Below are 461,373 nucleotides of genomic sequence, written 5' to 3' on the forward strand. Positions count from 1 at the left end.
CGAGTGACTCCGCGCCGAAAATGTACCGGGGCTAAACGTATCACCGAAGCTGTGGATTGACACCTCTGGTGTCAGTGGTAGGAGAGCGTTCTAAGGGCGTTGAAGCTAGACCGTAAGGACTGGTGGAGCGCTTAGAAGTGAGAATGCCGGTATGAGTAGCGAAAGAAGGGTGAGAATCCCTTCCACCGAATGCCTAAGGTTTCCTGAGGAAGGCTCGTCCGCTCAGGGTTAGTCAGGACCTAAGCTGAGGCCGAAAGGCGTAGGCGATGGACAACAGGTTGATATTCCTGTACCACCTATTCATCGTTTGAACGATGGGGGGACGCAGGAGGATAGGGTAAGCGCGCTGTTGGATATGCGCGTCCAAGCAGTTAGGCCGGAAACGAGGCAAATCCCGTTTCCATGAAGGCGGAGCTGTGATGGCGAGGGAAATATAGTACCGAAGTTCCTGATTCCACACTGCCAAGAAAAGCCTCTAGTGAGATGAAGGGTGCCTGTACCGCAAACCGACACAGGTAGGCGAGGAGAGAATCCTAAGGTGTTCGAGAGAACTCTCGTTAAGGAACTCGGCAAAATGACCCCGTAACTTCGGGAGAAGGGGTGCTTTTTAGGGTGAATAGCCCGGAAAAGCCGCAGTGAATAGGCCCAGGCGACTGTTTAGCAAAAACACAGGTCTCTGCGAAGCCGCAAGGCGAAGTATAGGGGCTGACACCTGCCCGGTGCTGGAAGGTTAAGGGGAGAGGTTAGCGCAAGCGAAGCTTTGAACCGAAGCCCCAGTAAACGGCGGCCGTAACTATAACGGTCCTAAGGTAGCGAAATTCCTTGTCGGGTAAGTTCCGACCCGCACGAAAGGTGTAACGATCTGGGCACTGTCTCAACGAGAGACTCGGTGAAATTATAGTACCTGTGAAGATGCAGGTTACCCGCGACAGGACGGAAAGACCCCGTGGAGCTTTACTGCAGCCTGATATTGAATTTTGGTACAGCTTGTACAGGATAGGTAGGAGCCTGAGAAGCCGGAGCGCCAGCTTCGGTGGAGGCGTCGGTGGGATACTACCCTGGCTGTATTGAAATTCTAACCCGCGCCCCTGATCGGGGCGGGAGACAGTGTCAGGTGGGCAGTTTGACTGGGGCGGTCGCCTCCTAAAGAGTAACGGAGGCGCCCAAAGGTTCCCTCAGAATGGTTGGAAATCATTCGCAGAGTGTAAAGGCACAAGGGAGCTTGACTGCGAGACCTACAAGTCGAGCAGGGACGAAAGTCGGGCTTAGTGATCCGGTGGTTCCGCATGGAAGGGCCATCGCTCAACGGATAAAAGCTACCCCGGGGATAACAGGCTTATCTCCCCCAAGAGTCCACATCGACGGGGAGGTTTGGCACCTCGATGTCGGCTCATCGCATCCTGGGGCTGTAGTCGGTCCCAAGGGTTGGGCTGTTCGCCCATTAAAGCGGTACGCGAGCTGGGTTCAGAACGTCGTGAGACAGTTCGGTCCCTATCCGTCGTGGGCGCAGGAAATTTGAGAGGAGCTGTCCTTAGTACGAGAGGACCGGGATGGACGCACCGCTGGTGTACCAGTTGTCTTGCCAAAGGCATAGCTGGGTAGCTACGTGCGGACGGGATAAGTGCTGAAAGCATCTAAGCATGAAGCCCCCCTCAAGATGAGATTTCCCATAGCGCAAGCTAGTAAGATCCCTGAAAGATGATCAGGTTGATAGGTCTGAGGTGGAAGCGTGGTGACACGTGCAGCTGACAGATACTAATCGATCGAGGACTTAACCAAATTGAAAAGCGGAGAAAGCCTGCATAAACCGGTAGGATGATGGAGCTTCTGGCGGAAGAGACGGACGTCTCAGACAGAAGAAGCGAAGCAGCCGTACGGTTTGGCTTTCGCAGCCAGACAGCATGTATTGTTCCTGAAGTTCAAAATCTTCTTCTATTATCTAGTTTTGAAGGAACAACGTTCCTCATAGTTTGGTGGCGATAGCGAAGAGGTCACACCCGTTCCCATTCCGAACACGGCAGTTAAGCTCTTCAGCGCCGATGGTAGTTGGGGGTTCTCCCCCTGTGAGAGTAGGACGCCGCCAAGCAGACGAAGGGCCAGCAAAAATGCTGGTCTTTTTTATATGGAAACTAAGTTTTATAGTAGTCAAAATAAGAAACTAATCCCAGCTGCCAACTCCCGAATTTTTACAGAAAAATAAACTGAAGCAAAGGAGTAAACGCTGGAGCGGGTAGTATGCACGCGGAGCGGAATGAAACGAATGAAGGCTCATGAAGTGATCTGCCGGTTAGCCTCCTTAAAGGGTTTTTAATAGAGCATATAGACTGGAGGGGATAGGTGCTGGTTTTAAGGACTTCTGCTAAAACCGTTGCTTGTGTGGCAGCAGAGAAGTCAGGACGTCCTGTGATAGCAGGAAGCTACAATGCAAGTGCTAACTGAATGCTGGTTTTAATATGCACAAAGCAATTATTTGGGATTTTCAGAAGACAGTGTACGACTATAAAAGTGGATCGTATACACTGCAGTGCCGCCCTATAATGACGTAACACATGTGGATTTTTTAAAATTTGGCTCAGTCAATCTTTTCTGCGGATTTCCTCATGCAGACAGGAAAATAAAATTAAACTTAACTGCAGTTAACATAATTAATTAAAACAAAGGCATTCTGATACAATCCTGATCAACTTAAATTACATTGCAGACTATAACTAAACATAATAAGACTGCCTGCATGTGCAGGCAGTCTAAGCCATTAATATTTAATTTTATCGAGTACCTGCTTGCCCAGCTAATTGTGATTGAGCTGTAGCTACTAGACGTTTTGTGATTTCTCCGCCAACTGATCCGTTAGCGCGTGCTACTGTTTCTGCACCTAATTGTACACCAAATTCAGAAGCGATTTCATACTTCATTTGCTCAAGAGCTTGTTCTGCACCTGAAACTAACAATTGGTTGTTGTTGCTGCTGCGATTTGCCATGTGTTTTCACCTCCTTACATGTTAATCTTCCTAAAATGCATGGTTTAATACCATTGTAAATATTGGATGATTATTCATTCCTGGTGAACATGTTAAAAATGTATCATTTTTAAATTTGATTGAATTTTCCAGGCTTATTATTTTATTAATTTAACGTATTGCAGTAATATTGGTAAGTATGATTTTTAAAGGAGGCATCTACATGAAACAACTTTCACAAAAAAGGACGGTCTTGATTCTATCCTTTCTTGTTATAATGTGGGGAATTAATTGGCCGCTGTCTAAAATGGCTTTAAGCTATAGTCCGCCGCTATTATTTGCGGGAATACGAACAATTTTAGGCGGAATCATTCTGCTTGCAGTTGCACTGCCCCGTTACAGGCTGCTTAACTTCAAGAAAAACTGGAAAGCTTATCTTATTTCAGCCGTTCTTAATATTATCGTTTTTTATGGCTTTCAAACGGTAGGATTAGGATATATGCCAGCAGGGCTTTTTTCTGCAATTGTATTTATTGAACCTGTGTTGCTTGGAATATTTTCATGGATGTGGCTTGGGGAGTCCATGTATCCCCTGAAAATTGCTGGCCTGGTGTTAGGCTTTGCAGGTGTCGCTGTTATTAGCTCTGGAGGGTTTACTGGAAGCATATCTGCAGCTGGTATATTATTTGCGCTTATTTCTGCGCTTGGATGGGGTCTTGGAACGGTTTATGTCAAGAGAACAAGTGACAGGGTGGACTCAATCTGGATGGTAACACTGCAGCTCCTAATAGGAGGTTTATTTTTATTGGCTGCGGGTTCAAGTACAGAAAACTGGGGAAACATTGACTGGAATGTTCCGTTTGTCTCAAATCTGCTGTTTATCTCAGTATTTGTAATAGCATTTGGCTGGCTTGCATTTTTCACATTAGTCGGTTCTGGAGAAGCAAGTAAAGTAGGTTCTTATACTTTCCTTATTCCGCTCATTGCCATTTTTTGCAGTTCATTTCTGCTGCACGAAACTATAACGTTAAACCTTCTCGCGGGACTTTGTTTAATCATTATCAGCATCTGCTTTGTTAACATCAAATTCAAGAGCAATCCATAAATAAAATTAATTAATGCCAAACAAAATTTTTATTTACAAAATTAGAACGTCACGGTATGATATCAACAGTTTCATATTTCTAAATCGCTGAATCAATTCGAACGGGGAAACCATTTTTGTGGCATATTCTTGCCACTGGGGTGAATCCTAATTTTTTAGGTAGGGCTACTCTTTGGCCCAAATCCGACAGCTAACTCCGTAGGCGTATAGGAGAAGAAGGTGAAGCTGGTGTGACTATGCATTTTTATGTCCACAGGGCTGCTTGTTTATGCCTTGCGGATTTTTTTTGTCTCTTTTTAGCCGCATATCACTTCTTCTCTAGAATTATAGTCTCCCGGCGATTTAAGTTATGTATACAGGGTACTATAATAACAAAACATGAATATGGTGGTGTACTATGTTATCAGCGGTTAAACGACTTTTAATCGGCCGGCCTTTGAAGTCTAATGAACTAGGCGATCAAAAGCTTAATAAGCTGAAAGCCTTGGCGATTCTTTCGTCCGATGCATTGTCTTCTGTGGCTTATGGTCCCGAACAGATTTTGCTTGTATTAATAACAATAAGCGCAGTAGCTTTTTGGTACTCCCTTCCTATTGCTGTGGGTGTCCTATTTTTATTGACAGCACTTATTCTTTCTTACAGGCAAATCATTTACGCTTATCCGCATGGCGGCGGGGCTTATGTAGTATCTAAAGAAAATTTAGGCCGAAATCCTGGATTAATAGCAGGAGGATCGCTGCTTGTTGACTACATACTGACAGTAGCAGTTAGCGTGTCTGCAGGAACGGATGCCATCACATCGGCGTTTCCGGGTCTGCATCCATATACGGTGCCTATTGCGGTGGTGCTAGTAATTTTTATAACGATACTGAATCTCCGCGGGATTACAGAATCAGCTTCAATCCTTGCTTACCCGGTATATTTATTTGTGCTTGCATTATTCATAATGCTAGTGGTCGGGCTATTCCATATCACTTCCGGAGATGTACCGTCTAATCTTCATCCGCATTTTGGGACCCCTGTTGCCGGCATTTCGCTGTTCCTGCTGTTGAGGGCTTTTGCTTCCGGATGTTCTGCACTGACAGGAGTCGAGGCAATCTCGAACGCAATACCCAATTTTAAAGATCCTGCTCCGAAGAATGCAGCCAAAACATTAATGGCAATGGGATCATTATTAGCTGTGCTGTTTACCGGAATTGTTTTTTTGGCCTATTATTATGGAATTACGCCTAAAACAGAGGAAACAGTCGTTTCACAAATTGCTGAAGCTACATTTGGAAGGAATATTTTCTATTATTTCATCCAGGGAACAACAGCCTTAATTCTAATCCTGGCTGCCAACACAGGCTATTCGGCTTTTCCTCTTCTTGCCTTTAATTTGGCTAAAGATAAATTCATCCCCAGAATGTTTACGATGAGAGGGGACCGGCTAGGATATTCAAATGGAATCATTACATTGGGAGCTACTTCAATCCTTTTGATTATTATTTTTAATGGGCAGACCGAACAGCTTATTCCTTTATATGCAGTGGGAGTGTTCATTCCATTTACATTGTCGCAGACAGGCATGCTGGTTAAGTGGGTCAGAGAAAAGCCAAAAGGCTGGATGGGAAAATTAATCACAAACCTTATTGGCGCGCTGATCAGCTTTACGGTCATGATGATTTTCTTTATTACCAAGTTTGGGCAGGTATGGGCTGTGCTGATTTTCCTGCCTCTTATCGTTTTAATGTTTCACAGCATCAAGAAGCATTATGATGCAGTAGGCGAGCAGCTAAGCTTAAAATCCTGCGAGCCCATCCTTCCTATAGAAGGAAATATCATCATTGTGCCGGTAGCCGGTATGACACATGTTGTTGAAAACTCAATCAATTATGCAAAGTCTCTTACAGCCGACCAGGTCATTGCTGTCTATGTTGCTTTTGAACGTGAAGATGAAAAATCATTCGAAGAGAAGTGGAAAAAGTGGCAGCCGGATGTCAGGCTTGTTACTCTGCATTCTTATTATCGAAGTGTTATTCAGCCGTTAACGAAATTCATTGATACTGTAGAACATAAGGCCAGTGAATCGAATTACAGGGTCACGGTGCTGATTCCTCAGTTCATACCGAAGAAAAGCTGGCATAATATCCTTCATAACCAGTCGAGCCTATTGATTCGCGCTTACTTGCTTTATAAGCGTAATGTAGTTGTGACCACAGTACCATTTCATTTAAAAAAGTAATAAATTGTAACAGCTTTGCAGGCTATAAGCAAAGCTGTTTTCTTTTTAATTGGCTGTTTTCGTAAACTTTGTTGCTATTGAACAAGGTGGTTGATTTCCGCTCCAGGATGCTCGCTTTCCGCGGGCGGTCGGTGAGCATCCTCGGCTGCGCCTGCGGTGTCTCACCTGTTCCGCTATCCCGCAGGAGTCTCGCACCTTACGCTCCAATCAACCTGCCTTAACGATGGGATTACCTCACAGAACTTATTAAAAAACAACATTCTTTAAGAAAAGAGCCTTTTAATTTTGTTCAATAGGCAAGGTTAAATTTTTTTATTACTTGTCCTGCAAAAAAGATTAAGAACTAGTATATAAAATGGATACACTATTAATCCTCCAATGATGAAAAGGCCAGAGGCTGAATTTGGGTCGTCTCCACCATAAGTTATTGGAAATAAAGAAACGAATACATAAATTAAAAGGATGAAATAGGGTATCCATAAGATGGCAGTCCAAAGGTTTGCTATTCTTCTGCCCAGCCATTTTTTAGATGAGGAATAAAGGACAATTGTGCCAGCAATTATTTCAATTAGAAGCGTAACAAAAGTCAAAAAATGAATTGCATTAATCCCCCAGCTTGTTAGCCTGCCAATTCTATAAACATTCACCATAAGTTCAATTGGAATAAATACGATAAGAGCATATATAATACTTACAATATTTAACTTGAAGTAATATTTCATTTTAATCTCCCAGCATCTTCATTTTTTTTGAAACGTACTGCTCTGTTTTAAAAAGGCTGTATTCGTAAACTTTGGTACTATGTAACAAGGTGGTTTATTTCAGCTACAGGATGCTCACTTTCCGCGGGGACGGGCGGTGAGTCTCCAGGCTGCGCCTGCGGGGTCTGCCTGTTCCGCTAATCCAAGCAGGAGTCTAGCACCTTACCCTACAATTAAACAGACTTAACAATGGAATCGCCTCACAGAATACAAAACAACAATCTTTAAGAAATGAGCCTTTAAAATAGAAATTTTATTGAATATTGGAATATCTTCATGCTGCATATTTCTTGTGAGTATAAATAAAGTTGTATCATGAAAAAAGGCCCATTGCATTCTTTTGTAAGATTTTTTTATACTTTCAGTTTTTTGGCAACATACAGTATAATGGAAAAGAACAATTATAAATGGTAATAATTAATATTTATATAGCAAACAGCAGGAAAGGTCCAAAAACAAATAGGTTCTTAGACTGAATGACGCGAATAAATGGGTTCTGACTTTGGAAAGTATTCTCCGTTTTATGAGATATATATTAAAATTCTGCAATAATAGGGAGGCAAAACATCATGCTTGATGGGTGGTTTTTGTGGTTTATTCTTTTTTGGGTAGTGGTCCTGGTATCCATGATGAGTATAGGCGGCTTTTTTATGTTTCGAAAATTCCTTAAAAGGATGCCGAAAAATGATGGGAAATCGGACATGGACTGGGAGGAATATTATGTCGGCATGACTAAAAAGCTGTGGCCACAGCAGCAAAAGGAGCTGCTGGAGGACTTGGTAAGTCCAGTGCCCGAGCTATTCAGGGATGTTGCCAGGCAGAAAATAGCAGGAAAGATCGGTGAATTGGCCATAAAAGAGAAGGCTCCTATGATTACTGAGGATATTGTCATCCGGGGATATATCATGGCTACTCCAAAAAGGGATCATAAATTTTTACGGAAAAAGCTGTTGGAGCGGAAGGTGAATCTCCATACATATGAAAACCTTTTTAATTAAGGGAAAGAGCAGACTTAAAAAAGTGTGCTTTTTTTTTGGAAATCAGGCCATGAAGCCAGAGTTTCCATTAGTTGGTGTATCCGGAACGTATGTGCCCAAGCTGTTTTTTTGTTATAATACAATCAAATCATTATAGGGACGGAGTGAAATACTTTGAAATTCATACATACGGCAGATTGGCATTTGGGAAAAATCGTTCATGGAGTACACATGACTGAAGACCAGCGGCAGGCGCTGCTTCATTTCATAAATATTGTAGAGGAAGAAAAACCGGATGCGATTATTATAGCAGGGGATTTGTATGATAGGTCGGTACCTCCAACAGAGGCAGTTAATTTGCTGGATGAAATGCTATTTACATTGAATGTGGAGATGAAAACTCCAATTGTCGCGATTTCGGGAAATCATGATAGCGCTGAAAGACTATCATTTGGTTCATCCTGGTACAGACACAGCGGGCTTTATTTACAAGGAAAGCTGGATGATAATTTTCTGCCCGTGAATGTAGGAGGAGTTAATTTCTATTGTATCCCTTTTACAGAGCCGGGTGTGGTAAGACAGCTCCTTGATGACGAGCGTATACACTCACATCAGGATGCGATGCAGGCCATGATTCATAAAATAGAGAACACGCTGAATCCTAACGAGCCTAACGTGCTTGTAGGGCATGCCTTTGTTTTAGGCGGGAAAACCAGCGATTCAGAAAGAGTCTTGTCAGTTGGCGGGACAGGCTGTGTGAACAGCGATTTGTTTGATGCATTTGATTATACAGCTTTAGGTCATTTACATAGTCCTGATGCCATTTCTGATCCAAAAATTTTCTATTCTGGTTCTCTTATGAAATACTCTTTTTCAGAAGCCAGGCAGAGGAAATCGATTTCTATTATTAATATGGATGCTGACGGGTCCTTTGAATTGTCATATCGGCCAGTGCAGGCAAAAAAGGATATGAGAGAACTTGAGGGACACATGGAAGAATTGCTTGATCCTGGATTCTATCAGTCTCAAAAGCTGGATGATTATCTCAAAATTACTCTGCTTGATGAAGGTGCCATTCTGGATCCAATCAGCAGATTGCGAAAGATATATCCGAATGTGCTTCATTTGGAGAGGAAATGGGATTTGATTGACAGCAGAAGAAAGCAATCTTTTTCTTCCGTTAAAGATGATAGAAAGTCTGAACTAGAACTTTTTGAAACATTTTACCGGGAAATGACAGATAGGGAATTCGATAGGTTCAAACGGGATGCTATGACATCTGTCATTGAGGATGTAAAAAAAGAGGAGGCGCTAAAATGAGACCCCTTCATCTAGTCATGCAGGCATTCGGTCCATACGCCGGAAAAGAAACTATTAATTTTGAAGAACTTGAGAGCCGGACCATGTTTGTAATTTCGGGGAAAACAGGAGCAGGCAAAACCACTATTTTTGATGGAATCAGCTTTGCCATATATGGAAAGGCAAGCGGGGAAGATCGAAATGGAATGGAGCTCCGGAGTCAATTTGCCCAAAGTGATCTGCTGACAGAGGTTGCCTTGACCTTTGAATTACGGGGGAAAACCTACTATATAGTACGTTCACCCCAGCAGGAAAGAAGAAAGAAATCGGGCGAAGGCACTACAATTGTAAATGCAAAGGCTGAACTGTATGAAATAGAAGAAAGCAGCAAAAAATTGCTGGGCTCCAATGTCAGGGAAGTGGAAGAAAAGATCAAACAATTGATGGGTCTGGATGCGAACCAGTTCAGGCAGATTTTAATGATACCGCAAGGAGAATTCCGAAAACTGTTGACCTCAGAAAGCAAAGATAAAGAGCAAATCCTCCAGAAGCTTTTTCATACAGAAATGTATAAAAATATTGAAGAAAAGCTGAAGGAAGAAGCTGCATTATTAAAGAAACAAAGCGATAGATCCCGTCAGGAAAGAGTTTATCTGATAAGGAACATTCAGCCAGGGGATAACGAAGAATTAAGAATGTATATCGCTGCAGAAGATCCCAATGAAAACAATATCTTGCCGCTGCTGACTGAAGAATTATACAAAAATGAAATGAACTTACAAAACCTGGAAGTCGCTAATGTTCAAAGGCAGAATATAAGGGATGAAATAAAAGCGGAAATAATCCGGGCAGAGGGGCTTATCGCCACATTTCAAGAGCTTGAAAGAAAGAAAACGGAAAAAAAGTCTTTAGAATTGCGAAAATCTGAAATTGATGAAAAAAAATCAGCCATTGCTCTGGCCCAGCGTGCAATTGCCTTAGAAAAGCAGGAGCATTTTTACCTTAGAATCGGCAAACAGCTGAATGAAGTCCGGCAAGAATTAGATAAACAAAGGAAAAATGCTGAAACCCTCAAAGAGAAAAAGGTTCTTCTGGAAGAAAACTATGAAATTGAGAAAAAAAGAAGCAGCGAAAGAGAAGAGGTTTCAAGAGAATTACACCGTTTGCAGCAGCTGAAAGGTTCTGTGGAGGCATTTAGCCAATACAGCAAAGCTGCCGTTTTGGCAGAAAAATCCTGGAAAGACACTGAGGAAAAAAAATCCACAACAGAAAAACGTTTGAAAAATTGTGAAGAAACGGAAGAAAAGCTGCTTGCAGAAAAAAGACATTGTGAACAAGCTGCGGTGAATTATGCTGGAAAAGAAAGAGAAACAGAAAAAAACCAGGAGCGTTTGGATAAAATCACCTATTTTATGGAGCTTTTTCAAACGACGGAAATAGCTGAAAGAGAACGGATTAACAAAGAAAAAGCATTAAACCTGGCTTCAGGCGATCTCTTGCAGGAGAGAAGCCGTATGGAGGAGCTAAATCACAATTGGATGGGAAGCCAGGCCAGTTTATTGGCCCAGTCACTGATTCCTGGTGAAGCCTGTCCTGTATGCGGAGCAGCCGACCATCCAAATCCGGCAGCAAGTAGCTTATCCATGCCTTCAGAGGCCCAGCTGAAAAAGCAGCAGGAAATTTTAAAGCTCGCAGAAGAAAAGAAAAGCAAAGCCGAAGCGGAATATTATAAAGCGGATATAAAATATTCCTCACTTTTGGAGGACTGTGATCAAAAAACAGAGCAATTGAAAAAGCTGATTTCAGCTTTTCAAGCAGATAAAATCAACGAGTATTTTCTTGATGCCAAAAATAACAAAATAATTCTTCTAAAAGAGACAGATGCTCTTCGGCTGAAAAGGGATGATTTGCCTAAAATAGAAAATCAATTGGCACTGCTTAAAGAAGAAAAAAATAAGTTTATAATGGATGCTGAACAGCTGAAAACACAAGAAGAACAAGCCAGGTTGCATTATTTAGAAGCCCGGGCAAAGCTTTCCTCTTTAAAAGATGGCCTTCCTGAAGAAATTAGAACACCTGAAAAATATCATCTGGCGTGTACAAATATGGAGAATAAGCAAAAAGAGCTCCAGGAGGCTCTGGACCGCTCACTGACATCGCTTCAGAAAGCCATACAGGAAGAAGCTGTCCTTTCCGCTAACATACATTCTCTTTCAGGGAATGAAGCGAATTTGGCTGAAGAACTGGCCGGGGAAAGGAATCGTTTTAAGGAGGAGCTGCTGCAGCAGGGGTTTGATTCTTATGGCGCATATACAGCTTCAAAAAAATCAGAAGCTGAGATTGTTGCCATAGAGCACGAAATAATTGCCTATGAACAAAAATATCATACGGTAACTGGCCTTTATCACCAGCTTGAGTTAACTTTAAAAGGAATAAGCATGCCCGATATAAATGGAATGCAAAAGAGGCTCGAAACAGCTGATTCCCAAATTGCGGAGTGCAGAGAGCTGTTTTCGAAACTTGCCGGAGCAATTCAGGAAAATAACAAAATAAAAGCTGATTTAGAAAGAATTAAGCTTCAGCAAAAGGAACTTGATGAAAAGTTTGCCGTAATCGGACATCTTCATGAAATCTCCAAAGGCCAGAATCCTTTTAGAATTACTTTTGAGCGATACGTATTGGCTGCTTTCCTTGATGATATATTAAAAGAAGCGAATCTGCGCTTGATTAAAATGACTAGTGGCCGTTATCAGCTTCTCCGCAAGATTGATCCGACTAGGAAAAATATTCAGAGCGGTCTGGAGTTATCCATATATGACCAATATACAGGCCAGGAACGGCACGTAAAAACCCTCTCAGGAGGAGAAAGCTTTAAAGCAGCCTTGGCCCTGGCCCTTGGCTTAGCAGATGTAGTGCAATCACATTCGGGCGGAATCTCACTTGAAACCATGTTTATTGACGAAGGTTTCGGAACGCTGGATCCGGAATCGCTGGATCAGGCAATAGAAGCATTGATGGATATTCAAAGCAGCGGACGCCTTGTAGGGATAATTTCACATGTTCCTGAATTAAAAGAACGGATAGATGCACAGCTTGAAGTCATTTCAACACAAAAGGGCAGCCGGACAGAGTTTCACTTCACCGGCTAATATTAAAGACAGGAGGAAAGGTGATGGTTCAATCAATCGGCATAGATGCAGGCGGCTCATTGCTAAAACTGGCATATATAGAAAAGGGGCAGCTTCATGTAAAAGCTTATGATTACAGTGATATAGAAATGCTTCTTCAATGGATCGCAATGGTTGGCCGCGAAGCAAAAATTGGTTTAACAGGAGGCAAAGCTGCCTTTGTGCAGAGCAAGCTCCCGATTAAAGCCAGCTATGCAGATGAATTTGAAATGACATTATCCGGAGCGGCTTTTCTGCTTTCCAGAGAGGAAAAAAATACGGCAGCAAAGATCCTGGTTTCCATCGGTACCGGCACATCCATTTACTTATTACATGGAACAGAATCAAAAAGGATTTCAGGCAGCGGATTGGGCGGAGGAACACTGACCGGCTTATCTTCACTGCTGCTGGGAACGGCTAACTTTAAGGAGCTTGTTTCATATGCGGCAAAAGGTGACAGGTCCCAGGCGGATTTGCAGGTCAGGGATATTTATGGAAAAGAGAACCCGCCTATTCCCGGTCATTTTACTGCAAGTAATTTTGGAAAAGCTGCACAAATGGGCAATCCGGCAAAAGAGGATATCGCTGCATCATTAATGGGCATGATAGCTGAGACTGCAGTATTGTTAGCAGTAGGGGCTGCGCATGCAAACCGCTTAAAAGATATCTGTTTTATTGGAGGAACTCTGGTTAACAATATTCCGCTTAAGCAGGCAGTGAAAGAGGCAAGTGCCGCATTTGGCTGTGAGGCGCATTTTCCTGATAGGGGAGAATACAGCGGTGCAATCGGCGCACTCATTTCACTGTAGCTGCCGCTTGAAAAACAAAAGTAAAGCGAATGAATTGTTTTTCATTCGCTTTTAATGTAAAGAATATCGTTCTTGTTTTTTTCTTCAAGATGCTTGTTAATTTTAATGGTCAATATGTGGCTTTCTAACTCTGCAGTGATTTTTTTATTTTCTATAGAATAAGGAAAGCAGATGCTTCTTTCTAAGAAATTGCCGGCCGGTTCCTTTTGGCAAGCAACTTTTTTGTTTACACGAACGATAATTGTATCTCCCTTGAAAATCACACTAATTGATTCCATATGAGGAACTTCCAGCAAACACTCAATGATGTATTCCTCACTTGATTCGTACAAATCCATCCGAAAAGTCATTATGTCCAGATAGCTGGTAACAGGGTCTAAAAAATACCTTGACATCCACTCGTCAATTTTATCATTTTCAAGTTCCTCATTGGATTGCTGATTCCCCATACACTTACCTCCGTTTTGCCTTTGGATAGTATATGTAGTGAAATCATAAGAAGTGTAGAGAGGGAGGCACGTATATAAGCAAAGAAATCGCAGGCTAATTCTTTGCAATTTAGCCTGCAATTACTTTTTGAGCTTCGAAAGGTAACCCGATGTTCAGATGACTTCCTTTTACTTCAAGGAACTATCCAATGCAGGGCATATGTTTTTCTACATATCATGTCCGCTGTTATGCTTTTGGCGGGAATGATTCCTATTTTTTACTTTATGGGAACCGCTTAAGGGAGCCGGCTGTCCTGATTTTTCTCCTTTAGGTGCATTTCTTCGGATATCTTTTCCATCGTTTTTATTCATTGTTTACCCCTCCTGATTATTAAGATTGGCTTTTTTCTTTATTTTATGCTATTGTTCCCCTTGCTTTTTTCGTGTTAAGAAGAGCCTCACATACATATTTACTGAATGTCGGCACATTATAGTATTGAAAACGAAAAAAGGAGTGCTGCATATGCTAAATCATCAGGATAAGCGGAGAACTTTTCAAGAAGCGCAGCAAAGCGTAAAGCAAGTCCAGGATGCCTATGTTGATATTATCACTGATAGTCCAGGGTATGGACATCAGCTTCAGCATCTGAAACAGGAAGCAAACGAAGCTTTTCAGCAGATACAAACGGCTCTTGGCAGTGCCTCAGAGCATCAGCGAGTACAGCTTGAACAATTTCAAAAGGATATCAGCGGCATATTAAGCGAATTGAATGCTGAAGGATAACAACAGATTAAAAGCAGGCTGCTTTCATGTGAAGCAGCCTGCTTTTAATTTTATAGTATGAAAAAAATTAATATTAAAGTATGATGTATTAATTTTATTGATACTAAATTACCACTAAAAAGCAGTAACGGCACACCCTGAAGCGATTTGCAGAATGACGGTACTGCTTTTTTAATGTTACTGATTTTTCTTACGCTTCTTATTATTTTGTTTTTGCTCTTCTGTTAAGGGCTCATTTTGAAACTCTTTATTGAATCCAGCCCCAATTCCTTGGGCTTTTGCATCGTTCATCCCAGGGATTACGTGATTAGCTTTTCGATTTGACAAAAGAATTACCTCCATTCATCCCATTTAGACCGGCAGTAAAACCCCCCTGAAATGGAAGTTTCGTTTTATAGGGTGTGATAAGAAAAGTTAATTATGCAAGTGATAAATTTGTTTTGTTAGAATAATATGTACTGTGAATAAAAAAGGGAGCGGTATGGAAGTTTCCTTTAGGGTACCGGCTTTAAATTGCCTCAGGAATTACCAAACCAAATCACCATAAGGAATACTTATCAAAAACAATAACTTTCTTGATATTTACTTATATCTATTTCTATATTAAAATTTAATTGTGAGAAAAGTGAGGATGGGAGAATATTCAAACTTTTCGCCAAACAATTATTTATTTTTGTAAACTTGGCTGTTCTTTGTAGGCCATGTTTACTCTTATGCTCAGATTTACTATCTGACATTCCTAACAGGGGGTAAGAAAACATGACGAAAAATGATATTTTTCAAGCGCGTTCATCATTTGATCTTAATGGAAAACGCTACAATTTTTACAATTTGAATGCTTTAGAAAAAGCAGGTGCCGGAAAAGTTTCCAGGCTGCCATACTCCATTAAGGTATTGCTTGAAGCTGTGCTTCGCCAGGTTGATGGCAGAGTCATTACCAAGGAGCATGTTGAAAATCTTGCTAAATGGGGAACTAGCGAACAAAAAGATATTGACGTGCCATTCAAGCCTTCACGTGTTATCCTGCAGGATTTCACGGGTGTCCCAGCTGTAGTTGACCTTGCATCCCTTAGGAATGCGATGGCTGCATTGGGTGAAAATCCGGATAAAATTAATCCTGAAATTCCAGTTGATCTGGTCATTGACCACTCTGTACAAGTTGATAAAGCTGGAACTCTCGATTCATTGGAAGTCAACATGGATCTTGAATTCGAGCGTAATACCGAACGTTACCAGTTTTTAAGCTGGGCACAAAAATCCTTTAATAACTATCGTGCAGTACCGCCTGCAACCGGGATTGTCCATCAGGTAAACCTGGAATACCTGGCTAATGTAGTTCATTCAATTGAAACTCCAAATGGAGACCATGAAGTCTTCCCTGATACTGTTTTTGGTACAGATTCACACACTACCATGATTAATGGCATCGGTGTATTAGGATGGGGCGTAGGGGGAATTGAAGCAGAGGCAGGCATGCTTGGACAGCCATCATATTTCCCAGTGCCTCAGGTTGTCGGTGTTAAGCTGACTGGCAAGCTTCCAAATGGCACAACGGCTACTGACCTTGCATTAAAGGTAACTCAAGTTCTCCGTAAACATGGAGTTGTCGGCAAATTCGTTGAATTCTTTGGTCCTGGAGTTTCATATCTACCATTGGCTGACCGTGCAACCATTGCCAATATGGCGCCAGAATATGGAGCTACTTGCGGATTTTTCCCTGTTGACAGTGAAGCAATCGCTTACCTCCGCCTGACAGGCCGTGATGAAGAATTGATTCAAATCGTTGAAACATACAGCAAGGAAAATGGACTATTCTATTCTCCTGATAAAGAAGATCCGACCTACACAGATGTTGTGGAAATTGATCTGGCTGACATTGAACCAAACCTTTCCGGACCAAAACGCCCGCAGGATTTGATTCCTCTTTCCCAAATGCAGCAATCCTTCAAAGAGGCTATTAATGCCCCTTTGGGAAATCAAGGTTTCGGTCTTGAGGCATCTGAACTGGATAAAGAGGTAACAGTGAAATTTGCTGATGGCCATGAATCGAAAATGAAAACAGGTGCGATTGCCATTGCGGCCATTACAAGCTGCACTAATACTTCAAATCCATACGTTATGCTTGGTGCCGGCTTGCTTGCGAAAAATGCCGTGGAAAAAGGCCTAAGTGTGCCGGACTATGTCAAAACTTCGCTGGCCCCCGGATCTAAAGTAGTTACAGGATATCTTCGTGATGCTGGCCTGCAGCCGTATCTCGATAAATTAGGCTTCAATATTGTAGGGTATGGATGTACAACTTGCATTGGGAACTCTGGACCATTGGCCGAGGAAATCGAAGCGGCAGTTTCAGAAGCAGATCTTCTTGTAACTTCTGTTTTATCAGGAAACCGTAACTTTGAGGGAAGGATTCATCCTTTAGTAAAAGCTAACTACCTTGCTGCACCTCCATTAGTCGTCGCTTATGCTCTTGCTGGAACAGTGAATGTGGATCTGCAAAAAGATTCTCTTGGCAAGGATAAAGACGGCAACGATGTTTACTTTAATGACATTTGGCCGTCTCAAGATGAAATCAATGAAGTTGTGAAAAGGACAGTAACTCCAGAATTGTTCCGCAAAGAATATGAAACAGTATTCAATGATAACAAACGCTGGAATGAAATTCATACAAGCAATGAAGCATTATATTCTTTTGATACTTCATCGACTTACATTCAAAATCCTCCGTTCTTTGAAGGATTATCTCCAGAGCCTGGAACAGTCAACCCTCTTTCCGGACTGCGTGTAGTCGGCAAATTTGGTGATTCAGTAACGACTGACCATATTTCTCCGGCAGGTGCCATTGGAAAAGATACACCAGCAGGGAAATATTTGCGTGCTAATGGTGTTGAACCGCGTGATTTCAACTCTTACGGTTCACGCCGCGGAAACCATGAAGTCATGATGCGCGGAACCTTCGCAAACATCAGGATACGCAACCAAATCGCTCCAGGCACAGAAGGCGGATTTACGACATATCATCCGACAGGCGATGTGATGGCGATTTATGATGCATGCATGAAATATAAAGCAGACGGCACGAGCCTTGCTGTTCTGGCCGGCAAAGATTACGGTATGGGAAGCTCCCGCGATTGGGCTGCAAAAGGAACAAACCTTCTTGGTATTAAAACAGTCATTGCCGAAAGCTTCGAACGCATTCATCGTTCTAATCTAGTATTGATGGGAGTTCTTCCTCTTCAATTCAAAGAAGGCGAAAATGCAGAAGTCCTTGGATTAACAGGAAAAGAAGCAATTGATGTTGCTATCGATGAAAATGTTAAACCGCGCGATATAGTAAAAGTGACTGCAACTGACGAAGACGGTAATAAAAAGGAATTTGATGTACTTGTCCGTTTTGACAGCGAAATAGAAATTGATTACTACCGCCACGGCGGAATCCTTCAAATGGTATTGCGCGACAAGTTAAAAGCGTAAATAAAGTTTTAAGGCAATCAGAAACGGCAAACCTTATATTGGTTTGCCGTTTTTTGTAATCAACTTTTCTGTATATAAAAGGGGATTTTTGTTATTATCAAAACAAAGAATTAAAATTTGGATTTTTTACCTTGTTTTATAAAGCTTAACAGGGGGTTAATATGATTAAAAAAATTATTGCGGCTTCTGTTCTTATACTTCTTATCACCGTTGCTATTGTTCAGGCTATGGATGATGGCAAAGAAAAGGGGAAAGAAGGCCCACAGAAATCGGGAAGTATGAAAATTGGTGAAAAGGCACCTGACTTTGAACTTAATACGCTTGAAGGGAAGAAAGTAAAGCTTTCAGAATTTAAAGGTAAAAAGGTACTGATCAATTTTTGGGCCACTTGGTGTGAGCCTTGCAAAGAAGAAATGCCTCACTTGGAGGAATTTTATAAAAAATCCGCCTCGGACACTGCTGTTCTTGCTATAAATATTGATCCTGAAAATGACGTAAAAGGCTATGCAGGGAAAATGGGACTCACCTTTCCCATTCTTTTGGATAATCAGGAAAAAAGCAAAGCAGTGAATGAACGATATGGGGTAGCTGCTGTTCCAAGCAGTTTTTTAGTCGATTCTAAAGGGATCATTCGGCAAAAATTTATTGGGGCCATTAATTTTGATGTAATGAAAAAAAGCATAGGTCAATTAAAATAAGTATTTGGGCATTGCCAGGTTTCCTATGACGGAAACCTGGCATGCCTTTTTTTGGTGGTATGATGTCATAATTTTATGTAAATTTGGAGATACTGATTTTAAATACAACGAAAAAGGTGAAATTATGAAAAGAAGAAAAAGATCGTTTGAAGATTTAGTGCTTGAAAACAAAATGGAGCTTTTAAAGGATTTGAAGCAGATGGAAAAAATTGAAGAACGGCTGGAAAACAGGCATATGTTAAAGGCTGAGTAACCTTCAAAATATGTCAGTAATTTTTCCTCTTTTTAAGTAAAAGATAAAAAAAAGGAGGAGATAAACATGGGCAATCCAAAAAAAGATTCTAAACATTTTACACCAAGCCATATTGGTACCAAATCAAGGTCATTTGGCAATAATAAAGGAAAGCAAATGGGAGATAAATCCGGGGAGCATCCTCAAGTTATCCAGACAAAGGGTGAATGACTGGATTTAATTTAGTTATTTGTAATTTTATTATGTTAACTTAAAATGCTTACAAAACACTGTGGAGGTAATGATGCAATGACATATAACAAGCCAAATCCCGACGATCGTTCAGATAATGTAGAAAAATTGCAGGACGCTGTCCAAAATACAATTGAAAACATCGATAGGGCGGAAGAGTCTCTAGAATTTGCTACAGGGGATGAAAAGCAGCAAATTATGGATAAAAATGAAAGAAGAAGAGACAGCATCCAGGGGATGCGGAATGAAATAAAAGATGAAGACGCTGCACGAAAAAACGGTTATCAATAATAAATGTATCGATCATCATTTTTGGAAAAAAGGGAGAAAAAGCATTAGCTTTCTTCCTTTTTTGCTTTTCATCCCCTTAGAGCACAATAATAAGTAAGACGGTGAAAATATGATAAAATTACATATAGAATGCAGGAATGAAAGATGTGATAAAGCTGGAAACAAGAGAACAGATAAAAGAAATGGCAGCAGAAAGAGCAGCGCGGTTTTCTAATGAATTAGAAAGCCTCGGTTACATTAAAAATCAAGAGGAGTTAATAAAGTTGATCCAGCTTTATGATGAGCCAGGCAGTAAAGCTGATAAGCTAAAGTCGGAGTTATTTGGCATGCTTGCACAGTCCCAAAAAGAAAGGTATGGTGAAGATTCGTTATATAAGGCATGGCTGAGGAAGGCGAGTGAATTGGATCCGGACAACCAAAGAGTGAATGGACTGCTGGCAGAGTCAAATTTGGAGAAATTCAGAGATCTGGCAGAACCCCTTGTTTTCCCTATAATCCGTGAAACAGATAACCGTACGGCTAAAAAGAAGATAGCGGATGAATATATAAAAAAATGCGAAATATTCCTTGGAAAACTGGATACGGCTGTGCGTGATTTAGAAGTTGGAATTGGACGCGCCCAAAAACTTGGGAATGAGCCGCTGGTTTCTAAATATCAGGATTTGGCTAATATGGCCAATGAGATTTCCTTAGAGCTTTCTGGGCTCCACGCAGCATCTAAAGAATATGGTGAATCGATTACCGGGGTATTTTACACTTCTACTCATTTTTTTGATATGCAGGTACATATCAGCCGCCTTGGGAGCCTGAGATCTGATTGGAATGAAATCTTCAGTGAGAACTTAGATGTACAATCAGAACAGGATGCTGGCCCGCTGGATGAATTGCAAAACATGATAGGGCTATCCTCGGTAAAAAGAAGAGTGAATGATTATTATCATTTTCTGCAGTATCAGCAAAGAAGAAAAGAAATGGGGTTTAGGTCAAAAGACGGGCAAAGCATGAATATGGTTTTGACTGGGAATCCGGGCACCGGTAAAACGACGCTGGCTCGTCTTTTTGCACGGATTTATAATAGCCTTGGTGTATTGCCTCAGGAGAAGGTATATGAAGTCGATCGTTCTCAGCTAATTGGAGCGTATGTCGGGCAAACGGAAGAAAACGTGAAGGCTGCCGTTGAGAGGGCAATTGGCGGAGTTCTGTTTATTGACGAAGCCTATAGCCTTAAGCGGGATGGCCAGTCAGGCAATGATTATGGCCAAACTGCAATAGATACACTGGTTTCTTTAATTACAAGCGAAAAATATTCCGGAAAATTTGCGGTTATACTTGCTGGCTACCCGGATGAAATGAGGCAATTCCTGAATGCAAACCCTGGACTTCGCAGCAGATTTCCTCAAGCGAACCATATTCATCTTGTAGATTTCTCTACAGAAGAATTGCTGCTGATCGCTGAAAAAACAGCAAGGGAAAATGATTATTTTTTAACCAGTGAAGCCAGGATTGAACTGGGAAAAAGAATTGAAAAAGAAAAAGTGGATGAAACATTCGGAAATGCCCGGACCGTTAAGGACATCATTACAGAGGCCATTTTTAAAAAAGGCTCAAAACAAGGACTGGATGAAGATATCTTTCAATATACACTGCTCAGCAAAGATGATTTTGAAGTACAAGAAAATGATGCTTCGGTTTCAGCGTTGTCACAGTTAAATCAGCTGATAGGGCTTTCGGAAATAAAAGAGGAAGTTCAGACACTTGCTTCTTTTGCTGAGGTTCAGTCTTTACGCAGAAAAAGATCCCTTCCTGGTGTTCCAATACAGCTGCATGCTGTCTTTACCGGAAACCCCGGCACAGGGAAAACCACTGTTGCCAAAATATATTCCAGGCTCTTAAAAGAAAGGGGAATGCTGAAGCGCGGCCACTTAATTGTCACAAGCAGGGCGGATTTTGTTGCAGGATATGTAGGGCAAACTGCAATCAAAACAAAGAAGAAGATAAGAGAAGCTCTAGGCGGCGTCCTGTTTATCGACGAGGCATATTCTTTGTTAAGCCACACTGAAGGCGATTTTGGCAAAGAGGTGATTGATACGCTCGTAGATGAGATGACTAAACATAATGAAAATCTTGTTGTCATCCTGGCTGGCTATCCGGAAGAAATGAAAAGCCTGCTGCTGAGCAATCCCGGCCTTCGTTCCAGATTTAAAAAGTTCTTTAATTTTAAAGATTACACAGCGGAAGAGCTGATTTCAATAATGGAAAGCTATGCAGGGAATTATCACTATGAGCTTGCAGATGATGCAAAATTATTGCTCTTAGAAAACCTTAGAAGAAAGCCGGTAAAGGGAAACGGGCGCTTTGCTGCAAATTTAATCGATGAAAGCATCCAGCTGCAGTCTTCCCGTCTATTTAGAGAGCCAGAGTTAATGGAAGAACAAAATAATTTATCGCTGCTGAAAAAAGAAGACATCAAAGCAGCATTCAAAAAAGCAGAAAGCGGGGATTAACTTGCTGATTTCAGAAAAGGAAATAGAAGTGAGATATGCGGAAACGGATCAAATGGGAGTGGTGTATCATACAAACTATATTGTATGGATGGAACTGGGCAGAACAGAACTGGTAAAGGACCTTGGTTTTAATTACGCAGAGATGGAGAAAGACGGAATTATATCTCCAGTAATTGATGTAAATGTTTCCTACAAAAGTCCAGTGCGGTACGGAGAGACAGCACTAGTTAAAACATGGATAGAGCATTATGATGGCATACGGATCATTTATGGTTATGAAATTTATACAGAGTCAAATGATCTTGCTGTTTCAGCCACTTCCTCGCATGTTTGTGTAAAAAAAGACAGCTTCAGGCCTATCTCCATTAAAAGGGTGTTCCCGGATTGGCATGAAGCTTACGAATCGAATAAGAAAGCAGATGAAAAGTAATGGGAGCGGATTTTCCCAGTTATACCGGCAAATATGACACTAATTGGTATATCCAGCTATCAGCAGGAGATGAGGGAAGAGCCCGTGCTGATGTAAATGATTGCAGCCTGTTTATTGAAAAAGGAGGAAACATTATTGGCTTTTGGGATAAAAAGAAAAGATCTTTTGGAATGGAAAAATAAAATCCAAAAAGGGGAAATTGCATTTCTGACCCATTTTTGGCTTGATGACCGTTTTCCTGGTTGTACAACGGTCACAAAAGTGGGCTGCGGCGATTTAAAAAAGCTCGAAGCCTGGGGAGAAAAATATGGATTGAAGAAAGAGTGGATCCACCATCGGAAAGATGGCTACTCTCACTTCGATTTATTAGGTACCTCACAAAGAGATATACTCGAAAAGGAAGGTATATCTGATAAATTAATAGAGAAAAGTGCCCGCAATTCTCGCCCTTCATAAAAACCACCGGAGTCATAAGGAATGCACCCCAATCTAACAATTGGGGTGCATTTCTTATGACTAAATTTACAGACATAGATAAAATAAAAGGTGTAAAAACGGTATTTAAATAGACTCAGCGAAGTCTGCTGACTTCGCTGAGTCTATTGGGAATAATATATCGGTTTTTCTAAACTGGATTCAATAGATATTATTATTAATAGGGCCTATTTTTTATATAAAAATTCTGGTTCGTTATATTTCCGGTTAAACTCAATATGCAAGTCATTTCCGTCAAAGTACCATGAGTCGGTTTCTTCAACAAAGAATGAAATGCCCATTTTTTCAGTTTGGGCAGCTGGATTTTCGGGATCTGTATTGTTGACTCCCAATGAAAATCCGCTTTGTATAGGACTGTATCCTCCATATCTGGCGAAAAAACGGAGAGCATCTCCTTCTTTTAACGCCAGCTCGTCTTTATACCATGCTGCTGCTTCATCGTTAATAAATATTTTCATAGCAAAGTCTCCCTTCACACTAGTCATTAACAATAGTATATAGCAATGCTAGTAAAGAAGCGAACGATGAATCATCCGGGCAGGAAGCTGGCACTTGCGATGGTTCCGGTGGCATGTAAGGGAGTATAAAGGCATACCTTGACAGGATGCCTTTGCAAATTTTGAATCATATGAATCATTTATCTCTCTTTAAAAATCAGCTGGCGCAAAAATTCAGAAGAATTGCTATATTGTGTTAAAATATAGATATAAACTATGCTACTTTAAGATAACGGGTTGCTAGTCATGTGATATCAATTCTTCGGCTGTTCCAGTGACACTGGTAATATAAAATATCAGTTCTATAAGGGTTGGCGGGGGTTAGTTCATTTTGATTGAAGCTTACAGTATGGTATCAAAAATAACTGATGCAATTCTACATATCATTAATATGTAGTGAAAATTAAAGGTATATAATAATACGATATAGTTAAGGGGGCAGAATGGATGCGTAAATCCGAATTGCTGAAAGGCAGCACAGAAATGGTGCTTCTTTCAATTTTAAAGAACCGTGATATGTATGGGTACGAAATTATAGAGGAATTAAAAAGGATCAGTGATGGATACCTATTATTTAAAGAAGGAATGCTGTATCCGGCTTTGAAAAAATTAGAAGAAAAAGAACTTGTTAAAAGTTATTGGAGAGATTCTCTGGAGGGGCCAAGCAGGAAATATTACTACATTACCAAAAATGGGGTGCGCGAACTAAAGGAGCAAATTACTGAGTGGGAGCTTTTTCATGAGGTCATTAATAAAGTAGTCCATCACCAGAAGTGAGCAGGGGGATTTTAAAAGAACTGGACAAAAAAATAGAGAGCTTATCTCGGGCATTGCCTGCCTTCGATGGCTCTCTCTATTCTTGCTCTTTATTCCTTTTCCTTTGCTTCCATTTCAGCCATTTTTGCTATAAGAATATGTGGAGGCATATGCATGATCTGTTCAATTGGCACTGATAGTGATTTTGAAAGCTTAATGGCAGTTTCAGCCGATATTTGCAGAGGTTTCATATTAGCTCCTTTCTTTTCGCAGTACTGTCAGCTGCACAAATTAAAAGCCAGCCCCTATGTTTTGAAGTGTGAGGGCGGAAATATATTTTTAAATCCATTTTACTTTTGGCTCGGTTTTATCCAGAATCCGTTTAATGTTTGCACGGTGGCGATAAAAAATAAATATGGCCAGCACTCCAAGGACGAGTATCAGGGGCCAGTCGCTCCACTTAAAAATCATGGCATAGGCAAGTGAAACGATTGAAGCCACCATGGAGGAAAGAGAAACATATTTTGATAAGTACAGCGCAATAAAGAAGGCGGCTAATACTACAACGAATAGCAGGGGTACATAGGCAAGTACGATTCCTCCTGAAGTTGCTACAGCTTTTCCTCCGCGGAACCCTGCGAAAACAGGGAACATATGGCCGATTACAGCAAAAACTCCTGCCAAAAGGGGATGGATATGTGCTCCAATCATCATAGGCAGCATAGTGGCCAATGTTCCTTTTAATATATCCATTATGGTTACAGCCATCCCGGCTTTAAAGCCTAGCGTCCGAAAAGTATTGGTGCCGCCCAGGTTTTTGCTTCCATGTTCACGGATATCTGTTTTATAAAAGATCTTGCCGATAATCAAGCCGGACGGAATAGAACCAAGCAGGTAGGCAAGCGCCACTGTGATTATAATTAGTAACATATTGCAGCCCTTTCTTATATGTATTTATTTGTATGTATGATTGCTTTTGGCGGATTGTCATTTTAATGTACGTTTATCCAAAAAGCATGTATACCTTTAGCCAATAAGCAAGGTACTCTATATTTTATCATGATTATGCAAAAAAACCATCGGCAATGAGATTTTTTTATTCCATGTATTCTTAGGCTTTTATTAATGAAAGCTTTAAACCATGTAATATTGTCCGCACTTTATATCCAAAATTTACCTGGTTTTTTCCCTGTCAATAGGCAGTTATGTTAAAATAGTAATGTAGTAGACTAGTTGATGAAAACGGGAGATTGTTATGAAAAATTTATTTGGCGCTCTACAATGGATTGCTTTTATGGTTGCTTCTTCAATCGTAGCGCCTATTGCGATTGCTGACTTATTCGGTTTAACGGGTCATGAAGCAGCTGAATTTGTTCAAAGGACAATATTTGTTCTAGGCATTGCTGGAGTTATCCAGGTAACCTGCGGGCATAGGCTGCCTATTAATGAAGGGCCGGCAGGTTTATGGTGGGGGGTGTTTGCCCTTTACGCAAGTTTCAGCACTACACTGTTTGCATCAGGTTCAGACACCCTAAGAGCCCTTCAGACAGCTCTGATTGCAAGCGGCATCTTTTTTATCATACTTAGTGCAGCGGGCTTGATAAAAGTGATCAGCCGCCTTTTTACGCCTGTTGTGATGGGTATCTATCTGCTTCTTCTGGTTATGCAGCTCAGCAAATCATTTTTAAACGGTATGCTTGGATTGGGGTATACAGGAAATAAAGTTGATTTGAAAATTGCCGGTTTAAGCCTGTTGACTGTGCTGATCACTTTTTATGTGACAAAACATAAAAAGGAATCCATCCGGCGCTACGGAGTGTTAATTTCCCTTGCCTGCGGCTGGCTTCTTTTTGCAGTTTTTGGAGCAGCGAAGAAGGCTGACTATTCCCCAGATCAGCTGTTTTCACTGCCGAAGCTGTTTGCTTTTGGTTCCCCAAAGTTTAATTCAGGCATGATCATGACAGCAGTATTTGTTACACTGCTTTTGCTGACAAATATGATAGCAAGCATCCGTTTAGCAGAAATGGCTCTGAATTCAATAAAACCAGGCAGCAGCAAGGCGAATCTTAAATCAGCTGGCATGGCAGCTGGTATAAACCAGATATTAGGAGGGGTGTTCAGTGCAGTTGGCCCTGTCCCGATATCAGGGGCTGCAGGGTTTATTGCTGCAACAAGGATGACCGCCAGGCTCCCGTTTCTGCTTGGCTCCATCTTAATTGCTGTTTCAAGCTTTTTTCCGCATGTAATGGCTTTTTTTACAGCCGTGCCGATTCCGGTAGGGTATTCAGTGACATTTGTAGTGTTTACAGGCATGTTAGGCATGGCGTTTGCCGAATTTGAAAGGGAAAAAGAACAAAATAGAATACGTACGGTTATCGGCGTGTCGCTATTGAGCGGAGTAGGCTTAATGTTTGTTCCCGGCACAGCCTTTCAGGGGCTTCCGCCAATTGTAGTTTCGCTGCTCAATAATGGTCTTGTGTTTGGCTCATTTGTATCCATATGTGCAGATCAGTGGACGAAATTTGTTTACAGAAGAAAAGCCAGGGGTGAAGCATAACTCTTCAGGGCAAAGAAAGCCGTCTATAAGAGAAATATGCACGTAAACAGCGGGAAAGTCAGCAATATATCTATATTAAAGGCTAATAAAGATTTTTCTCCTGTTTGTTTATATGCTAAAATTTAAAGATAAACAGGATTTATGCCTCCTGAACGAGAAATAGAATAAAACTAAGGAGCTGAAAATCATGACAATGAATATTCCAAGCCGGGAAGAAATCGGCCGTATATTAAAAAAGGCCAAGGTAATTGCTGTGGTCGGATTGTCAGATAATCCGGAACGCACATCTTATATGGTCTCAAAGGCCATGCAGGATAGCGGATATGAAATCATACCGGTAAATCCCTCTGTCGAAGAAGTTCTTGGAGTGAAAGCAGTTGCTTCCTTAAAAGACATTAAAGGACATGTAGATATTGTGAATGTTTTCCGCCGCTCCGAATACCTACCGGAGATCGCCAGGGAATTTGATGAAGTCGATGCGGATATATTTTGGGCACAGCTGGGGCTTGAAAATGAAGAAGCGTATAATTTCTTAACAGAAAAAGGTTACACCGTCATCATGGATCGCTGCATCAAAGTGGAACATGCCCTTACAAAGTAAGGCTGAGAGCGGACAAAGACCCGCTCTTTTTTTATGGATTCCAAATTAAAACAATCGAAAACAAGAAGCATATTTAGATGCCAAGATGCAAAGGAATATTTACATGTCATTGTAGTCATGGTGATCATGATGGAAAACATTAAATAGAACATTTGTTCTTTTTCTTCTTTTGGATTATACTTAGCATATAAGAAGTTAATAATATAAAGCCTATTTATTTATGAGTCATATCATACTGAATGATACGGCCCAGAAATGTTGTTGTTGCAAGGAAAGGGGAATTTCTGTGGCAAAGAAAGTTAGTACAATCGAATATAATGATGATGCGATTCAAGTCCTTGAAGGCCTGGAAGCGGTGAGGAAGCGTCCAGGAATGTATATCGGAAGCACCGATGCACGAGGACTTCATCATTTGGTATATGAGATTGTTGATAACTCCGTGGATGAGGCGCTTGCTGGCTACGGAGACCACATCATCGTTAAAATACATAAAGATAACAGTATCAGCGTGACAGATAAGGGCCGGGGAATGCCGACCGGAATGCACAAGCTCGGCAAGCCGACACCTGAAGTCATTTTGACAATCCTTCATGCAGGAGGGAAATTTGGCCAGGGAGGCTATAAAACCAGCGGAGGGCTTCACGGTGTGGGAGCGTCTGTGGTAAACGCCCTCTCAGAATGGCTCGTTGTTACAATCAAGCGGGATGGTTTCATTTACGAACAGCGATTTGAAAATGGAGGCAAACCAGAAACTACCCTGGAAAAAATAGGAAAAACCAATCAGTCGGGAACTAAAATCCATTTTAAGCCCGATACATCCATATTTTCGGTTACCGTATATAATTATGAAACACTTTGTGAACGTCTAAGAGAGTCTGCGTTTCTTTTAAAAGGAATGAAGATTGAATTAATAGATGAACGGCATGATCACCATGATAATTTTTATTATGAAAATGGCATTGAAGCATTTGTAGAATATATCAATGAAGAAAAAGATACCCTTCACAGCGTGGTAAGCTTTGAAGGCGAACAGAACAATATTGAAGTCGATTTTGCCTTTCAGTTTAACGACGGCTATTCAGAAAATATTCTGAGCTTCGTTAACAATGTCCGTACAAAAGATGGAGGCACACATGAAGTCGGGGCTAAAACAGCAATGACCAGGGCTTTTAATGATTATGCCAGAAAAACGGGTCTGCTGAAGGAAAAGGATAAAAATCTGGAAGGCACAGATATAAGGGAAGGCTTGTCTGCCATTATTTCCGTCCGGATCCCTGAAGAGCTTCTTCAATTTGAAGGGCAGACAAAAGGGAAGCTTGGAACAAGTGAGGCCCGTTCAGCAGTTGACAGTATTGTCACAGAGCATTTGGCATACTTCTTTGAAGAAGATCCCAATACGAGCAGCTCTTTGATCAAAAAGTCCATTAAGGCGTTTCAGGCCCGTGAAGCAGCAAGGAAGGCCCGTGAAGATGCCAGGAGCGGTAAAAAGAGAAAAAAATCTGATGCTGTTTTATCAGGAAAGCTTACGCCCGCCCAATCTAAAAATCCTGAAAAAAATGAATTGTACCTGGTAGAGGGTGATTCGGCAGGAGGTTCCGCCAAGCAGGGCAGAGATCGCCGTTTTCAGGCTGTTCTTCCTCTTCGGGGAAAGGTTATCAATACAGAAAAAGCAAAACTGCAGGATATTTTTAAAAATGAAGAAATCAATACCATTATCCATGCAATAGGGGCTGGGGTAGGCCCGGAATTCAATGTGGAAGATGCCAATTATGACAAAATCGTGATTATGACGGATGCGGATACTGACGGTGCCCATATCCAGGTGCTGCTCCTTACATTCTTCTATAGATATATGAAGCCGCTGTTTGAAGCAGGCAAGGTATACATTGCGCTTCCTCCTTTGTACAAGGTCAGCAGAGGGACAGGGAAAAAGGAAGTAATAGAATATTCGTGGAGTGATGAAGAACTTCAGGATACAATCAAAAAGGTAGGGAAAGGCTATATGCTCCAGCGGTATAAAGGTTTAGGAGAAATGAATGCCGACCAGCTTTGGGAAACAACCATGAACCCGGAAACAAGAACTTTAATACGTGTAAAAATCGATGATGGAGCACGTGCAGAAAGACGGGTTACAACCCTTATGGGCGACAAAGTAGAGCCGCGCCGAAAATGGATTGAAGCTAATGTAGCGTTTGGTCTCGAAGAAGAGTCGAATATTTTGGACAATGAAAATATGTCGATATCAGAGGAGGTCAAAATTTAATGTCTTTAGAAGAGAAAGTTCGTGATTTGCCCCTGGAAGAGGTTATTGGAGACCGGTTCGGGAGATACAGCAAATATATAATCCAAGACCGTGCGCTCCCTGATGCAAGGGACGGGCTAAAGCCGGTTCAGAGACGCATATTGTATGCGATGCATGTGGAAGGGAATACAAATGATAAAGGTTTCCGAAAGTCGGCCAAGACGGTAGGTAACGTAATCGGGAACTATCATCCGCATGGAGACTCATCAGTGTATGATGCTATGGTCAGGATGAGCCAGGAATGGAAGCTCCGAAATGTCATGGTGCAGATGCACGGCAACAATGGTAGCCTTGACGGCGATCCGCCAGCAGCGATGCGTTATACAGAAGCAAGGCTATCTGCCATTGCGGCAGAGCTCCTTCGTGATATTGATAAACGGACGGTAGACTTCATTCCCAATTTTGATGATACCTCAAACGAGCCGGTTGTTCTTCCTGCAATGTTCCCTAATTTGCTGGTAAATGGATCAACTGGAATTTCAGCAGGCTATGCAACAGAAATCCCGCCTCACCAGCTAGGAGAGGTTATAGACGCAGCCATTATGAGAATGGACAAGCCGGATGTGACTGTCGATGAATTAATGACAGTCATAAAAGGGCCAGACTTTCCGACGGGAGGCATCATTCAGGGAATTGAAGGCATTAAAAAAGCCTATGAAACCGGAAAAGGCAAAATTATTATTCGCGGCAAAGCCGAAGTAGAGAATATGCGCGGAGGCAGGCAGCAGATCGTTGTGACAGAAATCCCTTATGAAGTGAATAAAGCAAATCTGGTCAAAAAAATCGATGAATTCAGGCTCGACCGAAAAGTGGAGGGAATCTCCGAGGTTCGTGATGAATCGGACCGGACCGGATTAAGGATTGTCATAGAATTGAAAAAAGAAGCAGATTCTTCAGGCGTACTGAATTATCTATATAAAAATTCAGATCTTCAGATAGCCTATAACTTTAATATGGTGGCCATCTATAAAAAGAGGCCAATGTTAATGAGTCTTCCAAAGCTTCTTGATGCATATATCGGCCACCGTAAAGAAGTTATCCTGAACCGTTCACGCTATGAACTGCAAAAGGCACAGGACAGGGCACATATTGTAGATGGATTGATGAAGGCGTTATCCATTTTAGATGAGGTTATTGCTGTCATCCGTTCATCCAAGGATAAACGGGATGCCAAGGATAACCTGATAAGCAGGTTTCAATTTACAGAACCGCAGGCTGAAGCAATCGTATCCCTGCAGCTTTATCGCTTGACCAATACGGATATCACTGCACTTCAGTCAGAAGCAGAAGAGCTAAACCGCAAGATACAAGAATTGCAGGCCATTCTGGACAATGAAAAAACACTCTTTCAAGTCATAAAAAAAGAATTGAAAAGCATTAAAAAAACATATAACGATACACGCCGTTCTAGAATTGAAAATGAAATAGAAGAAATAAAAATTAATCTGGAAGTATTGGTAGCCAGCGAAGATGTTATGGTCACAGTCACGAAGGAAGGATATGTGAAAAGAACTTCTCTCAGGTCGTATGCCGCTTCAGGAGGTCTTGATTTCGGCATGAAGGACTCTGACAGGCTCCTTCAGAAAACGGAAGCCAATACAACAGATGTTATCCTGCTGTTTACTAACAAAGGGAATTACCTGTATTGTCCAGTTCATATGCTCCCGGATATCCGCTGGAAAGAAACAGGGCAGCATATTGCCAACATTGTGCCAATTAGCCGTGATGAGCAAATAGTTAAAATGATCCCGATTAAGGATTTTGAACAGCAGCAATATTTGTTATTTGTGACGAAGAACGGAATGGTGAAAAGAACCGAGCTGCGTTCCTATAAAGCGCAGCGTTATTCCAAACCTCTTGTCGGCGTCAACCTGAAAGGCGATGATGAAATGGCCGATGTGCATCTTACAGATGGAAGCACATCCATTATTATGATCAGCCATTATGGGTTTGCTTTATGGTTTGATGAAGAAGAAGTTGGTGCAGTCGGTGTCAGGGCTGCCGGAGTAAAAGGCATGAACCTAAAAGACGGAGACTTCGTCGTAGGCGGAAAGGTGCTTCAAAAGAATTCAGCAGATGGCATCCTGGTTGTCACCCAGCGAGGCGCGATTAAGAAAATGAAGCTTACTGAATTTGAAAAGTCTTCCCGTGCCAAACGCGGGGTCGTTGTGCTAAGGGAATTAAAGTCTCACCCGCACCGGGTCATTGGTTTTGAAACCGTTGTGAACAGCGACACCATTTTTATCAGAACGGAAAAGGGGACAATTGAAAGTTCCCATGCTGGAAGTTTAAGGTTCACCGACCGCTATACCAATGGATCGTTTATCATTGATGAAACAGAAAGCGGAAAAGCGGCTGAAATTTGGAAAATCAGTTTAGAAGACTCCAATCCAAACATCGAACAGTCTTAAGAGATACGGAGCGATAGAGAAAATCCCCGAACAGCATTTAATTGTTCAGGGATTTTTTCGTTTGGTCCTGATACATTTGCAAGGTTGATTTTGGCATTCCGGAAATTGGGACACAGTGTGCAATATTCTTCCTGAATGCGGATTCCTTTGAGCGGACCTCAACAGGAAAGATTGATGGCGCTTACCATTTTTAAGTACCCTTTCTTGAACCGCCTTCAGAAACGGAAAACTTTCCAATTCCTGCGTAATTATGCTATAAAAGAAGTATCCAGGAGTAATCAATGCGTAGTTTTAGCTTGTTTGCACGTGATGAATAATAGAAAGATAAAGATAACACTTGGTAGTTGCGAAATAAAGGCTCTCTTAAAAATGAAATTTCTGGGGGAAGTGCGGCTGCGGAAATCGAGAGACAATATAACAGATCCTTTAAAAAAGGGGGAGCATATGAAAAAAACATGGTGGAAAGAAGCAGTCGTTTATCAGGTATACTGGAGGAGTTTTTTTGATTCAAACGGAGATGGAGTAGGAGACATTGAGGGATTGATAGAAAAGCTGGATTATATTAAAGATCTTGGCATAGATGTCATTTGGCTAAATCCAATGTATGAATCACCTGATAAAGACAATGGTTATGATATATCCAATTACTGCGGAGTCATGGAGAAGGCGGGGAATATGGCCAGTGTTGAAAGGCTGATAAAGGAAGTACACCAGCGCGGGCTGAAAATCATTATGGATCTGGTGGTCAATCATACTTCTGATCATCATCCTTGGTTTTTGGAATCAAAGTCATCCGCAAATAATCCTAAACGAAACTGGTATATTTGGAAAGATCCAAAAGATGGAAGACCGCCGAATAATTGGCGCTCCTATTTTGCACCTTCACCGTGGACTTATGACGAAACATCGGATCAATACTATTTTCATTCGTTTGCAAAAGAACAGCCTGATCTGAATTGGGAAAATCCTGATGTCCGCCAGGAAATATACCGTATTATGAAATTTTGGCTGGATAAAGGAATTGATGGATTCCGGATGGATGTAATTAATCTACTTGCAAAGAAGCAAGGATATCCTGATGCGGATGATCCATTTAATTTATCATACCTGGCAAATAATCCAGGTATTCATGATTATTTACAGGAAATGCATAATATAGTATTAAGCAATTATGATATCATGACGGTTGGCGAAATTCCTTTTGTCAGCCCGCAAGAAGGTTTGTTATATGTAGGTGAAGACAGAAATGAATTAAATACTTTATTTCACTTTCAAATTGCCGACGAAATGCCAGCATGGGACATGCTCCGATTTAAGCGCATTCAAAAGGATTGGAATGATGGTCTGAGGGGAAAAGGGTGGAATTCGCAGTTTCTTAATAATCATGATCATACAAGACAAGTTACCAGGTATGGAAATGACAAAGAATACCGTGTGCAGTCAGCAAAGCTGCTGGCAGTTTTAATCCATACACTTCCCGGGACTCCTTATATCTATCAAGGCGAAGAAATCGGCATGACTGGGATACGTTACGATAAGATTGAGGATTATCAGGATATAGCCATGAAAAATAAATATCGTGAAGAAGTGGAAAAGGGGCAGCATCCAGATGAAGTTCTAAGGAGCCTGCAGCCGCTGTCCAGAGACAATTCACGGACTCCGATGCAATGGAATGATGAGGGTAATGCAGGATTTACAACAGGCACTCCATGGATTGGGATTAACCCGAATTATAAAACCATTAACACAGAAAATGAACAGAAAGATCCAATGTCTGTCTTGAATTTTTATAAAAAACTCATTTCCATCCGGAAAGATACAGAAGCAATGGTTTATGGAGATTATCACGATTTGACAGTAAATCATGCTGAATTGTATGCATATACACGAAAATTGGATAATGAAATGCTTCTGATCATCTTAAATCATAGCGATAATAAAAATGAGTTTATGCTGCCGGAGGAGTTAGCTGATAGAAATAAAAAGCTGATTCTCGCAAATTATGAATGTGTCAAAGATGAAGCGGAAAAAATTATGCTAAATCCACACGAAGCAAGGATATATTCCATCAATCTGTGAAAGATTCAAAATCACAAAAAGGCCCCCGAATAAAATGGGGACCTTTTTCTTATGCACTTTGGTTTAATTGTTCTTTCTTAGTTTTATTTGTTAAGCTGAACGCCATATATAAAAACACAAGCAGAAAGATTAAGAAGCTGGATAATCCATAAGTGGCGTTATAGCCTATCTCTACTGCAACATTGCCTAGAGTTCCGGCTCCGATTGCCATGCCTAAATCCATGAAGCTCAGGGACATGGCATTTGCTGTCCCTTTCTTTTCAGGGGTTACCCGGCTGACAGCCCAGGCCTGGAAGGTCGGCTGCATGATTCCATAAGCAATGCCGTAAAAGATGGCTGCTGCAGATAGCATGGCAAAGCTATGTGTGAAAGCAAGGAGAATCAAGCCGATGATACCGCAGACACTTGCAGGATAAATTAAAAATATATGTCCGAAGCGGTCATATATTTTACCGGAAAACGGCCTTGTGAATACCATCATTCCAGCTACAATCAGGAAGAATACAGAAACCTTTCCTCCGAAATGATTGGCCGCTCCTAAACCATCAATAAAATTCACGATTCCTGAAAAAGTAATATAAAACAGGGCTACAAGCAAACATGGAAGAAAGGCGCGTTTATCAAAGGCAAATTCGAGAAGGGACTTGTCCGGAACTGGTTTGGCAGCTGGGGCACCCTGATTGTTTTTGATAAAAAAGCTTCCTGCTGCAGTGAGCAGGGTTACAAAGAGCATTACGGTTAACAGTTTATTAAATGAATATGAATGCAGCATAGAAAGAGCAATCATAGGTCCAAACGTCGTTCCAAGGCTAGTTGCCATTCCAAAATAGCCTATACCTTCCCCAATTCGAGCAGAAGGTATTAAATTAGTGGCAAATGTCGCAAAAAGTGTAGAGATAATACCGAAAGAAATTCCTTGCAGTATTCTTAGCATCACTAAAATGGAAAAGGTGGCACGGCCAAAACTTAAACCGATTGTAATCAATACAAAAAGCAATGTCACAATTAATGTGGCTTTCATGTTCAGCTTATGCATAAAAATACCGATAAACGGCCTTGTAAATATAGCAGCGAGCATGAAAGAAGTTGTCATCAATCCGCCTTTTGCGGGATCATGTGTAATCTCCCCGACAAAAGCAGGGAAGCCGCCCATAAGTGCCTGAAGGCTTAGGAAAAATAAAAAAGTCATAATAATAATGATGATATATTGCCAGGTCCATAATTTAACAGGTGCTTGCTGTTTCAAAATTTATCCTTCTTTCTTTGATACCGTAAGACAATTTGATGCTTCGTGCTTACTGATATTTCTTTGTATTGTAACGAGAATATTCATAAATAAATGAAGATGTTCATCCGTTATTCCTTGCAGTATTTCGCCATACATATCCTCCACTGCCGGCATAGCTGCTTCAACAGTACTTCTTCCTTTTTCAGAGACTTCCACCAGAAAAGATCTCCTGTCTTCAGGATTCGGGATTCTTGTGGCTAAATCGTGTTTTTCAAGCAAATCCAATATTTTTGTTAAGGTAGCTTGATCTTTATCGGTTTTTGCGGATAATTCCTTTTGGCTGAGACTGGATACAAAGGTTAATTCTTTTAAAACGGTCCATTGCTCAGCTGTAATGTTATATCCCTTCAATACTTTACTTACCAATCCCCGTATTTTTTTGCTGGTTGATGAGGCAGTAAACCCTATCTCATCCTTAAACATGGTCTTTATCCATCCCCCATCTTTTAATTCACCTTCTTATTATACGTGTAAAAATTATAGGTGTAAATATAATTTGTATACTAATTAAATTCTGGACTTAAATAAAAAGGCTGTTTTCGTAAACTTTGTTGCTATGAAACAAGGTGGTTGATTTCCGCTCCAGGATGCTCGCTTTCCGCGGGGCAGGCGGTGAGCCTCCTCGGCTGCGCCTGCGGGGTCTCACCTGTTCTGCTAATCCCGCAGGAGTCTCGCACCTTACGCTCCAATCAACCTGGCTTGACAATGGGAACGCCTCAATAACAAATTAAAAAAGCAACAATCTTTAAGAAAAGAGCCAATAAAAAACATTAAAATTCATTTCCTCTCTGCATTCCAAGAAGCTATGTTGAATAATTAATTCGAAATATCGGCATGATTTTTTCATAGATTCTCTTTCTCTGGAAATAATAAGAAACACCTTAAGAGTGAAGGGAAGAAAAACGAATGGATCATTTACTGATTGCCAGGTCTATGTTTGGGACCACGATGGGTTTTCACATTATTTTTGCAACAATAGGAGTAGGTTTGCCATTTATGATTTTGACTGCGGAAATCATGTATCAAAGAAAAAAGGACTTGCATTATGCCGTTATGGCTCAGCGGTGGACAAGGGCGTTCGCCGTATTGCTGGGAGTGGGAATTCCTACTGGAACGATTGCAGGAGTACAGCTGACATTGCTGTGGCCTGGCTTTATGGAGGTGATCGGCAGGGTGATGACGCTGCCGTTCCAAATAGAAATTTATGCTTTCTTCGTTGAAGCCCTGTTTATGTCTATTTATGTGTATGCTGCAGACAGAGTGGCACCATGGATGCGGATCGGAAGTTTAAGCCTGGTTGCATTGGGAGCTTTATTTTCTGCCGTATTGATTACAAATGTCCATGCATTTGAAGCGACTCCAACAGGATTCAGAATTGAAAATGGGAAAATTGTGGATGTTCATCCATGGGCCGCCTTTTTCAATCCCAGCTTCCTGGTCACAGCGCTGCATGTTGCTCTATCAGCTTATACGACCGGTGCCTTTGTCGTAGCTTCTGTCTCTGCCTATAAAATGATAAAAGCGGGATTTGGATCTAAAGTGTATGTATTTCATAAAAAAGCTTTAATGCTGAGCGTAGTAGCAGGAGGAATCTTTGCCTTGTTTACAGCATTGAACGGACATGCTTCTGCACAGCATTTATACGAATACCAGCCTGAAAAGCTGGCTGCAGCAGAGGGTCTGTTTGAAACACAGACACATGCTCCGCTATCAATTGGAGGATTTACAGATGAAAAGACACAATCTGTGAAATGGGGAATTGAGATCCCGTGGGCATTAAGCTTTTTGGCAGCTAACAGTTTTGATACAAAAGTGACAGGACTGAATGATTTTCCAAAAGAACATTGGCCGCCGCTATTTATCCATACCCTATTCAATACAATGGTAGGCATAGGCTCATTGCTGATATTGCTGGCAGCTGCGGTGATAATCTGGGATAAATGGTTCAAAAAAGAAAGATTTCCGCGTTTTCTTATGTGGCTCTTTGTAATTTCCGGCCCTCTGGCAGTTTTATCTATTGAATGCGGCTGGATCTTTGCCTGCACGGGGCGCCAGCCGTGGACGATTTATAATTTCCTGACAACGAAAGAGTCGGTTACATCGACATCCAATCTTGGATTGCTATTTATCTTATTTTTGATTGTTTATCTGATTTTAGCGGTATCCGTACTTTTTGTGCTTATGTATTATTTTAAGCGGCACAGTGCGCTGGATGCCATTCATCAGGCAGAGCAAAAAGACAATCAGGCTTTGGATTCTAATTCTTAAGGAGGATTTTTATGTCAGATGCAGTCATAGCCAGTATCGTTCTCTGGGGATTTGTTTTTATATACTCTGTTATGGCAACCATGGATTTTGGCGCAGGATTTTGGTCCATGATTTATTTCAACCGTGAAAAAACAAGAGCCACCAATATTGCCAACAGGTATTTATCGCCGACATGGGAAGTGACCAACACATTTATCGTCGCGCTCGTTGTTGCCATCTATAGTTTGTTTCCCGGTGCAGCTTTTACACTGGGCACAATCCTGCTTTTGCCAGGGAGCCTCATACTTTTGCTGCTTGCCCTGCGAAGCGCTTTTCTGGTTTTCTCTCATATAGCGATTGATTATGAGAAGATTTTGACCTATATTACCGGGATCACCGGGATCCTGATTCCGGTACTTCTAATCAGTGTTTTACCTATCACTCATGGCCATTTTGTAACAACAGTAAACGGAAAGCAGACATTAAAGCTGGCTGAGTTATTTTCCAGTCCGAATGAATATGCCTTTATTGGTTTTGCGATCAGCAGCACGCTGTTTTTGTCATCGCTCCTGCTGTCTGATTACTCCAAGGAAGCGAACGAACTTGAGGCATTTAAGGTTTATAGAAAGGATGCCATGATAACTGGCCCTATTTCTTTATTAATGGCATTTTTGATCATGATTACCCTGAGAAATGAAGAAGCCTGGCTGTACAACAAGATGATGGATGATTTGCCTATCCTGTTATTCTCTTTGCTTTTTTTCATAATAGGAGGGATTGCCTTATATCTGCCGTTTTTTTCAAAGAAAAATATTAAAGGTATGCCAAGGGTTGCTGTCGTTTCAATTACTCTGCAGTATTTGCTGGCAAGCTATGTTTACGGAAAAGCGCATTTGCCTTATATGGTTTATCCCGATGTGACCATCCACTCTGGCTTTACGGACCCCAATTCTTTTAGAGCTGTTTTTGCCACCTATATCGTCGGCTTTGCGATTTTGTTTCCGGGGTTCTTCTATTTTTGGAGAATGTTCATGAAGGATAATCGATATTTGAAGCAGAAGGAAGCGAATAAATAGTATTTATCCTTTATCTGAAAGGAATGATACGATGAAACCAAGAAAAGCCCACCTTATTTCCAGTTATCTTATCCTTTTTGTTTTTGCCATTTTCAGTTATCCGGCATCTGCTGAGAAAACTCTTTATGAAAATGGGGAATTGCTGGTTTCTAAAGAGAAGGATGTTACAGGAGATGGAATCCCTGATAAAATTGCCATTTCAGGAATACCGTATGATGCAAAAAGCCAATTTCAAAAGAAAATGTTTATTACGGTCAATTCTCCTCCGGACTTTCTAAAGGTACCCCTTGAAGGAGGATATAATCCTTCATTGTTCTTTGCCGATTTTAACGGAGACCATGTTTGTGATGTTTTTGCACAAGCAGACACAGGCGGGAGTGGGGGGACTGTCAAAGGGTATACTTTCAGTTTTAAAGGAGGCCGCGTGAAAGAATTATCGGTCCCTCCTCCTGTTAGTGCTGGCGGGGAGTTTTTGGACGGATATCTCGCTAAGATTACCTTGAAGAATCATAAACCGGTAATCATGGATGTATCCTCCCGAAAGCAGGAATATGAGAGGCTTGGCATTTATCAAAAGGGCCGTTTGAATGAACCAGCCGAACTTCTTATTGATACATACTCTTCTTTGAAAATTATCAAGGTAAGTGGAAACAAAAAGGGTATCAGGGGCATACAAAGAATAAGCGGCGCTTACCATGCAGATGCATTGGCCGAGGTAATCTCCGATTGGGAATACACCAATGGCAAATGGCAAATGATTTCAGCGGAGATCCGGAAAATATAGGGCAGATATTAACCATTTTTGGGCATTTGGCATAGGATAAGGTAAACCCGGAATTAAAAAGGAGAATGGCCTCCCATGACCTTCAATGCAGAAAAACTGCTTGTCACCTATAGACCTCCTGCGACAAAAAGCATGCCGGCAGACGGCAGGAAATATACACTTACACATTCTGATGCAACAGGTGAACTGTTTCTTGGCATCGGCACTTCGTATGACAAAGGCAGCATTAATCCCCAGCTGAGAGATGAATTCCTTGCAGAATGGGAGCCGCGTCTTGGACAATTCTTGCTTTCAGGCAATGTTTATATCAGCAGCGGAGAATTTGATGAAAATATATCAAGAGTGCGATATATGGTTTTTAAGAAGGAAATACCGACAGCTTTGGAAGCGATTATATATGGAGACAGGGTATTTTTTCAGCATTTTCCCTGGCTGGTGGACAGCCCGATTTATGTCACCTTTGAATCGGTTTTCCCGGAATTCAATAAAATAATGTATTATGGGACACCACGCCAATATATGGGCGGCAAAAAGAAAATGAATGTGTAGTTCCCAGTATGCCTGCTGATATCAGCAGGCATTTTTAGTGCAGATTGCGGCAGATGCATTTCTTAAAATTTTATTTATTTTAATAATTAAGAAATTGACTTATTTTCAGTTTATTTGTTAATATTAATCTATCGCTGGCAATTCTTCATTAGCCAAGCCTTATGCCTGCATGGCAGGGGGAGCGGATGCCCTACGGATTTAAAAGAAAGAATCATCGAAACATCACTTCATCTTTTTGAGGAATATGGCTATCATGGTGTTACGGTTAATACAATTGTTAAGGAATGCGGTACAAGCAAGGGCGGCTTTTATCATCATTTCCAGTCGAAAGACGAGCTATTGTTTGTCATTCATGATGTGTTCATTACATATGTTTTAACAAAGGCGCAGGAAGCAATAGCCGCAAGTGCATCTCCTGCAAAAAAAATGAAAATGATCATCAAGTCTTTTGTAAAAGTTTTCGACCTCTATAAACCCCACATCTCGGTATTTTATCAGGAAAGCATGTATTTGAAGCCTCAATATGAAGCAGCAATAAGACGAAAACGTAAAAGTTATAAAGAAATGATCTTTGCAGTAATCCAGGAAGGCAAGGAACTGGGGGTCTTTAGGCCAGAGCTGCCGGTAGAAATAACAGGCATGAGCATACTGGGCATGGTGAATTGGTCATATAAATGGTACAAAAAAGACGGAGAAAAAACGATAGATGAAATTGGTGACATCTTTGTCGATTTGATTCTCCAATCTCTGCTGACCGACCAAGCAAAAAAAACAGAGCAGTAAAGAGGTAATTTCTCTGAAATCTTTTGTTTTCAATTTAATTTAAGCGCTTACATTCGGCTTCGGCAGACCAACCGGTCGGTCTCAAAGCACATACAATATCCCGAGGAGGATTATCATGAATTTTGAACTTACAAAAGAACAGCAAATGATTAAAGAAATGGTAAGAGACTTTGCTGAAAAAGAAATTAAGCCTAAAGCTATTGAACTTGATCAGCATTCCCGTTTCGGTGAAGATATTTTTAAAAAAATAGGGGAACTAGGTCTGCTTGGCATTCCGTTTCCTGAAGAGTATGGAGGCTCTGGCGGCGACACAGTCTCTTATGCCATTGCGGTGGAAGAAATCGGGAAAGCATGCGGAGGCACTGGCTTAAGCTATGCGGCTGCCGTTTCCTTGGGGTCTAGCCCAATTTACTATTTTGGAACTGAAGAGCAAAAACAAAAATATTTGGTGCCTCTTGCAAAAGGAGAGGAACTGGCTTCGTTTGGGCTGACAGAGCCTAATGCGGGATCTGATGCAGGGGGAACCCGGACACGTGCAGTGCTTGAAGGCGATGAGTATGTGCTGAACGGCGAAAAATGCTGGATAACAAATGCCGGCTACGCAAGCACCATTACGGTTACGGCAGTTTCCGGAAAAGACAGCAGAGGGAAAAACATTATTTCAGCATTTCTGGTTCCGACAGATACGAAAGGACTGACCATAAACTCTAATTATGAAAAGATGGGAGTAAGGGCTTCGAATACCTGTGAAATCATACTTCAGGATGTCAGGGTGCCAAAGGAAAATATCCTTGGAGATCCGGAAAAAGGTTTTAAGCAATTTTTGTATACTCTGGATGGCGGAAGAATCTCTATTGCGGCTCTTGCAGTAGGGATTGCCCAGGCGGCATTTGAGAGGGCACTTTCATTCGCTAAAGAGCGCCAGCAATTCGGCCAGCCGATTTCCAATTTCCAGGCCATTCAATTTAAACTTGCAGATATGGCCATGGAAATAGAATTGGCAAGAAACATGGTGTATAAAGCAGCCTGGCTGAAGGATCAAAAGAAGCCTTTTACAAAAGAGTCAGCATATGCAAAGCTTTACGCTTCCGAAATGGCTTTTCGTACAGCCAATCAAGCCATCCAGATTCACGGCGGTTCAGGATATATGCGTGAATATGAAGTGGAAAGGTATTTAAGGGATGCCAAACTCCTTGAAATAGGGGAAGGAACTTCGGAAATTCAGAGAATTGTCATTGCCAGGCAGTTAGGCTGCTGATCCTCCCCATCAGTAAAGAGAATCATAGATTGAAATTATATAAGCCTAAAAAAATTGACAGCTTCCGCTTCGACAGACGTCTCTGCAAATAATCACTGAATAGGAGGATTTTAATGTCTGAATTGTTGCGTGTAACGGTTGGCGAGTTGCTGGAAAACACTGCCAGGGAGGCAGGGGGAAAAGAAGCGGTTGTCTATCACGATCTGGGCTTGCGTTATACTTACAGCCAGTTTGAAAAAATTTGCCGGCAGGCTGCTAGAGGGTTTATGTCACTCGGAATTGAAAAGGGAGACCATATCGCAATTTGGGCTTCCAACAAGCCTGAGTGGCTGATTTCTCAATTTTCAACAGGGAAAATGGGCGGGATCCTTGTAACGGTCAATACGAATTACCGAAAAAGCGAGCTTGAATATCTGCTGAAGCAATCCGACTCGAGCACGCTGATATTAATGGAAAAATTCAAGGATCATTCATACATTGACACCCTTTACGAAATTGTGCCTGAGCTTCGTACCTGTCAGCCTGGAAAGCTGCAATCTGAAAAGCTGCCTCAATTAAAGAATGTAATTGTGCTTTCAGACAATGCGTACCCAGGAACTCTCTCATGGAATGATCTCTTAAGAGGCGCAGCTTCGGTCACAGAAGAGATGCTGGATTTTCGGATGAGGACGATGAGTCCGGACGATGTGATCAACATGCAGTATACATCAGGTACGACAGGATTCCCCAAGGGAGTGATGCTTACACATTCAAACCTGGTGAATAATGGGCATAGCATCGGATCCTGCATGAAATTGACTAAGGAAGACCGCCTGTGCATCCCTGTTCCTTTCTTTCACTGCTTCGGGTGTGTGCTTGGGACGATGGCATGTGTGGCCTGGGGGGCAGCAATGGTCCCGGTTGAGGAATTTAATCCAAGAACAGTGCTTAAAACGGTGCAAAATGAGAAATGCACAGGACTGCATGGAGTTCCTACTATGTTTATTGCAGAACTCAATCTTTTGGACTTTGATCAATATGATCTCACAAGTCTGCGCACTGGCATCATGGCAGGTTCCAACTGCCCGATAGAGGTCATGAAAAATGTGGTGGGGAAAATGGGAGCAAATGAAATCATTATCATATACGGACAGACTGAGTCATCGCCCGGGATAACGGGAACGAGAAGTGATGATGATATAGAACTGCGGGTTACCTCTGTAGGAAGGGCGCTTCCGCATGTTGAAGTGAAAATCATGCTGCCTGGAACAGATCAGGAAGCAGAAAGAGGAGAGCAGGGCGAACTATGCACCCGGGGATACCATGTTATGAAGGGATATTATAAAAATCCCGATGCAACAAAGTCTGCCATCGATAAAGATGGCTGGCTTCACACAGGAGATTTAGCAGTCATGGACAAAAATGGCTATTGTAAGATTACCGGCCGTTTGAAGGATGTAATCATTCGGGGCGGCGAAAATGTATATCCCCGTGAAGTGGAAGAGTTCATTTACCAGCATCCGAGTGTGATGGATGTACAAGTAATTGGAGTACCTGATCAAAAATATGGAGAAGAACTGATGGCATGGATTATTCCTAAAGAAAATTCCGGACTTACGGCAGAAGAAATTCAAAGCTATTGTAATGGAAATATATCGAAACATAAAATTCCAAGATATATAGAATTCACGAAAGAATATCCCATGACGGCTTCTGGAAAAATTCAGAAGTATAAGCTGCGGGAGCAATCTAAAAATGTTTTGGGACAATTTCATTAACAATTCCGCCAGCAAAGGGTCCTATACGATTGATTCCAAAAAACTGGAAGGAGGATGTCGCATGATTGAAAAAATACTGATTGCAAACAGAGGGGAAATCGCCTCAAGAATAATCCGGACATGCAAAAAAATGGAGATCCGCACTGTGGCTGTCCATTCAGAAGCAGATTCAGATGCCCCTTTTGTAAAGGAAGCGGATGAGGCTTTCCTTTTAGGAGGCTCCAAGGTACAGGAAAGTTATTTGAACATAGAGAGAATTATGGAAGCGGCAAAAACCTTTAAATGTGATGCCATTCACCCGGGATACGGTTTTTTAAGCGAAAACAGAGAGTTTGCGGAAATCTGTGAAAAAGAGGGATTAATTTTCATAGGGCCTAAACCCGAAGTGATTGAAAAGATGGGCAATAAAGTTGAATCCAGAAAGACAATGGAGCAGGCCGGACTTCCGCTGGTACCCGGGATTTCGAAGCCGCTTGAAAATGCGGAAGAAGCTATAAGGGCAGCAGAATCCATTGGCTATCCCATTATGCTGAAGGCATCAGCTGGCGGCGGCGGAATAGGCATGCAGGCTGTTTCTGATGAAGCGGAACTTAGAAAAGCATTTGAAGGCAACCAGAAAAGAGCTTTAATGTTTTTCGGTAATGGTGACATGTTCATTGAAAAAAGAATAGTAAAGCCCCGTCATATTGAAATACAGGTGCTGGCAGACCATTATGGGGAATCTGTTTATCTATGGGAAAGAGAGTGTTCCATTCAGCGCCGCCATCAAAAGGTTCTGGAGGAGGCCCCATCACCTTTCCTTAATGAAGTTACCCGCCAGAAGATGGGGGAGGCTGCTTTAAAAGCGGTTCAAGCCATCGGGTATACCAATGCGGGCACACTTGAATTTTTAGTGGATGAAAATCAGGACTTTTTCTTTTTGGAAATGAACACACGGCTTCAGGTAGAGCACCCGGTTACGGAAGAAATTACGGGACTGGATTTAGTGGAGCAGCAGATTTTGATTGCCTCCGGGGAGAAGCTTGCATTTACTCAGCAAGATGTTAAAAGGTCTGGGCATGCCATAGAGGTAAGGATCTACGCTGAAGACCCGAATACATTTTTTCCATCACCAGGGAAGATAACAGATCTTAAACTTCCTGAAGGAAATAATGTACGCCATGAATTGGCTATCCACTCGGCTTCTATAGTGTCTCCGTTTTATGATCCTATGATTGCGAAGCTTGTGGTAAAAGGGGCTTCAAGGAATGAGGCAATCGAGGAAATGAAGGATGCACTGGATAACTATGAAATCACTGGTATTAAAACGAATATACCTATGCTAAAACAGATTATCTCTCATGAAGCATTCGCAAATGGAGACACCACAACAGATTATATTGAAAAATACTATAAAAAATCATTGCCGACAACATAAGAAATGGGGGATTTAAAGATGGAAGAAATTAAAGCAAGCATGGCTGGAAGCGTATGGAAGATTGTGGTTTCAGAAAATGAAAAGGTAGAAGAAGGCCAGGATATCATTATTCTGGAATCAATGAAAATGGAAATTCCAATTTCTGCTGAAACAAACGGCAATATTAAAGAATTAAAAGTAAGCGAAGGGGACTTTGTGAACGAGGGAGACATTCTCGCTATTATTGAATAAATAGAGCGGAGGAAAGCAATGAAATGGCCAGAAAAAGTAACAATTAAAGAGGTTGGGCCAAGAGATGGGCTTCAGAATGAAAAAGCTATTGTCTCTACAGATAGAAAGATAGACTGGATCAACGCTTTATCAGAAACAGGCCTTACTTATATCGAGGCAACTTCCTTTGTCAGGCCAAGCTGGATTCCCCAGCTTGGCGATGCAGCAGAAGTGGCAGCAGGCATCAAGAGAAACCAGGGTATCGTATATGCTGCCCTTGTGCCAAATATGAAAGGATTGGAAGCTGCCTTAAACGCTGGTATGGATGAAATATCGGTTTTTATGTCAGCAACCGAGACTCACAACAAAAAAAATATCAATAAATCAATTTCAGAAACCTTTCCAGTCTTAAAAGAAGTGGCAGAGACTGCACAGAAGCACGGCAAGACTGTCAGGGGGTACGTATCAACCGTATTTGGCTGCCCTTATGAAGGAAAAGTACCTCTTGACCAGGTATTCAGGGTGTGCGAGGAGCTCTTTAGCATGGGGATCAGCGAGCTCTCTCTTGGAGATACAATAGGAATCGCCAATCCGAGACAGGTTGAGGAGGTTCTTCAGCAAACACTTACAAGATTCGATAAAAGCAAATTAGCTCTGCATTTTCATGATACACATGGAATGGCACTTGCAAATGTACTGAAATCCCTTGATTTTGGAATAGAAACTTTTGATGCTTCTCTTGGCGGTCTTGGAGGCTGTCCATATGCACCAGGTGCAAGCGGCAACCTGGCAACAGATGACCTTGTCCATATGCTTGAGAATATGGGGATTAAAACGGGCATTGACTCAAGGAAACTGATGAAAGCCGCACAGATCATGCAAAATGAACTGGATAAACCGCTGCCGAGCCACCAGATGGCAATTTACAATCAATTAAATGACTAAATAAATGCGCGGCAGTATTTGAAAGGAGCATAGTATGGTGCATTCTGTTGAATTAAATAAGGATCAATCTGGAATAGCTGTTCTGAGTTTGAACCGTTCAAAGGCTGCTAATGCATTATCAAGGCAAATGCTGAATGAAATGAAGGCTGCTTTGCAGAGTATTCATGAAGATGAGTTCATTCGCTGTCTTATACTGACGGGATCCGGAGAAAAAGTTTTTTGTGCAGGAGCAGATTTAAAGGAACGTGCCGGTATGAATGAGCTTGAAGTAAGGAATACAGTGGCCCTGATCCGTGAAACCATTAATAGGGTGGAGGAGCTCCCTGTTCCGGTGATTTGTGCAATGAATGGCTCTGCTTTTGGAGGAGGGCTTGAGCTTGCACTTGCCTGCGATATCCGCATTGCCTCAAGCCATTCCAGCTTTGGGCTTACTGAGACCTCACTCGGAATCATTCCGGGTGCAGGAGGAACACAAAGGCTTCCAAGGCTTATCGGGGTTGCAAAGGCAAAAGAACTGATATTTACTGCAAGAAGAATTGATGCCCAAGAAGCAGAAAGTATAGGCTTAATCAGCAAAACCGTAAGTAACGAAAGCCTGATGGAAGAAGCTTTGACCCTTGCCCGTGAAATCGCCGGAAATGCTCCGCTTGCCTTGAGGGCATCAAAAAAAGCGATCAACCAGGGTGCTGAGACAGGCCTGCAGGCAGGTTTGAAAATTGAAGAGCTATGCTACGGAACTATTATTGATACGAATGACAGGCTGGAAGGGCTTCAAGCATTTAAAGAAAAACGCAAGCCAGTTTACACAGGCCATTAATAGAGGAGCTGTCACGATGTCAACATTACTTGGAAAACTGAATGAAACAGTCGAGAAAATCAGCCAGGGCGGACATGGGAAATATCATGAAAAAAATGCAGAGAAAGGTAAACTGTTTGTCCGTAAAAGACTTGAACTCTTATTTGATGATGGAATAGAGATCGAAGATGCATTTTTTGCGAATTGTGCCAGTGAGGGACTTCCTGCAGACGGAGTTGTAACAGGAATAGGGAAGATCAATGGCCAGACGGTTTGTGTGATGGCTAATGATTCTACTGTTAAAGCAGGATCATGGGGGGCCCGAACGGTTGAAAAAATCATCCGGATACAGGAAACCGCTGAAAAACTTCACGTTCCACTTTTATATCTGGTAGATTCAGCTGGTGCAAGAATTACTGATCAAGTAGAAATGTTTCCTGGCAGAAGGGGAGCAGGCCGGATTTTTTACAATCAGGTAAAGCTTTCCGGAAAAGTGCCTCAAATCTGCCTTCTTTTTGGTCCATCTGCTGCAGGTGGAGCGTATATCCCTGCATTTTGTGACATTGTTGTGATGGTGGAAGGAAATGCTTCCATGTATCTCGGCTCGCCGCGCATGGCTGAAATGGTCATTGGCGAGAAAGTAAGCGAGGAAGAAATGGGCGGGGCTAAGATGCATTGTTCAGTTTCGGGATGCGGAGATGTGCTGGTTAAGTCTGAAGAAGAAGCAATTGGGTATGCAAGGCGCTATTTATCCTATTTCCCCTCGAACTATCAGCAAAAACCTGAACCCATTGAAGCTGTGCTTCCGGCTGAATATGAAAAAACATTAAAAGATATCATCCCTTCAAACCAGAATGCCCCATTCAATATGTATGATCTGATCAATCGGCTGATTGACCGGGATTCGTTCTGTGAAATCAAAAAACTGTTTGCCCCAGAGCTTGTTACAGGCTTAGCCCGTTTACATGGACAGACAATTGGAATCATTGCCAATCAGCCAAGAGTAAAGGGCGGGGTACTGTTCCATGATTCTGCAGACAAAGCAGCCAAATTCATAACATTATGTGATGCCTTTCATATTCCGCTCCTCTTTTTAGCGGATATTCCAGGTTTCATGATTGGAACCAAGGTAGAACAAGCAGGAATCATCCGGCACGGAGCTAAAATGATTTCCGCGATGAGTGAAGCAACCGTTCCAAAAATCTCAGTTGTTGTAAGGAAAGCTTATGGAGCAGGATTATATGCGATGGCAGGCCCTGCCTTTGAACCTGACTGCTGCCTTGCCCTTCCATCTGCTTCAATTGCTGTAATGGGCCCTGAAGCCGCTGTGAATGCCGTGTATGCAAACAAAATAAATGCTCTTCCGCCTGAAGAGAGAGCAGCATTTATTGAATTGAAACGTGAAGAGTACAGGAAGGATATCGACATTTACCGCCTTGCATCTGAAATGATCGTTGACAGCATTGTACAGCCGGATGAGCTGAGAAATGAATTGATCAAGCGTTTTGAGTCATATAGCACAAAACAGCAGACCTTTACAGAAAGAAAGCATGGTGTCTATCCAGTCTGATGCTTTGCTTTACAAAACCCGGCAGCTATGCCGGGTTTTTCCCTTGAACAGAAATGATAGGGTATGGTTTGGCATACATAGTGTTTCATCCGTTGAAAAATTTTAAAAAAGAGTATACTATATGTACTAATTAAAAAGCTCTGTTAATCCAGGACTGTGAATTTCGGGTGGCTCGCCGCCCGCACCGCGGATTCCGCCTCGTTCCATTTCAGCAAAGTTTACGAAAACAGCCATTAAAAAAGAAAGGCATATGCGGTTTTTGAAATTTTTTAATAGTACATGATTCAAACATGAGCAGAAAGATTAAGTGCTTCCCCAAAAGTTTAATGATAAAAAATTGTACGGAGGATTTTTAGAAAGATATAAGATGGACGTCGCTGCTGACGAGTAACAGTCAATGTGGAAAAAAACTTTCCCCCTCACTATATTAAGGGTACAATATAATGGGTTTATTAATTGGGGTAATGAGACTATATTAAAAAAAAGAGGCAAGCATACCAGCCACAGCATGTTGAATAAGGGGCAATAAATTATGCCGGGTTGAATAGCCAGATCGGCATTGTGATAGAGAGAGAGGCTTAAATGCTCTCTTTGGGAGGAAATGAACATGAGCACAAAGTACCAAGATGACAGCTTCGCACTGCATACAGATTTATATCAGATTAATATGGCACAAACATATTGGGAAGATGGTATACATAATAAAAAGGCTGTTTTTGAAATCTTTTTCAGAAGTCTTCCTTTCGAAAGCGGCTACGCCGTATTTGCAGGGCTGGAAAGGATTATTGATTATATAGAAAACTTCCATTTTTCAAAAGAAGATATACACTATTTGCAATCGGAATTGCAATATAAAGAAGACTTTCTGCAATATCTCCAAGGTTTGAAATTCAGCGGGAATATCCGCTGTATGAAAGAAGGGGAACTTGTTTTTGCCAATGAACCGATTTTAAGGGTGGAAGCCCCCTTAGGAGAAGCTCAATTGGTAGAAACAGCATTATTAAACATTGTGAATTACCAAACACTCGTTGCAACAAAAGCATCCCGGATCAAGCAAGTGCTGGGAAATGAAATTGCCCTTGAATTTGGGACAAGGCGGGCCCATGAAATGGACGCAGCAATTTGGGGAGCGCGTGCCGCTTATATAGCTGGTTTTGAATCAACCAGCAATGTTCGTGCTGGGAAAATCTTTGGCATCCCGGTTTCAGGGACACATGCACATGCCTTGATTCAAGCATATAAGGATGAATATAAAGCATTTCATAAATATGCTGAAACCCATAAAGATTGTGTTTTTTTAGTTGATACTTATGATACCCTGCGTTCAGGCATCCCGAATGCCATCCGTGTTGCAAAGGAATTGGGAGATAAAATAAATTTCCTGGGCATCCGGCTCGACAGCGGAGACCTTGCTTACTTATCTAAAGAAGCACGAAAGATGCTCGATGAAGCAGGCTTCAAGGATACAAAAATAGTTGCTTCAAATGATCTAGACGAGTATACCATTATCAACTTGAAGCAGCAGGGAGCGAAAATCGATATATGGGGAATAGGTACAAAGCTGATTACCGCATATGACCAGCCGGCACTTGGAGCCGTATATAAAATGGTTTCAATTGAAGGCAAGGAAGGGAATATGATGGATACCATCAAAATTTCCTCAAATCCTGAAAAAGTTTCTACTCCAGGACTTAAGCGTGTCTACAGGATTATCAATTCATTTAATCATCATTCGGAAGGGGATTATATTGCCATGGAGAGCGAAAACCCTCAAGATGAAGAAAAACTGAAGATGTTTCACCCGGTTCATACATTTCTCAGCAAATTTGTGACCGACTATAAGGCGGTAGATCTGCATGAAGATATATTTGACGCTGGCAGCTTAGTGTATGAAATGCCTGATATAGAAGAAATCAGAACATATTCCAAACATAATTTGGACGTGCTATGGCCCGAATATAAAAGGGCATTGAATGCAGAAGAATATCCTGTGGATCTAAGCGAGGAATGCTGGAATAATAAAATGGAAAATATTAAAGAAGTAAAGGAAAATGTTGATAACCTGATTAAAAATAATTAGCCCCCGGGCTAGACACTTCGTGTATTTGTGAATGCTGTTGAAGCTTTATGCTTAATTCAGGTTCACTGTATATAATTCTATTTAGAAAGAGGGTAACGAAATTGCGGAAAATCCAACAAGAAATCATTGAGAAACTTCTGGTGAAACCGGAAATTGAACCTCAGGCTGAATTTAGGAAAAGTGTGGATTTATTAAAGAATTACCTGAAGAAATACACCTTTCTGAAAAGCTTGGTGCTTGGTATTTCAGGCGGCCAGGATTCTACTCTTTGCGGATATATCGCACAGACAGCTGTGAACGAATTGAATGAGGAGACAGCCGGAACTGATTATTCCTTCATTGCGGTCAGCCTTCCATACGGAGTTCAGGCTGATGAAGATGACCGCCAGGCAGCACTTGCCTTCATAAAGCCATCTATGAATATCACAGTCAATATCAAGCCTTCTGTTGATGCAAGTGTCAGGGCAGTTGAAGAGGCAACTGGGGAAACGCTGTCGAATTTCTTAAAAGGAAATGTTAAAGCCCGCGAAAGAATGAAAGTTCAATATGATCTGGCCGGTTTATATCATGGTGTGGTTCTTGGAACTGACCATGCAGCCGAAGCAGTAACTGGATTCTTCACAAAGCATGGCGACGGAGCTGCTGACCTTGTGCCTTTATATCGCCTAAATAAAAGGCAGGGAAAAGCTATCCTGAAATCAATTGGTGCTCCCGAAAAGCTGTATATGAAAATACCGACTGCCGACCTGGAGGATGACAAACCTTTAGTGCCGGATGAGGTAGCTCTTGGCGTTTCTTATGATGATATTGATGATTACTTAGAAGGCAAGGAAATCAGGGAAGAGGCCGCAGAAAAAATTGAGAGCTGGTATCTTAAAACAGAACATAAGCGTAATGAAGCCATATCAGTTTATGACACTTGGTGGAAATAATGGAAAAGAGGGAAGACTGAAAAAAATCAGCCTTCCCCCTTTTTATTGAAATAAAGAAACATTGATGTGGCAGCCCTTGATGGTAAGAAAGGCATGGAGCTGTCCGCGATGATGATAAAAATGCCCGAGTATTTCCAGGAGCCATTCATATCCCGGATAACAAACATCCCAGTAAGATGTTGTTTCTCTCTTCCAATCATCCTCATTATATGCGGATATTTTTATTGATAAACACTCGAAGGTGCGGTCAAAAGATGCAAGTATTTCATCTTTATAAAAAAGCTGGTGCTGTTTATAATATTCTTGCATATGCTCCAATGCAGCTTCTTGTGAAATCAGCAAATCGGCTTCACACAGCAGCGAAAGATGGACGAACATTTCACGGATGCTTCTTTTTCCTTCTGCAGGCTTCCAGTCCATCGTATTTTCAGGTGTCTGCTTCAGCATTTCCTTGGCTGAATGGACGGCAATCCTTAATTGATTCAGAACAGAATGGCAATCATATATATATTTTGGCTGGCTTTTATTCTTTTCGGTCATATTCTGGTATCTCTGTATTTAGTTTTTTAACCTTTTCGAGAATTTCAGGGTTTTCAAGTGAGGAAACATCACCTGTATCTTGATTCAAAAAGGATGCTTTGAGTAATCTGCGCATGACTTTTCCATTTCTTGTTTTTGGCAGCTCTTCAATATGATAAATTTCTTTTGGCTTGAGTGATTTTCCAAGATGCGCTGACACCAGTTCATACAATTCTTTTTTACAAAGATCATCAAAAATAGCTCCTGTATTTAATACAACAAAACAAACCGCGGTTTCTCCTTTAACTTCATCCGGGATTCCGATTGTTGCCGCTTCTAAAATGGAGTCATGTTCAACAAGGACTGATTCCATCTCAGCCGGGCCAAGCCTTTTTCCAGCAACATTAAGGATATCATCAGAACGTCCGGTAATGGTCCAAAAGCCATAATCATCTTTTATGACCCAGTCTCCATGCACCCATGTATCCTTCCATCTGCTCCAATAGCTGTTTTCATAGCGTTCATTTTCATTCCAAAAGCCATTGGTCATGCCCACCCATGGTTTCAGAATCACCAATTCTCCTACCTCATTCAGGGCAGACTCGCCATTTTCATTATAAACATGAACATCCATGCCAAGAAGGGCGGCATTAAAAGTTATCGGCGAAATTGGTTTTAAGAGTACATTTCCAAGAATGCCGCCTGAAATTTCTGTGCCTCCTGAATAATTTACAATGGGAACCTTTCTTTTGCCGGCATGCTCAAATAGCCACATCCAAGGCTCTGGATTCCACGGTTCACCGGTGGAACCAATCATTTTTAGTGTATCCATATCATATTGGTCAACCCATTTAGGCCCGTGTTTCATGAGGCTGCGGATCAGTGTAGGAGAAATGCCGAGATGGGTGACTCCATATCGTTCAACAAGCTGCCATATTCTATCTGGTTCCGGAAAGTCGGGAGTTCCTTCGAACAAAACGATGGAAGCTCCATTCACCAGTCCTCCAAACACAAGGAAAGGTCCCATCATCCAGCCCATATCGGTATACCAGAAAAAGGTATCTCCTTGCTTGACATCCATGCAGATTCCAGCATCAAAAGCTGATTTGACTGGAAAGCCCGAATGGGTATGTACTGCTCCTTTTGGTTTTCCTGTGGTACCTGAAGTATAAATAAGCATGACAGGATCACTTGCATCTGTATCTGTGTATGTGTAAGTGCTTTCATTTTTTAATAAAGATTCCCATGCCACATCTTTTTTTTCATCCCACGGTATATCAGATCCGCATCTTTTAACGACAATCACTTTCTCGACGGAAGGTGACATGGAGACTGCCCTGTCCGCTTCCTGTTTCATTTCTACGATTTTACCGCGGCGAAGGTATCCATCTGCTGTTATTAGAAACCTTGCTTCAGCGCTGTTTATCCTGGTTGCTACAGCTTCTGCTCCATATCCTGAGAATGCAGGAGAGAAAATAGCGCCAATTTTAGCAATGGCCATCATGCTGATGACAGTTTCAGGTATCATTGGAAGGTACATGGCGACAATGTCGCCTTTCTTTATCCCTAAATCAGATAATCCGGAGGCAGCCTTTGCAATTGCTTCTGCCAGCTCTTCGAAGGTGTAGATAATTTCTCTGCCGTCATCACCATGCCATATAAGTGCTTTATTTGCTTTAGTCTCTGCATTGACAGCCCACTTGTCCACTGCATTATCACAAATGTTCATTTTGCCGCCTGAAAACCAATTAGGGTATTTTAGCCCTTTACTTAAATCGAGTGTTTTGCTGTAGTGCTGTTTCCATGTGATATTCAATTCTTTAACTGCTTCATCCCAGAACCAGGCCAAGTCATCAATGGATTTTTCATAAAAAGCATCATAATCTGTGATCCCCAGTTTTTCCATCCATTTATACATTCTGGTTTGCTTCATGTCCTCTTCGTGCGGAAACCAGACTGCTTGATTTGAATCCATATGAAACCCCCTGTAAAATTTTCTGTATTAATTGATATTTCAAAAATTTATGTCTATTTCATTATATAATAAAAGGAAAAGTATTGAAAAGAAAGAATAAACATAGAGTGAGCAGAGAAGTGGTGCTGTTACTTCCCAAATATTGATAAAAGTAAAAAGGAGAGAGTATGAAAAAATATTTAATCCTGCTGGATATCATTTTTTATGCAGCGATTCCTTTAATAGTCTGGAATGCTGGAAGGGGTTACCTGGGTGATTATAATACAATACTTGCATCATCCATTCCCGGAATATTATACAGTGCCTTCCGCTTTTATGAAGTAAAAAAAATAAACTTCACGGGCATCTTCATATTGGCATCCCTCATCATAGGAACTTCTTCAGACTTCCTTGCCGGCTCGGCCCTTCAATTGCTGTGGAATAATGTCTTTTACTCAATTGCTGTATCGCTATTTTTTTTGCTGACGATTTTCTCAAATAAGCCCGCAGCTCTTTTGCTTTCTCTGGATTTAGCAGAAATGCAGGGGAATGACAGGGCAAGCATGAATGATTTGTTTTTGCAAAAAAAAGTTTTATACGTTTTCAAATTGATTACGATGTTGTTCGCAGCAAGGGAATTGGTATTATCCTTTGTGATGGTGCTGCTTATTAAGAAGTATGGGGTAGAGGCTTTTGACCATGGAATCATTTATAAACAGGCAATCTCATGGTCTTTTACTATAGTCAGCATAGGGGGATTTATTTATATTAGCAAACTGATTAATCAGGATCCGGAAAGAATCCAATCCTAAAACCAGTCTACAAATCTTTGAAATATTCTTCACTCAAGAATATTTCAGTTAGCTTTTTCTTCAGCTAGAGGCAGTTCAATGAAAAAGGCTGTGCCATCCTCATTGCTGGATACACTAAGCACGCCATTATGGCTTTCAATAATATTTCGTGAAACAGATAAACCTAATCCTGTTCCAGAATCTTTGGTAGAAAAAAATGGATCAAAGATATTTGCCAGTATTTTGGAATCAATGCCTTGGCCGTTATCTGCAAATATGAATTGAATATAATCGTCTGCTTTTTTTAATGTAATGTTCACCTTTAGATCCAGGTCCCCCTTGGCTTGGACGGAATTTTGGAATAAATTCATAAAAACCTGAAGAAGCTCTTCTTTATCACCAGTGAAATACAGGTTTTTTGTACAGGCTTCCTTATTAAAGATATATTCGACATTAAAGAGAAGGGCCTGGGTTTTCATGAATTTGTTTAAATAGCTTTCAAAAAATTCCTCAACATTCAGCCGTTCATCATGGGCCTTTGCGGGACGGACAATGCTTAGAAACTCGGAGATGATGTTATTGGCCCGGTCTATCTCAGGAATCAAAAGTGATGTAAACAGCTCGGATATTTCCGGGCCTAAATTGCCCTGAAGCAGCTGTAAATAACCGCGGACAGTTGTAAGGGGATTCCGTATTTCATGGGCAATGCCTGCTGCAATCCGTCCGGCAAGTGCTTGTTTTTCTGCTTCCTTTATGGCATGAAGAAAGTAAAATACTCCCACAACCCTCTTGATTGAACCGTCCGGGTTTCTGATGATTTTTGTATTTACATTATAATAGTTGCGGTCCCATATCTCATGGTTGACCAGTTCTTTTTCCATTCGAAGAGATTCCAGGATCATTATTTTTTCATCGGGAATTTTCATTAAGTCACGGATATGTTTCCCGGTTATTTCACCCCGGTCTACACTATGGTCTTTGGCAGCCTGCGTATTGCAAAGAGTTATATACCCTTTTTGGTCAATGAAAACGATATGATGGGGTATTTGGTCCAATATAGGCAATAGGATGGCTTCCATTTCGTCTAATGGGTCGAAGGCAGATGAAATCTGCAGCAAGTTTTTTTTATCGGAGGTATTGTCCAAACTCGTTTCTGCTATAACCGGGGAAGTACTCTCTTCTAAACTTTTTTCAAGTTTTCTAGCATATTTTTGACTATAGTAGGAAAAGGAAAAGGGCAGTTCATCAATGAGCTCTTTATAAAAAGAATTTTCTTCTCTTAACCTTTTTAATTCAGCTAAATAATTTTGGTCATTGTCCATTTATAAAACTCCTAACAAAATAAAACAGATTATAATATTCCAATCTTTTACACTATATAATAAATTTTTTCATTATACTAGAAGTCCAGATGAATTTTTCTAAAAGAAATTGGAGAGAGCCTGATGAACAGGCGGGGTTAGTCACATCAAGGCAGTATAAATAGCAGAAAAAAAAGGCATCCGCAGAGAAATGGATGCCTTTTTTTGAGAATGATGCTTGTTAAATGAGAATGGATGTGAAATACTATTTCACGTTTACCGGAACAGTGATCGGCAACCCTAAGCCGGCAGCAATCCGTGTTCCAAATTCCGGATCAGCTTTGTAGAAATGCTGTATTTGACGGCGTTTGATTTCTTCAGTTTTAACTGGTTTCATGGCACCCACAATTGTTTCAATCAGCCTTGATCTTTCTTCCTCACTCAGCAGGCGGTATAGGTCTCCCGGCTGCGTATAATGGTCGTTATGATCGTAAGAAACAGATTGTGCCATTCCTTCCACTTTGAAAGGAGAAGTATTGCTTTCAGGGGTTTCTGACGGGCCTCCAAAGCTGTTTGGCTCGTAATATACCGATCCCCCGCCATTATTATCATAACGCATTTGGCCATCGCGCTGATAGTTATTCACTTCTGTTTTAGGGCGGTTGACTGGAAGGCTGTTATGGTTGGCTCCTACTCTATAGCGGTGGGCGTCTGAGTAAGCGAACAATCTCCCTTGAAGCATCTTGTCCGGTGAAGCCTCTATTCCAGGCACAAAACTTCCAGGAGAAAAAGTGGCCTGTTCCACTTCAGCAAAATAATTTTCAGGATTCTTGTTCAGAACCATACGGCCCACTTCGATTAAAGGATAGTCTTTTTGAGACCAGACTTTGGTTACATCAAAAGGATCAAAGCGGTAGGTGTCTGCATCTTCAGCAGGCATAATTTGGACGTATAGTTTCCATGCCGGAAAGTCCCCGTTTTCTATGCTGTTGAAAAGATCCTCGGTATGGTAATCAGGATGTTCTCCTGCAAGCTTTGCAGCAAGGTCAACATCTAGATTTTTTACACCTTGTTCAGTTTTAAAGTGGTATTTTACCCAAACAGCTTTTCCTTCATTATTTACCCACTTGAATGTATGGCTTCCGAATCCATGCATATGGCGGAATGTCGCTGGAATGCCGCGGTCAGACATCAGAATCGTGACCTGGTGGAGTGATTCAGGAGAAAGGGACCAAAAATCCCAGACAGCTGTCGGATTTTTCAGGTGTGTTTTAGGATCTCTTTTTTGTGTATGAATGAAGTCAGGAAATTTGATGGCGTCGCGAATAAAGAAGACAGGAGTGTTATTCCCGACCAGATCGTAATTTCCTTCCTCTGTATAAAACTTTACGGCAAATCCGCGTGGATCCCTGACTGTATCAGCAGAGCCCAATTCTCCAGCAACAGTTGAAAACCGGATGAACATAGGTGTGCGCTGCCCGACAGAGGACAGGAAATTGGCTTTAGTATAGCTAGATACATCATTGGTAACTTCAAAATATCCATGTGCTCCTGCACCCTTGGCATGCACAACACGCTCAGGTACGCGTTCCCGATTAAAATGCGCGAGTTTTTCCAATAGATGTACGTCTTGGATCAATGTTGGTCCGCGGTGGCCGGCAGTCATTGAGTTTTGATTGTCTCCAACGGGAGCACCCCAGCTCGTAGTAAGTTTTTTTGTCATATTATCAATCACCTCATGAAATAGTAAGATAGTTTAAATGATAACATTTATCAGTTTAAAATCAATAGTTATTTAAAATAATTATAATATAATATTAAATTAATTATCATATTATTCTGAAAATGTTTAAACGAGAATATTTCATATTCTTTATCATATCTTGGTCAATGTGGTTTTTCTATGAAATTATTAAAAAGGAGTTGTTCGTTTTTGAAGATTTCAAAAAGATTATCAAAATTATTTTCTGCAGTATTCGTATTTTTCTTAGCATTTTCAATGGTGCTGGGTTTTTCCTCAAGTGCCAAAGCAAGTCCTTCTCCTGGGCAGGAAGTTGCAGCCGCTGCGGGTTTATTAAAAGGGAAGCCGTTTAAATGGGGAGGAACAGCTCCAAGTGGGTTCGATGCTTCAGGTTTTACCCAATATGTTTTCAGTCATTCATATGCAAAGCTAAAGCTTCCCCGTACAGTTAAAGATCAATATAAAATAGGGGCTCCTGTTCAAAAGAATGAGTTAAAAGAGGGAGACCTTGTATTTTTTAAAATTGATGGGAAGAAGGTCTCTTTTGTCGGAATTTTTCTTGGTAATAATCAATTTATTGCCGCCGCTTCAAAGGGAGTAAGAATTCAGTCACTATCGTTAAAGTATTATAGTGACCGATATGCGGGAGCTAAGCGAGTGCTTAAATAAAAACTGCCGTTATTGCAATTGAATATAATCATTATGAATAATTTACCATTGATTAACCTGCTTACCTGGGTGTATTATACTATTAAGCTGCATTGTACGTAATGATAATTAAGTTTTAACCTTTAAGCTGTAATAGGGAGTTTTATATCGAAACAGAAATGTCATGCCTCGGTCAAGGCAGAGGACGACAGGAATGGTTCTGCAAACACCCACTTTGAGAAGTGGTGGTTTAAAACTTTCTTGCAAGTTACGGCAAGTGCGGCTTCCTTATACTATTATCCCAAGCCAGTTTCCTATCGGGAGCTGGTTTTTTAGTTATATACGCAGCAAATTTGCTATATAGGTATAAAGTGCTTCTCTATAGTAAATATAGAACGCAGCATTTCCTTTCAGAAGAAATATACAATTTGGAGGAAAGATCATGGAATTTCAAAAAATAACGTATAAAGAACAAAAAAGTTTTCCTGCTTTTAAAAATCATCTGGAAGCTAGAGAATATTTTCAGCAATATTATATGGACCACTTTACATATAAAAACAAAAAGGAAAAAGACGGGAAGGAAATATTCAGCTATGTTTTAGTACTGAATGAAGAGGCCTACAGATCTGGACAAGAAAAATTGGCCAGATTTGAAATCGTTCACGGAACAGATTTTCCCTCCAGTTTTCAGACCATTGAAATTAATGAAGATGGCGAAATATATATTGAATAGTGAACATAGCTAAAATGACTTACGGCAGCATTTTTTAATTTTTGGACTTCCTTGGTGCTGCATTAAAAAATGTTTGACACGATGGATAATATTTTGCATAATATAAAAAAATATTTGAACGTTGAAAGAAGATTAGTATGCGGAATTTTATGTTACAGAGAGCGGAGTAGGATGCTGAAATACCCGCAGCAATGAAACCGCAGAACCTGCTTCTTGAGTCCTGTGTAAATGCATAGGCGCTAATTATTAGCGTTATCAAATCAAGCGGGATACATAGCATTGTATCCAACTAAGGTGGTACCGCGGAAAAATTGCCCTTTTCGTCCTTTTTAAATATAAGGATGAAAAGGGCTTTTTGTATCTAATAAAGTTTTCAAACAAGAAGTGCAGACAGGAGGATGATCGATGAGAAAGCGGATAGTGGTGAAAATCGGAAGCAGCTCCATCACTGATAAATATGGAGAAATCGATGAAGAAAAATTCTCCGACCATATCCAGGCTGTTGCGGCATTAAGAGGAGCGGGCCATGAAGTTGTACTTGTCTCTTCGGGTGCAGTTGCAACCGGCTTTAAAAAACTTGGATACTCATCAAGGCCTGTAACAGTTAAAGGAAAACAGGCAGCAGCGGCTGTCGGGCAAAGCATCCTGATACAATCCTACACGGAACAATTCCGCAATTTTGAAATCATACCTGCACAAATTTTATTAACAAGAAATGATTTTTCCAAGAAAGACCGTTATCAAAATGCTTATTCAACATTGTCTGAACTGCTTGGGCGGGGGATACTGCCTATTATTAACGAAAATGATACCGTATCAGTTACTGAATTGACTTTTGGAGACAACGATATGCTTTCTGCCCTTGTAAGCGGCTTAGTACATGCCGATCAGCTTATTATACTGACAGATGTAAATGGGTTATATGACCGCAATCCCCATAGAGACAAAACAGCCAAAAAAATTGGCTGCTTGCCTGAAATAACCGAAGATATACTCAGAGGTGCGCAGGGAACAGTTACGAAAATAGGAACAGGCGGCATGAAATCAAAGCTTCAAGCTGCAAAAACAGCTCTCTCTTTAGGGGTGAAAGTTTTTATTGGCGGGGGGACCGGACGATTGAAATTATTGGAGATCTTGGAAGGGAAAGGGGACGGCACATATATCGGAAGGGAGAATTTAAGTCAGCTGGCAAACAGTAAACAGTGGATATCCCTTCATTCACAAACAGCCGGAAAAATTTTTATTGATGAAGGAGCAGAAATAGCACTCATATCAAAGGGGAGCAGCCTGCTTCCATCAGGGATTTTTGATATTTCAGGCTATTTTAATAGGGGAGATGTTGTTGAAGTTTATGGCCCTAATGGCCTTCTTGGCAGAGGGGAAGTGCTTTATTCAGGGGAAGAGCTGAGGAAGTCCATGGGGAAACGCAGTGCAGATTTAGGGGCAGGATCAATCGAAGTGATTCACAGGGATAAATGGGTGAATTTTTAATAAGGGAGGCATAGGAATGACTGAATTGACTGAATTAATCCAAAAAGGTAAAGCAGCACAAAAAGCCAGCTATTTACTAACCGGAAAAACTTCTCAGCAAAAAAACGAGGCTCTAAGCATAATTGCACAAAAGCTTATTGAGAATAAAGATTTTCTTATACATGAAAATAAAAAGGATCTTCACTCAGGCAGGCAGAAAGGCTTTTCAGCTTCTATATTGGACCGTATTATGCTCAGCGAAAAAAGAATTGATGATATGGCAGAGGCCATCCAGTTATTAATTGAAATGAACGATCCCATCGGTGAAGTGCTTGAAACGATCCATAAAGATAATGGACTCCTGATTAAAAAATGCCGGATAGCTATTGGTGTAATCGGAATGATTTATGAAGCACGTCCGAATGTAACTGTTGATGCCGCTGCTTTATGCCTGAAAACAGGAAATGCGGTTATATTAAGGGGAAGTTCGTCTGCCGCACATTCCAATATGGCGCTTGTAAAAGTCATTCAAGATGCGCTGAGTGAAACGGATATCCCTTCTCAAGCGGTACAGCTGATTGAAGACAGCAGCAGAAAAACCGCAGCAGAATTTTTTCAGCTGCGGGAATATTTAGATGTGCTAATTCCAAGGGGGAGCAAAAAACTGATTGATGCAGTGATTAAAGAATCATCTGTTCCAGTTATAGAAACCGGTGCTGGAAATTGCCACATTTTTATCGATGAAACGGCAGATGAAAATATGGCAGTCCGCATCCTTGTGAATGGAAAAACACAGCGTCCCTCCGTCTGCAATTCTATTGAAAGTGTTTTAATACAAAAAGAATGGTTTAAGAGGCATGGAAGGAACCTTTTATACATCCTTCACGAAAAAGAAATTGAAATATATGGAGATGAAACCGTTTGTGCTGCTTTTCCTGAAGCGAAACAAGCAGAAGAAGAGGATTGGTCAACAGAATATTTGGCCCTTAAGCTGAGCATTAAAACAGTAGAAAATGTGGAGGAAGCAATTCAACACATCAACAAATATGGCACGAAACACTCAGAGGCCATTATTACTGAAAACGAAAAACATGCAGAAAAATTTTTAACCCTTGTAGATGCTGCTGCAGTTTACCATAATGCCTCGACAAGATTTACGGATGGCTTTGAATTTGGCTATGGAGCTGAAATTGGCATAAGCACCCAAAAGCTCCATGCCAGGGGACCTATGGGATTGCCTGCATTGACTACAACTAAATATTTTATTTATGGGCATGGGCATATCCGGGAATAGCAGTAAATGTTTTTTAAACCTGTGAAAAAATGAGACTCCATCATAAACACAAAAGGCTATCCTATCATATGAGTAATTACTTCAAAATCAAGGCTTAAAAATCCGCACCTTTTACTGATATAACCGTGACAAAGAATGAGACAACCTCTTTTACGTTCGCATAAGCTATATGGAATTTAAGAAAAAGAGGTGGATATATTGAGCAATTCTCCAATCATTCCAAGAGAGCCTGATGTAGTGACTATACTTTGGCAGCGCAACCCATTAAGACTATTGGAGCCCCGTACGATAGTAGATGCTACCATCATTGGGAGCGCCAATCCTTGCAGGAATGACTTAGCTGAAGGAAGCAGACTGAGGGATGCTGTAGCATGTTTATTGAGAAATGGATTTTTGTTGGTTTCCTGTACCGATTTAGGAATCTTCGGAGTTTCAGTTTTCATTAGGCAAGAATTTTTTCATTCCTGATTCAAGCAGTATTGCTTTGCCAAAAAGAGTTGAAAAAGCCTGCAATCATTGCTGGCTTTTTCTTTCTTTTACATAAATAACCCCCGGAGTCCAGTGCGTGAAGAGGAAATCAACAGGCAAGTTTTACAGTGCCTGATTTATAGAAAGAGTAATCCAGGAAGAAGTGAAAAAGCCTCATGGTGCAGCCGACAGGCCTCCATCATTACGAGTTTGGAGCAAAAAATGATTTCCAAGAAATCTTAGAATAAAAGCTTGGCAGAAGACAGCACAGCTTAAAATCATATAAGTGGAAGAGGAATTATTATTTTCAAGTCGAATTATCTCTAATAAGGGGTGATTGATATGGAAATCAAAAAACTAATCTTTTCAAAAACAGTTGCGGTAGATGCGCGCCTTCAAATATCAGACGATCAGATTTTTTTATTCGCCAATGGGCATACACCAGTACGGGTAAAAAAGAATGGTGCAGAGTCCGAGCAAAGCTGCATAAAAGAAGCCATTAAAATTTTCGAAAAAGAAAATAATGTAAAGCTCCTCCAGGAGAGAAAAAATTTACTTATTTAATAATTCTTGTCCGTTCTGTTTTTTTCTGCTTGCATAAATGCTGCCAAGATTGCGGAGGCGGAAATAGTGAAATGGACGAGGGATACAGTAAAATTTGTGTCCTCATACCTTAAAACCTGCAGGAAACAGTGGCTGTTCAGGCATTATCCTGCAGGCTCCAGCTGTATTTAACCGAATTTAGGGCTTAGTATACACTTAATACAAAATTAACACTATCTTTATAGCAGTATGAAAGAATGAATAGAAGCCAATTTTAGTTTCTAGACAAAATAAAGCTTCACTTGACATGCAAAACATAATTGCGCTTACAAAATATTGCGCAGAGTTTGCTCAAATGTTCACATATTGTTCAAACACAAACTGGAAGGCAGCATGTATAATGAAATATATAAATAATAAATCTAACAAAAAGGAGACAGCTATGATACTCAGAGAACTAAGGAAGAATAGGATATTAACAATAAATTATTATAAAAATGGTTCATTAAAGACTTGTAAAGGGAAGATCCATAAATTAAATGTTATACAGCAGACATTATTTCTCGAAGATGAAAAGCAAAAAGTGTTTTCTATAGAATTAGGCGGAATAAAAGATATTTCTTAAGAAATCTGGATGTTACGAAAGGAAAAACACCTCAATTTGCAGCTCTAGCTGCTTCGTAATCCTTCTTATTTCCCCCCCTAGATACTGTGTTTCATTTTCCTGAAAGTAAGATATTACCCATTTGATATTTCTTTCACCGATATAGCACTTATGGCACAAAAACATTAAATTGATGTACTTCATTGCTCATGCATTTTAGCATAGTTGAAAGAGGATCCTGCCTCTAAGACAGGATCCTCTTTTTAATTTAGTCAGCATCTTCAATACGATTTTTAAATGCTTCTTGTACAACTAGAAATTCTTCATCTTCTTGAGCTTCTGTTGTATGCTGTTTTGTTTGGGTGTTAGCTGGAAACTTTCCCGGATGTCCCTTTTTCTTATGCTCGAACTCTTTACCGCGTGCCATTAACTGACCTCCTTTCCTTCATGTATAGGGTGCCCTTTGCATAAGGAAATATAAAAGATGCTGTATTCAACGGGTCCCTTCTAAGGTGCAAAATAATAATAAGCAGTACATTTAGAGAGTGAAATCGCAACGATTTAACTCTTTTATTTTTGTTGATTTTATCAATGTTTATGCTATTATAGCGTATAAATTAGCACTGAAATTAGCAATGACTCCAAAAAGGTTTGAACAAAATTTAATGACTTATTATTTGCACCTGTTGAATTTACCTGGAATGGCTGAACCTATCCCTTTTAAAATACACTTTAAAAGATATAATTTATATGAGATAAGCTTAATCATGGGAGTCAGTAAAAAAATGAGGCGGTTTTCGTAAACTTTGCTGCTATGAAACAAGGTGGTTGATTTCCGCTCCAGGATGCTCGCTTTCCGCGGGGCAGGCGGTGAGCCTCCTCGGCTGCGCTTGTGGGGGGTCACCTGTTCCGCTAATCTAAGCATGAGTTTCGCACCTTATGCTACAATCAAACTGACCTAACAATGGAACACATAAAAAAACAACAATCTTTAAGAAAAGAGCCAAAAATGAAAAAAAACAAAATACTACAATTATCAATAATCAGCAGTGTTTTAGTCATTCTATATATGTTTTTCCAATGGAAAATAATAGATATTGTAACACCGTTTTTGATTTTACCCGTTCTTTTATTAGTGTTTGGATTTTTTATTTATATTACGGTACGAGCAATTATAAGCTTTTTTAAAAATAAGAATTGGAAACCTATTGTCATCCAAGTTATCACAATCCTCATCCTATTTATTGTTCCGTTTAATCAAATCATATTGTATATTGATTTCAAAATTAACAAATCCGAAAGAGAACAGGTAGCTAAAATGGTTGAGAACGGAGAACTCACACCGGATGTATCTAACAATTCTTCACTCATTCATTTACCCAAGAAATTCGAACATCTTTCTAGTGGCGGCGGTGAAGTAGTGGTTGAGAAATCTGGCGATGGTTATAACATTCTCTTTTTTACTTATCGTGGGATCATGGATAACTTTTCAGGATTCGCATATACGCCAAATGACCAAAAGCCATCTAAAAAGGCATTTGACTCTGATTCAAAAGACATTGAAAAAATGGGTGAAAACTGGTATTTCCTTGGATCTTACTAAAAATAATGTTAAAACGGCATCGAAACCGCAGCCGTTTTCTCGTTCAATTTAATTACTTTTCAGCTTATTTTTTAACGTGCTAAAAACTTTTTGCCCCTCATAACAGAAACCGTTAGTATTAACAAAGCATTTCATATTTTGGAATATCACGCAGCATGTAGCTTAATCACTGTTATGGCTTGGATCTAGGCAACTCCAGTTTGAAAATCAGGATCAGGATGAACGTTATATGAGTCATATTTTGAGGATACCAGTTGACAGGGATTTTAAAGGGAAATGCAAAAGCTGAAAGGATCAGCACCTGTAAATGATCATTATCGGATAAAGATGAGCAAGTGGGGGAGTAATAATAGTGACAAAGAGGGGCAGCACCCTGGAATACTGATAACAGAGTGCCCCCAAAAAAACACAGAATTGTAATTGTTTAAGGAAGTTTAGATTCTAAAGGCAAACAATTGTAAACTAAAATTCGGACTGAACTTCAAGTACCTCGTTAAGGATATCATGGAGCTCTCTATCATCTTTTTCGGAGCCCTCTATTCCTGAATCAAGAATCTCGGATAACAATCCATGTTCGATCTCAATTTTTTTCATTTAGAACCCTCCTCAATGTTTTCTTCATAGTATACGGTAAGGAATTTATCAGTATGCTAAGTAAAAGCTCTCAAATGGCCCGTGGATATTAATTCCGCAAACAGAAAATAAATGTTATGATTTATTTATAATTTATGAGTGAATTCTATGGAGGCCCTGGTATCATTATGAAAGCAAGATATGAACTGAAAAACATGAATATAACACTTAGCAATGTAACACTCCGTGAGGCATCAGACAGTTATGTTCTTTTAAAGGCAACGGACGCAAATAACAATGAAGTCAAAATTATATTTTCGCATGGGCAGGCAGAATTTCTTGAAGGGGAGTTCCAGGATGTGAATCGGCGCCGTAAAGGGCACAATTCTGATGAAGCTCCACTGCCAGTTGAGGGAATTGAAACAGATGACTCGTACAATTTGTTTAATATTGATTCCTATGATGAAAACAAGGAAGGTAAATAAGTTAATCGAATGGTGGATTAACTTATTTTATCAGATAAAATCATAAAAAAAAGCTTTATTCATAATTATGTCAAATTTTTCTATACTTTCTGAATATTTTGTATTATTATAGGAGTTAGAAAACTCTGCATCATGTCTCCTGCTTCTATTCATATGACGGGGTGAACAGGGATGATACTTTTAAAAGTAGATGATAAAACTTTTGGCAAAAGTAAAATTACCTATGATGTTGTTGACAAGGAAAATGGACAGGTTATCATCAGCGGGAAATGTATGGACTTTACAATAGTAAGCGATAAATATTATGAGCTGAAAGAGCAATATGGATCATCGAATGTAAAGCTGGTACTGAAATAAAAGTAAAAGCTAAGCTTCTGCAAGCATTGCTTATGGGGCTTACGCATTCACACAAAGATGATAATCATTTTACTCAGCTGAAAATAAGTATGGAAGGCCAGAGCGATTGCTCGTGGCCTTTTTTATTTTGCTTATGGCGCACGTGCTAATTAAGCTTTATAAAATCCTGGACTGTCTGCTGGAGCGTGCCTTTAGTAACTGCTTTCCGGTCAAAGGAAATGCCGAGATGGATCATTTTTCTGACAAGTTCAGCCCGCAATCCGGTTATTACCGCTGTGCATCCCATCATATTGATGCCATCCAAAACTTTTTGGAATTTGTCAATAACCTCGACATCCATATCGGTTATACCGGATAAGTCCATAATTAAAGACTGAATTTTGAATCTTGCAATATCATTCAATACCTTTTCTTCTATTGTTGCCATGCGGTATGAATCAATAGAGCCAATCAGCGGAAGAATAGCGACTTGTTCGCTGATCGGAATGATCGGAACCGAAAGATGTTCAACATTCTTTCTTTGCTTGCTAATTAATTCATCTTTGTAATCAGAGTAGCTAATAAAAAAGTTATTAAGAAATTGATCAATGCTGTCATTAATTCTTTTTTCCAATGAAAAAAAATTTTCGCGTTCACTCGGCTTGAGTTTTTTTAGTTCAAACTGATACAAAAATTCCCACAGCGTTCTTCTGATAGCCTGGACCCATTCCAGTTTAAATGACAGTGTAAGAGAATGCTGTGCCCAAGCTATTCCTTCCTTCCGGGCAAAATCAGTCAGTTCCTTTTTATTGCTTTCTACTATATAAATTACTAGTCTTTCAGCATTTTTTAAAAGATCAATATTACCGGTCCTTAAAATATCATTTATTTTTTCTGCTACGTTTACTGCTTCTGATAATAATTTTTCCTCAAATAGCTGTCTGTTCTCTGTAATGAAATCTTTAATATCTTCTCGATTATTGTAGGTTGTATGCAAATAAAAATCTCCTTTCCGTTGTTTTTGAATTTATCCCATATCATTAATTCTGTCAGTGCTGCAAAAATTCCTGCAGAATAACTTGAAGAATGCCAGATATTCAGGGAAAGGCTCGTCCATAACTATTATTTATTTTTGGCATTAATTCCATCCAGATGAATATGCTGTTGTTAGATAGACAATAAAAGAGGTGTTTTGAGTGGACAATACTGCTAATTATTCATTCACTCCATTAAAGGGATATCAGCCTTTTCATGGTTTATTCGATCCCTGCAGGCCTATGGGAGTTAAATATTACTCAACTCCCCCAAATCTATATTTGGGTTTCCAGCCCCCGAATTTGCAGCAATATCCTGCTAAAGAAGCGCTGATGAAGGGCACTTTATGGCCGGTTCTTTGGGATTATTATGAAAACCCCTATAAAGCGAAGGAGAATGGCTGACTATGAAACAGTTGCCTCCAGAATATTATCAGGAGCTGGAAGAAATTCAGGCAGCGGATTTCGTGCTTGTAGAATTAACTCTTTATTTGGATACACATCCGCGAGATGAGCAGGCGATGCAGCAGTATAATGAATATGCCCAATATTCCCAGCACCTTAAGACAAATTTTGAAACGAAATTCGGGCCTCTTCAGCAATATGGAAATAGCTATACAGATGCTAAATGGGGCTGGGGAAGAAATCCTTGGCCATGGCAAATTTAGGACGGCAAAGGGGAAGGATTTATGTGGTTTTATGAAAAAAAACTTCAGTATCCGGTAAAAGTAAGCACATGCAATCCCACACTTGCAAAGTATTTGATGGAACAGTACGGAGGAGCAGACGGAGAACTGGCAGCAGCACTTCGCTATTTAAATCAGCGTTACACAATTCCGGATAAAGTTGTAGGGCTCCTCAATGATATAGGCACTGAAGAGTTCGCACATTTGGAAATGATCGCCACAATGATATACAAATTAACAAAAGATGCTACACCACAGCAATTAAAAGAAGCTGGGCTTGCTGAGCATTATGTGAGTCATGACAGTGCCTTATTTTACAATAACGCTGCAGGTGTCCCTTTCACTGCTGCCTATATTCAGGCTAAGGGCGATCCGATTGCCGATCTTTATGAAGATATAGCCGCAGAAGAAAAAGCAAGAGCTACATATCAATGGCTAATTGACATTTCAGACGATAGTGATTTAAATGACAGTTTAAGGTTCTTGCGCGAAAGGGAAGTCGTACACTCCCAGCGTTTCCGGGAAGCGGTAGAAATTTTAAAAGAAGAAAGAGACAGGAAAAAGATTTTTTAATAGCCAGGCCAAAAAGGAACGAATTTAGTTCCTTTTTGGCTTTTTTTCGTAAAAAGATCATTTTGCCTTTAAGAAGCAGCATAGAGGCAATCATGGTTAAAAAGATAATAGCGGTCCATATCCAATTACTTTTTTCAATAATCTAAACCTCCAACCGATGATCCTAAGTGAGGGAGTCATTTGAATTTTAAAGAGTGACTGACATCATAATAATGATATCAATGGCTATAAAGAAAAAGACGTATGCATATTCATACGTCCATTTCTGAGTCAATTATTAAGAAAGCATCCCAAAACAAACTATTAAACTATTGAATGCTGTTTTTCCTTATCATAGTTTTTGCAGCGGCTTCAGCTTTATTGACAAAAGGGTCAATACAAGTATGGAAAAACCATAACCGCTACACTATTTCCTAGTCCTCATCCTATTAAAAGAGGCTTCCCCGTTAATTTCACTGTTAATAAGGAAGAGAATTCCCAACAATATCCCTTATCCTAAGCGCTGTCACAAAATAAGCAGTTTTAATGTCTGGATTAAATTCATCCACCTCTACCGGATATTTTTCCTCCTTAATCAACGTTTCTCCGATTACATCATTTATGTAAAAATCATACGTTTTATCCCGTTGCAGAGATAATTGATCGAGGTCTTCTATACTGAAATGCGTATACACAAATTGAAGGCATTCCTGAGAGAAATACCACTCTTCTATCCAAGGGTAAAATTCCTGCCATCAGCCAGACATAATCATCCCATTTGCCAGCATTGATTAATAAGCAGCCAATCAGGAAGAAAATGGCGATATGGCCTTTTGTAATTAGGGAGAAAGATTTCCTTTTGGATATTTCGGGTTTTTCTGGTTTTATGTTTGCTTCCAAGCGATTAAGGTTAATACAATGATGTACTACCGTAGCCTTTATTTTTTTCATCTATAATCGGCGAGGATACCCCTGCTTCAATTGCGTGAAGGGCATAGCCTAACGATAAATGGGGGAGGAAGTGCCGTTAGATACGGTATGGTACGTTAAGATAGTCAAGATATAATATAAAGTATCTGAAACTTCCGCCTTACCTTCTCCTTTCTCTGTTTAGGTTATTTGTTCTTATTATGAAACAAGTATGATTTAATTAGTGAAAGGTGGTAAAATAATGTCTGCAATTACCCCGAAAATACAAATCTATGTTTCTGATAATCAAGCTGGACTAAAAAACCAAATGGCTCATTCTGTGATGAAAACCGTAATCGCTTGTTACAAGTCAGATACATCGAATGGCCATGAATGATCTTTGGCTGCATGTAAACTTCCAGACTATGACCTCAATCAAATGATGATCGTATTGGTGGCTATGAATCTACACCGTAAAGGAATTGAACAAATTGGTGTAGCTACCTCAGGAGTATAGCTCTTGCGGCAGAGACGAAGTCAACCGTCATTTTGTTCCGCCACACTAAGATAGGAGAGCATTGCATGATATCACTACTGGGTTGGAACAAGCTTAATTGCTCTCTATGAGGGCTTGTGTCTGTCAAATTTTAACAGACACAAGCCCTCACTTCAAAAAAATGTAAGGTCGTTAAGTGGTGGGTAGTTGACTAATAGGGAATGGAGTTTCCTACTAAATCCTTAATGATTAGGGCTGTAACAAAAAAAGCAGTGCGCTGGTCAGCAGTAAATTGATTCACTTCAATCGGATACTTTTCCTGTTCAATCAGAGTCTCACCCATCACGTCCGTCACATAAAAATCATAATTAGCATTACGCTGCTTTGATAATTGATCAAAATCCTCCAAAGTGTATCGGGAATAAACAAACTCAAGCACACGGGGAGAGTAGAACCAATCTTCCAGCCAGGGGTGAAATTCCCGCGGTCTAAGCGCTTTTGCTTGTTCCTCAAAAAAGGGAAGGGCCTTTCTTAAGATGATCTCGTTTATTCGAAGCGCCTTACCGTTAAGAATTAATTCCTTCATTAACTCTTCATTCTCCATTATTGGTTTGCTGAATAATCTCTTGAAAAACGACATAAGCTTTTCCTCTTCCTCTACTTAATAAATTTCAACATTTAATTCATTAATGCTTTTTACCGGGCTTCAGCTTTACGATACACATCAACACTAAGGTAAACATCTCAAAGCCAATCACCATTAGTAAAATTGCATACCAGGCATCATTACTCCAGCGGCTGAAATTGACACCCATGGCGCAAACCAAAAATGCGAATGCAATATTTGCTTTTTTAAATAAGGAAAAGGGTTTATCTTTAGGTTCCTGCTGTATTTCTTCTAAAGCATGAGCTTTCAACATACAGCCTCCGTTCATAGTGAATTCGTTTATGTATTTGGTTAAATAGTAAAAAATAATAGATCGGTCTAATCTAACCTATCACCATTGTTAATAGAATCATCTGCCACAATAAAAATAAGAAGAAGGCAATACTAAGCAGTCTGCTAACAATAAATGGTGCTCTGTAAATAGCGTTTTGTGCGTAATAATTCAAGCCTGAAAAAGCGAGTGCCAGCACCTTAAAAAAATAGGAAATGACAGAATCCCTTTTTTCAAACGCATTAAGTTCATAGAGATAAAGAATGGGTTTTGGCAAAAAAATTGAGAATAATGCAAAGATCGAATTTACAAATAAAATTAGCCAAACATAGCTGGTTGGCAATGGAATATCCACGCCCAGCAGCAGAGAGGCAATAATGGTTAAAAAGATGAAAGCCGTCCCATATCCAATCAATTTTTTCAATAAAATCATCCTTATGCTAGTTTTTAAAATATTTTTTTACAGTAGAGAACATTAAAGCATTAAAATCCTCAGATGCCATTTGATATAGCAGTAATTCGTTTTCTTCTACTTTATCATAATCAAGCAGCCATATATAACTGCCAGCATTAAGATAGAAAAATACTTGATTTATTCCAAGATAGTCTTCTTTGAAATTCATTTCCATCAAGGAAGCATTATCGAATTCATAGGAATTAACCTTGAAGTCTTCCAAAAATGCTTTTAGGGAGCAAGGAAGATTCTCTGCAAGCAGGCTGTTTACATCCTCATCTGTAAATTGATGGAGCTGATTAAAAATCTCCTCATCCAGCTTAAGTGTTTCTAGGTTACTAATTCCGCATCCGGAAATCTGTCCGCCGCCGAAGAAGTTATCCAGAACTTTTTTTAAGTCCTGTATCCCAGTCAATTCAAGATGGTGCTCACCTTCGGCAATTTTCTGAAGCAATAAGTTATTTTGATCGAGAAAATGGATAAAAGTGACCTTTTGTCCTCTAATGATTCTGATTTTTTTCTTAGAATGAACAAGGAGAGTTATTAGACTCTCTAATCCTTCCTCAATAAGGCTTGACCGATCTTCGTTCCAAAAGCCTTTCATTTTTAGTGAAGCCGCATTTGCCTTGAGAAAATTATTGAATTCTTCTTCGCTTTCCAACAAATGCTGACTGTCAATAACGTCACTTGCCATAGATTCATAACCGCAAAGTGCCAGAACAGAAGCAAGTTCATTTGTTGACAATGAAATCCCCTTTATAGTATCCATTAAACACCCTCCAATTCTTTATCTACCTGAATATCCCGGTTATGAATTTTTTTACTTTTTCCTTAGATTCAGAAACAGCCTTGGTAATGTATTTGACTTTATGTTCTGTCCATTTACCAGCCTCTTCACCGAGATCTTTAACTTTATCCTCGAGGGCCATAGAAGACACGATACCAACTGTTGCTCCAACTGCTCCCCCAATCAATGTTCCAGGACCTGGACAGATCATAGTGCCTAGTGCTGCTCCAGCAGTCGTAAGACCAGCGACTCCTGCATCCATGCCAAGCCCTGCGGCCAAACGTCCAGCCTTTTCAGAAGTAGATTTATATTTATTCCCATCATTAAAAAACTCTGAACCATTTGTGATTAAAGAGATACCCATGCCTAAATACGGAACTCTCTTCATTACACCTGACAGCCCTGTTACAGTAACAAATTGTTTTAGTGTTGCGGGTACATCAACGGGGAATCTTTTATAGTTTTCAACTCCTTCTTCGACAAATTTAAGGTTAGGAAAGTGTTCCTTTAGTATCGATCTTAGACTTTGGTTATTATTCCCAGGGTTTAATCCTACCAGCTCACGCAGCATCCGGCTCGGCGCATTCTGATATTTACGGAAATAATTCCTTACAAATGGAATGGAATTACTGCTTCCATTTTTGATGACCTTATACAAAGCAGCTGCCAGAGGATCTGCATATTTTCCACGGACCTGCTTCCAACCATCTGTGGAACGTATCTTGAAATTTCCAGTACCATCTTTAATAAACTCCAACCTCTTGGTTAATAAAATGACCGCAGCCGTTGTTCCTTTTAGCGCATCTCGTCCCCCTGTTGTTTTCCCAATCTTATCCAGCCAGTCTGTAACCATACCAAGAAAGGTGGAATCGCCCTGTTCGATAGATAAATCCATTGCCGAATCGATGAGTTTGGAAATAGAATCATTCTTGTCGAGATAGGAGTCAATTTTGTTTAAAGTTTCCTTGCTTAAGAAAACTCCGTCCTTGCTCCACCCTTTGATTTTGGAAAGAAATTGACCGACGTCATCCAGAGTGCTTTTTACTTCCTTCAGAGATTTATTTGCATTGCTGTCCAGTTTATGCCAATCCTCCACGGTCTTCTGGTTATGTGTGACAGCCTTTTTCAGCAGTGATTCCATCCGGCTGATATCCAAGGGGGTTGAACTCACTAGGTCATTCACTTTGGAAAGCTCATTATTAATGGATTCTGCAATGGATTGGGTGACAATTCCGAGTTTATTCAGGCCTTGCTTAACGTCATTCTCAATGAAATCTTCACGGACAAGTCCGCTTTTAGTTTCATAATCTGAAATCAGCTCTTTCACTTTTTTTAGCTCATCCATATACGTCTGCTGAAATTGATTCAGAAGGAGGATGGCCGGGATATGAATGGTTGTAAAATGATCCTTAATGGCATTTCCGCCGCTTCCTTCAAGGGCGTCCCCAAGGTCAATGACCTTGTTGACGGCATCACGGATATCCAAGATATGTTCTTTTTCCTTTTTCTTTTGCTGAAGTGACTGATTAATGCTCGTAAATATTTCAGACACATCTATCGATTTCATGTTTACCTCCCGCTGCTGATGGTTTCACCGACTTCTTTTTCCTTTTCAATGAATTCCTGTATTTTTTTCAAGGCATCCTGCTGGAAATTGGAAAGCAGCTGCTTATACTGAGTCATATGCTGGTAATAGGAGCTTTCGATTTGCTCCATGACGGCAGCGAAGTCCATGGAAGTGTTTGTCAGGGAATTATCAAGCTTTACCACTTCAAACGACTGAAGCCTGCTGTTTAATTCCTGGAACACAGCCGTTACTTCCTGGTCTTTAATTTTTATTTCAGTCATCAGCTATCTCTCCCTAATTGTTTAGTTCATAAAATCCTGAGCGAAGTCCGGATATCCTTGAGGCTGCAGAGGATATAAGACTTTCATAGTACGTAATCTTTGTTTCAATATCTTTTAAAATTGCTTGTGTATCCTCGCCGGAAAGCAGACTGAATTCGCTGTCCATATCATTACGGATTTCCTCAAAACTTTCTGCATGCTTGCCTGCCCAGGCATCGGAGGATAACTGTGGCTCCTTTATAAGATTCCTGTTTGACTGAAATTCTTCCTGCTCGCTGGATATCTGGCTTTTAGCGGTACTAAGGCGCCGCACCTTTTCTTCATATTCTCTCACCACACCATCCAGCTGGCTTATTGCACTGTTAAGGCTGTTCAATCGTGCCTCATTCTGCTCCATGGTTAAACCTCCTGTAAAAATCGAATATAAATATTTCCGACTAAATTTTACCAAAGTAAAAATGTTAAAAAAATAGTGCGAAATAGCTACGTTTGAATGGACTTTGTAGATAGATTGATATGGACATCAGTTTCTTATTTCCTGTTTATTTACATTTTAAACCAAGGGATTTGAACAAAATGTCTATTTTGGTAAAAGAAAAAGAATATTGACTAGGGAAATAGTCATTACCTAAAAAGAACCCAGGCTCCTTTAGAATCCTGAGTCTCTATATTTATCAACTTTGTTCTGATTGTACTTTCTATATCATCATCCTCCGCAGTATCTCTAGCCACCTTTGAGTGAAGATGTCCCCCGACAATGCAAAACAGCAAGACCGCATTGTAATATTCTTTTACATTAGCTGCAGATTATTGGCATTATTCAAGCCGGTACTGAATAAGAACACTTTGGTGGCAAGAGTAAAATAGGCCAAGATAAGGTATGGAAGGGAAAGGATATCATGGCTATCTAAAGTGAGATGGATGAATGATGGTGAAAAGGGAAATTTAGATAATTTTTTTGAAAATAGTGGGCACCTCAAGATGACAAGGTGGCAGTTTTAAACTGTCTAATTCTTCTGCATTCCTAAAAGCTTATATCAAATGTGCCTACTAGTTCCTTCAGTGCAATATTACACCTTATTAACTACGTCAGGAATTATAAACTGAATAAATTTAAATACCTAAAAATAATCCAAGTGGATTGCTTAAACCACTCATTAAACCACAAAAATTTTAAAGCGGCTAGAGGTACGGAGGAAATTAAAGGTATATATTATTGATGAAAATTTATATAACAACATGAGGTAGCGGTTCGTGAAATGCCTTTAAATTTAAACTGATTTTTATGCCAAAAAATAAAATCAACAATAAGGTTTAAAATGAAACCAAAAGGTGTTATATTTAATTCAGCAGATTTATATGCGCTAAAAATGGAGGTAATGTTCAATCATGAAAAAGAAAATGCCTGAGATTCGAAAAACTATAGTGCTGAATGCACCAATTGAAACAGTCTGGAGAGCTGCTGCAACTTCTGAGGGCATTGCCTCGTGGTGGATGCCCAATACTTTCGAGCCTGTAATAGGACAAAGCTTTGTTCTTCAAACTGGACAATTTGGAGATTCTCCCTGCACTGTAACAGAACTGGAACCCCCGTACCGTGTAGGAATTAAATGGGGCAAGGATTGGCACCTTACATTCAAATTGAAAAAGCTTGAAGATGAAAAAACGTTGTTCACATTGATTCACTCAGGGTGGGATGAAGATGGAACAACGGAATTTGGCCAGCCTCATGCAATAGTGCGCGCCATTATGGACAATGGGTGGGATAAGATTATTTCCGAGAAACTTCCAGCACAAATAGAGGCATAAGTTGACACATTCAACGGTAAAGCATGATGTGTTCCATGCAATTGCAGATCCCACAAGACGCAGTATTTTAATTATGCTTGCTGAAAAGGAAATGTCCATCGCAGCTATAACGTCCTGCTTTCCGGTTAGCCGTACTGCAGTTAACAAGCATTTGAAGGTTCTTTGCCAGGCGGGCCTTGCAGCAAGCGAAAAAGCAGGGCGTGAAACTGTGTATAGCCTCGAACCGCAGCCTTTGGAAGAGCTGAAAAACTGGCTTCATTATTTTGAGGAATACTGGGACAATAAATTATCAGCTTTAAAAAATTTCACTGAAAATAATAATGGTTAATACTTGCCTTTAACACGGAATTCAAGACTTGAGTATAATTCATTCTGCAAATCAGTAGTGTCTTCAAATAAAATAACCCTCCATATATCAATTGGAAGGTTTTTCATAAACTGATTTTTTCTTGTTCATTAAGCCAAGTCTAGGAATTGCTCATTCCTTTTTAGTATTGCATATATCCAGTGTAAAAGCTTATTAACACAAGCTATCATCGCTACTTTTGAAGGCTTTCCTTCATTTCGTTTTCGATCATAATACTCTTTTAGCTTCTTGTTCCTGGAGCTTCTTATACCGCATACGGCCATATATACAAAGCGTGCCGTAAACGGCTAGAACCTCTTTTGATGGCTTTGAAGTGACTGTGAAAACAAAAAATAACCAGTAAAAACAAATATGTTTAATTATAAGAGCTGAGGAGATACATTTCCTTGGCTCTTTTTACTTTCACTTGGGAACAGCATAATCTTAAGTACTTATATGCGTTACGGTGAACCGTACCACAAATAGTGATAAATCAGAGAGTGGAAAAAATGAGGAACCAGCTCGGGTTTGATCCATAAAAATCTATAAATGGGGAAGTTTTATCGTATTTGCTCCGCAAGTATTCTTGAATATGTATATATAAAACTAGGTTTAGGAATGGGAACCCTTTTTACTGTAAAAATATTCAGATAAAGGTTAAAATAGTGTTGAATAACTTTTAGGAGGTTTTCATTTTGGCAGAGAACAAAGATATCAATGCTTCAAGCGGGCAAGACGAAAAACGTGAAACGTTGACCACGCGTCAGGGTCATCCTGTGACGGATAACCAAAATATCCGTACAATTGGTAATCGAGGTCCAGCCACTCTTGAGAACTATCATTTTATCGAAAAAATTTCCCATTTTGATAGGGAAGAGGTACCCGAGCGTGTCGTACACGCAAGAGGAACTGGAGCATTTGGTTATTTTGAAACGTACGGAAAAGTTGGAGATGAACCTGTAGAGAAGTACACCCGTGCAAAAGTATTTTCCGGTGCCGGGAAGAAAACACCGTTAATGGTTCGCTTCTCAACAGTTGCAGGAGCGAAGGATTCGCCGGAAACAGAACGGGACCCGCGCGGCTTCGCCGTAAAAATGTATACGGAGGATGGCAACTGGGATCTGGTTGGGAACAACCTGAAAATCTTTTTTATCCGTGATGCTATGAAGTTCCCTGACATGATCCATGCGTTTAAAGCTGATCCGGCTTCGAACGTGTCGCATCCGCAGCGGATGTTCGACTTTGTTTCCCGTAGCCCTGAGGCAACGCATATGATTACATTCCTGTTCTCTCCATGGGGTATTCCAGCGACATACCGCCACATACAGGGTTCGGGTGTAAACACCTATAAATGGGTGAATGACAAAGGTGAGGCTGTGCTGGTGAAGTATCACTGGGAGCCGAAGCAGGGTATCCGCAACCTGACACAAGAAGAGGCAAGTGAGATTCAAGCGAAGACCGTCGCTCATGCGACACAAGATTTATATCAAGCGATTGAGCGCGGAGATTATCCGGAATGGGAGCTCTTTGTACAGATCATGGAGGACGACTACCATCCGGAACTTGATTTTGATCCGCTCGATGATACGAAACTATGGCCGGAGGACAAGTTCCCATGGTTGCCGGTGGGCCGTATGGTCCTTGACCGCAATCCAGTGGATTTCCACGCGGAAATTGAGCAAGCCGCCTTCGGTACAGGGGTTCTGGTTGATGGAATGGACTTCTCAGACGATAAAATGCTGCAAGGCCGTACCTTCTCTTATTCTGATACGCAGCGTTATCGTGTAGGTGCGAACTTTTTAAAATTGCCTGTGAACGCACCGAAAGCGCCTGTCCGGACGAACCAGCATCGCGGCCAAATGGATATTCGTGATCCAAAAGAGTCTGGGGAAAATCCGCACATCAACTATGAGCCGTCGATGATCGGTGGTTATCAGGAAGCAAGCAAAGAAGAACGTCCACAGCACCGCCCAACGTATAATGCTGCGGCAATGAGTGAACCGATTGATCGGCCCAACAACTATGGACAGGCGGGCGAAACGTACCGCAGCTTTGAAGATTGGGAGCGTGATGAATTAATCAATAACCTGTCTGCAGCGCTTGCGGTATGTGACAAACGAATTCAGGATTCCATGATTGAGCACTTCACACAAGCCGATGAAGACTATGGCCGCCGTGTGCAGGAAGGTATCGAAATGAAAATGAAAGAAATACAAGAATCGAAGACGGAAAACAATATTCCAGGACGTGAAGCTGGCCAATCGAAATATGGCCAAGGTTCATTAGCTGCGAACGAAGCAACAGAAGATGCCGTAAAGAAAAGCCATGAAGCTGATCCTTATTGATTAATAGGTAAGAACCAAGAGGGCTGTCCAGAATGTCAGGGAAAACTGACTGACTGGCAGCCTTTTTGATGTTGAACACGTAACACAATTAGCAGCAAACCAAAGAGATAAAACAGTTACCTATTCAAATAGTAAAAAGAGGGGTGCTGGGCTAAAGAAAATTGTCCAACCAGATTTATTTGAATCAATACTTGAAAATTCAGATGAAGTTGATGATGTTGCAGGTATTTGGTTGAATTTTGAAGGAACGGGGGAAGACTGAATTCCTAGCGACTTGAATTACAAACAAATGAAGGGTGTTAGGAAACGAGATTTGAATACTACATACTTCCCTCGAAGACCAGGTGGTATCGTAAAAGATGATACTTTATTTTTAACAATCGTTAGTTATGATGAACACGGTAGAGCTACACCTATGATATGACGATTAATCCTGATGGTCCTGCTTGTTACTGCGGGAAGAAAGGATGCATGGAAACATTTAGCTCTGTTAATGCGCTTCTAGATGAGAATGAAACATTAGATTTCTTTTTTCTGCAGTTACGTTCTAAAATCTCTTCATATGTGAAGAGGTGGAATTCTTTTTTGGACAATCTATCCATTTCAATCAACAATATCCATCTTGTTCTGAACAGAGAATTTATTTTAGGCGAACATTTATCTCCTTTCTTAACTGAGGAAGATATCGAAACTCTTCATGAAAAAGTAAAGGAAAAATCGGCATTTCCTAGCAATGACCCATTCATTTATATCAGCCGTTCACCGGAAAATGGAGTTCCTACCGGGGCCGCTATACCATTTGTTCAATGATTTTTGAATGAAATTTAATCGAGAACTGGCCCTTTTATGAAGAAGACGGTGTTAATGCTCATTGTTGAATGGATTGGAAGCGTGTAAAGACTCCTGCATAAGTACTGAGACACTCTTTGATCGATAGGGCTGTGATTACCAGGGGGAAATAAATAATGATAAAAGTAAAAGGTATGCAAATTATGAGGTGTGTAAAAAGAACGATTGATAAGAAAAAAAAGTGACTATTTTGGCAATTGTCATACTTCCCACTAGTGTAAAGTTACCAAATGATGACTTCCTAGCTGCATTCTTGCTGGTACTAATGAAGGAGCGGGGCATACGGCTATTTGGTTCCCGCAGAACAAAGAATGGATAGCAGGAACCAAAAAGAGCTGTTTTTGAGGATAACATCCCGCATTGGAATCCAAGCTTATTTTTCCAAAACCAAAAAATCTGGTTGTTTTATGTATGACTACTAAATTTCAGGAAAAGCAACCGGGTTTAATCATCATTTAAAGCATCTTTCCATTGGTAAATGACTCTTCGTTATATTTCAAACGATTGCAAAAACCATTGTTTACTGAAATGCTAAGAGAGAATTATTTTTTGTTCGGTGTATACGAGTATCGACTTTTCGTCTTGAGAATCACTTTGGGCAAGGATAGTAACAAATAGTGTGGTAAGCACACTAGGAGGCAACAAAAATGGAACAAGGTACAGTTAAATGGTTTAATGCAGAAAAAGGTTTTGGGTTTATCGAGCGTGAAGGTGGAGACGACGTATTCGTACTTTTCTCAGCTATCCAAGGGGAAGGATTCAAATCCTTAGACGAAGGTCAAAAGGTTACTTTCGACGTTGAGCAAGGTGCTCGTGGAGCTCAGGCTGCTAACGTTCAAAAAGCTTAATTTTATATGACTTATACTAACAGGATCTCCCATAAGAGCCTGTTTTTTTGGTGTGCCAGGCATGGCAACTATCTAGGTGGTGAAAGTCCACTGTGGGGGTACACATCGACCAACCACTAAGGAAGCGCAAGGTACTTATCGTGAGGTAAGGGCTGGAGGAAGCGTGGAATAAAATCTTGACTCGACGAACAGAAACCTGATACTAAGGCTCTATAAAGGGACGAGACTCCCAAACAAGTTAAAGTCCAAAAGATGTGCGTAACTTTGTAGGGTAAATCAGGCGAGCAAAAGAGGAAAGATAGTTGTCTTACCCTGGGAGGTCTTGCGGATGTACAGAAGTACAGTCGAAAAAGGTTAGCCGCAAGAAGTCAGCAGAAGCCATAGTAATGAGTACACTCATGAAGGGCTGAACAATTTATAGTGTTTCAACACCACGAATGCGTGAGTGACGAAAACTCCGAATGTGTTAATGGTGAAAATATGAGCGTATCTCAAAAGATAACTAAAAGGGAGTTAGCACTCACTACGTGAGAGGGAAGGAGAAACGAGTGTGGAACTTTTAGAACAAATTCTAAGTAATCAAAATATGAATGAAGCCTACTTACGTGTCTATAAAAATAAAGGTACAAGTGGGATCGATGGAGTGACAGTCGACGAACTAAAGCAATATCTGAAAGAGAATAAGGATGAACTGCGTCAGCGCATCAGAACAAGAAAATACCAACCACAAGCTGCCTTAAGAGTGGAAATCCCAAAAGAAAACGGAAAGATGCGCAAATTGGGAATACCAACAGTAGTGGACAGAGTCGTTCAACAAGCCATTCATCAAGTTCTCAGTCCGATATTTGAAGAACAGTTCAGCGAATTCAGTTACGGTTTCAGACCAAAAAGAAGTTGTGAAATGGCGATTATTAAAAGCCTGGAATTTTTGAATGATAGTCATGATTGGGTAGTCGACATTGACCTTGAAAGATTCTTCGATACCGTTCATCACGATAAACTCATGCGAATTATATCCAACACAATAAAAGACGGAGATGTCATCTCGTTAATCAGAAAATACTTAGTCAGTGGAGTCATGGTGAATGGAAAATATGAAGACACACCTGTCGGTACTCCGCAAGGAGGAAACCTCAGTCCACTATTGAGTAATATTATGTTAAATGAACTTGATAAGGAACTAGAGATAAGAGGACTAAGGTTCGTGAGGTACGCAGATGATGCCCTTATCTTTGTGAAAAGTGAAAAAGCAGCGAACCGAGTAATGAACTCAATCGTGAGATTTATAGAAGAGAAATTAGGTCTTATAGTCAACGTAGAGAAGAGTAGAATCTCACGTCCAAAAGAATTAAAATTCTTAGGATTTGGGTATTATTACGACATTAAAAACAAGAGATATCAAGTGAAACCTCATCTAAGTTCGGTACAGAAGTTTCAAAGGAAGCTTCGACTACTGACAAAACGGAGCTGGAGTGTTCCACTAGACTACCGAATATTGAAACTAAAACAAGTGATACTTGGATGGGTAAACTACTTCAGAGTGGCAAATATGAAAAAGGTGACTAAACGAATAGACCAAAAGCTTCGCTCCAGAATTAGGGTCATCATCTGGAAACAATGGAAAGTAACGAAGAAACAAATCAAATCGCTTATTCAACTAGGGATTCCGGAGGAAGAAGCGAAAGGATTAACCTACTGTCGAAAAGGTTACCGATTCATAGGATTATCAAAAGTCGTCCAAAGAGCAATCTCAAACAAAAGACTAAAGCAGAGGGGAGTCCCCTCTGCTGTAGAACATTTTCTAAAAGTACACACTGTGATATAAATTGAAACGCCGTATACGCGATCCGTACGTACGGTGTTGTGAGAGGGGCGAAAATAAATGACTTATTTTCCCTCTACTCGATTGTCTTTGCATAATAAAAAACCTACTCAACGTTCGAGTAGGGATAGAACAGGTAAATGTATAAAGATTTAAAGCTTAATGAGAAAGACCTCAGCTGTCAACCAAGTGGCTGTAACACCTGCATCGGATGCAGAAATTGCACCCAGTCTTACACTGCGGGCAGTCCGAAGGAGATCGATCTGCAGGCGCACCGAGGAGGTATCGGGCTTACCACTGAGTCCACGATTGCATCTTTCTCCAAAAGGCCTCAAAGTGGGTGTCAGTACCCTTGAGATGAATGTGCAAATCACGAAGGATCATCAGGCTGTGATTACCCACGATCGTCAGATTACGGGTTCCAAGTGTCAGGACACGGGTCCGGCGTTTCCTGGTGATCCCATGTATCCATATGTCGGCAAGTACATAAAGGACCTCACCTTGGCCGAGGTGCGTACATTGAACTGCGGCTCGTTGAGGCAGGCGTCATTCCCTGGCCAGCAGCTGAATACCGGCGCCCGCATGCCGCTTTGAGCTGGTGTTCGATTTAGTCAAGTTTTCCCATGCCAACAAGGTACACATGAATGTCGAGACAAAAGTGGAGGCCGGAGCACCGAATGAAACGGCCCCACGTGAAGAGTTTGTACAGAAAGTTGCCCAGGAGGTTCGTAAAGCTGGAATGGTTAACCGCGTAACGATCGAAAGCCCCGATTGGGGATCACTCATGCGCTGGCATCAAATCTATCCGCGCTTACCGATTTTCGCATTGACTAAAGGTGATCAGTTCTTCAGCCTGGTAAGCCTGGCGCATCAACATGGCTGGGCGGAATCGACATCGATGACATCGGAGGCGATTTTGTCGCTGCAGCCCACCCGTTCGGTGCAAGTGCTATTTCCCCAGTACATGGTGATCCTTAGAACGGCAAGGTAACTGATCCAAACTACAAGCCTTACATGACGAAGCAAAAGGTCGAGGAAGCCCACAAGTACGGCATGAAGTTCATCCCGTGAACTGTCACGAGCCAACGAGAGAGCTGATGGATGATGGGGTTGATGGGATGATCACTAGTATTTTAGGATCATTCTTTTGTTGCGGCGGATCATTTTATCCGCCGCTTTCTTTTTTGTAGATTCCTTATTCTCACACCTTAAAACTGAGAAGTTGTATATAGACAATTACAGACGTACTCAAAAGAGACTAAAAAAACGCGCGCCGATTGAACATCGACACGCGTTAGCCGCATAGCTTTTTCCATTTGTCTACTTGACAGGGGTAAGACCAATAAGTTGTCACATAAAGGCTAACAGGGTTAGGCAAATGGCGACTGAATAAAAAAAGTGAAACCCAAATGAATTTTAAGTAACCTAATAGGAAAAGGCAAATGATGATATTTTATAACCCCATATTTTTGCGAAAATAAGCGAAATAAAGCCGGCGCATACATTCATTGAACCTGACAAATTTTTTATTGAAGTTATATCGTCTGACTTACTTAACCTTTATATAAAAGGATCATCCAAAGTTCTTATGTACATTTTTAATTAATTATTACACTTTTTCACATTGACTGTAAAAAGTCGGTGTATTAAATTAAAGTATATAAAATAGTTTTTTGAATATTCGGTATACATTTTTAATTAATTGTTATACTTTTTCACATTGACTGTAAAAAGTCGGTGTATTAAATTAAAGAGTATAAAATAGTTTTTTGAATATTCTGTATACATTTTCAATTAATCATTATACTTTTAATACAATGATTTAAAAAAGTGGACATTTAGAAGTTTCATGTAAAGAATTCATAGTTACGGAGGGGGGAGGGTAAGGATGAATATGCCGCCGGGAACGACGAAAGTTTTACAAGCAATTTGGAAGAGTAAAAAGCCAAATTCTAAAGCTGATATAGTGCGATCAACAGGTTTTAGTTTAGCAACGGTAACAGAACATGTCGATACACTAGTTAGGAGTAACCTGATAATCGAAGTAGAGATGGGAAATTCTACTGGCGGAAGAAGACCAAGACTCTTATCGTTCAACCATGAAGCTGGGTACATAATTGGAATTGATTTGGAGTCAACTCATGTTCAGGTCGGAATAACAGATTTGAACTGTAGTGTTATATCATCAAAATCAAGTGAAATAGACGTAGCAACAGGACCTGCAGCAGTACTTGAACATATTAGAGAAATGATCTATTCCTTACTTGACGAAAGTAACATAGAGATTTCAAGAATCAAAGGAATAGGTATGGGAGTACCGGGACCAGTGGAATATAGCACTGGTTTACCTGCATCACTTCCTATCATGCCGGGGTGGGATCGCTACCCAATTCTTCAGTTCTTGTCCCAACAATTTAATTGTGCATGCTATGTTGACAATAATGTCTATACGAGGGCACTTGGGGAGCGTACTGTTGAGGGAGTTTCTGGTATTGATAATTTCATTTTCCTGAAGATTGGTAATGGAATCGGTGCAGGAATTATATTCAATGGTCAGATATATCGTGGATCTACTGAGTGTGCAGGTGATGTTGGGCACATAAATATAGGGCAGGATTTGCTTTGTTATTGCGGGAATCGTGGTTGTTTAGAAACAATTGCAGGCGGCAGAGCGATTGTTCGAAGAGCTGAGGAAATTGCTAGGAATGGACAAAGTGAGATACTTGCAAAACTAATGGAGACCAATGGAAAGTTAAGCCTGGAGGATTTTAATCGTGCAGTACGAGAATCAGATCCAAGTGCTGTGGAACTAATCCGAGAATGTGGTTTTCAAATTGGAAATGTAATAGCGAGTCTCATTAATTTCTTTAATCCTTCTCTAGTTTGTATAGGGGGTAGAGTGTCTGAAGTTGGTGATGTACTTTTGGCATCTATAAGGCAAGCTATCTATCACCGTTCATTGCCATTGTCTACACGTAACCTAATAATACAGCAGTCCTTCTTAGGTGAAAAAGGTGGAATAATAGGTGCCGCTGTTTTAACAGTTGATAAAATAATCGAAGATTCACTTAAGAAAACCAAAGATGGTATCTTTTCTTTTTAATATTTTAGGACATCTAACTAATTTATAAAGTTTGTAAGCGGTTTCATGTATGTTGAATGGATTAATTTAAAGAAAAGGAGGCTGTCTTTTATGGAGGTTAAAGAAAATCTTCCCCTTCTTGAGATGCAAAATATAACAAAAAGCTATTCTGGCATTACAGTGCTCAATAACATCAACTTAAAGATTCATTCTGGTGAAATATTAGCGCTTGTAGGAGAGAATGGAGCTGGAAAGTCCACATTAATTAAAATTCTTTCCGGTGCAATTAAGGCAAATGAAGGAAAGATTTTAATCAATGGGAATCAAGTGGAGTTTCATACTCCACTCGATGCAGAAAAAAGTGAAATTGTAACCGTTTACCAAGAGTTTAACTTATTTCCCGATCTTTCGGTAACTGAAAACCTCTTTTTTACTAATTTTCACAAGACTAAAGGACGTATTAATTGGAGGGAATTACATAAAGAAGCTGAGAGATTCCTAGATGAATTCGGGGTACAACTACCAGTAAAAATGCCGGTTTCCACCCTAAGCATTGCACAAAAACAGATGCTAGAAATCGCCAAAGCACTTTATAGTAACGCACGCCTTTTGATTTTGGATGAACCGACCGCAGTTTTAGGCGGAGATGATGTGGATCGGCTAATTACTATTGTGAAAGAAATGCAAAAACGCGGTATAGCGGTTATCTTCATTTCTCATAGATTAAATGAAATCTTTGGTTTGGCAGATAGGTACTTGGTTTTAAAAGACGGTCAACAGATAGGTGACGGCCGCATTGAAGAGACGAATCCTGACGAATTGGTAGGGATGATGGTCGGACGTCACATAAGCATTGCTCCTCGCAATAAGATTAATTATGAAAAAGGGCAAGTTGTGCTAGAGGTTGAAGGTCTATCACGTAAAGGCGTCCTTCATGACATCAATTTCTCCCTCAATAAGGGAGAGGTGTTGGGTATCGCGGGTCTAAGAGGAGCTGGTAGGACTGAGTTGGTAAGAGCAATTTTTGGAGCTGATCCCATAGATTCTGGGAAAGTGACTGTTAATGGTCGTCAAGTTAAAATTAACTCCCCTAGACAGGCAATTAACATTGGAATAGGTTTGGTCCCCGAAGATCGAGGAGGACAAGGGTTGTTTAAAAATCTTTCATGTCTACAAAATATCTTTATGGCGAGTACTAAGATGAAAGTAATTAATAACAAAAAGGAACAAATTATAGCAAAGAAACATGTAGAGTCATTAGAAATAAAGTTAGCGCATTTGGGGATATTGGTCGGAAGTTTATCAGGGGGGAATCAACAAAAAATCGTCATCGCTAAGTGGTTGGAGTCAGGTATTGGTATTCTCCTTCTTGATGAGCCGACTAGGGGTGTCGATGTTGGGGCCAAAGCCCAAATTTATACCGTGGTTAGGGAACTTTGTGAACAGGGAATGTCTGTGATTTTAATATCATCAGAATTGCCTGAAATTCTTGAAAATAGTCACCGCGTTCTAGTGATGTATAAAGGTCAAATTTCTGGTGAGATGGATCACGAGTCAGCCACTGAGGAAGAAATCATGAAATATGCTGTAGGAGGGACGAATAAGTGAAAAATGAAACTACTATAAATCCCACAGATGTTGTTCAAACTTTGAAAACAGATAACAACAATGTCTTTAGGCAGTTTTTTAAGCAATATGGAGTAACTCTCCTTCTTTTTATCGCTCTTCTTATATTTACTGCACTGTTAACACCAGAATTCTTCAATATGCAAAATATAATCAATGTTGCTCGTCAGGCTTCCATTGTTGGAGTCGTTGCTATAGGGATGACGTTTGTTATTTTAACAGGGGGAATCGATCTTTCAGTAGGGGCTATCGTCGCGGTTTCCGGGGTTTCTTTTGCAATGATGATAAACCAAGGTGTTGCGGTTCCACTAGCACTCTTAATCGTCATGTTGGTAGGCATTATAATTGGTATTATCAATGGAATTGGCACTACTTTCTTTGGAATTCAACCCTTTATTATGACTCTGGCTACCATGGCCGTAGGTAATGGGGTAGCTTTACTTCTATCGAATGGTGCACCTCAGACTTTCACGACAAATAGCAAGATTGTAGACATGTTAGGTAATGGTGGGATCGGGTTAATTCCAGGCCCAGTGATCTTGTTCATATTGAGTGCTCTTGTTGCCTGGATGGTGTTACGATACTTATCTTTTGGTAGGTTTATATATGGAGTTGGAGGAAGTTTAGATGCCGCACGTTTGTCCGGAGTCAGAACTACTCGTATCTTACTAATGGTTTATGCCATCAGCGGTTTATGTGCTGCTGTTGGAGGATTAATAAATACATCAAGGCTTTTTGTTGGGCATCCGACCGCAGACGGTGCCATCATGCTAGATAGTATTGCTGCGGTTGTCATTGGAGGAACCAGCTTAATGGGTGGCCGAGGAGGAGTTGGAGGTACAGTACTAGGGGCATTATTGCTGGCGATGGTTGCGAATCTCTTGAATTTATTGGGAGTATCTCCATACAACCAACAGGTAGCGAAGGGAATAATAATCGTAGTTGCAGTCTTGTTCACAACTCCTGCATTAAAGCAGCTTATTAAACAACAATGGAGAGGACTTTAACGTTTTAAAATTAATAGGGGGGTGAAGTCTTAATTACATGATTATAATCGATCCAATCGGATAAGGGGGAGAGTTAATGAAATTTAAGAGAACTGTGTCAATAATAGTTTTTTCGATGCTCCTGTTTGTAACGGCGGCTTGCAGTAACAACTCTTCTAAAGAGGTTGTTAAGGTTTCTACTAAAGGGCCTATTGATTACGGTCTTTACTGCAATTCCGAATGTCAAAGTGCACTGGAGCTTAAGGCTTCACGGGATTCCATTAAAGGAAAGGTAGGTATGGCCATAGCGTCCACTACATTTCCCTATGGTGTAGCTATTAAAACAGGAACTGAAGAAGCCGTCAAAAAATATTTCCCTAATATTGAATTGTTAGTAGGCGATGGCCAAAATGATCCAGTTGCCCAAACTAAACTTGTGGATGATTTTATCTCCAAAGGAATTAAAGTTTTGATTATAAACGCCGTAGAGAAAGATGCTTTAGCCCCTGCGGTTAAACGGGCAACGGCTGCGGGAGTGAAAGTAATTGCAATTGACCGTACAGTCAACGCCCCAGTTCTTACGACAATAAAAGCAAATGATTTAGATTTGGGAATGAATGCGGGTAAGGACCTAGTGTCCCGTTTAAATGGGAAAGGAAATGTAGTTGAATTGCAAGGGAGCCCTTCAGCTTCGCCAACAATTGATAGACATAAAGGCTTTATGAAAGCGCTTAAAGATGCCCCTGGAATTAAAGTGATTGCGAGTCAAAGTGCTAACTATGATCAGGCACAGGGTCTAAAGGTGATGGAAGATCTATTGCAACGGTACCCTAAAGGGAAGATTGATGCAGTATTTTCACATGCGGATATTATGACCCTTGGTGCCATACAGGCGATAAAGGCAGCAGGCCGAGAGAATGAAATTAAAGTGATCAGCATAGATGGACAACAGGCGGCATTTGATGACATTACGAATGGGGTCATAGATTCTACTACTGTTTATCCGGTGATTACTCCTATGAGCATTATTGCAGCAGCAAAGGCGTTAGCCGGTGAAAAATTACCAGAGATGATTAAATTAGACTCACCTGTTGTGACAAAAGAGAACGTGGAAAAATATAAAGGCACTACCTATTAATCTAGCAAATAAAAGGAGGAAGTTTACTATGACAATGAAACTATCATTTAACACTTGGCCTTATGCAAGTTTTCCAGTATGGTTACCTGCTTATCCGCTTGAGGAAGTAATTAAGAGGATTGCCGCTATCGGTTACGACGGAATTGAGATAGGAGCGGCCAGTCCACACGCTTATCCACCTACTTTGTCAACAGAAAGACGTGTGAACATAAAAAAAATATTAGAACATTATGGGTTAGAAGTGTCAAGCATGCTTCCAGCTCTAAGCGGAGGGCCTGGTCATAACGTAGCTTCCCCTATCCCTGAGGAGAGACGACATACTATTGAGCATTATAAAGAAGTTATTGAGTTATGTGCCTATTGGGGAGGCAAAACTGTACTTTATATTCCAGGTTGGCAGATTTTCGGTACTAGCCGAAAACAAGCATGGGAGTGGAGCAGAGAAGCTCTGAGAGAGATTTCTAAAACTGCATTGGATTATGGTGTAACGATGGTTATAGAACCAACACCATTTGACAGTAATCTGGTAGATCGTTGCGATGATGCTATTGAGTTGATGGAAGAGGTAAACAAACCAAATGTAAAACTTATGTTTGATACATTCCATGCTCTTCACCGTAAAGAAGTTTCAACCGATTACGTGTACAGCATGGGAGAGAATCTTCACCACATTCATATATCTGACAATGATCGATTAGCTCCTGGGCAGGGAAGAGGCGATTTTGTCTCTCTTATCTCTGCACTGAAGGACATTAATTATGACGGATACCTAGCTATGGAACTTGGCTTTGATCGCCGTGATATTGAACCAGACAATGTGGCACGTCAAGCGTTTGAGTACCTAAAGCCATTGGTCGATGAGGCGAATAAAAGTTTATTGATTAAGTCTAAATAAAGGATGAGTTAGGAGCACCAGGAATCAAGTAGTCTTCTAGCTACTCTAAAAAATTAATCCAGATTATCAATGATTTACACTTGAATTACGACAGTAAATGAAAAACAAACTGGATCAAACACCGTTAAATCTTGTAAGAAGAAAGGGGCCAATACTATGAGTGTCGAAAAAGGATCAAATGCTGCAGTGAGTGATAAAAAGGTGTATGTAAGGCCAGATGATGTAGAAACATTGATGTTCGATTGGGGCTGTTTCAAACTGACATCCACTCCAGAGGTCACTGGAGCTGAAAGATTTAGTACAGGAATAGTAGTTGTTGATCCAGGTAAAGGGCATGAACGACATAATCATCCTGGTTCAGAGGAGATCATTTATATTGTTTCTGGTGAAGGTGAACAGATGGTGGAGGATGAGAATGGCAACCCAGTGATACAGAAGGTATCCGCTGGATGCACAGTCTATGTTCCAGAAGGCAGATACCACTACACCATCAATACAGGATGGGAGCCAATGAAATCATTTGTTGTTTATTCACCAACTGGTCCCGAGGCGGAGTTGCGTGAGTTACCTGACTGCAGAATCGCTCCACTTGGTGAGATACCAAAGCGATAAGGTATATGTAATGGAGGGATTTCGTATATGGCAACGATTGTAGTCTTAGGTACACTCGATACAAAGGGTAACGAACATAACTTTGTAAATCAGATTATTCGCGCCAGAGGTTGTGAGGTAATCCTTGTTGATGTTGGTGTTCTAGGACAACCTCAGATTCCAGCTGATGTAACCAGAGTGCAAATTGCTAGTGCCGCAGGGACCGATATCGAGGAGCTTATAAGCCGAAACGATCGTGGTATAGCTATGGAGGCAATGGCAGTCGGTGCAACAAATGTAGTTCGTAAACTCTATACAGAAGGCCGTTTAGATGGAATTCTTGCATTGGGAGGGTCTGGTGGTTCATCAATAGCGACTCAAGCGATGCGTGCACTACCGATTGGGGTGCCAAAGCTAATGGTATCTACTGTCGCTTCAGGTGATACGAGGCCTTATGTAGGAGAATCGGATATCACTATGATGTATTCAGTGGTGGACATTGCCGGTATAAATTCTATCTCTGAAAAGATAATTTTCAATGCTGCAGTCGCCATCACTGGAATGGCAACAGCAAGCAAAACCTACCGTCCAATAAAACAAAATAAACCATTAATTGCTGTTACTATGTTTGGGGTTACAACACCTTGTGTTTCAAAAGCCAGTAAGTGGCTTGAAGAGAATGGATACGAGGTAGTGGTATTTTCCGCTAATGGTACCGGAGGGCGGGCGATGGAAGCACTAATGAGAGATGGCTTCATTAATGCCTTATTGGATGTTACTACTACTGAGCTTGCTGATGAGTTGGTTGGCGGGGAGCTATCAGCGGGTCCAGAGAGGCTTGAGATGGCCGGACGTCTTGGTATCCCGCAAATTATTTCGCTAGGGGCTCTAGATATGGTGAATTTCGGACCGGCAAACACGGTACCAAGACATTTCCAAGGACGGAAAATTTATAAACATAACCCGAATGTTACTCTTATGCGCACTACAGTGGAAGAGTGCGCTCAATTGGGACAAATAATTGGTAATAAAATAAACCAGGCAAAAGGTCCAGTTAGTGTTTTTATCCCACTCAATGGCGTCTCTGCAATCTCAAAAAAAGGGGAGGTTTTCCATGATCCTGAAGCGGATCAGGCATTAATCCAGAACCTTAAGGAGACACTCGATTCACATATTGATTTGGTAGTAATGGACTCAAATATTAACGATTCAGACTTTGCTGAGGCAATGGCGAGAAAGTTAAACCAGTTCTATAAAGCTAAAATAAGAAAAGAAGAGGTGCTTAGACATGAGTAGAAAAGAAATATTGAAGCAATTAAAGGATCAAGTGGCAGCAGGAATACCAATTATCGGTGCCGGTGCAGGTACTGGGATTTCAGCAAAGTGTGCAGAAGCTGGTGGTGCGGATCTTCTTATCGTTTACAATTCTGGAAGATTTAGAATGGCGGGACGGAGCTCAATATCTGGCTTAATGCCTTATGGGGATGCAAATCAAATTGTAGTTGAAATGGCAAGAGAGGTATTACCGGTAGTGAAGAATATACCTGTACTTGCAGGCGTTTGTGGTACGGACCCATTTAGATCGATGCCTAGTTTCCTGGAAGAATTAAAAAAGATTGGCTTTAAAGGTGTGCAAAATTTTCCTACTGTCGGACTCTATGAGGGACGGTTGCGCCAAAACATGGAGGAAACGGGGCTTGGGTATGATCGGGAAGTAGAGATGATTAGAATAGCTCGTGACCTAGACCTATTAACTACACCCTATGTTTTCAATGTGCAAGAAGCGCATGCTATGGCCGAAGCAGGAGCTGATATCATAGTTGCCCATGTTGGTACGACGGTTAGTGGATTAACTGGAGCGCATAGTGTAATGACTCTTGATGAATCCGCCAACATCATTCAAGCCATGCACGATGCGGCGAAAGAAGTAAACCCAGATGTACTTGTGATATGCCATGGCGGTCCTATTGCAGAGGTACAGGACGTCGAATATATATTAGAACACACCATGGGCATTGATGGATTCTATGGCGCTTCAAGTATGGAGAGACTGCCGGTTGAAATAGCCATTACAGAAAATACACGACGATTTAAAGAACTTCCACTCTCAAAGGCGAGGGTTTGAGTTGGTAACTTAAGAAACGTCAAAATATGAATATATGGGGAGAGATTTCTCTCTCCATTTCACTTTAAGAGAGTAGAGTAGAGTTTAAAGGAGAGGAAGAAATGTACAAAAGCGAAGAATTTCAAGTACTCATGTTTTTTAACAGGGACGAAGCAAGTACAGTTGAAGCAATTGCCTCCCGGCTCATACCGAGTGATCTTGAAAGTCCTGGTGCAAAAGAAGCAAGGGCGGTCAATTTTATTGACCAATCACTCGCAGGTTTTTTTAAACATCTTCAAACATTTTATAGACAGGGTTTGATGGAGCTCCAAAGGTACTGTGAAAAGAATCATGGTGATGCGTTCGTCTCACTTAATGAGGAACAACAGGACCAGGTTCTTCGTGCTATTGAGGGATTTGTAGCTGAAGACTCCTTAAGTTCTGGTGAGAGTTCAGACAGAGGGGGCAGTGTACTGGCACAATTCTTTGCTGTTATATATGAACATACAATGGAAGGAACCTTTGGTGACCCTCTTTATGGAGGAAATCGTGATGCTATCGGTTGGAAGTTGATTGGATTCCCTGGTGCACAATGGGGTTATACTCCGGAACAGATGAAATTAGGTTTTAATATTAATCAAATTAAGGTGAAAACCCTTACGGATATCCAAAGGGAACATAGACCAGTGGTAACAGAGGTGAAATTATGACTCAACAAATAGATGCAATTGTAGTAGGTCTTGGTGCTTCAGGTGGACTCATAGCAACAGAATTGGCTCGTGCTGGTTTGAAGGTCGTTGGTCTTGAGAAGGGAGCGTTCTACCAGGATGCAGATTTCCTAACAAAGTTTGATGAAATTCGTTACTATACTCGGAGTGCAATGGTCCCTCACATGGGATCTGACCCCATTACATGGAGACCGAACGAAAACAAAAAGGGTTCTATTCTTCCTTGGGCTTCTAACAAACTGGGACTAGGTGATCCTTTCCAGACACCTCCATCTATAGGAACGGGAGGTGGCACTCGTTCATGGGGTGGAGCCGCATTCAGATTTCGTGAAAAAGATTTTAACATGCGGAGTACAATCATTGAAAGATTTTCTGAGTCAGCGTTACCTAAGGATACAACTATTGTTGACTGGCCTATAGGTTATAAGGAGTTGGAGCCGTATTACGACCGAGTTGAGTGGGAACTAGGAGTATCGGGCAAGGCGGGTAATATTAAAGGCGAAATTCAGCCTAATGGTAATCCTTTTGAATCACCTCGCGATAGAGGCTATCCAATGTCTCCTTTACCACGTGCAGCAGCGGATAACCTTTTTGTAGAAACTTCTACTAAGTTAGGTTATCATCCATATCCTACCCCATCAGCAATTGCGACTGAAAATTATAAGGGTAGGTCGGCTTGTACCAATTGTGGATTTTGCCATGGTTATCACTGCCATGTTGGCGCTAAAGTATCTACTCATGATTTAGTTAAAACCGCAGCCATGGAGACTGAAAATTTGGAAATCCGCCCTTATGTTCGAGTTTTTCGAGTGAATAAGGATTCCACTGGTCGAGTACGTGGAGTCTCCTACTATGATTCCGAAGGGAAAGTTGTTGATCTTGAAGCTAATATTGTCATCTTGGGCTGTTACGCACTTGAGAATGCCAGATTACTTTTGGCCTCAGGAATTAATGAGAGTGGTCATGTAGGTAAACATTTGGCGATGCATAACTATGGTTGGTTTACTGGATTATTACCTGAATGGACAAATCCATTTATGGGGTCCCTCCAATCAGGGAGTGTTCTAGACGATTTAACATCCGAGTTAATTCCTGACAATGATGAGGGCGTTCTTTGGGGTTCTCCTATCAATACCTGGACTGGTGATATGCAACCGATGGAAATTATTCATAGTCTCCCACCTCATGTCCCTCGTTGGGGGGATGGCTTTAAAGATTGGATGAGTGAAAATTATAGGAAACTTTTCAAGATGTACTCACAGCATTCTTCCTTACCATCAAAACAATTCTACGTTGACCTGGATCCTAAAGTGAAGGATAAGTTTGGTCAGCCAGCCATGAGAATTACCCATGATTGGACTGATTATGATCGCAAGACGGTGGAATATTTTATGAAGATCAAGCGAAAAATCGCACAGGAGATGGGAATGATCGATTGGTGGGAAGATTCACCAACACCTGCTTATCATATTTCTGTTCACGATACAGGTACTCACAGAATGGGATGGGATCCATCTTCATCAGTTGTCAATCCATTTGGAGAAGTACATGAGTGTAAAGGACTTTATGCAGTAGGTGGAGGGCAGTTCCCTACCCTCCCTTCATATAACCCGACAGAGACTATTATGGCATTGGCTTATTTAACCGCAGATCATCTTCTTGGACGAGCTCAACTGGAAAGGAAAAATACAAAAATAAATGCCCAAACTCACTTAGCATAATGTTCTGTTATAGAAAACACATAAAGAACCTCTTGTTTAACAAGGGGTTTTTATGAATCTACATTTAGAATATAATATTTCCAACTTGTTTTTTAAACCGTTCCAGGTTCTAAAGTTCTTAGGGTTAGTCGGACGAAGTGAAGGCCATGATTTTTGGGTTTGAGTTCTAAAAGATTTCCAAAGCATAGAAATAAATCTTGATGTCTTTTTGTGTATGAATCAATATGTTCAACAAACTTAAATTCATTTTAATAGAGTTAGAGTGAGCTTATACAATAAGGGTTTTAGGAGGGGTTTAATGCATATTTTAATATCACCAGATTCATTTAAAGGGAGTTTATCAGCAGAAAATGTCGCAATGCATATTGAACGCGGTATTAAAAGCGCGAAAGTTGATGTAGATACATTAAGAATACCGATGGCAGATGGCGGTGAGGGTACACTCGAAACACTGGTAACCGCAACAAATGGCAAAATTGAAAAAGTTTTAGTGAATGACCCGCTAGGAAGAAGTATTAACGGCCACTTTGGTATTATCGGGAACGGAAAGACGGCTGTTATTGAGTTAGCAGTTGCCTCTGGCTTGCCATTGTTAACGTCAAAAGAGTTAAACCCTGCGATTGCCTCAACATATGGAACAGGCCAATTGATTAAAGACGCTTTAGGGAAAGGAATTCGTTCTTTCATTATTTGTCTAGGAGGTAGTGCAACAAATGATGGAGGAACTGGAATTTTAAAAGCGCTCGGTTATCGCTTTTTAGACAAAGAACAAAATGAGTTGAAAAATGGAGGACTTGCACTTAAAGACCTTTCAATTATTGATGATACATACATAGATGAACGAGTAAAAGAAGCGCATTTTCGAATTGCTTGTGATGTTAGTAATTCGTTGATTGGTCCAAACGGGGCATCTCATGTATTCGGTCCACAGAAAGGGGCTTCACCAGAATTAGTAAATAAATTAGATGAGGCCCTTCACGTATTCGCAGATGTTGTCTACAGAAAAACAGGTAGACGAATTCATAACTTAGAGGGGGGGGGAGCAGCAGGGGGAACTGCGGCAGGGCTGTATGCGTTTTGTCAAACAGAAATGAGACCCGGAGTAGAACTCATGATAGAGACATTAAATCTATCAACCCTTTTTCAAGAACAACAATTTGATCTTATTATAACAGGAGAAGGAAAATTGGATGAGCAAACCGCCTATGGTAAAGTGGTTTCAGGTATAACAAAACTATCGAAACAATATAAGGTCCCCATCATTGCAATAGCTGGAACCGTTGAAGGAGATATCCGTCCTTTGCATGAATTAGGTTTAACTGCTGCGTTCAGTATAATAAACGGGCCAATGGATTTAGAAAAAGCTGTTACAGAAACCGGTAAATTGCTTGAAAAAACAACCGAACAGTTATTTAGATTATTTATTAGAAAGGACGAGGATGAAGATTGAAAAATAAGGCATCCATTAGAGAGCCTTGCAAAAAGAATACATTAATTGGAAAAACGTCCTTTTGGGCGTCTTTTTGTTAAAATAGAATTAATTTAGTAAGAAGGATGGTACTCATGTTAAAAGATTCCTCCCAAAACTCTCTATCATTTCACGCTGAACTTTATAACCTCATACCGGATGATCACATTTTAGAAAAATATTCTCTTTTATTCACGGTGAGGGCAATATTAGACTACTCATTAACGCTTCGTCTTCCGTCTCCTTTCTTGTTCTTAGGCGCTCCGCGGCTTCGAAAATACCGTACATCGAATGTATAATCCTCACTCTCCAGTTCCATAATAGAAGCATGCATGCAAATTCAAGGCATGCTATAACAGGAGGGTGATTATGAAGGCTGTAACTTTCAATGGCATAAAGAACATGCAAGTGACGCAGGTCGCGGATCCGACGATTCAGAAAAAAGACGGGATTATCGTCAGGATCACCTCGACCGCCATATGCGGTTCCGATCTCCATATATACCAGGGGGCGATTCAAGCCCAAACCGGATACGTGGTCGGACATGAACCGATGGGCATCGTCGAAGATGTGGGCCCTGAGGTGACAAAGGTCAAAAAAGGGGACCGGGTCGTGCTCCCGTTCAATATCTCGTGCGGCAGCTGTCATTACTGCCAGCATGAAATGGAGAGCCAATGCGACAACTCCAACCCCAATCCCCAAGTGGATACGGGAGCTTACTTTGGGTTTACCGAACGTTACGGAAATTATCCGGGCGGACAAGCCGAATTGCTTTACGTGCCGTACGGCAATTTCATGCCTTTCGTTATTCCAGAGTCATGCGAATTGGAGGATGAGAAGCTCCTGTTCCTGTCCGACGTGCTACCGACGGCCTATTGGAGCGTGGACAACAGCGGCGTGAAGCAGGGGGATACGGTGGTGGTGCTCGGCTGCGGCCCCGTCGGCTTGATGGCGCAAAAATTCGCCTGGATGAAAGGGGCCAAACGGGTCATCGCGGTCGACAATCTCCCGTACCGGCTGAACCATGCCAAAAAAATGAATAAGGTCGAAATCTTCAACTTTGAAGATTTCGAAGACATGGGGCTGCATATAAAAGAAATAACGGGCGGGGGTGCGGATGTCGTAATCGATTGCGTCGGAATGGACGGCAAGAAGACGCCATTGGAGGAGGAAGAGCAGAAGGCCAAGCTGGTTGGCGGAACGCTCAGCCCGATCAACATCGCGATGAATGCGGTGCGGAAATTCGGCACGATTCAGATGACGGGGGTATACGGTTCTAAATACAACCAGTTCATGTTCGGAAACATTTGGGAACGAAACGTGAAGCTGACCATGGGACAGGCGCCCGTGATTCATTACATGCCGATGCTGTATCAAAAAATTATGGCAGGCGAGTTCGATCCGACGGAGATCATCACGCATAAAGTGCCGCTCGATCAGGCGCATAACGCGTACAACACCTTTTACAACCATGCGGACGAATGCATTAAATTCGTCCTGAAGCCTTAAATGATGGCATGAGAAGAGGGGCTGTGCCACGGGGTATTGTACCCTGAGGGACAGCCCCATGTGTTTAGCCGATTTTTCGTCTGGTCAGGTTATGGTTTCACGAGGAAATCGTTTACTCACCGGAGAAAATCCCTCATACGATATTGGGTTACTTCTATCATTCACCGTATTTTTACCAATATTATACCCTTCGGATACTAAATATACAAATAATGGATAAACCTCTTATTCCTTTTCTGTTTCTTTTCCATTCTTTCGTATATCTGGAGAAATGATTTATCAAAGGAGAGAATGAAGGATGAAAACATGTCCGTGCAAGTGAATCCTGGTTTAATCTATTAGCTGATTATTTCGAAAATGAAAAGGTTTCAGATGAATTGACCATAATATGTAGTTCTTATTAATCCATGATAATAGATTATATAGCAATATGCATCCAAGAGGAAGAGGTGCACTTTGTTAATTTGGTATATATGAATTTATTAGAAATAACTTCTGGAATATCGCTAGTGTTAATTAAGATACCTTGTTATCATTTAAAGATTTAATAGAAAATGATGAAAGAAATAAAAAAGCTAGCTTTTAAGGGTAGAGTTCAAAGTAAAATGAATTCTACCCTTTATATTATATGTTTAATATACTATTAAAATAATCTACTTTAATGCCAAAGAAGATGTGTATCATATCGGAAAAATTAATGCAATTGTTGCTCTTGTTTTCGGAAGTCGAAGAGAAAATATAGTATTTATACTGGTCACGAAATTGGTCACATACTCGAAAAAACACTAGAAACCAAGGGGATACAAAAAATATAAGAAAACTCCCCAAACCCTTGATACCAGTAGGTTTGGGCATACTTTGAGAAATTAGTGGAAACGTGCCATCTAGAATTGAAAGGGTAGGGGGCGGGGGTTCAAATCCCTCTCAGATCATACTATTAGACGTATCAAGTCTTTCATAAGGATTTTCTAGAAGAGTAAGAAAGTCGTCGGGCCTTTTTACTACGTTTGGTTTTTATTAGATACCTGGAAGGACTTTCTGCATAAAATTCCCTTCAGTTATCAGTTAAAAAGTTATTTGGAAGCTATGATCCCAACAATTATTTTATTTGTAGCCCTTCAATTATTAAGTATGAAATGGAACTTAAATAAAACTGTAAATTTGCTGTGTTTGCTTGTAATGGCGTTTGTTCAATTCTTGTTATTTTTTATAGGGGTTAAAATTATATAAGACTGCGAACTAAATACACCATCCATTCCACGAAGTGGTTGGTATATTTAGTTTTAAAATGAAAAATTTCAAAATATGGAACAAGAAGTTATTTCTCCACTTAATACGAAATTGGCCAGGAAAATGAAAAATTAACGGCAAACATCCCATTGTTGTTAATTAAATTTTACACAATATGGAGTGTATGGGAAAAATACTTAAATAAAGATAAACTGTACACCCTACCCTTATCTCCATCAGTATTCATAAAAATATAGATTACACATAAATTGCACAGAATTTCTACAAACAACGGAATTAAGAGATTCAATTTGCATAAATACTCAATTTGATCCTAAATTATCGGTCTCATACTAATTTTCAACAATCATTGAAGGAATCCGTCATTTATTAACTGAATATTATAAAGTATTTATAACAAGTGTATTTATAAATGATTTTAAAAGATAAAAGGAGATGGAAACTTGTTATCGTTAAACCGTTTAGGAGAAAATATTCCTTTTGGCTTGCTTTTAGTAGATTTCAAAGGTGAAATTCATTACGCTAACCCAATATGTGAAACAACTCTTAATCTAAAGAAACCCTATAATAAACCGATTCAAGATGTGTTGCCTGGAAGTAATATTATAAAAGTGATAAAAGAGGGTGGTTTTGAGATAAGGAATTACACTTTTACAAATGAATTGTGTATCATGTGTAGTTCACTGAAAATAGGGGAACTTGGTGGAATGATACTTTTGGATAAAAAGGTCTATGAGAACTTTATTTATAACTCTCCTAAGTTAATTGAAATAAAACAAGAACTGGAAGCGTTTATGAACTTAAGCGGGGAATTGGTCACCATTACAGACGCAGAGGGAAGGGTTTTACGTGTCAATAATGCTTGTGAGCAAATATTAGGTGTAAAGGAAGCTGATTTTATAGGAAAATCTGCTTCTGTTTTAGAGAAAAAGGGTATCATTGATCGATCCTCGACACAGCACGTCATTAAAAATAAGCGAAAAATTACTATGAATCAAATGACGAAATCAGGGCGCCGTTTAATGGTAGAAGGTAATCCCATTTTTAATCCGGACGGAACTTTAAGTAAAGTAATTAATATATCAAAAGATATAACAGAGGTGGCTAATCTTCAAAAAAAATTAGAAGAGACAAAAATAGAGCTGGAATATTACCAGACGGAAATGAGGATTCTACAACAAAATAATAAGGAAATGATTGTGAAATCAAAGGCAATGGAAAAGGTATATGACCTTGCCTGCAGGGTTGCGGATGTGGATGCCACTATTTTTTTGCATGGAGAAACAGGCGTAGGAAAAGAAGTTGTGGCTCGAACGATTCATGATTTAAGTAATAGAAAAAATGCTCCTTTTGTAAAAGTCAATTGTGGAGCGATACCAGAGAGCATAATGGAGTCGGAGTTGTTTGGCTATGCAAAGGGCACGTTTACTGGCGGAAATAAAGAGGGGAAAAAAGGATTAGCCCTTGCGGCCCATACGGGGACTCTATTTTTGGATGAAATTGGCGAATTGCCTCTGAATGTACAAGCAAAATTACTTCATTTGTTACAGGAGAAACAATTTATCCCCCTTGGAGAAACAAAACCTGTAAATGTTGATGTGCGATTTATCGCAGCGACAAATCGTAATTTAGACGAGATGGTCAAGCAGGGAACCTTCCGTGAAGATTTATACTATCGCTTGGTGGTTATTCCGATAACGATTCCGCCATTATCAGAACGAAAAGAAGATATTCCTTTTCTTATTAGTCATTTCTTAAAAAAAATTTGTGACAAATACATGCAGTTTAAAACGATTGATAAAGAAGTGGTGCAAATTTTTACTGAGTATGAGTGGAAGGGAAATGTAAGGGAACTGCAGAACATGATTGAAAGGCTCGTTGTGACATCGCACGGTGAGGACATAGGGCTCAAGGATTTCCAGAAAAATTTTTAAAGATATCAACTAAAGGTGACCATTTATATAGAGGAAATTTAAAGCACGAAATGGAAAAATTAGAAAAACTAATGATAATCGAAGCTCTGGAAACGTCGTCAACCATGAAGGAAGCAAGTAAAAAATTAGGGGTAGATGCCTCTACGATGACAAGAAAAGTGCAGAAGTATAAAATCAATATTGCAAAATTGCAATTTACGTTGTGACTATGCAATCTATTAATTTTCACCTACTATATTCTGAATATTTCAAAATAAATGAACAGTGGGAATACACACTAAATTGCAGAATTGCAATTTCGTTGAGATTTATTTTAATATAAGCCTTATTATATGAGTTTTATAGTTTGGCACGATTCTTGCATTATTAACAATGAGTAAATTAACTAAGGAGGACAGTCCATTATGAAACTATTTGGCGTAGACGTAGGTGGGACTTTTACAGATGTCATCTACAGCGATACTGAAAAAAGGATAACAGCGATTCACAAAGTTCCAACCACTTTAGAAGATCCATCTAACGGGGTTGTTCAAGGAATACTCGAACTTTGTGAACGTCAAAATATTGATAAACATCAAATTGACCATGTTTTTCATGGAACAACGATTGCAACAAACGCCATTCTTGAGAATGACGGTGCAAACACTGGTATGATCACCACAGAAGGTTATCGTGACATTATACACATCGGACGTCATCAAAGACCGCAGAATTATTCCATTATGCAGGAAATCCCCTGGCAGGATAGACCGTTGGTACAACGAAGGAATCGAGTGGCAGTTGCAGAAAGAATGGGTCCTGTGAAAGATCAGGTCATTACTCCATTAAATGAAGAGCAGGTTCGGGGAGCGGTTGCCACCTTAAAGGAAAAAGGAGTTGATTCCATTATTGTCAACTTCTTATTTTCCTATATTAATCCTGCACATGAGCAGCGGGTTAAAGAAATTATTGAAGATGAATACCCTGAGGCTTTTATTACCGTTTCATCAGAAGTATCACCACAATTCCGCGAATTTGAACGGTTTACGACCGCTTCGATTAACGGTTTTGTAGGACCAAAAGTAAAAAACTACATTCAAAGTCTTGAACAACAGTTAAAGGATTCAGGCATCCCTGCAGAGCTTCATATCATGTGTTCAAACGGCGGAGTCGCAACTCCTAAAACCGTATCAGAGAAGCCTGTAAATACACTGTTGTCTGGTCCAGCAGCCGGTATTCTTGGGGGAGCATGGGCCGGAGAACTGACAAACCGTCAAAAGTTGATTACTTTCGACGTAGGCGGCACAAGTGCTGACATTGGTATTATCACAGATAGCGGCTACAGCGAATCATCTGCTCGGGACACCTGGATTGCGGGTTATCCGGTCATGGTACCGATGATCGATATTCATACGATTGGAGCAGGTGGGGGAAGTATTGCTCATATCGATGAAGGCGGAGCGTTTAAGGTTGGACCGAGAAGCGCAGGTTCTCGCCCGGGACCAGCCTGTTATGGCCACGGCGGGTTAAAGCCTACTGTAAGTGATGCGAACGTAGTGCTTGGAAGAATCGACGAGCACAATTTCCTTGGCGGCGAAATGAAAATTTACACGAATGCTGCCTATAAGGTCATTGATGAATTAGCGGAAAAATTGGGGCTTTCCCGAGAAAGGACGGCAGAAGGCATCCTTCAGATCATGAATAACAATATGGCCAATGCGATTCGGGAAAAAACAATTCAAAAGGGCGAGGATCCGCGCGAATTCTCCTTGGTTGCGTTTGGCGGTGCAGGTCCTCTTCACGCTGTAGATGTGGCACAAATTTTAAATATACCAGAGGTCATTATTCCGTTATATCCAGGAATTAACTCTGCCACTGGCCTGCTTACAACAGATTTAAAGTATGACGTCATCAAAACGGAATTTATGTTAAGCAACAATCTTGATTTTGATCGTTTGAATGAAGATTTCTCCGTATTAGAAAGCCAGTTGATTCAACAATTAAAAGATGATGGTGTTTCTGAGGAGAATATTCAGATCCAAAGAAGTGCGGATTGCCGTTACGCCGGTCAGGGATATGAACTGCGTGTGGATTTGCCAAATGGACCTCTTAACAAGGTAACGATTATCGAAGCTTTGGATAATTTCCACGAAAGTCATCGAATCGAGTATGGCCATAATTTCCTTGAAAGCCCTATTGAGTTTGTCAATATCCGTGTTACTGGTTTAGGATACATGCCAAAAATCGAAAAGCAGGTTATCCATCATGAAAATACGTTAGAGGATGCATTGGTAAAAACGGGTGAAACCATTTTTAATATCAATGGTAATCTTGAAAAAGTAGAAACCAAATTTTATCAGAGGGAAAGGATTCCTGTTGGAGTCGAATTCAGCGGGCCGTGCATCGCCCTTCAAAAAGATACGACAACTGTTATTCCTCCAAACTGTACCGCTTATATCGAAGAATACGGAAATATAATTATCAAGGTAGGTGTATAAATCATGAGTGAAGTTAGTACAGAAGTTAAGAAAATTGATCCCATTACCGTTCAGGTAGTCCTTGGTGCACTGGAGAATGTTGCTGTGGAGATGGGCCACAAGCTCGCCCGGATGTCCTATTCCAGTATTATTCGGGAATCAGAGGATTTCGGCTGCGCACTAGTGGATTTTAAAGGACAACAATTATGTGAATCTTCGCATAGTACACCGTTGCAATCAGGCCCAATTCCAGGATATGTATCGGGTATTAGGGAAATTATGGAAGAGCGAAACGACACCTTCTATCCTGGTGATGTCATTATGCACAATTCCCCCTATCATGGAGCATCGCATGGACCGGATGTTGGATTCTGTATTCCTGTATTTTATCAGGATGAACTCATTGGCTTTTCTGTCACCACTGCTCACCATTTAGATATCGGGGCATCCACGCCTGGCAGCTGCGGCATAGTAGATGCGGTGGATGCATATGCAGAAGGGCTTCAATTCAAGGCGATAAAAGTGTATGAAAAAGGCGTGAAAAACCGCTATATTTGGGATTTCTTAAAGGATAATATCCGCGCGCCAAAGCTAGTTGTAGGGGATATGGAAGCGCAAATCGCCGCTGCTAGAATCGGTGCACAACGCTATATCGAAATTATTGAAAAATTCGGGTTGGAAACTGTTCGAGCAGCTAGTGAGGAATTAATGAACTATTCAGAGAAAATGATGAGAGATGCGATTAAAAAGCTCCCTGATGGTGAGTATTCTGCTGAAGGCTATTTAGATGGGTATTTGGATAGTGAAGATCCTTCCAAAAAGGAATTAAGAATTAAAGTAACGGTCAAGGTGGATGGAAGTGATTTAACCGTTGACTTGACAGGGACTTCCCCTCAAGTTTCAGATAAACCAATCAATATGCCATTAGTGGGTACTGTTGATATTGCCGTTTATCTGACTCTTCGTTCCATTTTACTTGACTCGACTATTTATGGGAATTTCCCGCAAAATACAGGACTCACAAGGCCAATAAAGATTGTCGCACCAAAGGGTACATTATGTAATCCGATTTTTCCGGCGCCGACAATCGCCCGTTTCAACTCAGGAAATATCGTGGCGGATACATTGATGAAGGCTTTGTCACAGGTCGTCCCACATCAGGTGAGTGCAGGTGTAGGCAATCTTCAAGTGGTTGCGTTTAGCGGGAAGAGTGAAGACGAAAATTATTGGGTGTACATGGATATTATGGAGGGAAGTTACGGCGGCCGCTTTGGAAAAGATGGTATGGATGCAGTCGATACATTATATGCCAACACCAGAAACAATCCGATTGAAGATATTGAATCCCACTATCCTCTAAGGGTTAACCGTTATGAGTTAAGGGATAACGTTAGTGCACCTGGTAAGTGGCGCGGGGGAATCGGCTCTATTCGGGAAGTGACTTTCTTGGCAGACGGAAGCTTTTCAGTCGAGGCTGATGGATATAAATTTGCGCCATGGGGCTTTGATGAAGGAAAATCCGGTTCTGTTGGAAGCTTATCCATCCGTGACATGGAGACAGGAAAAGTAGTGAAGCTGCCTTCAAAACTGCCAAATAGAAAGGCAACAGAAGGAAGCACGATCCAACTTGTGGGCCCTTGCGGCGGCGGCTATGGCAATCCATTTGAAAGGACTCCTGAAAAGGTGCTGGCCGATTTCTTGGATGAATTCATTTCGAAAGAAATTGCTTTACATGAATACAGAGTGGTCATTACTGAGCAAGAAAAAATAGATTATGAGAAAACAAATGAATTAAGAAATCGTTAGAGTTTATAACTGGAGGCTATGATGAAAACAGTCGTGATCAACAAAGATAGGTTAAAGCTCCACATAGAACAACTTGGCGAAATTGGGAAAACTGCCGATAATGGCGTTCAGCGGCTTGCTTTGTCAGCTGAAGATCGAGAAGCTAACCTTTTAGTTTCTAAATGGATGAAAGAGGCAGGTCTAATTGTGACCCACGATCATTTTGGAAACTTAATTGGAAGAAAGGAGGGGAGGAATCCCAATCTTCCACCTGTCATGATTGGCTCTCATATTGACTCCGTGCGTAATGGCGGTAAGTTTGATGGCGTAATTGGTGTACTCGGAGGAATCGAAGTGGTTCAGGCGATTCAAGAGTCAGGTATAGACCATGATTATCCAATTGAAGTCGTTGCATTTTGTGAAGAAGAAGGCTCCCGGTTCAATGATGGACTGTTCGGCAGCAGGGGGATGGTTGGAAGAGTAAAAAAAGATGATTTAAATAAGGTAGATGATAACCTCGTAATCAGGTACGATGCGTTAAAAAGTTTCGGATTTGACATTAATCCGGATTTAATGAACGAATCTATAAGAAATCCCGGGGACATAAAGTGTTATTTTGAAATGCATATTGAACAGGGCCCTTTTTTGGATAGGAACGATTATCCCATTGGGATTGTCAGCGGTATTGCAGGTCCTTCGTGGTTTAATGTAAAGCTAATTGGGGAAGCAGGACACGCTGGAACTGTTCCGATGAGCCTAAGAAGAGACCCGATGATAGGCGCTGCCGAAGTCATTAAAGAGGTTGAAACTCTTTGTATGAGTGATCCAGATGCAGCCACCGTAGGAACTGTTGGCAGAATTTCCGTTTTTCCTGGGGGAACGAACATTATCCCTGAATCAGTGGAATTCACACTTGATATACGGGATATAGATTTGGAAAGACGAAATGATATTATTCAAAAAGTGGAGAAAAAGATTGAACACGTAAGCAGAGTTAGAGGTTTGAAGTTTTTAATTGAAAAAAATGTGGAGGCGGAACCTGTTAAATGTTCAGACAAACTTATCCAGTCATTAAACCTGACGTGTAAGGAACTGAGTATCAATGCCCCGATAATGGTTAGCGGGGCAGGACATGACGCTATGTTTCTTGCAGAAATTACAGAAATATGTATGGTGTTTGTACGCTGCCGAAACGGAATCAGCCATCAGCCAAAAGAATGGGCAGAAATAGATGATATTGCCTTAGGAACAAATGTACTTTATGAAACGATTCTCAGACATATATAAATTTGTATGGCGGTCAATTGACTGCCATACAAGGATTTTATACAGATAACATTATCAGAATATTTAATATTTTATAATAATTTCATACCATTATCTGCCACGAGGAATCTTATAAGATGTTTTATCCACGAAAGGTGCTAACACCATATAATGTCTAATAAAAAATTTTAGTGAGGTGGTCTGTTTGGAAACAAATTCCGACAGCGTTATTAATCCGGATCCATCTTTATATAATGAAGATTCGCGCCAGTTCCTAAGGTAAAGAGAAATTGGGGCTGGCCATCTTACACGATGGTTTGGATGGGCATGATTCACAATATTGTTTCATATGAGCTTGCAGGAAGCTTGATCGCAATTGGAATGAGCACTTGGCAAGCATTGGCTGCTGTTATACTTTCTAACGTATTCTTGATTGTGGCGCTTTGGTTCAACAGTTCTGCGGGTACCAAATATGGTATACCATTCCCTGTTTTGATAAGGGCATCGTTTGGCTTTAAAGGGGCCCATGTCCCTGTTTTAATTCGAGCTTTTATAGCCATTTTTTGGTTTTCGGTACAGACGTATGTAGGTAGTAAAGCAGTTGGTGCAGTCATTAGTGTAGTTTATCCTGGATGGGTTTCCCTTGGAACCCACACGTTTTTGGGGATGGGGCTAAATGATTGGATAGGCTTTACGATATTCTGGCTGCTGCATGCCTGGGTGATTTCACATGGGATGGAGCGGGTTAGGAATTTTGAATTGTGGGCTGGCCCATTAGTCATTGTGTTAGCTTTAGGATTGGTTTTTTGGGCTATAAAAGTAGCACATGGTATCGGACCCATTTTCTCAGTACCGGCAAAACTTTCTGGAGGGGAATTTTGGAAAAACTTTTTCATCGGTGTTACCGGGATGATAGGTGGATTTGCTACCTTGGTATTAAACATTCCTGACCTCACACGTTTTGCCAAAAGCCAAAAGGACCAAGCAATCGGCCAGGCTATAGGGTTACCAGTGATGATGACGTTTTTTGGTTTCATGAGCATCATCATTACCGTGGGAACAGTCTTTGCTTTTGGCAAACCAATCACCGATCCGGTACAACTTCTGCTTCATTTTAAGGGTCATCCTATTGTGGTCTTATTGGGGGCAATCGCCTTATTGATTGCAACGCTCTCTGTAAATGTCGTAGCAAACGTCGTATCTCCGGCATACGATTTAATCAATTTAATTCCTAGTAAACTCAATTTTGTAAAAGCTGGTTTTATTTCAATTGTGATTGGTGTATTTTTTGCACCATGGCTCTGGTTTAATAATGCAACTTCAGTTTTTAATATTGCGGGAGCAATTGGAGGAGCTTTAGGACCCGTAGCAGGAATTATGATCGTAGATTACTATTTAATAAAAAACAGAAATTATGATTTAAATAGTTTCTTCGTAAAGGAAGGGCATTATACCTATAGAAACGGATGGAATCCGCGGGCATTTATTGCAATGGGATTAGGGGTCATTGTCGCCTTAATTGGACTTGTCGTTCCTGCACTACAGTCTCTTTATACTTATAACTGGTTTTTGGGGATAATAGTTGGCGGATTTGCCTATTATTTCTTGATGCGTTCAAGCCAAAGCCAGTCTGTAACAGTAGGTGAAGGTGAAAATCAAGTTTTACTTAAATAAAAACAAATGAAAGATTCAATTAGCAATACCCAATCCCAACATCTAGATTCAAATGCAATAAGAAGTAGAAATATGTTAACTGATTTTGGATAAAAAAATGATGAAATAGTTGGGGAGGAAAAATAAATGAAAATTAAAGTAATCAATCCGAATACCACTTTGGAGATGACAAAAGGAATTGAACATGCAGCCAAATCTGCCTCACGGCCTGATACACAAATACTTGCAGTTAGTCCCAAAATGGGCCCGGCCTCTATTGAATCCTTTTATGATGAGTACTTAAGCATCCCTGGGGTGCTGGAAGAGGTTAAAAAGGGGGAGGAAGAAGGGGTAGATGCCTATGTTATTGCCTGTTATGGCGACCCTGGTCTTCATGCGGCAAGAGAAGTAACAGATAAACCTGTTGTAGGTATTGCTGAAGCATCACTTTATTTAGCATCCATGCTTGCTGCAAGATTTTCGATTGTAACGGTGTTACCAAGAATTAAAACGATGTTGGAAGACCTCGTTGATTCCTATGGAATGAGTAAACGTGTTTTAAATATTAGATGTACTCCTTTAGGAGTCCTTGATTTTGAAAGAGATCCTGAAGGTGGCATTGAAACGTTAAGGCAGGAAGGAATAAGAGCTGTGGAGGAAGATAAAGCAGAGGCTATTTTACTTGGCTGCGCAGGCATGGCCGAATTTGCTGATAGCCTTGAAAAAGAGTTAGGTGTACCGGTTCTTGATGGGGTAACAGCGGCTGTGAAATTTGCTGAATCCATTGTTGATCTAGGGAAGAAAACAAGCAAACTAAAAACCTATAAATACCCAGAGAGAAAAGAATATGTTGGGGTGTTGGAAACCTTTGGGCAAAGTAAATCTCCCATAAAATAAGCGAATAAATTTATTAGTTCAGTTAAGTTTGGTGGCGACTGGATGTAAATCAGCTGTAATTTTTATAACAATAACAGTTAAAACAGAAAACCCCTTAATTTGCAAGGGGTTTTCTACTCTAATTAGCTGCCACTAACTCAGAGCAAAGGAGATGGAGGAAGTGTCAATTTATAAACTGGTTTTTCTCGGTATGGCAGGGGCCCTTTCATTTGTACTAATGTGGTTGGGTTTTCCAATCATCCCAGCAGCTCCCTATTTGAAATTTGAGCCTAGTGATATTCCATTAATGATAGCTACTATTGTGTATGGGCCAGTCGCAGGATTAATGGCTTTAACAGTAAAGAATCTTATATTTTTCATTACGAATGGCAGCAGTATATTTGGAATTTTTATGAACTTTTGTGCATCTGCCACTTTTTTGCTAGTCATGTCTTTTGTTAACAAAAAAATTAACATTGTGGTTTCTGGAGTCGCAGGTTCGATTGCTATGGCATTGATCATGATTCCATTGAATATGATGATCGTGCCTATAGAATTTGGTACTCCCTTTAAAGAAGTACAGTCTCTTTTACTTCCAGTGTACATCCCTTTTAACCTAATTAAAGGAGTACTAAATACGGTCTTTTTTGTAATATTATGGTCTGTATTAAAAAATAGAACTATAGCACAACTAAAATTCAAGAAGAATTTTAGAAATATATAATAGTTGTTTAACAAAAAATATTTGGAAACTATCTATTGTTTTTCCTCTTACAATATAGAAAGAAAGGTGCTGAAATCATGATATTAACATTAGCCGGAGGGGTCGGAGGATCAAAATTCGTTAAAGGCCTAGCATCTTCTAAACATAAAGAGGATGTTACGGTTGTTATTAATACGGGAGATGACTTTGAAAGATTTGGACTTTATATTTCACCCGACATTGATATTAATCTTTATACACTAGCGGGTCTCATTCATGAGCAAGGTTGGGGTTTTAAAGATGAAACCTATAACACTCAAAATGTCTTTAAAAACCTTTATGATCAAGATTGCTGGTTTAACTTAGGAGACAAAGATTTAGCTACACATATTTATCGAACGCATTTATTACGTCAACGTATTTCCTTAACTGAAATTACAAAAGAACTATGTGAGAAATTAGGCATTTCATTAAAAATACTCCCGATGTCCAATGATCGGATTGCCTCGTATATCCATACTCCAGAAGGACGTTTCCATTTCCAAGAATATCTGATTCAGCGAAGAATGTCTGATCAAGTTTTAAAGATTGAATATCATGGAGCTGCCAATGCCTCTCCCTCACCTGGAGTTCTTGAGAAAATCGCGGAGGCTAATATTATTTTATTTGCTCCAAGTAACCCTTTGGTGAGTATTGGACCCATTTTATCCTTACCAGTAATAAAGGATGCGATTAAGAAAAGTAAGGCTAGGGTAGTGGCAGTAAGCCCTATTGTTAATGGAGGGGTAATCAAAGGTCCTGCAGATCGAATGATGAGAGATATGAATATTGAGGTGTCCCCTGCTGGTATAGTTGATTATTATGAGGGGCTCCTGGATGGCATCGTTATTGATTTCCAAGATGAACAGTACTTTAGTGAATTGAAAAATAGAGGTTTAGAAGTTTTAGTCACAAATACAATCATGGACTCAGATGAAAAAAAGGAATCTTTGGCAAACCAAGTTGTAGAATTTGCGGACCATATCAAAGCAAAGGCTTTAAAACAAAACATATGAATATATTGTTAATCAGTAAATTCTAGAATAATTATAGATGAAGGAAGTAGTCTCATGAATCAAATTGAAATAATTGGTGTTGAAGGGTTGCCTACAATAAAAGAAGGAAACAACCTGGAAAATCTTATCATTAGGGCACTCAATCAACAAGGGGAAAAATTAGAGTATAAAGATGTTGTTGTTGTCACTTCAAAAATAGTTTCCAAAGCAGAAGGTTGTTTAGTAGCAGTAGAAGATTTTCATCCATCAGCATTAGCGATAGAACTTTCCGAATCTTCGGATAAAACCGCAAATGAAATAGAGATGATCCTAAGTGAATCCGCTAGTCCAATAAAAATTACCAACCGTGTCCTTATCATGGAAACAAAACACGGGTTTATCTGTGCCAATGCAGGTATTGACCGCTCAAATATTGAGAACCAAGAGATGGCCCTGTTATTACCGAAGGATCCGGACGCAACCGCAGAAAAAATAAGAAAATCTCTTGAAAATTATTACCAAGTGGAATTGGCGGTGATTATTTCCGATACTTTTGGACGCCCATGGCGCAATGGACAAACGAATATTGCTATAGGTGTTAGCGGGATGCTTGCAATCAAAGATTATAAAGGTCAGTTTGATCAATTTGGAAATAAGTTAGAGGCAACAGAAATAGCTGTGGCTGACCAGATTGCTTCCGCAGCTGAATTAGTTATGGGAAAAAGTGATGGGGTGCCAGTTGCAGTCATTAGAGGTTATTCTTACCCTGATGGGAATGGTACCGGTAAAGATTTAATAAGGCCAAGAGAAATGGACCTCTTCCGTTAATATAAAAATCTAAATTCATGACCAAATATCCGACTTATCCCCATTTCATTTAAAAATTGAAACTTTGTTTTAGTGCTATCTGTTGTTCATCAGTTTGAAAAAATAGGAGAGTGTAAATGTAGTATTTTAACTGGTTGTATTGATGGAGATTAAGAAAATGCCCTTTTAGAGGAGGTGATTCTAGGCAAAAAAATGCTCTTCACTTAAAAATAATATGATATCATGATAAACCAAATTAGGAGGAATGACTTTATGAAACGAATGGGTCTTGCATTTCTTGGTGAACCGACAGTTCCTGAGATGGTTAAAATTGCACAGTTTGCTGAATCTCTTGGCTTTGAATCTGCATGGGTGGCGGAAACCCGCTTTGCGAGAGATGGGTTTGTCCCGGCTGCAGCTATCGCTGCCACTACCCGAAAAATTAAAATCAGTACCGGGGTTGTTAACGTTTTTACTCGCAATCCAGTCATACTGGCAACTTCGTATGCTACCCTCGATGAACTTTCGGGTGGACGGGCAATTTTTGGTGTTGGACCCGGGTCTCCGTTGGTTTTGGAACCTCAGGGGCATACCTTCGCTAAACCGATCACCCGTCTCCGTGAATATCTGCATGTTGCTAAGGGTCTCATTGCTGGAGAAGAAGTTAACTTCCAAGGAGAGTTTGTCAATGTCCAAGATGTCAAGCTGGAGTTTACCCCTTTCCGCCCAGCCATGCCAATCTATCTTGGCGTCACAGGTCCAAAGGCTATGGAATATGCTGGTGAGGCCGCTGATGGCGTACTGATGAACGGTTTTGTTTCTTGCAATTACGTCCGCAGATCAATTGATCGTCTCTCGACAGGTGCGAAGCGGACAGGTCGGGACCTATCTGAAATTGATCGAGCGATTGGGCTCATCACCTCTGTAGATCGCGATCACGACTTGGCCCGTGATCGTGTACGGCCATTTATTGCGATGTATTTGACTCGCTTTCCAAATATCGTCCAGGAAACTGGATATAGTGAAGAATACCTGGCCAAGGTACAAGAAGCAGTGAATAAAGGAGGTTTGGAGGCAGGAGCAAAGTTAATCACGGAAGAGGTAGTCGATGATCTGGCAGCTGCTGGTACACCTGAGCATGTCCGCAAACGGATTGGGGATTACCGGGAGGCCGGTATTGATTGCCCTGTTCTTTTTACCTTTGGTTCTAATATTGAGGAAACTATAGAATCGGTCATTGGGGCGTAAACTCTCCTCCTTTTATTCTTTGGGGAAAGTTAATGTGAAAATTCCCCTTTTTTCAGTGGACAATCGTTGTAAAAAGGGGAATCATTAAGAATTTATAGGAGTAATAAAGGCGGCTTACATAGAATTGTTCGTTATAAGGAGTGATACCAGTGAATATGACCATTGTTATGCAAAAACCGATGAACAGGGCAAAGTCGAGGCTTAAAAACTGGCTCTCTTTATATGAACGCTCTTGCCTTGTTCAATCGATGCTATTTGATGTACTGAATACGTTATCAAGGGTACCAGAAATTGGCGCTTTAGGTATAGTAACGAGTGATCCCCAGGCTATTGTTTTAGCTCAACAGTTTGGCATTCAAATTTTTTATGAAAAAGAAGTTCAAGGAATGAATCAAGCAATAAAGTTTGTCGTGGATGCACTACCTGACGATGTTCAACAACTTTTCATTTTTCCGTCAGATATCCCATTGATATCAGGGAATGAAGTAGGGAATATGGTGAACATGGTGAGAAATATTCCTGTTTCTGTTATTCCATGTAGCAAAGGAATAGGAACCAATGGATTAGTATTATCCCCTCCTAGAGTCATACCTACTGCTTTTGGGGTAGACAGTAAGGAAAAGCATTGTCTTTTGGCTAAAAAGGCAGGGGTAGAGTTCACAATCTTCCATGGTGATACATTATCCTATGACATAGATACAGTTGAGGATTTGCTTTTGTTACAGACTATGGGAGAAGGGACGAAAACCAAAGAGTTTCTGGAAAGACATCAAATTTTTGATAGATTACTGACGGGTCAGGAAACTTTTTGAACTCATTTGGATTGATATTCTACCAAATTGGAAGGTGATATTATGCGTGTAAGTATTATTGGAGGCACGGGAAACCAAGGAAAAGGGTTAGCGCTTCGGCTTGGGAAGGCAGGTTATCAAATTTTACTTGGATCAAGGTCAATGGAAAAAGCAATACATGCAGCTAATGAAATAAAAGAGAAAAATCCGGATATTAATATTGAAGGTCTCGACAATTTTCAAGCCGCAGATAAGGGAGACGTTATTATTTTAACGATACCGTTTCGGTCGATCGATGAAATTATGGAAGGGTTGCATAGGATCGTGAGAGGCAAAGTCGTTGTAGATACATCGGTTGCACTCATTCCAGGAAAACCCCCGACAACGGAACGAATTCCTGAAGGGTCGGTAGCACAAAAAATACAGGAATTGGTAGGAGGAGAAACGCAAGTGGTATCTGCATTCCATACGATTTCAGCTTACCTTTTGCAAGATCTGGATAAAGAACTAAGCGGGGATACCTTGGTTGCAGGGGACAGCCCGGAAGCAAAAGAGATAGTGATGGCATTGGCGGAAAAAATCGGTTTACGGCCTCTAGATGCAGGCCCATTACGGGTTTCCTCAACCTTAGAAGACCTGACTTCCCTTCTCATAGGAATGAATATCAGGTTTAAGAAAAAAAGTATTGGTATAAGTTTTTCGAATATTTAAACTTAAATAATGAGCATGTTGCCCGCACTGGTTTTACAGGTATTGAGGATAGGAGAATGGTTCATGTATAGCCCCATCAGAAAAAATCATGATATACACAACAGGTATCTTTACAGAGTTATCCAACAGAAAACATGAGGCAAATAAAAAAGGGAAAGACTTAATTGGTTTAAGTGTAAGAAGTCCCGATTTACCGCTGCCTCCTTTTGTTGTTGATGCGCTTGTTCAGCATGCTAAAGACATTAACAAATACGGTTATACTTTGAAAGGTACTCCAGAATTTAATGATGCAGTTTGTCATATTTATAAACACATAGGAAGGGACAAAAGCTACGTGCGGGAGAAATTGTACTCTCTGGAGCAATAACCGAGGCGGTATTGTTTAATGCAGGGGACTATGTATCAGTGAAATTTGATGGACTTGGTGAGGTATCCTATAATGCTGTAGTTTAAAAGATACCTAACGAATATCCATTCAGAAGTTACGAACCTAGTTGACACCTGTTTATGATACCTTGGTGAAAGGTGACGCGGTATCAAGTTAAGTATGCAACTTGGCAGTATAATTCAGCAAGCTAAAGAATGTAGAAACTACACAATATACATTGGAAAGGCCTTAAGGGTTGAATAATCTTATCTACTTGCTGCTCTCTGAAAAGAGGGCATTTTTATATTATAGGAGGTTAGTTAATGTAACAATCAAAATCCACCCTCTATTAATTTAGCCTAAAGGCCAATAAACCAATTTCTGGTTGTAAATATGACTTCAGATAGTAATAGGGAGACATTCTACGCTTCACTTCTAGGAACATATGTTCTATAATAAAGGAATATAATACGTAAAAACAGCTCGTTTTAAGAAGATGAATTTGATAAAAGAAAGGTGAAGGAGTATGAAAACATGTCCTTTTTGCGGAAGCGGGATAAAGCAATTGCTCTCCTCTTACTATTGTGATTTCTGTGAACTGGGAATACCAAGAGAGGATATTCAGGAAAAGGGGAAACGTAAGGATTTTCTTCCTGAATTACAGCCCACTGTACAAGATTTATCTAAAAGTACCAGGGAAATTATGCGCTTTTCTATAATCGAGCTTGTATTACTATTGAAATTAGCAAGGAAAGAACGAGCGAATCTCTATAAGCAGAGATACATTTTTGTTCAGTCTATAAAACAAGGTGCTCTTGAATATAGGGAAGGGGAACAATATACGTTTATCGAATATGAAAAAATGACACGGAAATGTTTTGTTTTAGAGAACCTCATACGAGAAAGAATGGGATACTATCCTGCTTTTATCACCAATTCTTTTATTTGGAAACTGGCTGAGCGAATGATTAAAAGCCTTCAAAAAGACATGATAATACATCTTCCAAAACAACGCTAAAAAGTGAAAGCTGGATTTGGATTTTACTCAGAATTCATGTAAATAAAATATTGTGGTGCACTAGAATAATCCGAGTATTCCTTTTTGAATATCCACATCAGACAAGCCGAATTGCTTTACGTGCCGTACGGCAATTTCATGCCTTTCGTTATTCCAGAGTCATGCGAATTGGAGGATGAGAAGCTCCTGTTCCTGTCCGACGTGCTACCGACGGCCTATTGGAGCGTGGACAACAGCGGCGTGAAGCAGGGGGATACGGTGGTGGTGCTCGGCTGCGGCCCCGTCGGCTTGATGGCGCAAAAATTCGCCTGGATGAAAGGGGCCAAACGGGTCATCGCGGTCGACAATCTCCCGTACCGGCTGAACCATGCCAAAAAAATGAATAAGGTCGAAATCTTCAACTTTGAAGATTTCGAAGACATGGGGCTGCATATAAAAGAAATAACGGGCGGGGGTGCGGATGTCGTAATCGATTGCGTCGGAATGGACGGCAAGAAGACGCCATTGGAGGAGGAAGAGCAGAAGGCCAAGCTGGTTGGCGGAACGCTCAGCCCGATCAACATCGCGATGAATGCGGTGCGGAAATTCGGCACGATTCAGATGACGGGGGTATACGGTTCTAAATACAACCAGTTCATGTTCGGAAACATTTGGGAACGAAACGTGAAGCTGACCATGGGACAGGCGCCCGTGATTCATTACATGCCGATGCTGTATCAAAAAATTATGGCAGGCGAGTTCAATCCGACGGAGATCATCACGCATAAAGTGCCGCTCAATCAGGCGCATAACGCGTACAACACCTTTTACAACCATGCGGACGAATGCATTAAATTCGTCCTGAAGCCTTAAATGATGGCATGAGAAGAGGGGCTGTGCCACGGGGTATTGTACCCTGAGGGACAGCCCCATGTGTTTAGCTGATTTATCGTCAATATTGGCGGGACCTAGTTTCGTTATAGGGCTAAAACCGCCAGGTTTACAGCAATCTCCAGGAAGACCCGATCCGCGCCTTCGGATAGGTTTCGAAAGCCCGGACCGCCGCTTTCGAAACCTCAATGTCGTTTGCGACCTTACTGCCGCTTGCGCCGACCGCCCCGACGATTCTCCCTTCGAACGACAACGGAATCCCCCCTCCGAACACGACCACGCGTCCGTGGTTGGTCGTATTGATCCCGTAAAGCTCCCCGTTTGGGACCGCCAACGGAGCAATGCTCGCCGTGGGCATTTTTAGCGCGACCGCCGTCCATGCCTTATTATGGGCGATGTCGACACTGGCCAGCCAGGCATGGTCCATCCGATGAGAAGCAACGAAATTCCCGCCATCGTCTACGATGGCGATCACTTCCGCGATCCCGAGCTCCCTTGCCCGGAGTTCCGCTGCGTGAATCAACACTTTGGCGACCTCTAGAGTGATTTTCAACATCTGCGTCCTCTCCCTCTCGACTGATTCGATACATGATATGAATCATACGCTTTAGGTATGCATTCGATCCCGTCATCATAGGCATTCGTACATCCATGAATGGAGCGGGTAAAATTCTGCTTCTTTTCTTGCTCTCAATTGTATTATCCTAATCCTTAAACCTATATGTGGATATTGCATGTTTGTATTTCAGTTAATTCGTTTGTTTTATAAAAAAACAAACCTCTTCTTCCGGAATAATAGCGGAAATAAATTGCAAATTTTTATTATTGATTTTGTATATTAATGCAAATAAAATAAAAAATGTAAGGGTTTTCATTAATTGGAATTACTGCAATACATTTCCGTGATTTTCGAAGGGAGAGTGCTAAAATCGACATACCATATACGAACTTGACAACTCTTAAATCACGTTCTAAAGAAATCTTACTGGACTTACTTGAGCAGTCAGGGAAAATAACTACTCGTGACTTGGCTGCTCGATATGGTCTTAGTGACCGAAGCATTCGGTATGACTTAGAGAATATCACCCAGGCATGTGAACCGTTAGGGATTCGGTTGGTACATCAACGGCCAGGTGTATGGCTGGAGTTTAACGAAAAGCAGAAAACTTATTTAAAACAGCAGTTAATGCGGGCACGTACTAATAGTTACGAATCAGACCCCAACAGTCGTATGTACCGTCTGCTCGCGGTGTTGTTGACGGAGAATCAACCAATTGTCGTTAAACAAATTCAGAATCTTCTGAATGCTAGTTCGCGCACGATATATGGGGACATGGACAGGGCGGAAGCATGGCTGACTGAAATTGGCCTTCAACTCATACGTAAGCCACATTACGGGGCAAAAGTGGAAGGTCAAGAGTTATTTTTACGGTATGCCTGTTACAATCTTTCAATTGAGACATGTAAACGGTTTGGGGAAATTTCTCTCTTAGACGGGATAGAGGAAATTAGTCTTATGTTACGTGAGCAAACTGATCCCTGTGTCCTATGGTCTTTGGTGACCCAAGATGACCTGGATAGCTTGGTAGGAATTCTTCAAATTACAGCTACAGAATACCCTCGAACATTAACTTTCAAGTTCAGGTTTTTTATTCTATCTAGCGATTATGTTGAAAAGAATTCGATCAGGCAAGATGATTTCATTTACAAAAAAGAATCTTAAGCATCTGCAGGATACAAAGGAATATGAGTTTGCAACTGATTTTGCGGTAAGGATGCGTGAGGTGTTCCAACTGGACTTTCCAGAAGAAGAGGTTGCTTTCATTACTCTATACTTGCTTGGAACATATACCCCGACTCAATTCGATGTGCAAAAGGACTATAACTTAGAAACAGATGCATTTGTGGGTGGTTTAGTTAAGCAGATGTTGACAACAGTTGATGCAGCTTTAGGTATGGTGCTGAGTGCTGATGAGGATTTGATTCATGGCCTTATGATTCATGTAAAGCCTATGGTGTACCGTCTTTTAAACGATATTTCTATCAAGAATGACTTACTTAAGGATATCAAGTCGGAACATGCATTGGAATATTATACGGCTGTCATCGCCGGGCAGTGTCTAGAAGAGTTTCTGGGGAAATCCATTAATACTGCAGAGATTGGCTTTATCGCGTTGCATTTTGGAGCGGCTCTTGTACGAAGTAGGCCTCACCTGCAAATGGATAAAAGTCAAATCAATGTCATAGTCGTGTGTGCTGGCGGAATCGGGACAGGTAAAATTCTCCATTCGCGAATTAAGGAAAATCTAAGCAATTTAAATGTCTTGCGCACCATCGACATGACTCAAGTTCAGGATGTACAACAGTTTGGCGCAGATTTAATCGTCTCGACAGTACCTTTAGGTCAAGTGCAGTTCCCATACATCGTAGTTAATCCACTGCTACCTGAGATTGACCGTGACAGAATTAGCCATTGGGTAGGGCAAAAATATGGGATGACTGGTTTACCTTTGGCCGTCTTAGATTTAAATGCAAAAATTAGGGAAACTATTCAGCAACAATTTCAGATTTCCAGGGTAGACGTAGTAGAGGATAAAATTGACAGGATGTTGTCCCAAATGATTCCCTATCTGACAATCAAGGACGATTTCAGGCAAGAAAATCAATTAAATACTGAGCTTAATGATGGAGAGAAGGTTTACAGAATGCACAGTTTATTAACTGAAAACAGTGTTAAAGTTCAATATAACGCCCATGATCGGGAAGAAGTTGTTGAAATAGTGGGTAATATGCTCGTTAGCACGGGAGCTGTAGAACCCCGATACGTTGATGCGATGAAGACTTCCTTAACCCAAAATGGCCCCTACATGGTCATTGTTCCTGGGGTAGCTATTCTGCATGCAAGACCACAAGATGGTGTAAAACGTGTTTGTATGAGTTTAGTTACACTTTCAGAAGGGATTCGATTTGGGCACAAGGATAATGATCCAGTTGATGTTGCAATCGCATTCGGCGCAGTGGATCAACACCAGCATTTGGAGGCATTGGCAGACTTAATGCGGTTGTTGGCAGATGACAAGTCGATGTTGGATCTTCGTAACGCTCGGAATGTACAAGAAATAATAGATATTATATCTGAGGTATTAATATAACAAAAGTGTAAATAAGAAGGGAAAGTGATGTATGGTGAAAATTCTAGCAGTGTGTGGAATGGGATTTGGAAGTAGCATGGTACTCCGAATGACGATTGAAAGTGTATTAAGGGAATTGGGGATCAATGCAACCGTTGCCACGTCAGATATTGGTACGGCAAAATCGGAGCCTGCGGACATTATTGTCACTTCCTCAGAGTTTTCCAACTTGCTGGCAGACAAACATGTTCCAATTATTGAAATCAAAAATTACGTTGATAAACAAGAGATGAAGGAAAAGTTAATGAAGGTGTTACCTAAATAGGGAGGGAATTGACCATGGTAGTATTGCAATTTATTGTTAATGAGATATTAAGCCAGCCTCCATTACTTGTTGGTATTATGGCGTTAATTGGTCTCATTGCGTTACGGAAGTCTATAAGTGATGTCGTTTCCGGTACACTAAAGGTCATCGTGGGTTTCTTAATTTTGGGTGGAGGAGCCAATATTATAGTTGGTGCCTTGTCTCCACTCGGCGACATGGTGCAGTCCGGGCTCCATTTGCGTGGCGTAATTCCTACCAACGAGGCGATTGTTGCATTGGCCCAGAAAACGTTTGGGGCTCAAACAGCCATTATTATGGCTTTGGGATTTGTTATTAATTTGATTCTAGCGCGCATCACACCTTTAAAATTTATTTGACGGGTCATCACTTGTTCTTTATGGCAACCGTGTTGGCCGTTGTTCTTGGAAGTGCAGGTATTACAGGGGCCAATGAAGTAATTCTAGGTGGAATTTTTCTCGGAACTATCGGCACCATAATGCCAGCCTTGTTACATCCATTTACGAAAAAGGTGACAGGGGGTGCTGAGTTTGCGCTTGGTCATTTTAATTCGCTGGGTTACATCATTTCTGCCGCTATTGGAAAGTTGGTGGGGAAAAACAGCCGGACTACTGAAGAAATCAAAGTTTCACCAAAACTTGGATTTTTGCGAGACTCTTTGGTCATGACTACCCTCACTATGATTATCATCTATGTTATTCTAGCGGTTATTGCTGGTGCAAACTCTATTATGAAATATACAGAGGACAGTAACTATATCATGTACTCATTTACTCAAGGTTTAACGTTTGGAGCAGGCATTGCTGTCGTTTTAATGGGTGTGCGCATGATGCTCGCTGAAATTGTTCCAGCGTTTGAAGGGATTGCTCGTAAAATTGTACCCAACTCATTACCAGCACTTGACTGCCCAACGGTATTTCCATTTGCACCAACCGCGGTTATTGTAGGTTTTATTGCAAGTCTTGTTGGTGGCATCATAGGAATGTTTTTCATGGGCCCGCTTGGTTTGGCGCTAATTATTCCAGGTATGGTGCCACATTTCTTTGATGGAGGTACAGCGGGTGTCTTTGGAAATGCAACAGGTGGCCGTCGCGGGGCTATAGTTGGAGCTTTTGTGAATGGTCTACTGATTACTTTATTACCGGCATTGCTTTTAGCATTCTTAGGCCATTTAGGTCTAGAGAATACTACTTTTGGTGACGCTGATTTCTGTTGGGTTGGTATCCTCGCAGGCAGCATCGCGAAGATGGGAGTAGCGGGTGCATATATCCTGACCATCGTGGTTTGTGCAATTCTCCTCGCTTTTGCCAGTTTTATCACATTACAGAGTAAAAAACGGGCCAACTCTAATGACTCGAGTATAGTTGCTTAATATCACCTCCTTATATAATAACCTCGCGATGAGATGTGAGGTTTAGCTAAACCAGTTTGTTCAAAAAAAATGTTTCTTATCTTGTTTTTAACCATTAAACTTCCTCATGAATGGGCGGTAAAGTATTTACTCGAAAGTATAAACGACTAGTGTTGGATGGTTTATAAAAAGGCAGCTTACCAAAAATTAGGCTGCCTCTTCTTGACCAATTTTTTAACATAAAACATATATAATGTTTTTTATTTCACTTTCGTTTTAGGTGCAAAAAGCGGCTTAACCTACATTGAAGGAATGATTACTGAGGTTTACAGCTTAATTATCATCGGTGAGGATTATTCTTTGGTTTTTTTCAAAACTAAGGGTGACTAGGCTTCGGTTAAATTTATTGAATATTTAATAAAGTAAATACCCTAAAGAGCTCATAGCAATAATAACTCTTTACATGCCAAAATACATCGGGGAGGAATATGGGTGAGTGTTAACTATAAGAATCTAGAACTATTTCGGGATGAAATTCGATTGTTAACCTTAAAGGAACTATTTCATTTAGGATTTGGTCATTACGGAGGCAGCTTATCTATTATTGAAGTACTATCAGTTTTATATGGTGAAGTGATGAAGGTTGACCCCGGAAATCCTCAATGGGAAATCGGGACTATTTTATCTTATCAAAAGGACATGGCGGCCCATCCTTTTATGCAACTTTGTCCTTAAAAGGATTTTTCCCAGAGGAAGTCCTCTATACTTTAAACCAAAACGGAACAATACTCCCATCTCATCCTGATAGGAATTTAACACCTGGAGTTGATATGACAACTGGGTCATTAGGCCAAGGGATATCCGCAGCTGTTGGTGTGGCATTGTCCCATAAGCTAACTAATAAGGAGAATTTTACTTTTTGCATTGTGGGGGACGGGGAATTAAATGAAGGTCAGTGCTGGGAGGCTGTTCAGTTTGCTGCTCACCACAAACTAAATCGACTTTTTATCTTTGTGGATGACAACAAGAAACAACTTGATGGTTTAACAAAGGAGATTATTGATCCTCTTGATTTTGAAGAGAAGTTTAATGCTTTTGGCTTTTTTACTGTAAAAGTGGAAGGCAGTTCTTTAAAAGAAATCTATGAAGCAATTGAAAAAGGAAAAGTACAAAGTGCTAAGCCTATAGCGATTATTTTGGATACTGTAAAAGGTCAAGGTGTTCCTTATCTAGAAGAAAAGTTTGATAATCATCATATTCGGCCAAGTCAAGCGGATGAAAAAGCAATATCAGCAACCATTGTGCAGTTAGAAAATAAAATTGGAAAGGCTGTGAAGTTATGATTCAAACATCCTTCCAATCTTATGAACTTGAAAAAGTGGAAATGCGCCAAATATACGCAAATACACTTCTAGATTTGGCCCAAAACAATCCTAATGTAATTGCCTTAGAAGCTGATTTAATGAGCGCGATTTCAACAAATAAAATTATCAATCAAATACCTAATCAAATAATTAACTGCGGAATTATGGAAGCTAATATGATGGGAGTTGCAGCCGGCCTTGCCCTTACTGGTAAAATTCCATATCTGCACACATTTGCTCAATTTGCTACACGTCGCGCTTTCGATCAGTTGTTTGTTTCAGGCGCCTATGCAAAACTAAATTTGAAAATTTTAGGCTCCGATTCGGGAGTCACAGCTGAACATAACGGTGGTACCCATATGGCATTTGAAGATCTGGGTCTCGTTCGCCTGATTCCAAATGCTTATGTCTATGAAGTAAGCGATTCTACAATGCTGGGCTACTTACTTAGGAAAATTGAAAAAGAGTACGGAATCCACTATATTCGCACTATCCGAAAGAATGCCGTTAAACTCTATGATGAAGGTGAAACCTTTGAATCAGGCAAGGGAAAGGTTCTCCGTGAAGGCGGTGATGTGACAATTATCGCTAGCGGCATTATGGTTGCAGAATCGTTAAGGGCAGCAGACCTTCTGCAGGGTTTGGGAATTCAAGCAACTGTCATTGATATGTTCTCAATTAAACCAATTGATAAAGATCTGATTGTCAAATATGCAAAACAAACAAAAGCGGTTGTTTCGGCAGAAAATCATAATGTTATCGGTGGTTTAGGAAGTGCAGTAGCTGAGGTATTAAGTGAGCATTGTCCAACACATTTGAAACGAATTGGGGTCAAGGAACAATTTGGCCAGGTTGGGAAAGTCGAATACTTAAAAGAATTTTATAAGTTGACACGGAAGGATATTGTTAGTGCGGTGGAGGAAGTCATTTTACTAAAAGACCACCGATAGTCTTTATTTTAGCAAAATAATATTTTGAGTTGGGAATCCTTTATGGGATTCTTAGATTGTAGACAAAAAGGGTACGGAATGGTTAAATTCCGTACTCTCTTCATCAGTTTATTAATTTGACGAGCTCTTTTTGATATTTTCCTTTTAAAATCCTTATTTGAACGTTTTTTGTTTTTAGGTTGGGTATAGTTAGCAGACAAGGAAAGTATTCTTTTAATGTTCTAGGTTTAATAGCCAAATTGATGTAAATATGCTTACGAGTTTGATAAACAATTTCTACAAGGTGAATACAGAATTTCCTGGTAAGCATGGAGTATCATCATGGGTGGCTTTCGTCGCAAGTGCTATTTCCCGAATCAAGGTTCGTAATAAGTTGGAAAGATTTATACCTGGAAAACTCACTAAGCTTCGTTTTTACACTCCATTTATATCTAATCGCTTACTTCCGGTAAATACCCAATTTTATCAAAATCCCCTTCACGCGGTACCAGGACGAATTATACTCAGTTAAGAGTAAAATTAAAAAGTTAGAGAGAAGATAAGTCATCTAAATAACGAGCTATGCCCTTGTTATTTTTTGCAGTCTGGCTGCCATAATAATGGAAGCCGTAACATTTTAGAAACAGATAGTAATAGTGAGTCATTTTATGCTTTATTTAAAAGAACATATGTTCTATAATGAAGGAATATAATAAGTATTAAATAGTTCGTTCTAGGAAAAAACGAATTTGATAAAAAAAGGGGAAGGAGTATGAAAACATGTCCTTATTGCGGAAGCAGGATAAAGCAATTGCTCTCCTCTTACTATTGTGATTTCTGTGAACTGGGAATACCAAGAGAGGATATTCAGGAAAAGGGGAAACGTAAGGATTTTCTACCTGAATTACAGCCCACAGTACAAGATTTATCTAAAAGTACCAGGGAAATTATGCGTCTTTCTATTATCGAACTCATGGAAAGAGGGGCAACAGCCACTGCATCATGTTTGCCAGCTTTACGCAGTACATGAATTTGATTTTCATCAAAATCCAGGTCACGAAGCCCAAGGTTTGTAAGTTCATTTACACGGTTTCAGCTGCCTAATAATAGCGATAAAACTGTAAAATCTCTTTCTTGGCTTTCGTTATTGCCAGGAATCCCAAAATGTTCTCTTATTTTTTTGTAAATCACAAAAAGTGATGATGAATCGTTTATATTAAAACACTTCGTGAAATTGGCTATAAATTGTAGGAATCAAATGGGGAAAGCATGTGAAGAAATGTACTTTAGGACTCTGTTGACAAATCAGAGTTTGAGAAGGGGACATTGACAAGTTCTCCTAGGCAAAGAGTACAGATCCTTTGTCCCCATTCATTTTATATAATATCCAAAGGTATTTTACTTAGTGGTTTTGGAAATACCTCGTCAAGTCTGTTCAGATCTCCTATGGTCAATTGAATAGTAGCAGCTTGAGCATTGGCTAAAATATGTTCTTCCTTAACAGCTTTTGGGATAGCAATTACGTTGTTCGAACGAATGGTCCACGCAAGAGCAATTTGTAATGGCTGCACATTGTATTTTTCTGCAATCTCAATGAGGGTTGGATCGCTTAGTAATTGGCTTCTTAAGGTCCCTCCTTGGGCCAGGGGACTATAGGCCATAATTGGCATGTTATGTTCTTGATGCCATGGCAGGAGATCATAATCAATTCCTCTGGAACCCAGATGATATAACACTTGATTTGTTACACAATTTTTTCCGTTAGCTGTATCCCACAACTCTTTCATATCATCCGTATCAAAATTAGAAACTCCCCATCTCACAATTTTACCATCCTTGCGCAGTCTTTCCATTCCTTCAATCGTTTCCTCTAAAGGAACACGGCCTCTCCAGTGCAAAAGATACAAATCAAGATGATCTGTTCCAAGTCGTTTTAGACTATTTTCACATGCGCTTTCAATCAAATCTAACCCGGAATGATGAGGGTATACTTTCGATACTAAAAAAACTTTATCTCTGCGCCCCTTGATTACCTCGCCAACTAAACGTTCGGAATCGCCGTTTCCGTACATTTCAGCCGTATCGATTAGCTTCATGCCTAGTTCTATTCCAAGCTGCAAAGCTTTGATTTCTTTGTTTTTCGCTTGAGGATTTTCACCCATGTACCATGTTCCTTGACCAATACTTGGAAGAAAGGTTCCATCAGGTAAAGTTACTCCACGTTTTTCAAGGGTATGCTTAATTCTTACTATTTTTTCATGGTCAGGTAAACTCATTTTCATCATTCCTTTCATATCTCACCTTGTTTTTCTCGAACTGCATTTCTTCAATTATTACCATTTATTGAAAAATTGGATTATTATTTAAAAAATAAATGTGGCTATACATTGTTGTAGTATAGCCACAAAAATAACATTATAATACTCACTTACACCAAGTGAGCCCCGCCATCAATAAGAAGAACAGTACCAGTTGTAAAACCATTTTTCACTAAGTACACGTAGGCCTCAGAAATGTCTTCAGGCTGTGCTACGCGATTAACAGGCAGCTGCTGTGCAATGTTGCTGTATAAATTTTGTCTTTGCTCGTCAGGCATCCCTCCGTAGAGTGGGGTGTCTACGATACCAGGTGAAACAACATTTACCCGTATAGGGGCCAGGTCTACTGAAAGCCCCCTAACCAACCCATCGATCGCTGAATTGATCGAAGCAAGTGTAGTTGCTCCCTGTGGTGGACGGATTCCATAAACACCAGAGGTCAATGTGATAGAACTGGTATCATTTAAGTACGGAATAGCAGCACGAACGGCTAAGTATTGCCCCCAAAACTTACTATCAAACGCTTCTCTAACATCCGCAACAGGTAAGTCACTAAAATGACCCATTGCACCTTCACCTGCCGTAACGACAAGATGATCAAATTTCCCTACCATTTTAAAAAAGTCAGCCAGTTTTTCTTCACTGCGAAAATCAATTTTGTACGCTTCCACATTACCACCAATTACATTCTTTGCCTCCGATAGTTTTGCATCAGAACGGCTTGCAATAATGACTTGAGCAGATTCATCAAGAAATGCTTTTGCTGCGGATAATCCGATACCAGAAGTACCTCCTATTACGACCACACGTTTTCCTTTTAATGTCATTATATGAATCCTCCTTAAAAAATTCTTTTTAGGTTGTATCTGAAATCAATATTACATACTGCTTTTAGTGAAAATAATATAAACCAACACTTGATTATTTTATTTTACCAAAAGTTTTAATGTAGAACTAACGTAATGCTTTAACAAGGGCTTTTCCAAATTCTTTCGCACCTTGTGGACCATCGCCAGTAATAATATCATCATGGGCAACAACATGTTGTTCAACATATTTAACGTCAACAGCTTTCAATTCGTTCTTTTGAACATCTACTGGATAGCAAGTTGCTTCTCTTCCAGAAAGCAAACCAGTTTTAGCAACTGTTACAGCCCCTGCACAAATTCCAGTAACGAGAATTTTCTCAATGTAAGCTTGCTTCAAAAAGCCTTGTAATTTTTGATTTCCCCATAAATGATCATTTGTACCGGATCCTCCAATTACCGAAACAACATCAAATTCCGTGGGCGATACGTCTGAAAAGATAACCGAAGCAGTTACTTTCCCATCATAGTCACCAGTAATTTCACCTGACACGGTGCTGGCAATGGTTACTTCGACTCCTGCATTTTCAAGCTCTTCTTTTGGTTTGAATAACTCATCTTCATTAAAACGTTCTGGCGGTATAATTAAGAGTGCTTTTTTACTCATTATTTTTTCCTCCTGAAAAAGAAAAAGATTTGTTGATAACACTTTTTCATATATTCGTATTTTTACCTGTGGTCGTTAACAATTTGCGAGCTGTGCAAGTTCTAGTGTGTTGCGAAAAGCATCAACTGGAGAACTTCCAACGCGCAATCGGTGAAAGGTCTAGCAATGAGAATGGTATATCAAATACTTTTGTGTATGCTCAGATATAGATTTATCCTCTTTCTAAAAGTCTGTATTACATATGCTTTGAAATTATTTCTGTCATAGCTTCTTTTGGATAGAACCCGATAACCTTATCTACAGCCACTCCGTCTTTGAATAGAATCAACGTTGGAATGCTCATGACTCCAAACTTTCCTACTGTTCCTGAGTTTTCATCAACATTAAGCTTGATAATTCTAACTTTGTCACCCATTTCACCATCGATTTCCTCCAATACAGGTGCTATCATTTTACAAGGACCACACCATGGTGCCCAAAAGTCCACTAAAACTAAGCCCTCTTTAATTTCAGTACTAAATGTTTGATCTGTTACGTGTGAGATAGCCATTATTATATCCTCCAATTTTTTCTTATAATTTTAATGCATACAGAAAATCAAAATTATTCTTCCTTTTAATGTAATAAAAAATACAGTTTGTTTTTTATAAAACGTACTGTAATAAAATAGTTTACAGTATAGGCATTACTAAGTAAAGGTCTGGTAAATGTCCCTAAAAAACTAAACTATTTTAAAAGGCACTTTTCAAATTGGTTGCTTCCAGTTCGAAAGGAATTACTGTAATTTTAATGTTTACAGTTTATCGAGTCAAGAAAAATTAACTGATATTCTCAAATTTCACTTTAGTGGGTATGCACCGTTGAAAAGTTCTCATTTCATTTTGCGGTTGTGCTATTTCCGTTAGATTTGTGGAGGAGGGGATTAGTGATCTTTGGTTCGAAAATGACTAAGGTTAAAATAAAATATCTAAAAAGAAAAAGTGAAGGTTTAGATTAGAAATAAATGTCTCCACAATGTAAGTATTAATAATGGGAGAGGAAAAGAATTTTACGGGAAAGTTACTTTTGAAGAAATACCTCGTCCTTTTCAAAGTGCCGGTTGTGAGATAGGGGGCAGCAGCGCCACTTGATAGTCGAGCTCGATTTCAGAGACGATTCGTCAAGATAAAGCGAAACCAACACAGAAGGTCACTTTTTCAATTAGAGTGGAGGACTATTATGATATTCCTGAAAAAAAGTGGATTCCCTCGGATTTTCGTACCGGCCCAGATGGTAATTTGATTGAACTAAACGTTGATCAAAAAGATCTATAAGTAAAATATCTAAACAAATAAAATGTTAGATCAATAAAATATATGTTTTCTTTTTTTTTACATTAAAGCAGGGGAACTGTTTCCTTTGTATATTATCCGGATCCGTTTCTTGAACAAGGAAAAAAGATTCTTCAATATTAACCAAAGCGAAGAAGTAGATTCCGAGAACTCCATTTATTTAATCACTTTTTTCTAGATAAATATCGCTATGATTGTACTTTCTTACCTACAGTCGGTATTCTTAGTCAAACATCAGAAATTTAAAATAAGGTTGGATTAATACGATGAAGAAATTTGCAGTTTTTTGCCCCATAGGCTTTGCACTTTTTCAAACATGCAATGGCAAAAAGTCGCCAAGTAATATGAAAAAATAAAAAGCAATATTTCAAACCCTCAACGTTTAAAACTAAGAATTGCTTTTTCATGGAAAAAGTGGTTACAGCATGTTTCCATTACTGCTTGACAATCCAAACTGTAATATTTATTATTACATTATGTTATAACTATTAAAAAAAGTGAAAAGGACTACAGTATACTAAAAGCGCTTTTTTATTTCTTAGGGGGCAGGGCCATGAATAGTGATTTTACGCTTGCCGTTCATAGTTTAACTTTTCTTGCGTTGCAGTCAGACCGGATGTCAACAAGTGATGCTATCTCAGAGAGTGCTGGTGTCCACCCGGTACGCATTCGCAAAGTGCTAAGCTTGTTAAAAAAACATGGATTTATAAAATCAAAAGAAGGAACCGGCGGCGGATTTATTTTTACTTTAGACCTTAGCGAAGTTAATCTTTGGGATATATATATGATAACTTCTGAAGGCGCTCTGCAGCCTAAGTGTCCTGATTCAAATAAAAAGTGTATTGTGGGCGCGAATATGAAAAGTGTATTATTTGGAATTTTCTTAGGCGCTGAGGAACATTTGGGTGTGTATTTAAAGAACTATACAATTAAAGAAGTTGTCGATCTTGTAAATCAAGAACAAAAGCTGTGACTAATGGCCGTGAACTTCTTAATTATCATAAAAAAATTACAGGTTCATCTGGGTGATAAATCCCCGATCACTGTAGCTTAAAAATAGGTACTTTCTTGGGTACATTCATATAATACAAAAAATAACTTAAGAAGGTGAAAAAGGATGTTTACGAATGGTGATTCTGTTTTGAAAACAGGTGATTGGATTAAGGGGAAATTAAGTGATGGGGAATTAATAATTGGTTATATTGAGTCTCAGAGTATTCTCGATGGAGTTGTTAAAGTAACGGTTGCTACGAGTGACAATCGTGAAGTGCTTGGCAAAACAATTTCTACTTTAAGTAAAAATGTTAGGAAACTTCCACTTTCTAAGGCCGTAAACAAGGAACAAATTCTATTTCTGATAGACTTGGCATTATTAACGGGGGATGAAGCATGGTTTATTGAGCTTTCTTCCAAGTTAAACTCCATCAATGAACTTGTTAAAGTAGTACGTTAAACTTTATACAAATGATTTTTTGAATTAAGTTTCACCGTGTATGGAAACTTTCTTTTTCGTGAAAAATTTGCGATTACCCATTATTTTTTCTGAGTAATCATAAATATGGCTATTATGAAAGTAAATGTGAACGCTGTTTGGAATGACGGAGTAAGAGGGAATTGGAAAGCGTAATGCTAACTTCCTTGAAACGAAAATTGCTATACCTGTATCAATAGTAGGAAGCGGGGATGGAGCAAATCCAAAAGAAATTCTTGTTTCTTCGGTAACTACTTGTTATACAGCAACTCTTACGTTTGTACTTGCAAGCAGAAACCTGCCTGTTGCTGAACTTACAGTGAACTCAAAGGCAAATATATCATATAATGAATTTAAAATTATCCATTATCCTCACATAGTTTTATCTAATGATGCAACTTAAATTTAAGGCGGCGATTCTGCTGTCTTTTTTTATGTAAAAAACTACCGAAATTGTGCATGACGAACAAGTCCTTCCAAACAATAGGGGACTTTCTTCGTTCTTTGTTGCTCCTTGAATAATAAAAGATTTATGACTTTCTATCTTTTATACATATCTAATAATAAAATAACGAGGTGCTTGAAGATGAATAAGACAGAATAAGTAAATGCAGTTGCAGCAAGCAACGATTTTCCGAAATTGGAGACAGATCCTTTAAAATCATATTCATCTACATTTCTCTTATAAATTTTGATGGCTGTATGTTTTTGCTTTTTCCAAGTCTTTTGATCATCTTCAAGCCACTGATCAATGATTGGTTTTACACGTTTGGGGAGAATATTCCTTAGTTCCGAACAAGTTTTTTTCGCAACACAATTGTTGGTGCAGTGTTTTTTTTAAGATATTTACTTACGGTGTTTTGGGAAATTCTAAGTTTTGTCGCAATTTGCCTTTGGGATAGCCCTTCAACATCTTTTAAGAATTTGATATTATGGAATTGAGCCATTTCGATCATGCAGTTCTTCCTCTCAAACGCAGTAAGTTTGGTCACTTCCTATCATAAGAGAGGTCAATAGAATTGGAAATCATGTGGCTCATTTTTTATGTGATCAAATGATATAAAAGTGGCTCAAAACTGACTTATCAAAAACAATAGAGGATGGTGTATTATGGGAAAGCAGCTTCCACCCGGCCAATTCGAAACACAAAAATGGCCGATACTACACAATGGGGATGTTCCCAAGTTTAATAAAGCCACATGGAATTTCAGAATTTTTGGTGAGGTAAAAGAAGAAAAGTTCTTATCCTATAATGAATTCATGGAGCTTCCGAAGACCATTTCAACCGTTAACATGCATTGTGTTACCACCTGGTCTAAATTTGATACTTCATTTGAAGGAATTGCACTAAGGGAGTTATTGAAATTTGTTGAAATCAATGAGGATGTAAAATACATCAAAATTTACGGTTACTACAATGGTGACAGATTTGGTTATTCTGCAAACCTGCCGCTCGAGCCCTTATTAGGGGACGATTCTTTGTTTGTATACCGTTGGAAGGATAAAAATAATGATTGGCAGGATATTGATCCAAAACATGGCTATCCGCTAAGGTTTATTCCACCAGAAGTATTTTATCTTTGGAAAGGCTCCAAGTGGGTGTCAGGGATTGAGTTTATGAAGGTGGACGAGGCAGGATTTTGGGAAGAGCTTGGCTATTCGATGACAGCAAATCCTTTTAAAGAAGAACGGTATCGTTAGCACTGATGCTTACATGACCAGTAAAGAGCCAGTTCATAATAAAGTAACTGGTTCTTTTGATCGAAATAATAAATGCCAAAACATGTCTTTAGTTTTCTTTGAGTGGGTACGCCAGTATAAACCAACTTCGATAGTCTTTTTTACGTTATAACGATATTAATCTTTATCTTCTTATACACTGACGTTTACGTACTGAAATAATATCATTTTGAAGTAACTTTGGCTTGAACATCAATTTTAACATCTGCTTTTTTCAATATATTGCCGACATCACACCCTTTATCTGCTGCTTCTGTCGCTCTTTGTGCAGATGAATCTGTTCTTCAGTTGCTTCAGCAGATAAAACGATGTTAGGATAATGAGTTATTTTAAAATCATTATCAGATATATTTGCCTCAGAGTTCACTGTAAGTTCCGCCACAGGCAGTTTTCTGCTTTCGAGTACAAAACTCTTTAAAATTAATAATTTGCATATATATAATGCCCAATTTTCTAGTGTGTTTACAAAAAAACTCGATACATTCAAAAAATTAGTAGGAGATTGTAAAGGGTTGCATCAAACCTTCTTGATTTTTTAACATTATGGCTCTCCCGCGGGGCTGAGGTAACGGTCATAGTGTTCATCAAACATATACTCGCGTTTTCGAAATGACTCTTCCATCCTGCACTCAATACCTCGATAGAAGATTTAACTTCCCCCTAACTAATCCTTATCATAGTAATTTAGAAGAAATCAGTACATCGTAAGATTATAACGCAGCATAATGCCTGATTAGATCAATTTAATTAGATAAATGGTTCACATTAAGCTGCTGAAAAACCTGAAAAAGACAGGAGTTAGGCTGCTTTAGTGCCCAAAGCCCTGTCTTTTTTTATTAGCTGATCAGTGTGGTTTTGTTTTCCTGGTTCTTGATTTTCCCTTTTTTATAAACAAAAAGATAAAAGCCAATGTAATAAACAACCAAAATGAAAAAAACTGCGATTGTTAATGGATCTTTCATGAAATGCTGGGAGTACTGAGAGCTGTTTAAGCTGTTCTTCTGCTGTCCCATTATTTGTATAAGGATAAGAAAACGGAATATAAAACGGCTTAGGAATAGAAGGAGTACTAGAGATTCTACCCAAATGGAAGTCCTGTAATAAATGATTCCGCTGCGTAATTCAAAGGTGCTGTGCCTGATTCCGTAGAATAGCAGAATCCCTCCCAGAGCTATTCCAATTAGTGTATACACAAAGGAAATAGGGTGGTTTACACATCCGGCAATTAATAATAAGGCAAGTAATGAAAAAATGAGAGTCCTCGCAATCAGCCTTTTTGCTTTATAAGGCTGAAAACCAATGGAACGCCTGATTCTTCGATATAAAAAGAAGCCTACAATTAAAACGACATACAAAAACTGGTAATGACCGTTCAGAATTATCCCGCCTTTACGATTTCTCCGCTAGTATTATTAATTTATAAAAAGTAACATTTACTAAATTATACATTTTAAAGGGTGAAATGTTTTATTTTTTTTTGTTATGCTATAAACCGGATTAGCGGAAATATCCAGTGGTATATAATAATAAAAATAGCTGGGAGGAATTAATTTGTCATCTTTACAAAATTTTAATCAAAACGCCACTCTTGGCGATTTTTTATTTGATTGCTTAAAAAAAGAAGGTATTACACATATATTCGGGATACCGGGTGATTATAATTTTACCCTTTTAGATACTTTGGAAAATAGAAATGACATGACATTCATTAACGCGAAAAATGAGCTGAATGCAGGATACGCGGCTGATGGATATGCCAGGGAAAAAGGAATTTCAGCAATGATTACGACGTTTGGGGTAGGAGAAATGAGCGCATGTAATGCTGTCGCAGGGGCCTATAGCGAAAGTGTGCCTATTATCCATATTGTCGGTTCACCAAAATCAGGGGACCAGCAATCAAAAAAACTGATGCACCATACGCTTATGGACGGTGATTATGATGTATTCAGGAAGGTGTATGAAAATATTACTGAATACACAGCTATATTAACGCCTGAAAATGCCGCATGGGAATCCCAGCTGCTATACTGACGGCAAAGAAAACAAAAAAGCCGGTGTATTTGTCGGTCAGTATTGATTTGGTCACAAAACCAATCCATAAACTTTCAGGACAGCAAGATGAGCCTCTGAAAACAAATGAAGAGTCTCTGAAGGCCGCCATCAATCATGCAGGGAAGCTTCTGGAAAATGCCGAAAATGCTGCCATATTAACTGATAGGGATACCATGCGTTTTGGATTGAAAAAACAAGTAAGGGAATTTGCAGAACATGTAAAGCTGCCTGTTGCCCAAACGATGCAGGGCAAGGGAGGCTTTGATGAAACTCATCCTCTGTATATTGGAATGTATAATGGCCAATTCGGCAGTGAGTCCGTGAAACGGATTATTGAAGAAGCTGAATGCCTTTTTATCATAGGTCCGGTTTGGTCAGATGTTAATACCGCCAATTTTACTGCTGAATTAAATCAGGAGAATATTATTGAAATCCATCCAGGTTCAGTAAAAGTGGGACAAGCACAATACATGAACATCCTGGCCGGTGATATGCTTCTTTCCCTGATGGAACTGCAGTATCAAGATACTGAGCCAGCAGTAAAACCTTCATTTCCTTACGAAAGTACATCAGTTGAACGAGAACAGCTCTTAGAGGCAAGAACATACTATCCTATAATAAAAAATAGCCTTAAGGAAAATGACATTGTTGTCGCTGAAACAGGGACATTTTCTTATGGCATATCACAAATCCAGTTGCCAAAAGGGGCATCTTATATAGCCCAGGGAGGATGGCAAAGCATCGGCTATGGAATACCGGCAGCTTTCGGCGCCTGCATGGCATCTGGAAATCGGCGTGTCCTGCTATTTACCGGCGACGGCTCGCTTCAGCTTACAGTCCAGGAGATTAGTTCTATGCTGGAAAATGGCTGCAAGCCAATTATATTTATTTTGAATAACAAGGGATATACAATTGAAAAGTATTTAAATGTAAAAACAAAAAACCAAGATTACAATAATATTCCTGAATGGAAATACGAAAAACTGACTGAAATTTTTGGAGAAGGTGCCTTGTATAAGAGTGCTGAAACAAATGGAGAGCTGGAGGATGCAATTTCAGCTGCGGAAGATGCGGATAGATTGACGATCATTGAAATGATTGTAAAAGATCCGCTTGATGGCCCGGAATATCTTGTTAAAATGCGCAGCTTTCTGGAAGAACAAGAAAAACAGCAGGCCTAAAGAGCGGGAATGGCACTAAAAAATTCATGATCCGCTTATATTGTTTGAGGGAAAAGTCCCTTGATCAGCCTCTTTTGATATCTATTTTCAGCCAGTCTTCAATACTGCTGAGCCCTTTGTAATCACAAAGCATATCAGAATGCTCATGAAGGTACCTTTCGCCGATTAAAGTAAGCTCTGCAGTGGATAGGTCATATTTTCCGTCTCTGTAAAAATCTGCATCTGCTATCAAGCGATTTTTCACTAAATCAAAAATAATTTCACTCAGAAGAGTTGGGCTGAATTGCAGTTTCTGCCTTGTGAAATTTTTATTGCCCGTTTTTATTTCTTTTAGTATAGCAAGCTGCAATTTTTCCTTGAACATGGAATTTCCCCCTTCTATAAACGACACGCTGGGCCTGTCGTACAGGCTTTTCATTATAAATGAATATGCAAGGAATGATCTTGATATTCCTGCCCGGCATTTACTATGATGTAAAATATGTGGCTTAACATTTTAATTACAAATTATTCTATTTAAGTAAAAAATTAAGGATAGACATCGTTTGGACAGGTAAAGTACCATAAATATTGGAAGCAGTCTTATTGCTTTGATTGCTTTCTTTTTGCTCAGCGGGGCAGCCAGTTTGCGGAAGAACTGGCTGCCCTTTTATGTGTAAATTATTAGAAATGTTGAAACCAGCCTAAAATCATCTGAATGAAAATAGCCTGCAGAGAAATACAACTTGGTGATTATAATCCTAAACAGGTTCTTTCTGCATGATGAATAAACATAAGGTAGATTGAATTGCATATTAATAAATTCCTATCAGACAATTCTCAAGATATTTGAGAACGGAGGACCCGTTATTTTTAGAGGTTAATTTTGCATATGAAGAAGGGATGAGGCTAAGACCGTTTTGAACAGGGGGCTTTTTTGTTTTGAAAAGCAAAAAGCACTCAGTCATTCATGGAGGTCTATTTATTATGCTTATAATGGAAAAGATTCTTGGGAAATAGAATGCATAGGGAAGGGAAACCTTGCTATGCATAAGCACGCCAATGGCTTTTTCCACAATTTTGCTATTTAAGCCATTTGGCCAAACTGCAGATTTCTTTCACTGCCGGCTAATTGTGTGGAGAACAGCATTAAGGGGACGAAGCAAGTATTGGTTAATAAGTAAATGCCATCTTGAAGGGTTAACAAAACAGATTCAAAGAAATATGGTGAATTGCGTATGCATACTTAAATGGATGAGAATATTAAGAGCGCAGTTTACCCATTTTGCAGCCTTAAAGAAAAAATACGAAAGGGGAAAAATAATGTTTAAAAAAATTCAAGAGTTCCAGGAAAGGCTCCCAGATCAGCATAAAGATCTGGCTAAGTACACACTCCACCTTTTTGAAGCGATAGATAAGCTGAATGAAGAACATAGAAGGTTAGTGGCTGTAAACGCTGTAGCAGGGATCAGCCCAGATCCTACAGAGGAAACGAGTTTTCAAGAGCATTTAGCTGAATTGAAACATATTATCTTTCAGGAATTGGAAAAAACTGCGGAAGACATTGAGCACAAGGGAGATAAGAATTGGAATAAGCATTTCAAAGATGGAGTAGACCGTTAAGTATCTTAATAACGAATGTTTATTGTTTTAATTAACAGTTAGAAAACCATTGTTTTAGAATGTAACAATCTAGCCTCTTGGAAGACAGAGTGCTAAGGAAACTACACAGAGCTTGCTGGATGTGAAGTAAACCAACGATTGATATTCTCAGAAGGCCATCACTTGACACTGTTCAAATGAAGGAGGACGTAGCGGGACCATGCCGGACAAAAAGAAGTGATTGGTATGTGTGATTTTGCGCAAAGATTGTTATGGAAAAAAGAGGAAAGTAATACAAGTTTTTTAAGGCATTCCGAAAGATAAAGATGGCAGGAAATAAAAAACTTCCCCGTCTCGTATCCAATCATTCTTGTTCACCATCCGTCATTTGATAACTCACGGCTTAGGGCTCTTAAAAGAAATTCATATTGTTCATCAGCTGCATAGGAGCTTGAAGAAAGGCATATTATTTTGATGGTTATTGTGTTAAATTTAATTATCAGAGTAGTTTGTTTTTTTGTAAATTAGATAAGTTAAAAGTTGTAATGTATCTAAGGATGAAATCCTTTTTATAAATAATAGAGGGGATATTTGGTTTTGCAGAAGAAACACTGAACTTTAATTAAATGAGGCAATCAGGTATTGATGGCATTCTTGTAATACGTCAGGTGCCCCTGTCCTATAGTTCAGCCATATTTCTCCTAATGCATTTTCTTCAGTGCGAGGTAATCTTGATCCTCTCTTGCCAGCTTCCATTTTTCCATGAAGATGCTTGCTGATTTAGCTTTGACTGGATCGTTTTGCCGTTCTTTCACTTCGCCGTCCTGTTTATATTTTCTTCCTCCTTTATAATTGGTATAGCGGCGAGCCCTTGTATAGCCCATCTGAAGGAATTTTCTCGCCATGTCCATACCGACGAAATCTTTGCTGGATTTGTAGTCGAGGAACTGCTGATAAATTTTATTTGAAGACTTTTCTGCTATTTCCGGAGTTTTAAAACGCCAATGGGGAAGTATTTCACTTTTATAGGGCTCTACCATCAAGACTCCCTGCTCCCCCCGGTCTACACGGTACAATTCTGGATGCTTGCGGAAATCTATGCTGTCATAATCAAGCGAGTAATCGAATTCTTTTTTTTGTTTGTTCATATTGTTCACCCCTTCAAATTTGATTTACCCCATTCGTGAAAATCTATTCATTTCTGCTATTAGATAACTATTTAAATAAGGAGGGACGAAATGCTGCCGGTAAAAAAATATGGACAAATTATCATCCTAAATGGGACTCCAAGATCCGGAAAGTCCAGTATAGCAGCGGTTATCCAGGAAACCTTTGAGGGGATATGGATGAACCTGGGCACAGATCATTTTATGCAAATGACTCCGGAACGCTTTCAGCCGGGAATAGGGCTGCGTCCCGGAGGTGAGCGGCCAGATCTCGAGCCTTTCATTGTGAACCTTTACCAGGCTATGTATGAAGCGATTGCCAGCCACAGCAGGCTTGGAATTCATGTTGTTTGTGATGTAGGACACCATAATGCTTATTCGCAGCCGCTTGGAATTCTTCCAATGTGCGCTAACATTTTGGAGGGGCTTCCAGTATTATTTGCCGGTGTGTTTTGTCCTATCGATGTTGTTATGCAGAGAAGAATTAAGACATGGCAAAAAGGATATGGTGCGGACGGAAAAGTGCCGCCTCCTGTTGAATTATGGCAGGAGGCCGTCCATGTCCCCGGAATTTATGATGTTGAAATAGACACATCCATTCACAAACCGGCAGAGTGCGCTGATATCATCCGGCATCATCTTAAAAATGGCCCGCCTGCAGCTGCTTTTAGTATGATTCGTTCATCATACAGAGGGAAGTGAATTAATTTAATATGTGATGTCAGCGGGGGTAATTGTATGGTTCATATGGGTGCATAGGGGGATTCTGATAATATTGCTGGTTATGATAGCGGGAATAGTTCCCGTAATCATGTCTGCCGGCACAATTTTTGGCAGGACCGATAAATGTATTGGGCTGTACAGGTGCTATAGTCTTTTTCCATTGATTTTCATCCATACAATAGGTTTTTGCCATAATATCTGCAGGTGTGAACTTTAGCAGGTCTGAACCTAAAATAACTTCAGGCTCGGATGCATTAAATATGGCAAGCAGATGTGTTTCATTCTCGTCAGCCACTTCATAATGCCACCAGCCATGTGGGACATTGGCAACCTGCCCAGGCCTGATGGGATAGTTTTGAAGTTGTTTAGTAAATGGGTTGAAAATGGAAACAACAGCAGAACCCGAAATGCAATAAACGAGTTCAGAAGCATTTTGGTGATAGTGTGGCTCAATTACATTATTCGCGCTTAAAAAAATGTCCAGCAAAGATACATTATCAAGCGTGTTCAATTGTTTAATTCCTAATACATTAATGAAGTTACGCTTATCTTTTTTAAATGTATTGCTTTTGTTTACATCATAGGTGAATTGTGCGGCAGGAGAGGAATAATCAATATTTGCAGCCATTTATGTTCCATCCTTTATCATAAACTTATTTGTACAGATAAGTTTATGCAGGCAAACACGGATGGTGCTTATATAAAATTAAAGCAATACTTCTTTTAGCAGACAAGGGGGAAAACTGCCTATGTTTTCGTTTAGGGTAGATAAAGAGATTGAAATAGAGCTATTGCAGCAGCATCATAAAGAAGAATTATACCAGCTTATTGATGAAAACAGAGAGCATCTGAGGAAGTGGCTGCTCTGGGTAGATAAGAGAAAATCAGCAGCGGATTTTGAATCCATCATTCCTATATGGCTTACAAATTATGCAAATAATAATGGATTTGATGCTGGTATCCGATTTCATGGAAAATTAGCCGGCATGATTGGTCTGCAATATATTGACTGGAACAATAAGACAGCGGGCATAGGTTATTTTTTGTCTAAAAATGCACAAGGAAATGGGATTATCACCAAATGCATACAATCTTTAACAAGATATTTATTTGATGAACTGAAGTTAAATCGAATCGAAATACAATGTGCAGCAGGCAACACAAAAAGCATGAAGGTGCCTGAAAGACTCGGATTTACTGCGGAGGGCATAAAAAGGGACGGACAGTGGCTGTATGACCATTATGAGGATATTGTTACCTTTAGTCTGTTAGAAAAGGACTGGAGAAAGATGATGTGAAATTTTAGTTCTGAAACTGTTTCGAAGAACATTCTAGGGTATACATGAGTTTTAAAATACTTGTAATTCAAAATTTAATAATACGGATGTTTATTGAACCAAATTAATCAATAACCTTTTGGTGAAAACTATATATTCCATAATTAACCATATCAAGTTATAATACAGAGATAAGTATCATAACCAATTTATTCATAATAACTGTTTCTCTAAGAAAGGTAAGTGATAATGAAAAATAAATATAATTGGATATCAGCACTAATAATATCGTTGGGCATTATTATTGGAGGTTATTTGGTTTCCGCAAAGCCAAGTATGGTTTCTGTTAATTCACAGACAAAAGAGCAGAATAAGGGGCATTACCTACTTACAATCGAAGAAGCATCTAAGGTTTTAGGTATAACTGTCCCGGAGATGGAGGTCATTTTACATACTGAAAAAAATGAATCTGAACCAAGTGAAAAGATGTCGTATATATACATTGACAAAAAACAGTATTTTACGGCAGCGAGCCTTTTGAAATGGGCCGAAAATGGCATGTCACAGCAGAGAGTATATCAGGGAGGGCGTTTATTTAGGGCCGGAGAGCTTCCATAATCGTATTGATTGACAAATTTCCAAGAGAGGAATCCTGTTGAAAGAATAGTAAACGAAAAGTGCTTTTTAAGGTTAATACAATAAAACTCAGCAGCTGCAAAAGTAATATGCTAATGCAGCTGCTGAGTAATGTTGCTGAATTTATCTTTTTAGGGGCTCTCCGTTAAAAACTTTCACATCTAATGGAGCAGTCAGAAAATTGCCGGCTGCTGCTGTAAAAGATGTAAAATGCGGGCTTTTATTATGGCTTTCAACAGCCTGCGAATCCTGCCATACTTCTACCATTGTAAATACATTTTCTTTTTCTGTGTGCTTGTATAAGTCGTAAGAAATATTTCCTTCCTCGGCTCTTGAAGCATCGATGAGCGGTGAGATTTCTTTTAAGAATTCCTCGTGTTTTGCTGAGTCTATAGTGAATCCTGCGTGAATGATTAACATATTAACATTCCTTTCAGTGTAGCTTACAGCACTGTAGAGAAGTGCTGCAGCTCATTATTCAGCATTATTTCGTGCACATTTCAATTTGTAGCCTGCGCAGCATTTTACAACTGCCGCTAGTTCAGGCTGCTTTTTTATTTCCATTGTGCAACTTTATCAAGCGGAAGGCGGACGGACTGATAGCCTGTTCCTGCTGCTTTGCCGATTGAAATCAGCATTACTGGCACAAAGCGGTCTTTGTCTAATCCAAAAGCTTCGGCAATTTTATCTTTTTCATATCCGCCAATCGGACAAGTATCATATCCATGGGCACGGGCGGCAAGCATTAACTGCATAGATACTAAACCGCCGTCAATTAAAACGGACTCTTTATTAACTTCCGGAGCAAGAGAAGAAAAATGAGCTGTAAGGCTATTCATCATATTTTCTTTAACGTCCTGCGGCATAAATCCCATTTCGACTGCTTTGCTGTATATTTCTTCGGCATAATCAAAGTTGTTAAGATCTCCGAATACTGCGATCATTGCTGAAGATGTTTCAACCTGTGGCTGATTGAAGCGGGCAAGCGGCGCTAATGTCGCTTTTGCTTCCACACTCTCGATGACGAGGAAACGCCATGGCTGCATATTAACAGAGGAAGGAGCAAGAGTCGCTTCTGTAAGGATTTCTTCCATTTCTTCTTTGCTGATTTTTACCGAAGGATCGTAGCTTCTAATGGACCGGCGTCCTGTAATGATTTCTTTAAAGTCGTTGATGTATGTTGTGTTTGTCATTGATGTATTCTCCTTTTATGAAAGTAATTCAGATTAAGACCGGATGTGTTTAATATTATTTTGCATTCGGTTAAGCATATCTAAAAGCTGATTGCATTCTTCGCTTGAGAAACCATCAAGCATTTGAGCTACAAAGTATGCTTTTTCATCACGCATGGAAATAATTTCATTGCGTCCATGATCTGTGAGCTTGACCAATGTGATTCTATTATCATCCGGGTTTCTTCGCCTTGATACCATGCCTGCAGTTTCAAGCTGTTTTAGATGCCTGGTAACGGCGGCACTGTCAATATTGACTTCTTTTTGAAGAGCAGTTTGACTGATTTCGTCAGCCTGGCAAAGCTCGTGCAATAAATCCAGGCGTGACTGGCTTATGCCGGTGCACTTTTCGAATTTTGGGCTAACCTGTTTGTGCAGCTCATGCAAAGCATATAGAATAAGAGCTTTTTCAGAACATGAATCGGCCAAGATATGCCTCCTTTTTAATTTAATATTAGTTGACCTATCAATTGTTGATGGCTCAATTAATATAAATCATTTACTTAAAAAAATCAAGCAGGCAAAATTAATTATTGTTTTGAAAAATTTTCCTGCTGATGAATGGATCGGAAGATGCGTGTTATAGATACCCAGGAATCGCGAGCGGAGGGGAACCGCTGAACCTCCAGCAGAAAGCTGGCAGTGAATCTCGATGTTGGCAGCGTGTGATCAAAGACTTATTTATCGGTTAAATACCTCTGTCAATCCCTATTTGAAGACCTTTCAGCATAATTAAAGAGCGGGTCTTTTAGCTGGAATTCGTAGGTAAGGCCATCTACAATGCCTACCGTCTTTTCACTGTCATGTAAATCAAGCAAGAATCCTGCCATTTCTTTTGATGTGTGATATTTCGGTATCGCACCTTCGTATTGGAAGTCATCTTTATTTAAAGCATGTTTCGCAAATTCTGTTTCCGTTGCAGCAGGAGCAAGGACCTTAGCTTTCAATTTAGCCCCTTGTGACTGAAGTTCCCGGGCAAGTCCTTCTGTAAATGCACTTACATAAAATTTAGTGGCACAATAAGTTACGGCATCGGCAACAATGGTGTATCCCCCTCCAGAAGAAACATTGATAAGCTGTGCACCATCAAAATTTGAATAGTCCCTGACATATAGGGATGACAATATGGTTAAAGATTCAATGTTCAGATGCAGCATGGTCTGTATTTTGTCAAGGTTTTGGTTAGCAATTGATGCAAAATTTCCAAACCCAGCATTATTAACCCAGGTTTCAATTTCATAACGCCGGAGTTTTTCATACAAATCATGAGCATTTTCAGCAACAGACAAATCAGCGGTCATGATGACTACATCTAATGCTGGGTTAAAAGAGGCAATTTCCGATTTTAATTCCTCCAGTTTTTCTTTTCTGCGGGCAATGATAATCAGATTTTTTCCGCGCGCTGCAAATGCTTTAGCACTTTCATAACCAATTCCGGAACTCGCTCCGGTTATAACGATGTATTTCATATCTGTTCCTCCTGATTAATCATAAGTCATTACTAATATAAACTTCTGCTAAAAATATATAAATTAATTTGATTATAAAGTGCTCTGTGATTATTACAGGATCTTAGAAGGGTAGTTTATCTAACCCAATCAGTAAAATTTGATTGTACAAATTAACCTATCAATTAACAAAGGGGAAGAAAGAAAAATGGAAAATGATATCAATATTCTTTGGAAGCAGATAAAAGAAAATCATACAGTAAATCGTTATATCGCTGGAATTGATGGCTTAAGCCGATCTGGCAAAACAACGCTGGTGAATCAATTAAGTCACTATTTGAAAAAGGACAATATTTCATATGTTATTTTTCATATTGACGATCATATTGTGGAAAGAAAAAAGCGGTATAACACAGGAGAAGAAGAGTGGTACGAATATTACAGCCTGCAGTGGGATGTAAAATGGCTGTCACACCATTTTTTCAAAAAACTAAAATCCGCACAGACGCTAAGTCTTCCGTTTTATGATAAAGAAAGGGATCATTGTGAATTTCGCGATATTAATCTCCCAGAGAGATGTGTAATCATTATTGAAGGAGTATTCCTGCAAAGAGAAGAATGGAGAAACCACTTTGATTTACTCGTGTTTCTAGATTGCTCTAAAGAAAAAAGGTTTCTTCGGGAAAATGCGGAAACTCAAAAAAAAACCGAAAAATTTAAAAATAGATACTGGAAAGCTGAAGAACACTATTTAAATACTGAATTTCCAAAAGAAAATGCCGATTTCCTTATTGAGGGATAGGCTTTTTTTTTATAATATATATATTTTAGTTTATACCTCGATAGAATATATTTTCCCCTTCCATATCCTTAATTTACTAAATAACATAACTTGCCTTAACTAAGAGGAGAATACCAGGATTCTCTTTTTAAGTGGATTTTGCTTCAGGTTGATAAATGAACTAAAAGTAAAATAAAAAAATATTTAAAAAGCGCTTACATTATCTATATAATTCAAATAAATCGATTTACTAAACCGGTTTAAAGGGGCAGATCAAATGAGCAATATTATTGTTCATTTGAATGCATTTGAACAATCAGATGTACAAAAGCTGGGACAGCAAGCGTTTATTGAATTTATTGCTGATTCAGGAGCAGATGGAGTGGAAATACGCAGGGAGTTATTGAATTTTGAAAAAGATCCTCCTTTAAAAAAACTTCAGCAGGAAATAAAAAAAAGAAAGCTGATTGCTGTTTATTCGGCTCCAATTTACTTATGGAATGAAGATCAGGTGTTAAATAAAGAACTTTTGACTCAAGTATTTAACGAAGCAGCTGACTTGAATGCAAAATTTTTAAAAGTGTCGCTGGGCCGCTTTAAACCAAGTAAATCAGATTTTCAAAAATTAAACGAAGTGGTTTCAAAGCACATTCCAATTCAATTGCTTATCGAAAATGATCAAACCCTTTATGGAGGGAGGAAAGATTTGTTAGTCCGTTTTTTTGAAAGCGCTTATCAATACGATGTACCTGTCAGAATGACATTTGATACAGGGAATTGGCATTACACGGGTGAAGATGCCGAAGCCGCATTTATCGAGCTTGCCCCTTATGTGTCTTATCTGCATCTTAAATCGGTTGCAGAAAGAAATGGAGTGCTGATAACGGAACCAATTTCTTTGGAAGGAAAAGATTATTGGAATTTCTTAAGGCAATTACCATCAGACATACCAATAGCCCTTGAATTTCCCATAAAGCCAAAAGAAAGAACAAAAGTTTATGTAGATTTTATGAAAAAATCCAACAAAGAAAGCTGGTCATTAGCATGAAGGAATTAGATGTAGTTACCTTTGGAGAAGCTATGGCGATGTTTATTGCTGCAGAAAAAGGCCCGTTGCATGAAGTAAAACAGTTTAATCGTGAACTGGCAGGAGCTGAGACAAATGTAGCTATAGGGCTTGCAAAGCTCGGCCTTCGTGCAGGATGGGCAAGCAAGGTGGGAAGAGATGCCTTTGGGGACTTTATCATTCAGAGACTTAAATCTGAAAGCGTTGACATCAGTTGTGTACTGCCGGATGAAGATCATCCAACTGGATTTCAGATTAAATCCAGAGTTGATGAGGGAAATCCGGAAGTGCAATATTTTAGAAAAGGTTCAGCTGCCAGTTTTCTGGAAAAATCCGATTTTTGCGAAAAGTACTTTAGCAAAGCCAGGCATTTGCATCTGACAGGAATACCGTTAGCCATATCACTAAGCGCCAGGGAATTTTCACATGAAGCGTTATCTTTTATGAAAAAAGAGAAAAACACGATTTCCTTTGATCCTAATCTTCGTCCTTCCTTGTGGAATTCAAAGCAGGAAATGATTGAAGAAATAAACACGATTGCAGTACAAGCGGATTACTTTCTTCCGGGAATTGAAGAAGGGGAAATATTGACAGGGTTCCAGGATCCTGGCGATATAGCAAGCTTTTACTTAGAAAAAGGCGTTAAGCTTGTTGTAATTAAATTAGGCGAAAATGGGGCCTATTATGAATCACTGAAAGAAAAAGGAACAATCCCATCTTTTAAGGCTGATAAGGTGATAGATACAGTGGGTGCGGGAGACGGGTTTGCAGTCGGTGTAATTAGCGGCCTTCTTGAAAATCTATCTGTTTATGAATCTGTATTAAGAGGAAATGCAATTGGTTCGCTGGCTGTGCAATCTCCTGGTGATAATGACGGATATCCCACAAAGAACGAGCTGAAGGATGTATTAAATAAATCATTAATAGGGGGAAGATGAAATGATGCAAAAAAATACTCTTTCTAAAAAAAGATGGCTGCGCCTTATTCCAATTGCTTTTATTACATATAGCCTGGCCTATCTGGATAGGGCCAATTACGGCTTCGGAGCTGCCTCTGGCCTGGCGGCAGATCTGCACATCACCCCAGGCATCTCGTCTTTATTGGGCTCTCTGTTTTTTCTGGGATATTTCTTTTTCCAGGTCCCAGGTGCCTATTATGCTGATAATAAAAGTGCAAAAAAGCTTATCTTTTGGTCATTAATTTTATGGGGCGGATTAGCAACGGCAACAGGACTCGTAACAAATATTAAGCTTTTATTCGTCATCAGGTTTATGCTGGGAGTCGTGGAAAGTGCTGTAATGCCTTCCATGCTCATTTTTTTAAGCCATTGGTTTACAAAAGCAGAAAGATCGCGTGCTAATACGTTTCTTATATTGGGTAATCCTGCAACTGTTTTATGGATGAGTATCTTATCCGGATATTTACTAAACTCCTTTGGCTGGAGATGGATGTTCATCTTTGAAGGGTTTCCAGCACTGATTTGGGCTTTTATATGGTGGAAGGTAGTCCAAGATGAACCGAAAGATGCAAAATGGCTTTCAAGGCAAGAAAAACTGCAGCTTGAAGAGGAGCTGTTAAAAGAACAGCAGGGAATGCAGGAAGTTAAAAATTACCGTGATGCATTTAAATCAAAAACGGTGATCCTGCTCAGTCTGCAATATGCTTTGTGGAGCATCGGTGTTTATGGTTTTGTTATGTGGCTGCCGTCCATCATTAAAGCGGCTCCCAATATGGATATCGTCACAATCGGCTGGTTATCATCCATTCCTTATATCCTGGCTGTGTTATTAATGCTTGGTTCGTCTTATTTCTCTGACAAAACACTTAATCGCCAAGCATTTGTATGGCCGTTTTTATTAATCGGAGCCATTGCTTTTTATGGCTCATATCTAGTTGGAACAAGCAATTTCTGGCTTTCATTTATTTTATTGATAATTGCAGGAGGTGCCATGTACGCTCCTTATGGACCATTCTTTGCCATCATTCCTGAAATCCTTCCGCGGAATGTTGCAGGAGGTGCTATGGCTTTAATCAACAGCATGGGGGCATTAGGCTCATTTCTTGGTTCTTATATTGTGGGATTTCTTAATGGAAGAACCGGGGGATTCGGAGCATCTTATATCTTTATGGCCGGATCCTTGTTTTTATCGGCTTTGCTGACTATCTGGGCATTAAGGGGAGCTAAAACTCCCTCAAAGAAAAAGAATTTTAAAGTAAGCGCTTAATAAATGGAATGCTGTAATAGGGGAAAACAATAAGGAGGCTGCAGAAATGGGAGCAGAGGAAATACGTAAAAGAGCGGTAGTAGCAGTTATAAGAGGTGCTAAACCCGAAAATATTTTACCGATAGCTTCAGCATTGGAGGCTGGGGGAGTTACGGCACTGGAAATCACAATGGAAACACCCAAAGCAATGAAAATAATTGAAAAGCTATGTGAGGAATTCGGCAATAAGCTGCTGATAGGCGCAGGTACTGTTCTTGATGCTTATACAGCCAGAGAAGCCATTTTGGCCGGGTCGCAGTTTGTTTTTTCTCCTTCTTTAAAAAGAGAAACGATTGAAATGGCAAAGAGGTATGGAGTGATCAGTGTTCCAGGTGCATTTACTCCAACGGAAATTCTGAGTGCCTATGAATATGGAGCAGATTTAGTTAAAGTTTTCCCCGCAAATGTTGGGGGGCCAGAATACTTAAAGAGCCTTGCAGGTCCGCTCCCGCATATCCCGCTGATGCCGACAGGAGGGATAAATCTCCTAAATGCGAGTGAGTTCATAAAAGCAGGGGCTGCTGCAATTGGAGCCGGCAGCACATTAGTGGATACAAAAAAAGAAATGACCGATAGATACTTAGAACAAATTTGCCTGAATGCCAAGAGATTTATGCAGGCTGCAAAAAGTGAACCAATTTTTCAAGAAGCTCCTCTAACTTAGGTTTCAATTTTTTTAGTATCTTACTTTTTATGTCCGCAAAAATCTTTTTGCCGGTTCAAGCCAAGCCAACTAGACAATTACCGGGAATCAGGAAAAAGTGAAACTTCCATTGCGGGGGTTTCACTGCCGGTTAAAGTGGGATAAAATGTAACCAGGGATTAATGAAAGAGGAAGATGCAATGAAAAAATCTACCATGGCCGATGTTGCCAAAGAAGCTGGTGTTTCCAAAAGCACTGTTTCACAGTTTTTGAATAAGCGCTATGAATACATGGGAACTGAAACAAAGAAAAAAATTGAGCTGGCTATTGAAAAATTGGAATATCAGCCTAATTATTTAGCAAGGAGCCTCAAACAAAAAAGAACATCCATGATCGGAATTATTGTTGCGAATATCGTACATCGCTTTTCTACAGAAGTCAGCCGTTCGATTGAAGACTATTTTCATGATCATGACATACATGCAATAGTATGCAACGCAGATGATGATCCGGTAAAAGAAAAAAATTATATAGAAATGCTTCGCGCAAAACAAGTTGATGGCTTGATTATCTTTCCGACTGGACAAAATGCCGGTCTTTACAAAGTGATGGAGAAAGAAAGCTATCCGGTAGTATTCATGGATAGATCTGCAGGAGAAATTAACGTGCCTTCTATTGTTACGGATAATAAGAGTTCCGCGTATGAAGCAATCAGGCATTTTATAGAAAGCGGACACCATAAAATAGCTGCAGCCTTTCAGCCATTAACCATTAGCCCCAGAATTGAGCGGCTGGCTGGTTATAAACAAGCCTTACTGGAAGCAGATATTGCCATTAAAGATGAATATATAATAAATGCTCCAATAAAGGAGCTTAAGAAACATTTATCTCTAATGTTTGATCTGCCAGAACCGCCGACAGCTTTATTTGCCGGAAATGATTTGGTTTTCCTTGAAGTGCTGGAATTCCTGCAGGAAAGACGTATTAAAATAGGAAAGGATTTATCACTCATTGTTTTTGATAATATTCCTTTCGCCCATTTGGCAGATCCACCAGTAACAACGATTGCCCAGCCGGCTTATGAAATGGGAAAAAAGGCTGCAGAAATATTATATAAACAGATCAACAAGGAAGATGTGGATCCTGAAACCGTCATTTTCCCAAGCAGCATCATATGGAGGGAATCATCTAAATAGGCAAATGATAGAATTTGCCTGTTTAGGTGTTTTAGGAATCTCCCTGCCTATTTACTAAACCGGTTTACTTTAAAATTAAAGGAGTTATTGATAATGAAACTGCAATTGGCTTTAGACAGACTAACCATAAAGGAAGCCATCCGAATTACCCGATTAGCCGAGGATTCTGTCGATTGGATAGAGGTTGGCACATCTCTTATAAAGGAATTTGGCATAGACAGCATAAAACAGCTGAAAGAAGCTTTTCCCCATAAAATCATTGTTGCAGACTGCAAAACCATAGATAATGCCAGGTATGAGTTTGAAATGTGTTTTGAGGCAGGTGCAGATGTGGCTACTGTAATGGGAGTTTCGCCACAGGTTACCATTGATGCCTGCTTTGACGCAGCCGGCAAATTGAACAAGCGTGTAATGATTGACCTATTAAATACATCTGCAGATCAAAAAGCAGATTTGATGAAATATAAAGACGGGATCTTCTGTCATCATACAAGCCGGGATGAGCTGGAAGAAGGCGGCAGCCCAAATCAGCGGCCACAGCCTGCAGAGTCTTCAGCTGTTACAATCGCTGCTGCAGGCGGTATTACCCCCGAGTCGCTGCCAGCCTTAATGAGAAATCTGAATCCGGCAGTAGCCATTGTTGGTTCAGCCATCACCAAAGCAGAAGATCCCGCAGCTGCTGCAAGACAGTTCAAACGTATTATTGAATCAATGGAGGGTGATGGAAATGAATAAAACAACAATCATATTAAAAGAAATGGATGGAGTGCTTGCTCAAGTTGATCAGCAGAATTTATCTGAAATTGCTAAATTATTAAAGCGCTCGAACAGGATTTTTGTCATTGGCGAAGGACGTTCGGGACTCATGGCAAAATCGTTTGCCATGAGATTAATGCATTTGGGCGCTTCTGTTTTTGTTGTTGGAGAAACGATTACACCTTCCATTGGTGCAGGAGATACACTTGTAGCCGTTTCCGGTTCAGGCACTACTAAAAGTGTAGTATGGACTGCGGAAAAAGCAAAATCAATTAACTGCGAGGTTGTTGGCATTTCAACCAAAAAAGAATCAGGCTTAGGGTTATCTTCAAGCCATCTTGTCCACATCCCTGCTGCGACTAAATTCCGCCGTGAAGGTGAAACGGAAACCATACAGCCTCTTGGTTCATTGTTTGATCAATGTGCCCATATTGTGTTTGATACCATTTGCCTTTTGTATGCAGATTTAAATCACGTCGATAACAGCCAGGCTTTTAAACAGCACAGCAATTTGGAATAAAGGTTTTACATGATTAATATAAACTGGTTACAGGAGGGATGGAAATCATTCCTCTCTTTAAATTTTCAAGTCCAATTTCAAGCCGTCCATCACTCCATATAAAAGTACAAATCAGCGCTGGAAACCTCACTTTCCACAACTCCTAGTATAAAATGGATTCCGAATAAAAACTTAAGTGAAAACTATATTAATAATATTAGTGAGTTTTCAATTTAATTTAACGATTTCTATTTCCTCTTAAGCACTTTATTGGAATTTTTGAAACTCTTGGTGGTAAAAAAATAATCACCATTAGGGTTAACATTTATGATTGTCCATTGAATTGACTGAAAATCCAAAAGTTCCTTCTCTATCTTTAGAAATATAAATCTGCCGAACTCCATACGGTCCTACGTATATAATTTCTAGATCTGAAGCCTCAAGTAAATCATGGTTTCGCTTTGCAATAAATGTTTCCTCTTCATTAGTACCTTTTATGATCATATTGATTACTCCAAATTTTAATTATTGAGTGTGCGTGTTTGTGATTTTTACAATTGGATTGCTTCTACTATTAAAATCCTTTTCTCGCTAGCTAATTCTCTTCGTAATAATCGGCAAAAGGTTTTCTCATGTACCCCTAGCTGTTCTCAAACTTCCCAGTAATAGAGTTGGGATTGTTTAATAAGGTTTCGAATCTCTTGGTTTTCTTTTGCTGTTGTCATCATTATCACTCCTTTGGTTCCATGATAAAGTCTAGGAACCCATCGATTTGCGCAAAGTGAAAGCACGGAAGGAACTATTTTAACATAATTATGTAAATTATTGGAAGCAAGCTCTTTCTATGTCTCACTAACTGTTATTCAAGTTAATGCTAAAATAGCCCTTAAAATAATGAAATATCCCGGCGAAGGGAGTGGTTTGAATAATCCAGCAGTGCTAAGAATTCCTAAGAATTGTTAAGCTTTGTTAAGGTGATGGACTACTTTTTGAGCGAAATGAACAATTAGATATACAGTTTATTGCTGATATAACGGATATGAACCGGTTTTGGGCGGAAATTATGCTGCATAAAAATGTTGATATGAAGAATCGTCTCAAGGTACTACGAGTCCTTCGCAACAATGAACGCTTCAAAGGCTCTCAACCAATTTGGCTGGGGGTCTTTTTTATGTCTGAAAATCAACTTTGTTCACCACATCCCACCACTTTGCACAAATTCAGCTGCTCCTGGTAGCCAAGGGTTTTGTAAAAAAAATCCTTACCAGATCAATATTTGAGATAAACTGGATCATGTGAATTATTTCGAACCCATCCTCTTTCACAAAGCATATTTTCAGCTCTATAGCTATCCGTTCTTTCATCATCTTCATTATAAATAAAGATGTGATGAATTTCGTTTATGTACTCAAATGCATGTACGATGATAAATTTTCAATATTGCAGGTTTATGGGTTACTATCTTCTGTTTGGTTGGGCCATAGGCCTATATTGCAACTGTCAGGCGATATGCTCTTATACGACCGGGTACATATAGACGGTATAGCACTACAGCAGATAAAAAGATATCACCGCCGGTTTTTTTACAGCGACGCCATCATTAATCCTGCAGGAATCGAATGGTAAAGTTGCGCATGTTCGGTTTGCCCTTACTACAATTGGGAACAATAAATTGGCATGCTATTTCGAATGGAGGAATTTAACATGGACAAAACAATTTTCATTACTGGTGCAGGCACCGGGCTGGGCAGAGGCGCAGCAATTGGTCTCGCCAAAAAAGGTCACCGTGTGATTGCCACTACAGAGCTTACTTCTCAAAAAACAGACCTTCTGCGGGAAGCAAATGACCTGGAACTGGATATAGAGGTGATTAAAGTCGATATTACGAACCCTTTGGATCTGGAACAGATAGAGAAGTATGATTTTGACGTATTTGTTGCAAATGCTGCCATTAATGAACGAGGGCCGCTCGGGGAAGTGCCGATGAACCGATTTCGGGCACTCTTTGAGGTAAATGTTTTCGCAACCTTGGAAACAGTACAGATAGCTGCACGTAAGATGGTTCAAAAGGGAAGCGGAAAAATCGTCTTTATGAGTTCAGAATCTGGAATTTTGGCATCTCCATATGGCGGTCCATATGCCGCTACAAAGCACGCGATTGAAGCAATTGCCCATACTCTTCAGTTGGAACTTCAAGGATTTGGAGTAAAAGTTGCCACCATTAACCCTGGTTCCTTCAAGACAGGTTTTAATGATCGCGCGGCAGAAGAGCTATGGAAATGGTACGATGAAGAGAAAAACTTCACGAGAAAAGAGGATATAAAAAAGGCGGAAGAGGGCTTAAACAACCAGTTTGACCCGGAAGATATGATTGCAAAAATGGTAGAAATCATCCCAGCTGACCATCATAAATTCCGGACCGCCTATCCTCAGCAAACCGAGAAACAGATGAAACAAGAAGAACAAAAATGGTGGGAGATGGACATATAGGACGCTTCATCCAGTTTTGGTTAGGCGGGGGGCAGCTGCCCAAAGCCAACGTTTATGTTTACAACACAATTTTAAGCTGGACATGCAAGACATCTTTCCCTTTACCGAGTACACTCCGGTTGTTTTATAATTACCTGGACCATTAGTTATAATATAGGATAGGAATTTATAAAGATATTGGGAGAGAGTATTGCAGTATGAAAAAGGTATGGCAGTTGGGGCTGGCATTCTTGGGGCATCAATAGCTTATCAGTTAGCAAAAATGGGTGTTGAGGTTCTAATTATTGATCGCAAAGATAAAGGACAGGCTACGGATGCAGCTACAGGCATTATTTGCCTGTGGGTATCACAGCGGCGCAATCAAACAAAAACGTTACAGTCGGAGAAATTGTAAATATGCCTTCAGGTAGAGTCTTTAATTTTGCAGATAGTGAAAATAATTACTTTGCTGTAATGGAAAAAAAGTGAATTTATATTCAATTTACGAGAGTGATGCTTAATTAAAGGCATCGCTTTTTTGCTTGTTTGATTTAAGAAACATATTGTGAAGATTTACACTTAAAGTAACTTTACTTGAAGAAGTCAAATAAAAAAGCCGGTTCCTTAACGAACAGGGAATTCGACTTTTTTATGTTTGAATTTGCTTAGCGTACAAAATTTCCGAAATGTTGGCGATACCCCAGTCTGGAGATAAACAAAGATTAACACCCGCACAACGATTAGGGCTTACAGATAAAGTTTTTGATATTAAAGATATAATATATTTACGTTAACTCATAATAGGGAAAGGTCGAAACAATGAAAAATAAATGGGTGAAGAAATTAAAACCTTTTTTTGATAATAGCAATAGTTCTTTTCGGTCTTTATCTTTCGGGTAGTTATATACTTGATAAACTATTTGGAGATATGTGTGGAAACGAGATTGTTCAAAAGTTACGGTCACCGAATGAAGATAAAGTAGCTTATATTTTTCAGCGAGATTGTGGTGCTACAACAGGAACATCCTAATCCTATCAGTTATCACTTTTTGATGTCGATGAGGAGCTACCGAATAAATCTGGAAAACATTTGTTTCAGATAACCAATTTCAAATCAAATGGATTACCAACGATAAATTACAAGTGAATTATAAGAAGTCCTCAGAGACATATGAAATGGATAAAAGTGTGAATTGGACTAAGATTGAATATATGGGGATTAAATGAGCAACATTTAAAACATTTTCATACCAAAAGAGCATCGAAAATCGATGCTCTCAGACTGTAGACAAACCCGAAAAAGCGGGTTTGCCTACAGTCTTCTTTGTTTTAAAATAGAGGTAATCCAATCTTGAGGTGATGACCATGCTTTCTAAACATAATTCCATTCAACGAGATCAAATCGAAATGGTTGCTTTAGACCAACTGGTGCCTGCGGACCATCTAGTTCGTAAAATAGAGGCGGCCATTGATTTCTCTTTTATTTACGATTTGGTGAAAGATATGTATTCAGACATCGGCCGCCCAAGTATTGATCCAGTTATCCTAATAAAGTTAACATTCATTCAATATACTTTTGGTATTCGCTCCATGCGTAAGACGATAGAAGAAATCGAGACCAACATGGCCTATCGCTGGTTCTTGGGTTACGGTTTTCATGATAAAGTGCCGCACTTCTCTACATTTGGGAAAAACTACGAACGCCGTTTTAAGGACACAGAGCTGTTTGAACAGATTTTTTATCGTGTTTTAAAGACGGCCATGGAAAAAAAGCTAATTAGTGCAGAGCACGTTTTCGTTGACTCTACGCATGTGAAAGCGAGCGCGAACAAGCGCAAATTTGAAAAGAAAGTCGTTCGAAAAGAAACACGCGCTTATCAAGAACGTCTGCAAGAGGAAATCAATCAAGACCGTGAAGATCACGGGAAAAAGCCCTTCCCTCCTGATAAATTTAATAAAGAAGAATCCAAAGAAATCAAAGAAAGTACAACGGATCCAGAAAGCGGGTATTACGTAAAAGATGAACGGACCAAGCAGTTTGCCTACTCCTTTCATGCAGCCTCGGATCGAAACGGATTTGTCCTCAGTACGATTGTAACACCGGGTAATACACATGACAGTCATATGTTTGAACCGTTAGTGGAACAAGTTGTTGAACATGTTGGAAAGCCAGAAGCTGTTGCGGCAGATGCCGCTTATAAAACACCTGCGATTACGAATTACCTGCTAGAAAACAAGATGACACCTGCTTTGCCGTATACACGACCACGTACGAAAGAAGGATTCTTTCGTAAGCACGAGTATGTGTATGATGAACACTATGATTGTTACCTATGCCCGGCGGGAGAGGTCTTGAAATACTCGACAACCAATAAAGAGGGCTATCGCGAGTACAAATCGCCGAAGCACATCTGTGCAGCATGTCCTTTTTTGGCACAGTGTACAGAAAGCAAAGACCATCAAAAAGTGGTGACACGCCATGTTTGGCAAGCCTATATGGAAGAAACTGAGCACCTACGGCATCACCAAGAAGTAAAAACCGTCTATGCGAAACGTAAAGAAACCATTGAACGTGTATTCGCAGACGCAAAAGAAAAGCATGGCATGCGTTGGACAACGTTAAGGGGACTTAAAAAATTGTCGATGCAGGCGATGCTTACTTTCGCTGCCATGAACGCAAAGAAGATAGCAAACTGGACTTGGGTAGGTCCCGAAAGGGCCTAAGCAACACCTGGTAGGGGTCATTTTTTACCTAGATTGAGTAAAAACTAAAGGAAAATCAAAAAGGGGGTACGGAATGCGACCATTCCGTACCCCCTTTGTCGACAATCTGAGAGCATCGAAAATCGATGCTCTTTTTGCGTTTTAACTTTTTTTAGTGTCGAAGCATTTGTTGGAACTGGTGCGAAAATAGGTGTTTTTATTACAAAACTCCCCGTAAAGAGAACCCGTTAATTAATTATGGAGTTCCCTTATTCATTACAGGACTTTTCGTTTGTAGTTGACATGTAATGGGAAATAAGCGGAGCAAGGCAGCTGGTTTTACAGTTGCCCATACGTAAAGGTGAATGCCTTGCTCTCGATACTATATTCACCATACCAAGGAATTGCTAAAAATTAGAACCAAAAAGAAAAGAAAAACTGTTTTGGATGGTAAGGAGGAAGCCATCAACAACAGTAAAGAAACAAAAAAGGTGAAAGAGAGAAAGCTGTATAAGCAAGTGTATACGGAGATGTTTCAAACCATTCAAGATACTCTCATAAAAAGAATAAATACAGTTTTCATTATTGTCTTTGGTTCTTATGCAAAAAACAATACACATTAAGACAGTGATATCGATGTTGCTTTCTACAGTGAAGATGAAACACTTACTACATATGAAGTTTTTCAAATGGCACAAGAATTAGCGGATACCCTGAATAAATACTCATTACCATTCTTAAAGTAATGACTCACTTTGGGTAGATACATGGTTTTTTTCCATATTTATGTTACTTAATCCGTTTTTGTATTGGTTAGGAATTCCTTTTTGGAGCAACAAAAAGGAGCCCCAACAATAAGGACTCCTTTTTGTTAATGCCTTTGGGGAAGTATTAGTAACCGCCGTAGCCGTAACCGCCTCCGCCAAAGCCTCCACCGCCGAAACCGCCGGCACAACTACATCCAACAATGATTAGGAGGATAAACAGAACAACCACAAAGGCAAAACCGCCTCCGCCGCCGTATCCACCAACTCCAGCTCCATCTGACATTTCAAATCCCCCTTTTATTTCGGGAGGGTATTACATGGGTAGGTTCATATTATGCTTGAATTAATGAAATGACACTCCTTTTCAATGAAATTGGTTAAAGCAATAAATTGATTCGAAATTTCCTTGTTGAACCAAGTGCTGAAGGCATTCTCAATCCAGCAAGTGGGTTCGCGTGCCTCCCCTTATCGAGCTCACCATAGGCGTGTTGAATGGGTTTTCCCAAGGCATGTGAAGTTAGGCAAAACCTAACAAAAAGATAGGTACATGGGAATTTCCAATTATATATGAGTGCATTTACAGATCTATCCTAATTTAGGAGGAGAAGCTTTTCATGATATACATATTTATATACACTAAAATTCCTTCCTGATTCCGACCAACTAACTTTATTCCAATTACTGTAATAAAAATGGAAAGTCAAATATTAGGTGAAGAAAAAAAGAGCCCAGGATTAAGGCTCTTTTTTTCCTTGAAGGTAATACATGCGTTTTTAACTCTGGTGTTCTAACTTATTATGTGCAAACAAAAGAGGAATATTCGCAGTTCTGAAATTTGTAGCCAGAGCTTCATGACAGAAAGTAGAAAATCGTATATCAAACCTAACAATAAAAAAATCAAAATAACGTTTTCGAATAACATCTTCAAAAGTAAGCTAGAACTAAATTTGAATAGTGTTGGTCTTTTCATTGATGCGTGGAGTAAGGATTCTTATACCCAATATAGTTTTTATTACATCATTACTTTTTTACCAATTATATAGAATGAAGAAAATTTAGGAACTTACAAATTGTATTTTAAACTTGATGGGGAGGGACTATTGAGGCAGCCCTTTTATTTTTGTTTATTATGGACGCAAAAAGGAGTTAAAGGCTATAAAAAACAAACGCGATTTGCATATAATGAATACTTCAAATTTATTATTCTGCATAGAGCGTGTTATATTTGAATAACAACAACGAATTAACATTACCCCAATTCAAAATGTGAAAATCTCTTTAAGTAATGGACGTCTATTCTGAATTAACTCATCTGTGAAATAGCGTTAAGGTGTACCTTACGACATAAGAAACCCTTAAGAATATACTCAAAAGAGAGGTTAAAGAAATGGTAGACGTAAATATTCTGAATGGTGAATCGAGTTCCGGGAAAACCACTATCGCAAAGTATCTTCAGAATTCATTGCCATCGTCATGGCGAAATTAAAGATGAACGAGCTACTAATGCACAGGATGGATTTATCGCTTTTGATTCCTTTTTATTGTAAGCCACTCAAAGATGATAGATAGGGTAAAATGAATTACGAGGAATAATTAATGAACGAATTGATAATACACGCTGATAAAGTAATAAGGTTTACTTCGGTAAAATAAGGTATATTATATTTGTTGAATAGATTCTCTTTAAAGACAAGAAAAGTAGGTGAACAAATTGGGAAAATATCAATTGGATACCAAAGGTAAGGTAGCTGTGACAAAGTATCATGAAAAACAGACGCCTGCCAAATTTGATAAAAAGCAGCAACTTGAAAAAATACGCGCGGAGTATTTGAAAAAGAAGCAACAACAAACAGACAAATAATATGAATGAAAACATAGGAAGACTAAAATCTCCCTATTTTTTTCTTATTCGAAGTTCTTTTTTCAATTGATGATAGAGTTTGTTATTCCCATAAATTTCAGATTCGGTGACAAAAACTCGTCATCAGATATCCATTCCTCACTAAAAATTTCAGTAGCAGAATCAATAGAGCAGCCGTCATTTTGGATACTTTTCAAGAATGTGAAGAATTCTACTTAAAGTAACTGAGTGCGTTTGTTTAAGAAGATAGAGCTGCTTTCGGCAACCTATTTTGTTTTGTCCATACCAAATGCAGGCGGCTTTAATTTTATAATTAATATCATAATGCTATAATAATTCTGTTAAGTAAACCAAATATATTATAGGAGAATTTTAAATGAATCATAATACTAACATTAATATTGGCGGGCTAGATTTTGGCTGGGATTTAGATAAAGGGAAATTTACTTTTGAGGGAGAAGACGCGGTCTTATTCTGGATTTCAAGTGCAATGAAAACCTTTTTTGATACCATTGAGGAAATTTCGGGAGAAGAGGCTACCCAACTTGTGTTTGAGACTACTGGTTATCGTCAGGGGCTTGTGGTTGGTGAATATTTTGAAAGGATGAAGCAATTAAGCGTAATTGAAGCAGCAAAAAGGATTACCAATACATATGCGTCAGCAGGCTGGGGAAGAACAGAGATCAGGGAACTTGATTTTCAATCCAAAACGCTTATTGCAGAAATTAAAGACAGCTGGGAATATAAGATTAACTTAGCTCAGGGGAAAAAACAGAGCGGTTTATATTTAGCGGCTCATTATGCGGGGATTTTCACTGGTTTATTTGGTACGAAGATCTGGTATAGAATTGTGCAAGACCAACTAGAAGGGCATGAATACAGCATTATTGAATATTACCCATCCGATATAACAGTAACAGATAATATCCATGATTTATCGAGGAAGAAAGAGTCGGAACAGATAAAGCAGCTTGAGGTAATGGTTGAACAAAAGACAAAGGAATTAAGGGATTTAGTTAAACAATTATCCTCCCCGGTTATCCCTGTATTAGAAGGCATTGTGGTTGTTCCTCTTCTTGGGAAATATGATGAAGAACGATCTGAAGATTTAATAGCTAATACGCTGTTTAACCTCCCTCAATACCAAGCAAACTTTTTAGTACTAGATCTAACTGGTTTAGATATGGAAGTAAGTCAGTATACTGCCAACTTTATCGAAAAAATTGGAGCAGCTGCTTCTTTAATTGGTATTAAGACTATATTGGTAGGGATTTCTGCAGAATTGGGTATCACCCTAACTCAATCCGGAATTAACCTTTCAAAATTTGAATGCTTCAGAACCCTCCAGCATGGTATTCACTATGCTTTAGCTGAGGCAGGAAAGTCTATTGTATAAAGTAATTAAGACAAGATGAAACCTCTTGTCAGCTTGTGGAGAAAGCCCTTATTTTATTCTCCACAAGCTTTTTTATGGCTAGAACCTCCATCATATCGTCATCTAAAAAAAGATCGCCACATACCAGCCTAACTAGGCTAGTGCCCTAATTCCTCTGCCAATTTACTCTTATTAATTTTCATTTTCAAATGCTCCATGATCTGTTTAATTTTTGGTAAGTCAGAAAGACTCTTAATCTCAAAATCAACCTCGACATTTAATGATAGATACATAGCTAGTCACCTCATGACTAGTATGTATAACGAAAGCAAATATGTACATTTTTATTCAAGCGTTACTGAACATATTTAAAATAGCATTTCTACAAGGCGCTCAGAGTATGGTGTTGTCATTGCAAAAATGCATAATCGCCTGCTGGGATATATTCAGGATTCCTACCTGAATTTAAATGAGGTCTTTTTGGCGGATCACATTATCCGATTGTCTCTTTGATTTGAAGTTTGGATGATGCAGATCTTTATCAAAGGAAAAGTAGAAGTTACTATACCCTGACTGTTTTTAAAATCAAGCGCCTGCTCCCGAAAGGAATTATAAATTCCTGTCTAACAAAATCCCTAGCTGTACTGCTATTACACGAGGTGGACAAGGCATCCCTTTTGTGATCCACCATTCCACAATTCCTACAAAGGATGTAACAATAAATTGAAGTATAACCTCTTCATTCAATTCTCGATTTATCACTTTTGTAGTGTCAATATCATTTTTCATTTCTTCGATGAGAAGCTCTTGGAACCGACTACGAAAAGCAGACGCTTTACTACTTGATAACAACGTTGAAAAGAATGAATAGTTGCTCTCAAAGTATTCGAACCAGCCTACATTCGAATCTACAAAATCTAAATCCATTTCTACTGATGATTCGCACAATACCCTTAGTTTATTAATATGTTCATCAATGATTTTATCCAGTAAATCAAACTTATCCAAGTAATGAAGATAGATGGTCCCTCGGTTTACATTTGCCCTATCTGCAATATTTTGAATTGTAATGTCATCAAAATTTTTTTCAATCATTAGTTCGATAACAGCCTTTTTGATGGCTTCTTGGCTTTTAGTTATTCTTCTATCCACTTTTGCCATTAATTGAACACCAAACTTTCCTAAGAATAATAAACATTTCAGATTGTTTTGTTGAATAATCAACAAAAAGCATTCATTTAACCATTGTAAGCATCCTTTTTCTTTTTATAATTATAGACAGATGTTGATTAATCAAACAATATTTAATTTTTTTTAGGTTTTAAATCCAAGAAGGAGGTTATTTATGAATCGTATTGAAAAGAGTAAGGAAAAGTGCAAACATCTATTTGGCGGTAGAGAACCTGCCGCATATACTACCGACCCTGATTTTCATGACATTCTAAGACGCTTCATTTTTGGAGAAGTTTTCTATCAGGGAAATCTGGATGACAAACAGCGTGAACTTATCACGGTGGTCGTGCTTACAACGAACCAAACGTTGCAGCAACTCAAAGCACATGTAGCTGCTGGACTGAACGTTGGACTGACACCTGTAGAAATTAAAGAGGCCGTTTATCAGTGTGCTCCATACATCGGATTTCCTAAAACATTAAACGCCATCAATGAAGTCAATGAGGTTTTCAAAGCAATGAATATTACTTTACCAGTTGAATGCCAAAAGACTGTAGATGAAGAAAATCGCTTTGACAAAGGACTATCCGTACAGGTGGGGATTTTTGGTGATATCATTGCGAAAATGCAAGAGAGTGCCCCATTCAATCAAAAGCATATGCAGGAATACCTTTCCGCATTTTGCTTCGGAGATTTCTACACTCGCGAGGGACTTGATTTGAAAACACGGGAGTTATTGACACTTTGTATTATCAGTACGCTGGGTGGTTGTGAAAGCCAAGTAAAGTCCCATGTGGTTGGTAACAAAAATGTAGGCAATGACAAGGAAACGTTGATCACCGCCATCACTCACTGCCTCCCATATATGGGCTTTCCGAGAACACTAAACGCATTAGCTTGCATCAATGAAATTATTCCAGAAAATTAAGAGAGTAAAATAGGCGAAGCCACATATTATTGTAAAAACTTTTACCGGAAGGACCGAAGAACAAATGAAAGAACTTACTGATAAGATTGTCAAAGCTGTTATGGATACAATAAACGCTGGAGAGTCAAGCATCTATATTTCATTTGAAGAAAGTTCTAATGAGATGGGAAAAACAAGTATTTAAGACAAGGACTATAAAAAATATAACAATTCAAGGAGACAAAAGCATGTTTAACGAATCTTACAAATTATCAAATGGTGTAAAAATTCCAAAATTAGGTCTTGGTACCTGGCTCCTTGACGATGCACAGACAGCACAGGCAGTGTGTTATGCGGTATCTATCGGATATCGTCATATTGATACTGCCCAGGCTTATATGAATGAAGCTGGTGTAGGCGAAGGAATCCGTTCTTGCGGTATCGCAAGAGAAGAACTTTTCATCACGACAAAGGTTGCTGCAGAAGCAAAGACCTATGATGCAGTTACGCAGTCCATTGATGAGTCTTTAGCAAAGATGGGGCTGGATTACATTGATCTTCTGATTATCCACAGCCCGCAGCCTTGGATGGAGTTCCGAGAGGGGCACCGCTACTTCGAGGAAAACAAAGAAGTATGGAAAGCAATGGAGGATGCTTATAGATCAGGCAAGGTAAAGGCAATCGGTCTTTCTAACTTCCTACAGGATGATGTAGAGAATATTGTAGCAAGCTGTGAGATCAAGCCTATGGTAAATCAGGTATTGGCACATGTGAGCAATACTCCTTTGGAACTAATTGAATTCTGTCAGAAGAATGACATCCTGGTAGAGGCATATTCACCAATTGCACACGGTGCAGTCCTCGATCATGCAGAGGTAAAGGTAATGGCTGATAAGTATGGAGTATCTGTTGCTCAGCTTTGCCTGCGTTATGATATCCAGCTTGGTCTTGTAGTAATTCCTAAGACGGCAAATCCGAATCACATGAGAAACAATGCAGATCTTGATTTTGCTATAAGCGATGCAGATATGGAGACTTTGAAGAATGTAGAGCATATCAAGAATTATGGTGAGCATAGCTTCTTCCCGGTATTTGGCGGGAAATTAAAATAAACCAGTAATGAATGAGGACGGACAGACCCTCCTTGTAACACAAGGTCGTGTCTACTATAAGGAATGGGGACAGGAAGCAAGAGAACTCCATCCGGGCGATATTGAATATTGCAGATGGCCATTTATTATGGAGAACGATTAGGCCGATGGTGAACTTTGGATGAAGTATGTAACAAAACTTGATTAACCTTCATTTAACAAAAGAACGAATAAATTTTGGAGGTACATTATTTATGGAATACCGTACAGTAGGAAAAACAGGAATTCAGGTTTCAAATTTATGTTTTGGTGCAATGTCTTTTGGCGGAGATGCTGACGAAGAAACATCTAAAGCCATGTATAAACGTTGTCGGGAAGCTGGTATCAACTTCTTCGATACTGCCGATGTTTATGGGCGTTCTGAGGAAATTTTAGGTGAATGCATTGCACATGAGCGTGATTCAATAGTCTTGACATCAAAAGTGTTTTGGAACACGGGTGCTGATGTGAATGATATAGGCTTGTCCCGAAAACATATGATGAAAGGTATTGAAAATAGCCTACGTCGCTTAAAGACGGATTATATCGATTTTTATTTCGTCCATGATTTTGATGAACAAACTCCAATGGAGGAAACACTGCGGACACTCGATGACTTACAGCGTCAAGGAAAGATTCTTTACCCAGCAGTAAGCAATTGGGCAGCGTGGCAAATCACAAAAGCATTAGGAATTTCTGCGAAAGAGCAACTTGCTCGTTTTGAATTAATCCAACCTATGTATAATCTCGTAAAACGCCAATCAGAAGTTGAAATTATGCCTTTGGCGAAGTCTGAACAAATCGGAGTCATTACTTATAGCCCACTTGGAGGTGGACTTCTTACTGGGAAATATGGATTGAATAAACGTCCTGAGAAGGGGCGCCTTGTAGAGAATGCCCGCTACCAAGACCGTTACGGAGCCAATGAAGATTATGTTACAGCTGAAGAGTTCACTAATTATGCACAAGAACATGATGTGAAACCTTCCACCTTAGCAGTTGCATGGGTAATGGCTAATCCAGTTGTTACTTCTCCTATCATAGGAGCGCGTAATTTAAGCCAATTAGAAGATTCCTTGGCTGCTGCCGATTTTAGAATGACAGATGAAATGTATGAAGAAATTTCTAATTTATCAAGAACACCTTCGCCTGCAACAGATCGAACAGAAGTATTGACTGGTAGATGGAGCTAAGATAAAAGGAATTGATCAATACAGTGTCGAAATGAACTCCCTAATAGCTATCGATGTGAACATGACTCCAAAAGGGTGTGCTGGATTATCTTAACTTTCTGTTACACCTCAACCTGCTCGGACTGTTGTAGAAAAATCTAGAGGTCAATAATTATAAAATGACATAGGATGCTTGCAATCGTTAAAATCAATCAAAATTGTTGATATTTTTTATTAAGTTGGTAATTCAAACAGGTATCAATTGGATTGAAGAATGACAGATGTTGAAGAGGTAGAAAAGCTCCTCTTTGTTGTTTTTGATGCTGACTAGCTAAGAATTTTTGAAAATTGGGGTAAAAATTATGAAGACAAGAATTTTAGGAAAAAACGGATTGGAAACATCCGAAATTGGATTTGGTAGTATGGGACTGAACTACCATAGAGGGCCTGCAAAAGATCGAAATGAAATGATTTCAGTTGTTCACTCAGCGATTGATTCAGGAATAACGATGTATGATACGGCTGAAGTTTACGGACCGTATACGAATGAAGAATTAGTAGGGGACGCCTTATTCGGACGCAGAGATAAAGTGCAAATCGCGACAAAAGGGGGCTTTAAAATTGATGGTTTGACCAACATACCTGATAGCCGTCCAGAAACGTTGCGTCACTCATTAGAAGGCTCTCTAAAACGATTAAAAACAGATTATATTGATTTGTATTATATCCATCGTATTGATCAAAATGTACCAATTGAAGAGGTCGCGCAAACCATTCAAAGATTCAAAAAAGAAGGTAAAATAAAACATTGGGGTCTTTCAGAAGCCGGTGCTGAAACTATCCGGAGAGCTCATTCTGTAGAACCCTTAGCCGCTGTTGAAAGTGAATATTCCATGTGGTGGCGAGAAAGTGAATTGAAAATTTTCCAGGTTTTAGATGAACTCGAAATAGGTCTTGTTGCTTATAGCCCCTTAGGACGTGGTTTTTTAACAGGAAAACTCGATAAAAATATGTCTTTTAGTGAAAATGATAATCGAGCAGGATTACCTAGATTTACTAAAGAAGCGATGGAAGCCAATCAGATAGTTCTCGATTTTATAGGACAAATAGCAAAAGAAAAGAACGCTACCCCAGCTCAGATTGCGTTAGCTTGGTTACTGGGACAAAGACCTTGGATTGTTCCTATTCCTGGAACTACAAAAATTGAGCGAATTAAAGAAAATAATATCTCCGCGGAAATTGAATTTTCAGAGGATGAAATGCAAGAGATTAATGAAGTCCTAGAGAATATTAAAATTGTAGGAGATCGTTATCCAGAATCTGAGAAAAATAAAACTGGAAAATAGCTCTGCATCAGTTGATAGATGAAATCTCAATAATGAAAATGTTTTTTTAGATTTTTTAAATCAAATTTAACAGTTCATCCTCAATCTTACTACTAGGTGTCGACTTTAAATAAAGTTGCCCTGATTATAAAAAGTCGAACCGTTTTTTGAAAAAGTTTAACCCTTTTAGAATGATAATTCTAGATAAAACATTTTTATATCACTGTTAATAAAATATTTTGATAGAACTTTTTTATAAAGATTGCACAACTATTCACAAAAAAAGAATCCATGACTGATGGAGCTATCTGCAGGAAATGTTTACAACAGCTAATAATAAAATAAAACAGTAATTTTAGTAAAACTTTTTTAAATTTATTAAAAGAACAACGAACATTTAAGCTTCTATTGGAGATAACAATACAGTGAAACATTTATACTATTTTTTTTTCATACTTGTATTACTGATTGTCAAAGTGAAAAAGGAGCCTAATAGAACTGATGCAACGGGAGAAGAGACTTCTGCAGTTACGGAAACAGAAACTATCAGTACAGCATCTCGATTCATAGGTATGTCAACGGAAGACTGGGGGGGGAGAAGTGCTGGCTGATAATTTGCATTATCCATGGGGTATAAAAATTATGATAATTTCATTGTTATGCCTGAGCTTATTGGAAAAATTGCCGTAATGAAGGATGGTCAACTTGAAAGGTACGTTGTCCAAACGTCTGATCCTATTGTACAGAAGGGGGAAGTGGCTTACTTTAGCTCTTGCAGATCATTTTTCAGATAGTAGACTAGCATATTTATATCATAGGTACAGAACAGATTCAGGATTGGCCAATAAGGTTATACAGGTGTTATATGACGGTGAATCCCGGAAGGAAATAAATGTACTACTTGAAATCCAGGTCATGAGCTATACAACGGCGGTAGAATTACCATTGGTCCTGACGGATATTTATATGTAGCGACAGGATGGGTGCACAAAGGAGAATTTGCATAAGATTAGATAATTCAGCAGAAAAATATAAAGAATGATTATATATGGTTCAATTCCAGAGGATAATCCATTCCCTAATTCTTATGTGTATTCATATAAGCATCGCAATCTCTAGGTGTTAGCTTGGAATGATAATGGAACAATTATGTACAGCTCGGAGCATGGCGAATCTGCTCATGATGAGATGAATATCATTAAGCTTGGAAAAAATTATGGTTGACCAGTTATAACTGGCGATGAGGAACAAGAAGGGATGGAAAAGACATACCTTCACTCAGGAAACGATACATGGGCTCCATCAGCAATTACATTTTTTGATAATCATTTATTTGTAGCATGTTTAAAAGGACAAAGCTTGTATTTTTTTAATGAACCAGAAAGTTCTGTGGATGTAGTATTTACTTCGAATGAAAAATTGAGAAATGTGTACCCCATTGAAGGGGATTTGGATCTGATTACCACTAATACTTCCCGAGGCAGATAAGCCCGGTGAAGATGATTGTTTGTTGAGGCTGAGTCCCCGTCATTAAAGGAGTCAAGTAAAAATACAAATAAAGAAAAATTTGTTTAGTAAGGTTCATTTATCTACAAATCAAGTAACAGCCAAGATAAAACACAAATATAACCTGAGTCCCACATAGATATGGACTCAGGTTATTTACTTTTTTTTGAAATGTAGATAAATTACTATAAATTTCTGTCTAATAAAATACCGAGCTATTCTGCAATAACCTTTTCGTAATTCTTCTATCCGCTTTAGACATTGAGAGGTCAAAAAGCTTTCATATAGCTAATTAACAATTTCGATTCATTTGTTCAATAAACAACAAATCGCTTTCATTTAACGATTGAAATCAGCCAGTTTCTATTTAAAATAATAAACAGATGTTGATTAATCAATGTTAATTTTAATAGTTCATCATTAATGAAGATAGGAGATAAAATTTTATGGCTAAAGGGAATAATTTTCTTATATTTATATTAACAATAGGTGTTTTCGGAATCTTGAATACCGAAATGGGTATTGTTGGAATATTACCTTTAATTGCTGATCATTTTCATGTTAGTATATCCAAAACAGGTTTTCTTGTGAGTCTCTTTGCACTTGCTGTTGCAATATCTGGGCCCAGTTTACCGTTATTGTTTTCGGGTATAAATCGCAAGAAGGCAATGTTACTTGTACTTGGTGTTTTCGTTCTGGGTAACATTGTCTCCATTTTTGCAGCAAACTTTACAATATTATTAATTGCTCGTGTGATTCCAGCCTTTTTACATCCAGTCTATGTCTCAATAGCTTTGACAGCAGCAGCAGCATCAGTTAGCCAGGAAGAAGCTCCAAAAGCTACTTCCAAAGTATTTATGGGAGTAACGGGAGGGATGGTACTTGGTGCACCAGTCTCTAGTTTTATTGCTAGTACAACTTCGCTTGAAATGGCAATGTTATTCTTTACTATCGTGAATGCTATAGCATTCATTGCTATATTACTATTTGTACCATCTATGCCTGTTAAGGAAAGAATCTCATATGGATATCAATTAAGTGTATTAAAAAAACCAATTACTTGGCTATCCATTGCTGCTGTCATTTTTATAAATGCAGCGATGTATGGAGTTAGTTGTTACCTTGCTGAGTATCTTGAAACCATTACGAATATACCCGGAAAAACGATTAGTTTAGTGTTATTCATATTCGGTGGGGCAAGTATAATAGGAAACATCGTCGCCGGGAAGTTGCTTACTAAAAATGCCATAAAATCTGTAGCATCTTTTCCATTCGTATTAGGGGCCATTTACATCTTATTGTTCTTAATGGGACAGTTCACTGTACCTATGGCATTAATTGTTTTGATTTTTGGAATAGCAGTGGCTATAGGAAATAATATTAGTCAATATTGGATTACTTCTGCAGCTCCAGAAGCCCCTGAATTTTCGAATGGATTGTTTCTAGCATCCGGTAACTTAGGAGTAACAACCGGTACATCGGCAGGCGGATTAGTTATATCAGGAATGGGTACACAGTACGTCGTATTAGGTGGATTTCTATTCTTGATATTAAGTTTAGCTTTTATTTTACTGAGAACCTACATGTTTAGTCCTGCGAATCAACTTTCCAGATAAGGATTTAATGAACGGATATACTGAGTTCTTTAGTACTGTAGAATGACAGAATAGTTTTAAATATTCAAATTGTGATTTTATCGAATTTTTAGGTTCTTTGATAATATAGATATATGTAAGAAATTAATAGAAATCCTTGATATTAAAAGCGTTTCTTGGACCAGCGGGGATATAAGAGTATTAGGCAAGGATTTAAGAGGATTATGATAACGCTCAACAACAATTTGTTGGATAATATATAAGAAATTAAATTTTACTGTGAATTTTTTAAAAATGTTCTTTTAGAATTTAATGAGGGGGATATGAATGAATAAGACGTTATATCTAATGAGACATGGACAAACATTATTTAATAAAAGAAGGAAAGTTCAAGGCTGGTGTGATTCACCTCTAACGGAATTAGGAGTTAAACAAGCAGAGGCTGCTGCAAATTATTTTAAGGATCATAAGATTATATTTGATCATGCCTATTGTTCAACATCCGAAAGAGCGAGTGACACTTTAGAAATTATAACGGATATCCCATATACAAGACTAAAAGGATTAAAGGAATGGAATTTTGGAACATTTGAAGGGGAAAGTGAAGATTTAAACCCACCACTGCCTTATAATGATTTCTTTGTTAAGTTTGGCGGAGAAGATCAAAAACAAGTACAACTAAGAATGACTACTACTTGTCAAAAAATAATGGAAGAAGATTATAAAGTTGTTTTAGCTGTCTCTCATGGAGCATCTTGTAAAAATTTTATGAGAAATTGGGAACATACTAGTTCAATTACACAACAAGCGAAAATTGGTAATTGTTGCATTTTGAAATTCGAATATGAGAACAAAGAATTTGAATTAGTTGAAATTATTAATCATGATTTTAGTGATATAAGAGATGAATTTCCAGTAGTTCCTTAATTTCAATGATGCGCCAAACACTATGACACTCATAGGAGTGTCTTTTTACATAAGATACACATAAAAATCAGGTCAAATATAAAACTGGCATAAATAAAGAGTTATACCCAATCAGTCTATATATAATTGTTTAAGGGCATAAAGATGGAGAAAAAACATTTAGTACAATTCTTAATAATCTTATCCATATTAAAGAAACCGATCATGATTTTAGTGTGATACTCCGTTCTAATATTAATCAAGAAGTGGCTGGTGTTATGCCTGATTACATTGATTTAATAGAAAAGAATTTTAAAGAGGATACGCGATTTTCTTTACATTTTGTTGCAGTATTAAATCTCAAAGGAGAACAAAACGGCGCTGTCCATTTATGCGACACAAAAGAATTATTCCCTTAATATGAATTAGCTAAAAGTAGGGGATTTAACTTCGATTTTTATAAACAAAATTTAAGGCCGAATGGTTCAGAATGCTACGCAGCGATCCAAATTCTTTTGTGATAGGTTCAGATGGAATGGTTTATAAGTGTACCGTAGCATTTAATAATGGGCAAGGTGTACTATTCGATTTTATTCTTTCTAAAGGGCATGCATTTCCTTGACATGATGGTCTGAAATAACAACTCGTACATGTTGAGTCTTCATTCCATCTTGTGACAGCCCAAAAATTCGTTGTAGTCATGGTTTTAAAGTAGAAATAATAGATTATGCATAAGTAACGGGAAAGGTTATTGCTGAAAAATCGATACACTTTTATAAAAATTCATACTTGTTCAAATAAAGGGTGCATTAGTTGGTGAAGAAATGGCTGCTTAGGCAGCCTCTTTTTATGGAGAATCCAGCCAAAAACAGGGTAGCTTAATTCTGTGTGGTAAAATATTGAAATGAAGGAATGGTGAGATAATGAGGAAAAAAGTACTTGTAGGACTTTCGATGATATCGTTGCTTTATCAGTTTAGTTTCATATATACATATTGGATTAAAGATGAATTAACGGAACTAAGTCCGGGAATCGCTTACTTATATTGGATTTAAGCAGGTCTTTTTGGCATTCCACTTGGAATTTACGTCTTTATTAAATACAGAGTACCCGATATTGCAGTTCTTTTTTCTTTAGTCACCTGTTTTTTAGGTTTATCTATACTCGGACTATTTGCTTTGGCTACGATAATTACTTCAATGTAAATCAGTAAAAAACATATATTTTTTTACTAACGGGTGCTTTGCTTCAAGAAAGTAGTAAGGCTTTTCTTGTTCTAACATAGCAGGTTAGCTGAATATGTTATTATCAACTCCCAAGTATTTATGGTAATATTTAGGTATTATTGAATTGGTGGTGAAATAAATAGAACATAAATGGCTTGAATGGGCGAAACAACTCCAATCCATTGCACAGGCGGGATTAACTTATTCCAAAGATGCATATGACATGGAAAGATTTGAATTGGTGAGAAATATAAGCGTTGAAATATTGTCGCATCAAACAGATATGAACAAGACAGTAATAAAAGAACTGTTTGCCAATGAAACTGGTTATGCGACTCCTAAGGTAGATATTAGGTCAGTTGTCTTTAGAGATAATAAGATTTTAATGGTTAGAGAAAACACTGATGGAGATTGGTCTTTACCAGGAGGTTGGGGCGACATAGGATTAGCTCCCAGTGAAGTTGTAGTCAAAGAAGTAAAGGAAGAATCAGGGTTTGATGTTAAAGCAATTAAATTGTTAGGTGTCCTTGATAAGAAGTGTCATCCACACCCCCCTTCACTTTATCACGTTTATAAAATGTTTATCCTATGTGAAATAATTGGTGGACAACCTAAAGAAGGAATTGAAACGAGTGCAGTTGATTTTTTTGCTGAAAATGAACTACCATCATTATCAATAGCTAGAAATACAGAATCACAAATTCAATTGGCCTTTAAACATTTACATAATCCACATGAACCTGTCTATTTTGATTGATTTTTCAAATGGGTGTGTCCCCAGTTATACAACTAACGAGTACTTTAGCTGAAGATCGGTGGTGTCTCTATAGCAGCTTTTTCATATGGGGGCACCGTACCAGCCAAACGAGGATTTACAACGTAAAGGGAATTTTAGAACTATTCTGGTTTAACAACCGCACGGATTCTAGTTGGAAACTTCTTTTGAACGAATCGATCCCCCCAATGAAGTTGATAAGTTCCCATCCTAATGGAGTTATACTTTAATAAATTCTCTGGTAACATTCCTTTACTTTAAGTATTCCATGCACTAATTGCATTAATCAAGATGCTTGAAACACTTGCACGAAGGAGATAGGAGAGCAGGAGAATCATTTCTTATTATAAGGAATAGAATTTTTTACTAACAATTTATCTTTGCGTAAAATACTCATTTTAAGAAAATGTAGGTGTCGCTTTGAAATTAAATGTCCCGATAATGGCATGCATCCTTCCTTGATATTTCCATAGGAAGGGGAAGGCTTAATTAATATTGGGAGATGCAAATTTTTCTGCGAAAAGTACAAGCAATAGTTTCTTTCCCCCATATGATAGGATTACATACAAAAATCAGGGGTGAATTACAAAATTGGACAATGCAGAAAAGAAGGCTCTGGGTCCTAAAGGAAAGTTCTTTACAGGCCATACAAAAATGTTCCAGGCTGATCCACTGGGATTCATGTCTGACCTGGCTGCTGAGTATGGCGAGGTAGCCAAATTCCGTTTTGGCCCATCTCAGAAGGTGTACTTTATTTCAAATCCAGAGATGATTAAAGAAGTACTTGTCACTAAGCAAAATCATTTTGTTAAGTCAGACGATTTTAAGTCGATGAAACCTATTGTAGGTGAGGGGTTACTGACAAGTGAAAAAGAATTTCACTTACGTCAGAGAAGAATGATTCAGCCCTCGTTTAAAAAGACTGATATCATGAAGTACGGCCAGGATATGATAGACATTGCTAAAAGCTATACATCAGCCTGGAAAGGTGGAGAGGAGCGGATTATCACTCACGATATGATGGATCTTACTCTTGCCATTGTATCAAAAACCATGTTCAGCAAAGAGTTCGAAGATGGCTATCAGATTATTGGTGATTCAATAGAAACTTCTATGCGAATGGCTATTAAAAGAATGAGAAATTTATTTAGCCTTCCATTATGGATTCCAACCAAAAACAATCGCAAATTTAAAAAAGCAGTAAAACAACTTGATAACGTCCTATACAGCCTGATTGGAGAAAGAAGAGAAGGTATGGGTAGCGAAAAGGATATGCTGGAGATACTTTTGGCTGCCAGGTCAGAGGATGGAATTGGCATGACGGACACGCAGGTCCGTGATGAGTTGATGACGATATTTCTTGCCGGGCATGAAACGACTGCCAACGCCTTATCGTGGACATTATATTTACTCTCACAAAACCCAGAGGCAGAAGGGAAACTGTACAGGGAGATTGATGAATTGTTAGGGGACAAAAGCCCGAGACCCGAAGACTTTATGAAGCTGACATACACTCAAAATGTTGTTTGGGAATCCTTAAGAATGTATCCGCCTGGGTTTTTTACTGGCCGAAAAGTTGAAAAAGATATCGAAATAAATGGCTATAAATTCAAGAAAAACGATATGGTGCTTACAAGCCAATATATTATGCACCGAAAAAGCGAATTTTTTCCGGAGCCGGAAAAATTTATTCCTGAAAGGTTTGAAAATAACTACCTTAGGACGATTCCATCCTTTGCTTATTTTCCATTTGGCGGCGGGCCAAGGGTCTGCATTGGAAATCACTTTGCCTTAATGGAGGCCGTTCTTGTTCTTGCGGCCATACTTCAAAAGTATAAATTAGTACTTTCACCAGGGCAAATAGTGAAACCTTTTCCTTCAATAACTTTAAGGCCAAAGGGCGGGTTAAGAATGGTGGTAGAGGAGAGAAAACAAATTGCAGGAGATATAGAATAATCCAAGCAGCAACGTTATAAAAGGGATTTAACAACCGATTATTTATCTAAGTGGAAACACGGGGAAGAAAGGATCATCACTGAGGACATTTTTAATAAGGACCACGGATAGATTTCATTTTTGTGGAGAAGTGTACCGACTGGGGGGGCTTTAACATTAATATCAAGCAATTATTTGATTTAAGCGGCAAAACCGCCATTGTCACTGGGGGCGGAAGAGGACTGTGCCCATTTCGTTTCACTTGAATATACATTTTTGCCCTCGCAAAAACACCTTCGAATTGCACTTGAATTAAGTGTACCATTTCGAAGGTGTTTTATTTTATATTTAACTAGGTTAGTCTAAAAAGGCTGTCCCAATTATGGACTTACACCCGTCAAGTAGACAGCTCTAAAAAAGACTATGCAGCCATCGTGATTCGGAATTCCACTGGAGCACGATGGTTAAGTCGTTTTTGGAATCTCTTATAATTGTACTCATACATAAATGTCTCTATCGCTTGTATTAATTCTTCCTCTGTTTTACAATCGGTTTGATACAACATTTCTGTTTTAAAGTGGGAAAAGAACGCTTCGACACAGGCGTTATCTAGGCAGTTTCTTTGCGAGAGTGGCTGCCCAATAGGCCATATTTAATCGTTTGTTGTATTTCTTAGACGTGTAATGGAAGCCTTGATCCAAATGGAGGATGGTTCCCTGCACGTTTCTTTTTTTATTAAGATCTTCCACGGTTTCCAAAACCAATTTCATGTTATTCCTGTTGGATATCTTCCACGAAACAATTTCGTTATTATATATATCCTGAATAACCGACAGGTAATAAAAACGATTTTGGAATGGGATGTAAGTAATATCCGTTACTAATACTTCATTTTCCTTTCTCTCTTTAAATTCCCTGTTAACCAAATTCGGGTAAACCGTGGATCCTTTTTTACCAAAGTATCTCCATTTCTTTTTAATCACCGATTGGATTTTCATCACCTTCATTAATCGGTAAACCCTCTTATGGTTGACCTCGAATCCTTCTTCCTTCAGTGCAGTCATCATTCTTGGATAACCAAATTCCTTATGTTTGAGGTGGATGGAAAGTATCTCATCCATTAGACTCTGATTCTGTTCCTTCTTCTTTTCACGGACCTTACTACTTTTCACCCATTTGTAATAACCTGATCGCTGAACCTTCGCTATTTCAACTAACCAGGTTAAAGGGTATGTTCCTTTCATCTCATGAATGATTTGGAATCTTATTGCCTTTTTACTTTCACCGCCCCGTGAAGATTTGGATACTGCTTTTTTAAGTAATCGACCTGAGCCTTATAATAATCCCGTTCTTCTTCTACACTTTGAAACTTCATTTTTTGCCGTCCTTTAAAGGGATTATCGGTAGACGAATGTTTCCCTCTTTGGTCTATCAGCTGCTTGCCTTCTTCAAACTTTTTCACCCGATTTTTCAACTGGGTTGAACTCCTTAGTCCCAAATGTTTAGACAAAGAATCATAACTGCCTTCCCCGTTTATGTACATTTCAATTGCTTTCAACTCAAATTCTTCTGTGTAGTGTTGAAAATTTTGTCCCTTTATAGCCATAGAAAAATCCCCTCCAAACAGTAGTGTAACACCCCAGTTAACTTTACGGACTTTTTACACTGTCTATTTAAAGGGGATAATATCATTAATAGGCTTTTTTGTTACCAGTTGAAGAAAAACGCAATTTACTCGAGGTTAATAATCCCGGAAAAACTCATCCCAATAACGATGAGAATAGCGATTGCCGAAATGGTGGAAATGGTGATGAATATGACGATGACGGTGCTCATGGCATCTGCGGCAACACTCAAATTCGTGTCTTTCACCTTCATTTCGTTCACGTTCGAAACCAGACATAGAATCACCTCCTGAGAACTTATACTGTATCTTATTTCAATTTAGAATTTATGATTGGACAAGCAATCAGGAAAATAAAAAATAGACGGTTCACCAAGCCGCCACATAATTCATGCAAATATACATTTAGAGTAAATGAACCACTTCCATAGGGCTCAAAAGTTACATATGCAAAATAACAGAAATATGTGTGAGGGGTTTTGAATGGAATCAGAAATGGTACATTTTCAGTTAATTATTAAAGATTGTTTCACTTTAAAGCAAGTTTGTGAAACATTGTACTTAAACTAATGGGTGCATGTGCGGCCGAGCATAGGTCGTATCATATAGCGGGTGGGATTCCCGTCGAGTAAGAAATAGCCATTCGCTCGTAGCGAGTCTTGGAGGGCTAAAGGTAACTTTAGTCTTTAAGCGTAGACAGTTAGGTGGCGGGCCGAAAGCCAAATGGTTGAAGGGATTGAGCTCCATAATGTTAGTAAACCGAGAGGGCTGATGAGTTACGCACAGCAGAAAGCTACATTTTATCTTTCGTTAAGGCGAGAAGGATAAAACCTCTCTGGAGTCAGAGACCTTGGCACGTTATACATTGATATGATACCGCAACTCGGGAGACCCTAGATAGGCTACACTAAGTTGGACAGAAAAATTAAGGTCAAGTAGACTACAGATACTATACTAGAGGAGAATCTACGATGACTAAAAAAGAACGCCGGACATTTACGGCGGATTTCAAGCAACAGATTGTTCAGCTTTACCAAAATGGAAAACCAAGAAAGGATCTGATTCGGGAATATGATCTTACGCCTTCTTCCTTAGATAAGTGGGTGAGTCAGAGCCTGAAGACCGGTTCATTCAAGGAAAAAGACAATCTATCACCAAACGAAAAAGAACTGATCCAACTACGCAAAGAAAACAAGCAGCTTCAAATGGAGAATGATATTTTAAAGCAAGCCGCGCTGATACTAGGACGAAAGTAAATGTGATTAAAAATAACCACCACAAATACTCGATATCAGGAATGTGCAAAGTCCTCCAGCTTTCCAGAAGCACCTACTATTATGAAGCAAAAGAGAGAGCTTCCGAGGACGATTTGACATCCTCTGTCATCGACATCTTCCATAAAAACCTCCAGAACTACGGAACACGAAAAATCAAGGTTGAATTGAAAAAGCTTGGGCATCAGGTGTCCAGACGCAGGATTGGCCGAATAATGGATGAACAGGGACTTGTCTCTGCATATACGGTCGCCCAATTCAAACCGCATAGTAAGAGCTGTAATGAATCCAATCAAAAGAACGAAGTCAATCGTGAATTCGACCAGGCAGAAGAGCTTGCGGTCGTGGTAAGCGATTTAACCTATATAAGAGTCAATGGGAAATGGCAGTACATCTGTGTCTTTATTGATCTCTTTAATCGCGAAATCATTGGCTCCAGCACGGGACCGAATAAAGATACGGCCTTGGTTTACCAGGCTTTATCGTCTATAAACAGGAACCTTCGAAAGATTACATATTTTCATACGGATCGTGGCAGCAAATTCAAAAACAAGCTGATTGACGACGCTCTGAGGACGTTCGGTATCACACGATCGTTGAGCATGAAGGGTTGCCCTTATGATAATGCAGTGGCAGAAGCAACGTTTAAAATCATCAAGACAGAGTTCGTAAAACGTCGCCATTTTGCCAGTTTAGAAGAGTTAACAAGAGAGTTTCAGGATTATGTTCATTGGTTTAATCACATTCGAATTCACGGAACGTTAGGCTACATAAGCCCTAGCGAGTATAAACTGGGACACCTTATAAAAACTGTCTAGTTTAGTGTTGACAATCCAATGTCCAGTACTCTTAGGTAGAGGGTCAGATAAATTTTGGGGTGCAATCCAAAGCCATAATCCATCTGTATAATTTAATTGAGACCTATAAAAAAGATGTAATTCTGTACCTGTGGGGTGATCTTGATATCCTATGGAGTCTAAAAAAAATTCATCATATCTATGAGGAATAGATATCGGAATATCAATAATCAACTTTTTTAGAAATGTAATATCATTTTCATACCATGAAACTCGTGTAACCTCATCAACTTTATCCCATTTTGGCTGTTTGAAACGGGAAGTAAAGCTGCTAGTAGAAAAAGATTGCTTGCCTAAACTTTCTATAAAGTATTCATCAACTGGCACTAACGTTTTTAAAAATTAACAAAATATCTTCTTCCTCATAACTCCCTTTTAAAACAGATAATTCAATATTAGTAAACCATCTTGCAAAGCATGCTGCTTGATTCCCTTTATAATCAATCCCTATAAAACCAACGATTCCATCTATATTAAAGGATTTACCTTGATTTATTAAATTTGTATCAGTAGTTATCACAGGTATAGCCCAATCATAATAAAACTGTTTATTGTCACAAAAAATGGATATTGCCGAAGGTGAAAAGATATATAATGGAAACTATGAGTTTAAGGTAATGGAGGTAGATGGTTACCATATCAAGTCATTAGAAATTGTAAAAACTTCAAATCAAGAAGCACATGCTTAATTGTAAATCCCTCTTTATTAAGAGGGATTATTTTTTGTGTGCCAGGCATGTTCATCAACTAGACGGTGAAAGTCCGTTATGGGCGTTGGGATATGCGAACCATTAGCCGAAAGCAAGGGTGTCCATGGTGACGTGGAATCTGAAGGAAGCTCTAGGCAAACCCTCGGTCTGAGGTACACGAATCACATTCGAGGTTTCTGCTCCAGGACGAGTCCGCAGGATTGGAAAGGAAGGAACGAAAGGAGCGACCACGTTAGAGCGATTTGCGAGGAAACAAAGACACAGCCAACTTATGACTTTATGACAGGAAGAACGTGCGGAAAACAGGATTCCTCCATAAAGTGTGGAGTTAACCTCGTGCAACCTTGAGAACGTGGGAACAATATGAAATCACAACTTACAATCATTGACCATATTACGGACGAGGATAATCTGAACCAAGCTTTTAAGAAGGTTAAAAGAAACAAAGGTGCAGCAGGAGTCGATGTGAAAGATATAAAAGCTACTCGCCTTTACTTAATAGAAAATGGAACAGACTTAATAAAGCTTATAAAATAAGGAAAATACAAGCCTCAACCAGTAAGAAGAGTAGAAATCCCTAAACCAAGCGGAGGAAAGAGGCTTCTCGGTATCCCAACGGTTACAGACCGTACTTTCCAACAGGCAGTCGTTCAGGTTTTAACGCCAATATTTGAGAATCAGTTCAGTCCATACAGTTATGGCTTTAGACCGAACCGCTGCGCTCACCAAGCAATCGAACAAGCTAGAAAGTTCATTGAAGAAGGCCCAACACTGAAATTAATTAGAAGAAACCTGCAGGCAGGCATCATGGAAAATGGCGTAGTGACGGTAAATAGAGAAGGAACACCGCAAGGAGGTCCACTAAGCCCATTACTTAGCAAAATTATGTTGAACGAACTGGTTAAAGAATTAGAGAGTCGAGGTCATCGTTTCGTCCGGTACGCAGACGACTGTAATATTTACGTTAAAAGCCAAAAAGCAGGAGAACGAGTAAAAGCTGGTGCTGGTGTCACTCAATTCATTGAAAAGAAACTGAAACTAAAGGTGAATGAGGAGAAGAGCGCAGTGGGAAAGCCGATAGCACGAATATTCTTAGGTGTGAGTTTTTATCGAAAGAAAGGACGGACAAATAAGAGTATTCGTGCCAAAGAAGTCGAAGAAACGATTTGAAGAGAAATTAAAGAAGTTAACGAACCGTAACTGGGGAGTTGATATGGACTTTCGAATTAAGAAAGTAAACGAAGTGATTCAAGGATGGGGAAACTACTTTGGTATCGGAGATATCAAAATGTACTCACATAAAATTGATTCTCACGTAAGGCGTCGACCGCGAGCCTGCCGCTGGAAAGAGTGGAAGAAAATGAAAACAAAATATAGAAACTTGATGAAACTTGGAATAATGAGGGGAGAAGCGTATATAAACGCCAATACCCGTAAGGGATACTGGCGCCTTTCCAATACGCCAGCATTACATCAGCAGGCAATGAATAATAAATACTGGGCTGTCCGTGGCTTGAAAAGTCTTCATACAGTGATTTCATAAACTTTCGAACCGCCGGTGGTGTGAGAGGTCGGCGCGGTGACGCGCCTCCTACTCGATTTAGTTTAAAGGAGGAATAACATTGGAAAGACCCTATATTATCTGCCACATGCTAACTTCATTGGATGGCAAAGTGGTTGGAGATTATTTGAAAACGGAACGAGCAGATCTCTTTTCAGACGAATACGCAAAAATTCATGAACGTTACGGATATAACGCATGGATTTGTGGCAGGATTACCATGGAGGAACACTTTACTTTCGGACATCAATTAGATCTAAAGGAAGATAACATTCCGATGATTTCTAGAACTGATTATATTGCAAATAAAGATGCTAAAAGTTATGCCGTAGCAGTAGATCCCTCTGGGAAATTAGGATGGACAGAAAATTCAATTGCACCATGGAATGAGGATAGGACGGAGGATCACATAGTAGAAGTCCTTACAGAGCAAGTGTCTGATGCTTATCTAGCTCATTTGAAAAACTGGAGCTTATTAACTCATGTCTATTTTTTTGTTGACTCGGTTTATTGAACTACGGATAGGTTAGTTTTGTCAATATGGTGTAATTCAACATTATGGATGGAAAATCCTTTTTGAGATTGAACATATCCTTTAACCCATGGAGCCAGCATGAAAGTAATGAAAAGAGCTTCCTATAAAATTGGAAAGTCTTTTTCCCTTTTTAATTGCCAGTTGCCTTTGCCAATAGCATTCCGATATTCAGATATAACTGATATCCAAATATATTTAACACAAAAATTCTGTTCCAATAATAGCGGAAGGAATTTTTAAAGAAATAAGGGAGATACTAGAAGAAAAATAAACGAGGGATATAGATGATCGAGAAAGGTAAAATATCTGCATTTCAAATGGCACTTATTCTTTATCCGACTATTTATGCAACAGCAATTCTCATTGTACCTGCGATTACAGGCAAATATGCAGGACGAGATATGTGGATGTCCCCGATACTAGGTTCCTTAATGGGGTTTTTCACCATTTTTATATTGTATAAACTTCATGAAATTTATCCAAACGAAACTATAATAGAATACAGCAAACATATAATCGGGACAATCCTGGCCAAAATCCTTGGATTTGCCTACATTCTGTTTTTTCTGTACCTTGGTGGATTTATCATGAGGGAATATGCCACTTTTATTATTATTTCTTTTTTGCCAAAAACTCCGATGGTGGTAATCATTGGAAGTATTATCCTAGTATCCGCCATGGCTGTTAGTGGTGGTGTGGAGGTTATAGGAAGAGCGGCCCTGATTTTTGTTCCTCTTTTTATTCTGCCTATTCCTGTGTTCATGATGCTGCTTTCTAAGGACCTGGACTTTAAGACCGTCCTTCCAATTATGGAGAATGGCATGATGCCCATAATTAGGGGAGCCTTTGCCCCGCAGGCGTGGTTCAGTGAAGTCTTCCTTATGGCCATGCTTCTTCCTTATTTAAAAGATCGTCAAAAGGCGGTGAAGTGGAGTATAATCACAGTTTTTGCCGTTATGTTAAGTCTCGTTAGTCTCAATCTGCTGAATATTTTCCTCTTTGGTGAATTAACACTCAGTTATACCTATCCTGTTTTTAAGGCTATACGTTATATCAGCTTATCCGATTTTTTCGAACACCTTGAGGCAGCAATCATTGCTGTTTGGCTGCTTGGGGCGTTCATCAAAATTACAGTTTTTTATTATGCACTCGTTTTAGGGACTGCCCAATGGTTACGGCTATCAGATTTTAAGCCAATCATATTGCCGCTTGGTTTTTTAATATCACTATTCAGTATATGGGAATTCTATAACCTTCAAGAACAGACTGAATTTTCCGAGATTGTTTTCCCTTTATATGTGCCACTTATGTCAACTGTACTTCCTGCATTGTTACTGCTTATTGCTAAATTTCGTAAGCGAGATTTACAGAAGAAAAAAGCCAATAGCAGGCTTAGCAACAAGTCTTCAATATCTAAAATGGATTAATACGTCCTTTTCAAAAGGTGTATAAGATTTTGCAGTTTTGAAATTAAAGTACTAATAAGGAGCTGTCCTCTGTTGTTTAAAAAAATTCAAAAATTAATGCATAAGCGCCAACCAATTAAACAACAGCAATTTACGAATAAAGACGATTTGCTTCACTCCGATTTGTATAAAAACTTACAAATTCTTCGCTCCATATACGAGGATTGCTTTGATGTGGCATTCCGAACTTTTTTGATAGGAGGCGAAACAAAAGCAGCGCTTATTTATATAGAAGGTTTATCTAATACTGAACAAATCGAAAATAATGTGCTTGCCACACTTATGTCGAAATCACTCGGGAAGGTCAGCCCGCATGATGTCTTAGAAGAAAAGGTACATCTATCAAAAATAAAGGAAATTAATAAGTTCGCACAGTGTATAGAGAATATCTCAATCGGGAATCCTGTCCTGCTAATGCAGCAAGAGAGACGCGGATTTGCATTAGGCTTAGCCAAATGGGAACAGCGTGGTATTGAAGAACCTTCGGCAGAATCAGTGATTCGAGGGCCAAGGGAAGGATTTGTAGAAGCATTAGGGGTCAACACTTCCTTGCTTCGGCGAATAATTAAAAGCCCTGACCTAAAAATGCAATCATCGAATGTCGGGCGCTATACGAAAACAAGTGTAGTCATTGCCTATATTGAAGGTATTGCAGATAAATCACTGATAGAGGAAGTCAGAAGCCGGCTGAATCGTATTGAAGTTGATGGTGTATTAGAAACCGGTTATATCGAAGAATTGATTGAAGATTATCCCCTTTCTCCTTTTCCACAATTGCTGACTACAGAACGTCCTGATGTAGTTTCGGCAAATCTTTTGGAGGGGCGAGTGGCTATTTTAGTCAATGGAACTCCTTTTGTTTTAATTGCTCCTGTAAGCTTCTTTTCTTTTTTTCAATCAGCGGATGACTATTATAACCGCTATTTCAATGGATCAGCGATTCGTTTGTTGCGATTTCTGTTTATGCTAGTGTCCGTTTTACTGCCATCGTTATATGTGGCCGTTCTTACCCATCATCAGGAGATGGTGCCTACCACCTTGTTATTAAGCATGGCATCCTCACGGGAAACCGTACCTTTTCCTGCTTTTGTGGAAGCCCTTATGATGGAGATAACATTTGAGGCATTGCGCGAAGCGGGACTTCGTCTCCCGAAACAGGTCGGTGCGGCGGTTAGTATTGTTGGAGCGCTTGTAATCGGCCAGGCTGCAGTTCAAGCAGGGATTGTCTCTGCACCGATGGTGATCGTTGTTGCACTTACAGGCATTGCCTCGTTTATGGTCCCACGCTATGCACAGGGAATTGCATTACGGTTATTGCGCTTTCCTATTATTCTTCTCGCTGGAACGCTAGGTTTGCTAGGCATTATGCTTGGTGTTATCACAATTGTGATTCACTTATGTAAATTACATTCCTTTGGTGTGCCATACCTTTCCCCGATTGCTCCGTTGAAAAATCGCGAATTGAAAGATGTGTTAATACGGGCACCGTGGTGGATGTTAAACACTCGCCCACATTTTACCGGTGAGTACAACAAGTATCGCCAATCCACTGGACAAAAGCCTAGTTCGAACGAAGAGGACGAAATATAGAGTGAACAATTTGAAGGGAAGGAAAAGAAAAGGATGTACTTAAACCTATCTCGAGTTAAAAAAGTTATATGTTCTATTTTTCTTTTTTTTTCAATTGGGTTGTTACTTACAGGCTGCTGGGACAGTAAAGAGTTGAATGATCTATCAATAATAGTTGGTGCTGCAATAGATAAACACAAGGACAAAAAAATCGAATTGACTGTCCAGATTTTCAGTCCGCTTGCAAGTAGCGGGCAGCAGGGTTCGAGCATTGGTGGAAGTGGAGGCAGTCAACCACAGGTTGCTGTAAGTTCAGCGATTGGTGATAATTTTGCGGATGCTACGTTAAAGCTTCAGGAAAAGTTGCCACGAAAGATATTCTGGGGTCACTGCAAAGTTTTCATTATAGGAGAGAAACTTGCAAGAAAAAGAGATCTTCAAACCCAAATTGATTTTTTAAACCGTCACCCTGAACCCCGAGAACGTGCTCATTTATATGTCAGTGACGGGAAAGCAGCCGACATTCTGGCATTGAACTCTCCTTTAGAGAAAAACATAGGGGTCGTTCTGCAAAAGCTATCTCAAATGCGTTTAACTCAGGATATAACAATTAAAGATTTTGAACAAATGTCAATAGGAGATTCAGGTGGAGCTGTCTTGCCTATCGTTGTAAAATTACCGCAAAAACAAGGTGAAAAAAAGAGCGAATCGATAACATATATAACGGGAACGGCTATTTTTAAAAAGTACAAAATGATCAGTCGCATCAACGACAGTGCATCAAGAGGATTATTGTGGGTAAGAAATCAAATTGATGTTCCTACTATTACCGCACACCCCATAAAAGGAAAAACGATTTCGTTAGATTCGATTAGAGAATCAACAAAGTTAATCCCGAAAATCGAGAAAGGAAAATGGAGCATTACTGTGCATATCGAAAGCGACGGAATGATTGTTCAAAATGGGAGTGAACTCGATATTATGAACAAGAAAGTTTCGAGGCGGGTAGAAAAGGCTTTTGAGGCGGAGATAAAAAAAAGTATTAATCAGGCACTAAAGCAGGTTAAGGATAAAAAGAGAATTGACGCCTTTGGATTTGGAGATGCATTTCACCGTAAATACCCAAAAGAATGGGAAAAAGTAAAAAATAATTGGGAGAGTTTCCTCCCGCGGGTTAATGTGAAAACAAATATAAAAGTGCATATTCGTGAAACTGGCTTAAATACTACAGCAGTGGACCAATTGGACAAAGAGGTGAAAAAATAATGAAAGCAGCTATGGTCCTCGGGATAACGGTACTGGTTTCGCTTGTTACTTTTTTTCAATGGCCAAAAATGGATCGCAATCAGAGGAAAGAGAAAACTTCTTATATAGCCTTAGCAATCTTGGGTTGGATGCTTTGTATTCTTCTCGTCTTCTTTCCAGAAATGGATGGACCTACGGAAATGCTTAATGAGCTCTTTAAACCATTTGGACAAATGTTGAACATTAGGTAAACAAAACTATTTAGCGAGGAAGCACTCAAGCCAACGAATCGAAGAAGCCTTCTCAAATTACGGAGATAAGCGCACCTCGATAACTTCAACAATTTTTCCATTCTACAAATTGGTGTACCTCTTTTGTAGAAAAAGGATATTAGTGAATCTGAAAAGTTTATTTGGAATGAAGCAGGTTATAATTGCGATGAATGGGAAAGTAGTTAGCTTATTCAGTGAGAGTAATTGGTATTTTTATAATAATCCAAAATTGTATAAAAAATCCTCGAAATTCGGTAATATTTAAATTAGAGATGTAAAGAAAGGGGAATCGATACTACATATGTGGAATACCTTGAAATGATTATTTACTTGGATAGAGGTGCTGCAGTCCTTTATTCTAAAGATATTTTATTTGTTGTTCCTAAAATCATTCAAGGGATTCATGATGTGATAATTAAATTATCCCATGCCAAGGAGACCTTTTTATATATTACATGTGGGGTAAAATACATCTTTATTGATACAATCAAAAAATCCCTAAATTGGGGGAAATTATAATGAAAAGTCAAAACGAAAACGAAGAAAAGCTAACAGGAGGGAATGTCTCAAGCGTATATCGTTTAGGAGATACTGTTAGACGAGAATTAAAGCCTGATAGTGTTAAAATTCATAAGCTACTTCAGCATTTGGAAAGTAAAGGTTTAGATTATGCACCGAAGTTTTTCGGCATTGATGAAAAAAATAGAGAGATATTATCATTTATTGAAGGAGAAGCCGGAAATTATCCTTTAAAAAAATATATGTGGTCTAATGATGTATTAAAAGAAATAGCAAAAATGCTTCGCCTATATCATGATGCTGTGAGTGATTTTCCGTTATTAAATGAGTGGAAACCAATGGATAATACTCCTAATAAAATAGAGGTTGTATGTCACAATGATTTTGCTATATATAACATTATTTTTAATCACGAAAAGCCAGTAGGAATTATTGATTTTGATGTAGCTGCTCCTGGCCCAAGACTTTGGGATATAGTCTATACTCTTTACACTTGCGTTCCTTTAAGTAGACTTTATCATAATGAAACAGGTGAGGCAGTTTATTATGATCTATTAAAGGATGCGGACCGTATTAAGCAGAGGGTTAAATTGTTTTTTGAATCCTATGGTGTTGAGGGAATGGAAAAAGGGTTTTTAGAAATGGTATTGCTCCGAGTAGAAGGTTTATGTAAATACATGATAAAAAAAGCAAGTGCAGGTGATGCTGCTTTTCAAAAAATGGTGGATGAAGGGCATCTTGAACATTATCAAAAGGAACTTCAATTCATTCGTGAACATGGTGAAGAGTGGATTTAAGGGAAAGATTTTATTGAAGTAAGTGTACTTTCTAAAGAAAGTGATGTACCAGTAAACTTAAACACCAAAAAATTGAGGTGATACTCTCAAAGGAAGTTGATATGTTCCCATCACAATGGAGATATATTCTTTAAGGCAAGAGTTACATTTGCTCAAACTTTAATCCGATGTATGCACAAATGGCTCTCACTTTCCTACAAACATACTAAAACTTTTGTTTGCTATTCAAAACGAAAGATGAAGTGGGTACTCCTGTTGATCGTTTAGGTATCGCTGACAAGGTTTTTTAATCTATTTACGGTAATTTTAAAGACCGTATTGTGCAAACAGGATTTGAGTTGATAAACAATAATAATTAGGGAAGAATAAGGGGTGAAAGTAAATATGAGGTGAATTTTAATGGTTAAACAATGCTTAATCTTATTAGGATTTTTTGTATTTGCTTTTACCCCAATGCATACTGTTAAAGCGAAAACCGTACCAAAGGCAGAAGATTTGTATGTGACAACAGAGGATATTGTTTCAGACCTTGTATTACCAACTATTGATAAAAGGGTGATAAAAGAGTATGGAGACGATGAACTATTTGGCTGGGAATGGCAAAGAATCGTCGGTATAAAGTACAAAGACAATCATTCTTATGATGTAGCAGTAAGAATTAATATTCCTTCGAAAAATAATGATAATGTTAAAGAAGATTTAGTTAAGATAAGAGTATCCCCATCCTGTGACAGTGGAAAGATTAATAAGCAGAAATGTAATCACGGTCTTAAAATCGAAATAGTTGAATATAAACATTTGTCCAAATAAGGGTTATTAAGTCTATGCCAGTTTGGATGTTAAAAGGGCAGCGAATTAGCTGCCCTTTTTTTTTACTATTTGTTTTACTTTTTGCTGTTTTCTCCCTGTCAACCGAACCAGTTATGCTTAACCGTTCTCTTTTTATGTTCCACTAATAGGAAGGATACATGCATAAGCTCATAACATTTATTGAATATAGGAAAGGGATAACCGGAGTTAAGCTTACAGATTCTAATTTTTTAAAGAGTTTAGCGCACGATAGCATACTAAGTGGGAAATGCCGACTCCTGAAACGGTTACACCATGGAACGTGCCGCCAGCTGAAAGCATAGGTAGGCTGCTTTATTGATGATTCACTGTTGGTATGAACGCCGCCATTGTCAGCTGTGCCTGTGTAACGGTTCGGATAATAATCAGGATCGCCGTAAGCAGCCGGGTTGGACGTCGACGAAGGGTATCCCCTGATACGCCTGGAGTATAAATATCTTCACCAATCAGATAATCCGCTTTAGACGCCTGGTATTTGCCCGAAGATATCGGAAATCGCTTCATTCAATGCACCTGATTCTCCCTGATAAACCAGATTGGATTGTGAAAATGTTACGGTATGTGTCAATTCATGGGCCACAACATCCAAGCCTCCTGATAGAGGAATGAAAGGAGAACCGTCTCCATCTCCGTATACCATTTGTGAACCATTCCAGAAGGCATTGTTATAGTTACTGCCATTATGGACGGTGGATTTTAATGTTGAACCGTAGCCTCTCGTATTATCCTGTAAATAGTATTTTCCGCTTGATTAAGTTGTATTAAGAGAGACCGTGTTTTTAAGAACCCCTGTATCTGTTCCGACAGAGTTTGTGCAGGTTACCCCATCCATATCCATCAGGTTCACGACTCCCGAGATCCAAGTCATCCGTGTCTTCCACTTTGACAGGATTAATGCCCTTTGAGCACCAGGAAAATGCACGGGAAGCAGAATATTTATATGAATTCACCCTTCAAACTCAATATAATGATGTCATCAGTTAAAAAAGATCATTGTCAAAACAGCGCTGCTTTTTGTTGAAGGGAAGGGGTGGAAGGTCGATGATATAGAATATATTGGCCCTTTAGAGGGTGTTGAATAATGATACGGAATAGGTCCTTCAACTTTGAGTTAGCCATTTTGTTTCTAGTTATTAATAAAAAAATAATACACTTCAACAAGAATGAAAATTGATTAATGGGAACGAGCTCAACGATGCTGGTTCCCTTTCTCTTTAAATTCTGTATCCTTAATTTAATAGATGGTACCTGAAAAAATAATAAACAAAAAAAGGTAGGGTCAACGCAAGCCCCACCTTTCTGCATTAATAATTTGTACTTTTACTTCGTTTTACTTAAGCAATAATTCTCCAAGCTCATCCAACATAGTGTTAGCTGCCAGAACGCCTCCAGCTGTGTTCCAAATGGCGTCACTTACCTCAAACGAATGTCCACTTTTCACGGCATTTAAATTTTTCCAAAGAGGATCATGTGTCCAATCTTTTGCTGTAGCCAACGCTTCTTGGTCACCATTCGGGGCATAGGTGAAGTAGAAGAGGTAATCCGCATCCATTTTAGGAATGACTTCTTTACCTACTTCTATTGCTAGGTTGCCAAGCTTATTATCTGGTGTAAATAGGGCTTCCTGCTGGGGTGCACGTTTAAACCCAAGTTGATCGAATATTACACCGGAAAATGAATCTGTATAATAAATACGGGAGGTCCCGGCCATGAAACGTACAACAGAAACGGTCTGATTTGCTTTATCACCAAGTTTTACTTTTAAATCAGCTACCTTTTTATCATATGCCGCTAATACTTTATTTCCTTTGTCTTCAAGATTTAATGCTTTGGCGTATAATTTAAAGTTTTCCTTCCAATCTCCTCTAAGTGTTTCTGAAAAAACGGTTGGAGCGATTGCACTAAGCTGTTTGTATACTGCCTCTTGACGTAACTTGTTGCCAAGAATCAAATCAGGTTTAAGCGCTGCAATTTTTTCGACATTTACTTCACTCTCAACGCCAACCACTTCAGCACCTTTCATATCATCTTTAATATGGTCGTACCAAGGATTACCAAGCCATGATTGCACAGCACCAACTGGTTTAACCCCTAATGCTAATAATGCTTCTGTACCTTCATTTGTAAGGACCACGATCCTTTTTGGAGTCCCTTTAATCTTAGTAGTTCCCATTGCATGTTTAACAGTATAGGATTTTTCTTCGGTCTTTTTTGAATCTTGATTTTCCTCAGTTTTTTCTTTTGTGACACCGCAAGCAGCTAATAAGGAAATGGCGGAAAAAACTAGAAAGGATAGGGAGTTACTTCATGAAAAAAAAGCTATTTATTGATTCAAAACCAATAGTTCTCATAGGAATGATAGGTTTATTATTGTATCGGAGATCAGTCATCCATCGAAACGCAGTGATACGAATGACTAGAAAATCCACTGTAATCAAAACTTGTCAGATGTGCAAGAATCCAAAAAGCTTATCTGTTTTTCACCGGAATCGTACTAAATCAGATGGACATAATGGCATTTGCAAAACCTGTCAGGATGAAGTGAACATAAGAAACCTCAAGTATGGAGATCTCTCATAGAATGAAAACCCAAACGGCTTGGATAACACGTTTGGGTTTCTTTTTTATACGATATAACTTTGCGAAATCGCTATCAATTTTTAAAAGAATAAATAAGAACAAAGTGTCCATAAGGATTATAAAAAGAAAATGGTCAAGAGTATTTAATGGTCTTCAACGTTTTAAAACTATACATAGTGAAATCACCATTGCGCTTAAGTTCACTGATTTTCATTTTATTTGCCCTCATTTAATCTCGAGCTTCTTTTAAATCTTTCTGAACCTTTTTCATTGTTCCTTCAATCATTACCAAATATGGTTTTTTTAATTTAAAAGGAGATTGGTTGAAGGTCATACGATCACGTTTTAAAATACTCAACAACATTGGTAAGTAAAGTACTTGTTCAAAAATATCTTGGTCATGCTCAGGTATCCGTGTCATGTCCAATCCTCTCCACAGACCTTATACAATCTATTGGAATGTCGATGCTGCTGCTTAATAAATCCAGTCTAATTTTCCGAGTTTCCATTTCTACGCTATCTACATTCCCAATCTTAGATAAAAGCCGGCCCTCTTTTGAATATGAAATAGTGATTGGGAGGGTATAATTAAGCGAATCCATAACAAAATCCCAATTTGCGAAAATTGCTGCTCATTATTAACGCCTGTGAAGCTTTTTAATAAGCAGCCTGAGAGCTATCCCTCCCGGATGGCTTTTTTCTTTTGCGCAATTTTTCGTACAAGCTGGGCTAACGTCCGTTTCACTTAATAACAACCGACAATAGGATATAACAAGCCGTAGTTTGTCCATTACGGCAATTCTTTAAAAGGGGGGATTGCTATGCCAGAGTTGATGCGACACATGGGCCGCGAGGTTATTGTGAGGGATCGTGATGGTAGAGAGCATCGTGGGATAATGGAAGCCGTTGACCCGCCACGGGGAGTATTTATTCGTACCGGGTTCAGGAGACGCTTTTTTCCTTTCTTTTTTATAGCTGCCGTTTTTTCATTCCGTAGAAGACGCATATTTTAGGAAAAATAGTTTCGTATAAAACAGTGGCATCGATTGAGTCGGATATATTCCGGCTTGTTTTTTTGTGAATTAAAAAAGCCTATTAAAAGGCTTGACGCAATTAATAGGCTTTTACTGATTCAGTTATCGATTAATAGCCGGATCCTCCAAACATGCAAGTACATCCGATGATGATTAACAAGATAAACAATACTACGATTAGAGCAAATCCACTACCCATTCCACCATATCCTCCACCATATCCATCTGCCATATTATCCACCCCTTTGCGTAAATTCTTGGTGTCACTCCATTTATCCTATGTACAAGCAATCACGACGGACAGGGCTTTTAATAAGGTTTTTGTCCATTTTTGCAACAAAAAAAGCGCAGGTGTTATGCTGCGCTTTTTAAAGGAGTTAATGTCTGTATCGGAGTCGTTATGGCTTAATACGGCTTACTTTAATTTATGCCGTAATATCGAAACGGACAAGGTCATCTGCCTTATTTGCGCAAAATTAAACGACTACCCTTCCGGAGAGTAGTCGCACATGCTTGTGTTAGGACCCTAAATAAAAGAAAAACTTTAACCGATACTTATATTGATTCCCTGTTGGTGTGACGCATCTTTTTTAATTTCTCGTGGGGTAGAAACGAAGGTCAAAAATTGCTTAATGTTCTGCACTTGAAAGAAATTGACCGCCTGATGCCGGGGAATATTGAACCTGGTGTCAGTGAGCAAGATGATTTTAGGAAATACTTTTTTGTCTGCAGGCTGCCAAGGTTCGTGCTTCCATTCATTGGACATGAAATACGAAACATATCGATTAAACTTATCATTCATTACCTTTTCCGAATAAATAGAGCGTCGGATTTCCACGAAGAACGGCGCGCGTTTCCAAATCATAAAGGCATCCGGTTCCATGTATCCCTTCCCTTATTTCGGTTCAACAGAAAAAGACTCAGGGTACTCATACTGTGAGGCCTCTCTATAAAACTCAACGTTTTTAAGAAAATGCGGAATTTTAGCAGAGTCTTTTTTGATGGGAGCAGGAGCAGGAAAGTAGATATATGGCTGCTGAGTAGTGTTTACTTCAATGTGCCCGTCTCTTCGTAACCTTTCCAGAACCCCATTGCAGCATGTGATAGGTTTTTTCAGCCTGGTAAAATGAAGATCTATAATATCTACCGGGTCAGGCAGCGGAATCGTATGAGATCATTTAATATTGCTAAGTCACGTTTTCTTATTAATCCAACACCTCAAATATTGCATCAATCACCGTATCGCCGTCAGAAGCTTTTAAATTTTAATAACATTCTTCCGTTATCTTTCAATTTTTCACTTCCTGACCGCACATATGAATCCCATCCTGACAGTTAGGTTATTTTTCAAATCTCCCTCTAAAAACTTAGAATCTGGCCTTTGCATCGACAAAATGAGAAACACACCCCAATGGCTTCCAATAGCGCTTATCTCATCTACAATAGCCATTATGGCCTTCTCCTTCTTAAGTCAAGCGGCTCCATCGATGTAAAGGATGATGTAAGGCGGCCGGTCCGGTAAATCATCAATATGGGATAGCTCATGAGTATCCAATAAATCGCCGCGCTTTGTTAGTTCGTTCCGTAAATGTTGCAGAATCGGAAGTGTTTCAGAAGGGCTGACAAGGACACATTCAACGTGTTCAACCCTCCGAAAGATACGGAATTCGGAACGTTTCAAGTCGCAAAGATAAAGCTTCAATCGTTCCGAACGAAGTGTTGTAATTAGTGATGTAAGAACAGAGCGCAGCTGAGTGGATTTTCCGGAACCTGTTTCCACGGCGATTAGCAAATGGGGGTGTTCTACCTTGTCATAAACCACTGTTCCCCCGTTCGTATCAACCCCACAAACAATAGGCAACTTCATCTTCTCCACCAGTTCTTTGTTCAACAGTATACCGGATAAGAGGGGATAAAGGGGCTACAAAGACCTTCAACGGTGAAGTTCTTACGCGAGGTATAAAAAAAACAGCCATCTCAAAGTGGCTGTATTCGTTCATCAATTAGGTTCAAGTAAGGTCCTTCCATTTGTGTTATTGAACAACAACAAATAATTCTGTGAATTCGCTAACTTCTTTGCTTATCTCTTTATAACGATTCCAATGAAGATAATGATGTACCTGTAAAACAACAATCTTACTTGCAGGGGAATTAGGTAAAATTTAGATTAAAGAAGCTACTTTCATTTACTATTTTAGTGATTTTCACTATTCTCGCTCTCCAATAAACCAGATCAATTTTTCTGTTGTATTTGGCAATTAAGAAATGCTGTTTATGGCTGTATGTTTTTTGAATATAAAAAAGCCGAAAATATGCAAGAAATGAAATAAAAACATGCATATTTTTGACTTATTTATACTTATTGATATTAAACAAAAACATCGGTTAGTTTAAGTGAGAATTTTCACAATGTAACTTAGAGAGTAGATGAAAAACTCAAGGAAATTCATAAAAAGGTTGAATGTTGTAAAAATACACTTGGTTAACAGTAGTTTGATTGTGGATGAAAATAATTCTTACCCACGACACCCTCATAATAAATTAAATGGTCATATTGTACTCTAAATGTTTTTTGATATAACTTGGAAACAGCTTCACCACTTAAGTAAGTTTCTATCAATTCCTTTTCGCCATTAATTGCTTCCCCTCTTGCTTTTATAACAGCTTGTGTAATCTCAGCAGCGTGGTCGTAAATCTCCACAACTATATGGATGACAAAACTACTCTTATCTACCTGTTTTTCGGGTAGTACGAAAACCCTGGATATTTAACTACAGCCCATTTCTCCTTGCGTAGAGAATCAATCAATTCTGATCCAACATTTAAATTGCTCTTAACTAGTTCTTTAGGAGTCAGTGCCATCCATTGATTCAGCGACACGTCTTCAAAGCGGTTGCTTTTGAACATTTCTAAAAACCATAATGTTTCGGTACCGGTGTTTTGAATATAGTGTCCAGTAGCAAAGGGTACATATCCGACATCACCAGCTCTATAATCAAATGTACGAGCCGCACCGTTTCCAGTAAATACAGTCATTCTCCCTTGTCCTGTAAGGTAATATTGCCACTCGTCGTTATTGGGATGCCAATGCATTTCTCTCATTGCACCCGGTTCAATCTCAACGAGTGCCGCAGCAATCGTTTTTGAAATTGGAAAGTTAGTAGAGTCCACAATTCTTACACTACCACCAGGCGTTTTAATTGGTGTTTGTTTCAACAGCTCGTGTTTGAAGGTTAAAGGAACTTCTCCGAAGGGTGACTGGACTTCTTGACTTTCCAGTGAACCTGGTACCTCCCCCTGATAGATATATACCTGTTCAGAAGGAATTGAGTTAAAAGCGCTCTCTGGCACACCGAAATTAGCAGACAGAACATCTTGAGGTGTATGTGCAAACCAATCGGAGATAGATAAAGTGGAAAGATCGGAAAAGTTTCCATCATCGAATACGAGCAGGAATTCGCAATGCTCCAACCCTTGAATCGAATGTGGGATTCCTGGTGGAAAGTACCATAGATCGCCCGGGCCAACATCGGCAATAAAATTTCGTCCATTTTGGTCAACCGCAGTAATCCGGGCCCGACCTAATAGCATATAAGACCATTCTGCTTGTTTATGCCAGTGTAGTTCACGAACTCCACCGGCCGTTAAACTCATATTTACTCCAGCAAGGGTGGTTGCTATAGGAAGTTCCCTCACCGTGATCTCACGGGACCACCCTCCGTGATCTAATTTCATAGATGTATCTGAGAAAGAGAATTTCAAATTAGGAAGCAACCCTGCATCAGTAATTGGTGGAACGAGCATATCTGGATGTTGAAGATCCCGCATAATGTCACGCGGGCCTAAGTCCATTGCTCCAGCTCCATCACTTCGGATAGGTTGAGGCACATTCCCACCCGCTTGTTTAATATTTCTGTTTTTCATAATTTGCTCCTCTATTGGGTTTGTTAGGGAAAACTTTGTTATATTGTATGACTTGGGATTGAAATGGTTAATGCACCTAATCATCATAAAAAAATAGGGGCATTCCTATTGAAGAAATGCACATTTTAGTAGGCTACTATAAGAATCCCGTTCGTCTTTAGTTTATGAGCGGAAAATTCCTTCTTCATACAGATAGGTAGGGCTTTGAAATTATCGGCTTATGTTATTTTTTTACTTAGATTATTTTAAGTAGCTAAAAAACCTTTAAGAATGAAGCTTTTTTCAACTTATTTAATTTTGGTGAACCAATTTAACTTAGTACAACAATATTGAGAGGGTAGAGGTTTTGTGATGTCTCTACCCAATAAATAAGTCGTGTTTCTTCTATTTAGTCCAGGGAGGAGGGTAAGCATCAGGCCTTTTTTGATTGCTGCCGGGAACCGATTTCCCGTTTGATTCCTTCCAGCATCGCCTGTATCGAGGGGTACAATAGAAGATCTAGTAAAACAGTATGTTTCTAAAAGCTGGTAATTAAATCGAATGCACCATTATCCATAAAACAAAAGTTAATTTCGCTGTAGATCGAATCTCAACTTCAAAAATTAGAAATATAAGCGAATCTTAATGAACTAGCAAGTTTGTTCCGTTCATCTAGGAAACACTAAAACACCAACATTCATCCCTTCCTCACTTTAAACGTTTATTAACGGCGTAAGAGGTGATCGTAAGGCTGTATATTATGCGATAACATTACCTTGGTCAAATGGCATAACAGAAGGAAACATAAACAAGTTGAAACATATCAAAAGAATGATGTACGGACCTGCAGGGTTAAAGGTATTATTAAATCGATTGCGTTTCAGCATGTAAAAGAATAGTAACATAACTTTTTTTGCTGAAGATGACACGATAGCTTAGGGTTAATACTATCCACCAAAAAGACGTAAGAACCATACTCTTTAACAGAGCTTTTTTAAAAAAATAAAGCCATATGATAGGAGGGATTCTGAGGTCCATCCAGGCCTGGATACACATATGAAACGATTAATAGAGGCGGCCGGCCAGCTGGACGCTGTAACCAGGGGCTGGACTTTCGGCTGGCTGCGAATGAGAAAGGCTTAAAACAGGTAAAAGGCCCTCGATGATATCAGCCGCTGGAGGGAAGTGAAAAAATCATTCTATGGTCTTCATCAGGAAAAGCCTGACAATCGGTTGTAAACATCATTTAAATGACAACGATGCCAAGTAACCCTTCGTTCGGATTTGTACGAGGTTTATTTTTTTAAAAAACAAATGGAAAATATTTTATTTTTCACCAAGTTTTCACCATTCCCTTTTAAACTACTAATTATTAAAGAGCGAAAGGAGGAAAAAGCATGAATAAGAAAAAGGTGGTTTTTTGGGGTATTATCCTCACTTCAGCCATTTTCGTGTTCCGTTTACTTTACATGACAGGCGGCCACCCCGTCTTTGCCGGTGAACCGCATGGTGGTCATGGGCGAGGGGGACAAGCAGGCGGGTATGGGCCACAAGGAGGATTTGACGGCCATCGCCATTTTATGGACTCTCCCCCCCATGAGGGAGGTTCCTTTTGGCTGGGACTTCTTATGGGACTGGCTGTCCTTGTTCTTCTAGTTTTTCTAGTAAGATGGTTTAGAAAAAAAACAAAAGCTTCATCTATGAACGAGTTTATTGACACAGCTTTGCTAAGCTCTCATTCACCAGCTGTGTCACAGAATGCAAGAGTCTTAGATCAGTGGGGAAAAAATATTGCTAGTAAAAAGGAGAATGAATAAGATGGGTATTTTTAAAAGGTTAAAAACGATAACAATGGCTGAAATCAATGAAGGATTAGATAGGATTGAAGACCCGATTGCGATGCTCAATGAATACTCCAGGGAAATGGAGAATGAAATTGCAAAAGGGCAAAAGGCATTAGCCGCACAAATTTTTACAGAAAAAAAGCAAGAGGCTCTTATTTCTGAAACAAAGGCATTAGTGGAAAAGCGGACACGCCAGACAAAGCTAGCTATTAATCAGGAAGAGGAGGCGATGGCTAAGCTTGCTATTCAAGAAAAACTCACCGGTGAAAAGCAGCTGAGTCTTTATCAGGAACAGTTTGAATCCATTAAAAAACAAACACAAATCCTTTTGGAAAAACTGGAGCAGTTAATGGAAACCTATCAATATATGCAGCAAAAGAAAATCCTTTTGGCTTCAAGGGCCAATGTGGCGAGGTCGATTAAACAAATTCAAAAATCAACGGTTTCTGTTCAAACAGATTCAATTGCTAGGGGGATAGCCCGAGCAGAAGATCGAATCTTACTGATGGAGGCAGAAGTACAGTCCGGCCAACAATTTTATGCTCCTTTAGCTCAGTATCATTCTCTGGATGAGCATTCTATCAGTGACGAAGCAGTGAATTCGGAATATGAAAAGCTTAAAAATGAAAAAGAGGGAATTTTGTCCTGAATCAAGCAGTCACTAAAGGAAGTGCCCAATGGGGTGGGTGCTTCCTTCTCTCTTTGATCATGAATATAGCAGGTTAACCGGAACCCATATTAGCCGTTTTTAAGGTTAAATATAATATAGACAAAATCAGCCGGGGCATGCGGTTTTTTCATGCAGATATAGCCATTTATCCATTCATCTTTCTGCTGCCATGAAAATACACTCCTTGGCTTGGCGAACATGCAATTTTATTTTCGATTCGGAGGAATTCATTTGAAAAAGAATTATACAAAAATTGTATTGGATTTATTGATGGCAATTACTTTTGTGCTGCTGATGAATCCTAGAGTATTAAACGGTTTGCCGTTTCATGAAATTGCAGGACTGGTAATAGGAGCGGTCATTCTTATACACATTGGTTTGAACTACCGCTGGGTGATCAATACAGCCCAAAAAATTGGTGACTCTAAACTCCCGAACAAAACACGATTAAGTTTTTTGTTAAATCTCCTGCTATTAATGTCGATGGCAACGGTCATTATAACAGGAATATTGATTTCAAGGGTGGCAGTTCCAAGTCTCGCCATTCAAGGGAGCCCCTCGATTCGCGGCATTCACAGTTTCTCTGCTGATGCAACACTTGCATTGGTGGGTCTTCATATTGGGGTACATTGGCAATGGGTGATGAGTATCTGTAAAAGGGCGTTTAAGTCGAAGGAAGGAAGACTCAGGAAGGGTGTTATTGCAGGAGCTGTCCTATCAATCGCCATTTTGGCAGGAGGAATTCAATGGTTTTCCTCTGAAGTTTCATCAAGCAATGGTGATTTCAATTCGCAGCAAATGCAGCAGGGCAGGCAGACATTTAATTCAGGGGATACAGCGAATTCACGTCCTGGGCCGCCAAATGGAGACTTTCATGGAAAAGATCAGCATGGCGGCAGCAGCAGCCCATTTCTTGTGGTACTTAACTACTTTGCGATTTGGGCAGCAATCATCATCCCTACTTATTATTTGGAAAAGCGGGTATTAAGGAAGAAACGGCAGTCAAGAGATGTGAGTGCCCTTAGTTAGTGTTTAATCCTTTCGCGGGTATGGTCCGAGAAACAATTTCATATGCCCGAATCCAGCTGTTTGCCGGACAATGAAACGATTTCTCATGGGCATATTACCGGTACTTCGGATCATTGCCAATAGCTTTCATTTTTATAATAACTGCCAAAAAAGAATTTAGGAAGATGGATTCCAGATTGTAATTAAACACAGTAAGGCTGAAATTTGACCAAGAGGCCTGTATTAAGAGTATGGCCGAAGCAATCAGTCGTCAATTTAAAGGAATCAATCAATAGTGGCTTCCTCTTGAAATGGAATTGAGAGGGGAATAGCGTGATAGGCTAGAACAGCAATTGGGAAATATCCGCTGCTGTTTTTTTTATGATTGAAACACATATTTTACTAAAAGGACTGTTCCTTAAGGATGGTTGATATAAGTTTTTGGATTTTTAAATGAAATGATATGTTGAAACTGCAGATAGATATTAGAGAGGAAAAAAGCCGTTTTAAAAAGCTTTTGGGGGTCAGTTTTTTCATTTGATCCCAATATCTTATTGTAATTGCCTGTTTTCACCTTATTTTCACCATTGCCGCTTATAGTACATATATACACAGCTTGTTGATCATCGCAGATATTCAGAATCAGGGAGGCGGTTGAAATACAAGAAAAATAAAATCTTCCACTTATGCCCTTTCACCAAACTTTCACCAAGTGATAGTAAAGTAATATTTGTGCCACAGCAAAACAGATTTTTAGAGCTATACAGAGTCAACTCTTAAAAGAAAAATTAATTGAAATTTCAAAGGAGGAAATATGAAAATGAGGAAAAATAAGATCGTTGGATTCGTAATGACTGGGGCTTTAACTTTAGGAATAATTGGTGGAGGAGTGGAAGCATTTGCTGCATCAAATACAGCCTCTACATCGACTGTATCTGTAGAAAAGGCAGCGAATGTACAGGCTTCTTCGGATAATGTGACCAAACAAAAGGTCCAGGCCATCATGAAAGATCTTACAGGGAAACTAACCAAACTAGGTGTACAGCTTCCAGGAAAAGGCGGACATCGCGGGCATGGGGACCAGCTGGCAAACCTTGATTCTGCTACAAAAGCTAAAGCCCAAAAAATCATGGATCAAGAGAGAAAAGGCAGCATCACGCATGACCAGGCCGAAGCCAAGCTGAAGGCTCTTGGAGTGACCCTTCCTGAGGGGCGTCATGGAGATGTGCTGGCAAACCTTGATTCTGCTACAAAAGCTAAAGCCCAAAAAATCATGGATCAAGAGAGAAAAGGCAGCATCACGCATGACCAGTCCGAAACAAAGCTGAAGGCTCTTGGAGTGACCCTTCCTGAGGGGCGTCATGGAGATGTGCTGGCAAACCTTGATTCTGCTACAAAAGCTAAAGCCCAAAAAATCATGGATCAAGAGAGAAAAGGCAGCATCACGCATGACCAGGCCGAAACAAAGCTGAAGGCTCTTGGAGTGACCCTTCCTGAGGGGCGTCATGGAGATGTGCTGGCAAACCTTGATTCTGCTACAAAAGCTAAAGCCCAAAAAATCATGGATCAAGAGAGAAAAGGCAGCATCACGCATGACCAGGCCGAAACAAAGCTGAAGGCTCTTGGAGTGACCCTTCCTGAAAAAGGAGGAAACCCGGGAAGTCATGAAGATCCGTTCGCTAATTTAGATTCTGCGACAAAGGCAAAGGCCCAGGCCCTTGTAAAGGATGCAAAAACTAAATTAGCGAAATTAGGGGTGAATCACCTTCCATTTGAAGAGCTGCAGTGATTAATACAAATCCAAATATGTTTGCATGAGTAAGAGGGGATGGTTTCTTTCAGCCATCTCTCTTTATTTTGAAAAAAAATAGAAAAACTCTGCTGCAGACTCATATTGTTTATCCGCTTTCGTTCGTTTACTTTATACTTATATTACATATATCAATAAAACATTTTGCGCGAGAAGGGGGATTGGCGTGAACATTCTTTTGGCTGAGGATGACTTGCAGCTTGGTGAATTAATTGGATTTATGCTAAAGAAAAAGGCAGGGTATAGGGTTGATTGGGTGATGGAAGGCGAAGATGCCTATGATTATGCTGTTTCATCTCATTATGATGTACTGATACTGGATTGGATGATGCCAAATGGAGACGGCGTTTCTGTGTGCAGGCGGCTTAGAAGCCAAGGTTATTCCGGGGCCGTTTTAATGCTGACAGCAAAGGATGCAGTAGAAAACCGGATAGAGGGATTGGACGCAGGTGCAGATGATTATCTTATTAAGCCCTTTGAGATTGATGAGCTTCTGGCCCGCATACGTGCACTCTCACGGCGGAATTATGCTCCCATTCTTGAAGAGCAGCTTTCTGTTCATGATATGGTGTTAAATCGGACAAGCCAAACAGTTGACCAAGGAGGAAAAGAAGTTCAATTAAGTCCGCGTGAATTTCAATTGCTGGATCTATTGATACAAAATAAAGGGCAAGTATTGACCAGAGAGGTTATATTAGACCGGATTTGGGGTTTTGATGCAGATGTGTCAACCAAAACAATCGATGCAACGGTAAAGCTTCTGCGGAAAAAGCTTTACATCATCGGAAAACCAGATTTACTTCAAAGTATAAGAGGAGTGGGGTATAAATTTGAAAGCTGAAAACATCCATTTTCTGCATCCTTTTAAAAAACAAAAGAAAGATGACTTATTTAGAAGGACTCAATTACGCCTAACCCTGTTATACAGCGGTTTGCTGATGATTTTTCTGATATTGTTCATTATTGTCGTCTATGCCTTATTATATTCTACTATCTTTAAAGACCAGGAACGTGAACTGGAAACAAGAGTGAATCAAGAAGCGAAAGGCATTGAGATGTATTTAAGGAACCTGCATCAGTCTGATTTATCCGAAATACAGGCCCAACAATCTGTGGTGCAGGACGTTGACCAATTTTTCTATTATATCGTCAATCCTTCTGGGCAATTGGTTTCGGGCAATGAAAGGATTCCTGATCTCCGGCCAGAGCTTTTGAGAACGGTTAAAGGGTGGCAGGCTTCACCGAATGAAATCCGAAAAAAGACACTGAACGTCACATTTTCTGGACATGGCCCAAAAGGAAAAGACAGGAAAGAAGGAAAATCGGGAAAACCGGAGTTTGAGCCTATCAAAAGAAAAGGATCTGTTCGCTTAATGATATCCGGCCATCCGATTATCTCTAATGGAGAAAGAGTTGGAACTGTTTATATTGGAAAAGAGGTTTCATTTGCCTATCAGCTGTTTAATTGGCTTTTAATTATTTTGTCAGGTTTGGCGGTTCTTTTTTTAGGGGTGGCTCTGATTATCAGTTATTTTATGTCCAAAAAGGCAATGGTCCCGATTACTCATGCTTTTTCCAGACAAAAAGAATTTGTGGCAGATGCTTCTCATGAATTAAGGACACCATTAAGTGTCATGCTGTCATCCATTAATGCAATGGAGATGATATTGGAATCCGATGAAGAAGATTACTCTCATAAGCTGCTGTTTAATATGAAAAATGAAGTAAATAGGATGACAGGATTGGTTGGTGATTTATTGACTTTGGCTCGTTCCGATTCGGGAGCTGTCGAGCTTGTAATAGAAAAATTTGATTTTCGGCTTGCAGCCCAAAAGGCGCTTGATGCGGTGGGGGCATTAGCTGAATCGAAACAAATCAAACTAACCATAAATGCCCCAGAGACCTTGTTGATTCATGGAGATTCACAAAAACTTACTCAGTTATTGTATATTTTGCTGGATAACGCTATTAAATACACCCCGAATGGAGGAGAAGCAAATCTCACCCTATCTCTTCATGAAAAAGAACTGCTTATTACTATGAAAGATACCGGAATAGGGATTTTCCCTGAGGATCGAAGCCTGATATTTGAACGTTTCTACCGGTCAGATAAGTCAAGGTCAAGGCAAGCAGGAGGACATGGACTTGGACTTGCCATTGCAAAGTGGATTGCGGAAAGCCACGGAGGCACCATTCAGGTTACGAGTGAACTAGGGAAGGGCAGTGAGTTTTCCGTCAGACTTCCGCTGATAAATGGCTAATGGTTTCTAAGATCGGCTTCCTGGTCCGCACATTTAAGGTCGTAATTTCAAGCATCATGAAGATTTTTGGATTATCTTAAGGTACATAGTCTGAAAGTTGTTAACCAATATTTATTTGAATTTCTTCTTCTTCCGATTTTTGATTAGCTTTTTTAATGGCTCTGCTTAAAGGCATCCGGTTCCATGTATCCTTTTCCGTAATTTGGTTCAACTATGAACGATTCTGAAGACTCAAAGTTGAGCAATGACTTGTAAAACTGGGGCACTACATAGTATGCGTAGTTGTCCGAATGGTCACCGACTGCATTACCAATGGAGTTCTGCATATAATGCATTAACGCCTGTGAAGCTTCGTAATAAGCCGACTGAGAGCTATCCCACCCGGATGGCTTTTTTCTTTTGCGCAATTTTTCGTACAAGCTGGGCTAACGTCCGTTTCACTTAAAAACAACCGACAATAGGATATACCAAGCCGTAGTTTGTCCATTACGGCAATTCTATAAAAGGGGGATTACTATGCCAGACTTGATGCGACACATGGGCCGCGAGGTTATTGTGAGGGATCGTGATGGTAGAGAGCATCGTGGGATAATGGAAGCCATTGACCCACCACGGGGAGTATTTATTCGTACCGGGTTCAGGAGACGCTTTTTTCCTTTCTTTTTTATAGCTGCCGTTTTTTCATTCCGTAGAAGACGCATATTTTAGGAAAAATAGTTTCGTATAAAACAGTGGCATCGATTAAGTCGGATATATTTCGGCTTTTTTTTTTGTGAATTAAAAAAGCCTATTAAACGCAATTAATAGGCTTTTACTGATTCAGTTATCGGTTAATAGCCGGATCCTCCAAACATGCAAGTACATCCGATGATGATTAACAAGATAAACAATACTACGATTAGAGCAAATCCACTACCCATTCCACCATATCCTCCACCATATCCATCTGCCATATTATCCACCCCTTTGCGTAAATTCTTGGTGTTACTCAATTTATCCTATGTACAAGCAGACACGACGGACAGGGCTTTTAACAAAGTTTTTGTCCATTTTTTCAACAAAAAAAGCGCAGGTGTTATGCTGCGCTTTTTAAAGGAGTTAATGTCTGTATCGGAGTCGTTATGGATTGTTTCAACTTACTTTAACCTATGGCTCGCTATTTATGTACGATCTATAAGAGATTGAAAAATTCCCAGTACATCCAGCAATGTCACCTCGAACCAATTCTTTTTCTTTGAAGAGGGTATATAACTTACTATTAAATACTGAGATATCCGAAGAAAACGGTTTTGCTTTCTTTATTGAGGGAGAGAGGTTAGTTACAAGCAATTAAGATTTCGAGGTGACAACTGCAACAATAAGATGAATTAGTATATAAATAAATTTGGATTAAAATGGATAATTATGTTTTATTCAGAGTAACGATACGTTATTTAAATAGACTTACTACATAATTTGATAAACAAGGAAGGTGTTATTATCAATGGCAATTAAATCGATTGTTTTACAGACAAACAGTTTAACGGAAATGAAAAATTTCTATATTAATACGTTAGGTTTTTCTCTAATTAATGAGGATAAGAATAGCTTTCGAATTGCTGTTGGTGCAGGTGAATTTGAGTTTACAACAAAAGATGTAGAAGATAACCCCTATTATCACTTTGCTTTTAACATACCAGCTAACAAATTTAATGAAGCAAAATCATGGGCAAAAGAAAGAGTAAGTTTACTTGTTGAAGATGGATTAGATGAAGCTAATTTTGCTCATTTTCCTGCCCATGCTCTTTATTTCCTATGATCCTTCTGGTAATATAGTAGAATTTATTTCAAGGTATGAAATCGCTGAAGATAGTATTGAGCTTTTTCAGTTAAAAGTATTTTAAACATAAGTGAAATAGGTTTAAACGTAGAGGATACTATAAGTGTAAGTAAAAAATTAAATGAAATTAGTTTGACCGAGCGTGACAATAATACAATAAGTAGAAAAACACTTAATTTCATGGGTGATAGAAGGAATGGAATATTTATTATCTTAGCTCAACCTGGGATAATATGGATATTTTCCGATAAAACATCTGCCATATTTCCTCTTGAGATTACATTAATAAATAACAATAAAAAAATTATCAATTCCAATAATGAATTTCAGATATATTGGGACGAGCACAAGGGTGAGGTATTTTCTAAAACGTAACTGCGGAGCCTACTCCATTTCATGTAATATTTCAATGGCCACCTGATAACATTGATTTATTTAAAAGTAAGTTTCTTAAATTTCAGGGTAGCATGGACTTGGTAGATTATATTTAACAAAAATGAAGTACCCGTGTGCAATATGCATAAGGGTACTTTTTAATCTAAGGTAGGGTATCTGCGCTCATATAAAAAGGGAAGCTTCTCCATTTTATTGTTATTCTTACAAGAATTTGCCGAATCTCCATCTTTGCGTAAAATATCAATTTTACGAAGATAATTCAAAGGGAATATAAAAAACTATTATTTACAAAATGATAGGGGAAGCAAAGATCGATATTTGTTCCACCAAAATTGCAAGTGTGTCTGTACTTATTACTTATCATAAGAAAGAAACCAACTTTTAGTAAGCTGGTTTCTTTCTAACTAATATCAGGATTGATTAATTGATCCCTACTGCAGTGAAAGCATTTGTAACGGCTGTTTTTTCTGCACTGCTTGATCCATAAAGGTCAGCTGCCGATTGAATGGCTGCAGCTTTTGCTTGTGAGAAAGTGGCAGAAGAAGTTAGAGAGCAATTCAGTATAAAACTTTTCTGGGTTTTGTTCAAGTGGATGGGTTTTGATTATTTGAATTGGATGGTTCCTTTTAGTCCTATAACTCGTATAATGGGATATTATAATTACATATAGAGGTGCGAAAGATGACTGTTGCTTATATTTTGGTTATCATTATCTCTGTTATTTCTCTAATTGCGACTCTTATGGTGGCCGGTAAAGGGGATGAAGGGTACAGCAATTCAACTAAGCGTAACATCACTAATCTAGCTTTGATTTATGCTGTCGTCATTATTCTTTCTATTATTTCAGTTGCCGTCTATATTAGGTGGTTTGCATAAAAAAAATCAAATGTAAGAAACATAAACCTATCATTTCTTTTTAAGAGGATAGGTTATTTTTAATTTTAATTTCAAGGGGTGGGCTGAAATATGGATTGGAGACCGGATAGGAAACAAAAAAAGCCTATATATAAGCAGCTCGCTGAGTTTATTGGAAATGGAATTGCGGATGGGATCCTTCCTCCCGATCAGCTCCTGCCTTCCGAAAGGCAGCTGGCAAGTGAGCTTCAAGTAAATAGGAGTACAGTAGTCGCTGCGTACGATGAATTGGAGTCAATTGGTCTTATCGAGAGAAAAAGGGGGAGTGGAACAAGAATAAGCAAGGATATCTGGGGACTTACCAAAAAGCGCATCCCCAGCTGGAACCGGTACGTGGAAGCTGGCTCATTCTTGCCGAATATGCCGGTGATTCAAAGAATCAGGAAGGAAATAGAAGGCCATAGCCTGATAAATCTAGCGAGCGGGGAGTTATCTGAAGATTTATTCCCCCTTGACTCATTACAAAAAATTGCAGCTAGCAGGCCATTTACTGGCCGCTTGGGCTACGATCACCCCCAGGGAAGTGAAAGGCTAAGAAATACCATTGTAGAGCATGTGAAGAGATATCGGAGAATTGAAACAGATTCCTCCTCCATCCTGGTTACCTCAGGTGCGCAGCAGGCGCTGCATCTTATCGTTCAATGTCTCTTAAAGCCGGGGGATGCGATTGTGTTAGAGAATCCATCGTATCATTATGGCCTCCCTATATTTAAATCGGCAGGAATAAGGACGTTTTATCTACCAGTCGACCAGTATGGAATCAATCCAGATGATTTAGAATCATTGTATAAAAAACACCGTATTCGAATAATTTTTTTAAATCCTTCCTATCAAAATCCTACGGGAGCTTACCTTAGTCAAGAACGCAGGAAAAAAATCTTAGATTTATCCTCTCAATATGGAATCCCGATTGTAGAGGATGATCCGTACAGTTTAACTTCCTTTACAGGAAAAGAGGCAAGTCCTTTAAAGTCGATGGATGTGCACGGTAATGTATTATATATTAGTTCTTTGTCCAAGATTGTGGCTTCAGGCTTGCGAATTGGCTGGATCCATGGACCAAAGTCTGTCATTGAAAGATTATCTGATGCGAAACAGCAAATTGATTTCGGACATGGTAGCTATACGCAGTGGATTGCCGAAGAATTTTTAGAATCTGAGTATTTTTCGAATCATATTTGCCGCTTGGTGAAACAATTAAAACTGCGGAGAGACCAAATTGTCATCAGTATGAAGGACTATCTGGAGGATAGTGTCGAATTTCAAATACCAGAAGGCGGAATTCATATTTGGTGCAGGATCAATAAAGGGCATGATGAAGGTCAATTACTCGAGAATTCCATACGAAATGGAGTCATCTATGTTCCTGGATCGACCATGGGAACGCAAAAAGTCTATGTTCGTTTTACATTTGCTAGGGAGAAAGAGGAAGATATTGATATGGGAATTAAAAGGTTTGCATTAGCTTTACGCCAAATTAAATAAATTTGAGAAGATAGTTATCCTTCCATTTATTCCTGCTTATCCTAAAGATTTATACTTTGGTAGGGTTATTGGCAACGGGACAGAACGGGGAAGAAGGATTGGTATAGATATTAGGAGGTACATGGTTAAACGACGTAAAGGCTCGGGAAAGCAGGAGTTATCATGTGATGGGGGGATTGAGGCTATCAGGAAAAATAGTAGGGGAACTCTCTATTGCACAGTGATTCTTCATGAATCCAGAGGTCATTCTCTTAGATAAGACCTACCCGGCAGAACAGGTTATCTGGTGTGAATGGGATGACAGCACGCTTCCTGTATTTGAAACACCTATGGCAGATTCACGGGAATCAACAATCAACCGTTCGGCACGTTGAATGGAAGGTATTAGGTTTTTTCAGCCAATAAATATGTAAACTAGGACATGTGTCTGAAGAATTTAGCTTTTTATGATGATTTTAAGTTCTATACCGAGAATAATGTACAGTCGTGTAAGGCCATTGTTGGCGGCTTGGGGATTCTGTTTCAGAACCAGACTGGGGACGGGAAGAAACACTGATACCACCAAATCTGGACTTGAAACAAATCGCTTAGCAAATGGAATTTAATCCTGTTGGCCATTATGCAAGGCCTGATGTTTTTAAGTTATTGGTAACACTCAGAAATAAAAAAATTTGTATAGGAAGAAATAATAAGCTTAAATGAGTCGACCTCTCACGATTCAAGTATTTTTATTGTGGTCAGGGTCCCTTCATTTTTTTAAAGATTAGGAGTGGCACAGGTGATATCAACACAAATAGATAAGACAGTTTTAGGCCAAATCATTCAGGAGCATCTTAAACCTTTTATTCAAGAAGTGGACGAAGTGGGACTTTACCCCAAAAGATTTCTGAACATTCTAGGGGAAAATGGCTTCTTTCATTCCACAAGTTTACCTAAGGGAAGTTTACGGTACAGGGAGATTGATTTAATCCAAGAGACAGCAAACTATTGCATGACATCCGCATTTACAGAATGGTGTCATTTAGCCGCACTAACTGCTTTGAGGTTGAGCAGTAATCCTTTTATAAAAAACGATTTATTACCAGCCCTTGAATTAGGAGAAATACTGGGTGGAACTGGATTATCAAACGCATTAAAATATTATGCCGGATTGGAGAATATACGCTTGAAGGCTGAAAGGACTGCGGGTGGATATTTCTTGACCGGAAGTTTACCAAGCGTTTCTAATCTAGATGATGACCACTGGTTTGTAATTGTGGCTTCACAGAATGAGGAAAAAAGAATCATAGGAATCCTTCCTTTGAATACAAAGGGACTCATATCGGAAAAGAAAACTCATTTTATTGGATTAAAGGGGAGCGGTACGTATTCCTGCTCCTTTGACCATGTATTCATTCCAGATGATTGGATTATTTCCCAAAATGCCGACACATTCATACAAAAGGTCCGTCCATTTTTGGTTTTATATCAAATACCTCTGGGGATTGGGGTTTCTCATGCTGCAATACAATCTTTAAAAGATATCTATTCTAGAAATAGTGAAGGTAATAGGTCTCTTAAACCGAAAATACAGGAATTGTCAGGAGAACTTGAAAGTCTTCGGAACAAAACTTACTCTCATGCGGGATCTACAGACCTTTCAAGTATTTGGAAGGACATCTTACTGACTAGATTGGAAATGGCTAAATTTACGCTGAAAGCAACCCATACTGACATGCTCTTTTCTGGAGGACAGTCCTATATTCAGGGCAACGATACTTTTAGAAGAATAAGAGAAGCTTATTTCTTAGTAAATCTCAGTCCTACAATCAAACAATTGGTGGATTTATTTTCTAAAGAAGTAGAGTAAGGACTTTTTGTCGAGTATTTCCTATTAGGAATCATGATATTAACATAGTTCTTTACTAATGGATGGTGAAAAAAGCGTAAGATTGGATGGTTAACTATTTTAAAAAATCCTTTATTGTAGAGTAGTGGATTTTTAGAAAAGATTTAACCATAGGGAAGATTCTAATTTGTGTATAAATTCACAACTGTGATATGGAGTAATATGCCCGCAAACAACTCATATTTGGATTATTGATTAGATGATTATGGCTTAGCCCTATTCGGGGAAGGACCTGTTCTTTTACAAAAACTTATTTATAAAATTTCACTATATTAGTTAGTGCCCGGTTTCGTAAGATTGGTTCCATTTTGTAGGATATTTTTGATGACCATCTTAATCATTTATAACAACTTGACTATTAATTTCAACACGTAGGATGAGAAAGGGTGTGTGCAAATTGTTAAACCAGTTTGAAACTCCGTTATTTACGGGCCTAAAAAAACATGCAGAACAAAATCCAATCCAATTTCATATCCCCGGCCATAAAAAAGGAAATGGAATGGATCCTGTCTTTAGAGAATTTATTGGTGAGAATGCTTTTCAATTGACTTAATTAATATTGAACCGTTGATGATTTACACCTTCCAAAAGGTATTATTAAACAATCACAGGAATTAGCGGCAAAAGCATTTGGTGCAGATTATACTTTCTTCTCTGTACAGGGGACAAGCGGGGCGATTATGGCCATGATTATGTCCGTTTGTAATCCTGAAGATAAGATTTTAGTCCCGCGAAATGTACACAAATCCATTATGAGTGCGATTGTTTTCTCAGGTGCTATACCTGTTTTTATCCATCCGGAAGTAGATTCCCGCTTTGGTATCTCTCACGGGATTACACCGGATTCTATCGAAAAAGCAATAAACCTCCATCCTGATGCCAAAGCTATTTTGGTTATCAACCCAACTTATTATGGTGTTTCTGGAGACTTAAAAAAGATTGTAAAAATTGCTCATTCAAGAGATATTCCGGTACTTGTTGACTAAGCACATGGGGCGCATATTCATTTTCAAAGGAAATGCCATTATCTGCAATGGAGGCCGGGGCCGACATGGCTGCAACAAGTGTGCATAAATTAGGTGGTTCTCTAACTCAGAGTTCTATTCTGAATCTGCGGGGTAATCTTGTTTCACCCAAGCGGGTTCAATCTGTTTTATGTATGTTAACGACAACTTCGACTTCCTATTTATTATTAGCTTCATTGGATGTTGCTAGAAAATCGTTTGTTACTGAAGGACAAGGATTATTAGAGGATACAATTCGAAAAGCAAAAGAAACTCGTTCGAAAATCAATGAAATTCCTCATTTATATTGCATGGGCCATGAAGTCCTAGAATCTAGTGCTGCAGTCTCAATGAATCCTACTAAGCTATTAATATCGGTGGAAGAACTTGGGATTACTGGTAACGACGTTGAAAAATGGCTTCGTCATAATTACAACATTGAGGTTGAATTATCTGATCTTTATAAGATTCTTTGTATTGTCACACCAGGAGATACCGATAAAGACTTATTAACACTGTTACTGCGTTAACCAACCTTTCAAGAGAGTATATTAATCAGGTGGACAAATGTGCTGATAGCTCTGTCTTATTACCGAATATTCCTGCTTTGGCTTTAACGCCACGAGAGGCTTTTTATGCTGACACAGAAGTTATTTCTTTTGCAAAGTCTGCCGGAAGGATTATTTCGGAATTTGTAATGGTTTACCCACCTGGAATTCCAATTTTCATTCCAGGAGAAATCATAACAAAAGATAATTTAGTTTAAACACGGAAAAATATTGAGGCGGGACTCCAGGTTCAAGGAGCGGAAGATGATCAGCTTATATCAATTCGAGTTATCAAGGAACATTTAGCTATTAAGTAAGGATTGAAAATTATGGAGAGAACTTAAGAAGATTAAAATAAAAAGGATGATGAAAAACAAAGACAATTAGACTATAACGCGCGGTGTTGAAAGCTTTATGAGGAATAAAAAAGAACACTGTCTTATTATCTAAAATGACCGTTCTAATATTATATAAGCCCAAGTCATGGAGATAATGAAAAGTAGCAATGAAGTGGAAGCTGAGAGTAAGTCCAATGCTGTTATTAGAGGAATCACCATTTTACTAATAAGGGTTAATAAAAGGTCATTCACCTTCTCTTTTTTCAAACCAGTGCTCAAAGTGTTCGGTAAGAAACTGAATTTTCACACGAATTTGCTCCAATTCACTGAGTTTCTGATCTGTTTCAGCTAGATGCTGGTACTCTGACTCATAATGTGTTTACCTTGACTACTTATTCATAAAAAAAAGAATCAGGCCTTTTCCGAGATTTACAATGTAATGGACATTCATTCATGAACTATTCTGTACCTGTAACGAAAGAGGCAGCATCACTAAGTCCTCAACATCAAAAATTAGACCAGATTAACTTAATAAGAAAGACATAAAAGAAAGCGAGCAATAGAATTATCTATGCGCGCCTATTGCTCAAAGTGATAACTATTTCTACTGGATTCACTGTAGAATGAGTTTCCTCATAAGAAAGTCGAAACTTTAAAAATCGTATTATTTATCAGTTGGGGAATTACCAATTACTGTACAATCGTGGTTTTTTCAACATTCTTTATGTTATCAATTTTCCCTTCGCTCATATCGCCACTTGGCAATTTAACGTTATTGAATTTTTGTGACATATTTCACATATTAGTGCAATCTAAAAATAGTAGGCTTATTATAAAAGGGAAATGAATTATTTAAAAATATCAAATTAGAACAATACGGAGATGATGAAGTATGACTGGTCTTGCTTTGGTTTTGACCATTCTCTTTGGGCTATTAAAAATATTGATTTCCTGTCTTCCATCCGATGCAGTGAAATGGATTACAGGCAAGTTTGAAATGCATTCAAAACTTAATGATGCGAATACCGTCGTGACCTTCGAGGGAAAACACCTGGAAGGTGAAGATGCAGCTCAAGTCATTGATTTTTTTAACAAAGGTACATTCTTAGAACAATATTATATATTTCCAGGAAATGAACAAATGTTTTTGCATCCAGAGAACGGCGGGACTCCACTAGTCATTGATACCAAAAAAGGCAAAAAGGATGTCAGGTTGTTTTTGTACAGCAACAGTGATCATGTGGATGTAGTCAAACAGTATAAGAAGAAAGTAGTTGCTTATAGCCTACGTTCCGATAGCCTCCAAAATCGCTCTATGGCATTAACAGCAGATCTAGTTTAAAAGAAAGGCCGTCTTTAAAAGATGGTCTTTTTTGCTCGCAGGAGGTTCCCACTCCTTTTTGTAAGTGTATTTATTTTCCAAAAAATAGCTTTTCCAGCTTTGAAAGCAGAGATTTTCCCAGCTGCTATTTGAATTTCTTCTCCAGTATGAGGGTTACAACATGTGCGGGCAGCACGTTCACGTATTTCAAAGTTACCGAAACCAAGCTCATCTACTGAGACAGTGAATAGTGTGTTAGCTAAGATCGGAGGTGTCACGCGATGTTTTTATCACTCCTTTTCTTATGATTTGGACGTTTGCTATATTTTTCCAATCATTTCGAAAACGTTTTTTATCTAGATTTATCTTATATAAGAAAGAAATTTCCCATTCAATTTGCTTACCAATTTTAACAGGTATTCTAATGGCTTTTTTAATTAATTTATATCAATATGTCCCTTATTGGTTGGGTTTTAGCCCGATTGGTGTCGGGTCGAATCAAATCACTACAATAAAAGGTGTTAGTAATCTTGGCCTGATGCTTGGAACAATCACAATCGGTCCGTTTAATGAAGAATTTTTGTTTAGGTATTTGTTGTTTGTAGAAGCAGCGCTACTATTTGCCAACATTCCAAAAGACTTGTTTAGTGAGTTTCAACAACATATCATAAAACACAAGAAGCTGTATTTAATATGCTGGATCATTGTTGTCAACATGTTTTTCGGATTTGCACATGGTCCCAGCATTTAAAGTTTTCCTTTTTACTTTTTACCAGGTTTAATTAGTACGTTATTTTTCTTAAGATATGGTTTTTTATCAGCTTGGTTATCACATAGTATGTTTAATTTGTTTTCGACTATAGCATCTCAAATTATTTTAGTATTTTTGATAAATAAATAAAGTGCAAGGGCTATGGTACGAAAAGGATATGCTGCTAATTTTGCGAAAGAAATGGTAAAAGAATATGTACCAAAAGCTAAAAAAAATGTACGTTTGAAGCAAGTCTGAATACCTTCTGAAACAATGGACTGACTGGTTAAACCACCATAAATAATTTAGATTTTTAGGTTCGACTAATTTACATAAATTCAAAAATACCCGATTGAGTATTAAGCTATACTTGAAGAAGAACTGAATGAAAGTTTAACCGTTCAAAGCAATTGGAATGGAAACAAAAAGATGCCACGGATTTAAACCAAAGGTGATTTTGGGGCATTAAACAAAGCTTTAGAGGATTGGGCCATTGAAAAGATGAGCATTTCGTATAATCGCTTAAAGACAAAGTTGATGCATGAGAAATAACTAGAATAGAGAAGGACGAAGATTGCTACGGTGGTCTTTTTTTGCTACATCAAAGCTTGTCTTTATCCAACAGAGAACAATAACGGTTATACCCATCAAATTAACTTCATAAAAATATAAAAATTCCTACGGTGCACGAAGTGCATGAGGGATGAAGTGCTAGAACCATACAATTTTCGTCCACTCTAAGCCAGGAAATCCTGCTTACTGTACAGAGCTAACAAAAGATGAACTAACGAAAGCGTTGAAAAGGGCGAATAAAGAAAAAGCACCTTTACTACGGGATAAGGTGATGGAAATGTTTTCGGTGCTCCTTGCAGAAAAAAAGAAGTTGAAATTTCACATAAGGATATCGTGAATTTAAACAGAAAAATATACAATTCATAAAACAAAAGGTGCACTCGTTAGAGGCACCTCTTTGTATATCCATATATACCCATAAAGTTGTTAAGGTATGTCTTACCTTTTTCCGCCAAACAATCCTAAATAATGTTAGTAAGTCTGAGAGCTTATAAAGGGTTACTCCTGGCAAGTTTTGCTCCTGCAACTCCGGGCTGAACATCTATTAATCCTGCTTTTTTAAGCATTCCCATGATATTTCTGATTACAGCTGGATTGGTGTTGACACTTCCTGCTAAATATTCCGACGAGCTTATCCCATCTTTATTTAAGTCAATAAGAGTCAGTATATGAATACCGACAGCAAAGCGGCTGCTTATGGATATAAAATAGTCACCTTCTTTGTTTCAGACTTAATAATTTCCTGATTATCTCATGTAATCAATTTGGCTACAAGTAATGATAAAATCCGGTACTCCTGCACCTTTCATGATCTCCGCATAGGCAGTATCATCAACCTGCTGAACAGGCACTTCATTTCCCAAAACTAGCTTGAGGGCAGAATCCAGTTCTTCCTGAGTCAGCAATTTGCCGGAATCGACTGATTTTTCGGCCTGGCAGGATATTCTGCCAGGTTGTTTTTTTGTAAAGAAACTGATTTTAATTACTGTTTAAAACACTTCCGGAATACATAAAGTTATCTCGAAATAATTTATTTTGGTGCAATAATTTTATTTTACCTCAATGGTACACATAAGATCTGGGGTTCATTGTTCTGTTTTAGTATGTAGATTAAAGTGGTTAGGGAGGTTATCTATAACCGAAATTGAAATTTTATCTAAGCTATAGGAGTAGGAACGAGGAACATTAAATTAGATTTATTATAGCTTTCAAAAAATATTGTGATAAAGTGTTGACAATCAAAGTAGATACATGTTAAATTTATCTTGAATTAAAGATTATTTATTTCAAGTTTTAATGTAATCATTGTATTTGGATAAACGGGTGGTTTTAGAAGCTCCGCAGCCGCCCTTAAGCAGAAATCAATCAGACAATACAGGAATTTCCAGACGGTGAAATGATTCACCGTCTTATTTTTTGTTTACATTGGTAATACCATAGGATCATGAATGCAAGCCTTAAAACCCAGAAGGAAAGAAAAAATATATACAAGTTCATGAAGATAAGCTGCAGGTATTCAAAGGAGTGGGGTTGAAGTCTTATTTATTATCAGCTATTTTAGATTATTCTATGAAAAGCAAATATCACGGGTGGTTACTGCCTTGATCGGAGGAGGGGTTATGAGTAAATTAAGATAGATTAAGAGTAAGAAAATGGCACTATTATGAGCAAGGCAAACCGGTTATGAGCAAAAATATAAATTTTGATTTGAAAATTAACTAACCTACGAACGATAAAAGATTAGCAGCCTGAAACCTAACGCAAAATAAATAGTTTATAAGTACTAAGTTAAGTGGTGGAGTAAATAAAAATAATGCGGATGGTTTAATGATATTTCCTTTTAAGGAAAATCCTTATAAATAAAAAAGTGGAGGGCCCAAAAATATGGTTCAGGAATTAAATGGAGTTAATAAGCACGATTGGAAAGGGGGCTTATGGAAATGCAGCATACAATTGAGGAAGCCTTCCATCCCCGGCAATTCGGACCGCTCCCAGACGAAATAGTGGACCTGGCAGTGCCTATATTTTTCCCTCGGGGAACGATTATTAATCGGCAGGGAGAGAAAGCGAATCAGTTCTTTTATGTTCACAAGGGCCATGTAAGAGGTACTATTGTTCGATCGGATGGTATCGAGAAAGTAATTGCATTCGCAGAATCAGGACAGTTTTTTGCAGAAGTTCCTTTTTTTCAGCAGTGTAACCATTGGTATACAGGTGAAGCGGTGGAACCGACAAATGTAAGCTCATTTTCCTGGGATATGATAGAGAAAATGAACCGTACACGGCCAGATTTCGTATTGAGATTAATGCAATCACTTGCACATAAGGTCTGGATGCTGAGTAACCAAATGATGAGTTTGACTTTTGACCACTCGGAAGTCAGGCTTGCTCGCATCCTGGTTGAAATCCTTACTCGGAAACCTGCAGGTACTCGGTCTCTTTCCATTACCCATCAAGAGCTTTCAGCTTTAATGGGTACTTCAAGGGTAATGGTGACGAGGCTGCTCAATGGGTGGCGCACAAGTGGGATTGTTGATCTCCGAAAAGGTACTATCTCCGTGATTAATCAAGAGGCGCTTGAGAGGATTGCAGCTTTCGGAATTGAATAAAACCTGACCGCGGCCCACAGTTTACCTTACGTACACTTATGTAACTGCTTAAAGCCATGTATTAAAAGAAGGATGTTTATAATACTTATTCATTACATAACCTCGCTTCTGATTGTCCATCATGTTAAGCCTAATCTATTATGCATTTAAATTTTCGCAAAATTAACAAAAATTTCATCTGAATGTAACTAATGAACAGATAACAGCTCAAAGTGGGTGCTAAACTAAGGGCAGCAAGCAGAAAGCACAGTTTTCTGTAATCGCTTTCGTAACAGTGTGATGAATGGATCCAGAAAGGGGAGAAAAAAATGAGTTGGCGTATTGGTATAGATACAGGAGGGACATTTACTGACCTGGTAGCACTCAATGATATAACTGGCGAGGAGAAGGTATTTAAAACGTCCAGTACACCCGATGATCCTTCCCGAGCTTTCCTTGATGCAATACAGGGAGTGTTGGATGAAATCGGAGAAGCAGCTGAAGAAGTGACCATGCTGCTCCATGGGACGACCGTAGCAACAAATGCTGTATTAGAAGGAAAGTACTCGAAGCTTGGCCTTATTGTTACAAAGGGATACAGGGATATGCTAGAGGTGGCCCGCCAGAATGTTCCCGGCGAGTTTGGGGCTATCAGCTACTGGATCAAACCGCCGCGGATTGTTCCTCTGGAATTAGTTCGAGAGGCGGACGGGCGCCTGAATTATAAAGGAGAAGTTTTACGGCCGCTTGACGAGGAGCAGATTCGGCTTGCAGCGAGGGAATACCGTGAAATGGGAGTAAAGGCAATCGCAGTGTCCTTTATTAACTCCTACCAGAATCCTGCACATGAAGAGCGGGCCCGCGAAATTATTCAGGAAGAATATCCAGAATGCTTTGTGTCGATATCCTCTGATGTTATCCGTGAATATCGGGAGTATGAAAGGACGCTTACTACTTGTCTAAACACAGGGCTTATGCCTCTTCTTTCGACTTATCTTGACCGCCTAAGTGACAGAGCCAAGGAAGCAGGAACAGAGGCACCGCTTTATGTAATGAAATCGAGCGGCGGCGTTTCCACAGCCAGCGAGCTGATTAAAAGGCCAATTGCAGCTTCACTTTCAGGACCAGCAGCTGGAGTAATTGCAGCCGCTGCTATTTCTAGTGCAGCTGGAATTACGGACGTTCTTACCCTTGATATGGGAGGGACAAGCACTGACATGGCCTTGATTGAAGGCGGGATCCCTCGGCTCCTCACTGAAGGCAAAATAGACATATATGATATTAAGTCACCGATGATCGACATGACCACAGTAGGAGCGGGCGGAGGCTCCATTGCATGGCTTGCAGGAAGCAAAGCTCTTAGGGTTGGGCCGCAAAGTGCTGGCTCCACTCCTGGACCTGTGTGTTATGGCCGTGGAGGAACAGAGCCGACCATAACTGATGCAAATCTAGTATTGGGAAGGATACCGCCTTACCTGCTTGGAGGGTCGATTCCGCTGGACAGGCAGGCTGCATATAACGCAATTAAGACTAAAATCGCTGATCCGCTTGGACTTACTGTTGAAAAAGCAGCTGCAGGGATATTAGAAATTGCTACTCAAAACATCGCAGCAGGTATAAGGGTTGTATCAGTCAGACGAGGACGTGACCCGCGTGATTATACATTGTTCCCATTTGGAGGTGCGGGCGGACTATTGGTTTCACCGGTTGCCAATGCGCTTGACATGAATAGCATTCTTGTTCCAATGGCACCAGGGGCTACTGCTGCTGCAGGTCTTCTCTATTCCGATGTACGTGTTGATCATGTTATTACGGATGTACAGCGGGAAGATTTACTTAATGAAGATCAGCTGCAAGAAGAGTTTTTACAAGTTCGGGAACGAGTTATCGAGGATTTAGCGAGCCAGGGCTTTAAAAGTTCAGGAATTCGCCTGCAGGCGTTCGTTGATATGCGTTATGTCGGCCAGGCGTTTGAAATTCGAGTTCCGCTTCCAATTTCGGATGATTCCATTTCACTTGCTGATAGCTTTAAAAACTTCCACACCGCCCATGAGAGTCAGTACGGCTATTCTTATGAAAACAAATCATTGGTTGAAATCGTGAATATCGGAGTAACTGGATTTGGACAGCTTGCACCGCCAAGGCAGCGTCCGAAACCATACTCTAAGGGAGGATGGAGTGACTTGCTGAAGTTCACGCGCCCGTTATTTGTGAATTCAGTGTCAGATTATGTCCATTGCCCGGTGTATGAGCGTCCGACCGAACCAATCTCTGAGCCGCTTGCAGGACCGGCAGTAATTGAACAGTACGATACGACTACTGTGGTGGAGCCTGGATGGGAAGTAGTCGTAAATGAATTCGGCCACTTGTTCATTACCAGAAAAGGAGGAGTACAAGGATGACAAACGATCAGCAAACTCATATTTTTGATACATCCATTTATAAGACCCCTGAATACAAACCATTCAGATAGCAAGAATGGCCGCGCACAAATGAAGAATGGGCTCGTATTGAGAAGTATAAGCAGAAAGTGGATCCCATTACTCTGGATGTCGTTGAGGGAGGACTCGAGGCTGCAGTGGAAGAGGGGGAGGCTGCAGTTGAACTTGCAGGCCGATCAACTATTATTCGTGAGCAGCATGATTATCGCGCATCCATTTGTACGGTAGACTGTAATAATGTAACTTCTGTTTCATGGGGTGCAAGTGCGGACGCAGTACGTGCTCACTTTCCTCTTGAAGATATTTATGAGGGAGATGTCTTTTTATACAATGACGCTTACGATTCACATGGTACCATTACCCATCTGCCGGACTATTGCATATGTATCCCGATCTTTCACAGCGGCCGCTTGATCGGCTTCAGCATGATTTTTGGACACACAGAGGACGTTGGCGGCAGATCGGTTGGCAGCTGGCCGACTACTTCTACCAGCATTTTTGAAGAAGGAATCCAAATACCGCCTGTCCGGCTGTACAGCAAGGGCAAGGCACAGGAGGATATTTATAAAATTGTCCTCCGGAACACCCGTTTTCCAGATACCATGCAGGGAGATCTGGATGCGTTCATTGGTGCCTGCCGACTCATTGAGCGCCAGGTTAAACAGCTTTGCGACCGCCTGGGTGCAGATATAGTAGAAGCTGCTATGTACAAGCTGATGGATCGCTGTGAAGAAGCGGTCAGAAATGTAATATTGCCGATGTTCCCAAATGGCGAATTCACAGGAGAGGATTTCTTGGATAACGACGGAATTAACATGGAGGATCCAGTGAAGCTGATGGTTACCATCCGCAAGGATCCAACGAAAATTATTTTGGACTGGACAGGGACTAATCCTCAGACAGAAGGTCCGCTGAACTCACCGAACGATGGCAGATTTTTGTCCAAGTGGGTGGGCTCTTTCCTTTCCCAATTTTCACCTGGTACAGTCATTAATGAGGGTGTTACAAGGGTTTTCCGCTGTGAACTGCCGCCAGGCACTGTGCTGACATCGGAGTATCCGGCTCCAGTTATTAATCGGATGCAGTGCTGGTTCCGCAGTTTTGGTGCCTATGGTGCTGCGCTGGCCCAGGCTTTTGACGGGAATGTGACTGCGGATAATAACTGTGTTCAAGTATACGGTGTATATGGCTATGATAAAGACGGAAAGCCATGGCTTTATCGTGAGGTATTCGGCGGCGGATCAGGAGCACGTCCATACGCTGATGGAACCGATGCGGTGGACATGGTTAATGATGCCAAGAATCTGCCAACCGAGTTTATCGAACAGCGGTATCCTGTAGTTATTGAGAGAGTTGCTCTTAATCCTGATTCAGGCGGATGCGGGAAGTACCGTGGTGGAATGGGTTATGTGAAAGACATCCATATCTTAACGGACGGGTTTTATGTCACCTATGTGGACCGGACAGCTTTCAGCTGCTTTGGTGTAAACGGAGGAGGCCCTGGTCTGCCTGGTGGAACATGGATTAATCCTGGCACTCCAGATGAGAAGTTAATCCAGTTTTGCCAGGAGGGAATCCCTGTTAAAGCTGGTGATGTTATCCGGGTTACGACTCCAGGTGGAGGCGGTTGGGGCGATCCATTGGAACGGGATGTTGAGGCCATCCGTATGGATGTTCTACGCCAGCTCGTGTCAGTTGAAAGTGCGAAGGAAAATTATGGGGTTATAGTACACAAGCGGTTAAAGGGTCTAACTACTGACTATGAAGTTGATGTAGAAGCTACCAATCTGATGAGGGAAAAAATCCGTAGAGAAAGAAATGCGCTAAAGCTCATTAATCGCGGTGAATATGCAGAAGAAAAACGGAAAGCCGGGAAAATCACCTATAATGACGTGTTTCTGCCTAAGGCCGTTGCCGAGGCTCAAGCGCCAGCAGGTGAAGAGCAGCTATCATGAGTTTTATTGAACTGAAATATTTAACTTCATCTGAAGCCGCTGCGGCTGCCAGGGAAATAGGAGCGATTGGTTTGATCCCAGTAGGAGCATTGGAGCAGCACGGTCCACATCTGCCGCTGGTGACTGATTCAGCCATGGTCGAAGTACTTGCTGCTAAAGCAGCCCGACGCTTTAGAGAGCCAGTCATAGTCACACCAACACTCATGGCTGGATTATCTGAGCATCATGTGGAATTTCCCGGCACTGTTACGCTTGACCGGAAAACGCTGAAAACTGAAATTCTAGCATATATCACTACACTTAACCGCATGGGTCTGACTCGCATTGGACTTTTGAGTTTTCATGGCGGAAATTTCAGTTTACTAGGGGAGTTTGCCGATGATAACAAACTTGCCTTGCAAGGGATTCATATAGAAGCTTATACCGATTTTCGACGGTTTCTTAACGTTATGTTTAACGCCGGCCAGAAAGCAGGATTGCAGCTTGCTTCAACTGACAGCCATGCAGGAGCGCTTGAAACAAGCCTGGCTCTGCATGTGTTAGGTGAGGAACGGGTGCGTGAATTTGAAACTGTGAGGGGTTATACTAGAGACGATCAAGGCTGGATGGAGACTATGCAGGCTAAGGGAGTAAAGGCAGTGAGCTCCACCGGTGTTTTTGGAACGCCGTGCGGTGCAAGCGCGAGAGCCGGAAAATTGATTCTGGACGCCCTGGTTAATGAAGTGGTTTTATGGCTCGGGGAAACGTTTCAGCTTGAGGAAATCCGCTAATTAAAACTACTAACTGCACTTGGTGATTAGTAATTGCAAAAAAATCAACAACAGAGGCCCAAGGCTGCCAGCCTTGAGCCTTTTTAATGTTGGGAAGGATCGATTTTCAAAATATAGTTTTGTTTATAGACAAAACCGCACTACTTCTATTATCGAGACAGCACTACCTATTTTCAGGGCGCCATGGTGCGAATTTTTGATTAGCATTCAGGTCTATGTTTAAGTTCATTGTTGATTATTGGTGCGGAAGGTGCGAGACTCCTGCGGGAAAAGCGAGTCAAGGGAGACCCCACAGGCGTATAACGCCGAGGAGGTTCCCGGACCGCCCGCGGAAAGCGAGTGCCTGGAGCGGAAATCAACAGGCACGTTTAACATAGCTTGGTGAGCTTTTGTGCGAAACTCCTTTTCCCACAGGAGTAGATAGCGGGATACAAATCGTTACTATATAATTTTTAGAAAATTTAAATTTATTATTTGACTCGTGTACACTGTATTATGTACAATGTATACATAAAACATAAACAGTTGTCCTGGTAATCCCGGACTCTATTTCTAAAGAGGGCGATTTAATTGGAAGAACGGTATTTGAAGCCAATTCAACAGCAAACGACACAGGATATTGTGTATAAGCAGGTATTGGATGCAATATTAAATGGTGCTATTACCAGAGACGAAGTCTTTACAGAAGTTCAGCTGGCAGAAACTCTAAACACGTCGCGAACACCTGTTAGAGGAGCTTTACAGACTTTAGTCAAAGAAGGATTGCTTGTTTCAATCCCAAGAAAGGGACTGACTGTAAGAAAAATATCTCAAGAGGAACAAGATGAAATCTTTCTGTTAAGAAGTTCAATCGAATTAGAAGTTATGAAAAAGCTTACTACTACCAAAGTTTCAAAAGAAGGCCTAATGCTGCTTAAGCATTTAATTCTGCAGCAGGAAGAAGCAATGAATAATGACGATAACATTCATTTTATTGATTTAGATCAGGAATTCCATCTCACACTGACAAGACTTTCCAATTATAAATTGATGGAGCAAGTGTTAATTAATCTCCATAATCTTACACAATTGATGGGATTAAAGGCAGTTAGCCGAAAAGGGAGAATGAAGGAAGTGCTAGGGGAACACAGGCAAATCATCCATTCCATTGAGGAAAAAAATTCGGAATCGGCTTCAAAATTTATCTTAGATCATTTAAGCAATTCTAAAAGCGCCTTGAATTTTGAAGACAGATAAAAAAATCCCACTCGAAAGGGGGAGATAATTTTCCATATTCAAAAGATAGAATTTCATATCAAAAAGCAGGAAGTCTCCTCTAGTCAGTCACATTTGTCCGGATATGTCTTTTGGTTGAAATGAAAGCGTATACACTCTGAATATATATTGTCAGCTTAGGAAATTCACAGGAAAATAGTGAAAAGCTCAAGTTCCAATGCAATCAAAAAACATAGATTACTATAAAAATTGTTTCTAGAAAGGAAGATTACATTGGTCAGAACAGGTGCGCAATATTTAGATTCGATAAAGGATAACCGCTGTGTATATATTGGAGGAGAACGGGTGGAGAATGTTACGACACATCCTGCCTTTAAAGGTATTTCCCAAACGGTTGCGAGTCTTTATGACATAGCAGCCGATGAAAAACAAAATATGACCTACATAACAGAAGAAGGCACGATAGCCAACAAAATTTATATGATTCCAAAAAGCATAGAAGAGCTTAAAGAAAGACGTGAAGCCATTGAAAAATGGGCGAATGCAACTTGTGGGTTTGTTGGTAGAAGCCCGGATCATGTTGCTGGTTTTTTGGCTGGATTTGCAAGCTCACCTGATGTTTTTGCCCGAGGCGGACAAATGTATAAAGACAATGTATTAAACTTCTATAAGTACGCCAGGGATAATGATTTATATCTAAGCTATGTAATTATTCCTCCACAAACAGACCGAAGTAAAGCTTCACATGAGCAAGAATATGAATTTACAGCTGTCGGTGTCTATAAAGAACAGGAAGATGGGATCATTGTCCGAGGTTCACAAATGTTAGGGACCGGTTCAGCAGTATCCGACTACCTCTTTGTAAGCTGTATTTCACCTCTTCGCCCAGGTGATGAAGCACATGCTGTGTCTTTTGTCTTGCCGCTGAATACACCAGGGCTAAAATTATACTCTAGACCAAGTTTTGCAGCTGATAAGCCAAGTACCTATGATTATCCATTATCTACACAATTTGACGAAGGCGATTCACTGGTTGTTTTCGACGACGTGTTTATTCCATGGGAGCATGTTTTCGCTTATCGAAACATCGATATAGTAAGAGCTCAATTTCATGAGACGCCAGCGCATGTTTATGGGAACAGTCAGGCGCAAATCCGTTTTGTCACGAAACTTAAATTTATCATTGGAATTGCCAGAAAAGTGGCTGCCATGAACGGAATTGATAAATTGCCGCCAGTACAGGAGAAATTGGGAGAATTAGCTTCCATCGCTGCTTCTATTGAAGGCATGCTGCTGGCATCCGAGTATAATTATATGACGGATGAAAACGGAACTGTTTATCCGAATCGCAGATTTTTATATGGAGTCGTTGGTTTACAGGATTCTATTTATCCTAAAGTGATCCATATATTAAGAGACTTAGTAGGTGGGGGAGTTCTTCAAGTACCTTCTACCTATAAAGAAATGATAAATGCTGAAACAAAGGATGACATCTCACGCTATATCAAATCTCCCGGTGCGTCTGCGGAAGAACGTGTGAAATTATTCAAACTCGCCTGGGACGTCATAGGTTCAGAGTTTGGGGGCCGCCACCAGCAATACGAGTTGTTCTATAATGGTGCCCCATTTGTAACTAAAGGGTATGCTTTCAGAAACTATCGCTACGAAGAAGTGGTTCAGTTGGTAGATCAATTTCTGGAAAGCTATCAGATTCCGCAAAAAATGGGAGAACAAATGATTTAAAAACGCTGTTTTCGCATTGATTGTTGTTTTTCGAATACAGCGTAATTACAGATTTATTCATGCTTCGGGGCATCTTTTCGTAATATCGATGTATGAATATCCCTGAAAATGATGTACGTGCGTTTCAATCTAAGATAAAAGCAACAATGTTACAAAAAGAGCCTTTAAAAATGAGGGAAAATTATGAAAATAACTTCTGTACAAGTTGAAATTAAGGATAATGAATCAAAAGAAGAAAGAATTCAAAGGGTAAGCGGGATTTTGGACGGGTTAGAAGGTCAGGATTTGATTTTGCTGCCTGAAATTTGGGCAACAGGTTATTTTGCCTTTGACTCGTATAGAAAAGAAGCAGAAACGCTTGATGGTCCGTTTGTCCAGCACTTTTCAGAGAAAGCAAAGCAGCTTGGGGCATATATACATGCCGGAAGCTTTGTTGAAAAAGAAGGGGATAAGTTTTACAACACAAGCGTCGTGTTTAACCGTGAAGGAGAACTGATCGGAACAAGCCGTAAGATTCACTTATTCCGATACGGCTCAGCGGAAGGAGAAATCCTGACACGCGGCGAAAAGCCTGCAGTGATTGATACCGAATTTGGAAAAATTGGTCTCTCTACATGTTATGATTTGCGCTTTCCAGAATTATTCAGGCAGCAGGTAGATGAAGGAGCGAAGATTTTTCTGGTCACTTCCGCATGGCCGCATCAACGGCTTCAGCACTGGAAATTATTCAATGCGGCGCGTGCCCTTGAGAATCAATGCTTCCTAATTTCTAGCAATTGCGCCGGCAAAACAAACAATGTACTGCTGGGAGGCCACAGCCAGGTAGTCGACCCATGGGGTGTCGTCATTGCGTCTGCAGGCGAATTTGAAACCGTGCTTAAAACTGAAATAAACCTGGAGCAAATAGATTCGATTCGTGAGGTTTTTCCGCAGCTGAAACACCGGGTTTTATAAGAAGCAATGTAAGATTGGTTCCTTAAAGTGAGGACAGTATAGTCTGTAGGAGGAATGAAAAATGGAAGTTCAAATTGAAAATAAGGATAAGAACTGGACGCCTGACCGGCTTGTCATTGCTGGCTATACCGCGAAGGACCAGGATGCTGCAAGAAAGCATATTGAAGAATTAAAAGAATTGGGAGTTCCTGCCCCGCCAAGAATTCCCATGCTATACGATCTCACTCCCGCGTTGCTGACCTCCGACTCTACAATTACTGTGGTGAACGATCATAGCAGCGGCGAGGTTGAAGTTGTTTTACTTGATATAGACGGGACTAGGTATTTAGGGTTGGGAAGTGACCATACTGACCGCGTACTTGAAGCAGTCTCCATCCAAAAGTCCAAGCAGGTGTGCCCAAAGCCAATAAGCAAAGAATTATGGAAGCTTGATGAGATCGAGGAGCATATGGGCGAGATTGAATTACGAAGCTGGATGACAATTAACGGCGAAGAAGCCTTGTACCAGGAAGGGAAATTGAGTTCATTTCTATCTCCTGCCGAATTGCTGCAAATTGTTGAAGAGCGCGGATACAACAGTTCCAATCTGGCTTTGTTCTGCGGAACGCCGCCACTTATAGAGGGTGAGTTTATTTTTGGAGAAGCGTTCAGGGCAGAATTATTTGACAGGAAACTCGAAAGAAAAATCACTCTTTCATATAAAGTCCAACTTTTAAAAGATGCTGAGGAGGAATAATAACCATGCCAAAACAAGAGCTTGAATTCACTGCATACACAAAATTTGAAGTTGAACAATTTGAAAATGTTAAAGGATTATCCCAAAGAGTCATTGCAGCCGACCCTGAGACAGGGGTAGCTACCCGCATTTTGCAATTTGAGCCTGAAACCGATACATCACCAAATGGCGTACAAATTCACGACTTTTGGGAAGAACTCTATATTATTGAAGGTTCAATCATTGATTTAGAATTGAATGAAGAGTTTACAGCAGGCATGGTGGCTACTCGCCCGCCAGGAATGAAGCATGGGCCGTGGATTTCAAAAAACGGCTGCAAAATCTTTGAAGTCCGCTACTACGCATAATTTGTAAAAATTACAGCGAACCATGATAGCATCTAAGAATTTGGCTATGTAAAGTTCATTGTTGATTTTGGCACTGTGTTGATTGGAGTGGAAGGCGCGAGACTCCTGCGGGGAAAACGGGACAAGGGAGACCCCGCAGGCGTTTAACGCCGAGGAGGCTCCCGGACCGCCCGCGGAAAGCGAGTGACCTTCGCTGCAATCAACAGGAAAGTTTAACAGAGCTAACAATTTATAACTAGATAGTTATTTTTGATCGAAAAAGCTAAATAATCAAATTCAAGGAGGACTATAAATGGAAAGCAAAGTAGTTAAAGACTTTTTAAAGATCTACAATCGGACAGAGGAAGACCTGCTTCAGCCAGATCAGCTTGAAGCAAAAGGTGTATTTTCCGGAGAAAAAGAATTTATCGAGTTTGCGGAAAAGGACTATAACACCGATAAACACTGGTCTTTTGAGATTAAAAAAGAGGAATGTGCTCTATTGGTGATTGATATGCAGGAGGATTTTGTCAATCCATCCCATCCAATGTGTGTTCCAGAAGCCTACCGGATGGTTCCACGTATCAAAAACGTTATTGAAGAGTGCAGGAACCTCGATATACCGGTTATTTACACAGCCCATACAATCGCACAAGACTGCAGCGCCGGGTTTTATCAATACTGGGAGCCAATCAAAAATGGCGCCATCAAAGAGGGTGAACCAGGAGCGGATATATACAAAGGTATTTACCCTTTGCCGAATGAGCGGGTCATTAGAGCAAAACATGCGTACTGCTCATTTGCTGGTACCGACCTGGACTATGTACTCCGGAATTTAGGTGTTAAAACTCTTATTATCAGCGGAACATTGACTAACTTCTGCTGTGAGTCGACCGCTAGAACCGGTTATTTTCTAAACTACAACATCCTATTTGGAGAAGATATAAATGCGACTGACAATGCACTTGCCCATGAAGCGACCATTAGGACGATGAGAAGGGGCTTTGCCCGTGTTTTATCAGCAGAGCAGATTAAGCAGGTGCTTAAAGCAGGAGATTCCATCCACCATGATGCAGTTAGAAGCAAAGAGACAGCATCTGTAAGATAAGAATCACAGTTTTACACCCTGAATTAAATACAGCTAGGAAATCATGATGATTAGAAGGTGAAACAAATGGAAGTTATACATGTAACACATCCAATAGCCGGGTCGATGGTTACAAAGGAACCTCACGTAATGGCAATAGGTTTTTTTGACGGCGTTCATCTGGGCCATCAATCTCTTATAAATGAAGCGAAACTAATAGCTAAAAAGCTGGATGTTAACTTTACTGCAATGACCTTTGATCCACATCCCAATGAAGTTATTAAATTTGAGAAAAACATGCAATATATCACACCTTTGCCCTCTAAAATCGAGAAAATGGCAGCTCTTGGAGTGAAACGACTTTTCATTGTAAGTTTTGACTTGGCATTTGCTTCCCTTTCGCCATCAGATTTCATAAACCAATATATTTTAGGACTTCAAGCCAGGCACATCGTGGTCGGCTTTGACTTTACCTTTGGCCGGAAAGCTCAAGGAACCGTTGATTATCTAAAGGAGTCCAGCAAGATAAGTGAATTCGATGTAACAATCGTTTCTAAAAAATCACACAACGATCAAAAAATTAGTTCGCCAATGATCCGAAAGCTGTTAAGAGAAGGAAATGTACAGCTCATACCTGATTACTTAGGCGAATTTTATGAGATCAAGGGCACCATTCAACAGCAGAATAGGCAGAGTCACGATAACTATTTGGGATGTATCGCAGAAAAAAAGTTCATGCTTCCGGCACCTGGTATATACCGTGTGGATATCAATTACGGAGACAAAACATGGCAGGGTTTATTAAGCAGAAAAAATTCTAGTTTGGAAATTAAATCGGAGAACAGCTGGATACCTGAATCTGGGGGGAGATTGTACGATAAAATTCTTAAGTCCCGTACAGATGCCGCATAAAACAAAAACGGAGTTTACTTTTAAGGAGGTCATCAACTGATGGATGATAGAGCGTTCAGAACCGCGATGGGTAAATTTGCAACAGGTATAACTGTGATTACAACAAATATTGAAGGAGAGGCACACGGCATGACGGCAAATGCTTTTATGTCGGTTTCGCTGAATCCAAAACTAGTATTAGTGTCAATAGGTGAAAAAGCAAGAATGCTGGACAAAATTAATCAAACCGGAAAATTTGCGGTGAATATATTGTCAGAGCAGCAGCAGGAGTATTCGATGTATTTTGCTGGACAGATTAAAGAAGAACGTAATATTGAATTTGACTGGATTAGTGAAATGCCTGTGATTCAGGATGCGCTGGCAAACATCGTCTGTACGGTACAAAGTAAGCACATTGCCGGAGATCACACATTATTTATCGGCGAAGTAACCGATATCGTCATTCGTGATGGTGAGCCATTAACCTTCTTTGAAGGGAAATACGGTAAAATTGTCAGCAATGAAATTGTAAATTAATAAACCAATGGTGCCGATAGGACCTCCTCTCTTCCAAAAGGGAGAGGAACTCCTTCCTATGTTTTACGGCTATTGCTTCCGAATGAATTAATTTTTTTGAAAATTCAGTAAATAATTGATTATCACCATTTTTAAATAATAATGAGGTGTATTAAATGAGTCAATCCGGGAATTAGATAAGAAATCTGAAAAGATTTTATTTGCCAGTCTAATTGGAAGTACCATAGAGTTCTATGATTTTTTTCTATATGGGACAGTAGCTGCACTCGTTTTTAATAAATTATTTTTCCCAAATGACGATTCTTTCGTCAGTTTATTGCTGGCATATGCATCATTTGGCGTTACCTTTTTCATCCGACCGGTAGGCGGCCTCAAGACCTTCTGCATCAATCACCTGTATTCCCTCATAGCTTCCGATCCCGGCAAAATATCATCTGCCAAGGCCACATCTCCCTCTATGATTTCCCCATTGAATACATCGATGATTCGTCCGTTTTTTATGACGGTATCAGCAGGCTCCAACCCCGCTGCAACGACGATCCGCTTTTTTAATTGCTCTTTATTCATCAAACCACCCCGCTGGATTTCAGTATGTTATTTTTGTGATAGAGGTAACCCATGCCTGAAACGGATCCTGGGATTCCTGGACGAACAGCTGCTTCATGATGATTTGGCGCTCTGACGCCGCGAGGGCAAGCTGTTCGTAAATGAACTGGTCATCAAAGCCGGCTGCCGCCGCATCCTCCTTCGTGGATGCGAAATACACAGCTTTCGGCCTTGCCCAGAAAATGGCCCCCATGCACATAGGGCAGGGCTCGCAGCTTGAAAAAATTTCACAGTCCTCGAGCTGGAAGGTATCCAGATTGGCGCAGGCAGACCGAATGGCCTGAATTTCTGCATGTGCCGTTGGATCATTGGAGGACGTGACTTCATTCCGGCCGATCCCACAATTTTGCGCCTTTTACAACTACGGCCCCGAAAGGCCCGCCATGATTTTCTGACACATTATCCACTGCCGCCTGTATGGCCATTTTCATAAAATTCTCCATTCCCATCTCCCTCTCTATCCTTTTAACTGAATAATTCGTTATTATATCGTTATAAGGGTCAACTGGAGGATAAAGTTGTCAGATAATCTTCCTGAGAATTTTAGAAAAGAATGGGGACGTGCTGAAAAATGGATATTACAATAGAACGAATCACGTATGAGAAAAAGGCGGCCTTAAGGCAGCTTATGGAACTGTATCAGTACGATTTCAGCGAGTTTACAGATGAGGATGTCAATGAGTTTGGAGAGTATGGTTATAAATATATCGACCATTATTGGACGGATGAAACCAGGTTTCCATATTTTATTATGGTGGGGGGGAAATACGCCGGGTTTGCATTGATCCGGAAAATAGAAGAATACTATTCTATGGCCGAATTCTTCATCTTAAAAAAATATCGGAGATACAGAGCTGGCCGGCAGGCAGCCTTTCAATTATTTGATCAGCATCGGGGTGCCTGGGAGGTATCAGTCATAGAAGAGAACATGCCAGCGGAAAAATTCTGGAGGCGGACCACCTCCTTATATACGGGTGATCATTTCAAAGAAGGGGCCAAAGAGGGCTGGAATGGCCCGGTATTTTCGTTTAGGTCCTAGTTCATGAAGCTCTGTTAAGCTTCAACGCTGACCACAATCTGACCATAAAGTTTTTCATCAATGTACGCATTCAAGGTTTATAATCCTTTTGAAGGCAGACTCATGGCAGCTGGCATATCGAAACGGCGGTCAACAGCGGTTCCGACTGATCCGATAGACCATCCCTGCTGTTTTGAGTCCGGAAGAACAAGCGCCTTGCTGACCGCCCCGGTATCCTTCTTGACCGCAATCACAGAAAAGTTACCAGAGGGGATCGAATCTCCAAAGAGAAACCACATATACTTATTCACTGTATCCGCCTTCCAGGGAGTAGACAGGATGGCCACTTTTCCTTCCTCGCCGCGAAGCTCCAGCGAATCATACGAAAAAACGGGGCTTTCATTCCAATCCACATCCTTCATAATGGAAGAATCAAAGTAACTCGGTATGTCCTTTTGTGATACATAAACTTCTTTAGTAGGCTTTTCGGGACTGTCAGAAACACAGCCTGATAACATAAATAACGCAGGAATCAAACAGCTCAACACCTTCATGGGCATCCTCCTTATTACAGCATCTCTTCATATGTATTCTATCCAGATTGTGGTAAATCCTTCTTTAGATAGTGGGGGACTTCCTGATGGGTAACTTCCCGATGGGGGACTGTCCCCATTTCCCGATTATTTCCCGAATGTTCTAGATGAATTTCAAGACCAAAACTCCATCATGGAATACGAGAAATGGCTCAGAGCGGGCTTCTCAAGACCAAAATGTCCTCGTGGCATCTAAGAAATGGTTCAGAGAGCGGCTTTCAAGCTCTTGATTAAAATATCATCATACGGCTCATCATTATGCAAATCCGTAGATTTGTTTTGGCTTTCGGACTGCTTTGAAGTGGTGGAATTGGCGGTACATCCCTCTTTTAGAATTAAGGGTCTTGGAGAATTATTAGTCAGAAATCTACTAAAGGATATAGAAACCAAAACAGCCATCTTAACCACTCAGGCTGATAATGTCAAAGCACAGAAATTGTATAAGAAATTAGAATGGGAGACAGTGAAAGAAAACTTTTATACCGGTCAGGATCCATATGTGATTATGGGGAAAATAATCTGAAACTATCAGGAGTAAAAAACATGAAATTTATATTATTATTCGGCCCTCAGGCTATAGGTAAAATGACAGTTGGCCAGGAGCTGGAGAAGAAAACTGAATTAAAACTGTTCCACAACCATATGACCATCGATCTGCTTCAGCCGCTCTTTGGCTTCACTCCTGAAATGTGGCAGCTGTCCAATTCATTCAGAGAATCAGTCTTTGAATCGTATTCAACGACCAGCCAGTATGGATTGATTTTCACCTATGTATGGGCGTTTGACCAAAAAAGGGACTGGGAATATGTCGAAAAAATAACCAATATCTTCAGGTCCAAAGGGGCGGAAATCTACTATGTTGAGCTTGAGGCGGATGTAGAGGAAAGGCTGCTTCGAAACAGAACTCCCCACAGACTTCAGCATAAACCAACTAAACGGAACATCGGGGAATCAGAAGGACATCTCCTGAGCACGATGGAAAGGCTGAGATTGAATTCGAATCCAGGAGAAATCGAAGAAGAGCATTACATAAGGATTAATAATACTAGATTGAATGCAGAAGAAACCGCCCAAAGAATTAAAGAAGCGTTTCAGTTATGAATACTGGCAGGAGCTCACTTCCATGAAGGACAAATTCAGACAAAATCTATGAGAATGTTTTTCATTAAAATCAAGAACAGGGAAATTATTAATATTTTTATCTTAAGAGGGACAATCCGTCTCTTTTTAATGTTGGGAGAGTTGAAAAGACCGATAGAGCCGTATTTATATAGAAGGATTCTGCGGGCAGCCTGCCTATAATAGCGGTTATACAAAACAATCGAAAGAAGCCATGAAACGGATGATTGATGCCTTCTTGGATTCTGAATATGTGGTATGTCCTTCTGGATCCTGCGCATTTATGTTCCATGAATATCCCCATATTTTTAAAGAAGATCCTGTGTGGAAAGAGAAAGCGGAAAGGCTTGCCGTGAAAACTTTCGAGCTTACCCAATTTATTGTGGATGTATTGAAAATCGAAGATGTAGGGACTGTGTTTGAGGGTAATGTCACCTATCATACTTCCTGTCATATGACGAGGCTGCTTGGAGTCAAAGAAGCTCCTATGAAACTTTTAGAAAATGTTAAGGGCTTACATTTGACTGTGCTTCCAGGAAAGGAACAATGCTGCGGCTTTGGAGGAACCTTTTCTGTGAAAATGGGACAGATCTCTGAACAGATGGTGGATGAAAAAGTTTGTCATATCGAAGAAACAGCGGCTGAGTACCTGATTGGCGCAGACGCAGGCTGCCTGATGAATATCGGCGGGAGAATCGAGAGGAAAGATAAGCCGATCAAGGTATTACATATTGCCGAGGTCTTAAACAACCGCTGACACGGACTATAAGGGGGGGAATTCTGATGGCAATGAAAATAGGCAGCGATCAATTTAAAAAGCGGGTGGATAAGGGGATTCAAGACAGCTTTATGCGGGGAGCGGTCTCCGCCGCCCAGGACGGAATGGGAGTGAAAAGGCGCATTGCCGCTGAAGAACTTGGGAATTGGGAGGAATGGCGTTCTCACGGGGAAGAAATCCGCCAGCATGTGCTTGAAAATTTGGACTATTATTTAGAACAGTTAAGTGAGAATGTCGCCAAGCGAGGCGGTCATGTATTCTTTGCCCAGACAAAAGAAGAAGCGAATGATTATATCCGTGGTATCTTACGGAAAAAGTCTGCCAGAAAAATTGTGAAATCCAAAAGCATGGTCACGGAGGAAATCAGTTTGAATGCTGTTTTGGAGGAGGAAGGCTGCAGGGTGGTGGAGACAGATCTTGGCGAATATATTCTCCAGATTGATGATCATGATGCTCCTTCCCATATCGTGGTCCCGGCGCTTCATAAAAATAAAGAACAGATCCGCGATGTTTTTACGGAAAAACTGGACTATACGAAAACCTCACTTCCGGAGGAGCTTACCGGCCATGCCAGGGAGATGCTGCGCAGCGAGTTTCTGACAGCGGATATTGGGATCACGGGCTGCAATTTTGCCGTGGCCGAAACTGGCTCTTTCAGCCTGGTCACAAATGAAGGAAATGCCGATTTAGTGACGGCTTTGCCGAAGACTCAAATTACCGTGATGGGAATGGAGCGGAGCGGATTGTGCCTACCTTCGAATAAATGGAGGTACTCGTCTCCCTATTGACCAGGAGCGCGGTCGGACAGAAGCTGACCAGCTATATTACGGTCCTGACTGGTCCGAGGGAGGAGATGGATGTAGATGGCACGGAGGAATTTCATCTCGTCATTCTGGATAATGGACGATCCAAAATCCTTGGAGGGGAATTCCAGTCGGTCCTGCAATGCATCCGCTGCGCTGCCTGTGTGAATGTCTGTCCGGTCTACCGCCATGTAGGCGGCCATTCCTATGGATCGATTTATTCCGGTCCAATCGGAGCCGTCCTTTCACCGCTTCTTGGGGGCTATGAAGAATATAAAGAGCTTCCGAACGCCTCCACACTATGCGGGGCCTGTACAGAAGTCTGCCCTGTAAAGATTCCGCTAAGGAAAGGCGCCAATCTCCGAGAAGCTTGCGATGAAGGCATTCGGCCTGGGCGCTGCTTCTCCTGCATTATATAAATGGGGATCAAAAATGGCACCGGCGGTCATGTCGCCTTTTACATCAGGAGATAAAATATCCAAAGGACCCGGCCCTTTGAAGGCATGGACAGAGATCAGGGATTTCCCGGCCCCGAATAAAGAGAGATTCAGAGATTGGTTTAAAAACCGTGAGAAAGGCGGCGAATGATATGGCAGGAACCATCCAAAATCGTGAAGCGTTTTTAGACAAAATCGCAGGCAGTCTGGGACGCCAGAGGAATTCGGGTCCGTTCGAGCGGCCCGTCTGGAAATACAGACCTCAGGATGAAGTATTAAAGGGATACAGCCAGAATCAGCTGCTGGAGGTGTTGAGGGAGCAATGCAAGAAAATCCTTACCTCTCTGTATACAACCGACTTAAAGCATCTTCCGGAAACCCTGGACGGGGTGGTACATGGCTATGGCGGTGGGCCCGTGGTCCATTGGAAGGACGGGCGTTTCTCCGAGTGGGGACTAGATCCTCTATTCAAGGAAAAGTGGCCCGAAAGGAAGATCGATGTTTTCGAGTGGGATCATGAAAAAGGTGTGGAGAATATCGTCAAAGCAGAAAAGGCCAATATCGGAATCACAATCAGTGAAGTGACATTAGCGGAATCGGGTACGGTTGTTTTATACAGCAGCAAGGATAAAGGAAGAACCGTCAGCTTCCTGCCAGCTTGCTATATTGCGCTCATTCCGAAAAGCTCCCTTGTGCCGAGGATGACACAGGCAGCCCGGAAGATGAGGGAAATCCACGAAAGGACCTGGCATGTAGCATCATGCATTAACTTCATTACCGGACCAAGCAACTCGGCGGATATCGAACTGAACCTGGTCGTTGGGGTTCATGGACCTGTCAAAGCAGCTTATATTGTAGTGGATGATTTATAAGCAAAGGATCTGTCTCTATTCGAGACAGATTTCTTTATCAAACGATTGTCCATTGGGATTAGTTGGACATTAAGAAGAAATTATATTTACTTAAATAAATGAAAAGGCTATCATTTTGATTGAGTAGTTATTTTAGGAGGGCCAAATGATTAGCATTTCAAAAAAGAAAATAGTAGAAGTATGGTTTAAAGAATATTTTACTAAAGGAAATTTACTGATATTAGACGAACTTACAACAGAGGATTTCGTCTATCATTCAAGAAATGGGGAAAATTCAAGAGAAAATATGAAGGATTTCATGAAATGGTATCGTTCAGTTTTCCAGGATGATGAGTGGGAAATAAATGATTTGATAGAACAAGACAATAAATTAGTAGTAAGATATACGGGTTGGATGACTTACACTGGAGGGTGGTTTAATATCCCTTCTGAGAATCAGCGAGTAAAAGAGTCGGGAATCATGATATCTTCTTATTTGACAACGAAAAAGTGAAAGAACTATGGTGTGAAAATAGCGATGCAGCAATTCTATATGAGTTAGGCGCACTTCAACAAAATACTCATACAGTATTTTAAGTATCTATTTGTTTTCTATAGCCTATAGTGCACTCTGGAATGACCAGGATACAGCCAGAATCTCCTGCCAAAGGAATGGAACAAACATCTACATCCCTGTTTCCAACAGACGGATATTGATCCTGATATTAAGGTTCCAAGAATAAAGATGAATGATAAAAACTGCTTTAACCCTTCAAATAAAATGGAAGGGTTATTCGTATTGTCATATAAAGGTTTTATCAGGAATAAGCGTAAAACTGTATGATCTTTTTAAAGGAGTCAATTCAAATGACAAATAGGTATTTAATTAGAAAAAAGTACGTGGAGCCGGTTTTATTCCTGATTTTCATGGCCCTGGTCTTTATTATCTCAAACCCAACACAAGCCCGTTTCGAACGCTGGGCAGCAAAGGAATTGAAGAGGGATGAAAGTCTTCGGGGCTTTGGGAAGCAATTAGTGATAGACGGGAAATATGAAAAGGTATTGGAAAAGAGGAATTATCTCTTATTTTCGGTTTATTATGCACAGGCAGCCGATTCGGGTGTGAAAATGAAATTCAAAGTCGTGGGGATATTGAATCGGTATTATCCTGTTGATGTTGAGTAGAGGATAGTTAATCAGTGATATCATAACCGTTCTTAAAGAAAATTTATTGAATAATTGGTGTGTACAGAGAGCTTTTTTAAGAGCCAGCGTTTATTTTAACTAAGGAGTTTCAACTGTCTTACATGATGTTTTCGATTTGAGTGAACTCTCGGTAAGTTTATTAAAGCATAGATGAGTTCGGACAGGGTAGAGCGTAAAATGCGGTAACCAGTCCGAAGTCAGCTGCGGTACGGACAGGTTGAAGCATCGACAAAGGAAAGTAGTCCAAAAGCCGAAGAAGATTTATAGCACACAAACAAAGAATGCATCCTTGGAATATCCTATTAAACCTTATATTATTAAAGAGTAATGGTTAATAGGAGGAAGATTATGAAAATTTTGTGCTTTGGTGATAGTTTGACCCGGGGAGTTACGTACTTGAATGGACGCTTGAGAATTTTGAAGAATAATTATCCAAAAATTCTCCAGGAGTTAATCTTGAAAAATAGTAAAGATGAAAATGAGGACCAGATTACGGTCATTAATAAAGGGGTTTTTAATGACAATTCCGACTCTCTTATGAAGAGATTCGAGCGGGATGTAATTGGGGAGAGACCTGATTATGTGATTATTGAAATAGGCGGCAATGACTGTGACTTTGCATGGGCGGATGTTGCTAAAGATCCGGATGGGGAGCATCAGGCAGTAGTGCCGCTGGATCGGTATTTAGGTAATCTGAAGTCCATGGTCATGAATATAAAAAGTGAGGGCATGACACCTATTCTTTCAACTCTGCCGCCTTTAGATCCAGTTCGCTACTATAAACGAATCACGGAAAATTTCAGTTCTATAGTGAGTAACTGTATTTGTAAAGCGGGAGGAATCGAGCATCAGCATAGTATCTATAATCGGGCACTAAAAAAAATTGCCGAAGAGCTGGATGTTTTTATGATTGATGTCAGAAGTGCAATTAAGTATGCAGGAGATTTAAAGGATTTAATCAGCGATGACGGCATTCATTTAACGCAAAAAGGATATGAGATTTTTGCCGAGGAAGTATATCAGAGATTATTTGGACGTTTGGAAACAGATTCGAAAACAATAATATGATATGAAAAAAGTCGTTTGTCAAACGGCTTTTTTTTGGCCAAAACAAAATCTTCAGCCTGGGAGGAGAGCCATCATGCTTTTAGTAAGAGATATGAAAAAACAGATATTAAAAAAATACGCCTTATAGCAGCAAAAACCTGGAGGGGCACCTATAGTGCCTTTATCCGTTGACGGTATATCAGGGAAATCCCAATATTCCTTTTGCGAAAAGGAAGGATTCACAAGAGAGAGCAACGGGGATTTTTACGGCCACCCTGTGGTTTTTATGCTGATGAAAAAATACTTGCTAAAATCTTCTTGAAAATGATCAAAATACTATGATAAGGTTACATTATAACTTATTAAAGAAGTTTAATAAGTTTTTAGGCGGTGATGTTTTGAAAGAAAAATTAGCGACTCCCAAATCGTTAAAGGGGGTCATGATGCGGGGGATACGGACCACACTTTTAAAACTTGGAAGCACAACAAAAGTGGAGCTCAGCCAAACCTTAGGAATCAGCTTCCCTACCATCAGCAAGTTTCTATCTGAGATGGAAAGCGAAGGGGAAATCCTGCTGGCCGGCCTGGATGATTCCAGCGGTGGGCGGCGGGCAAAACGATATACATACAATCCAGAATATATGTTAGGCTTAGCTATATTTTTGGAGAAAACAGAAACGAATTATACCATTTTTAATTGTGTGGGAGAATGTAAGGAAGATGGAAAAGCAGATAGTGTATTAATGGATAGCGGACTGGAAGCATTGACTCGCTGCATTGAGGGTTTATTGGCACGGTTCCCTAAGATTTGTTCGATCGCCATCGGCGTACCGGGTTCAGTGGATAACGGACATGTTTTTTATATACCAGGCTACGAACAGCTTCAAGATTTTGATTTAAAAGGATACTATGAGGAACTGTTTTCTGTTCCTGTTATTGTAGAGAACGACATGAATGCTGCTGTTCTTGGATTTCACAACAACATGGGAATGAAGGAGAAACACTCCCTTATCTATTTGTATTCCGGTCAAAATGGACCTGGGGCAGGGATCATGGTAAACGGAGATGTTGTACGGGGAAGAAGCTTTTTCTCAGGCGAGGTTTCATTTGTCCCACTTTATAATGACAGAAATTTTCGGCAGGCATTGGAAAACGAAGGTGAATCCAAAAAACTAGTAATTGCTGGGGACCGTGAAATTGATGCCATAAGCAGGTTAGTGGCAGCATTTACTGCGATGATTAACCCGCATACCATCATTTTTTGTGATGATGAAGCAGGTGATGCCATTCTGGAAAAAATCGCTTCAGTAAGCTCGAATTATATTCCTGCTGAACATCTCCCGGAGCTTATTACGAGTGATTGGAAAAAAGACTATTTACTTGGATTGCAAAATTTATGCTTGAATCTTTTGCTGGCTTAAGCTGCCTTCCTTTAAAAAGGGTCCTCTACAATGGTTTAGCAGGCCTAAATTTTTCTTCACTTATTAAAGAAGTTTAATAAGTTTTTATTTGGATACCTATTAAACGTCTTTAATAAGTATGAGGTAAGGAGGTAAGATCAATCCAAACTACTAATCAAAAATTAAAAAGGTGAGGATGAAAAATGGCTCTGTTTCTATTAATCATTATTTACCTGGCTTTTATCAGCTTAGGACTGCCTGATTCATTATTGGGGTCAGCATGGCCGGTGATGCAAAAAGACTTTGGTCCCCCGCTTGAAACGGCTGGATTACTTTTCATGGCAATGGCAGGCTGTACGATTATTTCCAGCTTAGTCAGCGGAAGAGTGCTTAAAAGGTTTGGGACAGGCAGGGTGACTCTGGTCAGCTGCTTAATGACGGCTGTTAGCTTGCTTGGGTTTTATTTTGCACCTTCGCTCGTTTGGTTAATCGTTTGTACGATTCCACTTGGGCTTGGTGCAGGAGCTGTGGATTCAGGATTAAATGATTATGTTGCTGTCCATTATAAGGCACATCACATGAGCTGGCTGCATTGTTTTTGGGGAATTGGAGCCACTGCAGGTCCTATGATTATGTCCTATTTCATATCAGGACAAGATTCATGGAGAAATGGCTATCTTACCATTTCTGGGATTCAGTTTGCATTAGTTGCAATCCTTTTCATCACTTTACCGTTATGGAACAGAGGGAAAGAAAACGGAAATGGTCAAAAAGATTCTAGCGGTGAAGTTAATTTGGAATATCCCCAACAAGTAAAGCCTGTACAAATACAAGGAGTTAAATTATCAATGGTTTCCTTCCTGTTTTATTGCGGGGTGGAGGCAGCCGTGGGTCTTTGGGGAAGCAGCTTTCTGGTAAATGTAAAGGAGCTATCTGCAGGTACTGCTGCACAATGGGTTTCTTTTTATTATGCAGGAATAACAATTGGAAGATTTTTTACTGGCTTTATTACCTTTAAAACTACGAACCGTACTCTCATACGGATGGGTCAAATAACAGCATTAGCAGGAGCTATCCTTACCATCCTGCCATTGCCATCCGTTTTTTCACTCGCTGGTTTTATTATAGTTGGATTAGGATTAGCACCGATATTTCCATGTATGCTGCATGAAACACCCGCTCGCTTTGGAAAACAGCATTCCCAGACTATAATGGGCTATCAAATGGCGGTCGCCTATACAGGCAGCACATTTATGCCTCCTCTTCTTGGTTTCATTGCATCCCATTCAACAATGAAAATCTTTCCATACTGGATTTTTATTTTTGTAGGGTTGATGCTTTTAACATCAGAAAAGTTAAATACATTATTGAAGAAGAAAAGGTTAATGGAAACAAAGGATTCATGTGCAAGCGATATAGTCCAAATGTAAGTTTGCGGAATGAGAGTTTACTCATACACAAGGGGGAAGTAAAATGATTAAATTAGTTGTAACAGATATGGACGGGACTTTCTTGAACAATAGTGGGGATTTTAATAGAGAACTACAAAGAGACTAAAAGAATCATGAAGGAAAAGGGGGTCGTGTTTGCCCCATGTACTGGAAAGCAATGTGAGAGGATAGAAGAATTATTCGGCGATGACGCAGCCGATTTATGGATATTAGGGGATAGCGCAACACGGATAAAGCACAATAAACAATTCGTTTATGAATCTCTCCTGGCAAATAAACTGGGGCTGGAAATTATTAACCTCCTGGAAGAAATCAGTCTGGATCATACGATTATTGCCTGTACAAAAAAAGGAGCAATTGTGAAGGATAGCTTAACTCCTGAAGAATTTGCGATTGTGCGGAGGTCATATGCAAATGTGATAAAAACGGCAGATTTTAATGAGATCCCGGATGATTTTATCAAGATAACTGTACATGATCCGGCTTTCAAATGTGCAGAGACAAGGGAGGAGCTGTCGGCCTTTTTTGAGCACGCTTATATTGTCGCCTCTGAGGCATCCTGGATTGATATTACGAATGCTAAAGTACATAAAGGAAGCACAATTGCTGAATTGCAGCGAATATTGAACGTCACTCCTGAAGAGACGATGGTTTTCGGCGATGGATATAATGATATGGAACTTATGGCTTCAGGTACATATAGCTTTGCTATGAGAAATGCCTTTCCAGAAATTCAGGCTGCAGCCAATTTTATTACTAGATCGAATGAAGAAGATGCTGTCATGAAAACCATTATTCAATTTCTGTCTCTGCAAAGTGATAAAGAACTTCTATGATTCCTTGACTGCCTGCCATTGAATTTAATTCGATCCTGTATATAATAATAGATAGAATCTGTAAACGTATACATACACCGAATATTTCAAATAGGGAGGCCATTATGGGAAGGTTAGTTCATTTCGAGATTCATGTTAGCGACATGGAGCGGGCCAGGAAATTTTATGGTGAGGTATTTGGATGGGAATTCCAGGATTGGAGTGAGTACGCCGGCATGCCATACTTCGGTGCGGTTACCGGTAAGGAGGAGGACCCCGGCATTAATGGCGCATTGATGCAGAGGCAGAGCGCGCCGCCGGAACCGAATCAGGCATTGAATGGCTTTGCTTGTACCATGGGAGTGGAAAATTATGCTGAGACAGAAGCCAAAATATTGGAGTATGGCGGAAAGACTGCCATGGCCAAATATGCACTTCCGGGGATGGCGTGGCAGGGATACTATTTAGATCCAGAAGGAAATCTTTTTGGAATCCATCAGCCGGATAAGGAAGCTAAATAAAATTTAATGTAAGGATTACATACTGGGCTGCCAAACTGGCGGCTTTTTTTGATGAATATCACTATGGATGGAATCTTCAGGATTTAAAGAATGAACCACGAGAGTTTAATGTATCACATACGACAAAACCAAAACAGGCCAAATATAAACAACTAAAAGTCGTTTCGGATGTCGAGAGCATTCAGGAGCTGATCCGGAAAATGATTGATGAAATCATGTATCCGACTCTGTTGTCAGATTCCTCCATCAAGCTTTATATGGGACTGCTAATGATCGAACTCATAAAGCATTCTGATAAACTGAAAAAGACGGAGCATCACTCGCCGCGTCATTATCTCATGGTCCAAACCATGAAGTATATTGATGAACATTACCGGGAGGCTTCTTTATATAAAATGTCTAAAAGCTGGAATAAACTCATTATTCCTTAAGCAAGCATATAAAAAGGGCGACGGGTTATACATTCAAAGAGCTGGTCCAGGAAAAGCGCCTCACCTAGGCGAAGCAGCTGCTTGAAAGCTCAAGTCTTTCTGCTGCTGAAATCATCGAAATGGCCGGCTATGATAATATTAGCTACTTTTATGGGATTTTTAAGAATAAATACGGTCACACGCCAAAAAAATATAGAGAGCAGTTTGCGGATTGATCATTTGCCTCTGGGCTATTTAACAATGGAATCGCCTCATAGAACTTTAAAAAGCAACAATCTCTTAGAAAAGAGCTTTATATTTTATTATAGTAAAATATTTACATAACTTAAATTACCAGAGGAATGAGTCAAAGCACATCCGTCATTTACACATCTATTAATCAAGGGACCCAGACGCGGCTGGGAAATGCCGGGAGGCCAGGTGGAAGAAGGAGAATCGTTGAAGCATGCTGTGATCAGGGAAGTGAAAGAGGAATCAGGAATCGATATTGAAGTAATCATATTCTGCGGCATCTTCCAAAATGTGAAGAGTTCAATATGCAATACCTTGTTCCTGGCCAGACCGATTAGAGGCAGGGCTGAGACATCACCGGAGAGTTTAGAGGTAGGATTTTATCCTATAGAAGAAGCGCTGGAAATGGTCACTTATCGGAATTTCAGGGAAAGAATTCAGTACTGCCTGGATGAGGCTGCACATCCATTTTTGATAGAATTTTAAATACCAGGAACAATGAAGCTGCCGTGTTATAGCCCCCAGGCAGCTTTTAGTTTTCCTATGCCTTCTCGTATGAGTTCTTCAGAAATCCCTGTGAAACCAAGGAAGATGGTTGAAGGAGGAGGCTGTGTTTTATAAAAATGAGAAGCAGGATAAATGTTCACGCCATGTTCTACTGCCTTCTCGATCAGCTCTGTTTCCAGATAGGCAGAGTACACATCCAGCAGGAGATGAAGTCCAGAGTTCTCTCCGCGGATCTTTACATTCCTTCCAAACTCACTTTGTATGGCTTCTAATAGAATTCCTCTTTTTCTTTGGTATAATTTTCTCATTTTGTTTGTATGCCTCTGCCATTCTCCGCATTTAATGAATTCAGTCAGGGTTAACTGACTGTGGCAGGATACCGTTTGTTTATACAAAGAAGTGATTTCCCTGCCTTTTTCTAAGAGCGGCCTCGGCAGAATCATATAGCTGATGCGCAGTGAAGGCAGGAGGGATTTTGAAAAGGTGCCCATATAAATGACAGAGCTATGCTGATCCAGGCCCTGCAGGGATGGAACAGGAAGACTGCTGTATCTAAATTCCCCCTCATAGTCATCCTCAATAATGTATGATTCATTTTCTGCCGCCCATTTCAGGAGCTGAATTCGTCTGTTCATTGTCATAACTGTTCCCAGCGGAAATTGATGAGAAGGCGTGACATATACAAGACTTGGCTGATCTTCCTGGAGTTTCTCGATACAGATTCCTTCTTCATCCACCGGTATCGGAAGGACCTTCATAGTATTTAATTCGAAAATTTTTCTCGTTCTTGGATAACCAGGGTCTTCAAAACCTATGGAACTGCCAGGGGCAAACATTTTACATAAAATTTGCATTAAGACAGGGTTCCCGGCACCGATGATGACTTGCTCAGGGAGACAGTGGACGCCGCGTGAATGGTACAGATGCTCTGCAATGAGGGTCCTCAGTTCCAGCTCTCCTAAAACATGTCCCGGATGATAAAGCTCTGGACCAAATTGGTCTAAAACGTTGACCATGCATTTCCGCCATGAGGAAAATGGAAAGCGGGCAGAATCCACATTTCCATAGTGAAAATCGATCAATCGTTTATTTTCTTTTGGTTCTGGGTTGATGGATCCTCTGCCCACTGTATGAATGTCAGGAAAATCAGAATCCTCATAATCAGCAAACCAGCCGCTTCTTGGCTTACTCACAATATAACCTTCAGCGGCAAGCTGTTCATAAGCTCGTTCTACGGTTGTCTGGCTGATGGACAGCTGACATGCGAGGCCCCTCTTGGAAGGAAGCTTCATTCCTTTTTGAATCCTGCCCTTATGAATATTTTCTTTAAAAAACTGATAGAGCTGCTGATAAAGCGGAGCATCCATTCCTCGATTTAAAAAAATCGTGATATCCATGTGTGGTTTCTCCTAACTGGCATGGCTAATTTTACGAAAACTGGCTATTTGCTAAAAAATCTTTCCAGTTTATAGTCATTGTAATCCATAAACAAGGAGTTTGATAAGACGTTCCATGATCAAAAAATAAGATACGAGGTGAAGTGAATGAACAAAGCTGTAAATGGATGGGTGAATGGGTTTATAGGAGTACTCATCTTCAGCGGGTCACTGCCCGCAACACGCTTGGCAGTGGGAGACTTTGATCCGCTGTTCCTCACTGTCTGCCGGGCTTCGATTGCAGGTGTACTGGCAGGTGCTCTTCTTCTAGTCTTCCGGCAGCAGCGCCCTTCAAGGGGCGACATAGTCCCTCTTTTAGTCGTGGCCTTTGGAGTGGTCATTGGGTTTCCGCTGCTGACCGCATTAGCCCTTCAATATGTACCTTCTGCCCATGCCATTATCTTCATTGGGCTTCTTCCGCTCTCGACTGCAATCTTTGGAGTACTCAGGGGTGGGGAGCATCCCCGTCCGGCGTTCTGGATTTTTTCTGCTGCAGGCAGCTTACTCGTCACTGGCTATGCCCTTTTCCAGGGAGGACAATCATCATCGGCTGGTGACACTTTTATGCTGTTTTCGATTATCGTATGCGGCCTCGGATATGCAGAAGGAGCCAGGCTCTCACGCAGGCTGGGGGACTGGCAGGTGATATCCTGGGCTCTTGTTCTGTCGCTGCCCATTATGCTACTGCTCTCATTGTATTTATCTCCGGTCACGTGGAAGGGCATAGGCCATCCTGCCTTCTTCAGCCTTGGTTATGTCAGCATATTCAGCATGCTTGTTGGCTTTGTGTTCTGGTATCGAGGACTTGCCCAGGGCGGCATAGCAGCAGTCGGACAGCTGCAGCTTCTCCAGCCTTTCTTTGGACTTCTGCTTGCTTCTGTAATTCTCCATGAGAAAGTCAGCTGGCTGCTTGTCGCAGTGAATATTGCCGTTGTATTTTGTGTGGCAGCTGCCAGACGGTTCTCAAAGAAACCGGGAGTTCCTTTAAATAACGAGCCCTGACAAAATTAGTACGCAGGGCATTCGGGGCAGTCTGGGATTATTATTGTGAACAACATTCGGTGCCTGTCAAACAAGGATAAGAGGTTTTTCATTTGGAATGAAACGTTTGGCAATCATACAAATGAATAATGGAATATGACAGTCCCTGTTGGTGGGGCTGTTTTTTTAAAAAATAAAATATCCAGTAAAAAACAGGTGAGTATTTTTGTTTTGTGAATGAAATGATATAATCCAACTATCAAAACAAAGAATATCCAAAAACAAACAAACATAAATAAAGTATAGGATGGTGTATGGAGTGCTTGTAGCCGAACGTCAACGAAAGCTTGTAGAGTTAGTCAATGAGAGGATGAGTGTCCGGGTAACCGAATTGAGCAAAATTTTTTCAGTCACGGAAGAGACAATCCGCAGAGATCTGGAAAAGCTGGAAAAGGAAAACCTGCTGAGGAGAAGCCATGGAGGCGCTGTAAGTGTACAAAAAGAAGAGTCTGAGATTTCCTATGTAGAAAGAGAAATCAAGAATGCCTCAGAAAAAAAGCGAATTGCCCTCCAAGCAATCCAACTGATTGAAGAAGGAGATCAAATCGTGCTGGATGCCAGCACGACGGCCTGGTATATGGCAAAGGAGCTGCCGGATATGCAGCTGACCGTGCTGACCAATTCCATCAAAGTGGCCGTAGAGCTCAGCAAAAAAGAACAGATACGTGTCATTTCTACTGGAGGGCAGCTTCTTCCACAGTCCTTATCCTATGTTGGTCCGCTCGCAGAACGCTCGCTCTCCAGCTATCATGTCAATAAGACCTTCCTCTCCTGCAAGGGAGTCCATCTCGAAAGAGGGCTGACAGATTCGAATGAATTCCAGGCGCTGTTAAAAAAGCATATGTTGAACATCGCTGACCAGACGATCCTACTGGCAGACGCCAGCAAATTCGGGGTGCGCACCTTCGCGCACATCACCGACCTCTCCAATATCAGCCTGGTCATTACGAATGGAGAGATTGAGGGATTGTATGAAGATGGATTGAAGGAGAAGGGAATTCAGGTTCAGACGGTGTAATTAGTGGCGCATGCAGGCAGTGTTCTTGGGACCAAAACTGCGGCGGATCCGTTAGGAAATGGTTTAGAGGAAGGGTCTCAAGACCAAAATGAAGGCCGATCAGATGAAAGCTGGTTCAGAGACGGGTTCACAGGAACAAAAATGAGCACTTCTCGAAAAAAGGTTTATGGAAGGAATTAAGAACAAGCCCAAGGTTTAGAATTGAGCATACCATAAAGGAGGACAACCCTTTGATCCAGAGATCCATCTGCATTTTCCCTTCTTTTAAAAAAATAGAGCAAATTCATAATCCTTTCCGATTTGGTAATAAAGTTATAAAATAAAAGATAACAACCGTATATAGCATTCTACTAGGGGAGCCTGTATTCCAGGCTGAGAAAAAAGCGAAGGAGCTTTTTGACCCTTATGGACCTGATCTGGATCATGCCAGCGGAGGGAAGTAGTTTTTTAGTGAATAAAACTAGGACCTTTCTGTGTCCTAGTTTTTTTATATTAGAGGAGGAAGCAAATATGAAGATATCAGAACAAACTGTATTGGTAACAGGTGCGGGAAGGGGTTTGGGTGCTGCCATAGCAGCCGCTTTTGCAAAAGAAGGGGCAAATGTGGTGATTAATTATTATAAGAGCAAAGAAAAAGCCGAGGAGCTTGCCAAGAATTTAGGGAACAAGGTTATTGCCATAAAGGCGGATGTTCGGGACAAAAATGAAGTTCATGAAATGGCTGCTAAAGCAAAGGAATACTTTCATACCGGAATCACAACCATTGTGAACAACGCTTTGATCGATTTTCAGTTTAATCCCCTTACCCAGAAGAATGTTTTTGAGTTGGAATGGGACGGGTTCAACACTCAATTTGAGGGAAGTATAAAGGGTGCTTTAAACACGGTACAGGCATGTGCGGCTGATATGAAGGAAATGGAGTTTGGGCGGATCATCAACATCGGCACCAATTTGTTTCAGAATCCAGTGGTTGCCTATCATGAATACACTACCGGCAAAGCAGCACTGCTGGGCTTTACCCGCAATCTTTCGAAGGAGCTCGGACAGTACGGCATCACGGTCAACATGATTTCCGGAGGCCTTCTTCAGCAGACGGATGCAAGCAGTGTTACGACTGAAGAGGTGTTTGGAATCATCCGGTCTGCGACTCCGCTAAAAAGAGTAACAACACCTGAGGAATTGGCGGATACTGCACTATTCTTCTCATCTCCATGGGCACGGGCAGTCACGGGGCAGAACCTGGTGGTGGATGGAGGATTGGTGATGGATTGATATGGATGAAGGGCGCTTCTTAAATGGGCGCTTTTTCTTTACCATGTCTTTCAGACTATTTTGACAAAAGAGGCTGTTTGATAGGATAATGTAAAAATACTCAAGTATATGAACTATGAACTTCATAAAGGAGGAACCCATGAAATTTGCAAAGAGAATGGAACTGTTTGGGGAAAGTATTTTCACTAAGCTGACAGAAATCCGGAGAAAACGTGAGGTGAAGGGGGAGCCTGTATTTGATCTAAGCATCGGTACGCCCAATATCCCGCCGGCCAGACATATCATTGAGGCTATGTCCTCGGCAGCATTCGATGAAAGGAATTACATATATGCGATTAACGACCAGAGTGGCATGCTGAAAGCGGTGAGCGGCTGGTATCAGAATAGATATCATGTTGAACTTGATCCAAAAACAGAAATTTGTTCATTATTAGGCTCCCAGGAAGGACTCACCCATATTTCATTATCGATTGTAGATGAGGGAGATCTGGTGCTGGTCCCGGATCCAGCTTATCCTGCCTTTATTCACGGACCGCTGCTTGCAGGAGCTGAGCTATATTATATGCCACAGAAAAAAGAGAATGGAAATGTGATCCGGCTCGACGATATCCCGGCGGAGATAGCAGAAAAAGCCAAACTTATGCTGGTGTCTTATCCCAATAATCCTACTGCTGCAGTGGCACCCGATTCTTTTTATGCCGAATTAGTGGCATTTGCAAAAAAATATGACATCATCATTCTTCATGATAATGCCTATAGTGAGCTTGTATTTGACGGCCTGAAAGGCAAAAGCTTTCTTTCGTTTCCGGGTGCAAAGGAAGTCGGTGTGGAATTCAATTCCTTATCCAAAAGCTATGGCCTTGCAGGGGCCAGGATTGGTTTCTGCGTAGGGAATAAAGAGGTTGTGGCTCAATTAAAAGCCCTAAAGTCAAACATGGACTATGGCATGTTTCTGCCGGTTCAAAAGGCGGCCATCGCTGCCATTACAGGTGATCAGCACTGTGTGGAAACAGCGAGGGAGGCATATAAAAAGCGACGGGACGTCCTCTGTGAAGGGTTCACGGAAATAGGATGGGAGATGGAAAAGCCCAAAGCCACCATGTTCATCTGGGCCAGGATTCCTTCTCATTATAAAAAATCCATGGATTTTGCCATGGATATGATTGAAAAAGCAGGAGTATTGGTGACGCCTGGAAGTGCCTTTGGTCCATCTGGGGAAGGATTTGTCCGGATTGCGATGGTGCAGGATGAAGGAGTTTTAAAAGAGGCGGTACAAGCCGTAGAAAAAAGCGGCATCTTAGAGCATGAATTTTTAATCATAAATCAGTAAAAGGATAGTGGAATACATGTCACTGAAAGAAGTAAAAGCGTACTTTAAACAATATGAAATGGAAGTGCGAATCATTGAATCTGAGGAATCCAGCGCAACAGTGGAGCTGGCAGCAAAAGCATTAAACTGTGAACCTGAAAGAATTGCCAAGTCGCTGTCTTTTCATTTAGAAGATCGGGTGATCCTGATCGTAGCTGCAGGGGATGCAAAAGTGGATAACCGGAAATTCAGGGATGAATTTGGTGTGAAAGCCAAAATGCTGAAAGGGGAAGAAGTGGAACCCCTGATTGGCCATCCGGTAGGAGGAGTCTGCCCCTTTGCTGTGAATGACGGGGTAGAGATTTATCTTGATGAATCCTTGAAGCGATTCCAAACCGTCTTTCCTGCCTGCGGGAGCGGCAGCAGCGCAATTGAACTGACCATTCCGGAGATGGAAGAGTATTCCGCTTATATGAAATGGGTGGATGTCTGCAAGGGCTGGCAGGAATAATATGTCCTCCCTTTACAAAGCTTAATATCATATTTGGTGGAAGGAGGAGAGATCATGAGCGTAAAATCAAATCCTGCTACAAAAGATGATAATAAGCTGCCAGAAGACCATAATGCCAGAAACCGTGAAAAAAATATCCAGGAACAGTATAATAAAGAAAAGGGGAGACACAGCTATTCCAAAAAAACAGATCATTTGTGATCCGCTAAACCCTAAATTTTCTTTTAGCGGCAGGTTCATTTTATGACTGCTAAAAAAATACCATGCTTTTGGTAATTTCTGCTCATCTTTTCCAGAATCCTGACTATAATCTAATGGGACACCATTACTTTTGTAGGAGGGGTAAGTTTGGGGAAGTCATTTTTAAAAGCGGCTGGCATTTATTTTGTAATAGGGATATTGATGGGTTTAACGATGGGAATCATCCATGATTTCCGCTTAGCCTCGGTTCATGCCCACATTAATTTATTAGGCTGGGTGTCCATGGCATTATTCGGCTTTTTCTATCATCTTTATCCCGAGGCAGCTAACACAAAATTGAGCAGGGCACATTTCTGGCTTCATCATATCGGCCTGCCGGTCATGATGCTGGGAATAGCGGCTCAGACATTTGGAATGGAGTCTGCACTTGGTGCTGCCATTGCGGGTTCCATCGCAGTGGTGCTGGGTGTCATCTTCTTTGCGGTCAATCTTTTCAGGCATGTGAACATCAAGGAAGCATCTGCCTGAGAAAATTAGGTAAGCCTTAAAAAGACACCCGGCTGGGTGTCTTTTAGGATTTCTTCCCCCTGAGGAAGGCTAGATCCATAAAGGATAAGCCGAGGGCCGTGCCAAATGCGGTAATCAAGAACCCATAAGAATTATTTTTTGCTGGATGAAAGAAATAATTAGAAATATAGATTGTGAAACTGAATAAAAGAAATAAAGTCAATGCATTTACAGTTCGTTTTTTAATTTCCTTCCAATTCAGTTTCCGCACATTCAATATAGATGCAGTAAATATGTATATCACATAGAATAAAAGATAAATGAGATAACCCATGATATATTTAGTAGAAAAAGTGTTATTCATATCCTTATATACGATGAATAAGGTGATTATGGTACTTATAAAAGCTATAACAAACAAAATAAATTCTAACACTCTATAATTCTTTCTCATTTTACACAACCTTGGATGTTCTTTGTATGTACTGATTATCCCAAATTGAGACGGCTTTGTAATTGGCAATTTTTATAGATTGCGGACAAGCTGACATCTATTGGCCGCTGTCAATACGTAATGATGGAAAGGCTGTTAAAATGATTATAAGAAAAGAGCTGTGCTGAACACAGCCCCTGGTGTGTTAGAAAATTTTCTTTCGGTCCCGTTCTTCCTTCAAGATCTCTACAGCTTCCCGGAACCTCATGGAATGAACGACCTCTCTCTCCCTTAAAAAACGCAGTCCATCATTTAAATCGGTATCGTCTGAAATATCAATCAGCCACTGATAGGTCGCCCTTGCTTTTTCTTCAGCCGCAATGTCTTCATACAGATCTGCAATCGGGTCGCCCTTTGCCTGGATATAACTGGCCGTCCAGGGCACTCCGGCAGCATTCTGATAATATAGGGCTTTATCGTGGTTTACATAATGATCTCCGAGCCCTGCATCTCTCATCTGTTCAGGTGTTGCATCTTTGGTTAACTTATAAACCATGGTTGCAATCATTTCTAAATGAGCAAATTCCTCTGTTCCAATATCGGTCAGCAAGCCAACGACCTTATCCGGAATCATCAACGTCTAAGGGCTGAAGATTTAACAAATATATCATCGCATTTCAATCTATTTATGCAGCGAGCTGATTAGATGTCGATAAGTTCAAGGAAACAATACTCTATTAAAACGATTGATTACAGAGAGAACAAATCATTAATCTTTTTTTGGGGTAATATCTTGATTTCAAGATTTTTAAAAATTGGAGGGCATATTAATGAAAGAAATTGAGAGGACTACATCACGTAACTGCCATTACGAGCAGTGCAGAAAAAATATATGATTTTTTCACTAATATACTAGGTTTACGCCTAGTTAAGAAAACAGTAAACCAAGATGATATTCAAACATATCACTTATACTTCACAGATGATGTTGGAAGTCCGGGAACAGATATGACATTCTTCGATTTTCCTGGTATTCCAAAAGGGGTACATGGAACAAATGAAATTTCTAAAACATCTTCCCGAGTACCAGATGATGTTGCATTGGATTATTGGGTAAAACGTTTTGATAAATATGAAGTAAAACATATGGGCATCAAAGAGCAATTTGGTAAAAAGACATTATCGTTTGTTGACTTTGATGAACAACAGTATCAACTCATATCAGATCAAAATAATGAAGGAGTTGCTTCAGGAACTCCATGGCAAAAAGGACCCATTCCTTTAGAATATGCAATTACAGGCTTAGGTCCAATTTTTATTCGTACTTCTTATTTTGATCACATTAAAGAGGTGTTGGAGAAAGTTTTCTTAATGAGAGAAGTGGCTCAAGAAAATTCATTCCACTTATTCGAGATGGGGGAAGGTGGTAATGGTGCACAAGTTATCGTTGAATACAATACAGTGCTTCCTCAAGCTCGACAAGGTTTTGGTACAGTGCATCATACAGCATTCCATGTAGAGGGACGAGTAGACTTAGATGCTTGGCAACAACGTTTACAAGGCTTTAATCTAAAAAATTCCGGATATGATATGTAGAGCGATACTATTTTGGCTCCTTATATACTAATGTTGCACCTTCTATTCTTTTTGAATTAGCAACGGATGGTCCTGGTTTTATGGAAGATGAGCCGTATGAAACACTAGGTGAAAAACTATCTTTACCTCCATTCTTTGAACCAAAACGAGAACAAATTGAACAAATAGTTCTCCCAATTGATACAGTACGCAGTATATTGAAGATTAAGAAAGAATACCTGTAAGGAGGTGAAATCATAAAATGGGATTTTTAAATAAATTATTTGGAGTAAAACAAGAGGAGGAAGAAACAATGACAAAATTAAACATTGGTATAATTTTAGGTTCAACACGTGAAGGACGCGTAAGTCCTCAAGTTGGTGCATGGGTAAAAGAAATAGCTGAAAAACGCGGTGATGCAAACTATGCCGTTATTGATATCGCAGATTATAAATTGCCACTACTAGGCGAAGAAGGTGGAGACGCTTCAGGTGCAGCAGCATGGTCTGAAGTTATCGCAAATCAAGATGGATTTGTTTTTATCGTTCAAGAATACAACCACTCCATTACAGGAGCCCTTAAGAATGCTTTAGACTATTTACGTGAAGAGTGGAACAACAAGGCAGCGGGTATTGTATCTTACGGTTCAGTTGGTGGTGCTCGTGCAGCAGAACATTTGCGTGGGATTTTAGGTGAATTGTTGGTTGCAGATGTTCGTGTTCACCCAGCATTATCATTATTCACTGATTTCGAAAACGGTACTGACTTTAAACCAAAAGCTGTACAAGAGGAATCAGTTAATCAAATGTTAGATCAAGTAGTTACTTGGTCAAAAGCGTTATTCACAATACGATAACTCATTAAGAATGAAATTTCAACCAGGGACAACATGTGCTAATAAAATGCAATGTGTCCCTGGTTTTTTATGATTTTTTTTAACAAGCAAATTGTATGGAGTGAAAAGTCGTAATAAATGAAAGGGAAAAAAGAAGTACTTCATCAATTATTAATGCTATTTCAAAAACTCTAATATAAATAAATCTAGCAAATTTACTTTTTTAGCCCTAGAAAAAAATCTTAAGTCGCGACTGTCTTTCAACTAACCTGCCATTAAAGTCCTTCAGACTTATTGTAGTGACATAGGGAGTCTTAGACTATGTCTCCATGTACGACGAGCGAAGCTTGCTAGTTTTTCAGGATCATTCTCACCATCTGCGATTGCTCGAAGCATATCCTTCGATGAAACTCCCATAATATCAGATACAACAGAACCTAGTTTGATATTAGCTCCTTCTAAAACCTTTTGAATCCGATTATGTTGTCTGGCACGTTCTTCAATGATACTTCGGCGATAGCGAACAAGTTCCCGTAGTTCACGTTGGTTTCGATCAGGAATGAAACTAGCTTTAAGAAGTCCATGGCGAAGAAGTTGGGCTATCCATTCCGCATCCTTAACATCCGTTTTGCGTCCGGGAAGAGCCTTCATGTGTTGAGCGTTCACTACTAAAAACTCGATTCCTTCGGACTCTAATAAGTTAACAATAGGCTTCCAATAAACACTCGTGCTTTCCATAGCTACGTGTGTACAATTATTCTCTTTAATCCAGTCCATTAACTTTAATAGAAAAACTGTTTTAGTAGAAAATGTTTGAATCTCCTTTCCTTTTGAAGTCATAATACAAGCTGTGATATTGTCCTTATGGACATCCAAACCACATGCTCTTTCAATGATTACATCCATTGAAATCTTCCTTTCTAGGCTTGAAAATTGGAGGCTGGTGCAACAATCAGAATTAGGATTAATCTACCATGAGTGCTTCCCGTAAGGGAGCGACAGTTTGTGGTGCACCGTGGTCGTTGGAGTCAGACTAACGGATGGGCTCTAAGGCACCATAGTTGATCGACCTTCCTCTCCCAGCCTTAGAAACAGTATGGACAGATTCAATACATTTTCATTCTTTGTGGTGAAGCGCCGATTTTTGCGCTTCATGGATGGCTAACGGGATAGTTGAAGAAGATGCCTGCAAAAAGAACTCATAAATGGGTTCTTTTCTTTTGATGAAATATCAACATTAACGTTGGTTCTTACGCAAAATTGGTGGAAGCATTTATAACTGTTTTTCGAACTGTTTGCCGTTCTAAAAGTCTGTTCAACACATGCTCAGTGCCCGAAATGTAAGCGGTTATCACCCAGCCGTCATAGCCGTCGATTTAATTATCCTGTTCCCAAAACCATTCAAAAAGCATACCCTACAATAATCTGCACATACAGCGAAGGAAGTGACTTATATGTGCAATATGCCTATTCAGATTATTAACGTTGGCGGTTCGGCAACAGTTCAATTCGGGAACTCGATTAACAATTCACCCAAAACCACTTCCAAATATTTTCACGGCTCAGGCTCCAACAACTCTGGGGGCTTCATAACCAATAATAATCTTTCCAGCATTACAAATGGGGTAAATTCGAGTGTGGTTGACCAGCCATCTGCATGCTAAACCGATCAGTTAAACTAGTGTGCCCGCCTTTAGGCTGGGCTTTTTTTGGTGTGCCAGGCATGGCAACTATCTAGGTGGTGAAAGAAGGCAAGAGCATCACAGCCATCGCAAAGCAGCTGGGTATTTCCCGTAACACGGTCTATACTGATTTAGCTGTGACATCGAAACCGTCCTTGAAACGAACTTCTGTGTTTGACCGATATCTTCCACTTATCCGAAGCATGATGGCAGGTGGATCAAAGAGCGATGATATAGAAGCTGCCTGTAGAAAGGCAGGATTTGATGGATATCGCAACACGCTAAATTACATGATTGCGGACGAACGCCATGATACTCGAAATAAGAAGCCGTCAACATTGAATCTTAACCAGCACTCATACGAATTCTTTGGGATAAAGGCGTTCAGAGCCATAAGAAAGCATTCCAATCCCTGCATACCAAACTTTTAGAGGCATTTCCATCATTAATGAAAATCTGCACATTCATTCAATCTTTCAGGCGGCTATTTGAAGAAAAACATTCATCAGGTCTTAGAAAATGGTTAATCGAGCACCAACAGTCCTCTTTTCCTCACTTTCAAACATTTATTAACGGCGTAAGAGGTGATCGGAAGGCTGTTTATTATGCGATAACATTACCTTGGTCAAATGGCATAACAGAAGGAACCATAAACAAGTTGAAAAATATCAAAGGAATGATGTACGGACGTGCAGGGATAAAGGTATTATTATTTGCGTTTCAGCATGTAAAAGAATATGAACATAACTTTTTTTCGCTGAAGATAGCACAATAGCTTAGGGTTAATAATATCCACCAAAAAGACGTAAGAACCTTAAAATTTAACAGAGCCAAATTCAAAAAGCCCTGGAATACTGATCATTCCAGGGCTTATTAATACGATATTTTTAGCAGCAATGATGGATTGGATAACAACATCCAGCCCCGTAGTGATGAAATCCACCGTACCCATACCCCATCATTCCCGGAAAACCATAACCTGGCATGCCATGAAATCCGTATCCCATCATTCCGGGGTATCCATACCCCATCATCCCGGGGTATCCACCATAAAATTGTCTATCCATTTTATAATCCCTCCTCATAAGAACTTCAAAAGTAGTGTATGTGTCCATGATAGGGAGAGGATAGATAATTACCCAAGTGAGATGTGTTTTTTTTGGCCATATTAAAATCTGTATCCCTTTATCATTTTCAGCATAATATGGTTTAAATCCTTGCAACTCATTTTATATGGCTCCTCAAAAAAAACGTGTAGCTGGGTAGAATTGGTAGTGAATTTGCATTGATAATCGTAGTGTTTATTCTCTTAATCATCATAGGAGCAAGCTTCTGTGGTAGTTATGGAGAAGTTGGCCCGGGAGACGGGTATGGAGCCTACTGTTAACAAAACGAAAAAAAGCCTTTATTTGGCTTTTTTTCGTTTTCAATACAATACTCTTCTTTTGTAATTTAGGCTGGTAATTCCCGACGACATTTTTTGGCAATCTTTCTTATTGGAATGCTTTTTCTATGGATACGTACACACCTAATATGTTTATAAAGGTATACAATAAACTACACTGATATGATAAAGCACATTTAAATCTTCAAACTATAATCGGTTCCTTCTTCGGCATAGAACACCAGGAATGCATCCGGACCCACAGCCTTAGCCGAATCCGCCCCGCCAGTTCTTCAGCAAAAACAGGCAAACGCGACGGCAATTGCTTTTCCAATACCTTTACTGCCGCCTGTCACGAGTGCCGTTTTATCGTTTAATCCCAGGTTCACTTTATATCCAATCCTTTCTATGGGCGTCTATTGTTGATTATATATTAACAATAACTTCTAGTCATAAACAAATAACTATGGCTGATTTTCAGCTCTAACACTCAATAAAGGAGGGAAACCACTAAGATGGTTTCCCTCCCTTTAAAATGTTCCGTCTTATTTAGTTTATTCTTATACTCGCTGAGCAAGGACAAGCATCATCACGATTCCCATTTTTGGTAGAATAATTCAAGGAAGGAGAGATGGAATGAGATAAGTGAACTCCTCCTTATACAATAGGAAGCCAGCCAGGGATGCTAGTATAGTACTCCCACATTTTATCAGAAATAGCCAGTTCTTTTTGATCTTTTTTAGATAATGTTGTACGGATTTTGTCTTCTTCACCGGCTTGTACTTTTTGTACCCACTGAGGTTCCATTATCAATTCCCTACCTAAAGCGATTAAAGGTACACCTGTTTCAAATGCTTTCAACACTTCATCGGGCGTCCGCAGCATCCCAACACCCATCACAGGAACACGATCGCCGACACGTTCCTGGATCATAACAACTCGGGATGTCTGATCGTTATCATCACGGATTGATCCTTTCCAAAAGCCGCCGACAGAAATATGGAGATAATCCAGGTCCTGGTCTGCTAACTTGTCCACTAATTGCAATGTGTCTTCCATGGTGATGCCGGGATTCTCTCTTTCTTCAGGAGATAACCGATAGCCGATGATAAAAGGTTTGGTTGCATGGTCTGAAACTGCTTTTTTAACAGCGTCAACTACAGCAAGCGGGAAGGACATACGTTTTTCCAGCGATCCACCCCACTTGTCAGTTCTGCGATTTGAGTGTGGAGAAAGGAATTGCTGAATCAAATACGTATTGGCACCATGGATTTCAACTCCATCATACCCAGCTTCGATTGCTCTTCTGGTTGCTTCACCAAATGCTTTAATAATTTCATCGATTTCGTCTGCTGTCATTTCCCGAGGTACCACGGCATCGTCCCGTTCCGCTGCTACCGCACTTGGAGCAATTGGTTGACGATCAAGCAATTCTTCAGGCGGGCACATTCTGCCACCGTGAAAAATTTGTAAAATCGCCTTTGAACCTTTTTCCTGTATAGCTGTTGCCACGCGTCTTAAACTAGGGATTAGGGAATCGGAATCTGCACCAAATTCACCCGGGAATCCTTTTCCATTCCTGGTGACGTATGTGCATGCGGTGATTACCGCTCCTACACCACCGGCACGTTCTTGATAATACGCAACTTCTTCGTCTGATACTTCACCATTTTCATGTGCCGCCGTATTGGTCATGGGTGCCATTGTAATACGGTTCTTTATTTCAACTCCAGAACGGAAGGTAAATGGTTTAAAAGCAGCTTCATATTTTGGATTCATCTTTTTTCTCCTTTTGTTTACATCAAGTTTGTTAAAGGGTTTTGCTATTTCGCAAATGGATAACATAGACTACAAAAGTTTCTTTGACAGGCACTTTTTATATTCTAAACAAAAAAATTTATAGATATACATTACAAGCTTTTCACCAGCAACCCGCTGCCGCAATACATTTGCTGTATATTGGTCGGTGCCAGGTGCTCGCCCCTTTCTGATCTTAATAAAATCTAATTTGCTTGGAATGCGTATAAACTTATCGAACAAAAAGATATTGATAATTTGCGATATCTCTATATTATTTCCCTTTATACCCAAAATCAAATTTTATGCTTTAGACAGGGCTAGGAAACGGCTTTAAAGGAACTATACAAATTAGCTTAGAGAACAGGTGGCGGAGAGATGAGGATTATTTTGCCCATCTTTTAAATGGTTTTGGTTGGTATATAGATTGGAAAAATCAAAATTTTAGGCTCTTTTCGTAAGGATTGTTGCTAAATAAGACAAAGTTAAATTTACTTTTTATGGTATTGTATTTACAATAGCTTATTCCTCTAAGGTAGCAGGATTGTTAATACCTTCAAAATTTATCTAACTGCATGTTCTTTATAGCAGAAAGGATTTTGTGTCTCCAATAAAATAAAGTGACGTGCGATACTTTTACTATCTTGGCTGCTTTTCTTAATGAAAGACCATTAATCATACACTCAATGAACAACAGCCATTTATCAGCCTTTTTTGTTCGATAAAGTGGTGTGTTGGTTAAATCACTGCTTAGTTTGTTGCAATCTTTACAGCGGTATCGTTGACGACCATCTCTTTTGCCGTATCGTATTACTGACTTACTATTACAAGCAGGACAAACGAAACCTTCCTTGTATTTCTTTTCTCTCAGTTCATTGATTAGTGCACCATGTGTAGCAATCGAAGGAGTAAGGTACCGTTTTAGTGCCTCAAGTAAATACTCCTTATCACTATCCGACAACTCCATTACATCAACTAATACTTCAGCAGCTGCCTTCATCTTCTGTGTCCTCCTAATTAATTGGTTCTAACAATAATTGTTTTACCAAAAATAAAGAGGCAAATGCGAAAACAACCAAAAACTTTAACATAGCCTAAAAAATAAAAAAAACGTCGGAATTAACTGGAGTTTTGAATTTATAATCGTTAGCGAGTTAGTTGAATACAGAAAAATACAAATAAAAACCTCTAATGTGATTAACATTAGAGGAAGTTCAATAAACTCTATTTCTTATTTTTAAAAGAAAGGACAGGTAGAATCAATGCAACTTGGGTACAAGGGAATGGCGTCCACCTCTCAAAGTTGATGAGCCGGAAAAGAGAGGGCGGAAAGCCAAGAGTAAAGCAGCAAACCTAGCTGAAAGATTCATCCTGTACAAAGCAGACATTTTACGGTTTCTTCAGAATGGCCTTGTGCCTTTTGCTGGTTCTTTTCGCACGGAAAAAGGTGCTGTACAGTTTGCACGCATACGTGGATTCATTTCGACTGTTCGAAAACAAGGAAGGAATCTGCTTAATTCTATTATGTTAGTTGGTAGAGGTCAGTTTTCTTTCAACTGACCTAAGTAGTTACGAATTAGAAAAAAATTACCTTAATTAGGAAATTCATTTTTTTATATGCGTTATTGATTTCCGGACTGTTGTTGATTCTGTCCTTGCATGCCAGTCCCCATTCCCATCATGTTAGAGGCAAGTGGCATCATATTTTTCATTTTCCCGCCATTTCCACTCAACATTTGATAAGCAGCAATACCTACTCCAACTGAAGCGAAAACGGGTAAAATTTTATCCATGTTTGTCTTCATCTACATCACCTTATTTTATTAAATTTTTGTTCATTTCCTGAACCTTAATATCTTGGGTAAAAAAAACTTAAAAATTCAAGGTGTTTGTTACCAAAACAATTAATCAACAAGAAAAAACAGCTAATGAAAAACCTTCCAAACGGTATTTGGAGGGTTATTTGGCGTTCCTTCAAAAGTATAACACGGAAGAACAAATATTTTATTAAGAAGTTCTTGACTCCTATTAGCTGGTTTAGTTAAAGAAGGAGGGCTGCTACATCAGCTTTTTGTTCTTCAGCTAACGCGGCAGGTTAGTGGAAAAAGAGAGATGATAATCTATTTCTCTTTTATGTGCATTTGACTCCTTATGCGAAAATTTTCTCTTTTTGTAGGATAAATTTCAAAAGAGTCTGGAATTATTTGTGTCGACTGGTAGAGCAATTCAGATACAGTTACACATTTATACCCTCTATCGTATAAAAACCCCAAAATGTTATCTAATACAATAACGGTTTGAGAAGTCTGAGTATATTCACTACCATGCCAATCATGAAATAGAATGATATTACCTGGTTTTACTCCTTTTGTTATATTGTTATAAATTTGACTTGCGGGTGGATTTGCCCAATCACGAGAGTCCTGACCCCATGACCATAAAACGACATCTTTTCCGTTTTTTAAAGCAGTATTAATAATTAAATCATTATAAAAACCACCTACTGGGCGGTAAAGAGTCGGTTTTAAACCAACTGACTTCTTTATAATTTTATCTGTTTCTTCTAATTCTGATGATAGTTTTGCTGATGTAATATTTCCGTAAATATGATGATAAGTATGATTGGCAATTTCGTGTCCTTCTTTTACTTCCCGTTTTAATAGTTCAGGAAATCTTATTACTTTATTACCAGCTACAAAAAAGGTGGCTTTAGCATCATATTTAGCTAATATATCAAGTATTTGTGGGGTAAAAAACGGATGAGGTCCATCATCAAAAGTAATGGCAACTAATTTTTCCTTTGTGTTAACTTCCCAAATAACATGTCCAGTTTTTTCATATTCCTCACGACTTTTAGTGGATGCGGACACATTTATTTGAAAGGAGAAGAAAGGAATCAATAAAAGAAAGATAAAAAACAATATTTTTTTCATTGGACACACTCCTCATTTAACGACTTGATTTATGATGCCCTTATTAAAATATTTAATGAGAAACATGAAATGATTGGCAGGATTTAGTTGCACATTTAGAAGATTTTGTGCAATAAAAGATAAGGTGAAAGGTGCTTGTTCAACTAACGGATGCATTAGTTCAAGAAACTGAATTAGACCACACATATTAGATATGTCTAATATGTGTGGTCTTTATAATATCAACTGTTTCATTATCTAACCTAAATATAATTTGAAATGGGATTATTCTGGGGGAAGTTAAGAAGAGGAAGAGTTTTTTATATTATCTTCCCGCCTTACATAAGAAGGGCTCTGTGTTTTTAACACAGAGCCCTTTTACTTTATCAGGCTATATCCTTGTTCGTTCTTCTGAGAAGTTTTTAGTAATATTTTTGAATTAGGGTTTTCTCTTTTTTATGACTTTCTAAACCGGATGTTATGTTAAGTAGAATAAAAATATTGCTGACAATTATTGCCTCAATAAAGGGATGTCCCGTATAAGAGCAATCCTCTTTTTTTACTTTTTTCACTTAATTCCAACCGCCGTAGAAGCAAGAGCAGCCAACCAATGATGATTAACAAAATGAACAGAACTAGAACTACGATTAAAGCGAATCCGCTGCCATATCCAGCATATCCATCACCCATATTATTTCAGCTCCTTTTTCTAATTTGTGAGTGATACTACTCGTTTTATACTATGTACAAGCGTGCCAAATGGAAGGGCTATTGTGTACTTCAATAAAAATGTATGGATTGCCTCTTTGCACAGAGACAATCCAAGAGTGAAGAATATGTCGATGGTATATTATGCAAATCTCATCTGATGGACTGGTCATTCAACCAACTTGACCAAATAATTACTCGTTGCCATAAAGAAGTAAAGGGGTTGTGTCGTTACATCAATTATTACATAGTATGTATTAACCTATTTATGTACCTCCTCTAAAACAAAAAAATACGAGGAGTTGAGAGTATGTCTAATGGTGCAGTTGCCGGTGTTGGCTTTGCTGGCGGTGGCTTTGCTTTAATAATTGTTTTATTTATCCTCCTAATTATTATCGGAGCAAGTTTCTGTGGTGGATTTGTAGGTGTTTATGGATACGGGGGCTACTGCTAACTACTCACAAAAAAGGACGGTCAAATTGGCCGTCCCCTTTGTTTTTAAACAATTTTATTTAATAACCGCCGGCGAAGCAAGTGCAGCCAATAATAATCAATAAAATGAACAATACAACGATCAATGCGAAACCACTGCCATATCCACGCGCAGTAGTGACAGGTTCTGTGTATCCGTATCCACATCCACCGAAACAACCCATTAGTTACCCTCCTTCTTGTTTAGCACTCCCTTTAGGGTATGTGGCCAAAAAAAATTTGATTGGACAAACATCATAATTTACAAATTTATCTATGTCAAAAAGGTAACTTTGCAAATGCCCCATTGTCAGTAGGCTGTAAGAATCAACTCCTTACGTGTGTCGGAGACGTACTTATGGGTTAGGTCATTCTTTTATTCGTAATCGGAGCAAGCTGCTGCTGTGGAGATGGTGTTAAGGTAGTCAAAGGCAGTCTTCGGACCGCCTTTAGATACAAAAGCCTATGAAGCTAAGATGTCTCATAGGCTTTTTTTACTTTTTTACTTAATTCCAACCGCCGTAGAAGCAAGAGCAGCCAATGATGATTAACAAAATAAACAGTACGACGATTAAGGCAAATCCACTACCATCTCCAGCATATCCATCACCCATATTATTTCACTCATTTTGTATGAAGCTAAGATAATTTACAAGTCAACAAGAAGGACTGGGTCTCTTTACTATTTAAAAGACTGCCTCCAAAAAAAAGGCAGTCCCACAGGAGTGAATAACGAAGGCTTACAATACTCTATTCAATATGAGTCGTTACACTTATACATTCGACCAGTTGACGCGAAAAAGAGCTTGGAAAACTGCCTTTTTTGCTTTTTTTACGAATGTACAAATTTAAATATTTCCGTACATTAAGAAGACCTGATCTGGTAGCTATGAAGAGGCTGTTTGGTCAAACTTCTACTCGTCCGTAACAAATCTAGATTACATTTAGATAAAAACAGTAAAAGTTGTAAATTCCCTTCCAATATCCTGCATTTTATCGCATAATAACCTTTATATATATTTTAACACCAGGAGAAAGCACATGCCTGAAATACAGGAAGAACTATCAAACCGTATAGCACAAATGCAATCCCAATTAGTAAAAATTGCTATCAATAAAGGTTTAAACAGTAGAGAAACCATTCTTTTTAGCCAAAAACTAGACAAATTAATTCTCGACTACCAGAAAAAAGATTCTGTTTAGACCTAGATTGCCTTAATGGCAATCTTTTTTTGGTGTGCCAGGCATGGCAACTATCTAGGTGGTGAAAGTCCACTGTGGGGGTACACATCGACCAACCACTAAGGAAGCGCAAGGTACTTATCGTGAGGTAAGGGCTGGAGGAAGCGTGGAATAAAATCTTGACTCGACGAACAGAAACCTGATACTAAGGCTCTATAAAGGGACGAGACTCCCAAACAAGTTAAAGTCCAAAAGATGTGCGTAACTTTGTAGGGTAAATCAGGCGAGCAAAAGAGGAAAGATAGTTGTCTTACCCTGGGAGGTCTTGCGGATGTACAGAAGTACAGTCGAAAAAGGTTAGCCGCAAGAAGTCAGCAGAAGCCATAGTAATGAGTACACTCATGAAGGGCTGAACAATTTATAGTGTTTCAACACCACGAATGCGTGAGTGACGAAAACTCCGAATGTGTTAATGGTGAAAATATGAGCGTATCTCAAAAGATAACTAAAAGGGAGTTAGCACTCACTACGTGAGAGGGAAGGAGAAACGAGTGTGGAACTTTTAGAACAAATTCTAAGTAATCAAAATATGAATGAAGCCTACTTACGTGTCTATAAAAATAAAGGTACAAGTGGGATCGATGGAGTGACAGTCGACGAACTAAAGCAATATCTGAAAGAGAAAAAGGATGAACTGCGTCAGCGCATCAGAACAAGAAAATACCAACCACAAGCTGCCTTAAGAGTGGAAATCCCAAAAGAAAACGGAAAGATGCGCAAATTGGGAATACCAACAGTAGTGGACAGAGTCGTTCAACAAGCCATTCATCAAGTTCTCAGTCCGATATTTGAAGAACAGTTCAGCGAATTCAGTTACGGTTTCAGACCAAAAAGAAGTTGTGAAATGGCGATTATTAAAAGCCTGGAATTTTTGAATGATAGTCATGATTGGGTAGTCGACATTGACCTTGAAAGATTCTTCGATACCGTCCATCACGATAAACTCATGCGAATTATCTCCAACACAATAAAAGACGGAGATGTCATCTCGCTAATCAGAAAATACTTAGTCAGTGGAGTCATGGTGAATGGGAAATATGAAGACACACCTGTCGGTACTCCGCAAGGAGGAAACCTCAGTCCACTATTGAGTAATATTATGTTAAATGAACTCGATAAGGAACTAGAGATAAGAGGACTGAGGTTCGTGAGATACGCTGATGATGCCCTTATCTTTGTGAAAAGTGAAAAAGCAGCGAACCGAGTAATGAACTCAATTGTGAGATTTATTGAAGAGAAATTAGGTCTTATAGTCAACGTAGAGAAGAGTAGAATCTCACGTCCAAAAGAATTAAAATTCTTAGGATTTGGCTATTACTACGACATTACTAACAAGAGATATCAAGCGGAACCTCATCCTAGTTCGGTACAGAAGTTTCAAAGGAAGCTTCGACGACTGACAAAACGGAGCTGGAGTGTTTCACTAGACTACCGAATATTGAAACTGAAACAAGTGATACTTGGATGGGTAAACTACTTCAGAGTGGCAAACATGAAAAAGGTGACTGAACGAATAGACCAAAAGCTTCGCTCTAGAATTAGGGTCATCATCTGGAAGCAATGGAAAGTAACGAAGAAACAAATCAAATCGCTTATTCAACTAGGGATTCCGGAGGAAGAAGCGAAAGGATTAACATACTGTCGAAAAGGTTACCGATTCATAGGATTATCAAAAGTCGTCCAAAGAGCAATCTCAAACAAAAGACTAAAGCAGAGGGGAGTCCCCTCTGCTTTAGAACATTATCTAAAAGTACACACTGTGATATAAACTGAAACGCCGTATACGCGAACCGTACGTACGGTGTTGTGAGAGGGGCGAAAATAAATGACTTATTTTCCCTCTACTCGATTTCGCCGAGCATGGGCGAACTCTAATGGGTGAAAGTCCCGAGTACGACCTTGTAGCGGAAACAGCCCTTTCTACATTAAAGTTGTGTCATACAAAAGAACCAGATCGAAAGAAAAAACCACTAATTGACCAAATAAGAAAATCTAAAGGTTATAAAAAGGCAAATGAAAAAATAAAAATGATAAATGTGGTGTGGGATAAAGAGGAAGGCTATAGTGTGAAATATTTCAGAAGGGAAAGAAATGGATCATACGTTTTAAAAAGTAGGATTGATTTAGGTGATACTTTTATTCCAGGAGAACTAGCAGATGCTATAAGAAAAGGTATAGAATTGGCAACCTTTTAAATTCAAAAAGGTAATTATCCTATATTATAACAGAGACACTAAGTGGTTACTTTAGTGTCTCTGTTATTGATTTTGAAGATAATGGACTATTTCATTATGTCTATAATGTGTTTTAATGTTAATTATAAAGTCTCTAAACTTAGAAACAATATTCTGTAAAGGGAGCAAGAATATATGAAATGGAAGAGTGCATGGGGAAGAGAGGGAACTAAAAAGGAGGACTTAAATATTGGCAATACGAGTTTATTAAAGCTAATAGATGAATTAGATCAACTAGGGTTTTATAAATATTTAGATTACTCAGAAGACAAGGATAAAGCAAAACAAGAAGCAATTAAAACCGGCTATATTTATGGAGATATAGGAAGAGAGTTTCCGGCTGATGAAGAAGACTTATCCGAAGGAGGTGTAGGTGCATTTTTCGAAGAAATTACACCTTTTTTAAGGAAACAAGGAGTTCAACTTATTATTAACCATGAAAATTTTTCAGAAGAAAAATATGAAATTCAAGTTAATGGCGAAAATTATACTCTTTATTCACAAAAAGATTTAGAAAGTGAAGAGTATATTGAAAAAAATACTCACCGTGCATTTAGTATTATAAATAAAATTCTGGAAGAATCAGGGTCGAAAGAAAGGTTATGTGCTTTATATGAGTGGAATGATCAAATTGCAATTTTTTTAACAAATGAGATGTACGAAAAAATAATAGAACTTGAGCTAGATAAAAAGGAAATTCCAAAAAGAATAATATAAAAGGTTCATCACCATTAAAAGCTAAGTGCTGCTCAGGCTGTCGAGAAACCTCTCGACAGCCCTAATTTTCCTTAGTTTTACTATTCACCGCGGTAATAAGATAATATTTATCAATAAGGTTGTTGATTCCTATGTTTAAAATGCGTTACCATACGCAAAACAAAGCCGAATTTATTTATTTTTGAAGATGAATTTTTTTCCTATAAATCCATTATTCTAACATATTTGGTGTATCTTATCGCCTGAACTACGATAGTTCTCTCACTTTTAGGGGTAGCGTCAGGAAAATGCGGATTTACAACGATAAGGAAATTCCAAATTAAAAAGCCAAACTTCTCTGCAAAACAAAATAGAGAAAGTGAGCTTTTCAGTTACTTCATTATTTTTATTTGAACTAATATAAAACTGCTAAGTTGATTTTTTAGCTCAGCTATTTATTGAATTCATTAACTGGAAGAAGTATTCAGGTTTATGAGTCTTATTTAGGTTATACCATGAATGTAATGTATCTGGTGCAAATACATCTAATTTTTTCAGTACTTCCATCGCAAATTCCAGAGGAGCTATTCCTGATGCAGTAACTAAATTCGCATCAGATACCGCATATCCCACCTCATAGAACTTTTCTCCTTTATAGTTAGGACATACCATTTTAGTGTATTCTAAATTATTACTTGTATGCTTTCTAGTATCTAAGTATCCCATATTCGCAAGGGCCTCAGTTGCACCACAAATTGCAGCAACAATAGTGCCAAGCTTTAAAGCTTGGCCAATTCTTTCCAAGATAGGTTGATGTATTTCTTCACTCCAAGTAGCCCCTCCTGGTAAAATTAAAAGATCTTTACTCTCAAGAGTACATTCATCAAGGGAAATATCTGGTTTTATGCTCAGTCCTCCCATAGTAGTAATCATTTCTTTATTAGCTCCTACTGTAATTACTTTTAAAGGTGCTAAATCTTTTTTGAAATATCTTCCTGAGTTTAGTTCAGCAATTAAATATCCATATTCCCAGTCCGACATTGTATTAAATACATATAGAAAAACTTTTTTTGTTTGCATCCAATAACACTCCAATCACAATTGATATAGCTATTATAATATAACTTCCCTGACAGTTAACGTCAGGGAAGTTATCATACTTGATGAAATTTTATTAATTCCGACAGAACTTCAATAAGTCTTTTCTTAAGACTTATTGGCTCAATAACTTTAATAGATTTATTGTACGGTAAAAGTAAATAAGGTACATATGTATGTATCATATCTTTTTCAAGAAGGAAAACTGCTTGATTTGAAGTCTTTTCTTGTAAATAATGTCCTAAAAACCAATGTTGGCAAATATCAGCCAATACACTTTTATCCCCATTAATAACCAAAGAAATAATCCCTTCCTTATCTTCTATAGTGGGAAGAAGACTTTTTATAAAAAAGTCACGTGCTGAAAAATTTTCTGGCCGGTTAAACTTATTTTCGGTTAGCATTAGACTTTCAATTCGATCTACTCTAAAACTACGGATATCATTCCTAAGATGACAAAATCCAATCACATACCACTTATTATTCCAATAGATAATTCTGTACGGATCGACCATTCTATAATTTAATTGCTTTTCGCCACTTTTATGGTAAAGAATTTTTACTGAGTACCCGTCAGCTACGGCCTGCTCCAACTCCTTCAAAAAAGGTTCCATAGAGAGTGAACTTAATCGACTTATTACTTCAAGACTAGTTAAATGTTGGTTTATCTTTGTTTCCTGCTCTTGATTTGAGTATTTACTTAGTTTTGAAATGGCCCTATTTAGTGCTTCACCTCCATAATATCCAGCTTCTTCTGCAAAAACAGCAGCGTGAAATAGTGAAGTTTGCTCCTCTAAATCAAAAAAAAGAGGAGCCTCAATAAAATTGTTCAATAAAGTGTATCCACCGTTATGTCCTGGTTCTGAAATTATAGGTACGCCACTTGTTGAAATTGTATCAATATAACGATACACAGTCCTTATATTCATCTCTAACTTTTCTGAAATTTGTTTTGCAGTAATTTTTTCACCTGAACGAAGCATCCATAGAATTGCTAACATATTGTCAATTTTAGGCATATAATTCCACCTCTATATGAAATTTATTTTCTATTATATATTTCCGATTTTTGGTATAACTCATCAACTGTTCCTTTCCGATAGCTTTCTATATAATGAGGCCCTAGACACATTTGTAATTTCACAAATTTGATTTACAGTCATATCTCCCTCTTTATAAAGCTTTACTGCATAATTCATTCCTGCATGATTTTTATGGTACTTCTTTAACCGACCTTTAAACTTTCCTTCTTTCTTAGCCAGTTCAATTCCTTCACGCTGCCGCATACGGATAAGATCACGTTCTAATTGGTTTACACCCGCCATAACCGTAATTAAGAATTGGCTGTAGGGATTATCTTCTGATAAATCTAGCCATTTATCTTTTAAGGATTTTAAATTTGCCTTTTTACTCCGTATGCTATCGATTAATTCAAATAAATCTTGTGTACTACGAGTAATCCGAGTTAAGTCCGTAACATAAATGATGTCACCTTCTTGTATATCCTCTAACATTTTTTGAAGTTGCTCACGATCTTTTGTTGCTCCGGAAACTTTTTCTTCAAAAATAATATCCATTCCGATTTCGTTCAGTTGCTGAAATTGCCTTGAAGGATTCTGGCTAGTTGAACTGACACGTATATAACCGATTTTTCGCAAAATATCACCTCATTTTTGAGACAAGTCTTATGAGACGCTCTTAACTATGATTTTATCAGTCTCCTACACTTGTATCAATAGAGTACACTCTATTGATATATAATTGAACTAATTAACTGAATAATCACAGAAATGAGATGATACTGTATGAAAATGGCGAGAGGTAGAGAATTACTTACACCGGAACAGCGACAAGCCTTTATACAAATTTCTGAAGATGAGTGGGTGCTAGGAAGCTACTACACTTTTTCCAAACGAGATTTAGAAATTATAAATAAGCGAAGGAGAGAAGAAAACCGTTTAGGGTTCGCCGTTCAATTGGCATTCTTCGGTATCCCGGTTGGCCATACACTCATATCAAAAGCATCCCAGATTCAGTCATACATTATATATCGAAACAAATCGGTTCTACTCCATCTTCGCTTAGTCTTTATCCTCAAAGAGAAAATACACTTTGGGATCATTTGAAAGAAATTCGAAATGAATACGACTTTGTAACTTTTACTCTAAAAGAATATCGAATGACATTTAAGCACCTTCATCAATTAGCTTTGGAAAATGGTGATGCCATTCATCTACTACATGAATGTATAGATTTTCTAAGAAAAAACAAAATCATACTGCCTGCTATCACTACACTTGAAAGAATGGTGTGGGAAGCAAGGGCAATGGCTGAAAAGAAGTTATTCAACACGGTTAATCAATCTCTAACAATTGAGCAAAAAGAAAAACTTGAAGAGATTATTACCTCACAACATCCATCCGAATCCAATAAAACGATATTGGGTTGGTTAAAAGAGCCACTGGGTCATCCTTCACCCGAAACATTTCTAAAAGTAATAGAACGACTCGAATACATATGAGGGATGGAATTAGAAACGGTACAAATTAGTCATTTGCATCGCAATCGCCTGTTACAGCTATCTCGCTTAGGTTCACGATATGAGCCTTATGCATTCCGTGACTTTCAAGAAAATAAACGATATTCAATATTAACCGTCTATTTATTACAACTTACTCAGGAGTTAACAGATAAAGCGTTTGAAATTCATGACAGACAAATACTAAGTCTGTTATCAAAAGGTCGTAAGGCTCAAGAGGAAATTCAGAAACAAAACGGAAAAAAGCTGAATGAAAAAGTCATACACTTTACGAACATCGGACAAGCATTAATCAAAGCTAAAGAAGAGATATTAGACGTTTTTGAGGTTTTGGAATCTGTTATTGAATGGAACTCTTTTGTTTCTTCCGTGGAAGAAGCCCAAGAACTTGCACGCCCAGCTGACTATGATTATTTAGACTTACTGCAAAAACGATTTTATTCACTTAGAAAATATACGCCAACGCTATTAAGGGTATTGGAATTTCATTCTACAAAGGCAAATGAGCCACTTTTACAAGCTGTTGAGATTATCCGAGGAATGTGTACGAATCCGGAAAGCGAAAAGTGCCTAATGACTCGCCTGTGGATTTTATTTCAAAACGTTGGAAAAAGCATTTGTACGAGGAAGATGGTACAACAATCAATCGTCATTACTATGAAATGGCTGTTTTAACAGAACTTCAGGAGAATCTTCTTTTATAGCGTTGAAAAACTTTAATTTATCGTGTTCGGAAAGGTCCACGAACTGTTCGTACATCTCTAGCCACATAAAAAGCACCTCTGTCATAATAGATTCAATCATAATAACAGTATGTCTGCTTCAGCAACAATTAATACGAACACAGCATAGTTATTCCATTAAAGGGCGCGATTCTTGAATAAGGTTCGCTGTTCTAACGGGGCAGGTTAATTGAAAAAAGTACGCCCTAATTAAATGGATATTTATGTTAGTATAAAATGGATAACGTATAAAAAATGAGGTGATGTTGTGGGATTTTATTACTTTATAATTCTTTTCATAGGAATTTTCTTTATTTTTGGTGCAGGTTTCCAAGCATTTAAGCTTCACTATTGAGCTGAGTAGTTTAAGAACCAGAAATAGAAAGATAAGTGACTTATGGGGGCATTTTATGGGAGAGCAAGAGAAATTAAAGATTTTTGATGATAATAAGAATCTAATAGGTATAGCTACTCGGAGTGATGTTCACAGGATTGGATATTGGCACGAAGCGTTTCATTGTTCGTTTATCAGTAATGAACAAGGAATAGATTATATTTATTTACAGCTTCGTAGTAAAAATAAAAAAGACTATCCTAACCTATTAGATATAACTGCTGCTGGACATCTATTAGCTGATGAAACAGTTGAGGATGGAGTAAGAGAAATTAAAGAAGAAATTGGTATAGATTTATCTTTTAAGGAGTTAATAAAGTTAGGTGTAATTGATTATTGTGTTGTGCAAGAAGGTTTTATTGATAAAGAATTAGCAAACGTTTTTTTATATAAATGCGGAAATATCTTTGATGACTTCACACTTCAAGTGGACGAGGTTTCAGGGATAGTAAAAACTAAATTTATTGATTTTGCTCAACTTTGGTCTGGAGAAAAAGGTGAAACCGAAATCAGTGGATTTAAAATAAATGATGATGGACAAAAGCAAATAATTAAAGAAAGTGTAAACAGGGGTAAATTCGTTCCACATCAAGTTACTTTTTATAAAGAAGTTATACAAAAGATTCAGGAACAAATTAGATAAAAACAATCCTTATTCCATTAAAGGGCGCATTAGTTTAGTATTACAAAAAATAATTAAGAATTAATATCGTGTCAAATTTAATAGGAGGATTGCGAATTTATGAAAAGAGTAGATGTTACATATGTACTTCTCTTTGATGAATTTGATGAGAAAGTATTGATGGTTAAAAATAAGGGAGAAAAATCTTCTTACTACACACTTCCTGGAGGAGCAGTCGAGCAAGGGGAAACACTTGAAGAAGCTGCAATTCGTGAAGTAAAGGAAGAAACCGGTTTAGATGTAGAGATAGATGGTGTTTTTTCTGTAAGTGAAGCATTTTTCGAAGATAGAGGACATCACGCTATTTTCTTTACTTTTAGAGGTAAAATAATCGGAGGGGAAATTAATATTTCAATGCCAGAAGAAATTGAAGAAATCACTTGGATGAATTCTCAAAAAGCGGAAGATTACATACATATAACAAGCAATACAAAGGGACTGATAAAAAGTAAATCATCAGTGCCATATTTACTCAGAGAAAGAGTTATTCATAAGTCTTAATTATGTTTGTGCGGCCGAGCCTAGGTCGTATCATATAGCGGGTGGGATTCCCGTCGAGAAAGAACTAGCCATTCACTCGTAGCGAGTCTTGGAGGGCTACTGGCAACATTAGCCTTTAAGCGTAGACAGTTAGATGGCGGGCCGAAAGCCATATGGTTGAAGGGATTGAGCTCCATAATGTTAGTAAATCGAGAGGGCTGATGCCTTAAGCACAGCAGAAAGCTACATTTTATCCGTCGTTAAAGGCAAGAAGGATAAAACCTCTCTGGAGTCAGAGACCTTGGCACGTCAGACATTGATATGATATGGCAACTCGGGAGACCCTACCGGTCTCTTCTTATAGAAGAGTATGGTGTACAAGTGATAATAAGCAAGGAAACCAAATGCCGTTGTAGGGGGTCGGATAGCAGCGTAGTACCAATGAAGTTGGGTAATGCCGATGGAGGAAAGGCTGCTACCAAGTTATCACCCTTACTAGGGACACATTTACTACACGCTGAGGTAGAAATTATAAATGTAAACTAAACTATTAAGGATAGCAAAAATTAACCTTTTGTGAATGATGATTTGGAGGAGCCGTGTGCGTAAATAGCGCAAGCACGGTTCTGTGAGGGGGGAGGAACACAATCTACCGTAAGGTAGAGAGGTTCCCTTCTACTCGACTTTTACGAACGGGTGCTTTTGTTCAATACGGCCTATCTTCAGTATAGAAGGGGAATAAAGTTATTTAACTAATCGATATTAGTAGAAGTTTGTGAAATATTGTACTCAAAGTAAACCAGCTAATAGTTTGTCAACATTTTTCAATAAAAAGTTTAATAACCTCATGATATACTAAAAATGTTCATGCCAAATAACCTTCCTTTATGCTCTTATTGGAAGGTTTTGACGTATTTAGTTAGAGATAGGTTTTAAAACATATCTTGGAAAGTGGATCTACTTTTTAATAATGCGTAAATCCAATGTAAGAGCTTATTTGCACAGGCAATGATTGCTACTCTGAAGGGTTTTCCTTCTTCTCGTTTCTTGTCGTAAAACTCTCGTAGTCTTCTATTCCGTGGAATGATTTCATCAGTCGTTTTCTTTTTACGGGCATCCCGAATACCACTTTGAACAGCCATATACAGGGCATGGCGAAGTCTACATGAGCCACGTTTGGTAATTCGATTTACGGATGCAGTAAACTTTCCAGAAGAGTACACACTAGGATCTATTCCAGCGAATGCAACTAACTTCTTGGCATCATTAAACCGATCTATCTCTCCGATTTCAGAAATAATCGTTCCAGCGATTTTTTCTCCAATACCAGGGATAGATTGTAGGATCTCATATTCTTCAATTCCCTTAGCGAGAGCATCTATTTCATCCGCAATCTTGGATAGATGCTCTTGGTATTGAAGAACAATCTTAACTAAGATCTCAAGGTTAAAGATATGACTTTGGTAGAGATTGTCTTGAAAAGGATTACGAAGGGCTGCTTCTCGCAACTTCTGTGCCTTTTCCTTTGCCCAAGACTCCGAACGACTTGTACATAATGAAGCTATTTTATCCGTTAACTCTTTATCACTCACACTTAATACTGCCTTTGAAGTAGGGAATGCTAGTAAAGTAAGCAACGATACCTTTGAATAGAGGCTTCCAAACACCCCTCGATACTCAGGAAATACCTGATCGATCAGAGAATGCAGCTGTAACTTTGTTTTCGCTGATATTTCTGCAATACTCTCTTGTTGTCTTGTTAGATTACGAAGGTTTAAGAGTTGAATTCCACGCTTCTTGTAAGGCTCTAACTCCTCTTTGTAATACAGTTCACAAAGGTGATAAGCATCAATTGCATCTGTTTTCACCTTTCGTAGGCTTGAGCTCTTAGCTCTGTGTGAGATAAGAGGATTAACAATAATAAAAACATATTTTTGTTCCTCTAAAAACTGAATAACGGGAGTATGGTAGTGCCCAGTTGATTCTAAAACAACCGAAGGTTGATAACCGCCAGCTGCTCTCTCCACCTCATGAAGGAATTCTAATAAACTCCCTAAACCTTCAAGATCGTGTTTAATACTAAAGCTCTTACGATATGGTTTACCCTTATCTAAAAATGCCTGTACCTGACTTTCTCCTTTTGATACGTCCAGACCAATGACTGGATTCATACTTTATCTCCTCCTAGAAATACAATATTAGTCGGTATCCCCTAAGGCTTCTTGTAATGTCATAGGTTCGCTTGTTAAACGGGATCGTTGTCCCAACCAGCCTGAAACATGCTTATACAAGTAGGGGGTGAACAGTTTAGCTGACGGGATTAAATCCCACGGGTGCGACGTTCTACCCCGACTACCGTTATATTAAGACCATATGAAAAAAGGTCAACCAGAAAAATCTGGCTAACCTTATATTACGAACGGGTGCTTATGTTAATAAAGGGATGGCTGCGGCTATCCTGTTTTTTTTAGGCTAACAGGCAGGATATTTTAATAAATATTTCCAATTTTGTGTTTACCTACATTCAATATATATTTAAATAAGTAGATGCTTAAAGAAGAATAAAATATTTGCACTTTAAGGGGAAAATTGTATGTCACTTGTTGTTACTTTAATTATTTTTACTGGATGTTTGATTTTTGGAATAAAACTCTGGAAAAGAAGTAGATTATTTTCACTTTTTCTTATAGTACCAGTATTCCTCATATTACTTTTTGTAGGATATTGTGTTTTCAATTCTTGGTATCATACAACTCCTGCTTCCTTGAATTTTTCTTACCACAATGAAAACGGAAGGTATACAATAACAGGGGTTTGGAAAAAACCGTTGGATGCGTATCGGTTTCCCACTGATTTTATTGTCTTTTATGTTATTAATAATGAGAAAGTATCAAATGTTAAACGTACAAGATATGAAGAGTATAAACAAAATGGATTGGAAGGGCTTAGAGGAATCAGTTCGTAAAAGGATAGATAAAGAAAATCCCCCCAAATTGTCCCCGCAAATATTTGATGTGAAAACATCTAAAAAATTTAGTTTCTCTTTTGTTCTTTCGAAAAATGTGAGCCAAAAGGATATAAAAATTTATTATGTACATACAAGAGAAGAACCAATGGATTTATTGGAATTTTGGATTAAGGAAATTGAATTGAAATGATGTAAATAAGTTAAAAAAATTGGTAAAATCAACCCAAATATAAAAAGGTTTCCGAAAAGCTTCGACTTTAGTTCTGTATTTATAATCTATAAATTCATTTTCTCGGACGTACTATGAAAACATTTATATATATGATAAGACACGGTGATTCACCAAAAGAAGGGGAAGAAAAAACAAGAGGGTTAACTGAAAAAGGTAAATTAGACGCTTTACGAATAGCTGACCTATTAAAAATGGAGAGTATTGACGCTGTTATCTCAAGCCCATACAGACGTTCAATCCTAACAGTTGAGCAGATAGCTAAGGATATAGGACAAGAAGTATTGATTTTTGAGGATCTTAAAGAAAGAATTTTTTCTACTGAAGGCACTAGAATACCTGATAAAGAATTATTCCGTTTGTTAAATAGGTCGTTTTCTGAACCCAATTTTACATTAGCGGGAGCAGAATCTAATTCTGGTTGCCAGAAAAGATCTATAAAAGTCTTAAAAGAAATATTAACTTCTTTTCGGGGGAAGAAAGTAGTTTTGGGCACTCACGGAGCAGTGATGACATTGATGCTGGGGTATTATGACAAAAAGTACGATTTGGATTTTTTACTTCATACATCAAAACCAGACATATACAGAATGGAGTTTAATGGACAGGAGTTAGTAGAGGTTAAAAGAATGTGGAATATTAAACTGAGTCAATGATTCAAAAGTACTCTTTATTGAACAACCTTTTTGAACTAAAGGGTGCTTAGCTGAAGATTTGAGCTGTCTTTAAGTCAGCTTTTTCTTATGGAACTAAAGGGGCAGGCGTGCGGCCGAGCCTAGGTCGTATCATATAGCGGGTGGGATTCCCGTCGAGTAAGAACTAGCCATTCGCTCGTAGCGAGTCTTGGAGGGCTAAAGGTAACTTTAGCCTTTAAGCGTAGACAGTTAGGTGGCGGGCCGAAAGCCAAATGGTTGAAGGGATTGAGCTCCATAAACGTTAGTAAATCGAGAGGGCTGATGACTTACCTGCGTTCAGAAAGCTACATTTTATCCTTCGTCAAAGGCAAGAAGGGTAAAACCTCTCTGGAGTCAGAGACCTTGGCACGTTATACATTGATATGATACGGCAACTCGGGAGACCCTACCGGTCTTTTTTTCTATTGAAGAGTATGGTCTACAAGCGATAACAAGCAAGGAAACCAAATGCCGATTGTAGGGAGTCGGATAGCAGCGTAGTACCAATGAAGTTGGGTAATGCCGATGGAGGGAAGGCTAGCTACCAGTTATCACCCTTACTAGGGACACATTTACTACACACAGAGGTAGGAATAATAAATGGAAACAAAACTACTAAGGATAGCAGAGTTAGCAAAATCCGAGCCTAAAATGAATTTCACATCTCTTGCGCACTTATTGAATGAGCAATACCTAACTCAGTGTCATCATGAATTGCCTAATAAAAAGGCAACTGGTATCAACGGAACGACAAAAGAACAATACAGTGACAGCTTGGAAGAAAACATAGAGGACTTAGTAAGTAGGCTTAAAAGCAAAAGTTATCGTCCTGTTCCAGTAAGACGAATGTATATCCCAAAACTCAACTCAAACAAGATGAGACCATTGGGAATACCGGAACATGAAGATAAAATTGTTCAAAAAGGCATTACGAAAATACTAAATGCCATCTATGAAAATGACTTTCTAGACTGCTCATTTGGGTTCCGTCCAAATAGAAACTGCCACGATGCGCTGAAAATACTGAATCAGTATATTGAGAAGAGAGCAGTAAGTTATGTAGTAGATGTAGATATTAAAGGCTTCTTTGATAACGTTAACCACAGATGGTTGATGGAATTCTTGAAACTCCGAATCACTGACACTAACCTACTGAGAATAATCAGCAGGTTTCTTAAAGGTGGATATATGGAGGAAGGTAAGAAATACAAGACAGACAATGGCACACCGCAAGGTGGAGTGATATCTCCCATATTAGCCAATGTCTATCTCCATTACGTTCTTGATTTATGGTTTGAAAAAGTGGTTAGGAAACAATGTAAAGGCCAGGCATATATAGTAAGATACGCAGATGACTTTGTTTGTTGTTTTCAGAATAAAAGTGAAGCCCAGCAATTCTTCCATTCATTAAAAGCGAGATTAAAGAAATTTAACTTGGAAATAGCCGAGGATAAAACTAAAATAATTCCCTTCGGACGATTTGCGGAAAAGAATGCAAAACGTGACGGGACTGGCAAACCGGATACCTTTGATTTCCTCGGGTTTACACACTATTGTGGGGTAAGTAAGCACGGGAAGTTCCGAGTAAAGCGGAAAACCAGCAGGAGGAAAGTCCAAGGCAAACTAAGAGAAACTAAAGAATGGCTGAAGAATAATAGGAATAAAGATATTCATATGATTATGGATAGATTTAAACGCTCACTAATAGGTTATTACAACTATTATTGCATCACAGATAATACCCAAACTGTTAACAACTTTAAAGAGAAAATCGAGAGCTTACTATTTAAATGGCTAAACAGAAGAAGCCAAAGGAAATCCTTTACTTGGGATAAATTCAGGCTATTTCTTAATAAATATCCACTACCTTCACCGAAAATCAAAGTGAATATTTATGATCTAAGAAAAGAAATTAGCTACAATCTGTAAATGATAATTTGGAGGAGCCGTGTGCGTTAATAGCGCAAGCACGGTTCTGTGAGGGGGGAGGAGTACAATTTACCGCAAGGTAGAAAGGCTCCCTTCTACTCGACTAGTGACACAAGTAACCGGGTCACTTAGCTAAATAAAAAACAAAAAGTGTTATTATGATTTTTTTGAATATAGAAATTCTCTAGTCTGTTAAAATGGTGTAGAGGAAGAGATACTAATAGTAATTGAAAAAATAATGTAGCATTCCCCATGGTTGTTTTTAATACTGCTTTTTAAACAGAAAAGATTGAAGAAAGGCCGAACTCCAATGATAGTTATTCGTCCAAAGAGATTAGCTCCATTTGTAGAAAAAATAGTATGGCAAGGTAAAGGATCAAAAGAACCTTATATAGTTTATCCTGATATTTTTCATGTAATGGGATTTCAAAACTTAGGCCAAATTAATGTATTAAGTGGAAATCAAAGTCGGAAACTTGAAAGTGCTGGAATAACAGGTATTGATTCAGCTCCAAAAACTTTTCAGGCTACAGAGAATATTTCTTCTGTATTAGTTTTTTTTAAGCCAGAAGCTCTTTTTCAGTGGAAAAAGATTCTTCCTAAAGAAGTGGCAGGAACTAGTATTGGTTTAATGGATTTTTGGATGAAAGAATCAGACTGGGATAGAATCTTGAATATACAAGATGAAAGCCCATATAATTTTTTAGCACTAGTAGAGCAAATGTTATGGAATGAATTTAAAACTGTAGAGGCTGACCCTTGGATTTCATGTGTTATAAAAGAAATCATATCGACGCATGGCACAATTCGAATTAATGATTTAGCCCAAGATGTAATTCTTAGCAGAAGGCAATTTGGACGAAAATTCACTGAAAGAATAGGTATTTCCCCTAAGACATTTTCACAAATTGTACAATTTCAATATGCCATAAATTTGGCGAATGAAAAAAATAAATTTGTAGATATAGCCTTTGAAGCTGGATATACTGACCAATCACATTTTATAAAAGAATTTCGAAAGCATACTGCTTCAACACCGAGTGAATTCTTTTCATTTGATAAAGATAATGTCCCATTTTTACAAGAATAAGAAGTATCACCAAGGTTATAATTATGATGACGTTAAGGGAATATAATCATAATTGGAGGTACTATTCATGAATGACAAAATAACAGAAAGTGAGTTTCAAGAAATTATCCGAAGAAGAAGTAACGGTGTAATCGATTTTTCTCAATTCTTAGATGAATTGTCCCAAAGAGGGATAAATGAATACGAAATAGAAGTTGCAACAGGGCAAGCAACATATAAAGGAGTATATTCAGAGTTTAAAACAGATTCCCAAGTAAACTTGGTAATTTCAGATAACTTTAATCGAAATAAGGTACTTGAGGCAATCTCAAACATCTCTCTACCTTTCTTAGACTTCTTAAAAGAGATTGCCGATGCAGGAATTGTCACATATCGTGTGATTATTCCAGAAAAAAAAGCTATATACCTTGGTAATAGAGGAGAAGAAATTGAAGAACAGCTTAAAATATAAAGAAATTCCAAAACTAGGTGCTAAGTAATGGTCATAATAAACAGTTACGTTGAGGAACTTGTTAAACTATATACCCAACATATTGATATGGATTATGCTAACTGGTCTAAAAATTACTTGAGGAACCAGTTTGACTTTTTAGGTATTCGAACACCAATACGTCGAAAACTAACGAAACATTTTTTAAGTGAATTTGGTGTACCGAAAAAAGATTACCTAAAAGATGTCATTCTTACATTGTGGGAACGTGCAGAAAGAGAGTATCAAAAAGCAGCACTCGATATACTTGACAAAGTAAAAATGGATCTCACCCCCGACGATATGCCATGGTTAAGTTCCTTATTAGTTAATAAGTCATGGTGGGATACTGTGGATGTGCTTTCCCCTCATATAATGGGTTATATGTTTATAGCCTATCCAAAACTAATTTCTCAATATGCAGATCAATGGATTTTAGATGAGAATTTTTGGTTACAAAGATCAGCGTTACTATATCAACTTTATTACAAGAATCGAACAGATGAAAAACGCTTATTTCAATATATTCTTAATAGGGCTGATAGTGAAGAATTTTTTGTTCAAAAAGCAATAGGTTGGATCTTGAGAGAATATGCAAAAACAAATCCCTTAGTTGTAAAAGAGTTTGTTTCTTTAAATAATTTAAAGCCACTTAGTAGACGAGAAGCATTGAAAAATCTGTAAATTATGTTTTAACGATATTAAGCTAACAAGTGAACTAAACTAAAGGGTTGCTAGGCAACCCTTTAGTTTAGTGTAAAAGTAAGATCGTGAAGAATATACTTAAACTATAGGGTGCAAGAGCTGAAGATTATTAACGAGTCTCTGGCTCTTTTCTTTTTGCACTAACGGGGTAGGTGTGCGGCCGAGCCTAGGTCGTATCATATAGCGGGTGGGATTCTTTAAGCGTAGACAGTTAGGTGGCGGGCCGAAAGCCAAATGGTTGAAGGGATTGAGCTCCATAAACGTTAGTAAATCGAGAGGGCTGATGACTTACCTGCGTTCAGAAAGCTACATTTTATCCTTCGTCAAAGGCAAGAAGGGTAAAACCTCTCTGGAGTCAGAGACCTTGGCACGTTACACATTGATATGATACGGCAACTCGGGAGACCCTACCGGTCTTTTTTCTATTGAAGAGTATGGTCTACAAGCGATAACAAGCAAGGAAACCAAATGCCGATTGTAGGGAGTCGGATAGCAGCGTAGTACCAATGAAGTTGGGTAATGCCGATGGAGGGAAGGCTAGCTACCAGTTATCACCCTTACTAGGGACACATTTACTACACACAGAGGTAGGTATAATAAATGGAAACAAAACTACTAAGGATAGCAGAGTTAGCAAAATCCGAGCCTAAAATGAATTTCACATCTCTTGCGCATTTATTGAATGAGCAATACCTAACTCAGTGTCATCATGAATTGCCTAATAAAAAGGCAACTGGTATCAACGGAACGACAAAAGAACAATACAGTGACAGCTTGGAAGAAAACATAGAGGACTTAGTAAGTAGGCTTAAAAGCAAAAGTTATCGTCCTGTTCCAGTAAGACGAATGTATATCCCAAAACTCAACTCAAACAAGATGAGACCATTGGGAATACCGGAACATGAAAATAAAATTGTTCAAAAAGGCATTACGAAAATACTAAATGCCATCTATGAAAATGACTTTCTAGACTGCTCATTTGGGTTCCGTCCAAATAGAAACTGCCACGATGCGCTGAAAATACTGAATCAGTATATTGAGAAGAGAGCAGTAAGTTATGTAGTAGATGTAGATATTAAAGGCTTCTTTGATAACGTTAACCACAGATGGTTGATGGAATTCTTGAAACTCCGAATCACTGACACTAACCTACTGAGAATAATCAGCAGGTTTCTTAAAGGTGGATATATGGAGGAAGGTAAGAAATACAAGACAGACAATGGCACACCGCAAGGTGGAGTGATATCTCCCATATTAGCCAATGTCTATCTCCATTACGTTCTTGATTTATGGTTTGAAAAAGTGGTTAGGAAACAATGTAAAGGCCAGGCATATATAGTAAGATACGCAGATGACTTTGTTTGTTGTTTTCAGAATAAAAGTGAAGCCCAGCAATTCTTCCATTCATTAAAAGCGAGATTAAAGAAATTTAACTTGGAAATAGCCGAGGATAAAACTAAAATAATTCCCTTCGGACGATTTGCGGAAAAGAATGCAAAACGTGACGGGACTGGCAAACCGGATACCTTTGATTTCCTCGGGTTTACACACTATTGTGGGGTAAGTAAGCACGGGAAGTTCCGAGTAAAGCGGAAAACCAGCAGGAGGAAAGTCCAAGGCAAACTAAGAGAAACTAAAGAATGGCTGAAGAATAATAGGAATAAAGATATTCATATGATTATGGATAGATTTAAACAATCACTAATAGGTTATTACAACTATTATTGCATCACGGATAATACCCAAACTGTTAACAATTAAAGAGAAAATCGAGAGCTTACTATTTAAATGGCTAAACAGAAGAAGCCAAAGGAAATCCTTTACTTGGGATAAATTCAGGCTATTTCTTAATAATCAAATAAATTATTCAAAGACGTGGATCACTTACCGGAGTTAATTGAGGAGGATAGAGAATGAACTATGTAATTAATATATTTTAAATAAATTAGAGTGGAAGAAACATTAATAAAAGGGTTGTTCATCCATTAATGGGGAGTTGAACAAGTAGCATAAAGGGATCTTTGATTCGACCTGAAGATCCTTTTTTCCATATCTATAAAATTGATCATGTTAAAGTATTGTATAAAGTAATTACGCGATACTTTGTTTATCACAAAGATGATATCGATATTTAAATTAGACAAAATGAAACCAAACGAACGTTTAATATCGTTATACTATATAGAATTAATAAAAGGGGGTTCCCCATTTGAAGAAGGAACAGGAATTAGTAGAAAGAATAAGGAGAGGAGATAAAGAGGCATTTAGTCTACTGGTAAAGGACTTGCTGCCATCTGCTTATAAAACAGCTTATCTTATACTTAGATCAAAAGAACACGCAGAAGATGCACTTCAAAATGCTCTAGAAGGAGCTTATATTAGCATTATGAAAAGTAAGGATATGACAAATTTTAAAGCATGGTTTTACCGTATCGTTTATTCACGTTCTATAGACATTTATCGAAAAAATAATCGACTTTTACATATTGATATGGATGATAATAGCGAAGCCAAAATGAAAATGACAACTCAATCTGCCCAACATATTGCTATCAATAAAGAAAACAAAAATGAAATGATAGGTCATATAATGAAATTGAAAAAAGAACAGAGTTTACCCATCTTTCTTTATTTTTTTGAAGAGTTGACCGTGAAGGAAATTTCTCTCATTCTCAATGAAAATATCAATACAGTAAAGACTAGGATGAAAAGGGGAAAAGAAAAGTTAGCTCAAACAATTAAAGAATCAAACAGTTTTTCTCAGGAGGTTAAGACTAATGGGTTATAAAAAGGAAGTTATTATCCATTCATTAGACCAGTTACAGGTTCCTAAAACTCTTGAAAAATTTATTGAGGAACTGCCAGAGCGATATGTTGATGGAAGTATTAATGAAGAAATAGAAGAACAAATTGATAAAGATTGGAATGCGTTTCGAATTGACGTAAAGAAGCAAAAAAGAACGTTTGGAAAAAAGGCGGTTACTTTCTCGTTATCCCTTGCTGCAGCTTGTGTTCTTTTCATTGGCTCAACATTTGTATCTCCAGCTATGGCAAAAATAGCTTCTAAAATTCCATATCTGAATATGTTAATTGAATCTAAACCAGTAATTGATGAAATTAGTGAGGCTCTTGATGAAAAGGGATATAAATGGGACGGATTAGGTGTTGTTGTTCAACCTAAAGAGGTAAGCGTAATGATAGTTGGTTCAGATGAATACTTTAATCAAGTTAAATTGTCAGTAGAAGAACTTATTAGAGATATATTGAAATCTAGAAATTTTGATGCCTACGAAATAAAAGTGTCAAGAGCTCCAGTTATAGAGGAACCGACTTTTGATGAAAAGAAAGAATGGGAGGAGTACGAAAAAATAAGCGATGTAGTTTTAGAAGTACTACAAAAATATGGTTACAACTCTCTGGGGCAAGAAAATGGAATTAATAATGGTTTGATTGAATTTGAATTACCCAAAACGGAGACGAGAACAGAAGACATTAAAAAACAAATTGTTGAAAGTTTAAGACAGCAACAAATGGGAGAATTCTCAATAAAAGTACACACATATGACCCTTATAAACGAGAACGAGAAGATAGATGGTTGCCTATCGTTAATACTATCTCTGACGGTTTAACCGCAAAACCTGAATATAAAGTAAAGATGGTAGGTTATTCAAATAAATTAATTCCTTTTACCATTTCAATTAAGACGAATTTATCACCTACAGATCCAGATGTAAATGATGTTGTAGATAAAATTGAAAAAACAGTCCAGGAGTTCCTTGATTCAGAGAAAGCACAACATATGATTAAAGAAGATCAATATGAAGTCATTATTTATAGTGAAAAGAGAGAAAAATTAAATTAAAGATAGTGAAAAAAGCTTACTCGAAAAAGTCGTTGTCTATTAGAAGCTTTATGTCAAACAACAAAATGGTAATGAATTGTAAATCAACAAATTCCTTCCTATGTATTGAGCATAGTCCCAAATTTGTTGCATTAATATTCTTAATGCTGTAAACATAATGTTTGAGGAAGTGAGGAAAGATGTGAGTGAGCTAAGGAAAGACGTGAGTGAGATAATCGATATATTAGGCGTCTTGGCTGCTAAGCAAAAACTGGTTACTTTCCTTTTATGGGTGTTGGCTGTTCCGCATCTATGTTACCTGACTAGGATACTCTAATCAAGTCGTTAAACTGCAATAGGAGAACTGTTCAACTTATAACACTGTTTTAAAAATTCGTTCAAAACAAACACAGCTTTATGGCTGTGTTTGTTTTGTTTTAAAGCATAAGATTGACATTGGATAATTAAAGCATAAAGGTGTCACTGTGACATTATTATGCTTTAAGTTACACCTACGCCAAATACAAGGAGCAGATGGTGCACTTTTACTCTCAAGATAGATGGGAGCAAAGATGTAATTAAACAGCTTCTAGCTACATCTCCTTCAGTAATTATGGGTGAAGGTCACCAAATTACAGTTAACTTGGGTGTTCGAAATGAAGAATCAGCCAGGAGGGCCAGCTCAATAGCAAAATTCGAACTGTCTAAGGAATCTTTGTGGTCAAAACATAGCGATTTCAAGGAAGTAATGTGCCTAAGTCCTCTGAAGTTTATTAGCTCTGATGAATTATGGTTTAACCTACTTGAAAATACACCTTCATTACCGTGGGGAACGACAATAGAAGAGTTATCAACTCAGTATGGTGAAGGAATTATGGAGTGTGCGATGAAAATTTCATCAGAACAAGGGAAGTCTTGTGGAGGTACAGCCGGTCGTCTAGGATGCTGGACTTGCGGTATGGTGAGCGGCGAAGATCAGATGCTAAAGAGATGTTGATGTAAAATAAACTCGGTTATCGTAAAATAATCTCGGTAATTTGAAATTAATGTTAGTAATCGTAAAATAAAGTTGGCTATTGGAACTTTCTAATGAAGGAGTAACTTTATGAACTCAATTGGAGATCGTATAAAAAAGATTCGAAAAGATAATTTTTATACACAAGTTGAGTTTGCAAAATTATTAGGGATTTCCCAGGGGACATTAAGTGATATAGAAAAAGGTAATTGCTCCCCATCTTTTAATACGCTAAAATCTTTAAGGACTCTTTTGAAAGTTGATTTAAATGATTTGTTTGAGAATAAATAGTTAATTTTTTTAGGCGACGGTTATTCCGTCGCTCTTTTTGTAATTGTAAGAATGAAGCGGTAGCTGAAAAATAGCTTTAGATGTCTTCAAATAAAAGTTCCTAGTATTAATTAAGGGTTCTTAAATAAAAATTACATTCTAAGTTCCGAAGGTTTTTCCGGTATTTTTCCCGGTAGACCTTCCTTTTTTTATTTCCAAAAAATTGGAATGAACATCATCACAAACCAATATCAGTCCCATCTCCATTTCGATCAGTTTCCAATCCTAATCCATTTGTTTCCCTCTTTCTGTACGTTTACAATCCTGTCCAGTAAGTGTTCAGGCTATCTCCTATCCTTTTCAGTTGGTTTCCACACGCAATAGAGTCGAATGATTTCAGGCGTTTTTTCGTTAGTTCTCCAAGCGGGATTAGAATCTCATTCGGAATCGACTCTCTTCCGTTTATTCTGGAACCAAATTTTTTTCTCAAAATCAGTGAAAACTCGTTGCAAATTCGATTGGAAATGCGAAAAAAGCGGGAACGTAATTATTTTATGAAGAGAATCGTGATGTAATGGTCAGGAGGGCGTGTGCCCTTCTAAGATAAGGGATTGAGGGGGATGGGCGTTAGAATGCAATTTTATTGGAGGACATAGTTGGCAGATAGGGGGAAGGGGGAATTCTCATTCCTTTCTATGTTTTAAATGTATTGGTTTCAAGAAAAGCAAGTTTTCATACTCAGCCTCAAGCATTCGCAATACCATATCTTGTTACTGAATTTACTTTTCATTTTATATCAATATGTTAAAGAAGAATAATTATTGAATTGTGATAAAATGGAGAAAATAGGTAAAAAGGCATTAGGTTCAGGGGGATTAAATGTCAAATTCAAAAATTACTGTAAAAATGTTTCCTGCAAATAACGGGGATTGTTTTTTAGTATCACTAGGTTTAGAAAATAGAAAACATATTTTAATAGATTGTGGATATACAGAAACTTATAGAGACTTTTTAAAAAAAGAACTACTTAATATTGCAAACAATGGTGAAGCAATAGATTTAATGGTGATAACGCATATTGACCAGGATCATATTCTAGGTGCATTAGCATTTTTAGAAGAAAATAATAACGATCCTTTTATAGAGATTAAGGAAATATGGCATAACAGTTACAGGCACTTACAATTTGAGAAAGAAAAGGTTGAGAAAATAACCGAGCAAGAGTTAACAATCTTGAATAGAGAAGTAGAATTGGGGAGTTCATTTTTGCGACATCGAATAGGGCAAGCTGGAATCCGTCATGAGGACATTAGTGCAAAGCAGGGCTCTATGTTAGCTGCTTTAATATTGGAAGGTGGATACCTCTGGAATGAATCTTTTGGTGGTAAGGCAGTGAACTACGAAAACAAGAATCCTGTTGTAAAGGACCAATACTCTCTTACCTTATTATCACCTAATACAGATAAACTAAAAAGATTATCTCGGACATGGTTAAGAGAGCTAAAGAAACAAAAAATGAACTTTTCGCTGAGTAATGAGCAAATATTCGATGATGCTTATGAATTCTATTTGATAAGACAAGAGGAACAAAAAGTTTTAGAAAGTAATATCTCATCAAGTGCTAGTATCTATGATGAAATAAATATAGAAAATATTGTTTTGCAAAATTTAAAAGAAGAAATTGATAATTCTGTAGTAAACGGTTCCTCAATTTCGTTTATTATTGAATACAAGAACAAAAGGCTGCTCTTTTTAGCAGATGCTCATCCTGACATTATTGATGATAACATTGCTAGATTAGAGGGGAAGCACTTTGACTTGGTTAAATTGTCACATCATGGAAGTAAAAGAAACATAACAAGAGCTCTTATAGAGAGTTTAAACTCTGAGTTATTCTTAATTTCAACTAATGGCGATAAACACGGACATCCTGATTTTGATTCACTCGCAAGGATTATTTATTATCAAAGACATAGACCAAAGGCATTTGTATTTAATTATCAAACAAGCACTTCAAGGTTATTAAATAATGCTAGATGGAAAGAAAAATATAACTACGAGGTTCAAATCTCTAAAGGTAAAGCAGTGTCAATAGTTGAATTGTGAGGAGGGTAATTATGAAGACTGAATTGAAACATGCCGTTCCCAAATTAGTATGTGGTAAGGAGACGGCTACCGCATTCATGATTTCAGAGGAAATTGCAATAACTGCAACACATGCTCTTATTGACTTTTTCGAGGAAAAAATGCCTATTAAGTTATTCTTTAATGTAAATAACCAGGTTGAGGAAATTGATGTAGAACCAATTATTCCTGATGAAGACTGTATAAATCAACAAATTATTGCATTAAGGTTAAATAAAGTGATAGAAGGTGTTACCCCAATAAAGTGTATTGATTTTAAGTTCAATACCTCTTTGATGTGTGAAACATTTGGATACCCCCCTGCAAGAAGAGAGGGAGGAACTTTTATTGATTTACAAGTCAAAAATGAAGTATATGCAGATAATTACCGTGTATTAAAATCGGAATGGAATGTCGATTTAAGTAAGAATGATGATATTAGAGATTATAGTGGAGTATCTGGTGCACCGTTAGTATTAAATAGTCATGCCGTTGCTGTCCTATTAAAACAAGTTGAGGAGGGTGGACAAGCAAGTAGACTATCTGCAGTAAGTTTGTATTTATATAAGGAATACTTTAAGGCTATTGGGATAGACATTACTGAAAGAAGAAATGAACCGTATTATGAAGCATATTTAACTATGTTACAAGGGCAATTAGACCAACAGCTCGAAAATACGATTTTGAGAAAATTGGATAGGCAATCAAATAATGCAGTTGGTCTGGGATTTACTTTTAGATTTACTGAAGATAACCTACGAAGTGAAAAGCTAGAGTCATATATTGAATTACTAAATAAAGAAGAATCCGCTGTTATACTATCTGAACCAGGTGGGGGTAAAACATATCTATTATCAATGCTGGCGAAAGATATGATTGAAAATCCATTAATTGAAAAAAATAAAATACCCATTATTTTAAAGGCGAAAAATTGGTCAAGATCATTTTCTAATTTAGTTGAGGGAATACTAAAAGAGTTGAGGTATGCAATACCATCTATTGACGAAAAACAAGTAGAACAAGATTTAATTGCTGGTAATTTTTTAATTCTTGTTGATGGTCTTGATGAAGTAACATCATCAGCAGATTTACTAATTGATGAGCTAATTAAGGTGTCTAAAATTAAGGACGCACATATTTTAGTGACCTGTAGAAAGGAAAACTATTATAAGCAATTGTATACGCATTTCTCTGAATATACTATTGATAAATTAGATGATGAAATGATAAGGGAATACATTGAAAGGGAACTCAATTTACCTGGATGGCAAACTTTGCATAGTGTTGATGGTAATCTAAGAAGTCTTATAAAAAATCCATTATTTCTATTTATGACTGTTTCTGTTTTAAAAATAACTGGTGGCACATCGCTTCCGAAAAACAAAGCGGAACTATATGCTAGTTATATAAGTTACCTTATGGCGGAGAGAAATTATCAAAAGGGCTTAGTAACTCCTTTTCAAATAGATGTATCGACTAAGGAATTAATATTATCTGAGTATGCTAAGCGAACTTTTAGAGATTTCCCTACTAGAGTAGAGTTTTCAGAATCTGTTTGTACGTTTTTGCAAAGAGATAAAGTTGAAATAGTTAAAAAAGAATTAATGGACACTGGCTTATTAATTGAAGATAATGGGGGTTTGACTTTCTTTCACCCATCTTTCCATGAATACTTTTTATCTTTAAACATATCACAAGTATCAGATGATGAATTGATAGGGTTTACAATGGAATATGACAAAAATGACACTTACTATGAAGTGTTCATTTACTTAGCAGGATTGCTAAAAAGAGACAATAGGCAGAAGATATTTCTCGATTATTTAGAGAAGAATAATTTGTATCTATACAGAAGATGTCTAGAGGCGAGGTTTGATTTTACTAATCAGCTAAAAGAAATTTGGTCTATGGAATATACACTTAACTATTTTGAACAAGTTAGAAAAAGTTATTTAGAAATAATAGATAGTCACTTTAAATCTATTAAAAAATATTTCTATCCGTGGTATTCATTAAAAGAGGACGAAATTTCTATTCCTTTGAAGTTAATAATCGAGGGAAGTATGGATTTCAGTACACCAGCAATTGACTTTAGGTTTTTACTTGCTCCAGAGGCTAATAAGGAAGTACTAGAAGTAATATTAAGAGATTACGAGGGTGGGCCACGGATATACACGAAAGATAATCAAGGGAACGACGACAGTATACCGATAAAGACTTTTAGGGGAGGCAATCATTGGTTCCTAAATTTACAAGCTACAGATATGGGAATTGATTCTGCAAGAGAAGTTGCACTTTATTCAATAAAAGAACAGTTGGCTGAAATATTGGATAAGAAGAGACTTTTTGATATTGAACCACCGGAAATGGCAGTTGTGCAAATAGAAGCGAATTTAAGAAAGTTACCTCTCGAGCGTTTTTCTTTTTTGGGTGACGATAATACTAGAAAGCCTTCTTTGTATAAACATTCAGCAGATAATTTAATTAGTTTATTTATGAAAAAGGATATTATTGGGTATGCAAATTCTTTAAATAAATACGGTTATTTTAATTCAGAGGATGTTATACGAATGTTATTGACCGTTTTTAGAGTAAAAGAATTAAAAATAAATCCAAAAGAATATTTGTTACCGAAATCTGATATTGGATGGGAACAATTAAAAAAGAACACTGTGAAAACATGGGAACTATGGAGTGATCAGCAGCTAGGTAAACGAATTGCTTGTTACTATGAGCATTATCAGCACTCTTATAGATATTTAGTAGAAAATTACTTTACATCTTTAAAGGGATTTCTCCCTTTCTATACAATGGGGCCAATAAAATTTAATATTAACTTTTACAGGCAGGACGATTTTGGCGGTGGTGTTGAAATAACTTGGGAACCAGTTATTGATATAAGAAAGAGTAAACCTTCAGTGGTCAAAATACCATATAGAAATAACCAGTATGATCCCAATAAGGCTGAGGAAGATTATAAGAAAACTGATCAAGCATTATCAAGATTAGGGAGAAAGAATCTTCCGTTTTTTAGTAGTAGTAATTCGGCTTTACATATGTTCATTAGCGATGATGATGAGTTAAGGAAAAAGGTCTATGAACGCTTGAAAGAAGACTTGGGTTATGTTTTAGGAAAATTGAAATAGGGTGAGATTTATCGATTCTTTTCAAACGGAAGATATTTTTTCTTCGTTATTCTTTTTCTTTTCTCTGCTATATCTCACTGTCACTTTCATCTTCCCGAAGCTAAAAAGTCGGTACCTTCTGCTAAATAGTTGGTATATTAGAGGGAAGAGCGTGGAAAACAAGACGGGCAGAAAATTATTTAATAAAATCGTAAAATCAATACGAATCCAGGCTGGATCTAATATGGGTCCAGTCTTTTTCTTTTGCTCAATATCTGTTCAATTCCTTGTCCAATAAGGGTTTCAGAAGTCTCCCCATTCCATAAATCCGTAGGATTTCAAATCTCTATTCAGTATGTTTCCTAATTGTAATGCCATCCCCAATTCTAGTCTTTTCTCCAATATTGATTTTATGGAAGTTTAGATAAGGAGTATCCCTGTAAATTTGGGGATGCTTTTTTGTTTGTAACTAAAATGTCTAAAAAGGAAATAAACTGTTGGGATTTTTAGTGTTATAGTTACACTTGTAAAACTTTTCCTGTAAAATAGAAATTGACATTAGGCAAAAATATTAGAAATAAAAAAAGGTTAGGAGGGGGTAATAGAATGATAGAAAAGATTAGGGTTAAGGAAGTCGCATCTTATGATGCTACAGGAATTGAGGTGAATTTGGGTAAGATCAATTACATTTATGGAAGTAATGGTACAGGAAAGACTGCTATTTCTGAACTGTTAAGAAATGGAGAAGAAGAAAAGTTTTCTTCTTGCAGTATTGAATGGAAACCAGGCGTTTCTGACTTTGACATGTTTGTTTATAATAGGCATTTTGTAGAGGAGAATTTCAATGCAAGTAATGATATAAAGGGTATATTCACTTTAGGCAAAGAATCTACTGAGATTTTAGCTTTAATTGGTCAAAAAAAGCAGGATGCTGAAAAACATCAAGAGCGGATAGGCAAATTAGAAAAGAACATAGAGCAAAACGCAGGGAAAGTAGAATACTTACATGAAAAATTTATAAATGAGTGCTGGGATTTAAAGCAGAAATATGATGAAGTTTTCGAAGATGCCTTTACTGGTGTACGTAATAATAAAAAGAGATTTATGGAAAGATGTTTGGATGAAGCAACGAATAACAACAATGACATACATACGTACGATGAGTTAATTAAGAGAGTGGAATCCGTCTTTAAAAATTCCCGTGAAAAGGTTGGGGCAATTCCGGAGATATACTACGAAAGTTCAGTAGAGCAACAATCGATATTTCAAACAAGAATTATAGGTAAAAAAGATATTGATATTGCTGGATTAATTTCTGAGCTAAATATCAGTGACTGGGTACAACAAGGGCATAAACATATAGAGGACAAAGACAGTATATGTCCATTTTGCCAACAAGTACTACCTGTCGATTTTAAAAAAAAGTTGGATGAGTATTTTGATGAAACATACACCGAACAAATACAAATTCTCAACTCTGCCATAGAAAAATATAAAAAAGAAACAAGTAGCTTTTTTGAAAGGTACCAATTTCTTATTGCTGAAGACATACCTTTTATTAATAAAGAGAAAGTAGCTTCCCAATTTGAAATAATAAATTCAACCAATAAGGAAAATATTCAATTACTTGAAAAGAAGGGCAATGAACCAAGTAGAAGTGTTGAGTTAAGTTCAATAATAAGTTGTGTTGAGGAAATAAAATCAGAGGTTGAACAGGCGAATATTCAAATATCAGAATTAAATAGGGTAATTGATAATATCAAAATAGAAAAAACAATGTTAGTAAAAGATGTTTGGCAATTTATCGTGGAAGAAAATAAAAGTAATAATGATTATTACATAAGTAATTTAAGAAAAGAGAATAGAGCTATTGATGGAATGAAAAAGGGTATTGTCCAACAAGGGAGATACAAAAAGGAACTAGAAGAAGAGGCTATTGAGCTTCAGAATCAACTTACAAGTGTTTTACCTTCTATTAATGAAATAAATTTGCTTCTTAAATCATTTGGATTCACAAATTTTCAGTTGGCCGAGTCTGATGAAAAAGGTAATTATAAAATTGCAAGAGAAAATGGTGAAGATGCAAATGAGACGTTAAGTGAAGGAGAGAAAACCTTTATTACATTCTTGTATTTCTACCAACTCATTAATGGTAGCAATGAACAAGATAAAGTTAATACCTCAAGAATCATTGCGATTGATGACCCAATATCTAGTCTTGACAGCAACATATTATTTATGGTGAGCAACCTAATCAATAATCTAAAGAAAAAAGTACGGAATAACGATTCGAACTTTAAACAACTGATAATCTTGACACACAATGTTTATTTTCATAAGGAAATTTCATTTAATAAAGGTAAAGGTAGTCAAAAGTTAAATGATGAGACCTTTTGGATTATAAGGAAGACCTATAACAAATCACACATAAGTGAGTATGGAGAAAATCCAATCAAAAATTCATATGAATTACTTTGGAAAGAATTGAGAGAAAATCCGAACTCAATTACTACTCCAAACATAATGAGAAGAATATTGGAAAACTACTACAAATTCTTTGGCAATATTGATGTCAATGAAATTATTGAAGAGTTTCCTGATGAAGAAAAGGTAGTATGTAATTCTTTACTATCATGGACCAACGATGGATCACATCATGTTAACGACGACTTGTATGTGGATAGCAATCAAGAATTAAATAAGACTTACTTAGATGTGTTTGGGAAGATATTTAAGAATTCAAACCATGAATCACACTTTAATATGATGATGGGTAGTTTATTTAGTGAGAGTAATGAGCATTCTGAAGTAGATGAAGATAATATGGAAATTCAAATAGCTATGAGCCAAGCTGCGGCTGGAAGGGATTAGCTGTTGTTTAAGTTTAATTTCTTAGAAAAACTTTAATTATTAGGTGGCTAAAATCTTGCAAAAACTAAAAGCAGATTAGTAATAACTGTTCCAGAGGAAATAGTGCTGATTAAAAGAGTCGAATATGAAGAATTAAAACAAAGTGAATTGTCAGGTGTATATGGGAGTATGAAGGATTTTGAAAAGCGTATTAATAAATTTGCTGCATTGTCAGAAAAAGAGACTAATCTCGCAATACCATTTCCTGATAAAGCACATAAAATTTTAATAGTTTAGTATGGAAAATCCCTAAAAGGACTAATAAGTTTTTATGGTGATTCCTTTGAAACTGCAATTCATTTGTGTGATGATTTCGAAGATATATTTCAACTAGAATGTTTTATCTGTGATTGGCAAAATAGACAAGAGTTTCGGTTGAATGAGTAATAGTAAATTAAATACAAATTCAGACTGGGGCCAAATAAAGGACCAGTCTTTTGCTTTCTATTCAGTTGGGTTTTCTACTCCATTAACTTGGAGAGTGTTTATGTTTATATTAATTTCTATCCAAGTTTGACTCCCCTGGATGTTTACAATTTTGAGTTTAATCCCACGTTCCTTTGCAAACTTAACGATTTCTGGATTTTCAGTTACACAACGATACAGGAATTCTACCTTTTCCGATCACTTAATTTAATAAATTCTAACTCATTTTGATTTTCCCCCTTTATTTTTGAATTACCTTTTATTATAGAAAATACACCTCCATTTATAACTGTATGTAAGTCTTAAAGCAGGCAATTATTCTAATAGAAGCGGAGGTTTGGTGTACTTATTGTTAGAAAGGGAGAACAAAGAGTTGTATTTTTATGGTAAGTGTCAACGTCGGTTTATTTTTCCCCATTGTCATCGGAATAAAAGTCCCCATTTATATCGGTTACTCAGTTACTTTGGCTGGGAACATTCCAGCCTTTTTCTTTTCTTTGAGGCGATAGGACTCTCCTTTGATATTAAAAGTGACAGAGTGATGAAGGAGTCGATCTAGAATCGCTGTAGCTAAAACATCATCCCCAAATACTTTTCCCCATTCAATAAATGATTTATTAGATGTTAAGATCATTGCCCCATTTTCATATCGTTTGGACACCACCTGAAAAAAGATATTGGCTGTTAGTTCATCAAATGGAAAATATCCTACCTCATCGATGAGGAGTAAATTGGGGCGGCTCCATTTGTTAACTAAGCGATGGAGAGTTCCTTTTGATTCTGCCTTTCGGCATTCTGATACCAATTCATCAGCCGTTAAAAATAACGCAGTGTATCCTTGTGTAATAGCTTCTACGGCAAAGGATATCGCTAAATGGGTTTTTCCTACACCTGGTGGACCTAATAGAATCCTATTTTCCCCGTTTGCGATGTACCTACAAGTCAAGGTTTCCTTCACACGCTGTTCACTTACACTAGGCTGAAACGTATACTCAAAATCATGGATGTTCTTCATGTAAGGAAGCTTGGCGCTCTTCATCCTCTTGGACAAGAGATTCCCCTGTCTAGCTTCAGTTTCTCTCAAAACAAGAGTGTGCAAAAAATCAAAATATGATACATTATTTCTAGAAGCGTTCTCTAAAAGATCATCTAATTGGTTGGCTATTTCCTGCCAACCAAGATTCTCTAGCTGCTCTTCGAGTTGGTTTTTCATATTGAATCACCTTCTTCCAGAGCAGCATAAGAAGCTAGAGAACGTGTTTCAACAATAGGAGTAGGGACATTTCCAGAATCTTTGGCCGCCAAACCAGTGGGATTCTGATGTTCCTGCTCTTTTCCTGTTTTGTGTAATCCTTCATAATGCTCTAGCTTCACATGAACACTCGTTTTACCCGTTAAAATAGGGTGTTGAGCCACGCACTCCTTCTCATCATAGATTTCAATTTGATGATCCAAGGTTACTTTAACCTTTACTTTGTGGCCCGCATACCGGAAAGGGACAGAATACTTTTTGCCTAAATAAGAGATGAAACAATCCCGGCTTACTTCACGTATCTCCCAATGACTAGTCGGGAAGAGGGGTTTTGTTCCCCAAGTCTGAAGAAACCTTTGTTCGTGTTGTAGGCGTTGAACCGGTGGTTCATTAGTTGTTTGATTCTTCTTTTGATTCGCTGTTTGATCAAGCCATATACGGATATCATGATTTAAGGCGTATATTGTAGGTTCATGTTTTCTTTGGAAGAAATTATTCTTTACATATAGAACCGTTCTTTCCACTTTCCCCTTGGTTTGTGGACGATGAGGTTTACATGCTTTTGGGATGATTCCATAATAGGCTAGAAAATCTTCAAACGTTCTATTAAATCGAATCTCTACTGGACTATGCTTCGTGACGACTGTTTTCATATTGTCATAGAGAATCTGTTCCGGTAGACCGTTAAAGTATGCAAAGGCATTCATGTGACATTTCATCAGTGTTTCTAATTTCATATCTGTTGTAAACTCCACATATTTCATTCTGGAATAACTTAAAACCATGATGAATGCATAAACTTTTTGAAGCTTACCATCTACTTCATACATACCTACATCCGCCCAATCCATCTGAGCTTGTTTTCCTGGTGCTGTTTCAAATCGTACAGTGGCTTGTTTTTTCGGTTGAACCCGATAGGGTTTTATAAACTCTCGGAGGATAGTTGTTTTCCCCTCGTATCCCATGGCTTGAATTTCCTCAAATAGAACCATGCAATTTGTCGTTCCTTCTTGAATCCTTTGAAGAAGATAAGGCTTAAATGTTTCTAATTTACTCTCCCTAACCTTACGCTTAGATGATTGAGGTAATTGATCTTGATTTATGTATTTACTTACTGTTTTACGATCAAACCCTGTCTCTTCAGCTATAGCTGTTTTTGTCCATCCTTTTTGATGTAATTCTCTTATCATAAAAAATTCCCCAGTCTTCAGCATCGTCTCAAACACTCCAACCCTCTTAAGTGATGAGACAATTATCTGTTATTATTGGGGAATTTTAAACCGCTGATATTGGGTATTTTAGCACCGTTGATGACAGTAAGTTTATAAGGTGCATAAGTAGCGATATTTTTGATAGGAGAAACCACAAGAAAAAGTAAGCAAAGGAGTAAATATATGTTCGATTTTCTATTTGATTTGGATAGACATAGGAATAAAAGACAATATTCGAAAGATAAAATAAAGGATATAGATTTTGCGTTAGAAACGGAAATTAGGAGAATTGAAGGGGACCCTGAGAAATCTATTTTAAATGTTTTACATAACAGGGGTGAGCATATCATAGTTTATCGTACTACTTTTGACCAAGAAGAAGAATTTGGACCGTTTTTTATTGAACTTAAAGTAATTCATAAAAAAGGTATCGTTTTGAACCGAATCCGATTGAGTGCTACTTACAATAGCGGTGATACAATAGAGATTGGTGATATAGAGGTCTTTGGAGAAAATGAAGGAAGGGGTTACGGATCAATTTTACTCCATTCATTAGTCAATTTTGCTATAGAGCATTCTGTTAATACAATTTCAGGTTGGATTTCCCATACAGACAAGGATCATTTTGATAAGCTAGATTATTTCTATAAAAAGCATGGATTTGATGTAATTTGGGGTAATTCTAGTAACATTGCAAATAAAGCCGCAGATATTTATTGGACTAATTATTGACTTTTTGTCTAAGAGGCTTCATTGCTAAATCTCTAAAGTGGCATAATTTATCAGGTTCCCACTTAATATTCCCCCAAAAAAATGAGGGAATATTATTTCAATTATGCTTTTTTATATGGTAAATCTGAATAATTTTCTTGTAGTTCCAGCATATTCACCGTTAAATCTAGCTTTTTTGCAATTTGAATGATTTCACCCCAAAAACCATCTTTATGGAGTGGCCATCCATTAAAATATTCACCTATTGTCATACGAGATAGCTGTTCATAAATTCTATCTATACGTTCTGTGGTTACACCAAATTGAATCGGTGAAGGATGATTCGTTTCAAGATTTACTCCTTTGAAAATAGGGGCGGATACTTTTAAATATTCATTTGGACTAAGATTAGAAGGATTTGAACGATATAGACCAACGTCAAAAATTTCTCCATCTATAGTTAACCAAGAGTGACAGAAAGGAAAGGAAACTGACTCAGCTTTCACGAATCCTAATTGTAATTTACAATCAATACCTTGCTCTTTCAATAGAATATAGAGAATACTAGAAACTCCATGACATGCACCACGCCACGCCTCTTTAACTGAGTGATCAAATACAGCTAAGAACGTATTTACAAGTTTCTCGTTGAAAGGATACGGAGTGCCTAACACTAAAGCACGTTCTTTCCATAAACTTTTTTCGTCTAAGTTCTTATTTATACAACATTTTTTATATTTCTTTCCACTTCCACAAGGACAAGCCTCATTACGACCAAACATGTGCTTCATACTTCCTTTCTTTATAAAACGAGAGTGTTCCATAGAAAAAAATAACCCCCCTACCAGCCAAAGTAGATTAAAGGTTACCTTTTTGCAATACATTCTGATGATTGACCAATTTCAATGATGAACCCAAAACTATGAGTCATTAAAAAGTTGAACTAACTGGTTAAATTATACAAGATTAAGAAATAAAAAAGAAGTCCCACTGTCACACTATTGTTAGGATTAGCCCCCAACTCTAACAGCCTCTTACCAAATGGAAATTTCCCAAAGTATACTGCCAAATAAAGAAAACAAGGTCCATTGATCTCACCATTCATGTCAAGAGTGTTAGAAATTCTTCTTTTTTAAATAGTTTGAAAGGATAGATAAATACCATGTTTTCCAACTAGTGGTTATCAAAGGTATATACAGAACAATCTTTCGAGAGAAAGTTGATTATGGTGCACTAAAGAACCTAACAAATGAAGTGAAATAGCACCTTGTTAATATGTTTCGTGATAATAAAGTTGTTTAAATCATTATTAAAGTCGTTTAAAAAATAATAAAGTCATTTAAAACTAAACGTCAGTTATGCTATTCAACAATCGGGCCAGATTGTTGAATAGCACTTTTAAAGAAAAATTGGTAAGAAGGAAGAGATCGTGAAGATTTTCACTTAAACTAACGGGGCAGCATTCCTGTAATAAGAAAAAATACACTTAACGAAACACATTTGTACTTTCGTTGATATACTTAAAAAAAGGGTAGGGGATGGTTGAGTGATAAGGTTAGCGAAAGAATTTGATGCGGAAGCAATTATTGGTATTAGAAAAGAAATTATTTTATCAAAAACTACATCCAAATTTTTTGTATCTTCTCCAAATGAGATACCGAGTAACGTTAATAAGGAAAGAGAAAAAATACGGAAAAGTTTTGAGAAAAGCAATCTTTATATAGTTTTTGAAGTAGAAGGGAATGTGGTCGGCTTTCTGGTCTTCAACCGTTACGAACACGAACGCTTAAAACACGCTGGGTCATTGGGAATGGGGATTAGAGAAGAGTATACCAATCAAGGTATTGGTACCAAACTAATTGAATTTCTTTTTAGTTGGGCTAAAAAACAGAAAAGTATAGAAAAGATTTGCTTAGAAGTAGTTTCAGTCAATGAAAGAGCCATTAAAGTATATAGGCGTTTAGGTTTTGTAGAAGAAGGCAGACAAAAAAATCAAATTAAATATGAAGATGGTTCATATGGGGATGACATATTAATGGCTTATTATCTTAATTAAAAATCAATCTACTTTATTATTTTGAATGCAATATTGTGAAGAATTGTACTTAAAGTAACGGGTGCGATAGTTGAACAAGGATGGCTGCTTTGGCAGCCTTTACTCTTTGTTTAAAAACTGGCTAGTTTAATTTAAGAAGGAATAATTTATGTATTGTAGAACTAATATTTAACTGGTGAAAAAAAGGAGAATTTTTGGTATGAGTGAATGGATAGTGGAACTAAAGTAAAGGAGATATAAAAGTGGAAATCAGAGATGCAACTTTAAATGATATTAATGAATTAACTTTTCTGATGGAACAACTTGGTTATCCTACTACAATTGAAAATATGGAAACACGTTTCAAAAATATAGAATTAAATCCAGATTATAAGACCTTATTAGCTACTTATGATGGAAAAGTAGTTGGGATGATTGGACTTTTAAAGGGATACTACTATGAAATGGACGGTTGTTATGTTCGCATAGTAGCCCTTGTTGTAAATTCAAGTTATCGTAGTAAGGGGATAGGAAAAAAACTGATTGCAGAAGCAGAGAATTGGTCAAGAAAAATTGGAGCTACTGGTATTGGACTAAACAGTGGAAACCGACCAGAGAGAGTTAACGCACATAAGTTTTACAAAAATAGAGGTTATGTAGAAAAAAGTATAGGGTTTGCAAAAGGGCTTATCTAAAGATTGTTGTTTCCGTTTGTGAAATATTGTACTTAAACTATAGGGTGCGTTAGTTTAATAAAGAATGGCTGCTTCGGCAGCCTTCTTTCTGTTGTTCCGCTAACGGAGCAGTTTAGTTGAAGAGTAAATTCTACAATAATAGATGGTATAATTTGAGAGAATTTTAAAATTGGAGGGATTGAATTATGACAAATTCTACATTAGAAACTATATTTGAGTTAACAAATACCAAGCAGTGGTTAGAAGCTTTTCCTATTATGAAACAATTACGAACTGATTTAACAGAGGAAACATACATAGAGTTACTTCAAGATATGAGTAAAGATGGATACAAGCTATACGCAATGTACGTTGAAGAAAAAATAGTTTCATTAGTTGGATTAAGTTGGAGAATTAACTTTTATAATAAGCGTCATATTTTTATTTATGATTTAGTAACTGATGTGTCTCAACGGTCATTTGGTTATGGAGAGAAATTGTTAAAGTACATACATGATTGGGCTAATGAAAATGGGGCAGAGTATGTAGCTTTAGAGTCAGGTTTACAAAGAAGTGATGCACACCGATTTTATGAAGATAAATTAGATTATGACAAATGGTGTTATTCCTTTAGGAAAACATTGTAATTCGGTTTTAAATTATTATTTTTACTCAACTAACGGGCAGGATAGTTGAAGAACAAAGAGGATTTTCTATACAAATTATAGAAACTATTCAAGTCATATTTTATTGAGTTCAAGGGGGAATAAGGGGGGATAATTATGTGGGAGAAAAATTTCGTACAGACATCTAGAGGAGAATTTGAATTCTTTACTCAAGGAAGTGGAGAAGCTCTTTGTATTACCCATTTGTATAGTGAGTTTAATGAATTAGGTAACTATTTTGCAGATTCCTTTGTAAAGCATTTTAAAGTGTATTTGATTAATTTAAAGGAAGCTGGTAACTCTGACAAAGTTTCTTATGACGACGAACTAAGTATGAGTGAAAGTGTCAAAGATTTAGAGGCAATTAGAGAATCACTAAATTATAAACAATGGAGATTTGCAGGACATTCAACTGGGGGAATGTTAGGATTAGTTTATGCTGTAATGTACCCGAATTCTCTTGAAAAGTTATTAATTGGAGGTGCAGCTTCTTCTAAGCGGTATATGGAACACGAAGGAAGTATGTATTGTCCTAAATGTCCTTTAAATAAACAATTAAAGGAGATTTTCTCAATATTAAAATCTTCAACTTCAACTAAAGAAGAGAGAAGAGAAGCTAGTAGTGAATGGACAAGTATGTCATTACATAGTCCTGAAAGATGGGATGAATACTTCTCAAAACCGAGTAGTGGGAAAGTTGTGCAAAAGAGATTAGACTACTATTCGTTTAAAGACCTACCCAATTTTGACATCCAAAGCAAGCTGACAAATGTAACAATCCCTACGATTGTTTTCTGCGGAAAATACGATGCACAATGCCCTTTGGTTTTTTCTGAAGAAATCCACGAAGGATTAAGAAACTCAAGATTGTATATTTTTAAAGAAAGTAATCACTCTCCATTTTTAGAGCAGAAAAATAAATTTGATGAAATGGTCTCTGATTTCAAGAGATTAACAATAAATTGTTGAACTGAACCCAAAGTTAATTGAATTAAGGGGAAAAGACGCCCTCGTTTTTTCACTTTAGTTTGTGAAGAAATGTACTTAAACTATAGGGTGCTTTAGCATAACAAAGAGTCGTAGCTGCGACTCTTTTTCTTGTTGCACTAACGGGCAGTTTAGTTGAAGAAGATGGAAATTAATAAACCGCTAATTTAACCAAATTTCCTCTTTAAATCAGCATAAATATATATGGTATTCCATATATAATGCACATCATCACAAAAACAAATATAAAAGTAATTAATGAGTGTGGTAACTTGTTATAGCGTTTAATAAGGATAATACCAACCAAGATTAATATTAAGACAAAAAATATTGGTGACATATAAAAATCCCCCAAAGAGTTTTATATAAATATTAACATAAATTGGGTTTTACCCCTTTAAATTATCAATGATTCTTCAACTAAAGGAGCAGCATTCCTGTAATAAGTGAAAATACGATTTGAAAGAAAAAAGACCTCTTGATAAGATAAATGTGTCCTGAGCTGGCCAGCTAAAAGGGACAAAATATCTACTCGGAGGTCTCACTATGAATTATAACCAAAATCATAAAATAGCTCAAATCACACCTAAAACCTTAGTAATAGGTATTGATATTGCCAAACATCATCATGTAGCTAGAGCGCAGGATTATCGTGGAATAGAGCTAGGTACTACTTGCTTTTTTGATAATACCCAAGAAGGATTTAAGACATTTATTGATTGGATTAATCAAATAAAAGAGTCATGCGAAATGGAGTCTGACATTACTGGGATGGAGCCTACAGGCCATTATTGGCTTAATTTAGCTCATATTCTAAAGGAGGAACAGATTAAGTTCGTAACGGTCAATCCTTTACACGTCAAGCACAGTAAGGAGCTAGACGATAACTCTCCAACTAAAAACGATGTAAAAGACTCAAAAGTCATTGCACAACTAGTCAAAGATGGTAGATACGCTGAACCAACCATACCACAAGGGGTTTTCGCGGAACTGCGTGTGGCTAAGAAATTACGCGATCTATTAAATGTGGACTTACAAATTGTGCAGGGACAGGTACACAACTGGCTTGATCGATATTTTCCAGAGTTCTTTACCGTTTTTAAAAGTTGGGAAGGGAAGGCAGCTCTTCATTTATTAAAACTCGATGCTTTACCTTACGAAATAGGTGAATATACAGATGAAGAATTACTGGATTATCTAAGGCAAGCAGTGAAACGTAGTATAGGGATTAAGAAGATTCAAGCTTTAAAAGAAGCCGCCAATCGCTCGATTGGCATTCGTCAGGGCGCCATGATGGCTAAAATGGAATTAAGAACGTTAATTCAAAAGTATGAACTCATTCAAGCCAAGTTCGAAGAGCTTGACCAAACTCTGGATACACTGCTTCAAGATATTCCAGGCGTTGATCAAATGTTAGAGATAACAGGAATTGGACGCGATACAGTGGCGGGTTTCTTCGCTGAAGTAGGCGATTTGAGTGAATACAATCATCCTCGTCAGATAACCAAACTGGCAGGACTCAGCTTAAAAGAAAATACATCTGGAAAGCATAAAGGGAGAACCAGGATTACGAAACGTGGTCGAAAGAAATTAAGGGCACTACTGTTTCGGGCATCTATGATTCTAGTAGCTAAGAATAAAGCCTTTAAAGCCCTGCATCATTATTACACAACAAGACCTGATAATCCGTTGAAAAAGATGCAGTCTTTAATTGCTTTGTGTAATAAGCTCATCCGTATACTCTTCTCTATTGGGAAGAAGCAGTTTGTGTTTAAAGAGGAGAAGATGTTGAAGGACATCCCCCATATGCATGCATTTATCCAAGAACCAATAGCAGCTTAATCACTATAAAACTAACTATTAACAAATAAATTTAAAAAGATGAACGGACAAAATCAGCATGGGATTAGTCGGCAACGAAACTAACGTAAGGACTTAGATCCTGTGGGGCAGCATGACCGACATCCACCTTATGGAAAGGTTGAACGAAGGAATGTAGGAGCTTAGACTCTGTGAGACTTGGGAGGGTAGACCCCCGTAAGAGATGTGGATATCCATTGGTGCGTACATAACTATTTATCCAACTTTTTGAAATTAACTGAAGGTTGGCTAGTTTCTTGCGCTCATTTTCTTCCTAAACTGCTTGATTGTGTTCTTTTCTCTCTAATCAAATCTGTAAAGTAAAACAAGTTAGATAGCAATATGGTGAAAAACTGCGTAATTAAGAGATAAGTGTTTGTTTATTGAGGGAGGTTAGTTGAAAAGAACCGAATGGTAAACATCTTCCCGTTTAAACCGACATAAACAACAAGGGGGGACGACTATGCACAGAAAATGGAAAGCCATGTTGTCATTTTTGATGGTATGTACGATTGGAATGGCCATTCACGCCATGGCAGCCAAGAAAACAGAACAAAGCGGACTGTATGTCTCTCCTGTTGGCGATGACAAAAATCCAGGAAGCAGGAACAAACCGCTTAAAACCATACAAAAAGCAGTCAATCTCGCAAAACCTGGTACCACGGTCTATGTACGACATGGGACTTATCGTGAACAGGTGGTCATCAAAAAATCCGGGCGTAAAGAAGCCCCTATTACGTTGAAATCGTATCCGAAGGAAAAGGCGACCATTGATGGAAGCCTCGTTCAGGTGTCGTGGGACCATCAGGGCTTGGTTTCGATCCATGACAAAAGCTATGTCACGGTCGAGGGATTTGAAATCAAGCAGTATAAAACCAAAAAGGAAGACCTGGTGCCCATCGGCATTTCCGTCAGCGGGAGCGGGAAAGGGGTCAAGATTTTACGGAACCATGTGCACCATATCGAAACGCAGCATAAAAACGGGAACGCCCATGGAATTGCGGTATATGGCACCAATGCACCGGACGCGATCGAGGATATTATCGTTTCAGGAAACAAACTGGAAGACATGAAGTTGGGTTGGAGTGAGTCGCTCGTGTTAAACGGGAATGTTTCGAACTTTAAGGTGACAGACAACCTCCTAAGGCGAAACGACAACATCGGAATTGATATCATCGGATTCGAAGGTGTATCCACTGAGGAGAAGTTCGACCAGGCGAGAAACGGAATCATCCGCAACAATACGATCTATCACATTTCCAGTTACGGAAACCCGGCCTACGGAAATCATTATTCTGCGGGCGGTATTTATGTCGATGGCGGAAAACAGATCACCATCGAAAACAATCGTGTCTATCAGAATGATATAGGCATAGAAGCGGCCAGTGAACATGGCGGAAAATCCACAAGCTCGGTCACGATAAGGAACAATGTCATTTATGAAAACAGAAGTGCAGGCATTGCAATTGGTGGCTATGATCACAAAAGAGGAAGCACCGTGAAAAATAGGATTACAGGGAACATCCTGTATAAAAACGATACCAAATTTCAAGACGGGGGCCAACTGCTTATACAATACCACACAAAGCAAAACAGGATTGAGAACAACATCATGGTGGCCGGGAAATCACAGCTTTTGATCAGCAGTCCTACCAATCAAATTAACAACAATAAGATCGACAACAATGTCTATTACTATGAAAAAGGCGATAAACAAACACGCTGGATCTGGCAATCGGACGAAATCACCGGCTTTGCAGCGTATCAACAGAAAAGCCTCCAGGATCATAAAAGCACGTTCCGGAAGCCCATCTTCGCGGATGAAAGGAAACGGGACTTCCGATTGGTCACCAAAAAGTAACCAGTAGTATAATGGGTACATACTACATCTCGATAGGAACATGGAAGATTTGTTTGGGTTTGTGATTTGGTCATGGACACTAATTTACGGTCAAAAGGATACGGTGAAAAATTACTTACATATGTTCATGAATGGGCAAAAGAAAATAAGTATGAAGTCCTATCCTCATGGTTACAACGTACAGATGCACACCGTTTTTATGAAGATAGGATGAATTATGACAAAGTGAGTTATGTGTTTAAAACATCTTTAAAATAAGTATGAGATTAAACTAAAGGGTGCTTGTGCGGCCGAGCCTAGGTCGTATCATATAGCGGGTGGGATTCCCGTCGAGAAAGAACTAGCCATTCACTCGTAGCGAGTCTTGGAGGGCTACTGGCAACATTAGCCTTTAAGCGTAGACAGTTAGATGGCGGGCCGAAAGCCATATGGTTGAAGGGATTGAGCTCCATAATGTTAGTAAATCGAGAGGGCTGATGCCTTAAGCACAGCAGAAAGCTACATTTTATCCGTCGTTAAAGGCAAGAAGGATAAAACCTCTCTGGAGTCAGAGACCTTGGCACGTCAGACATTGATATGATATGGCAACTCGGGAGACCCTACCGGTCTCTTCTTATAGAAGAGTATGGTGTACAAGTGATAATAAGCAAGGAAACCAAATGCCGTTGTAGGGGGTCGGATAGCAGCGTAGTACCAATGAAGTTGGGTAATGCGATGGAGGAAAGGCTGCTACCAAGTTATCACCCTTACTAGGGACACATTTACTACACACTGAGGTAGAAATTATAAATGTAAACTAAACTATTAAGGATAGCAAAAATTAAGCTTTTGTGAATGATGATTTGGAGGAGCCGTGTGCGTAAATAGCGCAAGCACGGTTCTGTGAGGGGGGAGGAACACAATCTACCGTAAGGTAGAGAGGTTCCCTTCTACTCGACTAGTTCATTAAGGGAGGTTGCTGAAGGTTATGAAACTATAAGGGCAGGTTAATTTAATAAGGAAAAACAAAACTACTCCCTTATGAGGTTGATTGTATCATTCGCTATTCCTTCACCTAATGCTTGTATATGTACATGGTCAAGAAGGGATGGTCGCTCAATTGTCCAGGTTATAGAAAATTGATTATCCTTATCATCTTCTTTAATGTCATAGCCGATGAGTTTTCTTTCTTTCCATGTTTGAGTGCCAGTCGGCATAATCCAAAACAAGACGGTTTCGGTATTTTCAGCTCTCACATTAAATTTTATCTTCTTTGCACCTTTTGGTATTTGGACCCAAATTCCATTCTTTGGGTAATCAGTGTCAAAGCTAATGATTTTAGGTGGGGCAGGAACAACTTTTTGGTTTTCAACAGAGTGAAATGAGGTTAAAAAACTTAAAACTACAAACGACTTTAATATCATCAATTGGACTCACCTCCCTAAATAAATAGTGTTTCCCTTTTAAGAATTTGCTATTTGCTCTCGGACGCTTTAATTGAATAACCAGCCAAAAGGGATCTCTAGTGGAGAGCCCTTTTTAGTATCGATAATCAGTGATTATGTGAACTATAGTTCCTTACAAATAAGATTTTAGTTGCCTTGATGGCAATTAACTCTGCTTAAAAGGGGCAGGATAGTTCATTTTAATAAGCAACAAACAACAAGTAAATAAATAATAATAAAGGCAATTAATGAACTGTTAAAAGGGTGATAAAATGCATGACTTTGAACGTATGCTGAATGAATTGCAACAATCAGCGATGGAACAAATGAAAAATTCAAATATTCAAATCGACAAAGATAAATTAAACTCGTTCAAAGATATTATCTCAGAGTTAGTAAGCATTAGAAATGAGTTTGCGAGTAAACTTTCCCAATTACAGAATTCAAATGAAAAGGAAATTGTCACTTTTGAGTATTCAAAAGGTGGAGAAACACTTCACAGAGGATATTATTGTCCAAGTCTGGTATTTGATTTAATCGTAGGAAATATTAAAAGAGGTAAACTACTTAAAAGAAAACCCGATTTTGGGAAATATTCTTATGAATACGGTTTCGATGCAGACAATAGATTGATAAGGGTAAAAGGTGTAAATGAGTTTACCACTCCAGTTAGCCGTTTTGATGAAGAATTCTTGATTTACTCCGATGATATTGTTCTTGGAGTAGAGTTTGATAATATGGGTCACATTGATGCGGTGTCCAAATGTACTTACGATAATGGGAAAATTGTTAAGTATGAACGTAGCGTATGTGCCACAAAGGAGTACGCAGACCTTTACTACGAGGAATACATCTATGAAAACAATAAACTTTCAGAGGTTAGCATATTTGATGTAACTCCACGTATTGAAATATACGAAGAGCAAAAATATAAGGTAGAACTTGATGAAGACAGTAAAATAGTTAAATTAATAGGTGGATTTATTACAAATGGAGTCGCGGAAGAAGATGTTTTGGATTTTAAGAAGTAATTTATAAATAGGACTTTTTCTTAATAAACTAAAGGGTGCGTTAGTTGAAGATCACTCAGCTGCTTAGGCAGCTTTTTTGTTGTATAACTACCATGAAAATTAACTTCTGTGAAAACGGGAAAATGGCAATACTTAAATAGACGCAGCTCAATGATTTTTAAAAAAAAGAGAGGAGCGCCTGATCAAGGTGTTTATGGACTACAAATATTGAATTAGGAAGCTTCGGTAATTGTCACAGTATAACCTAAATTTTCTAATCTTCGAACCGAATGGCGTACAATAGAAACTTGTCGTTGTTTATCAAAATAATCTTCGCCTAAGTCAACATACATTTCTTTTCGGGTTAAAAGGTAATATGCGATTCGCAACATCGCATGAGTGACTACAATTGCTGCCTTTTTCTTTCCTTTTCGTCCAGCTGTGCGTCTATACAGTGCACCGAGATAGTTTTTTGACCCTCTTACTGATTGAGCTGCTTCTGTTAAGGCGGATCTTAAATACTTATTTCCCTTTTTAGATCTGCTAGACTTCCTTTTACCTGCGCTCTCATTGTGACCAGGGACCAAGGCTGCCCATGAACATAAATGTGCAGCAGTCGGAAATTGGTTTCCAACGTCCGTACCAATTTCAGCTAAGATTTGCTCAGCCATTCTTGTGGCGATACCAGGAATGGAATCGAGCCGTTCTATATCTTCCTGATATGAGCTTACTCTTTGCGCTATCTCTTGATCCAACATTTCAATTTGCTCACTTAGAAAATCAATATGAGTTAAAATGGTTTTTAACATCAAACGTTGATGTGGATTTATATATCCCTGAAGCGCCAATTCAAGTTCTTCCTTTTTCTTTTTCATTGTACGGCGAGCGAAGTTTGCTAGTTTTTCAGGATCAGTCTCACCATCTGCGATTGCTCGAAGCATATCCTTCGATGAAACTCCCATAATATCAGATACAACAGAACCTAGTTTGATATTAGCTCCTTCTAAAACCTTTTGAATCCGATTATGTTGTCTAGCACGTTCTTCAATAATTCTCCTGCGGTACCGAACTAGTTCGCGTAGTTCCCGTTGATTTCGATCTGGAATGTAACTAGCTTTTAGGAGTCCATGACGAAGAAGTTTGGCAATCCATTCTGCATCTTTCACATCTGTTTTACGTCCTGGCACTGCTTTCATATGTTGGGCATTCACCACTAAAAACTCAATATCCTCAGCTTCTAATAAATTAACAATAGGTTTCCAATAAACACTGGTACTCTCCATTGCAACATGAGTACAGTTATGCTGTTTAATCCAGTCCACCAACTGTAATAGAAACACAGTTTTAGTGGAAAACGTTTGAATCTCCTTTCCTTCTGGTGTCATGATACATGCAGTAATATTGTCCTTATGAACATCCATACCGCATGCTCTTTCAATGACTACATCCATTGAAAACATCCTTTCTACGGCAATCGTTATTAGAGGCTGGTGCATCAACCAGAATAGGATTAATCTACCATGTGTGCTTCCCGTAAGGGAGCGACAGTCAGTGGTGCACCGTGGTCGGTGGAGTCAGACTAACGGATGGGCTCTAACGCACCATAGTTAAGCGACCTTCCTCTCCCAGCCGTAGAATCAGTATTGACGGTTCTAGCTCATTTTCATTCTCTGTGGTGAAGCGCCGAATTTGCGCTTCATGGATGGCTAACGGAGCAGGAGAACTAACGGAGCAGGAGAACTCAGTAATTCACAAAAAAGAAATTACTTGAAATAATTGGTTTTTAATTTACCTCCGTTATTTTTTTATGGTATTTTTATGGTAAAGGAGGAATATTATGATGAATTTTAAAAAATTAACTCTATTGGTAGTTTCAATACTGTTCATTGCCACAACCATTTTTTCTCAAGAAATATATGCCGATAGTTCAGATCAAAATGCTCCAAACGGCAATAAGAATCAAATGGCAAGCTTAAATATGGGTGCCTCTAATACTATTTCAAACAAAATATTCACAGAAAATGAAAAAAGAGAACTTCAAAATGAAATAACCGACAGTTCAGATGAATATGGAATTGTAAATGCAGGATTAACCTCTGGTCCCACTCATACACTATATTTCAGTTCAAACGGTGATAATAATTATTATTATACTCAAATTTTCGAAGGTCATATTAACCTACATAAGAATCATAAAAAAATTGAGAAGCAAGGAAAATGGAGTTTAGTACCAGACTCTCGATTTTCAAGTGAACCACAACAGAAAAAATATATTATAGCTGCTTCGGAAACAACATACAAAAATAAACCATTTACAATTATTATCCAAACTTATGATATTCAAACAGACTCTTATGCATCCCCTTATACTAAAACAGAGATTTTAAATTTTGCAAATTCCTTACAAGTAGAGGCATTTATTAAAAGTTATGAGTAAGGATAAATAGGTGTAAAAAGCAAATAGATTGTAAACGAAAAACCAACAAAGGAATCCAGAGATTCAACCTATCGGTAGCTGAAGCTATTACGTTGTGTCCAATGGAGTGGAAGGAATCGAATAAGGTTATTAGTCTATGGGACAAATCAAGAACGGAAGTATTCACATTGACAAAGAGTTGAATTCACTTGCGAATGTGTTTGGAGAAATTACACATGGTGTCAGCACTGGTGGCTGCATCTACTGATAATCTAACTGCAATTGCAAAACAAATGTAGTAATAAAAAAATGCGAGCAAAAAAGTCAACAGCAGACTCTGTTGACTTTTTTATTTTTTGAATCCTATATATAATGTTCATCTGTCTTGTTGAACTCCCATAAAAATAAAAACGGGAAAACGACATGACAAAACAAACCCAGAAAAACCAGTTTTTTAAAAAAACGCTGTGCGTCTTGAAGGATTGAATGTAACGTGGCTGATAAATGGAGTGATTATACCCTTCTACTTAAAATGAAATCAGGTAAAGCTGGCGCAACAACCAGAAAAAGGATTAATCTCCTATAAGTGCTACCCCTAAAGGGTTCGACAGTCGGTGGTACACCGTGGACCTTGGAGTCATATTAACGGATGGGCTCAAAGGCACCATGGTTCAAAGACCTTCTTCGCCAGCATTAAAACAGTATAGACTGCCTGATCCATTTTCATTCTCTGTGGTGCAGCGCTGATTTTGCGCTGCATGGGTGGCTAACGGGTGCTTGAATTGAATAAGGGGTTGCTGTTGCGGCATCCTTTTTTCTTATTCAATTGTTAAGTGATTTTTATATTAGTGGATTGATACAAGTATTAAAAATGGATTTGCCATCGTTACAGTTATTCAAAAGAAGAGTTAAAAGATATTATAAATTTTTTAATGAAACAATAACAAGATGGGTCCAAAAATGCAGTGGGAAGATACTGTGATAAATAAAACTTCTTGTTTTTAGAATGCAGTGGACTATAGTCTTAATTAGTTGTCCCTTTGCTTGGAGAGATAAATTCCAACAGCGATTCGACCAACAACGCTAAAAGTAAGGCCTGTTCCAGCGAATATGTAGATTATGGTGAAAATCTTTCCTATATTAGTCTGTGGAACAAATTCAGCATTCCCTACCGTGGTAAGAGTTGTCACGCAAAAATATAAAGCATCCAGTATAGATAGACCTTCCTCTTTGTGATAAAAGATTGTGCCTGATAACAACAAAAGAAGAACCAGTTTTTGGGGCAACAAGCATAGAAATGGTTAGAGTATATGTTAATCTATTTAGTGATGATGTATTTCCCCCTTGATTAGTCTAAAAGTCAGAATGTAGAAACTAGAGTGTAGAACATTAGTTTATCGAATGTATTAGGGAGTGTAATATTTATGGTTGAAAAAGAACTGTTAGATTTAATCAAAGAAATGTCAGGCAGTGACACTATTTACAATGAAAGTGAGGGATATTATACAAGTGAAGGTTCTCCATCTTGGATAGCTTTCAGAAGAGCAGAACAATTAACGGATGTTGATAATATTTCTTTTTTAAATAATTTATTAGAGAATTCCAAAGATAGAAAAACGAGAGAAAATGTTTACTTCATACTAGGTAAAATTGGCACAAACACTGGAGATAGACGTGTAGCTGATATTCTTTTAAAAAGGCTGGAAAAAGAAACGAATAAATATTCAATAGAGGAGATACTTAGCCGAATTGCAGAACAAAGGAATGTAAAAGATTGTTCACCTATTATTAAATTTATCAGTGATGAGCGTTCTTCGGTCAGACATTCTGCAATTGAGGCATTACGGGGATGTAAAAGTTCTAAAGCAGAGGAAGCACTCATTGAAATTATTTCGGAGTCAATAGATGAATATGACCTAAACTATGCAAATTCTGTATTATCTGAGATTGGTACAAATAAAGCTATTCCGCACCTTATAAATTTACTTGAACATCCCAAAGGCTCTGTTAAATGTTCAGCTTTGTGGGCATTAAAAGAATTAGGGAGTACTTCGTTACTTCCTATATTTTTAAAGGCTTTACAAAACAGGCCTTTCGATGTTAAAGGCTATGCCATGTTAGCTATTAATAAACATGGAAATGAATCTGCCATTAACCCTGTAATTGAACGTATAAAAAATATGTTAAAAAGAAAAAGAACTGTGGAAAGTGATGACCTATTAGTAGCATTGGAATTTCTTATTCGTTTTAAAGATGACTATAAAGAAATTAGTGACTTATTCGATTGGATAAAATCAAAAAAGTGGGTTTTGCTTTTTGGCATAGAAAAGAACTGGTTACATACAAAATTTAAATCATTAAATTGAGTTTCCCAAATAACATAGGTGTTCCATGAAAGACTGGAAATGCTTTTTACTGGGAAGAAGGAAGTATACTTTAAACACATAACTATTTAAATCTGAATTTCAGAGGATTGTCGACAAAGTGGGTACGGAATGGTCACATTCCGAAAGTGATGACTTTTATGTATTTGGTTGTATCAATTTATTTTATATTATCCTGTACCCACAGCTGAAATCACTGTGGTTTTTTTTATATAGATAATCAGTTTCTTTATTAAAAAGTAAATCAATGGAATCAAATATGAAATAGTTTCTAGGATTTGATTTAACTTTTCAATGAACTCAAATATATTATCCACCACCTTTAATTTATACTTTATTGTTTGTTGATATTGGTAGTATTATTCATAATCAAAAAATTACTTTTTGGGTAGCCGTCTATCTTTTTTTTATAATTCCCACAATGTTTGTTACAAATATTTTATTTTAAGAAAAGACTTGCAATACGCCTAAAGAAAGTAGGGATAGAATCAAAACTAAAATTAACTTCACGTTAAATACTAATTTAGCGCGAAGTTGTTGGGAATGACGAATCAGGCTGCCTCAAAAAGGGGATGACCCCCTTATGAGACAGCCTTTAATTAATGCCCCTAAATAGTGGCAACTGCTGTCGCGGAATTTCTTCAGAAGCGCGCCTGCCACAGAATCAGTCTGTCTAATTTTGGGTAATCAACAGGCGTGGTATAATATGTATAAAATTTGTATTTCAGGAAAAGTGGTATTCAATTTAAAGTTTTATAATTCAGTCATTTGTTAAGGAAACTGGTGTGTAAAAGAAGATTCATTTCTAAAAGAAGACTCACCAATTCTTTACTCTGATCAGGACTGGTAAGATGGCCTGATATCAATATTTGCTTAAACACAACCAGCAGATTACACAGGGTATGTCCCGTAAGGAAACTATCGAGACAGTGCCGTTATGGAGAATTTTTTTAGTCTGTTAAAATCTGAGCTGCTATATCTTCAGGCGTGAGTTTGAGAATATGGACCACTTTATCTTAGAGTTGAAAAACTATATAGATTACTACAACCATAGACGAATCAAAGCAAAATTAAAAGGACTGAGCCCTGTTCAATACAGGACTCAGTTCTTCTTAATATCTTTTGGTTCACTTCACCGTTTATGTCTCCTTCGAACAGAGATGACAGTTGCGTGCGTCGGAGGGCAAAGCAATGAGGATTGTTTCTGCTAATTCAGTTTCTTTTTGGTAAATAGATTAGTGCCAAGATTCATATAAGGGTAAGCTGACCCAAATAATGCTGTCATTGATTAAGCTTGTTTACTTGAACTACTCACTCAAAGTTTAACCCTGCCGGTTCAATTCCTGACATCGTGACGTAACACGGTGGATATGGATCGTTAAATATACTTTTTCATCCTTCGATATAGACCAGTTAAACGTTTTTTCTACATAAGAGGCAACTTTCTCGCTGCAGGTAAACGCTTCTGGATAACGTGTCTGCACCTGCGTAAACATAAAATCATCCGCAGGCGGCACTTCTGTTTTCTCTTGGCGGACAAGCCGGATGGCAAAAAAGCGGAGATGTGTTAAAAAGCGTTCATAATTAATAGAGGTTTCATCTAGTTCCATTTTATAGTGATACTTTACAATGTTCAGCGTATCGTTAACGACTTTGACAATTTGCACAGCGGCATCAAGACCTTCCCCTGATACACGGCTATTCACAAGGTGGAGGGCAATCGATGCTGCTTCGTCTTCTTCCATGCGGATACCTGTTTCTTCTTCAATCACATCTAGAGCTTGCAAGCCAATAGAAAACTCTTCTTTATAGTACTTTTTAATTTCCCACATGAGCGCGTTTCGAAGAATCATGCCCTGCTTATGGCGGGTGACAGCAAAGCTGATATGATCCATAAGAGCCACATAGGCATAATCGTCAAGACCGGCACCAAACCGCTCCTTTGCCATGGTAATAATCCGGTCTGCAATGGTTAAATACTCGTCAGGCACCTCCCGCAGCAACTCACCGATTTTGTCGGAAATTCCGCGATTATCAAGAACAAATGTTTTTTCCACCTTATCTCTCTCGATAGTTTCACCCGCTTTTTTTTGAAATGCAAGTCCACGTCCCATGACAACCATTTCCTGGCCTTTGCTGTTTTGGGTTAGTACAACATTATTATTGAATACTTTTTTAATCTCCATTGTTTATACCACACCTTTGCCTTATTAGCAGGCATTAAAAAACCTGAATTTGTGTATAGGAAACAAGCTTTTCCAGCACAAATTCAGGTTTTGCCTGCTTATCAGTAACAACCCTGATTTATATTTATTTTGAAAGCGGTTACTACTTTTTTACCATATTCAATCTTTACTGTCAATATCTATTCACCTATCATCTTAGCCTAATTCATTTTGCCTGTTATTGCTTTCCCATTATCTTTACTTGACCAATCATGCCTCTTTTTATCTTTAATTTGCCCCGTGATTGCTGGTTAATCTTCCTATAAAAAATCAGTGAGAAACAGGGATTTATCTCTTTTAATATAAGGTAGCCGAGGTTTAATTGTAAATCTTATATAGAAACACAGACAAAAAAGAGCCGAAGAACCAAAGGGTTCTTCGACTAAAAAATGAGTAAGCTTTAGGTGAGAATGAGTACTTCACTGATAATCTCTAGAGCAAGAAAATAAATCGTATATCCTTGTATACTAGGGCATCATTTTTCTTTTACGGTAGCTAGTTTGGCCTGCTCACTGTCGTTAATGTAAAAAAGCAGAAGTACTATTAGTCTCTGCTTTTTCTACTTTTATAGTTCCTGCCCGTTTGTTGCAATCACGTTTTTGTACCAGAAGAAAGATTTCTTCTTTTTACGCTCAAGCGTGCCTGTTCCATCATCATGTTTGTCAACATAGATATAACCGTAACGCTTCGACATTTCGCCTGTTGACGCACTTACTAGATCAATACAACCCCAAGAGGTGTATCCTATTAGATCCACACCGTCTTCAATTGCTTCACCCATTGCTTCGATATGACCACGCAAGTAATCAATTCGATAATCATCATTAATGCTTCCGTCTTCTTCTACTTTATCATGTGCTCCAAGGCCATTTTCTACGACAAACAACGGCACACGGTAACGGTCATATAACTGGTTTAAAGCGAGCCGGAGGCCAATAGGATCAATTTCCCAGCCCCAATCACTTGCTTTTAGGTATGGATTTTTCACGCCTGAGAAGATGTTTCCTGTTGCTTTCTCTTCTGCTGTTTTCTCCTTATTTTCTGTGCGTGACATATAATAGCTGAAAGAAATAAAATCGACTGGATAATTTTTTATTGTTTCTAAATCACTATCCTGCATGTTAATCGTGATGCCATTTTCTTTAAAGAAACGCTTTGAGAATGCTGGATATTCTCCGCGAACTTGTACGTCTCCACAAATATAATTAAAGAATTGCTCTTCCTGGAATGCGTACAACACGTTCGATGGATTGCAATCGATCGAGTAGACGGGAGTATAAATAAGCATACAGCCAATTTGAGATCCAGGAATTATTTCGTGACAGGCTTTTACTGCTAAACTGCTTGCTGCAAATTGGTGGTGTAGTCCTTGGAAACTTTCTTGCAGACGAACATCTTCAGTAGATGGAGAAAAACCAAGTCCAAAAATCGGATGAAATACAGCTCCATTTATTTCGTTAAATGTCAGCCAGTACTTTACCTTGTTTTTATAACGATTAAATAAAGTAGTAGCATAACGCTCAAAAAATGCAATGACTTCACGGCTTCTCCAGCCGCCATACTCTTTAATTAAATGCAAGGGCATTTCATAGTGAGAGATCGTTACAACTGGCTCAATACCATGCTTTAAACACTCATCAAATACCCGATCATAGAATGCTAAGCCTTCTTCATTTGGCTCAAGTTCATCTCCTTTAGGAAAAATACGTGACCAGGCAATGGACATACGGTAGGCTTTAAAACCCATTTCAGCAAATAAAGCGATATCTTCTTTATACCGATGATAAAAATCAATCCCATTATGGTTTGGGTAGGAATATTTTTCTTTGTGGATCTCAAAGTCGAATCCAGGTGTAGAGATCATTTTTAATCGAATTTTCCCACCAGGCATTACATCTGCCAGGTTCATTCCTTTACCACCCTCAAGATAGGCACCTTCTAATTGGTTGGCAGCTGTTGCGCCGCCCCATAAAAATCCTTCTGGAAATTGATATGTTGTTTTACTCATGGGAAATCCCTCCATTTTTTAATAGCTATGCTTTTACGTTTTCATAAAAAGTAAATAAAAAAACCTAAACCACGCAGTAATAAGGACATCATAGCCTCATAGTCTGCGTGATTTAGGTTTTGCCTGCATAACCAGTAACAATCCTAAATAGGTGTTTGTTTGCGTTAAATATAACATCCCTCTTTCACTGAATCAAGAATTTTGTAATCGCTATTTTTAAAAATTTTTATATAATAAGAGGTTTTTGGAAATCTAAAATTTCGTAAAATATTTTAAAAAGAAAGCGTTGACAAAAATTGAATGCTTATGATAAATTACACACATCAAGTAAAACTTAATAAATTCCTTCAAGGAATGTTACCTTAAGTGGGCATAACCTGAACTGACTGAAACGCGCTGTTTGTGTGTGTTTTAGACGGTTCAGGTTTTTTATTTGAAAAAATTAAATGAGGAAAGAAGGGGCGAAAATGAAATACGAGCAATTAGCAAGAGATATCATTGCAAATGTAGGAGGAAAAGAAAACGTTTCCAGTGTTGTTCATTGTATTACGCGTCTGCGCTTTAAATTAAAGGATGAAAGCAAGGCAAATACAGAAGTTCTTAAAAATATGGATGAGGTTGTAACCGTTATGAAAAGCGGAGGGCAATATCAAGTCGTAATTGGAAATCAAGTACCAGATGTGTATAAGGCAGTGGTGACGGAAGGTGGATTCCAAGGCCAGCCAACCGTTGAGGAAGAAGAGGGTCCAAAAGGGTCACTTTTCAGCCGTTTTATTGATATGATCTCAAGCATCTTTACCCCAGTTCTAGGAGTCTTAGCAGCCTCAGGGATGATTAAAGGCTTTAATGCGTTATTTGTAGCACTTGGCTGGATTGAGAATACTTCCGGCACGTATCAAATTTTAAATGCCACCGGAGATGCATTGTTTTATTTCTTGCCGATCTTTTTAGGCTATACGGCTATTAAGAAATTTGGTGGCACTCCGTTTCTTGGGATGGCAATAGGGGCAGCGTTAATTTACCCGGCACTTTCTACATTAACAGCTGGTAAACCGCTTTACACGTTATTTGAAGGAACCATGTTTGCATCACCTATTTTTATCACCTTTTTAGGTATTCCGGTTATTTTAATGTCTTACTCATCATCTGTTGTTCCTATTATCCTTGCTACTTTTTTTGCAGCTAAAGTAGAAAAATGGCTTAGAACCTTTATTCCAGATGTAATCAAGACTTTTGTTGTACCTTTATTCACCTTGCTGATCGTTATTCCCGTTACGTTTATGGTGATCGGTCCATTAGCAACATGGGCAAGCAGTCTATTAGGCCATGGATCTTTATTCATTTATAATCTAAGTCCAGTTATTGCAGGAATTCTACTTGGTGGATTATGGCAAGTTATTGTTATTTTCGGTCTTCACTGGGGACTGATACCAATTGCAATCAATAACGTGGCAACAATGGGATATGATACAATCTTAGCTCCAGTGTTTGCTGCATCCTTTGCACAGATTGGTGCGGTTCTCGCCATTATGATCAAAACAAAGAATCAAAAGTTAAAAACATTAAGTATTCCAGCCTTCATCTCCGGCATCTTCGGTGTTACAGAGCCGGCTATTTACGGAATCACGCTGCCGTTAAAGAAGCCTTTTATTATCAGCTGTATCGGTGCAGCAATAGGCGGCGCGGTTGCAGGTTTTACAAATGTAAAGGGTTTCATTGTGGGTGGTCTTGGCATCTTCGGTATTCCTTCATATATCAGTCCTGACGGGCTTGGAATGGATCTATGGGGTGCACTTATCTCAATCGTCGTTGGCTTTATCGTAGCATTTGTCCTAACCATGTTATTTGGTGGAATTAATAAAGCGCAGCAGCCTTCCAGTCTGTCGGAAGGAATCACTGCAGCTTCTGTTGAAATAGCAGCAACAAAGCTTCAAGGTGAAGAAGTAGTAAGTCCGTTAAATGGAGAAGTGCTGGAGTTGTCACAAGTAAAAGACGCAGCGTTTTCAACTGGTGCATTAGGCTATGGTGTAGCCATTGAACCATTCGAAGGAAAGCTGGTTGCTCCTGTATCCGGAACCGTATCAGCATTATTTCCAACGAATCATGCAATCGGCATTACATCTGACTCAGGTGCAGACCTTTTGATTCATATTGGAATGGATACAGTTCAGCTTGAAGGAAAATATTTCACAGCACATATAGCTCAAGGTGACCATGTGGAAAAAGGACAATTACTTATTGAATTTGATATGGATCAAATTAAAAAAGCGGGTAAGTCGTTAACAACCCCTATCGTTGTGACGAATCATAAAGAGCAAGACTTAAAGCTGACTAACCAGAAACTAGTGAAAACAGGCGATCAATTATTTGAACTAGTACATTAAACAACTAACTAAATTTCCAGGAAAAAGGAAAGAAACGATTTCTTTCTTCCTGGTTTTACAAGAAAGGAAGATTATGATGGCTTTTCCAAAAGGATTTTTATGGGGCGGCGCGATTGCTGCTAACCAAGCAGAAGGTGCGCATTTAGCAGATGGGAAGGGGTTAACAACAGTAGACTTACTGCCAACAGGGAAAAAGCGTTTTGACATCATGTTTGGTAATCTGCATTCATACGAACCACTTGAAGGGGAGTTTTATCCATCGCATGAAGCGATTGATTTCTACCACCGTTATAAAGAGGATATTGCCTTGTTCGCTGAAATGGGCTTTAAAGCATTGCGTTTATCGATTTCATGGGCAAGAATTTTCCCAAATGGAGATGATGCTGAACCAAACGAAGCAGGACTGCAATTTTATGACGACGTGTTTGATGAGCTATTAAAGCATGGGATCGAACCAGTCGTAACGATTGCGCATTTTGATGTGCCAGTTAACCTTGTGAAGAATTACGGCAGCTGGAGAAATCGCAAGCTCGTTACCTTCTTTGAAATATATGCGACAACTCTTTTCAAGAGATACAAAGACAAGGTAAGGTATTGGATGACTTTTAACGAAATCAATATGCTTCTGCATTTGCCGTTCGTTGGGGCAGGCCTTGTGTTTGAAGAGGGAGAAAATCAAAAGCAAGTGAAGTACCAAGCGGCCCATCACCAATTAGTTGCCAGCGCATTAGCCATAAAAGCCGGACATGAAATCATTCCTGATGTCAAAATTGGTTGTATGCTGGCTGCTGGCCAGACGTATCCTTATTCATGTGATCCAGAGGATGTATTTGACGCAATGGAAAAAGACCGTGATTCCTTCTTCTTTATTGATGTCCAATCTCGTGGCAAATACCCCGGCTATGCAAAGAGATTTTTCAAGGACAATAATCTAAAGATCGAAATGGAAGAGCAAGATGAAGCACTTCTTAAAAATTATACAGTAGATTATATTGGCTTTAGCTATTACGCCAGCCGTACAACAAGTACAGACCCAGAAATCAACAAGCTGACCTCTGGAAATGTATTTGGTTCTATTGAAAATCCTTACTTAGAAAAGTCTGAATGGGGCTGGACTATTGATCCAAAAGGCTTTCGTATTACAGCCAACCAATTATATGACCGCTATCAAAAACCTTTATTTGTTGTGGAAAATGGTTTAGGTGCTGTCGATGTTCCAGCAGAAGATGGAGAAATTAATGATAATTACCGTATCGAGTACTTACGAAAGCATGTGGCGGAAATGTCGGAAGCAATTGAAGACGGTGTTGAAATTATTGGCTATACGAGCTGGGGACCAATCGATCTTGTCAGTGCATCAACGGGTGAAATGAGAAAGCGTTACGGCTACATTTATGTTGACAAAGATAATGAAGGAAATGGAACGCTCAATCGTTCAAAGAAGAAGAGCTTCAACTGGTACAAAGAGGTTATTGAAACGAATGGAGAAAAACTGTAAGTAAACCAAGTAGGAAAGTCCATTTGTGGCTTTCCTGCTTACGAATGTATAAAAAAATACTATAATAATCACTACTCTTTATACACCCACCAATCACATGCCCACGGATGGACCGTATTTGATTTGGGTGGAATGGCATATGCTGCTTGATGAGAGGTGAGAAAGGAGCGGTTTTCGTTGGTTCCATAGGCTTTATCGCCCACGTCGCTGCTTTGTTCTAGCGGGACATGGGAAAGAACCTTATGACAAGTCCAATCACTGTGAAAAATATGCCAATCTACCATTTTTATATTGTGACAATTGCGGAGGCAGCCGCTTGTTTTCATTGCATTTTCCATGTTGCTTATTCATGGCCTTTCATAACGGCCTTGAATAAGCCTACATCTTTTTATTTTACACTCTTTTTCATCCTTTTTTACTCTTAAAAACGCCAATAGCTCCAAAAATAGCAATTATAACTAAAGGAATGATATCAATAAAAGAACTGAATCCTAAGCTAGATTGACTGTATGCATAGAATCTAATAATTAATCCAATCATTGAACATATAAAAATTAGAAGAAAATAGTTATTTTTCATATCCAATAAACTCCTTATGAGGTAAATTTAGCGTAATAGAAATATCAGACCCATGTTGAACTCAGGATAAATAGTCCTCTTATCGTTGACAGACGCCTTAAAGGAGTGATTTCAGCCTTTATAAGAAGTAGCCTCTTTACACTCTATAAATACCAAAATCCTAGTACAACGTAAAGGGAATTTTAGAACTGTTCTTGGTTTAAAAACCCACAAGGATTCTAGTTGGTAACTTCATTTAGACCGAATCGGTCCTCCCAATTAAGTTGATATGTTCCCATCCTAATGGAGATATTCTTTAATAAATCCTTTGGTAACATTCCTTTACTTTGAATATTCCATGAACTAATTGCATTAATCTGATGCTAGAAACACTTGCATGAGGGAGATAAGAGAGCAGGAGAATAATTTTTTATGATATTATAAGAAATAGAATTCTTCATCTACATTTTATCTTTGCGTAAAATTTCAGTTTTACGAAGTATACAAGAAAAATATAGTGTCTCAATAATAGTGATAATTATAAAGAAGTATTTATTAATTCCTCAAAATCAATAATTATTCATAAATAAACGGGTAAAATTGATTAAATAAAATAGATAGAAAAACTATAATAACAACTTCATACCAGTCTAGCCCAAGGTTCTTCAGCAGACCGAAAAAGGCCTCTTAGGGCTCACATCCATCCTTGACGCGCATTCAACACTATCGCAAATATGGTTGGTCAGGTTTCTGCAAAAGTAGCAGAAATACGATCAGCAAGTGATAAGCAGTCAGCGCAGTCAACAGAAGTTATGAAGTCAATCGAAAACATTGCTTCAGCTAGTGCAAAGCAGTCTGCACAATCCGCCGAGGCTATGAAAGCAGTTGAAAGTATATCAGGTGCTAGTGAGCAAGCGAACAAACTGCGGCAACATCACAATCATTGGCTAATTTAGCGGAAGAGTTAAATGATTCGGTTTCTACCTTTAAAATAAAATAACAGAAGCATGTATAAAAATCTATGAGAAGGGGGGATAATATTATCCTTCTTTTAGTTGTTTACTGCTTATTATACAAACGGGAAATATAAACACATGGTAAACATATTAAACTAATGGACTCGTACAGATTCGTAAGTATATGAGCATATTTTTATCAATGTACTTGTTTTCCATCTCTAAAGAATCCCCAGGAAGGTCCTTTTGGTCCAAACGCTGCTGCTAACCACAGGATAGACTCAGCTGCTTGCTTTGGTGTTCTTGGTGCAGATGGTCCACCCACCCATATCTGGAATTCCCCATCCCGGATCGGATGAATTTATTTTGATATCTCCTTTGGTTTCTGCAGCTGTTAATCGCGTCAATCCATTTTTAAAACGAATTTAGGTAATTTATAAGGTCCTTCTCCTGGGTATGACATTTCGCTCATCGCTCCATATTCTGCGGAAACATTTATAATTGGGGCAGCATTCCTGTAATAACTGAAAATGCGGTTTGAATGAAAAAAGACCTCTTGATAAGATGAATGTGTCCTGAGCTGGCCAGCTAAAAAGGGCAAAACATCTACCCGGAGGTCTCATCATGAATTATAATCAAAATCATAAAATAGCTCAAATTACACCTAAAACCTTAGTTGTCGGCATTGATATTGCGAAACATCATCATGTAGCTAGAGCGCAGGATTATCGTGGAATGGAGCTAGGATCTACTTGCTTTTTTGATAATACCCAAGAAGGATTTAGGACATTTATTAATTGGATTATTCAAATAAAAGAGTCTTGCGAAATGGATTCTGTCATTACTGGAATGGAGCCAACTGGCCATTATTGGCTTAATTTAGCTCATATTCTAAAGGAGGAACAGATTAAGTTCGTAACGGTCAATCCTTTACATGTCAAGCACAGTAAGGAGTTAGACGATAACTCTCCAACTAAAAATGATGTAAAAGACGCGAAAGTCATTGCACAACTAGTCAAAGATGGTAGATACGCTGAACCAACCATACCACAAGGGGTTTTCGCGGAACTGCGTGTGGCTAAGAAATTACGCGATCTATTAAATGTGGACTTACAAATTGTGCAGGGACAGGTACACAACTGGCTTGATCGATATTTTCCAGAGTTCTTTACCGTTTTTAAAAGTTGGGAAGGGAAGGCAGCTCTTCATTTATTAAAACTCGATGCTTTACCTTACGAAATAGGTGAATATACAGATGAAGAATTACTGGATTATCTAAGGCAAGCAGTGAAACGTAGTATAGGGATTAAGAAGATTCAAGCTTTAAAAGAAGCCGCCAATCGCTCGATTGGCATTCGTCAGGGCGCCATGATGGCTAAAATGGAATTAAGAACGTTAATTCAAAAGTATGAACTCATTCAAGCCAAGTTCGAAGAGCTTGACCAAACTCTGGATACACTGCTTCAAGATATTCCAGGCGTTGATCAAATGTTAGAGATAACAGGAATTGGACGTGATACAGTGGCGGGTTTCTTCGCTGAAGTAGGCGATTTGAGTGAATACAATCATCCTCGTCAGATAACCAAACTGGCAGGACTCAGCTTAAAAGAAAATACATCAGGAAAGCATAAAGGGAGAACCAGGATTACGAAACGTGGTCGAAAGAAATTAAGGGCACTACTGTTTCGGGCATCTATGATTCTAGTAGCTAAGAATAAAGCCTTTAAAGCCCTGCATCATTATTACACAACAAGACCTGATAATCCGTTGAAAAAGATGCAGTCTTTAATTGCTTTGTGTAATAAGCTCATCCGTATACTCTTCTCTATTGGGAAGAAGCAGTTTGTGTTTAAAGAGGAGAAGATGTTGAAGGACATCCCCCATATGCATGCATTTATCCAAGAACCAATAGCAGCTTAATCACTATAAAACTAACTATTAACAAATAAGTTTGAAAAGATGAACGGACAAAATCAGCATGGGATTAGTCGGCAACGCAACTAACGTAAGGACTTAGATCCTGTGGGGCAGCATGACCGACATCCACCTTATGGAAAGGTTGAACGAAGGAATGTAGGAGCTTAGACTCTGTGAGACTTGGGAGGGTAGACCCCCGTAAGAGATGTGGATATCCATTGGTGCGTACATAATTATTTATCCAACTTTTTGAAATTAACCGAAGGTTGGCTAGTTTCTTGCGCTCATTTTCTTCGTAAACTGCTTGATTGTGTTCTTTTCTCTCTAATCAAATCTGTAAGGTGAAACAAGTTAGATAGCAATATGGTGAAAAACTGCGTAATTAAGAGATAAGTGTTTGTTTATTGAGGGAGATTAGTTGAATAACAATTGAGCTATTACACCTCAAAAACTGGACTATTTTTCTTAAAATTAGGAAAGATAACTTCGGAGGTGAGTTTTATGAAAATTCTATATATATTGATTATTACCATTCTGATGTTGTTTTTTTGTTCAATTCAAGGATATGCACAACCTAAAGAATGTCCTGTGTTAAGTGAATTAGATAAAACATCGCTTAAGGATAAAAAAGGGGTAATAAAAGCGTTAAATACTTTAATACCAAAAACTTATGGAACTGGAATAGATGATTTTCCAGACATATATACTAAGTGGGATTAAGTAACTGCCAAAACTTTTCCCGCAACAGTTGGCAATAAAGATGAAGAAGACTATTTTGGAATGGCAAAGACCTTTTGTGGCAAAGAAATTGCTGAAAAATCATGGCTTGTACGTTTAGATTTCCCCAAAGCACCTGGAGCTAATTTAGGCCAAGGTCAAATATTTTTAGCTAAAAGTAAGGAAAAAGGATGGTTTGTTTGGTTTCAATACCATTAAACTGCTATTTCTTAAAGAACCAACGGGTGCTTGAGTTGAACAAGGGGTTGCTGTTGCGGCATCCTTTTTTCTTGTTCAATTGTTAAGTGATGTTTATATTAGTGGATTGATACAAGTATTAAAAATGGATTTGCCATCGTTACAGTTATTCAAAAAAGAAGAGTTAAAAGATATTATAAATTTTTTAATGAAACAATAACAAGATGGGTCCAAAAATGCAGTGGGAAGATACTGTGATAAATAAAACTTCTTGTTTTTAGAATGCAGTGGACTATAGTCTTAATTAGTTGTCCCTTTGCTTGGAGAGATAAATTCCAACAGCGATTCGACCAACAACGCTAAAAGTAAGGCCTGTTCCAGCGAATATGTAGATTATGGTGAAAATCTTTCCTATATTAGTCTGTGGAACAAATTCAGCATTCCCTACCGTGGTAAGAGTTGTCACGCAAAAATATAAAGCATCCAGTATAGATAGACCTTCCTCTTTGTGATAAAAGATTGTGCCTGATAACAACAAAAGAAGAACCAGCGTAAAAACGACTTGAAACTCCTTTTTCTTAAATGCATTAATCAAACCTTGTATCATTCGAATACATGTCAAGAAAAATGATAACATTTTTTTACAGCTCCCGTATTGTGTATTATTAATTTGTTTAGCCACTATTATTTCCTAGAAACGGCATGTGTCTATATAATTGTTGCGGCCAGTTGCCCAAATTGCTAGAAGATTCGAAAGTAAGAATCATTCCCCATACGCTCTAATTTTTCAAAAATGATGTCAGTTAACAGGGTTAACAAACGTTCCGTAAATATGGCTACTCTCATTGAAGCTAATATAACTTTATAAAATTTAGCATGCAGGACAATATGTTCAGGCAGCAAAACTAACCATAGAGGTTCCTCATCTTCGATTGGGTCTCCAATCACCGGCTGGCCATTCATCGCATGTTTAATATCTTCTATCATTTCATCAGCCATCTTTTCCAGCATATCTGGTATGTCTCGGTAATGCAAGTAGCACGTTACACGACTGATTGTCGCAAGCTCCGCTATACGGTGTAAACGCTAGAATGAAATTGACAGTATTCGCTTGATTGGATTTTACATTTTTGCTTCATCAACCTGTAACTCTAGTAAAATAATAAAAGTTGTTATTTTATTAGGTTAGGATTTTGGAGGAGAAGTTAATGTTGTATCTGAGTATTCATCAATTACATAAACGTAAATTTAAGGTGTCTCAAATTGCAAAAGAACTCAAGGTTTCAAGGCCAACAGTTTACAAATATTTGAACATGACATTTGAAGAGGCGAAAGTGTATACGGAACGGCTTCAAGGGAAAGGAAAGATGTTTGATGCCTACAGGGATTCCGATTATAGCCTGGCTTGAAGAGTATCCCCATCTTAGTGCAGCGCAAATCAGAGATTGGCTCTTAGAGCGATATCCTGACATACTCATTGGAGAGAGTACGGTCCGAACCTATGTTAGAGAAATACGTGAGATTGATTAGATTGAGAAAAAAATAATTACTCGGCAATATGAAGCAATTCCGGAACAGCCGATGGGTAAGCAACTCCAGGTGGACTGGGGAGAAACAAAACAGAAAACAACTGAGAAGAAAGAAATAAAGCTGTTTTTATCGCTTTTGTCCTCGCTCACTCTCGTCATAAATATATGGAGTGGCAGGACCGGCCATTTACAACAAGGGATGCAATTCGATGTCATGAAAATGCCTTTCAATTTTACGGAGGACGTACAGAAGAGATTGTGTATGATCAGGACCATTTAATTACAGTGAGCGAAAATGCAGGTCAGTTACTCTTAACTTCTGAATTTCAGAGCTATGTGAATGAACGCAAGTTTAACGTCCACTTGAGCCGTAAGGCCGATCCGGAGTCAAAAGGAATGATTGAGAATGTTGTAAAGTACATAAAGGGGAATTTCGCTGACAGCAGAGTATTTAACAATATTGAGGATTGGAATACGCGAGCGTTACAGTGGCTAGCAAGAACTGGAAACTATCATGTTCACCAAACAACAAAAAAAAGATCAACTGAAGTGTTTCCTCTCGAAAAGCAACACTTACAGCCAGTCTCTTCCTTACTTTCATATGAAAATACCAATACCCAAAGTATAACAAGGAATGTCAGCAAGGACAATACAATACGCTTTAAATCCAACCGTTATTCCGTTCCGCTTGGAACGTATCGTGCAACCTCCGAACATCTTGTTCATATCGAGATCAAGCCAGGAGAACGGCAAACGCTGGTTATTCGGAAGGAGTTAGGAGGGGAAGTGATTGCCGAGCATAGCGTTAGTACCGAAAAGGGAAAACTGATTCAAAACCGAAATCATACACGCGATCGCTCGAAAGGGATAGAAGAATTTAAGCAACGTTTGATTTCACATTTTGAAAATCGGGAACATGCAATTTGTATGAAATTTGTTTGAGGTATCCCCGGTATCGGTGCGATCAGTTAGCCATTTTTCAGAGAGTTATTCAACAAAGCCCTCTATGGATTGATGCAGGACTAACTAACAAAACAGATACCTTTACGTTTAACGCAGATAATCAGATTGAAACTAAAAATGGTAAGGGCTATCAGTATGACGATGATGGGAACTTGCTTCAGGATGAAAAATTCAAATATGAGTACAATGCCCTTGGCTATCAAACAAGAGTTACTGATTTACAAGGGAAAGAAGTGGCACGTTACGACTATGATGAAGCAGGATTACGGACGAAAAAAATCATCGGCAAAAAAACCCATGAATATTATTACGATGGAAATCAATTGATATTAGAAGTTCTATGGAATGGTGAATCTATCGAACAGTATCGTAATTATCAGTGGGAAGGATACACTCCTATAGGTATGATTATTCGTGAAAAAGATGAAAGTGGTAACTGGAAGGAACAAGTGTATCACTATTGGACGAATCATCGCGGTGATGTTATATCGATACGTGATAACGAAGGAAAAGAAGTAGGTTCTTATACGTACGATACCTACGGAAATGTATTAACTGAAGTCGGTGGACTGACTCAAGTTAACCCAATTCGTTATGCGGGATATTATTACGATGTAGAAACAAATAATTACTATCTTCAAGCACGCTATTATAATCCAGAGAATGTTAGCTTCATGGCTTTAGATCCGCAACCAGGTGACGAGGATGACCCAACTTCACAGAATGGGTATACGTATGCTGATAATAATCCGGTGAATTATATAGATTCAGATGGTAATGATGCTATATGGATTACCGCATCAAATGGAGCAAATGTTTTTGGGCATACATCATTAGTTATCTATGGAAAAGGGAATAGTGGGAAAGGATGGTATTATTTTTATTTTGGCAATGATGGTAATATTGCTTGGTCAAAACCAAAGGTGGTAGTTAAATTCATGAAGAAAAGTAAGCCATCTCTGAAGTATATTTCGAATAATGACGGTTATAAATACAAGTTTGATAAATCTGTATATATTAAAGGAAGTTTTCAAAAATCCCTAGATTATGCGTATGAGGTTCAAAGGAAAAAACCACACTATAGTGTTGGAATTAGGAATTGTTTAATGGTATCGGGGAAAGTTTTAAACAAGTCAATAAAATGGAATAATCAATGGAAAGTAAACAACGCTGTTGCTGCTAAATCACCTAATTGGGCTCATATACTTATGGCTCGTTATTTTTAATGAGAAGGATGAAAGAATGAAAAAATACTACGTTATTTTGATGATACTATTATTAATTGGGTGTGAAAATGAACACAATAAAGAATTTGGGGAGAAAGGTGTGCCTAATTTAACAGGGAATTCATATGGGAATATAATCAATAACGGATTTGTCGCTAAGCAGGACAACCTTTTAATTTATATGAAGTATAATGATTCCAATATTCCTCTTATTAGCAATAATGCTATTATGATTAAAGAAGAAGATGGGACAAATGAGGTAAAGCTCACGTCAAAAGGATTTGGAGATTTAAATGTATTGGAGTAATGGGTTTATTATACCGTAATGCCTTTCTCGGATATACCGATGTTATATCGAATAAAATTAAATGGGACAGAAAAAGAAAAATTAGTCAAAGGTGCTGACTATGTACAAGTAAAAAATGATCAGATTTACTATTATGATTCGATTAAGAATGGTATTTATAAAATGAACTTGGACGGGACGGATAAGGTTCAAATATATTCACCAAAACCGGAAGTTACAATGAATTTCTACGTTGATCGTGAACATATTTACTTTTATAAACCTATAGATGAAGATGGTGAAGAAGGAAAACTATATTCGATGTCACTAAATGGAGAAAACGTAAAAAAACTAAATGATACAGTTTCAAATTTACAGGTAATTATTGATGCAGATGAGGAATATCTCTATTATACAGATGTAGATGAGCACTTGTATAAAGTGGATAAACAAAAAGGTAAGGAAATGAAAATAACTGATCAAAAGTTTTCATCAATAATCGTAGATAAAGATTGGATTTATTACTTGAATGCAGGTGATCACTATTATTTATATAAAATGAAAAAGAATGGTGAAAAAAATCAATTATTGATACAAAAAGAAATATCAGATATAAATGTATTGGATAATTGGATTTACTACAAATTAGATGGTCATGAAGACATATTCCGAGTTAAAACAGACGGGAAAAAAAACAGATTATTTTCAAAGCATAAGTAACGTATGGTGCCTGTCACTCCTCGAATTTTGTAAAAGCGTAATAGATTCGAAGAAAGCTCTGTGGAGGAGGATCTCTACAGAGCTTTTCTTTATACTTGAGGACCTTTTATTACTCAATAAATTATTTAATATTTTCAGTAACATTCCTTTACTTTGAATATTCCATGCACTAATGGCATTAATCAAGATGCTAGAAACAATTGCATGAGGGAGATAGGAGAGCAGGAGATTATTATATTATAAGGAAAAGAGTTGTTCATCAGTTTTTTTATCTATGCGTAAAATCTCTCTTTTACGAATAAATGGACACAGGAATAAACGTTTGGTATATGGTATAATCTTCATATAATTATTAGGGAGCGTGTCTTATGTATACGGAGATGTTTCAAACCATTCAAGATACTCTCATAAAAAGAATAGATCCAGTTTTCATTATTGTTTTTGGTTCCTATGCAAAAAACAATAAAGACAGTGATATCGATGTTGCTTTTTATAGTGAAGATCAAAACCTTACTACATATGAAGTTTTTCAAATTGCACAAGAATTAGCGGATACCCTGAAGATTGAGGTCGATTTGGTCAATATCCGCACGGCATCCACAGTTTTTCAAGCCCAGATATATTCTACCGGTACCATTATATATTCAGCGAATGACACTTTGCTTAAAAACCTCCAAATGACTGCATTCAGCATGTATGCAAAGTTGAATGAAGAACGTCAAGATATCATTAAAAATATTGTTGAAAGCGGGACTAAGAAAAATGATGTAATTTTAAATAAGATTAGCGCTATTGAGTGCTGTATGAAACGCATTCAAGAAGTTTATGGCAACGATGCAAGAAGCCTAAAAGACTTCACTAAACAAGACTCCATTATTCTTAATATCCAGCGAGCCTGTGAAGCATCTATCGACATAGCTATGCATATTGTGGCTGAACAGAGATTGGGGTTGCCTCAAACCAGCAGAGATGCGTTTGATATGCTTCACGCTGCGTTAATTATTGATGAACATACAGTTAAACGCCTTAAAGCCATGGTTGGGTTTAGGAACATAGCCGTTCATGATTATCAGACCGTTAATATAGACATCCTGCAGCAAATTGTTGAAAATCACCTCGGAGATTTTACTGACTATACAAAGCAGATCCTAAAATTCTAAATAAGGGGTTTTATGATGAAATACAAAATCCGAGTTTATGACTTAAATACAAATAAAGAAACAATCAAGCTAGATGAGGTTTTTGATACTAAAGATGCTGCTGAAACTGCGATTGAGAAACTGGAACTTCAGTATCCAGATAAATATGAGTATGTGAAGGTTCCTATAAAAAACTAATAATTGTAGACCTTCCCTGGCCATATCTTAGCTGCTACGCTAGCAAGCGAAAGAAACATAATATAATTATGTAAACAACTATTCGTAAAAATTGAATTTTACGCATAAATGACATTGACAATCAGGAGTTATTTTATGGCCAACACTAGGCAACGTCAAGTGCATGAACATAAGTAAGAGGAATTGGTCAAATCAATGCCTTTCTTTATAATAGAATACGTCGATAATAAATTAGATATGAGATCCCCCCTCGACCCTTTTGAATTATGTACTCGATAATAAATTGTTTTTAGAATGGCTAATAGTCGAAGATATTGCAACAGTCTCCACCATCCGCGAAGTTCCTCTCTCTGTTTTAGAGAATTTAAAATTGGCAGTAGCCCTTTCCTTCATTAAATTCCTTGAGCGGAGAAACATACCCATTAATAAAAAGGAAACAAAAAAGGCGGAAAAAGTATCAATCAATCGCAAAATCTCAGCCCTTCGTTCTCTCTATAAGTACCTGACTATCCAAACGGAAAATGATGAGGGTGAACCTTATTTTTATAGAAATGTGATGCTGAAAATAGAAGTAAACAAGCTTAAAGAAACGTTAAGCGCCAGGGCATCCAAAATATCTGAAAAAATTTTTCATAATGGTGATGATGATGCCCGGTTCCTTGATTTCGTTAAAAATGATTATGAGAACGAGCTACCTGAGAATTCCAGGAAAATTATATACTTTAAAAGAGACTAAGAAAGAGATTTAGCCATTTTATCGCTGTTTTTAGGCAGCGGTATCCGGGTAAGTGAACTCTCAAACCTGCGGCTGCGTGACCTGGATTTTGAAGAAAATCAGATTCATGTATTGCGTAAAGGCGGCAAACATGATGTCGTGGCTGTGTCCCCTCATTTCATGCAAGATGTTAAGAATTACCTAGTGTCTGTGTAAGTCGATATAAAGGCTCTACTGAAGAATTAGATTATGTATTCCTCACCAGAGTTAATAATGCTGCTACTCCACTTTCTAACAGGGCAATAGAAGCACTTGTCAAAAAGTATACAAAAGCATTTAAATCCAATAAAGCTATGTCTCCTCATAAATTAAGACATACTTATGGAACAAACTTAATGGAGCAATCGGGTGATATTCACCTCCTGATGATGCAACTAGGCCATACTTCTACAACAACTGCTGCTTTATATACAAACCCAGAGCAGGAAAAATCAAAAATGGCAGCTGAAAATATGGGACATCGAAGAAATAATGTAACATAGAAAGTTTTTACTATTTTCACCCTCACCTAATATTTGAAAATAAGAAGAGGCTTTCAAAACCATATCAGACGAACAATTATGAAAAATGAAAATTTTGCTTTGGTTGCATATTTATTCCGTTCTCGGAGCATTTTTGCTGAAAATAATACTTATATAAAGCCAGTTTAACGAGTGAACGAATCCATAAATTAAATTTCTTATGAGTCTTTCTATTTGAATTTGGATTAACCGTATCCAATTACATTGGTAAAGATGATAATACTGATTTACATAACCACATCATTTTTATGAAATAGCTAGTAAGAGGATAAACGGAAGCAAAGCAAATGTTGTATATTTGCACTATACATATAACATCTGAACAAGTTACCCACATAACAGACAATACTCGGAATGCCATTAAGATATATATCTATACTTTAGAGGCACCATGAGAATATGGAAGCAATGGAAAAAAAGTTTTCGTTTTCCCTTGTGATATGTCCAGCCACTGTATGAAAATAGCGTTTATGGTGCATGTTAAAGGTAAAATGCATTTCTATGGCATGACTCCGTTTCATGACTGGCTGGTGATTAACAAGTGAATAAATGTATTGTGTATGTCCTATACCTTGCAGCAGGATTTTTCCTTTTCTTTTCATATTCAGGATTTGCAGAAAATGAACTGTCAGGGTCTGTAGAAAAAGATTATGTAGATAAAAAAACAAAAGAGATTGTAGCAGAAGAAATGGGCATGAATGTTGTGGAAAAAACAAATTACGAAATTTTGCTTTCCTCGGGATACAAGATTTCCGTCCCTAAAGAATATTATGATAGTTTATCAAAAGGTGAAGCGGTGACAATTTTAAAAAAAAACCATGAAGCAAGGTTAATTTCTAACAAATATTGATAATAAAAAAATACTGTTCTCTAGCACCCCCAGAAAAACTTGCGGCAGCCAAGGAAATCTGGGGGTGCTGCCTTATTATCTGCCATCATTAATTGTGTTACAATTGTTCAGGATATAAACTGCAAGAATTGTCTAGCTAATAAAGCCTTTGATTGTTTTTTCATTTCTCTATATTAAACAGGTATTGTATCATTAATTTAGGTTTTTGTTACAGACACTCACCGGGAGGAGCAAATCTTTTGAATATAAAACTAACAAAGAAAATCATCAAAGAATTATGCGGAACAGTCTCCTTCAAACGAGGTGAGGCTTTTTACACAGCAAAAAAAGTTAATTTTGAAACAATCAATACCGATCGCTGTGAAGCAACGGTGACTGGCAAAGAAGAGTTCAGGGTAATTGTCCAAAGAGAGGACAGCGGAGGTTTCCGCACATCCTGTACTTGTCCCACGCTTGCTTCCTTTCAAAGGAAGTGTCAGCATGTTGCCGCTGTTTTGCTGGCGATTTTTGAACATAAACATTCCCTTTCTTCACTTTCAGATCCAAAGCATGCTGGATTTGCTGAGAGTGAAGCAGGAGAAAACGGCTGGCTTAATTTATTCAGCGAAAAACCAATACCCGCAACCAGGCACCAGCTGCACTTCGAAACCAGGCAAGTGATCCATACGGAATTCATATGTAAACTCCTCGATGTAGATGAAAAGATCGTAATAGGTATAGAAATGAAACTGAATTCAATAAAAATCAATCATATCCATGGTTTTTTGAGAGATATAAAAAGGCGGGAAAGGGATTTCTCATCATATTCTTTCATATATAATCCATCCCTTCATTGCTTTTCGGAAGAAGCAGACACTGTATTACAGCACTTGGTTCAAGTGATTTCCGATGTAGTATACAGCAATTCTCCTTCAGATCGATATATTCATTCAAGCAGTGAGGAAGTATTGCTAATTCCTCCATCAGCATGGAAATTGCTTGCTCCTGTGTTTGCGAATTTTACTTCGGTTAAATTCGAAGATCAGCTGCATGTCTATAATCGCCTTGTAATAACCAAAGAATTACTTCCTTTGCAATTTGCCTTTTCAGAAAGTGCGGGAAATGGCTATCAGCTCAAGATAGAGGGCATGCAGAGAGTCCAAATTTTAGATGACTATCATTCTGTTTTTTGTGAAGGGCAATTGTTTCAGCTGACAGATGAGGACTTCAAACGTCTCTGTGAATTACAGCAAATGCAAAAGCAATCCGGACACCATGCCATTCCGATTTCAGGCAGTCAGGCAGGTTTTTTTCTTGAGAAAGTAGTTCCCGGCTTAAAAAAATTAGGTCAGGTCCAAATTTCAAAAGCAATTACAACACAGGTTATGAAAACACCGCTGATTGCAAAGCTTTATTTGGATCGGGTGAAGAATCGTCTGCTTGCCGGGCTTGAGTTTCACTATGGCGGAATAGTGATTAATCCGCTGGAAAGCATGGAATCACCGGGTTCCCTCCTTGTTAGAGATATAGAAAAAGAAGAATCCATTTTGGAAGTAATAGAGGACAGCTCGTTTGCCAAAACAGATGGCGGCTATTTTATGCAAAACGAAGAGCTGGAATATGAGTTTTTATATCATGCAGTGCCAAAACTTCAAAAGCTTGTGCAGATCTATGCGACAACTGCAGTAAGAAACCGGATTTTTAAGGGGACATCAAGACCTCAAATCAGTGTGAGGATAAAAAAAGAACGGACAGATTGGCTGGAGTTTACATTTGAAATGGATGGAATTCCTGAAAAAGAAATACATGACCTTTTGCTCGCCTTAGAAGAAAAGAGGAAATATTACAGGATGAGAAATGGGTCACTATTCTCCCTGGAAACAAGGGAAATAGAAGAAATAAACAGGTTTTTGAATGCTGCTCCAAAACAGAGGCAGGATCTCGAAAGTTCATGGGAGATGCCCATTGTAAAAAGCCTTGCTTTTCTTGACGCTTCTGGGGAAAGCAATATTTTTTTTCTTGAAGAGTCGTTTCGGCAATTTCTTGAAAAAATCAGCAATCCCGCTTTGCTCGATGCTAAGATTCCACAGAGTCTTAAACCCATTATGCGGGATTACCAGGTACATGGCTACAAATGGATGAAAGCATTGGCAGGGTACGGTTTTGGTGGGGTTTTAGCAGATGATATGGGACTCGGAAAAACACTGCAGAGCATATCTTATCTTGTGTCTGAGCTCCCTGTAATCAGAAAACACAAGCAGCCGGCATTGGTTGTCTGTCCTTCATCGTTAACATATAACTGGCTGAGTGAAATGATGAAATTTGCTCCGGATATTCAAGCAGCAGTATCAGATGGCAGCCAAGCGGAAAGAATCCAGCTTCAAAACAATATAAGTGAATTGGATGTAATCATTACCTCATATCCTCTTCTCAGAAGGGATATCCAATGGTTTGAGAAGCAAAGCTTTCATACCGTATTTTTTGATGAGGCGCAGGCATTTAAAAATCCTGCTACCCAAACCGCCAGGGCAGTGAAAAAAATCCAAGCAGATCACCGTTTTGCACTGACTGGAACGCCGGTGGAAAATGCAAGTGAGGAGCTATGGTCCATTTTTCATGTTGTTTTTCCGGAATTATTCCTGGGTTTAAAGGAGTATAGTAATCTAACGAGAAAAACGATTGCGAGGAGAATCCGCCCATTTATGCTCAGAAGGCTGAAAAAGGATATTCTCGAAGAGCTGCCCGGAAAAATGGAGCTTATAGAAACAGCAGACCTGCTTCCAGAACAAAGAAAGCTATATGCTGCCTATCTGGCTAAGCTTCGGCATGACACATTAAAGCATCTTGATAAAGATACACTTCGGAAAAATCGGATAAAAATCCTGGCGGGCTTGACAAGGCTGCGCCAAATTTGCTGCCACCCTGCATTATTTGTGGATGGGTATGAAGGAAGCTCTGCTAAATTTAACCAGCTGCTTCAAATTATAGAAGAATCCAGACTCACAGGCAGAAGAGTGCTGATTTTTTCCCAATTCACGAAAATGCTGGAGCTGATAGGAAAGGAATTTTCAGGTAAAGGATATCCTTTTTTCTATCTAGATGGCCACACACGTCCGGATGAGAGATTGGACATCTGCAGCAGGTTTAACTCTGGAGAACGTGACTTTTTCCTGATTTCCCTGAAAGCTGGCGGGACAGGACTCAACCTTACCGGAGCCGATACTGTCATTTTATATGATAACTGGTGGAACCCGGCAGTAGAAATGCAGGCTGCAGACCGGGCGCATCGTATTGGCCAAAAAAACATTGTCCAGGTAATTAAGCTCGTGGCCCGCGGCACAATTGAAGAAAAAATGAATGAACTTCAGGAGAAAAAAAAGCATCTTATTGAAGATATTATTGATTCTGAAGAAAGTAAAAAAAATGCTGCACTTACAGAGGAAGACATCCGGAGCATATTATTGATTTAACGAATCAGCAAAGATAGAAATTAATAATTTACTTTAACAAGGCCCTTTAAAATGAAGCCAGCGGATATAATATTTGCTGGCTTTTTTGATCTTTAATAGGTTTGCGGAGTATGCTGGCAGAATAAAATATACCATTAGGAGCAAACTATCTCTCGCTATCAATTTCGTTTTTCTTAAAGGAGAAATAGGGATGCAGGGATCACTAGAAATAATAATCAGGACCTTTACATCTTTTCTTCTGCTTTGGATTTTTATCTCGCTGATCGGCAAACAGACAATCGCCCACAGGTCGAACCATTTATATGTGGCATCGATTACAATGGGTACTATTGGAGGAAATCTTGCTTTTAATATAAAAATTAAATTTTTGTATTTTATTATCGCTCTTATTTTAATGGGGGCCATTGTTTATATATTGAATATCCTTGCCGCAAGGAACTTCAAGTATCGAAAATGGATTGCAGGTGAACCTTCAGTTTTAATAAAGGATGGAAAGCTGCATGAAAACACGATGAAAAAGATTGGTTACTCCTTGGATACTCTCATGCAGGATCTGCGCGGCAGAGATATCTTCGATATGGAGGAAGCAGATTGCGCAATTCTTGAGGTGAATGGAACATTGTCCGTTAAAAAAAAGCCTCAGTTCCAGCCGCTGTCAAGACAGGATTTGGATGGAGCGCTTAGAGAAAATGGCCCTATTGAATTAATCATGGATGGTGTAATACTGACGGGAAATCTTGCGATAAGCAGATTCAATGAAGATTGGCTTATGGCTGAATTGAAAAAGAAAAACCTGTCAGTATCTGATATTTCTTATGCAGTGGCAGGATCGAAAGACAATCTATATGTTGAACAATCCGGAAAAGATTCCAAATAGCAGATCACTATCTATTTAAATGATATGTCATAGATAGTATGATGATAAATAGAATAATTTTCCTATGAAAGGGTGTTTTTGTATTTATTATCTTAATGACAAAACGGCTATCATTACAGGAGTGAGCCATAACAAAGGAATAGGGGCAGCGATTTGCAGGAGGTTTGCTAAAGAAGGTGCACATATCTTTTTCACTCATTGGTCTGCAGATACAGGCTGGCCAGAAAGCTTCCAAAAAGAAATACAGGATTATAGTGTACACTGTAATCATGCGGAAATAGACTTGTCTCAGCCTGAAGCTGCAGGCCAAATTATGGATATGGTGTTTGCTGTGATGAATTTCCCGCAAATCCTGATAAACAATGCAGCACATTCTGTAAGAGACAGTTACAAGGAATTAAACGCAAAAATATTGGATGATACATATGCTGTTAATATGAGGTCAACCTTTCTGCTATGTACAGAATTTGCCCGCAAATTAAAGGATATGAAAAATGCTTCTGGCAGGATTATAAATATGACTTCGGGACAGGCTTTAGGCCCTATGGTTAATGAACTGGCTTATGCAGCAACTAAAGGAGCAATTTCAGCCTTTACGGTTTCTTTGTCTGCAGAACTTGCGCCTTTGGGCATTACCGTGAATGCTATCAATCCAGGTCCGACCGATACTGGCTGGATGACAGGTGAAATAAAGGAGCAGCTTCTGCCTAAGTTCCTTTCGGGGCGTATAGGAAAACCTGAGGATGCGGCGCGTTTAGCTGCATTCCTTGCAAGTGAAGAAGCCCAGTGGATCACAGGGCAGGTTATGCACTCTGAAGGCGGGTTCTTGAGAAGCTAAAAGCAAGATTTGATAGTTTAATAAAGTGAAAATGAATTCACATTAAATGCCCTAGAGTGTGAATTATCGGGACAGCAAAACGGCAGCGGCTTCGCTGTCGTTTTACGCATAATCCTTTCAAAGAATTATCGGTAATTCCATTAATAAGGAGTTATACTTGATACATGCCTACCCTGATTATTAATAGGACTTGTAGAAACTATTAAATCAAGTTATTATACCGATATTCTTTAAAGAGAAGTAAAGCTTGTTGTCTGCCTTCGGTTCCAATTTCATTTATACTTTATAAATTATCAGAATAAATGGGCAGACCAGCAGCGTAATCGGATCTATCTATCATAATGATTGAACCGTTATGAAAGGAAATATTTTATATGCTACTGCTCAAAAGTTTTATTTTAGGATTTTCTGTATCTGCTCCAGTGGGGCCGATAGGTTTATTATGCATTCAAAGGGTTCTCTTAAAAGGGAAATCTGCAGGCTTTCTTACCGGATTAGGTGCTGCCACAGCCAATATTATCTATGCTGGCATAGCCGCCTTTGGTTTTTCTGCCATTTCATTCTTTTTAGTTGAAAAGCAATTATACCTTAAGATCATCGGAAGTCTTTTCTTGCTATACTTAGGCATAAAAACATTTTTAAAAACATCATCCAATAAAGCAGCTGACTTGGATGGCAGCAGTTTGTTCCGTATGTATGCTTCAACGCTCTTATTAATGATTACTAATCCTGTTACCATCCTGAATTTTGCCGGAATGTTTGCTGGACTGGGCTTTGAACAAAACTCAAGTCCCGTTCAGACAAGCATCCTTTTAATCAGCGGCGTTTTTTTAGGTGCCATTTCCTGGTGGACCATTTTAAGCTTTGCTGTCAGCATTCTTAGAACAAAAATTACTCCATATATGAATTATGTAAATAAAATAGCCGGGTTATTGATAGTTATTCTGGCTTTATTGAATTTCATACATTCCACTTAATTAATATTCATATTAAAAGTACGCAGCTTCGGGATTTACATGCTTATATTAATACTTGCAATTACCCATTTATACTAATATTTGTGATAAGTAATGGAGCTTGCTGGGGAGAAATGAAATTCTTATGCTTCAGGACCTGAGATATAATCTCTCTAAGCAGCTTCATAAACTCTGCCTAAAAATAAAACAGGCGGAGTTTTTGTCTGTTGATGGACATTGTGTGCTTCCATCAATAATTTCGATAGATGGAAAGAGAGGAACATCTGTTCAACACTGCGGTTCAGAAGGTATACAACCTTTCAGTTGCCTATCTCATTATAGATTTTTCCGTACATGCAGGCCGCTAAAAGCAAATTAATTTTACAATGGTAAAAACCTATACTAATTAAGAATCCGATAATCAAAATAACTATTTTGATTTAAAATATATAATTTCAGGGTCTCCATCGTCTAAATTTTCAACTATCCCACTTTGAATAAACCCATTTGAATCAAATACTTTATGCATACTAATGTTAGAACGATTAGTAGAAGAAAATACCTTCGCAGTAGTGGATATACTCAACATATAATCCATCAATAGACTTGCATATCCTTTACGTCTTTTTGACGGTGATACAATAATTAGCGATATAAATGAACACTCAAAAAAGTTGGTATCATAAATTAAAAATCCTACAATATTATCTTCTTCCATTGCAATTATACAACGTCCTGCATCAATGGCATTTTTAATAAATTTTCTTCTGCTTGTGTTTCCTATAATTTCACTGTCTATGCATACTATTTTGTTTAAATCTGCAATGTTGGCAATAGCAACATTTTTCATCTTACTTCCCCTTTATATATATATCCTTCCTAAATCTAATAGCTTTTCATATTCAATAATTTGATCTTTTGATGTAAGTTCCTGAAAAGATAATACCATAAAAGTAAGAGCGTACTGCACATAATAAGATCTGGCGGTACAATGAAGGACTTAATTAAATCCAAAATCTGATCATTCACACAGTAAGCAGTTGATACTGTATAAAAACTTTCATAAAAACAATTTATTAGCCATAATGGATGCAATTTAGTTTGAACAATCTAAATAAAAGAACATTATTGATATACTAAATACATTTACTACATACAATTTTCTCATTTAGTTTTTCTTAATATTTTTTGTTTACATAGGCACTCTATCTGAGGAGAAGTAAAATCAGAACTAAAAGATTTACCCGAAATAACAGGCACACAAAGGTCTGAACCATGAAATCCATATTATGTTATATATATTATAGATTGTTAGCTAGTAAAATTAATACGGAATAAAGTGAAGCATTCCTATTGACAACATAATAGATTTTATATAATAATAAATATCGAATTATAATTATTATAATCTAGCTGATTATAAATATTAAAACATCTAGGAGGCAAATCACTATGTCATTAATTGGAACAGAAGTAAAACCATTCGCAGCAAAAGCTTTTCATAACGGAGATTTTATTGATGTTACGGAAGGTAACTTGAAAGGAAAATGGAGTGTAGTTTGCTTTTACCCTGCAGATTTTACATTTGTATGCCCGACTGAACTAGAAGACCTGCAAAACGAATATGCAACTCTGAAAGAACTTGGCGTGGAAGTATATTCCGTATCAACGGATACACACTTTACCCATAAAGCATGGCACGATCACTCAGAAGCTATCGGCAAAATTAAATATATTATGATCGGCGACCCTTCACAAAAGATTTCCCGCAACTTCGATGTATTAAACGAAGAGGAAGGCCTTGCCGATCGCGGTACTTTTATCATTGATCCAGACGGCATCATTCAAACAGTTGAAATTAATGCAGACGGTATTGGACGTGACGCAAGCACTCTTGTTAACAAGATTAAAGCAGCACAGTATGTCCGTAACAATCCGGGTGAAGTTTGTCCGGCTAAATGGCAAGAAGGAGCTGCAACACTTAAGCCAAGCCTTGACCTTGTAGGAAAAATTTAAGGAGCTTAGATAATGTTACTAGATGCAGATATAAAAGCACAGTTAGCCCAATATCTTGAATTGCTAGAAGGCGATATCCTGCTAAAAGTCAGCGCTGGATCAGATGCAGTATCCAGCGACATGTTGGCCTTAGCAGATGAATTGGCTAGCATTTCAAACAACATTCAAATAGAGAAAACACAACTGGAGAGAACACCGAGCTTTAGCGTAAACCGTATTGGCGAAGACACAGGTGTTACCTTTGCTGGCATTCCTTTAGGACATGAATTTACTTCATTAGTGCTGGCGCTGCTGCAGGTCAGCGGCAGGCCTCCTAAGATTGATCAAAAGGTAAGTGATCAAGTTAAAAACATTAAGGGTGAATATCACTTTGAATCTTACATCAGTCTGAGCTGCCACAACTGTCCTGATGTTGTTCAGGCACTGAATTTAATGAGCATTCTCAATCCTGGCATTACCCATACCATGATTGACGGCGCTGTATTTAAGGATGAAGTTGAAAGCAAAGACATAATGGCTGTGCCAACTGTTTTTCTGAATGGAGAATCTTTCGGCAGCGGGCGTATGACACTTGAGGAAATCCTTGCGAAGATGGGAAATGGTCCTGATGCACGAGAGCTTGCTAATAAGGATCCATACGATGTCCTGGTTGTTGGAGGCGGACCTGCCGGTGCAAGTGCAGCAATCTATGCAGCCCGCAAAGGCATTCGCACAGGCATTGTTGCTGAACGTTTTGGCGGCCAAGTTATGGACACCTTGGGCATTGAGAACTTTATAAGTACAAAATATACTGAAGGTCCTAAGCTTGTCGCAAGTCTTGAGGAACATGTTAAAGAGTATGGCATTGATATATTGAACCTGCAGCGTGCCAAGCGGTTAGAAAAGAAGGACCTCGTCGAACTTGAACTAGATAACGGTGCTGTCCTGAAGAGTAAAACCGTAATCCTTTCAACGGGTGCCCGCTGGCGCAAAGTTGGCGTACCAGGTGAAGAAGAGTTCAAGAATAAAGGTGTAGCATATTGTCCGCATTGTGATGGTCCGCTTTTTGCAGGAAAGCATGTGGCGGTTATCGGCGGGGGAAATTCCGGCATTGAAGCGGCAATTGACCTCGCAGGCATCGTGAAACATGTAACTGTTCTTGAATTTATGCCAGAACTGAAGGCTGATGCTGTACTGCAAGAACGACTTTACAGCCTGCCTAATGTAACAGTTCTAAAAAATGTTCAAACAAAAGAGATTACCGGAACTGATAAAGTAAACGGCATTTCCTACATTGAGCGGGATACAGGAACCGTTCAGCGGGTTGAATTAGAAGGTGTGTTTGTTCAGATTGGCCTTGTGCCAAATACCGACTGGCTAGGCGATGCCGTTGAACTCACTCGCTTCGGTGAAATTGTTGTTGATAAGCAAGGTGCTACAAACCTAGATGGAGTGTTTGCTGCAGGCGACTGTACAAATAGTGCATATAAACAGATTATTATTTCTATGGGATCAGGTGCGACTGCAGCTTTAGGCGCATTCGATTACCTCATCCGCAACTAATTACATGTAAGAAAGCCGTTTCGCTATCTGTTTGATAGCAACCGGCTTTCTTTTTTTTGCATACTGTAAACTTCATGGAATGCTCTGCATAAATCTGTAAAAGAAAAGGGATAAAGCCCAGAGATGGTTAATCATCCCTGTATAGGACGCAAATTATGTCAGTTGCATATTATCTCTCAGATAGGGGTTTATTATTCTAGGAACCCTAGAAAACGATATAGCATTATCACCATATAGACTGAATTACATATTGGGAGCTTAACGACTTTCCACCTTAAATTTTCCTGGCATTCTGCACACTTTAGCTTTGTTGAATAACATTCAAATAGGCTTTTTCGTAAAGAGTGTTGTCTTTTAAATGGGACGAGGTTAAATTTACTTTTTATGGTATTATATTTACAAGAGTTTATTCAGCCAAACTAGCAGGTTAGTTGCATATTATTTGAAAATGTCGGCGGTACCCCAAGAGGAAATACAATCTTAATTTGACAGAATCTTTTTGCAATGCTAATATTTCTAATTAATTAGATGACGAAAAGATGTTTAAACTCTTATTCAGAGAGGTGGAGGGACTGGCCCGTTTGAAGCCAGGCAACCATTCAATTTGTCTTATTGGAGAAGGGGCTAGTTCCTGCAAAGCGATTGAGGCTTTGAGAAATAAGAGAGGTTACTGGCAAATAAGGCCTCTCTATTTATAAATGAAAAGGTTTTTATTTTTTACTACAGGATTTTGATTCCGTTATTTTCCCATAAAAACTTAATAAAGAATGCATCAGGTGCTGTGCAAAGTCTTGCTCAGCTTAAAAGGGAAGTCCGGTGAAATTCCGGCACGGTCCCGCCACTGTAAAGGAGAGCGACTTATCCGTTTACCACTGTTTCTGGAATGAAATGGGAAGGTGATAAGAGCGATGATTCTAAGTCAGGAAACCTGCCTGTTGTATGCACTTGTACTCTACGGACGATAGGGAAGTGATTATACGTGTTGAGAAAACCAGAAGGTCTCAACTCTAGTTAACGATGCGTAAAAATCTCCCTTTTCTACTAATAGGGAGATTTTTTTAGTTGAGGTCAAATTCATATAAGAAGGAGTTGTGTTTAAAAGATGAGCAAGGTTAAAAGTTCTAATTTAGGTTATCCAAGAATCGGTGAAAATAGGGAGTGGAAAAGAGTGATTGAACGGTTTTGGGCTGGGAAACTCGAACAAGAGGATTTCTTGGCACAAATAGAGGGTATTCGTCTTAACCATCTGTGTAAACAAAAAGAAAAAGGCATTGATCTTATTCCTGTTGGTGACTTTAGCCTGTATGATCATGTGCTCGATACGGCTATGATGTTCGGGTTAGTTCCCAAGCGATTTGAATACAGTGGGGGGAAAGTACCGCTTAAAACATACTTTGATATCGCACGAGGGACAAAAGAGGCCGTTGCTTCTGAAATGACCAAATGGTTTAATACCAACTATCACTATATTGTTCCGGAGCTTGAAGATGCAGTACCTGCTCTTGTTGATAATCGACCTCTCCATTTCTATAGAGAAGCCAAACAAAAATTAGATATTGAAGGTAAACCTGTGATACTAGGGCCTGTTACATTTGTAAAACTTTCAAAAGGTTATAACAAGGATGAGTTTAAAACGGTCATTGAGTCATTTATCCCCCTTTATTCGGAGGTACTCCGTGAATTACAAGAAGAAGGTGTACAGTGGATACAAATCGATGAGCCTATTTTGTCTACGACCCTATCTAAAGAAGAGGTTGCGTTATTTCATCATGTTTATGCCAGATTACATAAAGCAGCACCTGATATACGGGTGATCTTACAAACCTACTTTGAAGGTATCGACCATTACGAAGAAGTCATTTCCCTGCCTGTTCAGGGAATTGGACTTGATTTTGTACATGACAATGGACAGAATCTCACTTCTATACAGATGTATGGTTTCCCGAAAGACAAGGTACTCGCAGCTGGAGTCATCAATGGCCGAAACATCTGGCGTGCAGATCTTGATAAAAAATTTTCCCTTTTAAAAGAAATTGAGTCCTATGTTTCTAAAGAACAGTTGATTATACAGCCATCTTCAAGCCTGCTGCACACACCTGTGACAGTGAAAAATGAAGTAGGTCTTGAAGTGATATTGAAGGAAGCCTTATCATTTGCTGATGAGAAATTAAGTGAAGTGAATATTTTAATGAAAGGGATACAAAACGGAAAAGACAGTATCCAAGAAGAGATCTCATCCAGTCAGAATGCGATCTTGTTGTTAAATGAGCTGTCATCAAAAAATAGGCTGGAAGTTAACGAAAACATGGCGAAGTCACAAACATTAAAAATAGAACGCAAGGCATCATTTCAGGAACGCCAAATCATTCAAGAGAAGTTTTTTCAACTTCCTCTTCTGCCAACCACAACGATTGGCAGTTTTCCTCAAACTCAAGCAGTGAAAAAACACCGTTTACAGTGTCGGAAGGGGGAAATAAGTAATCATCAATATGATAGCTTTATTAAAGAAGAAATTCATCGGTGGATTAACATCCAAGAAAAAATTGGATTAGACGTCTTTGTCCATGGTGAATTTGAACGTACAGATATGGTTGAGTATTTTGGTGAAAAACTGGATGGATTTCAAATGACCACATTAGGATGGGTTCAATCCTATGGATCTCGTTGTGTAAAACCTCCAGTTATTTATGGTGATGTGTCTTATCGTGAACCAATGACGCTTAAAGAAACCTTGTATGCCCAGTCACTAACAGACAAACCCGTGAAAGGAATGCTGACGGGACCCGTCACCATATTGAATTGGTCATTTGTAAGAGAAGATATTCCACGCGATGAAGTCGCCAATCAAATCGCTCTTACTCTTCAAAAAGAAGTGGAAATTCTAGAGAGAAGTGGAATCCATATGATCCAAGTGGATGAACCAGCTCTGAGAGAAGGACTGCCATTAAAACAGGTAAAATGGGATGACTATCTTCATGCTGCGGTTTATGCTTTTAAACTTGCCACAGCGTTTGTCAAAAACGAAACCCAAATTCATACTCATATGTGTTACTCAAACTTTGAAGATATTATGGATACCATTCGTGCACTTGATGCAGATGTCATTTCAATTGAAACCTCAAGAAGCCATGGTGAATTGATTCAAGTATTTGAAGAAAATACGTATGACAAGGGGATCGGACTTGGCGTCTATGATATTCATAGTCCCCGAGTGCCCGAGATTAGTGAAATAAGAAATCATATTAATCGGGCCCTTAAAGTGCTTGACTCAAAACAATGTTGGATTAACCCTGATTGTGGATTGAAGACCCGGGGAATTAGTGAGACGGTAGAAGCGCTTAAAATTATGGTTGAAGCAGCGAAACAAACAAGAGAGAGTTTGCTTGTCAAATAGTGAGAAGTGAAAAGGAGGCTATATTAAAAAAGGGTGCATACTCCTTCATAACCACGCCGGATATTCATAAAGAATTTTAAAAGAGGGGTCTATCAATGGAAAAAGCCTATTCAGCGGGACGCTCAAGAACAATTCAAACAAGACTGGTCCTGCCGCCAGATACCAATCATATGCAAACCATTTTTGGCGGTAAGGTGTTAGCTTATATTGATGAAATTGCAGCATTAGCGGCTATGAAGCACTGTAATAATGTGGTCGTGACAGCTTCAATAGATTCGGTAGATTTTTTAACCTCTGCTACCGTGGGAGATGCTCTTAGTTTAGAAGCCTTCGTTACTTCAACGGGACGCTCTTCGATGGAAGTTTATGTTAGGGTATTCTCAACTGACTTGTTATCAGATAAAAAAACATTGACTACAGAATCTTTTCTTACAATGGTTGCTGTTGATCAAACTGGCTCATCCATACCTGTTCCTAAAATAATACCAGAAACAAAAGAGGAGAAGAGATTGTTCGAAACAGCACCTCTTCGAAAAGAACATCGAAAAAATAGATTTAAGATTCGATAACAATTAATGACCAAAATGATTTTTGCGAGAACTCTATTTATTGCATGAAGCTCTGAGGTGCCATTATTTAATATGGCACCTTTAAGTTGTTTTGAGCAGTAAGTATTACTGAAACCGATTTGTTATTTTGAAGTGTGGAAAGTAATATTGTTGCATTTAGATTGGATAACGGTAAATTCACTTTTTTTATGTATTTTTTAAAAAATCAAAACATAAAAAGATCCTCTTATGGGGCTGTTGGCAATCTAAAAGAAATACCTGAATCTGTATAGAATAATTTAGTGAATCTGATTTAGCAGGCAAATATTACTCCATTAACTCGAAGTTCTAGATATTCTTGAAAGACGGTTTTTATTTTGATAAAAATTAATTGACTATTTGTAAAAGATAGTCTTGAAATAAAATAACTTAATAGGACCTAAATTGAAAAATTAACGCCTGTGAAGCAGCCTGAGAGCTATCCCTCGTGAGCTTTTTTCTTTTGCGCAATTTTTCGTACAAGCTGGGCTAACGTCCGTTTCACTTAATAACAACCGACAATAGGATATAACAAGCCGTAGTTTGTCCATTACGGCAATTCTTTAAAAGGGGGATTGCTATGCCAGAGTTGATGCGACACATGGGCCGCGAGGTTATTGTGAGGGATCGTGATGGTAGAGAGCATCGTGGGATAATGGAAGCCGTTGACCCGCCACGGGGAGTATTTATTCGTAACGGGTTCAGGAGACGCTTTTTTCCTTTCTTTTTTATAGCTGCCGTTTTTTCATTCCGTAGAAGACGCATATTTTAGGAAAAATAGTTTCGTATAAAACAGTGGCATCGATTAAGTCGGATATATTCCGGCTTGTTTTTTTGTGAATTAAAAAAGCCTATTAAAAGGCTTGACGCAATTAATAGGCTTTTACTGATTCAGTTATCGATTAATAGCCGGATCCTCCAAACATGCAAGTGCATCCGATGATGATTAACAAGATAAACAATACTACGATTAGAGCAAATCCACTACCCATTCCACCATATCCTCCACCATATCCATCTGCCATATTATCCACCCCTTTGCGTAAATTCTTGGTGTCACTCAATTTATCCTATGTACAAGCAATCACGACGGACAGGGCTTTTAATAAGGTTTTGGTCCATTTTTGCAACAAAAAAAGCGCAGGTGTTATGCTGCGCTTTTTAGAGGAGTGAATGTCTGGATCGGAGTCGTTTTGGCTTGGTTCGGCTTACTTTAACTTATGCAGTAATATCGAAACAGACAAGGCCATCTTTGGTTAAAATCAGTCACTTCATAGAGCCATAAACTCCTAAAGGCTCGTTTGATTCAAATTCGTTCCCAAACTAACATAATTAGCTGATTGAGACCCAAACTTATAATAGGTTTCAATAACATTAAAATCATTTAGTTTAAGCTAAAACGCCTCTAACTGGAGCTTGAGATTCTCCATCCCTGGGCAAGATAGGTATACACAAAAATCCATAATCCAAAAGTAATGCATAACATTATCATTTACATTCACTATTATTGATTATATTGTGGTGGTATTCTATATAAGAAATCAAGCACATCTTAGGAGGTCTTCACATGAATGGAAATGAACATTCAGCGCCAAAGTCAAATGGAAATAAATTTGCACTATTTGCTTTGGCCGCAACATTCTTTGGTGTAGGAGTCACAGAATTCATCAGTGTAGGTGTTCTTCCTGCAGTTGCGAATGAATTTCACATATCAACATCTACAGCTGGATTAATTGTATCAATGTATGCAATAGGAGTTGCAGTAGGAGGACCTATTTTAACTTCTCTAACAGCAAAGGTTCCGCGGAAAAAAGTGCTATTATCCGTTATCGTTCTGTTTATTATCGGGCATATCATAACGGCTATTGCTCCTACTTTCAGTATCGTACTAACAGGGCGTATACTATCAGCATTCGCACATGGTGTGTTCTTTGCTATAGGTTCAACGGTTGCCGCAAGTCTTGTTCCTAAAAATCGTCAAGCAAGTGCTATTGCATTTGTATTTGGAGGGTTTACGGTTGCCACTGCAATTGGGGCTCCTTTAGGGACATATATCAGTGATATTTTTGGTTGGAGATTTCCATTTTACGGAATTGCATTCATTGGTTTAATTGCTCTTATTCTTAATGCTATTGCAATTCAAAGTCATCAATTAAAAACAGAAATACCACCATCTTATAAAGATCAGCTGAAATTAGCGGGTAACGGAAGAATTTTACTTATCTTAGCCGTGACGATTCTAGGGTACGGAGGTACATTCGTAACCTTTACGTACCTTTCACCTATTCTTCAGGATATCATGGGTATTGGTGCTGAAAAAGTGAGTGTTATCCTATTTGTATATGGGATAGCCATTGCAATTGGAAACACCATAGGAGGACGGTTTGGGGATAGAAAACCACTTAAAGCTTTACTTTCTATGTTTAGCGTACAAGCTGTTATCTTATTGATCTTTACATTTACCGCGCCTTATAAAGCAGTTGGTCTAATTACGGTGGCAGCTATGGGACTGTTGGCATTTATGAGCGTGCCTGTATTACAATCTTACGTGTTGAACCTAGCGCAGCGTTATGTACCCAGTGCTGTCGATGTTGCCTCTTCTCTTAATATTGCTTCGTTTAACGGAGGAATTGCGTTAGGTTCGTACGTCGGAGGAATTACGGCGGACATCATGGGATTACAGCACACCCCTTGGGTAGCTGCTGTTATGGTGTTTCTAGGAGTTCTTCTCACTGTGGTTACCATACGCCTAGAAAAAAAGAAATGAATAAGAGGTTATAGATGGGGTATGAATCTATAGCCTTCTTGTATTATCTTTCTTACCTTTTGCCCAAATTCTTTAATAAAATTTAGTCAAGATATGATCAAGTATAATCAAGGAGCTTTTTTATTTTACGTAATCCGACTTTTGTTTGAGATTAAAATGAGTCCCTAAAATTGGGCACTCCTTTCTGGCGTAACAAAAAAGGGTCCCGAAAAATAAGGACCCACTTTTGTTAATGCTTTTGCAGAAGTATTAGTAACCGCCGTAACCGTAACCGCCTCCGCCATAGCCTCCGCCGCCGAAACCGCCAGCACAACTACATCCAACAATGATTAGGAGGATAAACAGAACAACAACAAAGGCAAAACCGCCTCCGCCGCCGTATCCACCAACTCCAGCTCCATCTGACATTTCAAATCCCCCTTTATACAGGGAGGGTTTTACATGGGTAGTTCTATAGTATGTTTGAATAAATGAAATGACACTCCTTTTCAATGACAATGGTTAAAGCAATTTAAATTGATCCGAAATTTCCTTGTTGAGCCAAGTGCTGAAAAGCATTCTTAATCCTGCACGATGTTCGCATGCTTCCCTTTTATCGAGCTCACAATAGGTGTTTCAAGAGCATAAGGGGTTTTTGTTCCCAATTGAGGTGTGAAGTTAGGCAAAGCCTATCAAAACGATGGGGTACAGGTGAATTTCCAATTATATATGATTGTATATACAGATTTTCCTAATTTTCAGGGGAAGAAGCTTTAATGATATACATATGTATATACACTACTATGGGGCGCTTGAGAACCAACTGTCCACTAGTAAATTCCAGAGCTTAAGAGAAGAACAATGTTTTTATGCTACGCCTGTATAAGGCAATGTCCATTTGATTTTTAAAAATACTAAACTTTTGTCACAATAAGCCGATAATATTAGTCGGGTAATAAAACAAATTATTTTGTTACTGGGGCTGAAAATGGAGAGCAACACATTCAAGGATGAATAGGAAATGGCAAAGGGTAAAAAGTCAATATTTACACAGAACAGCGGACTAGACAGAAGCAATATTAGATAAGTACCAAGCGCATACAGTATTCGAGATGGAGGTAAACTTAACATCAATTAGTGCAGGTGATGACCTTCAGGAAGAGGAAATATCGTATACTTTCTGGACAAGCCAATGGTCTACAACGGAGTCAACACTACAGTTCAAAACTATTTATCCAGTAAGCAGTGCTTCGAAACAAAAGGTAAGTGGCAGATCGCTTTATATAATCCGTCAAACAGAACTGCAGTTCTTTATGAAGCGTATATGCCGGAGGTGAACTATCAGCTAACCACAATGGGATTTGAACATACAGCTTTTGGTAGTTGGTGATAGGCAATGAGAGAGTAGTAAAGCGGGAACCTGCTTTACTACTTTTCGTTTATATAACAGGTTGACCGCTTAGACATAGGATTATCGGGGGGAGGGTCACTATGAGGAGTGGGTTTCATAAAAGGAGTGTTTCAGTTGAAAAGTAAATATTTATCTCTGAGTTTAGCTTCACGTATCACATCATTTTTGTCTTTATTAATCGTCATATTACTGGTACTATCAGTTATTTCAAGCGTTTCTAAAACAAAGAAAGCGACTGAAGATTCAATATCTCAATATAGTAAGCATTTAACGGAGTCACTAGCAAATAAGGTAAACTCAGAAGAGTACGAAAAGTTCTTAAACGCTAAGGAAGAAAACGATGCTTACAGAAGTGTCAGAGAACAATTGAATTCTTTCAGAGAGCTAACAGGTTCGCTCTATGTTTATTCTTTAGAGTATTCAGATAATAAAGTAAAAATATTAGTAGATGGTGAACCTAAGGACGCAAAAGAAGGGGAGTACTCCCCTATTGGAGAGTCTGCTGTCACAACAACTTATGAGGATATAAAACCCGTATTAAGTGGTAAAACGACCCACACACCTATTGTCCATGATAAGAAATACGGGGACTACTTATCGTCTTTTGCACCTATCAAAAACAAAGATGGGAAGGTCATCGGGGTTCTAGGTGTGGACACAGACGCCAAAATGGTGAATGAGATAACGAACAATATTGTTGATTCTAGTTTACCTAGCACATCTCTAGTGGGTCTGCTTGCAATTATTATCGCTATCGCATTTAGCATTTGGATGATTAGAAGGTTGTTAAACCCTCTTAAAGGGATTCAAGCTACTGCAGAGAGCATTGCGAATCATGATTTACACACAGCCGAAAAAGAAATCCGTAAAGTAAAATCGTTCTATAACGATGAAGTAGGTCGACTTTTAGCTTCAGTAGTTACAATGACGGGAAACCTAAGAACCATCATTTCCGCGGTACAAAGTACGACTTCAAATGTCAGCACCTTGTCTCAGGAACTAACAGATACCTTTGGTATAACAAAAGCGTCTTTAATAGAAATCAATGCATCTGTTTCCGAGATGAGTGAGGGAGCTCAATCACAGATGACGGGTGCTAGTGAAAGCGCAATAGCAACTGCGGAGTTAGCTGCATCTATTTCTAAGATAGCAGAAAGCGCAACTAGTGTTTCTGAAAAGTCCTCCGAGGCGGTGGCTGAAGCCAATAAGGGGTATTCCAGAATTGAGTCGGCAATTAAACAGGTTGAGGTTATTCAAGATGTGGTTGGTTCTTCATCTGAAAATATTTCCGTAATGAAGTCAAGATATTCTGATATTGAAAATGTCTTAGCCACAATATCAGGTATTGCTGATCAGACAAATCTTTTATCCCTTAATGCGAGTATAGAAGCGGCAAGAGCAGGTGAGCAGGGAATAGGGTTCTCTGTAGTGGCACAGGAGATTCGTAAATTGGCAGAGCAGTCTAAAAATGCATCTAACCAAATCTCTACTCTAATACAACTTATTGATACGGATACAAAAACAGTTATTGAAGGTATGGAAGTTGGCGTTAGAGAAGCAAATGCAGGTCTTGAGTTAGTTAAATCGGCAGGGGTAGCATTTAAAGATATTTTAGTTAAGAACGATGGGGTGGATTACGAAGTACAAGAAGTAACAGCGGCAGTAGAACAAATGTCAGCAGGCGCAGAGCAAATATCAGCAACAATAGATGAAATGTCTGTAATTGCTACATCTTCTTCTCAAAAGACAGAAGAGATAGGTGCATTGTCTGCTGAGCAGTTGCGTATAATCGATTTGGTTGGTAAGTCTACATCTAATATGAACGATATGGCTAATGAACTCACAGACGTAGTCAATAAATTTAAACTGTCTACTAGTTGACTTCCGTAGAAATTCTGGATACAGAAAACATTTAACAGTTAGGGGAGGAGAAAATCTACCCTAACTGTCTTTTAATTTATGGCTCTGTTAAACTACAATGTTGATAATCGGTCAAAATTAAGAAACCCTATATCTATTGGGTTTCCCATTCCTATTACTAACAAACAGGTTCGTAATAATATTAAAGTGGTGGATTTTCTACACCTAAGTGAATCCAATCTTCTTTTGGTGGTCCATAAACCCCAAAAGGTTTTATTCCTGCTTGACGCATAAGAATTGTAACTTGTCCACGATGATGAACGATGTGCTTAATTAGTCCCATTAAAATTTGAGCATTTGCTTCTTCTCTGCCAAATGCAGTTTGCACTTCCTTCAAAGATTCGTCTGTCCATTGTTCTTCAATGACTTTGATTGCAGAAGAACTTATATGGTTAAAGGTTTCAGCCATTTCTTTAGCTGAGGTTGGAATATTCCCTTCATTTTCTACTTCATCCACTTTCAACCCGAAATGAGCTAAATATTCTGGAATATTTGTTGTAAAATGCCAGACTATTCTTCCCAAAGTACGCCCTTCTGGGTAAACTTTTTGTTTCAATGAATCATCGGTTAAACCTTCCAAAACCTTTTGAGTTAGCGTTGCCTCCCTATTCCATTCTCTAATAAAGTCTGCAATCGTTACATACATATACAATACCTCCATAGTCAACATTTCTATGATTTTTTATTTCAGAAAAAATATTATAAAACATTTGTTCGATTTTTTCAATTTTCCTTCTTTACTATCTTTTTTTAGTTCGGTAATTGCTACACATTGAATTTTGACAGTCGCAAACTGTCATATGTGTCTGTCATTTCAAATACAAATGTTTTTATATTGTTTGTGCTTACTTGTGGGGTATGGAGTTTAGTAGATATTTATTTCGAAATTTTTAAATTATAGGACAGAAAGCAAAAGCCATTTATACGCAAGAATGTACTTGTACATTTAAGGCATAAAAACAGCAGGGTATATGGTGGATTATTGCTTCACAAGCATATTTACCTTGCGATACATAAATCAGTATATTTGTTAATAAGAAGGAAAAGAGAATATGCTGCAGGTTATATTTCATTTTTTGTTTACAGTTCATATTCAGTTCATATTAATGGTTTATCATCCCTATATAATCAGCTGCAGAGAAGAGGGAGGATTTATATTGAATCAATTTTTAAGCAAAAAAGTAACTTTGGAAAGTAAGGAACTGGCTGTACAAGCGCATGGATTAGTCAAAACCTTCGGTGATAATCGGGCGGTCGACGGGGTGGATTTAAACGTTGGCGCTGGCACGATCTATGGTGTACTTGGCCCAAATGGAGCGGGGAAGACAACAGTTATCAGAATGCTGGCAACATTACTTAAGGCAGATGCTGGTACAGCACGGATTTTTGGATATGATGTAGTTAAGGAACCGCAGCTTGTCAGGCAATTAATTGGTGTTACAGGGCAATATGCCTCTGTCGACGAGTCGCTAAGCGCTACGGAAAATCTGATTATCTTTTCACGTTTATTAGGCTTGGGGCGTGCAGATGCAAAACGTAAGGCACAGGAATTGCTGGAGGAATTTGGTTTGACGGAAGCAGCAAAACGTCCATTGAAAAATTTCTCAGGCGGCATGCGCCGCCGGCTGGACTTAGCTGCCAGTCTCATCTCCCAGCCTCCGCTCATCTTTCTGGATGAGCCGACTACTGGATTAGACCCAAGAACCCGAAATCAAATGTGGGATACCATCCGCCGGTTAGTAAGTGGAGGATCAACAGTGCTTTTGACCACACAATATCTTCAGGAAGCTGATGAACTAGCGGACCGGATTGCGGTTATTGATCGCGGTCAAGTGGTCGCGGAAGGTACAGTAAATGAACTGAAGGAATCAATCGGCACTTCATCCTTGCATTTAAAGATTCAAAACGAACAATTTATGCAGCAAGCTTGCTTAATTGTTGAACGAATGCTTAATGTCCAGTCAGCAGTATCTGCGGAAGGCGGAAAAATCACCGCCCCCATGGCAGATGCCGGCCGGGTAACGGATTTGCTGATCGCACTGAGGGAGGCTGGCATTCAGCTGGCAGAGTTAAGTGTACAGAAACCCACTTTAGATGAGGTTTTTCTATCTATCACTGGAAATCATGCTGGTTTTAAGGGTAATTCAGAAACTGTATCCATTAAATCTAATATTTAGGAGGAGTCAATATGAGCGGTACAACTATACAGGCACTCAAAAGCCGCAAGCTTCGTGACAAATCAAGCTTCCGGAAAACAGTAAGAAATTCATTAACCATGGCATACAGAGGCCTGCTAAAAATAAAAAGGACACCTGAACAATTATTTGATGTCACGCTGCAGCCGATTATCTTCACTCTCATGTTTACTTATATTTTTGGCGGAGCTATTTCTGGAAATGTGCATAACTACTTGCCTGTTATAATCCCTGGCATTCTCGTCCAGACGGTTATTACGACCTCCGTTGTTACTGGTGTACAGCTTCGGGAGGATATGGACAAAGGTGTGTTCGATCGATTTAAATCACTGCCGATTGCCCGTATAGCTCCTTTAGCTGGAGCCTTGCTGGCAGACACTGTACGATATACGATTGCAACTGCACTCACGTTCACAATGGGGTATATAATGGGATACCGGCCTGAAGGTGGTTTAGAGTTTGTACTCCTTGCAGGGCTTCTTGTAATAATCTGTTCTTGGGCAATAAGCTGGATTTTTGCTTTCTTCGGTGTCATTTCACGCACAGTTTCAAGTGTACAAGGGATTTCAATGATTATTCTCTTTCCTCTCACGTTCCTATCTAACGCATTTGTACCCGCTAATACAATGCCTGAGGTGCTGCAATGGTTTGTGAAAATTAATCCTATCTCCCACCTGGTTACAGCTGTAAGAGACTTAACTAATTCTGGAATAATAGGCTGGGACTTTGCACACTCTCTTATTGGAGCAGCAGCTATAGTGGCCGTTTTTGCTCCAATGACGGTACGTGCCTATATGCGCCGCGCATAAAAGAAATGGTAAAATAAAGACTATCCACTGTTAAAACTGCCTATTGATTTGGCAGTTATCAATATTTGATTAAAGAAGGACTGAATATCATGGCAAACATATTAATAGTAGATGATGATCCTCATATCCGTGAATTAGTACATATCATCCTTACTAAAGAAGGTTTATCAGCTGTAGAGGCAGCTGATGGAGAAATTGCAATTTCCTTACTCGAAAAAAATAAAATTGATTTGATTATACTTGATATTATGATGCCGAAAATGGATGGCTGGGCATTTTGCCGCAAAGTACGCTCTTATTATGCCGATACATTGCCAATCCTAATGTTGACTGCAAAAGGGGAAACAGCTCAAAAAGTAAAGGGGTTTAATCTCGGGGCAGATGATTACTTAGTAAAGCCATTTGCTCCTGCTGAACTGGCAGTCAGGGTAAAAGCGCTTCTAAAACGCTATCAAATTACCCTGTCGAAACATATTGAAATTGGAAACGTCGTTATCAACCGCGAATTTTATAAAGTATTTATCGAGAATGAAGAGATCACACTGCCCTTAAAAGAATTTGAACTATTATTTAAGCTCGCAACACATCAAAATAAAACTTTTTCGAGGGAACAATTAATTGAAGACATATGGGGATTTGATTATGAGGGGGATGAGCGTACGGTTGATGTTCACATAAATCGCTTGCGGCAGCGATTTTCTCATGAGTCCTCTCCCTTTAAAATTACTACCATCCGCGGACTCGGTTATCGTTTCGAGGTGAAATCGTGAAAGTTCCTCAAACCATAAAACGGCTTTTGGGAATCCTTGCGGTCGCTGCAATGTTACTCATATGCTGGTCCTTTGCTTATTGGTTAACAGAGTGGTTCTATGATTGGCTCCAGATAACTCCGCGTGAATTTATCAGGCAGTTAATAAGCTCCTTTTTGGGATTTATCTTCTTTGGCTGCTGTATATCTATATTGAGAAAAATCCAATGGGTTAAATCACGACAAAATAAATTTCTGTTCCCGATGATTCAAGCCATGAAGATGATGTCGGAAGGAAATTTCAATATCGATCTTTCTTTTTATAAAAACCAGTTTCGCGAGAACAAGGATAATGATCACCCCTATTATCAGATCGTAAATAGCATTCATCATATGGCGGGAAAATTAGGTGAAATGGAAGGGATGCGCCAGGAGTTTATCTCGAATGTTTCCCATGAAATCCAATCTCCCTTGACATCCATCAGCGGTTTTGCACATACGCTGAAGAATGAAGGTTTAAGCCAGGAACAGAGAAATCATTATCTGGGAATTATCGAAACGGAAAGCATAAGATTATCCAAATTAAGTGAAAATCTATTAAAGCTTACCTCATTGGAATCTGAGCATTTACCTTTGGCACGGAATGAGTACCGATTAGATCATCAGCTTCGGCGGATTATTCTTGCCAATGAACCGCAATGGATGGAAAAAGAAATAAATATGGATATCTCGCTTGAGAATGTAACGGTCTCTGCTGATGCAGACATGATGGGTCAAGTGTGGATCAATCTGCTTCACAATAGTATAAAATTCACGCCAAAAGGAGGCACCATCTTAGTTGAGGCATACAACTCTGTGGAAGGAAGCGTTACTGTAAAAATAAGAGATACTGGAATCGGCATGGAGAAAGATGCCCTCATGCACATATTTGAACGCTTTTATAAGGTTGATGAGTCGAGAAATAGGGATACTGGAGGAAACGGACTTGGCCTCTCCATAGTCAAAAAAATAATTGATTTGCACAAATATGAAATTGGAGTGAAAAGTGAAATGGGTAAAGGGACAGAGATACATGTAATTTTGAAATCCTGACAATGACAAGCCCGCATAGGAGCAGTTCTGCTATGTCTCTGAAGTATTCCTGTCTCTGCCGGATTTATGTTAGATAGTTCTGGAGTATCTGCATTTGGATTAATAAAAGGCTTTTTTTAAAAAATGTTGTTTTTAGACAGGGAATATGGTTACTTATATATAATGTGTTAAAAAGGAGAAAATGAGGGATGAAAATGAGTCAAAACGAAAAAACACCGGAAGAAAGAAGAGAGAGAATGAGACAAAAGGAATTAAAAAATCTTTCAAGCAGTATTCAAGGAAGCAACCTTTCTGATTTGGTTGGTAGTTTAGGATGGAAGGGTACTGGGCTGCTTATCATTATAATCATTATCGGTTTTATAATCGCTTCAATATTTTTAAAGTAAGATCTCATTTTTTTATTATGCCCTTCAATTCCACAATTTCACACCATGAATTAAGCTTCTGTTCAACTAGTTTTTCATACCCTTATTGTTTTCTAAGCTCACTCCAAAGGAACCAGTAGAGATAATTGTCCGGATATTTCGCTGCAACTCTTTGGAAACGCTTCACCAAGTTTTTTAGCGATTGTGAAAGTTATTGACGTGCTGAAAGTTGAATATACCTTTCTTTACACATTATTCTCATCTCACATTGATTGTTTTTCGTGTTGTAATCCCTTCATCTCATAAAACAGACACCGATTGAGTCTGTATAGATAAGGAATTTACAGTGTTAAATGTCCAACCAATTTCGTCATTTAAAATATACAAAACTATTCCTATATATGTGAGGTGTTAATTTCGATGGGTTTTTGTTTTACTACCCGAACAACAGTCCCCTTAAAGAATATCCATCGGAGCGGCTGTGCGAATACTTGTATCCCTGAACCTTGTTGTCCTGCAAACCCCTCAGCAACGATTGTTTTCAGTATTAACCCGCTTATATTATGTTCTTCGAATTCAGGAAATAACACATGATTGGCCAGGTGTTCATAAACGGGAGTCCTGCTGAGGCAGGGGTCATTATCAGCTTATCCGTAAGTAATCCTTCTCTTGGCATCCTAATTCCAACTACAACAATTACCAATGCAACTGGTCATTTTACAGCTGTATTTATAGCAACTAACGGAGCGGGCACAGGCACGATTATAGCCACACTGCCAGATTGTCCTGGAACAATCGCCACTTTGCCAATCACTATTATCAACTGTTCACAAAATAATGCCACTATCAATAATTTTAATGCTTCTCCCAATACCATATGCACTACCGGTACTGGAGGAAACACATCGACGCTTACCGGCCAAATTTTCGTAAATGGGAGCCCTGCAGGAGGGGTAACGGTGCAATTTTTAGAAAAATTAAGATTGTCAATGCTTAAAGAAGAGAACGATCTATCCAAAACCTTCAAGATGTCAAAAACTCGTATGTAGAATATCATAGTAATAATATCAGTGACAAAATAGGTATTAATACCACAATAACTTTACTTCTTTATATTCTGAAATAACGATTATCTTCTCCATAAATTACCTCGATAAATTTTTCATTTGACTTTCTACAACAATTGAACATTTCGTTTAATTTGCCCAACTTTAATTTAGCTATTTCCCCAATGTTCAAAGAAATTTGATTAAACATTTCCATTAGTAGTCCGATATAAGGAATTGGATACATAGGTCAATTGCCAGGGGATTTATTCAATATATTAACCAAGCAGGAGTAAAAATCCTGGGTTTTAATCAACCAAAGGAATAGCTTGGAAAGTCACTTTTAGATTTTTTTCATCTCGATTCTCGGAAAGAAGTTGTCGAATGGATACAGCATTTACAACAAGGAGAAGAAACCTTTGGAACACAAAATGGTTCGGCAAGATGGCTGTGTTCTATGTAGAAGATACAGCCATTAGAATTAGGTATGACGGAGAACCAGCTACCCAAGGAATCTTTCGAGATATTACAGCAAGAAAACAAACAGAGGAAGCTCTTCGCAAAAGCGAGGAGAAATATCGTCTCATTGCTGAAAATATGCAGTATTTAATTGGGTATTAGATAAAAAAGGAGTGGTACAGTACGCTTCTCCTTCTCACCTGACAGTATTAGGTTTTCCGCCTGAAAGGTATGAGGGGAATACACTATGGTTCATCCTGATGATGTCCTTCATATCCAAGAAAAATATGCTAACATGATTGCAACCAAAACCCCCAGTAATGTTGAGTTCCGATATGACTTGCCAATGGTGGTTGGGTTTACGTAGAGGCTGTTGGAACGCCTGTATTGGATGAAAAGAATGAAGTAAAACATCTTATAGTGATAGCTCGTGATATTTCCGAACGAAGAAAAGCAAAGGTAAAAGAAAAATAAACTGATATCTTTCTAATACATTAACGGAATATTATTTTTTATTAATTTATTGCAAGTACGATTAAAAAATATAATCCATGACTCAATGGACAAAAGTTTTAACTCTACTAAAGTAAGATGTGGTCTAAAGTGGATTGCACATTATAAACTATATAATTTATTATAAATCAAAATTTAACGATTACGAAGGGATTTTATAATGGTTCTGAAAGGCTTTTTTATAAATTTTACAATATTGTTTACATTGACTTTTATGATTCATAAATACCTGTTTAGTGATGGAGTTACATCGATGGCGTCTATTAAACGCAAAATTTATGGTGGTCTACTACATGGTGTTTTTGGTGTTGTTCTCATGCAATTTGGCATTCCAATAGAGGGAGGTAATGGTCTCCTTCTTGACCTCAGAGCTATTCCTATAATGATAGCATCTTATTATGGTGGATGGATATCTGCTTTTATAGCGACTACCATCAGCATTATTTTCAGATTGACAATGTATCAAATCTCACCATCCTCGATTAGTAATGTTTTTGTTCTTACTTTGAGTACAATTGCATTTTCCATGATATGTAATTCCAGCATAAAAAGGGAGAAAAAATGGATATTTATGGTCCTCTCGTTTGTAGTGTTTATCGGTTTTGGACATTATATCGTGATATCTGATTTTCATTTAGCAACGATTATATTTGTTCAATATGCACTTTCTGTTGCAGGTGCTACTTTTGGAACTTATATCCTTAAATCATATCTTTGGCAAAGCAAAGAAAACGTAAAACAATTAAAAAAATATGCTCAAAAAGACTATCTAACTGGTCTTAATAATGTTCGGACATTCAATAGCGAATTAGATAATGCCTTGTCAAAAGCAACCAAAAATAACGAAGACTTATCTTTTATTATGATAGATATTGACCATTTTAAAATGATAAATGATACTTATGGGCATCCTGTTGGAGACAAAGTTCTTAAGCAACTGGGAGATATACTTGTAAAATCGTGTCGTTCTGTTGATATCATCTCTCGAAATGGAGGAGAAGAATTTAGCATCATTATGCCAAATTATAATTCCGCATCCGCCAGAAGAGTTGCGGAAAGAATACGTCAAGTTGTGGAACAGAATGTATTGTTTGTTAATGAAGTTGATTTAAAGATTACAGTTTCCATAGGATATGTCACGATAAACCCTAAAGATTTCGTAACTGTAAAAGACATTATTAACAAAGCGGATGAAGCACTATACAATTCTAAACGGACAGGCAGAAATCGTATTAGCTCGTTTTCTGAAATTTAAGGCCACATGATTTGAGTGGCTTTTTTTATACCTTTTTTTCCCTGAGTATTTTGTTATTTTGGGGGAGTTAAGTTTTAAAGGGTTTTTTAAATAGAGGGACACAGTGGAATGAAAAAAAGCAGAGAGAAAGGCGAGAATATTACTACCGTATTTTTTAATTTGGAAAGGCTGCGTAGAACATTGCTTTTCCGTTTTATATCATAGGGGTTTTTTGAAATCTGTGGAAAATCTGTTGTCGTTATCGTACACCTATTAAAGATGTATATCACGTTTAATACTGTTATAAAATACAGTTCCAAGCAAAAACAACGCAAACATATTGCGGAATAGCGAAGTAAGGTTTGCGGGAAGTTGTAAATCAATGTGTCGTAAAATAGAAACGTGACTTTTGGCGTGGATTTAAACCATTTAATAATGTAAAAAGGGCATTTGGGAGGAAGGCATCGGATTTGAAAGTAATAAAAGCTAGGCATACCTATTGACCAAGAAATATGAATCGAACCAACGAGTAAATAGCAACTACTACAAACTGGCTGTTTATATGATAATGGATTTCCCAAAAGCAATAGTCACAAAGTATAGGAACAGATAACTTATAAACAGTAGGTTTTGGAGAAATACATTACAAATCGGAATATGGCACATAAGGTATTTGATTTTGTCATTGAAATTAGTTGAAATTGAATTCGATACTTCTTTTGGACAGGGGATAAGGTGGCTGGATAACCTTACTATATCAGTTTTATGATGTATTTGCACAAATTAAATGATTAGCATTCTAAACATAATACTGGTTGGACCGATATAACTATTTAAAGAATCAAATAAAAATAATAATGTATCTACCATCTGGTTATAGTCTAAGAAGTCTGCGAATGATAAAACAACAGAATAAAACTGAAGTATCGAATCAAATCGGGATACATAGTGATACTCTTAGAAATAATGAAGAAGGTAATATAAAAAACCTCGTTTGTACACATTAATTAAACTTTATAAATATTATGATGTCCCATTGGAGAAAATCATCGAGGAATTCAGAACATTTTAAGTGTCAGCTACAGCAGAAGAACTATCTGCTACCGTTCAATCTATTAAATCAACGATTTGGGAAACATTTTGTACCACTTGGGAGGTTTCTTCTATACTTGTGAATTGTTTTTCTGCAGGTTCTTGTATCGTATTGCTAATGTCCTCATTTGCTTGAGACGTTTGTTCTGCACTTGCTGTAAGTTGTATGGAATATGCACTTAATTGTTCCGTATTTTCGCCTACCTGTTGAATCAAGGAAGATAATTCAGTTTTCATAGTATTAAAGTCACTGGTTAATTGACCAATTTCATCTTTGGCATCATCTGAAATATCTCCAGTAAAATTACCTTTCCCTGCTTCGGTTAATGCGTCTTCGTAATCTTGTATTGTACAGAACTACTACACCAACAGCAACGGCTACTAAAATAGCAAGTACAGTTTGGAAAATGACAAAGATTGAGTGAATCGTTTGGTCAACAATAGCGGAGGAAGCACCCACATATAACATATCAATCGGTTGAGCTTGATTATCTTTGATAGGTATATAGGCAGTTTGGTGTTTATTTCCAAGACCATTTGCTTCTCCAAAATAGGAATTTCCGTTTTGTATAACAACATCGGTAACAGTTTGTGAAGCTTGAGTACCGACTTCTCGTTTTCCTTTAAGGGTTACGTTGGTAGCAATTCGAGCTGCATACTGAAACAAAGTTACAGTATCCCCAGTAGATTTTCCAATGTTTTCTACTATTTCATTGTTATCTTTCATTTGGAAGAACCTTTATAGAGATTCCCTTTTTCAATATGCCAATCACCTGGATATTTGTTTTCTATGTATAAATTAGCGAGTTTTACATCGCCCTTTGCTTTTGTTAAAACAGATTGTTTTATACCGCTTGAAACTTGACCATACACTATATACTCCAATACTGCTGAAAGTATAAGCATAATAGAAGCAACAATAAGATTTATTTGAAGCCCGATATTCATGTTTTTAAACTTGAACAACTTTTACTTACCTCTTTTCATCTAAATAATAAAAGATATTACAGACTTTTATCTACAAAAACTGACGATTGTTTAGGAGTTGATAAAAAGTTTAAGGGATTTTTTAAAAGGAGTGTTATTGAGTAATTGAGAATTTATCTTTAACTTTTCTTTGCAATGGTAGAAGTATCCACTATAGTAGTCATGAGACTAATTTTCTGATTAAATAGATAAGGGGAAATTATCTGAAAAGTAAAGATGCAAAACTAAAGGGACTAAAGAGTGCCAAACTATGTCAGCCAGTTACTGATGGAACTTTGAGTGAAACGGAAATAAACCGGTATAAGGTAGGTCCTTTTTTTTATGAATAAAAAAGAAAGGGAAAATACTGGAATGAAAGGTTGTGGCATGACTTCTTGATTTAAAGAATAAAGGTTCCGATATAAATAATGAATGGAAATTAATATACCCATTAGTAAATATACAAATAAAATCCACTTCAAAAAATATGAAACAAAAGAACCAATTTCAAAGTCAGGCAAACGGATGGAGAAATAATAAAAATAATTCACAAGGATAAGAAGGTAAACAGTGGTGTCCAATATAGAAAATACCCATAAAAAAACACAATTAGAAACTCAACTTCGCCAAGCGTTGGAACGAGAAGAATTTAGACTGTATTATCAACCAAAACTTGATTTAGTAACAGGTCAAATAGTTGGCATGGAAGCGTTAATTCGATGGGAACATCCAGTAACAAGTATGATTTCTCCATTAGATTTTATTCCTCTTGCAGAGGAGACAGGGCTTATACTCCCCATTGGAGAGTGGGTGCTGCGTACAGCGTGTAAACAGAATAAAGCATGGCAGGACATGGGTTTACCTCCTTTTGTCATGGCAGTGAATTTATCAGCTTGTCAAATCTCTCAACCTCATTTAGTTGAAATGGTTCAACAAATTATAGAAGATAATGGGATTCCTTCTAAATACCTTGAATTAGAGATTACCGAGAGTATGATGATGGATGTTCCATCCGCTCTTCCTGTTTTAAAGGAATTAAAGCAAATGGGTGTACAAATCAGTTTAGATGACTTTGGAACGGGATATAGTTCCCTTCAATACTTAAAAGAATTTCCAATTGATACGATTAAAATTGACCAGAGTTTTGTTCGTCATTGTACCGAGGACTCTAAAGATTCTACACTTGTTAAGGCAATCATTGCGATGTCACACCAGTTAAACCTAAAAGTGGTTGCTGAAGGTGTGGAAACAAAAGATGATTTGGTTTTTCTTCAACAACACCTTTGTAATATGGGACAAGGTTACTTTTTTAGTAAACCGTTGCCTCCAAATAAAATAGTTGAAAAATTCCATGAGATAGAACAAATTATTCATCGCGAAGGAATTCCCCAAGAAATAAATAGACAAAAGTGGTTAGAAGAAGAATTAGAAAATGCTCGTCAAGAGTTACGGGATACAGTTCGGCAACAACAGGGGATGATTTTTAAGTTCATAAAAAAGAATAATCGTTTTCTCCATACCTTATGTGATGGAGAAATGCTTTACCGAGCCAATTTAACACCTGAACAAATTGTAGGGAAAGAAGTATTTGATTTTCTTCCGTTTGAAGAAGCAGAAAGTAAAAGGAATTATTATCAAAGAGCTTGGAACGGGGAAGAAAGAGTTTTATACGAAGGACAAGTCAACGGTATTTGGTATCTTGCTTCGTTACGCCCTATCCGAAGAGGTGGGCAAGTCAATGAGGTGATTGGCTCTTGTGTGGATATTAGCGAAAGGAAGTGGATTGAGGAAAAGTATAAAAAGTTGATCATGACTACGCCTGAACCAATTATTGTGTATCATGGCGAATTCATTCAATATGCTAACCCTGCTTGTATCCAATTATTTGGGACATCGTCCTTAGAGGAATTGGTTGGAAAATCGATTAAGGATTATTTTCATCCTGAATCCGTTCATATCATTGAAAGACGAATACAGGAGATGAATCAAATCGGAACTCCTGTACCTCCAACAGAAGAAACCATTATAAGGGTGGATGGGACTCAAATTCACTTAGAGGTCACAGGGATTACCATTAGTCACGAGGGGAAACCTGCTTTTTTGATGATGTATCACGATATCACTGAACGGAAACGAAATGAAGAAGCTATACAAAGAAGTGAGGCGAAATTTCGTCTGATTGCGGAAAATACGCTGGACTTAATCGAGGTAATCGATACAAAAGGAAACATTCGCTATGCCTCTCCATCACACCAAAAGGTACTCGGCTATTCGCCAAATGATTTAGAAGGGAATAGAGTCTTTGATTGGATTCACCCTGATGATTCTCCTCGTATTTTCAATCGATACGACCATTCTATTTTGACTAAAAAATCCTTTTATGTTGATTTTCGATATAAACATGCGAATGGGAATTGGATTTACCTCGAGGCTCAAGGAACGCCTGTAATAGATGGAAATCAGAAAGTAGAAAGTCTGGTTGTGGTAGCTCGTGATAACTCGAAACGCAGGAAAGCAGAAGAAGCCATACGGAAAACGGAAAGACTCTCTGTTGTGGGACAGTTGGCCGCTGGAGTAGCCCATGAGATACGGAATCCACTGACCTCTATTAAGGGATTTGTTCAGTTACTTCAACATAGTCCTTATACAAACTTAATATTATCTGAGATTCATAAATTAGAAAGCATTGTAGGAGAATTTCTTAATCTTGCGAAGCCTCCATCAACAGAAAAAAAGAAAGTAAATGTAAACACTCTTCTACAACAAACTGTTGAACAATTTGAATCACCAGCCCTTATGAAAAACATAGAATTTTTACAACAGTATGAGGATGACCTACCATCTATCCATTGTGAAGAAAACAAAATAAAACAGGTTGTTATCAATCTTCTTCAGAATTCGATAGAAGGCATGCTAAATGGAGGGACTATTTCCATTCACTCGATACGTCACTCTCATAAATCCATCAAATTTTGTATTATTGACCAGGGTATTGGTATTTCAGAAGAACGATTAAAACATGTTGGTGAACCTTACTTTAGTAACAAAGAAAAAGGAATTGGATTAGGCTTGTTGATATGTGAAAAGATAGTCAGAGAACATGGTGGAACTTTAATAATCGAGAGTATAGTAAACAAAGGAACAACGATCCATGTGATTTTGCCGATAAAATAATTCTCAATTTTTCATGGTTTTGGCGTTTTCAAAGATAAGAAGGTGAAAAGAATCCTTGAAAAAGGCAAACCTGTACGAAAGTCAGGGACGCAAAGCTCCAGGTCTAAGGCAATGCTAATGACGGCTGAGTTACCATAGGATTAGCATTTGTAAGGACGGCTGAGTTACCATAGGAGGAAAATAGCAATGGATTTATTATTTAAGCAGAAACAATTGGAAAGGTCTCTAAAACAAAGTGAAGAACAATATAAGAAATTAGTAGAATACTCTCCAGAACCCATTGTCGTGTATCAAGCAGGTGTAATTCAATATGTAAATCCAGCATGTATTAACCTATTAGGTGCTAAGTCTATAGAAGAACTGTTTGGAAAAAAAATTACGAATTATTTTCATCCCACATCGGTTGATATCATTGAAAGGCGAATTAAAGAATGGTCGCAATTGGGTATACCTATCGCTCCCACTGAAGAAAAAGTTATTCGTCTGGATGGGACTCAAATTGATATAGAAGTGACAGGAATTACGATTCTACATAAAGAAAATCCAGCATTTTTGATGATGTATCATGATATTACCAGTAGAAAACGAATAGAGGAAGCTCTTCGTCAAAGTGAAGAAAAGTATCGGCTAATTACAGAAAATATGACGGATTTAGTATGTGTCATTGAATGGGATGGTTTCTTTCGATATGCCTCTCCATCTCATGTCTCGGTGTTAGGTTTCCCATCGGAAGCGTATGAAGGGAATCGTGCAAGAGATTGGATGCACCAAGTAGATTTTCTTAAAGTGCGTAGTCAATTAGATGAAATGGCAAGGACAAAAGAAGGCGGTGTGATTGAGTACCGATTTAAAGATACAAAAGGGAATTGGATATGGCTGGAGGGAAAAGTGACTCCAGTCTTTGACATTAAAAATAGTTTTAACCATTTCTTAGTGGTATCCAGAGAAATTACAGAGAGAAGAATGTATGAAGAAAAATTATCCTATATGGCATATCATGACACGTTAACCAAGTTACCAAATCGAAGAATGTTTAAAGAGAGGTTAAAACAAGCCTTAAAAGAAGCAGAGCGATATGGGCGTAAGATAGCGGTTATGTATATGGACATGGACAAGTTCAAACACATTAATGACACATTAGGACATGACATAGGGGATGAACTTTTAAAGCAATTCTCCAACAGAGTAAAAAACTGTCTGCGAGAAGGTGACACGCTTGCACGACAGGGTGGAGATGAATTCACTATCCTTCTGACAGATGTTGAAGAGGAAAAAGATGTGTTAAAGGTAGCCAAACGTATTCTCTCCTCTCTTCAAGAACCCTGGAATATTGATGGTTATGTCTTCAAAACAACTTCCAGTATTGGAATCGCTCTTTATCCAATCGATGGAACGACAAGACATGAATTAATGAGAAAGGCTGATAATGCTTTATACCATGTAAAAGAAAATGGAAGGAACAATATCAAAACTTATTCTCTTTAATCGAAGAAAGCAAAACCATAGATGGATAATTATATTTTAGTTTGTAAAAATAGACGCAAAGACAAAAAGTCAACAAATCTTAAAAATGTTGATTAAAGCTTAGCGTTATATGTTGTTCTAAAAAGATATTAAATCTTAGAAATGTAGCAAAAGAGGAGGCTGGAAAGTTAAATTGCTCCTCTTTTTATTTTTAAATAAAAGGCTATGAATATTGTTGATAATATAAAGAATAAAAGGACCTTCGTGATTAGAAGGTCTTTGCTATTGTATAGCACAATCCAATATTTCCTGATAAAGAATGTGCCATTTGTGATAATATGAGGAAACATCATTGGGATTTACAAACATTTGTTGAGCAGATTCATATTTACCTTCAAATCGAGCAGTTTTATGATATTCATTTTTTAGAATACTTGAAAACCATTTTTAGGATATGGACTACTTTCTGTCCATAATGGATTTTCGTTATGGTCAACTATTATATGTCCTAATAACTTACATTCTCCTTCAACATAACCTTCTTCCAGTGCTTCCCGTTTAAAGCACTCATCTAGAGTTTCACCAGGTTCAATATGTCCTCCTGGAAATCCCAGCCTCTATGGTTTAAATCAACCAATAATAATTTATAAAACAAAAGCCGTGTACACTTGTGATTAAATTATATTAAGGAAGTACGCTATTTTTTCCCCACCAATAAAAAAAATCTCTATTCATATCTTTAATTGGTCTAATTTTGAAACTCTAAAAATCTAAGTTTATCATAAGTAGTATTAGCTGGGAATAATGTGCTTTCCACAATCATTTTGCTTACTGATTGTACTGTATATTCTCCCTTTTCTTCATCGTATTCCCAGGCTTTTTCATATGAAGAGTCGCCTTCATAGTCAGGTTGTCGACTGCAGTCTTTGGCATTAAGTTTAGTTCGAATTGCTGGGTATAAATAGGGATTCTGTGTTTTTGAAATTTTTATTATGGATTAACTAAATGAGTCGTTATAACTTATCATACCAACGATTTTTCCATCATATGAAGGGTCACCAAATCGGTCACTTTTCTCAATGTTATCACGTGTGTTTCAATGTTTTTCCTACATTTTAGCAGGTCTCAATTCGGTTTATTTCTCAATGATTTCCTTAATCTTCGAAGCTCTTCCTACTAATCTTATCAATAATCTCCTGCAGATCATCAGGCTTATGAAATTCTATCGGAGATACGCCTTTTTCAAAGGTGATGGAGTCGGATTCCACGAGCAGGATATACTTGCCGTTGATTTTGCCAAGATGGATGGTATCTCCGAAGCTGCCGAGAAGGCCTTTGATTTCGGTTTCTCCAAGTTTCATTTTTAATTGGGCTTCTGGAGTATGCTCGACAATCTGGGAGACTACTTCTATAACCTGGTGTGTATCAAGGCGTTCCCTGATTTCCCGTTTTTCGCTCGCTCCCCATATTTCAAGGTCTTCTTCAAACTGCTTCAGTTCTTCGCTGTTGTCTTCAAAGGTTTCATATACATGCTCTTGAACCATATTCATGACCTGTGTCTTCATGATTTCAGGCATAGATTCTTTATAGTCCACAAATTTAAGAAAGTCCTCGAAATAGCGGGCATGAGAAGCCTGGTGGATTTTCAGCTCGGCTTCTTCAACCATTCCTTCTTCGGGCATATAAGGATACTGAATAGATTTCATATTTTTTGTGGTGATTGCCATTTCAACGTTCCGGATGAGGGAGCGTTCATCTGATATGCTTGCAACTTTTGGCTCAAAATCGCATTTTAGCAAGAATACAAAAGGTTCATCAAAGTACCTGCTTAATTTGGCTGATACCACAATAAAAACTCCGCCCCTGACAGCACTCGTATCCAGATATGAGCGGACAAATTGTTCGTTTTCTTCGTGAAATGCTTCCAGTGTTTCCGCAAAACGTACACGGTTAAATAAATTATAATTTGGGTTTGAATTCAATTCATGTCCTTCTTCTACAAGGAAGAAGCCAATTTTAGTAGGAACCTGTTCCGCTTTTGGATGGCGTTCAGCCTTTCTTTTGGCGACTTTCATCAATTCACCGTCCAGGAATTCCTTTAATGGACTGTTTTCATATCCCTGTTCATCTATGGTTTGAAAATGCTTGAACTTTTTATCAGCTTGTTCTCCGCTTCCTTCTACCTGTACTACATAAAAGGAAAGAAATTTAACATCAAAATCCACTAATACTCACCTAATTTCACTTTTCTTTGTTCATCAAGTATAAAAACCAGAAAAGCTTACGTCAATGAGAAAAAGGGGTTCTCTTTTTTGTGAGCGGGTAAAATGACAGAGAGAGGAGGCGTTCTGATGAAAATTATAGTCCTTTCAGACACTCATATGCCTAAAAAAGCAAAAAAACTTCCCTCCATATTATTGAAAGAGCTAAACAATGCCGACTTGATTCTGCATGCAGGCGACTGGCAGACTATGGAGGTTTACGAAGAACTGTGCAGATACGGAAAAGTGGAAGGCGTTTATGGGAATATTGATTCACAGGAGATTTTAGAAATATTCCCTGAAAAACTGATTCTAACTGTGAAACAATTTAAAATTGGCCTAATTCATGGTCACGGCAAAAAGTGGACAACAGAGAAGAGAGCGCTTTTTGCCTTTCAGGATGAAGACGTTGATATGATTATTTATGGACACTCCCATATTCCAAAAATAGCTCATGAAAATAAATGTTTGTTATTTAATCCTGGATCACCTACTGATAAAAGAAGGCAAAAGCAATATTCATTTGGAATTGTCACAGCTGGTGACATGCTTGAAGCAAAGCATATATTTTTTGATGAAAAAGATTGATAAATTATAAAAGACTTGGTTATTTATGATGTTGCCGATGTGTTAAAAAAAGTTATCCCGAATAAAAAAATTCATTATTTATAAAAACAATAATTTAAATGCCTGAAAGCCGAAATAGATGCCAAATCCTATAAGGGATAAACCTGAAATGACCGATATACAGCGAAGCAGAAAGCCGGTTAAGTATTTTCTTGCACTGCTTGCCATAAATGCCATTGTAATGTCCCATAAAAAAATACCCGAAAAAATTGCCATGCTGTATATAATTAGCATCCTTGTTTCATATTTTTCAGCAGCATTTGCCAGTACGGAACCGTAAATGCCAAGCCAGAACAAAATGGTGAGGGGGTTGGATAAGGACATGAAAAAGCCGGAGAAAAAGGATTTGATCAAGGATTCTTTCTTATGGTGCCTGTCATTTTGAATATTCCCGGATTTGATGATGCTTTCAATCCCTGTATAACAGAGGACAAAAAAGCCGAAAAGCCAGAGAAATGTCTTTAAAAAGGGGATTTCTAGAAAATGGACGAGGCCGAAGTATACAAGTAAAATATAAAAAATATCTGCAGAGGCTGCTCCAAGGCCTAAAATCCATGCATGCCAGAAACCATTTTTAATTCCTTTATCGAGCTGGGCAGCATTTATGGGGCCGATTGGCGCTGCAAGTGATAATCCTAAAATTATATAGCCTAAGATAGCATTCATTACTCTTCACCTCATCCATTGTTTTACACACAGGCTCGTACATATTTATTCAGGAATGCTGAATTGTAGGACTAGTTTTGCTGAATGTATCATTTTTAAATAGTTACTTGTAATTTTGCGGTAAGCATGATAAGATATTACTTGCGATGAGCTAATTTGCATAAGACGAAAGACATGCTATTAAGCACGTTCGGGATGTGGCCCAACGGTCTTTTCGCCGCAAACGCATCAAAGACGCCAGCATATGCTAGGCGTCTTTTTCATGTTGTTTTTCTAATTTTTTGACTCCCAATTTATAAATAAAGGAAATACTACTCGGCATCTTGAATTCTTTCAAATGGCTAAAGAATGATGTAAGCGCATTCTGAATATACAGGAGGAATTAAAATGTCAGCTGCACTTGTTTTTGCCCCGTTAAATTATGTCGGCTGGGGAGCAATGGACCAATTGCTTCCTGCGGTAAGCAAGTTTCAGGCAACAAACATTTTATTAGTTGCAGATCCAGTACTTCATGAGCTTTCTATAACAGATCAAGTGGCAAATCCTCTAAGGGATAGCGGATATGAAGTTGAATTGTATACTGACATCGTGCCAGAACCTCCTTTGGAATCTGCGGAAAAGTTGATAGCATATGCAAAAAACAGCAAATCAGAACTTGTAATCGGACTGGGTGGAGGAAGTACACTGGACTTGGCCAAGCTCGCTGCCGTCCTGTCAGTACAGGGAGGAAGTGCTGCAGATTATTTAAACCTGACGGGAACAAGGAAGATTCAAGAAAAGGCCTGCCGAAAATTCTTATTCCTACCACTGCCGGCACAGGCTCTGAAGTTACGAATATTTCCGTTCTTTCCCTTGATGGAACCAAGGATGTAATCACACATGACTTTTTGCTCGCGGATATAGTTATAGCAGACCCTAAGCTGACTTTATCTGTTCCTTCTAAAGTGACTGCAGCAACCGGGATGGATGCTTTGACACACGCTGTAGAATCTTATGTTTCCCTAAACAGCAGCCCTGAGACGGAGGCATTATCTCTTCATGCTATCCGCCTTATTTCACGATCACTTCGAAGGGCGGTCCAAAACGGTAATGACAAGCAGGCACGGACAGATATGTGCCATGGAAGCTATATTGCCGGACTTGCATTCTTTAATGCTGGTGTTGCGGGTGTCCACGCCCTGGCTTACCCTATGGGCGGGCAGTTCCACCTTTCTCATGGAGAATCAAATGCGGTGCTTCTTCCTTATGTAATGGGATATATCCGTAAAGCCTGCAAGAAAAAAATGGCGGATATACTGAATGCGATGGGGTGCCATTCAGCTTTTCTTTCAGAAGAGGAAGCGAGCTTAAGATGTGTAGAGGAATTGAGGAGAATAGTCTGTGATGTCGGCATTCCAGATACCCTCAGGGAATACGGAATCTTGCCCGAGAATATTGCAAAGCTGTCAGAGGAAGGAGAAAAACAAAAACGCCTTTTGGCAAGAAGTCCGCTTCCGCTTAAAAAGGAAGACATCATGGCGATTTACCAATCTGCGTTAACAGGCTGTTTTTCTGAGCCCTTTCATGATTAACCAAAGAGGGGTTCAGCCAAAAAAAGGCACCAAGGCGATGGCCTTGGTGCCTTTTGTGATTATTTTTCAGCATCCTTTTTAGCATGTTCTATATCAATCTTAATATCTTCTTTTATGTCATCAGCTAAATTGGAGGTCGCTTTTTTAAATTCACGCAATGAAGCACCTACTGCGCGGCCCATTTCAGGGAGCTTGTTTGGACCAAATACGATTAATGCAAGAACGGTAATTAAAATTATTCCTGGCAGGCCAATATTAGAAAGCATGCACTTTCAACTCCTAAGCAGACAAGTTTACCCTCATTATAATCCTTTTTTGCTTAGAAGCAAGAAAATTCCGCTTTCTTTTTATGTGTACTTTTAAACTGCTGCTCCGCCATATCCTCCATAACAGCTGCACCCGATAATAATCAAAAGAATAAACAAAACCACAATCAAAGCAAAACCTGAACCAAAACCATAACCGCCGCCAAAAGTCATATAATAACACTCCTTTAGTAAGATGAAATTTCCATGAATACCACTAACTATCTCATTCATGGGCTGCTATCATCTTATGCAAATTTTTGGCTGTGTGTTTCCCCCATACTGTAATTTTAAAAAAACGGGCTTGTACATAGATACAGTTGCGCTGTCCTGCCTGATTTTAGGATTCGTTAACATTTGTATCCAGGGCTTTGCATAAAATGGATTATGTTCAGTTCTGAAAATGTAAAATATTTCGAGGGAAGTTTAATGGCATAGAACTAAAAAATAGCTGATAAGTGAGGTGGAAAGTAGGATTGGAGGTTATAGGAAAAGGCGTGATTCGAAAAGATGCCTGGGAAAAAGTAACAGGACAGGCGAAGTATACTGGAGATGATTGGAGACCAGGAATGCTGCATGTATATAAGGTTGTAAGTTCTTATGCACATGCCATAATCAAAAAGATAGATTATTCTCAGGCATCGCACATGAAAGGCATATGGAAAGTCATTACAGGAGAAAATCTGCCATTAACAGGAGAAGAAATCAGAGACCGTTACCCTATTGCCTGTGAAAGGGTTCGACACTATGGGGAGACAGTTGCTTTAGTAATAGGCGATACACCTGGGCTGGCCAAGGCTGCAGCAGATTCCATATCTGTTATATATGAACCTCTGCCTGATGTGAAAACACCAAGAGAGGCCCTGAAAAAGGAAGCGCCGATTTTACATGAAAGACTCGGGATGTATGAGAAAATTTCTTCTGCATACCCGGTTCCTGGCACCAATATCGCTAACCTGTCCAAAATCAGGAAGGGAGATATGAATAAAGGCTGGGAATCTTGTGAAGTAATTGCGGAAGAACACTTTTCATTTTCTCCTTCTGATCATGCGGCAATGGAAACGAGATGCTCGCTATGTGAAATCAAGGAGGATGGAAACGTAATCATTACGTCTTCATCACAAGCTCCTTTTATGATTAAGCGTCTGATCAGCGACTATTTTGGTGTAGACAGCGGGAAAATCACAGTAAAAACACCGTTTGTAGGCGGAGGATACGGCGGGAAAGCTTCCATACAGCTTGAATTTTTAGCTTACATTGCTTCCATGGCTGTAGGCGGCCGTCTTGTCAGGGTGATTAATTCCCGTGAAGAAGATATGATTACATCACCCTGCCATATTGGCCTTGATGCTACTGTGAGAATCGGGTGCACAAAAGACGGCAAGCTTCAAGCGGCAGAGCTTTTTTATTTATGGGACGGAGGAGCATATGCAGATAAAGCGGCAGATCTCAGCAGGGCGGGAGCGGTGGATTGCACGGGACCTTATCACATTGAAAATATCAGCTGCGACTCGCTGTGCATGTATACGAACCATCCATATGCATCGCCATTTAGGGGGTTTGCCCATTCTGAAGTATTATTCGCCTTTGAGAGGACGATGGATATCCTTGCAAAAAAGCTTCACATGGATCCTCTTGATTTAAGAGAGAGAAATAGTATCATGCCGGGACATACCACTCCGACACAAGTTCTATTGAATAAAGGCAATGTCGGGAATTTGCCTGCCTGCATCCAGCGGCTGAAAATCGCCATGGATTGGGATAAAGGCCAAATGATCCCGGCTGGCGATCATAAAGTGATTGCTAAAGGAATAAGCTGTGTATGGAAAAACTCTACGATTGATGTGAATTCGGGATCTGGAGTATTTTTGACCTTCAATGATGACGCCAGTGTTAACCTTATTTCGGGAGTTGTTGAAATTGGCACTGGCACGAAAACAGTTTTGGCGCAAATAGTGGCAGAAATACTGAAAATTGATATAGAAAAGGTCCATGTCCAAATGGATGTGAATACCAAAAGTACTCCTCAGCACTGGAAAACCGTAGCAAGCCGGGGAATCCTGATGGCAGGCAGGGCAGCAGAACAGGCAGCAAAAGACGCGGTATCGCAAATAAAGCATATTGCTTCATGTGTGCTGAAAGCTCCGGCAGAGGATTTTGATATTGGCGGCGGAAGGGTGTATTTAAGAAGTGATCCTGCGTCTGGACTATATTTTGAAGAGATCGTGAATGGCTATACCTTTCCAAATGGAAATACAATTGGAGGTCCGCTGCTTGGAAAAGGACAATATGTACTGCGGGGGATAACGTATTTGGATCAGGAAACAGGCGAAGGCAACCCGGGCCCTGAATGGGAAGTAGGTGCACAGGGAGTTGAAGTTGAGTTTGATACGCGTCATTACACCTATAAAATCAAAAGGGCTTTTTCGGTTATGGATGCCGGCAGGGTTTTAAACAGAAAAATGGCGGAAGGGCAGATAATGGGTGCCATGAGCATGGGCCTTGCCTTCGGCGGAAGGGAAACCTTTTATTTCGATGATTACAGCAGAGTCCTTAATTTCCAGCTTAGAACGTACAGGCCGCTGAGATTTGGGGAAGAACCCGAATATATTTGTGAGTTTATTGAATTGCCGCACGGAGAAGCTCCATTTGGCGCAAGGGGATTGGGAGAGCATGGCATTCTTGGTATGCCTGCGGCGCTCGGAAACAGTTTATCCCTAGCTGCTGGAGTTTCTTTGACCCGGCTTCCATTAATTCCTGAAACGATCTGGAAAGAAAAAACGGGAGGGAGAGGAATTGATTTCATATGATCGGGATTATTACAAGCCGCAAACCATTCAGGAAGCGGCGGAATTATATTACATCCTTGATTCTACAGGAAAAAAACCCATCTTCTTTAGCGGAGGAACGGAAATCATAACGCTTGGCCGCCTTAATCTGATTTCGGCAAATGTCTTCATAGACATCAAGGGCATTCCCGAATGCAAGGTATATAAAATGGCAGAGGACCATCTTGTAATTGGGGCTGCCTTGCCGCTGTCTTCGTTTGATGAAAAACAGGATTTTCCGCTTTTATCTCAAACGGCTAGGGGCGTTGCTGATGCAACCTCAAGGAATAAAATAACTATCGGAGGCAATATGTGCGGAAATATTTTCTACCGCGAAGCTATACTGCCTTTTTTATTATCAGACAGTATGGTTTACATTGCCTCCAGGGATGGAATTAAAAGGAGACCAATACTGAAAGCTTTTCAAAAAGAAATGCTCCTGGAAAAAGGAGAGCTTTTAGTGCAAATTTCCACTCACACGAAATATTTGAATCTGCCGTTTGCAAGTGTGAAAAGAAGGCAGCAGTGGGATACAGGGTACCCGCTGATAACAGTCGCTTCAATGAAAACAGGAGATATGCTCCGCTTTGCCTTTAGTGGTTTGTGTTCCTTCCCATTTCGCTCACTTGAAATGGAAAAAGCTTTAAATGACAGGAGCAAATCATTCCGGGACCGGGTATTGGCTTCATTCAGCGAATTGCCTGCACCTGTCCTCAATGATTTAGAGGGGTCAAGCGACTACCGGTTATTTGTGCTGAAAAATACTCTGTTGGACTTTTTTACTTTATTAGAAGGTGATGTATAATGGCCCATACATATCTTGCTTCAATAAAAATTAATGAAAAGATTTATGAAACAGCAATTACAGCCTTTGATATATTGCTGGATGTTTTGCGAAGACAGGGCCTGACAGGAGCAAAGCCAGGTTGCCGCAATGGTGATTGCGGAGCTTGCACTATACTGATGAATGGCAGGCCAATGAAGTCATGCCTTGTTTTAGCTATAGAAGCTGAGGACTCTGATATAACGACGATAGAAGGACTTGTGGATTCGCCAATTCAAAAAGCGTTTGTCGATCATTTCGCTTTTCAATGCGGCTACTGTACCCCGGGATTTATCATGAATATACACGGGCTGCTCCTTAATCATCCTAATCCAGATAAAAGTTTAATAACAGAATGGCTTTCTTCTAATATTTGCCGGTGTACAGGGTATAAAGAAATTGAAGAAGCAGTATTATCGGTGCTGAAGGAAAATCGGCAGTTGCCGGAAAAGAACCAGTAATCCTTCAGCTGATTGTATGCTTTTAGAAATAATGTAATGCTGGCATCTTAAAATTAGGTAAAACCAGGATTAGGATTTAAACTGATATTGGGGGAATTAAATTTACGGGTAAATTTATGCAAGGAGAACAATATGGCATTCCTTGATAGCGAGAAGTTAATTTTTATAAAAGAATTAATGAAATTATACGCAGAATATATGAAATGCCATGATAGCAAATTAAGGATATGTATCATAGAAGATATATTCCATATCTGCAGAACTATTAGTAAATTAGCATAAACATTCCATGCCCGCCAATTTTTAATTCCCTCTTGAATATTTCAAGGAAAATCCCCTCCGAAATGTAAATAATTTATCAAAAAGTAAAATTTTATCATAATGTAGGGTGTTCATGCAACAAATATTGTGTTAGTATTGTACTAATAAATAATATAATATTATCCAAGGCAGGTTCGATTTTTGCTATCCCCTTGTATAAGGGAAGGAGTTAAAATGGAAAAAATCAGTGTATTCTTAGATGACCACAGAAGAGCGCCGCTTGGTTATGTTTTAGCAGAAACGATTGATGAGTGCCTGGAACTGCTGCGGAATTTCCGGATTGAGCATTTATCTTTGGATCATGACTTGCTTAGCAAAACCAGAAATGGTTTTTTGCTTGTGCAGATGATGATCAGAGAAAAACTATTTGCAAACCGCATTACCATTCATTCTGCCAATTCAGTCGGCGGAAAAGCCATGTACAACTGCCTGAAACAAGCACAGCAGGACGCTGTTATGCCCACTACAACTATTTTATCCTTACGCCCTCTGCCTTTGCATTTCTTCCCGCCAAGAGTCCTGCAGCACTATTTAGATATCCTGTGATCCCTTCCCGCCAAAACGACTACTCAAAAAATTCTGTACACATATAAAAATTGTTAAGCTTGATAAGCATGAGTATTCGCACATACTGCGAGAATATCTCATGCTTTTTGTCATGCATGAAAACAACACTGTTTTTACTCTGTGTTCATTTCATTAATACATTTGCAAAGAGCCTTGCGAAATCATGCTGGTCCATAATCATTGGGAACATGTATAATAACTTCTTAAATTGTGTTTGAAGAATCGTTATCCACCCATTTTTAAAGAAAATCATATATAATTGGATTGTTTCATTAAAGGAGGGTAATAAGTTGCATCAAAGAATTACAGAAACAGATGATCAGGAGCTGCCTGCATTTGAAAGCAGCGAAGAAGCAAGTGCTTATTTCAAGAAAAAATATGGTGATGATTTTATCCTAAAAAGCACAAAGGAAATAAATGGAGAACAAATTGACATTTATGTACTTGTGCTTGACCGGGAAGCATTCAGAAGCGGTGAAGAAAAGTGGGCCAAGGCACACCAGGAAATCATTGAGGAATCCGATTTTACCAGCAGCTTTCAATCTATTGGGATCAGCAGTAATGGTGAAGTTTACATTGCCTATTAACCGGGCACATTAAAGCATTCCGAAAAAAAGACCAGCATGAATTGAATATAGCAAGTTTTTGTAAATGATTTTACCAGATCATTAACCTTGTGCTTTTACCGCAAATCATGTAATATAAATACACAAGCTGCGTTGTACGTATGGATAATAAAGTTTTAACCTTTAAGCTGTAATAGGGAGTTTTATATCAAAACAGGAATGTCATGCCTCAGTCACTGACTCGGAGGACGTACAGGAATGTTTTTGCAAACACCCACTTTGAGGAGTGGTGGTTTAAAACTTTCTTACTTAACTACGGCAAGTGCGGCTTGCTTATAAAAAATGCCTAACCCGGTTCCTTATGGATCCGGGTTTTTTCGTGCATTATGCTCATACTTTTACATCAAAAAAACCCGGCTAATGCCAGGCCAAGATTTGAAAGATATATAATTAAAGGGGGTACTGAGCGAGAAGATTTCTAGCTCAATATAAACAGGTTACATGATAGTTGTTAACAAATTATGAAGATTTCTGTAAGAGATTATTAATTTTTTGCTGATTTTCACCGTCGGGCTCAATTATAAGCACATGTCTCAGCCTCCCTGGAAATATACATACGTTATCAGTATTTTTTAAGGGGTGATTCATTGAAACAGTATACGGAACTTTTTACGGTCGCCTACAATGCCATTTGCCTGCGCTGCAAAAATAAAGGAGCTGTACAGCCTTATGGAAGGTATTTTCCTCATGGGGTAGGGGAACTAGCTGATCAGCATAAAATATTTGAAGGGGTAAGAGATGAGCCTTATATGTCTCATGCTTCAGGTTTCGGAGGCACACTGCCATATAGGTGCCTGAACTGCGGAAACATAGGATTAATTGATAGAGCAGGTTTAGAAGGGTACAAACAGGCATTCAAAAGTATTAAAACTGAGATGTAATTCATCGCCAGTGTGGTGCTTTAGCCGGCTTTTAACAAAGAGTCTAACTGTATGCTATTAAAGATATATATGAATGTTGACCCCTAAGTGATCGAGGAGAAGCCTATGTCCGGAAATAAGCCGGCAAAGCTAAAAGGCTATTTTCAAAAGTTGTGTAGTTTGAAAAATCTAAATATTTTGTTATAATAGCAAATATAGAAAGCTGCATCTCTATAAGGTCTAGCGATTGCAGGCATTATGAATCAGCCTGTTAGAAAAACTAGGTTTAATTAACCTTTATTCAGGGTAATTAATTAGTACAAATTTACTGCTTAACACTAATGATGATCTTAAGGAGGAGGAATTACATGCAAGTACTATCAATCGAAACACTTCAGGAAATCCGAAGGCTCCTGTTTCCATGAGGTCCGTATTTTCACATTGTGCCTTAACCGGTAATTTTAATTTGCAAAAAAACATTATTCCGCCTGGTAAGCGTATTCCTCTTTCTGAAATATCAGATCACGGGGAAAATGTTTATTCAATTATTACAAACGGCTCCATTGTAACGGAAAATACAGGTGAAACACACAGGATTTCGGAGGGTGAAACAATTTTTATATCGGCAGGGCATGAGCATATTGCTTATAATGATGGAAATGAAGACTGTGAAATCCTCTGCGTTCATATCTGATAGATATTTAAACATGAAGCCTTGAGAAATCAAGGTTTTTTTTATGCTGCAATAACGCCATTAATTGATACTTACAGCTTGCGTGTTTAATGCTTTTCCAATATTGTCCCCAAATGCGTAAGCTTCAAGTGCTTTTACAGAATTGCTATTGTTTATTTGAAAGAAGCCTTTCAACAAGCCTCAAGGTATAAAATATCCGTTAAAAAGGCATAACACTAACAGGAGGTGTTCACTGATGGACATATTAGAACCTAAAAAATTCGAAATTCATAAAGATGGAAGTTATACAGAATCCCATTATGAACAATTAAAGGCAGGAGACCACTTTAGAATGTTTCATCCGGATGGTCAGCCCTTCTTATATGAACATGATGACAAAGAAACCTATCAGGCTGCATCACATCCATATTTTGATGTTGAATTGGGTGTCTGGTTTATAGAGATTAAATAAAAAAAAATAAAGGGTCTGAATTTTGGACATTAATTCCTTTTTACAACTTCTGACTTTTCTTCGAGCTTTTGCATTTCCTTATTATACTTCGTTTTTATCCGTCTCGTTTCTGTTATATGCCTGACTTCCATTTCCTTCATTTCAGACTTAAATTCTTTACTGATTCTAGGGATATGCCATATTAGCAGATACAGAAAAAGCGCAAGGGAAATCCCATCTTTAGCATAGTTTAAAAGAATTTGCTCCAATTAATTATCTTTTTTCTTTATACAAGTAATTGTATGGAATACATAAATATTTACTAAAAGCAAGGTAATGCTGATTAAAGTGCAGGCTGTTAGGGCATACTTCTGAAAAATGATAAGGAGATTGCCGATGAAATGCTCTATGTGTAAAAGAAAAAAAGAAATTGTCTACAATAATATGGGAAACCAATATTGTGATGATTGCTGGTCTGTCGTGACGATTCCTTATGATACCCTGGTAAGCCAGGGGATGGCCTATTTGCCGTCAAATGATGAGAAGCATCTCTAAAAGATGCAGATGAAAAAACCTTCCAAATATGACTTTTGGAAGGTTTTTTGTAAAGAATGGTTATTACCAGATCTCTCCGGCTATTGAAACGACATGCCTAATCTTATTCCATTGCTGTTCTTCTGTAAGAAGATTTCCTTCTTCAGTAGAGGCAAACCCGCATTGAGGGCTTAAGCAGAGTTGATTAAGATTCACATATTGTGCAGCTTCCAAAATCCTCTGCTTTATTTTCTGGGAATCCTCCAGTTCGCCATGTTTAGAAGTAATCAGGCCCAATACAATTTGAAGGTCACTTCTATTTACATAGCGCATGGGTTCGAATCCGCCTGAACATTCATCATCAAACTCTAAAAACAATCCATCAACCTTTAATTGGCCAAAAATGATTTCAGATACACTTTCATAACCGCCGCTTGCTGTATAAGAAGATTTGAAATTGCCTCTGCAGATATGCATGGTAATGGCCATATCTTCGGGTTTGCCTTCAATGCTTTCATTGATGCAGCGTGCAAAAAGCTCTGCAAGCTCTTCAGAGTTATACCCTTTATCTTTAATCTGCTTTTGTCCTTTTTCTGAGAAAAAGACGGACCAAGAAGTATCATCTAGCTGCAGGTAGCGGCATCCTGCATCATAAAATGCTTTTATGGCATCTTGATAGGCAGTAACCAAGTCAGAAAAAAGTTCATCATTTTCGGTATAAGCTTCTTTTTCTATCTTCCCTCTGAAAAAAAGCATATTTGGGCTTGGAAGGGTGAATTTAGCAATATGGTCTCCGGCCAGGCTGTGAAGGAACTTATAATCTTCAAGCATTGGATGATTCCCAAATTTTACTTTGCCAGTCACTTTTACTCCATGTGACTTTGTCTCGACACCATTGAATTGGATTCCGGTGTCTGTTTCATAAAGCTCTACACCATCTAGTCCGGATAAAAAGTCAAAGTGCCACCATGCGCGTCTGAACTCACCATCAGTTACGGCAGATAAGCCCGCTTCCTTCTGCTTCTTAACGAGGGATATAATTTCCTCGTCTTCAATAGAACGCAGCTGATCAGCGGTAATTTCCCCGTTTTGTTTTTGCAAACGGGCCCTTTTTATTCTTTCTGGCCTTAAAAAACTGCCAACATGGTCAGCTTTAAAGGGGCCATTGAGCAGTGTCTTGGTCATAATGCGTCCCCCTTTATTTAGTATAGGATCTATTATACCGAAAAAATGTCTTAAAAAGAATTATTTATCTAAAAATTCTATTTATTTTAATGATTTTCTTCGGCCTTTAAAGGATTTTTACAAATTAAGGCTTTCTGCGCAATTTGAAAGCAGCCTGCTAATTAACTTAACATAGACAATTTTTTAGTATTGTGGTGTTATATAAATAGGCTATATTTAATTTATTCCTTGGAGGAAACAATGAAAACTGAATTAAATTACTTAGGAGATTTAATCATAAAAAATAAAGAATTTATAGTGAAAGAAGTTAACGAAAGCAGATTGGAGGGAGTTTCTGAAGAAGAACGCCATCAGTTTGCTAGTATAGAAAAAGAAATCCTTCAAATGAGAGCCGGCTTGATCTGCATGTTTGGAGATGCCCTTAAACTGATTTATGATGAAGAAGCATTGGATGCAAGGCTTGCAAAATGGGGAAAGGAAACCGGAGAATATATTTTCAATCTGGGCATTCCCTTAGATGAAGCATTGCTCGATACAGCTGCATACCGGAAAAGCATTTGGAAAGTAGTCAGCGAAGGTATTAAGGAAAAAGGGATGTCGGCTGATTTGGTTCTCAAAGCTGGGAGCATTATTGACCCCCTGTTAGATAAAGCAGCCTATTTTTTTAGTTTGACTTTTATCAAGAATCATCAAACAACGTTAGAAAATGCTAAAAGTGCATTTTTGGAATTATCAGTCCCTGTGGTTCCCCTTACCCAGGGAGTCGGCATTCTCCCATTGATCGGGAATGTTGATACAGAAAGAGCGGCCCTGTTAATGGAAGAAACCTTGAAGCAAGCAGGAAAATTAAAATTATCTCACTTAATCGTGGACTTGTCAGGTGTCTTGATTGTCGATACAATGGTTGCTGATCAAATTTTTAAGGTAATAGATGCCTTAAGGCTGCTTGGAGTCAAGACAATCGTCACCGGCGTCCGTCCGGAAATTGCCCAGACTGTTATAAATATTGGCATCGATTTTAAAGATATCGAAGTGAAGGGCAATCTTCAGAAAGCACTGCTGGGATTGGAAAATAAGCAAGCGCCGTAAGACATAGCGGAATGTTTCTGTCTTGTCTTTTCATTTTGGTGCTTTTTGCAAGGAAGCAGCAGAAACAAATTTTTAATAGCTTCCAGGTCATTGAAACCTATTAGTGAAATAATGAAGGAATTTTTCATGTTTTATTTTCTCTTTTGAAAAAAATATGTTATGAATATATATAAACAAAAAAGGCATTTCCATTTGCCTGTTTAAGCCATAAACTTATCATAAGAAGTGGGACGTGACCTAAATTTGATTAAATTGTCTGCGATCGCAAACTACCTGATAGAACATGCACATCTTTTAGCGGATGGAATTGTTAATGAAATTATAAATAAATTTGATTTTGAGGTTCCCGCAAAAGACATAAATGAAGCAAGAGCGATGTATGTGGAATTTCTTAAATTCCTGGGTGAATCCATTACCTGTACGGAAGGTTCTGTACCTAAAAGCTTGATTAAATGGAGTAAGGAAAATGGCGAAAAAACTGCCTATTCAGGAGGACATATATCTGATATTCTCCTTCGTTATCCAGAAACAAGGATAGCCTTTGCAGATTATTTTCTGAAAATCGGATTAAAACATCAGCTTAATACAGAAGAGGTCGTTCTCATTCTAAAAAGGGTCAACCATATGCTGGATTTGAGCATTAATGAAACAGTATTTGCTTTTGAACGCCGCAATCAGGAAATGCTCAAAACGGCTAAAAATGAAATAGATAAGTTATCATCACCAATTGTGCCCATTCAGGATGGACTTGCTGTACTGCCTTTAATCGGATCTATTGATTCTGACAGAGCTGATCATTTGATTAATACAGTTATACCAAAAATCCCTGGTCATGAAGTTACCTGTCTGATTATAGACTTCTCGGGAATAATAACGATCGATACAACAGTTTCAAGCCATATCTTCAATGTCTATAAAGTTCTTCGCCTGCTGGGCATTCAGGTCGTTTTTACTGGTATCAGGCCCGAACTCGCTTCGAGGGTAATAGCGTCAGGTGCTGACTTTTCTTCGTTTCAAGTGTATGCTACTGTGAAACAGGCAATTGAAGCCATGTGATTTGCTGGCTGATGTTCAAACATAAATCTTTTTCCATAAGCGGCGGCCATTTTCTTTTAAGGTGAAGAAAATGGCCTGTTTTGATAGGTTAAGGTGAGAGCAAGTTTGTTTTAAACAGCTTTGTCATAAAGGACATGGCAGCTGCGGGTAAACATAATGATTAATCCCTATAAAGACAAAAGAATAATTGTGAACCTTCGATTTTTAGATTTGTTATAATATAAAAGGACAATACATGAAAGGGGAGCAATCATTGAATCGATTTTTTTTAGTGCTGATCCTTTTTTGCTGCACCATTTTATTGGCTAGCTGCAATACCGTTCGCGTTCCTATGGATATGAATCATAATAAGAACAGTATGAATATGAATGTAATACCAACCAGGTCGGACTGGAAAACCCCCGATATAATGAAACCAAACAAAAAGGTGCCCATCTCTATTTTTATTAAAGATAAAACTGGCCAGCTTATTCAAAAATTCGATACAGTTCATGAAAAAAAGATGCATTTAATCATTGTGAACAAAGACCTTACATATTTCTCGCATATTCATCCTGTTTATAAAGGGAATGGCCGCTTTGATATATCTGCCGAGTTTCCGGCGGGTGGGGACTACAAACTCATCTCCGAATTTACACCTAAAGGAAGCGGCGATAATGGCGTAGCCCAGCATGTGCTGCATATCTCAGGTGAAAAGCCTGCAGCAATGCCTATTGTGCCTGACACATCCTTAACCAAGACTATAAATGGAAAAGAAGTAACATTAACATTTGATCATGTCATGGCCCGCATGAATCTGAATATGACCTTCAAAATACTAGATGCCAAAACAAATAAACCCGCCAGGCTGCAGCCTTATTTAGGAGCTATGGGGCATTGTGTGGCAATCAGTGATGATTGGAACCAGTACCTGCATATTCATCCGATGAAATCAGACTGGAAAAAGTCACAGGTTACTTTCATGACAAGATTTCCTGAAAAGGGGACTTATAAAATATGGGGACAATTTCAGCAAGACGGACAGGTTTTCGTTGTTCCTTTCGTTGTAAAAGTTCCGTAAAAAGCAGCTGCGGCTGCTTTTTTGCGTATCTGCAACATATTGATATTTGTGGCTATAACGTTTAACCACTTTCTTTTAAGAGGGAAGATCACCGTAATTTTGAAACTATGAGATGTCGTTACGTTCTTTTTAAGATGGTATGCTATAATTAAGTTTATTAAAAAAATTCACAGCCTTGATTAAAGGCTGATTTTTTATATATTGCAATAAATTTATAGTCAGGAGTTTATGTCATGAATGCAATTGTTTTTGATTTGGAAACCATTCGTACTCATCAAAAGGGACAAGAGCGGCATATCATTGAAATTGGAGCCGTAAAGATAGACATGGAAGCAAATGCATCAGAAGCTATTGATGTTTTTCAGCAATATGTTATGCCTCCTGGTAATTATATACCTAAGAGTTCCCGCCAAATGATCGGCATGAAAAAGGAAGAAATGAAAAATGCTATTTCTCTGCAGAAAGCCATAAAGAAGCTAAAAGAGTGGATAGGCGAAGAAGATTATCATCTATGCAGCTGGAGCAGATCAGATTTGGATATTATTCAGCATAACTATATAGTTAATAGATTTGATGTCAGCTGGGTAAAAAATTACAATGACATCCAGCTTCCAATTTCACGGGCTCTGTCGGATATAAATCACGTTTTAGGGCTGAAAAAAGCAATTGAATTAGGAGAGATCCCTATGGAAGGCAAATGGCACAGCGGATTGGCAGACTCTATCAATACAGCCAATCTCCTTGTTAAATACCGCCATGCTGTAGAGCTGAAAAAGACGGCAATTTATGAAGTGTTCTCTATATTCAGCAGCAGGTTATATACCACCTGCAAAGAATGCAAAGAAACAAAATACCATACTGAATTTTTCAAAAAGCGTACCACATGCCTTTCATGTGAAATAGAGAAAAAAATGGCATATGAGCTGCAAAAACAGGAGAAATCAATTTCTGAAGAAGCTATTACAACAAAGTAGGTTTTCTTATAGCTGAGTCCAAAACAGTATTGCAGGAAGAATAGAAATAGCCCGTAATCCTGACTGGCTTTGATGCATGTTATCAAAATATATTCAAAGAAGCAGATGACCGGAAAGTCATCTGCATTCTTTTTGCTGGAATGTAAACGCTATCTTTGTTATCCTTTGGATACGGAATCCGATAACTCAGAAAATATTCATAGAGATGTTCAATTTATACAGGAGCTGGCAATTCTGTGAAATGTAAGGTTTCTTTTAGCAAAGATGATTATCTAAGAAATGGGGAGAAGAAAACATGGTCTACCAGGCAGCTGAAAATCGGTACGAAAGTATGAAATATAATCGGAGCGGAAAATCAGGACTTATGCTTCCTGCCATTTCACTTGGGCTTTGGCATAATTTTGGCGGTGTTGATACATTTGAAAATGGCCGGGCTATGCTAAGGCGAGCCTTTGATCTTGGAATTACCCATTTTGACTTGGCAAACAATTATGGTCCACCTGCTGGATATGCAGAAGAATTGTTTGGGGAAATGCTGAAAACTGACTTTGCTCCATATCGTGATGAAATGATTATTTCCACTAAAGCTGGCTATTATATGTGGCCTGGTCCATACGGAGATTGGGGTTCAAGAAAATATCTTACGGCAAGCCTGGATCAGAGTTTAAAACGGATGGGGCTTGACTATGTTGATATATTTTACTCACACCGCCCTGACCCGAATACTCCGGTTGAGGAAACCATGGGTGCGCTGGATTCTATAGTACGGCAGGGAAAGGCCCTCTATGTGGGGATTTCAAGTTATAGTGCGGAGCAAACAGAAGAAGCGGTTAAAATCTTGAATCGTTTAGGCACACCGCTTGTTATTCATCAGCCAAACTATTCCATGCTGAACAGATGGATTGAAGATGGCCTTCAGGATGTTCTGCAGGAAAATGGCGTAGGATCGATAGCCTTTTGCCCATTAGCGCAGGGATTGCTGACCAGCAAATATCTTCATGGAATTCCGTCCGGTTCAAGAGCTTCTAAATCAACAGGTGCACTTAGCGAAGAGCGGGTCACAGAAGACGTAATCAGCCGGGTGCAAAAGCTGAACAACCTGGCTTCAGAACGAGGCCAGAATCTTGCACAAATGTCTTTAGCCTGGGTATTAAGAAATGGAAGGGTAACATCTGCCTTAATCGGTGCCAGCCGTGTTAGCCAAATCGAAGAAAATGTAGAAGCTCTTAATAATCTGGATTTCTCACAGGATGAGCTTGAATTGATTGAAAATATTCTGAGCGGTGGAACTACTGAAAAATAATCTTAACATTAAGACCCAGCCGACAATAATAGAATGCATCTTAAATCCCTGCCGAGTATGACAAGCGGGGATTTTTGGCATCTTTGAACAGGAGTCATGCTGAAAAGGCATCATAATAGAGCAGAATATACAAAAACAATATGTATGCGTCTGCCAACTGTGTGATCCGCCGGGCTTTTTGTTGCAATTTATTAGTGAAAAGGAATATGATAGTAAAGGATTGTTTAAGTGATAAGGGACAATTAATTGAAATGAAAGAGGATTTAAAACATGATTAATTTAAAAAGTGAACGAGAGATAGAGTTAATGCACGAAGCAGGTAAGCTGCTGGCTGCAACACACAGGGAAATTGCAAAAATGATAAAGCCAGGCATTACTACCGCCGATATTGAAGAATTTGTCGAAAAGTACCTAGCTGAGCATGGCGCTACTGCAGAACAAAAAGGCTATCAAGGTTATAAGTATGCAACATGTGCTTCAGTAAATGACGAAATCTGCCATGGTTTTCCTACGAAAAAACCCCTAAAAGAAGGAGATATCGTTACAATCGATATGGTTGTGAATTTAAACGGCGGTTTAGCTGACTCTGCTTGGACATATCCTGTCGGCGAAGTATCAAATGAAACTGCCCGCCTTCTTGAAGTGACAAAGAACTCGCTTTATAAAGCCATTGAACAGGCGCAGGCCGGCAACAGGCTAGGTGACATCGGACATGCCATACAATCATATGTTGAAGGCGAAAAATATTCAGTTGTCCGCGATTTTACCGGACATGGCATAGGAAAAACCATTCATGAAGATCCTACAGTCCTTCATTACGGGAAACCTGGCAAAGGCATGAGACTAAAGGAAGGGATGGTCATCACTATTGAGCCAATGGTTAACGCCGGCACATGGCATTCTAAAATGGATCAAAACGGATGGACTGCCCGCACTGTGGACGGAAAACTCTCAGCACAGTATGAACATACCATTGTAATTACAAAAGAAGGCCCTAAAATTTTGACTGAACAATAAAAAAAAGACCTGAAAGCCAGAATACACACTGGTTTCAGGTCTTTTTTTTTATTATTATTCAAAAACAGAACATAAGTTCTCGTTCCGGTAAAAAGAGCATTTTTGTCCATTTTCATCAAATAAGTCAGGAAAGATTTGTTAATTATGGCTTGCTGCTTATTCCAAAAGGGAGAGCGGCTTATGAAATAAAATAATAAACTGCTACAATTCCGGGAAACTGGCTATTGTTAAAAAATCAGGCCGAAAAACGGTGTGTTCCTGTTATAACAAGGTTTTTTTATTCATGATCAGTCAAAGGATAGTTAGCAAACAAAAAAATATTTCAAAAATAACCTCGCTAGAATATATATTTATCTCATCTATCATTATTATTTTGAAAAATGAATGTATTTACGATTAAGAGGGTAAAAGTCATATAAACTTAAAATTTATATATTAGCAGGAATTTTTGTCTGGGATATAGAACACATATTCTGTCGAGCTGTTTGTTAAACGAAATGCTCTAAAGATAGGGGATGAAAGAATGGAGAAAGGCCAAAAAGATGCCGTAACCGTTGAAACGACTGGATTAAGCCAGCGTGAATTTTTAACTCTTTTTTTGCTGCATACCTTATCATTGAAAGCTAACTATCCGCGGGCAATCCACCAGGAGTTAAAAAGCATGTTTACTGGAAAGGTACATAGCTATGACTATTTATGTAAAATCGCCAATAATCTTGTCGAATCTGGTCACTTAGAATTATACACGAATAAAGGAAGAAATTTTTATAAAATTAATTTAAAAGGCAAAGAATTACTGTCCTGGTATCATGGCAACTTTGCTGTCAGGCTCAAAGAAGTTAAAAAGGTCATTGACAGGTTCATGTTTGATCTAACTGGTTCTGGTATAAATCCCCCGGTGCAGCATGATCTCCCTGAAGAATACCGAAGCTACTTTTCGAAAATCATCTCCGTCAAAGATTTGGTCCGGTATAGTACACTAAAGGTCGCATTCCACAGAAAAACATTTTATATGGGTGAGGTGGGGGAACTATTAAAGGGAAAATTCGGCTGGATAGCAAGCAATGGGTATTTATATGACTTATCACACGAGATGGAAGAGGGAGACCTGTTGATTGGCTGGTGGGAAAGCGAAAAACGCACTAAACGCCAGCTTCGGATTACCCCGGAAGGAGAACATCATTATAAGCAAATAGCTGATTCTGCTGCCTACCGGGTACAGGAAATCCAAAAATATATTTCGGCAGTATTAACTTTTTTAGGTGAAAATGAAGAAACAGGTTCAAATCAAAGTAAGTGTGATTAAACAAATGCAGATACAGGCAAAGCATTCAGTTTTGCAGATTATGATGAAGACTTTCGGTACATGATAATTCACCAGATTATTATTATGTAAACAAACATCGAAGGGACCTTCTAAGGGTCACTTTGATGTTTGTGGTGAAAAAACTATAGAAGAAGTACTTCAGGGGCCGGACAAGCGTATTCAGAGCTTCTGAAGGGCGGCACAGACACGAATGCCTGCGGATCTTGCCGATTTATTGATTTTCTTTCGCTGTCATCATGGGTGCAAATTTCTACAAGATTTAAGTTAAGTATAAAGTCACTTCATTTATACAATACTTTGCGGAGTGTTAAAATGGATTTTAGCGGTTCATAAGAAAGGATGAGTTAGGTGTCTTTTTTTCAAACAGAGGAACAAAAAGAATATATCAATAAACTGGAACAAGCCATTGCCTCTTTTTCTTACAGAGAACAAGAACTTGATGAAAGCAGAAGTTTTCCATACCAAAATATCCGTGAATTAAAAGATTTTGGGTATACAGCTTTAACTTTGCCTAAGGAATACGGAGGCAGGGGCGGCACTTTGTATGACTTTCTGTTAGGGCAGGAACTGATTGCATCGAAATCCGGCTCAACAGCTCTTTCAATTGGCTGGCATTTAGGCGGCATCATGGAAATCAATGAACGGAAAAATTGGAACAGCGAAGTCAAAGAAGAATTAATGAAGAGTGTAGCAAAAGGAGCTTTGGTAAACAGGGCAGCAACTGAGCCAAAAACAGGCAGCCCAACCAGAGGTGGAAGGCCAGAGACTACAGCCATATTGGAAGGTGGCAGCTATGTTATCACTGGCAGGAAAACATTTACAAGCCTTTCTCCCATGCTTGATTACTTTATCGTAAGTGCATGGGTGCCAAAAGACGAATCCATTGGCTGGTTCCTTATACATCGTGATTCATCTGGAGTGAGCATTGAAGAAACGTGGGATGTGATCTCCATGCAAGGAACCGGCAGCCATGACTTGGTATTGGATTCTGTTAAGGTAGATACAAAATATTATGTAGAAAATCAAACTAAACGATCAGCAAAAGGTGCTCCATGGCTTCTTCATATTCCGGCTTGCTATATGGGAATTGCAGCTGCAGCAAGGGATTATAGTGTTTCCTTTGCCAAAACGTATACTCCAAACAGCTTGCCAGGACCAATAGCAGAGCTTCCAAATGTTCAAAGATTGATTGGCAAAATGGATCTTGAGCTTCTTCAAGCAAGGCATTTCCTTTATTCAGTTGCTGAAAAATGGGAACAGCAGCCGCAGGAACAGGAAAAACTTACCGTCGATTTGGCTGCTGTCAAAACAAGTATTACCAATAGTGCCATTAAAATCGTCGATATGGCCATGAGAATCGCAGGAGCACAAAGCCTGCAAAGAAAAAACCCCTTACAGCGTTTTTATCGTGATGTACGTGCAGGACTTCACAATCCGCCCATGGATGATGCAGTTATATCATTGCTGGCAAAAACAGCTTTAACAGAAGAATAGACAATTAGCCGCCTGATATCAAAGGCGGTTTTATTTGAAATAGACACATTCATTACTGCAGCAGACTGCTTGAGCACATATATAATATCTGAACAGGCAGCAAAACGTTGATCGCAGATATTATGTAAACTGTATGAAAAGAGGGAAGTTAAAAATTCTAAAAAGCAAGCGAAATTTTTAATAATATTATTAAGCTGATTATTAAATAATAAATAATAATGAACCGGGAATTAATATATGATGAGAATGAAATTTAACAATGTTCCAGATTAGTCATATATAGTTCCTCATAAAATTCATTTTTATAGTCTATACATAAACATACATACAAACTGGGAGGTTTAATGAATTGTTTTCTTATTAATGATATTTTAGCTGATATCATTCCAAAATTTCTGTTTCATCTCAATATAAGTAGTATTCTTGGATTGTGAGACAAAATCCCATAAAATTTAATGACTTCCTATAATATATATTATGTAAACTAGAAAAAATAGTCATTCGTGTAAAGCTTCCCCGTTCAAGCTCCATAGACTAATGACACAAACTTGATGTCATAAATGACTCAAATGTATTGACTAAAAAAGTTTCCCTTTTGAACTCCGTTATCAACTAGTAAAGGCGTAGATAAATTCTCCGAAATACTCTTCCAATATATATAAGACATTGCTTGTTTACAATGTATTTTTCCAGGACTTAATTTTACAAATTCCCGTATACACTTTAAATGTTTTTTTAAAAAATTTTTTCGAATATATCTCGATACGGATTTGTAAACAGCCTTAGAGCTAAAGAATATATCTTTTTTTATATCTCTATACTCTTCTTTGTTAATTCTGTTATAACTTTTTAAATTAATAAGGATTTTGGCCCTTACTCCCTCTTCTGCGCTGCTGTGTATCCTGCTTAGAATATCATCATTTTGATTATTTTTTTAGGTTTGCACATTAATATATACATTTATTTTTTTATTTGCTAAATAACTTTGTACTACTTTATTTTTGTGTATAAAACTTTGGTATTTAGTTGAGTTATTTCGCATTGTTTCTAGGAAATGAGTAAAGGAATTACTTTCAGATATAAAGCAATATCCGCAATCACATGTAAATGGCTCATTTTTATTAATGGAGTACTTAATTTTTTGCAAGCATTTAGGACACTGCTCAATTAAAAGATATTTATGTATAGGACATTTTTTATAAGAAGAAAGTGATGTAGTATGCTATGGAAATAATCTCCGTAACACTGAGGGCAGTATCTAAGATATTTTGCAAAATAGTTTTTAAGTTCATTTTTATTAATATTTAAAGGAGAATCAAAAACTCTACATTCTCTTTAATAATACTTTTAACTGGAATATCAAATATCTCATTTGTTATTTTCTCATGCAATGTAATTAAACTTTTAACGGAGGGTTTGTTACATTGAAGTAAATCAAAAACTGTATCTCCATCAACATTGTTGGCTAATTTAAATGATACCTTTGGCTATTTTTGTTTAAAAATATTAAAATAAAAGTGAAGACTTATACTTCATCCTTTCCATTTTAAATTGATACTAAAAGCAGGTCATACTTGTTTCTGGCAATTAACTGATGTATATTTTGGCAGTATGTTTATTAATCTTTATGAATCTTTACTTACGGGTAAACCTGTATGCACACTAATATTTATTCATATTTGTGAAACGATGCTTACTGTACTATCATGAAAATAAGTTTCTTCAAAATTGGAAAATGACAAAAATTAAGAAGACCCTACTCAAACGTTAAAAAAAAGAGGAGAGCGATAAATAATAAGTCTATGGATTAGGGTTGACTGGATTAAGGTCAGTATCAGTATTGACACTTCTTAACCATTTTCATTCTCTGTGGTGAAGCGGTGATTTTTCCGCTTTATGGATGGCTAACGGGGCAGTATAGACAAAAAAATGGCGTGAAACTGATATCATCAGTTTTGACGCGCCATTTTTTATGATAATCTATAATTCAATTTTTTTAATAATTATTGCTGGATTTCCACCTACCACTACATTATCTGGAACATCTTTAGTAACTACTGCACCCGATGCGATAACAACGTTATCTCCTACAGTTATTCCTGGGTTTATTACTGCACTTCCTCCAATCCATACATTATTTCCAAAAGAGATTGGTTTTGCGTATTCTTTTCCAGAATTGCGTTCAGTTGGATTTAGTGGGTGGGTTGCAGTATAAATTTGTACCCCAGGTGCAAGCATACAATTGTGTCCAAATCTTACTTCGCAAACATCTAAAATGGTACAGTCGAAGTTTGCAAAGAAGTTTTCTCCAACGTGAGTGTTATAACCATAATCAAAACGTATATTTGGTTCCATATATACGTTTTCTCCAGTTGAACCAAGCAACTCTTTTAATAATCGTGTCCGTTTTTCTCCTTCGAACTCTAATGTTTGATTGTAAATTCTAACTTTTCGTCTTGCTTCCTCACGTTCTTTGGCTAATAGTGGATCAGCAGGATTGTAAATTTCTCCAGCTAGCATCTTTTCTTTTTCAGTTTTCATTTTGGACCTACTTTCAGTAGATATAACTTTACTTTTCATTATTATACAGAATTTCTAAGGTAATCCTACTGTTGGTAGGATTACCCGGTACTTTTTATTGTAAGGATAGTATTTGAATGATGGTTCTCATTACTGCATCCTCTTCATTTGAACGTGTAATGAAATTAGTAGCATCCTTTAGATCTTGAACGGCATTTCGAACAGCAAAGCTATAAATACTACGAGTCATTAGCTCTATATCATTGTAGCCATCTCCGAAAGCCATTGTTTCTTCAGGAGTAACATTCAATAAACGTTGAAGGTGTTCAACTGTGGTTCCTTTATGTACATTCGCATTTGCTATATCAATCCAAGCTGCTTCAGATGCGATAATATAAGCTTGGTCAAAATACCGGGATAATTTTTCTCTAGTTTCGAAACACTTAAGGTCTGGGTCGTGAATGGTAATTTTAACAAAGTCCTCAGTTATTTCATTGAAATCCGCCACTTGTTTTACTTGAGCATAAGACCTTCTAACAATAGATGCTTCTTCGGATGACAAATTGTCTTTTATGAATGCCCCGTTTCTGGTACACGCAATAACAGTATGGTCTAGTCTTATTTCCTCAAGTAAATGGATAATTTCTAACCCTAATTCATTTTTTAACAGTGATTCATAAACAAATCTTCCATTATGTTTGATTCGGGTAGCACTATCTCCTAAAATCCATAAATCCTCCGCATCCTCACCAAACAACTCTTCTACACGTTCACATTGTTTTCCGGTAACTGGAGCAAAAACAACGTCCTTTTCTTTCATCATTTTTTTTACATCCCTGTACAGCTCCCTGTTGAAATCACCGTTATTATTTAGGAAAGTTCCATCCATATCAGATAACACTAATTTAATCATATTATTTACCCCCAATGTCTACTATTATCTCAAGCTGGCTTCCTCATCCAAATCTTCTTGAGTGATCTCTCTGTCCTTGTAATAATATTTTAAATCGTGTTCATTAATGGTGCGCAACACTTTGCAAGGATTACCAACAGCAACGGAATTAGCGGGTATATCTTTAGTTACTACACTTCCCGCACCTATAACACTGTTTTCCCCAATAGTTACTCCGGGACAAATGATACTGCCAGCTCCAATCCAACAATTATCCCCAACCTTTACTGGATCAGCGTACATATACTCTCTGTAATTAGGGTTTATTGGATGACCTACGGTTGCAATTGTTACTGCAGGACCAAACAATACATTCTTTCCGATAATAATTTTCGTATCATCAACAAAATTACAGTTAAAGTTAAGATAAGTGCCTTCTCCAATTTCAATGTTAGTTCCATAACAGAAGTAAAACGGAGGCTCTATCCAAGCTTTAGTTTCTTTACCGAATATTTCGTTCATCAGGCGCACGCGTTCCTCCAAATTATCCGGCCCTATCGTATTAAATGCCATCATTCTTCTTTTAGCATTAGACCTGTCTTCAGGCAGTCCCTCACAGTAATCTGTAAATAGTTTTACCGAAGCAATTCTTTCTCTCATTGTCATCATACATCTTCTCCTTATCAGGTAAAATTCCTTGTAATATTGTTTAACCACCTGTATCGACGGTAACGAATGACAGCAACAGGTAGTTTGATAAATTCATCTAAACTAATCACTGCATAAAGAACAATAGGAGTTACGTGCCACACAAATGCACTCAAATAACTTAATGGTAAAACGATTCCCCACATAACGATTAAATCACACCAAAAACCAAATTTTGCATCTCCTCCAGCTGGGAATATGCCACCGATAATAGCGGAATTCATTGACTTACCAATACAATAATAGGCGCATATATAAAGCATCCCATTAAGATAACCGCGAGCAGTAACATTTAAATTTACAAAATGAAATACTACCGGTTTCAGCAGCAAAATGGTTAAACCAGCTAGAACACCGAATATCAGTGCGTACAAATTGATCTTTTTTCCGGCTTTTATTGCCATCTGCCTATCACTGTTTCCTAGATATTTTCCAACAAGCACTGCACCGCCAATAGAAATACCACCGCACAACACGATTGCCAGGTCTTTGACTACTGATGTAATGGAGTTAGATGCAACCATATCCGGGCTGACGTGACCAATTATCGTAGTTGTTACAGTTAAGGCACCGCCCCAAATGATGTAATTGGCCTGAACCGGTATGGTGTATTTCAAGAAATCTTTGCGCAAGTGACGTTCCATATCATCACGCACAGGCAAGTGAAACTGGACATCCCCGCGTGTTATTGAATGGATGATACAGCACCCAAGCTCGATAAAACGAGCGCAAACTGTTGCGATACCCACGCCTGTTACAGCCTTTTCTGGCATAGTGGGAAAAAAGACTAACACGCAAAGTGCGTCAAATGCAATGTTTAAAATTAGACACATTGAACTGATTCTTGCACTAAGGTTTGCGTTTTCCTTGCTCTTCAACACGGTTAGATACATTTGCGAAAGACTCATTGCAATATAAGAAAATGATACAGCTCGTAAAAATTTCGTTCCATAATTGATTAACTCTCTGTCATTTGTAAATAGTCGCATCAGATCATCTGGAAAGCACAGCGAAAGTATGAAAAAGAAAGTCGAGATGCCTAATGAAAATATACAGGCGATACTTAGTACACGCTGTATGGCTTCTACATCTTTCTTTCCCCAGTACTGCGCAGTAAAGATACCCGTTCCTGTTGCAAGCCCCATATAGAACAGGGTCAACACAAGGGTTACTTGCCCTGCCAGCGATACAGCAGACATAGCAGACTGATTAATTTTTCCTAACATCACAACATCCGCCGAGATTACCGCTGCTGAGATTAAATTTTGCAATGCGATTGGTAATACAAGTGTGATCAACGCGCGATTGAACGTTCGACTAAAATGACGATCCTCAGTTTTTTCCACCCTTAAAGGTTCCCGCATCCCACATCCCATCTTTCTAACTTTTCTTTTAATATCAAAATTGTACAAAGTTACACTTGTAGATTCTACCAAAATCGAATATAATTCTGTCAAAATCGTATATTAATTTAGAAGGTGTGTCTATGAGATTTGAACTTGAGGTATTTTCCGATTTATCAGAACGGCTGAACTATAACCTTCCTGATTTTCCACTTTATGCACGTATGGGGGCTCTACATCAATTTGACAGATATGCAGCGTCGTGTCATTGGCATCCTGATTTGGAGTTTATCGTAGTGTTAGATGGGAAAATGGAGTATTTTGTTAATGGACAAACAGTACTGATTGAGAAGGGGAATGGAATTTTTGTAAACAGTAAACGGCTACACTATGGTTTTTCTAACGATAAGGCTGACTGTTCTTTCATTGTGGTTACAATCCACCCTTCACTCCTTGGTGAAAGTACACACCGAGGAAAGGTATACCTAGAAGAAAAATTTGGATTAGATACTGAAGACTATATATTACTTACACCTCAAAGCCCCTGGAAGAACGAGGTCCTAATTTCCTTGAATCAAATTTACAATGTAATGAACAGTAGTTCATTCAATCCACTTCGTCTTCTTTCACAGGCTATGTCTCTATGCGCCTGTGTAGGTGATCATATACAAAAAGCTCCTGGACATCTTAACGATGATCAGTTATGGATGGCAGTTCGAAAAATGACTGGATTCATCCATCATCAATATGAGCATAAGCTTTCAATTGATGACATTGCAGCGTCCGGTTCAATATGCAGGAGCAGATGTTGTCAGTTGTTCAGTAAGTTCATTGGTCAATCCCCAAACACTTATTTGAATCGGTATCGTATTCAAAAGAGTTCTGAGATGCTTCTGGAAACAAACCGATCAATCAGTGAGATAGCTATGGTATGCGGTTTTCAAAGTCCAAGCTATTTTTCATATGTTTTTCGAAAGGAAACGGGCATAACCCCGCAGGATTACAGGAAGAAGGCTACCTTATCTTCACCTTAATTGTAAGTGGAACTGATTGAATAAAGGGCCAATCATAAGTGGTAGTTATGAATGTTTGTGGAATAATATACTTAAACTAAACCAGCTAATAGTTTGTCAACATTTTTCAATAAAAAGTTTAATAACCTCATGATATACTAAAAATGTTCATGCCAAATAACCTTCCTTTATGCTCTTATTGGAAGGTTTTGACGTATTTAGTTAGAGATAGGTTTTAAAACATATCTTGGAAAGTGGATCTACTTTTTAATAATGCGTAAATCCAATGTAAGAGCTTATTTGCACAGGCAATGATTGCTACTCTGAAGGGTTTTCCTTCTTCTCGTTTCTTGTCGTAAAACTCTCGTAGTCTTCTATTCCGTGGAATGATTTCATCAGTCGTTTTCTTTTTACGGGCATCCCGAATACCACTTTGAACAGCCATATACAGGGCATGGCGAAGTCTACATGAGCCACGTTTGGTAATTCGATTTACGGATGCAGTAAACTTTCCAGAAGAGTACACACTAGGATCTATTCCAGCGAATGCAACTAACTTCTTGGCATCATTAAACCGATCTATCTCTCCGATTTCAGAAATAATCGTTCCAGCGATTTTTTCTCCAATACCAGGGATAGATTGTAGGATCTCATATTCTTCAATTCCCTTAGCGAGAGCATCTATTTCATCCGCAATCTTGGATAGATGCTCTTGGTATTGAAGAACAATCTTAACTAAGATCTCAAGGTTAAAGATATGACTTTGGTAGAGATTGTCTTGAAAAGGATTACGAAGGGCTGCTTCTCGCAACTTCTGTGCCTTTTCCTTTGCCCAAGACTCCGAACGACTTGTACATAATGAAGCTATTTTATCCGTTAACTCTTTATCACTCACACTTAATACTGCCTTTGAAGTAGGGAATGCTAGTAAAGTAAGCAACGATACCTTTGAATAGAGGCTTCCAAACACCCCTCGATACTCAGGAAATACCTGATCGATCAGAGAATGCAGCTGTAACTTTGTTTTCGCTGATATTTCTGCAATACTCTCTTGTTGTCTTGTTAGATTACGAAGGTTTAAGAGTTGAATTCCACGCTTCTTGTAAGGCTCTAACTCCTCTTTGTAATACAGTTCACAAAGGTGATAAGCATCAATTGCATCTGTTTTCACCTTTCGTAGGCTTGAGCTCTTAGCTCTGTGTGAGATAAGAGGATTAACAATAATAAAAACATATTTTTGTTCCTCTAAAAACTGAATAACGGGAGTATGGTAGTGCCCAGTTGATTCTAAAACAACCGAAGGTTGATAACCGCCAGCTGCTCTCTCCACCTCATGAAGGAATTCTAATAAACTCCCTAAACCTTCAAGATCGTGTTTAATACTAAAGCTCTTACGATATGGTTTACCCTTATCTAAAAATGCCTGTACCTGACTTTCTCCTTTTGATACGTCCAGACCAATGACTGGATTCATACTTTATCTCCTCCTAGAAATACAATATTAGTCGGTATCCCCTAAGGCTTCTTGTAATGTCATAGGTTCGCTTGTTAAACGGGATCGTTGTCCCAACCAGCCTGAAACATGCTTATACAAGTAGGGGGTGAACAGTTTAGCTGACGGGATTAAATCCCACGGGTGCGACGTTCTACCCCGACTACCGTTATATTAAGACCATATGAAAAAAGGTCAACCAGAAAAATCTGGCTAACCTTATATTACGAACGGGTGCTATAGCACAATAAGGAATAAAAATATAGAGCCTAAAATATGCAAGTTTTTATGCACTACTTGTGTATTAGGGCTTTTTTCACATTCATAAAAAATACTGCCGTTTATAGCAATTTTTAATTGCCAAATACAGGTCATACTTATAGGTAAAAGAAAAAAGTAGCTAATTCACATAAGCTACTTTTTAGTAAATTATTAGATTTTTTGTGTAGTATTTTATTTCAAAAATTGAGTTTAATTTCAACATTATCTTTTAATCAATTTACCTTTTTTTGTTGTTTAGATAGGAAATAATTCCTAATAAACCATTCGCTCCTTGCAAGAGCTCGAAACATTGCAGATTGCCAGGAGTTCAAATGAACCCTTTCAGTACTCTCTACATAATCCTCAAGCTGTGTTTTTAATTCAGTAGGTCCTGATTTATCAAATATTTTTTTTAACGTTAAATCTCTCATTGAAAACTCTTCAGCTGCAAAGATACTATAAAGAGGTCCCAGTTTAAAAGTGCTAAAATGGTTTTTTACTCGTTTATACTTTAATTCATCCCAGTTATCTGGTCTTTCTACGTAAAATTTGAACCCAAGTGGTTTTTGGGGTAACACTTCTGCTTCTAACCATAAATCGTCCTCAATATCATCAAAATAAGGATGTAAAGTTTCTTCCTCAGCTCTCAAAGGTCTAGCTGCTGTTTTAGTTTTATTACAATCATAGCAACTAGGAATTAAATTAATAGGTGTAACAGCCAAAGCTGGATATTTTGCCTTAGGAAGATGATGATCAAGGGTTGAAACCACTCTTATACCACATAGAGGACATTTATTAAGTTTAGGTGCCTTTAATATAGCACGTAAATATCACGACCAGGTTGTCCTTTTTTAGCAAATTTATCATTATAAACATTTTTCATTTCCTATGTGGGTAACAATTACTGAAACGCCTTCATGAGGTTCCAGGGTATGCAGAGTTTTGCTTTTTACTTTCTTTTCAAAAGTGTTAGAAGCTTCCTCTATTTTGTTACCAATTGATTTCATCCGCTTAACTAAATCATCATCCTCATAGTTGCTAATACAAGTTAACAGTACATTCAACGGTGTAAATTTTGGTTTTTGTAATTTTCTCATAGCCTTCTTCTATCCTCTCAGTCTCTATATAATAATAGAGCCCTTATGATGGCGCGAGCTTCCATTCCTAATTCATCGTTAAAATAATCAATGGTAGAATCAAAATCCCCAATTTTTTCAACAACATCTAACAATAATTTATGAAAGCCTGATTGGGTTACTTCTAGTCCAAAAACCTCTCTAGTTAGTGTTCCAATATTTTCTCCAAAAGTTTCGATTTCAGGTCTTTCTATAGATACTTCCCTGTTACGTCTATTAATTATTAATACACAACTTTTCGGTACTTCTTGGAGTGCGCCAATAGCATCCCCTAAAGTGCATCTGCCTGAACAATGACTCGTAGAAACAAACACACTCTGCCAAATAGGCTTTTCTTTATTCATTTTTTTATGGACTTTTGAATGTTCATGAATGTGTCCATCTTTGTGTGAATGTCTAACTTTGACTCTGCCGATGCTCCAATATGCCCAAATACCATTAGGTCCAAGATAAAGCCCATTTATAACCCAAACAATATTCATGATTTTCATAGGCTAAGGATTTATAAGAATATCTCCCAAATTGATTAATGCTGATATAATTCCAATCACTACACAAATATTAGCAATAATAATTAGTAAGCTCATAATTACCCTCCTAAAATACCTATTAATTATACGGTACCCTCCTACGGTAAATGAACACATTATAATATCCTTTCATGATTTTTTAGAGTTTGAAAATTTATCTCCTGGTCCTGATTAACATTTTATCTAAAACAAAAAGAAACCCATATTTGGCAGAAAGGTTTCTTCTCAAGTATTATTTAATTGCTTTGCTTACCTTAAGCTTATTGCCTTTAATTTTTGTATTCTCCATTGCATGCAGTACTAAAAATCCTTTTCCATTAAAGATAATTGCATATAACAGTATTAATGAGTGTCAGGCTTTTTATTTTCGGCTGCTGAAGCAGATATTCTTCGAGGTGAATCCTTCCCTGATACATCTGTCCTTCTTACCTGCACCCCATTCACTTTCAGAATTCGGCCTGATGGCCAGCTTATACTTGTGCTTAAAAATCCCTTGTTACATAAATTGTATCATTTTGTAACAAGTGTCTCGGTGATTTAGTTATTTGGTGAGTGCTTTCAGCTTATCCAAGGCTTGATTCAAGTACTCTTGTCCTTTGTTCATATGGATTGTAAACGCTTCTATAAGAGACGTATCCATTTTGCTGAAGGCTTTTAAATAGTTATCATTGGCGAACTGATACTCATCCATGCTAAGAAAGAGCTTGTCCTGAACATCTTGGGTAATGGACGGAGACTTGGCCAAACGAATATTCTGTATAAGCTGTTCCATATTCTTATGGTTCGTCTCAGCTGTCGTCTTCCAGGCTTCCGTTTTCGTGATAGAAGGATTTTCTATGGCGTTCTTGTTTAACTCTGCAAGAGTGGATAAGTTATCCGCGAGGCCTTTCAAATTCTTACTTAAAGAAGCGGTGTACGTCTTAAATTTTTCTTTTTCATCAGGATCAGTAAGACCAGGGATATTTTCATCCTTAGATGCGTCATTGGCAGATTTCTTTTTTACCTTTTCCGTTGTGTCAGTCTCTTTCTTTGTCTCTGTCGAAGAAGCATCCGAGCCTGCACCTGAACAAGCCGTAAAAACAGATACCATTAAAACGGCAAGGAAAATCATGCTAATCTTTTTCATGTCGTTCCTCCTGTAAATAAGTATCGCAAGGAGCGTATGGTAAGTCTCCTGTCCAGAGGTGAATGTGACAGGGGCTAAGCTGCCCGTGGAAGGGTCTGCCCTCATTAGGCTTTTCATTAACAGCAGGGTATGTGTTCACATGCCGCTGAGATTAATGGTTTATTCCAATATACGCATATTCACATGACCGCATCAATAACGCGGCGCATGTCAGGATGCAAACTTCCCTATTCACCTGCAGACCGCCTTTAGTTAACCTGCTGCTACATGCGCGTGTGACTATCGTGCATTCACGAAAACGGAACGGGTATCGTCGGCTCAGACGGTTTTTGCTATTCCTATGGGGTTACCAAACATCCAAGCCACCCAGCGTTCCAAGGCATTCTGACATAGGATTCTGCTCAGAATCCCCCTATGATATTATAGTATTTGATTTAACGGCCTGTAGGGTGGTGTTATGAATTACCATCAATCGAAAAGATGAGAAACCACGGGAGAAGGATGCAAGGTTTTTCCATAATTATACAACAAGTTTACTGATATGGCGATTTTGAATGTTCTGATTAACTAGTTTATGTTAATTTTAATCTGCAAGTATATGTAAAGAGTATATATCTTCTGCCATTGCACTGGGATATCACACTTTATTAACGCCTATGATGACTAAAGTAAAAATAGATTTGCTCCAAATAGAAGGAAAAACAACTTGATATAGGTGGCAGCTTTCTTCTCGGCTTAACCAACCAATGCAGGATTTTATGAGTGATGAAACCTGGTTCACATAATAATGCTGGCTGTCTTAATAGCTGCAGGGAGAGGGACTTTTAAAACTTTTTGAAGGAGGAGAAATTCTAGAGGAAATTGGTATATCGGCATTTATTATCCTATATTTCTTAAAGGAACCGGATCGCTCCCAATAATTAATAACTTCCTCTTATAAAAGCCAGTTCCCTTACGTGAATTGGCTTCTTTTTTATACCTTAGGTGCTTTTTTTATTGTAGAATCATGCAGTAAATCCATAAAGAGCCTTATCTTATTAAATTAATCCATCAAAGTATTTCGTTAATGATTCGTCCTGGTTATTTAATTTGATAAATTCATGCTGCTGTAAAAAAACGGACGGCAGCTCTATCACCCCGCTGCCGTCCGTTTCCTCTTTTATTTAATTGCTTTGCTGACCTTCAGCTTCTTGCCTTTAATGGTAGTGTTCTCCATTGCCTGAAGGACCAAAGATCCTTTTCCATTAAGGATATCTACATATGACAATGTATCCTGAACAGTAATGATTCCAATATCGTCTGCAGTGACTCCAGGGATTTTTGCAATCGTTCCTACAAAATCGACAGCACGGATTTTTTTCTTTTTTCCGCCGTTGAAATGCAGTTTGGTGATATCCTGATTGATACGTGCTGTTTTATTATTTCTTACAACACGGCGCCCGCTGATTTTTTCTTCAAAAGCCGCTCTGCTTCTTTCAACTTCTCCTGTAGCTGGGGCCTCTTTAACATTCAGGTGGAAGCCGATGTATCTTTCAATGGATTTTACGAACTTTTCTTCATATGATGTTGCAAACGTAATCGCTTTTCCTTTCTTGCCGGCACGTCCGGTTCTTCCGGTGCGATGTACATAGCTTTCCTTTTCCATAGGAACATCAAAGTTAATGACAAGAGTGACATTATCGATATCAATACCTCTTGCGGCTACATCTGTTGCTATAAGATAGCGGAAATTCCCCATTTTGAAACCATCCATCACAGCAAACCTGTCTTCTTGCTCCAGTCCTCCATGAAGTCTTTCACATGAATATCCGGCTTCTTCCAATTCAGCATAAACTTTATCCACGTTTGCTTTTGTACTGCAAAAGATGATGCAGCTTTCAGGATTTTCAACCACAGTTACATCTTTAAGCAAAGCAATTTTATGATGCTCTTTCGTCTGAATTAAAACATGTTCGATTGTATCGGTTGTAATCCCAGCCGCTTCAATTTCAACATTAACAGGATCCTTCATATATTTATGGCAAAGATTTTCAACGTCCTTAGGCAATGTAGCGGAAAATACCATCGTCACTCTATTTGAAGGAAGCTTTTCGATAATCGCTTCTACTTCATCAATAAACCCCATATTTAGCATTTCATCGGCTTCATCAATAACCAGATACCTGATTTGGCTTAAATCCAATGTTCCTCTTTCGATATGGTCCATTGCACGTCCTGGTGTGCCGACGACAATATGTGTTTTTTGTTTCAGTTCTTCTTTTTGTTTAGCGAAAGGTTCTTTTCCGTAAACTGCCATAGACTTAATGCGTTTGAATCTGCCGATATTCGTGATATCATCCCGGACCTGGACAGCAAGCTCTCTTGTTGGAGTCAAAATAAGTGCCTGTGGCTTCTTTTCTTCCCAAATGACGTTTTCGCAGACAGGAATCGCGTAGGCCGCTGTCTTGCCGCTTCCTGTCTGGGATTTTACAACAAGATCCTTGTTATTCAATGCATCTGGTATTACTTCACCTTGAACCTCTGTAGGCTGTTCATACTTTAATACAGTCAAAGCTCTTTTAATTTCGTCACTTAAATGATAATCCGCAAAATTTCTTTCATTCATGTAAAAACCTCGTTTTTTTATATTATCGGACTTATATGTAGTATTTTCTCAATGAAATAACATATGCAAAATCTGACTATGCTCCATTATACTTGAAATCGGTGCTAAAAGGGCGATTTACGGGCAGTGCTTCAAATGGAATATTCAAAAGATGAAAAAAAAGCCGCAGCCGCAAGCTCTTTAAAAAGCCTTTACTGAGCTGGGGCATACGGTTTATGTTCATCTCTGCCATTGATTTTATCGATTTTATCGACAAACATCTGAAACACTTTCTTTTTTTCTTCCAGATCTTTTATGGTATCTTTCAATTGGTTCACTTTTGTTTCAAAAGGCTTATGATACAGCTCTTTTATATTTCGGATGATTTCGTCGTTGATTGTTGACTGGACCACCTGCTTAGTGATATTAAACTTATAGGAGTACACCTGCAGCTCGCGTTTGACTTCTTCATACTCTATTTCAATCTCATTTAATAGATTGCTTATTTCTTCTTTCCATTCTTCCAGTGATTTTTTCACATGCGATTCCATGTTCCATCTCCCTAACTGAATCATTATGTACATATTGATAAACTTCCATTCCTAAAATATTATCAATACTTCGTTGCAGTTTCTTTTCTGCAGGGTTACATAATAAATACATTTTATTAAGAAGCTATAACAGGAACAATGACTTTTGCATGGAACTAGTATGTATACCAGGTTAATCTTATAAAATCTTTGAGTGCTGTTTATATTCTTTATAAGAGTAAAGAAAAAGCTTTCGCTCGATCCTGCCCTTTTCACCGATGAATTTGTACCAATTTTGTCCAATGTAAAAAGGATTTGTCAGCATCTTTTCAACAATGTTGCATAAAACCGTTTCAGCTTCTGATTCTTCGATTTTTGACCTGCAGGATAATGCCAGTACAAAATAAGGCTTATCACTGTCAAACTCCAGTGACTGAAGATGGAATAAATCCTTATGATTGCGGTTAAATTCCTCAAGTACTTTTTCAAGGCTGTTATTTGCGTCTATTTCATATCTTTCAGCCTCCGACCAGCTTGCAATGAGAGAATCATTAAGCGTTAAAGTCAGAATATAAAAGGCTTCAAAATCTTTTGGGTCAAATGTTCCCTGCTTGCTGCTGTTTGGCTCTTCGGGTAAAACGATATAGTCTTTATAATCCGCAAAAAAATCCCCATCCATTTTTTCCCCATCCTTCTTTAGGCATACTGCCCTATTAGCGTGATATCATAGGCATTAAAATTAGGTTCTATTTCAAATATATTGAATTTTCGAAGAAATATAAAGAGAAATTTTCCAGATACCCAAATGAAATTAATTCCAGCAGTTAAAACAAAAGAGAAGGGATCTATACCTTCTCTAAATGTTTTCAGTCTTCCTGATCGGCCATAACTTCATCAAATGCCGCTGATACTTTTTCAAATTCCTCATCGCTTTCGATCGATGTCAAATTTCCATCTCTGCCGACTCTAAGAAAAAATACATCAATATCCTCATTTGAAACTTCCTGAATATCTTCCACAAGGGAAACAGCGGCATATTCTGTACCAGTAATATTGATTGTTCCCAGGACTTCAACATCCTGTTTCCCGCCATTTTCATCCTCGACCTGCAGCACCTTGCCTGTTTCTATTTGTTCCATTTTTCTTTCTCCTTTCCATACAGCGAAAATTGTTCATCTACTGTATAGATTCCCATACTAGTGTATTTTCAATCCTTATAAACAAAATGGCCGGAGTAAACCATATTGAACATTGCAATTACTGCTGTGATTTTCTGAATCCTGCTTTAACCGCTTCATTTTCCGTGCAGAACATTTTTTCGGGTTTTGTTGCATTGTAAAAATGCTGTCCGGGCAAATGATAAATCCTTGTGCCGCTCGAACTGATATTTCCTTTAATATCACATGCCCTGTTCAATGAATGATCCACTGAAGGTTTAGAGTTTTGATGTGCAGCACGGCTGGTTCCTTTTTTGTCAAGGGCAGTTTCTGCAGCATTTGTGTCAAACCCTTTATCTGTAGCATAGTTCTCTAAGGACCAAATTCCAGCTCTCTTTTGCTGTGCTTTCTTTTGGATTGCATAAAACTGGCCGGTATATTTCGTGTTTGGCGGATAAATATAGGCTACACGAGCAAGACCTTTCTCTAAAAGAGTTTCGTTAAACATTTTACCGTCCGTGTAAATATAGCCAAGCAATCGGCCGTACTTGTCCCTGCCCATATTGATGCCCGGCTCTATTTCTATCTTTCGGCCAGAGTAAAGAATTTTCTTCGTGAATTGTGCTGCCTCTAGTCCAAAAGGCTGTACGCCAAGGCGCGGATGATGCGTTTCAGGTGTATCGACGCATAGCATTCTGACCGTTTCCACTCTTCCGTTAAGTTTAATTTTTACAGTGTCTCCGTCAATAGCTCTTACTATCGCAGCAGGAAGCCTGCCTTTTTTAGTGTGTTCCTGCACTTCAGCAGTTTTTTTGGAGTTTGCCGGCGCATTAGTTTCGGGAGGGGCAACGCTTGATTTTTGTTCCTGCTGGGAAGGTTCTGATCTGGAACCCTGGTATTCAGTGCCGGAGCAGCCGCTCAGCAGCAGTGCAGATAATGTTCCTGCAGTGAATAATAAATTGAAAGTCTTTATCATCGTGATAACTCTCCTTTGTTATAATAAGGCCAAAACAGAGTTATCATAGCATTTTATAGAGATTTTAAACAGAGGATCTTGTCATGGCAGGCAAAAACTATTGTCCTTTAACAGAGGAACAGACTGAAAAATGTTCTTAGAAGCTGTAAATTCAATTTCTTCCTCAAAATCCATTTCCGACAGCATCCGGCCCACTCTTGATTCTTTTAATATGATGCCAGCTTTATTACTGTTTCCGCAATAAAAGAGATATGCCGCTCTTGCAGCATCGGTAAGATCCCACTTCTTTATATCTTTCTCAAGCAGACAGTCAATGAAGTGTCCGGCTCCAAAAAAATCCTCGATGTTGAATTCTCCGGATGACCCTGAGCATATCAGCAGGATTGTTTCATTTTCGTGAAGCTTTAGAATATGATCAGCAACTGCCTGGCTGTTCATCAGCGATGCGGCATAAACGCTTTTTGCTGAAGAAGAATTCCTGATTGCTACAGTTCCGTTCGTTGTGGATAAAATGACGGTCTTGCCCATCACCGCTCCCTTAAGAGACATTAGATTTGGCGATAGAAACCCATCGATGGTCTTGCCATCGTACTCCCCTGAAAGGATATAGCTGTCATTCGCCCTTCCTGCCCCTTCTTTCCTTGCTTCATCACCATTTTGGACAGGAATGACTTCAGCTGCCCCGAATGTGAGTGCAGCAGTTATCGTTGATGTAGCTAACAGGATATCAAATACAACAGCAATTTTATCTTCCATGTTTTTTTCCTTGTCTATTTCTTCTTTTTTGAGCAAAAGATGTATTTTGGCCATAAACTGCGCTCCTCATCCCATTGTTTATATCCTATTTGAGGACACATGGCAGGCATGCTGAATGAGTGTCTTAACAAATACGTTTAAATTAGCAAAGCGCACATCCAGTGTCTGGCCTTTCTTCCAGCGGAAATAAATTTGCTGGCAAATAACGGCAAGCTTGAAGTAAGCGAAAGTTAAGTAGAAGTTCATATCAGAAACATCTCTTCCTGTTTTTTTGCTATAAGCCTTGATAAATTCATCTCTGCTCAAAAATCCAGGTTGTGCGGTTATTGGCATATCTCCCAGTCCCTTCTTCAAAAGAGGGGGATCATCATGCTGAATCCAATAGCTCATCGCAGCACCAAGGTCAGCCAGCGGATCGCCGACTGTGGCCATTTCCCAGTCAAAAAGACCGATCATTTCCGTAAGATCTTCATTAAACATGGCATTATTCAGTTTATAATCATAATGTATGACAACCGGCTCCTGTGAAATAGGGATGTGGCTGGCCAGCCAGTCCATAAGCTGAAGTGCGCCTGGAATTTCGTCCGTGGCGGCACGGTGATAGCGGCTGATCCAGCCATGTACCTGTCGTTCAAGGAAACCATCCGGCTTTGTCATCTCTGGAAGCTTGGTGCGTTTATAATTAATAGAGTGTAAAGATCCAAGCGAATCTACCATGGCCCTTGATATAAAACGGCACAGTTCAGGCGTTGCCGCTGAATTGTCAGGGAAACCTGTGTCAAGCACTACTCCATGCTTTCTTTCCATAATAAAAAAAGGATATCCCAGTAAGCTTGGGTCTGCGAATAGAAAAGGCTTTGGGGCAGCGGGGAAATGAGGCTGTATTTCTTTTAATATATGATATTCTCTTTCTACATCATGGGCCTTTGGCGCCAAATGTCCGAGAGGCGGCCTGCGCAGAACTCCCTCCCAGTCTCCCGCTTTCAGGGAATATGTTAAATTGGAACGGCCTACATTGAACTGCTCGATAACCAAAGGGCTATCGGGTAAATCCTTTAAAGAACTCTTTAAGTAGTCTTCCAATTTTGCACTATCCAGTTCTTCGCCTTTTTTGACAGGGATGACATCTGAAGTCATGGCTACAGCTCCTTTGCATGTAATACTAAGAAATTCTTTCATTATGCCGGTAACACAGCAGTCAGCTTCTTTTAATTCCTTTCAAAATTATGCCTGTGTAGACATCGGCTAGTTCTTCTTCGCTCAGTTCACCTTCTGGGTTGAACCAGTTATAGCTCCAATTCGTGATGCCTAAAATTCCGAATGTAAGCATGTCTGCCCTGTATTCATCCGAAAATTCCCCTGATGATATGCCCTGTTCAATCAGTTTTTGGTAATTTTCACGAAAAACATTGCGTTTATGTTTGATTTGCTTCATATGCTCATCACTTAAATGACGCATTTCCCTGAAAAATATCCGTGCACTTTTCTTTTGGGATTTGATATTTGAGATAACCATATAGATTATTTTGTGAAGTTTATCAGAACAGCTTAACCCGGGTTCATTAATAATCATTTCCTGCTCGATAATAAGATCATCAATATAGCCTAGATGAATATCCTTAAGAAGTTCCTGTTTGCTGCTGAAATAATAATAAAACGTTCCTTTTGTCACACCTATTTTTTCCACGATTTCCTGAATGGAAGTCTCCTTGAATCCCTGTCCATCGAAAAGGTGTATGCTTGCTTCAATAATTTTTTGCTTCATAAGCTATGATCCTCTCATGTTTTCTGCTGGTGCTGCGCGTAAGTTCCGATAGAGGCTCTTCCTTTTATATAGATTGCGGGAATTTATTAATATCTTTGCAGTTAGCTTCTTTAAAATTGAACTTCATAAAAGCTACATGGCATGTGATCCGCCATCAACGATCAATGTCTCTCCAGTTATAAAATCAGATGCAGAAGATGCAAGAAATAGTGCGGCACCTTTTAAATCGTGATTTGAGCCGAACTTGCGGAGGGGAGTGCCTGCCAATATGGCATTGCCGCCTTTTTCTATTAGAGCTGCAGACATTTTGGTAGGAAAGAATCCCGGTGCGATTGCATTGACATAAATACCCCTGGGACCCCATTTGACTGCAAGGTCTTTAGTAAATGCAATTACAGCTCCTTTGCTGGAACTGTAGCCGATAGCGTCCATGTACCGCGGGTCAGAGCCTTTTATTCCGGCTACAGAGGCGATATTGATGATTTTTCCGTATTTTTGCTGCAGCATTACTTTGCCAACAGCCTGAGACATAAGGAAGGTTCCCGTTACATTGACATTCATCACTTTTTCCCAGGCATCAAGAGGCATTTCCTCTGCAGGGGCCCCCCATGAAGCACCGCTATTATTGACTAATATGTCAATTGCCCCAAATTCGTCCAAGGTTCTGCCTATTACATGCTCAACATCTTCTGGATTGGTGACATCGCATTTAATAGCCATGGTGCGAATGCCGAGACTTTTTAATGACTGGCTGGCTTCAAGACAGGCTTCTTCTTTCCTGGAGCAAACCACTACATGTGCCCCCGCCTCAGCAAAGCCTTCTGCTATTTGGAGGCCGAGCCCTCTTCCTCCTCCTGTAACGATAGCTACCTTTCCTGACAGATCAAATAGTTCTCTCACGTGCATGCTCTCTTCCTCCTTTTCTTAAGAAAATCAAATAGCCTGTTTAGATGTGTTTTTTGAGCTCATAGCGTGCAATGGCTCTTTTGTGGACTTCATCTGGCCCATCTGCCAATCGCAGGGTCCGTATGTTGGCCCAGCTGGAAGCAAGGACATAATCATCGCTAACACCAGCGGCACCGTACGCCTGAATGGCCCGGTCGAGAACCTTCAATGCCATATTTGGCGCAGCAACCTTAATCATGGCTATTTCTGCTTTTGCTTCTTTATTGCCTACTGTATCCATCATATATGCCGCCTTCAATGTAAGAAGTCTGGCTTGTTCAATATCCATTCGCGATTCAGCAATCCATTCCTGGATCACTCCCTGATCTGAAAGGCGCTTTCCAAACGCCTGCCTATTAAGCACCCGTTTGCATAACTCTTCAAGAGCTCTTTCTGCAGCTCCTATCGTTCTCATACAATGATGGATCCTTCCAGGCCCAAGCCTTCCCTGTGCTATTGCAAACCCTTTTCCTTCTTCCCATATCATATTGGAAGCTGGCACACGCACATTGTCATATTGGATTTCAGCGTGACCATGCGGTGCATGGTCATAACCAAAAACAGACAGTGTCCGTTTAATTTTTACACCTTTTATTCCAAGAGGAACAAGAATCATTGACTGCTGTTCATATTTGGGGGCAGAAGGATTGGTTTTGCCCATTACGATGGCAATCTTGCAGCGCGGGTCACCGGCTCCTGATGACCACCATTTGGTTCCGTTAATCACGTACTCATCACCATCAAGGGTGATGCTTGCCTTGATATTTGCTGCATCGGATGAAGCTACATCAGGCTCTGTCATGGAAAAACAAGACCGGATTTCGCCGTACAATAATGGATTCAGCCAGCGCTCTTTTTGTTCTTCAGAACCATACCTGCTGAGAACCTCCATGTTTCCTGTATCTGGTGCAGCACAATTAAAGACCTCCGGAGCTATGCTTGAACGTCCCATAATTTCACAAAGTGGTGCATACTCCAGATTGGATAGTGAGGCGCCGCCATCTGGCAGAAAAAGATTCCAAAGGCCTTTTTCTTTTGCTTTTTCTTTCAGCTCTTCCATAATAGGGGGAATGGAAGAAAATCTGTTTTCCTTATCGATCTGATCATTGTAAAGTTTTTCATTAGGGTATATGTAATCGATCATGAATGTTTCAAGTCTTGCCTGATAGTCTTTTACTTTGCTGGAATACTCAAAATTCATATTGCCCCTCCTTTTATAGCGGAAGAGGATGAAGGCATCATCCTCCGCTAGTGTGTAACTTCAAAGATGCTTCCGCCTGATGACAGCGCTGTCATAATCTTCTAATTTAATATATTTGGTAAAAAACTTGGCCCTTGATAACTTCTTTGTCTGTTTGATTAACAGCTTCCACACTGAATTGCAGCATAGTATCTTTTTTATCCTTTAAAGAAGCCCTTAAGGTAATTACATCGTCAATAAATACCATTTCTCTGAACCTGATGCTATAATCCCTGATAAATCCCTCTTCATAGTAAGGTGTGAATAGCTTGGCCAAATTGCCCATTGACCACATGCCATGTGCGATAACACCCTGCAAGCCTGCCTTTTTTGCTTCTTCATCAATCGTATGGATCGGATTGTAGTCTCCTGAAGCACCGGCATATTTAATTAAATCAAGTCTTGAGACAGGGCCGAGCATAATTTCCTGAAGTGCTTCTCCTGTTTTTAATTCCGCAAGTTTCTTCATACCATCAAAACCTTTCTGACCGCTTCTGTTATGATCACAACCTGTTTTGATGAGAAAATGGTACTTCCTTCTTTGCTTTCACCAAAGCTCTCCAAAACCAAAAATCCCATTTCTCCATTAGATCCGTTTTTCTCATAATAGTCTTTTACTGTTGAATAACAGTAAATTTCTTCACCAGCCAGAAGGGGTCTTTCGTAATGATAGACCTGTTCACCGTGAATAAGGCCTTTGTTTGGCAAATGGATGCCTTCGATTTCCCCGTAGTCAAAGACTCGCGGAAAAGTGGGAGGAGCAATATTGGTTTTATATCTTGAACTTAATCCGGTATCTTCATCAAAATAGATAGGATGAAGATCTCCAATTGCTTCTGCAAATTTTTTGACAGCCCCGCTCTCTACAATGTTTTTAACTCTTTTGGATGATCGGCCGATACATTCTTTGAACAAGGCAAATGCACATCCCTCTATTTTTTAGTTTTTTGGGCCCCCTGCTACATAAAGCACCTGGCCATTGACAAAGGAAGATGCTTCATCAGCAAAAAATGCTACCGCATTTGCTATATCTGATGGCTTTCCGCTTCTGCCTGCAGGTATACTGCTTACGCTTGCTTCTATTAATTGTTCGAAGGTGATGCCGAGTCTGCTGGCGGTTTCTCTTGTCATTTCTGTTTCGATAAAGCCGGGTGCCACGGAATTGCAGGTAATTCCATACCTGCCCAGTTCAATGGCAAGGGTTTTAGTGAAACCCTGCAATCCGGCTTTGGCCGCTGCGTAATTGGCCTGTCCTCGATTCCCTAGGGCAGAAGTGGAGGAGATATTGATAATTCTTCCGTATTTTTGTTCAACCATATATTTTTGTGCTGATCGTGCAGCATTGAAAGAACCTTTCAAATGAACATCCATGACCAGCTGCCAATCAGAATCACTCATTTTGAAAAATAGATTGTCCCTGATCACCCCGGCATTATTGACAAGGATATCAATGGATCCCAATGTTTCATAAGCTTCCTTCATAGCCGATTCGACTTGCGTTGCATCTGTAACGTCTGCAGTTCTGGCATATACCCTAATTCCCTGTTTTTCTAATTCAACCGCTGTCTCGCTCAAGGCCGCTTCATCAAGGTCGATGAATGCAAGCTGTGCCCCTTCTTGTGCAAACAGCTGTAGAATACCCTTTCCAATTCCTCTGCTGCCTCCTGTAACAAAGGCAGTTTTCCCTTCGAATCTTCCTGGCATCATGTTTCCTCCTGTCTTTTTTTCTGTCAGATATTTAAGGCAAGGTTCGCCTTTTTTTCAGACATATTGTCCAACTTTTACATGCCCCTTTAATAGATTCCTTGAAATGATCATTCGCTGGATTTCATCTGTGCCATCATAAATTCTCCAAAGCCTTGCTTCCCGGTACCAGCGCTCGATCGGCAGTTCCCTTGTATACCCCATCCCTCCGTGTATCTGAAGCACGCGGTCAACAACTCTATTCCCCATATTAGCTCCATATAGTTTTGCCATGGAAGCCAGATGGCGGTTATCTTCTCCCTGATCCAGCGTGAATGCAGCATTAAGCACAAGCCATCTGGCTGCTTCAATTTCCACTGCTGAGTCAGCGATCTGCCATTGTATTGCTTGGCGATCAGCAATTGGCCTGCCGAATGTTTCGCGTTCTTTAGAGTAGTCTATTGCCATTTGAAGAAGCCTTTCAGCCGAACCTACTGCCCTAGCCCCGACGACCCATCTTGCAAAACCAATCCACTCCAGTCCAAGTTTGTATCCTCCGTGCACTTCACCAAGAATATTTTCTTCAGGCACTCGGACGTTGTCAAAAACCAATCCTGCCGGTCCCCATTCCCCCATGGTGTCAATGTATTCAGATTTCCAGCCCATATCCCTGTCAACAATAAAGCAGGTAACTCCCTCACGGCCAGTTTTTTCATGCATTTCTTTATCCGTAATAGCGATGGCCATGACGAAATCCGCTTCATTCCCGCCTGTTATGAATGTTTTTTCTCCATTCAGCACCCATGCGTTTCCATCTTTGACCGCAGTCATTTTAATGTTCCGGGTATCAGAGCCAGCACCTGGCTCAGTCATGGCAAAACAGGATTTCTTCTCGCCGTTTATTGTAGGGATCAAATATTTCTTTTTTTGCTCTTCATTTCCATAATAAAGAATATTATCTGCAGAGCCGCCAAACTGAAAGGGTACAAATGTTTTAGAAACTTCCATCAATACAATGGCAAGCATCATTTGCCCAATATCAGCTCCGCCGTATTCTTCAGGTGTATTAATGCCCCAGAAACCTGCTTCTTTGGCTTTTAACTGCAATTCCCTAAGCTGTGATTGATGAAGACCTGGTTTACCTTCTCTTTCATTTCTCAGAACTTGATTCTCTAGGGGAATCAGCTCTTTTTCAACGAATTTGCGGATTGTTTTTTGAACCATTCTTTGTTCATCGGATAAACGCAAATACATAAAGCCAGCTCCATTTCTTTATGGTTTTTAAATCCTTGTACAGTCAGCTTCTTCTTCCGGGTCCTAATGATTGTCGGTCCAGTAAACATGAAGCAGACATTTCCATACCTACCAGTTAGTATGTATGTTTCTATTCTATTTAGAATGTTCAGAAAATACAAGTAAAAAAGATTGCTGGACCCATCTTTCTAAGGACGTATCACAATCAAAAAAATCCGGCTCTATTATGGCTAGAGCCGGTGTTATCTATAACCTCAGATGTAATTCAGTCAGGGTTTTAGATAAATCACTTTTTTGCAATTCGGTCAGCAGTTAACGGCATTCTTGATATCCTTACTCCATAATAAGGGCTTAAGTTCCTTAAGGACTTCTTTGTAAGTGAATCTGCTGCTTGTCTCATACATGCGTTCAGCAGCAAATATATATTGTTCTCTGCTTGAAAATGCCTTTTCTATGGCATCGCGGAAATCCTTTTCTGTAACAGCATAAAACGGATAATCTTCACCAAAAAGCCTGAGGTGCATGCTTGTCGGATTCATGATCACTGCTTTTTTGCAGATGCCGTACTCCAAAAGCTTCGTGGATAATTCAAGACTCGTGTCCATCTCTTCGGTTCGCCAGGTGATTCCTACATCGCTCTGTATGATCAGCTGCTGTGCATCATACCTGGAAAGAGCTCCATGCCAGGTCAGGCCGTTTGTATGCTGAAGGAGATAGGCAGCTGATTTTTTGAAAAGAGGGTTGTTTTTATCATGTTTGAATTTGTCGCCGGCTACATCAAGAGTGAGTCCGGGAATCTTCCGCTTTGCTTCCTTGAAGCCTGTGATAATCTGCAGTGTTTTCCAGTCAGGATCGAATTTCCCTGTATAAACAAGCCTTTGCCCGGACATAATTGGATTTTGTCCAATTTCTGCATCAGGAATCATTGGTGATAGAATAGCTATCCTATTATTTTCTTTATGAAGCTTAAGCTTATTGATCGTATAATCCTTCATTTCTTTTGTCTGGCATAAAAAGTATGCACAATGATCGTACAATTTTTTAATCCGGCTATATTGCTCATCATTCATATGCTGGCTTTTATGAGTCAGCCCTGTTGCATATATGAAGGTGCGTTTCAGGATGTGGAGCTGTTTTATCAGTTTTTCCGCCGTTTCAAGGCTTCTTACAAAAAGCCAGTCATAGTGATATTTATACCAATAATGGGATATCAGAGATTCAGCAGAATCAAAGTCGATCATTTGATCATGAATCCATTTAGGACTTTTTGCAATAAAATACGGATCTTCATAGGGATTGATTATCCTGATATTTTGTTGTTCCATAAGGGGCTGTAGCAGGATATCTCTTACATGGGGGCGTGCCAGCAGCAGGTCCACTTCGATATTTGGATCCTGGGCAAGAACAGAGGCCAGGGAAGACATAAATACTGCTGAACCGTCCATTGAATTCATATTGATAAAACCAAATAAAAGGATTCTCATTTTTTTCTTTTCCATTAAGATACGCTGTTTCAATGTTTACCCTCCCTTTATTATCTGCGGTGCATGACTTTGTCTTTGATAACCGATTTTAATGCAAGATATTTGAACGTGATTTTCCCGAAAAATGTAACCTTAAATTTATGTTCCAGCAGCTTCAGTTTTCTAAGCTCTTTTGAGAGGGATTGATTTTCCTGCTTCAGGATTTTTCTTTCTTTATCAATCTTTTTGTATTTATCCAGCTGCTGCATCAGCCTGCCGTTTTCTTTCCTGTTCAGTGCTGCATGAATTTTGTATTCTTCTTCTTTTCGCTCCATGGTATCGAGTGCCATTTTCATCATTTCCTTCATTTGCAGCTCCAATTCTATATATCTTTCATTCCAATAAAGATTGTTATCTTGTTTCACGCAGTCACCAGCTTTCCAGTTGTAAGGATCTCCAGCTCTTTTTTAATAACAGTTTCTTTAGAGCATTTCAGCCTGATGGAATGAGCTGTTTTCTTCGACAATCTTGCAAAAAGCTCAGGGTTAAAATAAAGCCGCTCCAATGCATCAGCAAGATCTTCAAAATCTTCAGGATGGGTTAGGAGCCCTGACACATCATGCTCTACAAACTCCGGTATAGCTGATATATTTGTTGATACGGGAACCAGTCCGCTCGACATGGCCTCACACATGGAAACACCTTGTGAATCTAAACGGGTCGGGCACAAAAAAACGCCATGCTCTTTATGCAATTGGGCAATTTGATCCTGCGGCAAAAAGCCTCGATGGATAGTTACATTTTCAAAAGATCTTAAGGGGGCAACTGTTTCATCAAACCATTTTCCATCTCCATAAAATGAAAATTCCAGCTGCGTGAAATAAGGCTTCTTAGAAAGTGCCAAAATAGCACGTACAGCCAGGTCATTGGCATATTTCCGGGAAACATAGGGCCGGATAGACAGGATTTTTTTTCTTATTTCCACCGGCTTCTCCTCATATTCAAAAAGATGGTCATCAATGACATTGGGTATGATGACTGCGTTCTTTGAAATTGCTCTTGCATCACATTCTGCTATATGCTCTTTGAACCATCTTGAAACATGCACAAATGTTATATCTAATTCATTCGTTTGATAAAGCCAATTCATAAAAGAAAGCTGCTCATGGTAATATGTATCCGACATTTCAAGGATTTTTCTGAGACTGCCGGGGCTTTCCAGGAAATTAAACCACCTTCTGTGCCATGCTTCTGCTTCAAATCCATGTATCCATACTACAATCGGGAGTCCCTGATTCACTTCTTTAATTGCTTGAATCATGCTTGGATTCACAAAATGAATTAAGCATTTCATGTGGGCTTTATAGCTTAATAGAATTCTTAAGTCTGCTTCAGTGCCCCGATAGACAGTTACACCTTGATACATATAAATTTCTGCTTTGGAAAATGAAGGATGAAGGACAAAGACCTCTATATTCCTGCCTTCTTCCATATATGAGAGTACCCTTCGATGGATGAATCCATTTCGATATAGCTGGTCTTGATGAGGATAAGCGTTTGTAATAACCAAAAATCTCTCTTTATCGGGATAAGCAAGTTCACTCATGTTTATGAATTTCTGCAAATTATTCACTCCCAGCTTCAATTTAACAGGACTGACCTGCAACAGCTTCATGCTAACAAACTGTTGTAAGGACAATTTAACAAGTTTGCATGAGATATGTATATTTTGTATGAGTTTTCTGTAAATCTATATAAATAGCTTATACTATCTTTCAGAAAACAAAAAAGAAGCACTTCTAAGAAGCACTCCTGGTTACACTTATTTTGCTGCCATGTATTATCTTTGGAAAAATTCAATCCATTCCCCGTCTGGGCCATGAAAAAAGAAATACCGGTAGCCGTTTGGAAGCAGGGTTATATCTTCATCAATCATTTTTATATCAGAATCTTTTATTCTTTTGAATTCTTCCTCTATTTTATCTGTGCTTATTGCGAGATGATGTACCTTGCCTTCTTCAGGAAGGGAATCATTATACCCTTGAATCAATTCAACTTCCGTTTCATCACCTTCAGAGAATCCAAGAAAAGCGAGCTGGATGATTCCATCTGTATGGGGTACAGACGCTTTTAATTTCATGCCTATTACTTCTTCGTAAAATGAAATTGATTTTTTCAAATCTGTTACCATTATACCCACATGATCAATTTTTTTGACTGTCAAAATAAAACCTCCAATGAAATAACAACGCTGAATATAAATCGAAATTCATAATAGTTTAAATTTAAAAATAAGTCAATTTTTTCGTGCTTTTTATCCATTTCCTGTTATGATACCTTTATAAGAAACTTTATTGCTCTTAAGGAAGGGGAGAAGCTTATGCTGATTAAGAATAATTATGTAACAAAGGAAAAAGTGAGAGTTTGTCCTAGCTCCTATACGGTTGGTGAAGCACTGTCTTTTTTAAGAGAATCAGGCTACCGCTGCGTGCCCGTTGTGAATGAAGAAAACAATCATTATGAAGGGCAGGTTTATAAAGTTCATCTTATTGAACATCTTTATGAAAATGGTGGCAAAGATACAGATTCAGTGCTGGATGTAGCCACAGAAAAAAATTCCTTTATTGAAGAAGACAGTACGCTTTTAAAAGCAGTTTTTAATATCGACCGTCTTCCCTTTTTTGCCGTGGTTTCATCGGAGGAAAGGTTTAAAGGCATCATTACGCACAGTGTGATCATGAATTTATTCCGTGACGGATTTGGCGTAAAGACCGGGGGCTTAAGCCTGACTATTGTAGTACCTGAACTTAAAGGTATGATGCTGATACTTGCTGAAACCTTTAAAGGATATAATATCGAGGGCATTCATACATTTGATAATGGAGACACACTGCTTCGAAGAGTCATGATTACACTATCTGCTGAGGCTCAACGTGATTTGCCTAAATTCCAGAAAAAGCTGGAGAAACATAATTTTCGCATCGTTGATTCAGAAATAATTGAAAAGCAATAATGAATTTTCCACAACAGCATTCAAACTGTTGTGGATTTAATTTCAGTTAAAGCATTTGTGTTCCCTTTTCACCATTGATTGAGTAGCTTGCAGTTACGTTTGCAGACAGTGTCTTTGAGACAGAGCAGTATTTATCTTTTGATAGCATGATAGCACGGATGACCTTATCTTCCGGTAGTGCGCCTTCTAAGGAGTAATGGATATGAATAGAGGTAAATCGTTTGGGATGGTCCTCTGCACGTTCCCCGTCCACTTCGAGATGAAAAGACAATGGATTTAATCGCATCTTCTGCAAAATAGTAATAATATCTATTCCTGTACAGCCTGCCAATGCATTCAGCAGCAATTCCGTGGGCCGTGCCCCGCTGTTTGTTCCTCCCGATTCTTCGGAAGCATCCATTGTGATTTCATGTCCTGATGGTGCAGTTCCAGTAAATGACATGTTTCCATTCCAAGCCACGTTTGTTTTCATCAAAAATCATCCCTTCTTTATTGTACAAGCATTTTTTTAGCATATGCTGATGTATAAACATATAAACCATATCTTCCAAACGAAAACAAGAAAAAAAGCCGTTTTCAATATATACATTGAAAACGGCTGTCATATGCGGGCAACACGGATTGCCTTATATTTTTTTACTCTGCGCCGGGAAACCATCCCGGTGTATTGACAATGGCATTCCACAAAGGATCGGGAATGACAAGTTCATCTTGGGCGTTTTTATCTATTTTTGTCACAATTTCATCTTCTCGTCCCTGCTCCACCTTTTCTACCCAGTCAGGATCTATGATGAGTTCCCTTCCAAGTGCAATCATAGGAATACCGGTTTCCATAGCTTTAGCTGCATCATCTGCTGTATAAATAGAGCCTACACCGATGACAGGCACTTTGCCCGCAGCGTGTTCTTTAATCATTTCAATCCGTGGGCGGGTATCCTCTGTTCCTCTTCTTGCTGCTGACCAGAAATCCATTAGCGATACATGCAAATAATCCAGATTCTTGTCTGCAAGCGCATCAACTAAATACAGCGTCTCAGACATTGTGATTCCTGGTGTTTCAGGTTCTTCCGGGGAAAATCTGTAACCAACAAGGAATGGTTTTGCTGCATGCTCTTTAACTGTTTTTTGAACTTCTTCAACAACTGCCAAGGGAAAAGCAAGACGTTTTTCCAGGCTGCCTCCCCATTTGTCTTCACGGGTATTGGAGTGCGGAGAGAAAAATTGCTGGACCAGATAACCATTCGCTCCATGGATTTCTACACCATCAAATCCAGCTTCAATGGCACGCCGTGTGGTTTCACCAAAGTCCTTCACTATGGATTGTATCTCTTCTTCATTTAAAGAACGGGGAACAGGTTTGTCTTCACCCTCAGCAGGAATGTCGCTTGCACCTACAATCTCGCCGCCAGGAACTAATTCAGGGATAGCCAGGCGCCCTGCGTGGAAGATTTGCAGAACAGCTTTTGCTCCTTTTTCCTTAATCGCAGATGCCAAGCGATTCAAGCTTGGGATCATCTCATCTGTGTGAGCCGCAAATTCTCCATGAAATCCTTTTCCGTTTGCTGTAACATATGTACAAGCAGTAATGACCATGCCGACGCCGTTTGAACGGCGAATATAATATTTCACCTCGTCATCGGATACTGTGCCATCAGGGTTAGAAGAAAAATTTGTCATTGGCGCCATAACTATACGGTTTTTTAAAGCGATGCCGCTTAGCAGTTCAATGCTTTCAAATAAGGGTTTATATTTTGCTTGCATGTTTGTATTCCTCCAGTGTCTCTATATTGGAAATTCTATATTTACATGACCCACTTAGTAACGTCTTTCATTTCTTTTCTTGTTTTCGCGCGCTTGGGATCTTCTGCCCGGTATCCGAAAGCAGCCATAACAGAGGCTTCCAGCTGGCCATTTTCCAATAATCCCTCGGCTTCCAGGATTTTGTTCACAGCAGCATAATCAAAGCCTTCTATTGGACAAGAGTCGATTCCAATTTGAGCTGCGGCAGTCATCATGTTTCCTAATGCAATATAAGTTTGTTTGCATGCCCAGTCAAATAATGCACGGTCACTCTCAAACAGCTGCATATCATCTTCCTGAAAGCTGCGGTATCTTACTGAAGCGGCCTTAATAACATCCTCAGGCATTTTTTTAACATTTTTTAAATGGTTCATTACTTGCTCTGAATCGTATCTCATGTTTTTCCTTGCCAAAATAATGACAAAATGGCTGGCAGTCGGAAGCTGTCCTTGTGCGCCCCATGAAACTTCCTTCAGTTTAGCCCGCAGTTCGGGGTTTTGAATCACCAGGAATTTCCACGGCTCATATCCGACCGAACTTGGGGAAAGCCTTCCGCACTCTAAAATGAAATTAAAATCATCCTTAGAAATTATTTTTTCAGAATCAAATTTTTTAGTTGCATGCCTGAAATTCATGGCCCCCAGGATCTGTTCTTTCTTCTCAGTATTTTTATCAGTCATTACCTTAGCCTCCCGATTTTTTTAGATTAATAAAGGATGGCTCTACGCGAGCGGTCTCTTGAATGCCAGCTCCTTATTATTCAAGCAGGGGAACCCGAAAATATTCTACAGATTAACACCGTAATCACTAAAAGTAACTGTAATAAAATAATATACAGTACGCGCATGATTAAATGTATGTCATGGACCGCTTTTAATTGTGTTCAAAACAGCACCTATTGTCTTTCTTTCCAGGTAGTTCACAAATTGCTGCTCTGCCTCACAAAAAATTTGATCCATCACAGCCTGGGTATTCGAGGAAATAGGACAGTCCTGCTTGGGGTCTCCAGTAATCCAATTAGGTTTCATGGTACCAAACGAAACGGCCCTGTATACATTTGTAAGCGTAACCTCGTGTGCACTGCAATCTAAGATATATCCGCCGCCAATGCCTTTTTTGGTTTTAACAAATCCGCTTTTTCTAAGGGAACTCATTATTTTTCTTATTCTTGCAGGGTTTGCGCAAACATTTCGTGAAATTTCCTCGCTGCTTGCCATATGATCAGGCAAATATGCCAAATACACTAAACAATGAACGGCTATGGTAAATTCACTATTCACGCAGGATCATTCCTCTCCAACAAGAATACTGAAATTATATTTGTTACAGTTAGCAAAGTCAACTAAGTCACCTTCATATAATCTTAAACCATGGACAGCCAGACCCATTTGACTGAAGGGCCAGGCTGCAGTATGGTTTTTAAGCTGTCCGCAAGGAAAGGATTTTTGACCTGGGCATGTGTACCTTTAAGTGTATTGCTTGCTGTTTAAGATTTGCCGCTGTCATTATTACTGGATTTTCTTATTTCAGTCATTCTTTGCTGGTATGCCTTTGTTTCAGCGTTCACATGGTTTGCATCATTTGGTTTGTTTTTTTTAGAACCTCCTGCAGCATTGCTCATCTATTTTCCACCTCCATCCTTAATGCTTTTCTACTCAGGATTAGTATGGTCTATCATGAAAATAATATTGTATCAAAAATGAAAAAGCAGCCAGTGCAAGAGCCTGGCTGGCATTCATATTATTGACAATGAACATAGATGCGGCCAGAGGACGCAGTGTATTTAGTCTTTGTTCGTTGCTTGCGCTTTTTATTCATTCTCTATTTTTTTGACGTATATTGCTTGTGAGGAGCTGCTTTTGATGCAATCTTTTAAATCTTCAGTTTTGAGGAGTCCCAGGTGAAGAGCTGATTTTATCTTGGCATCGTCAGGCTTTCTTTGAATTAAATCCTCCAAGTGGAGTTCTTGGAGTCTCTTTACTGTTATTTCCGGTTCATACTTTTCGGTTGTCCTGATTTGCCTCTGCAGTTTGAACTCATTGATGACCATTTCGCCTTTTTTATTTTTGCCGCAAGCATCATCAAAATATTGATTGAACACATTTTTCAATTGCTCCAGATTTAATTCGATTTCCTTTTTCTTTCGGTTAAGCTCTATGAATTGTGACAGCATTTCTTTCGTAATAAGGTATTCCATTTCATCACCCATTCCTTTAACAGATATAACATTGTATTAGTAATGGGGACAAGATAGTACATCTTTTAGAAGAGTTTAAGAGCCTGCTTCACCATTGATTTATGTATGAAATCGTTCATTATGCTGTACTCAGCTCTTGTTAAAATTGCCGCTTTTTATAGTATTGTACGATCAGCTGGTGGATGAGCGGGTGGGAAATCGCTTTTCCGTTTAAATCTTCCCTGCTTGCTGGCCTTTTTTTTAGTTGTCTTGCTTTTTTTGTATGTGTTTGTTTCGTTCCTGAAAAATAGGAGTTCATAACATGCTTAAGACTCATAAGGTGCCTCCGTTTTTATATAATATATGCTTACCGGTAATAATTTATTATGGCGCCTATATTTTGCCGGTTTTCCTCTCATGCGGTCATTTTTTTGGAAAATCTGAAACATACAGTTCGATCATCAATGGTGCAAAACCTGCAAGCAGCTTTTTTACTGGTATATATAAAAAAAACCCGCTGCTCTTTAGGTGAGCAGCGGGCTTAAGCGTCCCTCCTATATTCCCAGGCGAGAAAGAATATGACGGACATTAGGATTATTTTTTTTATCGCCTGAATTTCGCAAGTTGCGTTTTTTATGGGAAGGAGCATGTCCGGTTTGCTTGATCATCACGGAAATTTCCCTCTTTTCACTTCTTTCCAGTTCAATATTTTGCAGTTCATTTAAAAGTTTTTTTTCATGGGCGGTTAAAAATTGGCCCGTTCCTTGATTCTCAGCCATAGTGATACACCCCTCTATTCCTGTTCATTTAACAAGTCATACAGCTTCTTTGCCATAATGGAATATTCGATACCATCAGCACTCAGCTGCACCATCCGGTAAATGGTTTCTAAAATAGTCTCATCCATTGCATCAAAACCATTTTTATAGTCATACATGACAATTACATGAGAGATTTGATCTGCTATAAAAGGAAAAACCATTAAATTCAGCTTGTTCAAGACACTGCTGCCATTTGAGGTCTGAAGCTGATTTTCAGAAAGCGCCGTCAGCAGTAGATGCTCTGACTGAGAAGTGACTTTAAAAGGTTTTACTTCCTCCGACTGAACAGGGCCGAAGGATAAATCTCTATATTCATAAATAACCCAATTAATGCTTTTATGAAAGTTTTCTTTGTAATTTAATTTCATATCGCTTAAAAACCATGCAAGGCTATCCAGGATATTTACTTTTCCTGCAGAATCTACGAACAAATCCACAATAACCTGATAGGTTTCTTGTGATGTTAGCTGTCTGATATAATTTGATTTCGCTTCATAGGTATCCACCAAATCCACTATTGCAGATTGGACTTCTTCTTTCTCTACCACTTCTATTTCCAGATTAAACAATTTAAATCTTCTCAGTGTAGCTAGCCCTGCTGGTATTAATAAAAAAAATCCCACTAAAATCAGCAAATAAAAAATAGCCCGGAAGATTTTTAAATTAAGCGGATCCTGAACAATTGGCTGAAGGACCAGTTCAGTCCAGGTTGCATTCTTAACCGTTTCGCTCGCTGAAGGCGGAGTATAAATCAAAGCAAGAATGATACAGCCTGCAACGATGCATCCGTATGTAACTTTAAGCCAGTTAGGTACAGGCGATGATTTCATTTCTCCTCCAGGTTTTTTTATCACTATTATAGCATTCGGCTGACTAATAATAAACTCAAAAAGAATGCCTGGTTTGTCTGATTTGTTTGAATTTGGCCATATATATACAATTCTTTTGCATTGTCTTGGTTTTTCAGCCGTTAAGAGTGAAGATTTGAACAAAAAGATCAATAGCAAGGATTGGCGTTTAAGGTTACAGCATATGGGTATGTATAAGACTAAACGTTTATAGGAGGAAATAAATTATGATGAAGAGAAAGAACATGCTAATGAGTGCGGCTGCTTTAGGCGCCGTTTATTTATTAAGAAACAAGGACGCCCGTGATAAATTAATAAATGGGGTTCAAAATTATATTAACCCTGAAACAATCGATAAAATGAAAAATAGCGTTCAGTCAATGATTAAATCGAAAACAGGAGAACAGCCTGAGAAATTTACAGGATCTGCTGCAGAAAGCAGCAAAATAAAGAATGACAGCTTTGAAACTGAAGAAGCCTCAAAGGTTCAGAATCAGGCTTTGTTAGGCACAGACTTCGCACAGAAGGATGAAGATGATGCACATTCACTGGCTGAGGCGCCAAAATTGTAAAACTAATAATCCCCCTTGGAATCGTCCAGGGGGATTTTATTGTTAAGGAGATTATATGTTATACAAGGTTGAAAGGCCGCTAAGGTGCTCATGTTTAACTTTCCAGGAACCATCACAGCTCCTCACAAAAACATTTGTTGCCCTGCCGCTTCCAGCAGAAGGGGCATTATCATATATGCCTTTCCATGTATAAGTATAAATGCAAATAGCTACATGCCTGTCTTCGGCAATCCAGCGGACGTTTTTTGCCCCATAGACCTCATTTTGAATGGTATTCCATGCATGTTCGAAGTATTTTTTTATTTCATCCCTGGTTGTGCATGTTTTGTCAGTGAACCAGTAGATGGCCCCTTCAGCCAGTAGGTTTTCAACATTTGAGAAGACGTGTGTATTGGTTGCAGCGATATAATTCTCCAGTGCCTGAATATGATTCATTAATTTCACCTATTCTGATATTTTTAGTTAATATGCTTTGAATATCAAAGCGGTATTATGCCCTCCAAAACCCAGTGCATTGCTTAAAGCAGCCTTTACCGGGGCTTTTCTGGCTGCAGCAGGCACATAATCCAGATCGCATTCCGGGTCAGGTGTGACTAAATTAATGGTTGGAAGTATAGTGCTGTTTTTGATGGTCAAAAGAGTAAAAATAGCTTCGACAGCTCCTGCAGCACCCATCATATGGCCTGTCATTGACTTTGTAGAGCTGATTGGGATTTTATGCGCGAATTCCTGGAAGCAGGTTTTTATTGCCTGGGTTTCTGCAATGTCATTGTAACGGGTGCTTGTTCCGTGGGCGTTGATATAGTCTATATCCTTTTTGTGAAGTCCTGACCCTGCTAGAGCGAGTTCCATTGCACGGACACATCCTTCTCCGCCCGGTGATGGGCTGGTGATATGATAGGCATCCGAAACGGTACTGTATCCCGCTATTTCTCCATATATTTTTGCTTCTCTTTTTAAAGCAGACTCCAAAGTTTCAAGAACTAAAACACCTGATCCTTCACCCATGACAAGTCCATCGCGGTCTTTATCAAAAGGACGGCAGGATGTGGCGGGATCCGGATTTGAAGAAATGGCCCCCATGGCACAAAATGCTCCGATTCCAATTGGTGTGATGGATGCTTCTGATCCCCCTGCTATCATGATATCCGCCTCGCCTCTTTGTATGACCCGAAAAGCTTCTCCTATCGCATTTGAACTGGAAGCACAGGATAGCACAGAGGTATTATTATAGCCTCTAGCACCAATTGCAATCGATACCTGGCTAGCTGCCATATTGGAAATGACCATCGTTGCGGCAAAAGGGTATAACCCCTGTATCCCATTTTGATTCATGCATTTATAAGTTTCTTCAAAGCTTTCCAGCCCTCCTGCAGCTGTACCGAAATATACACCTATCCTCTCGGGTTCTGCATGCTTCCCTGCAATAACCCCCGAATCCCTGACAGCCATGATGGAGGCAGCCACCGCATATTGTGCAAACCGGTCCATTCTATGCCTTTTATTAACAAGCATGTAATCTTCCATACGAAAATCCTTAACTTCTGCAGCTGTCTTTGCTGTGAATCCGCTGCTGTCAAATTTTAGTAAAGGCCCGATTCCTGTTTTTCCTTCAAGGGCTGAGCGCCACGTTGCTTCAATAGAATTTCCCAAAGGCGTAACTGCACCTATACCTGTAATTACAACTCTTCTCAAATGTTATCCCTCATTATTAACAAAATGTAATATAATTCCTTTTTTGTAATTCGACATTGGTCTGCATTTACCTTCATATTTCCATATATTATGATAAATTTCTTTGAATTTTAGCTCATTTAGTCATTCCTGCCGATTTCAGCCGCAAATTCCATCACCTGTATGCGGCCGGGGGCATCCGCACCCGCGATCTGTGTTTCCGGCTGGGGTCAAAAAAAGATGCAACGGGAATCAGCAATTGAAACTTCAATACAATTGATATAATTGTCCAGCATCTAAAAAAAACTGGGAATGGCATATCGCCATTCCCAGTGTTAATTTGATATATGCATCAAATGTTCGGCTTCTTGCCAAGTTACAGAATAACCCTGCCCTTTTGCACAAAAAATGGATGAAGATGTATACTTAGGGTCCCGGTCCTTCCTATAGCCGATTTTTTTGACGGCTTCCTTTTCATCGTGACAGGGCTGATACCCTCCAAAAACCAAGCCGATCGTCCCCTTTCCTTTGGTAAAAGAGGAAAGTGATGTACTATAATCCATGAATGTTGCAACAGGCGCTTTTCCGGTAATCAAAGCTTTACTCTGGATGAGCTCCGGCGTAGTAAATAAACCAAAAGCAGCCTGGATATCAGAGAGCACTCTGCCCATATGATTAATATCCACAGTGATCTTAAAATGATAGTATGGCTCCAGCAAAATATTTTCAGCTTTTTCTAGACCTTGCCTCAATGCTCTGTAAGCCGCTTGCCTGAAGTCCCCCCCGCTTGTATGTTTAATATGTGCCCTTCCAGTAAGCAGTGTGATTTTGATATCGGTTAATTCAGATCCTGTTAAAATTCCATGGTGCTTTTTTTCCAGCAGATGCTGTTTTACCAGGTTTTGATATCCTGGAGGCAAATCATCATTAGAGCAGACATTCCTAAACGTGATGCCGCTTCCGTTTTGCCCGGGTTCAAGCTTTATATGCACCTCGGCATAATGCTTAAGCGGTTCAAAATGCCCGAAACCATTTACCGCTGTTCCAATAGTTTCTTTATAAATGATCTCAGGTTCTTTAAAAGAAACTTCTATATTAAACCTTTCTCTTACCAGCTCCTCAAGCACTTCAAGCTGAATTTTGCCCATTACCTGGACTGTAATCTCCTGACTTGTTTCTTCCCAGGCTACATTCAAGGAAGGATCTCGTCATTTAGAATGGTAAAGCATGCTAAAACATCCCTTACAGGGGTAGCTGGGTCGAATGCCGCCTTAGATTTCAAAGGAGAATCCAAACTGAGATTTTTAGATTCACTTAAGGTGCCGAGCCCATCGCCCGGGACAATTTTAGTGAGTCCGGAAACGGCAAATAGTTCCCCTGACTCTGCTTTGTCAGCTGCCATATAAGTATTGCCCTTATATTTTCTGATTTGTGTTATCTTTTCACAGGTACGGTTTTCCCCTTGACCATAGCAAATTTCATCTCTTACAGATAATGTTCCGGTCAGTGCTTTTATATAGGCAATTTTAGTCCCATTTTTATCGTGTTGCACTTTATAGACTCTGCCGGAGAATAAGCCTTCATTGCTGTAATCTGTTTCTGTTAATAAATCCAGGGTATCCAGGAATGGAAGGATTCCCTCATCCTGCAGGGCGGAGCCGGATGAACATGGGAAAATGCGGTTTTGTCTTATCATTTCCTTCATAGCACTCATCCACATTACCCTATCATAGCCATCTGTGAGGTATGTCTTCAGCAGATTTTCGTCTCTTTCTGCCAGAAATTCAATCAAGTCCTCATTCATCTCTCCTGTATGGCATAAACCCCTTATATTTACTGCATCCTGGGTAATCGCAAGTGAAATTTCTTCACGCACTTTTCCTTCATCGGAACCGATCCGGTCAGTTTTGTTAATGAAAAAGAATGAAGGAATATGGTGTTTCCTTAAGAGATTCCAAACTGTTTCTGTGTGGCTTTCAACCCCTTCAACTGCGCTGAGTATGATCACAGCGAAGTCCATGGCCATGATAGACCTCTCCATTTCTGGAGAAAAGTCCACATGGCCTGGAGTATCAATTAATTGGATCAAGGAGTCTTTATAGCGCATTTCAGCCTGATTGGAGAAAACAGTGATTCCCCGTTCCTTTTCTATATCATGATGATCAAGAAAAGCATCTTTATGATCGACCCGTCCTCTATGTTTGATAACTTTTGTATGATATAAAAGCTGTTCGGCAAAAGTGGTTTTGCCTGCATCAACATGTGCCAAAATCCCAATTGTCTTTCTTGCCATTATTATCTCCTCACCCTGCCTGACTGTTTATGTTTTAGGCTGTTTTCTCTGCATATTCAGCAAGCCGGAATAAGAAACTGTATATTAGATTAAAAGCATCTTCGAGGATCATGTTTTCAGAAAAGCCGGAAACATCATTTAAAGCGAAGTTGAGATCCCATAAGCCGTCCTGAGTACTGAACATTAATTCAAAGGAATCCTGTTTATTTGCTAATTCAGCATGTAAAAAATCTCTGATGGATGTATCAAACTTTTTTTGCAATTTTAAACCTAAAAGTACAGAGTATGTACCAAACACATCATCTAATTCAAAAGATACTGCATCAGCGCCAATCAGCTCAAACCATTTTGATTCAACATAAATGAATTCACCAGCATGTTCTTTAAAGTATGCAATTGGGTGTTCAAAAAAGGCGGGGGATTCTTCAGCAATCATTTCTTCACTTTCTTTATTGCAGCGCTCGATATAAGCTTCTTTAAATCTTTTTTCCTTCTCTTCTGCGAGCACACTGGCATCAGCCAGATTATGTTTTTGTACATATTCCCTTTCTTGTTCGAATAACTGTACCTGTCCCTGGGAAGAATTCTGGGCGTTGCCCAGGAATTTAACCATTTGTTTACTTAGCATAAAAATTTCCTCCTCTATGTAATAGCTGCAAATTAGCCATTCAATGAACAGCCCTGATTGTCTATTCACTCTAATTATATCAATAAATATTATATAGGGTGAAAATTGGCTGTATGCATTTCTTAGCCATAAGTGAGCCTCATTATATTTTTGGATGTTTATCACAATAATAGCCCTTTTTTCATATCATGCATGGAATACAAAAAAGCAGGTGATTGCATGGTGTATTACGAGTCGGATATGTTTGATAGGGCCACACAGGATGCCCAGCTGATAAATGACCTTATGCAAGCGATAAATGGGGAATACTCTGCCATTGCTTGCTATAGGCAGATTGCCAAAAATGCATCTTCTGAAAAACAAAGAAATCGTATCCTGGAAATCCGCAAAGACGAAAAAAGGCACTTGAATATCTTTTCCTCCATATATACACAGCTGACAGGGAAAAGGCCAGAACCCAAAATACTGGAAGCATGCCCTGTCAGCTATAAAAAGGGATTGGAATTTGCAATAGAGGATGAACAAAATACGGTGGATTTTTATAATGAGATAGCTGAAAAAGCCCAAACTCCCTATATAAGAGAGCAATTTTTAAGAGCAGCAAGAGATGAGCAGAACCATGCTGTCTGGTTCCTGTATTTTCTCACCAAAAGACTTTGAATACAGCACTGAAAAACCTTCAAATAAAAATTTAAAGGTTTTTCAGCGGTTTTACAGGGACCAATTTACCCTTTTTAAGAGTTTCCATTTAAACAAACCGAGGATGAAAGATACATAAAGATCCCTGCGTACGATGACTTGTATTTTCTTATTCTTTAAAGAATAAAAAAGAACGTCGCTGAAAACATCATCACCTTCAAAAAAAGAGCGGAGTTCCATTAGTGTATTATGTGCTTTTTCATCAACTGTGCTGATCAAGAATTCATAATCCTCTTCACCCCTTCTTTCTTCCAAAAGAATCAGATTTTCATTCACGCTATAATTCAACATCACATTCACCCCTCAGATCAGATATCGTACATATATATATACCATGCTGACTGTAATTGTAACGAGCATGATCGGCAGACCTATGAGCATAAACTTCACAAATGAAATTTTATAGCCTTCCTTTTCTGCAAGCCCTGCTACAATTAAATTGGCACTTGCTCCAATCAGCGTTCCGTTGCCTCCCAGGCATGCACCTAAAGATAAGCTCCACCATAGCGGCTCTAAATTATGAATACCCATTTTTCCCATGGATTCAATCAGAGGAATCATTGTTGCTACAAAAGGAATATTATCAACAAAAGCAGATGCAATGGCGCTCAGCCAGAGTATCAGAATGGAACTTGATGTAACATTGCCGCCGGTTAGGCTGATGGCATAGGCAGAAAGCTTTTCTATTACACCTGTTTCAATAAGTCCGGATACTAATACAAAAAGACCTATGAAAAAGAAAATGGATGGCCACTCAACTTTTGATAGAGATTGTTCCAGATGCTTTTCCCCGGCAATCAGCAGTAGAATAAATGCACCTGCCAAAGCTATCGTGGCAGATTCCACTGTAAGAAGCTGGTGAAGAAAGAATCCAAGAATGGTTAACCCGATAACTGTCAGTGACTTGATCATTAACACTTTATCAGTAATTTCTTCTTTTTCATCCAGATTCATAATGCTACCCCGAATCTCATCTGATACTTTCAAGTCTTTTCGGTAAATCATGATAAGAATGAGCAGAGTAATGATAGTGATAATTAAAATGACAGGTGCCAGATTATAGATGAAATCCATGAAAGAAAGAGATTGAACTGCACTGCCTATCATAATATTCGGAGGGTCTCCTATCATGGTGGCCGTTCCGCCGATATTGGCCATTAAAATTTCAGATAACAGATATGGCATTGGATTTATTTTGAGCTGTTTTGTAATGCTTAAAGTGACTGGAACCATAAGCAGAACAGTAGTAACATTATCAAGGAATGCTGAACCGATTGCAGTCAGCAAAGATAATGAAACCAAAATGGACAATGGCTTGCCTTTCACTTTCTTTGCTGAGAAGATGGCAATGTATTTAAACACACCTGTTTCTGCTGTAATGGAAACAAGAACCATCATGCCAATCAGTAAGCCTAGTGTATTGAAATCGATATGGTGAAGTGCTGTTTCCTGGTTCACTACCCCGAATAAAATGACAGCTGCCCCGCCTATCATGCTGATAATCGTGCGGTGGATTTTTTCGGTAATGATAAATCCGTAAGTAACTAAGAAGATTCCGATTGCTAAAATTGCTTGTTGAGACAAAACTTTCACCCTTTCAAATCATGCTTCCAAAACTATAATAAATATGAAAAAACAGCAAAAAGGAGCCTGCAGTGACAGACTCCCCCAAAACACGCATACTTATTTAATTTAAGAAGCAAAATTTTTAATATACTTATATTACTGCAGAAAATCCTGCAGCAATATAGTTTCTATAAAAATCATACATGATATTAAGATAACTTACAAGCGATGGCCCTGGAAGGATAACAATGAGAAGCCTATCAGCTTTATAATGAGCTGATAGGCTTGCAGTCTTACTATTGTCACTCACTTTTTATTATACATCTCTATTGCTGTAGCGGTTGTTTAATAATGGAATGAACTTTAGTGAATAGATAGCGCAAAATCCAACAATTATATAAACACCCCTGGATATTGCTGCATCCTGTCCCCAAAAGATGGAAGCTACGAGGTCAAATTGGAATAGGCCGACCAAGAGCCAGTTTAGTCCCCCGCCAAAGTTTTCATTATAACCTCCCTTTTTAAGTTATTTGATATACTTCTGTATATTTACATTAATATGGCAGCAAACATTGGTTATTTATTAACCGACTAATTTGACAAGGAAATGGGCGAGTTTATGCTGTTCGTCTTTGTCTCCTGTTTCCAAAGCTCCTGAAGCATTTTTTTCTCCGTTTCTCTGTTCTTCATGTTTCGCCAAATAGTCAGCAATTTTCTCAGCGGTTTTAGCTAATTGCTCTTCATTAAGACCTAATTTTTCTCCCTTTGAAACCTTCTCTCCCAAATAATCCTTGAAGACTTGAAAGCTTGATAAAATATCATCCTTTTTATGATCGTCTATATTCTGGAGCTTGTCTTCTACTTTATCTTCGCTGATGTTGGCCAATTTTTTATGCTTCCTTTTATGTTTATATGTATTAATTAGCACGCTTTAGCTTTCAATAAACGTTTGAATGTGCTCATTACTTTTTTGCATTGAATATATGCTAAAGTACGTCATTCTACTTTATTTTTGGCGTCATCTTTGGAAGCAAATGATACATTTCCCTGTATAAAAAAACAAAAAAGAAAAGCACCTTAGACTAAATAGGCGCTCGCATTGAAACGTTATAACACTTCAGGTTAAAAAACATTGTGATTATACTGGAGCCCGCAAAATTCGAATCTTCCTGGTGCAGCAGTTAGTCGATAAGTAACTGAAGTGCATCATGAAGCGCCGCTGTATGTGAAGACAGATTAAAAGATGAATTGTTAAGGGTCACGCTTTTTATTTTCAGCCGCTGCAGCAGATATTCTTCGAGTTTCTTCCTTTCCTGAAGAACCTGTATGGTGCCTGAGATCCCTGATAAGCCATGGGTTTTTCCATAGCCCTGTTTAGTATAATAATCGATGAAATTCTCATTCCAAGAAAATGGCCTCTCTTTTATAGCTTTTCTGAAAGAAAGGTCAATATCACGCTGTTCCACATATATTATTGCGGGCCGCAGGGGTTCAATAATTTCCGCCAACTCCTGAATATATCGAAGTATTGTTTTTCTGTGTGCATCATGTTTTACCATACAGATAGTTAACGGGTTTTGGATGAAACAGCATTCAAAAACATACACACTATTTTCTCTGAGGGCATTTTCGGTGAAGTTTTTCCACTTGTTCTTCATTAATTCTATATGCAAATCAAGCGGTAGTTCATAAATATCATACTTATAAAGTACAGAAATAAGTTCATCGGGAATGTGAATGGCAGACTCTTTTGTTAACTTTGCATAAGAAATCAAGTACCCGCATTCCAGCTTTTCAGAAAATCTCGCGATCATATGCTGGTAGGGCGTATAAGCTGACGTGAAAGCAGTATATTCCTCAAAGGATAGAAATGCGGTACTCTCATAGTCGGCAGGATGATTAAGATCTCCTTCCAAAAATAATTCTGCTGCTTTGCTGTCTTCCTTCAAAAGCCTGAAAATCGCTTCTGCAGTAGTTGTTTTGCCAGAACCGGGAAGTCCTTCTGTCAATATCAACTTTGTTTGCACAACTCAAGCCCCCTTTTCACACATTATCCAAGGTTAATACTATTAGTAGCTAAAGCAATTCATTAGAGGGAAGAAAGTAAACAGGATAGCTTGGCAGCTGAGTGAAGCCGGCTCTCTTGGCTATGGCTATTGAATCTTTCCGGAAATCCTCGGTTGTCCAATGCGGAATGATGCCCCTTTTTAGGCATATACTGATAAATTCTTTCGCCATTGCTTTTCCCAGTCCTTTGCTGCGGTGTGCAGCTGAAGTATTAATGCCAATTTCATGATCCTGCCGGCTTGCAAACGCCGAAATGCATGTTCCAACTACACTTTGATCCTTAATAGAACAAACACCAATGCCTTGTGAAAAAAAATCAGTTGCTGAAGGCCAAAATTTTGAGATTTCCCGAAAAATCACATGGTCCTTATCTTCCAAAAGCACATCTCTGTTTATAGTTTTAATCTTATATCCATCAGGTATTTCAATTGGTGGCTGCTTCCTGAAAGCAGCTTCATCAAATAAGAAAGGCACTCTTTGGCCGATTCCTATTTTTTTGCTAAAAATCTCCATGACAGCACATTCCCACTGTTCATGAGGATAGGTTTCAAGATTAATCATCTCTTCTCTTATTTCCATTGCCTCGGGTTTGATTTCATTTAAGAAAAGATGTTTTAAATAATTGTTAAAATGCGGTATATTTGCTTCTCCTATCAAGAAAAACATTTCGTTTATAGCCCAAACCAAAGCCGCTTCCGGTTTTCTGAGATCGTCCACATAAATTCTGCCGGGATTGCTGCCTTCCATTACACCTTGTATAACAGGATTTGTTCCAGTGAATTTTAACAATGGTTCTATGGATTTATAGGCAATTTTATTATTGATTTGATAAATCATTAATACCCCTCTTTTCCTTTGATTTAGCTGTAAGCAGCTAAATCACACCAACAGGGAATCAAAATAAGTTCCGGTTAAAGTTTTTCTTTTATGTAGGGTTCTAACATTCTCAATACAAAAGAGTCCTTTTGTAACTATAGCGAACCGACTTTTACTGTGGGTTTCCAGGGTCGGTTAGTCGTCTTGACTTTGCGCCCTTTTTTCATTTTCTGCTAACCTTTTATATGCCGGGGAAAAGTCTTTAGGAGAGCAGGGCGGATGTCAGATTAACGAAAACTTCACCAGATAGCGTCAGTCCTGTTTACTCTCTATGATGTTCCCACCTACTTTCGAAAGCCCTTGCATGTATAATTTTGACGCAGTACAAACGCCACTATTTTTGCATACATATATACTACCTCGTGTTTGTAAGTATGTGCAACTACTCTCCGGAAGGGTAGTCGTTTAATTTTTAAGGCAGATGACCTTGTCCGTTTCGATATTACGGCAAAAGTTAAAGTAAGCCGAAACAATCCATAACGACTCCGATCCAGACATTAACTCCTTTAAAAAGCGCAGCATAACACCTGCGCTTTTTTTGTTGCAAAAATGGACAAAAACCTTATTAAAAGCCCTGTCCGTCGTGATTGCTTGTACATAGGATAAATTGAGCGACACCAAGAATTTACGCAAAGGGGTGGATAATATGGCAGATGGATATGGTGGAGGATATGGTGGAATGGGTAGTGGATTTGCTCTAATCGTAGTATTGTTTATCTTGTTAATCATCATCGGATGTACTTGCATGTTTGGAGGATCCGGCTATTAACCGATAACTGAATCAGTAAAAGCCTATTAATTGCGTTTAATAGGCTTTTTTAATTCACAAAAAAACAAGCCGGAATATATCCGACTTAATCGATGCCACTGTTTTATACGAAACTATTTTTCCTAAAATATGCGTCTTCTACGGAATGAAAAAACGGCAGCTATAAAAAAGAAAGGAAAAAAGCGTCTCCTGAACCCGGTACGAATAAATACTCCCCGTGGTGGGTCAACGGCTTCCATTATCCCACGATGCTCTCTACCATCACGATCCCTCACAATAACCTCGCGGCCCATGTGTCGCATCAAGTCTGGCATATAGTAATCCCCCTCTTATAGAATTGCCGTAATGGACAAACTACGGCTTGTTATATCCTATTGTCGGTTGTTATTAAGTGAAACGGACGTTAGCCCAGCTTGTACGAAAAATTGCGCAAAAGAAAAAAGCCATCCGGGAGCGATAGCTCTCAGGCTGCTTATTACAAAGCTTCACAGGCGTTAATGCATTGTATGCAGAACTCCATTGAGTGCAGCCGGTGACCAATTCGGACAACTACGCATACTATGTAAGTGCCCCAGTTTTCCAAGCCATTGCTCAACTTTGAGTCTTCAGAATCGTTCATAGTTGAACCGAAATACGGAAAAGTAGAGCGGGAAATGCCCGTTCATCTTCAAAAAAGAGCGCAGAAGTTATGTTGCGCTTTTTATGTTGCCAAAATAGGCAAGTACTTTGGTAAAAGCCCTGTCCTCCGTGATTGTTGTGCATAAGATAAATTGGGTGACACCAAGAATTTACGCAAAGGGGTGGATAATATGGCAGATGGATATGGTGGAATGGGTAGCGGATTTGCTCTCATCGTAGTATTGTTTATCTTGTTAATCATCATCGGATGCACTTGCATGTTTGGAGGATCCGGCTATTAATCGATAACTGAATCAGTAAAAGCCTATTAATTGCGTCAAGCCTTTTAATAGGCTTTTTAAATTCACAATACATGAGGTTAAGAGGTGAAAGCACCTGAAGACTGCCTGCTAGTGCAGGCAGTCAATTCCATAATTATTTATTTAGATTAGCGTGTGGAAGAAAATCCAGAAAGCTGCTGCTGAGCAGTCATTACAAGACGTTTTGTAATCTCGCCTCCGACTGATCCATTAGCCCTTGATGTTTGTTCTGCCCCAAGCTGTACTCCAAACTCAGAAGCGATTTCGTATTTCATTTGCTCTAGTGCTTGTTCTGCACCTGAAACTAAAAGCTGATTGCGATTTGGCATAATATTCACCTCCTATTACTGTTATGATTTGCTTTGATGCAACGGGAAATACTCTGCAATAAATGGAAACAGCAGTGTTTTAAGGAATGGCCTGATAACTTTTATTAGGTGATGTTGCCGATTAATTAGCTGTGCAGCCAGAAAAAACTCAGGCCTTCATAATTCTTTTTCATCCTTAGGTTTAATATCATTTATGCTGATATTTTCAATGTCTTTGTCAAAGACAACGGGTTTTGAGCCTTGCCGGTCATAGCATACCTGCCCGATCGTAACATGGTCGGCTTTCTGGGCGCCCCCAAATACCTTGATAGCACTTGAGGCCTTATTAAAGCCTCTGACCGTAATATTGCTGAGCACTACATTACGTGCCCTGTATTGGATAGCGATGACTGGCTGCTGTTTATAATCGTAATCAGGATTGCCGATTAACAAAAAATTATTAACGGCTACATTTTTATATGCGGAAATAACCATGCCTCTTGGACTTGAGTCTTTATATAATTCAGTGAAGACCGGTGCAAGTGACACGATTAAGGTTGCTCTAATATTAAAGGCAGTTTTGGATTCAGGATCCGTTTCTTTATGGTGCCCAATATGCCGGAAATTGTAGGATCTATTATCGTTTAAAGAAAGATGGCCAATAATGGTGACATTTGCAGCCGCCGAAGCATTATGGTGCGCTTTGACTTCTACTCCACCAAAACACCGTGCTGTCGAATTATTCATAAGCCAAACATTTGTTGAACCGTCATCCACTTCAATTCCATTCGAATTGGAAAATCCCTTTTGGTGCGCTCTTCCGCTGGGATCGCACATATGTGAATTCGTTATCAATATGTTATCGCTATGATGGGTTGTGATTCCGTCATCACCGAAACCATAGCCATGAACATGATCAATCCAAATATACCGGCTTCTTCCAGGACTTTTGGTTCCGTCCCCAATATAAGTATATTTTGTTGAAGAAACATCAAAGCAATGTAAGCCAGGATTGACAGCTTTGATGTTTCTTGCCCATCCGTATGTAACATTGGCAAATGTAAGACAGCTTGACCGGTTGTTTCCTGAACTCGTCTTTTTATTAGGAGGAAGCCTCTCTGCATTCCAATTCAATGTCATATTTTCCACAAGTATATTGCGATTTCCTTTGGTGTGATTTTTGTTCGTGATTAGCCTATTGCCCCTTGGTGACCGGTCATGAAGCTTAATGACGGTTTCTCCTTCGCCCTGCCCTGTAAGAATGGTCCAGGAAGGCAATTTTATTCCTTTTGTTATAAAAGTTCCTTTTGGGATGATTACCTTCACTCTCCCTGTGCCAAGTGCCTTCTTAAAAGCCATGGTGCAATCTGTCACTCCATCGCCGACTGCACCATAATCAAGCACATTGACTTCCTTTTTTATCGAAATAAGCAATGTATCATACTCCTTGTCCAATATATTTTTCCATTTAGGAAATAAGCCTTCGTTCATTTCAGTGTCATTTCCCCTGTGGCTAAAACCGGTTAATTTAGCGAGCAGGCCTTTCGCTTTATCCATGAAGGAGAGCTTTGAAATCCTGGTTTCCATGTTTTTGTGTTTGTGAAAAAGCTTATTTGTTTCTTGAACGGCCTTTTCGGCGTTCAATTGAGTGCCAAATAATTCTGATATTAATTCACCATTTTTTCTTGAATCATGATTCTTACCCAGATCAATCATTTCATCAGCCCCTTGAGATTTCTACAGGAATTATTCCCGGTCTGGTGAGATGTAATCATATAAACGGCTAAAACGTATTTTTAAAAGCATTAATCAGTTAATCTTAGTTGCTCAGCAAAAGGCACCCGTCCGCAGGAGGTTCAAGAGGATTCAACAATTTCTAAATATACCATATAGTAACAGAGCAAAAAGGTTAAAGAAATCTTTAAAAAATGCACAGCAAAAACCTTCCCTCTATTTAAGAAGGAAGGCTTAATTGTTTGTTACCAAATAAAAAGACCGACAAGCATAGCACTTAATAAGGACACTGCCATGCCGCTGACAAGCAGCTTCCAGACATTCTTGCCGATAATAGAGGATTTATCTTCACCAAGAATTGAATTGAAAGTGCCATAAATCATTCCGACTGTACTGAAATTGGCAAAAGAAGTTAGAAATGTTGTCGCAGCTGCAATGGTATGAGGCGGCAAATCCTTAATATGCTTTTTCAAGTCCATCATCGCCACAAATTCGTTGGTAGAAATCTTGATGCCCATTAGCTGTGCAACATACATGGCATCATTTTTGTTAAGCCCAAGAAGGAAGGCAAACGGACTGAAAATAATAGAGAAAATCTTCTGGATGGTTAATCCATCGACGAAAAATCCCAATATGCCATTTAAACAGGTTGTAAGAGCTACATATCCAATCACCATGGCCAAAATGACGATAACCATTTTCATACCTACAAGCATGCTATTAGAAATGGTTGAAAAGAAATCCTTTCTCTCCGATTTAGGCGGAATGTACACTATATCTTCTTCCCTGCTCACTTCCTGTGGATTCAGCATGCTTGCAAGCAATAATGCATTGAAACAATTTAATGGAATGGCAGCAAAAACATACTGCGGAGGCACCATGGTCAAATAAGCTCCAATAATGGATCCGGAGATGCTGCTCATGCTCATAATGCCAAAGGTAAGCATTCGGTTCTCTTTTAATACTACCAGCTGCTGGCGGATTACAGCCAGAGCTTCCGTGTTTCCAAGAAACATCATTTGAATGGAAAAAAAACTTTCAAGTTTAGGAAGCCCGGATATTTTTGAAATAACCCACCCGACTTTATTAATAATCCAGCCCATAATTCCAAAGTAAGATAAAATATCAAAAAAAGTGATAATAAAAATAATGGGCATCAAAGCGCTGAAAAAGAAATCTACTGTATCATTTGCCATAATTGATGGAAAAGCGAAAGATATACCTGCATTGGCACAAGAAATAAGCCACGTAAAGAATGAAGCAATATAATTTATGGTTTTTGTCCCTATTTTGGTGTCCAGCATAAACCATGTAATAATCAGTTCGGCAGCTAATAGTATTCCGATTGATTTCCACTTTACGTTTTTCTTATTTGGCGAAAGCAGAAAAACGATGCCGATTACTGTGAAAATTCCCAGCAAGTTTAAGAAAAATAGCATGTCAGCACACTCCTGAAGTAAGTTTTCCATAGAAAAAGCCCTTATATTTTCACCTTTTTGCCGTAAAAATAGACAGAAAGCATGAAAAAATAAGAGCTCCGTCCAGCTTATTCTTCCTGTTAGTGTTAGAAAATAACAGGAAAAAAGAGGAGATGCTTTATTATGCATACTTCCTTGTAGTCCGGCATTTTACGGCTGCCAGGTAGAAACTATCAGACCATTACAACTGATATTATACAAGGATAATTTTTTTGGAATGATTATATATTATTACACACTGTGCAAAACCACAATGGTTTTTATCTTATTCGGAATTTTTAAAGAACTATTCAAATCCATAACACTATTTTGTTAATGCAAGAAAATTGCATAGGATAATTTCTCCCTGTTTGCCTGAGTCTAATTAATGGAATCTGCTGGAATTATCGAGTAATATTCTTAGAATAAATTGTATTATGAGGAGGAAAATAAATTGAAACTATCCGGACATACGGTACTTATAACCGGGGGAGCATCTGGTATTGGGCTGGCATTTGCTGAACGTTTCTTAAAAGCAGGAAGTACAGTTATTATTGCGGGCAGACGGGAAGCAAAATTAAAAGAGGCAAAAAAGAAATTTCCAGCACTTCATACAAGGGTTTGCGATGTTTCTGAAGAAAATCAAAGAATTGAGCTTTTCAACTGGGCAGTAAGCGAGTTTCCAGGTCTTAACGTTCTTGTTAATAATGCAGGTATTCAGCAAAGGGTAAATTTATTGAATTTGCAGCAAGACTGGAATTACTACCGCAATGAAATATCTATTAATGTAGATGCTCCAATCCATCTTAGCATGCTGTTCACCTCTCATTTTGCCAAACATGATCATGCTGCAATTATCAATGTTTCTTCAGGACTTGCCATGACACCGGGTGTCTGGGTGCCTGTATACAGTGCAACCAAAGCCGCCATCCACTCTTTTACGATCTCCTTAAGGCTGCAGCTGGAAAAGACCAATATAGAAGTGGTTGAAATATTCCCTCCTGCAGTCAATACAGATCTTGGTGGTGCAGGATTGCACACTTTTGGTGCCCCGCTCGATGATTTTGCTGACAGCATATTTTCAGATCTTGAAAATGGCATCCGAGAAATCGGTTATGGGGGGTCAAAAGCCCGTTTGCGTGCATCAAGGGATGAACTTGATCAGGGCACAATCCAGGCATGGGAAGGATACTTAGCGCGAAATCCAGATTTCTTTGAATGATTTTAATTATGAAAAGGGGCCTTGTTTTATGGTTCCCCTTTCTATCTTCTTATTCGGTTAACTTTAATCCAATTGCTGCACAAAGAATCATAGCAATAAATATTAGACGTTTCCAATCCTTTGATTCTCCATAAAAGACCATCCCTAAAACCGCTCCGCCAGATGCTCCTATCCCTGTCCAAATGGCGTATGCCGTCCCCATCGGAAGTGACTTCATGCTGTAGGATAAAAAAAGGAAGCTTGCTCCAAACCCTATAATCAAATATACCAGCCAAAGAAAGCTTCTGTTTCTGTGAAATTGATTAATCATCATTACCCCTGCCATTTCGCATATACCAGCGAGAATTAATGCTATCCATGCCATCAGTTCTTCCTCCTTTCTTCAATCTTTTCCGCTGTCACCGCTTTTAATCCAATGATTCCTGTTAATAGAAATAAAATTAACAGCACTTTCGATAAATGAAAGGGTTCGTGAAAAAAGATAATATCTGAAGTGACAGTTCCAGCAGTCCCAAGACCAGTAAAGACAGCATACACAGTTCCTGCAGGAAGGTTTTTTCCGGCCGATACCATTCCGTAAAAGCTTACTAGTATGGCAAATCCAGTTATAATCCAGTCGAAGCCGCTGTCTGCATGTTTTAAGCCAATCACCCAAATGACCTCAAAAAAGGCCGCTATAATTATTTTTATCCAGCTAGCATTCATTTTTACACCTCTTTAATTTAAGAAATTCCTAAAAACGCAAAAAGCCCGGGAGCCTTCTGAATGAACAGAATCTCCCGGGCTTTTATCCCTCCGTGGCACAGCTCGGCTGCGTGTTTTCTCTCGGTCCAGACCAGCAAAATGCTGCGGAACCCTAGAAAACATAGTCATTTTTAGTTCTTTCTATTATACAAAGCATTGCTGCCGTTAGCAAGGGCGGCAAATTCTCCATTATTTATGTTTATCAGGTGTATTAAGCAAAAGCGTTACAGGCGGTTTTTCCTCGGCCGTGACAGGAGCAGCTTTTTGTACAAGTGAACGTCCTTTTCCTGTAGCAACCTTGCCTATAGAAGCAGCTAAAATAATAATGCCCAGTACTAATAAAATCATAAAAGAATCATGATAAGTATCCATAAGGGCACTTTTTTGGGCATTACCGGCGATGACCGCTGTAACCTTGTTTTTGGCATCGGCTGCAGACATTCCTGTACCGGTAAACTTGCGGATCAGATCATTCATTTGAATCAGAAAATCCTGGCTTGCAAAGCTTAGCTGATTTCTTAACTGTTCATAATGAAAGGAATTTCTCATGGCTAAAAACCAGCCTAGTATTGGTGCAGCAATGGCACCTAGCATGTTTCTAGTAAAATGCAATGAAACAGATCTCATAGAGGCCTTATGTATATCCCCGGCAAGCGCTGTTCCAAGTGCACCAGAAACCAGAGCCATTGATATTCCCGCCCCAAGCGTCCCAAATTGCAGGCATAATGTTGTCAGTGAGGCATCTTCATTGACAGTAAGCCACTCGAAACTGACATATATAATAGCGAGCGACCCTATTATCCCCAATATACCCGCTCCCAGCCTATCATAGAAAAATGTGCATATTAGTGCGGATACCACAACACCTAAAAATAGGGAAAGATAGACATGAGATAGTGAAATAAAGGCAGTATCTAAAATATTGCGCAGAAAGCCATTTACTCCTGCCAAGCTCACAATAAAAGCAATATGGGAACCTATCGCCATCAAAAAACCGAAGAATGGTTTTGCTGCAAATAAGGTTCGAAACGGCACTAAAGGATTTTCCAGGTTGGAATCCAGCCAGATGAATAGTATCAGGAAAACCGCAGCAGCTGCAAGAAACGGCCAAACAAGCCCAGATTTAAACCCGAGTTTTTGAAGATTTATCATAGGAACAGACAAACATGCAGCGGTAATAATCAATAGCACTGCCCCTCTTTTATCAAAAGCCCTTTTATCAAGACTTTCCTTGTTGTCACGCGGCAAGAGAAGCATGCCGACAATCAGGCATATAAAAGCGCTAATTACATTAAGCACAAAAAGCCATCTCCATGCGTCTAATCTCAGTGATATGGAGCCGAAATAAGCACCGACTGCAGAAGAACCGAATAGTCCTGCTATTGCCATAAAAAGAAATGTGTTTCTGATCTTGTTGGGAAAGGAACGGAGACTGACGGGCAGGATGGTTAAAAATAACAAACCTGCGCTAAAGCCCTGAATGATCCTCCCTAAATCAAAAAGATCGAGTCCAATCGAAAAGAGGTTTATGACCGATCCGAATAAAAAAACAATGATCAACGTTAAATAGGATTGTTTGAGCCCGAATTTCCTGCTAAATGCCGGGCCAAGCGGTACTCCAATGGCAAACGCCAAATTTGATAAAATAGAGGGATAAAGCATATCGTCCGAACTTGCCATAAAACCATTTTGAATGATTATCTGATTGATGGTAAATGAAAGATTCAAGAAGTATTGCGGGCCAATTGAAAAAATCGTCAAAATGGAAATGACTAAAAATTTAGGAAAGTATAATTCCCTTGATAGTGTTTTGTATGAAAAATGTGTTTCTTCCATTCCTGCTGCCTCCTTGCTTTTTATCATTGACTGACATTAGACATGCCTGATTAATGATATTGCACTTTTTTATATATTTCAAATAGCAACTTGTATTATACAATATAATTATAAAAATATAAATAAAATGGTTCATTCATTATAGATATATACAGTTTTCCTGCCTAAAAGGGATTGAAGCGTAACGAGCAAAGCAGCAGGCAATACTGACAAATTTAAATAAATAGAATGGCTGGCCCCGAATTTTAAAAAAATTTGCATCCATCCCTTTTATGAATGTATGCTAATAGTATTCACTATGCAAAGCTCAATTATTTTCCGGGAGGATATTATGGATCGAATTCTTGATATTATTGAATATGAAATTGCCCTTCTTAACCGGCTCACAAATGCCATCAGCCCAAAACTGGGAAAATTGGACCGTTCCGGCTACATTTTACTTAGCAAAGTCATCAATGGAAATCCTGCGGGAATCAACGAAATTGCTGAAGAGCTAAAATTGAATGTTTCGACAGCAAGCAGGCAGGTTGCAGCACTGGAGGAGAAGGAATATATCTCCCGCACACCCGATCAAAAAAATGGAAGAATCAGTTTAATAACGATAACTGATCTTGGCAGGGAAGTTTTTAATTCCGTTAAAAAAGCACGTACAGATGCTTACGCCGCGATTCTCCACAATTGGCCCAAGAAGGATCTGGAAGAATTGGAGTCTTCGCTTTCCAAGCTCAATTCAGCTTTAGTGCTATGGAACAAACCCTGATTGACAGCAAACTAACAGTTTTAACCATAATTTGGTATCCGTGACCCGTCATCAACATTTACAGGCAGGTTAATGCAGCATCCCCCATTTTTTATTCAGTTGCATAATTTCCTGCTCATACCCATTTTCTGATTTTTTCGGAGTTTCTAAAATGCAAGGAATCTGACGCAACACAGGAGATGAAAGCAATGAATGCATTTGCTCTTCAGTAATGTAACCTCCGGAAAAAATATTGGCATGCCGATCTTTCCCCTGTCCCGCGGGATACAGGGAATTATTCAGATGAATGACTTCTAGTCCGCCAAAATATCCCAGGTCTGTTCCATTAGTAAGAAAAGCCTTGCTATCATCCCCATTCCATATGCCGCTGGCGAAAGCGTGGCAGGTATCCAGACAAAACCCGATTTTATCCGGAAAACTGCTTAACTTCCTCACCTGGACCATCTCTTCAAGAGTCGTTCCAAATGATCCAGGCGGACCTGCATTATTTTCAAGAAGCAGCTTACACTTTCCCTTCCATTTAGCTAAAATTCGATTCAGCATTTCTATGATAAGCTGATAGCCGCTAAGCGGGTCAGTATTGCTCGTCTGGTTTCCGAAGTGTACTACTGCCCCGATGGAACCGCAAGAGTCAGCTATCTCCAGATCATTGAGCAAGGAAGAAATGAGCATTTCCTTCTTTTTTTCCGATGGTGTCAAATTTGTCGGATATGGTGTGTGTGCAACGGATGTGATTTGATGTCCGAAGCAATATTCTCTGCAGCGGCCGGCATCATCCGCATCAAAATTTTTAATGGATAAGCTTCTTGGGTTTTTAGGGAAATACTGAAAAGCTGAAGCCTGAATTGCAAGTGCATGGTTTGCAGCGGCCAGATATCCTTCCCGTATACTTAGATGACATCCAAATTTCATGAAAATCCCTCAGTCTATTCTATTGGATTTTGTCCGTATAAAACATCTTTATTAGTATGCATTGTCTCCAGTTCTTCTATGGAAACGGAGCGGGTATGTTTTGTATGGGCCCACTCTTTTTGATTTTTTTTAAGAAATCCGAGCAAAGTTACAGGAATCCATGACAGCCCGAACAAATAGGAAATAAAGAACCAATGCAATTTCTTTCCTTTATTTTCAAGTACCATCGCCAGAATGGGCAATGATATGTAGAAGAACACAAAAATTCCGTAAATCCAGCCGTCAAAAAGGATTGAACGGTCAATAATGTCACCGAGATATCCATTTGCTTCGTAAATACCCAAGTAAGATAAGCCTGTAAAGATCATCAAGATAAGTGCCAAAATTGACCGTGATGGCATCGCTAAATAAATGGCTGAATCAATTAGCATAAATTTTCTCTTTATAATTCCATCCTTCAATAAAGGAAGAGAATATCTTGTCATACAGTCAAAGTGCCCCTGCATCCAGCGGATCCGCTGTTTAAATGATTGCTTGAATCCCAGCGGTTTTTCATCATACAGCTTGGCGTCATGTGCCCAGGCAACTCTTTTTCCTGTTTTTAGAATGTATCTCTGTGTGAATTCAAGATCCTCCGTTAGTGATGTAGCTCCCCATCCTATGTCTTTTAATACCTTCGTAGTGACCGTCACCCCTGTCCCTCCAAGCTGGGCGGTCAAACCTAGATTTTCACGAGCTAACTGGTAAATACGGTTAGTTGACCAATAGGCAAATGAATAGGATTTAGTGACCCAGGTGTCATTTGGATTTTTCGCATCAAGATATCCCTGAATCACATCGTGTCCATCCAGAATTTTAGAATTGACGATTTTAAGAAAGTCCTTGCTCACCAGGTTATCAGCATCAAACATGACCGCAGCATCATATGCAGTTCCCTGCTTCTCCATCTCCCATAATTTTTCAAACATCCATTCCAGTCCATAGCCTTTTCCTCTTTTGCCGGGATCGTTTCTTACCATAGCATGCACTCCGGATTTCTTGACTTCCTCAGATGTATTGTCACTGCAATTATCGCAAATAACAAAAATATCGTATAGTTCTCTTGGATAATCCAATTGTTTTAAATTTCCGCAGATTTGACCTATTACTTCTTCTTCGTTATGTGCAGCAACCAATATTGCAAACTTATTGGCGGGTGGTTTCACTACGGTTTTCCTGAACCTTCTTAAACCGGAATAGCTCATGATTGTCTGATATCCAACAAAGAATATTGCAATGCCCTGAACAAGGAGAAGGACTGAATAAATGGAAAACTCCCAGGCATCATCCCACCCTCTTGTAAATACTCCAAATGTATAAAAGCCTGCAATCAGTATAAAAGCATATAACTTAAACATAAAATCACCTCTGTTTTATTTGCTGAAGTTTTTGAAAACCATGTGTGAATTTGAACCCTTTAGGGGCCGTCCATGCATGTAACCGTATATTTATATTGCGGGTATTTACTTTTAGACATACACAAAGGCTATTAGGGCTGTCTGCCTATTGTTTCCGAAAATCTGGTTATCATTCCATGATGGAATAATATTGGAAAAGCTAAGTATCTTGTATAGTGTAAATGGTTAGCATGTGTAGGAGACTATATTCAAAGAGGTGTTATCAGTGTCAAACCAAAAAACTTTTATAGGAATTTTTACTTATCTATCTCTAATAATAAAATTTAGTATCGCTAGTTACATAATGATGGGCAGTTTTCATATACAAGGATTTTTCATGGAAAGCGCTCTTTTGCTGATGCTGTTTTTTATGCTGTACTGGATGAATCATCGGCCATTTACTGCGGCTTGTTTCTTAACCAATTTCATCCTGTCTTTGATCGTAGTCATACAACTGATGTATTTCGATTATTACAGTTCAATTCTCACTTATAAGTCGCTTGCACAAGTAAATCAGGCGGGCAAAATCTCAGAAAGTATTATTGCATTAACCAGGATAAGCTATCTGCTCTTTTTTGCGGATTTACTTGGTGTGCTTTTATACAAATTTCTAAATGGTCCTACTATTACATTTCCGAAGCTGTTTTCAGAAAAAATAATGCATATCCTGCTTATTTTAGGTTTTTCATATGCTGTTTTTGGTTTGGTCAGCAGCAGCAAAACGATTAGTGAACTGCATCAATATGACCAGCTGGGATTTTTGGGCTTTCAGCTGCTGACTGCAGTGCAAGATGCAAGACACGTAATATCGGAAGAAAATATAGTGACAGCAGACAGTCTGGCAAATGAGAAACAAGGTATACTTGAAAGGAAAATCAGATATAAGGGAATTGCCAATGGAAAAAACCTTATCATTGTACAGCTGGAATCAGTCCAGAATTTCCTCATAAATCTTTCGATCGGCGGCCGAGAAGTCACTCCTAATTTGAATGCATTTTTGAAGGAAAGTTTCTACTTTCCTCACTTTTATACACAAGTGGGCAAAGGCAATACCTCCGATGCCGAATTTATAACAAACACGTCATTATATGCTAAGGGTGATATCCCAATGTCAGCTGCAGCAGAAGGAAAAAAAGTGCCGGGGATGCCAAGGGTCCTTGGGGAGAATGGCTACCATACTGCGACTTTTCATGCAAATAGCGTCACATTTTGGAATAGGGAGAAACTTTATGCTTCATTAGGCTTTCAGGACTTTTTCGATAAAAACTATTTTGGGGGCCAAGACCCTATTTCGTATGGAGTTTCAGATGAAGTGATGTATAAAAAAACAGTAAAAAAACTGGCTGCCTTCCATCATGATGGTGAAAAGTTTTATAGCCATATCATTGCTCTTTCCAGCCATTTCCCTTATAAATTGCCTGAAGAAAAAAAGAAATATGCAATAACACTGCCAAAAGAATATGAAGGTTCCATGGTCGGTTCATATATTGAAGCAGTAAGCTACGCGGATTATGCTTTTGGAAGGTTCATCAAGGAATTAAAAAATGAAGGCCTATATAATCAATCTGTCATAGCCGTCTATGGAGATCATCAAGGGCTTCAGACAAAAAGCAGCAAAGATGAAAAACTTGCGGGAAACATATTCAGGAATAAGTATGATCCTGTACTGGATCACTTGAATATCCCCCTTATTATTAAAGTGCCATCCATCAATCAAGGCGCCACTATTAACATGACGGGCGGTCTCGTGGATATTTACCCAACAGTAGCCAACTTGCTTGGCATTGATATCTCAAAGGAAGTCATATTTGGGACCGACTTGATTAATGCAGCAAGTAATGTGATTGGCATCCGCTTTTATGCGCCCACTGGAACATATATAACTGAATCCAGCTCCTTTTCTCCCGGGGCAAATGAAAAAAGCGGAATCAAGACAAATATTAACAGCAGGGCTACTTCTCCAGCAGACAAGAATTCTATTAAGGAACTGCACCATCTTATTCATTATCTTAGGCTCTCAGATGACTTTGTAGATTCATTGCCTTCCCTGCAATAAGGATTATTGAAAAGAATTTCTGCTTGTTTTACCAATAATCAGGTTCCATACGGCAAAGTAATAGATTTTTTTATGTGAGGAAATGATCAGCTTTTTAAGGTTTGTTTGCTAATTGAGACCCTTTAAACCCAAAGTCCAAAATGTGAATGACCCGCAGATCCAAAATCCTGCATAGTAAATGGGTTGTTGAATCTGCATCATACGAACCATCCATGGAAACAGGAAAAACAGCAGTACATAAATGCACTGCTGCTGCTTTTTAACAATATTCTTTCCTGCTGGATTTCTTTACATTACACCTTAAGGTCTTTTCCCGCATCAGAAATGTGAACAAGAAGATGTGCCAGATGATGTATAGGGCCGTATTCTTCTTCTTCCTCTTCTTCTTCATCGTCCTCAATGCTTGATGCACCTTGCAAATAAAGAGCCATAAACTCATAAAAATCTGTCATTTCAAAAGAATAGCAGGCGCTTGGATCTTCATTTTCTTCCTCGTATTGAAGAATCAGATAAGAAATATCTCCATCATTATCTTCAGCGTCAATGAAAACAAAATAGCCTATGTTCGTATCTAAATCAAATAAATGTCTTATGCCGCCAATTACCGATTTTTTAAATTCTTCTTCTGACAGTTTTTGGACCTGCATTGTATCAACATGGTCTTCCTGGTGGAAAGTTACATTAAATGAGTTCATGGGTTTCCTCCTTTTACATTTTGGAAATAACAGCAGGCAATCATGTGACAATAATAATTATACCCTTTTTAATCCATTATTATCATATCTGTCTAAAAGGATGTTTCCAACATAACTGGACAATGATCGCTTCCCAATACAGAACAGTGGATATCCGCACTTTTCAGATTTTCTTCTAGTCGCTGAGATGCAATAAAGTAGTCGATACGCCAGCCAATATTCCTTTCTCTGACTTTGCTCATATAAGACCACCATGTATACATTTCTGTTTTATCTGGATGGAAAAAACGAAAAGTGTCCAGAAAACCCTGTTCAATGATATTTGTCATTTTTCCGCGTTCTTCTATTGTGAATCCAGAATTCTGTTTATTTGATTTTGGATTTTTCAAGTCAATCTCATGATGTGCCACATTCAAATCACCGCATAATATAACCGGTTTTTTTGCATCAAGTTCCTTGAGATAGGACAGCATTTCATCTTCCCAGTGTAATCGGTACTCCAATCTTGATAAATCTCTTTTTGAATTAGGTGTGTAGACATTTACAAGATAAAATTCTTCAAATTCTAGAGTGATAATTCTTCCCTCAGGTTCTTCTTCATTAACCCCGACGCCATATTTAACGGATAGAGGCTCTTTTTTTGTAAAAACAGCAGTGCCAGAGTAGCCTTTTTTAATGGCATAATTCCAATATTGATGATAACCATCGAGTTCAAGAGAGATTTGCCCTTCTTGAACTTTCGTTTCTTGAATGCAAAAAATATCCGCATCCATTTCTTCAAAATAACTTAAAAACCCCTTTCTGACACATGCCCTTATTCCATTTACATTCCAAGATACTAATTTCATGATATTAACATTCTCCCCGCTTGCATTTATAGTAACTTTTTTCTATGTTATCAGAATAACACAGGAATCTCCTCAAAAAATAAGAACATGAGCTGACAGGCATTCAGCTCATGTTCTTAGAAATACTATTTATTTTAAAAGTGATTCATAAAGTTCCTTATATTGCTGTGACGAGGCGTTCCAGCTGAAATCCAAACCCATTGCCCTCTCAGCAAGCTTCTTCCATCTTTCAGGCTGGAAACGGTAAAACCATACAGCCCTTTCAATGGTGTAAAGCATGTCATGTGCATTGAAATTAGCAAAACTAAAACCATTTCCTTCTTCTGTAAACTCATTAAAAGGTATCACAGTATCTTTTAGGCCGCCTGTTTCTCTTACGAGGGGAAGTGTGCCATATCGCATAGCAAGCAGCTGCCCGATCCCGCAAGGCTCAAATTGAGAAGGCATCAGGAAAATATCTGACCCGGCATAAATCTTTCTAGCCATAGTTTCGTCAAAATAGGTTCCGGCATACACTTTATCCGGATATTCACGGGCAAAGCCTCTAAATGCTTCTTCATATTGCTGTTCGCCTGTTCCAAGAAGAACAAACTGGACATTGAGTCCCATCATTTCATGAAATACATGCAGAACTAGGTCTATTCCCTTTTGATCAACAAGGCGGGTGACCATAGAGATAATTGGAATATCTTCTCTGACAGTAAGACCCAATTCCTCCTGAAGTCTGAGTTTATTTTCCATTTTCCCCTTGGTATCAATAAAGTTTTGATAGATTCTTTGATCATCTGCCGGATTATATGTATGTGCATCGATACCATTCACTATTCCGAATAACTGGTCATTTCTTTTATTTAAAAAGCCGTCCATATTTTCCCCATAATATGCGGTCTGAATTTCTGATGCGTATGAAGGGCTAACTGTCGTCAATATGTCAGAAAATGCCAATCCAGCTTTCATATAGCTTACATTTCCATTAAACTCAAGTCCGTCTATATTAAAATATAGATCACTCAAATCAAGGAGTTCAGACAGGACCGACTTAGGGTACACACCCTGATAACGCAGGTTATGGATCGTGAAAACCGTTTTAATATTTTCATAAAAAGGATGATTCCTGTAATGTGCCTTCAATAACACACTGACAGGTCCCGTCTGCCAGTCATGGCAGTGGAGGATATCTGGCTTATCCTCAAGATAAGGCAGCGCCTCAAGCACAGCTCTGGAAAAGAACGCAAAACGCTCCCCATCGTCAAAATACCCGTAGCTGCCATGACGTTTAAAATAATACTCATTATCAAGGAAATAATAGTTTATTCCTTCAGAAACAATGCGTTCTATTCCGCAAAATTGATGTCTCCAGCCTACTGGCACTTCAATGCTTTGTATATGCTGCATTTCTTCTTTGTATTCATGAGAGAGGTCCTGAAATTTAGGCAAAATGACGCTAACATCAACACCTTGCTCTTTTAAAGCCTTTGGCAGTGCCCCTATTACATCTCCCAGTCCGCCTGTCTTGATAAAAGGGGCACATTCTGATGCAGCAAATAAAACATGCATGGTAAGACCTCCGTTAGATAGTTTCTGCTTTTTTAACCACTCTTGGCTGTGACTCGCCGATAAGTATTTTATCTCTTGTAATGCGCACTTGTTTATCAGTAATGACATTTTCAACATGAGCGCCTTCTTCAATTTCTCCCTTTTGCATGATGATGCTATTTTTCACATAAGCGCCCTTTTTAACTTTAACTCCCCTGAAAATGATGCTGTTTTCCACAGTGCCCTCAATATCACAGCCATTGGCGATTAAGGAGTGTGAAACGCTTGAAGTGTTGGAATATTTAGCTGGTGCTTCATGCTTTACTTTTGTATAAACATCCCATGAATCATAAAAGTAAGAACGGATTTTTTCAGGATTTAAAAATTCCATATTGCTTTGATGGAAAGTTTCCAGTGAATGGATAAAAGGCATTTCCCCTTTGAAATGGTAGCCCTTTACACATAATTTATTAAGATTAGCCTTAACTGCATCTTTTAATAAATCAAATTCGTCGTTTTCCACACACTTTTTGATTAAATCAATAAGAATGGCTTTATCAATAACGAAGGTTTCCAAACACACATGATCGCCTGATTGAGGGGAAGTAAAGAGCTCCAAATCCAGGATATTGTCCTCAAAATCCACTGAACAAGTATGATATACCAGTTTCTGGACCGGTTCTCCGTCATAATCTTTGTAGACAACGGTAATGTCAGCATTATTGCGTCTATGCTCTTCCAAAATTTCATTAAAGTCAATTTTAGATACATGGTGTCCCGGTGAAATAATCACTGTGTCCGCTGAGGTGCGCTCAAAAAATTCAAGATGGTTATAAAATTCCTGAAGATCCCCCTTAATTTTTTCATCAGGGTGAACTGGAGGAAGAATGAATAAGCCGCCGCTTCTTCTGTCGAGATCCCATTCTTTCCCTGAGCCCAAATGATCCATGATGGAGCGGGTATTGTCTTTTGTGAAGACGGCAACCTGCGAAATTTGCGCATGAATAAAATTGGATAAAGTGAAATCGATTAATCGATAGCGGCCGGCAAAAGGAACTGCTGCAAACTCTCGATAAGATGTCAGTTCCTTGAGGTATCTTTTTTCATTAATTAAGTTAATTATTCCTAACACGTTGTCCATTTTTAAACCTCCTATGATGTGATATTAACGTAATTCCTTGCTGGGCTGCTGATTCTCTCCGATTAAAACAATTTCATCCGATCCTCTTTCAGAATTTATCACAGTATTGTCCTCGATCACCGTATTTGGCATGATAATGGCTCTTTCAATAGTGACATTCTTTCCAATTGTTACATCAGGCATGATAACAGAATCCTTAATGGACGAGCCGCTGCCAATTTGTACATTATAAGATACTACCGAACGCTCCACACTGCCGAAAACGATTGATCCTTCGTTTATGAGTGATTCTCTGACATACGCTTCTGGTGCAATATATTGAGGAGGGTGATTTGCATTTCCTGCGTAAACCTTCCAATGGCTGTCTTCGCAATTGAAAGCAGGCGTATCTGACAGTAAATCCATGTGGGCTTCCCATAAACTCTGAACAGTGCCTACATCTTTCCAGTAGCCTCCGAACCGGTATGCATAAATTTCATCATGGTCTTCAAGCATCTTTGGAATGATATCTTTTCCAAAGTCATTGGAAGAAGAAGCATCGTTTTCATCTTGATTTAGGTAGCTTTTAAGGAGCTTCCAATTGAAAATATATACACCCATTGAGGCGAGATTGCTTTTAGGATTTTCAGGCTTTTCTTCAAATTCTGTAATTTTGCCCTGATCGTCGGTGTTCATGATTCCGAATCGGTCTGCTTCGTGCCATGGGACTTCAATCACTGCTATCGTTGCTTTAGCTTTCTTTTCGATGTGTTCCTTAAGCATGCGGTTATAATCCATCTTATAAATATGGTCTCCAGAGATTACCAATACAAATTCAGGGTCATACTGATCGATGAACTGGGTATTCTGGTACACTGCATTCGCAGTGCCTTTATACCATTCCCCTCCATCTTTTCCTAAATAAGGAGGAAGCAGGGATACTCCTCCGAAATTTCTGTTTAGATCCCAGGCGCCGCCATTACCCACATACTCATTCAGCACATGCGGCTGATATTGAGTCAGAACTCCTACCGTATCGATGCCGGAATGTGTACAATTGCTTAAGGTGAAGTCAATAATACGGTATTTGCCGCCAAAAGGCACTGCCGGCTTTGCCAGCCCTTTCGTTAATTCGCCGAGCCTTGAACCCTGTCCGCCTGCTAATAGCATTGCAATCCACTTTTTAGATGCCATGATGCATTCTCCCCTGTCTTTTTTTTGTTTGTTTCATAAATATAGTCACACCTAGTGGAGGAACTTTTATTTCCATACTGTGAGGCTGATTATGATAAGGTTTTTTGTCGACAGAAATTACTTCTTCATTACATTGGCCAGATCCGCCAAAAGAAATGTCATCGCTGTTGAAAACCTCTATGTATTTTCCCGTTGAAGGAACGCCTATCCGGTAATCTATATATACCTCTTTTGAAAAATTGCAAACTACTATACAGTAATCGCCTTTGCGTTTTCCTTTTCTCATGAATGCCAGAATGCTCTGATTTCTGTTATCCGCATCAATCCATTCAAAGCCTTCCGCTTCATGATCAAGCCGCCACAATGAAGACGAATCTTTATAAAACTTGTTAAGAGCTTTCAAATATTGGCTGAAAGCTGTATGTGACTCATACTCTAAAAGCATCCAGTCAAGCTGCTCTTTATCCTTCCATTCCGCAAAAGGAGCAAGTTCGCTTCCCATGAACACCAGCTTTTTCCCTGGATGAGCCATGAAATATCCGAATAAAAGCCTTAGATTAGCGAATTTTTGCCAATAATCTCCCGGCATTTTATCGAGCAGAGATTTTTTTCCATGGACCACTTCATCATGTGAAAATGGAAGCACGTAATTTTCTGTAAATGCATAGAAAAAGGAAAAAGTCAGCAAATCATGGTGAAACGGCCTTTCCTCAACTTCCAGCTTCATATACCGCAGAATGTCATTTGCCCATCCCATGTTCCATTTATAATTAAAGCCAAGCCCGCCCGCATCTGTCGGAGAACTGATCAATGGCCGGTCGGTTGCTTCTTCGGCCATCATAAGAATACCCGGAAATTTTTTGAAAAGAGCTTCATTTAATTTCTTGATAAATGCTATGGCTTCTAAATTTTCTTCGCCGCCATATTGATTTTTAAGCTTGAAAGGCAGCGGATTATCATGGTTTAAGTATATAAGCGATGAAACCGCATCAACCCTGAAGCCGTCAATATGATAGACCTCCATCCAGAACATGGCATTGGAAATGAGGAAGCTTGCAACCTCAGGCTTGGCAAAATCAAAACTGTATGTACCCCATAGCGGGCGTTCCGCTTTATTGGGATCTGTTGGTTCGTAAAGCGGTGTTCCATCAAATTTCCCAAGGCCATGAAGATCTTTGCAAAAATGTGCCGGGACCCAATCCAGAATGACACCTAGCCCTTTCTTATGGCATTGATCGACAAAATACTTGAAATCCTCAGGCTTGCCAAATCTGCTTGTCACAGAGAAAAAACCTGTAATCTGATATCCCCATGACCCATCAAAGGGATGCTCCATAATGGGCATCAATTCAATATGTGTATAGCCGGCAGAAACAACATAGTCTATTAGTTCACTTGCCATTTCCCTATATGTATAGAGCACACCGTTTTCTTTTTTCTTCCATGTACCCATATGTACTTCATAAATATTCATCGGCTTATGATAAACATCTGTTTTTGCTCTTTCAGACATCCACTTGCTGTCCAGCCAATCATGCTTATCCAAATCATAAATTACAGAAGCAGTATTTGGGCGGAGTTCTGAATAAAAGGCGTATGGATCAGCTTTTAAAACAGTGCCGCCAGAAGAGCTGTATATCTTGTATTTGTATATATCGCCTTCTTTCAGGCCGGCAATGAATAATGCCCAAATCCCGGAATCCGCGACAAGCTTCATTTCATGGCCAGCATCTTCCTGCCAATTATTAAAGTCTCCTACAACTGAAACCTTTTTTGCATGAGGAGCCCATACAGCAAACCGGACACCTTCCTGCCCTTTATAGGAGGCAAGGTGCGCACCAAGCATTTTATAGCTTTCATACAATGTTCCTTCATGAAAAAGATATAAATCAAACTCGCTAGGATATATTTCAGGATGACCTTCCGTTATCTCGTTCAATCAAAACCCCCGCCTTCTAATTTATTTTTTCTTCAGCAGCCTGAAATAGCTATTGAATACATTCGACATATATTTTTGATTTTCCTTTGCGAAACAATGATTTTTATTATACAAATTTGTCTAACACCTATTATTACCCACTATTTTTTCTGCTGAAACCTAAAAAAGATTATTTCACAAAAATATTTTTAATGGATTATGAACCCCTTGCAATTGAAGCAAGCAGTGCGTCTTTGTATCCCGAATATAGGTAATGGTGATTTTTAGAAAAAACAAATAACCCTCCTTCATATCAGGAGGGCAGCAATTGGCAATATTAAGCTTCAAGGGAGTCAAGCTCTTTATTTTTCATTTTATTTAAAAACAGATATGTTAATGATACAGACCAGGCAAGCGGTGTGTTTCCGTTTGGCCTGTTTGTTCCGCCAATATAAAGTTCAGGGATTTCCCAGCTGTCAGGAATGATTTTCTTTGTTTTTTTGATATACTCCTGAGCTTTATCAAACATTCCTAATTCGAAATAGCATAACCCGAGCCACGGCAGCCCGAAACACCATTCCGCTTCACTGCCTTCATTATAATATTGGTCATTTTCATACCTTATGCAACCGTATGTCCTTTCGAGGCGGGTTGAAACGGTTTTTACAATAGTCATTGCCGTTTTGCGGTCCACGATGCGGTAAGGGTAAACCAAAGATAATAATGCTAAATCCGTTTCTTTTGTTTCACTTTCTCTGGGCAGCATAAACCTGAGTGTTTCCTGACCTTTTTGAATTAATTCTTCTTTAACATCCACCAGCATTTTTACGGCATTAAGTCCTGCTACGCAGGCACCGATGCTGGATGAATGCAGTTCCATATTTTCTTCCCACATGCCATTATCCTTTGCTTGCCAATATTGAAGGCATTCAAGATAACGCACTAGTTTTTGAACGATTTCAAGGTCTTTTTCATCTCTTATTACATTTTGGCCATGCCGGACACCTTCGCCTGCCCCCCAAAGAAAAGCTCCAATTGCATCATTCTGTGCATGGCCCCATTCCTGGCTGATCTCTTTGAGATCCTGCGAATATCTTGAGTGGATATATTCAAAAGGATATACCGGCTTTTTCTCGGTATGAATGTCAATTTTCCATTCATAGCGTTTAAATAAGTCGAACATTGAATGATAGGCTGTTTCATATCGCTCGCAAGGCACTTGCAAAAAAGGCAATACCGTATAGACAACATCCCGGATCCAGACATAGCTGTAATCTTGGGAAGTGCTGGCTGTATATGTGCCATTTGGAAGCCTCATAGTATCAAGAACTGTAATCGCTTTATCACAATCCATCATATCTGCACCTCCAGAACTTTTTTCCAATATCCTTATTCTAGACAAATGATTCTAATCTAATCATTACATGCTGATTTTTTATAAAAAATGAAACAAAGTTATTTTAGAAGCGTTTTCATTTTGTGAGATTTTCAAAATGAAACAGCTTTAAAAAAACCATTCCATTTAAGGGATAAGATAGTTTATGTTAAAAAGTAATCATTTGATAATAAGCCAGACAATAAGCTGTTCGAAATCAGCATATGCCCATTTAATGGAAGGGACATAGAGATAGCAGTAAAGATTAAAGCTGCATATTTTTATGATATCTGACAAAGAGTCTCAATATGACAGTTACAAAGGAACAAAAGTACAAAAAAATGATCCGATTTAGGCATATCGGATCATCAGCCTGTGAATTTCGCAGCTAATGCAGTTAATTCACTGTAAATTTTAATGATTTCATCCATTTTCATTCTGACAAGGCCACTCGAAGAAGGTGCAACAAAATCTATGGTTCCGTGAGTCATTGAATCACTTTGAATGCCCCACTGGCTTTTAGGTTTTTTTGAATATTCCTTATAAACTCCTTTTCCGACAAAACAAACAATTTTAGGCTTATAATATATGACCTTTTTAATTAACTCTTCTCTTCCTGCCTTATATTCTTCCTTCGTAATTTCGCCGGCGTTTTTTGTTGGCCTGTGTACAATGTTGGTAAATCCATATCCCGCAGAAAGCAGCTCAGCATCTTCTGAAAAATGATGTAATTTAGGTGTCAAACCAGAATAATATAGGATCTTCCAAAACCTGTTTCTGGGATTGGCATAATGATGTCCCGTTTTACCCGAAAGAAGACTTGGATTGAAACCGACAAATAATATAAGAAGATTGTGTTTAATGTGGTCATTTATTCCATTCACCTTAATCTTAGCTCCTTTCTAACGGCTGACATCGTATTTATAGCACTCCTGAAAAAAGTCTTGCGAATGATTCCTTCGATCTTTCTGCAAATCCTCTTTTGTAATACTGGACAGGCTTCAGTTTTTCGCTGTCTTTTATATCTTCTTCATACTGTGCCGTTAAATCACGTATAGAAGTACTGCCAAATAAAAAGACATTTACTTCAAAATTCAAATGAAAGCTTCTCATATCCATATTTGCTGTACCTATGGAGGCTATATTTCCATCTATAATAATTATTTTTTGATGAAGGAACCCCTTTTTGTACGAGTATATTTCAACGCCTGCCCGCAGGAGCTCAGGAAAATAAGACCGGCTTGCATATTGGGTCAAAAATCCGTCATTTTTTTCCGGGACCATAATCCGCACTTCGATTCCTTTGGAAGCAGCCACTCTGAGAGCAGTACGGATCGATTCATTAGGGACGAAGTATGGAGTGGCAATCCAAATAGATTTAGTGGCGCAAGAAATCATTGTATAATAATAATCACTCATAATTCCCTGCTGGGTATCAGGGCCGCTTGCCACCACCTGTACCGCTCCATCTCCTTCTTCCTCTGGAGGTTCGTAGCATCTGTATTTTTCAAGGACCTTCTCTCCGCTGACATATTCCCAGTCAAGCAGTAAAACGGTGTGCAGAGTGTATACTGCCTCTCCTTTTACAACCATATGGGTATCTCTCCAAAAACCCACGTTTTCATCTTCCCCAAGATATTCGATGCCTACATTCAATCCACCCACAAATCCGATTTTCCCATCTATAATAATAATTTTACGGTGATTTCTAAAGTTGAATTTTTGGTTAAAGAATCCGTACTTTAATGGCAGAAATGGATGGACCTTAATGCCTGCTTCCTTCATGTTTTCAATTTCCTTAACAGACAGTTTCATGCTCCCTGCCGCATCAAAGATAAATAAGACCTCTACTCCATTTCTGGCTTTGTCAATCAAGATATCGATGATTTCCTTGCCTAAACGATCAGACCGGAAAATATAGTATTCAATATGTATATATTCTTTTGCTTCTTTAAGCCTTTTCTTAATTTCTGAAAAGGTTTCTTGGCCGTTTTTTAAGACCGCCGTCCTTGAAGCCGTGCTAATGCTTGTCAGGGATTCATTTTTCGCAAAACTTGCCAGGCATTGCTGATGGTCATTCAAAAAGGACAAATCAGGATTCGTTTTTTTGTAAACAGAACGCTGCCATTCCTCCCTATGGTTTTTTCTTTTGTTCCTGAAAAGGAAACCCTTCAGATACAGCTGCCCTGAGTATAAATAAAAGATATAGCCAATTATGGGGAAGAAAAGCAGGACATATATCCATAAAAGTGTATTTTGAGGTGAACGGTTTTCAAGCATAAGAGAGTAAACGCTTGATATGATCGCCACTGCATATAATGCAGCAAATAAGTACTTGATAGCAAGGCTTGCAGGGCTCAGCAACACCATATATGCGGTCAAAATATAAATAAATAAAAATACAAAATCCATTCTCCGTTTTTTCATGCAATCAATCTCCGTCTGTCAAATTTTTTATCAAATCTTGTTTCTATACCCCTTTTGACAGCTTTCAGAAACTAGCTTTAAATAATTTAAATGGCTGAAACGTTATTTTGCCCTGAAATGCAGTCTTCAACGCAAAAACCAGGTTTATTTTT

General features: G+C 38.9%; 434 protein-coding genes, 2 rRNA genes, 2 other RNA genes, 35 pseudogenes, 8 riboswitches and 1 other annotated feature (1 of these 482 only partly in view). Of the genes and pseudogenes, 302 read left to right on the plus strand and 171 right to left on the minus strand.

Annotation, left to right across the window (positions count from 1 at the left end):
* Together ACN6MY_RS11150 and rrf are read left to right on the plus strand one after the other, a co-directional pair.
* Nucleotides 1-1,779: ribosomal RNA gene (locus ACN6MY_RS11150) — 23S ribosomal RNA — on the plus strand; it begins 1,153 nt to the left of the window's first position.
* 190 nt (nt 1,780-1,969) lie between these two features.
* Nucleotides 1,970-2,086 (plus strand): 5S ribosomal RNA (rrf, locus tag ACN6MY_RS11155).
* 679 nt (nt 2,087-2,765) lie between these two features.
* Here rrf and ACN6MY_RS11160 read toward each other — a convergent pair.
* Nucleotides 2,766-2,978 carry a small, acid-soluble spore protein, alpha/beta type gene (locus ACN6MY_RS11160; RefSeq protein WP_419883975.1) on the minus strand — a complete coding sequence of 71 codons (213 nt, stop codon included), beginning with the start codon at nt 2,976-2,978 and terminating at the stop codon, nt 2,766-2,768.
* Between the two features lie 202 nt (nt 2,979-3,180).
* On the opposite strand from ACN6MY_RS11160, the gene ACN6MY_RS11165 reads away from it, so the two are divergent.
* Both ACN6MY_RS11165 and ACN6MY_RS11170 read left to right on the plus strand, forming a co-directional pair.
* Complete coding sequence (locus tag ACN6MY_RS11165) at nt 3,181-4,062, plus strand: DMT family transporter (RefSeq protein ID WP_419883976.1); 882 nt, start codon at nt 3,181-3,183, stop codon at nt 4,060-4,062.
* Between the two features lie 75 nt (nt 4,063-4,137).
* Nucleotides 4,138-4,282, plus strand: a riboswitch (cyclic di-AMP (ydaO/yuaA leader).
* Nucleotides 4,283-4,459: 177 nt separating this feature from the next.
* Nucleotides 4,460-6,286 carry an APC family permease gene (locus tag ACN6MY_RS11170; protein ID WP_419883977.1) on the plus strand — a complete coding sequence of 609 codons (1,827 nt, stop codon included), beginning with the start codon at nt 4,460-4,462 and terminating at the stop codon, nt 6,284-6,286.
* A 302-nt stretch (nt 6,287-6,588) separates the two neighbouring features.
* Here ACN6MY_RS11170 and ACN6MY_RS11175 read toward each other — a convergent pair whose 3' ends face one another.
* A complete protein-coding gene (locus ACN6MY_RS11175; protein ID WP_419883978.1) occupies nt 6,589-7,008 on the minus strand; it encodes a hypothetical protein in 420 nt (139 codons plus the stop codon).
* A 608-nt stretch (nt 7,009-7,616) separates the two neighbouring features.
* Here ACN6MY_RS11175 and ACN6MY_RS11180 point away from each other — a divergent pair.
* The 4 genes from ACN6MY_RS11180 to coaW all read left to right on the plus strand — a co-directional run bounded on the left by ACN6MY_RS11180 (nt 7,617) and on the right by coaW (nt 13,299).
* Nucleotides 7,617-8,045 (plus strand): DUF2621 family protein, encoded by a 429-nt coding sequence (locus ACN6MY_RS11180; RefSeq protein ID WP_419883979.1) that lies wholly within the window; start codon nt 7,617-7,619, stop codon nt 8,043-8,045.
* 153 nt (nt 8,046-8,198) lie between these two features.
* Entirely contained in the window at nt 8,199-9,344 is a 1,146-nt protein-coding gene (locus tag ACN6MY_RS11185; RefSeq protein ID WP_419883980.1) for an exonuclease SbcCD subunit D, read from the plus strand.
* Complete coding sequence (locus tag ACN6MY_RS11190) at nt 9,341-12,472, plus strand: AAA family ATPase (RefSeq protein WP_419883981.1); 3,132 nt, start codon at nt 9,341-9,343, stop codon at nt 12,470-12,472. Before ACN6MY_RS11185 ends, ACN6MY_RS11190 begins: the two co-directional genes overlap by 4 nt.
* A 23-nt stretch (nt 12,473-12,495) precedes the next feature.
* Nucleotides 12,496-13,299, plus strand: coding sequence for a type II pantothenate kinase (gene coaW, locus ACN6MY_RS11195; protein ID WP_419883982.1), 804 nt, complete (start codon nt 12,496-12,498; stop codon nt 13,297-13,299).
* A gap of 41 nt (nt 13,300-13,340) precedes the next feature.
* Here the strand turns inward: coaW and ACN6MY_RS11200 are convergent, their stop codons facing one another.
* Entirely contained in the window at nt 13,341-13,748 is a 408-nt protein-coding gene (locus ACN6MY_RS11200) for an Hsp20/alpha crystallin family protein (RefSeq protein ID WP_419883983.1), read from the minus strand.
* A gap of 207 nt (nt 13,749-13,955) precedes the next feature.
* Complete coding sequence (locus ACN6MY_RS11205; RefSeq protein WP_419883984.1) at nt 13,956-14,099, minus strand: small acid-soluble spore protein P; 144 nt, start codon at nt 14,097-14,099, stop codon at nt 13,956-13,958.
* A 151-nt stretch (nt 14,100-14,250) separates the two neighbouring features.
* Here ACN6MY_RS11205 and ACN6MY_RS11210 point away from each other — a divergent pair, with 151 nt between their 5' ends.
* A complete protein-coding gene (locus tag ACN6MY_RS11210; protein WP_419883985.1) occupies nt 14,251-14,511 on the plus strand; it encodes a hypothetical protein in 261 nt (86 codons plus the stop codon).
* 177 nt (nt 14,512-14,688) lie between these two features.
* Here the strand turns inward: ACN6MY_RS11210 and sspO are convergent, their stop codons facing one another.
* Nucleotides 14,689-14,838: a small acid-soluble spore protein O gene (gene sspO / locus ACN6MY_RS11215; RefSeq protein ID WP_071352957.1), complete on the minus strand. Its 150-nt coding sequence runs from the start codon at nt 14,836-14,838 to the stop codon at nt 14,689-14,691.
* A 432-nt stretch (nt 14,839-15,270) separates the two neighbouring features.
* Here sspO and acnA point away from each other — a divergent pair, with 432 nt between their 5' ends.
* The 8 genes from acnA (at nt 15,271) to ACN6MY_RS11255 (ending at nt 22,845) form a co-directional block, all read left to right on the plus strand.
* Nucleotides 15,271-17,982, plus strand: a complete 2,712-nt coding sequence (gene acnA / locus ACN6MY_RS11220) for an aconitate hydratase AcnA (protein ID WP_419883986.1) — start codon at nt 15,271-15,273, stop codon at nt 17,980-17,982.
* Nucleotides 17,983-18,143: 161 nt separating this feature from the next.
* The gene (locus tag ACN6MY_RS11225) at nt 18,144-18,680 is read left to right on the plus strand and encodes a peroxiredoxin family protein (RefSeq protein ID WP_419883987.1); all 537 of its coding nucleotides are present in this window, start codon (nt 18,144-18,146) and stop codon (nt 18,678-18,680) included.
* Nucleotides 18,681-18,804: 124 nt separating this feature from the next.
* A complete protein-coding gene (locus ACN6MY_RS11230) occupies nt 18,805-18,933 on the plus strand; it encodes an FbpB family small basic protein (protein ID WP_083392255.1) in 129 nt (42 codons plus the stop codon).
* A 66-nt stretch (nt 18,934-18,999) separates the two neighbouring features.
* The gene (locus tag ACN6MY_RS11235; RefSeq protein ID WP_071352952.1) at nt 19,000-19,143 is read left to right on the plus strand and encodes an acid-soluble spore protein N; all 144 of its coding nucleotides are present in this window, start codon (nt 19,000-19,002) and stop codon (nt 19,141-19,143) included.
* A 78-nt stretch (nt 19,144-19,221) separates the two neighbouring features.
* Complete coding sequence (tlp, locus tag ACN6MY_RS11240) at nt 19,222-19,455, plus strand: small acid-soluble spore protein Tlp (protein ID WP_071352953.1); 234 nt, start codon at nt 19,222-19,224, stop codon at nt 19,453-19,455.
* Between the two features lie 137 nt (nt 19,456-19,592).
* Entirely contained in the window at nt 19,593-21,959 is a 2,367-nt protein-coding gene (locus ACN6MY_RS11245; RefSeq protein ID WP_419883988.1) for an AAA family ATPase, read from the plus strand.
* Between the two features lies 1 nt (nt 21,960).
* Nucleotides 21,961-22,389 carry an acyl-CoA thioesterase gene (locus ACN6MY_RS11250; protein WP_419883989.1) on the plus strand — a complete coding sequence of 143 codons (429 nt, stop codon included), beginning with the start codon at nt 21,961-21,963 and terminating at the stop codon, nt 22,387-22,389.
* 135 nt (nt 22,390-22,524) lie between these two features.
* Nucleotides 22,525-22,845 (plus strand): hypothetical protein, encoded by a 321-nt coding sequence (locus ACN6MY_RS11255; RefSeq protein ID WP_419883990.1) that lies wholly within the window; start codon nt 22,525-22,527, stop codon nt 22,843-22,845.
* Between the two features lie 206 nt (nt 22,846-23,051).
* On the opposite strand, the gene ACN6MY_RS11260 is transcribed toward ACN6MY_RS11255, so the two are convergent.
* Nucleotides 23,052-23,342: a HesB/YadR/YfhF family protein gene (locus ACN6MY_RS11260; RefSeq protein ID WP_419883991.1), complete on the minus strand. Its 291-nt coding sequence runs from the start codon at nt 23,340-23,342 to the stop codon at nt 23,052-23,054.
* A 486-nt stretch (nt 23,343-23,828) separates the two neighbouring features.
* On the opposite strand from ACN6MY_RS11260, the gene ACN6MY_RS11265 reads away from it, so the two are divergent.
* On the plus strand, nt 23,829-24,158 hold the full coding sequence (locus ACN6MY_RS11265) for a PadR family transcriptional regulator (protein ID WP_419883992.1): 330 nt from the start codon (nt 23,829-23,831) through the stop codon (nt 24,156-24,158).
* An 89-nt stretch (nt 24,159-24,247) separates the two neighbouring features.
* Here ACN6MY_RS11265 and ACN6MY_RS11270 read toward each other — a convergent pair whose 3' ends face one another.
* Together ACN6MY_RS11270 and plsY are read right to left on the minus strand one after the other, a co-directional pair.
* Nucleotides 24,248-24,388: a YycC family protein gene (locus ACN6MY_RS11270; protein ID WP_419883993.1), complete on the minus strand. Its 141-nt coding sequence runs from the start codon at nt 24,386-24,388 to the stop codon at nt 24,248-24,250.
* An 88-nt stretch (nt 24,389-24,476) separates the two neighbouring features.
* The gene (plsY, locus tag ACN6MY_RS11275) at nt 24,477-25,067 is read right to left on the minus strand and encodes a glycerol-3-phosphate 1-O-acyltransferase PlsY (protein WP_419883994.1); all 591 of its coding nucleotides are present in this window, start codon (nt 25,065-25,067) and stop codon (nt 24,477-24,479) included.
* Nucleotides 25,068-25,392: 325 nt separating this feature from the next.
* Here plsY and ACN6MY_RS11280 point away from each other — a divergent pair, with 325 nt between their 5' ends.
* The 5 genes from ACN6MY_RS11280 (at nt 25,393) to ACN6MY_RS11300 (ending at nt 34,087) form a co-directional block, all read left to right on the plus strand.
* Nucleotides 25,393-26,694, plus strand: a complete 1,302-nt coding sequence (locus tag ACN6MY_RS11280) for a purine/pyrimidine permease (RefSeq protein ID WP_419883995.1) — start codon at nt 25,393-25,395, stop codon at nt 26,692-26,694.
* A 187-nt stretch (nt 26,695-26,881) separates the two neighbouring features.
* The gene (locus ACN6MY_RS11285; RefSeq protein ID WP_419883996.1) at nt 26,882-27,295 is read left to right on the plus strand and encodes a CoA-binding protein; all 414 of its coding nucleotides are present in this window, start codon (nt 26,882-26,884) and stop codon (nt 27,293-27,295) included.
* A 286-nt stretch (nt 27,296-27,581) separates the two neighbouring features.
* Nucleotides 27,582-29,558: a DNA topoisomerase IV subunit B gene (gene parE / locus ACN6MY_RS11290; RefSeq protein WP_419883997.1), complete on the plus strand. Its 1,977-nt coding sequence runs from the start codon at nt 27,582-27,584 to the stop codon at nt 29,556-29,558.
* The gene (parC, locus tag ACN6MY_RS11295; RefSeq protein ID WP_419883998.1) at nt 29,558-32,008 is read left to right on the plus strand and encodes a DNA topoisomerase IV subunit A; all 2,451 of its coding nucleotides are present in this window, start codon (nt 29,558-29,560) and stop codon (nt 32,006-32,008) included. The genes parE and parC overlap by 1 nt, the downstream gene beginning before the upstream one ends.
* Nucleotides 32,009-32,452: 444 nt before the next feature.
* Nucleotides 32,453-34,087: a glycoside hydrolase family 13 protein gene (locus tag ACN6MY_RS11300; protein ID WP_419883999.1), complete on the plus strand. Its 1,635-nt coding sequence runs from the start codon at nt 32,453-32,455 to the stop codon at nt 34,085-34,087.
* A 49-nt stretch (nt 34,088-34,136) separates the two neighbouring features.
* Here the strand turns inward: ACN6MY_RS11300 and ACN6MY_RS11305 are convergent, their stop codons facing one another.
* Both ACN6MY_RS11305 and ACN6MY_RS11310 read right to left on the minus strand, forming a co-directional pair.
* The gene (locus ACN6MY_RS11305; protein ID WP_419884000.1) at nt 34,137-35,333 is read right to left on the minus strand and encodes an MFS transporter; all 1,197 of its coding nucleotides are present in this window, start codon (nt 35,331-35,333) and stop codon (nt 34,137-34,139) included.
* A gap of 3 nt (nt 35,334-35,336) precedes the next feature.
* On the minus strand, nt 35,337-35,798 hold the full coding sequence (locus ACN6MY_RS11310) for a MarR family winged helix-turn-helix transcriptional regulator (protein WP_419884001.1): 462 nt from the start codon (nt 35,796-35,798) through the stop codon (nt 35,337-35,339).
* A gap of 483 nt (nt 35,799-36,281) precedes the next feature.
* On the opposite strand from ACN6MY_RS11310, the gene ACN6MY_RS11315 reads away from it, so the two are divergent.
* The 14 genes from ACN6MY_RS11315 to nadE all read left to right on the plus strand — a co-directional run bounded on the left by ACN6MY_RS11315 (nt 36,282) and on the right by nadE (nt 51,779).
* Nucleotides 36,282-37,643 (plus strand): cytochrome ubiquinol oxidase subunit I, encoded by a 1,362-nt coding sequence (locus ACN6MY_RS11315; RefSeq protein ID WP_419884002.1) that lies wholly within the window; start codon nt 36,282-36,284, stop codon nt 37,641-37,643.
* Nucleotides 37,644-37,654: 11 nt separating this feature from the next.
* Complete coding sequence (locus ACN6MY_RS11320) at nt 37,655-38,698, plus strand: cytochrome d ubiquinol oxidase subunit II (RefSeq protein WP_419884003.1); 1,044 nt, start codon at nt 37,655-37,657, stop codon at nt 38,696-38,698.
* 31 nt (nt 38,699-38,729) lie between these two features.
* Nucleotides 38,730-39,482, plus strand: a complete 753-nt coding sequence (locus ACN6MY_RS11325) for a hypothetical protein (RefSeq protein ID WP_419884004.1) — start codon at nt 38,730-38,732, stop codon at nt 39,480-39,482.
* A gap of 75 nt (nt 39,483-39,557) precedes the next feature.
* Nucleotides 39,558-40,031 carry a staygreen family protein gene (locus ACN6MY_RS11330; RefSeq protein WP_419884005.1) on the plus strand — a complete coding sequence of 158 codons (474 nt, stop codon included), beginning with the start codon at nt 39,558-39,560 and terminating at the stop codon, nt 40,029-40,031.
* 165 nt (nt 40,032-40,196) lie between these two features.
* Nucleotides 40,197-40,814 (plus strand): TetR/AcrR family transcriptional regulator, encoded by a 618-nt coding sequence (locus tag ACN6MY_RS11335; RefSeq protein WP_419884142.1) that lies wholly within the window; start codon nt 40,197-40,199, stop codon nt 40,812-40,814.
* A 115-nt stretch (nt 40,815-40,929) separates the two neighbouring features.
* Nucleotides 40,930-42,072 (plus strand): acyl-CoA dehydrogenase, encoded by a 1,143-nt coding sequence (locus tag ACN6MY_RS11340; RefSeq protein WP_419884006.1) that lies wholly within the window; start codon nt 40,930-40,932, stop codon nt 42,070-42,072.
* A gap of 122 nt (nt 42,073-42,194) precedes the next feature.
* Nucleotides 42,195-43,829 (plus strand): AMP-binding protein, encoded by a 1,635-nt coding sequence (locus ACN6MY_RS11345; RefSeq protein ID WP_419884143.1) that lies wholly within the window; start codon nt 42,195-42,197, stop codon nt 43,827-43,829.
* Between the two features lie 61 nt (nt 43,830-43,890).
* On the plus strand, nt 43,891-45,246 hold the full coding sequence (locus tag ACN6MY_RS11350) for an acetyl-CoA carboxylase biotin carboxylase subunit (protein WP_419884007.1): 1,356 nt from the start codon (nt 43,891-43,893) through the stop codon (nt 45,244-45,246).
* An 18-nt stretch (nt 45,247-45,264) separates the two neighbouring features.
* Nucleotides 45,265-45,477 (plus strand): acetyl-CoA carboxylase biotin carboxyl carrier protein subunit, encoded by a 213-nt coding sequence (locus tag ACN6MY_RS11355; RefSeq protein ID WP_419884008.1) that lies wholly within the window; start codon nt 45,265-45,267, stop codon nt 45,475-45,477.
* 18 nt (nt 45,478-45,495) lie between these two features.
* Complete coding sequence (locus ACN6MY_RS11360) at nt 45,496-46,401, plus strand: hydroxymethylglutaryl-CoA lyase (protein WP_419884009.1); 906 nt, start codon at nt 45,496-45,498, stop codon at nt 46,399-46,401.
* Nucleotides 46,402-46,435: 34 nt separating this feature from the next.
* A complete protein-coding gene (locus ACN6MY_RS11365) occupies nt 46,436-47,218 on the plus strand; it encodes an enoyl-CoA hydratase (RefSeq protein ID WP_419884010.1) in 783 nt (260 codons plus the stop codon).
* Nucleotides 47,219-47,234: 16 nt separating this feature from the next.
* Nucleotides 47,235-48,767 carry an acyl-CoA carboxylase subunit beta gene (locus ACN6MY_RS11370; RefSeq protein WP_419884011.1) on the plus strand — a complete coding sequence of 511 codons (1,533 nt, stop codon included), beginning with the start codon at nt 47,235-47,237 and terminating at the stop codon, nt 48,765-48,767.
* A gap of 607 nt (nt 48,768-49,374) precedes the next feature.
* A complete protein-coding gene (locus ACN6MY_RS11375) occupies nt 49,375-50,847 on the plus strand; it encodes a nicotinate phosphoribosyltransferase (protein WP_419884012.1) in 1,473 nt (490 codons plus the stop codon).
* Nucleotides 50,848-50,948: 101 nt separating this feature from the next.
* Complete coding sequence (gene nadE, locus ACN6MY_RS11380) at nt 50,949-51,779, plus strand: ammonia-dependent NAD(+) synthetase (RefSeq protein WP_419884013.1); 831 nt, start codon at nt 50,949-50,951, stop codon at nt 51,777-51,779.
* A gap of 42 nt (nt 51,780-51,821) precedes the next feature.
* Here nadE and ACN6MY_RS11385 read toward each other — a convergent pair whose 3' ends face one another.
* Together ACN6MY_RS11385 and ACN6MY_RS11390 are read right to left on the minus strand one after the other, a co-directional pair.
* Nucleotides 51,822-52,319 carry a DinB family protein gene (locus ACN6MY_RS11385; protein ID WP_419884014.1) on the minus strand — a complete coding sequence of 166 codons (498 nt, stop codon included), beginning with the start codon at nt 52,317-52,319 and terminating at the stop codon, nt 51,822-51,824.
* Nucleotides 52,303-54,273 carry an AMP-binding protein gene (locus tag ACN6MY_RS11390; RefSeq protein ID WP_419884015.1) on the minus strand — a complete coding sequence of 657 codons (1,971 nt, stop codon included), beginning with the start codon at nt 54,271-54,273 and terminating at the stop codon, nt 52,303-52,305. The genes ACN6MY_RS11385 and ACN6MY_RS11390 overlap by 17 nt, the downstream gene beginning before the upstream one ends.
* A 167-nt stretch (nt 54,274-54,440) precedes the next feature.
* Between ACN6MY_RS11390 and ACN6MY_RS11395 the strand changes: the two genes are divergently transcribed.
* Nucleotides 54,441-55,064 carry a VC0807 family protein gene (locus ACN6MY_RS11395; protein WP_419884016.1) on the plus strand — a complete coding sequence of 208 codons (624 nt, stop codon included), beginning with the start codon at nt 54,441-54,443 and terminating at the stop codon, nt 55,062-55,064.
* A 44-nt stretch (nt 55,065-55,108) separates the two neighbouring features.
* Here the strand turns inward: ACN6MY_RS11395 and ACN6MY_RS11400 are convergent, their stop codons facing one another.
* Nucleotides 55,109-56,365 carry a two-component system sensor histidine kinase NtrB gene (locus ACN6MY_RS11400; protein ID WP_419884017.1) on the minus strand — a complete coding sequence of 419 codons (1,257 nt, stop codon included), beginning with the start codon at nt 56,363-56,365 and terminating at the stop codon, nt 55,109-55,111.
* A 244-nt stretch (nt 56,366-56,609) separates the two neighbouring features.
* On the minus strand, nt 56,610-58,067 hold the full coding sequence (gene katA, locus ACN6MY_RS11405) for a catalase KatA (protein ID WP_419884018.1): 1,458 nt from the start codon (nt 58,065-58,067) through the stop codon (nt 56,610-56,612).
* A 210-nt stretch (nt 58,068-58,277) separates the two neighbouring features.
* Between katA and ACN6MY_RS11410 the strand changes: the two genes are divergently transcribed.
* The 7 genes from ACN6MY_RS11410 (at nt 58,278) to ACN6MY_RS11440 (ending at nt 63,866) form a co-directional block, all read left to right on the plus strand.
* Nucleotides 58,278-58,754: a C40 family peptidase gene (locus ACN6MY_RS11410; protein WP_419884019.1), complete on the plus strand. Its 477-nt coding sequence runs from the start codon at nt 58,278-58,280 to the stop codon at nt 58,752-58,754.
* An 81-nt stretch (nt 58,755-58,835) separates the two neighbouring features.
* Nucleotides 58,836-59,023: non-coding RNA, 6S RNA (ssrS, locus tag ACN6MY_RS11415), on the plus strand.
* A 152-nt stretch (nt 59,024-59,175) separates the two neighbouring features.
* Nucleotides 59,176-59,466 (plus strand): hypothetical protein, encoded by a 291-nt coding sequence (locus ACN6MY_RS11420; RefSeq protein ID WP_419884020.1) that lies wholly within the window; start codon nt 59,176-59,178, stop codon nt 59,464-59,466.
* 112 nt (nt 59,467-59,578) lie between these two features.
* Nucleotides 59,579-59,797, plus strand: a binding site (T-box leader).
* A 74-nt stretch (nt 59,798-59,871) separates the two neighbouring features.
* Complete coding sequence (proB, locus tag ACN6MY_RS11425) at nt 59,872-60,957, plus strand: glutamate 5-kinase (protein ID WP_419884021.1); 1,086 nt, start codon at nt 59,872-59,874, stop codon at nt 60,955-60,957.
* A gap of 25 nt (nt 60,958-60,982) precedes the next feature.
* Nucleotides 60,983-62,230, plus strand: coding sequence for a glutamate-5-semialdehyde dehydrogenase (locus tag ACN6MY_RS11430; RefSeq protein WP_419884144.1), 1,248 nt, complete (start codon nt 60,983-60,985; stop codon nt 62,228-62,230).
* An 810-nt stretch (nt 62,231-63,040) separates the two neighbouring features.
* Entirely contained in the window at nt 63,041-63,262 is a 222-nt protein-coding gene (locus tag ACN6MY_RS11435) for a hypothetical protein (protein ID WP_071352405.1), read from the plus strand.
* Between the two features lie 379 nt (nt 63,263-63,641).
* Nucleotides 63,642-63,866 (plus strand): YolD-like family protein, encoded by a 225-nt coding sequence (locus tag ACN6MY_RS11440; RefSeq protein ID WP_419884022.1) that lies wholly within the window; start codon nt 63,642-63,644, stop codon nt 63,864-63,866.
* A gap of 247 nt (nt 63,867-64,113) precedes the next feature.
* On the opposite strand, the gene ACN6MY_RS11445 is transcribed toward ACN6MY_RS11440, so the two are convergent.
* On the minus strand, nt 64,114-64,272 hold the full coding sequence (locus tag ACN6MY_RS11445; protein WP_177201421.1) for a hypothetical protein: 159 nt from the start codon (nt 64,270-64,272) through the stop codon (nt 64,114-64,116).
* A 582-nt stretch (nt 64,273-64,854) separates the two neighbouring features.
* On the opposite strand from ACN6MY_RS11445, the gene ACN6MY_RS11450 reads away from it, so the two are divergent.
* Complete coding sequence (locus ACN6MY_RS11450) at nt 64,855-65,448, plus strand: hypothetical protein (RefSeq protein ID WP_419884023.1); 594 nt, start codon at nt 64,855-64,857, stop codon at nt 65,446-65,448.
* A gap of 462 nt (nt 65,449-65,910) precedes the next feature.
* Here ACN6MY_RS11450 and ACN6MY_RS11455 read toward each other — a convergent pair whose 3' ends face one another.
* Nucleotides 65,911-66,042, minus strand: a complete 132-nt coding sequence (locus ACN6MY_RS11455) for a hypothetical protein (RefSeq protein ID WP_419884024.1) — start codon at nt 66,040-66,042, stop codon at nt 65,911-65,913.
* A gap of 167 nt (nt 66,043-66,209) precedes the next feature.
* On the opposite strand from ACN6MY_RS11455, the gene ACN6MY_RS11460 reads away from it, so the two are divergent.
* Both ACN6MY_RS11460 and ACN6MY_RS11465 read left to right on the plus strand, forming a co-directional pair.
* Entirely contained in the window at nt 66,210-66,506 is a 297-nt protein-coding gene (locus ACN6MY_RS11460) for a hypothetical protein (RefSeq protein ID WP_419884025.1), read from the plus strand.
* A gap of 171 nt (nt 66,507-66,677) precedes the next feature.
* A complete protein-coding gene (locus ACN6MY_RS11465) occupies nt 66,678-66,863 on the plus strand; it encodes a hypothetical protein (RefSeq protein ID WP_419884026.1) in 186 nt (61 codons plus the stop codon).
* 145 nt (nt 66,864-67,008) lie between these two features.
* On the opposite strand, the gene ACN6MY_RS11470 is transcribed toward ACN6MY_RS11465, so the two are convergent.
* Nucleotides 67,009-67,839 carry an STAS domain-containing protein gene (locus tag ACN6MY_RS11470; protein WP_419884027.1) on the minus strand — a complete coding sequence of 277 codons (831 nt, stop codon included), beginning with the start codon at nt 67,837-67,839 and terminating at the stop codon, nt 67,009-67,011.
* 199 nt (nt 67,840-68,038) lie between these two features.
* Here ACN6MY_RS11470 and ACN6MY_RS11475 point away from each other — a divergent pair, with 199 nt between their 5' ends.
* The 3 genes from ACN6MY_RS11475 to cotJC (ACN6MY_RS11485) are packed head-to-tail and all read left to right on the plus strand — an operon-like array spanning nt 68,039 to nt 69,135.
* Nucleotides 68,039-68,281, plus strand: a complete 243-nt coding sequence (locus tag ACN6MY_RS11475) for a spore coat associated protein CotJA (RefSeq protein WP_419884028.1) — start codon at nt 68,039-68,041, stop codon at nt 68,279-68,281.
* A gap of 2 nt (nt 68,282-68,283) precedes the next feature.
* On the plus strand, nt 68,284-68,544 hold the full coding sequence (locus ACN6MY_RS11480) for a spore coat protein CotJB (protein WP_419884029.1): 261 nt from the start codon (nt 68,284-68,286) through the stop codon (nt 68,542-68,544).
* Nucleotides 68,545-68,565: 21 nt separating this feature from the next.
* A complete protein-coding gene (gene cotJC / locus ACN6MY_RS11485; RefSeq protein ID WP_071352411.1) occupies nt 68,566-69,135 on the plus strand; it encodes a spore coat protein CotJC in 570 nt (189 codons plus the stop codon).
* 458 nt (nt 69,136-69,593) lie between these two features.
* On the opposite strand, the gene ACN6MY_RS11490 is transcribed toward cotJC (ACN6MY_RS11485), so the two are convergent.
* Nucleotides 69,594-69,809, minus strand: coding sequence for a hypothetical protein (locus ACN6MY_RS11490; protein ID WP_419884030.1), 216 nt, complete (start codon nt 69,807-69,809; stop codon nt 69,594-69,596).
* Between the two features lie 476 nt (nt 69,810-70,285).
* Between ACN6MY_RS11490 and ACN6MY_RS11495 the strand changes: the two genes are divergently transcribed.
* On the plus strand, nt 70,286-70,420 hold the full coding sequence (locus ACN6MY_RS11495; RefSeq protein WP_419884031.1) for a hypothetical protein: 135 nt from the start codon (nt 70,286-70,288) through the stop codon (nt 70,418-70,420).
* Nucleotides 70,421-70,730: 310 nt separating this feature from the next.
* On the opposite strand, the gene ACN6MY_RS11500 is transcribed toward ACN6MY_RS11495, so the two are convergent.
* The 7 genes from ACN6MY_RS11500 to ACN6MY_RS11530 all read right to left on the minus strand — a co-directional run bounded on the left by ACN6MY_RS11500 (nt 70,731) and on the right by ACN6MY_RS11530 (nt 74,943).
* Nucleotides 70,731-71,159 (minus strand): hypothetical protein, encoded by a 429-nt coding sequence (locus ACN6MY_RS11500; RefSeq protein WP_419884032.1) that lies wholly within the window; start codon nt 71,157-71,159, stop codon nt 70,731-70,733.
* A gap of 46 nt (nt 71,160-71,205) precedes the next feature.
* Nucleotides 71,206-71,439, minus strand: a complete 234-nt coding sequence (locus ACN6MY_RS11505) for a hypothetical protein (RefSeq protein WP_419884033.1) — start codon at nt 71,437-71,439, stop codon at nt 71,206-71,208.
* Nucleotides 71,440-71,509: 70 nt separating this feature from the next.
* Nucleotides 71,510-71,881 (minus strand): hypothetical protein, encoded by a 372-nt coding sequence (locus ACN6MY_RS11510; protein WP_419884034.1) that lies wholly within the window; start codon nt 71,879-71,881, stop codon nt 71,510-71,512.
* Between the two features lie 16 nt (nt 71,882-71,897).
* Nucleotides 71,898-72,680 (minus strand): hypothetical protein, encoded by a 783-nt coding sequence (locus ACN6MY_RS11515; RefSeq protein WP_419884035.1) that lies wholly within the window; start codon nt 72,678-72,680, stop codon nt 71,898-71,900.
* A gap of 22 nt (nt 72,681-72,702) precedes the next feature.
* Nucleotides 72,703-74,265 carry a T7SS effector LXG polymorphic toxin gene (locus ACN6MY_RS11520; protein ID WP_419884036.1) on the minus strand — a complete coding sequence of 521 codons (1,563 nt, stop codon included), beginning with the start codon at nt 74,263-74,265 and terminating at the stop codon, nt 72,703-72,705.
* Between the two features lie 2 nt (nt 74,266-74,267).
* Complete coding sequence (locus tag ACN6MY_RS11525) at nt 74,268-74,546, minus strand: DUF5344 family protein (RefSeq protein ID WP_419884037.1); 279 nt, start codon at nt 74,544-74,546, stop codon at nt 74,268-74,270.
* Between the two features lie 13 nt (nt 74,547-74,559).
* Nucleotides 74,560-74,943: a YwqH-like family protein gene (locus ACN6MY_RS11530; protein ID WP_419884038.1), complete on the minus strand. Its 384-nt coding sequence runs from the start codon at nt 74,941-74,943 to the stop codon at nt 74,560-74,562.
* A gap of 992 nt (nt 74,944-75,935) precedes the next feature.
* On the opposite strand from ACN6MY_RS11530, the gene ACN6MY_RS11535 reads away from it, so the two are divergent.
* Together ACN6MY_RS11535 and ACN6MY_RS11540 are read left to right on the plus strand one after the other, a co-directional pair.
* Entirely contained in the window at nt 75,936-76,355 is a 420-nt protein-coding gene (locus tag ACN6MY_RS11535) for an SRPBCC family protein (RefSeq protein WP_419880338.1), read from the plus strand.
* A gap of 1 nt (nt 76,356) precedes the next feature.
* Nucleotides 76,357-76,683, plus strand: coding sequence for an ArsR/SmtB family transcription factor (locus tag ACN6MY_RS11540; protein WP_419880339.1), 327 nt, complete (start codon nt 76,357-76,359; stop codon nt 76,681-76,683).
* A 128-nt stretch (nt 76,684-76,811) separates the two neighbouring features.
* On the opposite strand, the pseudogene ACN6MY_RS11545 reads toward ACN6MY_RS11540, so the two are convergent.
* Nucleotides 76,812-77,023: pseudogene (locus ACN6MY_RS11545) on the minus strand (IS110 family transposase); the annotation flags it as partial.
* A 373-nt stretch (nt 77,024-77,396) separates the two neighbouring features.
* Here ACN6MY_RS11545 and ACN6MY_RS11550 point away from each other — a divergent pair.
* The 35 genes and pseudogenes from ACN6MY_RS11550 to ACN6MY_RS11720 all read left to right on the plus strand — a co-directional run.
* A complete protein-coding gene (locus tag ACN6MY_RS11550) occupies nt 77,397-79,046 on the plus strand; it encodes a catalase (RefSeq protein WP_419880340.1) in 1,650 nt (549 codons plus the stop codon).
* A gap of 420 nt (nt 79,047-79,466) precedes the next feature.
* Nucleotides 79,467-79,517: pseudogene (locus ACN6MY_RS11555) on the plus strand (hypothetical protein); the annotation flags it as partial.
* Nucleotides 79,518-79,856: a hypothetical protein gene (locus ACN6MY_RS11560; RefSeq protein WP_419884274.1), complete on the plus strand. Its 339-nt coding sequence runs from the start codon at nt 79,518-79,520 to the stop codon at nt 79,854-79,856.
* Nucleotides 79,857-80,542: 686 nt separating this feature from the next.
* Nucleotides 80,543-80,743: a cold-shock protein gene (locus ACN6MY_RS11565; protein ID WP_419880341.1), complete on the plus strand. Its 201-nt coding sequence runs from the start codon at nt 80,543-80,545 to the stop codon at nt 80,741-80,743.
* 550 nt (nt 80,744-81,293) lie between these two features.
* Nucleotides 81,294-82,568: a group II intron reverse transcriptase/maturase gene (gene ltrA / locus ACN6MY_RS11570; protein WP_419880342.1), complete on the plus strand. Its 1,275-nt coding sequence runs from the start codon at nt 81,294-81,296 to the stop codon at nt 82,566-82,568.
* Nucleotides 82,569-82,922: 354 nt separating this feature from the next.
* A complete protein-coding gene (locus ACN6MY_RS11575; protein ID WP_419880343.1) occupies nt 82,923-83,159 on the plus strand; it encodes a glycerophosphodiester phosphodiesterase family protein in 237 nt (78 codons plus the stop codon).
* A 46-nt stretch (nt 83,160-83,205) separates the two neighbouring features.
* The gene (locus ACN6MY_RS11580) at nt 83,206-83,556 is read left to right on the plus strand and encodes a hypothetical protein (RefSeq protein ID WP_419880344.1); all 351 of its coding nucleotides are present in this window, start codon (nt 83,206-83,208) and stop codon (nt 83,554-83,556) included.
* Between the two features lie 897 nt (nt 83,557-84,453).
* Nucleotides 84,454-85,668: an ROK family protein gene (locus tag ACN6MY_RS11585; RefSeq protein WP_419880345.1), complete on the plus strand. Its 1,215-nt coding sequence runs from the start codon at nt 84,454-84,456 to the stop codon at nt 85,666-85,668.
* A 90-nt stretch (nt 85,669-85,758) separates the two neighbouring features.
* Nucleotides 85,759-87,255 (plus strand): sugar ABC transporter ATP-binding protein, encoded by a 1,497-nt coding sequence (locus ACN6MY_RS11590; protein ID WP_419880346.1) that lies wholly within the window; start codon nt 85,759-85,761, stop codon nt 87,253-87,255.
* Complete coding sequence (locus ACN6MY_RS11595) at nt 87,252-88,280, plus strand: ABC transporter permease (protein ID WP_419880347.1); 1,029 nt, start codon at nt 87,252-87,254, stop codon at nt 88,278-88,280. Before ACN6MY_RS11590 ends, ACN6MY_RS11595 begins: the two co-directional genes overlap by 4 nt.
* A gap of 76 nt (nt 88,281-88,356) precedes the next feature.
* Complete coding sequence (locus tag ACN6MY_RS11600) at nt 88,357-89,397, plus strand: substrate-binding domain-containing protein (protein ID WP_419880348.1); 1,041 nt, start codon at nt 88,357-88,359, stop codon at nt 89,395-89,397.
* Between the two features lie 28 nt (nt 89,398-89,425).
* Nucleotides 89,426-90,292 (plus strand): sugar phosphate isomerase/epimerase family protein, encoded by an 867-nt coding sequence (locus tag ACN6MY_RS11605; RefSeq protein ID WP_419880349.1) that lies wholly within the window; start codon nt 89,426-89,428, stop codon nt 90,290-90,292.
* A gap of 156 nt (nt 90,293-90,448) precedes the next feature.
* Nucleotides 90,449-90,904, plus strand: a complete 456-nt coding sequence (locus ACN6MY_RS11610) for a cupin domain-containing protein (RefSeq protein ID WP_419880350.1) — start codon at nt 90,449-90,451, stop codon at nt 90,902-90,904.
* Nucleotides 90,905-90,931: 27 nt separating this feature from the next.
* Complete coding sequence (locus tag ACN6MY_RS11615; protein WP_419880351.1) at nt 90,932-92,179, plus strand: Tm-1-like ATP-binding domain-containing protein; 1,248 nt, start codon at nt 90,932-90,934, stop codon at nt 92,177-92,179.
* Nucleotides 92,172-93,008, plus strand: coding sequence for a phosphoenolpyruvate hydrolase family protein (locus ACN6MY_RS11620; protein WP_419880352.1), 837 nt, complete (start codon nt 92,172-92,174; stop codon nt 93,006-93,008). Before ACN6MY_RS11615 ends, ACN6MY_RS11620 begins: the two co-directional genes overlap by 8 nt.
* 101 nt (nt 93,009-93,109) lie before the next feature.
* Nucleotides 93,110-93,697 (plus strand): gluconate 2-dehydrogenase subunit 3 family protein, encoded by a 588-nt coding sequence (locus ACN6MY_RS11625; RefSeq protein ID WP_419880353.1) that lies wholly within the window; start codon nt 93,110-93,112, stop codon nt 93,695-93,697.
* Nucleotides 93,694-95,436, plus strand: a complete 1,743-nt coding sequence (locus tag ACN6MY_RS11630; RefSeq protein WP_419880354.1) for a GMC family oxidoreductase — start codon at nt 93,694-93,696, stop codon at nt 95,434-95,436. Before ACN6MY_RS11625 ends, ACN6MY_RS11630 begins: the two co-directional genes overlap by 4 nt.
* A gap of 298 nt (nt 95,437-95,734) precedes the next feature.
* Entirely contained in the window at nt 95,735-96,886 is a 1,152-nt protein-coding gene (locus ACN6MY_RS11635) for a glycerate kinase (protein WP_419880355.1), read from the plus strand.
* A gap of 387 nt (nt 96,887-97,273) precedes the next feature.
* Entirely contained in the window at nt 97,274-98,413 is a 1,140-nt protein-coding gene (locus tag ACN6MY_RS11640; RefSeq protein WP_419880356.1) for a zinc-dependent alcohol dehydrogenase, read from the plus strand.
* Nucleotides 98,414-100,107: 1,694 nt separating this feature from the next.
* The gene (locus tag ACN6MY_RS11645; RefSeq protein ID WP_419880357.1) at nt 100,108-101,598 is read left to right on the plus strand and encodes a sigma 54-interacting transcriptional regulator; all 1,491 of its coding nucleotides are present in this window, start codon (nt 100,108-100,110) and stop codon (nt 101,596-101,598) included.
* A 71-nt stretch (nt 101,599-101,669) separates the two neighbouring features.
* The gene (locus ACN6MY_RS11650; RefSeq protein WP_419884145.1) at nt 101,670-101,804 is read left to right on the plus strand and encodes a helix-turn-helix domain-containing protein; all 135 of its coding nucleotides are present in this window, start codon (nt 101,670-101,672) and stop codon (nt 101,802-101,804) included.
* A gap of 198 nt (nt 101,805-102,002) precedes the next feature.
* A complete protein-coding gene (locus ACN6MY_RS11655) occupies nt 102,003-104,075 on the plus strand; it encodes a hydantoinase/oxoprolinase family protein (RefSeq protein ID WP_419880358.1) in 2,073 nt (690 codons plus the stop codon).
* Nucleotides 104,076-104,078: 3 nt separating this feature from the next.
* Nucleotides 104,079-105,860 carry a hydantoinase B/oxoprolinase family protein gene (locus tag ACN6MY_RS11660; RefSeq protein WP_419880359.1) on the plus strand — a complete coding sequence of 594 codons (1,782 nt, stop codon included), beginning with the start codon at nt 104,079-104,081 and terminating at the stop codon, nt 105,858-105,860.
* Nucleotides 105,861-105,878: 18 nt separating this feature from the next.
* The gene (locus ACN6MY_RS11665) at nt 105,879-107,126 is read left to right on the plus strand and encodes a hydantoinase/carbamoylase family amidase (RefSeq protein WP_419880360.1); all 1,248 of its coding nucleotides are present in this window, start codon (nt 105,879-105,881) and stop codon (nt 107,124-107,126) included.
* 300 nt (nt 107,127-107,426) lie between these two features.
* On the plus strand, nt 107,427-108,779 hold the full coding sequence (locus ACN6MY_RS11670; protein ID WP_419880361.1) for an NCS1 family nucleobase:cation symporter-1: 1,353 nt from the start codon (nt 107,427-107,429) through the stop codon (nt 108,777-108,779).
* 126 nt (nt 108,780-108,905) lie between these two features.
* The gene (locus tag ACN6MY_RS11675) at nt 108,906-109,655 is read left to right on the plus strand and encodes an aspartate/glutamate racemase family protein (protein WP_419880362.1); all 750 of its coding nucleotides are present in this window, start codon (nt 108,906-108,908) and stop codon (nt 109,653-109,655) included.
* Nucleotides 109,656-109,815: 160 nt separating this feature from the next.
* Nucleotides 109,816-110,358, plus strand: coding sequence for an ECF transporter S component (locus tag ACN6MY_RS11680; RefSeq protein ID WP_419880363.1), 543 nt, complete (start codon nt 109,816-109,818; stop codon nt 110,356-110,358).
* A 77-nt stretch (nt 110,359-110,435) separates the two neighbouring features.
* Complete coding sequence (cofD, locus tag ACN6MY_RS11685; protein ID WP_419880364.1) at nt 110,436-111,392, plus strand: 2-phospho-L-lactate transferase; 957 nt, start codon at nt 110,436-110,438, stop codon at nt 111,390-111,392.
* A gap of 54 nt (nt 111,393-111,446) precedes the next feature.
* Complete coding sequence (cofE, locus tag ACN6MY_RS11690) at nt 111,447-112,199, plus strand: coenzyme F420-0:L-glutamate ligase (RefSeq protein WP_419880365.1); 753 nt, start codon at nt 111,447-111,449, stop codon at nt 112,197-112,199.
* 252 nt (nt 112,200-112,451) lie between these two features.
* On the plus strand, nt 112,452-113,426 hold the full coding sequence (locus ACN6MY_RS11695; protein WP_419880366.1) for an LLM class flavin-dependent oxidoreductase: 975 nt from the start codon (nt 112,452-112,454) through the stop codon (nt 113,424-113,426).
* A gap of 155 nt (nt 113,427-113,581) precedes the next feature.
* Nucleotides 113,582-114,238: a 2-phospho-L-lactate guanylyltransferase gene (cofC, locus tag ACN6MY_RS11700; protein WP_419884146.1), complete on the plus strand. Its 657-nt coding sequence runs from the start codon at nt 113,582-113,584 to the stop codon at nt 114,236-114,238.
* Between the two features lie 27 nt (nt 114,239-114,265).
* Nucleotides 114,266-114,928 carry an NADPH-dependent F420 reductase gene (npdG, locus tag ACN6MY_RS11705; RefSeq protein WP_419880367.1) on the plus strand — a complete coding sequence of 221 codons (663 nt, stop codon included), beginning with the start codon at nt 114,266-114,268 and terminating at the stop codon, nt 114,926-114,928.
* Between the two features lie 88 nt (nt 114,929-115,016).
* On the plus strand, nt 115,017-115,295 hold the full coding sequence (locus ACN6MY_RS11710) for a hypothetical protein (RefSeq protein WP_419880368.1): 279 nt from the start codon (nt 115,017-115,019) through the stop codon (nt 115,293-115,295).
* A 526-nt stretch (nt 115,296-115,821) separates the two neighbouring features.
* Nucleotides 115,822-116,313 carry a hypothetical protein gene (locus ACN6MY_RS11715; protein WP_419880369.1) on the plus strand — a complete coding sequence of 164 codons (492 nt, stop codon included), beginning with the start codon at nt 115,822-115,824 and terminating at the stop codon, nt 116,311-116,313.
* 102 nt (nt 116,314-116,415) lie between these two features.
* A pseudogene (locus ACN6MY_RS11720) lies at nt 116,416-117,165 on the plus strand (zinc-binding dehydrogenase); the annotation flags it as partial.
* Between the two features lie 127 nt (nt 117,166-117,292).
* Here the strand turns inward: ACN6MY_RS11720 and ACN6MY_RS11725 are convergent.
* The gene (locus tag ACN6MY_RS11725; protein ID WP_419880370.1) at nt 117,293-117,739 is read right to left on the minus strand and encodes a GlcG/HbpS family heme-binding protein; all 447 of its coding nucleotides are present in this window, start codon (nt 117,737-117,739) and stop codon (nt 117,293-117,295) included.
* Between the two features lie 393 nt (nt 117,740-118,132).
* Between ACN6MY_RS11725 and ACN6MY_RS11730 the strand changes: the two genes are divergently transcribed.
* The 8 genes and pseudogenes from ACN6MY_RS11730 to ACN6MY_RS11765 all read left to right on the plus strand — a co-directional run bounded on the left by ACN6MY_RS11730 (nt 118,133) and on the right by ACN6MY_RS11765 (nt 125,331).
* Nucleotides 118,133-118,906 carry a helix-turn-helix domain-containing protein gene (locus ACN6MY_RS11730; protein WP_419880371.1) on the plus strand — a complete coding sequence of 258 codons (774 nt, stop codon included), beginning with the start codon at nt 118,133-118,135 and terminating at the stop codon, nt 118,904-118,906.
* Entirely contained in the window at nt 118,878-120,335 is a 1,458-nt protein-coding gene (locus ACN6MY_RS11735) for a BglG family transcription antiterminator (RefSeq protein ID WP_419880372.1), read from the plus strand. Before ACN6MY_RS11730 ends, ACN6MY_RS11735 begins: the two co-directional genes overlap by 29 nt.
* Nucleotides 120,336-120,393: 58 nt before the next feature.
* Nucleotides 120,394-120,639, plus strand: a complete 246-nt coding sequence (locus tag ACN6MY_RS11740; protein ID WP_419880373.1) for a PTS sugar transporter subunit IIB — start codon at nt 120,394-120,396, stop codon at nt 120,637-120,639.
* 14 nt (nt 120,640-120,653) lie between these two features.
* A pseudogene (locus ACN6MY_RS11745) lies at nt 120,654-122,029 on the plus strand (PTS ascorbate transporter subunit IIC).
* A gap of 471 nt (nt 122,030-122,500) precedes the next feature.
* Nucleotides 122,501-122,743, plus strand: coding sequence for a hypothetical protein (locus ACN6MY_RS11750; protein WP_419880374.1), 243 nt, complete (start codon nt 122,501-122,503; stop codon nt 122,741-122,743).
* Nucleotides 122,671-123,351, plus strand: coding sequence for a transketolase (locus ACN6MY_RS11755; RefSeq protein ID WP_419880375.1), 681 nt, complete (start codon nt 122,671-122,673; stop codon nt 123,349-123,351). Before ACN6MY_RS11750 ends, ACN6MY_RS11755 begins: the two co-directional genes overlap by 73 nt.
* On the plus strand, nt 123,348-124,322 hold the full coding sequence (locus ACN6MY_RS11760) for a transketolase family protein (RefSeq protein WP_419880376.1): 975 nt from the start codon (nt 123,348-123,350) through the stop codon (nt 124,320-124,322). Before ACN6MY_RS11755 ends, ACN6MY_RS11760 begins: the two co-directional genes overlap by 4 nt.
* 751 nt (nt 124,323-125,073) lie before the next feature.
* Nucleotides 125,074-125,331, plus strand: coding sequence for a hypothetical protein (locus ACN6MY_RS11765; RefSeq protein WP_419880377.1), 258 nt, complete (start codon nt 125,074-125,076; stop codon nt 125,329-125,331).
* Nucleotides 125,332-125,677: 346 nt separating this feature from the next.
* On the opposite strand, the gene ACN6MY_RS11770 is transcribed toward ACN6MY_RS11765, so the two are convergent.
* The 4 genes from ACN6MY_RS11770 to trxA all read right to left on the minus strand — a co-directional run bounded on the left by ACN6MY_RS11770 (nt 125,678) and on the right by trxA (nt 128,642).
* Nucleotides 125,678-126,577, minus strand: a complete 900-nt coding sequence (locus ACN6MY_RS11770) for an aldo/keto reductase (RefSeq protein ID WP_419884147.1) — start codon at nt 126,575-126,577, stop codon at nt 125,678-125,680.
* 152 nt (nt 126,578-126,729) lie between these two features.
* Entirely contained in the window at nt 126,730-127,446 is a 717-nt protein-coding gene (locus ACN6MY_RS11775) for an SDR family oxidoreductase (RefSeq protein ID WP_419880378.1), read from the minus strand.
* Between the two features lie 127 nt (nt 127,447-127,573).
* Nucleotides 127,574-128,092 (minus strand): DJ-1/PfpI family protein, encoded by a 519-nt coding sequence (locus tag ACN6MY_RS11780; RefSeq protein WP_419880379.1) that lies wholly within the window; start codon nt 128,090-128,092, stop codon nt 127,574-127,576.
* Between the two features lie 235 nt (nt 128,093-128,327).
* Complete coding sequence (trxA, locus tag ACN6MY_RS11785; RefSeq protein WP_419880380.1) at nt 128,328-128,642, minus strand: thioredoxin; 315 nt, start codon at nt 128,640-128,642, stop codon at nt 128,328-128,330.
* Between the two features lie 1,334 nt (nt 128,643-129,976).
* Between trxA and ACN6MY_RS11790 the strand changes: the two genes are divergently transcribed.
* The 3 genes from ACN6MY_RS11790 (at nt 129,977) to ACN6MY_RS11800 (ending at nt 131,297) form a co-directional block, all read left to right on the plus strand.
* Nucleotides 129,977-130,396 (plus strand): RrF2 family transcriptional regulator, encoded by a 420-nt coding sequence (locus ACN6MY_RS11790; RefSeq protein ID WP_419880381.1) that lies wholly within the window; start codon nt 129,977-129,979, stop codon nt 130,394-130,396.
* 144 nt (nt 130,397-130,540) lie between these two features.
* Nucleotides 130,541-130,876: an IDEAL domain-containing protein gene (locus tag ACN6MY_RS11795; RefSeq protein WP_419880382.1), complete on the plus strand. Its 336-nt coding sequence runs from the start codon at nt 130,541-130,543 to the stop codon at nt 130,874-130,876.
* 250 nt (nt 130,877-131,126) lie between these two features.
* A complete protein-coding gene (locus ACN6MY_RS11800) occupies nt 131,127-131,297 on the plus strand; it encodes a hypothetical protein (RefSeq protein ID WP_419884148.1) in 171 nt (56 codons plus the stop codon).
* Between the two features lie 382 nt (nt 131,298-131,679).
* Here ACN6MY_RS11800 and ACN6MY_RS11805 read toward each other — a convergent pair whose 3' ends face one another.
* Nucleotides 131,680-131,850, minus strand: a complete 171-nt coding sequence (locus tag ACN6MY_RS11805) for a helix-turn-helix domain-containing protein (protein ID WP_419880383.1) — start codon at nt 131,848-131,850, stop codon at nt 131,680-131,682.
* Nucleotides 131,851-132,004: 154 nt separating this feature from the next.
* Here ACN6MY_RS11805 and ACN6MY_RS11810 point away from each other — a divergent pair, with 154 nt between their 5' ends.
* Nucleotides 132,005-132,595 carry a molybdopterin-dependent oxidoreductase gene (locus tag ACN6MY_RS11810; RefSeq protein WP_419880384.1) on the plus strand — a complete coding sequence of 197 codons (591 nt, stop codon included), beginning with the start codon at nt 132,005-132,007 and terminating at the stop codon, nt 132,593-132,595.
* 253 nt (nt 132,596-132,848) lie between these two features.
* Here ACN6MY_RS11810 and ACN6MY_RS11815 read toward each other — a convergent pair whose 3' ends face one another.
* Nucleotides 132,849-133,016, minus strand: coding sequence for a hypothetical protein (locus tag ACN6MY_RS11815; RefSeq protein WP_419880385.1), 168 nt, complete (start codon nt 133,014-133,016; stop codon nt 132,849-132,851).
* A gap of 454 nt (nt 133,017-133,470) precedes the next feature.
* Nucleotides 133,471-133,989 (minus strand): hypothetical protein, encoded by a 519-nt coding sequence (locus tag ACN6MY_RS11820; RefSeq protein ID WP_419880386.1) that lies wholly within the window; start codon nt 133,987-133,989, stop codon nt 133,471-133,473.
* A 181-nt stretch (nt 133,990-134,170) separates the two neighbouring features.
* Between ACN6MY_RS11820 and ACN6MY_RS11825 the strand changes: the two are divergent.
* Nucleotides 134,171-135,867: pseudogene (locus tag ACN6MY_RS11825) on the plus strand (alpha-keto acid decarboxylase family protein).
* 64 nt (nt 135,868-135,931) lie between these two features.
* On the opposite strand, the gene ACN6MY_RS11830 reads toward ACN6MY_RS11825, so the two are convergent.
* Complete coding sequence (locus ACN6MY_RS11830; protein ID WP_071351986.1) at nt 135,932-136,231, minus strand: hypothetical protein; 300 nt, start codon at nt 136,229-136,231, stop codon at nt 135,932-135,934.
* A gap of 938 nt (nt 136,232-137,169) precedes the next feature.
* Here ACN6MY_RS11830 and ACN6MY_RS11835 point away from each other — a divergent pair.
* The gene (locus tag ACN6MY_RS11835) at nt 137,170-137,469 is read left to right on the plus strand and encodes a hypothetical protein (protein WP_419880387.1); all 300 of its coding nucleotides are present in this window, start codon (nt 137,170-137,172) and stop codon (nt 137,467-137,469) included.
* A gap of 680 nt (nt 137,470-138,149) precedes the next feature.
* Here ACN6MY_RS11835 and ACN6MY_RS11840 read toward each other — a convergent pair.
* Entirely contained in the window at nt 138,150-138,596 is a 447-nt protein-coding gene (locus ACN6MY_RS11840; RefSeq protein WP_419880388.1) for a DUF4385 domain-containing protein, read from the minus strand.
* Between the two features lie 90 nt (nt 138,597-138,686).
* Between ACN6MY_RS11840 and ACN6MY_RS11845 the strand changes: the two genes are divergently transcribed.
* Nucleotides 138,687-139,316: a chloramphenicol phosphotransferase CPT family protein gene (locus ACN6MY_RS11845; protein ID WP_419880389.1), complete on the plus strand. Its 630-nt coding sequence runs from the start codon at nt 138,687-138,689 to the stop codon at nt 139,314-139,316.
* 19 nt (nt 139,317-139,335) lie between these two features.
* Here ACN6MY_RS11845 and ACN6MY_RS11850 read toward each other — a convergent pair whose 3' ends face one another.
* Nucleotides 139,336-139,965: a cupin domain-containing protein gene (locus tag ACN6MY_RS11850; RefSeq protein ID WP_419880390.1), complete on the minus strand. Its 630-nt coding sequence runs from the start codon at nt 139,963-139,965 to the stop codon at nt 139,336-139,338.
* Between the two features lie 121 nt (nt 139,966-140,086).
* On the opposite strand from ACN6MY_RS11850, the gene ACN6MY_RS11855 reads away from it, so the two are divergent.
* Nucleotides 140,087-140,635, plus strand: coding sequence for a GNAT family N-acetyltransferase (locus ACN6MY_RS11855; protein ID WP_419880391.1), 549 nt, complete (start codon nt 140,087-140,089; stop codon nt 140,633-140,635).
* Nucleotides 140,636-140,863: 228 nt separating this feature from the next.
* Nucleotides 140,864-141,232 (plus strand): hypothetical protein, encoded by a 369-nt coding sequence (locus tag ACN6MY_RS11860; protein WP_419880392.1) that lies wholly within the window; start codon nt 140,864-140,866, stop codon nt 141,230-141,232.
* Between the two features lie 141 nt (nt 141,233-141,373).
* Here the strand turns inward: ACN6MY_RS11860 and ACN6MY_RS11865 are convergent, their stop codons facing one another.
* The 4 genes from ACN6MY_RS11865 to ACN6MY_RS11880 all read right to left on the minus strand — a co-directional run bounded on the left by ACN6MY_RS11865 (nt 141,374) and on the right by ACN6MY_RS11880 (nt 143,951).
* A complete protein-coding gene (locus ACN6MY_RS11865; protein WP_419880393.1) occupies nt 141,374-141,670 on the minus strand; it encodes a putative quinol monooxygenase in 297 nt (98 codons plus the stop codon).
* 134 nt (nt 141,671-141,804) lie between these two features.
* A complete protein-coding gene (locus ACN6MY_RS11870) occupies nt 141,805-142,443 on the minus strand; it encodes a nitroreductase family protein (RefSeq protein ID WP_419880394.1) in 639 nt (212 codons plus the stop codon).
* 33 nt (nt 142,444-142,476) lie between these two features.
* Nucleotides 142,477-142,911, minus strand: coding sequence for a MarR family winged helix-turn-helix transcriptional regulator (locus tag ACN6MY_RS11875; RefSeq protein WP_419880395.1), 435 nt, complete (start codon nt 142,909-142,911; stop codon nt 142,477-142,479).
* Nucleotides 142,912-143,183: 272 nt separating this feature from the next.
* Nucleotides 143,184-143,951 (minus strand): SDR family NAD(P)-dependent oxidoreductase, encoded by a 768-nt coding sequence (locus ACN6MY_RS11880; RefSeq protein WP_419880396.1) that lies wholly within the window; start codon nt 143,949-143,951, stop codon nt 143,184-143,186.
* A 187-nt stretch (nt 143,952-144,138) separates the two neighbouring features.
* Here ACN6MY_RS11880 and ACN6MY_RS11885 point away from each other — a divergent pair, with 187 nt between their 5' ends.
* The 8 genes from ACN6MY_RS11885 (at nt 144,139) to hxlB (ending at nt 151,157) form a co-directional block, all read left to right on the plus strand.
* A complete protein-coding gene (locus ACN6MY_RS11885; protein WP_419880397.1) occupies nt 144,139-144,732 on the plus strand; it encodes a kinase in 594 nt (197 codons plus the stop codon).
* 256 nt (nt 144,733-144,988) lie between these two features.
* Nucleotides 144,989-145,759, plus strand: coding sequence for a sugar phosphate isomerase/epimerase family protein (locus ACN6MY_RS11890; protein ID WP_419880398.1), 771 nt, complete (start codon nt 144,989-144,991; stop codon nt 145,757-145,759).
* The gene (locus ACN6MY_RS11895; RefSeq protein WP_419880399.1) at nt 145,756-146,715 is read left to right on the plus strand and encodes a sugar kinase; all 960 of its coding nucleotides are present in this window, start codon (nt 145,756-145,758) and stop codon (nt 146,713-146,715) included. The genes ACN6MY_RS11890 and ACN6MY_RS11895 overlap by 4 nt, the downstream gene beginning before the upstream one ends.
* Before the next feature lie 4 nt (nt 146,716-146,719).
* A complete protein-coding gene (locus ACN6MY_RS11900; RefSeq protein ID WP_419884149.1) occupies nt 146,720-148,003 on the plus strand; it encodes an MFS transporter in 1,284 nt (427 codons plus the stop codon).
* Nucleotides 148,004-148,049: 46 nt separating this feature from the next.
* On the plus strand, nt 148,050-148,706 hold the full coding sequence (locus ACN6MY_RS11905; RefSeq protein ID WP_419880400.1) for a bifunctional 4-hydroxy-2-oxoglutarate aldolase/2-dehydro-3-deoxy-phosphogluconate aldolase: 657 nt from the start codon (nt 148,050-148,052) through the stop codon (nt 148,704-148,706).
* Nucleotides 148,707-148,885: 179 nt separating this feature from the next.
* Nucleotides 148,886-149,881, plus strand: a complete 996-nt coding sequence (locus ACN6MY_RS11910; RefSeq protein ID WP_419880401.1) for a LacI family DNA-binding transcriptional regulator — start codon at nt 148,886-148,888, stop codon at nt 149,879-149,881.
* 93 nt (nt 149,882-149,974) lie between these two features.
* On the plus strand, nt 149,975-150,616 hold the full coding sequence (hxlA, locus tag ACN6MY_RS11915) for a 3-hexulose-6-phosphate synthase (RefSeq protein ID WP_419880402.1): 642 nt from the start codon (nt 149,975-149,977) through the stop codon (nt 150,614-150,616).
* Complete coding sequence (hxlB, locus tag ACN6MY_RS11920; RefSeq protein WP_419880403.1) at nt 150,609-151,157, plus strand: 6-phospho-3-hexuloisomerase; 549 nt, start codon at nt 150,609-150,611, stop codon at nt 151,155-151,157. The genes hxlA and hxlB overlap by 8 nt, the downstream gene beginning before the upstream one ends.
* A gap of 297 nt (nt 151,158-151,454) precedes the next feature.
* Here the strand turns inward: hxlB and ACN6MY_RS11925 are convergent, their stop codons facing one another.
* Entirely contained in the window at nt 151,455-151,640 is a 186-nt protein-coding gene (locus ACN6MY_RS11925; protein ID WP_419880404.1) for a hypothetical protein, read from the minus strand.
* A 1,200-nt stretch (nt 151,641-152,840) separates the two neighbouring features.
* On the opposite strand from ACN6MY_RS11925, the gene ACN6MY_RS11930 reads away from it, so the two are divergent.
* The 4 genes and pseudogenes from ACN6MY_RS11930 (at nt 152,841) to ACN6MY_RS11945 (ending at nt 156,329) form a co-directional block, all read left to right on the plus strand.
* Nucleotides 152,841-153,626: an SDR family oxidoreductase gene (locus tag ACN6MY_RS11930; RefSeq protein ID WP_419880405.1), complete on the plus strand. Its 786-nt coding sequence runs from the start codon at nt 152,841-152,843 to the stop codon at nt 153,624-153,626.
* Between the two features lie 208 nt (nt 153,627-153,834).
* Nucleotides 153,835-153,990, plus strand: a pseudogene (locus ACN6MY_RS11935) (FAD-dependent oxidoreductase); the annotation flags it as partial.
* Nucleotides 153,990-154,094 (plus strand): annotated as a pseudogene (locus tag ACN6MY_RS11940) (VOC family protein); the annotation flags it as partial. The pseudogenes ACN6MY_RS11935 and ACN6MY_RS11940, both read left to right, overlap by 1 nt.
* 876 nt (nt 154,095-154,970) lie before the next feature.
* A complete protein-coding gene (locus tag ACN6MY_RS11945; protein ID WP_419880406.1) occupies nt 154,971-156,329 on the plus strand; it encodes an IS1182 family transposase in 1,359 nt (452 codons plus the stop codon).
* An 870-nt stretch (nt 156,330-157,199) separates the two neighbouring features.
* Here the strand turns inward: ACN6MY_RS11945 and ACN6MY_RS11950 are convergent.
* Nucleotides 157,200-157,358 carry a YjcZ family sporulation protein gene (locus tag ACN6MY_RS11950; protein WP_419880407.1) on the minus strand — a complete coding sequence of 53 codons (159 nt, stop codon included), beginning with the start codon at nt 157,356-157,358 and terminating at the stop codon, nt 157,200-157,202.
* 1,104 nt (nt 157,359-158,462) lie between these two features.
* On the opposite strand from ACN6MY_RS11950, the gene ACN6MY_RS11955 reads away from it, so the two are divergent.
* From ACN6MY_RS11955 to ACN6MY_RS11965, 3 genes are all read left to right on the plus strand, one after another.
* Entirely contained in the window at nt 158,463-158,561 is a 99-nt protein-coding gene (locus ACN6MY_RS11955; RefSeq protein WP_419880408.1) for a phosphotransferase-like protein, read from the plus strand.
* Between the two features lie 225 nt (nt 158,562-158,786).
* A complete protein-coding gene (locus ACN6MY_RS11960) occupies nt 158,787-158,936 on the plus strand; it encodes a hypothetical protein (RefSeq protein ID WP_419880409.1) in 150 nt (49 codons plus the stop codon).
* Nucleotides 158,937-159,312: 376 nt separating this feature from the next.
* A complete protein-coding gene (locus ACN6MY_RS11965; protein ID WP_419880410.1) occupies nt 159,313-160,332 on the plus strand; it encodes an STAS domain-containing protein in 1,020 nt (339 codons plus the stop codon).
* A 588-nt stretch (nt 160,333-160,920) separates the two neighbouring features.
* Here the strand turns inward: ACN6MY_RS11965 and ACN6MY_RS11970 are convergent.
* The gene (locus ACN6MY_RS11970) at nt 160,921-161,472 is read right to left on the minus strand and encodes a TetR/AcrR family transcriptional regulator (protein WP_419880411.1); all 552 of its coding nucleotides are present in this window, start codon (nt 161,470-161,472) and stop codon (nt 160,921-160,923) included.
* A 184-nt stretch (nt 161,473-161,656) separates the two neighbouring features.
* On the opposite strand from ACN6MY_RS11970, the gene ACN6MY_RS11975 reads away from it, so the two are divergent.
* The 13 genes from ACN6MY_RS11975 (at nt 161,657) to ACN6MY_RS12035 (ending at nt 173,982) form a co-directional block, all read left to right on the plus strand.
* Nucleotides 161,657-162,412, plus strand: a complete 756-nt coding sequence (locus tag ACN6MY_RS11975) for a carboxymuconolactone decarboxylase family protein (protein WP_419880412.1) — start codon at nt 161,657-161,659, stop codon at nt 162,410-162,412.
* A 64-nt stretch (nt 162,413-162,476) separates the two neighbouring features.
* A complete protein-coding gene (locus tag ACN6MY_RS11980; RefSeq protein WP_419880413.1) occupies nt 162,477-162,596 on the plus strand; it encodes a hypothetical protein in 120 nt (39 codons plus the stop codon).
* 43 nt (nt 162,597-162,639) lie between these two features.
* Nucleotides 162,640-163,503: an aldo/keto reductase gene (locus ACN6MY_RS11985; protein ID WP_419880414.1), complete on the plus strand. Its 864-nt coding sequence runs from the start codon at nt 162,640-162,642 to the stop codon at nt 163,501-163,503.
* 233 nt (nt 163,504-163,736) lie between these two features.
* Nucleotides 163,737-164,714, plus strand: a complete 978-nt coding sequence (locus ACN6MY_RS11990) for an aldo/keto reductase (protein ID WP_419880415.1) — start codon at nt 163,737-163,739, stop codon at nt 164,712-164,714.
* Between the two features lie 341 nt (nt 164,715-165,055).
* Nucleotides 165,056-166,039 (plus strand): aldo/keto reductase, encoded by a 984-nt coding sequence (locus ACN6MY_RS11995; RefSeq protein WP_419880416.1) that lies wholly within the window; start codon nt 165,056-165,058, stop codon nt 166,037-166,039.
* A 684-nt stretch (nt 166,040-166,723) separates the two neighbouring features.
* A complete protein-coding gene (locus tag ACN6MY_RS12000; protein WP_419880417.1) occupies nt 166,724-166,990 on the plus strand; it encodes a hypothetical protein in 267 nt (88 codons plus the stop codon).
* 177 nt (nt 166,991-167,167) lie between these two features.
* The gene (locus ACN6MY_RS12005) at nt 167,168-167,242 is read left to right on the plus strand and encodes a PQQ-dependent sugar dehydrogenase (protein ID WP_419884150.1); all 75 of its coding nucleotides are present in this window, start codon (nt 167,168-167,170) and stop codon (nt 167,240-167,242) included.
* 33 nt (nt 167,243-167,275) lie between these two features.
* Nucleotides 167,276-167,506 carry a hypothetical protein gene (locus ACN6MY_RS12010; protein WP_419880418.1) on the plus strand — a complete coding sequence of 77 codons (231 nt, stop codon included), beginning with the start codon at nt 167,276-167,278 and terminating at the stop codon, nt 167,504-167,506.
* 464 nt (nt 167,507-167,970) lie between these two features.
* Nucleotides 167,971-169,140, plus strand: a complete 1,170-nt coding sequence (locus ACN6MY_RS12015) for an MFS transporter (protein ID WP_419880419.1) — start codon at nt 167,971-167,973, stop codon at nt 169,138-169,140.
* Between the two features lie 306 nt (nt 169,141-169,446).
* Nucleotides 169,447-170,046, plus strand: a complete 600-nt coding sequence (locus ACN6MY_RS12020; protein ID WP_419880420.1) for a histidine phosphatase family protein — start codon at nt 169,447-169,449, stop codon at nt 170,044-170,046.
* A gap of 257 nt (nt 170,047-170,303) precedes the next feature.
* Nucleotides 170,304-170,444, plus strand: a complete 141-nt coding sequence (locus ACN6MY_RS12025; RefSeq protein WP_419880421.1) for a hypothetical protein — start codon at nt 170,304-170,306, stop codon at nt 170,442-170,444.
* A gap of 946 nt (nt 170,445-171,390) precedes the next feature.
* On the plus strand, nt 171,391-172,008 hold the full coding sequence (locus ACN6MY_RS12030) for an NUDIX hydrolase (protein ID WP_419884151.1): 618 nt from the start codon (nt 171,391-171,393) through the stop codon (nt 172,006-172,008).
* Nucleotides 172,009-172,617: 609 nt separating this feature from the next.
* Nucleotides 172,618-173,982, plus strand: coding sequence for a cytochrome P450 (locus tag ACN6MY_RS12035; protein WP_419880422.1), 1,365 nt, complete (start codon nt 172,618-172,620; stop codon nt 173,980-173,982).
* A 400-nt stretch (nt 173,983-174,382) separates the two neighbouring features.
* Here the strand turns inward: ACN6MY_RS12035 and ACN6MY_RS12040 are convergent, their stop codons facing one another.
* From ACN6MY_RS12040 to ACN6MY_RS12055, 4 genes are all read right to left on the minus strand, one after another.
* Complete coding sequence (locus ACN6MY_RS12040; RefSeq protein WP_419880423.1) at nt 174,383-174,526, minus strand: IS3 family transposase; 144 nt, start codon at nt 174,524-174,526, stop codon at nt 174,383-174,385.
* A gap of 40 nt (nt 174,527-174,566) precedes the next feature.
* Nucleotides 174,567-175,229, minus strand: a complete 663-nt coding sequence (locus tag ACN6MY_RS12045; protein ID WP_419884152.1) for an IS3 family transposase — start codon at nt 175,227-175,229, stop codon at nt 174,567-174,569.
* Nucleotides 175,226-175,567, minus strand: a complete 342-nt coding sequence (locus ACN6MY_RS12050) for a helix-turn-helix domain-containing protein (protein ID WP_419880424.1) — start codon at nt 175,565-175,567, stop codon at nt 175,226-175,228. The genes ACN6MY_RS12045 and ACN6MY_RS12050 overlap by 4 nt, the downstream gene beginning before the upstream one ends.
* A gap of 125 nt (nt 175,568-175,692) precedes the next feature.
* Nucleotides 175,693-175,839 (minus strand): hypothetical protein, encoded by a 147-nt coding sequence (locus tag ACN6MY_RS12055; RefSeq protein ID WP_419880425.1) that lies wholly within the window; start codon nt 175,837-175,839, stop codon nt 175,693-175,695.
* 717 nt (nt 175,840-176,556) lie between these two features.
* On the opposite strand from ACN6MY_RS12055, the gene ACN6MY_RS12060 reads away from it, so the two are divergent.
* A protein-coding gene (locus ACN6MY_RS12060; protein WP_419880426.1) for an IS3 family transposase occupies nt 176,557-177,677 on the plus strand; the annotation gives its coding sequence in 2 pieces (ribosomal slippage) (nt 176,557-176,806 and nt 176,806-177,677; 1,122 coding nt in all).
* Nucleotides 177,678-178,032: 355 nt separating this feature from the next.
* Here ACN6MY_RS12060 and ACN6MY_RS12065 read toward each other — a convergent pair.
* Nucleotides 178,033-178,236 carry a hypothetical protein gene (locus ACN6MY_RS12065; RefSeq protein ID WP_419880427.1) on the minus strand — a complete coding sequence of 68 codons (204 nt, stop codon included), beginning with the start codon at nt 178,234-178,236 and terminating at the stop codon, nt 178,033-178,035.
* Nucleotides 178,237-178,789: 553 nt separating this feature from the next.
* Between ACN6MY_RS12065 and ACN6MY_RS12070 the strand changes: the two genes are divergently transcribed.
* From ACN6MY_RS12070 to ACN6MY_RS12115, 10 genes are all read left to right on the plus strand, one after another.
* Nucleotides 178,790-178,963, plus strand: a complete 174-nt coding sequence (locus tag ACN6MY_RS12070) for a hypothetical protein (protein ID WP_419880428.1) — start codon at nt 178,790-178,792, stop codon at nt 178,961-178,963.
* A gap of 72 nt (nt 178,964-179,035) precedes the next feature.
* Nucleotides 179,036-179,596 carry a reverse transcriptase domain-containing protein gene (locus ACN6MY_RS12075; RefSeq protein ID WP_419884153.1) on the plus strand — a complete coding sequence of 187 codons (561 nt, stop codon included), beginning with the start codon at nt 179,036-179,038 and terminating at the stop codon, nt 179,594-179,596.
* Nucleotides 179,568-179,969: a group II intron maturase-specific domain-containing protein gene (locus ACN6MY_RS12080; RefSeq protein WP_419880429.1), complete on the plus strand. Its 402-nt coding sequence runs from the start codon at nt 179,568-179,570 to the stop codon at nt 179,967-179,969. Before ACN6MY_RS12075 ends, ACN6MY_RS12080 begins: the two co-directional genes overlap by 29 nt.
* Before the next feature lie 79 nt (nt 179,970-180,048).
* Complete coding sequence (locus ACN6MY_RS12085) at nt 180,049-180,501, plus strand: hypothetical protein (protein WP_419880430.1); 453 nt, start codon at nt 180,049-180,051, stop codon at nt 180,499-180,501.
* 305 nt (nt 180,502-180,806) lie between these two features.
* A complete protein-coding gene (locus ACN6MY_RS12090; protein WP_419880431.1) occupies nt 180,807-181,949 on the plus strand; it encodes a GerAB/ArcD/ProY family transporter in 1,143 nt (380 codons plus the stop codon).
* A 96-nt stretch (nt 181,950-182,045) separates the two neighbouring features.
* Complete coding sequence (locus tag ACN6MY_RS12095) at nt 182,046-183,578, plus strand: spore germination protein (protein WP_419884154.1); 1,533 nt, start codon at nt 182,046-182,048, stop codon at nt 183,576-183,578.
* Nucleotides 183,579-183,611: 33 nt separating this feature from the next.
* The gene (locus tag ACN6MY_RS12100; RefSeq protein ID WP_419880432.1) at nt 183,612-184,823 is read left to right on the plus strand and encodes a Ger(x)C family spore germination protein; all 1,212 of its coding nucleotides are present in this window, start codon (nt 183,612-183,614) and stop codon (nt 184,821-184,823) included.
* Nucleotides 184,823-185,053, plus strand: coding sequence for a hypothetical protein (locus ACN6MY_RS12105; protein ID WP_419880433.1), 231 nt, complete (start codon nt 184,823-184,825; stop codon nt 185,051-185,053). Before ACN6MY_RS12100 ends, ACN6MY_RS12105 begins: the two co-directional genes overlap by 1 nt.
* 539 nt (nt 185,054-185,592) lie before the next feature.
* Nucleotides 185,593-186,390, plus strand: coding sequence for a phosphotransferase (locus tag ACN6MY_RS12110; protein WP_419880434.1), 798 nt, complete (start codon nt 185,593-185,595; stop codon nt 186,388-186,390).
* A gap of 399 nt (nt 186,391-186,789) precedes the next feature.
* Nucleotides 186,790-187,200: a hypothetical protein gene (locus ACN6MY_RS12115; protein WP_419880435.1), complete on the plus strand. Its 411-nt coding sequence runs from the start codon at nt 186,790-186,792 to the stop codon at nt 187,198-187,200.
* A gap of 240 nt (nt 187,201-187,440) precedes the next feature.
* Here ACN6MY_RS12115 and ACN6MY_RS12120 read toward each other — a convergent pair.
* The 8 genes and pseudogenes from ACN6MY_RS12120 to ACN6MY_RS12155 all read right to left on the minus strand — a co-directional run.
* Nucleotides 187,441-187,954, minus strand: a pseudogene (locus ACN6MY_RS12120) (M4 family metallopeptidase); the annotation flags it as partial.
* A gap of 615 nt (nt 187,955-188,569) precedes the next feature.
* Nucleotides 188,570-189,511: an ABC transporter substrate-binding protein gene (locus tag ACN6MY_RS12125; protein WP_419884155.1), complete on the minus strand. Its 942-nt coding sequence runs from the start codon at nt 189,509-189,511 to the stop codon at nt 188,570-188,572.
* Between the two features lie 537 nt (nt 189,512-190,048).
* The gene (locus tag ACN6MY_RS12130) at nt 190,049-190,240 is read right to left on the minus strand and encodes a hypothetical protein (RefSeq protein ID WP_419880436.1); all 192 of its coding nucleotides are present in this window, start codon (nt 190,238-190,240) and stop codon (nt 190,049-190,051) included.
* 722 nt (nt 190,241-190,962) lie between these two features.
* Nucleotides 190,963-191,085, minus strand: coding sequence for a YjcZ family sporulation protein (locus ACN6MY_RS12135; protein ID WP_419880437.1), 123 nt, complete (start codon nt 191,083-191,085; stop codon nt 190,963-190,965).
* A gap of 312 nt (nt 191,086-191,397) precedes the next feature.
* Nucleotides 191,398-192,059, minus strand: a pseudogene (locus ACN6MY_RS12140) (hypothetical protein).
* Between the two features lie 91 nt (nt 192,060-192,150).
* Nucleotides 192,151-192,303, minus strand: coding sequence for a hypothetical protein (locus ACN6MY_RS12145; RefSeq protein WP_419880438.1), 153 nt, complete (start codon nt 192,301-192,303; stop codon nt 192,151-192,153).
* A 21-nt stretch (nt 192,304-192,324) separates the two neighbouring features.
* Entirely contained in the window at nt 192,325-192,720 is a 396-nt protein-coding gene (locus ACN6MY_RS12150; protein WP_419880439.1) for an FtsK/SpoIIIE domain-containing protein, read from the minus strand.
* An 863-nt stretch (nt 192,721-193,583) separates the two neighbouring features.
* A complete protein-coding gene (locus ACN6MY_RS12155) occupies nt 193,584-194,777 on the minus strand; it encodes an oxalate decarboxylase family bicupin (RefSeq protein WP_419880440.1) in 1,194 nt (397 codons plus the stop codon).
* A gap of 1,376 nt (nt 194,778-196,153) precedes the next feature.
* On the opposite strand from ACN6MY_RS12155, the gene ACN6MY_RS12160 reads away from it, so the two are divergent.
* The 6 genes from ACN6MY_RS12160 to ACN6MY_RS12185 all read left to right on the plus strand — a co-directional run bounded on the left by ACN6MY_RS12160 (nt 196,154) and on the right by ACN6MY_RS12185 (nt 202,349).
* The gene (locus ACN6MY_RS12160) at nt 196,154-196,573 is read left to right on the plus strand and encodes a hypothetical protein (protein WP_419880441.1); all 420 of its coding nucleotides are present in this window, start codon (nt 196,154-196,156) and stop codon (nt 196,571-196,573) included.
* Between the two features lies 1 nt (nt 196,574).
* Nucleotides 196,575-197,249, plus strand: a complete 675-nt coding sequence (locus tag ACN6MY_RS12165) for a PspA/IM30 family protein (protein WP_419880442.1) — start codon at nt 196,575-196,577, stop codon at nt 197,247-197,249.
* 252 nt (nt 197,250-197,501) lie between these two features.
* Nucleotides 197,502-198,299, plus strand: coding sequence for a DUF4405 domain-containing protein (locus ACN6MY_RS12170; protein ID WP_419880443.1), 798 nt, complete (start codon nt 197,502-197,504; stop codon nt 198,297-198,299).
* Nucleotides 198,300-199,098: 799 nt separating this feature from the next.
* A complete protein-coding gene (locus ACN6MY_RS12175) occupies nt 199,099-200,067 on the plus strand; it encodes a hypothetical protein (RefSeq protein ID WP_419880444.1) in 969 nt (322 codons plus the stop codon).
* A 187-nt stretch (nt 200,068-200,254) separates the two neighbouring features.
* A complete protein-coding gene (locus ACN6MY_RS12180; protein WP_419880445.1) occupies nt 200,255-200,929 on the plus strand; it encodes a response regulator transcription factor in 675 nt (224 codons plus the stop codon).
* The gene (locus ACN6MY_RS12185) at nt 200,919-202,349 is read left to right on the plus strand and encodes a sensor histidine kinase (RefSeq protein WP_419880446.1); all 1,431 of its coding nucleotides are present in this window, start codon (nt 200,919-200,921) and stop codon (nt 202,347-202,349) included. The genes ACN6MY_RS12180 and ACN6MY_RS12185 overlap by 11 nt, the downstream gene beginning before the upstream one ends.
* A 152-nt stretch (nt 202,350-202,501) precedes the next feature.
* On the opposite strand, the gene ACN6MY_RS12190 is transcribed toward ACN6MY_RS12185, so the two are convergent.
* On the minus strand, nt 202,502-202,768 hold the full coding sequence (locus ACN6MY_RS12190; RefSeq protein ID WP_419880447.1) for a hypothetical protein: 267 nt from the start codon (nt 202,766-202,768) through the stop codon (nt 202,502-202,504).
* Between the two features lie 411 nt (nt 202,769-203,179).
* On the minus strand, nt 203,180-203,302 hold the full coding sequence (locus tag ACN6MY_RS12195; protein WP_419880437.1) for a YjcZ family sporulation protein: 123 nt from the start codon (nt 203,300-203,302) through the stop codon (nt 203,180-203,182).
* Between the two features lie 530 nt (nt 203,303-203,832).
* Here ACN6MY_RS12195 and ACN6MY_RS12200 point away from each other — a divergent pair.
* Complete coding sequence (locus ACN6MY_RS12200; protein WP_419880448.1) at nt 203,833-204,147, plus strand: VOC family protein; 315 nt, start codon at nt 203,833-203,835, stop codon at nt 204,145-204,147.
* A 147-nt stretch (nt 204,148-204,294) separates the two neighbouring features.
* Nucleotides 204,295-204,543 (plus strand): hypothetical protein, encoded by a 249-nt coding sequence (locus tag ACN6MY_RS12205; RefSeq protein WP_419884156.1) that lies wholly within the window; start codon nt 204,295-204,297, stop codon nt 204,541-204,543.
* Nucleotides 204,544-204,984: 441 nt separating this feature from the next.
* Here the strand turns inward: ACN6MY_RS12205 and ACN6MY_RS12210 are convergent.
* Nucleotides 204,985-205,110: pseudogene (locus tag ACN6MY_RS12210) on the minus strand (M4 family metallopeptidase); the annotation flags it as partial.
* Nucleotides 205,111-205,245: 135 nt separating this feature from the next.
* Here ACN6MY_RS12210 and ACN6MY_RS12215 point away from each other — a divergent pair.
* The 6 genes and pseudogenes from ACN6MY_RS12215 (at nt 205,246) to ACN6MY_RS12240 (ending at nt 212,084) form a co-directional block, all read left to right on the plus strand.
* Nucleotides 205,246-205,440: a hypothetical protein gene (locus tag ACN6MY_RS12215; RefSeq protein ID WP_419880449.1), complete on the plus strand. Its 195-nt coding sequence runs from the start codon at nt 205,246-205,248 to the stop codon at nt 205,438-205,440.
* Nucleotides 205,441-205,530: 90 nt separating this feature from the next.
* Nucleotides 205,531-206,964: a PLP-dependent aminotransferase family protein gene (locus tag ACN6MY_RS12220; protein WP_419880450.1), complete on the plus strand. Its 1,434-nt coding sequence runs from the start codon at nt 205,531-205,533 to the stop codon at nt 206,962-206,964.
* 230 nt (nt 206,965-207,194) lie between these two features.
* Nucleotides 207,195-207,338 carry a hypothetical protein gene (locus tag ACN6MY_RS12225; protein ID WP_419880451.1) on the plus strand — a complete coding sequence of 48 codons (144 nt, stop codon included), beginning with the start codon at nt 207,195-207,197 and terminating at the stop codon, nt 207,336-207,338.
* Between the two features lie 404 nt (nt 207,339-207,742).
* Complete coding sequence (locus ACN6MY_RS12230; protein WP_419880452.1) at nt 207,743-208,813, plus strand: acyl-CoA dehydrogenase; 1,071 nt, start codon at nt 207,743-207,745, stop codon at nt 208,811-208,813.
* Nucleotides 208,814-209,228: 415 nt separating this feature from the next.
* Nucleotides 209,229-210,721 (plus strand): annotated as a pseudogene (locus tag ACN6MY_RS12235) (aminotransferase class I/II-fold pyridoxal phosphate-dependent enzyme).
* A gap of 913 nt (nt 210,722-211,634) precedes the next feature.
* Nucleotides 211,635-212,084 carry a YfmQ family protein gene (locus tag ACN6MY_RS12240; protein WP_419880453.1) on the plus strand — a complete coding sequence of 150 codons (450 nt, stop codon included), beginning with the start codon at nt 211,635-211,637 and terminating at the stop codon, nt 212,082-212,084.
* A 14-nt stretch (nt 212,085-212,098) separates the two neighbouring features.
* Here the strand turns inward: ACN6MY_RS12240 and ACN6MY_RS12245 are convergent.
* A pseudogene (locus tag ACN6MY_RS12245) lies at nt 212,099-212,299 on the minus strand (HU family DNA-binding protein); the annotation flags it as partial.
* Nucleotides 212,300-212,487: 188 nt separating this feature from the next.
* Here ACN6MY_RS12245 and ACN6MY_RS12250 point away from each other — a divergent pair.
* Entirely contained in the window at nt 212,488-212,814 is a 327-nt protein-coding gene (locus ACN6MY_RS12250) for a hypothetical protein (protein ID WP_419880454.1), read from the plus strand.
* Nucleotides 212,815-213,890: 1,076 nt separating this feature from the next.
* Here ACN6MY_RS12250 and ACN6MY_RS12255 read toward each other — a convergent pair.
* A pseudogene (locus tag ACN6MY_RS12255) lies at nt 213,891-214,091 on the minus strand (Rrf2 family transcriptional regulator); the annotation flags it as partial.
* Nucleotides 214,092-214,163: 72 nt separating this feature from the next.
* Nucleotides 214,164-214,301 (minus strand): annotated as a pseudogene (locus ACN6MY_RS12260) (SDR family NAD(P)-dependent oxidoreductase); the annotation flags it as partial.
* A 1,026-nt stretch (nt 214,302-215,327) separates the two neighbouring features.
* Here ACN6MY_RS12260 and ACN6MY_RS12265 point away from each other — a divergent pair.
* The 13 genes and pseudogenes from ACN6MY_RS12265 to ACN6MY_RS12325 form a co-directional block, all read left to right on the plus strand.
* The gene (locus ACN6MY_RS12265) at nt 215,328-215,996 is read left to right on the plus strand and encodes a Crp/Fnr family transcriptional regulator (protein WP_419880455.1); all 669 of its coding nucleotides are present in this window, start codon (nt 215,328-215,330) and stop codon (nt 215,994-215,996) included.
* 308 nt (nt 215,997-216,304) lie between these two features.
* Nucleotides 216,305-218,377 (plus strand): hydantoinase/oxoprolinase family protein, encoded by a 2,073-nt coding sequence (locus tag ACN6MY_RS12270; RefSeq protein ID WP_419880456.1) that lies wholly within the window; start codon nt 216,305-216,307, stop codon nt 218,375-218,377.
* Nucleotides 218,378-218,505: 128 nt separating this feature from the next.
* Entirely contained in the window at nt 218,506-220,371 is a 1,866-nt protein-coding gene (locus ACN6MY_RS12275) for a hydantoinase B/oxoprolinase family protein (protein ID WP_419880457.1), read from the plus strand.
* Nucleotides 220,368-221,141, plus strand: a complete 774-nt coding sequence (locus tag ACN6MY_RS12280; RefSeq protein ID WP_419880458.1) for a creatininase family protein — start codon at nt 220,368-220,370, stop codon at nt 221,139-221,141. The genes ACN6MY_RS12275 and ACN6MY_RS12280 overlap by 4 nt, the downstream gene beginning before the upstream one ends.
* Before the next feature lie 585 nt (nt 221,142-221,726).
* Complete coding sequence (locus ACN6MY_RS12285; protein ID WP_419880459.1) at nt 221,727-222,377, plus strand: GntR family transcriptional regulator; 651 nt, start codon at nt 221,727-221,729, stop codon at nt 222,375-222,377.
* 252 nt (nt 222,378-222,629) lie between these two features.
* A complete protein-coding gene (locus ACN6MY_RS12290; RefSeq protein WP_419880460.1) occupies nt 222,630-224,099 on the plus strand; it encodes a 4-hydroxyphenylacetate 3-hydroxylase family protein in 1,470 nt (489 codons plus the stop codon).
* Between the two features lie 183 nt (nt 224,100-224,282).
* On the plus strand, nt 224,283-225,053 hold the full coding sequence (locus ACN6MY_RS12295) for a carbon-nitrogen family hydrolase (RefSeq protein WP_419880461.1): 771 nt from the start codon (nt 224,283-224,285) through the stop codon (nt 225,051-225,053).
* Nucleotides 225,054-225,114: 61 nt separating this feature from the next.
* Entirely contained in the window at nt 225,115-225,789 is a 675-nt protein-coding gene (locus tag ACN6MY_RS12300; protein ID WP_419880462.1) for a DUF2848 family protein, read from the plus strand.
* A 5-nt stretch (nt 225,790-225,794) separates the two neighbouring features.
* On the plus strand, nt 225,795-226,136 hold the full coding sequence (locus ACN6MY_RS12305; protein ID WP_101642099.1) for a cupin domain-containing protein: 342 nt from the start codon (nt 225,795-225,797) through the stop codon (nt 226,134-226,136).
* A 292-nt stretch (nt 226,137-226,428) separates the two neighbouring features.
* Entirely contained in the window at nt 226,429-227,223 is a 795-nt protein-coding gene (locus ACN6MY_RS12310) for a cysteine hydrolase family protein (RefSeq protein WP_419880463.1), read from the plus strand.
* A 66-nt stretch (nt 227,224-227,289) separates the two neighbouring features.
* Entirely contained in the window at nt 227,290-228,114 is an 825-nt protein-coding gene (locus ACN6MY_RS12315; RefSeq protein ID WP_419880464.1) for an adenylyltransferase/cytidyltransferase family protein, read from the plus strand.
* Nucleotides 228,115-228,153: 39 nt separating this feature from the next.
* Nucleotides 228,154-228,630: a flavin reductase family protein gene (locus ACN6MY_RS12320; protein ID WP_419880465.1), complete on the plus strand. Its 477-nt coding sequence runs from the start codon at nt 228,154-228,156 to the stop codon at nt 228,628-228,630.
* Nucleotides 228,631-228,793: 163 nt separating this feature from the next.
* Nucleotides 228,794-229,003 (plus strand): annotated as a pseudogene (locus tag ACN6MY_RS12325) (MFS transporter); the annotation flags it as partial.
* 17 nt (nt 229,004-229,020) lie between these two features.
* Here ACN6MY_RS12325 and ACN6MY_RS12330 read toward each other — a convergent pair.
* Both ACN6MY_RS12330 and ACN6MY_RS12335 read right to left on the minus strand, forming a co-directional pair.
* On the minus strand, nt 229,021-229,197 hold the full coding sequence (locus ACN6MY_RS12330; protein WP_419880466.1) for a hypothetical protein: 177 nt from the start codon (nt 229,195-229,197) through the stop codon (nt 229,021-229,023).
* Nucleotides 229,198-229,216: 19 nt separating this feature from the next.
* Nucleotides 229,217-229,685: pseudogene (locus ACN6MY_RS12335) on the minus strand (nucleoside deaminase).
* Between the two features lie 122 nt (nt 229,686-229,807).
* On the opposite strand from ACN6MY_RS12335, the gene ACN6MY_RS12340 reads away from it, so the two are divergent.
* A complete protein-coding gene (locus tag ACN6MY_RS12340; RefSeq protein WP_419880467.1) occupies nt 229,808-230,275 on the plus strand; it encodes a GNAT family N-acetyltransferase in 468 nt (155 codons plus the stop codon).
* Nucleotides 230,276-230,352: 77 nt separating this feature from the next.
* Here the strand turns inward: ACN6MY_RS12340 and ACN6MY_RS12345 are convergent, their stop codons facing one another.
* Entirely contained in the window at nt 230,353-230,808 is a 456-nt protein-coding gene (locus ACN6MY_RS12345; protein ID WP_419880468.1) for a DUF4871 domain-containing protein, read from the minus strand.
* 265 nt (nt 230,809-231,073) lie between these two features.
* Here ACN6MY_RS12345 and ACN6MY_RS12350 point away from each other — a divergent pair, with 265 nt between their 5' ends.
* From ACN6MY_RS12350 to ACN6MY_RS12420, 15 genes and pseudogenes are all read left to right on the plus strand, one after another.
* Nucleotides 231,074-231,370, plus strand: coding sequence for a GNAT family N-acetyltransferase (locus ACN6MY_RS12350; RefSeq protein WP_419880469.1), 297 nt, complete (start codon nt 231,074-231,076; stop codon nt 231,368-231,370).
* Between the two features lie 20 nt (nt 231,371-231,390).
* A complete protein-coding gene (locus ACN6MY_RS12355) occupies nt 231,391-231,948 on the plus strand; it encodes a shikimate kinase (protein WP_419880470.1) in 558 nt (185 codons plus the stop codon).
* A 181-nt stretch (nt 231,949-232,129) separates the two neighbouring features.
* A pseudogene (locus tag ACN6MY_RS12360) lies at nt 232,130-232,723 on the plus strand ((Fe-S)-binding protein); the annotation flags it as partial.
* A gap of 26 nt (nt 232,724-232,749) precedes the next feature.
* A pseudogene (locus tag ACN6MY_RS12365) lies at nt 232,750-234,135 on the plus strand (LutB/LldF family L-lactate oxidation iron-sulfur protein).
* 1 nt (nt 234,136) lies between these two features.
* Nucleotides 234,137-234,856 carry a LutC/YkgG family protein gene (locus ACN6MY_RS12370; protein ID WP_419880471.1) on the plus strand — a complete coding sequence of 240 codons (720 nt, stop codon included), beginning with the start codon at nt 234,137-234,139 and terminating at the stop codon, nt 234,854-234,856.
* Between the two features lie 145 nt (nt 234,857-235,001).
* Nucleotides 235,002-235,349: an ester cyclase gene (locus ACN6MY_RS12375; protein ID WP_419880472.1), complete on the plus strand. Its 348-nt coding sequence runs from the start codon at nt 235,002-235,004 to the stop codon at nt 235,347-235,349.
* A gap of 353 nt (nt 235,350-235,702) precedes the next feature.
* Nucleotides 235,703-236,020 carry a hypothetical protein gene (locus ACN6MY_RS12380; protein WP_419880473.1) on the plus strand — a complete coding sequence of 106 codons (318 nt, stop codon included), beginning with the start codon at nt 235,703-235,705 and terminating at the stop codon, nt 236,018-236,020.
* 369 nt (nt 236,021-236,389) lie between these two features.
* A complete protein-coding gene (locus tag ACN6MY_RS12385) occupies nt 236,390-237,109 on the plus strand; it encodes an SGNH/GDSL hydrolase family protein (protein WP_419880474.1) in 720 nt (239 codons plus the stop codon).
* A 419-nt stretch (nt 237,110-237,528) separates the two neighbouring features.
* The gene (locus ACN6MY_RS12390) at nt 237,529-238,509 is read left to right on the plus strand and encodes an ROK family protein (RefSeq protein WP_419884157.1); all 981 of its coding nucleotides are present in this window, start codon (nt 237,529-237,531) and stop codon (nt 238,507-238,509) included.
* Between the two features lie 182 nt (nt 238,510-238,691).
* Complete coding sequence (locus ACN6MY_RS12395) at nt 238,692-239,918, plus strand: MFS transporter (RefSeq protein WP_419880475.1); 1,227 nt, start codon at nt 238,692-238,694, stop codon at nt 239,916-239,918.
* 43 nt (nt 239,919-239,961) lie between these two features.
* Nucleotides 239,962-240,775 (plus strand): annotated as a pseudogene (locus ACN6MY_RS12400) (HAD family hydrolase).
* Between the two features lie 104 nt (nt 240,776-240,879).
* On the plus strand, nt 240,880-241,275 hold the full coding sequence (locus ACN6MY_RS12405; RefSeq protein WP_419880476.1) for a VOC family protein: 396 nt from the start codon (nt 240,880-240,882) through the stop codon (nt 241,273-241,275).
* Between the two features lie 200 nt (nt 241,276-241,475).
* Nucleotides 241,476-241,706, plus strand: a complete 231-nt coding sequence (locus ACN6MY_RS12410; protein WP_419880477.1) for a hypothetical protein — start codon at nt 241,476-241,478, stop codon at nt 241,704-241,706.
* A gap of 119 nt (nt 241,707-241,825) precedes the next feature.
* Nucleotides 241,826-241,921 (plus strand): AraC family transcriptional regulator, encoded by a 96-nt coding sequence (locus ACN6MY_RS12415; RefSeq protein ID WP_419880478.1) that lies wholly within the window; start codon nt 241,826-241,828, stop codon nt 241,919-241,921.
* A 157-nt stretch (nt 241,922-242,078) separates the two neighbouring features.
* Nucleotides 242,079-242,423, plus strand: a pseudogene (locus tag ACN6MY_RS12420) (NUDIX hydrolase); the annotation flags it as partial.
* Nucleotides 242,424-242,449: 26 nt separating this feature from the next.
* Here the strand turns inward: ACN6MY_RS12420 and ACN6MY_RS12425 are convergent.
* Nucleotides 242,450-243,841, minus strand: a complete 1,392-nt coding sequence (locus ACN6MY_RS12425) for a PLP-dependent aminotransferase family protein (RefSeq protein ID WP_419880479.1) — start codon at nt 243,839-243,841, stop codon at nt 242,450-242,452.
* A gap of 147 nt (nt 243,842-243,988) precedes the next feature.
* Here ACN6MY_RS12425 and ACN6MY_RS12430 point away from each other — a divergent pair, with 147 nt between their 5' ends.
* The 7 genes from ACN6MY_RS12430 to ACN6MY_RS12460 all read left to right on the plus strand — a co-directional run bounded on the left by ACN6MY_RS12430 (nt 243,989) and on the right by ACN6MY_RS12460 (nt 249,760).
* Complete coding sequence (locus tag ACN6MY_RS12430; RefSeq protein WP_419880480.1) at nt 243,989-244,882, plus strand: DMT family transporter; 894 nt, start codon at nt 243,989-243,991, stop codon at nt 244,880-244,882.
* Between the two features lie 298 nt (nt 244,883-245,180).
* Entirely contained in the window at nt 245,181-245,939 is a 759-nt protein-coding gene (locus ACN6MY_RS12435; RefSeq protein WP_419880481.1) for a DeoR/GlpR family DNA-binding transcription regulator, read from the plus strand.
* Between the two features lie 342 nt (nt 245,940-246,281).
* Nucleotides 246,282-246,394: riboswitch (TPP riboswitch) on the plus strand.
* Between the two features lie 55 nt (nt 246,395-246,449).
* A complete protein-coding gene (locus tag ACN6MY_RS12440; protein ID WP_419880482.1) occupies nt 246,450-247,211 on the plus strand; it encodes a 3-oxoacyl-ACP reductase in 762 nt (253 codons plus the stop codon).
* Between the two features lie 139 nt (nt 247,212-247,350).
* Nucleotides 247,351-248,541, plus strand: coding sequence for an aminotransferase class I/II-fold pyridoxal phosphate-dependent enzyme (locus tag ACN6MY_RS12445; RefSeq protein ID WP_419880483.1), 1,191 nt, complete (start codon nt 247,351-247,353; stop codon nt 248,539-248,541).
* Nucleotides 248,542-248,557: 16 nt separating this feature from the next.
* Nucleotides 248,558-249,031, plus strand: a complete 474-nt coding sequence (locus ACN6MY_RS12450) for a YbaK/EbsC family protein (protein WP_419880484.1) — start codon at nt 248,558-248,560, stop codon at nt 249,029-249,031.
* Between the two features lie 54 nt (nt 249,032-249,085).
* Nucleotides 249,086-249,232 (plus strand): DUF3941 domain-containing protein, encoded by a 147-nt coding sequence (locus ACN6MY_RS12455; protein ID WP_419880485.1) that lies wholly within the window; start codon nt 249,086-249,088, stop codon nt 249,230-249,232.
* Between the two features lie 147 nt (nt 249,233-249,379).
* Nucleotides 249,380-249,760 carry a cytochrome-c oxidase gene (locus tag ACN6MY_RS12460; protein WP_419880486.1) on the plus strand — a complete coding sequence of 127 codons (381 nt, stop codon included), beginning with the start codon at nt 249,380-249,382 and terminating at the stop codon, nt 249,758-249,760.
* A 617-nt stretch (nt 249,761-250,377) separates the two neighbouring features.
* On the opposite strand, the pseudogene cotJC (ACN6MY_RS12465) reads toward ACN6MY_RS12460, so the two are convergent.
* Nucleotides 250,378-250,803: pseudogene (cotJC, locus tag ACN6MY_RS12465) on the minus strand (spore coat protein CotJC); the annotation flags it as partial.
* 209 nt (nt 250,804-251,012) lie between these two features.
* On the opposite strand from cotJC (ACN6MY_RS12465), the pseudogene ACN6MY_RS12470 reads away from it, so the two are divergent.
* Nucleotides 251,013-251,992, plus strand: a pseudogene (locus tag ACN6MY_RS12470) (ring-cleaving dioxygenase).
* A 17-nt stretch (nt 251,993-252,009) separates the two neighbouring features.
* On the plus strand, nt 252,010-252,603 hold the full coding sequence (locus ACN6MY_RS12475; RefSeq protein WP_419880487.1) for an NADPH-dependent FMN reductase: 594 nt from the start codon (nt 252,010-252,012) through the stop codon (nt 252,601-252,603).
* A gap of 312 nt (nt 252,604-252,915) precedes the next feature.
* Here the strand turns inward: ACN6MY_RS12475 and ACN6MY_RS12480 are convergent.
* Nucleotides 252,916-253,488: pseudogene (locus ACN6MY_RS12480) on the minus strand (IS110 family transposase); the annotation flags it as partial.
* Between the two features lie 548 nt (nt 253,489-254,036).
* Here ACN6MY_RS12480 and ACN6MY_RS12485 point away from each other — a divergent pair.
* From ACN6MY_RS12485 to ACN6MY_RS12495, 3 genes are all read left to right on the plus strand, one after another.
* Nucleotides 254,037-254,246 carry a spore germination protein gene (locus ACN6MY_RS12485; RefSeq protein WP_419880488.1) on the plus strand — a complete coding sequence of 70 codons (210 nt, stop codon included), beginning with the start codon at nt 254,037-254,039 and terminating at the stop codon, nt 254,244-254,246.
* Between the two features lie 74 nt (nt 254,247-254,320).
* Complete coding sequence (locus ACN6MY_RS12490; protein WP_419880489.1) at nt 254,321-254,695, plus strand: helix-turn-helix domain-containing protein; 375 nt, start codon at nt 254,321-254,323, stop codon at nt 254,693-254,695.
* Nucleotides 254,696-254,712: 17 nt separating this feature from the next.
* Nucleotides 254,713-255,039 carry a transposase gene (locus tag ACN6MY_RS12495; protein ID WP_419880490.1) on the plus strand — a complete coding sequence of 109 codons (327 nt, stop codon included), beginning with the start codon at nt 254,713-254,715 and terminating at the stop codon, nt 255,037-255,039.
* Nucleotides 255,040-255,151: 112 nt separating this feature from the next.
* On the opposite strand, the gene ACN6MY_RS12500 is transcribed toward ACN6MY_RS12495, so the two are convergent.
* The gene (locus ACN6MY_RS12500; protein WP_419880491.1) at nt 255,152-255,331 is read right to left on the minus strand and encodes a hypothetical protein; all 180 of its coding nucleotides are present in this window, start codon (nt 255,329-255,331) and stop codon (nt 255,152-255,154) included.
* 191 nt (nt 255,332-255,522) lie between these two features.
* Between ACN6MY_RS12500 and ACN6MY_RS12505 the strand changes: the two genes are divergently transcribed.
* Entirely contained in the window at nt 255,523-255,651 is a 129-nt protein-coding gene (locus ACN6MY_RS12505; protein ID WP_419884158.1) for a YjcZ family sporulation protein, read from the plus strand.
* A 302-nt stretch (nt 255,652-255,953) separates the two neighbouring features.
* On the opposite strand, the pseudogene ACN6MY_RS12510 reads toward ACN6MY_RS12505, so the two are convergent.
* The 6 genes and pseudogenes from ACN6MY_RS12510 to ACN6MY_RS12535 form a co-directional block, all read right to left on the minus strand.
* Nucleotides 255,954-256,037 (minus strand): annotated as a pseudogene (locus tag ACN6MY_RS12510) (oxidoreductase); the annotation flags it as partial.
* A 268-nt stretch (nt 256,038-256,305) separates the two neighbouring features.
* Entirely contained in the window at nt 256,306-257,427 is a 1,122-nt protein-coding gene (locus ACN6MY_RS12515; RefSeq protein ID WP_419880492.1) for an NADH-dependent flavin oxidoreductase, read from the minus strand.
* A gap of 574 nt (nt 257,428-258,001) precedes the next feature.
* Nucleotides 258,002-258,445 (minus strand): transposase, encoded by a 444-nt coding sequence (locus ACN6MY_RS12520; protein ID WP_419880493.1) that lies wholly within the window; start codon nt 258,443-258,445, stop codon nt 258,002-258,004.
* 622 nt (nt 258,446-259,067) lie between these two features.
* Entirely contained in the window at nt 259,068-259,250 is a 183-nt protein-coding gene (locus ACN6MY_RS12525) for a hypothetical protein (RefSeq protein WP_419880494.1), read from the minus strand.
* A gap of 315 nt (nt 259,251-259,565) precedes the next feature.
* Nucleotides 259,566-260,378 carry a polysaccharide deacetylase family protein gene (locus ACN6MY_RS12530; protein WP_419880495.1) on the minus strand — a complete coding sequence of 271 codons (813 nt, stop codon included), beginning with the start codon at nt 260,376-260,378 and terminating at the stop codon, nt 259,566-259,568.
* Between the two features lie 498 nt (nt 260,379-260,876).
* Nucleotides 260,877-261,047, minus strand: coding sequence for a YjcZ family sporulation protein (locus tag ACN6MY_RS12535; RefSeq protein WP_419880496.1), 171 nt, complete (start codon nt 261,045-261,047; stop codon nt 260,877-260,879).
* A 328-nt stretch (nt 261,048-261,375) separates the two neighbouring features.
* Here ACN6MY_RS12535 and ACN6MY_RS12540 point away from each other — a divergent pair, with 328 nt between their 5' ends.
* Nucleotides 261,376-261,519 (plus strand): YjcZ family sporulation protein, encoded by a 144-nt coding sequence (locus ACN6MY_RS12540; protein WP_419880497.1) that lies wholly within the window; start codon nt 261,376-261,378, stop codon nt 261,517-261,519.
* Nucleotides 261,520-261,577: 58 nt separating this feature from the next.
* Here ACN6MY_RS12540 and ACN6MY_RS12545 read toward each other — a convergent pair whose 3' ends face one another.
* Together ACN6MY_RS12545 and ACN6MY_RS12550 are read right to left on the minus strand one after the other, a co-directional pair.
* Nucleotides 261,578-261,721, minus strand: a complete 144-nt coding sequence (locus ACN6MY_RS12545; RefSeq protein WP_419880498.1) for a YjcZ family sporulation protein — start codon at nt 261,719-261,721, stop codon at nt 261,578-261,580.
* Nucleotides 261,722-262,042: 321 nt separating this feature from the next.
* On the minus strand, nt 262,043-262,150 hold the full coding sequence (locus ACN6MY_RS12550; RefSeq protein ID WP_419880499.1) for a YjcZ family sporulation protein: 108 nt from the start codon (nt 262,148-262,150) through the stop codon (nt 262,043-262,045).
* Between the two features lie 427 nt (nt 262,151-262,577).
* Here ACN6MY_RS12550 and ACN6MY_RS12555 point away from each other — a divergent pair, with 427 nt between their 5' ends.
* The 4 genes from ACN6MY_RS12555 to ACN6MY_RS12570 all read left to right on the plus strand — a co-directional run bounded on the left by ACN6MY_RS12555 (nt 262,578) and on the right by ACN6MY_RS12570 (nt 265,729).
* Complete coding sequence (locus ACN6MY_RS12555) at nt 262,578-262,739, plus strand: Spo0E family sporulation regulatory protein-aspartic acid phosphatase (protein ID WP_419880500.1); 162 nt, start codon at nt 262,578-262,580, stop codon at nt 262,737-262,739.
* A 532-nt stretch (nt 262,740-263,271) separates the two neighbouring features.
* Nucleotides 263,272-264,546, plus strand: a complete 1,275-nt coding sequence (gene ltrA, locus ACN6MY_RS12560) for a group II intron reverse transcriptase/maturase (RefSeq protein ID WP_419880501.1) — start codon at nt 263,272-263,274, stop codon at nt 264,544-264,546.
* Nucleotides 264,547-264,652: 106 nt separating this feature from the next.
* Nucleotides 264,653-264,973, plus strand: a complete 321-nt coding sequence (locus ACN6MY_RS12565; protein WP_419880502.1) for a hypothetical protein — start codon at nt 264,653-264,655, stop codon at nt 264,971-264,973.
* A 174-nt stretch (nt 264,974-265,147) separates the two neighbouring features.
* Nucleotides 265,148-265,729 carry a hypothetical protein gene (locus tag ACN6MY_RS12570; RefSeq protein ID WP_419880503.1) on the plus strand — a complete coding sequence of 194 codons (582 nt, stop codon included), beginning with the start codon at nt 265,148-265,150 and terminating at the stop codon, nt 265,727-265,729.
* Between the two features lie 426 nt (nt 265,730-266,155).
* On the opposite strand, the gene ACN6MY_RS12575 is transcribed toward ACN6MY_RS12570, so the two are convergent.
* The 3 genes from ACN6MY_RS12575 to ACN6MY_RS12585 all read right to left on the minus strand — a co-directional run bounded on the left by ACN6MY_RS12575 (nt 266,156) and on the right by ACN6MY_RS12585 (nt 268,464).
* On the minus strand, nt 266,156-266,788 hold the full coding sequence (locus ACN6MY_RS12575; RefSeq protein ID WP_419880504.1) for a type 1 glutamine amidotransferase family protein: 633 nt from the start codon (nt 266,786-266,788) through the stop codon (nt 266,156-266,158).
* Between the two features lie 74 nt (nt 266,789-266,862).
* Complete coding sequence (locus ACN6MY_RS12580; RefSeq protein WP_419880505.1) at nt 266,863-267,825, minus strand: helix-turn-helix transcriptional regulator; 963 nt, start codon at nt 267,823-267,825, stop codon at nt 266,863-266,865.
* A 63-nt stretch (nt 267,826-267,888) separates the two neighbouring features.
* Nucleotides 267,889-268,464, minus strand: coding sequence for a recombinase family protein (locus tag ACN6MY_RS12585; protein ID WP_419880506.1), 576 nt, complete (start codon nt 268,462-268,464; stop codon nt 267,889-267,891).
* Nucleotides 268,465-268,611: 147 nt separating this feature from the next.
* On the opposite strand from ACN6MY_RS12585, the pseudogene ACN6MY_RS12590 reads away from it, so the two are divergent.
* From ACN6MY_RS12590 to ACN6MY_RS12600, 3 genes and pseudogenes are all read left to right on the plus strand, one after another.
* A pseudogene (locus tag ACN6MY_RS12590) lies at nt 268,612-270,040 on the plus strand (DUF4158 domain-containing protein); the annotation flags it as partial.
* A 437-nt stretch (nt 270,041-270,477) separates the two neighbouring features.
* Nucleotides 270,478-271,104: an NUDIX hydrolase gene (locus ACN6MY_RS12595; protein WP_419880507.1), complete on the plus strand. Its 627-nt coding sequence runs from the start codon at nt 270,478-270,480 to the stop codon at nt 271,102-271,104.
* 99 nt (nt 271,105-271,203) lie between these two features.
* The gene (locus ACN6MY_RS12600; protein WP_419880508.1) at nt 271,204-271,644 is read left to right on the plus strand and encodes an NUDIX hydrolase; all 441 of its coding nucleotides are present in this window, start codon (nt 271,204-271,206) and stop codon (nt 271,642-271,644) included.
* 911 nt (nt 271,645-272,555) lie between these two features.
* On the opposite strand, the gene ACN6MY_RS12605 is transcribed toward ACN6MY_RS12600, so the two are convergent.
* Nucleotides 272,556-273,794, minus strand: coding sequence for an IS110 family transposase (locus ACN6MY_RS12605; RefSeq protein WP_419880509.1), 1,239 nt, complete (start codon nt 273,792-273,794; stop codon nt 272,556-272,558).
* A gap of 422 nt (nt 273,795-274,216) precedes the next feature.
* Here ACN6MY_RS12605 and ACN6MY_RS12610 point away from each other — a divergent pair, with 422 nt between their 5' ends.
* From ACN6MY_RS12610 to ACN6MY_RS12675, 14 genes are all read left to right on the plus strand, one after another.
* On the plus strand, nt 274,217-274,588 hold the full coding sequence (locus ACN6MY_RS12610) for a hypothetical protein (RefSeq protein WP_419880510.1): 372 nt from the start codon (nt 274,217-274,219) through the stop codon (nt 274,586-274,588).
* A 306-nt stretch (nt 274,589-274,894) separates the two neighbouring features.
* A complete protein-coding gene (locus tag ACN6MY_RS12615; RefSeq protein WP_419880511.1) occupies nt 274,895-275,476 on the plus strand; it encodes a histidine phosphatase family protein in 582 nt (193 codons plus the stop codon).
* Nucleotides 275,477-276,094: 618 nt separating this feature from the next.
* A complete protein-coding gene (ltrA, locus tag ACN6MY_RS12620) occupies nt 276,095-277,423 on the plus strand; it encodes a group II intron reverse transcriptase/maturase (RefSeq protein WP_419880512.1) in 1,329 nt (442 codons plus the stop codon).
* Nucleotides 277,424-277,733: 310 nt separating this feature from the next.
* Nucleotides 277,734-278,513 (plus strand): helix-turn-helix domain-containing protein, encoded by a 780-nt coding sequence (locus ACN6MY_RS12625; protein ID WP_419880513.1) that lies wholly within the window; start codon nt 277,734-277,736, stop codon nt 278,511-278,513.
* A 67-nt stretch (nt 278,514-278,580) separates the two neighbouring features.
* Nucleotides 278,581-278,964 (plus strand): DUF1398 family protein, encoded by a 384-nt coding sequence (locus ACN6MY_RS12630; protein WP_328102897.1) that lies wholly within the window; start codon nt 278,581-278,583, stop codon nt 278,962-278,964.
* A gap of 27 nt (nt 278,965-278,991) precedes the next feature.
* Entirely contained in the window at nt 278,992-279,666 is a 675-nt protein-coding gene (locus ACN6MY_RS12635) for a DNA alkylation repair protein (protein ID WP_419880514.1), read from the plus strand.
* 621 nt (nt 279,667-280,287) lie between these two features.
* Entirely contained in the window at nt 280,288-281,448 is a 1,161-nt protein-coding gene (gene ltrA / locus ACN6MY_RS12640) for a group II intron reverse transcriptase/maturase (protein WP_419880515.1), read from the plus strand.
* Between the two features lie 448 nt (nt 281,449-281,896).
* Nucleotides 281,897-282,475: an RNA polymerase sigma factor gene (locus ACN6MY_RS12645; RefSeq protein WP_090989503.1), complete on the plus strand. Its 579-nt coding sequence runs from the start codon at nt 281,897-281,899 to the stop codon at nt 282,473-282,475.
* Entirely contained in the window at nt 282,465-283,550 is a 1,086-nt protein-coding gene (locus ACN6MY_RS12650; RefSeq protein WP_419880516.1) for a DUF4030 domain-containing protein, read from the plus strand. The genes ACN6MY_RS12645 and ACN6MY_RS12650 overlap by 11 nt, the downstream gene beginning before the upstream one ends.
* A 1,084-nt stretch (nt 283,551-284,634) precedes the next feature.
* Nucleotides 284,635-284,835, plus strand: coding sequence for a helix-turn-helix domain-containing protein (locus ACN6MY_RS12655; RefSeq protein WP_419880517.1), 201 nt, complete (start codon nt 284,635-284,637; stop codon nt 284,833-284,835).
* A gap of 858 nt (nt 284,836-285,693) precedes the next feature.
* Complete coding sequence (locus tag ACN6MY_RS12660; protein WP_419880518.1) at nt 285,694-286,920, plus strand: MBL fold metallo-hydrolase; 1,227 nt, start codon at nt 285,694-285,696, stop codon at nt 286,918-286,920.
* An 11-nt stretch (nt 286,921-286,931) separates the two neighbouring features.
* The gene (locus ACN6MY_RS12665; protein ID WP_419880519.1) at nt 286,932-290,084 is read left to right on the plus strand and encodes an NACHT domain-containing protein; all 3,153 of its coding nucleotides are present in this window, start codon (nt 286,932-286,934) and stop codon (nt 290,082-290,084) included.
* Nucleotides 290,085-290,669: 585 nt separating this feature from the next.
* Entirely contained in the window at nt 290,670-292,934 is a 2,265-nt protein-coding gene (locus ACN6MY_RS12670; protein ID WP_419880520.1) for an ATP-binding protein, read from the plus strand.
* 102 nt (nt 292,935-293,036) lie between these two features.
* Nucleotides 293,037-293,210 carry a DUF771 domain-containing protein gene (locus ACN6MY_RS12675; RefSeq protein ID WP_419880521.1) on the plus strand — a complete coding sequence of 58 codons (174 nt, stop codon included), beginning with the start codon at nt 293,037-293,039 and terminating at the stop codon, nt 293,208-293,210.
* Between the two features lie 640 nt (nt 293,211-293,850).
* Here the strand turns inward: ACN6MY_RS12675 and istB are convergent.
* The gene (gene istB / locus ACN6MY_RS12680; RefSeq protein WP_419880522.1) at nt 293,851-294,612 is read right to left on the minus strand and encodes an IS21-like element helper ATPase IstB; all 762 of its coding nucleotides are present in this window, start codon (nt 294,610-294,612) and stop codon (nt 293,851-293,853) included.
* On the minus strand, nt 294,609-295,865 hold the full coding sequence (istA, locus tag ACN6MY_RS12685; RefSeq protein ID WP_419884159.1) for an IS21 family transposase: 1,257 nt from the start codon (nt 295,863-295,865) through the stop codon (nt 294,609-294,611). Before istA (ACN6MY_RS12685) ends, istB begins: the two co-directional genes overlap by 4 nt.
* Nucleotides 295,866-296,045: 180 nt before the next feature.
* On the opposite strand from istA (ACN6MY_RS12685), the gene ACN6MY_RS12690 reads away from it, so the two are divergent.
* Nucleotides 296,046-296,594, plus strand: a complete 549-nt coding sequence (locus ACN6MY_RS12690; protein ID WP_419880523.1) for a GNAT family N-acetyltransferase — start codon at nt 296,046-296,048, stop codon at nt 296,592-296,594.
* A 101-nt stretch (nt 296,595-296,695) separates the two neighbouring features.
* On the opposite strand, the gene ACN6MY_RS12695 is transcribed toward ACN6MY_RS12690, so the two are convergent.
* Nucleotides 296,696-297,397 carry an SEC-C metal-binding domain-containing protein gene (locus ACN6MY_RS12695; RefSeq protein ID WP_419880524.1) on the minus strand — a complete coding sequence of 234 codons (702 nt, stop codon included), beginning with the start codon at nt 297,395-297,397 and terminating at the stop codon, nt 296,696-296,698.
* Nucleotides 297,398-298,119: 722 nt separating this feature from the next.
* On the opposite strand from ACN6MY_RS12695, the gene ACN6MY_RS12700 reads away from it, so the two are divergent.
* The 7 genes and pseudogenes from ACN6MY_RS12700 to ACN6MY_RS12730 form a co-directional block, all read left to right on the plus strand.
* Nucleotides 298,120-298,629, plus strand: coding sequence for an N-acetyltransferase family protein (locus ACN6MY_RS12700; protein ID WP_419880525.1), 510 nt, complete (start codon nt 298,120-298,122; stop codon nt 298,627-298,629).
* 242 nt (nt 298,630-298,871) lie between these two features.
* A complete protein-coding gene (locus ACN6MY_RS12705; RefSeq protein ID WP_419880526.1) occupies nt 298,872-299,303 on the plus strand; it encodes a GNAT family N-acetyltransferase in 432 nt (143 codons plus the stop codon).
* A 185-nt stretch (nt 299,304-299,488) separates the two neighbouring features.
* Nucleotides 299,489-299,929: a GNAT family N-acetyltransferase gene (locus ACN6MY_RS12710; RefSeq protein ID WP_419880527.1), complete on the plus strand. Its 441-nt coding sequence runs from the start codon at nt 299,489-299,491 to the stop codon at nt 299,927-299,929.
* Between the two features lie 135 nt (nt 299,930-300,064).
* Nucleotides 300,065-300,916 (plus strand): alpha/beta fold hydrolase, encoded by an 852-nt coding sequence (locus ACN6MY_RS12715; RefSeq protein WP_419880528.1) that lies wholly within the window; start codon nt 300,065-300,067, stop codon nt 300,914-300,916.
* A 564-nt stretch (nt 300,917-301,480) separates the two neighbouring features.
* Nucleotides 301,481-302,776 (plus strand): IS110 family transposase, encoded by a 1,296-nt coding sequence (locus tag ACN6MY_RS12720; protein ID WP_419880529.1) that lies wholly within the window; start codon nt 301,481-301,483, stop codon nt 302,774-302,776.
* A gap of 481 nt (nt 302,777-303,257) precedes the next feature.
* Complete coding sequence (locus tag ACN6MY_RS12725) at nt 303,258-304,655, plus strand: right-handed parallel beta-helix repeat-containing protein (RefSeq protein WP_419880530.1); 1,398 nt, start codon at nt 303,258-303,260, stop codon at nt 304,653-304,655.
* A gap of 39 nt (nt 304,656-304,694) precedes the next feature.
* Nucleotides 304,695-304,913 (plus strand): annotated as a pseudogene (locus ACN6MY_RS12730) (GNAT family N-acetyltransferase); the annotation flags it as partial.
* A gap of 752 nt (nt 304,914-305,665) precedes the next feature.
* Here ACN6MY_RS12730 and ACN6MY_RS12735 read toward each other — a convergent pair.
* Nucleotides 305,666-306,061 (minus strand): hypothetical protein, encoded by a 396-nt coding sequence (locus ACN6MY_RS12735; protein ID WP_419880531.1) that lies wholly within the window; start codon nt 306,059-306,061, stop codon nt 305,666-305,668.
* 290 nt (nt 306,062-306,351) lie between these two features.
* On the opposite strand from ACN6MY_RS12735, the gene ACN6MY_RS12740 reads away from it, so the two are divergent.
* On the plus strand, nt 306,352-307,110 hold the full coding sequence (locus tag ACN6MY_RS12740; RefSeq protein WP_419880532.1) for a hypothetical protein: 759 nt from the start codon (nt 306,352-306,354) through the stop codon (nt 307,108-307,110).
* A 212-nt stretch (nt 307,111-307,322) separates the two neighbouring features.
* Here the strand turns inward: ACN6MY_RS12740 and ACN6MY_RS12745 are convergent, their stop codons facing one another.
* Nucleotides 307,323-308,540, minus strand: coding sequence for an IS110 family transposase (locus ACN6MY_RS12745; protein ID WP_419880533.1), 1,218 nt, complete (start codon nt 308,538-308,540; stop codon nt 307,323-307,325).
* Between the two features lie 386 nt (nt 308,541-308,926).
* Between ACN6MY_RS12745 and ACN6MY_RS12750 the strand changes: the two genes are divergently transcribed.
* The gene (locus ACN6MY_RS12750; protein WP_419880534.1) at nt 308,927-309,526 is read left to right on the plus strand and encodes a hypothetical protein; all 600 of its coding nucleotides are present in this window, start codon (nt 308,927-308,929) and stop codon (nt 309,524-309,526) included.
* Nucleotides 309,527-310,533: 1,007 nt separating this feature from the next.
* On the opposite strand, the gene ACN6MY_RS12755 is transcribed toward ACN6MY_RS12750, so the two are convergent.
* Entirely contained in the window at nt 310,534-310,794 is a 261-nt protein-coding gene (locus tag ACN6MY_RS12755) for a potassium channel family protein (protein ID WP_419880535.1), read from the minus strand.
* A 135-nt stretch (nt 310,795-310,929) separates the two neighbouring features.
* Here ACN6MY_RS12755 and ACN6MY_RS12760 point away from each other — a divergent pair, with 135 nt between their 5' ends.
* Together ACN6MY_RS12760 and ACN6MY_RS12765 are read left to right on the plus strand one after the other, a co-directional pair.
* A complete protein-coding gene (locus ACN6MY_RS12760; protein ID WP_419880536.1) occupies nt 310,930-311,871 on the plus strand; it encodes a HEAT repeat domain-containing protein in 942 nt (313 codons plus the stop codon).
* An 878-nt stretch (nt 311,872-312,749) separates the two neighbouring features.
* Nucleotides 312,750-312,998: pseudogene (locus ACN6MY_RS12765) on the plus strand (IS3 family transposase); the annotation flags it as partial.
* Nucleotides 312,999-313,211: 213 nt separating this feature from the next.
* On the opposite strand, the gene licT reads toward ACN6MY_RS12765, so the two are convergent.
* A complete protein-coding gene (licT, locus tag ACN6MY_RS12770; protein ID WP_419880537.1) occupies nt 313,212-314,075 on the minus strand; it encodes a BglG family transcription antiterminator LicT in 864 nt (287 codons plus the stop codon).
* A gap of 604 nt (nt 314,076-314,679) precedes the next feature.
* On the minus strand, nt 314,680-316,122 hold the full coding sequence (locus ACN6MY_RS12775) for a glycoside hydrolase family 1 protein (RefSeq protein ID WP_419880538.1): 1,443 nt from the start codon (nt 316,120-316,122) through the stop codon (nt 314,680-314,682).
* 467 nt (nt 316,123-316,589) lie between these two features.
* On the opposite strand from ACN6MY_RS12775, the gene ACN6MY_RS12780 reads away from it, so the two are divergent.
* Nucleotides 316,590-318,506 carry a beta-glucoside-specific PTS transporter subunit IIABC gene (locus tag ACN6MY_RS12780; RefSeq protein ID WP_419880539.1) on the plus strand — a complete coding sequence of 639 codons (1,917 nt, stop codon included), beginning with the start codon at nt 316,590-316,592 and terminating at the stop codon, nt 318,504-318,506.
* Between the two features lie 76 nt (nt 318,507-318,582).
* The gene (locus ACN6MY_RS12785) at nt 318,583-320,004 is read left to right on the plus strand and encodes a 6-phospho-beta-glucosidase (protein ID WP_419884160.1); all 1,422 of its coding nucleotides are present in this window, start codon (nt 318,583-318,585) and stop codon (nt 320,002-320,004) included.
* 405 nt (nt 320,005-320,409) lie between these two features.
* Here the strand turns inward: ACN6MY_RS12785 and ACN6MY_RS12790 are convergent, their stop codons facing one another.
* Entirely contained in the window at nt 320,410-320,583 is a 174-nt protein-coding gene (locus ACN6MY_RS12790; RefSeq protein WP_419880540.1) for a hypothetical protein, read from the minus strand.
* Nucleotides 320,584-322,142: 1,559 nt separating this feature from the next.
* Here ACN6MY_RS12790 and ACN6MY_RS12795 point away from each other — a divergent pair.
* The 3 genes from ACN6MY_RS12795 to ACN6MY_RS12805 all read left to right on the plus strand — a co-directional run bounded on the left by ACN6MY_RS12795 (nt 322,143) and on the right by ACN6MY_RS12805 (nt 324,371).
* On the plus strand, nt 322,143-323,438 hold the full coding sequence (locus tag ACN6MY_RS12795) for an IS110 family transposase (RefSeq protein ID WP_419880541.1): 1,296 nt from the start codon (nt 322,143-322,145) through the stop codon (nt 323,436-323,438).
* A gap of 498 nt (nt 323,439-323,936) precedes the next feature.
* The gene (locus tag ACN6MY_RS12800) at nt 323,937-324,155 is read left to right on the plus strand and encodes a hypothetical protein (protein ID WP_419880542.1); all 219 of its coding nucleotides are present in this window, start codon (nt 323,937-323,939) and stop codon (nt 324,153-324,155) included.
* A gap of 60 nt (nt 324,156-324,215) precedes the next feature.
* Nucleotides 324,216-324,371, plus strand: coding sequence for a hypothetical protein (locus ACN6MY_RS12805; RefSeq protein WP_419880543.1), 156 nt, complete (start codon nt 324,216-324,218; stop codon nt 324,369-324,371).
* 283 nt (nt 324,372-324,654) lie between these two features.
* On the opposite strand, the gene ACN6MY_RS12810 is transcribed toward ACN6MY_RS12805, so the two are convergent.
* Nucleotides 324,655-324,987 (minus strand): potassium channel family protein, encoded by a 333-nt coding sequence (locus tag ACN6MY_RS12810; RefSeq protein WP_419884161.1) that lies wholly within the window; start codon nt 324,985-324,987, stop codon nt 324,655-324,657.
* 104 nt (nt 324,988-325,091) lie between these two features.
* On the minus strand, nt 325,092-325,349 hold the full coding sequence (locus ACN6MY_RS12815) for a hypothetical protein (protein WP_419880544.1): 258 nt from the start codon (nt 325,347-325,349) through the stop codon (nt 325,092-325,094).
* 209 nt (nt 325,350-325,558) lie between these two features.
* Here ACN6MY_RS12815 and istA (ACN6MY_RS12820) point away from each other — a divergent pair.
* The 15 genes and pseudogenes from istA (ACN6MY_RS12820) to ACN6MY_RS12890 form a co-directional block, all read left to right on the plus strand.
* Nucleotides 325,559-326,907 (plus strand): annotated as a pseudogene (gene istA, locus ACN6MY_RS12820) (IS21 family transposase); the annotation flags it as partial.
* A 339-nt stretch (nt 326,908-327,246) separates the two neighbouring features.
* Nucleotides 327,247-328,068 carry an RHS repeat-associated core domain-containing protein gene (locus ACN6MY_RS12825; RefSeq protein WP_419884162.1) on the plus strand — a complete coding sequence of 274 codons (822 nt, stop codon included), beginning with the start codon at nt 327,247-327,249 and terminating at the stop codon, nt 328,066-328,068.
* A 16-nt stretch (nt 328,069-328,084) separates the two neighbouring features.
* Nucleotides 328,085-328,375, plus strand: a complete 291-nt coding sequence (locus ACN6MY_RS12830; RefSeq protein ID WP_419880545.1) for a hypothetical protein — start codon at nt 328,085-328,087, stop codon at nt 328,373-328,375.
* Nucleotides 328,376-328,414: 39 nt separating this feature from the next.
* The gene (locus tag ACN6MY_RS12835; RefSeq protein WP_419880546.1) at nt 328,415-329,074 is read left to right on the plus strand and encodes a DUF5050 domain-containing protein; all 660 of its coding nucleotides are present in this window, start codon (nt 328,415-328,417) and stop codon (nt 329,072-329,074) included.
* Nucleotides 329,075-329,454: 380 nt separating this feature from the next.
* Nucleotides 329,455-329,733, plus strand: a pseudogene (mntA, locus tag ACN6MY_RS12840) (type VII toxin-antitoxin system MntA family adenylyltransferase antitoxin); the annotation flags it as partial.
* A 144-nt stretch (nt 329,734-329,877) separates the two neighbouring features.
* Entirely contained in the window at nt 329,878-330,234 is a 357-nt protein-coding gene (hepT, locus tag ACN6MY_RS12845; protein WP_419884163.1) for a type VII toxin-antitoxin system HepT family RNase toxin, read from the plus strand.
* A 12-nt stretch (nt 330,235-330,246) separates the two neighbouring features.
* Entirely contained in the window at nt 330,247-330,411 is a 165-nt protein-coding gene (locus ACN6MY_RS12850) for a hypothetical protein (protein ID WP_419880547.1), read from the plus strand.
* Between the two features lie 259 nt (nt 330,412-330,670).
* Nucleotides 330,671-331,147 (plus strand): hypothetical protein, encoded by a 477-nt coding sequence (locus tag ACN6MY_RS12855; RefSeq protein ID WP_419880548.1) that lies wholly within the window; start codon nt 330,671-330,673, stop codon nt 331,145-331,147.
* A 42-nt stretch (nt 331,148-331,189) separates the two neighbouring features.
* Complete coding sequence (locus ACN6MY_RS12860) at nt 331,190-331,342, plus strand: hypothetical protein (RefSeq protein ID WP_419884164.1); 153 nt, start codon at nt 331,190-331,192, stop codon at nt 331,340-331,342.
* A gap of 77 nt (nt 331,343-331,419) precedes the next feature.
* Nucleotides 331,420-331,668: pseudogene (locus ACN6MY_RS12865) on the plus strand (tyrosine-type recombinase/integrase); the annotation flags it as partial.
* 580 nt (nt 331,669-332,248) lie between these two features.
* Nucleotides 332,249-332,557: a hypothetical protein gene (locus tag ACN6MY_RS12870; protein ID WP_419880549.1), complete on the plus strand. Its 309-nt coding sequence runs from the start codon at nt 332,249-332,251 to the stop codon at nt 332,555-332,557.
* 239 nt (nt 332,558-332,796) lie between these two features.
* Complete coding sequence (locus ACN6MY_RS12875) at nt 332,797-336,006, plus strand: SNF2 helicase associated domain-containing protein (RefSeq protein WP_419880550.1); 3,210 nt, start codon at nt 332,797-332,799, stop codon at nt 336,004-336,006.
* A gap of 190 nt (nt 336,007-336,196) precedes the next feature.
* On the plus strand, nt 336,197-336,883 hold the full coding sequence (locus ACN6MY_RS12880; RefSeq protein ID WP_419880551.1) for a DUF421 domain-containing protein: 687 nt from the start codon (nt 336,197-336,199) through the stop codon (nt 336,881-336,883).
* Nucleotides 336,884-336,965: 82 nt separating this feature from the next.
* On the plus strand, nt 336,966-337,721 hold the full coding sequence (locus tag ACN6MY_RS12885; protein WP_419884165.1) for an SDR family oxidoreductase: 756 nt from the start codon (nt 336,966-336,968) through the stop codon (nt 337,719-337,721).
* A 374-nt stretch (nt 337,722-338,095) separates the two neighbouring features.
* Nucleotides 338,096-338,698 (plus strand): LysE family translocator, encoded by a 603-nt coding sequence (locus ACN6MY_RS12890; RefSeq protein ID WP_419880552.1) that lies wholly within the window; start codon nt 338,096-338,098, stop codon nt 338,696-338,698.
* A 409-nt stretch (nt 338,699-339,107) separates the two neighbouring features.
* Here the strand turns inward: ACN6MY_RS12890 and ACN6MY_RS12895 are convergent, their stop codons facing one another.
* Nucleotides 339,108-339,527: a GNAT family N-acetyltransferase gene (locus ACN6MY_RS12895; protein WP_419880553.1), complete on the minus strand. Its 420-nt coding sequence runs from the start codon at nt 339,525-339,527 to the stop codon at nt 339,108-339,110.
* Between the two features lie 602 nt (nt 339,528-340,129).
* Between ACN6MY_RS12895 and ahpC the strand changes: the two genes are divergently transcribed.
* The 4 genes from ahpC (at nt 340,130) to ACN6MY_RS12915 (ending at nt 346,198) form a co-directional block, all read left to right on the plus strand.
* On the plus strand, nt 340,130-340,693 hold the full coding sequence (gene ahpC / locus ACN6MY_RS12900) for an alkyl hydroperoxide reductase subunit C (RefSeq protein WP_419880554.1): 564 nt from the start codon (nt 340,130-340,132) through the stop codon (nt 340,691-340,693).
* Nucleotides 340,694-340,705: 12 nt separating this feature from the next.
* Complete coding sequence (gene ahpF / locus ACN6MY_RS12905) at nt 340,706-342,235, plus strand: alkyl hydroperoxide reductase subunit F (RefSeq protein ID WP_419880555.1); 1,530 nt, start codon at nt 340,706-340,708, stop codon at nt 342,233-342,235.
* 548 nt (nt 342,236-342,783) lie between these two features.
* Nucleotides 342,784-342,899, plus strand: a riboswitch (SAM riboswitch).
* Between the two features lie 93 nt (nt 342,900-342,992).
* A riboswitch (cobalamin riboswitch) is annotated at nt 342,993-343,186 on the plus strand.
* Between the two features lie 151 nt (nt 343,187-343,337).
* Entirely contained in the window at nt 343,338-345,629 is a 2,292-nt protein-coding gene (gene metE, locus ACN6MY_RS12910; RefSeq protein ID WP_419880556.1) for a 5-methyltetrahydropteroyltriglutamate--homocysteine S-methyltransferase, read from the plus strand.
* Nucleotides 345,630-345,724: 95 nt separating this feature from the next.
* On the plus strand, nt 345,725-346,198 hold the full coding sequence (locus ACN6MY_RS12915) for an acyl-CoA thioesterase (RefSeq protein WP_419880557.1): 474 nt from the start codon (nt 345,725-345,727) through the stop codon (nt 346,196-346,198).
* Nucleotides 346,199-347,118: 920 nt separating this feature from the next.
* Here the strand turns inward: ACN6MY_RS12915 and ACN6MY_RS12920 are convergent.
* Nucleotides 347,119-347,241 (minus strand): YjcZ family sporulation protein, encoded by a 123-nt coding sequence (locus ACN6MY_RS12920; protein ID WP_419880437.1) that lies wholly within the window; start codon nt 347,239-347,241, stop codon nt 347,119-347,121.
* A gap of 188 nt (nt 347,242-347,429) precedes the next feature.
* Nucleotides 347,430-347,656: pseudogene (locus ACN6MY_RS12925) on the minus strand (hypothetical protein); the annotation flags it as partial.
* Between the two features lie 127 nt (nt 347,657-347,783).
* Here ACN6MY_RS12925 and ACN6MY_RS12930 point away from each other — a divergent pair.
* The gene (locus tag ACN6MY_RS12930) at nt 347,784-348,983 is read left to right on the plus strand and encodes an MFS transporter (protein WP_419880558.1); all 1,200 of its coding nucleotides are present in this window, start codon (nt 347,784-347,786) and stop codon (nt 348,981-348,983) included.
* Nucleotides 348,984-349,232: 249 nt separating this feature from the next.
* Here the strand turns inward: ACN6MY_RS12930 and ACN6MY_RS12935 are convergent, their stop codons facing one another.
* The gene (locus ACN6MY_RS12935; RefSeq protein WP_419880559.1) at nt 349,233-349,391 is read right to left on the minus strand and encodes a YjcZ family sporulation protein; all 159 of its coding nucleotides are present in this window, start codon (nt 349,389-349,391) and stop codon (nt 349,233-349,235) included.
* Between the two features lie 1,096 nt (nt 349,392-350,487).
* Here ACN6MY_RS12935 and ACN6MY_RS12940 point away from each other — a divergent pair.
* A complete protein-coding gene (locus tag ACN6MY_RS12940) occupies nt 350,488-352,254 on the plus strand; it encodes a methyl-accepting chemotaxis protein (protein ID WP_419880560.1) in 1,767 nt (588 codons plus the stop codon).
* A gap of 181 nt (nt 352,255-352,435) precedes the next feature.
* Here ACN6MY_RS12940 and ACN6MY_RS12945 read toward each other — a convergent pair whose 3' ends face one another.
* Nucleotides 352,436-352,939 (minus strand): DinB family protein, encoded by a 504-nt coding sequence (locus tag ACN6MY_RS12945; RefSeq protein ID WP_419880561.1) that lies wholly within the window; start codon nt 352,937-352,939, stop codon nt 352,436-352,438.
* Nucleotides 352,940-353,450: 511 nt separating this feature from the next.
* On the opposite strand from ACN6MY_RS12945, the gene ACN6MY_RS12950 reads away from it, so the two are divergent.
* The 5 genes from ACN6MY_RS12950 (at nt 353,451) to ACN6MY_RS12970 (ending at nt 357,523) form a co-directional block, all read left to right on the plus strand.
* Nucleotides 353,451-354,470, plus strand: a complete 1,020-nt coding sequence (locus tag ACN6MY_RS12950; protein WP_419880562.1) for an ATP-binding cassette domain-containing protein — start codon at nt 353,451-353,453, stop codon at nt 354,468-354,470.
* An 11-nt stretch (nt 354,471-354,481) separates the two neighbouring features.
* Nucleotides 354,482-355,297, plus strand: a complete 816-nt coding sequence (locus tag ACN6MY_RS12955; protein WP_419880563.1) for an ABC transporter permease — start codon at nt 354,482-354,484, stop codon at nt 355,295-355,297.
* 89 nt (nt 355,298-355,386) lie between these two features.
* Nucleotides 355,387-356,067, plus strand: a complete 681-nt coding sequence (locus ACN6MY_RS12960) for a response regulator transcription factor (RefSeq protein WP_419880564.1) — start codon at nt 355,387-355,389, stop codon at nt 356,065-356,067.
* On the plus strand, nt 356,064-357,137 hold the full coding sequence (locus tag ACN6MY_RS12965; protein ID WP_419880565.1) for a sensor histidine kinase: 1,074 nt from the start codon (nt 356,064-356,066) through the stop codon (nt 357,135-357,137). The genes ACN6MY_RS12960 and ACN6MY_RS12965 overlap by 4 nt, the downstream gene beginning before the upstream one ends.
* A 188-nt stretch (nt 357,138-357,325) precedes the next feature.
* Nucleotides 357,326-357,523, plus strand: a complete 198-nt coding sequence (locus ACN6MY_RS12970) for a DUF6366 family protein (RefSeq protein ID WP_419880566.1) — start codon at nt 357,326-357,328, stop codon at nt 357,521-357,523.
* An 85-nt stretch (nt 357,524-357,608) separates the two neighbouring features.
* Here the strand turns inward: ACN6MY_RS12970 and ACN6MY_RS12975 are convergent.
* Nucleotides 357,609-357,751, minus strand: a pseudogene (locus ACN6MY_RS12975) (IS1595 family transposase); the annotation flags it as partial.
* 341 nt (nt 357,752-358,092) lie between these two features.
* Here ACN6MY_RS12975 and ACN6MY_RS12980 point away from each other — a divergent pair.
* The 4 genes from ACN6MY_RS12980 to ACN6MY_RS12995 all read left to right on the plus strand — a co-directional run bounded on the left by ACN6MY_RS12980 (nt 358,093) and on the right by ACN6MY_RS12995 (nt 360,775).
* Nucleotides 358,093-358,551: a hypothetical protein gene (locus tag ACN6MY_RS12980; RefSeq protein ID WP_419880567.1), complete on the plus strand. Its 459-nt coding sequence runs from the start codon at nt 358,093-358,095 to the stop codon at nt 358,549-358,551.
* Nucleotides 358,552-358,932: 381 nt separating this feature from the next.
* Nucleotides 358,933-359,169, plus strand: coding sequence for a PAS domain S-box protein (locus ACN6MY_RS12985; RefSeq protein WP_419880568.1), 237 nt, complete (start codon nt 358,933-358,935; stop codon nt 359,167-359,169).
* Between the two features lie 225 nt (nt 359,170-359,394).
* Nucleotides 359,395-359,481, plus strand: a complete 87-nt coding sequence (locus ACN6MY_RS12990) for a hypothetical protein (protein ID WP_419884166.1) — start codon at nt 359,395-359,397, stop codon at nt 359,479-359,481.
* A gap of 292 nt (nt 359,482-359,773) precedes the next feature.
* Nucleotides 359,774-360,775 (plus strand): diguanylate cyclase, encoded by a 1,002-nt coding sequence (locus ACN6MY_RS12995; RefSeq protein WP_419880569.1) that lies wholly within the window; start codon nt 359,774-359,776, stop codon nt 360,773-360,775.
* A 1,086-nt stretch (nt 360,776-361,861) separates the two neighbouring features.
* Here ACN6MY_RS12995 and ACN6MY_RS13000 read toward each other — a convergent pair.
* The 3 genes from ACN6MY_RS13000 to ACN6MY_RS13010 form a co-directional block, all read right to left on the minus strand.
* Nucleotides 361,862-362,083, minus strand: coding sequence for a hypothetical protein (locus ACN6MY_RS13000; RefSeq protein WP_419880570.1), 222 nt, complete (start codon nt 362,081-362,083; stop codon nt 361,862-361,864).
* A gap of 67 nt (nt 362,084-362,150) precedes the next feature.
* Nucleotides 362,151-362,573 (minus strand): cache domain-containing protein, encoded by a 423-nt coding sequence (locus ACN6MY_RS13005; protein ID WP_419880571.1) that lies wholly within the window; start codon nt 362,571-362,573, stop codon nt 362,151-362,153.
* Nucleotides 362,570-362,812 carry a hypothetical protein gene (locus ACN6MY_RS13010; RefSeq protein ID WP_419880572.1) on the minus strand — a complete coding sequence of 81 codons (243 nt, stop codon included), beginning with the start codon at nt 362,810-362,812 and terminating at the stop codon, nt 362,570-362,572. Before ACN6MY_RS13010 ends, ACN6MY_RS13005 begins: the two co-directional genes overlap by 4 nt.
* A gap of 204 nt (nt 362,813-363,016) precedes the next feature.
* A riboswitch (cyclic di-GMP riboswitch) is annotated at nt 363,017-363,102 on the plus strand.
* 283 nt (nt 363,103-363,385) lie between these two features.
* Here ACN6MY_RS13010 and ACN6MY_RS13015 point away from each other — a divergent pair.
* Nucleotides 363,386-365,986 carry an EAL domain-containing protein gene (locus ACN6MY_RS13015; protein ID WP_419880573.1) on the plus strand — a complete coding sequence of 867 codons (2,601 nt, stop codon included), beginning with the start codon at nt 363,386-363,388 and terminating at the stop codon, nt 365,984-365,986.
* Between the two features lie 53 nt (nt 365,987-366,039).
* Nucleotides 366,040-366,123: riboswitch (cyclic di-GMP riboswitch) on the plus strand.
* 49 nt (nt 366,124-366,172) lie between these two features.
* Nucleotides 366,173-367,471 (plus strand): diguanylate cyclase domain-containing protein, encoded by a 1,299-nt coding sequence (locus ACN6MY_RS13020; protein WP_419880574.1) that lies wholly within the window; start codon nt 366,173-366,175, stop codon nt 367,469-367,471.
* A gap of 261 nt (nt 367,472-367,732) precedes the next feature.
* On the opposite strand, the pseudogene ACN6MY_RS13025 reads toward ACN6MY_RS13020, so the two are convergent.
* Both ACN6MY_RS13025 and ACN6MY_RS13030 read right to left on the minus strand, forming a co-directional pair.
* Nucleotides 367,733-368,125, minus strand: a pseudogene (locus tag ACN6MY_RS13025) (NUDIX hydrolase).
* Nucleotides 368,126-368,604: 479 nt separating this feature from the next.
* A complete protein-coding gene (locus tag ACN6MY_RS13030; protein ID WP_419880575.1) occupies nt 368,605-369,675 on the minus strand; it encodes a DUF3900 domain-containing protein in 1,071 nt (356 codons plus the stop codon).
* Nucleotides 369,676-369,801: 126 nt separating this feature from the next.
* Between ACN6MY_RS13030 and ACN6MY_RS13035 the strand changes: the two genes are divergently transcribed.
* A complete protein-coding gene (locus tag ACN6MY_RS13035) occupies nt 369,802-370,299 on the plus strand; it encodes a metallophosphoesterase family protein (RefSeq protein ID WP_419880576.1) in 498 nt (165 codons plus the stop codon).
* A gap of 78 nt (nt 370,300-370,377) precedes the next feature.
* Here ACN6MY_RS13035 and ACN6MY_RS13040 read toward each other — a convergent pair whose 3' ends face one another.
* Nucleotides 370,378-371,004, minus strand: coding sequence for a LysE family transporter (locus ACN6MY_RS13040; protein ID WP_419880577.1), 627 nt, complete (start codon nt 371,002-371,004; stop codon nt 370,378-370,380).
* Between the two features lie 387 nt (nt 371,005-371,391).
* On the opposite strand from ACN6MY_RS13040, the pseudogene ACN6MY_RS13045 reads away from it, so the two are divergent.
* A pseudogene (locus tag ACN6MY_RS13045) lies at nt 371,392-372,575 on the plus strand (iron-containing alcohol dehydrogenase).
* A 59-nt stretch (nt 372,576-372,634) separates the two neighbouring features.
* On the opposite strand, the gene ACN6MY_RS13050 reads toward ACN6MY_RS13045, so the two are convergent.
* Together ACN6MY_RS13050 and ACN6MY_RS13055 are read right to left on the minus strand one after the other, a co-directional pair.
* A complete protein-coding gene (locus tag ACN6MY_RS13050; RefSeq protein ID WP_071353609.1) occupies nt 372,635-372,841 on the minus strand; it encodes a twin-arginine translocase TatA/TatE family subunit in 207 nt (68 codons plus the stop codon).
* 93 nt (nt 372,842-372,934) lie between these two features.
* Nucleotides 372,935-373,054, minus strand: coding sequence for a YjcZ family sporulation protein (locus ACN6MY_RS13055; protein WP_419880578.1), 120 nt, complete (start codon nt 373,052-373,054; stop codon nt 372,935-372,937).
* Nucleotides 373,055-373,356: 302 nt separating this feature from the next.
* On the opposite strand from ACN6MY_RS13055, the gene ACN6MY_RS13060 reads away from it, so the two are divergent.
* The 10 genes from ACN6MY_RS13060 to ACN6MY_RS13105 all read left to right on the plus strand — a co-directional run bounded on the left by ACN6MY_RS13060 (nt 373,357) and on the right by ACN6MY_RS13105 (nt 381,045).
* A complete protein-coding gene (locus ACN6MY_RS13060; RefSeq protein WP_419880579.1) occupies nt 373,357-375,690 on the plus strand; it encodes a xanthine dehydrogenase family protein molybdopterin-binding subunit in 2,334 nt (777 codons plus the stop codon).
* Nucleotides 375,677-376,513 (plus strand): FAD binding domain-containing protein, encoded by an 837-nt coding sequence (locus ACN6MY_RS13065; protein ID WP_419880580.1) that lies wholly within the window; start codon nt 375,677-375,679, stop codon nt 376,511-376,513. The genes ACN6MY_RS13060 and ACN6MY_RS13065 overlap by 14 nt, the downstream gene beginning before the upstream one ends.
* On the plus strand, nt 376,513-376,992 hold the full coding sequence (locus tag ACN6MY_RS13070) for a (2Fe-2S)-binding protein (protein WP_419880581.1): 480 nt from the start codon (nt 376,513-376,515) through the stop codon (nt 376,990-376,992). Before ACN6MY_RS13065 ends, ACN6MY_RS13070 begins: the two co-directional genes overlap by 1 nt.
* Before the next feature lie 495 nt (nt 376,993-377,487).
* Entirely contained in the window at nt 377,488-377,859 is a 372-nt protein-coding gene (locus ACN6MY_RS13075; protein WP_419880582.1) for a cyclic-phosphate processing receiver domain-containing protein, read from the plus strand.
* Nucleotides 377,860-378,170: 311 nt separating this feature from the next.
* On the plus strand, nt 378,171-378,467 hold the full coding sequence (locus ACN6MY_RS13080) for a hypothetical protein (RefSeq protein ID WP_419880583.1): 297 nt from the start codon (nt 378,171-378,173) through the stop codon (nt 378,465-378,467).
* A gap of 121 nt (nt 378,468-378,588) precedes the next feature.
* Nucleotides 378,589-378,781, plus strand: a non-coding RNA gene (gene ssrS, locus ACN6MY_RS13085) — 6S RNA.
* Nucleotides 378,782-379,093: 312 nt separating this feature from the next.
* The gene (locus ACN6MY_RS13090; RefSeq protein WP_419880584.1) at nt 379,094-379,387 is read left to right on the plus strand and encodes a hypothetical protein; all 294 of its coding nucleotides are present in this window, start codon (nt 379,094-379,096) and stop codon (nt 379,385-379,387) included.
* A 445-nt stretch (nt 379,388-379,832) separates the two neighbouring features.
* Nucleotides 379,833-380,060 carry a cupin domain-containing protein gene (locus tag ACN6MY_RS13095; RefSeq protein ID WP_419880585.1) on the plus strand — a complete coding sequence of 76 codons (228 nt, stop codon included), beginning with the start codon at nt 379,833-379,835 and terminating at the stop codon, nt 380,058-380,060.
* Between the two features lie 235 nt (nt 380,061-380,295).
* Nucleotides 380,296-380,511: a hypothetical protein gene (locus ACN6MY_RS13100; RefSeq protein ID WP_419880586.1), complete on the plus strand. Its 216-nt coding sequence runs from the start codon at nt 380,296-380,298 to the stop codon at nt 380,509-380,511.
* A gap of 375 nt (nt 380,512-380,886) precedes the next feature.
* Nucleotides 380,887-381,045, plus strand: a complete 159-nt coding sequence (locus tag ACN6MY_RS13105) for a hypothetical protein (protein ID WP_170846111.1) — start codon at nt 380,887-380,889, stop codon at nt 381,043-381,045.
* A 63-nt stretch (nt 381,046-381,108) separates the two neighbouring features.
* Here ACN6MY_RS13105 and ACN6MY_RS13110 read toward each other — a convergent pair whose 3' ends face one another.
* Entirely contained in the window at nt 381,109-382,209 is a 1,101-nt protein-coding gene (locus tag ACN6MY_RS13110; RefSeq protein ID WP_419880587.1) for a 5-methyltetrahydropteroyltriglutamate--homocysteine S-methyltransferase, read from the minus strand.
* A 240-nt stretch (nt 382,210-382,449) separates the two neighbouring features.
* Here ACN6MY_RS13110 and ACN6MY_RS13115 point away from each other — a divergent pair, with 240 nt between their 5' ends.
* The 8 genes from ACN6MY_RS13115 to ACN6MY_RS13150 all read left to right on the plus strand — a co-directional run bounded on the left by ACN6MY_RS13115 (nt 382,450) and on the right by ACN6MY_RS13150 (nt 391,529).
* On the plus strand, nt 382,450-383,298 hold the full coding sequence (locus ACN6MY_RS13115; RefSeq protein WP_419880588.1) for an STAS domain-containing protein: 849 nt from the start codon (nt 382,450-382,452) through the stop codon (nt 383,296-383,298).
* A gap of 243 nt (nt 383,299-383,541) precedes the next feature.
* The gene (locus ACN6MY_RS13120) at nt 383,542-384,354 is read left to right on the plus strand and encodes an STAS domain-containing protein (protein WP_419880589.1); all 813 of its coding nucleotides are present in this window, start codon (nt 383,542-383,544) and stop codon (nt 384,352-384,354) included.
* Nucleotides 384,355-384,607: 253 nt separating this feature from the next.
* Nucleotides 384,608-385,414, plus strand: coding sequence for a hypothetical protein (locus ACN6MY_RS13125; protein ID WP_419880590.1), 807 nt, complete (start codon nt 384,608-384,610; stop codon nt 385,412-385,414).
* A 233-nt stretch (nt 385,415-385,647) separates the two neighbouring features.
* Nucleotides 385,648-386,388 carry an exonuclease domain-containing protein gene (locus ACN6MY_RS13130; RefSeq protein ID WP_419880591.1) on the plus strand — a complete coding sequence of 247 codons (741 nt, stop codon included), beginning with the start codon at nt 385,648-385,650 and terminating at the stop codon, nt 386,386-386,388.
* A gap of 295 nt (nt 386,389-386,683) precedes the next feature.
* Nucleotides 386,684-387,691 carry an L-glyceraldehyde 3-phosphate reductase gene (gene mgrA, locus ACN6MY_RS13135; protein ID WP_419880592.1) on the plus strand — a complete coding sequence of 336 codons (1,008 nt, stop codon included), beginning with the start codon at nt 386,684-386,686 and terminating at the stop codon, nt 387,689-387,691.
* Between the two features lie 270 nt (nt 387,692-387,961).
* Entirely contained in the window at nt 387,962-388,708 is a 747-nt protein-coding gene (map, locus tag ACN6MY_RS13140) for a type I methionyl aminopeptidase (protein WP_419880593.1), read from the plus strand.
* 523 nt (nt 388,709-389,231) lie between these two features.
* Nucleotides 389,232-390,014: a hypothetical protein gene (locus tag ACN6MY_RS13145; protein WP_419880594.1), complete on the plus strand. Its 783-nt coding sequence runs from the start codon at nt 389,232-389,234 to the stop codon at nt 390,012-390,014.
* 369 nt (nt 390,015-390,383) lie between these two features.
* Nucleotides 390,384-391,529 (plus strand): acyl-CoA dehydrogenase family protein, encoded by a 1,146-nt coding sequence (locus ACN6MY_RS13150; protein WP_419880595.1) that lies wholly within the window; start codon nt 390,384-390,386, stop codon nt 391,527-391,529.
* A gap of 1,980 nt (nt 391,530-393,509) precedes the next feature.
* Here the strand turns inward: ACN6MY_RS13150 and ACN6MY_RS13155 are convergent.
* From ACN6MY_RS13155 to ACN6MY_RS13170, 4 genes are all read right to left on the minus strand, one after another.
* The gene (locus ACN6MY_RS13155) at nt 393,510-394,070 is read right to left on the minus strand and encodes a sugar O-acetyltransferase (RefSeq protein WP_419880596.1); all 561 of its coding nucleotides are present in this window, start codon (nt 394,068-394,070) and stop codon (nt 393,510-393,512) included.
* Nucleotides 394,071-394,164: 94 nt separating this feature from the next.
* Nucleotides 394,165-394,962 (minus strand): HAD family hydrolase, encoded by a 798-nt coding sequence (locus ACN6MY_RS13160; protein ID WP_419880597.1) that lies wholly within the window; start codon nt 394,960-394,962, stop codon nt 394,165-394,167.
* 24 nt (nt 394,963-394,986) lie between these two features.
* Complete coding sequence (locus ACN6MY_RS13165) at nt 394,987-395,610, minus strand: sugar O-acetyltransferase (RefSeq protein ID WP_419880598.1); 624 nt, start codon at nt 395,608-395,610, stop codon at nt 394,987-394,989.
* A gap of 14 nt (nt 395,611-395,624) precedes the next feature.
* Nucleotides 395,625-396,995: an MATE family efflux transporter gene (locus tag ACN6MY_RS13170; RefSeq protein WP_419880599.1), complete on the minus strand. Its 1,371-nt coding sequence runs from the start codon at nt 396,993-396,995 to the stop codon at nt 395,625-395,627.
* 140 nt (nt 396,996-397,135) lie between these two features.
* Here ACN6MY_RS13170 and ACN6MY_RS13175 point away from each other — a divergent pair, with 140 nt between their 5' ends.
* The gene (locus tag ACN6MY_RS13175) at nt 397,136-398,026 is read left to right on the plus strand and encodes an AraC family transcriptional regulator (protein WP_419880600.1); all 891 of its coding nucleotides are present in this window, start codon (nt 397,136-397,138) and stop codon (nt 398,024-398,026) included.
* A gap of 214 nt (nt 398,027-398,240) precedes the next feature.
* Here the strand turns inward: ACN6MY_RS13175 and ACN6MY_RS13180 are convergent, their stop codons facing one another.
* From ACN6MY_RS13180 to ACN6MY_RS13290, 23 genes are all read right to left on the minus strand, one after another.
* Nucleotides 398,241-399,479 (minus strand): IS110 family transposase, encoded by a 1,239-nt coding sequence (locus tag ACN6MY_RS13180; RefSeq protein ID WP_419880509.1) that lies wholly within the window; start codon nt 399,477-399,479, stop codon nt 398,241-398,243.
* 512 nt (nt 399,480-399,991) lie between these two features.
* Nucleotides 399,992-400,528, minus strand: a complete 537-nt coding sequence (locus ACN6MY_RS13185; RefSeq protein WP_419880601.1) for a hypothetical protein — start codon at nt 400,526-400,528, stop codon at nt 399,992-399,994.
* Between the two features lie 96 nt (nt 400,529-400,624).
* Nucleotides 400,625-400,855 (minus strand): hypothetical protein, encoded by a 231-nt coding sequence (locus ACN6MY_RS13190; protein ID WP_419880602.1) that lies wholly within the window; start codon nt 400,853-400,855, stop codon nt 400,625-400,627.
* A 17-nt stretch (nt 400,856-400,872) separates the two neighbouring features.
* The gene (locus ACN6MY_RS13195; protein WP_419880603.1) at nt 400,873-401,376 is read right to left on the minus strand and encodes a hypothetical protein; all 504 of its coding nucleotides are present in this window, start codon (nt 401,374-401,376) and stop codon (nt 400,873-400,875) included.
* A 589-nt stretch (nt 401,377-401,965) separates the two neighbouring features.
* Nucleotides 401,966-402,550 (minus strand): hypothetical protein, encoded by a 585-nt coding sequence (locus ACN6MY_RS13200; protein WP_419880604.1) that lies wholly within the window; start codon nt 402,548-402,550, stop codon nt 401,966-401,968.
* Nucleotides 402,551-403,709: 1,159 nt separating this feature from the next.
* Nucleotides 403,710-405,155, minus strand: coding sequence for a DEAD/DEAH box helicase (locus ACN6MY_RS13205; protein ID WP_419880605.1), 1,446 nt, complete (start codon nt 405,153-405,155; stop codon nt 403,710-403,712).
* 191 nt (nt 405,156-405,346) lie between these two features.
* A complete protein-coding gene (locus tag ACN6MY_RS13210; protein ID WP_071350926.1) occupies nt 405,347-405,685 on the minus strand; it encodes a hypothetical protein in 339 nt (112 codons plus the stop codon).
* A 178-nt stretch (nt 405,686-405,863) separates the two neighbouring features.
* A complete protein-coding gene (locus ACN6MY_RS13215) occupies nt 405,864-406,343 on the minus strand; it encodes a hypothetical protein (RefSeq protein WP_419880606.1) in 480 nt (159 codons plus the stop codon).
* A 187-nt stretch (nt 406,344-406,530) separates the two neighbouring features.
* Nucleotides 406,531-406,803: a DUF1292 domain-containing protein gene (locus tag ACN6MY_RS13220; protein WP_071350924.1), complete on the minus strand. Its 273-nt coding sequence runs from the start codon at nt 406,801-406,803 to the stop codon at nt 406,531-406,533.
* A 118-nt stretch (nt 406,804-406,921) separates the two neighbouring features.
* Complete coding sequence (locus tag ACN6MY_RS13225) at nt 406,922-407,797, minus strand: thermonuclease family protein (protein WP_419880607.1); 876 nt, start codon at nt 407,795-407,797, stop codon at nt 406,922-406,924.
* An 81-nt stretch (nt 407,798-407,878) separates the two neighbouring features.
* Nucleotides 407,879-408,607 (minus strand): 2-phosphosulfolactate phosphatase, encoded by a 729-nt coding sequence (locus ACN6MY_RS13230; RefSeq protein ID WP_419880608.1) that lies wholly within the window; start codon nt 408,605-408,607, stop codon nt 407,879-407,881.
* Nucleotides 408,608-408,631: 24 nt separating this feature from the next.
* A complete protein-coding gene (locus ACN6MY_RS13235) occupies nt 408,632-409,690 on the minus strand; it encodes a phosphotransferase family protein (protein ID WP_419880609.1) in 1,059 nt (352 codons plus the stop codon).
* Nucleotides 409,691-409,751: 61 nt separating this feature from the next.
* Nucleotides 409,752-410,318: a TetR/AcrR family transcriptional regulator gene (locus ACN6MY_RS13240; protein WP_419880610.1), complete on the minus strand. Its 567-nt coding sequence runs from the start codon at nt 410,316-410,318 to the stop codon at nt 409,752-409,754.
* A 132-nt stretch (nt 410,319-410,450) separates the two neighbouring features.
* The gene (locus ACN6MY_RS13245) at nt 410,451-411,224 is read right to left on the minus strand and encodes an SDR family oxidoreductase (RefSeq protein WP_419880611.1); all 774 of its coding nucleotides are present in this window, start codon (nt 411,222-411,224) and stop codon (nt 410,451-410,453) included.
* A gap of 40 nt (nt 411,225-411,264) precedes the next feature.
* Complete coding sequence (locus ACN6MY_RS13250; protein ID WP_419880612.1) at nt 411,265-412,464, minus strand: acyl-CoA dehydrogenase family protein; 1,200 nt, start codon at nt 412,462-412,464, stop codon at nt 411,265-411,267.
* Between the two features lie 106 nt (nt 412,465-412,570).
* Nucleotides 412,571-412,972 carry a MaoC/PaaZ C-terminal domain-containing protein gene (locus tag ACN6MY_RS13255; protein ID WP_419880613.1) on the minus strand — a complete coding sequence of 134 codons (402 nt, stop codon included), beginning with the start codon at nt 412,970-412,972 and terminating at the stop codon, nt 412,571-412,573.
* Entirely contained in the window at nt 412,969-413,418 is a 450-nt protein-coding gene (locus tag ACN6MY_RS13260; RefSeq protein WP_419880614.1) for a MaoC family dehydratase N-terminal domain-containing protein, read from the minus strand. The genes ACN6MY_RS13255 and ACN6MY_RS13260 overlap by 4 nt, the downstream gene beginning before the upstream one ends.
* Nucleotides 413,419-413,442: 24 nt before the next feature.
* Nucleotides 413,443-414,207 (minus strand): 3-oxoacyl-ACP reductase FabG, encoded by a 765-nt coding sequence (fabG, locus tag ACN6MY_RS13265; protein WP_419884167.1) that lies wholly within the window; start codon nt 414,205-414,207, stop codon nt 413,443-413,445.
* A 57-nt stretch (nt 414,208-414,264) separates the two neighbouring features.
* Entirely contained in the window at nt 414,265-415,440 is a 1,176-nt protein-coding gene (locus tag ACN6MY_RS13270) for an acyl-CoA dehydrogenase family protein (protein ID WP_419880615.1), read from the minus strand.
* Nucleotides 415,441-415,745: 305 nt separating this feature from the next.
* Nucleotides 415,746-416,957 (minus strand): hypothetical protein, encoded by a 1,212-nt coding sequence (locus ACN6MY_RS13275; RefSeq protein ID WP_419880616.1) that lies wholly within the window; start codon nt 416,955-416,957, stop codon nt 415,746-415,748.
* A 17-nt stretch (nt 416,958-416,974) separates the two neighbouring features.
* Complete coding sequence (locus ACN6MY_RS13280) at nt 416,975-417,328, minus strand: hypothetical protein (RefSeq protein WP_419880617.1); 354 nt, start codon at nt 417,326-417,328, stop codon at nt 416,975-416,977.
* Nucleotides 417,325-418,527: a glycosyltransferase family 4 protein gene (locus ACN6MY_RS13285; protein WP_419880618.1), complete on the minus strand. Its 1,203-nt coding sequence runs from the start codon at nt 418,525-418,527 to the stop codon at nt 417,325-417,327. The genes ACN6MY_RS13280 and ACN6MY_RS13285 overlap by 4 nt, the downstream gene beginning before the upstream one ends.
* 216 nt (nt 418,528-418,743) lie before the next feature.
* Nucleotides 418,744-419,127: a VOC family protein gene (locus ACN6MY_RS13290; RefSeq protein ID WP_419880619.1), complete on the minus strand. Its 384-nt coding sequence runs from the start codon at nt 419,125-419,127 to the stop codon at nt 418,744-418,746.
* Between the two features lie 156 nt (nt 419,128-419,283).
* Here ACN6MY_RS13290 and ACN6MY_RS13295 point away from each other — a divergent pair, with 156 nt between their 5' ends.
* On the plus strand, nt 419,284-419,916 hold the full coding sequence (locus tag ACN6MY_RS13295; protein WP_419880620.1) for a CBS domain-containing protein: 633 nt from the start codon (nt 419,284-419,286) through the stop codon (nt 419,914-419,916).
* Nucleotides 419,917-419,962: 46 nt separating this feature from the next.
* Here the strand turns inward: ACN6MY_RS13295 and ACN6MY_RS13300 are convergent, their stop codons facing one another.
* The 9 genes from ACN6MY_RS13300 to ACN6MY_RS13340 form a co-directional block, all read right to left on the minus strand.
* Nucleotides 419,963-420,388 (minus strand): OsmC family protein, encoded by a 426-nt coding sequence (locus ACN6MY_RS13300; protein ID WP_419880621.1) that lies wholly within the window; start codon nt 420,386-420,388, stop codon nt 419,963-419,965.
* 164 nt (nt 420,389-420,552) lie between these two features.
* Nucleotides 420,553-421,677 carry an NADH-dependent flavin oxidoreductase gene (locus tag ACN6MY_RS13305; RefSeq protein WP_419880622.1) on the minus strand — a complete coding sequence of 375 codons (1,125 nt, stop codon included), beginning with the start codon at nt 421,675-421,677 and terminating at the stop codon, nt 420,553-420,555.
* A 41-nt stretch (nt 421,678-421,718) separates the two neighbouring features.
* A complete protein-coding gene (locus tag ACN6MY_RS13310; RefSeq protein WP_419880623.1) occupies nt 421,719-422,396 on the minus strand; it encodes an NAD(P)H-dependent oxidoreductase in 678 nt (225 codons plus the stop codon).
* Nucleotides 422,397-422,576: 180 nt separating this feature from the next.
* Nucleotides 422,577-422,996 (minus strand): RrF2 family transcriptional regulator, encoded by a 420-nt coding sequence (locus tag ACN6MY_RS13315; protein WP_419880624.1) that lies wholly within the window; start codon nt 422,994-422,996, stop codon nt 422,577-422,579.
* Between the two features lie 206 nt (nt 422,997-423,202).
* On the minus strand, nt 423,203-423,337 hold the full coding sequence (locus tag ACN6MY_RS13320; protein WP_419880625.1) for a hypothetical protein: 135 nt from the start codon (nt 423,335-423,337) through the stop codon (nt 423,203-423,205).
* A 189-nt stretch (nt 423,338-423,526) separates the two neighbouring features.
* Nucleotides 423,527-423,913, minus strand: a complete 387-nt coding sequence (locus tag ACN6MY_RS13325; RefSeq protein ID WP_419880626.1) for a hypothetical protein — start codon at nt 423,911-423,913, stop codon at nt 423,527-423,529.
* 139 nt (nt 423,914-424,052) lie between these two features.
* A complete protein-coding gene (locus ACN6MY_RS13330; protein WP_419880627.1) occupies nt 424,053-424,229 on the minus strand; it encodes a hypothetical protein in 177 nt (58 codons plus the stop codon).
* Nucleotides 424,230-424,446: 217 nt separating this feature from the next.
* Nucleotides 424,447-424,671, minus strand: coding sequence for a hypothetical protein (locus tag ACN6MY_RS13335; RefSeq protein ID WP_090990080.1), 225 nt, complete (start codon nt 424,669-424,671; stop codon nt 424,447-424,449).
* 14 nt (nt 424,672-424,685) lie between these two features.
* A complete protein-coding gene (locus tag ACN6MY_RS13340) occupies nt 424,686-425,543 on the minus strand; it encodes a hypothetical protein (protein ID WP_419880628.1) in 858 nt (285 codons plus the stop codon).
* Nucleotides 425,544-425,788: 245 nt separating this feature from the next.
* Between ACN6MY_RS13340 and ACN6MY_RS13345 the strand changes: the two genes are divergently transcribed.
* Nucleotides 425,789-426,133: a hypothetical protein gene (locus ACN6MY_RS13345; RefSeq protein WP_419880629.1), complete on the plus strand. Its 345-nt coding sequence runs from the start codon at nt 425,789-425,791 to the stop codon at nt 426,131-426,133.
* 51 nt (nt 426,134-426,184) lie between these two features.
* Here the strand turns inward: ACN6MY_RS13345 and ACN6MY_RS13350 are convergent, their stop codons facing one another.
* From ACN6MY_RS13350 to ACN6MY_RS13365, 4 genes and pseudogenes are all read right to left on the minus strand, one after another.
* Complete coding sequence (locus ACN6MY_RS13350) at nt 426,185-426,568, minus strand: YybH family protein (protein WP_419880630.1); 384 nt, start codon at nt 426,566-426,568, stop codon at nt 426,185-426,187.
* A 27-nt stretch (nt 426,569-426,595) separates the two neighbouring features.
* Nucleotides 426,596-427,828, minus strand: coding sequence for a beta-ketoacyl-ACP synthase II (gene fabF / locus ACN6MY_RS13355; protein ID WP_419880631.1), 1,233 nt, complete (start codon nt 427,826-427,828; stop codon nt 426,596-426,598).
* 314 nt (nt 427,829-428,142) lie between these two features.
* Nucleotides 428,143-430,100, minus strand: a pseudogene (locus tag ACN6MY_RS13360) (GTP-binding protein).
* A 34-nt stretch (nt 430,101-430,134) separates the two neighbouring features.
* Nucleotides 430,135-430,728 carry a branched-chain amino acid aminotransferase gene (locus ACN6MY_RS13365; RefSeq protein WP_419880632.1) on the minus strand — a complete coding sequence of 198 codons (594 nt, stop codon included), beginning with the start codon at nt 430,726-430,728 and terminating at the stop codon, nt 430,135-430,137.
* A gap of 219 nt (nt 430,729-430,947) precedes the next feature.
* On the opposite strand from ACN6MY_RS13365, the gene ACN6MY_RS13370 reads away from it, so the two are divergent.
* Nucleotides 430,948-431,388, plus strand: coding sequence for a ferritin-like domain-containing protein (locus ACN6MY_RS13370; RefSeq protein ID WP_419880633.1), 441 nt, complete (start codon nt 430,948-430,950; stop codon nt 431,386-431,388).
* A gap of 51 nt (nt 431,389-431,439) precedes the next feature.
* Here ACN6MY_RS13370 and ACN6MY_RS13375 read toward each other — a convergent pair whose 3' ends face one another.
* The 6 genes from ACN6MY_RS13375 to ACN6MY_RS13400 all read right to left on the minus strand — a co-directional run bounded on the left by ACN6MY_RS13375 (nt 431,440) and on the right by ACN6MY_RS13400 (nt 435,897).
* Nucleotides 431,440-431,718 carry a hypothetical protein gene (locus ACN6MY_RS13375; RefSeq protein WP_419880634.1) on the minus strand — a complete coding sequence of 93 codons (279 nt, stop codon included), beginning with the start codon at nt 431,716-431,718 and terminating at the stop codon, nt 431,440-431,442.
* A 12-nt stretch (nt 431,719-431,730) separates the two neighbouring features.
* Nucleotides 431,731-433,011, minus strand: coding sequence for an SLC13 family permease (locus ACN6MY_RS13380; protein WP_419880635.1), 1,281 nt, complete (start codon nt 433,009-433,011; stop codon nt 431,731-431,733).
* Nucleotides 433,012-433,309: 298 nt separating this feature from the next.
* The gene (locus tag ACN6MY_RS13385; RefSeq protein WP_419880636.1) at nt 433,310-433,468 is read right to left on the minus strand and encodes a DUF378 domain-containing protein; all 159 of its coding nucleotides are present in this window, start codon (nt 433,466-433,468) and stop codon (nt 433,310-433,312) included.
* Nucleotides 433,469-433,576: 108 nt separating this feature from the next.
* Nucleotides 433,577-433,879 carry a DUF3243 family protein gene (locus ACN6MY_RS13390; RefSeq protein WP_419880637.1) on the minus strand — a complete coding sequence of 101 codons (303 nt, stop codon included), beginning with the start codon at nt 433,877-433,879 and terminating at the stop codon, nt 433,577-433,579.
* 295 nt (nt 433,880-434,174) lie between these two features.
* Entirely contained in the window at nt 434,175-435,020 is an 846-nt protein-coding gene (locus ACN6MY_RS13395; protein ID WP_419880638.1) for a hypothetical protein, read from the minus strand.
* A 49-nt stretch (nt 435,021-435,069) separates the two neighbouring features.
* Nucleotides 435,070-435,897 carry a GNAT family N-acetyltransferase gene (locus tag ACN6MY_RS13400; protein ID WP_419880639.1) on the minus strand — a complete coding sequence of 276 codons (828 nt, stop codon included), beginning with the start codon at nt 435,895-435,897 and terminating at the stop codon, nt 435,070-435,072.
* Between the two features lie 685 nt (nt 435,898-436,582).
* Between ACN6MY_RS13400 and ACN6MY_RS13405 the strand changes: the two genes are divergently transcribed.
* Nucleotides 436,583-436,705, plus strand: coding sequence for a YjcZ family sporulation protein (locus ACN6MY_RS13405; RefSeq protein WP_419880437.1), 123 nt, complete (start codon nt 436,583-436,585; stop codon nt 436,703-436,705).
* Nucleotides 436,706-437,514: 809 nt separating this feature from the next.
* Nucleotides 437,515-437,625, plus strand: coding sequence for a YjcZ family sporulation protein (locus tag ACN6MY_RS13410; protein ID WP_419880640.1), 111 nt, complete (start codon nt 437,515-437,517; stop codon nt 437,623-437,625).
* A gap of 146 nt (nt 437,626-437,771) precedes the next feature.
* On the opposite strand, the gene ACN6MY_RS13415 is transcribed toward ACN6MY_RS13410, so the two are convergent.
* The 3 genes from ACN6MY_RS13415 to ACN6MY_RS13425 form a co-directional block, all read right to left on the minus strand.
* On the minus strand, nt 437,772-437,972 hold the full coding sequence (locus tag ACN6MY_RS13415; protein WP_419880641.1) for a small, acid-soluble spore protein, alpha/beta type: 201 nt from the start codon (nt 437,970-437,972) through the stop codon (nt 437,772-437,774).
* A 156-nt stretch (nt 437,973-438,128) separates the two neighbouring features.
* Nucleotides 438,129-439,667: a glycosyl hydrolase family 28-related protein gene (locus ACN6MY_RS13420; protein WP_419880642.1), complete on the minus strand. Its 1,539-nt coding sequence runs from the start codon at nt 439,665-439,667 to the stop codon at nt 438,129-438,131.
* A gap of 263 nt (nt 439,668-439,930) precedes the next feature.
* A complete protein-coding gene (locus ACN6MY_RS13425; protein ID WP_419880643.1) occupies nt 439,931-441,124 on the minus strand; it encodes a NupC/NupG family nucleoside CNT transporter in 1,194 nt (397 codons plus the stop codon).
* 157 nt (nt 441,125-441,281) lie between these two features.
* Nucleotides 441,282-441,384: riboswitch (purine riboswitch) on the minus strand.
* Nucleotides 441,385-441,596: 212 nt separating this feature from the next.
* Here ACN6MY_RS13425 and ACN6MY_RS13430 point away from each other — a divergent pair.
* A complete protein-coding gene (locus ACN6MY_RS13430; protein ID WP_419880644.1) occupies nt 441,597-442,364 on the plus strand; it encodes an SDR family oxidoreductase in 768 nt (255 codons plus the stop codon).
* Between the two features lie 49 nt (nt 442,365-442,413).
* Here the strand turns inward: ACN6MY_RS13430 and ACN6MY_RS13435 are convergent, their stop codons facing one another.
* The 3 genes from ACN6MY_RS13435 to ACN6MY_RS13445 all read right to left on the minus strand — a co-directional run bounded on the left by ACN6MY_RS13435 (nt 442,414) and on the right by ACN6MY_RS13445 (nt 444,944).
* Nucleotides 442,414-442,728, minus strand: coding sequence for a DMT family transporter (locus ACN6MY_RS13435; protein ID WP_419880645.1), 315 nt, complete (start codon nt 442,726-442,728; stop codon nt 442,414-442,416).
* Nucleotides 442,728-443,069: a DMT family transporter gene (locus ACN6MY_RS13440; RefSeq protein ID WP_419880646.1), complete on the minus strand. Its 342-nt coding sequence runs from the start codon at nt 443,067-443,069 to the stop codon at nt 442,728-442,730. Before ACN6MY_RS13440 ends, ACN6MY_RS13435 begins: the two co-directional genes overlap by 1 nt.
* Before the next feature lie 69 nt (nt 443,070-443,138).
* A riboswitch (guanidine-I (ykkC/yxkD leader) is annotated at nt 443,139-443,235 on the minus strand.
* Between the two features lie 62 nt (nt 443,236-443,297).
* The gene (locus tag ACN6MY_RS13445) at nt 443,298-444,944 is read right to left on the minus strand and encodes an MFS transporter (RefSeq protein WP_419880647.1); all 1,647 of its coding nucleotides are present in this window, start codon (nt 444,942-444,944) and stop codon (nt 443,298-443,300) included.
* Between the two features lie 331 nt (nt 444,945-445,275).
* On the opposite strand from ACN6MY_RS13445, the gene ACN6MY_RS13450 reads away from it, so the two are divergent.
* Nucleotides 445,276-445,704, plus strand: coding sequence for a MarR family winged helix-turn-helix transcriptional regulator (locus tag ACN6MY_RS13450; protein WP_419880648.1), 429 nt, complete (start codon nt 445,276-445,278; stop codon nt 445,702-445,704).
* A 69-nt stretch (nt 445,705-445,773) separates the two neighbouring features.
* On the opposite strand, the gene ACN6MY_RS13455 is transcribed toward ACN6MY_RS13450, so the two are convergent.
* Both ACN6MY_RS13455 and ACN6MY_RS13460 read right to left on the minus strand, forming a co-directional pair.
* Nucleotides 445,774-446,616 (minus strand): deoxyribonuclease IV, encoded by an 843-nt coding sequence (locus ACN6MY_RS13455; RefSeq protein ID WP_419880649.1) that lies wholly within the window; start codon nt 446,614-446,616, stop codon nt 445,774-445,776.
* Nucleotides 446,617-446,630: 14 nt separating this feature from the next.
* On the minus strand, nt 446,631-448,013 hold the full coding sequence (locus ACN6MY_RS13460) for a glycosyltransferase family 2 protein (RefSeq protein ID WP_419880650.1): 1,383 nt from the start codon (nt 448,011-448,013) through the stop codon (nt 446,631-446,633).
* A gap of 265 nt (nt 448,014-448,278) precedes the next feature.
* On the opposite strand from ACN6MY_RS13460, the gene ACN6MY_RS13465 reads away from it, so the two are divergent.
* A complete protein-coding gene (locus tag ACN6MY_RS13465; protein ID WP_419880651.1) occupies nt 448,279-450,108 on the plus strand; it encodes an LTA synthase family protein in 1,830 nt (609 codons plus the stop codon).
* A gap of 293 nt (nt 450,109-450,401) precedes the next feature.
* Here the strand turns inward: ACN6MY_RS13465 and ACN6MY_RS13470 are convergent, their stop codons facing one another.
* From ACN6MY_RS13470 to cls, 9 genes are all read right to left on the minus strand, one after another.
* Nucleotides 450,402-450,803 (minus strand): cytosolic protein, encoded by a 402-nt coding sequence (locus ACN6MY_RS13470; RefSeq protein ID WP_419880652.1) that lies wholly within the window; start codon nt 450,801-450,803, stop codon nt 450,402-450,404.
* 92 nt (nt 450,804-450,895) lie between these two features.
* Nucleotides 450,896-451,651 carry an exodeoxyribonuclease III gene (locus ACN6MY_RS13475; protein WP_419880653.1) on the minus strand — a complete coding sequence of 252 codons (756 nt, stop codon included), beginning with the start codon at nt 451,649-451,651 and terminating at the stop codon, nt 450,896-450,898.
* Between the two features lie 129 nt (nt 451,652-451,780).
* A complete protein-coding gene (gene glgA, locus ACN6MY_RS13480; RefSeq protein ID WP_419880654.1) occupies nt 451,781-453,208 on the minus strand; it encodes a glycogen synthase GlgA in 1,428 nt (475 codons plus the stop codon).
* A 13-nt stretch (nt 453,209-453,221) separates the two neighbouring features.
* Nucleotides 453,222-454,328, minus strand: coding sequence for a glucose-1-phosphate adenylyltransferase subunit GlgD (glgD, locus tag ACN6MY_RS13485; protein ID WP_419880655.1), 1,107 nt, complete (start codon nt 454,326-454,328; stop codon nt 453,222-453,224).
* Between the two features lie 24 nt (nt 454,329-454,352).
* Complete coding sequence (locus ACN6MY_RS13490; RefSeq protein ID WP_419880656.1) at nt 454,353-455,501, minus strand: glucose-1-phosphate adenylyltransferase; 1,149 nt, start codon at nt 455,499-455,501, stop codon at nt 454,353-454,355.
* Nucleotides 455,491-457,440, minus strand: coding sequence for a 1,4-alpha-glucan branching protein GlgB (glgB, locus tag ACN6MY_RS13495; protein WP_419880657.1), 1,950 nt, complete (start codon nt 457,438-457,440; stop codon nt 455,491-455,493). The genes ACN6MY_RS13490 and glgB overlap by 11 nt, the downstream gene beginning before the upstream one ends.
* 316 nt (nt 457,441-457,756) lie before the next feature.
* Nucleotides 457,757-458,773, minus strand: coding sequence for a glycoside hydrolase family 15 protein (locus tag ACN6MY_RS13500; protein ID WP_071350942.1), 1,017 nt, complete (start codon nt 458,771-458,773; stop codon nt 457,757-457,759).
* A 389-nt stretch (nt 458,774-459,162) separates the two neighbouring features.
* Entirely contained in the window at nt 459,163-459,678 is a 516-nt protein-coding gene (locus tag ACN6MY_RS13505; RefSeq protein ID WP_419880658.1) for a mismatch-specific DNA-glycosylase, read from the minus strand.
* A 37-nt stretch (nt 459,679-459,715) separates the two neighbouring features.
* Complete coding sequence (cls, locus tag ACN6MY_RS13510) at nt 459,716-461,221, minus strand: cardiolipin synthase (RefSeq protein WP_419880659.1); 1,506 nt, start codon at nt 461,219-461,221, stop codon at nt 459,716-459,718.
* Nucleotides 461,222-461,373 lie beyond the last annotated feature (152 nt).

This window comes from Peribacillus sp. B-H-3 (assembly GCF_048572925.1).
Lineage (GTDB): Bacteria > Bacillota > Bacilli > Bacillales > DSM-1321 > Peribacillus.

Bases quoted from the DNA above. Each gene is read 5' to 3' on its own strand.
- ACN6MY_RS11160 (WP_419883975.1), bottom strand. From the start codon at position 2,978: ATGGCAAATCGCAGCAGCAACAACAACCAATTGTTAGTTTCAGGTGCA.
- ACN6MY_RS11165 (WP_419883976.1), top strand. From the start codon at position 3,181: ATGAAACAACTTTCACAAAAAAGGACGGTCTTGATTCTATCCTTTCTT.
- ACN6MY_RS11170 (WP_419883977.1), top strand. From the start codon at position 4,460: ATGTTATCAGCGGTTAAACGACTTTTAATCGGCCGGCCTTTGAAGTCT.
- ACN6MY_RS11175 (WP_419883978.1), bottom strand. From the start codon at position 7,008: ATGAAATATTACTTCAAGTTAAATATTGTAAGTATTATATATGCTCTT.
- ACN6MY_RS11180 (WP_419883979.1), top strand. From the start codon at position 7,617: ATGCTTGATGGGTGGTTTTTGTGGTTTATTCTTTTTTGGGTAGTGGTC.
- ACN6MY_RS11190 (WP_419883981.1), top strand. From the start codon at position 9,341: ATGAGACCCCTTCATCTAGTCATGCAGGCATTCGGTCCATACGCCGGA.
- coaW (WP_419883982.1), top strand. From the start codon at position 12,496: ATGGTTCAATCAATCGGCATAGATGCAGGCGGCTCATTGCTAAAACTG.
- ACN6MY_RS11200 (WP_419883983.1), bottom strand. From the start codon at position 13,748: ATGGGGAATCAGCAATCCAATGAGGAACTTGAAAATGATAAAATTGAC.
- ACN6MY_RS11205 (WP_419883984.1), bottom strand. From the start codon at position 14,099: ATGAATAAAAACGATGGAAAAGATATCCGAAGAAATGCACCTAAAGGA.
- ACN6MY_RS11210 (WP_419883985.1), top strand. From the start codon at position 14,251: ATGCTAAATCATCAGGATAAGCGGAGAACTTTTCAAGAAGCGCAGCAA.
- acnA (WP_419883986.1), top strand. From the start codon at position 15,271: ATGACGAAAAATGATATTTTTCAAGCGCGTTCATCATTTGATCTTAAT.
- ACN6MY_RS11225 (WP_419883987.1), top strand. From the start codon at position 18,144: ATGATTAAAAAAATTATTGCGGCTTCTGTTCTTATACTTCTTATCACC.
- ACN6MY_RS11230 (WP_083392255.1), top strand. From the start codon at position 18,805: ATGAAAAGAAGAAAAAGATCGTTTGAAGATTTAGTGCTTGAAAACAAA.
- ACN6MY_RS11235 (WP_071352952.1), top strand. From the start codon at position 19,000: ATGGGCAATCCAAAAAAAGATTCTAAACATTTTACACCAAGCCATATT.
- tlp (WP_071352953.1), top strand. From the start codon at position 19,222: ATGACATATAACAAGCCAAATCCCGACGATCGTTCAGATAATGTAGAA.
- ACN6MY_RS11245 (WP_419883988.1), top strand. From the start codon at position 19,593: ATGAAAGATGTGATAAAGCTGGAAACAAGAGAACAGATAAAAGAAATG.
- ACN6MY_RS11260 (WP_419883991.1), bottom strand. From the start codon at position 23,342: ATGAAAATATTTATTAACGATGAAGCAGCAGCATGGTATAAAGACGAG.
- ACN6MY_RS11265 (WP_419883992.1), top strand. From the start codon at position 23,829: ATGCGTAAATCCGAATTGCTGAAAGGCAGCACAGAAATGGTGCTTCTT.
- ACN6MY_RS11270 (WP_419883993.1), bottom strand. From the start codon at position 24,388: ATGAAACCTCTGCAAATATCGGCTGAAACTGCCATTAAGCTTTCAAAA.
- plsY (WP_419883994.1), bottom strand. From the start codon at position 25,067: ATGTTACTAATTATAATCACAGTGGCGCTTGCCTACCTGCTTGGTTCT.
- ACN6MY_RS11280 (WP_419883995.1), top strand. From the start codon at position 25,393: ATGAAAAATTTATTTGGCGCTCTACAATGGATTGCTTTTATGGTTGCT.
- ACN6MY_RS11285 (WP_419883996.1), top strand. From the start codon at position 26,882: ATGACAATGAATATTCCAAGCCGGGAAGAAATCGGCCGTATATTAAAA.
- parC (WP_419883998.1), top strand. From the start codon at position 29,558: ATGTCTTTAGAAGAGAAAGTTCGTGATTTGCCCCTGGAAGAGGTTATT.
- ACN6MY_RS11300 (WP_419883999.1), top strand. From the start codon at position 32,453: ATGAAAAAAACATGGTGGAAAGAAGCAGTCGTTTATCAGGTATACTGG.
- ACN6MY_RS11310 (WP_419884001.1), bottom strand. From the start codon at position 35,798: ATGTTTAAGGATGAGATAGGGTTTACTGCCTCATCAACCAGCAAAAAA.
- ACN6MY_RS11315 (WP_419884002.1), top strand. From the start codon at position 36,282: ATGGATCATTTACTGATTGCCAGGTCTATGTTTGGGACCACGATGGGT.
- ACN6MY_RS11320 (WP_419884003.1), top strand. From the start codon at position 37,655: ATGTCAGATGCAGTCATAGCCAGTATCGTTCTCTGGGGATTTGTTTTT.
- ACN6MY_RS11325 (WP_419884004.1), top strand. From the start codon at position 38,730: ATGAAACCAAGAAAAGCCCACCTTATTTCCAGTTATCTTATCCTTTTT.
- ACN6MY_RS11330 (WP_419884005.1), top strand. From the start codon at position 39,558: ATGACCTTCAATGCAGAAAAACTGCTTGTCACCTATAGACCTCCTGCG.
- ACN6MY_RS11340 (WP_419884006.1), top strand. From the start codon at position 40,930: ATGAATTTTGAACTTACAAAAGAACAGCAAATGATTAAAGAAATGGTA.
- ACN6MY_RS11350 (WP_419884007.1), top strand. From the start codon at position 43,891: ATGATTGAAAAAATACTGATTGCAAACAGAGGGGAAATCGCCTCAAGA.
- ACN6MY_RS11355 (WP_419884008.1), top strand. From the start codon at position 45,265: ATGGAAGAAATTAAAGCAAGCATGGCTGGAAGCGTATGGAAGATTGTG.
- ACN6MY_RS11360 (WP_419884009.1), top strand. From the start codon at position 45,496: ATGAAATGGCCAGAAAAAGTAACAATTAAAGAGGTTGGGCCAAGAGAT.
- ACN6MY_RS11365 (WP_419884010.1), top strand. From the start codon at position 46,436: ATGGTGCATTCTGTTGAATTAAATAAGGATCAATCTGGAATAGCTGTT.
- ACN6MY_RS11370 (WP_419884011.1), top strand. From the start codon at position 47,235: ATGTCAACATTACTTGGAAAACTGAATGAAACAGTCGAGAAAATCAGC.
- ACN6MY_RS11375 (WP_419884012.1), top strand. From the start codon at position 49,375: ATGAGCACAAAGTACCAAGATGACAGCTTCGCACTGCATACAGATTTA.
- ACN6MY_RS11385 (WP_419884014.1), bottom strand. From the start codon at position 52,319: ATGACCGAAAAGAATAAAAGCCAGCCAAAATATATATATGATTGCCAT.
- ACN6MY_RS11390 (WP_419884015.1), bottom strand. From the start codon at position 54,273: ATGGATTCAAATCAAGCAGTCTGGTTTCCGCACGAAGAGGACATGAAG.
- ACN6MY_RS11395 (WP_419884016.1), top strand. From the start codon at position 54,441: ATGAAAAAATATTTAATCCTGCTGGATATCATTTTTTATGCAGCGATT.
- ACN6MY_RS11400 (WP_419884017.1), bottom strand. From the start codon at position 56,365: ATGGACAATGACCAAAATTATTTAGCTGAATTAAAAAGGTTAAGAGAA.
- katA (WP_419884018.1), bottom strand. From the start codon at position 58,067: ATGACAAAAAAACTTACTACGAGCTGGGGTGCTCCCGTTGGAGACAAT.
- ACN6MY_RS11420 (WP_419884020.1), top strand. From the start codon at position 59,176: ATGGAATTTCAAAAAATAACGTATAAAGAACAAAAAAGTTTTCCTGCT.
- proB (WP_419884021.1), top strand. From the start codon at position 59,872: ATGAGAAAGCGGATAGTGGTGAAAATCGGAAGCAGCTCCATCACTGAT.
- ACN6MY_RS11435 (WP_071352405.1), top strand. From the start codon at position 63,041: ATGGAAATCAAAAAACTAATCTTTTCAAAAACAGTTGCGGTAGATGCG.
- ACN6MY_RS11440 (WP_419884022.1), top strand. From the start codon at position 63,642: ATGAAATATATAAATAATAAATCTAACAAAAAGGAGACAGCTATGATA.
- ACN6MY_RS11445 (WP_177201421.1), bottom strand. From the start codon at position 64,272: ATGGCACGCGGTAAAGAGTTCGAGCATAAGAAAAAGGGACATCCGGGA.
- ACN6MY_RS11450 (WP_419884023.1), top strand. From the start codon at position 64,855: ATGAAAAAAAACAAAATACTACAATTATCAATAATCAGCAGTGTTTTA.
- ACN6MY_RS11455 (WP_419884024.1), bottom strand. From the start codon at position 66,042: ATGAAAAAAATTGAGATCGAACATGGATTGTTATCCGAGATTCTTGAT.
- ACN6MY_RS11460 (WP_419884025.1), top strand. From the start codon at position 66,210: ATGAAAGCAAGATATGAACTGAAAAACATGAATATAACACTTAGCAAT.
- ACN6MY_RS11465 (WP_419884026.1), top strand. From the start codon at position 66,678: ATGATACTTTTAAAAGTAGATGATAAAACTTTTGGCAAAAGTAAAATT.
- ACN6MY_RS11480 (WP_419884029.1), top strand. From the start codon at position 68,284: ATGAAACAGTTGCCTCCAGAATATTATCAGGAGCTGGAAGAAATTCAG.
- cotJC (WP_071352411.1), top strand. From the start codon at position 68,566: ATGTGGTTTTATGAAAAAAAACTTCAGTATCCGGTAAAAGTAAGCACA.
- ACN6MY_RS11495 (WP_419884031.1), top strand. From the start codon at position 70,286: ATGTCTGCAATTACCCCGAAAATACAAATCTATGTTTCTGATAATCAA.
- ACN6MY_RS11500 (WP_419884032.1), bottom strand. From the start codon at position 71,159: ATGTCGTTTTTCAAGAGATTATTCAGCAAACCAATAATGGAGAATGAA.
- ACN6MY_RS11505 (WP_419884033.1), bottom strand. From the start codon at position 71,439: ATGTTGAAAGCTCATGCTTTAGAAGAAATACAGCAGGAACCTAAAGAT.
- ACN6MY_RS11515 (WP_419884035.1), bottom strand. From the start codon at position 72,680: ATGGATACTATAAAGGGGATTTCATTGTCAACAAATGAACTTGCTTCT.
- ACN6MY_RS11520 (WP_419884036.1), bottom strand. From the start codon at position 74,265: ATGAAATCGATAGATGTGTCTGAAATATTTACGAGCATTAATCAGTCA.
- ACN6MY_RS11525 (WP_419884037.1), bottom strand. From the start codon at position 74,546: ATGACTGAAATAAAAATTAAAGACCAGGAAGTAACGGCTGTGTTCCAG.
- ACN6MY_RS11530 (WP_419884038.1), bottom strand. From the start codon at position 74,943: ATGGAGCAGAATGAGGCACGATTGAACAGCCTTAACAGTGCAATAAGC.
- ACN6MY_RS11535 (WP_419880338.1), top strand. From the start codon at position 75,936: ATGAAAAAGAAAATGCCTGAGATTCGAAAAACTATAGTGCTGAATGCA.
- ACN6MY_RS11560 (WP_419884274.1), top strand. From the start codon at position 79,518: ATGGAAACATTTAGCTCTGTTAATGCGCTTCTAGATGAGAATGAAACA.
- ACN6MY_RS11565 (WP_419880341.1), top strand. From the start codon at position 80,543: ATGGAACAAGGTACAGTTAAATGGTTTAATGCAGAAAAAGGTTTTGGG.
- ACN6MY_RS11575 (WP_419880343.1), top strand. From the start codon at position 82,923: ATGAATGTGCAAATCACGAAGGATCATCAGGCTGTGATTACCCACGAT.
- ACN6MY_RS11580 (WP_419880344.1), top strand. From the start codon at position 83,206: ATGAATGTCGAGACAAAAGTGGAGGCCGGAGCACCGAATGAAACGGCC.
- ACN6MY_RS11585 (WP_419880345.1), top strand. From the start codon at position 84,454: ATGAATATGCCGCCGGGAACGACGAAAGTTTTACAAGCAATTTGGAAG.
- ACN6MY_RS11590 (WP_419880346.1), top strand. From the start codon at position 85,759: ATGGAGGTTAAAGAAAATCTTCCCCTTCTTGAGATGCAAAATATAACA.
- ACN6MY_RS11600 (WP_419880348.1), top strand. From the start codon at position 88,357: ATGAAATTTAAGAGAACTGTGTCAATAATAGTTTTTTCGATGCTCCTG.
- ACN6MY_RS11605 (WP_419880349.1), top strand. From the start codon at position 89,426: ATGACAATGAAACTATCATTTAACACTTGGCCTTATGCAAGTTTTCCA.
- ACN6MY_RS11610 (WP_419880350.1), top strand. From the start codon at position 90,449: ATGAGTGTCGAAAAAGGATCAAATGCTGCAGTGAGTGATAAAAAGGTG.
- ACN6MY_RS11615 (WP_419880351.1), top strand. From the start codon at position 90,932: ATGGCAACGATTGTAGTCTTAGGTACACTCGATACAAAGGGTAACGAA.
- ACN6MY_RS11620 (WP_419880352.1), top strand. From the start codon at position 92,172: ATGAGTAGAAAAGAAATATTGAAGCAATTAAAGGATCAAGTGGCAGCA.
- ACN6MY_RS11625 (WP_419880353.1), top strand. From the start codon at position 93,110: ATGTACAAAAGCGAAGAATTTCAAGTACTCATGTTTTTTAACAGGGAC.
- ACN6MY_RS11630 (WP_419880354.1), top strand. From the start codon at position 93,694: ATGACTCAACAAATAGATGCAATTGTAGTAGGTCTTGGTGCTTCAGGT.
- ACN6MY_RS11635 (WP_419880355.1), top strand. From the start codon at position 95,735: ATGCATATTTTAATATCACCAGATTCATTTAAAGGGAGTTTATCAGCA.
- ACN6MY_RS11640 (WP_419880356.1), top strand. From the start codon at position 97,274: ATGAAGGCTGTAACTTTCAATGGCATAAAGAACATGCAAGTGACGCAG.
- ACN6MY_RS11650 (WP_419884145.1), top strand. From the start codon at position 101,670: ATGATAATCGAAGCTCTGGAAACGTCGTCAACCATGAAGGAAGCAAGT.
- ACN6MY_RS11655 (WP_419880358.1), top strand. From the start codon at position 102,003: ATGAAACTATTTGGCGTAGACGTAGGTGGGACTTTTACAGATGTCATC.
- ACN6MY_RS11660 (WP_419880359.1), top strand. From the start codon at position 104,079: ATGAGTGAAGTTAGTACAGAAGTTAAGAAAATTGATCCCATTACCGTT.
- ACN6MY_RS11665 (WP_419880360.1), top strand. From the start codon at position 105,879: ATGATGAAAACAGTCGTGATCAACAAAGATAGGTTAAAGCTCCACATA.
- ACN6MY_RS11670 (WP_419880361.1), top strand. From the start codon at position 107,427: ATGGGCATGATTCACAATATTGTTTCATATGAGCTTGCAGGAAGCTTG.
- ACN6MY_RS11675 (WP_419880362.1), top strand. From the start codon at position 108,906: ATGAAAATTAAAGTAATCAATCCGAATACCACTTTGGAGATGACAAAA.
- cofD (WP_419880364.1), top strand. From the start codon at position 110,436: ATGATATTAACATTAGCCGGAGGGGTCGGAGGATCAAAATTCGTTAAA.
- cofE (WP_419880365.1), top strand. From the start codon at position 111,447: ATGAATCAAATTGAAATAATTGGTGTTGAAGGGTTGCCTACAATAAAA.
- ACN6MY_RS11695 (WP_419880366.1), top strand. From the start codon at position 112,452: ATGAAACGAATGGGTCTTGCATTTCTTGGTGAACCGACAGTTCCTGAG.
- cofC (WP_419884146.1), top strand. From the start codon at position 113,582: ATGACCATTGTTATGCAAAAACCGATGAACAGGGCAAAGTCGAGGCTT.
- ACN6MY_RS11710 (WP_419880368.1), top strand. From the start codon at position 115,017: ATGATATACACAACAGGTATCTTTACAGAGTTATCCAACAGAAAACAT.
- ACN6MY_RS11715 (WP_419880369.1), top strand. From the start codon at position 115,822: ATGAAAACATGTCCTTTTTGCGGAAGCGGGATAAAGCAATTGCTCTCC.
- ACN6MY_RS11725 (WP_419880370.1), bottom strand. From the start codon at position 117,739: ATGTTGAAAATCACTCTAGAGGTCGCCAAAGTGTTGATTCACGCAGCG.
- ACN6MY_RS11735 (WP_419880372.1), top strand. From the start codon at position 118,878: ATGATTTCATTTACAAAAAAGAATCTTAAGCATCTGCAGGATACAAAG.
- ACN6MY_RS11740 (WP_419880373.1), top strand. From the start codon at position 120,394: ATGGGATTTGGAAGTAGCATGGTACTCCGAATGACGATTGAAAGTGTA.
- ACN6MY_RS11755 (WP_419880375.1), top strand. From the start codon at position 122,671: ATGGGAAATCGGGACTATTTTATCTTATCAAAAGGACATGGCGGCCCA.
- ACN6MY_RS11760 (WP_419880376.1), top strand. From the start codon at position 123,348: ATGATTCAAACATCCTTCCAATCTTATGAACTTGAAAAAGTGGAAATG.
- ACN6MY_RS11765 (WP_419880377.1), top strand. From the start codon at position 125,074: ATGAAAACATGTCCTTATTGCGGAAGCAGGATAAAGCAATTGCTCTCC.
- ACN6MY_RS11770 (WP_419884147.1), bottom strand. From the start codon at position 126,577: ATGAGTTTACCTGACCATGAAAAAATAGTAAGAATTAAGCATACCCTT.
- ACN6MY_RS11775 (WP_419880378.1), bottom strand. From the start codon at position 127,446: ATGACATTAAAAGGAAAACGTGTGGTCGTAATAGGAGGTACTTCTGGT.
- ACN6MY_RS11780 (WP_419880379.1), bottom strand. From the start codon at position 128,092: ATGAGTAAAAAAGCACTCTTAATTATACCGCCAGAACGTTTTAATGAA.
- trxA (WP_419880380.1), bottom strand. From the start codon at position 128,642: ATGGCTATCTCACACGTAACAGATCAAACATTTAGTACTGAAATTAAA.
- ACN6MY_RS11790 (WP_419880381.1), top strand. From the start codon at position 129,977: ATGAATAGTGATTTTACGCTTGCCGTTCATAGTTTAACTTTTCTTGCG.
- ACN6MY_RS11795 (WP_419880382.1), top strand. From the start codon at position 130,541: ATGTTTACGAATGGTGATTCTGTTTTGAAAACAGGTGATTGGATTAAG.
- ACN6MY_RS11805 (WP_419880383.1), bottom strand. From the start codon at position 131,850: ATGATCGAAATGGCTCAATTCCATAATATCAAATTCTTAAAAGATGTT.
- ACN6MY_RS11810 (WP_419880384.1), top strand. From the start codon at position 132,005: ATGGGAAAGCAGCTTCCACCCGGCCAATTCGAAACACAAAAATGGCCG.
- ACN6MY_RS11830 (WP_071351986.1), bottom strand. From the start codon at position 136,231: ATGTTCAAGGAAAAATTGCAGCTTGCTATACTAAAAGAAATAAAAACG.
- ACN6MY_RS11835 (WP_419880387.1), top strand. From the start codon at position 137,170: ATGTTTAAAAAAATTCAAGAGTTCCAGGAAAGGCTCCCAGATCAGCAT.
- ACN6MY_RS11840 (WP_419880388.1), bottom strand. From the start codon at position 138,596: ATGAACAAACAAAAAAAAGAATTCGATTACTCGCTTGATTATGACAGC.
- ACN6MY_RS11845 (WP_419880389.1), top strand. From the start codon at position 138,687: ATGCTGCCGGTAAAAAAATATGGACAAATTATCATCCTAAATGGGACT.
- ACN6MY_RS11850 (WP_419880390.1), bottom strand. From the start codon at position 139,965: ATGGCTGCAAATATTGATTATTCCTCTCCTGCCGCACAATTCACCTAT.
- ACN6MY_RS11855 (WP_419880391.1), top strand. From the start codon at position 140,087: ATGTTTTCGTTTAGGGTAGATAAAGAGATTGAAATAGAGCTATTGCAG.
- ACN6MY_RS11860 (WP_419880392.1), top strand. From the start codon at position 140,864: ATGAAAAATAAATATAATTGGATATCAGCACTAATAATATCGTTGGGC.
- ACN6MY_RS11865 (WP_419880393.1), bottom strand. From the start codon at position 141,670: ATGTTAATCATTCACGCAGGATTCACTATAGACTCAGCAAAACACGAG.
- ACN6MY_RS11870 (WP_419880394.1), bottom strand. From the start codon at position 142,443: ATGACAAACACAACATACATCAACGACTTTAAAGAAATCATTACAGGA.
- ACN6MY_RS11880 (WP_419880396.1), bottom strand. From the start codon at position 143,951: ATGAAATACATCGTTATAACCGGAGCGAGTTCCGGAATTGGTTATGAA.
- ACN6MY_RS11885 (WP_419880397.1), top strand. From the start codon at position 144,139: ATGGAAAATGATATCAATATTCTTTGGAAGCAGATAAAAGAAAATCAT.
- ACN6MY_RS11890 (WP_419880398.1), top strand. From the start codon at position 144,989: ATGAGCAATATTATTGTTCATTTGAATGCATTTGAACAATCAGATGTA.
- ACN6MY_RS11895 (WP_419880399.1), top strand. From the start codon at position 145,756: ATGAAGGAATTAGATGTAGTTACCTTTGGAGAAGCTATGGCGATGTTT.
- ACN6MY_RS11900 (WP_419884149.1), top strand. From the start codon at position 146,720: ATGCAAAAAAATACTCTTTCTAAAAAAAGATGGCTGCGCCTTATTCCA.
- ACN6MY_RS11905 (WP_419880400.1), top strand. From the start codon at position 148,050: ATGGGAGCAGAGGAAATACGTAAAAGAGCGGTAGTAGCAGTTATAAGA.
- ACN6MY_RS11910 (WP_419880401.1), top strand. From the start codon at position 148,886: ATGAAAAAATCTACCATGGCCGATGTTGCCAAAGAAGCTGGTGTTTCC.
- hxlA (WP_419880402.1), top strand. From the start codon at position 149,975: ATGAAACTGCAATTGGCTTTAGACAGACTAACCATAAAGGAAGCCATC.
- hxlB (WP_419880403.1), top strand. From the start codon at position 150,609: ATGAATAAAACAACAATCATATTAAAAGAAATGGATGGAGTGCTTGCT.
- ACN6MY_RS11925 (WP_419880404.1), bottom strand. From the start codon at position 151,640: ATGATCATAAAAGGTACTAATGAAGAGGAAACATTTATTGCAAAGCGA.
- ACN6MY_RS11930 (WP_419880405.1), top strand. From the start codon at position 152,841: ATGGACAAAACAATTTTCATTACTGGTGCAGGCACCGGGCTGGGCAGA.
- ACN6MY_RS11945 (WP_419880406.1), top strand. From the start codon at position 154,971: ATGCTTTCTAAACATAATTCCATTCAACGAGATCAAATCGAAATGGTT.
- ACN6MY_RS11950 (WP_419880407.1), bottom strand. From the start codon at position 157,358: ATGTCAGATGGAGCTGGAGTTGGTGGATACGGCGGCGGAGGCGGTTTT.
- ACN6MY_RS11955 (WP_419880408.1), top strand. From the start codon at position 158,463: ATGGTAGACGTAAATATTCTGAATGGTGAATCGAGTTCCGGGAAAACC.
- ACN6MY_RS11965 (WP_419880410.1), top strand. From the start codon at position 159,313: ATGAATCATAATACTAACATTAATATTGGCGGGCTAGATTTTGGCTGG.
- ACN6MY_RS11970 (WP_419880411.1), bottom strand. From the start codon at position 161,472: ATGGCAAAAGTGGATAGAAGAATAACTAAAAGCCAAGAAGCCATCAAA.
- ACN6MY_RS11975 (WP_419880412.1), top strand. From the start codon at position 161,657: ATGAATCGTATTGAAAAGAGTAAGGAAAAGTGCAAACATCTATTTGGC.
- ACN6MY_RS11980 (WP_419880413.1), top strand. From the start codon at position 162,477: ATGAAAGAACTTACTGATAAGATTGTCAAAGCTGTTATGGATACAATA.
- ACN6MY_RS11985 (WP_419880414.1), top strand. From the start codon at position 162,640: ATGTTTAACGAATCTTACAAATTATCAAATGGTGTAAAAATTCCAAAA.
- ACN6MY_RS11990 (WP_419880415.1), top strand. From the start codon at position 163,737: ATGGAATACCGTACAGTAGGAAAAACAGGAATTCAGGTTTCAAATTTA.
- ACN6MY_RS11995 (WP_419880416.1), top strand. From the start codon at position 165,056: ATGAAGACAAGAATTTTAGGAAAAAACGGATTGGAAACATCCGAAATT.
- ACN6MY_RS12010 (WP_419880418.1), top strand. From the start codon at position 167,276: ATGGAAAAGACATACCTTCACTCAGGAAACGATACATGGGCTCCATCA.
- ACN6MY_RS12015 (WP_419880419.1), top strand. From the start codon at position 167,971: ATGGCTAAAGGGAATAATTTTCTTATATTTATATTAACAATAGGTGTT.
- ACN6MY_RS12020 (WP_419880420.1), top strand. From the start codon at position 169,447: ATGAATAAGACGTTATATCTAATGAGACATGGACAAACATTATTTAAT.
- ACN6MY_RS12025 (WP_419880421.1), top strand. From the start codon at position 170,304: ATGCCTGATTACATTGATTTAATAGAAAAGAATTTTAAAGAGGATACG.
- ACN6MY_RS12040 (WP_419880423.1), bottom strand. From the start codon at position 174,526: ATGTTGTATCAAACCGATTGTAAAACAGAGGAAGAATTAATACAAGCG.
- ACN6MY_RS12050 (WP_419880424.1), bottom strand. From the start codon at position 175,567: ATGGCTATAAAGGGACAAAATTTTCAACACTACACAGAAGAATTTGAG.
- ACN6MY_RS12055 (WP_419880425.1), bottom strand. From the start codon at position 175,839: ATGAAGGTGAAAGACACGAATTTGAGTGTTGCCGCAGATGCCATGAGC.
- ACN6MY_RS12070 (WP_419880428.1), top strand. From the start codon at position 178,790: ATGAAATCACAACTTACAATCATTGACCATATTACGGACGAGGATAAT.
- ACN6MY_RS12090 (WP_419880431.1), top strand. From the start codon at position 180,807: ATGATCGAGAAAGGTAAAATATCTGCATTTCAAATGGCACTTATTCTT.
- ACN6MY_RS12095 (WP_419884154.1), top strand. From the start codon at position 182,046: ATGCATAAGCGCCAACCAATTAAACAACAGCAATTTACGAATAAAGAC.
- ACN6MY_RS12100 (WP_419880432.1), top strand. From the start codon at position 183,612: ATGTACTTAAACCTATCTCGAGTTAAAAAAGTTATATGTTCTATTTTT.
- ACN6MY_RS12105 (WP_419880433.1), top strand. From the start codon at position 184,823: ATGAAAGCAGCTATGGTCCTCGGGATAACGGTACTGGTTTCGCTTGTT.
- ACN6MY_RS12110 (WP_419880434.1), top strand. From the start codon at position 185,593: ATGAAAAGTCAAAACGAAAACGAAGAAAAGCTAACAGGAGGGAATGTC.
- ACN6MY_RS12115 (WP_419880435.1), top strand. From the start codon at position 186,790: ATGGTTAAACAATGCTTAATCTTATTAGGATTTTTTGTATTTGCTTTT.
- ACN6MY_RS12130 (WP_419880436.1), bottom strand. From the start codon at position 190,240: ATGACACGGATACCTGAGCATGACCAAGATATTTTTGAACAAGTACTT.
- ACN6MY_RS12135 (WP_419880437.1), bottom strand. From the start codon at position 191,085: ATGGCAGATGGATATGGTGGAGGATATGGTGGAATGGGTAGTGGATTT.
- ACN6MY_RS12145 (WP_419880438.1), bottom strand. From the start codon at position 192,303: ATGGCTATTGTAGATGAGATAAGCGCTATTGGAAGCCATTGGGGTGTG.
- ACN6MY_RS12150 (WP_419880439.1), bottom strand. From the start codon at position 192,720: ATGAAGTTGCCTATTGTTTGTGGGGTTGATACGAACGGGGGAACAGTG.
- ACN6MY_RS12155 (WP_419880440.1), bottom strand. From the start codon at position 194,777: ATGAAAAACAGAAATATTAAACAAGCGGGTGGGAATGTGCCTCAACCT.
- ACN6MY_RS12160 (WP_419880441.1), top strand. From the start codon at position 196,154: ATGAATAAGAAAAAGGTGGTTTTTTGGGGTATTATCCTCACTTCAGCC.
- ACN6MY_RS12165 (WP_419880442.1), top strand. From the start codon at position 196,575: ATGGGTATTTTTAAAAGGTTAAAAACGATAACAATGGCTGAAATCAAT.
- ACN6MY_RS12175 (WP_419880444.1), top strand. From the start codon at position 199,099: ATGAGGAAAAATAAGATCGTTGGATTCGTAATGACTGGGGCTTTAACT.
- ACN6MY_RS12195 (WP_419880437.1), bottom strand. From the start codon at position 203,302: ATGGCAGATGGATATGGTGGAGGATATGGTGGAATGGGTAGTGGATTT.
- ACN6MY_RS12200 (WP_419880448.1), top strand. From the start codon at position 203,833: ATGGCAATTAAATCGATTGTTTTACAGACAAACAGTTTAACGGAAATG.
- ACN6MY_RS12215 (WP_419880449.1), top strand. From the start codon at position 205,246: ATGACTGTTGCTTATATTTTGGTTATCATTATCTCTGTTATTTCTCTA.
- ACN6MY_RS12220 (WP_419880450.1), top strand. From the start codon at position 205,531: ATGGATTGGAGACCGGATAGGAAACAAAAAAAGCCTATATATAAGCAG.
- ACN6MY_RS12225 (WP_419880451.1), top strand. From the start codon at position 207,195: ATGAATCCAGAGGTCATTCTCTTAGATAAGACCTACCCGGCAGAACAG.
- ACN6MY_RS12240 (WP_419880453.1), top strand. From the start codon at position 211,635: ATGACTGGTCTTGCTTTGGTTTTGACCATTCTCTTTGGGCTATTAAAA.
- ACN6MY_RS12250 (WP_419880454.1), top strand. From the start codon at position 212,488: ATGGCTTTTTTAATTAATTTATATCAATATGTCCCTTATTGGTTGGGT.
- ACN6MY_RS12265 (WP_419880455.1), top strand. From the start codon at position 215,328: ATGCAGCATACAATTGAGGAAGCCTTCCATCCCCGGCAATTCGGACCG.
- ACN6MY_RS12270 (WP_419880456.1), top strand. From the start codon at position 216,305: ATGAGTTGGCGTATTGGTATAGATACAGGAGGGACATTTACTGACCTG.
- ACN6MY_RS12280 (WP_419880458.1), top strand. From the start codon at position 220,368: ATGAGTTTTATTGAACTGAAATATTTAACTTCATCTGAAGCCGCTGCG.
- ACN6MY_RS12295 (WP_419880461.1), top strand. From the start codon at position 224,283: ATGAAAATAACTTCTGTACAAGTTGAAATTAAGGATAATGAATCAAAA.
- ACN6MY_RS12300 (WP_419880462.1), top strand. From the start codon at position 225,115: ATGGAAGTTCAAATTGAAAATAAGGATAAGAACTGGACGCCTGACCGG.
- ACN6MY_RS12305 (WP_101642099.1), top strand. From the start codon at position 225,795: ATGCCAAAACAAGAGCTTGAATTCACTGCATACACAAAATTTGAAGTT.
- ACN6MY_RS12310 (WP_419880463.1), top strand. From the start codon at position 226,429: ATGGAAAGCAAAGTAGTTAAAGACTTTTTAAAGATCTACAATCGGACA.
- ACN6MY_RS12315 (WP_419880464.1), top strand. From the start codon at position 227,290: ATGGAAGTTATACATGTAACACATCCAATAGCCGGGTCGATGGTTACA.
- ACN6MY_RS12320 (WP_419880465.1), top strand. From the start codon at position 228,154: ATGGATGATAGAGCGTTCAGAACCGCGATGGGTAAATTTGCAACAGGT.
- ACN6MY_RS12330 (WP_419880466.1), bottom strand. From the start codon at position 229,197: ATGAATAAAGAGCAATTAAAAAAGCGGATCGTCGTTGCAGCGGGGTTG.
- ACN6MY_RS12340 (WP_419880467.1), top strand. From the start codon at position 229,808: ATGGATATTACAATAGAACGAATCACGTATGAGAAAAAGGCGGCCTTA.
- ACN6MY_RS12345 (WP_419880468.1), bottom strand. From the start codon at position 230,808: ATGAAGGTGTTGAGCTGTTTGATTCCTGCGTTATTTATGTTATCAGGC.
- ACN6MY_RS12355 (WP_419880470.1), top strand. From the start codon at position 231,391: ATGAAATTTATATTATTATTCGGCCCTCAGGCTATAGGTAAAATGACA.
- ACN6MY_RS12370 (WP_419880471.1), top strand. From the start codon at position 234,137: ATGGCAGGAACCATCCAAAATCGTGAAGCGTTTTTAGACAAAATCGCA.
- ACN6MY_RS12375 (WP_419880472.1), top strand. From the start codon at position 235,002: ATGATTAGCATTTCAAAAAAGAAAATAGTAGAAGTATGGTTTAAAGAA.
- ACN6MY_RS12380 (WP_419880473.1), top strand. From the start codon at position 235,703: ATGACAAATAGGTATTTAATTAGAAAAAAGTACGTGGAGCCGGTTTTA.
- ACN6MY_RS12385 (WP_419880474.1), top strand. From the start codon at position 236,390: ATGAAAATTTTGTGCTTTGGTGATAGTTTGACCCGGGGAGTTACGTAC.
- ACN6MY_RS12390 (WP_419884157.1), top strand. From the start codon at position 237,529: ATGATGCGGGGGATACGGACCACACTTTTAAAACTTGGAAGCACAACA.
- ACN6MY_RS12395 (WP_419880475.1), top strand. From the start codon at position 238,692: ATGGCTCTGTTTCTATTAATCATTATTTACCTGGCTTTTATCAGCTTA.
- ACN6MY_RS12405 (WP_419880476.1), top strand. From the start codon at position 240,880: ATGGGAAGGTTAGTTCATTTCGAGATTCATGTTAGCGACATGGAGCGG.
- ACN6MY_RS12410 (WP_419880477.1), top strand. From the start codon at position 241,476: ATGATTGATGAAATCATGTATCCGACTCTGTTGTCAGATTCCTCCATC.
- ACN6MY_RS12415 (WP_419880478.1), top strand. From the start codon at position 241,826: ATGGCCGGCTATGATAATATTAGCTACTTTTATGGGATTTTTAAGAAT.
- ACN6MY_RS12425 (WP_419880479.1), bottom strand. From the start codon at position 243,841: ATGGATATCACGATTTTTTTAAATCGAGGAATGGATGCTCCGCTTTAT.
- ACN6MY_RS12430 (WP_419880480.1), top strand. From the start codon at position 243,989: ATGAACAAAGCTGTAAATGGATGGGTGAATGGGTTTATAGGAGTACTC.
- ACN6MY_RS12440 (WP_419880482.1), top strand. From the start codon at position 246,450: ATGAAGATATCAGAACAAACTGTATTGGTAACAGGTGCGGGAAGGGGT.
- ACN6MY_RS12445 (WP_419880483.1), top strand. From the start codon at position 247,351: ATGAAATTTGCAAAGAGAATGGAACTGTTTGGGGAAAGTATTTTCACT.
- ACN6MY_RS12450 (WP_419880484.1), top strand. From the start codon at position 248,558: ATGTCACTGAAAGAAGTAAAAGCGTACTTTAAACAATATGAAATGGAA.
- ACN6MY_RS12455 (WP_419880485.1), top strand. From the start codon at position 249,086: ATGAGCGTAAAATCAAATCCTGCTACAAAAGATGATAATAAGCTGCCA.
- ACN6MY_RS12475 (WP_419880487.1), top strand. From the start codon at position 252,010: ATGGGATTTTTAAATAAATTATTTGGAGTAAAACAAGAGGAGGAAGAA.
- ACN6MY_RS12485 (WP_419880488.1), top strand. From the start codon at position 254,037: ATGTGCAATATGCCTATTCAGATTATTAACGTTGGCGGTTCGGCAACA.
- ACN6MY_RS12495 (WP_419880490.1), top strand. From the start codon at position 254,713: ATGAAAATCTGCACATTCATTCAATCTTTCAGGCGGCTATTTGAAGAA.
- ACN6MY_RS12500 (WP_419880491.1), bottom strand. From the start codon at position 255,331: ATGGATAGACAATTTTATGGTGGATACCCCGGGATGATGGGGTATGGA.
- ACN6MY_RS12515 (WP_419880492.1), bottom strand. From the start codon at position 257,427: ATGAATCCAAAATATGAAGCTGCTTTTAAACCATTTACCTTCCGTTCT.
- ACN6MY_RS12520 (WP_419880493.1), bottom strand. From the start codon at position 258,445: ATGAAGGCAGCTGCTGAAGTATTAGTTGATGTAATGGAGTTGTCGGAT.
- ACN6MY_RS12525 (WP_419880494.1), bottom strand. From the start codon at position 259,250: ATGAAGACAAACATGGATAAAATTTTACCCGTTTTCGCTTCAGTTGGA.
- ACN6MY_RS12530 (WP_419880495.1), bottom strand. From the start codon at position 260,378: ATGAAAAAAATATTGTTTTTTATCTTTCTTTTATTGATTCCTTTCTTC.
- ACN6MY_RS12535 (WP_419880496.1), bottom strand. From the start codon at position 261,047: ATGGGTGATGGATATGCTGGATATGGCAGCGGATTCGCTTTAATCGTA.
- ACN6MY_RS12540 (WP_419880497.1), top strand. From the start codon at position 261,376: ATGTCTAATGGTGCAGTTGCCGGTGTTGGCTTTGCTGGCGGTGGCTTT.
- ACN6MY_RS12545 (WP_419880498.1), bottom strand. From the start codon at position 261,721: ATGGGTTGTTTCGGTGGATGTGGATACGGATACACAGAACCTGTCACT.
- ACN6MY_RS12550 (WP_419880499.1), bottom strand. From the start codon at position 262,150: ATGGGTGATGGATATGCTGGAGATGGTAGTGGATTTGCCTTAATCGTC.
- ACN6MY_RS12555 (WP_419880500.1), top strand. From the start codon at position 262,578: ATGCCTGAAATACAGGAAGAACTATCAAACCGTATAGCACAAATGCAA.
- ACN6MY_RS12565 (WP_419880502.1), top strand. From the start codon at position 264,653: ATGGGTGAAAGTCCCGAGTACGACCTTGTAGCGGAAACAGCCCTTTCT.
- ACN6MY_RS12570 (WP_419880503.1), top strand. From the start codon at position 265,148: ATGAAATGGAAGAGTGCATGGGGAAGAGAGGGAACTAAAAAGGAGGAC.
- ACN6MY_RS12575 (WP_419880504.1), bottom strand. From the start codon at position 266,788: ATGCAAACAAAAAAAGTTTTTCTATATGTATTTAATACAATGTCGGAC.
- ACN6MY_RS12580 (WP_419880505.1), bottom strand. From the start codon at position 267,825: ATGCCTAAAATTGACAATATGTTAGCAATTCTATGGATGCTTCGTTCA.
- ACN6MY_RS12595 (WP_419880507.1), top strand. From the start codon at position 270,478: ATGGGAGAGCAAGAGAAATTAAAGATTTTTGATGATAATAAGAATCTA.
- ACN6MY_RS12600 (WP_419880508.1), top strand. From the start codon at position 271,204: ATGAAAAGAGTAGATGTTACATATGTACTTCTCTTTGATGAATTTGAT.
- ACN6MY_RS12605 (WP_419880509.1), bottom strand. From the start codon at position 273,794: ATGAATCCAGTCATTGGTCTGGACGTATCAAAAGGAGAAAGTCAGGTA.
- ACN6MY_RS12610 (WP_419880510.1), top strand. From the start codon at position 274,217: ATGTCACTTGTTGTTACTTTAATTATTTTTACTGGATGTTTGATTTTT.
- ACN6MY_RS12615 (WP_419880511.1), top strand. From the start codon at position 274,895: ATGAAAACATTTATATATATGATAAGACACGGTGATTCACCAAAAGAA.
- ltrA (WP_419880512.1), top strand. From the start codon at position 276,095: ATGGAAACAAAACTACTAAGGATAGCAGAGTTAGCAAAATCCGAGCCT.
- ACN6MY_RS12625 (WP_419880513.1), top strand. From the start codon at position 277,734: ATGATAGTTATTCGTCCAAAGAGATTAGCTCCATTTGTAGAAAAAATA.
- ACN6MY_RS12630 (WP_328102897.1), top strand. From the start codon at position 278,581: ATGAATGACAAAATAACAGAAAGTGAGTTTCAAGAAATTATCCGAAGA.
- ACN6MY_RS12635 (WP_419880514.1), top strand. From the start codon at position 278,992: ATGGTCATAATAAACAGTTACGTTGAGGAACTTGTTAAACTATATACC.
- ltrA (WP_419880515.1), top strand. From the start codon at position 280,288: ATGGAAACAAAACTACTAAGGATAGCAGAGTTAGCAAAATCCGAGCCT.
- ACN6MY_RS12650 (WP_419880516.1), top strand. From the start codon at position 282,465: ATGGGTTATAAAAAGGAAGTTATTATCCATTCATTAGACCAGTTACAG.
- ACN6MY_RS12655 (WP_419880517.1), top strand. From the start codon at position 284,635: ATGAACTCAATTGGAGATCGTATAAAAAAGATTCGAAAAGATAATTTT.
- ACN6MY_RS12660 (WP_419880518.1), top strand. From the start codon at position 285,694: ATGTCAAATTCAAAAATTACTGTAAAAATGTTTCCTGCAAATAACGGG.
- ACN6MY_RS12665 (WP_419880519.1), top strand. From the start codon at position 286,932: ATGAAGACTGAATTGAAACATGCCGTTCCCAAATTAGTATGTGGTAAG.
- ACN6MY_RS12670 (WP_419880520.1), top strand. From the start codon at position 290,670: ATGATAGAAAAGATTAGGGTTAAGGAAGTCGCATCTTATGATGCTACA.
- istB (WP_419880522.1), bottom strand. From the start codon at position 294,612: ATGAAAAACCAACTCGAAGAGCAGCTAGAGAATCTTGGTTGGCAGGAA.
- istA (WP_419884159.1), bottom strand. From the start codon at position 295,865: ATGCTGAAGACTGGGGAATTTTTTATGATAAGAGAATTACATCAAAAA.
- ACN6MY_RS12690 (WP_419880523.1), top strand. From the start codon at position 296,046: ATGTTCGATTTTCTATTTGATTTGGATAGACATAGGAATAAAAGACAA.
- ACN6MY_RS12695 (WP_419880524.1), bottom strand. From the start codon at position 297,397: ATGGAACACTCTCGTTTTATAAAGAAAGGAAGTATGAAGCACATGTTT.
- ACN6MY_RS12710 (WP_419880527.1), top strand. From the start codon at position 299,489: ATGACAAATTCTACATTAGAAACTATATTTGAGTTAACAAATACCAAG.
- ACN6MY_RS12715 (WP_419880528.1), top strand. From the start codon at position 300,065: ATGTGGGAGAAAAATTTCGTACAGACATCTAGAGGAGAATTTGAATTC.
- ACN6MY_RS12720 (WP_419880529.1), top strand. From the start codon at position 301,481: ATGAATTATAACCAAAATCATAAAATAGCTCAAATCACACCTAAAACC.
- ACN6MY_RS12725 (WP_419880530.1), top strand. From the start codon at position 303,258: ATGCACAGAAAATGGAAAGCCATGTTGTCATTTTTGATGGTATGTACG.
- ACN6MY_RS12740 (WP_419880532.1), top strand. From the start codon at position 306,352: ATGCATGACTTTGAACGTATGCTGAATGAATTGCAACAATCAGCGATG.
- ACN6MY_RS12745 (WP_419880533.1), bottom strand. From the start codon at position 308,540: ATGGATGTAGTCATTGAAAGAGCATGCGGTATGGATGTTCATAAGGAC.
- ACN6MY_RS12750 (WP_419880534.1), top strand. From the start codon at position 308,927: ATGATGAATTTTAAAAAATTAACTCTATTGGTAGTTTCAATACTGTTC.
- ACN6MY_RS12760 (WP_419880536.1), top strand. From the start codon at position 310,930: ATGGTTGAAAAAGAACTGTTAGATTTAATCAAAGAAATGTCAGGCAGT.
- licT (WP_419880537.1), bottom strand. From the start codon at position 314,075: ATGGAGATTAAAAAAGTATTCAATAATAATGTTGTACTAACCCAAAAC.
- ACN6MY_RS12775 (WP_419880538.1), bottom strand. From the start codon at position 316,122: ATGAGTAAAACAACATATCAATTTCCAGAAGGATTTTTATGGGGCGGC.
- ACN6MY_RS12780 (WP_419880539.1), top strand. From the start codon at position 316,590: ATGAAATACGAGCAATTAGCAAGAGATATCATTGCAAATGTAGGAGGA.
- ACN6MY_RS12785 (WP_419884160.1), top strand. From the start codon at position 318,583: ATGGCTTTTCCAAAAGGATTTTTATGGGGCGGCGCGATTGCTGCTAAC.
- ACN6MY_RS12790 (WP_419880540.1), bottom strand. From the start codon at position 320,583: ATGAAAAATAACTATTTTCTTCTAATTTTTATATGTTCAATGATTGGA.
- ACN6MY_RS12795 (WP_419880541.1), top strand. From the start codon at position 322,143: ATGAATTATAATCAAAATCATAAAATAGCTCAAATTACACCTAAAACC.
- ACN6MY_RS12800 (WP_419880542.1), top strand. From the start codon at position 323,937: ATGAAAATTCTATATATATTGATTATTACCATTCTGATGTTGTTTTTT.
- ACN6MY_RS12805 (WP_419880543.1), top strand. From the start codon at position 324,216: ATGGCAAAGACCTTTTGTGGCAAAGAAATTGCTGAAAAATCATGGCTT.
- ACN6MY_RS12810 (WP_419884161.1), bottom strand. From the start codon at position 324,987: ATGTTATCATTTTTCTTGACATGTATTCGAATGATACAAGGTTTGATT.
- ACN6MY_RS12815 (WP_419880544.1), bottom strand. From the start codon at position 325,349: ATGGCTGATGAAATGATAGAAGATATTAAACATGCGATGAATGGCCAG.
- ACN6MY_RS12825 (WP_419884162.1), top strand. From the start codon at position 327,247: ATGATTATTCGTGAAAAAGATGAAAGTGGTAACTGGAAGGAACAAGTG.
- ACN6MY_RS12830 (WP_419880545.1), top strand. From the start codon at position 328,085: ATGAAAAAATACTACGTTATTTTGATGATACTATTATTAATTGGGTGT.
- ACN6MY_RS12835 (WP_419880546.1), top strand. From the start codon at position 328,415: ATGTTATATCGAATAAAATTAAATGGGACAGAAAAAGAAAAATTAGTC.
- hepT (WP_419884163.1), top strand. From the start codon at position 329,878: ATGAAACGCATTCAAGAAGTTTATGGCAACGATGCAAGAAGCCTAAAA.
- ACN6MY_RS12850 (WP_419880547.1), top strand. From the start codon at position 330,247: ATGATGAAATACAAAATCCGAGTTTATGACTTAAATACAAATAAAGAA.
- ACN6MY_RS12880 (WP_419880551.1), top strand. From the start codon at position 336,197: ATGCAGGGATCACTAGAAATAATAATCAGGACCTTTACATCTTTTCTT.
- ACN6MY_RS12890 (WP_419880552.1), top strand. From the start codon at position 338,096: ATGCTACTGCTCAAAAGTTTTATTTTAGGATTTTCTGTATCTGCTCCA.
- ACN6MY_RS12895 (WP_419880553.1), bottom strand. From the start codon at position 339,527: ATGAAAAATGTTGCTATTGCCAACATTGCAGATTTAAACAAAATAGTA.
- ahpC (WP_419880554.1), top strand. From the start codon at position 340,130: ATGTCATTAATTGGAACAGAAGTAAAACCATTCGCAGCAAAAGCTTTT.
- ahpF (WP_419880555.1), top strand. From the start codon at position 340,706: ATGTTACTAGATGCAGATATAAAAGCACAGTTAGCCCAATATCTTGAA.
- metE (WP_419880556.1), top strand. From the start codon at position 343,338: ATGAGCAAGGTTAAAAGTTCTAATTTAGGTTATCCAAGAATCGGTGAA.
- ACN6MY_RS12915 (WP_419880557.1), top strand. From the start codon at position 345,725: ATGGAAAAAGCCTATTCAGCGGGACGCTCAAGAACAATTCAAACAAGA.
- ACN6MY_RS12920 (WP_419880437.1), bottom strand. From the start codon at position 347,241: ATGGCAGATGGATATGGTGGAGGATATGGTGGAATGGGTAGTGGATTT.
- ACN6MY_RS12930 (WP_419880558.1), top strand. From the start codon at position 347,784: ATGAATGGAAATGAACATTCAGCGCCAAAGTCAAATGGAAATAAATTT.
- ACN6MY_RS12935 (WP_419880559.1), bottom strand. From the start codon at position 349,391: ATGTCAGATGGAGCTGGAGTTGGTGGATACGGCGGCGGAGGCGGTTTT.
- ACN6MY_RS12945 (WP_419880561.1), bottom strand. From the start codon at position 352,939: ATGTATGTAACGATTGCAGACTTTATTAGAGAATGGAATAGGGAGGCA.
- ACN6MY_RS12955 (WP_419880563.1), top strand. From the start codon at position 354,482: ATGAGCGGTACAACTATACAGGCACTCAAAAGCCGCAAGCTTCGTGAC.
- ACN6MY_RS12960 (WP_419880564.1), top strand. From the start codon at position 355,387: ATGGCAAACATATTAATAGTAGATGATGATCCTCATATCCGTGAATTA.
- ACN6MY_RS12970 (WP_419880566.1), top strand. From the start codon at position 357,326: ATGAAAATGAGTCAAAACGAAAAAACACCGGAAGAAAGAAGAGAGAGA.
- ACN6MY_RS12980 (WP_419880567.1), top strand. From the start codon at position 358,093: ATGATTGGCCAGGTGTTCATAAACGGGAGTCCTGCTGAGGCAGGGGTC.
- ACN6MY_RS12985 (WP_419880568.1), top strand. From the start codon at position 358,933: ATGGATACAGCATTTACAACAAGGAGAAGAAACCTTTGGAACACAAAA.
- ACN6MY_RS12995 (WP_419880569.1), top strand. From the start codon at position 359,774: ATGGCGTCTATTAAACGCAAAATTTATGGTGGTCTACTACATGGTGTT.
- ACN6MY_RS13000 (WP_419880570.1), bottom strand. From the start codon at position 362,083: ATGAAAACTGAATTATCTTCCTTGATTCAACAGGTAGGCGAAAATACG.
- ACN6MY_RS13005 (WP_419880571.1), bottom strand. From the start codon at position 362,573: ATGAAAGATAACAATGAAATAGTAGAAAACATTGGAAAATCTACTGGG.
- ACN6MY_RS13020 (WP_419880574.1), top strand. From the start codon at position 366,173: ATGGATTTATTATTTAAGCAGAAACAATTGGAAAGGTCTCTAAAACAA.
- ACN6MY_RS13035 (WP_419880576.1), top strand. From the start codon at position 369,802: ATGAAAATTATAGTCCTTTCAGACACTCATATGCCTAAAAAAGCAAAA.
- ACN6MY_RS13040 (WP_419880577.1), bottom strand. From the start codon at position 371,004: ATGAATGCTATCTTAGGCTATATAATTTTAGGATTATCACTTGCAGCG.
- ACN6MY_RS13050 (WP_071353609.1), bottom strand. From the start codon at position 372,841: ATGCTTTCTAATATTGGCCTGCCAGGAATAATTTTAATTACCGTTCTT.
- ACN6MY_RS13055 (WP_419880578.1), bottom strand. From the start codon at position 373,054: ATGACTTTTGGCGGCGGTTATGGTTTTGGTTCAGGTTTTGCTTTGATT.
- ACN6MY_RS13070 (WP_419880581.1), top strand. From the start codon at position 376,513: ATGGCCCATACATATCTTGCTTCAATAAAAATTAATGAAAAGATTTAT.
- ACN6MY_RS13075 (WP_419880582.1), top strand. From the start codon at position 377,488: ATGGAAAAAATCAGTGTATTCTTAGATGACCACAGAAGAGCGCCGCTT.
- ACN6MY_RS13100 (WP_419880586.1), top strand. From the start codon at position 380,296: ATGGACATATTAGAACCTAAAAAATTCGAAATTCATAAAGATGGAAGT.
- ACN6MY_RS13105 (WP_170846111.1), top strand. From the start codon at position 380,887: ATGAAATGCTCTATGTGTAAAAGAAAAAAAGAAATTGTCTACAATAAT.
- ACN6MY_RS13110 (WP_419880587.1), bottom strand. From the start codon at position 382,209: ATGACCAAGACACTGCTCAATGGCCCCTTTAAAGCTGACCATGTTGGC.
- ACN6MY_RS13115 (WP_419880588.1), top strand. From the start codon at position 382,450: ATGAAAACTGAATTAAATTACTTAGGAGATTTAATCATAAAAAATAAA.
- ACN6MY_RS13130 (WP_419880591.1), top strand. From the start codon at position 385,648: ATGAATGCAATTGTTTTTGATTTGGAAACCATTCGTACTCATCAAAAG.
- mgrA (WP_419880592.1), top strand. From the start codon at position 386,684: ATGGTCTACCAGGCAGCTGAAAATCGGTACGAAAGTATGAAATATAAT.
- map (WP_419880593.1), top strand. From the start codon at position 387,962: ATGATTAATTTAAAAAGTGAACGAGAGATAGAGTTAATGCACGAAGCA.
- ACN6MY_RS13145 (WP_419880594.1), top strand. From the start codon at position 389,232: ATGGAGAAAGGCCAAAAAGATGCCGTAACCGTTGAAACGACTGGATTA.
- ACN6MY_RS13155 (WP_419880596.1), bottom strand. From the start codon at position 394,070: ATGAAAACTGAAAAAGAAAAGATGCTAGCTGGAGAAATTTACAATCCT.
- ACN6MY_RS13160 (WP_419880597.1), bottom strand. From the start codon at position 394,962: ATGATTAAATTAGTGTTATCTGATATGGATGGAACTTTCCTAAATAAT.
- ACN6MY_RS13165 (WP_419880598.1), bottom strand. From the start codon at position 395,610: ATGATGACAATGAGAGAAAGAATTGCTTCGGTAAAACTATTTACAGAT.
- ACN6MY_RS13175 (WP_419880600.1), top strand. From the start codon at position 397,136: ATGAGATTTGAACTTGAGGTATTTTCCGATTTATCAGAACGGCTGAAC.
- ACN6MY_RS13180 (WP_419880509.1), bottom strand. From the start codon at position 399,479: ATGAATCCAGTCATTGGTCTGGACGTATCAAAAGGAGAAAGTCAGGTA.
- ACN6MY_RS13190 (WP_419880602.1), bottom strand. From the start codon at position 400,855: ATGAGAAAATTACAAAAACCAAAATTTACACCGTTGAATGTACTGTTA.
- ACN6MY_RS13195 (WP_419880603.1), bottom strand. From the start codon at position 401,376: ATGAATATTGTTTGGGTTATAAATGGGCTTTATCTTGGACCTAATGGT.
- ACN6MY_RS13200 (WP_419880604.1), bottom strand. From the start codon at position 402,550: ATGAAAAAGATTAGCATGATTTTCCTTGCCGTTTTAATGGTATCTGTT.
- ACN6MY_RS13205 (WP_419880605.1), bottom strand. From the start codon at position 405,155: ATGAATGAAAGAAATTTTGCGGATTATCATTTAAGTGACGAAATTAAA.
- ACN6MY_RS13210 (WP_071350926.1), bottom strand. From the start codon at position 405,685: ATGGAATCGCATGTGAAAAAATCACTGGAAGAATGGAAAGAAGAAATA.
- ACN6MY_RS13215 (WP_419880606.1), bottom strand. From the start codon at position 406,343: ATGGATGGGGATTTTTTTGCGGATTATAAAGACTATATCGTTTTACCC.
- ACN6MY_RS13220 (WP_071350924.1), bottom strand. From the start codon at position 406,803: ATGGAACAAATAGAAACAGGCAAGGTGCTGCAGGTCGAGGATGAAAAT.
- ACN6MY_RS13225 (WP_419880607.1), bottom strand. From the start codon at position 407,797: ATGATAAAGACTTTCAATTTATTATTCACTGCAGGAACATTATCTGCA.
- ACN6MY_RS13230 (WP_419880608.1), bottom strand. From the start codon at position 408,607: ATGGCCAAAATACATCTTTTGCTCAAAAAAGAAGAAATAGACAAGGAA.
- ACN6MY_RS13235 (WP_419880609.1), bottom strand. From the start codon at position 409,690: ATGACTTCAGATGTCATCCCTGTCAAAAAAGGCGAAGAACTGGATAGT.
- ACN6MY_RS13240 (WP_419880610.1), bottom strand. From the start codon at position 410,318: ATGAAGCAAAAAATTATTGAAGCAAGCATACACCTTTTCGATGGACAG.
- ACN6MY_RS13245 (WP_419880611.1), bottom strand. From the start codon at position 411,224: ATGCACGTGAGAGAACTATTTGATCTGTCAGGAAAGGTAGCTATCGTT.
- ACN6MY_RS13250 (WP_419880612.1), bottom strand. From the start codon at position 412,464: ATGAATTTTGAGTATTCCAGCAAAGTAAAAGACTATCAGGCAAGACTT.
- ACN6MY_RS13255 (WP_419880613.1), bottom strand. From the start codon at position 412,972: ATGAAGAAACTTGCGGAATTAAAAACAGGAGAAGCACTTCAGGAAATT.
- fabG (WP_419884167.1), bottom strand. From the start codon at position 414,207: ATGCCAGGAAGATTCGAAGGGAAAACTGCCTTTGTTACAGGAGGCAGC.
- ACN6MY_RS13270 (WP_419880615.1), bottom strand. From the start codon at position 415,440: ATGTATTTGCGTTTATCCGATGAACAAAGAATGGTTCAAAAAACAATC.
- ACN6MY_RS13295 (WP_419880620.1), top strand. From the start codon at position 419,284: ATGCTGATTAAGAATAATTATGTAACAAAGGAAAAAGTGAGAGTTTGT.
- ACN6MY_RS13300 (WP_419880621.1), bottom strand. From the start codon at position 420,388: ATGAAAACAAACGTGGCTTGGAATGGAAACATGTCATTTACTGGAACT.
- ACN6MY_RS13305 (WP_419880622.1), bottom strand. From the start codon at position 421,677: ATGCAAGCAAAATATAAACCCTTATTTGAAAGCATTGAACTGCTAAGC.
- ACN6MY_RS13310 (WP_419880623.1), bottom strand. From the start codon at position 422,396: ATGACTGATAAAAATACTGAGAAGAAAGAACAGATCCTGGGGGCCATG.
- ACN6MY_RS13320 (WP_419880625.1), bottom strand. From the start codon at position 423,337: ATGAGCAATGCTGCAGGAGGTTCTAAAAAAAACAAACCAAATGATGCA.
- ACN6MY_RS13325 (WP_419880626.1), bottom strand. From the start codon at position 423,913: ATGGAATACCTTATTACGAAAGAAATGCTGTCACAATTCATAGAGCTT.
- ACN6MY_RS13330 (WP_419880627.1), bottom strand. From the start codon at position 424,229: ATGAGTCTTAAGCATGTTATGAACTCCTATTTTTCAGGAACGAAACAA.
- ACN6MY_RS13335 (WP_090990080.1), bottom strand. From the start codon at position 424,671: ATGGCTGAGAATCAAGGAACGGGCCAATTTTTAACCGCCCATGAAAAA.
- ACN6MY_RS13340 (WP_419880628.1), bottom strand. From the start codon at position 425,543: ATGAAATCATCGCCTGTACCTAACTGGCTTAAAGTTACATACGGATGC.
- ACN6MY_RS13345 (WP_419880629.1), top strand. From the start codon at position 425,789: ATGATGAAGAGAAAGAACATGCTAATGAGTGCGGCTGCTTTAGGCGCC.
- ACN6MY_RS13350 (WP_419880630.1), bottom strand. From the start codon at position 426,568: ATGAATCATATTCAGGCACTGGAGAATTATATCGCTGCAACCAATACA.
- ACN6MY_RS13365 (WP_419880632.1), bottom strand. From the start codon at position 430,728: ATGCTAAGTAAACAAATGGTTAAATTCCTGGGCAACGCCCAGAATTCT.
- ACN6MY_RS13370 (WP_419880633.1), top strand. From the start codon at position 430,948: ATGGTGTATTACGAGTCGGATATGTTTGATAGGGCCACACAGGATGCC.
- ACN6MY_RS13375 (WP_419880634.1), bottom strand. From the start codon at position 431,718: ATGTTGAATTATAGCGTGAATGAAAATCTGATTCTTTTGGAAGAAAGA.
- ACN6MY_RS13400 (WP_419880639.1), bottom strand. From the start codon at position 435,897: ATGATTTATCAAATCAATAATAAAATTGCCTATAAATCCATAGAACCA.
- ACN6MY_RS13405 (WP_419880437.1), top strand. From the start codon at position 436,583: ATGGCAGATGGATATGGTGGAGGATATGGTGGAATGGGTAGTGGATTT.
- ACN6MY_RS13410 (WP_419880640.1), top strand. From the start codon at position 437,515: ATGGCAGATGGATATGGTGGAATGGGTAGCGGATTTGCTCTCATCGTA.
- ACN6MY_RS13415 (WP_419880641.1), bottom strand. From the start codon at position 437,972: ATGCCAAATCGCAATCAGCTTTTAGTTTCAGGTGCAGAACAAGCACTA.
- ACN6MY_RS13420 (WP_419880642.1), bottom strand. From the start codon at position 439,667: ATGATTGATCTGGGTAAGAATCATGATTCAAGAAAAAATGGTGAATTA.
- ACN6MY_RS13425 (WP_419880643.1), bottom strand. From the start codon at position 441,124: ATGCTATTTTTCTTAAACTTGCTGGGAATTTTCACAGTAATCGGCATC.
- ACN6MY_RS13435 (WP_419880645.1), bottom strand. From the start codon at position 442,728: ATGGCATGGATAGCATTAATTCTCGCTGGTATATGCGAAATGGCAGGG.
- ACN6MY_RS13440 (WP_419880646.1), bottom strand. From the start codon at position 443,069: ATGAATGCTAGCTGGATAAAAATAATTATAGCGGCCTTTTTTGAGGTC.
- ACN6MY_RS13445 (WP_419880647.1), bottom strand. From the start codon at position 444,944: ATGGAAGAAACACATTTTTCATACAAAACACTATCAAGGGAATTATAC.
- ACN6MY_RS13450 (WP_419880648.1), top strand. From the start codon at position 445,276: ATGGATCGAATTCTTGATATTATTGAATATGAAATTGCCCTTCTTAAC.
- ACN6MY_RS13455 (WP_419880649.1), bottom strand. From the start codon at position 446,616: ATGAAATTTGGATGTCATCTAAGTATACGGGAAGGATATCTGGCCGCT.
- ACN6MY_RS13460 (WP_419880650.1), bottom strand. From the start codon at position 448,013: ATGTTTAAGTTATATGCTTTTATACTGATTGCAGGCTTTTATACATTT.
- ACN6MY_RS13470 (WP_419880652.1), bottom strand. From the start codon at position 450,803: ATGAACTCATTTAATGTAACTTTCCACCAGGAAGACCATGTTGATACA.
- ACN6MY_RS13475 (WP_419880653.1), bottom strand. From the start codon at position 451,651: ATGAAATTAGTATCTTGGAATGTAAATGGAATAAGGGCATGTGTCAGA.
- glgA (WP_419880654.1), bottom strand. From the start codon at position 453,208: ATGCATGTTTTATTTGCTGCATCAGAATGTGCCCCTTTTATCAAGACA.
- glgD (WP_419880655.1), bottom strand. From the start codon at position 454,328: ATGGACAACGTGTTAGGAATAATTAACTTAATTAATGAAAAAAGATAC.
- ACN6MY_RS13490 (WP_419880656.1), bottom strand. From the start codon at position 455,501: ATGGCATCTAAAAAGTGGATTGCAATGCTATTAGCAGGCGGACAGGGT.
- ACN6MY_RS13500 (WP_071350942.1), bottom strand. From the start codon at position 458,773: ATGGATTGTGATAAAGCGATTACAGTTCTTGATACTATGAGGCTTCCA.
- cls (WP_419880659.1), bottom strand. From the start codon at position 461,221: ATGAAAAAACGGAGAATGGATTTTGTATTTTTATTTATTTATATTTTG.